Source organism: Clostridium sp. (assembly GCF_022482905.1).
Classification (GTDB): domain Bacteria; phylum Bacillota; class Clostridia; order Clostridiales; family Clostridiaceae; genus Clostridium_B.
On sequence record NZ_JAKVOI010000001.1, the window covers coordinates 2,422,202 to 2,883,574 of the forward strand.

At 35.4% G+C, this 461,373-nt stretch carries 435 protein-coding genes, 8 tRNA genes, 6 rRNA genes, 1 other RNA gene, 7 pseudogenes, 7 riboswitches and 3 other annotated features (2 of these 467 only partly in view); of the genes and pseudogenes, 103 read left to right on the forward strand and 354 right to left on the reverse strand.

All coding sequences use genetic code 11. The features are described 5' to 3' along the window. From LKE46_RS11870 to LKE46_RS11925, 12 genes are all read right to left on the reverse strand, one after another. Positions 1-1,249, reverse strand: partial view of a class II D-tagatose-bisphosphate aldolase non-catalytic subunit gene (locus tag LKE46_RS11870; RefSeq protein WP_291722465.1) — the 5' portion only. It extends 14 nt beyond the left edge of the window; only the first 1,249 of its 1,263 coding nucleotides appear in the window; the start codon lies at positions 1,247-1,249; its stop codon lies off the left edge, out of view. A gap of 90 nt (positions 1,250-1,339) precedes the next feature. After that, positions 1,340-1,660 (reverse strand): PTS fructose-like transporter subunit IIB, encoded by a 321-nt coding sequence (locus LKE46_RS11875; RefSeq protein WP_291722468.1) that lies wholly within the window; start codon positions 1,658-1,660, stop codon positions 1,340-1,342. A 29-nt stretch (positions 1,661-1,689) separates the two neighbouring features. After that, positions 1,690-2,748 carry a PTS fructose transporter subunit EIIC gene (locus tag LKE46_RS11880; RefSeq protein ID WP_291722470.1) on the reverse strand — a complete coding sequence of 353 codons (1,059 nt, stop codon included), beginning with the start codon at positions 2,746-2,748 and terminating at the stop codon, positions 1,690-1,692. 62 nt (positions 2,749-2,810) lie between these two features. After that, positions 2,811-3,266, reverse strand: coding sequence for a PTS sugar transporter subunit IIA (locus LKE46_RS11885; RefSeq protein WP_291722473.1), 456 nt, complete (start codon positions 3,264-3,266; stop codon positions 2,811-2,813). Between the two features lie 273 nt (positions 3,267-3,539). After that, a complete protein-coding gene (locus tag LKE46_RS11890; protein ID WP_291722476.1) occupies positions 3,540-4,466 on the reverse strand; it encodes a 1-phosphofructokinase in 927 nt (308 codons plus the stop codon). After that, positions 4,463-5,317 (reverse strand): tagatose-bisphosphate aldolase subunit GatY, encoded by an 855-nt coding sequence (locus LKE46_RS11895; RefSeq protein WP_291722479.1) that lies wholly within the window; start codon positions 5,315-5,317, stop codon positions 4,463-4,465. The genes LKE46_RS11890 and LKE46_RS11895 overlap by 4 nt, the downstream gene beginning before the upstream one ends. Before the next feature lie 42 nt (positions 5,318-5,359). Next, positions 5,360-5,881 carry a galactose-6-phosphate isomerase subunit LacB gene (gene lacB, locus LKE46_RS11900; RefSeq protein ID WP_291722482.1) on the reverse strand — a complete coding sequence of 174 codons (522 nt, stop codon included), beginning with the start codon at positions 5,879-5,881 and terminating at the stop codon, positions 5,360-5,362. A 23-nt stretch (positions 5,882-5,904) separates the two neighbouring features. Continuing rightward, positions 5,905-6,333 (reverse strand): galactose-6-phosphate isomerase subunit LacA, encoded by a 429-nt coding sequence (gene lacA, locus LKE46_RS11905; RefSeq protein ID WP_291722485.1) that lies wholly within the window; start codon positions 6,331-6,333, stop codon positions 5,905-5,907. Between the two features lie 155 nt (positions 6,334-6,488). Continuing rightward, a complete protein-coding gene (locus LKE46_RS11910; protein ID WP_291722488.1) occupies positions 6,489-7,253 on the reverse strand; it encodes a DeoR/GlpR family DNA-binding transcription regulator in 765 nt (254 codons plus the stop codon). Positions 7,254-7,423: 170 nt separating this feature from the next. Further along, complete coding sequence (locus LKE46_RS11915; RefSeq protein WP_291722491.1) at positions 7,424-8,830, reverse strand: PTS galactitol transporter subunit IIC; 1,407 nt, start codon at positions 8,828-8,830, stop codon at positions 7,424-7,426. Between the two features lie 31 nt (positions 8,831-8,861). Beyond that, positions 8,862-9,167 (reverse strand): PTS sugar transporter subunit IIB, encoded by a 306-nt coding sequence (locus tag LKE46_RS11920; RefSeq protein WP_291722494.1) that lies wholly within the window; start codon positions 9,165-9,167, stop codon positions 8,862-8,864. Between the two features lie 46 nt (positions 9,168-9,213). After that, positions 9,214-9,702, reverse strand: a complete 489-nt coding sequence (locus LKE46_RS11925) for a PTS sugar transporter subunit IIA (protein WP_291722497.1) — start codon at positions 9,700-9,702, stop codon at positions 9,214-9,216. Between the two features lie 346 nt (positions 9,703-10,048). Here LKE46_RS11925 and LKE46_RS11930 point away from each other — a divergent pair, with 346 nt between their 5' ends. Next, complete coding sequence (locus LKE46_RS11930) at positions 10,049-13,066, forward strand: vitamin B12-dependent ribonucleotide reductase (protein WP_291722500.1); 3,018 nt, start codon at positions 10,049-10,051, stop codon at positions 13,064-13,066. A gap of 224 nt (positions 13,067-13,290) precedes the next feature. On the opposite strand, the gene LKE46_RS11935 is transcribed toward LKE46_RS11930, so the two are convergent. The 7 genes and pseudogenes from LKE46_RS11935 to LKE46_RS11965 form a co-directional block, all read right to left on the reverse strand. Next, positions 13,291-13,644: a hypothetical protein gene (locus tag LKE46_RS11935; RefSeq protein ID WP_291722503.1), complete on the reverse strand. Its 354-nt coding sequence runs from the start codon at positions 13,642-13,644 to the stop codon at positions 13,291-13,293. A 151-nt stretch (positions 13,645-13,795) separates the two neighbouring features. Next, positions 13,796-14,617: an SDR family oxidoreductase gene (locus tag LKE46_RS11940; RefSeq protein ID WP_291722506.1), complete on the reverse strand. Its 822-nt coding sequence runs from the start codon at positions 14,615-14,617 to the stop codon at positions 13,796-13,798. A gap of 74 nt (positions 14,618-14,691) precedes the next feature. Continuing rightward, positions 14,692-15,057 (reverse strand): PTS glucitol/sorbitol transporter subunit IIA, encoded by a 366-nt coding sequence (locus LKE46_RS11945; RefSeq protein WP_291722509.1) that lies wholly within the window; start codon positions 15,055-15,057, stop codon positions 14,692-14,694. A gap of 41 nt (positions 15,058-15,098) precedes the next feature. Next, positions 15,099-16,050: pseudogene (gene srlE / locus LKE46_RS11950) on the reverse strand (PTS glucitol/sorbitol transporter subunit IIB). A gap of 33 nt (positions 16,051-16,083) precedes the next feature. Then, positions 16,084-16,656 (reverse strand): PTS glucitol/sorbitol transporter subunit IIC, encoded by a 573-nt coding sequence (gene srlA / locus LKE46_RS11955; protein WP_291722512.1) that lies wholly within the window; start codon positions 16,654-16,656, stop codon positions 16,084-16,086. A gap of 66 nt (positions 16,657-16,722) precedes the next feature. After that, complete coding sequence (locus LKE46_RS11960) at positions 16,723-17,109, reverse strand: transcriptional regulator GutM (RefSeq protein WP_291722515.1); 387 nt, start codon at positions 17,107-17,109, stop codon at positions 16,723-16,725. Continuing rightward, entirely contained in the window at positions 17,106-19,055 is a 1,950-nt protein-coding gene (locus LKE46_RS11965; protein WP_291722518.1) for a BglG family transcription antiterminator, read from the reverse strand. The genes LKE46_RS11960 and LKE46_RS11965 overlap by 4 nt, the downstream gene beginning before the upstream one ends. Positions 19,056-19,283: 228 nt before the next feature. On the opposite strand from LKE46_RS11965, the gene LKE46_RS11970 reads away from it, so the two are divergent. Further along, positions 19,284-21,032, forward strand: a complete 1,749-nt coding sequence (locus tag LKE46_RS11970; protein ID WP_291722521.1) for a methyl-accepting chemotaxis protein — start codon at positions 19,284-19,286, stop codon at positions 21,030-21,032. Between the two features lie 56 nt (positions 21,033-21,088). Here LKE46_RS11970 and LKE46_RS11975 read toward each other — a convergent pair whose 3' ends face one another. Both LKE46_RS11975 and LKE46_RS11980 read right to left on the reverse strand, forming a co-directional pair. Continuing rightward, a complete protein-coding gene (locus LKE46_RS11975; RefSeq protein ID WP_291722524.1) occupies positions 21,089-21,985 on the reverse strand; it encodes a DMT family transporter in 897 nt (298 codons plus the stop codon). Between the two features lie 57 nt (positions 21,986-22,042). Continuing rightward, positions 22,043-23,014 carry an asparagine synthetase A gene (locus LKE46_RS11980; protein WP_291722527.1) on the reverse strand — a complete coding sequence of 324 codons (972 nt, stop codon included), beginning with the start codon at positions 23,012-23,014 and terminating at the stop codon, positions 22,043-22,045. Positions 23,015-23,397: 383 nt separating this feature from the next. On the opposite strand from LKE46_RS11980, the gene LKE46_RS11985 reads away from it, so the two are divergent. Both LKE46_RS11985 and LKE46_RS11990 read left to right on the forward strand, forming a co-directional pair. Then, positions 23,398-23,910: an Lrp/AsnC ligand binding domain-containing protein gene (locus LKE46_RS11985; RefSeq protein ID WP_291722530.1), complete on the forward strand. Its 513-nt coding sequence runs from the start codon at positions 23,398-23,400 to the stop codon at positions 23,908-23,910. 68 nt (positions 23,911-23,978) lie between these two features. Next, complete coding sequence (locus LKE46_RS11990; protein ID WP_291722533.1) at positions 23,979-24,194, forward strand: DUF378 domain-containing protein; 216 nt, start codon at positions 23,979-23,981, stop codon at positions 24,192-24,194. 63 nt (positions 24,195-24,257) lie between these two features. Here LKE46_RS11990 and argH read toward each other — a convergent pair whose 3' ends face one another. From argH to metF, 5 genes are all read right to left on the reverse strand, one after another. Further along, positions 24,258-25,574 carry an argininosuccinate lyase gene (gene argH / locus LKE46_RS11995; protein WP_291722536.1) on the reverse strand — a complete coding sequence of 439 codons (1,317 nt, stop codon included), beginning with the start codon at positions 25,572-25,574 and terminating at the stop codon, positions 24,258-24,260. 14 nt (positions 25,575-25,588) lie between these two features. Beyond that, positions 25,589-26,794, reverse strand: coding sequence for an argininosuccinate synthase (locus LKE46_RS12000; RefSeq protein WP_291722538.1), 1,206 nt, complete (start codon positions 26,792-26,794; stop codon positions 25,589-25,591). A 160-nt stretch (positions 26,795-26,954) separates the two neighbouring features. Further along, on the reverse strand, positions 26,955-27,638 hold the full coding sequence (locus LKE46_RS12005; protein WP_291722540.1) for a hydrolase: 684 nt from the start codon (positions 27,636-27,638) through the stop codon (positions 26,955-26,957). A gap of 80 nt (positions 27,639-27,718) precedes the next feature. Then, a complete protein-coding gene (locus LKE46_RS12010) occupies positions 27,719-30,175 on the reverse strand; it encodes a homocysteine S-methyltransferase family protein (RefSeq protein WP_291722542.1) in 2,457 nt (818 codons plus the stop codon). Between the two features lie 17 nt (positions 30,176-30,192). Continuing rightward, positions 30,193-31,050, reverse strand: a complete 858-nt coding sequence (gene metF / locus LKE46_RS12015) for a methylenetetrahydrofolate reductase [NAD(P)H] (protein WP_291722544.1) — start codon at positions 31,048-31,050, stop codon at positions 30,193-30,195. 92 nt (positions 31,051-31,142) lie between these two features. Next, positions 31,143-31,252: riboswitch (SAM riboswitch) on the reverse strand. 139 nt (positions 31,253-31,391) lie between these two features. Next, positions 31,392-31,499, forward strand: a riboswitch (SAM riboswitch). Positions 31,500-31,584: 85 nt separating this feature from the next. Here metF and metA point away from each other — a divergent pair. Then, positions 31,585-32,499 (forward strand): homoserine O-acetyltransferase MetA, encoded by a 915-nt coding sequence (gene metA, locus LKE46_RS12020; RefSeq protein WP_291722547.1) that lies wholly within the window; start codon positions 31,585-31,587, stop codon positions 32,497-32,499. 62 nt (positions 32,500-32,561) lie between these two features. Here metA and LKE46_RS12025 read toward each other — a convergent pair whose 3' ends face one another. Together LKE46_RS12025 and LKE46_RS12030 are read right to left on the reverse strand one after the other, a co-directional pair. Further along, positions 32,562-33,569, reverse strand: coding sequence for an isocitrate dehydrogenase (NAD(+)) (locus tag LKE46_RS12025; protein WP_291722550.1), 1,008 nt, complete (start codon positions 33,567-33,569; stop codon positions 32,562-32,564). A gap of 28 nt (positions 33,570-33,597) precedes the next feature. Beyond that, positions 33,598-34,947 (reverse strand): 2-isopropylmalate synthase, encoded by a 1,350-nt coding sequence (locus LKE46_RS12030; protein ID WP_291722553.1) that lies wholly within the window; start codon positions 34,945-34,947, stop codon positions 33,598-33,600. Between the two features lie 387 nt (positions 34,948-35,334). On the opposite strand from LKE46_RS12030, the gene LKE46_RS12035 reads away from it, so the two are divergent. After that, on the forward strand, positions 35,335-36,054 hold the full coding sequence (locus tag LKE46_RS12035) for a lysophospholipid acyltransferase family protein (RefSeq protein WP_291722556.1): 720 nt from the start codon (positions 35,335-35,337) through the stop codon (positions 36,052-36,054). A 28-nt stretch (positions 36,055-36,082) separates the two neighbouring features. After that, on the forward strand, positions 36,083-36,934 hold the full coding sequence (locus LKE46_RS12040) for a ComEC/Rec2 family competence protein (protein WP_291722559.1): 852 nt from the start codon (positions 36,083-36,085) through the stop codon (positions 36,932-36,934). Positions 36,935-36,984: 50 nt separating this feature from the next. On the opposite strand, the gene LKE46_RS12045 is transcribed toward LKE46_RS12040, so the two are convergent. The 8 genes from LKE46_RS12045 to LKE46_RS12080 form a co-directional block, all read right to left on the reverse strand. Next, positions 36,985-37,284 carry an AtuA-related protein gene (locus LKE46_RS12045; protein ID WP_291722562.1) on the reverse strand — a complete coding sequence of 100 codons (300 nt, stop codon included), beginning with the start codon at positions 37,282-37,284 and terminating at the stop codon, positions 36,985-36,987. Positions 37,285-37,286: 2 nt separating this feature from the next. Next, positions 37,287-38,639, reverse strand: a complete 1,353-nt coding sequence (locus LKE46_RS12050; protein WP_291722565.1) for an acyclic terpene utilization AtuA family protein — start codon at positions 38,637-38,639, stop codon at positions 37,287-37,289. 30 nt (positions 38,640-38,669) lie between these two features. Further along, positions 38,670-40,037 carry a tripartite tricarboxylate transporter permease gene (locus LKE46_RS12055; protein WP_291722568.1) on the reverse strand — a complete coding sequence of 456 codons (1,368 nt, stop codon included), beginning with the start codon at positions 40,035-40,037 and terminating at the stop codon, positions 38,670-38,672. A gap of 20 nt (positions 40,038-40,057) precedes the next feature. Then, positions 40,058-40,471 (reverse strand): hypothetical protein, encoded by a 414-nt coding sequence (locus tag LKE46_RS12060; RefSeq protein ID WP_291722571.1) that lies wholly within the window; start codon positions 40,469-40,471, stop codon positions 40,058-40,060. Positions 40,472-40,562: 91 nt separating this feature from the next. Then, complete coding sequence (locus LKE46_RS12065; protein ID WP_291722573.1) at positions 40,563-41,831, reverse strand: hydroxymethylglutaryl-CoA reductase, degradative; 1,269 nt, start codon at positions 41,829-41,831, stop codon at positions 40,563-40,565. 26 nt (positions 41,832-41,857) lie between these two features. After that, positions 41,858-42,175: an AtuA-related protein gene (locus LKE46_RS12070; RefSeq protein ID WP_291722577.1), complete on the reverse strand. Its 318-nt coding sequence runs from the start codon at positions 42,173-42,175 to the stop codon at positions 41,858-41,860. 1 nt (position 42,176) lies between these two features. Beyond that, on the reverse strand, positions 42,177-43,535 hold the full coding sequence (locus LKE46_RS12075) for an acyclic terpene utilization AtuA family protein (protein WP_291722579.1): 1,359 nt from the start codon (positions 43,533-43,535) through the stop codon (positions 42,177-42,179). A gap of 169 nt (positions 43,536-43,704) precedes the next feature. Then, positions 43,705-45,435 (reverse strand): sigma 54-interacting transcriptional regulator, encoded by a 1,731-nt coding sequence (locus tag LKE46_RS12080; RefSeq protein ID WP_291722581.1) that lies wholly within the window; start codon positions 45,433-45,435, stop codon positions 43,705-43,707. A gap of 209 nt (positions 45,436-45,644) precedes the next feature. On the opposite strand from LKE46_RS12080, the gene LKE46_RS12085 reads away from it, so the two are divergent. Further along, positions 45,645-46,556 carry a DMT family transporter gene (locus LKE46_RS12085; RefSeq protein ID WP_291722583.1) on the forward strand — a complete coding sequence of 304 codons (912 nt, stop codon included), beginning with the start codon at positions 45,645-45,647 and terminating at the stop codon, positions 46,554-46,556. Positions 46,557-46,618: 62 nt separating this feature from the next. Here the strand turns inward: LKE46_RS12085 and LKE46_RS12090 are convergent. From LKE46_RS12090 to LKE46_RS12120, 7 genes are all read right to left on the reverse strand, one after another. Beyond that, positions 46,619-46,693, reverse strand: a tRNA-Asn gene (locus tag LKE46_RS12090). A gap of 13 nt (positions 46,694-46,706) precedes the next feature. Continuing rightward, a 5S ribosomal RNA gene (gene rrf / locus LKE46_RS12095) occupies positions 46,707-46,823 on the reverse strand. A 63-nt stretch (positions 46,824-46,886) separates the two neighbouring features. Continuing rightward, complete coding sequence (locus LKE46_RS12100) at positions 46,887-47,051, reverse strand: hypothetical protein (RefSeq protein ID WP_291722585.1); 165 nt, start codon at positions 47,049-47,051, stop codon at positions 46,887-46,889. Continuing rightward, positions 47,044-49,930 (reverse strand): 23S ribosomal RNA (locus tag LKE46_RS12105). Before LKE46_RS12105 ends, LKE46_RS12100 begins: the two co-directional genes overlap by 8 nt. A 370-nt stretch (positions 49,931-50,300) precedes the next feature. Next, positions 50,301-51,810, reverse strand: a 16S ribosomal RNA gene (locus LKE46_RS12110). Together the 16S, 23S and 5S rRNA genes with 1 tRNA gene alongside form the textbook arrangement of a ribosomal RNA operon. 279 nt (positions 51,811-52,089) lie before the next feature. Next, a complete protein-coding gene (locus LKE46_RS12115; protein ID WP_291725679.1) occupies positions 52,090-52,917 on the reverse strand; it encodes an undecaprenyl-diphosphate phosphatase in 828 nt (275 codons plus the stop codon). A gap of 136 nt (positions 52,918-53,053) precedes the next feature. Further along, positions 53,054-53,917: a DMT family transporter gene (locus LKE46_RS12120; RefSeq protein ID WP_291725680.1), complete on the reverse strand. Its 864-nt coding sequence runs from the start codon at positions 53,915-53,917 to the stop codon at positions 53,054-53,056. Positions 53,918-54,066: 149 nt separating this feature from the next. Here LKE46_RS12120 and LKE46_RS12125 point away from each other — a divergent pair, with 149 nt between their 5' ends. After that, positions 54,067-55,416, forward strand: a complete 1,350-nt coding sequence (locus LKE46_RS12125; protein WP_291725682.1) for a Mur ligase family protein — start codon at positions 54,067-54,069, stop codon at positions 55,414-55,416. A 19-nt stretch (positions 55,417-55,435) separates the two neighbouring features. Then, positions 55,436-56,167: a type 1 glutamine amidotransferase gene (locus tag LKE46_RS12130; protein ID WP_291722587.1), complete on the forward strand. Its 732-nt coding sequence runs from the start codon at positions 55,436-55,438 to the stop codon at positions 56,165-56,167. 61 nt (positions 56,168-56,228) lie between these two features. On the opposite strand, the gene LKE46_RS12135 is transcribed toward LKE46_RS12130, so the two are convergent. The 6 genes from LKE46_RS12135 to LKE46_RS12160 all read right to left on the reverse strand — a co-directional run bounded on the left by LKE46_RS12135 (position 56,229) and on the right by LKE46_RS12160 (position 64,282). After that, positions 56,229-57,530 carry an acetyl-CoA hydrolase/transferase family protein gene (locus LKE46_RS12135; RefSeq protein WP_291722590.1) on the reverse strand — a complete coding sequence of 434 codons (1,302 nt, stop codon included), beginning with the start codon at positions 57,528-57,530 and terminating at the stop codon, positions 56,229-56,231. 150 nt (positions 57,531-57,680) lie between these two features. Then, a complete protein-coding gene (gene clpB, locus LKE46_RS12140) occupies positions 57,681-60,278 on the reverse strand; it encodes an ATP-dependent chaperone ClpB (protein ID WP_291722593.1) in 2,598 nt (865 codons plus the stop codon). A gap of 143 nt (positions 60,279-60,421) precedes the next feature. Beyond that, positions 60,422-61,690: a helix-turn-helix domain-containing protein gene (locus tag LKE46_RS12145; protein ID WP_291722596.1), complete on the reverse strand. Its 1,269-nt coding sequence runs from the start codon at positions 61,688-61,690 to the stop codon at positions 60,422-60,424. 30 nt (positions 61,691-61,720) lie between these two features. Continuing rightward, positions 61,721-63,016 carry a helix-turn-helix domain-containing protein gene (locus tag LKE46_RS12150; RefSeq protein ID WP_291722599.1) on the reverse strand — a complete coding sequence of 432 codons (1,296 nt, stop codon included), beginning with the start codon at positions 63,014-63,016 and terminating at the stop codon, positions 61,721-61,723. 125 nt (positions 63,017-63,141) lie between these two features. Next, positions 63,142-63,291, reverse strand: coding sequence for a YtxH domain-containing protein (locus tag LKE46_RS12155; protein ID WP_291722602.1), 150 nt, complete (start codon positions 63,289-63,291; stop codon positions 63,142-63,144). Positions 63,292-63,337: 46 nt separating this feature from the next. Beyond that, positions 63,338-64,282, reverse strand: a complete 945-nt coding sequence (locus tag LKE46_RS12160) for a YkvA family protein (RefSeq protein WP_291722606.1) — start codon at positions 64,280-64,282, stop codon at positions 63,338-63,340. Between the two features lie 167 nt (positions 64,283-64,449). Between LKE46_RS12160 and LKE46_RS12165 the strand changes: the two genes are divergently transcribed. Then, positions 64,450-66,180, forward strand: a complete 1,731-nt coding sequence (locus tag LKE46_RS12165; RefSeq protein ID WP_291722608.1) for an ATP-dependent metallopeptidase FtsH/Yme1/Tma family protein — start codon at positions 64,450-64,452, stop codon at positions 66,178-66,180. Between the two features lie 34 nt (positions 66,181-66,214). On the opposite strand, the gene LKE46_RS12170 is transcribed toward LKE46_RS12165, so the two are convergent. Further along, complete coding sequence (locus LKE46_RS12170) at positions 66,215-67,240, reverse strand: rhomboid family intramembrane serine protease (protein ID WP_291722611.1); 1,026 nt, start codon at positions 67,238-67,240, stop codon at positions 66,215-66,217. 11 nt (positions 67,241-67,251) lie between these two features. Continuing rightward, a complete protein-coding gene (locus tag LKE46_RS12175) occupies positions 67,252-68,298 on the reverse strand; it encodes an HD-GYP domain-containing protein (RefSeq protein ID WP_291722614.1) in 1,047 nt (348 codons plus the stop codon). A 127-nt stretch (positions 68,299-68,425) separates the two neighbouring features. Here LKE46_RS12175 and LKE46_RS12180 point away from each other — a divergent pair, with 127 nt between their 5' ends. After that, entirely contained in the window at positions 68,426-68,752 is a 327-nt protein-coding gene (locus LKE46_RS12180) for a hypothetical protein (RefSeq protein ID WP_291722617.1), read from the forward strand. Positions 68,753-68,759: 7 nt separating this feature from the next. Here the strand turns inward: LKE46_RS12180 and LKE46_RS12185 are convergent, their stop codons facing one another. After that, complete coding sequence (locus tag LKE46_RS12185; RefSeq protein ID WP_291722620.1) at positions 68,760-69,194, reverse strand: Fur family transcriptional regulator; 435 nt, start codon at positions 69,192-69,194, stop codon at positions 68,760-68,762. A gap of 46 nt (positions 69,195-69,240) precedes the next feature. Further along, positions 69,241-69,975, reverse strand: coding sequence for a M48 family metallopeptidase (locus tag LKE46_RS12190; protein ID WP_291722624.1), 735 nt, complete (start codon positions 69,973-69,975; stop codon positions 69,241-69,243). 107 nt (positions 69,976-70,082) lie between these two features. Between LKE46_RS12190 and LKE46_RS12195 the strand changes: the two genes are divergently transcribed. Continuing rightward, the gene (locus LKE46_RS12195) at positions 70,083-71,018 is read left to right on the forward strand and encodes a 3-hydroxyacyl-CoA dehydrogenase family protein (RefSeq protein ID WP_291722627.1); all 936 of its coding nucleotides are present in this window, start codon (positions 70,083-70,085) and stop codon (positions 71,016-71,018) included. 49 nt (positions 71,019-71,067) lie between these two features. Here LKE46_RS12195 and LKE46_RS12200 read toward each other — a convergent pair whose 3' ends face one another. The 3 genes from LKE46_RS12200 to LKE46_RS12210 are packed head-to-tail and all read right to left on the reverse strand — an operon-like array spanning position 71,068 to position 74,635. Beyond that, complete coding sequence (locus LKE46_RS12200; RefSeq protein ID WP_291722630.1) at positions 71,068-72,957, reverse strand: PTS fructose transporter subunit IIABC; 1,890 nt, start codon at positions 72,955-72,957, stop codon at positions 71,068-71,070. A gap of 23 nt (positions 72,958-72,980) precedes the next feature. After that, positions 72,981-73,886 (reverse strand): 1-phosphofructokinase, encoded by a 906-nt coding sequence (gene pfkB / locus LKE46_RS12205; protein WP_291722632.1) that lies wholly within the window; start codon positions 73,884-73,886, stop codon positions 72,981-72,983. Next, positions 73,883-74,635 carry a DeoR/GlpR family DNA-binding transcription regulator gene (locus tag LKE46_RS12210; protein WP_291722635.1) on the reverse strand — a complete coding sequence of 251 codons (753 nt, stop codon included), beginning with the start codon at positions 74,633-74,635 and terminating at the stop codon, positions 73,883-73,885. The genes pfkB and LKE46_RS12210 overlap by 4 nt, the downstream gene beginning before the upstream one ends. A 148-nt stretch (positions 74,636-74,783) precedes the next feature. Here LKE46_RS12210 and LKE46_RS12215 point away from each other — a divergent pair, with 148 nt between their 5' ends. After that, a complete protein-coding gene (locus LKE46_RS12215) occupies positions 74,784-75,164 on the forward strand; it encodes a carbonic anhydrase (protein WP_291722638.1) in 381 nt (126 codons plus the stop codon). A gap of 48 nt (positions 75,165-75,212) precedes the next feature. On the opposite strand, the gene LKE46_RS12220 is transcribed toward LKE46_RS12215, so the two are convergent. The 6 genes from LKE46_RS12220 to LKE46_RS12245 form a co-directional block, all read right to left on the reverse strand. After that, positions 75,213-75,776, reverse strand: coding sequence for a hypothetical protein (locus tag LKE46_RS12220; RefSeq protein WP_291722642.1), 564 nt, complete (start codon positions 75,774-75,776; stop codon positions 75,213-75,215). Positions 75,777-75,920: 144 nt separating this feature from the next. Continuing rightward, complete coding sequence (locus tag LKE46_RS12225) at positions 75,921-76,835, reverse strand: branched-chain amino acid transaminase (protein WP_291722644.1); 915 nt, start codon at positions 76,833-76,835, stop codon at positions 75,921-75,923. Positions 76,836-76,899: 64 nt separating this feature from the next. Further along, positions 76,900-77,490 carry a VanZ family protein gene (locus LKE46_RS12230; RefSeq protein ID WP_363316022.1) on the reverse strand — a complete coding sequence of 197 codons (591 nt, stop codon included), beginning with the start codon at positions 77,488-77,490 and terminating at the stop codon, positions 76,900-76,902. After that, the gene (locus LKE46_RS12235; protein ID WP_291722647.1) at positions 77,478-79,175 is read right to left on the reverse strand and encodes an ATP-binding protein; all 1,698 of its coding nucleotides are present in this window, start codon (positions 79,173-79,175) and stop codon (positions 77,478-77,480) included. The genes LKE46_RS12230 and LKE46_RS12235 overlap by 13 nt, the downstream gene beginning before the upstream one ends. Positions 79,176-79,208: 33 nt before the next feature. Then, positions 79,209-79,511 (reverse strand): DUF2442 domain-containing protein, encoded by a 303-nt coding sequence (locus tag LKE46_RS12240; protein WP_291722650.1) that lies wholly within the window; start codon positions 79,509-79,511, stop codon positions 79,209-79,211. A 195-nt stretch (positions 79,512-79,706) separates the two neighbouring features. Further along, entirely contained in the window at positions 79,707-81,404 is a 1,698-nt protein-coding gene (locus tag LKE46_RS12245) for an ATP-binding protein (protein WP_291722652.1), read from the reverse strand. Between the two features lie 141 nt (positions 81,405-81,545). Between LKE46_RS12245 and LKE46_RS12250 the strand changes: the two genes are divergently transcribed. After that, complete coding sequence (locus LKE46_RS12250; protein ID WP_291722655.1) at positions 81,546-82,145, forward strand: hypothetical protein; 600 nt, start codon at positions 81,546-81,548, stop codon at positions 82,143-82,145. A gap of 61 nt (positions 82,146-82,206) precedes the next feature. Here the strand turns inward: LKE46_RS12250 and LKE46_RS12255 are convergent, their stop codons facing one another. Beyond that, positions 82,207-83,058: an SLAP domain-containing protein gene (locus LKE46_RS12255; protein ID WP_291722658.1), complete on the reverse strand. Its 852-nt coding sequence runs from the start codon at positions 83,056-83,058 to the stop codon at positions 82,207-82,209. Positions 83,059-83,217: 159 nt separating this feature from the next. Here LKE46_RS12255 and LKE46_RS12260 point away from each other — a divergent pair, with 159 nt between their 5' ends. Further along, positions 83,218-84,966, forward strand: a complete 1,749-nt coding sequence (locus LKE46_RS12260; protein WP_291722661.1) for a WG repeat-containing protein — start codon at positions 83,218-83,220, stop codon at positions 84,964-84,966. Between the two features lie 55 nt (positions 84,967-85,021). Here the strand turns inward: LKE46_RS12260 and LKE46_RS12265 are convergent, their stop codons facing one another. The 31 genes and pseudogenes from LKE46_RS12265 to LKE46_RS12415 form a co-directional block, all read right to left on the reverse strand. Further along, positions 85,022-85,420: a hypothetical protein gene (locus tag LKE46_RS12265; RefSeq protein WP_291722664.1), complete on the reverse strand. Its 399-nt coding sequence runs from the start codon at positions 85,418-85,420 to the stop codon at positions 85,022-85,024. A 110-nt stretch (positions 85,421-85,530) separates the two neighbouring features. Then, positions 85,531-86,727, reverse strand: coding sequence for a TolC family protein (locus LKE46_RS12270; RefSeq protein ID WP_291722667.1), 1,197 nt, complete (start codon positions 86,725-86,727; stop codon positions 85,531-85,533). 17 nt (positions 86,728-86,744) lie between these two features. Beyond that, positions 86,745-87,878 carry a TolC family protein gene (locus tag LKE46_RS12275; RefSeq protein WP_291722670.1) on the reverse strand — a complete coding sequence of 378 codons (1,134 nt, stop codon included), beginning with the start codon at positions 87,876-87,878 and terminating at the stop codon, positions 86,745-86,747. 129 nt (positions 87,879-88,007) lie between these two features. Next, a complete protein-coding gene (locus LKE46_RS12280; protein WP_291722673.1) occupies positions 88,008-91,319 on the reverse strand; it encodes a cell wall-binding repeat-containing protein in 3,312 nt (1,103 codons plus the stop codon). 53 nt (positions 91,320-91,372) lie between these two features. Continuing rightward, positions 91,373-91,945 carry a sigma-70 family RNA polymerase sigma factor gene (locus tag LKE46_RS12285; RefSeq protein WP_291722676.1) on the reverse strand — a complete coding sequence of 191 codons (573 nt, stop codon included), beginning with the start codon at positions 91,943-91,945 and terminating at the stop codon, positions 91,373-91,375. Positions 91,946-91,963: 18 nt separating this feature from the next. Continuing rightward, on the reverse strand, positions 91,964-92,569 hold the full coding sequence (locus LKE46_RS12290) for a sigma-70 family RNA polymerase sigma factor (RefSeq protein ID WP_291722679.1): 606 nt from the start codon (positions 92,567-92,569) through the stop codon (positions 91,964-91,966). A 275-nt stretch (positions 92,570-92,844) separates the two neighbouring features. Next, entirely contained in the window at positions 92,845-93,402 is a 558-nt protein-coding gene (gene rfbC, locus LKE46_RS12295) for a dTDP-4-dehydrorhamnose 3,5-epimerase (RefSeq protein WP_291722682.1), read from the reverse strand. A gap of 19 nt (positions 93,403-93,421) precedes the next feature. After that, positions 93,422-94,297 (reverse strand): dTDP-4-dehydrorhamnose reductase, encoded by an 876-nt coding sequence (gene rfbD, locus LKE46_RS12300; protein ID WP_291722684.1) that lies wholly within the window; start codon positions 94,295-94,297, stop codon positions 93,422-93,424. Positions 94,298-94,390: 93 nt separating this feature from the next. Then, positions 94,391-94,945 (reverse strand): sugar O-acetyltransferase, encoded by a 555-nt coding sequence (locus tag LKE46_RS12305; RefSeq protein WP_291722687.1) that lies wholly within the window; start codon positions 94,943-94,945, stop codon positions 94,391-94,393. Between the two features lie 29 nt (positions 94,946-94,974). Continuing rightward, positions 94,975-95,853 carry a glucose-1-phosphate thymidylyltransferase RfbA gene (rfbA, locus tag LKE46_RS12310; protein WP_291722690.1) on the reverse strand — a complete coding sequence of 293 codons (879 nt, stop codon included), beginning with the start codon at positions 95,851-95,853 and terminating at the stop codon, positions 94,975-94,977. A 25-nt stretch (positions 95,854-95,878) separates the two neighbouring features. Continuing rightward, positions 95,879-96,928 carry a dTDP-glucose 4,6-dehydratase gene (rfbB, locus tag LKE46_RS12315; RefSeq protein WP_291722693.1) on the reverse strand — a complete coding sequence of 350 codons (1,050 nt, stop codon included), beginning with the start codon at positions 96,926-96,928 and terminating at the stop codon, positions 95,879-95,881. Between the two features lie 134 nt (positions 96,929-97,062). After that, positions 97,063-98,466 (reverse strand): lipopolysaccharide biosynthesis protein, encoded by a 1,404-nt coding sequence (locus LKE46_RS12320; RefSeq protein WP_291722696.1) that lies wholly within the window; start codon positions 98,464-98,466, stop codon positions 97,063-97,065. Between the two features lie 81 nt (positions 98,467-98,547). Beyond that, positions 98,548-99,705, reverse strand: coding sequence for a Coenzyme F420 hydrogenase/dehydrogenase, beta subunit C-terminal domain (locus tag LKE46_RS12325; protein ID WP_291725686.1), 1,158 nt, complete (start codon positions 99,703-99,705; stop codon positions 98,548-98,550). 23 nt (positions 99,706-99,728) lie between these two features. Next, positions 99,729-100,856: a polysaccharide pyruvyl transferase family protein gene (locus LKE46_RS12330; RefSeq protein WP_291722699.1), complete on the reverse strand. Its 1,128-nt coding sequence runs from the start codon at positions 100,854-100,856 to the stop codon at positions 99,729-99,731. A 32-nt stretch (positions 100,857-100,888) separates the two neighbouring features. Further along, positions 100,889-101,941, reverse strand: coding sequence for a glycosyltransferase family 4 protein (locus LKE46_RS12335; RefSeq protein ID WP_291722701.1), 1,053 nt, complete (start codon positions 101,939-101,941; stop codon positions 100,889-100,891). Positions 101,942-101,974: 33 nt separating this feature from the next. Next, positions 101,975-102,871, reverse strand: a complete 897-nt coding sequence (locus LKE46_RS12340) for a glycosyltransferase family 2 protein (RefSeq protein ID WP_291722704.1) — start codon at positions 102,869-102,871, stop codon at positions 101,975-101,977. 222 nt (positions 102,872-103,093) lie between these two features. Then, a pseudogene (locus tag LKE46_RS12345) lies at positions 103,094-104,248 on the reverse strand (IS3 family transposase). A gap of 266 nt (positions 104,249-104,514) precedes the next feature. After that, entirely contained in the window at positions 104,515-105,876 is a 1,362-nt protein-coding gene (locus tag LKE46_RS12350; RefSeq protein WP_291722706.1) for an O-antigen ligase family protein, read from the reverse strand. After that, positions 105,876-107,006 carry a glycosyltransferase family 4 protein gene (locus LKE46_RS12355; protein WP_291722709.1) on the reverse strand — a complete coding sequence of 377 codons (1,131 nt, stop codon included), beginning with the start codon at positions 107,004-107,006 and terminating at the stop codon, positions 105,876-105,878. The genes LKE46_RS12350 and LKE46_RS12355 overlap by 1 nt, the downstream gene beginning before the upstream one ends. Before the next feature lie 17 nt (positions 107,007-107,023). Then, positions 107,024-108,277: a glycosyltransferase gene (locus tag LKE46_RS12360; protein WP_291722711.1), complete on the reverse strand. Its 1,254-nt coding sequence runs from the start codon at positions 108,275-108,277 to the stop codon at positions 107,024-107,026. 54 nt (positions 108,278-108,331) lie between these two features. Then, entirely contained in the window at positions 108,332-109,414 is a 1,083-nt protein-coding gene (locus tag LKE46_RS12365) for a mannose-1-phosphate guanylyltransferase (RefSeq protein WP_291722714.1), read from the reverse strand. Positions 109,415-109,428: 14 nt separating this feature from the next. Next, positions 109,429-110,079, reverse strand: coding sequence for a sugar transferase (locus LKE46_RS12370; protein ID WP_434735218.1), 651 nt, complete (start codon positions 110,077-110,079; stop codon positions 109,429-109,431). A gap of 184 nt (positions 110,080-110,263) precedes the next feature. Then, positions 110,264-110,977, reverse strand: coding sequence for a CpsD/CapB family tyrosine-protein kinase (locus tag LKE46_RS12375; protein ID WP_291722718.1), 714 nt, complete (start codon positions 110,975-110,977; stop codon positions 110,264-110,266). A 28-nt stretch (positions 110,978-111,005) separates the two neighbouring features. After that, entirely contained in the window at positions 111,006-111,773 is a 768-nt protein-coding gene (locus tag LKE46_RS12380; protein WP_291722721.1) for a tyrosine-protein phosphatase, read from the reverse strand. Positions 111,774-111,798: 25 nt separating this feature from the next. Then, positions 111,799-112,482, reverse strand: coding sequence for a YveK family protein (locus LKE46_RS12385; RefSeq protein ID WP_291722724.1), 684 nt, complete (start codon positions 112,480-112,482; stop codon positions 111,799-111,801). A 21-nt stretch (positions 112,483-112,503) separates the two neighbouring features. Next, positions 112,504-113,448 carry a hypothetical protein gene (locus tag LKE46_RS12390; protein WP_291722727.1) on the reverse strand — a complete coding sequence of 315 codons (945 nt, stop codon included), beginning with the start codon at positions 113,446-113,448 and terminating at the stop codon, positions 112,504-112,506. A 155-nt stretch (positions 113,449-113,603) separates the two neighbouring features. Continuing rightward, a complete protein-coding gene (locus LKE46_RS12395) occupies positions 113,604-114,947 on the reverse strand; it encodes a cell wall-binding repeat-containing protein (RefSeq protein WP_291722730.1) in 1,344 nt (447 codons plus the stop codon). A gap of 60 nt (positions 114,948-115,007) precedes the next feature. After that, complete coding sequence (locus LKE46_RS12400) at positions 115,008-116,828, reverse strand: cell wall-binding repeat-containing protein (RefSeq protein WP_291722732.1); 1,821 nt, start codon at positions 116,826-116,828, stop codon at positions 115,008-115,010. A gap of 675 nt (positions 116,829-117,503) precedes the next feature. Next, positions 117,504-118,187 (reverse strand): hypothetical protein, encoded by a 684-nt coding sequence (locus tag LKE46_RS12405; protein ID WP_291722735.1) that lies wholly within the window; start codon positions 118,185-118,187, stop codon positions 117,504-117,506. 63 nt (positions 118,188-118,250) lie between these two features. Continuing rightward, positions 118,251-121,886 (reverse strand): cell wall-binding repeat-containing protein, encoded by a 3,636-nt coding sequence (locus LKE46_RS12410; RefSeq protein WP_291722738.1) that lies wholly within the window; start codon positions 121,884-121,886, stop codon positions 118,251-118,253. A gap of 468 nt (positions 121,887-122,354) precedes the next feature. After that, the gene (locus tag LKE46_RS12415) at positions 122,355-123,395 is read right to left on the reverse strand and encodes a cell wall-binding repeat-containing protein (protein WP_291722742.1); all 1,041 of its coding nucleotides are present in this window, start codon (positions 123,393-123,395) and stop codon (positions 122,355-122,357) included. A 205-nt stretch (positions 123,396-123,600) separates the two neighbouring features. On the opposite strand from LKE46_RS12415, the gene LKE46_RS12420 reads away from it, so the two are divergent. Both LKE46_RS12420 and LKE46_RS12425 read left to right on the forward strand, forming a co-directional pair. Continuing rightward, complete coding sequence (locus LKE46_RS12420) at positions 123,601-124,041, forward strand: cell wall hydrolase (RefSeq protein ID WP_291722744.1); 441 nt, start codon at positions 123,601-123,603, stop codon at positions 124,039-124,041. 40 nt (positions 124,042-124,081) lie between these two features. After that, positions 124,082-124,669 (forward strand): hypothetical protein, encoded by a 588-nt coding sequence (locus LKE46_RS12425; protein ID WP_291722746.1) that lies wholly within the window; start codon positions 124,082-124,084, stop codon positions 124,667-124,669. A gap of 74 nt (positions 124,670-124,743) precedes the next feature. Here the strand turns inward: LKE46_RS12425 and LKE46_RS12430 are convergent, their stop codons facing one another. The 5 genes from LKE46_RS12430 to LKE46_RS12450 all read right to left on the reverse strand — a co-directional run bounded on the left by LKE46_RS12430 (position 124,744) and on the right by LKE46_RS12450 (position 129,536). Beyond that, positions 124,744-125,397: an RloB domain-containing protein gene (locus tag LKE46_RS12430; RefSeq protein WP_291722749.1), complete on the reverse strand. Its 654-nt coding sequence runs from the start codon at positions 125,395-125,397 to the stop codon at positions 124,744-124,746. Between the two features lie 4 nt (positions 125,398-125,401). Further along, a complete protein-coding gene (locus LKE46_RS12435) occupies positions 125,402-126,724 on the reverse strand; it encodes an AAA family ATPase (RefSeq protein WP_291722752.1) in 1,323 nt (440 codons plus the stop codon). A 158-nt stretch (positions 126,725-126,882) separates the two neighbouring features. Next, positions 126,883-127,149 (reverse strand): hypothetical protein, encoded by a 267-nt coding sequence (locus LKE46_RS12440; protein WP_291722755.1) that lies wholly within the window; start codon positions 127,147-127,149, stop codon positions 126,883-126,885. 12 nt (positions 127,150-127,161) lie between these two features. Continuing rightward, positions 127,162-128,019, reverse strand: a complete 858-nt coding sequence (locus LKE46_RS12445) for an ATP-binding protein (protein WP_291722758.1) — start codon at positions 128,017-128,019, stop codon at positions 127,162-127,164. Positions 128,020-128,063: 44 nt separating this feature from the next. Continuing rightward, a complete protein-coding gene (locus LKE46_RS12450) occupies positions 128,064-129,536 on the reverse strand; it encodes a sensor histidine kinase (protein WP_291722761.1) in 1,473 nt (490 codons plus the stop codon). Between the two features lie 168 nt (positions 129,537-129,704). Between LKE46_RS12450 and LKE46_RS12455 the strand changes: the two genes are divergently transcribed. Together LKE46_RS12455 and LKE46_RS12460 are read left to right on the forward strand one after the other, a co-directional pair. Continuing rightward, positions 129,705-131,336, forward strand: a complete 1,632-nt coding sequence (locus tag LKE46_RS12455) for a GxGYxYP domain-containing protein (RefSeq protein ID WP_434735195.1) — start codon at positions 129,705-129,707, stop codon at positions 131,334-131,336. Positions 131,337-131,368: 32 nt separating this feature from the next. Further along, positions 131,369-132,739, forward strand: coding sequence for an N-acyl-D-amino-acid deacylase family protein (locus LKE46_RS12460; protein ID WP_291722764.1), 1,371 nt, complete (start codon positions 131,369-131,371; stop codon positions 132,737-132,739). 19 nt (positions 132,740-132,758) lie between these two features. On the opposite strand, the gene LKE46_RS12465 is transcribed toward LKE46_RS12460, so the two are convergent. Both LKE46_RS12465 and LKE46_RS12470 read right to left on the reverse strand, forming a co-directional pair. Further along, positions 132,759-133,616 carry a phosphatase domain-containing putative toxin gene (locus LKE46_RS12465; RefSeq protein ID WP_291722767.1) on the reverse strand — a complete coding sequence of 286 codons (858 nt, stop codon included), beginning with the start codon at positions 133,614-133,616 and terminating at the stop codon, positions 132,759-132,761. A gap of 75 nt (positions 133,617-133,691) precedes the next feature. Next, entirely contained in the window at positions 133,692-135,026 is a 1,335-nt protein-coding gene (locus LKE46_RS12470; RefSeq protein ID WP_291725689.1) for an MATE family efflux transporter, read from the reverse strand. Positions 135,027-135,247: 221 nt separating this feature from the next. Here LKE46_RS12470 and LKE46_RS12475 point away from each other — a divergent pair, with 221 nt between their 5' ends. After that, positions 135,248-135,754: a hypothetical protein gene (locus LKE46_RS12475; RefSeq protein WP_291722770.1), complete on the forward strand. Its 507-nt coding sequence runs from the start codon at positions 135,248-135,250 to the stop codon at positions 135,752-135,754. Between the two features lie 75 nt (positions 135,755-135,829). On the opposite strand, the gene LKE46_RS12480 is transcribed toward LKE46_RS12475, so the two are convergent. The 3 genes from LKE46_RS12480 to LKE46_RS12490 all read right to left on the reverse strand — a co-directional run bounded on the left by LKE46_RS12480 (position 135,830) and on the right by LKE46_RS12490 (position 137,966). Further along, positions 135,830-136,723 carry a DUF4351 domain-containing protein gene (locus LKE46_RS12480; RefSeq protein ID WP_291722773.1) on the reverse strand — a complete coding sequence of 298 codons (894 nt, stop codon included), beginning with the start codon at positions 136,721-136,723 and terminating at the stop codon, positions 135,830-135,832. Between the two features lie 738 nt (positions 136,724-137,461). After that, the gene (locus LKE46_RS12485; RefSeq protein WP_291722776.1) at positions 137,462-137,719 is read right to left on the reverse strand and encodes a Txe/YoeB family addiction module toxin; all 258 of its coding nucleotides are present in this window, start codon (positions 137,717-137,719) and stop codon (positions 137,462-137,464) included. Further along, entirely contained in the window at positions 137,712-137,966 is a 255-nt protein-coding gene (locus tag LKE46_RS12490; RefSeq protein WP_291722778.1) for a type II toxin-antitoxin system Phd/YefM family antitoxin, read from the reverse strand. Before LKE46_RS12490 ends, LKE46_RS12485 begins: the two co-directional genes overlap by 8 nt. A gap of 182 nt (positions 137,967-138,148) precedes the next feature. Between LKE46_RS12490 and asnB the strand changes: the two genes are divergently transcribed. Beyond that, complete coding sequence (gene asnB, locus LKE46_RS12495; RefSeq protein ID WP_291722781.1) at positions 138,149-139,990, forward strand: asparagine synthase (glutamine-hydrolyzing); 1,842 nt, start codon at positions 138,149-138,151, stop codon at positions 139,988-139,990. Positions 139,991-140,043: 53 nt separating this feature from the next. Here the strand turns inward: asnB and LKE46_RS12500 are convergent, their stop codons facing one another. The 4 genes from LKE46_RS12500 to LKE46_RS12515 form a co-directional block, all read right to left on the reverse strand. Further along, on the reverse strand, positions 140,044-140,982 hold the full coding sequence (locus LKE46_RS12500; protein WP_291722784.1) for a carbohydrate-binding protein: 939 nt from the start codon (positions 140,980-140,982) through the stop codon (positions 140,044-140,046). A 79-nt stretch (positions 140,983-141,061) separates the two neighbouring features. Then, the gene (locus LKE46_RS12505; RefSeq protein WP_291722787.1) at positions 141,062-141,802 is read right to left on the reverse strand and encodes a class B sortase; all 741 of its coding nucleotides are present in this window, start codon (positions 141,800-141,802) and stop codon (positions 141,062-141,064) included. A 9-nt stretch (positions 141,803-141,811) separates the two neighbouring features. Further along, entirely contained in the window at positions 141,812-142,963 is a 1,152-nt protein-coding gene (locus LKE46_RS12510; RefSeq protein WP_291722790.1) for a YibE/F family protein, read from the reverse strand. A gap of 62 nt (positions 142,964-143,025) precedes the next feature. Continuing rightward, the gene (locus tag LKE46_RS12515; protein WP_291722792.1) at positions 143,026-145,401 is read right to left on the reverse strand and encodes a metallophosphoesterase; all 2,376 of its coding nucleotides are present in this window, start codon (positions 145,399-145,401) and stop codon (positions 143,026-143,028) included. Between the two features lie 258 nt (positions 145,402-145,659). Here LKE46_RS12515 and LKE46_RS12520 point away from each other — a divergent pair, with 258 nt between their 5' ends. Together LKE46_RS12520 and LKE46_RS12525 are read left to right on the forward strand one after the other, a co-directional pair. Beyond that, a complete protein-coding gene (locus tag LKE46_RS12520; RefSeq protein ID WP_291722795.1) occupies positions 145,660-146,649 on the forward strand; it encodes a hypothetical protein in 990 nt (329 codons plus the stop codon). After that, entirely contained in the window at positions 146,646-147,263 is a 618-nt protein-coding gene (locus tag LKE46_RS12525) for a protein-glutamine gamma-glutamyltransferase (RefSeq protein WP_291722798.1), read from the forward strand. Before LKE46_RS12520 ends, LKE46_RS12525 begins: the two co-directional genes overlap by 4 nt. Positions 147,264-147,269: 6 nt before the next feature. Here LKE46_RS12525 and malQ read toward each other — a convergent pair whose 3' ends face one another. Further along, positions 147,270-148,730, reverse strand: a complete 1,461-nt coding sequence (malQ, locus tag LKE46_RS12530) for a 4-alpha-glucanotransferase (RefSeq protein WP_291722801.1) — start codon at positions 148,728-148,730, stop codon at positions 147,270-147,272. A gap of 28 nt (positions 148,731-148,758) precedes the next feature. After that, on the reverse strand, positions 148,759-149,934 hold the full coding sequence (locus tag LKE46_RS12535) for a pyridoxal phosphate-dependent aminotransferase (RefSeq protein WP_291725691.1): 1,176 nt from the start codon (positions 149,932-149,934) through the stop codon (positions 148,759-148,761). Between the two features lie 145 nt (positions 149,935-150,079). Here LKE46_RS12535 and LKE46_RS12540 point away from each other — a divergent pair, with 145 nt between their 5' ends. Beyond that, positions 150,080-150,238, forward strand: a complete 159-nt coding sequence (locus LKE46_RS12540) for a hypothetical protein (protein WP_291722804.1) — start codon at positions 150,080-150,082, stop codon at positions 150,236-150,238. A 6-nt stretch (positions 150,239-150,244) separates the two neighbouring features. Continuing rightward, positions 150,245-150,379 carry a hypothetical protein gene (locus LKE46_RS12545; protein ID WP_291722806.1) on the forward strand — a complete coding sequence of 45 codons (135 nt, stop codon included), beginning with the start codon at positions 150,245-150,247 and terminating at the stop codon, positions 150,377-150,379. A 42-nt stretch (positions 150,380-150,421) separates the two neighbouring features. On the opposite strand, the gene LKE46_RS12550 is transcribed toward LKE46_RS12545, so the two are convergent. From LKE46_RS12550 to LKE46_RS12620, 15 genes and pseudogenes are all read right to left on the reverse strand, one after another. Further along, a complete protein-coding gene (locus tag LKE46_RS12550; RefSeq protein WP_291722809.1) occupies positions 150,422-151,375 on the reverse strand; it encodes a D-2-hydroxyacid dehydrogenase in 954 nt (317 codons plus the stop codon). 79 nt (positions 151,376-151,454) lie between these two features. Then, a pseudogene (gene garR / locus LKE46_RS12555) lies at positions 151,455-152,348 on the reverse strand (2-hydroxy-3-oxopropionate reductase); the annotation flags it as partial. A gap of 126 nt (positions 152,349-152,474) precedes the next feature. Beyond that, entirely contained in the window at positions 152,475-153,998 is a 1,524-nt protein-coding gene (gene garD, locus LKE46_RS12560) for a galactarate dehydratase (RefSeq protein ID WP_291722812.1), read from the reverse strand. A 3-nt stretch (positions 153,999-154,001) separates the two neighbouring features. After that, positions 154,002-155,348 (reverse strand): enolase C-terminal domain-like protein, encoded by a 1,347-nt coding sequence (locus LKE46_RS12565; RefSeq protein WP_363316023.1) that lies wholly within the window; start codon positions 155,346-155,348, stop codon positions 154,002-154,004. A 17-nt stretch (positions 155,349-155,365) separates the two neighbouring features. Then, the gene (locus LKE46_RS12570) at positions 155,366-156,805 is read right to left on the reverse strand and encodes a DASS family sodium-coupled anion symporter (RefSeq protein WP_291722819.1); all 1,440 of its coding nucleotides are present in this window, start codon (positions 156,803-156,805) and stop codon (positions 155,366-155,368) included. A 63-nt stretch (positions 156,806-156,868) separates the two neighbouring features. After that, entirely contained in the window at positions 156,869-158,218 is a 1,350-nt protein-coding gene (locus tag LKE46_RS12575; protein WP_291722822.1) for an enolase C-terminal domain-like protein, read from the reverse strand. A gap of 146 nt (positions 158,219-158,364) precedes the next feature. Continuing rightward, positions 158,365-159,654, reverse strand: a complete 1,290-nt coding sequence (locus LKE46_RS12580; protein WP_291722825.1) for a DUF362 domain-containing protein — start codon at positions 159,652-159,654, stop codon at positions 158,365-158,367. A gap of 1 nt (position 159,655) precedes the next feature. Continuing rightward, the gene (locus tag LKE46_RS12585) at positions 159,656-160,021 is read right to left on the reverse strand and encodes a DUF1667 domain-containing protein (RefSeq protein ID WP_291722828.1); all 366 of its coding nucleotides are present in this window, start codon (positions 160,019-160,021) and stop codon (positions 159,656-159,658) included. Next, positions 160,018-161,256, reverse strand: a complete 1,239-nt coding sequence (locus LKE46_RS12590) for an NAD(P)/FAD-dependent oxidoreductase (RefSeq protein WP_363316024.1) — start codon at positions 161,254-161,256, stop codon at positions 160,018-160,020. The genes LKE46_RS12585 and LKE46_RS12590 overlap by 4 nt, the downstream gene beginning before the upstream one ends. Beyond that, entirely contained in the window at positions 161,256-162,710 is a 1,455-nt protein-coding gene (locus tag LKE46_RS12595) for an NAD(P)/FAD-dependent oxidoreductase (RefSeq protein ID WP_291722831.1), read from the reverse strand. The genes LKE46_RS12590 and LKE46_RS12595 overlap by 1 nt, the downstream gene beginning before the upstream one ends. 23 nt (positions 162,711-162,733) lie before the next feature. After that, positions 162,734-163,888 (reverse strand): glycerate kinase family protein, encoded by a 1,155-nt coding sequence (locus LKE46_RS12600; protein ID WP_291722834.1) that lies wholly within the window; start codon positions 163,886-163,888, stop codon positions 162,734-162,736. A 198-nt stretch (positions 163,889-164,086) separates the two neighbouring features. After that, the gene (locus LKE46_RS12605; protein ID WP_291722837.1) at positions 164,087-165,412 is read right to left on the reverse strand and encodes a gluconate:H+ symporter; all 1,326 of its coding nucleotides are present in this window, start codon (positions 165,410-165,412) and stop codon (positions 164,087-164,089) included. A 327-nt stretch (positions 165,413-165,739) separates the two neighbouring features. After that, the gene (locus LKE46_RS12610) at positions 165,740-166,639 is read right to left on the reverse strand and encodes an aldo/keto reductase (protein WP_291722839.1); all 900 of its coding nucleotides are present in this window, start codon (positions 166,637-166,639) and stop codon (positions 165,740-165,742) included. A 21-nt stretch (positions 166,640-166,660) separates the two neighbouring features. Continuing rightward, the gene (locus LKE46_RS12615) at positions 166,661-167,083 is read right to left on the reverse strand and encodes a PPC domain-containing DNA-binding protein (protein WP_291722842.1); all 423 of its coding nucleotides are present in this window, start codon (positions 167,081-167,083) and stop codon (positions 166,661-166,663) included. A 139-nt stretch (positions 167,084-167,222) separates the two neighbouring features. Beyond that, positions 167,223-168,377, reverse strand: coding sequence for a sugar diacid recognition domain-containing protein (locus LKE46_RS12620; protein ID WP_291722845.1), 1,155 nt, complete (start codon positions 168,375-168,377; stop codon positions 167,223-167,225). Positions 168,378-168,589: 212 nt separating this feature from the next. Here LKE46_RS12620 and LKE46_RS12625 point away from each other — a divergent pair, with 212 nt between their 5' ends. Then, positions 168,590-169,486 carry a dihydrodipicolinate synthase family protein gene (locus LKE46_RS12625; protein ID WP_291722848.1) on the forward strand — a complete coding sequence of 299 codons (897 nt, stop codon included), beginning with the start codon at positions 168,590-168,592 and terminating at the stop codon, positions 169,484-169,486. Positions 169,487-169,608: 122 nt separating this feature from the next. Here the strand turns inward: LKE46_RS12625 and LKE46_RS12630 are convergent, their stop codons facing one another. From LKE46_RS12630 to LKE46_RS12720, 19 genes and pseudogenes are all read right to left on the reverse strand, one after another. After that, positions 169,609-172,404: a sigma 54-interacting transcriptional regulator gene (locus LKE46_RS12630; RefSeq protein WP_291722851.1), complete on the reverse strand. Its 2,796-nt coding sequence runs from the start codon at positions 172,402-172,404 to the stop codon at positions 169,609-169,611. Between the two features lie 105 nt (positions 172,405-172,509). Next, positions 172,510-173,841 (reverse strand): PTS galactitol transporter subunit IIC, encoded by a 1,332-nt coding sequence (locus LKE46_RS12635; RefSeq protein ID WP_291722855.1) that lies wholly within the window; start codon positions 173,839-173,841, stop codon positions 172,510-172,512. A gap of 21 nt (positions 173,842-173,862) precedes the next feature. After that, positions 173,863-174,150 (reverse strand): PTS sugar transporter subunit IIB, encoded by a 288-nt coding sequence (locus LKE46_RS12640; protein ID WP_291722856.1) that lies wholly within the window; start codon positions 174,148-174,150, stop codon positions 173,863-173,865. A gap of 22 nt (positions 174,151-174,172) precedes the next feature. Next, positions 174,173-175,225 carry an alcohol dehydrogenase catalytic domain-containing protein gene (locus tag LKE46_RS12645; RefSeq protein WP_291722860.1) on the reverse strand — a complete coding sequence of 351 codons (1,053 nt, stop codon included), beginning with the start codon at positions 175,223-175,225 and terminating at the stop codon, positions 174,173-174,175. Positions 175,226-175,241: 16 nt separating this feature from the next. Next, the gene (locus LKE46_RS12650; RefSeq protein ID WP_291722863.1) at positions 175,242-175,886 is read right to left on the reverse strand and encodes a bifunctional 4-hydroxy-2-oxoglutarate aldolase/2-dehydro-3-deoxy-phosphogluconate aldolase; all 645 of its coding nucleotides are present in this window, start codon (positions 175,884-175,886) and stop codon (positions 175,242-175,244) included. A 14-nt stretch (positions 175,887-175,900) separates the two neighbouring features. Next, the gene (gene dgoD, locus LKE46_RS12655; protein WP_291722866.1) at positions 175,901-177,046 is read right to left on the reverse strand and encodes a galactonate dehydratase; all 1,146 of its coding nucleotides are present in this window, start codon (positions 177,044-177,046) and stop codon (positions 175,901-175,903) included. A gap of 1 nt (position 177,047) precedes the next feature. Then, the gene (locus tag LKE46_RS12660; RefSeq protein ID WP_291722869.1) at positions 177,048-178,016 is read right to left on the reverse strand and encodes a phosphoglycerate dehydrogenase; all 969 of its coding nucleotides are present in this window, start codon (positions 178,014-178,016) and stop codon (positions 177,048-177,050) included. A gap of 54 nt (positions 178,017-178,070) precedes the next feature. Then, on the reverse strand, positions 178,071-178,538 hold the full coding sequence (locus LKE46_RS12665) for a PTS sugar transporter subunit IIA (protein ID WP_291722872.1): 468 nt from the start codon (positions 178,536-178,538) through the stop codon (positions 178,071-178,073). Positions 178,539-178,922: 384 nt separating this feature from the next. After that, positions 178,923-179,117, reverse strand: a pseudogene (gene hepT / locus LKE46_RS12670) (type VII toxin-antitoxin system HepT family RNase toxin); the annotation flags it as partial. Positions 179,118-179,146: 29 nt separating this feature from the next. Next, positions 179,147-179,554 (reverse strand): type VII toxin-antitoxin system MntA family adenylyltransferase antitoxin, encoded by a 408-nt coding sequence (gene mntA / locus LKE46_RS12675; protein ID WP_291722875.1) that lies wholly within the window; start codon positions 179,552-179,554, stop codon positions 179,147-179,149. Positions 179,555-179,623: 69 nt separating this feature from the next. After that, positions 179,624-180,484 (reverse strand): DUF4351 domain-containing protein, encoded by an 861-nt coding sequence (locus LKE46_RS12680; protein ID WP_291722878.1) that lies wholly within the window; start codon positions 180,482-180,484, stop codon positions 179,624-179,626. A 200-nt stretch (positions 180,485-180,684) separates the two neighbouring features. Beyond that, positions 180,685-181,722, reverse strand: a complete 1,038-nt coding sequence (locus LKE46_RS12685; RefSeq protein ID WP_291722882.1) for a zinc-dependent alcohol dehydrogenase — start codon at positions 181,720-181,722, stop codon at positions 180,685-180,687. A gap of 14 nt (positions 181,723-181,736) precedes the next feature. Next, entirely contained in the window at positions 181,737-182,531 is a 795-nt protein-coding gene (locus LKE46_RS12690; RefSeq protein WP_291722885.1) for a class I fructose-bisphosphate aldolase, read from the reverse strand. Positions 182,532-182,563: 32 nt separating this feature from the next. Next, positions 182,564-183,397 carry a PTS system mannose/fructose/sorbose family transporter subunit IID gene (locus LKE46_RS12695; protein ID WP_291722887.1) on the reverse strand — a complete coding sequence of 278 codons (834 nt, stop codon included), beginning with the start codon at positions 183,395-183,397 and terminating at the stop codon, positions 182,564-182,566. Then, positions 183,394-184,167 (reverse strand): PTS mannose/fructose/sorbose/N-acetylgalactosamine transporter subunit IIC, encoded by a 774-nt coding sequence (locus LKE46_RS12700; protein WP_363316026.1) that lies wholly within the window; start codon positions 184,165-184,167, stop codon positions 183,394-183,396. Before LKE46_RS12700 ends, LKE46_RS12695 begins: the two co-directional genes overlap by 4 nt. Before the next feature lie 10 nt (positions 184,168-184,177). Next, entirely contained in the window at positions 184,178-184,651 is a 474-nt protein-coding gene (locus LKE46_RS12705) for a PTS system mannose/fructose/N-acetylgalactosamine-transporter subunit IIB (protein ID WP_291722892.1), read from the reverse strand. Between the two features lie 4 nt (positions 184,652-184,655). After that, positions 184,656-185,087, reverse strand: coding sequence for a PTS sugar transporter subunit IIA (locus tag LKE46_RS12710; protein ID WP_291722896.1), 432 nt, complete (start codon positions 185,085-185,087; stop codon positions 184,656-184,658). Positions 185,088-185,292: 205 nt separating this feature from the next. Next, complete coding sequence (locus tag LKE46_RS12715; protein WP_291722899.1) at positions 185,293-187,914, reverse strand: sigma-54-dependent transcriptional regulator; 2,622 nt, start codon at positions 187,912-187,914, stop codon at positions 185,293-185,295. A 70-nt stretch (positions 187,915-187,984) separates the two neighbouring features. After that, positions 187,985-188,401 carry a putative ABC transporter permease gene (locus LKE46_RS12720; RefSeq protein WP_291722902.1) on the reverse strand — a complete coding sequence of 139 codons (417 nt, stop codon included), beginning with the start codon at positions 188,399-188,401 and terminating at the stop codon, positions 187,985-187,987. 137 nt (positions 188,402-188,538) lie between these two features. Here LKE46_RS12720 and LKE46_RS12725 point away from each other — a divergent pair, with 137 nt between their 5' ends. The 5 genes from LKE46_RS12725 to LKE46_RS12745 all read left to right on the forward strand — a co-directional run bounded on the left by LKE46_RS12725 (position 188,539) and on the right by LKE46_RS12745 (position 192,077). Continuing rightward, positions 188,539-188,772: a hypothetical protein gene (locus LKE46_RS12725; protein ID WP_291722905.1), complete on the forward strand. Its 234-nt coding sequence runs from the start codon at positions 188,539-188,541 to the stop codon at positions 188,770-188,772. Between the two features lie 30 nt (positions 188,773-188,802). Then, a complete protein-coding gene (locus LKE46_RS12730; RefSeq protein WP_291722908.1) occupies positions 188,803-189,057 on the forward strand; it encodes a spore coat protein in 255 nt (84 codons plus the stop codon). 145 nt (positions 189,058-189,202) lie between these two features. Then, the gene (locus LKE46_RS12735; protein WP_291722912.1) at positions 189,203-190,111 is read left to right on the forward strand and encodes an AEC family transporter; all 909 of its coding nucleotides are present in this window, start codon (positions 189,203-189,205) and stop codon (positions 190,109-190,111) included. A gap of 160 nt (positions 190,112-190,271) precedes the next feature. Next, positions 190,272-191,303: an ABC transporter substrate-binding protein gene (locus LKE46_RS12740; RefSeq protein ID WP_291722915.1), complete on the forward strand. Its 1,032-nt coding sequence runs from the start codon at positions 190,272-190,274 to the stop codon at positions 191,301-191,303. A 69-nt stretch (positions 191,304-191,372) separates the two neighbouring features. Then, complete coding sequence (locus LKE46_RS12745; RefSeq protein ID WP_291722918.1) at positions 191,373-192,077, forward strand: HAD family hydrolase; 705 nt, start codon at positions 191,373-191,375, stop codon at positions 192,075-192,077. A gap of 36 nt (positions 192,078-192,113) precedes the next feature. Here the strand turns inward: LKE46_RS12745 and LKE46_RS12750 are convergent, their stop codons facing one another. Beyond that, on the reverse strand, positions 192,114-193,538 hold the full coding sequence (locus tag LKE46_RS12750) for an MFS transporter (protein WP_291722921.1): 1,425 nt from the start codon (positions 193,536-193,538) through the stop codon (positions 192,114-192,116). Between the two features lie 82 nt (positions 193,539-193,620). Beyond that, positions 193,621-195,009: a hypothetical protein gene (locus LKE46_RS12755; protein ID WP_291722923.1), complete on the reverse strand. Its 1,389-nt coding sequence runs from the start codon at positions 195,007-195,009 to the stop codon at positions 193,621-193,623. Positions 195,010-195,164: 155 nt separating this feature from the next. Here LKE46_RS12755 and ssrA point away from each other — a divergent pair. The 4 genes from ssrA (at position 195,165) to LKE46_RS12775 (ending at position 197,311) form a co-directional block, all read left to right on the forward strand. After that, positions 195,165-195,525: a transfer-messenger RNA gene (ssrA, locus tag LKE46_RS12760) on the forward strand. A 217-nt stretch (positions 195,526-195,742) separates the two neighbouring features. Then, the gene (locus LKE46_RS12765; protein ID WP_291722925.1) at positions 195,743-195,907 is read left to right on the forward strand and encodes a hypothetical protein; all 165 of its coding nucleotides are present in this window, start codon (positions 195,743-195,745) and stop codon (positions 195,905-195,907) included. Positions 195,908-196,276: 369 nt separating this feature from the next. After that, the gene (locus tag LKE46_RS12770; protein ID WP_291722928.1) at positions 196,277-196,951 is read left to right on the forward strand and encodes a hypothetical protein; all 675 of its coding nucleotides are present in this window, start codon (positions 196,277-196,279) and stop codon (positions 196,949-196,951) included. Positions 196,952-197,062: 111 nt separating this feature from the next. Next, positions 197,063-197,311 (forward strand): hypothetical protein, encoded by a 249-nt coding sequence (locus tag LKE46_RS12775; RefSeq protein ID WP_291722931.1) that lies wholly within the window; start codon positions 197,063-197,065, stop codon positions 197,309-197,311. Between the two features lie 278 nt (positions 197,312-197,589). Here the strand turns inward: LKE46_RS12775 and LKE46_RS12780 are convergent, their stop codons facing one another. The 3 genes and pseudogenes from LKE46_RS12780 to LKE46_RS12790 all read right to left on the reverse strand — a co-directional run bounded on the left by LKE46_RS12780 (position 197,590) and on the right by LKE46_RS12790 (position 200,535). Then, on the reverse strand, positions 197,590-198,615 hold the full coding sequence (locus LKE46_RS12780) for an Rpn family recombination-promoting nuclease/putative transposase (protein ID WP_291722934.1): 1,026 nt from the start codon (positions 198,613-198,615) through the stop codon (positions 197,590-197,592). A 246-nt stretch (positions 198,616-198,861) separates the two neighbouring features. Then, positions 198,862-200,056, reverse strand: a pseudogene (locus tag LKE46_RS12785) (MFS transporter). Positions 200,057-200,133: 77 nt separating this feature from the next. Continuing rightward, a complete protein-coding gene (locus LKE46_RS12790) occupies positions 200,134-200,535 on the reverse strand; it encodes a MerR family transcriptional regulator (RefSeq protein ID WP_291722937.1) in 402 nt (133 codons plus the stop codon). A 211-nt stretch (positions 200,536-200,746) separates the two neighbouring features. On the opposite strand from LKE46_RS12790, the gene LKE46_RS12795 reads away from it, so the two are divergent. Together LKE46_RS12795 and LKE46_RS12800 are read left to right on the forward strand one after the other, a co-directional pair. Next, entirely contained in the window at positions 200,747-201,226 is a 480-nt protein-coding gene (locus LKE46_RS12795) for a MarR family transcriptional regulator (RefSeq protein ID WP_291722939.1), read from the forward strand. A 59-nt stretch (positions 201,227-201,285) separates the two neighbouring features. Beyond that, complete coding sequence (locus LKE46_RS12800) at positions 201,286-201,864, forward strand: flavodoxin family protein (RefSeq protein ID WP_291722944.1); 579 nt, start codon at positions 201,286-201,288, stop codon at positions 201,862-201,864. Between the two features lie 177 nt (positions 201,865-202,041). On the opposite strand, the gene LKE46_RS12805 is transcribed toward LKE46_RS12800, so the two are convergent. From LKE46_RS12805 to LKE46_RS12825, 5 genes are all read right to left on the reverse strand, one after another. Then, a complete protein-coding gene (locus LKE46_RS12805; RefSeq protein ID WP_291725695.1) occupies positions 202,042-202,785 on the reverse strand; it encodes an undecaprenyl-diphosphate phosphatase in 744 nt (247 codons plus the stop codon). Between the two features lie 4 nt (positions 202,786-202,789). Further along, on the reverse strand, positions 202,790-203,428 hold the full coding sequence (locus LKE46_RS12810) for a DedA family protein (protein ID WP_291722947.1): 639 nt from the start codon (positions 203,426-203,428) through the stop codon (positions 202,790-202,792). Positions 203,429-203,584: 156 nt separating this feature from the next. Next, on the reverse strand, positions 203,585-204,982 hold the full coding sequence (locus LKE46_RS12815) for a sensor histidine kinase (protein WP_291722949.1): 1,398 nt from the start codon (positions 204,980-204,982) through the stop codon (positions 203,585-203,587). 3 nt (positions 204,983-204,985) lie between these two features. Then, the gene (locus LKE46_RS12820) at positions 204,986-205,666 is read right to left on the reverse strand and encodes a response regulator transcription factor (protein WP_291722954.1); all 681 of its coding nucleotides are present in this window, start codon (positions 205,664-205,666) and stop codon (positions 204,986-204,988) included. 169 nt (positions 205,667-205,835) lie between these two features. Further along, positions 205,836-206,336, reverse strand: coding sequence for a hypothetical protein (locus LKE46_RS12825; RefSeq protein ID WP_291722957.1), 501 nt, complete (start codon positions 206,334-206,336; stop codon positions 205,836-205,838). Positions 206,337-206,507: 171 nt separating this feature from the next. On the opposite strand from LKE46_RS12825, the gene LKE46_RS12830 reads away from it, so the two are divergent. Beyond that, positions 206,508-206,804 carry a FlxA-like family protein gene (locus tag LKE46_RS12830; protein WP_291722960.1) on the forward strand — a complete coding sequence of 99 codons (297 nt, stop codon included), beginning with the start codon at positions 206,508-206,510 and terminating at the stop codon, positions 206,802-206,804. A gap of 67 nt (positions 206,805-206,871) precedes the next feature. Then, positions 206,872-207,405: a hypothetical protein gene (locus tag LKE46_RS12835; protein WP_291722963.1), complete on the forward strand. Its 534-nt coding sequence runs from the start codon at positions 206,872-206,874 to the stop codon at positions 207,403-207,405. 76 nt (positions 207,406-207,481) lie between these two features. Here LKE46_RS12835 and LKE46_RS12840 read toward each other — a convergent pair whose 3' ends face one another. The 8 genes from LKE46_RS12840 to LKE46_RS12875 form a co-directional block, all read right to left on the reverse strand. Next, complete coding sequence (locus LKE46_RS12840; protein WP_291722966.1) at positions 207,482-208,615, reverse strand: DUF362 domain-containing protein; 1,134 nt, start codon at positions 208,613-208,615, stop codon at positions 207,482-207,484. 118 nt (positions 208,616-208,733) lie between these two features. Beyond that, on the reverse strand, positions 208,734-208,868 hold the full coding sequence (locus LKE46_RS12845) for a hypothetical protein (RefSeq protein ID WP_291722968.1): 135 nt from the start codon (positions 208,866-208,868) through the stop codon (positions 208,734-208,736). 91 nt (positions 208,869-208,959) lie between these two features. Continuing rightward, positions 208,960-209,400 (reverse strand): hypothetical protein, encoded by a 441-nt coding sequence (locus tag LKE46_RS12850; protein ID WP_291722972.1) that lies wholly within the window; start codon positions 209,398-209,400, stop codon positions 208,960-208,962. Positions 209,401-209,466: 66 nt separating this feature from the next. Next, on the reverse strand, positions 209,467-210,465 hold the full coding sequence (locus tag LKE46_RS12855) for an ABC transporter substrate-binding protein (RefSeq protein WP_291722975.1): 999 nt from the start codon (positions 210,463-210,465) through the stop codon (positions 209,467-209,469). A gap of 31 nt (positions 210,466-210,496) precedes the next feature. Then, positions 210,497-211,696, reverse strand: a complete 1,200-nt coding sequence (locus LKE46_RS12860) for a threonine synthase (RefSeq protein ID WP_291722978.1) — start codon at positions 211,694-211,696, stop codon at positions 210,497-210,499. Between the two features lie 28 nt (positions 211,697-211,724). Then, positions 211,725-212,915, reverse strand: coding sequence for a threonine synthase (locus LKE46_RS12865; RefSeq protein ID WP_291722981.1), 1,191 nt, complete (start codon positions 212,913-212,915; stop codon positions 211,725-211,727). A gap of 31 nt (positions 212,916-212,946) precedes the next feature. Beyond that, positions 212,947-213,738, reverse strand: coding sequence for an ABC transporter ATP-binding protein (locus tag LKE46_RS12870; protein WP_291722984.1), 792 nt, complete (start codon positions 213,736-213,738; stop codon positions 212,947-212,949). 28 nt (positions 213,739-213,766) lie between these two features. Further along, positions 213,767-214,555: an ABC transporter permease gene (locus LKE46_RS12875; RefSeq protein ID WP_291722987.1), complete on the reverse strand. Its 789-nt coding sequence runs from the start codon at positions 214,553-214,555 to the stop codon at positions 213,767-213,769. Positions 214,556-214,653: 98 nt separating this feature from the next. Then, positions 214,654-214,768: riboswitch (SAM riboswitch) on the reverse strand. Between the two features lie 401 nt (positions 214,769-215,169). Between LKE46_RS12875 and LKE46_RS12880 the strand changes: the two genes are divergently transcribed. Further along, positions 215,170-216,030 (forward strand): LysR family transcriptional regulator, encoded by an 861-nt coding sequence (locus LKE46_RS12880; RefSeq protein WP_291722990.1) that lies wholly within the window; start codon positions 215,170-215,172, stop codon positions 216,028-216,030. Positions 216,031-216,126: 96 nt separating this feature from the next. On the opposite strand, the gene LKE46_RS12885 is transcribed toward LKE46_RS12880, so the two are convergent. Further along, complete coding sequence (locus LKE46_RS12885; protein WP_291722993.1) at positions 216,127-216,300, reverse strand: aspartyl-phosphate phosphatase Spo0E family protein; 174 nt, start codon at positions 216,298-216,300, stop codon at positions 216,127-216,129. Positions 216,301-216,507: 207 nt separating this feature from the next. On the opposite strand from LKE46_RS12885, the gene LKE46_RS12890 reads away from it, so the two are divergent. Next, positions 216,508-216,996, forward strand: a complete 489-nt coding sequence (locus LKE46_RS12890; RefSeq protein ID WP_291722996.1) for a MarR family winged helix-turn-helix transcriptional regulator — start codon at positions 216,508-216,510, stop codon at positions 216,994-216,996. A gap of 45 nt (positions 216,997-217,041) precedes the next feature. Here LKE46_RS12890 and smpB read toward each other — a convergent pair whose 3' ends face one another. From smpB to LKE46_RS12960, 14 genes are all read right to left on the reverse strand, one after another. After that, positions 217,042-217,512, reverse strand: coding sequence for an SsrA-binding protein SmpB (gene smpB / locus LKE46_RS12895; RefSeq protein WP_291723001.1), 471 nt, complete (start codon positions 217,510-217,512; stop codon positions 217,042-217,044). A 14-nt stretch (positions 217,513-217,526) separates the two neighbouring features. Beyond that, positions 217,527-219,683, reverse strand: coding sequence for a ribonuclease R (gene rnr, locus LKE46_RS12900; RefSeq protein ID WP_291723004.1), 2,157 nt, complete (start codon positions 219,681-219,683; stop codon positions 217,527-217,529). 115 nt (positions 219,684-219,798) lie between these two features. Continuing rightward, a complete protein-coding gene (gene secG / locus LKE46_RS12905; RefSeq protein ID WP_291723006.1) occupies positions 219,799-220,032 on the reverse strand; it encodes a preprotein translocase subunit SecG in 234 nt (77 codons plus the stop codon). 124 nt (positions 220,033-220,156) lie between these two features. Beyond that, on the reverse strand, positions 220,157-221,455 hold the full coding sequence (gene eno / locus LKE46_RS12910; protein WP_291723009.1) for a phosphopyruvate hydratase: 1,299 nt from the start codon (positions 221,453-221,455) through the stop codon (positions 220,157-220,159). A gap of 66 nt (positions 221,456-221,521) precedes the next feature. Further along, positions 221,522-223,051, reverse strand: a complete 1,530-nt coding sequence (gene gpmI / locus LKE46_RS12915; RefSeq protein ID WP_291723013.1) for a 2,3-bisphosphoglycerate-independent phosphoglycerate mutase — start codon at positions 223,049-223,051, stop codon at positions 221,522-221,524. Between the two features lie 24 nt (positions 223,052-223,075). Continuing rightward, positions 223,076-223,822 (reverse strand): triose-phosphate isomerase, encoded by a 747-nt coding sequence (tpiA, locus tag LKE46_RS12920; protein WP_291723016.1) that lies wholly within the window; start codon positions 223,820-223,822, stop codon positions 223,076-223,078. A 32-nt stretch (positions 223,823-223,854) separates the two neighbouring features. Beyond that, positions 223,855-225,051: a phosphoglycerate kinase gene (locus LKE46_RS12925; protein ID WP_291723019.1), complete on the reverse strand. Its 1,197-nt coding sequence runs from the start codon at positions 225,049-225,051 to the stop codon at positions 223,855-223,857. A 107-nt stretch (positions 225,052-225,158) separates the two neighbouring features. Continuing rightward, the gene (gap, locus tag LKE46_RS12930; RefSeq protein WP_291723022.1) at positions 225,159-226,163 is read right to left on the reverse strand and encodes a type I glyceraldehyde-3-phosphate dehydrogenase; all 1,005 of its coding nucleotides are present in this window, start codon (positions 226,161-226,163) and stop codon (positions 225,159-225,161) included. A 45-nt stretch (positions 226,164-226,208) separates the two neighbouring features. Continuing rightward, positions 226,209-227,240 (reverse strand): sugar-binding transcriptional regulator, encoded by a 1,032-nt coding sequence (locus LKE46_RS12935; RefSeq protein WP_291723025.1) that lies wholly within the window; start codon positions 227,238-227,240, stop codon positions 226,209-226,211. Positions 227,241-227,370: 130 nt separating this feature from the next. Then, complete coding sequence (gene rpoN / locus LKE46_RS12940) at positions 227,371-228,735, reverse strand: RNA polymerase factor sigma-54 (RefSeq protein ID WP_291725697.1); 1,365 nt, start codon at positions 228,733-228,735, stop codon at positions 227,371-227,373. 108 nt (positions 228,736-228,843) lie between these two features. Then, a complete protein-coding gene (locus tag LKE46_RS12945) occupies positions 228,844-229,683 on the reverse strand; it encodes a DegV family protein (RefSeq protein WP_291723028.1) in 840 nt (279 codons plus the stop codon). Positions 229,684-229,699: 16 nt separating this feature from the next. Further along, positions 229,700-230,167, reverse strand: a complete 468-nt coding sequence (gene trmL, locus LKE46_RS12950; protein WP_291723031.1) for a tRNA (uridine(34)/cytosine(34)/5-carboxymethylaminomethyluridine(34)-2'-O)-methyltransferase TrmL — start codon at positions 230,165-230,167, stop codon at positions 229,700-229,702. A gap of 106 nt (positions 230,168-230,273) precedes the next feature. Further along, positions 230,274-230,852: a 5' nucleotidase, NT5C type gene (locus LKE46_RS12955; RefSeq protein ID WP_291723034.1), complete on the reverse strand. Its 579-nt coding sequence runs from the start codon at positions 230,850-230,852 to the stop codon at positions 230,274-230,276. Positions 230,853-231,380: 528 nt separating this feature from the next. Next, the gene (locus LKE46_RS12960) at positions 231,381-231,962 is read right to left on the reverse strand and encodes a TOBE domain-containing protein (RefSeq protein ID WP_291723037.1); all 582 of its coding nucleotides are present in this window, start codon (positions 231,960-231,962) and stop codon (positions 231,381-231,383) included. Positions 231,963-232,142: 180 nt separating this feature from the next. Here LKE46_RS12960 and LKE46_RS12965 point away from each other — a divergent pair, with 180 nt between their 5' ends. Continuing rightward, positions 232,143-233,249, forward strand: a complete 1,107-nt coding sequence (locus LKE46_RS12965; protein ID WP_291723040.1) for a leucine-rich repeat domain-containing protein — start codon at positions 232,143-232,145, stop codon at positions 233,247-233,249. A gap of 60 nt (positions 233,250-233,309) precedes the next feature. Here LKE46_RS12965 and LKE46_RS12970 read toward each other — a convergent pair whose 3' ends face one another. After that, entirely contained in the window at positions 233,310-234,146 is an 837-nt protein-coding gene (locus tag LKE46_RS12970) for a L,D-transpeptidase family protein (protein ID WP_291723043.1), read from the reverse strand. Between the two features lie 175 nt (positions 234,147-234,321). Between LKE46_RS12970 and LKE46_RS12975 the strand changes: the two genes are divergently transcribed. Continuing rightward, positions 234,322-234,597, forward strand: coding sequence for a metal-sensing transcriptional repressor (locus LKE46_RS12975; protein ID WP_291723046.1), 276 nt, complete (start codon positions 234,322-234,324; stop codon positions 234,595-234,597). A gap of 113 nt (positions 234,598-234,710) precedes the next feature. Then, entirely contained in the window at positions 234,711-236,576 is a 1,866-nt protein-coding gene (locus LKE46_RS12980; RefSeq protein WP_291723048.1) for a heavy metal translocating P-type ATPase, read from the forward strand. Positions 236,577-236,645: 69 nt separating this feature from the next. Here LKE46_RS12980 and LKE46_RS12985 read toward each other — a convergent pair whose 3' ends face one another. The 5 genes from LKE46_RS12985 to LKE46_RS13005 form a co-directional block, all read right to left on the reverse strand. Beyond that, the gene (locus LKE46_RS12985) at positions 236,646-237,776 is read right to left on the reverse strand and encodes a LolA family protein (protein ID WP_291723051.1); all 1,131 of its coding nucleotides are present in this window, start codon (positions 237,774-237,776) and stop codon (positions 236,646-236,648) included. A 1-nt stretch (position 237,777) separates the two neighbouring features. Continuing rightward, positions 237,778-239,238: a sensor histidine kinase gene (locus LKE46_RS12990; protein ID WP_291723053.1), complete on the reverse strand. Its 1,461-nt coding sequence runs from the start codon at positions 239,236-239,238 to the stop codon at positions 237,778-237,780. Then, the gene (locus tag LKE46_RS12995; RefSeq protein ID WP_291723056.1) at positions 239,235-239,936 is read right to left on the reverse strand and encodes a response regulator transcription factor; all 702 of its coding nucleotides are present in this window, start codon (positions 239,934-239,936) and stop codon (positions 239,235-239,237) included. Before LKE46_RS12995 ends, LKE46_RS12990 begins: the two co-directional genes overlap by 4 nt. Before the next feature lie 256 nt (positions 239,937-240,192). After that, complete coding sequence (locus tag LKE46_RS13000) at positions 240,193-240,654, reverse strand: MarR family winged helix-turn-helix transcriptional regulator (protein ID WP_291723059.1); 462 nt, start codon at positions 240,652-240,654, stop codon at positions 240,193-240,195. 20 nt (positions 240,655-240,674) lie between these two features. Beyond that, positions 240,675-241,295, reverse strand: coding sequence for a class I SAM-dependent methyltransferase (locus LKE46_RS13005; RefSeq protein ID WP_291723061.1), 621 nt, complete (start codon positions 241,293-241,295; stop codon positions 240,675-240,677). A 249-nt stretch (positions 241,296-241,544) separates the two neighbouring features. Between LKE46_RS13005 and LKE46_RS13010 the strand changes: the two genes are divergently transcribed. The 4 genes from LKE46_RS13010 to LKE46_RS13025 all read left to right on the forward strand — a co-directional run bounded on the left by LKE46_RS13010 (position 241,545) and on the right by LKE46_RS13025 (position 245,292). Then, complete coding sequence (locus tag LKE46_RS13010) at positions 241,545-242,471, forward strand: ABC transporter ATP-binding protein (protein ID WP_291723064.1); 927 nt, start codon at positions 241,545-241,547, stop codon at positions 242,469-242,471. Next, a complete protein-coding gene (locus tag LKE46_RS13015; protein ID WP_291723068.1) occupies positions 242,468-243,421 on the forward strand; it encodes an ABC transporter permease subunit in 954 nt (317 codons plus the stop codon). Before LKE46_RS13010 ends, LKE46_RS13015 begins: the two co-directional genes overlap by 4 nt. A 75-nt stretch (positions 243,422-243,496) precedes the next feature. Beyond that, positions 243,497-244,204 (forward strand): response regulator transcription factor, encoded by a 708-nt coding sequence (locus LKE46_RS13020; protein WP_291723071.1) that lies wholly within the window; start codon positions 243,497-243,499, stop codon positions 244,202-244,204. Between the two features lie 104 nt (positions 244,205-244,308). Then, positions 244,309-245,292, forward strand: a complete 984-nt coding sequence (locus LKE46_RS13025; protein ID WP_291723074.1) for a sensor histidine kinase — start codon at positions 244,309-244,311, stop codon at positions 245,290-245,292. Between the two features lie 11 nt (positions 245,293-245,303). Here the strand turns inward: LKE46_RS13025 and LKE46_RS13030 are convergent, their stop codons facing one another. From LKE46_RS13030 to LKE46_RS13070, 9 genes are all read right to left on the reverse strand, one after another. Then, positions 245,304-245,807 (reverse strand): FtsX-like permease family protein, encoded by a 504-nt coding sequence (locus LKE46_RS13030; protein WP_291723076.1) that lies wholly within the window; start codon positions 245,805-245,807, stop codon positions 245,304-245,306. Beyond that, positions 245,764-246,783 (reverse strand): FtsX-like permease family protein, encoded by a 1,020-nt coding sequence (locus tag LKE46_RS13035; RefSeq protein WP_291723078.1) that lies wholly within the window; start codon positions 246,781-246,783, stop codon positions 245,764-245,766. The genes LKE46_RS13030 and LKE46_RS13035 overlap by 44 nt, the downstream gene beginning before the upstream one ends. After that, the gene (locus tag LKE46_RS13040) at positions 246,749-247,441 is read right to left on the reverse strand and encodes an ABC transporter ATP-binding protein (RefSeq protein ID WP_291723080.1); all 693 of its coding nucleotides are present in this window, start codon (positions 247,439-247,441) and stop codon (positions 246,749-246,751) included. Before LKE46_RS13040 ends, LKE46_RS13035 begins: the two co-directional genes overlap by 35 nt. Positions 247,442-247,554: 113 nt before the next feature. Beyond that, positions 247,555-247,851, reverse strand: coding sequence for a GHKL domain-containing protein (locus LKE46_RS13045; RefSeq protein WP_291723083.1), 297 nt, complete (start codon positions 247,849-247,851; stop codon positions 247,555-247,557). Further along, a complete protein-coding gene (locus LKE46_RS13050; RefSeq protein ID WP_291723086.1) occupies positions 247,737-248,852 on the reverse strand; it encodes a hypothetical protein in 1,116 nt (371 codons plus the stop codon). Before LKE46_RS13050 ends, LKE46_RS13045 begins: the two co-directional genes overlap by 115 nt. Position 248,853: 1 nt before the next feature. Beyond that, positions 248,854-249,561 carry a LytR/AlgR family response regulator transcription factor gene (locus LKE46_RS13055; RefSeq protein WP_291723088.1) on the reverse strand — a complete coding sequence of 236 codons (708 nt, stop codon included), beginning with the start codon at positions 249,559-249,561 and terminating at the stop codon, positions 248,854-248,856. A 188-nt stretch (positions 249,562-249,749) separates the two neighbouring features. Next, on the reverse strand, positions 249,750-250,118 hold the full coding sequence (locus LKE46_RS13060) for a hypothetical protein (protein ID WP_291723091.1): 369 nt from the start codon (positions 250,116-250,118) through the stop codon (positions 249,750-249,752). Continuing rightward, positions 250,115-250,750: a TetR/AcrR family transcriptional regulator gene (locus LKE46_RS13065; protein ID WP_291723094.1), complete on the reverse strand. Its 636-nt coding sequence runs from the start codon at positions 250,748-250,750 to the stop codon at positions 250,115-250,117. Before LKE46_RS13065 ends, LKE46_RS13060 begins: the two co-directional genes overlap by 4 nt. 105 nt (positions 250,751-250,855) lie before the next feature. Next, complete coding sequence (locus tag LKE46_RS13070; RefSeq protein ID WP_291723096.1) at positions 250,856-251,374, reverse strand: cysteine hydrolase family protein; 519 nt, start codon at positions 251,372-251,374, stop codon at positions 250,856-250,858. Positions 251,375-251,494: 120 nt separating this feature from the next. Here LKE46_RS13070 and LKE46_RS13075 point away from each other — a divergent pair, with 120 nt between their 5' ends. Next, positions 251,495-252,427: a helix-turn-helix transcriptional regulator gene (locus LKE46_RS13075; protein ID WP_291723100.1), complete on the forward strand. Its 933-nt coding sequence runs from the start codon at positions 251,495-251,497 to the stop codon at positions 252,425-252,427. Between the two features lie 213 nt (positions 252,428-252,640). Here LKE46_RS13075 and LKE46_RS13080 read toward each other — a convergent pair whose 3' ends face one another. The 11 genes and pseudogenes from LKE46_RS13080 to LKE46_RS13125 form a co-directional block, all read right to left on the reverse strand. Continuing rightward, the gene (locus LKE46_RS13080; RefSeq protein WP_291723103.1) at positions 252,641-253,642 is read right to left on the reverse strand and encodes a hypothetical protein; all 1,002 of its coding nucleotides are present in this window, start codon (positions 253,640-253,642) and stop codon (positions 252,641-252,643) included. A gap of 168 nt (positions 253,643-253,810) precedes the next feature. Beyond that, entirely contained in the window at positions 253,811-254,671 is an 861-nt protein-coding gene (gene ablB / locus LKE46_RS13085; protein ID WP_291723106.1) for a putative beta-lysine N-acetyltransferase, read from the reverse strand. Beyond that, positions 254,643-255,929, reverse strand: coding sequence for a lysine 2,3-aminomutase (gene ablA, locus LKE46_RS13090; protein WP_291723110.1), 1,287 nt, complete (start codon positions 255,927-255,929; stop codon positions 254,643-254,645). Before ablA ends, ablB begins: the two co-directional genes overlap by 29 nt. A 162-nt stretch (positions 255,930-256,091) precedes the next feature. Then, positions 256,092-256,220, reverse strand: a riboswitch (cyclic di-AMP (ydaO/yuaA leader). Between the two features lie 332 nt (positions 256,221-256,552). After that, positions 256,553-256,876 (reverse strand): annotated as a pseudogene (locus LKE46_RS17755) (ISAs1 family transposase); the annotation flags it as partial. 121 nt (positions 256,877-256,997) lie between these two features. Continuing rightward, positions 256,998-257,297: an ISAs1 family transposase gene (locus LKE46_RS13095; RefSeq protein ID WP_291723112.1), complete on the reverse strand. Its 300-nt coding sequence runs from the start codon at positions 257,295-257,297 to the stop codon at positions 256,998-257,000. Further along, on the reverse strand, positions 257,284-257,703 hold the full coding sequence (locus LKE46_RS13100; protein ID WP_291723116.1) for an ISAs1 family transposase: 420 nt from the start codon (positions 257,701-257,703) through the stop codon (positions 257,284-257,286). Before LKE46_RS13100 ends, LKE46_RS13095 begins: the two co-directional genes overlap by 14 nt. A gap of 289 nt (positions 257,704-257,992) precedes the next feature. After that, entirely contained in the window at positions 257,993-258,601 is a 609-nt protein-coding gene (locus tag LKE46_RS13105; RefSeq protein WP_291723119.1) for a lysozyme inhibitor LprI family protein, read from the reverse strand. Positions 258,602-258,722: 121 nt separating this feature from the next. After that, positions 258,723-259,328, reverse strand: coding sequence for a hypothetical protein (locus LKE46_RS13110; protein ID WP_291723123.1), 606 nt, complete (start codon positions 259,326-259,328; stop codon positions 258,723-258,725). A 152-nt stretch (positions 259,329-259,480) separates the two neighbouring features. Beyond that, a complete protein-coding gene (locus LKE46_RS13115; RefSeq protein ID WP_291723127.1) occupies positions 259,481-259,726 on the reverse strand; it encodes a helix-turn-helix domain-containing protein in 246 nt (81 codons plus the stop codon). Between the two features lie 62 nt (positions 259,727-259,788). Beyond that, positions 259,789-260,997 carry a M56 family metallopeptidase gene (locus tag LKE46_RS13120; protein WP_291723131.1) on the reverse strand — a complete coding sequence of 403 codons (1,209 nt, stop codon included), beginning with the start codon at positions 260,995-260,997 and terminating at the stop codon, positions 259,789-259,791. A 5-nt stretch (positions 260,998-261,002) separates the two neighbouring features. Beyond that, positions 261,003-261,365 (reverse strand): BlaI/MecI/CopY family transcriptional regulator, encoded by a 363-nt coding sequence (locus LKE46_RS13125; RefSeq protein WP_291723135.1) that lies wholly within the window; start codon positions 261,363-261,365, stop codon positions 261,003-261,005. Between the two features lie 252 nt (positions 261,366-261,617). Between LKE46_RS13125 and LKE46_RS13130 the strand changes: the two genes are divergently transcribed. The 3 genes from LKE46_RS13130 to LKE46_RS13140 are packed head-to-tail and all read left to right on the forward strand — an operon-like array spanning position 261,618 to position 264,654. Next, positions 261,618-263,606 (forward strand): DUF1430 domain-containing protein, encoded by a 1,989-nt coding sequence (locus LKE46_RS13130; protein ID WP_291723138.1) that lies wholly within the window; start codon positions 261,618-261,620, stop codon positions 263,604-263,606. Beyond that, the gene (locus LKE46_RS13135; RefSeq protein WP_291723141.1) at positions 263,603-264,211 is read left to right on the forward strand and encodes an ATP-binding cassette domain-containing protein; all 609 of its coding nucleotides are present in this window, start codon (positions 263,603-263,605) and stop codon (positions 264,209-264,211) included. Before LKE46_RS13130 ends, LKE46_RS13135 begins: the two co-directional genes overlap by 4 nt. Next, a complete protein-coding gene (locus LKE46_RS13140) occupies positions 264,208-264,654 on the forward strand; it encodes a hypothetical protein (RefSeq protein ID WP_291723144.1) in 447 nt (148 codons plus the stop codon). The genes LKE46_RS13135 and LKE46_RS13140 overlap by 4 nt, the downstream gene beginning before the upstream one ends. 263 nt (positions 264,655-264,917) lie before the next feature. Here LKE46_RS13140 and LKE46_RS13145 read toward each other — a convergent pair. Beyond that, a pseudogene (locus LKE46_RS13145) lies at positions 264,918-265,252 on the reverse strand (transposase); the annotation flags it as partial. A 69-nt stretch (positions 265,253-265,321) separates the two neighbouring features. Here LKE46_RS13145 and LKE46_RS13150 point away from each other — a divergent pair. Then, positions 265,322-266,176 carry a CPBP family intramembrane glutamic endopeptidase gene (locus tag LKE46_RS13150; RefSeq protein ID WP_291723147.1) on the forward strand — a complete coding sequence of 285 codons (855 nt, stop codon included), beginning with the start codon at positions 265,322-265,324 and terminating at the stop codon, positions 266,174-266,176. A 6-nt stretch (positions 266,177-266,182) separates the two neighbouring features. On the opposite strand, the gene LKE46_RS13155 is transcribed toward LKE46_RS13150, so the two are convergent. Both LKE46_RS13155 and LKE46_RS17760 read right to left on the reverse strand, forming a co-directional pair. Further along, positions 266,183-266,956, reverse strand: a complete 774-nt coding sequence (locus LKE46_RS13155; RefSeq protein ID WP_291723150.1) for a CPBP family glutamic-type intramembrane protease — start codon at positions 266,954-266,956, stop codon at positions 266,183-266,185. An 8-nt stretch (positions 266,957-266,964) separates the two neighbouring features. Next, positions 266,965-267,225 carry a CPBP family glutamic-type intramembrane protease gene (locus LKE46_RS17760; protein ID WP_366842971.1) on the reverse strand — a complete coding sequence of 87 codons (261 nt, stop codon included), beginning with the start codon at positions 267,223-267,225 and terminating at the stop codon, positions 266,965-266,967. A 280-nt stretch (positions 267,226-267,505) separates the two neighbouring features. Here LKE46_RS17760 and LKE46_RS13165 point away from each other — a divergent pair, with 280 nt between their 5' ends. The 4 genes from LKE46_RS13165 (at position 267,506) to LKE46_RS13180 (ending at position 271,194) form a co-directional block, all read left to right on the forward strand. After that, entirely contained in the window at positions 267,506-268,159 is a 654-nt protein-coding gene (locus tag LKE46_RS13165) for a TetR/AcrR family transcriptional regulator (RefSeq protein WP_291723156.1), read from the forward strand. Then, complete coding sequence (locus tag LKE46_RS13170; RefSeq protein WP_291723159.1) at positions 268,149-269,378, forward strand: alpha/beta hydrolase family protein; 1,230 nt, start codon at positions 268,149-268,151, stop codon at positions 269,376-269,378. The genes LKE46_RS13165 and LKE46_RS13170 overlap by 11 nt, the downstream gene beginning before the upstream one ends. A gap of 288 nt (positions 269,379-269,666) precedes the next feature. After that, complete coding sequence (locus LKE46_RS13175) at positions 269,667-270,161, forward strand: EamA family transporter (RefSeq protein WP_291723162.1); 495 nt, start codon at positions 269,667-269,669, stop codon at positions 270,159-270,161. 151 nt (positions 270,162-270,312) lie between these two features. Then, entirely contained in the window at positions 270,313-271,194 is an 882-nt protein-coding gene (locus LKE46_RS13180) for an acyl-CoA thioesterase/BAAT N-terminal domain-containing protein (protein WP_291723165.1), read from the forward strand. Between the two features lie 191 nt (positions 271,195-271,385). Here LKE46_RS13180 and LKE46_RS13185 read toward each other — a convergent pair whose 3' ends face one another. The 8 genes from LKE46_RS13185 to LKE46_RS13220 form a co-directional block, all read right to left on the reverse strand. Continuing rightward, the gene (locus tag LKE46_RS13185; RefSeq protein ID WP_291723168.1) at positions 271,386-271,817 is read right to left on the reverse strand and encodes a hypothetical protein; all 432 of its coding nucleotides are present in this window, start codon (positions 271,815-271,817) and stop codon (positions 271,386-271,388) included. Further along, positions 271,804-272,034 carry a helix-turn-helix transcriptional regulator gene (locus tag LKE46_RS13190; protein WP_291723171.1) on the reverse strand — a complete coding sequence of 77 codons (231 nt, stop codon included), beginning with the start codon at positions 272,032-272,034 and terminating at the stop codon, positions 271,804-271,806. Before LKE46_RS13190 ends, LKE46_RS13185 begins: the two co-directional genes overlap by 14 nt. A 508-nt stretch (positions 272,035-272,542) precedes the next feature. Then, entirely contained in the window at positions 272,543-272,824 is a 282-nt protein-coding gene (locus LKE46_RS13195) for a GyrI-like domain-containing protein (RefSeq protein WP_291723174.1), read from the reverse strand. Further along, a complete protein-coding gene (locus LKE46_RS13200) occupies positions 272,821-273,081 on the reverse strand; it encodes a zinc ribbon domain-containing protein (protein WP_291723176.1) in 261 nt (86 codons plus the stop codon). Before LKE46_RS13200 ends, LKE46_RS13195 begins: the two co-directional genes overlap by 4 nt. A gap of 74 nt (positions 273,082-273,155) precedes the next feature. Continuing rightward, a complete protein-coding gene (locus LKE46_RS13205) occupies positions 273,156-274,091 on the reverse strand; it encodes a helix-turn-helix transcriptional regulator (protein WP_291723179.1) in 936 nt (311 codons plus the stop codon). A 34-nt stretch (positions 274,092-274,125) separates the two neighbouring features. After that, entirely contained in the window at positions 274,126-274,845 is a 720-nt protein-coding gene (locus LKE46_RS13210) for a DUF2812 domain-containing protein (RefSeq protein WP_291723182.1), read from the reverse strand. Between the two features lie 3 nt (positions 274,846-274,848). After that, on the reverse strand, positions 274,849-275,178 hold the full coding sequence (locus tag LKE46_RS13215; RefSeq protein WP_291723185.1) for a PadR family transcriptional regulator: 330 nt from the start codon (positions 275,176-275,178) through the stop codon (positions 274,849-274,851). A gap of 131 nt (positions 275,179-275,309) precedes the next feature. Next, positions 275,310-275,675 (reverse strand): VOC family protein, encoded by a 366-nt coding sequence (locus tag LKE46_RS13220; RefSeq protein ID WP_291723188.1) that lies wholly within the window; start codon positions 275,673-275,675, stop codon positions 275,310-275,312. A gap of 126 nt (positions 275,676-275,801) precedes the next feature. Between LKE46_RS13220 and LKE46_RS13225 the strand changes: the two genes are divergently transcribed. Together LKE46_RS13225 and LKE46_RS13230 are read left to right on the forward strand one after the other, a co-directional pair. Further along, positions 275,802-276,575, forward strand: a complete 774-nt coding sequence (locus tag LKE46_RS13225; protein WP_291723191.1) for an SDR family NAD(P)-dependent oxidoreductase — start codon at positions 275,802-275,804, stop codon at positions 276,573-276,575. A gap of 125 nt (positions 276,576-276,700) precedes the next feature. Continuing rightward, on the forward strand, positions 276,701-277,546 hold the full coding sequence (locus LKE46_RS13230; protein ID WP_291723194.1) for a pirin family protein: 846 nt from the start codon (positions 276,701-276,703) through the stop codon (positions 277,544-277,546). 56 nt (positions 277,547-277,602) lie between these two features. Here the strand turns inward: LKE46_RS13230 and LKE46_RS13235 are convergent, their stop codons facing one another. Next, complete coding sequence (locus LKE46_RS13235; RefSeq protein ID WP_291723198.1) at positions 277,603-278,487, reverse strand: MerR family transcriptional regulator; 885 nt, start codon at positions 278,485-278,487, stop codon at positions 277,603-277,605. 291 nt (positions 278,488-278,778) lie between these two features. Next, positions 278,779-278,865, reverse strand: a tRNA-Leu gene (locus tag LKE46_RS13240). A 286-nt stretch (positions 278,866-279,151) separates the two neighbouring features. On the opposite strand from LKE46_RS13240, the gene LKE46_RS13245 reads away from it, so the two are divergent. Beyond that, entirely contained in the window at positions 279,152-279,841 is a 690-nt protein-coding gene (locus LKE46_RS13245) for a TMEM165/GDT1 family protein (protein ID WP_291723201.1), read from the forward strand. Between the two features lie 69 nt (positions 279,842-279,910). Here LKE46_RS13245 and LKE46_RS13250 read toward each other — a convergent pair whose 3' ends face one another. Next, positions 279,911-281,080, reverse strand: a complete 1,170-nt coding sequence (locus LKE46_RS13250; RefSeq protein ID WP_291723204.1) for a VanW family protein — start codon at positions 281,078-281,080, stop codon at positions 279,911-279,913. Between the two features lie 133 nt (positions 281,081-281,213). On the opposite strand from LKE46_RS13250, the gene LKE46_RS13255 reads away from it, so the two are divergent. Then, positions 281,214-282,464 (forward strand): competence/damage-inducible protein A, encoded by a 1,251-nt coding sequence (locus LKE46_RS13255; RefSeq protein WP_291723206.1) that lies wholly within the window; start codon positions 281,214-281,216, stop codon positions 282,462-282,464. Position 282,465: 1 nt separating this feature from the next. Here the strand turns inward: LKE46_RS13255 and nth are convergent, their stop codons facing one another. The 9 genes from nth to LKE46_RS13300 form a co-directional block, all read right to left on the reverse strand. After that, entirely contained in the window at positions 282,466-283,107 is a 642-nt protein-coding gene (gene nth / locus LKE46_RS13260) for an endonuclease III (RefSeq protein ID WP_291723209.1), read from the reverse strand. Next, positions 283,097-283,822 carry a lysophospholipid acyltransferase family protein gene (locus tag LKE46_RS13265; RefSeq protein ID WP_291723212.1) on the reverse strand — a complete coding sequence of 242 codons (726 nt, stop codon included), beginning with the start codon at positions 283,820-283,822 and terminating at the stop codon, positions 283,097-283,099. Before LKE46_RS13265 ends, nth begins: the two co-directional genes overlap by 11 nt. A 54-nt stretch (positions 283,823-283,876) precedes the next feature. After that, positions 283,877-284,851 (reverse strand): tRNA epoxyqueuosine(34) reductase QueG, encoded by a 975-nt coding sequence (gene queG / locus LKE46_RS13270; RefSeq protein WP_291723215.1) that lies wholly within the window; start codon positions 284,849-284,851, stop codon positions 283,877-283,879. A gap of 24 nt (positions 284,852-284,875) precedes the next feature. After that, positions 284,876-285,469 carry a serine O-acetyltransferase EpsC gene (epsC, locus tag LKE46_RS13275; protein WP_291725699.1) on the reverse strand — a complete coding sequence of 198 codons (594 nt, stop codon included), beginning with the start codon at positions 285,467-285,469 and terminating at the stop codon, positions 284,876-284,878. 134 nt (positions 285,470-285,603) lie between these two features. Then, positions 285,604-286,515, reverse strand: a complete 912-nt coding sequence (gene cysK, locus LKE46_RS13280) for a cysteine synthase A (RefSeq protein ID WP_291723218.1) — start codon at positions 286,513-286,515, stop codon at positions 285,604-285,606. An 80-nt stretch (positions 286,516-286,595) separates the two neighbouring features. Then, positions 286,596-286,834, reverse strand: a binding site (T-box leader). A 72-nt stretch (positions 286,835-286,906) separates the two neighbouring features. Beyond that, positions 286,907-287,605, reverse strand: coding sequence for a spore cortex-lytic enzyme (sleB, locus tag LKE46_RS13285; RefSeq protein WP_291723221.1), 699 nt, complete (start codon positions 287,603-287,605; stop codon positions 286,907-286,909). A 91-nt stretch (positions 287,606-287,696) separates the two neighbouring features. Beyond that, positions 287,697-288,917: an Nramp family divalent metal transporter gene (locus tag LKE46_RS13290; protein WP_291723224.1), complete on the reverse strand. Its 1,221-nt coding sequence runs from the start codon at positions 288,915-288,917 to the stop codon at positions 287,697-287,699. Positions 288,918-288,933: 16 nt separating this feature from the next. Continuing rightward, entirely contained in the window at positions 288,934-290,196 is a 1,263-nt protein-coding gene (locus LKE46_RS13295; RefSeq protein WP_291723226.1) for a magnesium transporter, read from the reverse strand. Between the two features lie 269 nt (positions 290,197-290,465). Continuing rightward, complete coding sequence (locus LKE46_RS13300) at positions 290,466-292,244, reverse strand: ASKHA domain-containing protein (RefSeq protein WP_291723229.1); 1,779 nt, start codon at positions 292,242-292,244, stop codon at positions 290,466-290,468. A 97-nt stretch (positions 292,245-292,341) separates the two neighbouring features. Between LKE46_RS13300 and LKE46_RS13305 the strand changes: the two genes are divergently transcribed. Next, positions 292,342-294,162: a YgiQ family radical SAM protein gene (locus LKE46_RS13305; RefSeq protein ID WP_291723231.1), complete on the forward strand. Its 1,821-nt coding sequence runs from the start codon at positions 292,342-292,344 to the stop codon at positions 294,160-294,162. Between the two features lie 4 nt (positions 294,163-294,166). On the opposite strand, the gene LKE46_RS13310 is transcribed toward LKE46_RS13305, so the two are convergent. The 4 genes from LKE46_RS13310 to LKE46_RS13325 all read right to left on the reverse strand — a co-directional run bounded on the left by LKE46_RS13310 (position 294,167) and on the right by LKE46_RS13325 (position 297,087). Continuing rightward, complete coding sequence (locus tag LKE46_RS13310) at positions 294,167-294,808, reverse strand: hypothetical protein (protein WP_291723234.1); 642 nt, start codon at positions 294,806-294,808, stop codon at positions 294,167-294,169. Positions 294,809-294,879: 71 nt separating this feature from the next. Continuing rightward, positions 294,880-295,773: a YegS/Rv2252/BmrU family lipid kinase gene (locus LKE46_RS13315; protein ID WP_291723237.1), complete on the reverse strand. Its 894-nt coding sequence runs from the start codon at positions 295,771-295,773 to the stop codon at positions 294,880-294,882. A 144-nt stretch (positions 295,774-295,917) separates the two neighbouring features. Next, complete coding sequence (locus LKE46_RS13320; RefSeq protein ID WP_291723241.1) at positions 295,918-296,346, reverse strand: CBS domain-containing protein; 429 nt, start codon at positions 296,344-296,346, stop codon at positions 295,918-295,920. 69 nt (positions 296,347-296,415) lie between these two features. Next, positions 296,416-297,087, reverse strand: a complete 672-nt coding sequence (locus LKE46_RS13325; protein ID WP_291723244.1) for a TVP38/TMEM64 family protein — start codon at positions 297,085-297,087, stop codon at positions 296,416-296,418. Positions 297,088-297,318: 231 nt separating this feature from the next. Between LKE46_RS13325 and pssA the strand changes: the two genes are divergently transcribed. Further along, entirely contained in the window at positions 297,319-297,840 is a 522-nt protein-coding gene (gene pssA, locus LKE46_RS13330) for a CDP-diacylglycerol--serine O-phosphatidyltransferase (RefSeq protein WP_291723247.1), read from the forward strand. Between the two features lie 23 nt (positions 297,841-297,863). Here pssA and LKE46_RS13335 read toward each other — a convergent pair whose 3' ends face one another. From LKE46_RS13335 to LKE46_RS13345, 3 genes are all read right to left on the reverse strand, one after another. Further along, positions 297,864-298,226, reverse strand: a complete 363-nt coding sequence (locus LKE46_RS13335) for a hypothetical protein (protein WP_291723251.1) — start codon at positions 298,224-298,226, stop codon at positions 297,864-297,866. Positions 298,227-298,231: 5 nt separating this feature from the next. Further along, positions 298,232-298,825 carry an HD domain-containing protein gene (locus tag LKE46_RS13340; RefSeq protein WP_291723254.1) on the reverse strand — a complete coding sequence of 198 codons (594 nt, stop codon included), beginning with the start codon at positions 298,823-298,825 and terminating at the stop codon, positions 298,232-298,234. A gap of 63 nt (positions 298,826-298,888) precedes the next feature. Continuing rightward, positions 298,889-300,391 (reverse strand): Ppx/GppA phosphatase family protein, encoded by a 1,503-nt coding sequence (locus LKE46_RS13345; protein ID WP_291723256.1) that lies wholly within the window; start codon positions 300,389-300,391, stop codon positions 298,889-298,891. Positions 300,392-300,538: 147 nt separating this feature from the next. On the opposite strand from LKE46_RS13345, the gene LKE46_RS13350 reads away from it, so the two are divergent. Beyond that, positions 300,539-302,080, forward strand: a complete 1,542-nt coding sequence (locus LKE46_RS13350) for a Ppx/GppA phosphatase family protein (RefSeq protein ID WP_291723259.1) — start codon at positions 300,539-300,541, stop codon at positions 302,078-302,080. A 31-nt stretch (positions 302,081-302,111) separates the two neighbouring features. Continuing rightward, complete coding sequence (locus LKE46_RS13355; RefSeq protein ID WP_291723261.1) at positions 302,112-304,235, forward strand: RNA degradosome polyphosphate kinase; 2,124 nt, start codon at positions 302,112-302,114, stop codon at positions 304,233-304,235. Positions 304,236-304,238: 3 nt separating this feature from the next. Here LKE46_RS13355 and sdaAA read toward each other — a convergent pair whose 3' ends face one another. Genes sdaAA through LKE46_RS13370 form a run of 3 tightly spaced genes read right to left on the reverse strand, consistent with a single transcriptional unit; the run spans position 304,239 to position 307,514 of the window. Next, complete coding sequence (gene sdaAA, locus LKE46_RS13360) at positions 304,239-305,114, reverse strand: L-serine ammonia-lyase, iron-sulfur-dependent, subunit alpha (RefSeq protein WP_291723263.1); 876 nt, start codon at positions 305,112-305,114, stop codon at positions 304,239-304,241. A gap of 1 nt (position 305,115) precedes the next feature. Next, on the reverse strand, positions 305,116-305,799 hold the full coding sequence (gene sdaAB / locus LKE46_RS13365) for an L-serine ammonia-lyase, iron-sulfur-dependent subunit beta (protein WP_291723266.1): 684 nt from the start codon (positions 305,797-305,799) through the stop codon (positions 305,116-305,118). Positions 305,800-305,819: 20 nt separating this feature from the next. Next, a complete protein-coding gene (locus LKE46_RS13370; RefSeq protein WP_291723268.1) occupies positions 305,820-307,514 on the reverse strand; it encodes a nucleoside kinase in 1,695 nt (564 codons plus the stop codon). A gap of 118 nt (positions 307,515-307,632) precedes the next feature. Between LKE46_RS13370 and LKE46_RS13375 the strand changes: the two genes are divergently transcribed. From LKE46_RS13375 to leuS, 9 genes are all read left to right on the forward strand, one after another. Beyond that, the gene (locus LKE46_RS13375) at positions 307,633-308,301 is read left to right on the forward strand and encodes a DUF421 domain-containing protein (RefSeq protein ID WP_291723271.1); all 669 of its coding nucleotides are present in this window, start codon (positions 307,633-307,635) and stop codon (positions 308,299-308,301) included. Positions 308,302-308,337: 36 nt separating this feature from the next. Next, the gene (locus LKE46_RS13380) at positions 308,338-308,718 is read left to right on the forward strand and encodes a DUF4363 family protein (RefSeq protein ID WP_291723274.1); all 381 of its coding nucleotides are present in this window, start codon (positions 308,338-308,340) and stop codon (positions 308,716-308,718) included. A 205-nt stretch (positions 308,719-308,923) separates the two neighbouring features. Then, positions 308,924-309,856: a class II fructose-1,6-bisphosphate aldolase gene (gene fba, locus LKE46_RS13385; RefSeq protein WP_291723277.1), complete on the forward strand. Its 933-nt coding sequence runs from the start codon at positions 308,924-308,926 to the stop codon at positions 309,854-309,856. Positions 309,857-310,004: 148 nt separating this feature from the next. Continuing rightward, the gene (locus LKE46_RS13390) at positions 310,005-310,538 is read left to right on the forward strand and encodes a class IV adenylate cyclase (protein ID WP_291725701.1); all 534 of its coding nucleotides are present in this window, start codon (positions 310,005-310,007) and stop codon (positions 310,536-310,538) included. A 4-nt stretch (positions 310,539-310,542) separates the two neighbouring features. Further along, a complete protein-coding gene (locus LKE46_RS13395; RefSeq protein ID WP_291723279.1) occupies positions 310,543-311,418 on the forward strand; it encodes a DUF5685 family protein in 876 nt (291 codons plus the stop codon). Further along, a complete protein-coding gene (locus LKE46_RS13400) occupies positions 311,402-311,998 on the forward strand; it encodes a J domain-containing protein (protein ID WP_291723282.1) in 597 nt (198 codons plus the stop codon). Before LKE46_RS13395 ends, LKE46_RS13400 begins: the two co-directional genes overlap by 17 nt. Positions 311,999-312,026: 28 nt before the next feature. After that, positions 312,027-312,542, forward strand: coding sequence for a hypothetical protein (locus LKE46_RS13405; protein WP_291723285.1), 516 nt, complete (start codon positions 312,027-312,029; stop codon positions 312,540-312,542). 63 nt (positions 312,543-312,605) lie between these two features. Next, positions 312,606-312,680 (forward strand) — tRNA-Gln (locus tag LKE46_RS13410). A 79-nt stretch (positions 312,681-312,759) separates the two neighbouring features. Then, positions 312,760-312,966: a binding site (T-box leader), on the forward strand. Between the two features lie 84 nt (positions 312,967-313,050). Beyond that, the gene (gene leuS / locus LKE46_RS13415; RefSeq protein WP_291723288.1) at positions 313,051-315,483 is read left to right on the forward strand and encodes a leucine--tRNA ligase; all 2,433 of its coding nucleotides are present in this window, start codon (positions 313,051-313,053) and stop codon (positions 315,481-315,483) included. A 41-nt stretch (positions 315,484-315,524) separates the two neighbouring features. Here the strand turns inward: leuS and LKE46_RS13420 are convergent, their stop codons facing one another. Further along, complete coding sequence (locus tag LKE46_RS13420; RefSeq protein ID WP_291723291.1) at positions 315,525-316,313, reverse strand: GTP pyrophosphokinase; 789 nt, start codon at positions 316,311-316,313, stop codon at positions 315,525-315,527. Between the two features lie 125 nt (positions 316,314-316,438). Between LKE46_RS13420 and LKE46_RS13425 the strand changes: the two genes are divergently transcribed. Beyond that, the gene (locus LKE46_RS13425) at positions 316,439-317,218 is read left to right on the forward strand and encodes a DUF2225 domain-containing protein (RefSeq protein ID WP_291723294.1); all 780 of its coding nucleotides are present in this window, start codon (positions 316,439-316,441) and stop codon (positions 317,216-317,218) included. Between the two features lie 10 nt (positions 317,219-317,228). Here the strand turns inward: LKE46_RS13425 and LKE46_RS13430 are convergent, their stop codons facing one another. The 4 genes from LKE46_RS13430 to LKE46_RS13445 all read right to left on the reverse strand — a co-directional run bounded on the left by LKE46_RS13430 (position 317,229) and on the right by LKE46_RS13445 (position 320,712). Continuing rightward, positions 317,229-317,915, reverse strand: coding sequence for a metallophosphoesterase (locus LKE46_RS13430; RefSeq protein WP_291723296.1), 687 nt, complete (start codon positions 317,913-317,915; stop codon positions 317,229-317,231). Positions 317,916-317,939: 24 nt separating this feature from the next. Further along, positions 317,940-318,206, reverse strand: a complete 267-nt coding sequence (locus tag LKE46_RS13435; RefSeq protein WP_291723300.1) for an EscU/YscU/HrcU family type III secretion system export apparatus switch protein — start codon at positions 318,204-318,206, stop codon at positions 317,940-317,942. 15 nt (positions 318,207-318,221) lie between these two features. Next, a complete protein-coding gene (locus LKE46_RS13440) occupies positions 318,222-319,982 on the reverse strand; it encodes a hypothetical protein (protein WP_291723303.1) in 1,761 nt (586 codons plus the stop codon). 115 nt (positions 319,983-320,097) lie between these two features. After that, positions 320,098-320,712 carry an ECF transporter S component gene (locus LKE46_RS13445; RefSeq protein WP_291723306.1) on the reverse strand — a complete coding sequence of 205 codons (615 nt, stop codon included), beginning with the start codon at positions 320,710-320,712 and terminating at the stop codon, positions 320,098-320,100. A 109-nt stretch (positions 320,713-320,821) separates the two neighbouring features. Further along, positions 320,822-320,937: riboswitch (FMN riboswitch) on the reverse strand. A gap of 733 nt (positions 320,938-321,670) precedes the next feature. On the opposite strand from LKE46_RS13445, the gene LKE46_RS13450 reads away from it, so the two are divergent. The 3 genes from LKE46_RS13450 to LKE46_RS13460 all read left to right on the forward strand — a co-directional run bounded on the left by LKE46_RS13450 (position 321,671) and on the right by LKE46_RS13460 (position 323,620). Continuing rightward, positions 321,671-322,999 (forward strand): helix-turn-helix domain-containing protein, encoded by a 1,329-nt coding sequence (locus tag LKE46_RS13450; RefSeq protein ID WP_291723309.1) that lies wholly within the window; start codon positions 321,671-321,673, stop codon positions 322,997-322,999. Positions 323,000-323,016: 17 nt separating this feature from the next. Then, positions 323,017-323,172, forward strand: a complete 156-nt coding sequence (locus LKE46_RS13455) for a hypothetical protein (protein WP_291723311.1) — start codon at positions 323,017-323,019, stop codon at positions 323,170-323,172. A gap of 166 nt (positions 323,173-323,338) precedes the next feature. Beyond that, positions 323,339-323,620, forward strand: a complete 282-nt coding sequence (locus LKE46_RS13460) for a glutaredoxin family protein (protein WP_291723313.1) — start codon at positions 323,339-323,341, stop codon at positions 323,618-323,620. A 57-nt stretch (positions 323,621-323,677) separates the two neighbouring features. Here LKE46_RS13460 and LKE46_RS13465 read toward each other — a convergent pair whose 3' ends face one another. Continuing rightward, positions 323,678-325,831, reverse strand: a complete 2,154-nt coding sequence (locus LKE46_RS13465) for a Tex family protein (protein WP_291723315.1) — start codon at positions 325,829-325,831, stop codon at positions 323,678-323,680. 138 nt (positions 325,832-325,969) lie between these two features. Here LKE46_RS13465 and LKE46_RS13470 point away from each other — a divergent pair, with 138 nt between their 5' ends. Beyond that, complete coding sequence (locus tag LKE46_RS13470; RefSeq protein ID WP_291723317.1) at positions 325,970-327,310, forward strand: M28 family metallopeptidase; 1,341 nt, start codon at positions 325,970-325,972, stop codon at positions 327,308-327,310. Here the strand turns inward: LKE46_RS13470 and LKE46_RS13475 are convergent. The 4 genes from LKE46_RS13475 to hpf form a co-directional block, all read right to left on the reverse strand. After that, the gene (locus LKE46_RS13475) at positions 327,291-328,523 is read right to left on the reverse strand and encodes an MFS transporter (RefSeq protein WP_291723320.1); all 1,233 of its coding nucleotides are present in this window, start codon (positions 328,521-328,523) and stop codon (positions 327,291-327,293) included. The genes LKE46_RS13470 and LKE46_RS13475 overlap by 20 nt on opposite strands. Before the next feature lie 37 nt (positions 328,524-328,560). Next, positions 328,561-329,668, reverse strand: a protein-coding gene (gene prfB / locus LKE46_RS13480) for a peptide chain release factor 2 (protein WP_291723323.1) whose coding sequence is annotated in 2 segments (ribosomal slippage) — positions 328,561-329,589 and positions 329,591-329,668 — 1,107 coding nt in all. Because the reading frame shifts where the segments join, the coding sequence is not laid out codon by codon here. 22 nt (positions 329,669-329,690) lie between these two features. Beyond that, positions 329,691-332,255 (reverse strand): preprotein translocase subunit SecA, encoded by a 2,565-nt coding sequence (gene secA, locus LKE46_RS13485; RefSeq protein ID WP_291723326.1) that lies wholly within the window; start codon positions 332,253-332,255, stop codon positions 329,691-329,693. A 157-nt stretch (positions 332,256-332,412) separates the two neighbouring features. Beyond that, positions 332,413-332,943, reverse strand: a complete 531-nt coding sequence (gene hpf / locus LKE46_RS13490) for a ribosome hibernation-promoting factor, HPF/YfiA family (RefSeq protein ID WP_291723330.1) — start codon at positions 332,941-332,943, stop codon at positions 332,413-332,415. A 344-nt stretch (positions 332,944-333,287) separates the two neighbouring features. Further along, a riboswitch (SAM riboswitch) is annotated at positions 333,288-333,390 on the forward strand. A gap of 74 nt (positions 333,391-333,464) precedes the next feature. Here hpf and LKE46_RS13495 point away from each other — a divergent pair. Together LKE46_RS13495 and LKE46_RS13500 are read left to right on the forward strand one after the other, a co-directional pair. Further along, entirely contained in the window at positions 333,465-335,090 is a 1,626-nt protein-coding gene (locus tag LKE46_RS13495; RefSeq protein ID WP_291723333.1) for a methyl-accepting chemotaxis protein, read from the forward strand. Between the two features lie 98 nt (positions 335,091-335,188). After that, on the forward strand, positions 335,189-335,662 hold the full coding sequence (locus tag LKE46_RS13500) for a putative ABC transporter permease (RefSeq protein ID WP_291723336.1): 474 nt from the start codon (positions 335,189-335,191) through the stop codon (positions 335,660-335,662). Positions 335,663-335,871: 209 nt separating this feature from the next. Here the strand turns inward: LKE46_RS13500 and LKE46_RS13505 are convergent, their stop codons facing one another. After that, the gene (locus tag LKE46_RS13505) at positions 335,872-336,474 is read right to left on the reverse strand and encodes a cupin domain-containing protein (protein WP_291723339.1); all 603 of its coding nucleotides are present in this window, start codon (positions 336,472-336,474) and stop codon (positions 335,872-335,874) included. A 288-nt stretch (positions 336,475-336,762) separates the two neighbouring features. Here LKE46_RS13505 and LKE46_RS13510 point away from each other — a divergent pair, with 288 nt between their 5' ends. Continuing rightward, a complete protein-coding gene (locus tag LKE46_RS13510) occupies positions 336,763-337,491 on the forward strand; it encodes a hypothetical protein (RefSeq protein WP_291723341.1) in 729 nt (242 codons plus the stop codon). Positions 337,492-337,922: 431 nt separating this feature from the next. Here LKE46_RS13510 and LKE46_RS13515 read toward each other — a convergent pair whose 3' ends face one another. The 15 genes from LKE46_RS13515 to LKE46_RS13585 all read right to left on the reverse strand — a co-directional run bounded on the left by LKE46_RS13515 (position 337,923) and on the right by LKE46_RS13585 (position 348,336). Beyond that, a complete protein-coding gene (locus LKE46_RS13515; protein ID WP_291723344.1) occupies positions 337,923-338,246 on the reverse strand; it encodes a translation initiation factor IF-3 C-terminal domain-containing protein in 324 nt (107 codons plus the stop codon). Between the two features lie 264 nt (positions 338,247-338,510). Then, positions 338,511-339,446, reverse strand: coding sequence for an IS3 family transposase (locus LKE46_RS13520; protein ID WP_291723347.1), 936 nt, complete (start codon positions 339,444-339,446; stop codon positions 338,511-338,513). Continuing rightward, entirely contained in the window at positions 339,443-339,859 is a 417-nt protein-coding gene (locus LKE46_RS13525) for an HTH domain-containing protein (RefSeq protein WP_291723350.1), read from the reverse strand. The genes LKE46_RS13520 and LKE46_RS13525 overlap by 4 nt, the downstream gene beginning before the upstream one ends. Before the next feature lie 346 nt (positions 339,860-340,205). Continuing rightward, positions 340,206-340,340 carry a hypothetical protein gene (locus LKE46_RS13530; protein ID WP_291723353.1) on the reverse strand — a complete coding sequence of 45 codons (135 nt, stop codon included), beginning with the start codon at positions 340,338-340,340 and terminating at the stop codon, positions 340,206-340,208. A gap of 696 nt (positions 340,341-341,036) precedes the next feature. Continuing rightward, positions 341,037-341,444, reverse strand: a complete 408-nt coding sequence (locus LKE46_RS13535) for a type II toxin-antitoxin system HicB family antitoxin (RefSeq protein WP_291723355.1) — start codon at positions 341,442-341,444, stop codon at positions 341,037-341,039. A gap of 60 nt (positions 341,445-341,504) precedes the next feature. Next, a complete protein-coding gene (locus tag LKE46_RS13540) occupies positions 341,505-341,690 on the reverse strand; it encodes a type II toxin-antitoxin system HicA family toxin (protein WP_291723358.1) in 186 nt (61 codons plus the stop codon). A gap of 839 nt (positions 341,691-342,529) precedes the next feature. Further along, entirely contained in the window at positions 342,530-343,162 is a 633-nt protein-coding gene (locus LKE46_RS13545; RefSeq protein ID WP_291723361.1) for a ComF family protein, read from the reverse strand. A gap of 20 nt (positions 343,163-343,182) precedes the next feature. Then, the gene (locus tag LKE46_RS13550) at positions 343,183-344,208 is read right to left on the reverse strand and encodes a hypothetical protein (RefSeq protein ID WP_291723364.1); all 1,026 of its coding nucleotides are present in this window, start codon (positions 344,206-344,208) and stop codon (positions 343,183-343,185) included. Then, positions 344,165-346,426, reverse strand: a complete 2,262-nt coding sequence (recD2, locus tag LKE46_RS13555; protein WP_291723367.1) for an SF1B family DNA helicase RecD2 — start codon at positions 346,424-346,426, stop codon at positions 344,165-344,167. Before recD2 ends, LKE46_RS13550 begins: the two co-directional genes overlap by 44 nt. Before the next feature lie 83 nt (positions 346,427-346,509). After that, complete coding sequence (gene metK / locus LKE46_RS13560; protein ID WP_291723370.1) at positions 346,510-347,685, reverse strand: methionine adenosyltransferase; 1,176 nt, start codon at positions 347,683-347,685, stop codon at positions 346,510-346,512. A gap of 72 nt (positions 347,686-347,757) precedes the next feature. Beyond that, positions 347,758-347,857, reverse strand: a riboswitch (SAM riboswitch). Positions 347,858-347,901: 44 nt separating this feature from the next. Then, positions 347,902-347,986, reverse strand: a tRNA-Tyr gene (locus tag LKE46_RS13565). A gap of 7 nt (positions 347,987-347,993) precedes the next feature. Continuing rightward, a tRNA-Thr gene (locus LKE46_RS13570) sits at positions 347,994-348,069 on the reverse strand. A gap of 18 nt (positions 348,070-348,087) precedes the next feature. Further along, a tRNA-Val gene (locus tag LKE46_RS13575) sits at positions 348,088-348,163 on the reverse strand. A 5-nt stretch (positions 348,164-348,168) separates the two neighbouring features. Continuing rightward, positions 348,169-348,253 (reverse strand) — tRNA-Tyr (locus tag LKE46_RS13580). Positions 348,254-348,260: 7 nt separating this feature from the next. Beyond that, positions 348,261-348,336, reverse strand: a tRNA-Thr gene (locus LKE46_RS13585). 282 nt (positions 348,337-348,618) lie between these two features. Between LKE46_RS13585 and yyaC the strand changes: the two genes are divergently transcribed. Next, positions 348,619-349,164 carry a spore protease YyaC gene (yyaC, locus tag LKE46_RS13590; RefSeq protein WP_291723373.1) on the forward strand — a complete coding sequence of 182 codons (546 nt, stop codon included), beginning with the start codon at positions 348,619-348,621 and terminating at the stop codon, positions 349,162-349,164. 1 nt (position 349,165) lies between these two features. Here the strand turns inward: yyaC and LKE46_RS13595 are convergent, their stop codons facing one another. The 29 genes from LKE46_RS13595 to LKE46_RS13735 form a co-directional block, all read right to left on the reverse strand. Next, the gene (locus tag LKE46_RS13595) at positions 349,166-350,194 is read right to left on the reverse strand and encodes a rod shape-determining protein (RefSeq protein WP_291723376.1); all 1,029 of its coding nucleotides are present in this window, start codon (positions 350,192-350,194) and stop codon (positions 349,166-349,168) included. A gap of 99 nt (positions 350,195-350,293) precedes the next feature. Continuing rightward, positions 350,294-350,548, reverse strand: coding sequence for a sporulation transcriptional regulator SpoIIID (gene spoIIID, locus LKE46_RS13600; RefSeq protein ID WP_291723380.1), 255 nt, complete (start codon positions 350,546-350,548; stop codon positions 350,294-350,296). Positions 350,549-350,651: 103 nt separating this feature from the next. Further along, positions 350,652-351,365 carry a M23 family metallopeptidase gene (locus LKE46_RS13605; RefSeq protein WP_291723383.1) on the reverse strand — a complete coding sequence of 238 codons (714 nt, stop codon included), beginning with the start codon at positions 351,363-351,365 and terminating at the stop codon, positions 350,652-350,654. Between the two features lie 86 nt (positions 351,366-351,451). Next, positions 351,452-352,471 carry a stage II sporulation protein D gene (spoIID, locus tag LKE46_RS13610; protein ID WP_291723387.1) on the reverse strand — a complete coding sequence of 340 codons (1,020 nt, stop codon included), beginning with the start codon at positions 352,469-352,471 and terminating at the stop codon, positions 351,452-351,454. Between the two features lie 109 nt (positions 352,472-352,580). Continuing rightward, positions 352,581-353,840 (reverse strand): UDP-N-acetylglucosamine 1-carboxyvinyltransferase, encoded by a 1,260-nt coding sequence (gene murA / locus LKE46_RS13615; protein WP_291723390.1) that lies wholly within the window; start codon positions 353,838-353,840, stop codon positions 352,581-352,583. A 57-nt stretch (positions 353,841-353,897) separates the two neighbouring features. Next, positions 353,898-354,656: a hypothetical protein gene (locus LKE46_RS13620; protein ID WP_291723393.1), complete on the reverse strand. Its 759-nt coding sequence runs from the start codon at positions 354,654-354,656 to the stop codon at positions 353,898-353,900. Between the two features lie 170 nt (positions 354,657-354,826). After that, on the reverse strand, positions 354,827-355,225 hold the full coding sequence (locus LKE46_RS13625) for a F0F1 ATP synthase subunit epsilon (RefSeq protein WP_291723396.1): 399 nt from the start codon (positions 355,223-355,225) through the stop codon (positions 354,827-354,829). Between the two features lie 34 nt (positions 355,226-355,259). Beyond that, the gene (gene atpD / locus LKE46_RS13630; RefSeq protein WP_291723399.1) at positions 355,260-356,654 is read right to left on the reverse strand and encodes a F0F1 ATP synthase subunit beta; all 1,395 of its coding nucleotides are present in this window, start codon (positions 356,652-356,654) and stop codon (positions 355,260-355,262) included. A gap of 12 nt (positions 356,655-356,666) precedes the next feature. Beyond that, positions 356,667-357,512, reverse strand: coding sequence for an ATP synthase F1 subunit gamma (atpG, locus tag LKE46_RS13635; protein WP_291723403.1), 846 nt, complete (start codon positions 357,510-357,512; stop codon positions 356,667-356,669). Between the two features lie 24 nt (positions 357,513-357,536). Then, on the reverse strand, positions 357,537-359,051 hold the full coding sequence (atpA, locus tag LKE46_RS13640) for a F0F1 ATP synthase subunit alpha (RefSeq protein WP_291723405.1): 1,515 nt from the start codon (positions 359,049-359,051) through the stop codon (positions 357,537-357,539). A gap of 10 nt (positions 359,052-359,061) precedes the next feature. Further along, a complete protein-coding gene (locus tag LKE46_RS13645) occupies positions 359,062-359,601 on the reverse strand; it encodes a F0F1 ATP synthase subunit delta (RefSeq protein ID WP_291723408.1) in 540 nt (179 codons plus the stop codon). A gap of 2 nt (positions 359,602-359,603) precedes the next feature. Continuing rightward, on the reverse strand, positions 359,604-360,083 hold the full coding sequence (locus LKE46_RS13650) for a F0F1 ATP synthase subunit B (protein ID WP_291723411.1): 480 nt from the start codon (positions 360,081-360,083) through the stop codon (positions 359,604-359,606). A 56-nt stretch (positions 360,084-360,139) separates the two neighbouring features. Further along, the gene (gene atpE, locus LKE46_RS13655) at positions 360,140-360,385 is read right to left on the reverse strand and encodes an ATP synthase F0 subunit C (RefSeq protein WP_291723414.1); all 246 of its coding nucleotides are present in this window, start codon (positions 360,383-360,385) and stop codon (positions 360,140-360,142) included. 39 nt (positions 360,386-360,424) lie between these two features. Next, on the reverse strand, positions 360,425-361,108 hold the full coding sequence (locus LKE46_RS13660; protein ID WP_291723417.1) for a F0F1 ATP synthase subunit A: 684 nt from the start codon (positions 361,106-361,108) through the stop codon (positions 360,425-360,427). A 17-nt stretch (positions 361,109-361,125) separates the two neighbouring features. Next, the gene (locus LKE46_RS13665; RefSeq protein WP_291723421.1) at positions 361,126-361,488 is read right to left on the reverse strand and encodes an ATP synthase subunit I; all 363 of its coding nucleotides are present in this window, start codon (positions 361,486-361,488) and stop codon (positions 361,126-361,128) included. 194 nt (positions 361,489-361,682) lie between these two features. Further along, positions 361,683-362,870, reverse strand: a complete 1,188-nt coding sequence (locus LKE46_RS13670; protein ID WP_291723424.1) for an acetyl-CoA C-acetyltransferase — start codon at positions 362,868-362,870, stop codon at positions 361,683-361,685. Positions 362,871-363,089: 219 nt separating this feature from the next. After that, positions 363,090-364,250 (reverse strand): non-hydrolyzing UDP-N-acetylglucosamine 2-epimerase, encoded by a 1,161-nt coding sequence (gene wecB / locus LKE46_RS13675; protein ID WP_291723426.1) that lies wholly within the window; start codon positions 364,248-364,250, stop codon positions 363,090-363,092. A gap of 45 nt (positions 364,251-364,295) precedes the next feature. After that, the gene (locus LKE46_RS13680; protein WP_291723430.1) at positions 364,296-365,324 is read right to left on the reverse strand and encodes a glycosyltransferase family 4 protein; all 1,029 of its coding nucleotides are present in this window, start codon (positions 365,322-365,324) and stop codon (positions 364,296-364,298) included. A 28-nt stretch (positions 365,325-365,352) separates the two neighbouring features. Further along, on the reverse strand, positions 365,353-365,766 hold the full coding sequence (locus LKE46_RS13685) for a deoxycytidylate deaminase (RefSeq protein ID WP_291723433.1): 414 nt from the start codon (positions 365,764-365,766) through the stop codon (positions 365,353-365,355). Between the two features lie 121 nt (positions 365,767-365,887). After that, a complete protein-coding gene (upp, locus tag LKE46_RS13690; protein WP_291723436.1) occupies positions 365,888-366,517 on the reverse strand; it encodes a uracil phosphoribosyltransferase in 630 nt (209 codons plus the stop codon). Positions 366,518-366,544: 27 nt separating this feature from the next. Further along, a complete protein-coding gene (rpiB, locus tag LKE46_RS13695) occupies positions 366,545-366,994 on the reverse strand; it encodes a ribose 5-phosphate isomerase B (protein WP_291723440.1) in 450 nt (149 codons plus the stop codon). 94 nt (positions 366,995-367,088) lie between these two features. Continuing rightward, positions 367,089-367,547, reverse strand: coding sequence for a low molecular weight protein arginine phosphatase (locus LKE46_RS13700; RefSeq protein WP_291723443.1), 459 nt, complete (start codon positions 367,545-367,547; stop codon positions 367,089-367,091). A 35-nt stretch (positions 367,548-367,582) separates the two neighbouring features. Continuing rightward, positions 367,583-368,635: an L-threonylcarbamoyladenylate synthase gene (locus LKE46_RS13705; RefSeq protein ID WP_291723446.1), complete on the reverse strand. Its 1,053-nt coding sequence runs from the start codon at positions 368,633-368,635 to the stop codon at positions 367,583-367,585. Positions 368,636-368,674: 39 nt separating this feature from the next. Beyond that, complete coding sequence (locus tag LKE46_RS13710; protein WP_434735196.1) at positions 368,675-369,409, reverse strand: ZIP family metal transporter; 735 nt, start codon at positions 369,407-369,409, stop codon at positions 368,675-368,677. A 46-nt stretch (positions 369,410-369,455) separates the two neighbouring features. Further along, positions 369,456-370,082 carry a hypothetical protein gene (locus LKE46_RS13715; protein ID WP_291723448.1) on the reverse strand — a complete coding sequence of 209 codons (627 nt, stop codon included), beginning with the start codon at positions 370,080-370,082 and terminating at the stop codon, positions 369,456-369,458. A 39-nt stretch (positions 370,083-370,121) separates the two neighbouring features. After that, positions 370,122-371,192, reverse strand: coding sequence for a peptide chain release factor 1 (gene prfA / locus LKE46_RS13720; RefSeq protein ID WP_291723449.1), 1,071 nt, complete (start codon positions 371,190-371,192; stop codon positions 370,122-370,124). A gap of 87 nt (positions 371,193-371,279) precedes the next feature. Beyond that, positions 371,280-372,143: a peptide chain release factor N(5)-glutamine methyltransferase gene (gene prmC / locus LKE46_RS13725; protein WP_291723450.1), complete on the reverse strand. Its 864-nt coding sequence runs from the start codon at positions 372,141-372,143 to the stop codon at positions 371,280-371,282. Positions 372,144-372,173: 30 nt separating this feature from the next. After that, entirely contained in the window at positions 372,174-373,097 is a 924-nt protein-coding gene (locus LKE46_RS13730) for a DUF1385 domain-containing protein (RefSeq protein ID WP_291723451.1), read from the reverse strand. Continuing rightward, a complete protein-coding gene (locus LKE46_RS13735; RefSeq protein WP_291723452.1) occupies positions 373,097-373,693 on the reverse strand; it encodes a thymidine kinase in 597 nt (198 codons plus the stop codon). The genes LKE46_RS13730 and LKE46_RS13735 overlap by 1 nt, the downstream gene beginning before the upstream one ends. Before the next feature lie 183 nt (positions 373,694-373,876). Here LKE46_RS13735 and rpmE point away from each other — a divergent pair, with 183 nt between their 5' ends. Continuing rightward, entirely contained in the window at positions 373,877-374,089 is a 213-nt protein-coding gene (rpmE, locus tag LKE46_RS13740) for a 50S ribosomal protein L31 (RefSeq protein WP_291723453.1), read from the forward strand. Positions 374,090-374,165: 76 nt separating this feature from the next. On the opposite strand, the gene rho is transcribed toward rpmE, so the two are convergent. The 5 genes from rho to ypeB form a co-directional block, all read right to left on the reverse strand. After that, complete coding sequence (rho, locus tag LKE46_RS13745) at positions 374,166-375,614, reverse strand: transcription termination factor Rho (protein ID WP_434735219.1); 1,449 nt, start codon at positions 375,612-375,614, stop codon at positions 374,166-374,168. A 354-nt stretch (positions 375,615-375,968) separates the two neighbouring features. Next, entirely contained in the window at positions 375,969-377,576 is a 1,608-nt protein-coding gene (locus LKE46_RS13750) for a CTP synthase (protein WP_291723455.1), read from the reverse strand. Positions 377,577-377,771: 195 nt separating this feature from the next. Then, on the reverse strand, positions 377,772-378,080 hold the full coding sequence (locus LKE46_RS13755; RefSeq protein WP_291723456.1) for a ribose-5-phosphate isomerase: 309 nt from the start codon (positions 378,078-378,080) through the stop codon (positions 377,772-377,774). A 123-nt stretch (positions 378,081-378,203) separates the two neighbouring features. Next, a complete protein-coding gene (locus tag LKE46_RS13760; RefSeq protein ID WP_291723457.1) occupies positions 378,204-378,620 on the reverse strand; it encodes a DUF1934 domain-containing protein in 417 nt (138 codons plus the stop codon). 73 nt (positions 378,621-378,693) lie between these two features. Further along, positions 378,694-380,064, reverse strand: a complete 1,371-nt coding sequence (gene ypeB, locus LKE46_RS13765) for a germination protein YpeB (protein ID WP_291723458.1) — start codon at positions 380,062-380,064, stop codon at positions 378,694-378,696. Positions 380,065-380,351: 287 nt separating this feature from the next. Here ypeB and LKE46_RS13770 point away from each other — a divergent pair, with 287 nt between their 5' ends. After that, complete coding sequence (locus tag LKE46_RS13770) at positions 380,352-381,605, forward strand: MGDG synthase family glycosyltransferase (protein ID WP_291723460.1); 1,254 nt, start codon at positions 380,352-380,354, stop codon at positions 381,603-381,605. Positions 381,606-381,638: 33 nt separating this feature from the next. Here LKE46_RS13770 and spoIIR read toward each other — a convergent pair whose 3' ends face one another. From spoIIR to LKE46_RS13820, 10 genes are all read right to left on the reverse strand, one after another. Then, a complete protein-coding gene (gene spoIIR, locus LKE46_RS13775) occupies positions 381,639-382,319 on the reverse strand; it encodes a stage II sporulation protein R (RefSeq protein WP_291723462.1) in 681 nt (226 codons plus the stop codon). 94 nt (positions 382,320-382,413) lie between these two features. After that, positions 382,414-384,666: a Ger(x)C family spore germination protein gene (locus tag LKE46_RS13780; RefSeq protein ID WP_291723464.1), complete on the reverse strand. Its 2,253-nt coding sequence runs from the start codon at positions 384,664-384,666 to the stop codon at positions 382,414-382,416. 21 nt (positions 384,667-384,687) lie between these two features. Further along, positions 384,688-386,145: a spore germination protein gene (locus LKE46_RS13785; RefSeq protein WP_291723466.1), complete on the reverse strand. Its 1,458-nt coding sequence runs from the start codon at positions 386,143-386,145 to the stop codon at positions 384,688-384,690. A gap of 159 nt (positions 386,146-386,304) precedes the next feature. Next, complete coding sequence (ispE, locus tag LKE46_RS13790; RefSeq protein ID WP_291723468.1) at positions 386,305-387,147, reverse strand: 4-(cytidine 5'-diphospho)-2-C-methyl-D-erythritol kinase; 843 nt, start codon at positions 387,145-387,147, stop codon at positions 386,305-386,307. Positions 387,148-387,273: 126 nt separating this feature from the next. Then, positions 387,274-389,904: a cyanophycin synthetase gene (gene cphA / locus LKE46_RS13795; RefSeq protein ID WP_291723470.1), complete on the reverse strand. Its 2,631-nt coding sequence runs from the start codon at positions 389,902-389,904 to the stop codon at positions 387,274-387,276. Positions 389,905-389,919: 15 nt separating this feature from the next. Continuing rightward, positions 389,920-390,768 (reverse strand): cyanophycinase, encoded by an 849-nt coding sequence (locus LKE46_RS13800; RefSeq protein WP_434735197.1) that lies wholly within the window; start codon positions 390,766-390,768, stop codon positions 389,920-389,922. 64 nt (positions 390,769-390,832) lie between these two features. Then, positions 390,833-392,386, reverse strand: a complete 1,554-nt coding sequence (locus LKE46_RS13805) for a DUF3794 and LysM peptidoglycan-binding domain-containing protein (RefSeq protein WP_291723474.1) — start codon at positions 392,384-392,386, stop codon at positions 390,833-390,835. Between the two features lie 253 nt (positions 392,387-392,639). Beyond that, complete coding sequence (locus tag LKE46_RS13810) at positions 392,640-392,876, reverse strand: Veg family protein (protein ID WP_291723475.1); 237 nt, start codon at positions 392,874-392,876, stop codon at positions 392,640-392,642. Positions 392,877-393,078: 202 nt separating this feature from the next. Beyond that, positions 393,079-393,978, reverse strand: coding sequence for a sporulation peptidase YabG (gene yabG / locus LKE46_RS13815; RefSeq protein ID WP_291723476.1), 900 nt, complete (start codon positions 393,976-393,978; stop codon positions 393,079-393,081). Between the two features lie 127 nt (positions 393,979-394,105). Further along, the gene (locus LKE46_RS13820; protein WP_291723478.1) at positions 394,106-395,113 is read right to left on the reverse strand and encodes a CotS family spore coat protein; all 1,008 of its coding nucleotides are present in this window, start codon (positions 395,111-395,113) and stop codon (positions 394,106-394,108) included. A gap of 114 nt (positions 395,114-395,227) precedes the next feature. Between LKE46_RS13820 and LKE46_RS13825 the strand changes: the two genes are divergently transcribed. Continuing rightward, positions 395,228-396,355: a glycosyltransferase family 4 protein gene (locus LKE46_RS13825; protein ID WP_291723482.1), complete on the forward strand. Its 1,128-nt coding sequence runs from the start codon at positions 395,228-395,230 to the stop codon at positions 396,353-396,355. Between the two features lie 62 nt (positions 396,356-396,417). On the opposite strand, the gene LKE46_RS13830 is transcribed toward LKE46_RS13825, so the two are convergent. The 4 genes from LKE46_RS13830 to LKE46_RS13845 are packed head-to-tail and all read right to left on the reverse strand — an operon-like array spanning position 396,418 to position 399,494. Then, positions 396,418-397,443 carry a CotS family spore coat protein gene (locus LKE46_RS13830; protein WP_291723485.1) on the reverse strand — a complete coding sequence of 342 codons (1,026 nt, stop codon included), beginning with the start codon at positions 397,441-397,443 and terminating at the stop codon, positions 396,418-396,420. 39 nt (positions 397,444-397,482) lie between these two features. Then, a complete protein-coding gene (locus LKE46_RS13835; RefSeq protein ID WP_291723489.1) occupies positions 397,483-398,229 on the reverse strand; it encodes a spore coat protein in 747 nt (248 codons plus the stop codon). Between the two features lie 42 nt (positions 398,230-398,271). Next, positions 398,272-398,463 (reverse strand): hypothetical protein, encoded by a 192-nt coding sequence (locus LKE46_RS13840; protein ID WP_291723492.1) that lies wholly within the window; start codon positions 398,461-398,463, stop codon positions 398,272-398,274. Positions 398,464-398,486: 23 nt separating this feature from the next. Next, positions 398,487-399,494, reverse strand: coding sequence for a CotS family spore coat protein (locus tag LKE46_RS13845; protein ID WP_291723494.1), 1,008 nt, complete (start codon positions 399,492-399,494; stop codon positions 398,487-398,489). A gap of 166 nt (positions 399,495-399,660) precedes the next feature. Here LKE46_RS13845 and LKE46_RS13850 point away from each other — a divergent pair, with 166 nt between their 5' ends. Beyond that, the gene (locus LKE46_RS13850) at positions 399,661-400,779 is read left to right on the forward strand and encodes a glycosyltransferase family 4 protein (RefSeq protein ID WP_291723497.1); all 1,119 of its coding nucleotides are present in this window, start codon (positions 399,661-399,663) and stop codon (positions 400,777-400,779) included. Between the two features lie 123 nt (positions 400,780-400,902). Here the strand turns inward: LKE46_RS13850 and LKE46_RS13855 are convergent, their stop codons facing one another. From LKE46_RS13855 to larC, 4 genes are all read right to left on the reverse strand, one after another. After that, positions 400,903-402,144 carry an ABC transporter substrate-binding protein gene (locus tag LKE46_RS13855; protein ID WP_291723500.1) on the reverse strand — a complete coding sequence of 414 codons (1,242 nt, stop codon included), beginning with the start codon at positions 402,142-402,144 and terminating at the stop codon, positions 400,903-400,905. 61 nt (positions 402,145-402,205) lie between these two features. Beyond that, positions 402,206-403,594: a radical SAM protein gene (locus tag LKE46_RS13860; protein WP_291723503.1), complete on the reverse strand. Its 1,389-nt coding sequence runs from the start codon at positions 403,592-403,594 to the stop codon at positions 402,206-402,208. Between the two features lie 349 nt (positions 403,595-403,943). Continuing rightward, positions 403,944-404,693 carry a nickel pincer cofactor biosynthesis protein LarB gene (gene larB / locus LKE46_RS13865; RefSeq protein ID WP_291723506.1) on the reverse strand — a complete coding sequence of 250 codons (750 nt, stop codon included), beginning with the start codon at positions 404,691-404,693 and terminating at the stop codon, positions 403,944-403,946. Positions 404,694-404,706: 13 nt separating this feature from the next. Next, positions 404,707-405,918, reverse strand: coding sequence for a nickel pincer cofactor biosynthesis protein LarC (larC, locus tag LKE46_RS13870; protein WP_291725706.1), 1,212 nt, complete (start codon positions 405,916-405,918; stop codon positions 404,707-404,709). Between the two features lie 120 nt (positions 405,919-406,038). Here larC and LKE46_RS13875 point away from each other — a divergent pair, with 120 nt between their 5' ends. Then, a complete protein-coding gene (locus LKE46_RS13875; protein ID WP_291723510.1) occupies positions 406,039-406,650 on the forward strand; it encodes a DNA-3-methyladenine glycosylase in 612 nt (203 codons plus the stop codon). Positions 406,651-406,674: 24 nt separating this feature from the next. Next, positions 406,675-406,917 (forward strand): GIY-YIG nuclease family protein, encoded by a 243-nt coding sequence (locus LKE46_RS13880; protein WP_291723513.1) that lies wholly within the window; start codon positions 406,675-406,677, stop codon positions 406,915-406,917. Positions 406,918-406,962: 45 nt separating this feature from the next. Here the strand turns inward: LKE46_RS13880 and LKE46_RS13885 are convergent, their stop codons facing one another. The 6 genes from LKE46_RS13885 to LKE46_RS13910 form a co-directional block, all read right to left on the reverse strand. Beyond that, entirely contained in the window at positions 406,963-408,030 is a 1,068-nt protein-coding gene (locus LKE46_RS13885; protein WP_291723516.1) for a mannose-1-phosphate guanylyltransferase, read from the reverse strand. Positions 408,031-408,143: 113 nt separating this feature from the next. After that, complete coding sequence (locus LKE46_RS13890; protein WP_291723519.1) at positions 408,144-412,235, reverse strand: AAA domain-containing protein; 4,092 nt, start codon at positions 412,233-412,235, stop codon at positions 408,144-408,146. A 206-nt stretch (positions 412,236-412,441) separates the two neighbouring features. Beyond that, entirely contained in the window at positions 412,442-413,047 is a 606-nt protein-coding gene (locus LKE46_RS13895) for a DedA family protein (RefSeq protein ID WP_291723522.1), read from the reverse strand. 63 nt (positions 413,048-413,110) lie between these two features. Next, positions 413,111-414,109 (reverse strand): LacI family DNA-binding transcriptional regulator, encoded by a 999-nt coding sequence (locus LKE46_RS13900; protein WP_291723524.1) that lies wholly within the window; start codon positions 414,107-414,109, stop codon positions 413,111-413,113. A gap of 190 nt (positions 414,110-414,299) precedes the next feature. Further along, positions 414,300-417,407 (reverse strand): isoleucine--tRNA ligase, encoded by a 3,108-nt coding sequence (gene ileS, locus LKE46_RS13905; RefSeq protein WP_291723527.1) that lies wholly within the window; start codon positions 417,405-417,407, stop codon positions 414,300-414,302. Between the two features lie 56 nt (positions 417,408-417,463). Continuing rightward, positions 417,464-417,695: a binding site (T-box leader), on the reverse strand. Positions 417,696-417,771: 76 nt separating this feature from the next. Continuing rightward, a complete protein-coding gene (locus LKE46_RS13910) occupies positions 417,772-419,373 on the reverse strand; it encodes an N-acetylmuramoyl-L-alanine amidase (protein WP_291723530.1) in 1,602 nt (533 codons plus the stop codon). Positions 419,374-419,523: 150 nt separating this feature from the next. Between LKE46_RS13910 and LKE46_RS13915 the strand changes: the two genes are divergently transcribed. Beyond that, entirely contained in the window at positions 419,524-420,159 is a 636-nt protein-coding gene (locus LKE46_RS13915; protein ID WP_291723533.1) for an MBL fold metallo-hydrolase, read from the forward strand. Between the two features lie 30 nt (positions 420,160-420,189). Here LKE46_RS13915 and LKE46_RS13920 read toward each other — a convergent pair whose 3' ends face one another. The 3 genes from LKE46_RS13920 to LKE46_RS13930 are packed head-to-tail and all read right to left on the reverse strand — an operon-like array spanning position 420,190 to position 423,213. Beyond that, a complete protein-coding gene (locus LKE46_RS13920; protein WP_291723536.1) occupies positions 420,190-420,555 on the reverse strand; it encodes an ArsR/SmtB family transcription factor in 366 nt (121 codons plus the stop codon). 24 nt (positions 420,556-420,579) lie between these two features. Then, the gene (nrdG, locus tag LKE46_RS13925) at positions 420,580-421,092 is read right to left on the reverse strand and encodes an anaerobic ribonucleoside-triphosphate reductase activating protein (protein WP_291723540.1); all 513 of its coding nucleotides are present in this window, start codon (positions 421,090-421,092) and stop codon (positions 420,580-420,582) included. A gap of 15 nt (positions 421,093-421,107) precedes the next feature. Beyond that, entirely contained in the window at positions 421,108-423,213 is a 2,106-nt protein-coding gene (locus tag LKE46_RS13930) for an anaerobic ribonucleoside triphosphate reductase (protein WP_291723543.1), read from the reverse strand. A 149-nt stretch (positions 423,214-423,362) separates the two neighbouring features. Between LKE46_RS13930 and LKE46_RS13935 the strand changes: the two genes are divergently transcribed. Both LKE46_RS13935 and thiT read left to right on the forward strand, forming a co-directional pair. Next, entirely contained in the window at positions 423,363-423,554 is a 192-nt protein-coding gene (locus tag LKE46_RS13935; protein ID WP_291723546.1) for a hypothetical protein, read from the forward strand. Positions 423,555-423,608: 54 nt separating this feature from the next. Beyond that, positions 423,609-424,250 (forward strand): energy-coupled thiamine transporter ThiT, encoded by a 642-nt coding sequence (gene thiT / locus LKE46_RS13940; protein ID WP_291723548.1) that lies wholly within the window; start codon positions 423,609-423,611, stop codon positions 424,248-424,250. 67 nt (positions 424,251-424,317) lie between these two features. Here thiT and LKE46_RS13945 read toward each other — a convergent pair whose 3' ends face one another. The 8 genes from LKE46_RS13945 to LKE46_RS13980 all read right to left on the reverse strand — a co-directional run bounded on the left by LKE46_RS13945 (position 424,318) and on the right by LKE46_RS13980 (position 431,083). Further along, on the reverse strand, positions 424,318-424,509 hold the full coding sequence (locus LKE46_RS13945) for a ferredoxin (protein ID WP_291723551.1): 192 nt from the start codon (positions 424,507-424,509) through the stop codon (positions 424,318-424,320). Positions 424,510-424,594: 85 nt separating this feature from the next. Further along, the gene (locus LKE46_RS13950) at positions 424,595-425,446 is read right to left on the reverse strand and encodes an Mrp/NBP35 family ATP-binding protein (protein ID WP_291723554.1); all 852 of its coding nucleotides are present in this window, start codon (positions 425,444-425,446) and stop codon (positions 424,595-424,597) included. Positions 425,447-425,560: 114 nt separating this feature from the next. Then, entirely contained in the window at positions 425,561-426,139 is a 579-nt protein-coding gene (locus LKE46_RS13955) for a PsbP-related protein (protein WP_291723557.1), read from the reverse strand. After that, the gene (locus LKE46_RS13960; RefSeq protein ID WP_291723560.1) at positions 426,130-427,455 is read right to left on the reverse strand and encodes a hypothetical protein; all 1,326 of its coding nucleotides are present in this window, start codon (positions 427,453-427,455) and stop codon (positions 426,130-426,132) included. Before LKE46_RS13960 ends, LKE46_RS13955 begins: the two co-directional genes overlap by 10 nt. A 90-nt stretch (positions 427,456-427,545) precedes the next feature. Next, positions 427,546-428,382, reverse strand: a complete 837-nt coding sequence (gene rsmA, locus LKE46_RS13965; protein ID WP_291723563.1) for a 16S rRNA (adenine(1518)-N(6)/adenine(1519)-N(6))-dimethyltransferase RsmA — start codon at positions 428,380-428,382, stop codon at positions 427,546-427,548. Position 428,383: 1 nt separating this feature from the next. Beyond that, positions 428,384-428,932: a ribonuclease M5 gene (gene rnmV, locus LKE46_RS13970; RefSeq protein WP_291723566.1), complete on the reverse strand. Its 549-nt coding sequence runs from the start codon at positions 428,930-428,932 to the stop codon at positions 428,384-428,386. Between the two features lie 61 nt (positions 428,933-428,993). After that, on the reverse strand, positions 428,994-430,034 hold the full coding sequence (locus LKE46_RS13975; protein ID WP_291723569.1) for a 3D domain-containing protein: 1,041 nt from the start codon (positions 430,032-430,034) through the stop codon (positions 428,994-428,996). Positions 430,035-430,306: 272 nt separating this feature from the next. Beyond that, positions 430,307-431,083, reverse strand: coding sequence for a TatD family hydrolase (locus tag LKE46_RS13980; protein WP_291723572.1), 777 nt, complete (start codon positions 431,081-431,083; stop codon positions 430,307-430,309). Positions 431,084-431,270: 187 nt separating this feature from the next. Between LKE46_RS13980 and LKE46_RS13985 the strand changes: the two genes are divergently transcribed. Continuing rightward, entirely contained in the window at positions 431,271-432,902 is a 1,632-nt protein-coding gene (locus tag LKE46_RS13985; protein WP_291723575.1) for an NAD-dependent malic enzyme, read from the forward strand. 48 nt (positions 432,903-432,950) lie between these two features. Here the strand turns inward: LKE46_RS13985 and metG are convergent, their stop codons facing one another. The 4 genes from metG to LKE46_RS14005 all read right to left on the reverse strand — a co-directional run bounded on the left by metG (position 432,951) and on the right by LKE46_RS14005 (position 438,336). Next, a complete protein-coding gene (gene metG / locus LKE46_RS13990; RefSeq protein WP_434735198.1) occupies positions 432,951-434,885 on the reverse strand; it encodes a methionine--tRNA ligase in 1,935 nt (644 codons plus the stop codon). Between the two features lie 343 nt (positions 434,886-435,228). Next, positions 435,229-435,789, reverse strand: a complete 561-nt coding sequence (locus tag LKE46_RS13995) for a uracil-DNA glycosylase (RefSeq protein WP_291723581.1) — start codon at positions 435,787-435,789, stop codon at positions 435,229-435,231. Between the two features lie 98 nt (positions 435,790-435,887). Beyond that, a complete protein-coding gene (locus LKE46_RS14000; protein WP_291723585.1) occupies positions 435,888-437,387 on the reverse strand; it encodes a glucosaminidase domain-containing protein in 1,500 nt (499 codons plus the stop codon). Between the two features lie 52 nt (positions 437,388-437,439). Next, complete coding sequence (locus tag LKE46_RS14005) at positions 437,440-438,336, reverse strand: polysaccharide deacetylase family protein (RefSeq protein ID WP_291723588.1); 897 nt, start codon at positions 438,334-438,336, stop codon at positions 437,440-437,442. A 534-nt stretch (positions 438,337-438,870) separates the two neighbouring features. On the opposite strand from LKE46_RS14005, the gene LKE46_RS14010 reads away from it, so the two are divergent. Together LKE46_RS14010 and ispF are read left to right on the forward strand one after the other, a co-directional pair. Further along, positions 438,871-439,053: a hypothetical protein gene (locus tag LKE46_RS14010; protein ID WP_291723591.1), complete on the forward strand. Its 183-nt coding sequence runs from the start codon at positions 438,871-438,873 to the stop codon at positions 439,051-439,053. A 51-nt stretch (positions 439,054-439,104) separates the two neighbouring features. Beyond that, positions 439,105-439,584: a 2-C-methyl-D-erythritol 2,4-cyclodiphosphate synthase gene (gene ispF / locus LKE46_RS14015; protein WP_291723594.1), complete on the forward strand. Its 480-nt coding sequence runs from the start codon at positions 439,105-439,107 to the stop codon at positions 439,582-439,584. 7 nt (positions 439,585-439,591) lie between these two features. Here ispF and LKE46_RS14020 read toward each other — a convergent pair whose 3' ends face one another. Then, on the reverse strand, positions 439,592-440,191 hold the full coding sequence (locus LKE46_RS14020) for a DUF1836 domain-containing protein (RefSeq protein ID WP_291723597.1): 600 nt from the start codon (positions 440,189-440,191) through the stop codon (positions 439,592-439,594). 418 nt (positions 440,192-440,609) lie between these two features. Here LKE46_RS14020 and LKE46_RS14025 point away from each other — a divergent pair, with 418 nt between their 5' ends. The 3 genes from LKE46_RS14025 (at position 440,610) to LKE46_RS14035 (ending at position 442,321) form a co-directional block, all read left to right on the forward strand. Then, positions 440,610-440,933, forward strand: a complete 324-nt coding sequence (locus tag LKE46_RS14025) for a hypothetical protein (protein WP_291723599.1) — start codon at positions 440,610-440,612, stop codon at positions 440,931-440,933. 75 nt (positions 440,934-441,008) lie between these two features. After that, positions 441,009-441,653, forward strand: coding sequence for a PspA/IM30 family protein (locus tag LKE46_RS14030; protein WP_291723602.1), 645 nt, complete (start codon positions 441,009-441,011; stop codon positions 441,651-441,653). A gap of 14 nt (positions 441,654-441,667) precedes the next feature. Continuing rightward, positions 441,668-442,321 carry a DUF1292 domain-containing protein gene (locus LKE46_RS14035; RefSeq protein WP_291723605.1) on the forward strand — a complete coding sequence of 218 codons (654 nt, stop codon included), beginning with the start codon at positions 441,668-441,670 and terminating at the stop codon, positions 442,319-442,321. A 134-nt stretch (positions 442,322-442,455) separates the two neighbouring features. Here LKE46_RS14035 and LKE46_RS14040 read toward each other — a convergent pair whose 3' ends face one another. Then, on the reverse strand, positions 442,456-443,865 hold the full coding sequence (locus LKE46_RS14040) for an HDIG domain-containing metalloprotein (RefSeq protein ID WP_291738325.1): 1,410 nt from the start codon (positions 443,863-443,865) through the stop codon (positions 442,456-442,458). Between the two features lie 203 nt (positions 443,866-444,068). Between LKE46_RS14040 and LKE46_RS14045 the strand changes: the two genes are divergently transcribed. Next, on the forward strand, positions 444,069-444,314 hold the full coding sequence (locus LKE46_RS14045; protein WP_291723611.1) for an AbrB/MazE/SpoVT family DNA-binding domain-containing protein: 246 nt from the start codon (positions 444,069-444,071) through the stop codon (positions 444,312-444,314). A 125-nt stretch (positions 444,315-444,439) separates the two neighbouring features. Here LKE46_RS14045 and LKE46_RS14050 read toward each other — a convergent pair whose 3' ends face one another. The 13 genes from LKE46_RS14050 to LKE46_RS14110 all read right to left on the reverse strand — a co-directional run bounded on the left by LKE46_RS14050 (position 444,440) and on the right by LKE46_RS14110 (position 454,480). Next, the gene (locus LKE46_RS14050) at positions 444,440-445,504 is read right to left on the reverse strand and encodes an NlpC/P60 family protein (protein WP_291723614.1); all 1,065 of its coding nucleotides are present in this window, start codon (positions 445,502-445,504) and stop codon (positions 444,440-444,442) included. 441 nt (positions 445,505-445,945) lie between these two features. Beyond that, on the reverse strand, positions 445,946-446,791 hold the full coding sequence (gene rsmI / locus LKE46_RS14055) for a 16S rRNA (cytidine(1402)-2'-O)-methyltransferase (protein ID WP_291725708.1): 846 nt from the start codon (positions 446,789-446,791) through the stop codon (positions 445,946-445,948). Continuing rightward, positions 446,778-447,545, reverse strand: coding sequence for a tRNA1(Val) (adenine(37)-N6)-methyltransferase (locus LKE46_RS14060; protein WP_291723617.1), 768 nt, complete (start codon positions 447,543-447,545; stop codon positions 446,778-446,780). The genes rsmI and LKE46_RS14060 overlap by 14 nt, the downstream gene beginning before the upstream one ends. A 133-nt stretch (positions 447,546-447,678) precedes the next feature. Continuing rightward, positions 447,679-448,467 (reverse strand): OmpA/MotB family protein, encoded by a 789-nt coding sequence (locus LKE46_RS14065; protein WP_291723619.1) that lies wholly within the window; start codon positions 448,465-448,467, stop codon positions 447,679-447,681. After that, on the reverse strand, positions 448,464-449,258 hold the full coding sequence (locus LKE46_RS14070) for a flagellar motor protein (RefSeq protein WP_291723622.1): 795 nt from the start codon (positions 449,256-449,258) through the stop codon (positions 448,464-448,466). Before LKE46_RS14070 ends, LKE46_RS14065 begins: the two co-directional genes overlap by 4 nt. 177 nt (positions 449,259-449,435) lie before the next feature. After that, complete coding sequence (locus LKE46_RS14075; protein WP_291723625.1) at positions 449,436-449,609, reverse strand: DUF362 domain-containing protein; 174 nt, start codon at positions 449,607-449,609, stop codon at positions 449,436-449,438. 86 nt (positions 449,610-449,695) lie between these two features. After that, positions 449,696-449,899, reverse strand: a complete 204-nt coding sequence (locus tag LKE46_RS14080; RefSeq protein ID WP_291723629.1) for a heavy-metal-associated domain-containing protein — start codon at positions 449,897-449,899, stop codon at positions 449,696-449,698. 13 nt (positions 449,900-449,912) lie between these two features. Next, positions 449,913-450,827: a PSP1 domain-containing protein gene (locus LKE46_RS14085; protein ID WP_291723632.1), complete on the reverse strand. Its 915-nt coding sequence runs from the start codon at positions 450,825-450,827 to the stop codon at positions 449,913-449,915. A gap of 6 nt (positions 450,828-450,833) precedes the next feature. Beyond that, positions 450,834-451,778: a DNA polymerase III subunit delta' gene (locus tag LKE46_RS14090; protein ID WP_291723636.1), complete on the reverse strand. Its 945-nt coding sequence runs from the start codon at positions 451,776-451,778 to the stop codon at positions 450,834-450,836. Positions 451,779-451,793: 15 nt separating this feature from the next. After that, positions 451,794-452,123 carry a cyclic-di-AMP receptor gene (locus LKE46_RS14095; protein WP_291723640.1) on the reverse strand — a complete coding sequence of 110 codons (330 nt, stop codon included), beginning with the start codon at positions 452,121-452,123 and terminating at the stop codon, positions 451,794-451,796. 32 nt (positions 452,124-452,155) lie between these two features. Beyond that, the gene (locus LKE46_RS14100) at positions 452,156-452,845 is read right to left on the reverse strand and encodes a dTMP kinase (protein ID WP_291723643.1); all 690 of its coding nucleotides are present in this window, start codon (positions 452,843-452,845) and stop codon (positions 452,156-452,158) included. A 16-nt stretch (positions 452,846-452,861) separates the two neighbouring features. After that, positions 452,862-454,289, reverse strand: a complete 1,428-nt coding sequence (locus LKE46_RS14105; RefSeq protein ID WP_291723645.1) for an aminotransferase class I/II-fold pyridoxal phosphate-dependent enzyme — start codon at positions 454,287-454,289, stop codon at positions 452,862-452,864. Further along, positions 454,268-454,480: a sigma factor G inhibitor Gin gene (locus LKE46_RS14110; RefSeq protein WP_291723647.1), complete on the reverse strand. Its 213-nt coding sequence runs from the start codon at positions 454,478-454,480 to the stop codon at positions 454,268-454,270. The genes LKE46_RS14105 and LKE46_RS14110 overlap by 22 nt, the downstream gene beginning before the upstream one ends. A gap of 318 nt (positions 454,481-454,798) precedes the next feature. Here LKE46_RS14110 and LKE46_RS14115 point away from each other — a divergent pair, with 318 nt between their 5' ends. Genes LKE46_RS14115 through LKE46_RS14125 form a run of 3 tightly spaced genes read left to right on the forward strand, consistent with a single transcriptional unit; the run spans position 454,799 to position 457,472 of the window. Then, a complete protein-coding gene (locus LKE46_RS14115) occupies positions 454,799-455,740 on the forward strand; it encodes a magnesium transporter CorA family protein (protein ID WP_291723651.1) in 942 nt (313 codons plus the stop codon). A gap of 14 nt (positions 455,741-455,754) precedes the next feature. Further along, complete coding sequence (locus tag LKE46_RS14120; protein WP_291723654.1) at positions 455,755-456,690, forward strand: S66 peptidase family protein; 936 nt, start codon at positions 455,755-455,757, stop codon at positions 456,688-456,690. 59 nt (positions 456,691-456,749) lie between these two features. After that, positions 456,750-457,472: an NAD-dependent protein deacylase gene (locus LKE46_RS14125; RefSeq protein ID WP_291723657.1), complete on the forward strand. Its 723-nt coding sequence runs from the start codon at positions 456,750-456,752 to the stop codon at positions 457,470-457,472. Positions 457,473-457,530: 58 nt separating this feature from the next. Here LKE46_RS14125 and rrf (LKE46_RS14130) read toward each other — a convergent pair. The 4 genes from rrf (LKE46_RS14130) to LKE46_RS14145 form a co-directional block, all read right to left on the reverse strand. Continuing rightward, a 5S ribosomal RNA gene (rrf, locus tag LKE46_RS14130) occupies positions 457,531-457,647 on the reverse strand. Positions 457,648-457,710: 63 nt separating this feature from the next. Beyond that, on the reverse strand, positions 457,711-457,875 hold the full coding sequence (locus tag LKE46_RS14135; RefSeq protein WP_291722585.1) for a hypothetical protein: 165 nt from the start codon (positions 457,873-457,875) through the stop codon (positions 457,711-457,713). Then, positions 457,868-460,754 (reverse strand): 23S ribosomal RNA (locus tag LKE46_RS14140). The genes LKE46_RS14135 and LKE46_RS14140 overlap by 8 nt, the downstream gene beginning before the upstream one ends. A gap of 460 nt (positions 460,755-461,214) precedes the next feature. After that, positions 461,215-461,373 (reverse strand): 16S ribosomal RNA (locus tag LKE46_RS14145); it runs 1,351 nt beyond the window's last position.

Genomic DNA, 461,373 nt, shown 5'->3' on the forward strand with positions numbered 1-461,373 from the left:
TTCTTGAAGTAAATCCTTCCATATTGAAGCATTGTACATACCTGTCTATGGACTCCTGTATTTTATATACAACATATTTCTCGCCGTCAATTCCAACCTGAGCCAGACTGCTGAACAAATTTTCAATTTCAGCCTTAACTACATCGTTATTAAAAGTATAATGTCCGCTTATCTGCGTTATTTGTTTTGTGAGCTCCCTGTCTTTCAATATTTCTTCTGTAGGTTTACTTGCAGTGTCATCAACCACCCATTTTTCCCATTTTCTGCACTTTACAGCTTCCTCTTCTATTACATTCTTAAGGTTGGATTTTTTGTTGATTAGTCCCTGACTATAAAGTCCATCTTCAACCTCTATCAACTTCAAATAGGCCTCCGTTTCAACAGTACCAAATTCAGGTGCAACATTCATGGCTGTAATTCCAAGAGACGGATGTTGAAGCAGCAGTGCTTCATCCAGATAATCCCCATTATGTTCCTTTAATCCTACGCTGTACTTTTTAGCGGTATCGGAAAGCTGTTTTGAAGTTTTAGCATCAAAATGTCCTACATTTTCGGTTAATCTTGTAAGAGTACCAGTTTGGCCAACTATAAAACATGGATGCGGCAGATTTCTGCTATCCAGTTCTTCTGTCAATTTTTTAATAAATATATCATAAGACTCTGTAGAGGTCAACCCTCCATTGGTTTCTTCAGTTCCAACCTCATAACTTATAGCCGGCAGTCCCCTTTTATTTCTCTCATCTTCTACATATTGTATAAGTTCTACAGTTCTTCTCAAAACTACATCCATATCTATTACTTTTCCAACAACATATGGATCCTTTGTGGGGTCTATATGCAAAAGGTCAAAACCATTTATCAAATCTTCAAGATATGATTGTTTACCTAATTTCATTGCTTCCTCTTCAGGCAAATGTGCATTTCTCTCATTGTCCCTCTGCCAAGGACCGCCATGATCACGGCACAGGAAGTACAATCCATCAAATCCAACTTCTTCAGCGACACCTTTAATTGCATCGGAAAATCCTTTCTGGTCCCAATTGCAAACGTATCCTCCTCCCAGTTCCTTCGCATCCACCTGATTTCTGCTTGCTATGAACATAACCGGGAAATCCTTCTTTTTTGCCAAAAGCATGGTTGCCTTTATAAGCAGCTTCGACATAGGTCCTATACCAAGTAATGTACCCTTCTCTTTCCCTTCAAAACTCAGCGACTTTTTGACTAGATCTGTTAAACTTATTTTACTCATACCAAGACCTCCTGTAATATTTTGTAAATTATTATAGCTTAAATATAGTAAATAGTTATAATATTTCAACTATTTACTATATTTTGTTAATTACTTTTTACTATTGACCAGATGCTCTTCCAGCTTTTTCACCATGGCATCCGATTTTTTGATAGCATTTCCAGCTGTGACTCTTACAATTGACTTGCCTTTAAATCTACCTTCGTCTTTTATTGCAACATCCTTGGTCAATATTACATAATCGGCATTCTTTATCTCATCTTCAGTGAGTTTATTCTCCACACCTATTGAACCCTGAGTTTCAACCCTGACATTGTGTCCTGCTGCTTTAAAAGCTTTCTCTATTGCCTCTGCCGCCATGTAGGTATGGGCAACTCCTGAAGGACATGATGTAACTGCAACTACATTCATTCAAATCACCTCTCCAAAATCATTTATATTTATTCAAAATCCAAATCTATATCGTCCGAGTCGTCATCATTATCGGAAGATTCAACGACTTGGTCTGCAGGCTTTTTCAATATGCTTACCATAAGTGCTGTAACTATTACTCCTACTACAACTGCAATAAAGTATCCAATTCTATTTCCCACTATAGGAAGTACTATCAGGCCTCCCCAAGGTGCGTGGTTTGTAGCTCCGAAAAACAGTGATATTACTGAAGAAACTGCTCCTCCAACCATTATTGAAGGTATTACTCTTATTGGGTCTGCTGCGGCAAAAGGAATTGCTCCTTCTGATATACCTATACAGCCCATTATAAGCGCCGCTTTTCCGGCTTCTCTTTCTTCGGTGCTGAATTTCTTTTTGAACAGCAATGATGCCAATCCAAGTCCAAGTGGTGGTGTACAAACTGGTACTGCCACTGCTGCCATCAATTCAGGATGTGTCTGTATAAGTGCAACTGCAAAGAAAAATGCTGTTTTATTCAGAGGTCCGCCCATATCGAAGGTTATCATTGCACCAAGTATGATACCGAGAATTACCTTTGAACTTCCCTGCATACCTTTAAGCCATATGTTCAATGCAGCCATCAGATCTGCTATAGGCTGGCCTAAAAACAATACTATTATGCTTCCTGCTATAAAAGTTCCTACAAGTGGAATTATAAATATGGGCATTACAGAACGCATTACATCAGGTACCTTTATTTTCTTCAAATAATAAACAATTATACCTGCCAGCAGTCCGGCTATCATACCTCCGAGAAATCCACCACCTTTGGCATTTGCAAGATATGCCGCAATCATTCCGGGTCCGATTCCAGGTTTGTCAACCATTGAATATGCAATAAATCCACCCAATACCGGAACAAACAATGTCAATCCCGCTATCCCTATATCGGAAAGTGATTTCAAAAATCCTGTTTTAGGAACAGCTGCCTGGCCGGAAAGCATTACCGATACTGCAAGTAAAACTCCTCCTGCAACAACAAAGGGTATCATGTATGAAACACCAGTCAGCAAGTGTTTTTTAGTATCTTTCAATAGTTCTAACATTTTCTCTACCTCCATGATCAAAATTTGTATTAAAATATGAAAAATTTATAATTATGTCCTGGTTAAATTTTATCAAAAACGTCCGAGAACAGCTTCAAAAGTCCCTGTTTGCTATTTATTTTAAGCAAATTTTCTCTAAAAGATTCATCAAGTAGTTTCCTTGACAATGCAGCCAGTATTTTCAAATGTTCATTTGAAGCGGCTTCTTCAGGAACTGCCAGTAAAAATACCGCCTGAACAGGTTTGTCGTCCAGAGATTCCCATTCGACTTCTCCAGTCAATCTTCCAAAAGCAATAGTTGGTATTTTAACTGCACTGCATTTTCCATGAGGTATGGCTATTCCAAACCCAATTCCCGTAGAAGTCATATTCTCCCTGTCCAAAACCTGGGAAACATACTTTTCATAATCGTTCAATCTATTCTCCTTGTCTATTAGACCTGCCAGCTCTCTTATTATTTCTTCCTTTTTATTTTTCTCAATATCAAGTTTTATCAGCTTCTCATTTATAAGATCCATTTTATAATTCCCCTTTCCGCATATACTGACATTTTCTTTCTTTTCTGCCTTAACTCTTACTGTAATTAAATATTATCATGTAATCGTTTTTCAGTATATACATCAATATATCAAAAGCTTTACACATTATTGTGGAAGTTCCAGATAATCAGACAATATCAGGCACATATAGTTTTTATATTCACCATTTCTTAAAATTTTTTTGAAATAAAAATGTACCTAAACTCGATTTACACAAGTTTAGGCACATTTTTTACTTAAATCACACCCATGTTAAATTCTACTAATCTTAACCTTTTTCATCATTTCTTTGACCTCTTTAACTTCTATCCATCCTGTTTTTTTAGTCATTGCATTAACTGTTCCACATGCGGTGCCAAGTGCTATTGTATCTTCAATGGAATAATTTCTTTCTATTCCAACTGCAAATCCTCCTACCAACGAATCACCTGAGCCCACAGGATTTACCGCCTCTACATCTGGAACGGTTACTCTGAACAAATTATTATCAAAACATACAAATGAACCATCTGCACCTAAAGACACAACAATACATTTTATTCCACTTTTATTCAAAGTTTTCATATGTTTTATAATGTCCTTATGATTCACTATTGGTTTTCCCAGTAACATTTCCAGTTCTTCTATATTAGGTTTTATCAAATATGGCTTTGCTTTTATTCCTTCTTCTAATAATTTCCCATTTGTATCCAATAAAAACTTCTTATTATTTTTGTTTGCCTTCTCTATAAGCTCTTCATATATATTTTTAGAAATATTTTTTGGAACACTTCCTGATGCCACTATAATTCTTGAATCAGCAAGCAATCTTTCATAGAGTTTCATGAAGCTTTCCTGTTCTTCTTGCGTAACAATTGGTCCCGGCTCCAAAATTTCAGTTTGTACTAAATCATCTGTTATAAAGGCCAGACATTCTCTTGTTGAATCCTTAATTTTTACAAAGCAATTTTTTATCCCAATTTTTTGAAGTTCGGCCTCTATAAACTCACCTGTCTTTCCTCCGGAATATCCAGTTACTATACTATCCTGGCCTAATATATGTGCTATATTTGCGACATGAATACCTTTCCCACCTGCTGTATTTTCTACAGATCTCGCCCTCATTACCTTCCCTTTTACTATATCTTTTATTTCATATCTTTTATCTACAGATGCATTTAAATTTACAATTGTAATCAAGCTTTTCCATTGCTCCCACACATCATAATTTTATTGATGACAATTTGCTTCATTGCTTTCTTTCCCGGAGTCATGTAATTTCTAGGGTCATTTGCATCTGGATTATTTTTGAAATACTCTTTAACTGCATTTGAAAAAGGTATTTTTAAATCTGTTGCTATATTTACTTTACATATACCCAGTTCAATTGCCTTCTTTACTAAATTCTCGGGAACATCGGAAGCTCCATGAAGTACTAGAGGTACGGATACTTTCTCTTTTATTTTTTTAAGTCTTTCAAAATCGAGTTTTGGTTCCGCTTTATACAGTCCATGTGCCGTTCCAATAGCAACTGCCAAAGAATCAATACCTGTCTTTTCAACAAATTCCCGAGCTGCATCCGGGTCTGTATAAGCTATGTCTTCATCTCTAACTGCAATATTTTCTTCTCTGCCGCCAAGCATGCCAAGTTCCGCTTCTACAACAGTCCCACTCAAATGGGCATATTCCACAACTTCTCTTGTAATTTCTATGTTTTCCTCAAATTGTAATTTTGACGCATCTATCATAGCTGAGGTAAATCCGACATCTATGCAGTGCTTGATCTTGTCTACATTTTCAAAATGATCCAGATGCATAGCAAATGGAATATTTCTATATTTTAATGCAGCACATTTGGCAATTGACATCAAGTAATCTTCTCCACTATAATCTATAGTTCCAGGTGTTCCTGCAATTATTACAGGTGAATTCAACTCTGAAGCGGTTTCTATTACAACTCTAAAAGTTTCAAGGTTGTGTATATTGAATGCAGGAACTGCATATTTCTCTTTCTCAGCTTTTATCAGCAATCCTTTTGTTGTAATTAACATAATTTAATTACCTTCCCTTCACCATTTATCCGCATTAAAATACTACTCTTTTGGATAACCTCCATTATTCCATTTATCAATGAATTCATCAAAGAAATGTTCATTACCAAATTGTCCACTATCATCACTTATCAAACCATCTATCTCTTTTATTATTTCAATATTTTCTTTGGTAGGCTTGTACTCTGATTCAAGAAAAACATCTATAATATTTTCAATAATCCCTATTCCTGTTATTCTGCCTCCAAACGCTATAACATTGGCATTTAGGTATTCTTTTGCATATCTTGCTGTAGTGACATCTCTTACTAATGCTGCTCTTACTCCCTTTACTTTATTAACCGAGTTTGATATTCCCACCCCTGTTCCACACAAAACTATTCCTAAATCAGCCTCTTTTGAAATAACTTTTTCAGCCGTCTTTTTACCGAATATAGGGTAATGGGTTCTTACAAAATCATAAGTACCATTATCAATAACCTCATGGCCTTTTGACTTTAAATATTGTGAAATCTTCATTTTAATATCTGGAACTATATGATCACTGCCAAGCGAAATTATCATTGTTAATACCTCCTAAGTTTTATTTATAACATTTTATTCAACATATCAATTCTTATTTGGTGTCTTCCACCTGCATATTTTTCATTCAAATATGCATCCAAAATTGCTTCAGCAATCTTTTTGCCCACAATTCCAGCTCCAATTGTAATCATATTTGCAGAGTTGTGCTGACTTGTCATTTTTGCTGAGTGTTCATCTGATACTTCTGCACAAATTATCCCCTTGTGTTTACAGCCAACCATAAATGAACCAGCTCCATATTGGTCAATTGCTATTCCCCTCTCAACATCTTTGTTTAAAATCGATTTTGCAACAAATTTTGATGACTGGACAAAATTAAGCCCTCTCTCAGGTGTCTTATCAATTACCTCATAACCTTTGCCCTTTAAATAATTTTTTAAATATTCTTTTAATTCAAAGCCATCTGTATCTGATCCAATTGCTACTTTCATAAAATTTCTCCTTCCCAATCAATTTTTATTAATTGTTTTATTTTTACTGTGTAATACAAATGTGATATAATGAAAATGGTTATTTTTCTACAAAAGATTAAAATAATCATTTTTCATATCATTACATGCCAGTGTAATGATATGATATTTTTGATTCAAGAATTTATGATTGTTGTATGCCTTTCATATTTATCCTTAAGATTTTTATCTATATACTTGTCGGTTATTACCGCTGTTACATCTTTCAAACTATAAAAACTAAAAAAGTCTTCTTTTCCCATTTTGGTGCTGTCACATAATATATATTTTTTTATTGCATTGTCCAATATTATTTTTTGACATAATCCTTCTTCTTCATTGGAAGTCGTTATATTGTCATTCAAAATCCCATTAGTACCAACAAAAGCTATCTTTACTCTAATACTTTTTAAAATTTCATTGGTAAAATTGCCTACAAAAACATCTGTACGAAGCCGATATCTTCCACCTACCAATATAATTTCATATCGTTTATCCTCTCTAAATTTTAAAAATACCGGCATTGAATTAGTTATTACTTTAACATATGAAACATTTAAATAATCGTATATCAATTCATTAGTAGTTCCTGGGCCTATATAAATAATATCATTCTCTTGAACCATTTTGCCTGCAAGTTGAGCAATATATCTTTTTTGTTCTATATTTATTTTTCTTTTTTCATTGTTTGAAAGTTCCTTAAATCCAACTTCATTTGATTTTTCAATCTTTTTTGCTCCACCATAAATCCTTTTGAGAAGCCCTCTTTCTTCAAGCGTTTTTAAATCTCTTCTCACGGTTATTTTAGTAACATCCAGTTTGTCATTTATATCAGATATCTTTATTATCTTATTTTCGTCAAGCATATCCAATATTTTTTGGAACCTTTCTTCCTTCAACATGTTGTATAATCCTCCACAAGTAGATTGATAAGAAAGCTTTTTCTAATGTATTATTTTATAATCTACGATTATATAGTATCATTCTTTTATATTAAATTCAATACCATTTATGATTTATTATACTGTTTTGTTGAATTATTTTGTTCCACTTTTTTAACTTGTTTGTTCAATTACATTTTTGCCTTTTCATACTCCATATTACGCTTTTTCATCTGTTTTGCATACCATATGAACAGCAGTAAATATACTGCAAGACCAAATACGGCATACAACCCAAAAGTAATATCCCCCGTTCCAAAAAATTTACCAATAAGTATCGATAGAAACTTTTCTACAGGTCCCTCACATGTTGAATGTGATATCAAGGTTGATGCTGCCAGTCCATGCGGAAAGGCTCCAACCTGTTTTGCCAAATCCGTAACACAAGGCGCCATGACTGTACCTGCCCATAAAAATATTGGTATTTCCAGTATGCCTATTATTATCATTCTTATCATTTTGCCGCGGGTAACTATTAAAAGTGCCGGTGTTATCCCCATTGCTATAATACCACCGAGAGGTAAAATTTTATTTCCAGGTAAAAACAGTGAAACCACTAGAAGTATAGGTGCCAATATATTTGCTACCGCCCATATTTCAGCTCTACCAGCTACAAACGGCCAGTCAATACCTATATTAAATTTTCTTCCTGATAATCTTTTACTTAGAAAATTAGTTATACCTTGCGACAATGGCTCAACTGCTGCTATAAACCAGGAACCTATTATGGAAAAAAGTTCCAGACACGAAGCACCTATAAATGCCAGTGTAAATATCTTTATCATGCTTTGATGCCCCAGTACACCTACGAATATACCAAGGTAGGCTCCTATTGCAAATTTACTTCCCCAAAATCCTATTTTGTTATTTAATTGCGCTGCGTCAAAATCATATTTATCAAGAAAAGGTAAAAACTTATCTATCAACTTATCAAAAACCATAATTATAGGGTTCATCATATAATTTAAATGAGTAGTGGTTGTAGGGTTACTATCCGGCATGTTTAAAAGGTCATTGAATGTCGGTTTCATCAGATCCGAGTTTATTATCTTCAAGATTCCGAGAAACACAACAAATACCGTTGCGATAAAAAGATTTTTTGAATAGAACATTAGAAGTATTCCGCAAAATGCTGGATGCCATATATCAAATATATCAACATCTAATGTATTTGTTTTATTTAGCACAAGCATTACAGCATTGACAATTACAAGTACAAACAAGAAAAACAACGTATACATTGAACCCCATGTTATGGTAGCTACCGGTGCCCATCCCAAATCAGTTATTGATAGATTTATACCCGTAGATTCAACAAAAGCTTTCAATGCTTCAGAAAAATTTGTTGTCAGCAAAGAAATTATTTGTCCTATTGCTGTCAGTGCAATTGCAAGTTTAAGTCCACCCTCAATTGCCTTGCTAACTTTTACACGCATTAAAATTGCCAGTATCGAAAGAACTATGAACATCATCGGTGCTGCCCCTAGACTTATCAAGGGCTTAAAAATAGTGTTGGCAAATTGAATAACAGTTCCCATATTTCCTCATCCCCTTTATATTTTATTTTGTTCATTTCTTCCCTGTTTTTTTTATTACATTTTCCAGTTCATCGAACACCGGCTGAGCCATAGCAGGTATACGATACAATATAGGTCCTGCCTCAACAACTGGTATTTTAATTTCAAATCCCACATCAACTTTCGTTATGGGTGTAAATATATCATACCTTGAAATCAATTCTTCAGTTATGTCCTTTACCATAACTGCATCAGCACAAACTTGATATCCCCTGCTTTTCATCTCCTGTTCTATTGCATCTTTAATTTGATGACTAGAATTTACCCCTGCACCACAAGCTGCTAAAATTTTTATCATTTAAATTACCTCCATTTTATTTTTTATATTAAAGACAACAAATTAATTATTTATTGTCTTTTTTACCAGCAATAAATTGATATATTTCTCCTTCATCATCAATTTCATCCAGTTTATCCATATTACATTTTTGAGTTATAAAGTCCATGATACTTGCTAATATATTTGTTTGAGCATCGTTTTCATCATTTATAATAATAAACAAGTACCTTACCTTTAATTTCTCATCTGGAGAAATCATATTTTTAAAAGTTATATCATGTTTAGCCTTTACAAAAACAATACATTTGCTCCTGCAATATTCCCTCTCAGTATGTGGTATTGCAACATTATATTTTTGTCCTTCTATCATACTTAGATCTATTCCGGTGGGATAGTTTTTTTCTCTTTCTATAATTCCATCTACAAAATTATCTTTTACAAGTTCTTTTTTTATCAGTTCTTGTCCAATTTTTTTCAAAATTTGGTCACTACTTTTAGCTTCCTCTATGAAAATCAAATCTTCTTTGAACAAATGAGCTATGTTATTAATCATAAAATTTTACTCCTTTCCACGCATGCTATTTAGAAACCTTTCATTGTGTAATATTTATGCTTTATTTTGTTCTATATTGTTTTATTTACAACTATATATTATACCATTATTATACACTTGTCAATATTAATTATGTAGTATTTGTGTTCTATTTATGTTCTATTATAGTAAATTAACTACAATTACCTTTATATAAATACTGAATTTCACCCTCATTTATATAAACTATATATTGAATATTATCAGACTATAATTTATAATTAAGAAGTCCTACATGTAGTATTTTTTTTTAATTTATATACTATATATAGTTAAATGTAATCTTAAAAAATGAGGAGGGGAAATATTGGACTCTATAAATGATATATTTAAAAGATACTATACAAATATACTTGAAAAAGACAAATCAAAAACCGTATATGATTTATTTAAGTGGAAAAAAGTAGACGTATTTTTAAAAGACCACAAGACAAACAGGGTTCTTGTGGACATGAAGGATCTTGAATTTCCGGAGCATTACTCCCAAAACGCCTGTGACATAATAGCTTCGAAATACTTCAGGAAAGCTGGAATTCCCGGGAAATTAGGATATGAAAACAGCATGAGGACAGTTGCAAACAGACTTGTAAATTTCTGGTGCCAGGCTCTAAAAGATGAAAATCTTATAACTACGGAAAATGAGGCCCAAATATTTTATGATGAATGTGTGTATGCCCTCTTAAACCAAATGTATGCTCCAAATTCCCCCCAGTGGTTCAATACGGGACTTAAATTATCCTACGGAATAGGAGGGGCAAAACAGGGAAATTACTATTTTGATGAAGGAAAAAACGAAATAGTGGAATGCTGCGATAATTACACAAGAACCCAGGCCTCGGCCTGCTTTATACTTTCCATAGAGGATAAGCTTCTGGGACCTCATTCCATATCGGATCAGTTCATTACGGAAACAAAACTTTTCAAGGGCGGCTCCGGAACCGGAAGCAATTTTTCAAATATAAGGGCAAAGGGCGAAAAACTCTCTGGAGGCGGTGCATCTTCGGGTCTCATGAGCTTTTTAAAGGCACTCGACAGAAATGCAGGTGCCATCAAATCCGGCGGCACTACAAGGAGAGCAGCCAAGATGGTATGTCTTGATGTCGATCATCCTGAAATCATGGACTTCATAACCTGGAAATCAAAAGAGGAAGACAAAGTCAGGGCCCTCGGTAAAATGGGCTATGATATGGATATTGACGGAGAAGCCTATGAAACAGTTTCAGGACAAAACAGCAACAATTCCGTTAGATTTTCAAATGATTTCATGCATAAAGTCGAGAATCTGGAGAAAAATCCCGAAGAGACCATAGAATTGGCAGGCAGGATTGATTCAAAACTATCCAGAAGAGAAAAAGTAAAGAACATATGGGAAGCTTTCAACAGATCAGCATGGAAATGTGCAGATCCCTCCCCTCAGTTCAGTGATACTTTCAATGCATGGCATACCTGCCCTGCTGGAGAAGATGGAAATCTCAATGCCAAATACAACAGGATCAATTCAACAAACCCATGCGGCGAGTATGCTTTTCTGGATAACACTTCCTGCAATCTTGCATCTATAAATATATATAAATTCTATGATGTAGGTACAGGTCACTTTGATATTGAAGGCTATCTTCATATAATACATCTTGTACAGTTAATTTTGGAAGCATCCATACACTGGGGACAATTTCCTACAGAAGATATAGCAAGAAAAACCTATCTTTTCAGGACAACAGGACTCGGAGTATCAAATATGGCATCACTTCTCATGGTTATGGGCTATCCCTATGACTCTGACGAAGCAAGAGCTCTTGCCTCATCTCTCATAGGTATACTGACAGGTGAATCCTACTATACATCCGCACTTATGGCAAAGGCTATAGGATCTTTCAAAAAATTTGATGTAAACAAATCTTATATGATGAGAGTTATCAGAAATCACTGCAGAGCAGCTGGCGTAGATTTGGAAGAACTCACTGAAAATGACGAGATCAGATATAAAAATGAATTTGAAAACCTCGATTACACACCCTTAAAAGTAGATCACAAGCTGCTGGGAAAAGAAGACATGTACTATATAGGCAGACAGCTCAAGGAAAGTTTTACAAACGCATTTCAATGTGGTCAGATTTCAGGTTTCAGAAATGCACAGGTTTCAGTTCTAGCCCCAACTGGTACAATATCCTTTGCAATGGACTGCGGGGCAACCTCCATTGAGCCCTTTTTCAGCCATATAGTATATAAGAAACTATCCGGCGGAGGTTTTATGACAATAATAAATCCTGTAATAACTGAAGCTTTAAAAAAGCTTGGCTACAACAGGGAAGAAATAGAAGATATAATGGATTACGTACTCGAGAAGGAAAATGTAACAAAGAATGGATTCACCTACGAAAAGATACTTGATGGCAAAATAGAGGGTGCTCCCCACCTAAAGGATGAACATACAGCAATATTCGATACCTCAAACAAGTGTGGAAGTGGAGAGAGATACATATCCCCAATGGGACATGTCAAAATGGTGGCAGCTATAACCCCTCTCATTTCCGGGGCCATATCAAAGACAGTCAACCTGCCGAAGGACGCTTCAGTGGAGGATTTCAAGAACGTTGTATTATCTTCATGGAAACTGGGTGTAAAAGGGATAACACTGTACAGGGATTCTTCAAAGGCAGCCCAGCCTCTCAATACAGCTCTTTCCGACACTGATGACATAAGACTGGAAGATCTTACTTACAATCAGCTTTTGAATAAAGTAAGAAAGCTGCAAAAGGGTGTAAAATACTCAAAGCGTGAAAAACCTGTAGGTATAAGGAGAGGTACTACCCACCCTGCACAAATAGATGATGTCAAAATATATACTACAGTAAACAGACGCTCAAATGGTGAAATATCCGAAATATATATAACCACCGACAGGGAGGGTACTATAATAACCGGGCTTTTGAATTCCCTTTCAAAATCTATTTCAGTAATGCTCCAGTATCATGTACCGCCCCAGGATATTTCAAGAATGCTGAGAGGTCAAAAATATGAACCCTATGGATTTGTTCAAAAACACCCATATATAAAATATGTATCCTCAATTTCAGACCTTATAAGCAAAGTGATAGATATAGAACTCGGTGATTTTTCAAGATGTCAGGTCAAGCCTGAAAATTATGACGAAAAAAATGGTCCGGATGATTCAAACATGAATTGTTCAAGTATCAAGATAAATAAGGTACAGGGTGAAAGGGTATATGGCTCTATCTGTCCCAATTGTTCAAGCACAAGAATGATCAGAAACGGCACCTGTATGGTTTGTCTGGACTGCGGCTCCACAACAGGCTGCAGCTGATAATAGACTTGAATATTAAGAGCTGTTTTCCATAAAAGGAAATCAGCTCTTCTTGCACTAAAAAGTGTAAAAAAAAGCCTACATGGGGGAGCATGCGGCTAAATAGGGGATATTATTTAATGAAACTCTGTTTCATTACTCAAATATCATAACATCAATTCTCCTATATGTCAATATATTTTCTCAAAAATATTATTTTTCGACAAATAAGTATAAAGAATATATTACTTAAAGTTCTTATTTGCTCTGTTTGGTTTAGCTTTAGGTTTTATTTTTATGTCATTTGCCTTATTCTTTCCTCTTCCATACATCACTCCATTATGTAGATCTAAAAACCAAAGAAAAAATATTACAAAAAGTCCACTGGATACATACTGCAATATTGAATTGCTGCCCATATTCTTTTTAAGAACTATACCCACTCCACCAGGAAGTAAAAAAGAAATTATGGCTAACGAAAGAATAACTATTTTATTAGGGTGAATCTTTACAAGTACATACTTTTTAAGTAGGCGGTACCCTACCATAAATACTACTGCTATAAATATTATTTGGAATATCAATGTTTTCCATGACATGTATTTCACTCCTCTATAACTATTAGATATATTATCTATATAATAACATAATATTATATACTTGTTTTAAAAATGTCATCAATTTTCCTTACATAAAAATGTGTTGAAGTGAAATTTTATCTACTTCAACACATTTACTTATATAAAGATCTTATCCCCTCGTTTTTCCACCAGCTATATTATAGGTAACTCCATGTATATAACTTGCCCTATCAGAAGCCAGGTAGCAGACTAAATCTGCAACCTCTGTAAGTTTACCGGACCTTCCAAGTGGTATTGTGGAAGTTTTGACATATCCTGCTCTTAAATCATCCACTGTAATTCCACGTGTATAGGACAGTGCTGTTTCATATTCCACAGTTCTAAGCCCCGTCGCTTCCAGAATACCAGGTGCAACCCCTACAATTCTCACCCCATTTTTACCAAGTTCTTTCGCCCAGGATCTTGTAAATGAATTCACCGCATTTTTGGTCGCTGCATAAATACTCTGTCCCTCTGAACCCTCAAGTCCACTTTCAGATGACATATTTATTATTACCCCTGAACCCTCTCTTACCATTTCTCTCGCAGCCGCCTGTGCGCATAAAAATACCCCCTTTTCATTTACATTTACTACTTTTTCAAAAATATCCTCATTCAGTTCATACTTACCCTTTGAATCTTCTGGATCAACCAGAAGTCTTGGAATATTTATTCCTGCATTATTGACCAGAACATCTATTTTTCCAAAGGTATCTACCGTTTTTGAGATCATTTCCTTAACGCTCTTTGAACTCGTTACATCTGTCTTTACATATAATACTTTTCCCGAATTATCATTTGAGTTGAATTCAGGCTCCCTCGAACTCATATCTCCCACAACTACATTGCTCCCGTTATTTAAAAATTCCTGAACTACAGCTTTTCCTATCCCGGATGCCCCTCCTGTAACAATTACCGTCTTTCCCTCCAATTTCAACCATGAATCCGCCATATTTCTACCTCCAATAATATAATAATTCATATTTGACCAATACATTACTTGCAGTTATAATTAAATGTAGATATTTAATTTCTAATTATTTTTATTACAGTGCCTTCTCGCAGAGGCACTATTTTTTTTCTCTCAAGAAATAAAGTCCCGGGAATAGCTGCTTCTTTATCACCAGTAAATTTAAATGTTATATGTCCAAGCTGTTTCAAATTCTGATTTACCAGATCTCCAATCGAAGTTATTTTATATTCAACATCATCTATATATAATATGTCTCCAGGATTTATGTCTTCTACCAGATTATTTTCATTATGAATATAACAGTAGTCAGCCAACTCCCTTGGTACATTCTCTTTAAAGATTATAAACATATAACTTTGTAAAAAATCGCCTGCTTTATTTCCTATAGTGGTTATCTTTGTATTATATATTATTTTCATAGTTAAAAAATCCCTCTCTATATTTAAGCTATAAATGTCGATTATTTACTATATAGTCCAAAGCTTGCAAGCCATGCAACAATAACAGTTGGTGCACCAGTGAGAAATCTTGAATAAAGTACGGATGGAACTCCTACCTGAACCGTTTCAGGTTCTGCTTCAGCCAATCCAAGTCCTACAGGTATAAAGTCGCAGGCAGCCTGTGAATTTATGGCGAAAAGCGCCGGAAGTGCCAGAGCTGGAGCTATATTCCCTTTCCCTATTTCTACTCCTATCAATACACCTACTATCTGTGCTATTACCGCACCAGGTCCTAAAAATGGTGAAAGAAGTGGAAAAGAACATATAAGTGACAAAACTATCAATCCAAAGATATTGCCTGCAAGCGGCGATAGAAGATGTGCAAACCAATTGCCTATCCCGGAAGCATTTATTATTCCTATCAATGCTGCAACGAATGCCATAAATGGTAAAATTGTATGAATAACAGTATCTATGGTATCTCTGCCGGCCTGAAACATCATGGAAACTATTTTTCCTATAGCTATTCCCATCCTGGCTAAAAAGCTACCGCTCTGCTGACTAATCTTTTTATCAGTATCATAATCCATTTAATCTTACCTCCTATATTTTTTCAATATTCCTGGACTTGACTCCAGATACGTAGATATCCTCTTTCATAAACATTGCAAGAGGTCCGCTTTTACCCGTAGGCATTATATTAACTGTAGGTATCTTCTTCTGAGGATAAATGCCACATCTCAAAGTTCCTCCACAATTTATAACTGCACATGCAATTTCACTGTCTTTTACACCGTGGGTGAACCCGTCTACCAGCTCACATCCTGTCAAATTTGCTATGGTCTCAGCTACTTCAGGTTTTGCACCACCTGTAATATATACCACTTTGTTCTTGGTTCCGGTAGGTGCAACTGTTATAGGGCCTCCCCATCCACCTGAACCCCTGGTTATTCTTACTTTACTGTAACCCATATATTTTCTCCTCCTTAATTATTAAATTCATTTTTATGCTTCTGCAATATGCTCTATATCAAGTTCTGTTTTAAGCTTGATGCCCTGTTGTCTTTCAACTATTGACGTTGTAAAGTCAGTAATCCATCCTCTGAAAAAGTTGGTAATCAAACCTACTAAAAAATATCTTACTGCAAGATCTCCTGTGGACAACCCCAATTTTGTAATTCCATTTGCGATTCCTAAAAATACAAAGAGTTCTGACGGATCAACATGGGGAAACAATCCATTCATCGTATGACATGAAAAACTTGATGCTGCATAATAACTTGGTTTGTACTTTTCCGGTAAAAATTTCCCTAATGAAAGCGTCATTGGATTTGTAAAAACAAAAGTACCTATAAATGGCAGTACAAGATATCTTAAAAATATATTGGAGGAAGATTTTCTTGCGAACCTTTCCACCCTCTCAGTTCCAATAAGATTTATAATACTGTTCATAACTACAAGAAGAGCTACAAGCAGCGGTACTATACCCATTACGAAACTTACAAATTGATCCCCTCCTGCTCTAAACAGAGCCATGAATCTGTCTGCAAAATTTGAAATAACATTTAAAACACCCAATTGCAATACCTCCTAAATTTATAATTTTTTATTGAAATTTGAATATTCAATCATTTTATATTCTGGCTAATTTGTCTCACCTCCTTTAAAAGTATTATAATTTTTTACGGCATCCAAAATCGCCATTCTCATATACTTATTGTACTTGACCAAATTATCCTTATGAATATCTCCTAAACTTATACCTTCAAGTCCCATTAATTTTCTAAACCTGGCAAATACCGATACACCCTGCATTTTTCTGGAATCAATTATTCTGCCTTCATCATCAATCAAAAACATGACAACAGTTCCAGCCTGCATATAACCTCTTTTTCTTCCTATTGCAACTTTTCCACGCCTTCTCAGTTCCACATAGTTTTTATTGAAATCCTTAATCTGCAGCATACCGAATGCAAAATTCAAAATCCATACTGTAATACCTAAAATAATAAATAATATTATTGAATTCATAAATTTACCTCCTCCAATAAAATATTTTTAAATCCTTCGTAGTCTCTTATTTGGGACATTTTTTGAACAATCTCCTTATTTTGTCCTATTTTCAGCAGTTCTTCATATGCCTTTATTAAAATCTCTGAATCTATTTTATCCTCCGGTGGTATAATCAAAAGTATTATTATATTTATTTCAAATCCATCTGAAACAATAGGTTTGTCCAAAATACCGATTGCTATAGACAGCCTACTCCCTTTCCCATTAACAGCATGTGGCATAGCAATATAATTTCCTAAAAAGGTAGGTGATTCAATTTCCCTTTTAATGACATTTTTATTAAAATCCTCATCAATATCGGGATTTGTTGATATCTTAACAAGCATATCATTTAGATTTTCAAAATAATCATTTCTATACAGCACAAAGAAGAACTGCGGCTGTATTATTATACTTAGTATGGAAAGATTGTACTCTACATATTTGATATTGTATTTTTTAAGGCTTATTGTTTTATCAAGTTCTTTTCTCAAATCATCTTCATTAAAAAGTGCATTTACTTTAACTACGGGAGTAATTGTGTTTAAATTTAAATCGACTGTAGTAAAAACTATATCATAATCATCCAATATATTTCTGGTAATATTTGCATCTGAAAATGTCTTTATGACAATGTCCTTGTTGGACAACATTTTGTTCAATTTTATTTTCAGCAGTTGTACCGTACCAAGTCCGGTTCCGCATATTAGAGCTACCTTCTTGATATTGTCGGAATTGCTGCTGTTTTGTTCTATATAGCTTTGAAAATATAGTGCTATATATCCAATTTCGTCTTCTCCTGTATCAAGATTGTAGTTTTGCTTTATTATTCTTGCACCCAGCTTTGCCATTTCATAAGGTAATGGATAATTTTTTTTTATATCATCTAAAAGGGCATTTTCAATTCCGATGTTGAATATGAGCCTGTTCAACATGAAATTCAAATGATATTCCAGATTTTTAACTATTTCATTTTCCGGTTTCATAGCCAGCCCGAAATTATCGTTTACTTCATTTATAATCTGCTCTACTAATTGCTTTACATTCTTTCTGACTGTAATATTTTCTAAATTTATAGGTGCCTCCCTCCCTAGAAGAGGAAGTGTCAGGAAAATGATTTCATATTTATTTAATTTGCAATTAAAAACCTTTTCTAAAGTGGCAGCAATTTGCCTTGCTATAAAATATTCATGAGTTCTTTCTGCATCATAATATTTTCTGTCAATATTTTTTATTAATCTATGATTTTTCAATCTATAAAGCATTATAAAAATATAATCCATAGTCTGTTTTACTGTCCTATCGGTTATATGCAATTTATTCTCACTAAAAATACGCATAATTTTAGCCTTTATATTTTTATATAAATTAATGTCCTTATAATTGAAATTGCCACCTTGTCCCTTATAAAAATGATCCAGGATAAGAAATCTTATATCCATTTCACTGCCTGAAATTTTTATACCCGAATTCTGCTTTCCAGACAATTTTATATTATAGATTTTTAAAATTGTTCTAACCTTTTTAAGATCATTTACAAGAGTAGTCCTTCCAACATTCATCTTATATGCAAGTTCATCTATAGTTATAAATCCATTGAAATTTACAAGAAATTCAATAATATAAGCTATACGATTTTCAGCAGTATCAAGCTTTGCAGATTTATTGCTATCGTTTTCATAGTCTTCAATCAATTTTATGAATTTTTTCTTGTCCTCAACTACTAACTTATATCCCACCTTCTTTACATTTACAATTTTAGCATCATGTGACTTCATAATCTGATTAAGTTTTTTGATGTAATTTTGTATAGTTCTTGTGCTTACTCCCATAAATTCAGCAAGTTCTTCAAGTTTACTGAACTGTTTGGAATTAATCTTTGACACAAGCTTGAATAATCGACTATCAATAGGTGTTAATGACATTTAAATATCAACTCACTTATCCTTCGTTGTTTTTATTATATTATATAATGAATACATATTTAATGCATATTTTTTCATCCGCATAGTGAAAAAGCATGCATTAATTTGGATAAATGTATTTCTGATTTTTTTCAAGACATGCTATGCTATTTTCCTCAAGTTGTTATATAATTAACTACATAGCAACAATCAGCAATTTATTATATATGGGGAAGGGGCATCCTTATCATGAAAAACATGTTTAGACTTGACTCTGTAAAGAAGAAAATGATACTTGGCTTTTTATCTGTAATTTTTATAAACCTAGTCATATTTTTGACACTTGAGATATCAAATACTTATGGCAAACTACAAGAATCAGCACTTGACAAAAGTTCTGCCTATGCCGAGCATATAGAAAAGATCATATCCCCCATCGGTATAGAAAATAGTAAAAAAATTCAACAGGAGATTTCATCCTTATTAAAAAAGCAGTACAACTCCGTGGAATACATTGGTGTACTTGATGATAATCTAAAATACGTATCAAACACGGACAAGGGGAAAATAGGTACATATTTTAAAAACAGCAATGTGGACACCCTGATAGAAAAAAATAGGTCAAACAGCTTTGTATTGAAAACAAATGGTAAAAACGGATATTTTTCTGTAGTACCGCTTTACAGTACAAGTTCCGGCACTTCTACAGATGCCGTAAGCTCGGCCACTGAAAAAGACAGCAGCAGCGAGAAAGTTGACAATGTGTCTTCTGCCAGCACAAAAGTAACTGTTCCGGGATTGATTGTTGTAAAAATGGACAACGATGTGCTGCTTCGGGACTTCAGAAAACAGATTATAAAATTAATCCTTATATCCTCTATAATTCTTATACTATCTATAATTATTGCATTTTTTATATCCTTGAGTATAACAAAACCTTTAAAACAAATACAGTTTCACTTAAAACTTATGTCAAAAGGTGATCTTACAAACAAGGTGAAAATAAATTCAAAAGATGAAATGCTTGATCTGGCGGAAAACATAAATACTACAAACTCAACTTTGAAAAACATCATATCCAAAATTAGATCCTCGGCAAAAGATGTAGATGATTACTCCAATAAATTAAATATTTCAATCAGGGAGGTAAATCTCGTCAGTGATGAAATTACAAACTCCCTGCAGGATGTAAATGAAACCAGTATAGTACAGAATAATAATTTAAGCCAGGCATACGAGAAATTGAATAACTTCTCAGAAGATCTGGATACAATAGGAGATAAAATATTATCTATAGAAAAAAATACAGTTGAAATAAAGGGAAATATCGATACGGGCAAAGAAGCAGTAAACGGAGTTAGCACTTCCTTGAATGAAGTGAGTGATTCCTTTAAAGATTTAGAAGATACCATAAAAGCCCTGTCGGATAAAGTCACAAACATACATTCTATAAGTAATACCATATCAGAAGTGGCAAAGCAGATCAACCTTCTATCATTAAATGCTTCAATTGAAGCTTCAAGGGCAAATGAGTCCGGAGGCGGTTTCAAAGTCGTGGCATCGGAAGTTAAAAAGCTTTCCATTGAAACAATAGAATCCTCAGGTATAATAAATAATTTGATCCAGGATATCTACAGTAATACAAAACTTGTTACAAGCACTACTCTGACCTCTATAGACAAATTCAATCAACAGAATAAATCAATTTCCAATACACTTGCAATGTTTGAAAGGATAGTTGACCAGATAAATTCAATAGTACCACAAATTAAGGAAATTTCGCAGATAACAAAAAGCTTTGTTTCAATGAAAGACGGCATAATTGAAAACGTCAAATATACAACATTTGCCCAAAATGAATTGTCATCTGCCATTGAAGATGTTTCAAAATCCATGGAAGAACAGTCTGCAACAATATCTGATCTGTCGGATTTATCCCAAAATCTTCATAAAGTTTCCAATGACGTGACTGCCCTTATAAAGATTTTCAAAATATAGTATTATTTATTAAGACAGGCTGCAGTAACTGTGCCTGTCTTATTTTTTCAATTGCATCATGAATTTAAAGCTATATTTTTATTTTTAAAAATTTTTCTCTGGGACAGAACCACTCCTGCAAACATTAGAGAGCATCCAATCAACTGCCGTACTCCCATATACTCTCCCAATATCAAAAAACCTCCCAAGGCTGCAAATACTGTTTCCATGCTCATTATAATAGATGCATAAGCTGGATCTGCATTCTTCTGTCCAAGTATCTGGAAGGTATATGCCACTCCTACAGACATTATTCCACCATATAGTATTGGAACGGAACACTGAATTATACTACGAAGTTCTATACTTTCCATAAATATTGCTACTATAAAACTTAAAACAGTACATGTCAAAAATTGATAGAAGGCCAGCTTTATAGAATCAACTTTATCTGCAAAATAATCTATGAGCAGTATTTGAACTGCAAACAGAACTGCTGAAACCAGTTCTAAAAAATCACTGTAGGAAATACTCATTCCGGACTTGACACAGAGAAGATACAGACCGCCAACCGCCAGAAGTGCACCAATCCATGAATTTATGTCAATACTTTTTCTCAGAAATATACTTAGTATAGGAACAATTACTATATACAACCCGGTTATAAAAGCCGCCTTCCCGGCCGTAGTACCCTGAAGACCTACCTGTTGAAAAGAAGATGCCAGAAACAAAAAAACCCCTGATATTATGCCTGCCAGGGCAACCTTCAATTCACTGCCAGCCGTATTATTATTTTTGATTTTGAAGAATATTATAATTGGAATTAGCGATATACTTCCGAGTGCAAATCTGATTCCATTAAAAGTAAATGGTTCCACATATTCCATACCTACCCGCTGGGCCACAAATGCAAATCCCCATATAATTGCGGTAACAAAAAGAAAAATATTTGATTTAGTTATCTCTGACTTCAATCATCTTCCCCCTCAATAAACAACAGGCTGAAAATTAAAATCAGCCTGTTTCGGTTTCTAAAATAGATAACGCTCTCCCGGTTTCCTTGTAAATACTGTGACATCATCAATTGCTTTCCTCTGACATACGAACCTTGTCATTCTCTCCACTCCGAAACCAGCTCCTGCAGACTTTGGGAGTTTTCCCTGTTTTGCAAGTTCAATATAGTTTCTAAAGACATTTTCATCTATTTTCAATTCCCGCATTCTCTCAAGAATTCTGTCATATTTGTATTCCCTTTCTCCGCCGCTCAAGCCTTCTATATAGCCCATAGGCCATATCAAATCATAGTTTCTGTATGTTCCTCTATGCTCCAGATCTTCTGCATCATAAAACTCCCTTTTGTGGTTTATAAGCCAGAAAGGCTGGTCAGCCTTCTCTGAAGCCTTGAGTTCAAAATCATCACCATATTTTTCTTCAAGTTCCTGTGTAGTATATCTATTGAACGGAGCGCTTATATCCAGATGTGAAGTTCCTATTCCCAGAGCCTTGAATTCATCTGCACAGTCCTTCTTTATAAAATCAAATACATATTTGATCAGTCCCTCTTCAAACTCGAATATAGTATCCATAGTGGCATTTTTAAACTCAAGATCAATCTGCGTGAATTCAAACAAATGCCTTGTATCTCCACTTTCCTCCTTTTCAAGCCTTACGTTGGGTGATACTATATATATCCTGTCAAGATGTGGACTTGACAACATTATCTGCTTGTGAAATATCATGGATTTTGTCAGATCAAACTTCTGACCTTCATATATCAATTCGTTTTCTTCTACATCGTGATTCAATGTATCTGTAATAGGTGCTATCATAATCGGCATTACTCTAGTTACACCTTTTTCATACATATAATCATCTACCGCTTTTAATATTGCCTGTTGGACACGAAGTATGTGAGGCAGTTCCTTCCTTGAAATTTTCTCAACTACCCTGTCCAGAGTCTTCAATTCTTCTTCCCTTTTCTTATCCTTCAGTATAGTATCCATAAAACATTCCCCCTCATATCAAATACAAAGCATGCATAAGATTTCTAGATTTATAATTCATCAACAATACAATAATAATACTTTTTACAGTATTATTGCAACATTAATAATTCGTATTTAATACATTTATACCTTTATCAAATTTTTCAGTGCTAATTTGTTGATCTTCAAAATATTATCCTGAAATAACGTTTTCTAATATCAATTTGATAAAACTTTCTGTTATAATGGTTATAGTACTTTATGTATATTAAAAAATAAGTTAAAATATAAGTAACTTTACTGTAACTAAATGAATTTTATTTTACTCCTTTCCTGAGGAAATTATTATTAAAATTAGCACAAACAGTAATCGTATATTACGTATAAGGAGTGTTTAGATTATGAGTACAAATTTTAAAATCAAAGGACTTGATGATCTTGATATTCAGATTCTGGATATAATGATCAAGGATTCAAGAACCCCTTTTCTTGAAATAGCAAGACAATGCCATGTAAGCGGAGGAACTATACATGTCAGAATGAAAAAAATGGAAGACATGGATATAATAAAAGGTACGAAGCTTATAATAGACAATTCAAAAATAGGATATGACGTATGCTGCTTTATAGGAATTTACCTTGACAGGGCAAGAAATTTCAATGAGGTTCTCGATGAACTGAACGCTATAAATGAAATTGTTGAACTTCACTATACCACAGGAGAATATTCCATATTTGTAAAGGTAATATGCAGAAATATAGCTGATCTTCAGAACCTTCTTATGAATAAAATACAGGTTATAGATGGAATACAGCGGACAAATACATTTATATCACTTTACCAGCCAATAGACAGAAACATCCAGATAAGCCTGCAAAACAGCAGTAAACAAAATTCAAAAACCAAGTCATGATTTTGCTTATATTTTATGCCCCATTTGCACATAATACTTATGATAAATTTAAAAGGAGATGTGTTTTTATGAAGACACTTGATACAATAGCTCTCGTGTTAGTTGTCATAGGTGCTGTAAATTGGGGGTTGCTTGGATTTTTTCAGTATGATCTCATAGCTTCATGGTTTGGAACAATGTCTGCCCTTACAAGAACCATATACGCAATTGTAGGCATATGTGGTCTGTATTCCATATCCTTCTTCGGAAGAGACAGGACCGGCATAACCAATAGAGCCGAATAGTTACATATCCATAATTCATAGTATACTAAAATAGAGAAGGTTCCATCTGAACCTTCTCTATTTTTATCTAAGATTTTTCTTTATACCTCTTGTAATTGAATTCTCATAATCTATAAAATCATATACGTCATCTTTGAACAATGTGCTGAACCCTGCAAGTTCCTCCAGGGAAAGTTCCTCTATGGGTTTATTATTCTGCTCGCAGTAAAGGACTATTTCACCTATTACCTTGTGTGCATCCCTGAAAGCCATGCCTTTGTTTACAAGATAATCTGCGGCCTCGGTTGCATTTAAAAATCCAGTCTTTACTGCATTGAACATCTTATCACTATTTACTTTAAGAGTAGACAGCATCCCGTCCATTACCTTTGCACAGCTCAATACGGTTTTCACAGCATCAAAAAACTGCTCCTTGTCTTCCTGCATATCTTTGTTGTAGGCAAGCGGAATCCCTTTCATAACCGTCAGGAGGGACATGAGATCTCCATATACCCTTCCAGTCTTGCCCCTTATAAGTTCCGCTGCATCAGGATTCTTTTTCTGGGGCATTATACTGCTTCCCGTGGAAAACTCGTCATCTATGGTTACAAATCCAAATTCCCTGCTGCTCCACAATATAAGTTCTTCACTCAACCTGCTCAGGTGCATCATCATGATTGAAAAACATGAAAGGAGCTCCAGAGCGTAATCCCTGTCACTAACTCCGTCAAGGAAATTGCTTACAGGTTTCTTGAAACCGAGTTCTCCTGCAGTAAACTTCCTGTCTATATCATATGTAGTACCGGCCAGTGCGCAGCATCCAAGAGGGCTTTCATCCAGTAGGTCCACAGCATTTTCCACTCTCTTCCTATCTCTTCCAAGCATACTGTAATAAGCCATTATATGATGCTTGAAGGTAACTACCTGTGCCCTTTGAAGATGAGTATATCCTGGCATTATGAAATTATTTTTTTCCCCAAGTTCCTTCATGGTTTTCTGAAGGTTCACAATTGCATCAATGACTTCTCCAGCCTTGTTTTTTGCATATAACCTGAAGTCCAGAGCTACCTGATCATTTCTGCTTCTTGCAGTATGGAGCTTCTTGCCTACCTGCCCTACTCTGTCTATAAGATTGCTTTCCACAAAACTATGAATATCCTCATAGTCACCCTCTATTTTAAGTTTATCATCTTCAATATCTGAAAGTATGGATTTTAATCCCTTCAATATCAGGTCCCTGTCCTCTTCAGACAATATACCGCATCTGGCAAGCATCTTTACATGGGCCATGCTTCCGGTTATATCCTCTTTATAGAGTGTCCTGTCAAAACTTAGAGAACTATTGAAATCCTCCATGAGCTTGCTTTCAGATTTTTTGAATCTTCCTCCCCATAACTTCATAAAAATTTCCTTTCCTATTTCTGATTATTCTGATCCGATATGGCCTTTATCTTGCTTGGAAGGCTGAATATCTTGATGAATCCTTCTGCATCCTTGTGACTGTACAGCTCACTTGCACCAAATGAGGATATGTCTTCATCATAGAGTGCATTTTCAGCATCTATTCCGGCATTTATTATATTGCCCTTGTATATCCTGAGCTTAACCGTACCTGTAACATTTTTCTGGGTAACTTCCACAAAAGCATCAAGTGCTTCCCTGAGCGGTGTAAACCAGAGTCCGTCATATACCAGTTCGCCATATTTCTGTGATACAAGCTGTTTGTAATGATAGGTACTCTTGTCTACTGTAAGTCTTTCAAGGCATCTATGTGCTGCATAAAGTACAGTCCCACCAGGAGTTTCATAGACTCCCCTTGACTTCATCCCAACCAGTCTGTTTTCAACTATATCAATTACTCCTACTCCATTTCTGCCGCCTATTTTATTCAATTCGGTCAGAAGTTCCACAGGTGAGAGTTCCTTGCCATTTACTTTTTTAGGCACACCCTGCTGAAAATATATTTCTACATATTCAGGATTGTCCTCTGCCTGTTCCACAGGAGTCGTCATGGAATACATATCCCTTTTGTGTTCATTTATCGGATTTTCAAGATCTCCGCCTTCATGGCTTATATGCCATAGGTTTTTATCCTCCGAATATATTTTTTTCTTGGTTGCAGCAACTTCCACACCTTTTGAATGGGCATAATCTATGGCATCCTCCCTTGATTTTATATTCCAGATTCTCCATGGTGCAATTATCTTTATGGAAGGATCAAAAGAAGCTATTCCAACTTCAAAGCGCACCTGGTCATTTCCTTTTCCCGTACATCCATGTGCTATATACTTTGCTCCTTCCTTATGGGCAATCTCCACCAATTTTTTGGACATCAGCGGTCTTGCAAGAGAAGTTCCAAGCATATACTCATCTTCATACAGCAAATGTGCCTTAACAGCCTTGAAAAGATAGTCTTGTACAAACTCCTCTGTAAGATTTTCCACATATATCTTTGAAGCTCCAGTTTTCAACGCTTTTTTCTTTACTTTGTCGTAGTCATCTCCCTGACCTACATCTATGCAAACTGCTATTACATCCAGATCATAATTCTCCTTGAGCCATGGAATTATAATCGAGGTATCCAATCCGCCCGAATATGCTAATACTACTTTGTCTTTCATAAAATGACCCCCATCACATTTAAGTATTATCTTAATATTATATTATAATTATACATATAATATTATAAATATGCAACATTTTTATTTTATTCAACTATATATTCACTCATTTTTATGCATAATTATAAACCGATGGATAATTTACCCACCGATTTATAATCTACATTTTTCTATATCTTTCCATGCTCTCCTTAAACAGTTCAGATGTGGACGGCGGAGTATAGACAATAGCATTTGCACCCGCCATTATAGTTTTCTCTATTGATTTTTCATCCTTGCCGCCTGTAGCCATTATAGGGAACTCAGGAAATTGTCTCCTTATACTCCCAACAAGTTCAGGTGTACTGCTACCTGCAGATACATTTAAAATTGAAACACCCGCATCTATTCTCTTCTGTATGTCGTCCCTTTCGGAAACTACTGTTACAACAATTGGTATATCAATGGAATCGCTCATGGCTTTTATTATTTCATCTGACGTAGGACTATTTACAACAACTCCCATTGCTCCCGTGAATTCTGCATTCAATGCCAGATTTATAACTCTTTTCCCCGTAGTAAGTCCGCCTCCTACGCCGCAAAAAACAGGTACATCTGAAGCTGCTACAAGGGCTTCAGATATGACGGACTGAGGCGTGAATGGATATACAGCGAAAACTGCATCTGCATTTATATTTTTTATAACTGCCACATCTGTCGTAAAGGCAAAAGATTTCAATCTCTTGCCAAATACCTTTATTCCTGATGTCTGCCTTATTACATCAGGTAGATTTATCATATGACCTCTGAGTGTCCCATTTATATGTGGAACATATTTGCCTGTTTTCTTATTAATTTTTTCCATGATATTTTCTCCTAAAATGAATTAGAGTATTTATAAACATATTTTATATCATTTTTCTCAGATATTCCATATAAATTTTTTTATTTAACAAATTCCAGTTCATTTTGTGAAAAGATCTTTTCAGCTATTTTAACCGTGTCTCTGGCGTCCCGCGCATAAAAGTCAGCTCCTATCATATCTGCATATTCCTGATTCAATACTGCTCCACCAACTATGACCTTGCAGCACAGATTACTTTTTCTAAGAGCTTCTATCGTCTTTTTCATGTTTATAACCGTGGTAGTCATAAGTGCACTCAATCCAACAACCCTTATATTGTTTTGCTTTACACAATCAACTACTCTCTCAATGTCCACATCTTTCCCAAGATCTATTACGTTGAACCCATAGTTCTCCAGAAGCACCTTCACTATGTTTTTACCTATGTCGTGTATATCTCCCTTGACTGTTGCCAGGACTATTCTCCCCTTATCCACATTGCTCTGTCCGCTTTCAACCATACTCTTCTTTATGACTTCGAAAGACTTCTTTACAGTCTCTGCAGACTGCATGAGCTGCGGCAGAAAAATTTCCTTTGCTTCATACTTTGCCCCCACTTCATCCAGTGCCGGAATAACATATAAGTTTACTATATCCAGAGGCTTTTTCAACTTTAAAAGCTGACTTGTAGCCAGAATCGCTTCGTCCTCCATGCCGTCTATAATTATCTGCTTTAGAGTCTTTTTGTCTATTTTATCTTTCTGGTGTTTTCCATCCTTGCTTTTATCTACAACGTTGTTTTTTTTATTTTGATTTGACTCCTTCGGCATATCCTTGTACTTTTCTATAAAATTCTTACTGTCCACATCCCTGTATGAAAGTACTTCAAATGCAGCTATAGTATCCTTCATTCCTTCATCTCCGGGATTCATTATCGGCAGATCCAAACCGGCTTCCAGTGCCATAAGCAAAAATGTCCTGTTTAAAAGTTTTCTATTTGGAAGTCCATAAGATACATTGCTTACCCCGAGTGTTGTCTTTACACCAAGTTTTTCCTTCACCATTCTTATCGCCCTTACCGTCTCCATGACTTCCTTCTGCTGGGCAGAGGCAGTAAGGGAGAGGCAGTCAACTATTATATCCTTACGTGAAATTCCAAACTCTTCAGCTCTCTTTACTATCTTTTCCGCAATTGCAAACCTTTCTTCCGCCGTATTTGCTATTCCTGCCTCGTCGATAGTGAGAGCTATAATACAGCCTCCATATTTTTTTACTATGGGGAAAACCTCTTCCATGGTTTTTTCCTTGCCATTTACAGAATTTATGAGAGGTTTGCCCCTGTATAATCTCACTCCGGCCTCAAGGGCGTCGGGATTTGGACTGTCTATGCTTACCGGGAGGTATGAAACCTGCTGTATTGCCTTTACAGCCTTTTTCATCATTTCAACTTCATCTATTTCAGGAAGTCCTACATTCAGTTCAAGTATGTCTGCGCCTTCTTCTTTCTGATACAGGGCCTCTCTCTGGATATATCCTATCTTCTTCTCCCTAAGTTCCTGTTTATATGCGGCTTTTCCAGTAGGATTTATTCTTTCACCTATTATTCTTGTTCTACCACCTATTATTACAGTTTGATTGCCTGAAGTCACTGCAGTAAATTCTTTTTTCTCCGGACATAAAGGCTTGAGTCCGCTTACCAGTTCTATAGTGGCCTTGATGAATTCAGGGTCCGTGCCGCAGCATCCTCCTAGTATTCTTACTCCTTTTTCTGCCATGATCTTCATTTGTTCTGAAAACTCAGCTGCTTTTACATCATAATAGGTTTCTTTCCCATCATATTTTGGCAGACCGGCATTTGGCTGAACCATGACAGGAGTAGACGAGTACCTTAAAATTTCATCCACTATGGGCTGAAGATCCTTTGGTCCAAGCGAACAATTGACTCCAAGTGCATCAACCCCAAGACCTTCCAGAACAAAAACCATGGTTCTGGGATCTGTCCCCATCAGAGTTCTGGCGTTTTCCTGAAAAGTCATAGTGCAAAAAACCGGAAGGGAACTGTTTTCCTTTGCTGCAAGTATGGCAGCCTTGGTCTCATATATATCCATCATTGTCTCAATCAGTATTATATCGGCTCCTTCCCTTTCACCTATGACTACCTGTTTTTTAAAAAGTTTATAGGCAGTTTCAAAAGTGAGGTTCCCAGTAGGCTCCATGACCTGGCCTATAGGGCCCATGTCAAGTGCCACGAATTTATCCTTTCTTCCCCTGACAGCAGCTTTTGCAACTCTAACCCCGGCCTCTATCACTTCATCTGAAGAATATTCAGAATCACTGTATTTCAATTCATTTGCCCCAAAAGTATTTGTTATTATAATATCTGCACCAGAATCAAGGTAGACTTCATGTATTTTCTTGATTGTATTTCCATTTGTTATGTTCAATATTTCAGGAAGATCGCCGGCTTTAAGTCCACTTTTCTGAAGCATTGTCCCCATAGCACCGTCAAAAAATATAAATTTATCCTCGAATCTTTTAAACAAATCGTTAAAATCCATATAGCCACCCCTTTTTATCAATTATACAAATTATCTACTATGTAGTTCACAGCAGTCAAGTCATTCATGGTATACAAGTGAATACCCTTTATTCCATTTTTCACCAAATCGCGTGTTTGATTCAAGCTGTATTCTACTCCCGCTTTAAAGAAGTCTTCTTCATTTTCCCCATATTTATCTATTATGGCCAAAAGTTCTTTAGGCAAACTTGCGCCGCCAAGCAGACTCATGCTCTTAACCTGTCTTGCCTTAACAACCGGCATTATACCTGCCAGCAGAGGTATATCCAGCCCAATCTTGCCCAGTTTTTCCCTGAACGTGTAGAAATAGTCATTGCTGAAGAAAAACTGGGTGATAAGAAAATCCGCCCCGCAGTCCACCTTCTCCTTCAGATGAAAAATATCTTCATCCAGATTACTTGATTCCGCATGTCCTTCGGGATATGCTGCAACTGCAATACACATATCTCTCTTTCTTGAAATATATTTTACAAGTTCCTTTGCATATCTGTATTTATTATTTATTTGTGAATTGGAATTCCTGACAATATCTCCTCTGAGTGCAAGTATATTATTTATTCCGCCATCAGCAAGCTCCGATATGTATTTCTCTATTTCTTCCTCTGTAGAATTTATGCAGGTGAGATGTGACAGCACCTCTATATTGTATTTGTTCTTTATATAAAGTGCAGTCTCCATGGATCCATTTTTACTTCTTCCTGCAGCTCCATAAGTTACACTTATAAAATCCGGATTCATTTTGCTCAAATTATTGATCCTGTTTTCAAAGCTCGGGAAATTACTTTTATTCTTAAATGGTATAACTTCAAAGGAAAGTATAAATTCCTTGTCATTGAATATATCTATTATGCTCATAAATTCTCTCCTCATAAAAATTTAGTTCAAAAAAGGCCGCTTTTTATTAAGAAAAGCAGCCTAAGTTTGTATCGATACATTACAGCATTCTTTTCTTATCTTCCAGAATTTTCATGATTCTGTAGGAATTAACACCTTGCATGACGCACATGCTGGTTGTCGGGTTTCTCAGGGCCAGTCCCTCCACCACTCTTGATAAGAACCTCAGTATATTATTGTTAAAGTACATTTTATTTAATGCTAATACTTTTCAGCATGCTTGTCAATACAAAAATTCTAATTTTTGATCTTCTTGACAGAATTAAGTTTTTAGTATATCATATTCATTAAACCAATTAAAAATCTTATCGAGAGTGGCTAAGGGATAGGCCCAATGATGCCCGACAACCAGCATTTTTCATTTGAATGCATGGTGTTAATTCCTACAGATTTTTTCTGAAAGATAAGAAAAATAGTTCGATATTACAGGCCATTTTTCTTAGTAGAAAAATGGCCTTTTTAGTCCATAATCAATATTTGTAAAGGATGAGTTCTATGCCAATAAATATACCTAATGGTCTTCCAGCTTGCAAGATATTGAAAGCTGAAAATATATTTGTAATGAACGAAAAACGTGCAGTCAAGCAGGATATACGTCCTCTCAATATAGTAATATTGAATCTGATGCCCGTCAAGACTGTCACTGAAACACAACTGCTCAGACTTCTTGGCAATTCCCCGCTTCAAGTGGACATAACCCTTGTATACCCAAAATCCCATAAGTCAAAAAATACTTCCGAAGAATATCTTTTCAAGTATTACGAGACATTTGACGAAATACGTCACAGAAAATTTGACGGGATGATAATAACGGGAGCACCTGTAGAAAAGTTGGAATTTGAAGATGTAGATTACTGGGATGAACTCACTGAAATAATGGACTGGTCCCTGAAAAACGTCTATTCAACCTTCCACATATGCTGGGGGGCTCAGGCCGGTCTTTACTATCATTTTGGTATTCCAAAATATCCATTGGACAAAAAGTTGTTTGGAGTGTTTCCACATACCATCACCAGGAAGAATGTAAAACTATTAAGGGGTTTTGATGATCTGTTTTATGCCCCTCATTCGAGGCATACAACTATAAAAAGAGAGGATATTCAAAGTGTTCCTGAACTTGAAATACTCTCAGAATCAGAAGAAGCAGGAATCTATATAGCAGCTACAAAGGGCGGCCGCGATATCTTTGTCATGGGACATTCCGAATATGATACCCTGACATTGAAGCAGGAATATGAAAGGGACAAGGCAAGCAACCTTCCTATAGAAATTCCAAAAAATTATTTTCCTGATGATGATACAAAAAAAGCTCCACTGTCCATGTGGAAAGGACATGCCAATTTACTATTTTTAAATTGGCTCAACTATTACGTATATCAGGAAACACCATATGACTTGAACAAGCTCTAATTCTGGTGTAAAAAACTGCAGAACTACCTGCTGTATGGTAGTTCTGCATTCGTCACCTTTATTTAATTGAAATCCAATTTTGAAATTATTGCATCTGTAAATTCATCGGTAGTAGAATTTCCGCCAAGATCACAGGTCAGGTACTTTCCATCTTTAAGCACGGCCTCAACTGCATTCTCTATCCTATCCGCCGGGATGTTTTCTCCAAGATATCTAAGCATCATGATTGATGAAAGTATTATAGCCGTAGGATTGGCTTTATTTTTACCTGCAATATCAGGTGCAGATCCATGTGCAGCTTCAAATACTGCTGTATCCTCACCTACATTTGCTCCAGGAACCAGTCCTAGTCCGCCTATGAGTCCCGATGCCATATCGGATAAGATATCACCATATAAATTCGGCATTACAAGAACATCATAATTTTCAGGATTAAGTACAAGTTTCATGCTCATTGCATCTACTATCACACTTTCAAATTCAATGCCTTCATACTCTTTGGCCACTTCCTGTGCAGTTTTAAGAAACAGGCCATCCGAAAGTTTCATTATATTTGCCTTATGAACAGCAGTAACCTTTTTCCTTCCATTTTTAACTGCATAATCAAATGCGGCTTTTACTATCTTTCTACTTGCATTTTTTGATATTATCTTTATACTCTCGGCTATCTCATCACTTACCATATGCTCGATGCCGGCATATAAATCCTCTGTATTCTCTCTAAAAATAACAAGATCTACATTTTCATATCTGGATTTTACACCAGCATAGGTTTTTATAGGTCTTATATTTGCATACAGGTTTAACTGCTTCCTGAGGGTTACATTTACACTTCTGAAGCCTTTCCCAACAGGTGTGGTAACCGGCCCCTTAAGGGCTACTCCGTTTTTTCTTATGCTATTTATTATATGATCCGGTATTGGCGTACCGTACTTTTCAATTACGGCAGCTCCAGCTTCAAAGATCTCCCAGTCAATATCAGCTCCGCTCTTATCTATGACCCTTTTGGCTGCCATACAAACTTCAGGCCCTATTCCATCCCCCTTAATAAGGGTAACTTTTTGTCTCATTCCAATGCCTCCAAACAATTCATTTTAGTCAACATGCTCTCTCTTCCCTTTTTTCAAGTACCTCAGGCATCAACTTTTTCACAAGAAGCTCCATTTCACTGTTTCTTATTATATTGGTTCTTCCCATTTTATACTGATCATCTACCCACCTCTTTATTTCTACAACTCTAGGGTCTTTTTTTTCTACCTTGTCTTCATCCTTCAATTTATAGTAGGTATTAATCCATGCTGCTATACCGGCAAGTCCTGAATACTGATTTATTTCAATTACAACCGGCCTTGCGAGTATCTTGTCTGTGTCAAATGCATTGTAAATCTCCTTGTCCTTGAGCATCCCGTCTGCATGTATACCGGCTTTTGTAACATTGAACTGGCTTCCTACAAAAGGTGTCTTTGGTGGAATATCATATCCAAGTTGATTTTTAAAATAATTTGCTATTTCCGTTATAACTTCAAGCTTCATGCTCCTTGTATTCCCTTTGATTTGCGCATATTGGAATATCATGGCTTCGAGAGGACAGTTTCCAGTTCTTTCACCAATTCCAAACAGAGTGCTGTTTATGGATGCCACTCCATAAAGCCATGCAGTAGTTGAATTGTCTACAGCCGCATAAAAGTCATTGTGCCCGTGCCATTCCATGCACTCCTCCGGAATACCACATATTGTCCTAAGTCCATGCACAAGTCCCTGTACGCTTCTAGGAACTTCTGTTTGTCCATATGAAACTCCAACTCCAAGGGTATCACATAATCTTATTTTTATGGGGATACCAGATTCATGCGACATATCCATTAATTTATTTACAAGCGGAACTACAAATCCATAAAAATCCGCCCTTGTTATATCCTCCAGGTGGCACCTTGGCCTGATTCCATTGTTCAACGCTTCTTCCACAACAGAAAGATACATATCTACAGTTTCTTCCCTTGTCTTTCTCAATTTTTTAAATATATGATAATCAGAGCATGACATAAGCATTCCTGTTTCTTTTATACCCATATCCCTTACAAGCTTGAAATCTTCCTTGTTGGCTCTTATCCATGAAGTTATTTCAGGAAACTCATATCCTCTTTCCATACAGACTTCCGCAGCTTTCCTGTCCTTTTCACTGTACAGAAAAAACTCACTCTGCCTTATTATTCCTGAATTATTGTCCAATTCATGGAGATAATCGTATATATTGACTATTTCCTCCAAAGTAAATGGCTCCATGGATTGCTGCCCATCTCTGAAAGTCGTATCTGTAATCCAGATGTTCTCAGGTATATTCATAGGAAGCTGTATACCATTGAAAACTATCTTAGGAATTTCATCATATGGAAATATATCTTTATATAAATTAGGTTCTTTTATATTTTCCAACTTATAATCATACATTAAAAACCATCTCCCTTTCATATTGGCCCTATAGAAAATAAGCTAATTCTGAATTAAATTGCAATAGATATTTCAATTTATAAATCTCATGCTTTTTTTCAGCTATGTACAAATATATTGCGTCCACTCCAGTTAACCCTTGTAAAATTCAGCATATACAAGGGTCACTTGTGAGAATTAATGATTATATTGTATCATTTTTAATAGTTATAAGCAAATAAAATTTTCTTATTTATGATTTTTTCTTATTTAAACTTTCATTTAGTTTATTTAAAGGATTACATCAGGAGATATTGGACTTTTCCATACAATTATTTTATAGCATTGACATTCATATATGATATAATGGGATAGTCGATAAAAATGATTACAGGAGGCATCATTATCATGTTAAGAAGCATTTTACTTTATTTTCTTCTTGTATTGTATATGCTATATTCCCTATTCAAAAAAATGAAACTGGAAAGACTTAAAAAAACTGGGAGAGAGGAAGAAATTCAATTATATATATATAAATGTGTAAAAGACTGGGCTGACTTTATTATAAAAGCCATGGGCATAAAAGTTAATATAAATGGAATTGAAAAAATTCCCGGTCAGTCCTGTCTATTTGTGTCGAATCATCAGGGATTCCTTGATATTCCAATAATAATTGCATCTGTAAACAGGTCAGTTGGGTTTATTGCAAAAAAAGAAATAAAAAAGGTTGGAATAATAAGTTACTGGATGGAACAAATCAAATGCGTATTTATGGATAGAAACAATATACGGGAATCAATAAAATCCATAAATGAAGGCATCAATATTTTAAAAAACGGCCACAGTATGATCATATTTCCAGAAGGCACAAGAAGCCGTGGTTCAAAGATGGGAGAATTCAAGAAAGGCAGCTTTAAACTTGCATTGAAATCAATGGTTCCAATTGTCCCAATAGCCATAAACGGCAGTTATAAATTAAGAGAAGGCAATCCACATGAAAATTTAAGACCGGGAACTGTAGACTTTACTATATGTGATCCAATTTATACAGAAAACTTGTCAAAAGAACAGAGGGATAATCTTGCTGGAACCATAAAAGAAAAAATATCAGAGGCCCTGAACAATTAACAAATATATACAGGTGGTGATATATCAGTTGAAACATATGAAAAAATATTATATCTTATTCTCGTTTATATTGACATTCTTACTATGTTTGTCAGGATGTACGATTACAGATTCTGAAAACACATCCTATAACGGACTTAGAGTAAGCTACATAGATGTAGGTCAGGGCGACAGTGAACTGATACAGGTAAACGGTAAAAATCTTCTGATAGATGCAGGCCCAAACAGCAGCAGAAGTAAATTCATGTCATATTTGGACAGACAGGATATAAAAAAGCTTGACTATGTAATAGCAACCCATCCTGATGAAGACCATATAGGAGGGATGAGTGATGTAATAAAAAAATATGACGTTGATACATTTATAGCACCTAAAAAAATCTCAAACACAAAGACATTTGAAAATATGGTACAGGCATTGAGAAACAAGGACATTAAAATAACTTTGCCAAAACCCGGTTCAAAATTGGAAATGGGGGATAATGTTTCAGCCGAAATAATGGCCCCAAACAGCAGCAGTTATCCCGATACCAACAACTATTCAGTAGTGTTGAAAATAACCTATGGAAATACAAAATTTCTCTTTACAGGAGATGCTGAGAAAGAAAGCGAACAGGAAATGCTGGATAGAAACTATGATATTTCAGCTGACGTATTGAAGGTAGGACATCACGGCAGTTCAAGCTCTACTTCACAGGAATTTCTCAACAGGGTAAATCCAACAATAGCAATAATAAGCTGCGGTAAAAACAACAAATACGGCCACCCTACAAAGAAAATAGTAAACAGACTCAAGAAAAAAAACATACAAATATATAGGACAGATGTTGATGGAAATATCATTCTTAAAAGTGATGGCCATAAGATAGTGAAAGAATAAAAGAATAATTGAAGATGAGTATAGATTGGTTTTCTATACTCATCTTTTATTTATATATTCATATCCAGCAAAACCGAACTCAAGCTTTTCCCATGCTTATCCAATGACAGGGATCTTGTGACTCCTCCGCCCAATGCATCATACATTACAAAATTCAAAGCACCTATTTTAGGAAGTTCATATCTTTTTATTTCCCCATTTACTATATCCCTAAACCACTCCTTGACTTTTTCCGCAGTTACCTTCTCTTCAATTAGCTTATAGTTCTCATTTTTATACACTATAAGTGATATATTTGATATATTCCCTTTGTCTCCCGTTCTTGAGTGTGCAATATCCCTCAATTTCATTTCTACACCTTCTCATAAATAACATTTATTTTTATATCTTTACGTGGTACAAGTATTGATGCAATTGATATTATCTCATCAGCATATTTTCTCACTCCTCCCCCTCCTGACGGACCATTGGTATAGAGTGCTTCAACTTCATTTCCTATTGTTTTTGCATTCTCTTTTTTTAAAGTCCTTGCAGCAACTCTAAGTCTTACCTCTTTAAAGTCACATCTGGCATTTATTTTTCGGCTTAAGTAATTTCCATAAAGAGAATCAACCCCTATAATATCCACCTTCAATTCATCTATGGGCAAATTTATATATTCCAATCTTTTTCTAATTATTTTTCCTGCCAAATCTGCCCTTTCATATGCACCTGAACCTCCATAACTTATTTCTCCTTCACCTACATAACAATCTTTATAACCTATACTTACCTTAAACAAACCATTTTTTTCTTTTCCTGAAGCTCCTTTTATCAGTACTCTGTTTACTCCAGTTTCTTCAATGGTTATTTTTGAAAAATCGGCTGTAACATCAGGTGTAAAATAATTTGCCGGATCATGGATTTCATATATTGCCTGCTCTTTACAAGTATGCTGGTTAACTATTCCTCCCGTATCTTCAAGCTTTGTTACAGTTATATCTCCATTTTCAGTTATCTCTGCTATTGGGAATCCTAAATTCCACAGATCGGGTACCTCCTTATATCCTGGATCTGCAAAATATCCTCCTGTCACCTGACCTGCACATTCCAATAGATGTCCGGCTAAAGTACCTTTCCCTAACAATTCATAATCATTTTCATCCCATCCAAATTCAAACATCAAGGGTGCCAAAGTCAAAGATGGATCTGCTACTCTTCCAGTTACTACAATATCAGCTCCATTTTCCAGAGCTTCTATTATACCTTGTACACCTATATATGCATTTGCCGAGATTATATTTGACCTTATGGAATTCAGCTTTTTACCAGTTTCAAGTATTCTACAGCTCATATATTCATCTATATGTTCTAAAATATCGTCTCCCAATACTGACGCTATTTTCAAACCTTTTATTCCTATCTCCAATGCAGTTTTTTTCACTATCTTGACTGCAGATACAGGATTTGCAGCACCCATATTGGTTATTACTTTTACTTTCTTTTCATAACATAGTGGCAGTATTTTTCTCATACGATACTCAAGAAATTCATTGTAACCTTTATCCTTATCAATTAATTTCTGCTGCTGGTCAATTGCTATTGTCCTTTCCGCCAGGCATTCGAATATGATATAATCTAAATTTCCCTTTTCCATAATTTCTACGGCAGGTTCTATTCTATCCCCTGCAAAACCTGCACCTGAGCCTATCCTCACCTTTTTCATATTTAATAGCCTCCATCAACTCAACTAAAATTAAATTCCAAAGAGTTTAAGTACTATCCAGCTGGATGCATAGAAAGTCATATACTGTACTCCAGTATGCACGCCAAAAAATCTATTTAATATGCCACCAAAGATACCAATTGTCAATGAAATTCCAATTCCAACAAAACCAGCTTCATAGAAAGATAAAACCGTTATCAATCCAACGAACATACAAATTATAGCTTCCTGGCTGACATATTTCAAAACCCATACACTGGCTTTTCTGGCATAATTCATAGATAGCGGATAGGCTATGATGTAAGCTACTATAATTCCCATTAGTCCATAAAGTGCGAATTCCCCTGATGTCATCATATTGTGCAGATTGTGAACAGGCTGGCTGGAAAATACAGGCGGTGCATTGAACAAAGGCCCTGCCGGTCCAAGTCCTACAGGACTAAGTGGTATTCCAAAGGCTACCAAGGGTATTAACGTCTCAGCTATATAAGTTGCTTCAGTTACTGCATTCATCACACTCAGACAAGTTGTAAGTCGTTGATATAAACTTTTAACTTTGGATGCCACTATTTCTCCAATCATTACTGTCATACCTACAGGACTGAATGTAAAAGTAAGTGCAGATATGCCAGCACCTATCAGAGTATACTTAGTTTGTCCACGTGTAAGCATTTTTAGTGGATTGGGAAAATAACCTTTCCATGTTTTTAATTCTGGAGCCAGCCAAAATTCTTTTGGTGAACTTTTAAGAATAGAACCATGAGTCACTGGAGATAAAAGAGTAATTATGTCTGCAAACATCGGCCCAATAGCAATACCAAGAAATATTCCTATGGAGATGCTTTGATGTCCAGCACTGGCCAATTTGATTACGCCTTGAAGAAACACGGCAAATGGTATCAACACAAATACGCTGGCCCACTTGCCTTTAGATGTATAAGCAATTATAATTGCTGCAACTGTAAAAATAATAGGCGCCCATACTTCCACTATATGTGAAAATGGAGCAAGCAGTGTTGCAAATCCAATTGAAATAGGCAGGGCAATAATTGCTCCAAGAATTGCTCCAGAGATCATTTTTCGCAGGGCAATATGGGGAACACCCAACCGTCTTAGAACATTTGCATATTCCAAAAGTGGAACAGCCATGGTATCTCCCGGAACACCCATTAGAGCTGTCGGAATTGCATGCGTCATATGTTTGGAAACAGCTCCCCCAATAAAAAATGAGAATATGGCTACAGGTGGAAACCCAAGTAAAATAATCAACAAAGTTAACGGCGCTACTGTAGCAGTTTCATCAGTTCCAGATATAAGCCCTATAAATGAAAAAATAACACTGCCGAGAATAGCACTCCCAACACCCCATAATATATTATGCAAAAGTAATACATCCATAATTTACCATCTCCCCTCTGTTATTTATCATCGTTTTCTCCAGCAAAGAGTTCATACAATTTAAGATTTTTCATCTCTTCTACAATTTCTTTTTCTACTGTCTTTAATTCTTCTCTTTCTTTATCCAAATCTACGTCAATCTCTTTCAACACCAGATTTCTGTCTTCTTCTGAAAAATTTTTTTCCTGTAGAATACGTTTTGGTTTAAATAATCTAGCCGATATAAATGCACTTAATAGAGAAGCGAGCATACCGATCAACAGGGCATAGGCTTTACACAGCTTCAACGCTATATCTGGAAAATTCAATTGAATAAGCTTCAAGCTAAAAATAAAAGATGGCAGACTAATGGCTATTCCAATAACAATTGCAAATAAGAGATGCCTAACATTTACTGTATCTCCCCATATATCTGCATAGATTTTCTTTTCCATAATTAAATCAACCTCCATATCAATTTAATAATGTTATCTTGTATAAGTAAAATACTTCACTTATACAAGACATTTGATATACAATACTATGTTACTTTGAGCCGGAATATTTTTTTACCAGTTCCTGAGCATACTCCAATCTTACCTTTTTCTCCTCTACCATCTTTTTTACGATCTTTTCTAGTAATTCACCTTTTGCACCTGCAACAGAAGCAATATTTCTCGCGTGAAGTGACATGTGTCCTCTCTGAATACCCTCTGTAGCTAGTGCCTTGATTGCTGCAAGATTTTGTGCCAATCCTACAGAAGCAATAATTTCTCCAAGTTCCACGGCACTTTTAACTCCAAGCATCTTTACTGCCACCTGTGCTGCTGGATGAATTTTCGTAGCCCCTCCTACAAGACCAACCGCCATAGGAATCTCAATTGTACCTGACAGATCGCCATCTTCATTCTTTTCCCATGTCGTTAATGATCTATATTGTCCTGAACGGGAAGCATAGGCATGAGCTCCGGATTCTATAGCTCTCGTATCATTTCCTGTAGCCATAACTACTGCACTTATTCCATTCATAATTCCTTTATTGTGAGTTGCCGCCCTGTATGGATCGGCATCAGCAAAAGCATATGCTGTAACTATTTTATCAACAACTTCCTCTCCTCCCAACGTCGCCTTGTCAATAGTTACTCTTGAACGTGCAAGTCTGTGTATTGCTAAATTGGATAAAATCCTTAAATATATTTTTCCTCCTGTAACTTTCTCAATAAAAGGAGCCACAGCCTCAGCCATGGTATTGACAGCATTGGCACCCATTGCATCCAACGTATTAACCTCAAGATGAACTACAACCATTTCTCCCTCACTGGATTCAATTACCCTCACTTCAATATCCTGAACGCCACCACCAAATTTAACTAGAACTGGATCTTTGTCATTGCAGATTTTAATAATTTCATCTTTGTTTTCGTAGATCTTAATTTTCGCATAATTAGGGTCTTTAACATCAATAATCTGAATTTGTGCAATCATGATGGAGCCTGTATTGCTTGCAAAAAATCCTCCTGTTTCTCTTGCCATTTTAGCTGCATTACTTGCGGCAGCAACTACAGACGGCTCTTCAGTTACCATGGGTATAATATAATCTTTGCCATTTACAATAAAATTGAGAGCAACTCCCATTGGAAGTTGAAAAGTACCTACTACATTTTCAATCATGTGATCTGACTTGTCTATATCAAGAGCACCCGGTTCTTTTATTACTTTTTGCTCCTCCTCTGACAAACCTGTAAGTTCACCAACCTCCTTCAACCTGTTTTCCGGTGAAAGCTTGTAGAACCCTGAATAACTACTTGTTTTCATATTTTCCATCTCCTTTAATATTAATCTTATTTATCCAAATCAATTTCAAATCTCAAAAGTGCCGCTTCCATGCACTTTCCAAGTGTATCCAATCTAAGTGAACGCGTTGCCCCTCCATCCAGTGCATGATGGAGTACAAAATTAAACCCATAAAGCTGCGGAATATCGTATCTTATTACATCGCCTTTTACAATACCCTTGTAGTGCTCTTTTACAGCTTCAGGTGTAAGCTGCCTTTTCATGGCATCATAGTATTTCGGATCTCTCGCAAATATACACACATTTTCCGTATCACTTTTATCTCCTGATCTTCCGTGGGCTATATCCTTCAATTTAACTATCATACTATTTTACCTCCTCTACATATGCTTCAAGCTTAACTGCATCCCTGGGAATAAGAGTAGGCCACAATGCGAACACTTCTGCAGCCCTGGTTCTACCTCCAAAGAAACAGGATGCCGGCGGTCCATTTAGAATAAACGGAGCAATTTCAGGAGTCAATTTATCAGCTTCTTCTTTTGCCTTTGTTTTTATGGCTATTCTAAGTACAACTTCATTGAGTTCCTGCTTTATTTCTTCTGCAAGTGGTCCATGAAGGGAATTAAGTCCAACAAACTCAATTCTCTTTTCTATGGCATCAAGTCCTTTGTTTGTAAGCCTGTCGTCAAGTATCTGTGCAGCCCTCTTTGCCTTGTCAAGTGCATCAGGCCAGCTGAAAGGCAGATAAGCTACATTTCTGTATCCTTCAGTATATCCAACGCAAAGTTTCAATGTATCAGGTCTTTTATGACCTTTAACACCTTCAACTAAAACCCTGTCCTTTCCTATCTGTTTTAAATTTATTCCGCTAAAATCTGCAACAACATCCGGTGTCAAATATTTTTTTGGATCATGTATCTCATAGAATAACTGTTCTTCTATGGATTCGACAGTTACAAGTCCTCCTGTATCCTTTGTCTTGGTCATTACTATCCTTCCAGGCTCACTTATCTCGGCTATAGGGTATCCCAGATCCTCCGGATGGGGAACATTTCTCCAGTCATAGTCATAATTTCCTCCAGTTGCCTGAGCTCCACACTCCGAAAGATGACCCGTCAAAATACCAGTAGCAAGAGAATCCCAATCTCCATCTTTCCAACCAAGCTCATATTCAAGCGGTGCCAGAAATAGAGCCGTATCTGTAGAACGCCCCACGATTATTATATCTGCTCCACCTTCCAGGCACTCCACTATTGGTTCCGAACCATAGTATACGTTTGCATTTACCATATGAGGCAGAATTGTATCTATGGATTCTCCCGTATCCATATTGTTCATTGATATGCCCTGTTTCCTCAGATCGGGTATTATATCCATAACATCATCACCAAGTACATGTCCTATTTTTAAATTATGGCCCGATTCCTTGACTGCCTGTTTTGCTGCCTCAACTGCAGATTTTACATTCATTCCGCCTGCATTTGTCAAAACCTTTATTCCCTTTTCTTTAACCATTGGAAGCATTTTTTTTAGTGCCTTTATAAAATCTCTGGCATATCCTGCTTCAGGATGACGTTCCTTCTGTCTCTGCATTATAGATAAGGTAAGCTCCGCCAAATAATCACAGGATATATAATCCACATTATCTTTCTGAGCCATTTCAATAGGAGCATCATTCAAATCCCCCCAGAATCCCTGGGCTCCTCCAATTCTTATTGTCTTCATAAATCCACCTTCTTCATAAAATATGTTATTTATCCAGCAATTATATAAACAGCATATTCCATGCCAAAAAATAGTGCCTTCTTCAAGGCACTATAAAATCAGTATTTTAGATTTTCCTGTTCCACATCCGATGTATACTTTGTATACGATTATATACAAAGTATACAAATCATCTAGTATACACATTGGGATCAATGCCATATATCTTCAACTTACGATAAAAGGTTCTCCTGCACATTCCAAGCTTTTTCATGGCATATGTCCTATTTCCATTTGATCTCCTCAATTCATTTATTATTTCCTCCTTTTCAATGCCTGATATAATGTGTTTCAAATTGTCATTTTTATATGCAGCACTGTTTTTACTTGGGGAGGAGCTTTTTATTTCATCCGGTAGATTCCCAACTTCTATAGTATTTCCCTGGCAAATTATAACCGAATATTCAATACAACTTTGAAGTTGTCTGACATTTCCATACCACTTGTTATTTAATAAAATTTTTATAACGTCTTTTGACAATGTCAATCTTTTATTGTACTTATTACAATATAGCTTAAGGAAATGATTTGCGAGAATAATTATATCCTTTCCCCTTTCTCTAAGAGGAGGTATTTTTATCTTAAATGTATTCAATCTAAAATAAAGATCCTCCCTGAATTTTTCCTCTTCAACCATTAATTTTAAATCTCTGTTTGTAGCGGCTATAATTCTTACATCAACTCTGTTGACATTATTGGAACCAATTTTTTGAATTTCACCTGATTGCAGCACCCTAAGAAGCTTTGCCTGCATAAAAAGAGGCATTTCTCCTATTTCGTCCAAAAATATAGTTCCCTTGTCAGCCATTTCAAACTTGCCCTCCTTGCCACCTTTTTGTGCACCAGTAAACGATCCCTGCGAGTATCCAAACAATTCACTTTCAAACAGGCTCTCTGGAATAGCAGAACAATTTATGTTTATAAAAGGGGTCTTCCTCTGCTTATTGGCATTCACTATGGCATTTACCACCACCTCTTTCCCAACTCCGCTTTCGCCCTCAATCAATACAGTGGCGTCTGTAGGCGCCACTATGGAGGCCAGTTTCAAACATTTCACAAATTTCCTGTCACTTCCTATTACATTGGAGAAACTCTCCGGAAAACTATTGTGGGCTTTGATACTATCATTATAGATAATTCCTGTTAACTTCCTTACATTTTTCAATTCCCTGTTCAATATGGATACCTCTGTAATATCTTTAAAAACAGATATTGCACCAAAAAGCTTTCCATCCATAAATATGGGATTTATATTAACTATGATTTCTTTACCTATACTTTTAACTTTAACCAAAGTGTTTATTTTAGGTTTTCCTTCCTCAAGGCTTTTCAGAATAACAGCCCCGGGCTCTATTTCCTTCACAAATTTATTCAGCACTCTATATTTACATACCTTCAAAATTCTTGAATAAGCTTCATTAACATATATTATCTTGGAATTTTTATCAACTATTACAATCCCGTCATGAATCTGGTCTATAGCTGCCAGAAACATATATAATGCATTTTCATTTTTTACAAGTCTTACAAGTTCACAGGAAATAAATCCTACAAGCTTTCCAACCGCATCTACAACATAAATAAAACGATATTTGTTTAGATAATCATCGGCAATAGAAATTTTATATTTAAATAAAGTATCTTTATAATTTAACACATCCACCTTTGCAGCACTAAAATTTTTATCTTCCTTTAAAACGTTGTTTAAATTGTATATATCAGTAATTCCAAGAAATTTGCCCTTACCATCAATCACGGGAAAATATCTATCATGCTTGCTTGACAAGAAATTTCCAATATCATGGATTAAAGTATTTCTATTATAAACAAAGGGTTTCAAAATACTCACTTTTCTATTCATAATATCCTTTACCTTCAAAGAATCACCCCGATAATCAGTAATTAAAAATTAAAATATAATTATTCTAACTACATAATAACATCTTTACAGCAGTTTTTTAAGCAAATACTTTTTTACGTGTAAAAATTATGATTGATTAAGTGCTATTAACTGGTATAATATTATCTGTTTATAAAATTAATAAGACAACAGAATTGCGAGGATAAAAAATGAACAGTGAACTTGTATTAAAATCTAATTCCAGATCAAAAGGAATATATCTTGCAGTAATCTCTTCAATGTTGTGGGGTATATCCGGCCCGACAGCCCAATTCCTCTTCAGCTATAAGGGAATAAGCCCCGAGTGGCTGTCAGAAACAAGGCTTCTGTCAGCCAGTATAATATTGCTGATATTTCTGTATATTAAGAAAGGTAAAAAGATATTTGATATATGGAAATCAAAATACGGGCGTAGAAATCTCATTTTATTTGGTCTATTTGGAATGATAGGTACACAATATGGATATTTTGCAACTATTAAATACTGTAATGCGGCTACAGCAACCATACTTCAATACTTAAATCCAGTAATAATCGTCCTTTATCTGGTAATATCCACTAAAAAACCTCCAAGTTCACGGGAATGTGCATCAATTGTACTTGCACTATTAGGCACATTCCTAATAGTAACCAAGGGCAATATCCACGCCCTCTCCATTTCAAACCTGGCATTATTCTGGGGAATACTGTCAGCTTTTGCCGCTGCATTTTATGTATTGCAGCCTCATTACATTATAAGCAAATGGGGCTGTGATATAGTACTCGGATGGGGAATGTTCATAGGTGGACTGATTTTTTCCTTTATACATCCAATCTGGAAAATTCAGGGCAGTTATACTTTCAGTACAATACTCGGAATCGGCTTTATAATTATATTCGCAACGTTGATTGCATTTTATTGGTTTCTGGCAAGTACAAACTATATAAGCCCGTCAGAAACAAGTTTATTGTCCTGCATCGAACCTCTGTCCTCAACAATTGTTTCCATAGCATGGCTCAACATACCATTTGGAGTATTTGATATCATAGGCGGTATATGTATAATAAGTACTGTATTGATCTTATCTTCAAGAAAAAAATAAAAAGTCAGCTCCAATCAAGGTCTGACTTTTATTTCGCATATTTATCTGGCAAAAAATAAAAATGGCTCCGTGGAGAGGGCTCGAACCTCCAACCCTTCGGTTAACAGCCGAATGCTCAACCATTGAGCTACCACGGAACAATTTATTTAAACCCGGCAGCAACCTACCCTGCCACAGGGCTTCCCCTGCAGTACTCTCGGCACAATGAAGCTTAACCATCCTGTTCAGAATGGGAAGGGGTGTTACCTTCACGTCATAACCACCAGATATTTGACATAAATCATTATCAGCTTCATATCTCTGCGTCAAAGTTCTCACTGCGGTGCTCATTTACGTAAGTAAATTCCGCTCCTCCTTCAAGCTTTTCCTTGATCTATTCGCTGCTAATAATTTATTTACTGTAAACTCTACAGCAAATATTGAAAACATGTGTATTCCATATGGAATACTGCTCTGTTCCCTGAAAATTGCACAGTAAGATGAATGTTTGGTCAAGCCCTCGACCTATTAGTATCAGTCAGCTGAACATGTTGCCATGCTTACACCCCTGACCTATCAACCTCGTGTTCTCCGAGGGGTCTTACCAGCTTACGCTGTGGGAAATCTAATCTTGAGGTGGGCTTCACGCTTAGATGCTTTCAGCGTTTATCCCTTCCCGACATAGCTACCCAGCCATGCTCCTGGCGGAACAACTGGTACACCAGAGGTCAGTCCATCCCGGTCCTCTCGTACTAAGGACAGCTCCTCTCAAATTTCCTACGCCCGCGACGGATAGGGACCGAACTGTCTCACGACGTTCTGAACCCAGCTCGCGTGCCGCTTTAATGGGCGAACAGCCCAACCCTTGGGACCTACTTCAGCCCCAGGATGCGACGAGCCGACATCGAGGTGCCAAACCTCCCCGTCGATGTGAACTCTTGGGGGAGATCAGCCTGTTATCCCCGAGGTAGCTTTTATCCGTTGAGCGATGGCCCTCCCACGAGGTACCACCGGATCACTAAGCCCGACTTTCGTCCCTGCTCCACCTGTATGTGTCGCAGTCAGGCTCCCTTCTGCCTTTGCACTCTTCGAAGGATTTCCGACCCTTCTGAGGGAACCTTTGGGCGCCTCCGTTACTTTTTAGGAGGCGACCGCCCCAGTCAAACTGCCTGCCTAACAATGTCCCGTGACCAGTTTCATGGCCGCCGGTTAGAATTCCAGTACTGTCAGGGTGGTATCCCAACGTTGGCTCCGCCAGGGCTGGCGCCCCGGTTTCCATGCCTCCCACCTATCCTGTACAGACAATACCGAAACTCAATGCTAAACTGCAGTAAAGCTCTACGGGGTCTTTCCGTCCAATCGCGGGTAGCAAGCATCTTCACTTGCACTACAATTTCGCCGGATTTGTTGTCGAGACAGTGCTCAAATCATTACGCCATTCGTGCGGGTCGGAACTTACCCGACAAGGAATTTCGCTACCTTAGGACCGTTATAGTTACGGCCGCCGTTTACTGGGGCTTAAGTTCATACCTTCGCTTGCGCTTAGTATTCCCCTTAACCTTCCAGCACCGGGCAGGCGTCAGCCCCTATACTTCAGCTTTCGCTTTAGCAGAGACCTGTGTTTTTGATAAACAGTTGCTTGAGCCTATTCTCTGCGGCCCCTTTCGGGGCACTCCTTATCCCTAAGTTACGGAGTTAATTTGCCTAGTTCCTTAACAACAATTCTTCCGATGGTCTTAGGATTCTCTCCTCACCTACCTGTGTCGGTTTGCGGTACGGGCACAAACTTGCTCCATAGAGACTTTTCTTGGCAGTGTGAAATCGGATACTTCTCCTTAATTGGATCCCTGTAACACCTCAGCATTGACCGGATGGGTTTTCCTCCCCGGCCTGCCTCAGTGCTTAGACACACATCCAGTAGTGTGCACATCCTATCCTTCTGCGTCATCCCTTCTGTCAAACGCCAGTTTGCGGTATCGGAATATCAACCGATTGTCCATCGCCTACGCCTTTCGGCCTCGGCTTAGGTCCCGACTAACCCTGGGCGGACGAACCTTTCCCAGGAAACCTTAGGTCTTCGACCAATAAGATTCTCACTTATTTCTCGCTACTTATGCCAGCATACTCTCTCCTGTACAGTCCACAGCTCCTTACGGTACTGCTTCTATCCGTACAGGATGCTCCTCTACCACCCTTTCGGGTCCATAGCTTCGGTGGTAAGTTTTAGCCCCGGACATCTTCGGCGCAGGATCTCTCGACTAGTGAGCTGTTACGCACTCTTTGAATGTGTGGCTGCTTCTGAGCCAACATCCTAGTTGTCTTCGAAATCCCACATCCTTTTCCACTTAACTTACACTTTGGGACCTTAGCTGATGATCTGGGCTCTTTCCCTTTTGACCGAGGATCTTATCATTCCCGGTCTGACTGCCGTGATTCAAGTATATGGCATTCGGAGTTTGATAGGGTTCAGTAACTGTTGTCAGCCCCTAGCCCATTCAGTGCTCTACCTCCACTACTCATTCACGACGCTAGCCCTAAAGCTATTTCGAGGAGAACCAGCTATCTCCGAGTTCGATTGGAATTTCTCCGCTATCCACAGCTCATCCCATGGTTTTTCAACACCAACGTGGTTCGGTCCTCCACGGAATTTTACTTCCGCTTCAACCTGGCCATGGATAGGTCACCCGGTTTCGGGTCTACTGCATGCAACTAGACGCCCTTTTAAGACTCGGTTTCCCTTCGGCTCCGCACCTTAAGTGCTTAACCTTGCTGCATACCGTAACTCGCTGGCTCGTTCTACAAAAAGCACATCGTCGCACGTTAAAGTGCTTCGATCGGTTGTGGACACACGGTTTCAGGTTCTCTTTCACTCCCCTTCCGGGGTTCTTTTCACCTTTCCCTCACGGTACTTCTTCTCTATCGGTCACCAGGTAGTATTTAGCCTTAGGAGGTGGTCCTCCCTCTTTCCCACAAGGTTTCTCGTGTCTCGTGGTACTCTGGTACAGACTGGAACTTTTTCAGCTTTCACCTACAGGGCTTTTACCTTCTATGGCGGAGCCTTCCAGCTCTCTTCACTTAACCTATTGTTCTCTCTGTCTGCCCGAACCCCAGAAACAAGTTCCTGGTTTAGGCTCTTTCCCTTTCGCTCGCCGCTACTTGGAAAATCGATTTTTCTTTCTCTTCCTCCGGGTACTTAGATGTTTCAGTTCCCCGGGTTTACCTCTATAAACCTATGAATTCAGTTTACAGTTCAGTGCTTCCACTGTGGGTTTCCCCATTCGGAAATCTTCGGTTCTCAGACTATTTGCGTCTACCCGAAGCTTATCGTAGCTTATCACGTCCTTCGTCGGCTCCTGGTGCCAAGGCATTCACCATGCGCCCTTTGTAGCTTGACCTAAAGAAAATCCATATTAGCTTCGCATTTCATCGTCAAGTCTTTCGCTGTGGTGCTCACTTACACAAGTAAGCTCCGCTCCTCGCTCAAGCCTTTCCTCGAACTGCTTGCTACTATTAATTTTCCACATATATCTACAAAGGTTATTTCATTAACCTCAGCTTTACTTTACTTTCATGAAGTCTTTCGACTTCTCTTTTTTCTTACTGTGCAATTTTCAAGGAACAATTTTGAAGAATATTGAATAACCTGATCCTTCAAAATTAAACAGAATAAAAATTGCTACTAACTCTTGAACATTGAACAAACCATCAATAATCCATGAAAATTCATGAATTTATGGAACAGTGTCCTGTTCCTTTTCTCCTTAGAAAGGAGGTGATCCAGCCGCAGGTTCTCCTACGGCTACCTTGTTACGACTTCACCCCAATCACTAACCCCACCTTCGGCCGCGTCCTCCTAAGTTAGACTACGGACTTCGGGTGTTGCCAGCTCTCATGGTGTGACGGGCGGTGTGTACAAGGCCCGGGAACGTATTCACCGCGACATGCTGATTCGCGATTACTAGCAACTCCAGCTTCATGCAGGCGGGTTTCAGCCTGCAATCCGAACTGAGAGCAGTTTTTGAGTTTGGCTCCTCCTCACGGTCTTGCTTCTCTCTGTTCTGCCCATTGTAGCACGTGTGTCGCCCTGGACATAAGGGGCATGATGATTTGACGTCATCCCCACCTTCCTCCGCGTTAACCGCGGCAGTCTCGTTAGAGTGCTCATCTTTCATGTTAGCAACTAACAACAAGGGTTGCGCTCGTTGCAGGACTTAACCTAACATCTCACGACACGAGCTGACGACAACCATGCACCACCTGTCTCCCTGCCCCGAAAGGCTTCGCCTGTCTCCAGGCTATTCAGGGGATGTCAAGTCCAGGTAAGGTTCTTCGCGTTGCTTCGAATTAAACCACATGCTCCGCTGCTTGTGCGGGCCCCCGTCAATTCCTTTGAGTTTTAATCTTGCGATCGTACTTCCCAGGCGGAGTACTTATTGTGTTTACTGCGGCACAGAAGGGGTCGATACCTCCTACACCTAGTACTCATCGTTTACGGCGTGGACTACCAGGGTATCTAATCCTGTTTGCTACCCACGCTTTCGTGCCTCAGCGTCAGTTACAGTCCAGAGAACCGCCTTCGCCACTGGTGTTCTTCCTAATCTCTACGCATTTCACCGCTACACTAGGAATTCCGTTCTCCTCTCCTGCACTCCAGATATCCAGTTTGAAATGCAGCTCCCAGGTTAAGCCCGGGTATTTCACATCTCACTTAAACATCCGCCTACGCACCCTTTACGCCCAGTAATTCCGGACAACGCTCGCCACCTACGTATTACCGCGGCTGCTGGCACGTAGTTAGCCGTGGCTTCCTCTTCTGGTACCGTCATTATCGTCCCAGAAGACAGAGCTTTACAATCCGAAGACCTTCATCACTCACGCGGCGTTGCTGCATCAGGCTTTCGCCCATTGTGCAATATTCCCCACTGCTGCCTCCCGTAGGAGTCTGGACCGTATCTCAGTTCCAATGTGGCCGATCACCCTCTCAGGTCGGCTACGCATCGTTGCCTTGGTAGGCTTCTACCCCACCAACTAGCTAATGCGCCGCGGGTCCATCTCAAAGCGGATTTCTCCTTTTATCCTGAATTCATGCGAATTCAGGTCTTATGCGGTATTAATCTCCCTTTCGGGAGGCTATCCCCCTCTTTGAGGCAGGTTACCCACGTGTTACTCACCCGTCCGCCGCTAAGTCTCCCCCGAAGGGGTTCCTTCGCTCGACTTGCATGTGTTAGGCACGCCGCCAGCGTTCGTCCTGAGCCAGGATCAAACTCTCAATTTAAAAGTTTGTCTCTACTCATTACTGTTTTACTTTACTGCATCTCTGCAGCTCAAAAAATTGCTGGTTTATTTCTTCAAGTTTTCACTTGTTTCTATTCTGTTTAATTTTCAAGGATCATGTCTCTTCTTTCGCCGCCTCTTTGGACAGCTTTTATAGTATATCACGTTATTTTGACTCTGTCAATACTTTTTTAAGTAGACAAGCTATTTTCTAACACGACAACGTTATTTATACTAGCAGATTATTGTCCATATGTCAATAAGAAATTTTAAAAAATATTCAATAAGTCACTATTACATGACTGAAAGCCAGGACAAGTACTACTATGCCAATAAATATTCTATATATGGCGAAAACTCTCATGGGCTTTCTTTTCAAAAAGCCTATAAACTTGTCAACAACTATCAATGCAACTATGAATGAAACTACAAAACCTATTACTAGGGCTATTATTTCAGGGGCGGTCATGGTTATCTTGACTTTCAAAAGCGAATATCCCGTAGCAGCTATCATTGTAGGTATTGCAAGGATAAAAGAAAATTCAGCTGCAGCTACATTTGTAAGTCCGCTTACCCATGCACCCATTATTGTAGATGCAGACCTAGACATTCCCGGCCAGAGCGATATACACTGAAAACACCCTATTTTAAAGGCCTGTTTTACATTTACATTTTCAATCTGGTTTGTCTTGTTGCCCCTCCTGTACTTGTTTTCCATGAATATCATGAGAAATCCACCGAATACAAGTGCAAAGGCAACGGTTATGGGATTGAACAGTTTTTTCTGTATCATGTCATTGAACAGAACTCCGATTACAGCTGCAGGTACAAAGGCCACAAATATATTGAACCAGAGCTTGAATCCCCATTTGCCTGGTGCAAGATTCTTAAGAGATCCCGATATCTTGTTCCAGTAAAGTACAAGTATTGCAAGTATTGCTCCAAGCTGGATTACAATCTCAAACATGTCCACATAAGCTTTTCTATAAAGTGGATATTGAAAATCAATCAGATTACCTACTATTATCATATGTCCTGTAGAAGATATTGGCAAAAATTCAGTGATTCCTTCCACAATCCCGATTATGACTGCCTTTACCATAAGCATTAACTCTACTACACTCACTTGTTTCAACTCTCTCTCTATAATTTTTTTAATTATAACTTTTAACAACAATTTTTATTATACTATCATAGGTGCATATTACACAATAAACATATTATTAATAAACTGTTATATAATTCTATTTTCTCTGGGTAATAATATAAACTGAACATAAAATCATCAACGCCCCTATAATTTGAGCCATATATACTCTTTCCTTCAGAACAATACTTGATATGATAATGGAGGCCGGTATTTCCAGATTTCCTATTATTGAGGTCTTGACCGCCCCTATGTATTTTATCGAGGCATACAGAAGAGTCAGCGGTATTACATCAGTTACAACTGCAAGCAGAATTATATAAAGTATACCCTTCATGTTAATTTTATCTTCCAGCAAAAAATAAGGCGGTCTGTATATAACCAGAGTTATCAAAGAAAATAATGTTGAATAAGCATTTATAGTCATGGAATAAATGTTCTGAAGATTTTTTTCACTGTACAAATTCATAAAGGCATAGAATACGGCGCTCAAAAGTCCGAATATTATTCCCTTGAATGTATAATCCACACTTCCATTGAATACATTCAACCCAAGAACACATCCTGCAAAGGACAAAATTACAGCCATCATCTTTTGAAATGTAATTTTCTGGTTTCTAAAAATAATGGAATATATTAAAATCATTATTGGGTATGTAAACAGGAGTATGGTTACCATGGCAACACTTAAGTATTTGAAGGCCTCATAATAAAACAGTGTCATAAGTGTAGTGCCGAATATGCCAAGAACAGCCAGATGAAATACCTGCGTCCTTTTTATATACAGTGCCTCTCTGTTTCTTGCAAATATCAATGCAAACATTAGAATGACAGCCGCAATATATTGGACTATCAATATATCAATGGAATCAAGTCCTACCTTGTATGCAAGCTTTACAAATATTCCGGCCGATCCGAACATGATTGCGGCCACTATAGAATAAATATATCCCCGTTTCAGTTAAATCACATCCTTATCCTGACTAATTGTACCATATATTTTTTATTGTTTACAAACCAACTTTTTGATGTAAAATTTGTCATATTGTATTATAATATTTAAGAGTTAAAAATAGAAGCTTCTGTTTTTAAATAAAGGTGGTGTGAAAAATTAACATAAAATCTTTTTTCAGTATTATAGTTTCAAAGTTAATAATAAAACTGTCAAAATCCCTGTTCAAGGGCGGAAGTAATTTCCCCGGCAGAATTGCATTGAAACTAGATGGAAATATTTTGAAAACCCTCTGTAAAAACTACGATGTCATAGTCGTCACAGGTACAAATGGTAAAACCACCACTACAAGCATGATATACAATATGTTAAAAGACAGTGGAAAACATGTAATAACAAATAACACCGGTGCAAATATGCTTCCGGGTATAGTTTCCTGTTTTGTAGAAAATTTTTCTTTTCAAAAATGCAGCAAAACAAATTATGCAGTCATAGAATGTGATGAAGCCAATCTCACCCTTCTGACTGACTATGTAACACCCGAAGTAATTGCAATCACGAATCTATTCAGAGATCAGTTGGACAGGTATGGGGAAGTGTATACCACCCTGAATAAAATTTTGGACGGCATAAAGAAAGTACCTATTTCAAATTTGGTATTAAATGGGGATGAACCCCTTCTGGGCGATATGAATGTTCAAAACAGGACAGTATACTATGGCTTCAAATGCAGTTTGAATAAAAGCAAAAAAGTTGATATAAATGCAGACTCAAAATTCTGTAAAAAATGCAAACATCCATATAAATACAATTTCATAACCTACAGTCATCTGGGGGATTTCTACTGTGACAACTGCGGTTATAAAAGGCCGGATCTTGACTATGCACTTGAAGAAATCAAAAGCAAAACTCAGGATGGTTCCCTTGTATCAATAGACGGCAAGGAATACTATATAAATCAGCCCGGAGCATACAACATGTATAACGCACTGTGTGCCTACGCAGTTGCAAGAGTATGCAGCATACCTACCTCTTCAATTCACGTTTCACTGGAAAACCAGAAAAGCAGTTTCGGAAGACAGGAAATTATAGAAGTGGAACAGAAAGAAGTGAAAATAATACTTGTAAAAAACCCTGCAGGCTACAATGAGGCTATAAACAGCATTGCACTGGACAGAAGGCCCTTCAATCTCGGCGTACTTTTAAACGACAACTATGCAGATGGAAGGGACGTATCATGGATATGGGATGTAAATTTTGAAAATCTGTCATCTCTCAATATAAACAACATATTTATTTCAGGTATACGGCTTTATGATATGGCAATACGGCTTAAGGTTGCCGGACTTGATGAAAAAAAATTCATACTGTGCATGGACTTCAGAAAACTCACCGAAGAAATAAAAAACTGCAGGGAAAACAGAATATACGTGCTTGCAACCTATACTTCAATGATCGGCTTCAGGAAATATCTCAACTCAAAGGGATACATAAAAAAGTTATGGTAAATTAAAGAGGTGTTTTATTATGGAACTTAACATATGTCATCTATATCCGGATCTATTAAACGTATATGGTGATCTTGGCAATATAAGAATATTGAAATACAGGGCCGAAAAGAGAGGCATAAAAGTAAATATCAAAAATATATCGCTTGGAGACCCTTTTGAGTGGGAAGACTATGATATAGTCTTCTTTGGCGGGGGACAGGATTATGAACAATCCATAGTATCCGAAGATCTTATAAAAAACAAAAAAACAGGAATAGAGAAATATATCGAAACAGGCAGGGTATTCCTATCAATATGCGGCGGCTATCAGCTTCTTGGAAAATATTACACTACTCCCGACGGCAAAAAACTGTCCGGTCTGGGTGTAATAGATATATACACAGAAGGCGGCAAAAAGAGATTCATAGGAAATACTGTGATACACAATGATCAGTTCAATGAAACCTATGTTGGTTTTGAAAATCATTCCGGCAGAACCTATATAGGAAATCTGAAACCCCTTGGAAGGGTAATCAAAGGGTACGGCAACAACGGAGAAGACGGATATGAGGGCTGTGTATACAAGAACTGCTTCGGTACGTATTTTCACGGTTCACTGCTGTCCAAAAATCCTGAGCTGTCAGACAGATTCATAAAATTGGCCCTGTTCAGAAAATATAATAAACAGATAGATCTGGAACCTCTGGATGACAGCCTCGAGATAAATGCAAAAAAGTTCATAGTACGTAGAGAAACCAGTTCAAAATAAAAAGAGCTGTTCCCAAACTTGTTTTGGGGCAGTTCTTTTTGTAGAAGCATTTCACTTGATTTTAAAATTTATGCTTGAATCTGTTTTCAAATTCAGCTATCAAACCATCTCTGAAATCAGGATGTGCAATTTTTATAAGTTCTCTTGCCCTCTGTTCCAGTGTTTTGCCTCTGAGCTGGGCTATACCATATTCTGTTATTACGTAATGTACGTCATTTCTTGAAGTAGTTACAGCTGCTCCTTTGTTCAGGAACGGAACTATTCTTGAAACTTTTCCATGTGCTGCAGTAGATGGTATTGCAATAATTGATATTCCACCTTCAGCCATGCTTGCACCTCTTGTGAAGTCAATCTGTCCGCCTACTCCGCTTATCTGCCTCAAACCTATGCTCTCGGAGCATATCTGACCCATAAGATCTATTTCCACACAGGAATTTATACATACCATCTTGTAATTTTTCTTTATAACTTCAGGATTGTTTACATAATCAACAGGCCAGGATTCCACCATAGGATTGTTGTCTACAAAATCATACAGCCTCTTTGTTCCCATAAGGAATGTTACAACTATCTTTCCTGGATGAAGTGTCTTTTTCTTGTTTGTAATTACTCCTGCCTCGACCAGCTCCACAACACCGTCGGATATCATCTCGGAATGTATTCCCAGGTCCTTTTTATCCTTTAAAAACAAAAGTACCGCATCAGGTATTGCACCAATTCCAAGCTGGAGGGTAGCCCCATCTTCTATAAGCGATGCACAGTAACTTCCTATTTTCTTCTCCACTTCCCCTATTTTAGAGGGCTGGAGTTCAGCTACAGGCCGCGAACTCTCAACTATGTAGTCAATGTCAGAAATGTGTATGAAGTTGTTTCCAAGAACTCTAGGCATATTTTCATTCACTTCTGCAATTACAAGCTTTGCACATTCTGCTCCTGCATGTATGTAATCGTTGGATACTCCATAGCTGCAGAAACCATGTTCATCAGGTTTGCTGACTTCAATAAGTGCAACATCTGCAGGAATATAACCTTCTTTGAACAATCTTGGTATTTCACTGAAAAAAACCGGAATAAATCCGCTTCTTCCTTCGGCAATTGCCTCACTTGTACCCTTTCCAGTAAAAAATGCATTGTCATGGATGTACTTCTCCACTCCTCTGTCATCATACCTTGTTTCGCCTTTAGTTATCATATGATATAACTCCACATTTTTGTACTTTTCTTTATTATCAACTAAAGCATTGAGAAGCACCTGTGGTTCAGCACATGCGTGTCCAAATACAACTCTGTCTCCAGATTTTATATGTGATACTGCCTCATCTGCACTGACAACCTTACTCTTATACAGCTCATCATAACTCATAAAAATCATCCTTTCAAAAGTTAAGTTTGTTAAAAAAACTACAATTATAGGCAAATATACCTTTTAATATTTAATATTATAGCAGTGAACGTATTCAAAATCAATAGGTATTTTCCTCACAAAAGATAATAAGCCGCATACTGCGGCCTATTACATTACTGTTATTTTAAACTCTCCATCCTCAAAATCCACCTTTACACCGGAGCCTTCCTGAATATCTCCATTTATTATTTTCTTGGCGATATTTGTTTCAAGAGTATTCTCTATATACCTTTTAAGCGGTCTTGCACCATACACCGGGTCATATCCTTCTCTTGCCATGGTTTCCTTTGCAGCATCACTTATATCGATTGATATATTCTTGTCCCCGAGTCTGTTTTTTATATCTTCAAGGAATATGTCAATTATTGATTTTATTTCCTCTGTATCAAGAGGTTTAAACATTATTATATCATCAAGCCTGTTTAAAAATTCCGGTTTGAACCTGGATTTCATCTCATTCATGACTTTTTGCCTTACATCACTGTCTATACTGTGACTTCCGCTGTTTTCAAGAAGATAGCTACTTCCTATATTGGATGTCATGATTATAATACAATTCTTGAAATCCACAACCTTTCCCTGATTGTCGGTGAGCCTTCCATCATCAAGTATCTGGAGAAAAATATTGAATACATCATCGTGTGCCTTTTCAATTTCATCAAACAATATTACACTGTACGGCTTTCTCCTGACGGCTTCAGTGAGCTGCCCTCCTTCCTCATATCCAACATATCCGGGAGGAGCTCCTATGAGCCTTGATACTGAATATTTCTCCATATATTCAGACATGTCTATTCTTATTATATTCTCTTCACTGTCGAACAACGTTCTTGCAAGAGTTTTGGCTAGTTCGGTCTTTCCTACACCTGTAGGCCCCAGAAATATGAATGACCCTATAGGTCTCTTTGGGTCTTTCATGCCCGCTCTTGCCCTTATTACAGCATTTGAAACTGCAGTTACCGCATCCTTTTGTCCTATTACCCTCTTTGAAAGCTCATCTTCCAGTTTAACAAGCTTCTGTCTTTCGCCTTCCACAAGTTTGGAAACAGGTATTCCGGTCCATTTTGAAATTATCTCTGATATTTCCTGTTCCGTTACTTCCTCTTTCAGCATGGAACTGCCATTGTCCTTCTTTATGAGCTTTTCCTTTTCCTCTATCTTTTTCTGAAGATCCGGAATAACTCCATATTTCAACTCTGCAACCTTGTTCAGGTCATATTCCCTCTCAGCCTTTTCAATCTGGCCCTTTGCCTCATCAAGCTTCTCCTTCAGATCTCTGACTCCGGTTATTGCACTCTTTTCCTTCTCATATTTTGCAGTAAGCTGCTTATCCTTGTCCTGCAGATTGCTCAATTCATTTTCAAGGTATTTGAGTCTGTCCTGTGAGGATTTGTCATGCTCCTTTGAAAGTGCCTCCTTCTCAATTTTAAGCTGGAATATCTTTCTCTTTATAGTGTCCATCTCAGTAGGCATGCTGTCAATTTCAGTCCTTATCATGGCACAGGCCTCATCGATGAGATCTATAGCCTTATCCGGAAGATATCTGTCCGTTATATATCTGTCTGAAAGCCTGGCAGCTGCAACTATGGCAGAATCATGTATCCTTATTCCATGATATATCTCGAATTTTTCCTTCAATCCCCTGAGGATTGAAATTGAATCCTCCACGGAAGGTTCATCTATAATTACAGGCTGGAATCTTCTCTCAAGCGCCTTATCCTTTTCTATATACTTTCTGTATTCATCAAAAGTGGTGGCACCTATGCAGTGAAGTTCTCCTCTCGCAAGCATTGGCTTTATGAGGTTTCCTGCATCCATGGAACCTTCTGTCTTGCCTGCTCCCACTATATTGTGTATTTCATCTATGAAGAGCACAATTCTGCCCTGGCTTTTTTCCACTTCCTTGAGTACAGCCTTGAGTCTCTCTTCAAATTCACCCCTGAACTTGGCACCTGCAATAAGTGCACCAAGGTCGAGTGAAAATATTATTTTGTCCTTTAATCCCTCAGGTACATCTCCCCTGACTATTCTCTCCGCCAATCCTTCGATTATAGCTGTTTTCCCCACACCTGGATCACCTATGAGAACAGGGTTGTTTTTTGTTCTCCTTGAAAGTATCCTGACTACCCTTCTGATTTCTTCGTCTCTTCCTATTACAGGGTCCAATTTATGCTTCTTGGCTTCCTCAACTAAATTTCTGCCGTACTTTACAAGTGCTTCATAAGTACCTTCCGGGTCCTGTGTATCCACTGTCTGATTTCCCCTTACCTTGTACAGCACCTCCAGAAAGCTGTTTTTATTTACATTGAATTTTCTCAACATACCATCTACATCGCTTGAGTGTACTTCCATAATCCCAAGCATGACATGTTCTACACTTATATAGGAATCCTTGAACTTCCTGGCTGTTTTCTCAGCCTCAACAAGCACCTGTTCAAATCTTCTAGTAACATAAACAGAAGATTTCTGTGCCGCCTCTCCCATTACTTTCGGCATCTTGTTCAAAATGGACTCCGTCTCTCTTCTCATTGATTCAATATTTACTCCCATTTTTTGAAATATATTGGGAATTAATCCGTCTTCCTCGGAAATTACTGCAGAAAACAGATGTATGGTGTCAACCTGCTGGTGATTATGTCTCACAGCTGTAAGCTGTGCTTCATTCAAGCACTGCTGAACTTTTACAGTAAGTTTATCTATATTCATCTTCACGGCCTCCTTTTTGACCTTCTTTGACCTTAACTAGATAATATTATTATATTTCCATTTATTCAACCTTTGTATCTGGCTGAATTTTTCAATTCAAGTCGCAAATTCGGTATTACAGGGATATATATCAGCATATCCTGCTATTTCATGTAAATTCTCAAAGATCTATCCTTCAAGTATATGGCATAATTGAAACATTTGATTGACTCGGAAAGCTTTCCATTCCTGTAGTACATACTCCCCATTTCAATATGTCTCTTACATATGCTGCCTGTGTCGGAAAATTTCAGTAAAAGTCCCAGGGAAATATCCATGTAAATTTCAGCATCTTTAGTATTTCCCTGCTTTTCAAGTATAACGGCCTTGTAATAATAGCATCTCTCCATCAGCTCGGCATCATTCAAAATTATTGATTTATCCAGCGCAATATTACATATACTCAGAGATCGACCCATAAAATTGTTTTCAATTAATTTATTTATTATGTCCAGTATTATGTAAACCTTTTCCCGGTCAATATGATTTTGAAGTGAATTTACGTCTAAAACCTTGTCCACATACTCCAGCGCGCTGTTTTTCATATTAACTGTAAACATCGTGGAAGCATACCCCAGCATTAACATTGATATATACTCCAGGTTCTGTCCTAAAAGCCCGTATGCCTTTTCTTCATACTTTAAAAAATCTTCTTTCCTATATATCAGGCACAACACTGACTTCATACCATATACTACCGCTTTTTTGACAGAATCGGTCAAATAATTTATATGTATCATTATATGATTCATAAATATGCAGGCTTCAGAGTATTTTTTCATTTTAATCAGACAGTATTCTTTATAGTACATTGCATCAATATTTACATTGTCAATTTTCCTGGAAATGCTTATCGCATTATCGTAATAACTCACCGCCTGTATGTACTCTTTGCTTCTAAGCAGAAGCAATCCTATGTCCATATAGTAAAGTACAATATTTTCCAGAGAACAGCTCTTTTCAAGGTACTTATAGTATTCAGGAATATTACTTCTTGCCATACTCAGCTGACTCTTGTCTATATAATAGCCAAACTGCAGATGCATTATCTCAAAGCATAGATCATAATATCGATAATTTTCTGCAAATTCAAGATTGTATTCCACTTTCTGTACAAAATCAGGAATGCCACCTTTACTTAGTATTCCTATATTATCCGCTATCTGATTTCTTATATTTTGTTTCAAATAGTCAATATCCACATCCAGCTTATCTGATAAATATTCCAGAATCCAGTATTCCGGTTTTATTTTGTTATTCTCAATACAGCTCATCTTGGAGACAGATATCTTGTTGCCGCATACATCTTTTAAAGTCATTCTCTTATGTATCCGTGCCCTTTTGATCTTATCTCCAACGGAAAGTATCTCCATAAGTACACCCCTAGTTCATTCCGAATGTTTCTAAATTATATTCAGTTCTTTAAAATTATCTACTCCCTGGCTCAGATATCTGGCAGCTTCTGCATCGTTGCCCATATCCATGTAAAACTTTCCCAGTAAAATTGATATCTTCCCTGCCTCTTCTGAAAGTCCTAAATTTTTAACAAAATTAAGTGCCATTATAAGTGTATTTTCAGCTTCTTTTTTATTTTTTTCAAGCATTCCCACTCTGTATTTGAGTATATAGTATTCTATCAGTGCATTATTGTTTCCATCTTCAACATGAGAGAGAATTTCTTCAAGTACATTTCTTGCACTTTTTACGTCCTTCAATTTTATATAATTTATACAAATATTTTTAAGAGTTTCCACTATATTCGGATCCTTTATTTTAAGCCTTAATTCTCTTGATTTATTCAAATGGACAAATGACTCTTCTATATTGTCAAATTCACAGAACAATTTTCCCAGATTATTTTCAATCCTGGCAATATTCTCAACATCTTTTATCTCACTGTATATTTCAAGTGCTTTTCTCGAATATTTTATAGAATTGTCCAGATCGTTCTTTTTATTATATTCGTCTGCAATAAGAAGTATGGTATTGGCATATTCACTGCTGTTCTCCATTTTCCCGAATTTTTCTTTGGCAAGATATGAATAATTTATTGCCTTTTCTATATTATCCAATTTGAAATATACACAGGCCGTGTAATAATAAATCTTTCCAAGCAGATACTCATCGCAGAAATTATTATCATTATATATTTTTTCAGCATGTCCAAAATAATTTAAGGAAGAATGATAGGAATTGAGTTTCATAGTTGTTTTCCCAAGATATACAAAAGTCTTTATTATCTCTTCATAATTGTTGTTTTTTATAAAAATAACATTTGCAGACAGGAAAAATTGTTGTGCATTATCATATTCATGTTTCATTAAAAAAATTTTACCTTTCAAATGCATGCTTCTTGCAATCTTATATTCCAGATTATACTTTTGGGCATAATAAAGTGCATTTTCAATATATTTTTCGCCCCGAATCATATCGTTGTTTATTATACAGGACTCAGCTACATTTTCAAAATATGTACAGTTCTTTTCCGCCTGAATCTCTTCCGATTCCATAAGATATTCAATAGAAGTGTTAAGTTCCTTTGCCAGATACTCCAGAAGATCCATACTTGGCTTTGATTTTCCGGATTCAACAAGACTTATCTGACCTGGCGTTATTCTGTCACCTGCAAGGTTTTTCAATGTCATATTCAGTTCTTTTCTTCTTCTCCTGATCTTTTCTCCAAGAGAAAGTATCTCCATGGATTTCCACCCTTCCTCCAATATGGATTATTTACGATATTATATCATAAATTTACCACTATATAAATGTATCTGACAGACATTCCCGTATATAAGCGCGGAAAATCTGCCAGATCCAGCTGCACTTATCTAATCCATCCCATAAAATCACCTGCAGCATTTTTAATGCGTCTGGAAGTTTTTTTCATCTTTCTTTTGGCTGATCTATCGACTTCCATCATCATTCCAACTGCAGCACCAATCAAAATGCCTGTTACAAATTTACTGTGCATCATAATAAATCACCTCTACATTATAATGTGCAGATTTGTATTTTTTTATTTATTGCTGTAAGTCAATTCTTTTCTTAATAAATTTTTTTAAAGCTTCCGATATATCCGTAAAATTTTTTACTCCGACTATGTTGGACATATACTTTATGGCTTCACGTGCAATCAACACTACATTATCTTTCCCCCGCCAATTTTCAAGCAGTATATTTTCAGGTACTTCGTCAATTATCATGTTAAGTGCAAAAAATGCCACGGCAACATCATCCATCTGTCCCAGAACAGGTATGAAGCCAGGTATCAGATCCACAGGACTTATTATGTATATCAGTGCATTTGCCAGTATGATTTTGACCTTTGCCTTTACTCTCCTGTCTTTAAAAAGTCCCCAGAACAAAAGTATAACATCCGGCATCATAAGAATATAATCTGACACTTTAGAATATTTGTCAGGTATTTTGTCAATAATTTTTTTTCTTAAATTATCATATTTCCTATACAGAGAGTCCGAATATTTATAATCGTTTTTCCCTATATATGGAAATTTTTTGTCTTTTTCATACACTATATTTTCTACACATACTTCCATTACCCCGGGTGAAACCGTTATTCCCTTCAAATCCAGATTGAAACGCGGTATAAGCTTTCTTGCAGTATCCAGATCTATGATTACAGTATCCCTGTCTATCTTTATACCATAATTCAGAAAATTTCCAAGCAGTTTTTTTGCAAGCTTATCCTTCACTGCACCCGGAACTCCCATTTTACATATCTTCAATTTGTATATTTTAAGGTTTAAATTATTGTCTCTGACATTCCCTATTCCAATTTTAAGTTTAAAGGGTACCGTAAATTTCTTCCCGTATTGTCCACTGATAGTTATTATATCATCTATTGATATTTCCCCTATATGCAGCCCCTCTATGTGAACATAATCTTCTATCAGCTCCAGTATATCCCCCTCTGTCAATTTAATATCAGCAGCAGACACTTTCATTTTATATTCTCCTCCCATCAATAATAAATAAAGTATACAATAAATTTTCGGGCCTGTGAATTGTATCCTCAATTGCTATCAATTACATTAGCAAATTTTATGATTTTGATTAGACTAATAGTAATCAATATTATATTATAATTGCATGGAAAGGGGTAGGTGATTTAATGAAGAAAATCAAGAATAAAATGTTGATACTGCCGATTTTGATAATTCTCATATCACTATCAGTGTTGATTCTTTCAAAATATATCGGTGATCCCATTACGTCAAAACCATATAGTTCCTTCAAAAACAATCTCGAAAAGGGCAATATACGCAAGGTTTACATCATAAATTCACAGCAGATAAAATTTGTATTAAAAGACGGAAATGTATATGAAACCGACAACCCTGAAAACACAAACTTCAAAGAGGAACTCCTGAGCAAAAATATAGCCGTATTCAAAAGTTATCCGTTGAACAACCTGCAGAGATACTCATCCATGACTCTGGTTCTATCCGTAATATGGCTCATTGCAGTGGGTATGAAGTCATCCAGGATAAAGGCAAGGGGTTCCCTGTCCGTTGATTCTCTGGATGCAGCTGCTGTGGAAAATCCGGATTTTACCTTTAAAAACATGGCTGGAAATGAAGAAGCCAAAGAAAGTGTCCAGGATGTAGTTGATTTTTTGATCGACCCTGAAAAATACAGATCATACGGCGCCCGTATTCCAAAGGGAATAATACTCTACGGTGAACCTGGAACTGGAAAAACTCTTCTCGCCAAGGCAACGGCGGGTGAAGCCGGAGTACCCTTCTATGCAGTATCAGGCTCTGATTTTGTGCAGATATACGTAGGGGTAGGTGCCAGCCGTATAAGACAGCTTTTCAAAAAGGCAAGGAACAACAAAACCGGTAAATCAATCATATTCATAGATGAAATAGATGCCATAGGTAAAAGGAGGGACGGCTCTGCAGCTTCAGGATCAGATGAAAGAGATCAGACTTTAAATGCACTGCTCACGGAGATGTCAGGTTTCAATGAAAATTCCGGAATTGTTGTCATGGCTGCCACAAACAGGCTTGATACACTGGACCCGGCACTTCTGAGACCCGGAAGATTCGACAGGCATATTGAAGTAACACTTCCAGACATATCTGCAAGGGAAAAAATAATCAGGCTTCATCTTGAAAACAAACCTGCAGGAAATATAGATATAAAAGAATGGTCCCAAAAAACAGCCTATTTTTCAGGCGCAAAAATAGAGAACCTCATAAACGAAGCTGCAATTATTGCCTGCAAAGAAAACAGTCCCACTATTCAAGACAAACATGTTGACAGGGCATTTTCCATAGTCCTGGCCGGATATGAGAAGAAAAACAGGGATTATATAAAAGACATTGACAGGAAAATTACTTCCTATCATGAAATTGGACACGCTCTTGTATCCTCAAAGGTACTTCCCAATGAAAAAGTATCAAAAATTACAATAATACCAAGTACAAAAGGTGCGGGAGGATATACGCTGAGTATCCCCGAGGACAGACTATATCAGAATAAAGCATATCTCACAAACAAGATGATGGTGTTATTGGGCGGACGTGCAGCCGAGGACATTGTATTCGGCTCCGACTACATTACTACCGGGGCACACAATGATCTTCAGAGGTGTACAAACATAGCCTATAGTATGATAACAAAATATGGAATGGGGCAGGCTCTCGGACTTTTAAACATGGAGCAGCTGTCAGACCTTAATATAAACCAGGACAGCATAATTTTGGAATGCAGGAATCTGGTCGACAGCATCTATAATAAAACCAAAAAACTCCTGAATGAAAACAGAGACTTTCTTGAAGAAAAATCAAAATTACTCCTTGAAAAAGAAACTCTTTTTGAAAAAGACCTGCTATAACCTGAATATAAATAGAAAGCATCCGGTTGATCTGTTAAAAGCCGTCACCGGATGCTTTTCCAATTAAAATTCCGGAAGATATTACACCACCCAGCAGTCCTCCCACATGCCCGAAATTATCTATATTGGAGGAAGAAAATCCAAATATGAGGTTGACTGTTATTACCGACAATATACTGTATATATATTCTTTATTTATTCTTCCCTTCATTTTCAGTGCAAAAATCAATGTAGCTCCAAGCAGTCCGAATATTGCACCAGATGCACCTATGGAGATATTCGGTGAAAAAAAATAACTTAGAAGGGATGAAGCTATTCCCGAAAAAAAGTATATAAATGTATACCTCAGTTTCCCGTATACCTTCTCCACCAGTGGTCCAACAACCAGAAGCGCATACATGTTGAATGCAAGATGTACAATTCCTGCATGTAAAAACATACAGGACAGCAATCTATAATATTGTCCTGATGAAATAAGGGAATTGACCTTTGCTCCAAGGAGCACAAGAACATTTGTATTGCTTGTAAAAAAATCTCCGGACAACACAGCTGTCACAATATAAAAAATCACATTCATGGCTGCAAGCAGATATGTTATTCCAGCACCTCCAATATTAATTGTCCTGTCTTTATTTTTCAATCCGGTAATTCTATCCATGCAGCTGCCTATCTTATATAAAATGTCCCGAGGCACCCCATTTGAGTATAAAATTTTATTGAAACTGCCGTTTATCAGAATTAATCCACATTGTGGATAACTTTCCCCTTCATGGATATACTTTTTCTGGATATCAACGGATTCATCCAGCAATATTACTATGATCCTTATTTTTTCATATCCATAGATGCCGTTCAGTTTTAAGCGCATTCCCACTATATCTATTTTATAATAGGAATTCAAGTCTGAAAAAACCATTACATCCAGACTTCCTGTATTTCTGTTCTCATAGTATGCCCCCCATTTGCCTGTAATTCCGGGGGCATCTTTAATCTCCATAATATTGAACCCATACCTTCTGTATAGTTCATTTAGAAGCTGTCTTATATATTTAATCATCATATTCTCCCAAATCACGCTACTCCTAAAATAATAGTACTCGTATCACTGAGCAGATCTGTTTCATGGTAACTCATGCTCTTTCCTTTAAAAATCCTGACTACAGGTCTGTCCGGGAATCCCCTGTTCTGCTTTACAATGTACCCGTCCTCGCCATTTGACAACCTTACATGGCACCCAAGGGGATATATTGCAAAAGTATTTTTGAAATTCAGAACCATATTCCTGTCAAAAATACTGCCGCTTCCGGAGAGTATCAGTTCGTATGCATCATTTGGACTGAACTTCTTCCTGTAGCACCTGTCATTGCTTATTGCATCATATACATCACATATACATACAAGCTTTGCAAATCTGCTTATCTGGTTTCCCGTCAGCTTATTGGGATAGCCCCTGCCGTCAACCCTCTCATGATGCTGCCCGACTACTTTTATAACTGAATCCGGAATTGAATAAACTTTTTCAAGCAGATTTACTCCATAAATTGGATGTTTTTTTATTTCTGAAAATTCTTCCTCTGTAAGCCTTCCTGTTTTGTTGAGTATCTTGATGGGGACTTTGATCTTTCCAATATCATGAAGTATACCCCCTATCCCCAGTTCCTTCAAATGGTTTCTGTCAAATTTCTCGGTTATTCCCAGAAATGATGACATAATACAAGTATCAAGGGAATGTATAAACGTATAATTGTCATAGGTTTGTATATCATAAAGGCTCTTGTTCACATCTCCCAGATCCACTATATAGTCTATCATGTTTTCAACTGTTTTTATGGAATCCTTGAATACCTTTCTTTCGCCGTTGTACAACTTGGTGAATACATTTGCCATACTCTTCATGGAGGCCTGCTTGAGCCGTGTGAGTTTTTCATCTTCTATTTCAATGTCGCTGAGCCGCTCATCCTCTACATATATATAAAATACTCCAAGCTCCTTCAGCTTTTTTACGTAAACATCGGTCAACGTCACCCCTGCCCTGAGCAGTATCTGTCCATCCGGTGTAAAGATACTCTTCCCGAGTACTTCATTTTCTGTAACCATATCTATAAATTCCAGTCTCATCACTTCACCTCGACAAGTTTCATTGTATATTAATTCAATATAAAAATGCTTTTATATATTTACTTAAGATGAATTTAAAGTTATCATATATATTAGAATTATATTTGGAAATATATGGGGGATAAACATGAAAAAATTTATATGTATTCTAACAGCAGTTTTACTAACTCTTGCCATTATATGGTATGGATATAATTTAAACAAATGCAGAGATTTCAATTATGCAGTTGACAGATATTTTACTTCAGGCATACTCAATAAATACAAGCTATACAATATTGACAAAAAACAAATTTATTTTTCCAATGGAAATGTATCATTTTTAAAGGTTGACGGAATTTCAGCAAGATCTCCTCATGAAAAAATAAATTATACAGTATTCATAAAAAGAAACAGCAGCGGTATATGGAAAATAGAAAAAGTTTATCCTGATGACACAGGTGGAAACCAGTAAATTTTTTCTATTTATTTTTTAAAAGTTTGCTTCTGCACTGCCTGCATATTCCATACAGTTTGAAATCCAGGCTTTCATCCGTAAGTAAAAATCCGGTTTTGTTTTTTACCATGTCCTCTATCTGCTGCATCGGGCAGTCTATTTCTATCTCCCTGTGGCACAGCTTGCACTGGAGTACATGTTTGTGGTTTCTCTTTATAATGGCATAACCAGACTTATTTTTGTCCAGATCAAATCTCTTTATTATATTCTTATCATAAAATAATTCCAGCGTCCTGTATATAGTTGACATGTTAATATTTAGATTTTCCAGCCTGCACCGGGTGAGTACATCCTCTGCACTCATAACACCGTCACTTCTGAGAAATATTTTCAAAATACATGTTCTGGGTTTTGTAACCTTTATATCCCGTTCCCTCAAATAGCCTTCAATATTATCCACAAAATCACCCCAAGTTCAATTAAAAGCATATTATATACATTATACCTCATAAAAATACATCATAGAAATAAAAATTGAGCATATAACCATTATCATCAAGCCACTTTTGAGCATCCCTGTAATCCGGAATGACCGACTCAACCAGGTTCCAGTATGTCCTGGAATGGTTCATGTATACCATGTGGCAGAGCTCATGAACTACTACATAATCTATTGCTTTAAGCGGTGCCATCATAAGCCTGCAATTGAAACTTAAATTTCCACCTGAAGAACAGCTTCCCCATATTGTCTTCTGGGATCTGACGGATATTTTCAACGGTCTTACACCCAGTATCTCCCTGTAAATATCAATTCTCTCCATGAGTACTGCATACAAATTCTTCTTATAGGCTTTATATACCTCACATCTCATGGACTCCCTGTCAGAGAAGAGTTTTTCATTTCCGCAGATAATAACCCTGTCATCCGCAAATTTTACAGATAATTTATCTGTATTTATTTCATATTTTTCTACGGGAAGTACCTTTCCAAGAAACGGGAGACCGGTCATACCACCTATACCCAGCTTCTTCAATTTATCCTTCCTCTCTTTTACAGTATTCAGCCTTTGAAGTATCCACTCATTCTTGTCCCGTACAATACTTTCAACAACTTTCATGTCAGTATGAACCGGACAACTCACAATTATTTCGCCACTGTTTTCAACTCTTATATTTATATTTTTTATGTTTTTTCTAACTATTCTGCAGTCTATAAACATATTACCACATTTTATTCTCATTTTACATGTTCTCCCTGATAAACTACACTTCTCTTTATATTTTGCAATTTCACCATTGAATTGTCAATTCGAAATGATAAACTTAAAATGTAAAGGAGGGATCATGGATGAATATCAAAAAAGCAGCAGTACTGGGAACCGGTACAATGGGACATGGGATTTCCCAGATTTGTGCAATGGCAGGACTGCACGTAAACATGTATGGAAGGTCCGATGCCAGTCTTGAAAGAGGTTTTACAAAAATAGAAAACAGCCTGAAGGATCTGATGGAGGAGGGAAAACTGACAGACTGCAAGGTCAGGAAAATCCTCTCCAGAATAAATGGTGTAAAATCCATTGAAGCTGCCTCAAGCGGTGCTGAAATCATAATAGAGTGCCTGGCGGAAGATCTGCAGCTCAAGCAGAAAATATTCAATAAACTGGATAGTATCTGCAGCAGAGAAGTAATACTGGCTACAAACACCTCCGGGCTGAGTCCCACTAAAATATCAGAAGCTGTGAATTATCCGGAAAGAGTTGTGGTTGCCCACTTCTGGAATCCACCCCAGTTCATTCCCCTGGTAGAGGTAGTTCCGGGGAAGCATACATCCGGAGAAATCATGGACAGAACCATGGAATTTATAGACTTTATAGGTAAAAAAGGTGTACGCCTCGAAAAGGAATGTCCCGGTTTCATAGGGAACAGGCTTCAGCTTGCCCTTTTGAGAGAAGCACTCTATATAGTCGAACAGGGCTTTGCAAAACCTGAAGAAGTAGACAAAGCAGTAGAATACAGCTTCGGCAGAAGGCTCCCTGCAACAGGACCTCTCTGCAGTGCCGATATGGGAGGTCTTGACATATTCTACAATATATCATCATATCTGTTCAGGGAGCTGTGCAGTTCAAAGGATGCCTCGGAGATGCTGAAGCAGCTTGTGGACGCAGGAAAGCTCGGTCTTAAAGCAGGGAATGGATTTTACAACTGGACAGATGATTTTTCAGATAAGAAGCAGGAAGAACGAACAAGGGTACTGAAGTATTTTCTCCAGCAGGACAATAAATAAAAGGAAGCCGGCACAATAAAATTCAGTGCCGGCTTAGTAAAATATTTATCTATTCATTTTGAGCAATAGGTTTTTTCACAATTCCAAGAAGTGCCGCTGTTATAAATGCACCCAACAATATGGCAAATATATAGGAAAATGCATTTCCGTATACAATAGGTATTACAAATATTCCACCATGAGGTGCCGGAAGTCCTATATTGAACAACATTGAAAGTGCTCCCGCAACTGCCGCTCCTGCTACGGAGGCTGGAATAACCCTTGCAGGATCGGATGCTGCAAATGGTATGGCCCCTTCTGTTATAAAGGTTACACCCATTATATAGCATGTCTTCCCTGCATCTCTCTCATCCCTTGTAAATCTATTCTTGAACAAGGTAGTTGCTATTGCAATTCCAAGGGGAGGCACCATTCCACCAGCCATTATTGCTGCATGTGGTGTAAATTTTCCCGCAGTTATCATTGCTATTCCAAAAGCATAGGCTGCTTTGTTTACAGGGCCGCCCATATCCACAGCCATCATTCCTCCAAGTATGAGTCCCAGTATTATCTTGTTGGCGGTTCCCATGGAGCCAAGCCACTGTATAAGGAAATTGTTTATGTCCTTTACAGGATTTACAATAAATACGAGCATTATTATTCCCGTTATGAATATGCCGAGAAGCGGGTACAGAAGCACCGGTTTTATTCCCTCAAGTGACTGTGGAAGCTTTGAGAATACTTTCTTCAGAAGAACAACTACATATCCTCCCAGAAACCCTGCAACAAGTCCTCCCAGAAATCCCGCACCATTATTTGCCGCTATGAGTCCGCCTACCATTGCAGGTGCAAATCCAGGTCTGTCTGCTATACTCATTCCTATAAATCCTGCAAGCACGGGTACCATAAGGGAAAAGGCATAAGTACCTCCTACATCATGTATGAGCTGTGCTATTACGTTAAAAGAAGGGTCCTTTGGATCGTAGCTTTTGATACCGAACATGAAGGAAATGGCTATAAGTATACCACCGCCTACTACGAAAGGAAGCATGTTGGAAACTCCACTCATGAGGTGCTTGTAGAATCCAACCTTGCTGCCACCGCCTGCCGCAGCACTTTTCCCCTTATTATCTGCATGATATACAGGGGCTTCTCCTCCTGCCGCCTTGTTTATAAGTCCTTCCGGGTTCTTGATTGCCTCGGATACAGATACCTGTACAAGTTTCTTTCCATCGAATCTATCCATCTCAACCTGCTTGTCAGCAGCTACAATTACTCCATCTGCCTTTTCTATATCCTCATCCGTAAGTCTGTTTTTTACACCTGTGGACCCGTTTGTCTCAACCTTTATGTCTATTCCCATATCAGCTGCCTTGTTGTTGAGTGCATCTGCAGCCATATAGGTGTGTGCTATACCTGTAGGGCATGCTGTAACTGCAAGTACGAATTTGTTGGAGCCATGATCTACGATTTCATCTTTCTTTTCACCCTGGGACTTTATATACTGTTTTTCCTGTTCATCTATCATTCCAAGAACTTCATATTCAGACGAAGCATTCAAGAGCCTGTTTTTGAAATCTTTGTCCATAAGCATACTTGACAGCCTTGCAAGTGTATCCAGATGCTCATTGTCCGCTCCTGCACTTGCTGCTATCATGAAGAACAGTTGTGCATCGGTCCCATCCAGTGAATCATAATCCAGTCCTTCTTTTTTTATTCCAAATGCCAGTGCAGGAGTCTTCACAGCTTCCGTCTTTGCATGGGGTATTGCTATGCCCTCCCCTATTCCAGTTGAAAATTCAGACTCTCTTTTTAATATGGTATTTTTGTATTCTTCCTTGTCATTCAACTTTCCTGCAGAATCCAGTATATTTACCAGTTCATCTATTACGCCGGCTTTATTTTCTGCATCAAGCCTTATTTTTATGGTATCTTTCTCCAAAAGTTCGGTAATCTTCATAACAAATCCTCCTTTTTTATAAACTAAAGCCTTTTTATCTCCACTTCAGGAAGCAGTCTCTCTATATCTTCCTTCCTGCACAGATCCATGGAAAAGGCTGTAGCACTTCCAGCTGCCGCACCGTATTTGAAAGCATCAACTATACTTGAACCTTTTGTATACCGGGACAGAAATCCTGCAACAAGTGAATCGCCGGACCCCACGGAATTCTTCACTTCCCCCTCTGGTGCAGATGCACTGTAGACACCTTCGCTGCATATAAGAAGGGCTCCTTCTTTTCCCATCGATACTATGACATTCTGTGCTCCCGTGCCACGCAGCTTCTGGGCATAGTAAATCACCTTTTCGGTTTCCTTGATTTCTACATCAAACAACTCCCCAAGTTCATGTATATTGGGTTTTATCAACAGCGGACTATATTGAAGCGTATCGGCAAGTGCCTCTCCCGTAGTATCCACAACTACTTTTCCCTTTCCGCACTTTGTCTGGATTGTGGAATATATATTCCTGGGTACGGATTTCTGCACATTTCCTGCAAGTACTATAAAGTCATCTTCCTTCAAATCCTTCACTTTTTCAAACAGCTTGTTCAAGTCATCTCTGCTTATATCCGGTCCTGATCCATTTATCTCGGTTTCTTCAACTGATTTCAGCTTTACATTTATCCTCGTATCCTGCTGAACCTGTATGAAGTCAGTTGAAATTCCAGCATCCCTGAGAGAGTCCTCTATAAACTTTCCGGTAAATCCTCCAATAAATCCAAGTGCCCTGCTCTCAACGCCGATATTCTTCAAAACCCTGGATACATTTATTCCCTTGCCGCCTGCATATTTTTCATCATTTTTCACCCTGTTGATGGTTCCCACCGTGAAATCATCCACCTGTATTACATAATCTATTGAGGGATTGAAAGTTACTGTATATATCATTTATCCATCACAACCTTTACTCTGGTTTTTTCTGCATACTCTTTATAATTTTCCACCCTGCAGTCGGTAATTATGTCAGCTTCTTTAAGATCTGCCACCTTTACAAAACTAACTTCACCGAACTTGCTTTCATCTGCAAGAACATAACTCTGTCTTGAATGTTTTATGACACATGTCTTGAGTGCGGCTTCTTCTGAATCAGGAGTTGTGAATCCATATTCAAGATGTATTCCATTCATGCCCATAAAACACTTGTCAAACCTGAACTTTTGAAGGTTGCCCAGTGCATCGGCACCTATAACCGCTCCTGTTCTATTTTTTATGCTGCCTCCAAGTATATATCCATTTATATTGTTCTCTGTAACGGCATTTATATGCTTCAGTCCATTTGTAACTATTACTATTTCCCTGCCCTTCAGATATCGAATCATCTCAAAAGTGGAAGTACCGGCATCAATATATATGCAGTCACCGTCATCCACACAGGAAGCGGCAAATTCTGCTATTTTTCTCTTCTGCACAACATTCTGTACCTCCTTTTCACCATAGCTCTGCTCTATAAGTCTTCCTCTTGGTACTGCCGCCCCTCCCCGTATTCTCCTGACTGCATTCATCTTTTCCAGACAGGTGAGATCCCGCCTTATAGTGGATTCTGAAGTATTCAGAATGTCAACCAGGTCATTAACCTTTACAATTCCGTTCTTTTCCAGTTCATTCAATATTATTTTATGACGCTGTTCCGTCAGCAAGACATTCACCTTCTCTACAACTTATTGATAGTCTATTAACATTATAATATACATTTCAATCAAAATCAATCATAATCATTCAAAATCAGTCATAAAAATATGGTATAATCTCAAATATAAAAATATTATCGACAAAGGAAGTATGAATATGGATGGAAATTTTGCTACATTGCTGAACTGTATGGATGGGAGAACCCAGCTCCCTGCAATAAACTGGATAAGAGAGAATTTTGATGTGGACTACGTGGATATAATATCGGAACCCGGCATAGACAGAGTTATTGCCGTAAAAGACAGGACATTCATGAATTCACTTGACAAAAAGATGGACATATCCTTGAATTCCCATGGATCAAACATTATATTCGTGGCAGGTCACCATGACTGTGCAGGAAATGATACTGACAGGGCTGGACATATAAGACACATTAAAGCTTCAGTAGAAATACTTGAAAATTTATACAAAGGTGTCCCTGTAATAGGCCTGTGGATAAACGAGATTTTCGAAGTGGAAAGAATCCCTGGCTGATTTAGAGGAATTAGAACCCGTCCTGTTTTTAAACGGATTCTAATTCCTCTAATAGAACACTATGGTCACACTGCCGTCTGACAGTTCAAGTTCCCTCATCTTCAACGAAAACAGACTTGTATCTATGATTATTTTATTATCCTTTAAGGACACTCTCTTTATATCATACTTTTTTACAATATTGACGACAATACTCTTTGGCAGGCTCAACTTTCCGGCCTTGAAATCATTTATCTCATATACTATTCTGCCATTTTCAAGATAGGGTTTTCCCGAAATGGAAAGAAGGACATCTATTCCCCTGTAATTTGACGGCAGATATATTGTAAATTTGTCTTTAAGTATTCCGGTATATATTGCTTTTACCTTCAAATCGCCAAACTTATTCTCTCCTATGGGATACAGACCTATGAGTTCATTTAATTCCTCGCTGCTTAACGTTATGGAGCCATTGTTTGCCGGCATATTGATTATTTTTGATGCAAGCTGTTCTGAAGGCTGTGGGAAATCCGGTATGTTTGAAGAATTCCAGGTAATCATACCTATAAGTACTGATAAAACAATTATCAGAGGCAGGATAACAAACAAGAGTATTTTTAATTTTTTCGTCATAAATTCATCTCCCGGAATCAAGTTACAATTTTATTATACTTATTTATAATATGCATCTTTTATAAAAACTTTCCCATTAATTTTTCAGACAAAAAAGTAGAGCCATAGACAAACCTGCCCGGCCCTACATAAATATCACAGTTTTTAATAAACAGGAGTACAGTACTCTGCATATTTAGGATTCTTGCCTACAGTCAGTGTGAAGAAGAGTTCTTTCAGCTTCCTGCAGATTTCTCCTTCTTTTCCGTCCCCAACAATTCTGTGGTCAACTTCAACTATTGGAGTAACCTCCATGGCAGTTCCACTGAAGAATATTTCATCTGATGCATAAAGCTCTGTTCTTGTAACACTTCTTTCAACAACTTCAAGTCCAAGATCTTCCTTTGCCAGCCTTATGACAAGATCTCTCGTTATTCCCTCAAGTATATTGTCGGAAGCTGAAGGAGTTATGAGTTTTCCCTTCTTGTATATGAACAGGTTCTCTCCCGGTCCTTCGCAAACATGTCCCGATCTTGTAAGGAATATTGCCTCGTCAAACCCTGCCCTGTGTGCCTCAAGAGATGCAAGGGCTGAATTCAAATAAGACGCTGTGGCCTTTACTCTTGGCGGTATCATGTTATCTTCAATTCTTCCCCATGATGTTATTCCAACACTCAATTCAGATTTTCCAGCATATTTGTCCAGAGGCTGACAGTATATAACAACTTTTACATCTGGATCTGTAAGACTTGGTCCTATATCATGTGCATCGTTATAAATTATAGGTCTTATGTATGTAGTGCGCTTGAATTCATTTTTCTTTAAAAGTTCTACAGTGAATTTTACAAGATCATCTACGGTGTACGGAATGTTGAGATTAAGTGTCTTGGCAGACTGGAGCATCCTTGTATAGTGATCCTTCAACCTGAACCCAAAAAGCTGCTTCTGGTCTTCATCCCAGTAAGCCCTTATTCCTTCAAAACAACCAAGTCCATAGTTGAAAGCCTTGCTTCTTATACCAACCGTTACTTCACTTTCATCTACAATTTCTCCCTGGTAAAATACGTACGATTTCGACATCAAAAAGCCCCCTCAATAATATTATCACGTTTATAAATAAATATACAGCTACAGAAAAATTAAGTCAATAATTTTTAAGATCTTTCAATTTATAGTATATAACATAAAAGACAAGTATTCCAATCAAACTTCCCGCGAAGTCTATCACCACATCACTTACAAGTGATGTTCTTCCAGGTACAAGCTGTTGGTGAAACTCATCTGTAACAGCATATAAAAGGCATATGAACATTATATATACTATAGCTTGTTTACCTCTTAATTTAAATACATGAAGCACTCCTGAAACTATAATGGCAAGCACAAGATACTCAAAAGCATGGGCATTTTTTCTCAAAATGAGATTCAATCTTTCCTGCCTGTTTTGAGGAATTCTGAATGCCTCTTTTATTCTGGCCTTGATTGAAACCTTCTCCTTTACATTTTGTGATTGCTGCTCTGAAGATTTCCCTGTTTCCCCTGGCAATATGCTTTTCCCCTCCTTTATACGTTTCAGATCATCCAGTATATTATAGCTTCTCTTATTGGACACATTCCCATTATTAGAGGAATTATAGAATATAAAACCCATCCATGTAATACACAGTACAATCAAAACAATCTTTTTAATAACATCACCTTCTTCAAGCCACTGCCTGAATTCTATTCCGGGCACACATAATAAATATCCTTTTTCCCTACCACAACAATCAATACTTTCTTCAATCTTTCTTTCCCCAGTCCTTCCTGAACCATTTTACTTTCTCCATACAATTGAAGCTGTTTCAATCCCTGCTCCTTTACTTTCTCCAAAGTGTTCCTATCACTTTCTTTTATATATTTCAATTCTATAATCCACTGAAATTTAGTTATATCTTCAAGCTGAATTTTTCTTTTAAGCATCAAATCCACATAGCCTTTGTTGTTCTCATCTTCACTTTTTATGAAATAGGTACCATCCACTCCTAAAAGAGTTAGAAATATCATTTTTACATTTTTTTCATCCATCTGTATGAGATCCCTGTTGGAAAAACTCTCCAGTATGTCTTTTAAAAGCTCTACCATGGATTCTATACTGCCGTGCATTCGCATTTCATTTACTGCAATTCTAACCTTTTGAATTTCAATATTGTACTTTCCCCTTATATTCTGAAATTGCTGTTCCCAATAAATTGTCTTTATAACATAATTGGGTATCCTCAGTACAGTACCAAGGGGACCTGCCTCTTTTATAGTAAGCATCCCCAGATAAAACAGCAGGGACTTGAAGTTTTCCTTTTCACTGTACATAGTATTGATGTTAAACCTGTCTACAAGAATTGTTGATGTTTCACCATCAGACATTATTTCCTTTAAAGCTTCCATGTCATTGAAATTATATGCAAGCTGGTTGACCTTCCCGTAATCTGTCTTTACATTATTATCTATCATTTCTTTAGGATAACGGTCATATGCCAGATAGCCATCGAGAAAATACATGGCCATATCTGGATTGAAAACAGGCCTGCAATTTTCATTGAATTTATATCCGTCATAATAGGTTATCATATCAGTACAGATTTTTTTTCTAAGTTCCACATCATCTATATTGACTTCATCCATAATCCATGAAAGTTCCTGCCGTGTAAATCCAAGCATTGCATTGAGCTTTTCATCCAGAGTATAGTTCCTCGTTATGTTAAAGCCGCTGGTCAGGTCATCCAGCATTATAGGACTCACCCCAGTCATGAATATTCTTGCAAAGTTATCCATAGTTGCATCTTTTACTGCCTTGTAAAATACTTTGACAAAGCCCTCTCCGTGAAGGATACTGTTATAGGTATTCTGTTTACCTCCTGTTATCAGTTCGTTGGCAAAGTTGTCATATTCATCTATCAGAAGGAATACCTGCTGATTGCTTATTTTGCTGATCATGTTCAGATGAGATATCACCATTTCGGCACTCATATCATCAGAAGGCAATCTGCTTTCTTCCAATAAATCATGATATTTATATAAAAATTCTCTTGCAGATGACATAACTTTAAAATTAAAGCTTTCTCTAAGTTTTTCTTCACCATACCCTGCGTCCACTCCTGCAAAACTTATTCTCAAGATTAAAAAACTGTTTCTGTACTCGGTAGGATTCTTGCCTATATAAAGATCGCCAAACAACTTTTCAAACTTATCCTTTTTATTTATATCATAATAATTGTCCAGCATCGATATAAACAGACTCTTCCCAAATCTTCGGGGCCTTATAAAAAATTGATATGGTGCATATTGTTCCAGTACATCTATATAAGAGGTTTTATCTACATAAAGGTAGTTCTTCTCCCTCAAAACTTCAAAGTTGGAAATTCCATAAGGTATCCTCTTCATATCATCAGCTCCCTCTGTATCCTTATCTAAATTTTACTTCTTATAGGAATTAAACATTTCAGAAGGCTCTTCAACTTCAGGACATTTATATAATTCAAAAGGATCTATATCAAGACATTCGCCTGGATCATAAGTTCCTTGAATGTCCCATGCCAAAGTTCCGTTCAGTACAGTACATCTATCTATAAAAATATTTTTATCTTTTATCTGTCTAAAAATCCCTTTATTTATTACACTGGAGGCATCAAACAGTTTTATTGATCCATCATCAAAGTAAACATATACTTTATAATCTTCAGTAGGTATCACCTGTACAACTTCTGGAAAATACTCCATAGAAAATCCCTCCTTATGATAATGGTGATATTTTATTAAGTCTTTCATGTAATCTTGACAATTCCCAATTCTGCATTAATTCATTATAATTTATAGTTATCCTTATACCAAAAAACAAACTTATTTCGGGCAAAGTAAGCACTCCCTTTCAGTGATAACTCTTTTGTTATTATTTTTATTATACCCCATAATTCCCTATTCCGGGCACACATAACAAATATCCTTTTTCCCTACCACAACAATCAATACTTTCTTCAATCTTTCTTTCCCCAGTCCTTCCTGAACCATTTTACTTTCTCCATACAATTGAAGCTGTTTCAATCCCTGCTCCTTTACTTTCTCCAAAGTGTTCCTATCACTTTCTTTTATATATTTCAATTCTATAATCCACTGAAATTTAGTTATATCTTCAAGCTGAATTTTTCTTTTAAGCATCAAATCCACATAGCCTTTGTTGTTCTCATCTTCACTTTTTATGAAATAGGTACCATCCACTCCTAAAAGAGTTAGAAATATCATTTTTACATTTTTTTCATCCATCTGTATGAGATCCCTGTTGGAAAAACTCTCCAGTATGTCTTTTAAAAGCTCTACCATGGATTCTATACTGCCGTGCATTCGCATTTCATTTACTGCAATTCTAACCTTTTGAATTTCAATATTGTACTTTCCCCTTATATTCTGAAATTGCTGTTCCCAATAAATTGTCTTTATAACATAATTGGGTATCCTCAGTACAGTACCAAGGGGACCTGCCTCTTTTATAGTAAGCATCCCCAGATAAAACAGCAGGGACTTGAAGTTTTCCTTTTCACTGTACATAGTATTGATGTTAAACCTGTCTACAAGAATTGTTGATGTTTCACCATCAGACATTATTTCCTTTAAAGCTTCCATGTCATTGAAATTATATGCAAGCTGGTTGACCTTCCCGTAATCTGTCTTTACATTATTGTCTATCATTTCTTTAGGATAACGGTCATATGCCAGATAGCCATCGAGAAAATACATGGCCATATCTGGATTGAAAACAGGCCTGCAATTTTCATTGAATTTATATCCGTCATAATAGGTTATCATATCAGTACAGATTTTTTTTCTAAGTTCCACATCATCTATATTGACTTCATCCATAATCCATGAAAGTTCCTGCCGTGTAAATCCAAGCATTGCATTGAGCTTTTCATCCAGAGTATAGTTCCTCGTTATGTTAAAGCCGCTGGTCAGGTCATCCAGCATTATAGGACTCACCCCAGTCATGAATATTCTTGCAAAGTTATCCATAGTTGCATCTTTTACTGCCTTGTAAAATACTTTGACAAAGCCCTCTCCGTGAAGGATACTGTTATAGGTATTCTGTTTACCTCCTGTTATCAGTTCGTTGGCAAAGTTGTCATATTCATCTATCAGAAGGAATACAGGCATTTCTACTTTTCCAGCAAGATGTGATATATACTCGACAGCTGCTTCTGCTTTCATGGAATATCCTTCTATTTCCTCACCAGTAAAAAAATTCGAGTACTTAACAATAAAGTTCTTCACAGAAAAAGTTACTTTTGTATTAAAGCTTTCTCTAAGTTCTTCTTCACCATGCCCTGCATCCACTCCTGCAAAACTTATTCTCCATACCAAAAAACTGTTTCTGTCCTCAGTAGGATTCTTGCCTATATAAAGATCGCCAAACAACTTTTCAAACTTATCCTTTTTATTTATATCATAATAATTGTCCAGCATCGATATAAACAGACTCTTCCCAAATCTTCGGGGCCTTATAAAAAATTGATATGGTGCATATTGTTCCAGTACATCTATATAAGAGGTCTTATCTACATAAAGGTAGTTCTTCTCCCTCAAAACTTCAAAGTTGGAAATTCCATAAGGTATCCTCTTCATATCATCAGCTCCCTCTGTATCCTTTATATTATTTTACCATTTTGCAGCAGAATAATATACCTGGATACTGAATGTTTACTATAAATAATTATCTTCCAAATTGGAAAACTATAAATAAATTAATTTTAGGAGGACGATAATATGCTGAAAAAAAGTATCAAAATATTATACACCCTGACCATTCTGATTTCACTGAACATCACTACTGCTCAGGTCCACGCCGTATCCTGCAAAAACCTGTCATCAATCAACCAGACTTCACCGGGAAGACACCGAAAATCCCACTGGAAGCTCAGCCTCGACAAGCTTGTTGAAAATGGTACTATAAACGTGAAACAAAAAGATGCCGTACTGGAATTGATGAGATCGGACAAATTCCGCAGTTCGTCAAAAAAGAAACATGGATGCTTCAAAGATAAATTGAATACACTGGTTCAGAATAAAACTATAACTGAAAAGCAGAAATCCGCTGTAGATCAACTGCTAGATGCTTCAAAGAATCAGGGTAAAAATTTCATGAACTCCTTCAGCGATGGTCTGGATGAGCTCGCAGACAAAAAAGTCATAACCCAAGCACAGAGATCTGCCATCAAGGATTTGTTTGTCTCCTGTAGAAAAGAGCATAGAAAACAATTTGCCGAATCTTTAAACAATGGACTGGAGACCCTTGTAAAAAACAACACAATAACTCAGAATCAGAAAAAAGCCATAATAAAAGAACTTACCAGCTTCAAGCACTGACAGCATGTACAGTAAAACACACACCAAAAGCAAAAGCCGGGAAAACTCTCCCCGGCTTATATTACTTTTCCTTTTTATACAATTTATAGGCTATGGACCAGCCCTTCAGTTCCTGTGGTTTTTCAGGTTTTATGTTCGTCTGAAATGAAAAATTGCAGAGCCTTGCCCTGTAGGGACTGACTTCAAAGTTGTCCAGTTCAAACTGATTTGAATAAACTACAACATTATCCTCATTCAACAAGGTTACAGGGATTTTACTCAGAGAAATAGGCTTGAGGGATGCATTTCTCATGACACAGGTGGCAAGTATGCTCCCATCCGTGTTTATCCCGATACTGAAGGTGGATATGCTGAATTCGCCCTCCTCCAGTTCCGGCAGTCCTTCAAGAAACTGCTCAAGGACCTGCCTGTCCTTGTCCTCTATGTCTTCAGGAAGTCCTTCATATCTCGTACGTACCTTCCTGCTTATTTTAAATGTTCCACTTAAAGCCAGTTCCCAGTTTTCCGGTATTATGTCGAATTTTACATTTTTCTTGTCAAAGTAAACCTTTATAGGTCTTACAGAATGAGGTGGAAGCTGTCCTAACTTTCTGAGATCAAATATCTGATCTGCAATGATATTTCCCTCTGAATCCTTGATTACAAAAGGTATATCCTCCAGATTGAGATTCTCGGAAAGACCGTTCCTTACATATACCTTCATCTCATATTTATCTTCATATTCATATAAGTATACACCGGAAACATTCAGTTCCCCTTCTTTTATGGGAGGCAGTTCTTTTACCTCATCTTCCATAATTTCCTTCTGGACATCCGATACTACAACACTATCCTTTTCAAGAAGAGACAGTTTTGTGGATACGTAATCCTCTCTATCATTATCCTGCAGCTTATTATCTGTTTTTTTAACCATATATCGTTGTTCCTCCATTTGTGTTTTCATGTAAATACAATAATTATATTATACTATAATAAAAAGCTTTATTCTATACAGTATGACAAATTACCACAATGATGCCGTATAGTAATTTTATATCCCGGATGGTATAATAAGCTAAAGGGGGTATGACAAATGAAGCATCCTTCAAAATATTATTTAATGCTGATTCTATGCCTGTCGGCGGCACTTATCCTTTCTACACTGCCTCAATCATCGAAGGTCATGGCGGACAGCGGTAAAACTTATTCCATAATCCCTATAGATTCTTCCTCCGACAGTACAGTCATATATACATTCCAGGGCAGTACAGCAAAGATAAAAAGCGGCAATCTGTACGGTCTTGTGTCTTCTGAAGGTAAAATACTTGCAGAACCGCAGTTCACTTCCATATCAAGCTTTCAAGGCGGCTATGCAAAGATCCAGAAGGGAACAAAATACGGAATTATTTCCCGGGAGGGCAGGATAATAATAGCTCCTGAATTCGACGATATTTCATACTTTTACAGCGAGGGAATCGCAGAGGTGTGCATGAATTCAAAATGGGGACTTGTAGACAGATCCGGGAAAAAGCTGACGGAACCTGAATTCGACTATATATATGAACCTGAAGACGGCTTTATCAGGGTGAGGGAAAACAACAAATACGGTTTTCTGGATATAAAGGGAAATGTACTCTGGAACTGCAATCTTGATGATGCCTCGGACTTCAATGAAGGTTATGCAGCTGTAAAATCAGGTTCTTCCTGGGGCTTATTGGACAAGTCAGGCAATTTCACAAGCCTCGGCTTTGATGCTTTAAAAGCACCGCGGAACAGCATGCTCCCCGTGAAGAAAGACGGAAGCTGGGGAATTGCAGATATGAAAGGCAATCTGATTATACCTGAAAAATACAAGGACATATCCTTTTTAAACGACAATCTCATCAAGATAAATACCGGAAGCAAATACGGACTGATAGACAAAAATGGAAGTACTATACTTGATGATGACTATGATGGAATAAACTATGTCAACAACGGCATGTATTCCATAAAACGTGCAGACAAGACAGGACTGATGGATTCCAGCGGCAGGATAGTTCTTCAGCCGCAGTTCGACTGGATGGACAATTTCAGCGAGGGCAAGGCCATAGTGAGCATAAACGGCAGGTACGGTTTCATAAATAAGGATCTGACGGATATGAAATACAAATATAATCTCTATGACGCTGACAAAATATATGCCTTCAGCGAAGGCCTTGCAAGAATTGAGAAGAACGGAAAATACGGCTTCATGGACAGCAATGGGAATATTGTCATAGAGGCTAAATTTACAAGCGCCCGTGACTTCAGTGAAGGCTATGCCGCCGTGGCAGTTGAGAAAGTCACGAAAGGAGACTCGTCTTCCAGGCTTTCTACAAAGTGGGCATATATAGACAGGCTTGGTTCCACTTTTACAGGATATGACTTTGACAGTGCCTCGTCCTTCAGCAGTGGTTCAGCGGCAGTACTCCAGGGCAGTTCCTGCAGCATTATAAAAAACAGCGATATCAAATTTCTCGGAAATAAAACCGAATCGGACAGCCATAAAATCTGGCAGATAAATTTCAACAGGCCGCTGGACGACAAAACCGTGAAAAATAGTTCGGATGACAGCATCATAACAAGCAGCATGGAAATGACCATGGCAAACAACGTAAAAGTTACGGACAGCACCGGAAAGGTCATTGACATATCCATGGAATTCAGGAGTCCCTCGTCAATAATCATAAATCCACCGCCTGAGGGCTACACCAGGGGAGAACAGTATACAATAACAATACTGGACAATATAAAAGACAAATCAGGAGTTAAAATAACACCTTCAATAACAAAGATTGACTTTTCAATAGCCGGGAACTGACAAATCAGGAACGATCCCCAACGGGACCGTTCCTGATTTCACCATTTCAAGCTCTTTATTTTATATTTATTTTCGCAACATTCTTATTGTTTTTCACCGCTATTACACTTACAGGCATATCCTTGTGCTCTTTTTTCAGTTCATCGGCATATTTCTGTGCAAGGGCCTTTGCATCGGAATCTTTCGTTCCATCCTTCACTACCATGGTGGCTATGACCTTTTTGCTCTGGACATATACTTTGCCATTCAATATTATATTCTCGCCCTTCAGCTTTTTGGTTTTATTCTCGTCTACAGCTATCTTCGCTCCTCTTGTACTCCCCTGATTTTGTGAAGCCTTTTTAGAGGTATCCACTCCCTGGGATGATTTATTCCCGAAGGAACAAGCTGTAAGAGACACAACCAATAGTATAAGCACAGCCAAAATGCCAAGTTTTCTTGATCTGGTTTTCACTATTATCACTCTCCATGTATTAACTCCGGGATTTTGCCCCGCTAGAGTTTATTGTAACACATTTTGAAGATTTTAATAGAGCTTTTCACAGTGTTAATAGATTTTTAAAATCAATTCTCCAGATTGTACTGGAACTGCTGCACTGCCTCCATATAGTCATTCTGTGCATTTTTCAGGTTTACGAGTTCACTGTCCAGTGCCAGCTTGGCCGAATCTGCCTGAAGCTGTACTTCTGTTCCAAGTTTTACCTTGGACAATATAGTATCGTAATTAGCCTGTGCACTGGCTACCTTTGCGTTTTCAACAGCTACATTGTCTTCAAGATTTTTAAGGTTGTAATAATCGTTCCACAGTCCCAGCTTGAGATTCAATTCAGTATCTGCAAGGGAATTCTGCAGATCCTGTATGCTGAGCCCCGTACTCACCTCGCCTGTGGCATCATTATAGGAATATTGCTTGTATATATCCTCTTTTATATTGAGTATTGCAAGATTGTTGTTTATCTTGCCTATGTCATAGTCATTTTTGACTGCACTTTCAATCCTGTTTGCAATATTGCCGTCGTCAAACTTTTTGTACTCCTTCTGTGCAGGGGTAAGGGTCAGTTCACTGTCGAGATCCATATTTATGGCCTGCTTTATACTCAGAAGGTTCTGCTGGAGCTGTGACTCGGGTGTATTCAGTGATGCCTGAAACTGGCTCTTCTGAACATTCAGGGATTCAAGAGCATCGGAAGTTAGAACACCCTGCTCTATTTTCTCTTTGGTCTGTTCAATCTGCTGGTCCACATTTTCTATCTGTGCATCTATAGTATTTATCTGATCCTGGCAGGTAAGTGCAGACATATACTGCTTTTCAACAGTAAACTTCATATTCTGAAGTGAATCCTCCCTGTCATGCTTTGCATCTTTTATATTCTGATCGTCAACTTTAGGTATGACATCGGTCTGAAGTTTTATATTTACGTACTGTCCTCTAGGGTAGTTCACTTCACTTGTGTCACTATCTTTTATAAGTGTGGCATTCATGCTGTCCCTGTCATACTGCCTCTGATAGAGCAATATCTTCTGGTCCTTGGACTTGATCTGTATGTTGTTTTTTTCTATATACCCGAGCACCTGGTCAAGGTTCAACGTCTGATCTCCTATTATTGAATATTGGGAAGTGACAGAACCTGTACCTTCAGCTGCTGCGGAAATGGAAGCAGTTGAACCTGCAGCACCTGCTGTTGGAGCCGCCGCAAGACATACTGTACCTGTACTGAGTGTAACTGTCAGTGCAGTGAATATAATGAGTTTGTTTCTCATATTTGCCATCCTCCTTTTTAATTGATTTTCGATGTATCATTTCCTATATCGCAGGCCTGACCCAGCTTGAACTGTGCCATCCATATATCTCTCTGTGCAGCTTTCACTGTATTCTGGGCACTTTTCAAATCCAGCGCTGCAGTATCAAAATCTATTTTGCTGATAACCCCTACATCATATTTTACGCGCTGGGTATCATAACGGGTCTTGGAAAGGGCAAGTGCATCCTTTTTGGACTTAAGCATCCTGTTTTTAACCTGGAGGTCATTGTAAAGGCTGTTTATCTCCGGGATTATGTTCAACTTCTGAATCTCAAGGCTGTCGGAAGCATTGTCCACATTTGCCTGTGCCAGTCTGTTCGGTACGGACTGCGTATTGGGGAATACACCGCTTACCACTTTATATTCAAACTTCTGCAGATTTATATTTTCCTGGGCTACAAGTATCTCCGCCCTCTTTTCAAGTGCACCGTTCAAATATTCATCGTAGCTTCTTATATAAGGTGTTTCAGTGAACTTGTCTCTCAGTAAAGTATCATATTTTGTGTAAAGATCGGCACCCAGAATCTTGTTCATATTCATAACATCCAGGTCATACTTTCTCTGTGCTCCATCCAGTTTGGCCTTTTGCGTATTGTAATCCGCCTCCGCCTTTTTCTCATCTGAAGGAGATATCAAACCAAGGCTCAGTTTTGACTTTGCACTGCTATACTTTTCCTCTTCATTGGCCATTTTCTGATTTTCAAAATCAAGCTCATCCCTGTCATTCATGAGGGCAGTATACTGGGTATAGGCAGACAGCTTTATTTCATTTTCAGCCACGGATTTCATCTGTGTGTACTTGTACTCGGAAAACTTGTCCTCTCTGCGTGGATTGGATATTCCCTGCATAAGGGAAAGTCTTGTATATGCATCCATGTCCGGGCCACCCTGATCCAGCTGGTCAGCGTAGCTGCTAGCATTCTTTACATCCGCATCATATGAATTCTGTGCCTGTTTTATGGAAATGTCCATGCTCTTGACCTTGTAGGAACTTGATATGGCAGCATCTATGGATGCATCTATATCCAGGGTATTTCCGGCTGCAAAAGCCGGAGTACCCGAAAATACAATAGCCAGTATGCACAACACTGCTGTTTTTAACTTGTTCATATTTACCTCCCTTCCTGTTCATCAAAATGTTTTTATACTAACAATTACAAAATAATTTTACCATAAATATAAAAATATTGCCATATATTCAATAGAGGATTGTCATTTTTCATGACAATCCTCTTCTGTTTATTTTGCAGTTACAGTATATCCGCTCAAGTCATCACCTGAAGGTGAGTAAATGGTATATGCAGCATCTTCATGTTTTTCACTTCTTATGCTGATACCGGCACCACTGCTGTTTGCAGCTATCTTGATAACATCCCCCTTGTCGAAGGAAGCTGCGTTGAATCTGTAGATTACAGTCTTTCCGTCAACACTTATGGCATTTGGAGTGACTGTCCTACCTGTACTTACATCTGTAAATATGAAATCATCTGAATACTGACTTTGTATGGCAGTATCTATATCCTGATTGAATACCACTTTTACAGTATCCGCATTTGAGGCATTTGTGGCAGTAAATTGATTTGATCTTGTTATAGGAGGTATATAAACCTTTGTGGAACCTGTCCTTATATTTCTCCCTGCAGAATCCATGGAATTATTATTGACTACACTTAAGGTTGTACTTTCACCACAGTCCTTTATGCCTTCTACCTTTTCGCCATCCTTAACCCCCGACTTGTATATTAATATGACATCATTTCCAGTGCTGTACGCATTGTCCGGCTTGTATCCATCCACCTTGAAATCATTCAAGTCAAGTGAATCAAGTGCTCCGGAAAGAGAAACCTTGACGCTTATATCATCACCGCTGAATGTCATCTCGGCCGTACCCGATATAATTTTAGGCCCATTGCTGCTGGTTGTACTTATATCCCCTATATATGACCCGAGATCAATAGGTGTCCCGTCCTGATCCACCACATTTTCAACCCCGACCTGGATTACATTTCTGGCTGTGGTTCCTTCTCCGATGGTATAATTTGAAGGGAATTCAACAGTTACACTTTTATCATCATAGGAAGGTGTTACAATTGCCCCCCCAGGCAAATTCTTGACCTCTCCTGTTCCGTCCCTGAACACATAATTTGATTTGTCGGATATGGAAGCATCGTCCATGGTATGATTGAAAAATATAGCAACAGCCTGATCATTGTCAAATCTTTTGACTATTTCAGTAACGCTTACACCTTTGCTGTCCATACCCGATAGAGTGGCAGTATAGGTAGTCATGACATTCGGTTTTGCCTCGGTGTCTATGATATTTTTCACCGTCAACGTATATTTAGATCCGTTCAACGTACCATCGTCAAATTTGAGATCAAAAGTTCTGTTGTTGTTTCCATCCACGGTTATGGTATTGACATTGTTCAACTTGTAGCTTATGTCATTTCCATCAGAATCCATGAGTTTGTAGTTGCCTGTATTTGTGGCATAACTTCTTACAACATCCTTGTTGAATTTGACCCTTATTGTCTCTTCATCCAGAATATTTGAAGAGGCAACTTCGGGCTTTTCGCTGCTGCTTCCATAATAGAGGGTGGTACTTGTCTGATTGATGGTATTATAGAAGGTATCCTGCACATCATCCTTGACCAGAACCGTATTTGTCCCCTGCTCCAGCATGTCCCCGACGTTCTTTATCCTAACGGTGCTGTCCCCCGAACCGGGTTCGAAGGTTACATAGGACTCATCAACATCCACATCGTCACCGTTTATCTCATAGTTGTCCGGGTCAAGTGCTGTTTCCTGGTCCATTGCCCTGTTGTACTTTATATATATTGTACCTGCATTGTCACTCGTAACACTTTCTACCTTTGGTGCTCCATATACAGATTCAACTGTGAAATTCTTTGATTGGCTCTGAATTGGAATATTGGCCGCATTGTCAAATTTACTCCCCGATGTGCCATCAGGAATGGTAAAGGTATTGCTGCCTACAGGAAGTGTGGAATTAAAATAGAGGTCAACCCCATCCGACCAGTCACCGGATTTATCCTTGAACTCCGTATCGGAAGTATCCAGGCCGTAGTTCCTAACGCTTCTATTATTTATTTTCATGGAAGCCAGATCGTCTTCATCCATTCTTACAGCTTCTGAAAATTTAACCCTCAATTTGTTGCCCCCCACAGGAGTGACGGATTCAATTGACGGAGATCCTGTTTCCTGAAATGTAACTTCCTTTTCATATTCTGTGATACTGGAAGACAGTTCATCGGAAAGCACATTATTCTTTACGGTAAAATTGACCTTCTTCCCCTGTTTGAAGGGATTCTTGAAGGTAATTACGACCGTCCTGCCGTCATCCTGCAGATATGCGGAGGACTGGGTCTGTGCCTCCGAGCCAAGAGAACTCCCATCTATTTCATAATTTGCAATTCTCTCTGCAGAGCTTTCATCCACTGCAGTATTGAATACAACCTTTATCTGATTCAGCCCAACCGCTGCTACAGAATTTACAGTGCTGCTGTCATTTGCAATTCCTGCTGCCGCATTCTTTATATCCGAGACTGTGGCATCTGAAATCACACCCTTTTCCGAAATTATATTTACCTCCGTTGAGCCGGATGCCTTTGACCTTATGTAGTCAAGTGCATTACCCGTCTGTGCGTCACCCTCTCCATTTACAATAACAAGGGGTGAAGAGTTTATTCCTGCAAGAGATGCAGCTATAAGTGAATCGGCATATCTGGCTCCCGAAGCATTGGCCACATATATTTTGTCGGATTTCAAGCTGCCGTCAAAGGCCTTCAATACATTTAGATTTGTTGCAAACCTGTCGGCACCGCCGTTTATTCTTGCAACAGCACCAAGTGACTTGTAGGTATCGTCACTTATGGTATTGCTCGTACCAACTACGGTAACAGCCGAATTATGACGGTCGACGAAATCCGCCACAGAAGACATGCTTGTCCTGTCATTTCCCCCGAGAAGAAGTATCTGGCCTTTTGCTGCAGCAACCGGAGCTGCGGAAAGGGTGTCCGAGAAATTGCCTCCACCTGCCATAAGGACATTTGAAGGGTCAACGCCAAGTTTTACGAGCTGTTCTGCAACAGATGCATTGGTGTCATATCTGTTCCCGCCGTAGAGTTCAATCAGATTGTAGTTCTCATCTCTGAGCTGATTTCTTATTGCCTGGGATATTACTCCCGTTCCTCCTATGATGTATATATTCTTCGGTTTCAATTTGTCCAGTGCAGCTTTTGCACTGCTGTTCAAATATGTACCCCCCGTGAGGAGTATCGGTGCATCAAGCTGTTTTGAAAGTGCAACGGAACTAAGTGCATCTGCATAACCTTCGCCTGAAACAAGCAGTACGTTTTCACTATCCGTCCAGTTGGAAGTTGCCGCAAGAGCTGCCGTTTCATAGCTGTCCGCACCTTCAACACTTGTAACACTTCCTGCGGCTTCTGCAGATACAGCCGGAACTGCCGCAGAGAGAACAAGTGAAAGAATCGTGGTACTTCCTATGGTTTTAATTGCCCTTTTATTCATAAAATCCCTACCTCCAGTGTTTTTTGGAATATATGAATATTGTACCATAGATACTAATTTTTTAGGAAAATCTTTTTCAATTTGTCCAGTGCAATTTTCTTCCTGTATACGGCAGTTCTATAGCTTACATTCCTTGACTCCGCATATTCTCCCAGGGACTTCTCCTCAAGATAATACCAGAAAATAATATCCTTTTCATCCCGGGACAGCTTGTCCATGCTACTTGCAAGTTCAGATTCATTTTCTCTGGTCACAAAATCCTCCTCGATATTCTCACCGGAAACCAGGGTATCCATGAGTTCACAGCCCCCGTCATTCACACTGTTCAGGCTGCAGCTGAAGGGCTTTCCAAGATTCTTCCTCATTAGACTGTAAAAATTTTTTACTATAGAGTTTGTAACATAGGCGGTAAACGAATTTTTCCCCACATCATACCTGTTCACGGCTGTGATAACAGACCTGTAGCCCTCCTGGATGAGATCCTCCATTTCATAACCCCTTATATATATTGTTCTCGCCTTTTTCACTATAAATCCCTCAAAGCTCCTGCAAATTTCCTCCAGCGCCCGTCTGTCACCATTTTTTGCACTTTCAACAAGTTTTTCAAGCTTGATTCTATCCTTCATGACAAGCCACCCCCAAATTTATCTCAGAAATTCCAGGTCGAATTCCAGCAGCTTTTTCTTCAGCTTGTTTCGCAACCTGTAGCCCGTCTGATTAAGTGCATTTGCATTTCCCTCATTTTCCCTGAGATACTCTTCGACACTGCCGTAGTGCTGGATTATGCTGTTGTATTCCATCTCACCTCTGGACAAACCAGTCTTTTCAATAAGGTAGTCGTACATCATGCTGTTTACCACTCTGTCCTCAAGGGATTCGGATCTATTGTACTGATGGTAGAAAGCACCTGCTTCCATTTCACTGTCGGAGGGCAGAGCACCAAGCTTCCCCTTTCTCCTCCTCAGATACCTGCTGTAATTCAATACCGTGTTCTTCACAACCCTGTAACCGTAGCTTCTGAACTGTTTCCAGCTGTTCCCCCTGAAGGCGGTCATGGAACTTACAAGATTCTTCAGTGAAATACTCATGATATCATCCTCGTCCGAATTGCCGAACTCAACTCCAATATAGTCATTGTACATTCTTCTCATGGCACCTGTAAAACAGAGCTGAAGCCTTGATATACATGCGTCCTCCCCCCTTAAAATCCCCTCTACAAATTCTCTTAAATCGGTGTCAACGTTTTCCATTAAAATTCTCCCTTCATAGTTAATAATTTAAAGTTATTAAGTCTAAAGTTCGAGCCATATCAATGTTTAAACTGTATCTATATTATAAGACACCAACTTTTTCAAGAAAATAACGGATTTTTTGTAATTTTTTTCATAAAGTTGAAAAACTGCATAAAAAACAGCCCTAAAGACTGTTTCAGATTGTACATGTTTTCACAATACTACTTACAATAATTTTCTTTAAAAATAAGAAAAGTATCCGGGTTTGCAAAATCAAGCCCGGATACTTTTTATCATAATTGCAGTTCCTTCAATCTCGGCCACAACTTGTCTTTATCGGAAAAGATGATATTTTCAATTCCTATCCCATCAAGAGGCCATTTTATTCCTACATCGGGATCATTCCAGATAAGTCCGCCCTCGTCTTCCGGATGATAGAAATCCGTACATTTGTAGCAAAATTCCGCCTCATCTGAAAGTACAAGAAATCCATGTGCAAAGCCCTGTGGAATATAGAACTGTTTTCTGTTCTCTTCTGACAGAATAACTCCAATCCATTTTCCATAAGTCGAGGAACCTCTTCTCAAATCCACTGCCACATCAAACACTTCACCCTTGACAACTCTAACAAGCTTTCCCTGAGAATGTTTTTTCTGAAAATGCAGTCCTCTTAAAACGCCCTTTCTGGACTTAGACTGGTTATCCTGTACAAATTTCATGTCAAGTCCAGCTTCCCTGAATTCATTGTAATTATATGTCTCCATGAAATATCCCCTGTTGTCCCCGAAGATACCCGTTTCTATTATGTATACTCCATCTATATCCGTACATTTAAATTCAAACTTCCCCATCTCGATCATTTCCCTTTCTTCATATTTTTTCTATAAAGGACTTCAATGCATCCTTCCATGGTCTCATGTCATCGCCTATTGTACACCTTAGCATCATATTGTCGAGAGATGAATACTCCGGCCTCTTTGCAGCTCTCTCAAGCTTGTCTGAGGTAATTGGAGATACACTGCAGTCTATACCTGCATAATCCACAATTTTACCCGCAAAATCATACCAGCTGCATTCCCCTTTCCCCGTACAGTGATATATTCCATACTCATTTGTAAGAGCAATTTTCAGAATATGATAAGCTAGATCCTCCGCATTTGTCGGATTTCCCCTCTGGTCATCAACTACATCAAGGTGTCCTTTTTCCCTTGCCGCCTTGAGTATGGTATAGACAAAATTTTTCCCGTACACGCCATAGAGCCAGGAAGTCCTCACTATAAAATACTTTCTGCAATTTTCCCTTATGTACTGTTCTCCAAGCAGCTTTGTCCTTCCGTACACGCTCATCGGCTTAGGCACATCATACTCCCTGAAAGGCACACTTCCCTTTCCATCGAAGACGTAATCCGTAGAAACATGTATCAATCTTGCCCCTGTAATTGAAGCTGAACGGGCCAGATTTCTCGGTCCTATGGAATTTACCTTAAAAGCACTGTCAAAGTTCTCTTCACATCCATCAACATTCGTGTATGCCGCACAATTTATGATGACATCGGGTCTGAAATCCTCCACACAGTTAAGTACATCACTAAACCTTGCTATGTCAAGTTCATTCCTTCCCAAGTACTTAACTTCTGCATTTGAATACAACTTATCGATGTAACCTATATCAGTTTTACCCTTTTTCAGAACTGAAGAAATCTCCGAGGCAAGCTGTCCCTTTGCCCCTGTAACAAGAATTTTCATTTGTATCGCCCCCAATATTTTAAATCAATAGGTTCTGCCCCTACCTTATCCTTAAATATATTATAACCATTTTCAGCGGAAACTTCAGTCTTATTACAGGTGTCGAATAACCTGTGCCGGATTACCTGCAATCAACACATTGTCGGGAAAGGATTTTGTCACCACGGAGCCTGCACCTACCACTACATTATTGCCAAGGGTAACTCCAGGTACCAGAATCGATCCGCCGCCTATCCAGGCATTATCACCGACGGTAACCGGCCTGCCAAGTCCTATCATTGCCGTACGCCTTTCAACGTCCAGAGGATGTTCAGCTGCATATATCTGGACATGAGGTGCAAACAGACAATTATCACCAATGGTAATGGGTGCTACATCAAGCATTGCACAATCATAATTGCAAAGAAAATTATCTCCGATGGAAATATTATAGCCGAAATCACAGTGGAAAAAAGGCTGAATATCCATATTCTTTCCAACCCGCTTAAAAAGCTGGCGAAGAATAGCCTGTTTTTCTTTCTGCTGTTCGTCCGTCAGATTATTCAGCTTTCGAACAAGTCCTCTTGCCCGGAATATATCGGCCATCAATTCCGGATCACGTATTTGGTAAGGCTCTCCGGCCAAAAATTTGCTTTTTTCAGAATCCATTTTATCTATTCTCCTCTCATAAATCCCGATCAGGATCTGACTCTGTCCATGAGACTCAAGATATATTTTCCGTAGTCCACCTTCTTCAGGGGTTCTGCCAGCTTTACAAGCTGGTTGTCATCTATGTATCCTTTTCTATATGCAATCTCCTCGATGCAGGCAACATACAGTCCCTGTCTCGTCTGAACCGCCTCAACAAAATTTGCAGCATTCAACAACCCACGGGGTGTTCCCGTATCGAGCCAGGCCATTCCCCTTCCGAACAGCTCCACTTTAAGCCTTCCCTGTCTCAGGTATTCGTTGTTCACATCCGTAATTTCAAGTTCGCCTCTCCCTGAAGGCTTTATGTTCTTTGCGATGTCAACAACGTCATTGTCATAAAAGTACAGTCCGGGAACTGCATAGTTCGATTTAGGACTGGATGGCTTCTCCTCTATGGATACAACATTGAATTCACTGTCGAATTCAACTACCCCGAAATCTTTCGGATTGCTTACATGATACCCAAAAATAGTGGAACAGTCCTTTCTGCCTGAAGCCACTTCAAGCCTCTGAGTAAAACCATAGCCGTAAAATACATTATCCCCAAGAACAAGGGCTGCATCATCATTTCCGATAAATTTTTCACCTACTATAAAGGCCTCTGCAAGTCCGCCGGGTTTATATTGAATTTCATATGTAAAATCAAGGCCGAGCTGGCTGCCGTCTCCGAAAAGCTCCTTGAAGGTATCTATGTCCCTGGGAGTTGATATTATAAGTATCTCCCTTATTCCTGCAAGCATGAGTACGGACAGGGGATAGTAGATCATAGGCTTGTCATATACAGGTACTATCTGCTTTGATATGACCTTTGTCATAGGGTAGAGTCTTGTCCCTGAACCGCCTGCAAGTATAATTCCCTTTCTCATTTGTCACGCACATCCTTTCTGCAATTTACAAGTACATTTTTTTGTAATAGTTCTGGTACTGGCCGGAGGTGACATTTTCCATCCAATCCCTGTTCTTCAGATACCATTTTATTGTCTTTACTATTCCAGTTTCAAATACGGTCTCGGGATACCAGCCAAGTTCATTTTTTATTTTTTTGGGGTCTATTCCATATCTCCTGTCATGCCCTTTCCTGTCCTCCACATATTTTACAAGGTCTTCACCTACTGCTGAATCCACATTGTCATGTATATATGAAATTATAGTCTTCACTATATGTACATTCGTCCTCTCGTTGTGTCCGCCGATATTATACACCTGACCTGTCCTGCCACTGTCCACAACCATATCTATTGCCCTGCAGTGATCTTCAACATAAAGCCAGTCCCTTATGTTCATTCCATCACCGTATACCGGAATATCCCTTTTATCGAGGCAGTTGTTTATAACGAGAGGTATCAATTTCTCGGGGAATTGATAAGGCCCGTAGTTGTTGGAACACCTAGTGATATTCACAGGCATCCTGTAGGTATCGTAATAAGCTTTTACCATAAGATCCGCAGATGCCTTGCTTGAAGAGTATGGACTGTGGGAATCGAGAGGAGTTGTCTCTGTAAAATATCCCTCACTTTCAAGTGATCCATAAACTTCATCCGTAGAAACCTGAAGGTACCTTTTACCTTTCTTGAAACCTTCTCCTTCAGCCCAAAAATGCTTTGCCGTATTCAGAAGAGTTACAGTCCCAAGCACATTAGTTGTTACAAATATTTCAGGATTTTTTATGCTCCTGTCCACATGAGATTCCGCTGCAAAGTTCACCACATAGTCTATGTCATATTTTTCAAACACAGCATTCAATTTATCCCTGTCACATATATCACCTTGGACAAACGTATAATTTGGATTGTCAGCTACAGATTCAAGATTTTCCAGATTTCCAGCATAGGTAAGCTTGTCATAGTTTATTATCTTTATGTCTCTATACTTTTTTAATATATAATGAATGAAGTTGGAACCTATAAATCCTGCTCCTCCTGTTACTAAATAGGTTTTCATTTATATCCCCTTTCAATAAAGTGTATTTATTTATAATAATTTACAATATATTTATATTATATACTGGTTATATAATGATTAAAAGTACTTTCAGAATAGTGCTATTATTAAAAAATAGAGTGAATCTCTTCGCTCTATTTTCTAATCTTATTCTTAGCAAATTCAAATGCTTTACTAATTAAACTTTTATTGAACACAACAAATATTATTACAGATAAAATCATAATTACTATCTCTACAATTTTATTATTACTATAATATGTAAAAATAAATAAAACAGAAATTATAGATAAAATTATCAATCTCTTTAAATCAATATCTATCCTAAAGTATTTTCTAGTTTGCCACAACCTAGTAAGCCACATTACTAGGAACGCGATCATTGTAGAAAACGATGCACCTTGTATTCCAATAACAGGTATTAAAGCTATATTAATTATTACATTTATAACTCCTCCAATTACAGAAGTATAAAATGCTCCTATGGTATCCTTTGAACTTAGATAACCTGTCCCATAAAATAAAGAAAATGAATTGAATATTGTACCTATATATAAAAATGGTACAAACATCCATGCGGACTCAAATTTAACATTAACCATAAGATGCATAATGAATTTTGTAAAAGCTAACAATCCAATTACTGCTGTAAATTGAAAAGTCATTAATACATTAAACATCCTTGTATAAAATACATTTCTATCTTTGGAACCATATTCTGTTATAGCACTTTCCTGCCAAGCCAAATTAAATATAGTATTTAACATAATTAATATAGATGGAAATTTATTTGAAATAGCATAAATTCCATTAGCTTCCACTCCCTTATAAAAAGTTAAAAAATATCTATCAGATACATTCATTAGCCACCAGCTAATTACATTTGGTATTAATGGTATAGAAAAAACAATTAACTTCCTTTTTATTATATTATTATTTAATTTAAGTTTTATATAATTATGAATTTTTAATTTTCCATCCAAGTAAATTATTATAATTATAGAAGATAAAATATTTGATACTATAAGCGAACCTACTTTCATATGCATTATAGTAATAAATAATATATTAGATACTAATATAACAACAGTAGATATTATTCCAGATACAGAATAATCTACATTTTTTCGAAATCCTCTTGCAATCTGTGACCATAATACAGATAGTATACTAAAATCAATTTGTAATAAAATTAGATATTCATATTTAAAACTTTTAAATTGAATAAATATAATGTATATTATGCTAAATACCATCAGATTTCTTGTTATCATAAAAAATGAATTCGAGATAACATGGGCAGATTCAGCATCATCTTTGGATTCTAGTAAATATCTATATAATCCATCATAGATTTGAAATGTTACAATTGGAGTCAATAATGCAACTGTAGTAGTTATTAGGTCAAAATATCCATAGTCATTAGTGGATAAATAATATGTATAGAATGGTAGTAATATAAAGGATAAAACTTTTGATCCAAAATTACCTATTGCATATATAATTGTATTCTTAACTAAAGTTCCTTCTTTACTCATAAAAGACCTCTTAATCTTTGAATATATTTTCCATATTATATCTAATATTAAATTATTTACTTTATTTAATATTATTAATTTCTATTTATTTTTATTGCTTGAATTTATTACCCGAACAATCTTTCTTTTTACCCTACTGGCAAAATTTACCTTAGTATATTTTATTATCGCTTTCTCTACATCCATATTGTGAATAACTTTAAAATATTTCTTTCTATTTTTATTATAATTTACTGATTTAATTATAGATTGATTATATTTAGTTGCATAATCTAAATTGCTTCTTGTTACTTCCATATCGGATAAAATTTCACTAAAAATTTGTAAACTTTTTTCATTATTTAAAATTACTAAAGAAACCCCTTTGTCATCATCAAAATCAGGGCATATTTTTTCAATTCCCCAATAGTCAGCTAAAGAAAACTCACTATTACTCTTATAATTTTTGGCTTTGCACTCATAACAAGACGGTCTTAAATATAGATCTTTTAAAAACCCCTGCATAAAGATATCTTTATCTACAGTTCTAGAATAAATTTTACCATTTTTAAATTCAGTTACATGGCTATATTTATGCCATCCATATTTTTTATCTCTAAATTTTACTAACTTGACTTTTGAATTGTTAACTCGTGCCAAATAATCTATATACTTCTTAAATACAAGTGGACTAGGTACTCCATGACATACTACATCAACTGTTATTAAGTTTAAATATTTTTTTTGTAAAAACGTATTTAATCCTTTTATCTGACATTGAGTTCCACTAAAAAGCACTACTCTATTATTATCCAAAAATTCTTTTGCTTGTTTATAGCTATCCATTATACTACTCTGAACGTATTTAGAGCCATAAAATTTGTTACAATCCTCTAAAGTTTCTGTATAAGTATGTATTACCTTAAAATCTTCATTAAAAGCTGCTCCAAATACAACACCTTTATTTAAAACAGCATATTTACACAGTACACTAAATATTCCTCCAGAAGAACTTTCCAATCGTATATTTTCATTTATATTCTTACAAGCATATGCAATACTTGAAAATTGTTTTTTTGGTAAATCATTATTAAAAGGACATACTTTCTCACATAATCTACAATTAATACACTTGTCCATATCTACATTAGGATAATAAAAACCTTCATCATCTTCAATCATTGATATACAACTCTTAGGACATATATTATTACAAGCATAACATCCACAACAATCTTTTTTATTAATTATGTTTATCATTATATATTTTCCTTCTTTCAATTCTACATTATAGCATCTTTTAAATATTGTATTGACTTTAATTTTTCTATTTTTAATATAGAATCAACATTTTCATAATTAACATTAAATATTTGTTTATCGGAAGTTACATTTTTATCCAATCTGGAATTTAAATTAAATAATGAAAGTAATGTTTCTATCCTAGAATTCATAGAAACTTCTTTGCTTTTTCTCTCAAAAACTATGAAAGGTACTTTCATTATTATAGAAAAAACAGTACCATGAAATGAATCAGTACATACCAACGAAGCATCCTTGATTAAATCAATAAATTCACTTGGATCAATTGAATACTTCTCAACATCATTAATATCAAGCAAATTAAAAATTCCCATATTATTTTTTTGGGCAATATTTTTTATTCTATTAATATAATTTTTTTCTTTATTACCTAAAAAATATACTAGGATATATTTATTTTTTGGCTTACATAATGCCTTACGTGAAATTTCCAACCATTCATTTTTATCCAATAGTAATGTTGGATCAACTAATACTTCTACATTTCTTCCCGTTAATTGGTTTATAATATCAGCTCCAGCCTTTTCTCTAACTGATAAATATTTAATTTGACTAAGCCATTTAATATATGATTGTTTCATTTTATTTGGAAAATCATTAACTCCTAAACTTGGAGAAAATGCAATACTCTTTCCATAATCAGTAAATGTCAAAAAATATAGATTAGCTGATTGTGAATGATATGGATTCCATATTTGATCACTTCCACATACAAAATAATCATAATTAGAATTTAATTCTAACGGTATTTTAGTACCTGATGTTTGAAATTTACTAAATTTAATGTATTTAGAATTAAATTTAGTAAATGTTTGATTTCTCTTTAACTTTGCATATAATTTATACCACTTTTTATTTTTTATACTAATAAATTTATTAATTAAATTAAGATAACTTAAAAATATATATTTTATTACTTTCTTAAATTTTCTATAAATTAATTCTTTATTTGATAAGTTTCCATAAAAATTATATATAGTTTCCGCATTAAATCCTAAATCTTCCATAACCTTCTGAGTTGCAAAATTTTGCAGACGATTCCCATAATTAGTTCCATGTGTTATAGTAATAATACCAACTTTTTTCATATAACTCACCTTTTTCTGAAATATTAAACTATCTATCTTCTTAATATTTTTTCAAAATTTTCAACACTTTTATTCCAGTCAAATTTAAGAACACTTTTATACCCTGCTTCAGATATATTTCTTAAAAGTTGTTTATCATCCAATAATTGTTGAATATTATATTCCATAGTATCTGTATCATTAGGTTCCGAAAGCATAACATTTTGACTATGTATGCCTATTTCATCAAAACATCCTACCCTTGTTCCTACTACAGCACATTTACATGCCATAGCTTCTAGGGGAGTTAATCCCCACCCCTCAAATTTACTAGGGAATATAAAAATATCAGAGGCACTATATATTTGTCTTAATTCTTCTTTTGAAGGATTTAAATAAAAATCAGCATAATCAGGAATATCATCACCTTTTTCCATACCAAATAATATTAATTTTAAATTAGGATATCTATCTCTAATCCCTTCAAAAGCCTTTAATCCTTCTTTATATCCTTTCCAATCTTGTCTACTATACATCATAGATATAATATTATTATTAAAATTCTTTCTATTGTTATAAAATTCATTAAAATCTATACCATTATAAGCTATATCAACATTACTTTTTTTGAATTTGTTTTTCATTAAATCTTTTAACCATTGTGCTATAACAATCTGTTTAAGTGGCAATTTATATGTATTATCAACTTCTTCTTTTTTTCCACTCCATATTTCATAATGTTGTATGAAATAATATTTTTTACCTTTCATATCATCTAAATTATATATATCATAAGCTGTTGGCCATGCAGTGGCAATTACAACATCAGCATCTCTTATATATTTATTATTTATTTTAGGAACAAGTTTTACAGGTACATTTAATCTGAACCAATCCACCTTGGTGCCCCTTTTGAAAGTATTTCCAATACTTGATTTTATAGTTTTAAGTTTGCCTATAATGCCCTTATTATTAAACCTATAAGCTCTCATGGGAACATAAATAACAATATCATGTCCACATTCACTTAATCTGTTGGCATATTCAAATATTATTTTTATTCCTCCTGTTTTACCTGTAAAAGGAATTATAAAATTTATTTTCAATTTCATCACCACTTTTTAACTAAAATATTTATCTTAATACCTAATATATTTTTTATAACTTTTAATACCATCCATAATAGCTTTGGATTGGTCTTTTTTATTTTTAAAAATATATTGAAGGCATCTAATAAATCTAGTTGTATAAAAAAATTTTTTTGACAGCATAAACATGAAACCAGAAATATTCTCCTTATATTTATTCATAAACAGAAGTCTATTTCTAGTACACCATTTAATAGAAAATGGTGACTCTTCACCACCTGAAGATAATCCAACCTTATGATAAATTATAGCTTTTGGATTATACCATATCTTATATCCACCATTTCTAACTTTTACACAAAAATCTACATCCTCAAAATACATAAAATAATCTTCTGATAAAAGCCCTACTTTTTCAAAAACTTCTCTTTTAATAAGCATACAACATCCAGTCATAAAATCTATTTCCTTTTCATCATCACACTGTCCATTATCAATTTGTCTCATTCCATAGTGAGCTCCAATAAATTTAAACCAATCAATATATCCTCCACCATACCAGATTATACTCTTCTTGGGATGATACATTATTTTACATCCAACTAATCCTACTTTATTATTCTTATTAAATGAATTAATCATATTATCTAAAAAATCAATTTTTACTAATGTATCATTATTTAAAAGCATTATATAATCGGCATCATGATTCAATGCATATTTAATGCCTAAATTATTTCCTCCTGCAAATCCTAAATTTTTCTTTGATTCTATGATTATAGAATTATTCGTTTTTTGTCTCAATATATTCAATGAATCATCAGAAGAAGCATTATCGACTATTATTATTTTATAATTTTTATAATTTATTTTCTTTAAGCTATTTACACATTCTATTGTATCTTTATATCCATTATAATTTACTAAAATTATGTATACTAACATCATTAAAACCAATCCTTTTTTATATTAAAATATAATATATTTATACACTAAATGGATATCACTTAAATATGCCAAAATTAAAAACATAATCAATACTATAAACTAATCTTGTATATTAAAATATGAGCTTTTCTCGAAAAAGTGGACACCACAGAGTTAGAAATTCTCTCAATATCGCATAATTACTATTGTTATTATTGACTATATTATTTTTCATAAAATCAATTATGATGCCATTAAAATATTAAGTCCTTTTCTGAACTGAGATGGTATCTTATAGCCAATTGCCTGATTCCTCCTCTGGTTATTGTAGTATATTTCAATATACCAGAATATATCACGGCCTTGCCTCTTCCCGTATTTTGTATTCTTTCTGATAGAGCAATTCACACTTTATGGTGCTGAAGAATGTTTCAGCACATGCATTATCATAACAGTTACCTTTACGGCTCATACTGCATATTATTTTATTTGTTTTTAAGAATTCCTGATATTTCTGTTGCAGTATTGTATCCCCCTGTCTGAGTGATGTATCAATCCTGGTGCAGGTCTGTACCTTTTTACAGCATTTTTAAGTGCATTTACACACAGTGATGTCTTCATATTATCTGCTGTTGACCATCCTACTATTCCTTTGTACATATATCTTTTACAGTTGCAAGGTATAACCACCCTTCGTGTGTACCAATATAACTAATGTCAGTTACCCATACGGAATTTGGATTTTCAACTTTAAAATTTTGATTTAACAGATTTTCAGCTACTGGCAGTTTATGATCTGAGTATGTAGTTGCCTTGAATTTTCTTTTCCTTATGGAATAAAGTTTATTTTCTTTTTGAATCCTGTAAAGTCTCTGTCTGCTGCAATGTGGAAATTTCTCTCTTACGTCACAGAGAAGCTTGTCAAGTCCACAAATTCCACGGTTCTTAAAATAACTGTTTCTTGCTATTTTCAGTATCTGCTTATTTTTAGCTTTTATCTTACTCTTTAAAGGACTGTTCCATAAGTAATATCCACTGCGTGACACATTAAATAATTTGCACATCTTTGTAACCGAATGTATGCCGCGCTGACTTTTTATAAATTTATAGATTACCTTCGGTTGTCCTGGACAAAGATGGCGGCAGATTTTTTAATATATCAACTGACTCCTCAAGCTCATTGATTTTTTTCTGTTTTTCTCTAAGTTTATGTTTAAGTTCATCTATCTTGGATTTTGCAGGATCTTCTTTCTTCTTTTTTCTATTTAACCAATTTCTCAAGGTTTTCTCATTTATACCTAAATCATTTGCCACACTGTTTACAGATCTACCTTCTTCTACAAGCCTTATAGCATCTGCTCTGAATTCTGTATTATAACTCTTACCATTACCTGACATTTCTTATCTCCTCCATATGATTATTATAGCTAACTCATATGTGTTCATCAATTCGAGTACAGGTCAGATTCACAATATTTTTTTAAAAGCTACCTTATTTAATATAAAAATCAAAGTAGTTATAAAATAATTTAACTTCTAAGAAAGGCTGGATCTTATTTATTCTTTAATTACAATAAACATATTGGATCAATTCTTATAACTAAAGTAAAACAGCTTACTGTATTAGTTTCAAATATTATTAAAATCATAATGTTATACAATGCTCAAATAGAATTATATTTTATTTTTAAACTATCTATAAAAGCTAATCCTATCCAAAAATTCAAATACGCCATAGTATCAAACTGTAACATTATTGATAATAAACTACAAGTAAAAAATAAAATTATATTTTTATTAAATAATTTAAATTTAGCTTTTAATACTTTTCTTAATATATTAAATATAAAAATAGAAAATATGATAAAACCAATAATACCACATTCACATAATATTTTTATATATAAAGACTTAGGAGTAGTAAATCCTGCATTAATATAACTTAAAACTTCACTAAAATTAGTTGCCTCTGGAAATTTTGATAAAATAATATTAGTAAATTCAAACCTATAATTCCCCAACCCTATACCAACTAATGGATTTTTCACAAAAATTAGCAGTCCAATAATAGGAAATATTATTCTAACATATAGTGAACCATCACTTAATAAATAACTATAAAAATTATTTCTAATTAGTGATATATTCTCTATTCTTTGCATAAAATAATATCCTGTACCGAATATACTTTTAGCTACAAAAAATATTATTTCAAATAAGAATACAAACATTATAGTATATAATACTATCTTAAGAATAAGCTTTATACAATTTTTTTTATATTTAATTATAAAATACAACATAAAAGAAAAAAACAAAGAAATAATTGATTGTAAGGAAAAACAAAATATAAACAAAACTAACCCTATATAAAACCACTTTTTATATTTACTGTCTACTTTTTTCATATAATAAAAAATAGGTATAGAAAACAAAAGCTGTAAACCAGCCCAAGATGGTTCTGCACTTGCTAATGATATTCTATCAGTTCTCCCAATACCCCCAAAAAAAGAATTCATATTAGCCAATACATCAATAGGTAACACATGCAATATAGATAATATTTGAATTAAGCCTATTATATAAATTAATATATATCCTCTACAAAATATACTAAAAAATTTTTTAACATATTCATCATTATTCTTACACTTTATAGACTCTTGATTAAAATAAAATTTAAAACAAATAAAAATAAGTGTTCCTAAAATTAGTGGTGGAAATGATTGCTTCACACCACTAAAATCATTATATTTGAAATTAGAAATTATTATCGACATAATAAAAGCATACATGTCAAAAATAAGTAACCATAAAGTATTTTTATATAATCTAAAATTAATCAGAGATATCGTTAAAGGAATTATTAAAAATATAACACTAATAGGTCTATACATTCTCGACTGCATAATAGGTAATGAATCAAATCCTATTAATAAAATAGATATATCAATTAATAATTTGTCAATAGTAAAATGTGACTTTATCATATTTTTTTCTTTTGTTGATACCGACAATAATGACATTAAATTTGTTTCCTCCAAATAAATGATTTAAATTTATCACTTAAATATTCTAGCTCATATTTTTTTTCTAATTTTATTACACCTTTATATTCTAAATTAAAAAAGTCTTTCATTTTAAGCTCTAAGTTTTTATATGTATCAATCAAATCATTATTTAAACTAAAATAATTATTATTTAAACCGCAAATTTCCTTAAATACATCCAAATTACTCAATATTACTGGTTTTCCTATAATCAATGCCTCAACTGGCGGTATGCCAAATCCTTCAGCATAAGACGGAAAAATAAAAGCTGAACATTTATATAAAAGTTTCCACTTAATTTCATCATTTATATATCCTAAATACTCTATTTTATTAGGATATTTTTCTATTAAATCATTCATTCTATTTTCAATTTTCTTATCTCGTATACTCCCTGCAATTTTTAATAGTTTATCTCCACCATCATCTATATATTTTTTATAGGACTCAAGTAAAACATGAACTCCTTTTCTCTTTTCTATATTTCCAATATATAAAAAATAATTACCATCATCAAATCTAAACCTATATTTAGGCTTATCTACTATATTATAAGAAACAAAATCCTTTTTATTCAATGATTCTTTAAAGTATTGGTTAGTTTGATTTTTAGTAAAGTTTGATACATATATTATATAATCACAATTATTTATACTCTTTTTTAAAAAATACTTAAAATAAAGTCTATATTTCAAACTATAATATTCAGGTGTTGTTATAGGAAATATATCATGTATAGTTATCATAACTTTTATTTTTGGATTATTTTTTTTCAGATTTTTAGATACTATTTGATTAGGCTCCCAGAAAATTTCGGGATTTTCTCTTTTTATAACATTATCTATAAAATCAAAATATTTAAATACTTCTATATTTTTATCAACTTTCCTATTATAAGATATAATTTTAAGTCCCTTGTTATTAAGTTCAATAATTTCATCACTCAACAAAACATCCGTGACTCCAAATATATCCAATTCTTTATATTTCATCAGTCCTTTAACAAAATTATAAATATAGATACCTATTCCACTAGGATTTTGTGATAATTTTCTCAAGTCAACTAATATTTTCATATTACTCATCACTTTCAAACTAATTTTCATACTATCATCAGAAACAATTAAAATATTTTCTTAAAATTATTTAAAGTATTTTCCCATATATAATTTTCTAATATGTTTCTTTTACTATTTAAAATAACATATTGCTTAAATTCTTCATCTTTTAATAATTTGACTATAGCATCCGAAAAATCATCTATATTATTTTTAATTAAGATATCTATATTATTTTTAGCCTTTATACCTTCCGCACCAATATTATTTGTAACTACCGGCACACCCATAGCCATACTCTCTAGAACCTTAGTTTTAATACCAGAACCATAAAGCAACGGTGCTACTATAACTTCACATTCTTGAACATATTTTCTTATATCATCTACTTCTCCTGTAACTTCAATATCTTTTATATCTTTGAATTTAAATTTGTATTCTTCATTGCATTTTCCTATAATTCTAAACCTAGAATCTGGGATTTCATTCTTTACTAATGGAAAAATATCTTTCAAAAAATAATCTACTGCATCTCTATTATGAGGTACATACATATTTCCTAAAAATCCTATTAAATTTTTATTCTTATTATTAGAAACATTCTTGGAATAATAATCATAATCCACACCAATAGTTACATCAAAGGCCTTATTAATTTTTATCTTTTCATTTAATTCAGCTGCCTCTATAGGTGAAACAAATATTATATTATCAAACTCTCCACAAACCTGCATTTCATATTTTTGCAATAATTTTGCTTCTGTCTCCAAAAGTTTCTTGCCAATAAATTTCCCATCAAAGACTTTTCTTAAAAATGCAGGTATTTTTTTTTCGTATTGCCCCAAAATATTGCCAGAATTATTCAAACTTTTTGCTTGTCTATAATATCTCTTTGACAATAAATCATCCATATCTAATATTTTTTTCCCCTTAAAATTATTTATATTTTTTACATACTCAGCAGTTCTAGCCATGTCACATATTAAAATGTCTGGATTAATTTTACTTATAATATTAGAAATATGTTTTTGTGTACTTTTTGAATAATATATTGAAACCTGCAATGGCCACACTTTTGAAAACATACTTTTCATTATAATATTACTCACTTTTTCTAATTTACCTGGCTGTTGTACTATATATTGTTTATTAATAAACTTCGGCGTTAGATCATAATTTTTATCATCAATAAAACTAATCAGGTTAACTTCACAACCAAATATTTCTTTTAAACCCTTACAATAATTATAAAGAACAACTTCTCTACCGCCTGTCATTGGATATATAGCCCTAGTCGTTATAAATACTACCTTTTTCATAATATATACCACTCTCTAAGATAAATTATTAAGACATTTGTACAAATCTAATTTTTAATTTACAACATTCCTCTTTATCTCTTTAATCCTGTCAATATCCTTTTTCTTTCCTACAAAAATTATATCATCACTTTCTACGACAAATACATCGTCAAGTCCTACAACTACAATTGGTTTGTCCTTGGAATATACAATATTGTTGCTGCTTCCAAAGCTCTTTATATTGCCTATGCACACATTATCATTGCAGTCCTTTTCCCTGTATCTCTCCACTGCATACCATGTTCCTATGTCATCCCATCCAAAATCCGATGGGATCACATATATATTCTCCGCCTTTTCCATTATGCCGTAGTCTACAGAAATATTATCAACCTGTGGATACTTTTCTTCCAGTGCACTGTCAAAATTTTCGCTGTCTGTCTCAAATATATCCTTCAAAATTCTGTATGTATTATGAAGATACATCTTTGTAAGCTTTATTATTGTACTGCATTTCCAGATGAACATACCGCCGTTCCAGAGAAAATTTCCCTCTTTAACATATTTCCTTGCCGTATCTTCATCAGGCTTTTCCACAAATCTCTGAACTCTGAAAACACTGAAGTGTTCCTTGGTAACTGCAGCCTCATCATCAATTATGCATTGCCCATTATTAAATGCAAATTGGATATACCCATATCCTGTTTCGGGTCTGTCAGGTTTCATTCCCAGTGTGACTATTCCATCTTCCTTTGATTTTATAAATTCATATCCGTAATTTATTGTATCCCTGAATTCATACGGATCAACTACCAGATGGTCAGATGGGAGTACCACAATTGATGCATTACTGTACCTTTTTTGTATATAAAAAGCTGAAAGTGCTATACATGGTGCTGTATTTCTTCCAACGGGCTCGACTATTATATTGTCCTCCGGCAAATCCGGAAGCTGTTTTTTCACAAGATCCACATATCTTCTCGCAGTCACCACGAATATTCTATCTACTGGTATAAGCGAAAGAAGTCTTTCCACTGTCATCTGTATCATTGTCTTTTCACCAAGCAGTTTCAAAAACTGCTTTGGCTTCTCGTCAGTTGAAAGCGGCCAGAACCTTTCACCTTTCCCACCTGCCATTATAAGCGCACACAGCATAAAAACACTCCATTCTATCTTGCCCCGTCATCTCCAAGAAACACCGAAAAAGTTTTGAACACTAGTTTCAAATCCAGAAATGTACTTCTCTCTTCTATGTACCTGATATCAAGCTTCATCCACTCATCAAAGTCTATATTGCTTCTCCCCATAACCTGCCAATAACATGTCAGTCCAGGTTTCACAATAAGTTTCATTTTCTGGTAACCGGTAAATTTTACAACCTCCCTTGGAAGATTGGGTCTCGGTCCCACAAGGGACATTTCTCCCCTGATCACATTGAACAGCTGTGGAAGTTCGTCAAGACTTGTTTTTCTTATAAACTTTCCGACTTTTGTAACCCTAGGATCTTCTTTCATTTTGAACGTGGGACCTGTCATCTCATTTTTATCCTTAAGCTTGTCCAGTAATTCTTCAGCTCCAGAAACCATGGATCTGAACTTGTACATTTTAAACAGTTTCCCATTTTTCCCAACTCTCTCCTGTGAAAATATTGCCGGCCCTTTCGAATCCAGTTTTATTGCTGCAGCAATACCAATCATAATCGGAGAAAAAATAATTATTCCCATAAGAGAACATATAATATCCATCATTCTTTTGATAAAATAGTAAGCCCTGCTTTTTCTGTACTTGTCTACATCATATTCATATTCACCCACATGCAAAGGTGTTTCCTGCAGTTCAGTCAAAATAATCTCCCCCCTATTTCAACATCTTTGTTTTCCATTATAATACCAATTACTTTATTTTACAATGTCAAAACCGCATATTCTAACAAAATAGCCGATAAAATAAAGGAAAATTACATATTTTAGAGTTTATTATGTTCTCACTAAGCATATCTTCGAACTATTTTCTTTTTTTCCTCTTTTTATGCTTGTTGCCATCTTCATCATAATATGAGTAATAGTAACCATAGTATCCCTTTTCCCTGACCTCAAGCTTGTTCAAAACCGTACCCAGTATGTTTGCATTCACCTTCTCAAGAAGCTGCTTGGCCTTTACTGCCGCATCCCTCTCTGCCTGTGATGAAGCTACTACAAGCAGGCACCCATCTGCATATCTGGACAGCAGCTGTGCATCAGTTACTGCAATTATAGGCGGAGTGTCTATTATTATGTATTCATATCTGTTTTTCAAATCTTCTATGAATTTTCCCATCTTCTTCGACCCAAGAAGTTCTGCCGGGTTCGGTGGTTTCGTACCTGATGTGAGAAGTGAAAGATTTTCTATTCCCACATCCTTAACCACATCTTCAAAGCCAATCTTGTCCGCAAGGACATCTGAAAGCCCTGCCTGATTGGATGTAAAAAATATCTTGTGAAGTTTTGGTTTCCTCTGATCACAATCTATGAGTATCGTGCTTGATCCGCTTTCAGCCATTACAACTGCAAGATTCGAAGCCGTAGTTGATTTCCCCTCTCCTGGTCCCGAACTCGTAAGCATTATTGTCTGTATTTTCTTGTCAAAAGATGAAAATTGTATGTTCGTTCTCAATGTCCTGTAAGCTTCTGAAATAGGAGCTCTTGGATTTTTTATAGTAACAAGATCTGGTTTCTGCATCGTATTCACTCCATTTGCATTTTCGCTTTTATTTTCTGAAAAAGCTGAAGAATCCTTTTTTGATTTTTACTCTCCCCGAACACAGATCTATATGTTCATTTGCAAGAAGTTTTAAGGCATTGTCTCCAGCTGTTTTCGCAATTTTACTATCAATTGCCCCTGCAATTTCCATGGCCTCACTGAGACCCGGTCTTCTACTGGAACTTGAATGGGCATCGGAACCTATGAAGCTGCATATTCCATTTTTCACAAGAATATCTGCAGTCTTTTTCACCCTGCTTCCGAATTTTCCGCATATGCTTCCTGCATTTATCTGTATAAGGCATCCTTCATCTATGAATTCATTTATATTCTCCGGATTTTCAATTATGTACCTGTATCTCTCGGGATGTGCCATTATCGGCCTTATCCCCCTTATTTTGAGCTCGTATATTATGTCAAATCCACCATGGGGCATTTTTTCCATGGAAAATTCCACAAGCATGTAGTCCGTACCTGCAAGAGCGGCTATATGCCCCTTTTCGTACTCCTCAATGCTATGACTGTCGAGGAATACTTCCTGACCTGGATATAGCTTTACACCAATCCCTCTGTTCACAGACAACCGATTTACCTCTTCAGTCAATTTCACCACATCTTCATGGTTGTTTTCATAGTATCCCCTGTAAAAGTGAGGGGTCACTATCACTTCTGCAATTCCGTCATCCCTGATTATTTCAAGCATCTTCTCCGTCTCTTCCATGGACTTAGAACCGTCGTCTATTCCAGGAAGCAGATGAATGTGCATGTCAATCATTTATTATTGCCTCCTTTGCACGGGATCAATTGTCCTGCATCTTTGGTATTATGCCGATAACAGGAAGATCAAGATACCTCTCCACATCCTCCTCCGTCTTTATGGTACTGTCGGAGTACTCAAGAAGAAAGGCCAGCCCTACGGATACCAGAAGACCCAGGAAAAATGCAATTGCAATGTTGAGTGCCTTTTTAGGCTTCACAGGCTTGTTCGGAAACTGGGGCATATCCATGATCTGTATGTCGCCGCCTGTAGGATATACCCTCTTGCTCTCATCCACAAATGAATTGGACATTGCATTTACTATGTTCACCGCCTGCTGAGGGTCCCTGCTTTCAGCCCTTATTGTAAGTATCTGCGTACCCTGTTCCGGAGTTACAGTGACCATCTTCTGAAGCTGTTCAACCGTCAGATTGTCATTCAATCTGTTTAGGGTTTCCTTTGCAACAGAATTTGACTGTGCAATCTGTGCATAGGTCTTTACAAGATTCTGGTACATCATTACATCACTATTATCTGTTCTTATATCACTGCTTTTCGGTTTTCCAACAATTATAGTCGAACCTGCTTCATAGGTCGGTTTTATTACAAAAAAGCTTGCCAGTCCGGCTGCTATTGCGCACCCTATTGTTATGCACAATATAAGCTTGAATCTCTTTTCCAATATATGAAAAAAGTCCTTCAGATTAAGAGTTATTTCTTCGTCCATAATTTTCCCCCTTTAAATTTTTCAATTGAGTTTTTCCTGAATTTTTTTCAGGGTATCTTCGTCAAGGTTTGACGTTACAGCAGCTTTCACACGTTTTTTGCCTTCAGGGGAAAGCTTTTCGTAGTCGGCCTGTGCAGAAACAAGCGCAGCTTCATCCCTGCTGTTTATAGCAGATAATATCTCCGATATAACTGCCTGTTCATTGTCCGATGCCGTTTCTCCTGAATTTTGATTCTTTTCCCCTGAAGATGCTGTCTTTCCAGGTTGAGAAGTACCATTTCCACTGGAATTTTGCACACTATTTTTCCCGACAGAACCATTCTGATCCTGCCCCGTATTTTCCGAAGAATCTATCGTGTCTTTAAACCATTTCAACTTCTGTTCAATGCTCATGCCGCCCCTGGCTGCATCCATGAGAAGCATTTTATTCTGGACACCAATGCTTTCCACCTTTATTGGAACCACACTGGAGGGCATACTTATGACTCCTCCTTCGGCTTTCAATTTACTATTCAGCTTTCCTGAAAGTTTGCCAAGCACATAATTCTCAGGTATGTTTATCTTTCCAAGCTTGGAATATGAAGGATCATATATTATCCTGTCATTTTTCAAATACGCTCTGCCTTCAGAGGTCAGGAGAAAATTGAGTTTCCTGTAGGTCACAGGTATGTAGAATTTCAGAGTATTATTCGTAATGTCTGCATTTACTCCCTTGACTGTGATATCTCCTGAAGTTCTGCTTTTCCCGAAAAGTGGAGATATAAGTTCATTCACTTCTTCTGAATCAAGCTTTATGATACCGCCGTCTTTTTGAGCTCCCATTATTTTATCGACTACTTCCGGCGAAAATTTATACTCCTTGACACTATATGAAGAATTCCAGAATACAAGTGAAAAAAATACTACAGCCGCCGCTATAATGATAACAATCAGTGCCGCTACTATTTTTGATTTGGCTTTTTTCATATTCAGCTCCTAATTACAATATTTTATTTTATTATAACATTTTTGATATTATTATTAAATTTAAAATTAAACAGGTCACAAAAAGTTCATACTAAAATATATGTATTATAAATGCCCATCTGCAAAAAGGCAAATGGGCATTCTTATGGTCATTCTTACAATAGGCCAAATTCACTTGCAAGTGCAATCTGATCTAAAAGACTTACAGTAGATTGTATAGCTTCTTTCAATGCATTTTTATCATTTTCTGAAAGTGCTTCATATTCACTTTTTACTTCTGCAGCTTCAGCATCATTTTGATAGTCATAATCCGCATCTGAAGAATGTTTGTCCACGACACTTACAATTCCGTCAACTACGGACTGCTGTGCACTATTTAGTCCTTTTATGGTCTTAATTGAATTTACGGCCGAAATCAGGTGCGAATTACTGTCGGAAGATGATCCTCCCCCGCCACCGCCACCTGTAGATGGATTCTCTTCATCCTCATCCTCTGCTTCATCCACAACCTTCTGGAGGCTGGATATGAGTGAATCAGGAACTGAAGCACTTCCACCGACAGGTACTATACTTGCAGTACTACCCACATTTGACTTTATGAAATCTTCAACTGTTTTGCTCAGCGTATTGTAGGTGAGTATGACAGGCGAAGAAGTCTTTGCCGCCAGTGAAGAAGCTGAAAGGGCATCTGCAAATTCATTTCCTTTGGGGCCTGCACCTCTAACTACATATAGCTTGTCAAATTTTATACTGGACTTGAAATAGGTCATCACATTTACATTGGTTGCATATCTGTCGCTTCCCCCTATTCTGACAGGCGCAGGAAGGGATGAAATTGAGCTGTCTGTTATAACACCATTTCCTCCCACTATGTAGGATTTTGTTATGGAAGCTTTTTTTGAAGTTATGTACTCGCTGACAGCCTTTGGAACTGCATTTCTGGAAGTCAGCAATATCGGATATCCCTGACTTGCAGCTACAGGCGCTATGGACAGTGCATCTGCATAACCCTGCCCGAAGGCAAGAACCACCTTGTCAAAGCTTCCAAGTTCTTTTGCGACGGCAGCCGAGGTTTCATACCTGTCGGCTCCTCCGATTCTGGTTACATTCAAAGACATTGATGATTTCAGCTCATTTTCTATGGAATCCGAAATTGCTCCCTTTCCCCCTATTTCTATTACGTGGGTTGCCTTGAGTCTATTTATCTCCGTCTTTACAGTGCTGTTCAAGGTTTTGCTTCCCGTAAGAAGTATCGGTGCATCATGCTTCTTTGCAAGAGGTGCGGCACAGAGGGCATCTGCATAGTTCTCACCGCTTGCAAGTATTACATAGTCGGAAGTTGTCCATCCGCTTTTTGATACTGCAGCCGAGGTTTCGTATCTGTCTTTCCCTCCAAGCCTTGAAGCTGCTGCAGAGGATGTCTGTGGAAGTGCAATTGCCGAAGAAAGTGCAACTACAAAACTCAATATTATATTTGAAACAATCTTTTTTCTGTTCATCTTTTCCTCCTTCAATTTAATAGAACCCAGGTGGCTTACCTGAGTTCTGTTTGATGTTTTTTAGTTTTCTGCTGTTGATGGGTTAACTTTTATATCTATATAGTCTGAGCCACTCAGATATAATTTATATGTTCCAGTAAAATAGCTTCTATCACTATTATAAGCTGGCAACACAAAATTGTTTTCTAATTGTTTAACTGCATCTTCAGTATTCTTGCTTGCATTAAAGATTACGGTATCTCCTTTAACAACCCTTGTTACATCTATACTCTCATAACTAATCTTAGGAGTCTGTGATGCCAACTTTATTCCTTCAGGATTTTGTGTAAAATACTTATCTATCTGTGTATCTATATCATTTTTAAAGTCGTTATAAGCTCCTTCTGCATCATCTGCATGTGATTCAATTACAGCTTTAATTTTATCAGGTTCAAGTTTTCCATCTTCGTCAAAGTATTGAGAGCCCAATCCTGACAAGAATTGCAATATTGTTTTGTCATTATTTATTTTAATATTGCCAAAGTGAGTACTCAATTTATCATTTACCTTTTCTATATCCTGATTAAACTTAGCAACATCTGTTATAACACCGTCTTCAATACCATATCTTGTCTGTGCTTTTGCAAATACGTCCTGTAAGTCATTTATTCCTTCTGTAGTATCTTTCAGATTTACATTTACATATTCATCATCACTTTGTCCAGGCAAGTCATCTATGGTAAAATATCTATTTCTCAAGGTAGTATTATTTACCTTATTTTTATATTCTGTATATTTACTACTAAGAATTCCTGTTCCACTCTTTAAATCATCAGTGATATTACTATAATTATCACCACCACTTGATGAGCCACCACCACCACCGCCTGTGCTTGGTGATTTGGTTATAGCATCTTTAAGCTGTGATATGACTGAATCAGGCAGTACAGCTGATCCTCCAAGTGCTATAATTTTTGTATTCTTGTTAAGAAGATCTTTAAACAGGTCTTTAGTATAAGAACTTACAGACTGTGCTGTTATTACAACTGCACTCTTCTTTTTTGCGGCAAGCGCCGAACCTGTAAGTGAATCAGGGAATTTACTATCACTGGCAACAAATATATTACTGAAATCAAGTTCATCTGCAAATTCTCTTATTACCTTGGAGTTTGTCTCATATCTGTCAGTTCCACCGAGTCTTTCCCCTCCGGGAAGACTGTTCAAAATGGAATCACTTACTACTCCATCTCCACCTGCTACATAAGACTTTGTTATACCTGATTCAGATTTTATGTAATCAGACACTGAATCCGGGAGTTCATTATCTTGTGTAAGAACTATAGGCGCACCTTCGATAGCTGCTATAGGTGCTACTGAAAGTGCATCAGGAAATTTCAAACCATTTGCAACAAATATGCTGTCTGAAGCTCCAATTGCCTCTGCCACTTTTACTGAAGTTTCAAATCTGTCTGCTCCTCCATACCTTTTAACGTCTGAAGATGCAATTTCTGATTTTATCTTGTTTTCAACACCTTGTGAAACTACACCGTCTCCACCTACAATTATAAAATGCTTGGCTCCAAGTTTCTTTATCTCCTCAAGAACAGTTGAATCCAAATTATTCGACTGAGTCAGAAGTATAGGTGCATCCTTAGCTTTTGCAAGCGGTGCGGCAGTCAGGCTGTCCGCATAATTTTGTCCATTTGCAATTACAACATAATCGGAACCGTCCTTCCATCCCTCCTGTGATATCAGGGAAGCTGTTTCATACCTGTCAGCTCCTCCTATTCTCTGTGTAGTATTGTCTGCAGCTTTTACTCCCGTAGTTGAAACTACTGAGCTTGAAATGACCAGAGTTGCAAGACTGCAAAACGACACAAGTTTTCTGTTCCTTTTCTGCATAATAACCCCTCCATTTTCTATGAATTTTACATAAATGCGCTATTAATAGTTTTAAATATTATCGTAAAGTGATTTAATATCTTTACACATTTACACAATATACTTATTATTATACAGTGTACTTGTATTAATTTCTACAAAAGTTTTAAATATCCTTCCTTATTTATAGAATTTTATAGAATTTTTTGAACAAATCTTCCAATTTCTAAATTGCCTCTTTCTTTATGAACACTGCATTTCTGCAGCTAATAATGCAGCAAGAAAAGCTCTATCCATATATCATCCTTGGATAGGACAGTAAATCTCGTACCCCTGTTTAATCAATAATAGCATTATCAAACAATACTATTATTAATTATCTTCTATAAAATAAAAATTACTATAGAAACATAATCCTATAGCAATTTTCAAATAAATATTAGCTCAGCTGTTCTATTTTATACAAATCTGTGGACATCCTCATTTAATTCAGTAAATATCTATTAAATCAAAATCATTTTCATCTACAGGAATCTCACTAATAGTACCATCTGGATTCTCTACTTGATTATATATCACAGAAAGCATTTCTGTTGTTTTCAGTGTCTCTGTAGCAATCTGTGCATTAAAGTTCTGCTGTGTCTATACCATTCATAGCATAGGATGGTTTTAATGACATAATCATATTTATTTAAATTAGTAAATAGCTTCAAGATCAAAGTCTTCCGAATCATCGGTAGTCGTTGACTTAAAGGTTAGTTTAGCATCAGCTTCAACTGCAGTTAAATCTTCAGCTATGTCTATTGAATAAACTCCTGTATCGAGTTTGGTAAGTTTCTGATCACCATAATAGATATCATACTTTCCATAATCGGAAGTATTGGTTAAAGTAACAACTATCATTATTTTCTTTCCCACTTCTATTGATGGTTTTACAGCTGTTGTATGTACAACTGATACTCCATCATTTGCATCTGTAACAACTACATTTCCTGATGAATCTGTGGATACCTGTTTTATCTGATCAACTATATTTGCATTTTTAGCTTTACTACTGCTTACATAATCATCCATGGAAAATTCGCCTGGTTGTGTTACATAAGCTAATTTTACGTCCTTTGCAAGAACATAAAAGTTGTTTACATCATCATAGTAAGCAAGAGGACCATTTGATGTAAGCCTAGAAGTATAATCAGTATATAACGGTTTATCCATAGCATATGCAGTCTTAAGGGCAACATAATCATATCTATATAAAATACCACTAGAATCCTTTATTAAAGTGTATTTAACTTTTGCCTGTACCTGTGATACAATAGCCACGGTTATTGCAAATGCACACGATAATATAACAGATACGCTTACTAATTTTTTATTCACAATAATTCTCCTCTTTATTAATCTAAATAGGGCTTGAAGCCCTATTTAGATTGATAAAATTTCCTAACTTAGAGATTTAAATGTTATGTTAGTATCAGCTTCATCTTTAGTTACATCTTCAGCTATATCTATTGAGTAAACTCCTGTATCAAGTTTGGTAAGTTTCTGATCACCATAATAGATATCATACTTTCCATCATCAGAAGTATTTGTTAAAGTAACAATTATCATTGTTTTCTTTCCAACATCAAGTGATGGTTTTACTGCTGTAGTATGTGCAACTCCAGTATCTCCTCCGCCATCTTGAAGTGTCAAAGTAACATAATTTGTCTCTGTATCATCCGATGTAGGTACATAGTATGCATAATCTCCAGAAAGATCTTTCTTTGTAGATATCTTTGTAGAAGTAACTGGCTTAACTGCAATTTTCACCTTATTATCTGTTGCTTCTGCTTTAAGATCATTGAAGTCACTGCCTGTAAATTTAAATGTTACTGTATTGCCATCTGCTGATGCGGAAGAAGCATCCACAGTTGTTCCGCCTACATTGAATGTAAAGTCTGAAGGTTTAACACTGCTTATTTCAATTGGAGTATCAAACTCAACCTTTATGTCTGCTTCGTTGGAAGTAGAAGTTGCTGTCCAGTTCTGAACATCATTGCCGTCTTTGTTTATAATCAGCTTAGGTGCTGCATCATAGCTATATACCTGAACATCAGAAGCTGTTACTGGTTTGCCAAGTATATCATTTACTTCTCCTACAATGTTAAGTTTTGCTTCAATACCACCAGCTTTTACCTTGTTTATCAAAGTATCAGTGCGGCTGTCGTCATCATCATCACTGTCGAAAGTAAGAGTTACTTTGCTTCCATCTACACCGATGGTACTTGGAGTCTGTCCATTTAATGTAAAATCAGTCTTGTCTGCAGTGTCTTCATCGATTGGCTGAGTAAAGCTTACATCTGCCTTAAGATCATCACCATCATATTTAACACTTAATGAAGTTGGTTTAACAGTAGTACCACCATCATATGCTACAAGAGTTCCACCATTGTTTCCAGTGCTCAGGGAATTCCCGTCCTCATCCTTGATACCAGTTGCATATATTGATTTTATAGTATTTTCATCTGATTTATCACCATCATCAGTAGCAAGTGACGTATCACTCAAATCAATTGTTACACTCTTGTTGTCATCATTTACTGTAACGTCCGCACTGCTTGGAAGTGTCTTTGTATCTCCCTTTTCATTTACATATTCATAGCTGTCTGTATCATCCAGTGTGCTTGAATCCATTGCCTTGTTGAATACAATGACAATTGTGTCGGCATCAACTTTATATGCATCTGCCTTTGCCTTTACATCCTCTGCGCCATCAAATGTATCAGTATAATCATCCATTACATTTGGAGTCTTAGCTGTATCCTGAATATTCTTTACTGTCAACGTGTATTGTGAATCTGTGAGATCTTCACCTACATTTATATCAACTATATCTGTAGTATCTCCATCTTCAATTTTGTCATCACCAGGAACTGTAATATTATCTATCTCACCTGTTATATCAGTACCGTCATTGTCCTTCAATTTATAATTTGATTTATTTGTAGCATAAAGTGCATCTACATCCTTGCTGAATTTAACTCTTATAGTATCATCATCAAGAGCATAAATTGAAGTTACTGTAGGTTTTGTAGTATCTTCCTCCAATGTAAATGATTCATTGGTATCATCCTCTACATGATTTCCATAAGCATCTTTTACGTCATCACTGATGGATATTGTATTTGAATTTTTATTCAACAGGCCGCTTACCTTGGTTATTTTAACCTGGGTATCATCCTCTTTGAGTGCTACAGCATCAGATGGAATAGTTTTACCATTTATTTTATAATAACCACTCTTTACAGCTGTCTTGGCATCCATTGGTCTGTCAAAGTTAACCTTAACCGTGCCATCGTCTTTAGCTTCTATACTCTTGATTTCCGGTGCACTGCTGAGATCATCAACTGAAAAATCTTCGGTAGTTTCTTCAACCGGGAATCCTGCTGCATCTTCAAGAGCATTGTCATCTCCGTCTGAAACCTTTAATGTATTGTCTCCTGTTGGAAGCTTTGAATCAAAATACAGTTCTACTTCATCTGTATAATAATAATCTTCCCCAGTAGCCTTTATTCCATCATCCAATTCTGAATAATCATAATTTATTCCAAAGGAAGACAAATTCTTTCCATTTATCTTAAGCTTGGATACTACTGATTTGAGTGCTGCTTCTTCATCTGATCCATCTGCCTTTACGGCTTCGGAGAATACAATATCAAGTTTGTTGTTTCCTCTTACACTGACTGAATCAACTGTAGGAGCTGTAGTGTCAGAGAATGTTACAGTCTGTGTGAATTCAGGAACTGTCTCTGACTTGTCGGAAGTAAGTATTGCCTTCTTTACTGTTACATCCACATCATCATTCTGCTTCTGTGCATCGGCAAGAGTGATCAAAACAGTCTTATCGTCATCCTGAAGAGTTGCAACGGCATCGCCATCAGTAAGTGCATCTCCGTCAACCTTGTAATTTGCTACTTCTTTAGCCGTATCTTCATCAACTTCCTGATTGAATACAATCTTAATCTGGTTCAAGCCTACTGTATCGATTGATGAAACTTCCGCATCTCCACCATTGTTATTACTTGGATTTACTGCATTGTTGATTGCACTAACTGTAGAATCCGTAACAACTCCAGTTCCTCCAACTACCTGAAGGTCAGTTGTCTTTGTAGCCTTTGTTCCTATATATTTTACTGCATTGCTTGTAGCTGCTGCATCTTCTGTATCAAGAAGTACAAGTGGTGCTGAATATTTTCCGGCTACTGCTGAAGCAACCAGAGCATCTGCATAACCCTGTCCTGAAGCGTTTGCTGCATAAAGCTTGTCAGTCTTCAGGTCGCTGTCGAATTTATTCAATACGTTGAGGTTTGTCTCAAATCTGTCTGTTCCGCCGTCTACCCTGCTGTCAGCCTTCAATGCATCATATACTGCATCGCTTACTACATTTGTAGTTCCAACTACGGTAACATTTGCATCCTTTGCAAAATCAGTTGTTGCACTCAAGGAAGCAACATTGTTGTTTGTAAGAAGCAGTATTTCATCTTTAGCTGCTGCAACCGGTGCTACGGAAAGTGCATCCGAGAAACCAGTTCCTGCTACTGCTATTATATTGTCCTTGCTTACTCCAAGGTCAACCAGCTTCTGAGCTACTGCAAGGTTTGTATCATATCTGTCTTTTCCGCCAAGTCTTTCAACATTGCTGTATGTTCCCTTGAGTCCGCTCTCAATTGCATCTGATATTGAAGCTGTTCCTCCAACAATATATACATTCTTTGGACTCAATTTTGTCAATGCGGAACTTGCATCGGCACTAAGCTCATCTGGAGTTGTAAGTAAAATTGGAGCGTTCAATTTCTTTGCCAGTACGGATGCACTTACTGAATCTGCATAACCCTGTCCTGAAACCAGTACGACATTTTCACTGCCTTCTGCCCAGTTTTCTGTAGCAACCTGTGCTGCGGTTGCATATCTGTCTGCTCCACCTGCTCTTGTTACGGAACCAGCTGCTGCTTTTGCAGGTCCAGTTGTAAGAGCTGTAGTCAAAACCAATGACATAAGTGTAGCACTTGCAAGCACTTTTGTAGATTTCTTACTCATAATTGTAATACCCTCCTCAAATTTTAAGTGAATCTTAATTAAAATTCTTTTTTATTATATATATATATATTTTAAATATATACTTATTGAATTTTGAATACATGTCCAATAATAAGACACCATTCCTAAAACAGACATTATTATACCATAGATATATCACAGATTCTACTAATTCAGTACAATATTAAATGATATTGATAAAAATCTATTAGTTGTATAATTAATGCAATTCTAATGTTTATTATAGCATAGTTGAATTTCAAATTCTACAGGCTATATATACCAACACCTGCATTTATTTCATTGATATACTATTCTACACAAGTTGAAAAAATCCTTCTTTTTCTGCAAAATTATACACTAATAAAAAATTTCTTATAATAATACTATTTTTTTGTTTACATCTATTAGACGTGCCATCTTTAGCAGATGTTCCAAAAATTTTAAATTTTTTTTCATATTTTTTTGTTATTCTATACCAATAACCCCGAATGGATCATCATTCTTGAAATAGCTCTCAACCTGGGAGTTTATTACCCCGGTTCCCCCTACCATTATTATTTTAGGACTCTCCTTCTTTGAAAGAATGTAATTTCTTGCCTTTATAGTCGGGTCATTTACTGCAGAACCGGAAAGTACAAGTGGTGAACCATCCTTTGCCGCTGCCGCCGATGCCGAAAGCGCATCTGCAAACTGAAGCTGGGTACTTCCGCCGAAAGCCACATAGATCGTGTCGAAGTCAATTCCCCCATTGTTGTCGAAATAATCAAGCACTGCAAGGTTTGTCTCATAACGGTCCTTTGTGTTTCCCGTTATCTTTGTGCCCTTTACGGAATTTACAACAGAAGCCGGCAGAACTCCATCGCCGCCTACAGCCTTTATCGTAAGCCCGCTGGCCACTTCTTTTATTACAGGGCTGACATCCGTGTCTCCTGAAAACAGTACTGGATACCCCTTCTGTGCGGCAATTGCCGCCACGGACAGGGCATCAGGGTAGTTGTATCCATACACGAGCATTCCTGTCTTCTGATTGCTCATGGACAGAACCTTTTTTGCCACTGCCGCATTTGTACCCATTCGTGTAGTGTCGCCCGTACCCTCAATACGCTCTACTTTATACTGAGTCTTGAGGCTTATCTCAATGGAAACTGAAACTACACCAGTACCCCCTATTATGTAGATATTTTTTGCACCAAGATCTTTTATGGTGTCAGCCACTTCACTTTCAAGCTCATCGCTCCCGGCTGTCAGTAGTATGGGCGCCTCGAGCTGTTTTGCAAGCGGCGTTGCACTTACGGCATCTGCATAGTTGTAGCCATTTACAAGTATTACATTACTGGCAGATGAAAACTGCTGTTTTGCAAGTTCATCCGCCGTGCCTATTCTTCCCCCTGCACCTCCGTCTATTCTCGTGACACTGGGTGCTGCATATGCCCCTGTACTTCCAAAGCCAAAAGCAAGTACAAGGGAGATTGCCGCAGACATTGCAATTTTCCTCATTTTAACCATAAACTGCGTACCCCTTCCTTAATTTTTATGTTCATGTAGTTTAAAGGCAAATTTTCATAATTATCTACCAAAGTCAATAACATTATATAACATTAATTTGCATTTTTGAACATTAAAATAAAAAGAATATATAAAATTTAATTGTAACTTTTTGGTGCTGTTCAAATAAACTGATAATGTAGTAATATTCACGAGGTGAAAACAGATGGCTTTTTCGGATAGAGAGCTGCTTGCCAGAATCATAAAATGCGAGGCCGGCGGTGAGGGTGACAATGGAATGAGGGCTGTCGCCACTGTTGTCATGAACAGGGTGAGGGTACCTTATGGAGAATACCAGAGAATCGGCCAGGGCGATATACGGAAGGTACTCTATCAAGAAGGCCAGTTCGACTGCATGCGCTCCCTCATACGCGGTGTATCCAATCCACAGACCATATGGTCGAACCCACCTGACCAGATACACTACGACATAGCAGACTGGGCGCTTGCCGGAAACAGATTGTTCAATATTGGTTATTCCCTGTGGTACTTCAACCCATATGCACCCTGCCCCTATACTTTCCCCTACAATGGAACGGGCAGTTTTCAGGTTCAGGTGAACAATCACTGTTTCTACAATCCTACAGAACTATATGCGAGCACTTAAATACGATTTCCATGATTAATTCAACGGAGGTAATTGTTTTATGATATCAAGCTATCCAGATTATTTTGCTGCAATTCCAATGATGCCGAGAGGCATTCCCGTAATTCCGGGATATCCTTCCATGGGTGAAATTTCATCCCCCATAACAGATACTTATGACCCTGAAGGAGATGTTCCTGAAGAAGATGATTCTGAATTTGAAGATGATGAAAATGAGGAGCAGACTTCAGGGGAATATGAAAATGAAGATGAAGACGAGGGAAAAGAGGATGCAGACAATATAGATATAGATCCTGACTGGCTCAGGCAGGTTCAACCCGGAACTACAGGCACTGCCGGCACCACAGGTACCACAGGCCCCACCGGTGCAACCGGAGGCTGCGGCTTTGAAATGGCTCCTGGTTCTCCTGTAATTCAGGATACCGATTATATCCAGGGATACTTAAGGACACAGATAGGCAAGCGAGTCAGAGTAACCTTCCTTCTCGGTACCGGGACGATGCAGGATCGTACGGGAATACTTGAAACTGTGGGTATAAGCTATATAATACTCAGGGACGAGGGTTCAAATGCAAGGGAAATGGCAGATCTGTATTCAATAAAATTCGTAACTATATTTGACAGCTAGAAACAGGCGTGTATAAAAAAGGGAGTGCCGCACTAAAAAATTAGTGCGGCAGTTTTTCGCATAAAAAATAACTGTTATAGTAATTCACATTTCCATAAAATCTTTTCTATAGACTCCCAAATAGAAAGTGACGGATTTTCCTTGTAATAGTTATATCTTTTGTACGCTTGCAAAATATAACCAGCTTCTTGGTTTCTCTTTATAATAGCTTTTGAGCGCCGGATTGCTTCACGAACGTGCTCCAAGGTCAACTGTCCGAGTATGCGTTTAAAGTTATCTTCGTGTTTGTATTGATCTAAATTCTCAAAGTGCTCATCGTACGCTCGATTGAGTGGCGCAAGATATTGACGGCGATGGGTCAGGATACCATTACAATCAGCTTTATGAAGAATGATCCAGAGCTCAAATGTAAAATTGCTATATCCCAACTGGTACTTAATGTTTTTTCCTGAATTCTGTGCTTCTTTCATTCGATCCAAAACAGTTTTGAATTGCTGAACATGTACCGGTTCTTCACTTTCATAATCACAGATATGAGTAATTTCAGTCTTACCAATGATGGTCATCTGTTTCGCACGAACAACAGGATCTTTTTGAATTTTGCTATCTAATTTGACGGTATATACTGTCGCAGGATCAGCATTGACCATACCCTGAAACCATTCTAAATACCATTGCTCGGTTTCACCCTCAACTGAAAAATAGTAGGTTCTATTCTCTTTACGCATATGATCACACCTCTTCTTCATGGGACATCAGTTTTTCAAAGATAGGTGTGAAATCAACATCTTTAATGGCACCATACCGATCCACGAAATAATTCTTCATGTAATCCTCATTTTTACGAACACCAGATTTTCCTGTGGTTCCAAAGTCTGAGAGAGAATAGTGGCTGCTGTAATGAGTTTTTTCATCACGCTCCACAAATTTAATTTCATCTCTCCGATAAAGATTTGCATTTAAGAAAATAGGGTTATGTGTGTTGAAAATAAGCTGCGCATGGTGAATATTGATTTCATCATTATGAAAAATGTTGATAATATTCATTAATGCCATCGGATGGATGGAAGCATCGAATTCATCTACAACCAAAGTACCACCATTCAAAAGAGCATTAACTACTAAAGGGAACATATTTACAAAACGAATAGTCCCATAGGATTCAAACAGTTCCGCTGGAATCGCAGTACCTCTTTTAGTTTCACTAAAAATGGAACAGAGTTTTGCTTCATTATTGTCACCGTCTACTACATATCCAATGGCATTTGAATTAATTCCGAAATAGGTGGCAGCCTCATTTATAGTCTTTTCAATGTACACGGACTTTTTCTTTGGATCACTGAATTTTCGAATAAGATTCATAGAATCCGCACGGTAAATAATCATAAATTTGTTGTCTAGCCAACTGCTGATCAATGCAACCAATTTGGAACTAAACATTGTTTTGAAACCATTCATTAAAAAAAGTTCTTCATCATTTAGATTACTTTTGGCCAGAGCAATTGCACCTTCTGAATTCTGCTCAAAAGCATTTACGAGAAGCTCCTGAATGGCATCCAAAGAGTCAAACTTCAAGCCTTCATTTCGTGAAAAAATCAAGGAATTGTTGATCTTTAGAGTTTCGGATAATATCCTGCGCTGATAATCAGTCTCTAAAAATTTACCAAAGTCAGCTGAAAAAGAATATTCCACCAGCATTCCGTTCGAGATAAACTTAATTGAAAAATATACTGGAGCGACGTTTTTATGGGAATTATTTGGAATCAGTTCTAAAGCCGTGGCTGCAGCGTTAGGATCGCTTTTATCCTCATCATTACGAATATTTCCACGTAATACAATTGATTTAAAGGTGTCCATAGCACCAATAATATTGGTTTTTCCAGAGGCATTGGGTCCATAAATAACGGCTGAGCATAAACCTTTGTAGATTTTCTTTCCAATAGCTTCTTCCAGCAAACTATAATCGAGTCCTTTTTGTTTGGGCGCTGGTACAAGAGAAAATGTGAGTTCATCTTCAAATGATTTGTAGTTCTTGGTTCTAAACTCTAAAAGCATACTATTCCCTCCATTCTGCAAATTATATGCAAAATCATATTTATATTATATGTTATATGCTGCCCATATGTCAATTTTCCATTCTTATTTTGCTAAAATTTTGCAGAATTATTTATGGCCATTTGATTGTTTGAACCGAATGGCAGAACATAGCCTCTTTAGTTTTTTATGTCGATTTCTTCTATGACGAACTTGTCAAAGTCCACGGTGTCCATGAAATTGTCCTGTGTAAAGGACGTCTTTCTCCTTCTATTGTATTCATCCACATTATATGGAAGCCAGTAGGGCCTTTCCAGGTCAAACTCCCTGCATATGTCCAGTATGCATTTTTTGAGATCCTCCTGGTAGCTCTCACCGTCCTCTACCGCGGCAACCATGTCTTTTACTATTTTGTTTTTCTTTAAAAGCTTTCCCCATATCTTCAATTTTTTATCTCCTCAATATTCCTCAAGAAATGAATGTTTTTCACCGTCTTTTGTCCAGCCGGGTATGGAATCCATGTTCACATTGCAGGCGGCGTGAAAAATTGATTTGTCAACGCCCTTGAAGGACTTCTTCATGTTCTCTATGAGTTCCTTTATCTCATATCTCTTGCCGCCTGTCTTCTTTGCAGCCACCATACAGGCGCAGTTGAGGGGCCATATTCCGCTGCTTTGTATAAAATTTCTTATATGGGCTTCCTCTATGAAATAGAGCGGCCTTATGAGTTCCATGTTCTCAAAGTTCGTGGATCTGAGTTTCGGAAGCATTGTCTTGAAATTTCCGGAATACAGCAAATTCAAAAGGGTGGTTTCTATTACATCGTTGAAATGATGCCCCAGTGCAAGCTTGTTGCAGCCAAGCTCCTGCGCCCTTGTATAGAGAAATCCCCTTCTCATCTTTGCACACATGTAACATGGATAATCCTTTGCTATTTTATTTACAACGTCAAAAATATCGGATTCATATATATGTACAGGTATGTCAAGGTACCTGCAGTTGTCTTCCAGGAGCTTTCTTATGCTCTCATGGTAGCCCGGGTCCATTGCTATGAACTCCAGCCCAAATTTCAGCTTCCAGTGTTTTTTCAACTCCTGAAACAGCTTTGCCATGAGCATGCTGTCCTTTCCCCCGGATACTGCAACGGCTATCCTGTCCCCTTCCTCTATCATCTCAAAATCCCTTACAGCTTTTACAAATTTCGACCATATATTTTTCTTGTAGGTCTTTGTAATGCTGTGCTCTATATCCGGAAGCGGTTTCCTCTCACTGAAGGGCACAAGTATGTCGCAGCCTTTCCCCGCAATATCGTCCATATAATCACCTCGTTCTGTAATATTAATATTATATCACAATATATTCACAATGTTATATCGGAAAGTTCCACATTGAGCCTGTCCCTGTCCACTTCGTGATCCTGTACAACATCCTCCATATGATTTTTCCCTGCAGTCCTCGCAGGCAGTTTTACAGTGAACTTGCTTCCCGAACCATATTTACTTTCAACATATATCTCCCCTCCGTGCATCTCTACAAAGGATTTCACAAGATACAGACCTATTCCGCTTCCTTCCGAGTTTCCCCTGTAGATACTCTCCACCTGAGAAAACCTTTTAAATATAACTTCAAGTTTGTCTTCCGGTATTCCTATTCCATTGTCCTCTACAGAAATGAGTACATGGTCATCCATGTTTTTGAAATTTACGGCTATTTTCCCATTGCATTTTGTAAATTTCATTGAATTCGACAGGAGATTCAATATTATTCTCTCCATTTTGTCGATATCCACTCCCATGATTTTTTCTTCCACATCCGTGTCAAATACTATGTCTATATTCCTTTCCTCGGCATAGGGAACTACGGAATCAACTATGTTTTCAATTGTGCTTACCATATTTGTATTGCGGATATCAAGCTTCAGTCTTCCTGAATTGATTCTCGTAACATCAAGCAGCGCATTTATCATCTTCATGAGCCTGTAACAGTTCTGTTTCATCACATCCACATACTTTATGTGCTTGTTTATAACTTTTTTCTTTCCACAGTCCTTGCATGGATATAAGAGCTGAAGTGCTGCAAATATTACATTAAGAGGCGTTTTTAAATCATGTGATATATTGGAGAGCAGTTCAATATTCTTTTTCATATCTACTTCAAGCTGTTTTGTTTCCAGTTTGTACTTCAACAGTGCATCATCCATTTCCCTTCTCTTCTGTTTCCCCAGGTCAAGCAGCCTGTACAGCGATTCCAGCTGCATATTCTTTGTTTCCATATTCTTTTGCATTGTCTTTACGTAATATCCTATAATCCAGGCAACAGCAACATATACGGCAGACGTGACAATATCATTTGCAAAATTCACCGACAGATTGTATTTCAACATATAAACATAATCTGTCAGGACAAGTCCAGAAGCTGCTGACAGAGACAGAAGAATACCGAGTTTCATTCCCGATTGAAGTGTGGAAATTACAATAATAAAGAGTAATAAAAATTTATATTCATTGAAATCCAGGTTGGAAATCCATATCATTATCGTTAAAAATCCTACAAAAATAAAGCTGTCCGCAGCCTTGATCATCTCTTCATGCTTAAATACAAAACCCGATTTTTTGTTTTTCACCAAAAAAACGACCCATATTGAATAGCAAAGCAGAGAAAGGCATACCAGAATTGTGAATATTTTACCAGCATACTCCGAAGCACCGAGCAAATTCTTCAAACTATACCTCATGAAATATTGAAGCAGCGAAACACTCAAAAGCACCAATTTGACAACAGACAGAAAATCATGCATACTTTCTCCCCCGTATAGAGTTCTGGCATTGTTCATAATATTATCCTCCCCAAAAATCCGTTAGTGAAGTTTATAATCAGAATTATATAATCTATTAAATGAATTTTATTGGATCTTTTAGTATATTATAACATCTACGTATTTAAATATAAACATATTTGACAATAAAATTCAGCATAAATTTCCATTTATTATGCATAATAGATGCTGGAGGTGATTTTATTGTTTTTAAAACATCCGGTTAAGAAAATTTTTGCATTGTTTATTTGTGCAGTATTATGCATATCCCCTATCATGCCGGTCAGTGCAGCCGGCATTGGAAGCCGTCCCTACGTGAAAAATACCACAGCACCGGATCATCTCTATGTAATAGAACAGAACAAGCTCACAGATGCCCAAAATACGATGGTGGCAACGCTTCAGGGAATATGTTCAAAATCCAGTTCCCAGATATATACCCTGAACAGCAATCAGCCTTCCTATAAAATATGGCTGGAGGATCTTAAAAACAACTACGGGGTAAAGTATGAAATTGTAAATGATCCCTGGTGTCTACTTGACAGGTTCGGATATCTCGTGGACGGATACGTTCTCTATGACAGCACAGTTCCCGGTGATCCTTCAATAAACAACGCCTGTTCCCTGGCCTCCCTGAAAAACTCCATAGCAGTGGACATATCCATTGAACCGGCGGTGAGATCCCACGGAATTACAAAACTTGCAGGAGACTGCAGAAATACTGACAAATACTGGGGTTATAGAAAGCTGTGGAATTCGGGTCTGAACCACTCCACGGTAATCCAGCTCAATCCAAAGAGAGCTTCCGCCCTAAGAGACTATGCCATAATGACAAAATCCCTCATATTCTATGAAGATGACAAGGATGCCGAAGAACTGAGGGACACAATATTCGGATCAATGCCCCAAAACTCCATCTGTCTCGGGTGGGGGCCCGATGAATTCAAAAATATAGCCCTGGCATCAAAATACGGCATTGTTACAATACCTGCAGACTGGTCCTATAATCTCACCGTACTGAGTGCATTTCCGTCCTGCCCGCTGAAACAGAAGTCCTCAAAGGCTGCCAGAGCTACTTCAGAAAAAAATATGCACTATGTCACCTTCATAATGTCCGACGGCGACAACCAGCAGTGGAATCTCGGGAGCTGCTTCTCCTCCCCGAAATGGTACGGCTCAAGGTACAGAGGCAGCTTCAACATGGGATGGACGGTAAGCCCTTCACTCTACTATCTGGCACCAACCGTGCTCGACATGTACTACAAGTATGCCTCTGCAGAAAATTTCCGTGACGATTTTCTTGTATCTCCCTCGGGAATGGGATATATATACCCTTCCAGATTTGACAGAAAAAGTCTTGACTCCTATGTGAGGGAACTTGGCTCCTATATGAAAAGTACAGACCAGAAATACGTGTGCATACTTGATGACAGGGCATTCTACAGAAAAGATCTGTGGGATATTTATACAGGTGAACCGGTCATAAAGGGGCTTTTCTACCTTGACTACAAAAGGCAGGACAGCTACCACGGAAGGATAATCTGGAGCAGGGGAAAACCTGTGGTATCCTGCAGAAATCTGCTGTGGTCGGGTATTGAGAATGAAAGCGGGCTTGTGAAAAACATAGATGACTATGTTAAAAAGGGATATACGGACACCAGAAGGGAAACGGCCTACACAGTCGTATACATACATGCCTGGAGCAAGACTCTGGAGGATGTGTACAATGTTGTTCTAAAGCTTGAACAAAATCCCAAAATAAAAGTTGTGGCACCTGACACCTTCATGGAAATCATACAAAAGAATGTGGTATATTAGTAATAACATATTATATTATAGGGGGAGTCAAAATGAATATCTATGATGTAACGATAAAAAACGGCTATATTGCAGATCCTGAAAGAATGACCGTGGAAAAGGGAAACATAGGCATAAACAGCGGCAGAATATGCACTGTCACAGACACTCCAATATCAGGCAGGATTACAATTGATGCATCCGGCAGGATAGTAAGCCCCGGATTTATAGATATTCATGCCCACATAAACGGAGATGCAGTATGCGGAAAGCTGTCCCTGGCACAGGGTATAACTACCACCATAGGAGGAAACTGCGGCGGGGGAATACTGGATGTCGAAAACTTCTTCTCGCGGCAGGACAGCGGCGGCTTTCCCATAAACCAGGCACAGTTTGTGGGCCACTCCTTCCTCCTGAGAAACGAGGCGGGTGCATGTGATCCATATGTTCCGGCCACAAAGCGCCAGATTAAAACCATGAAAAAGCTTCTCAGGCAGTCCTTCCGTGAAGGCGCCATAGGAGTATCCTTCGGGCTGGAATACGCTCCCGGCTCCTCCTTCGAGGAGGTAATCGAGCTGAGCAGAATAGCTGCTGAATACGGGAGACTCGTTTCAATACATACGAGGCTTTCAGGTCCGGGCGAGCTGGAATCCCTGAAGGAGGCCATAGACATTTCGGAAATAACGGGAGCACGGGTTCAGATATCACACCTTGTCTATCAATATGGTACGGGCATAATGGCACCAGCCCTGGAGATGATTGAAAGTGCACGGAAAAGTGGATTTGACGTATGGGCGGACAGCGGAATGTATACCAACTTTGCCACGGGAATGAACACCAGCGTCTATGATCCGGATCACATAAAAAAATTCGGGTGGAAATACGGCAGCATGCTGGTAGCCTCCGGAAAGTACAAGGGACAGTATCTCACCGAATCCCTCTACCACGAGCTGAGAAAAAGCCTGGAGGATATAATTGTGATATGCTTCACCGGAGTTGAAGAGGAAATATACGATGCCCTGAATGCGGATTTTGTAGTTCCCTCTTCTGACGCAGGGCCAAGCCCTTCCGGAAACATAAAAGAAGGTCATCCACAGAATTCAGGCACCTTCCCGAGATTTTTCAGGGAAATGGTGCACAATAAAAACCGTCTTTCAATTATAGATGCGGTGAGAAAGTCATCTCTGCTTCCTGCAGAAATACTCGGCTTTGAAAACAAGGGGAGGATAAGGGAAGGCGCAGATGCCGATCTCGTAGTATTCAATCCCGATACAATATGTGACAATTCGGACTTTGAAATTCCGGACAGGCAGCCTTCAGGAATTGACTATGTGATTGTAAACGGGAAAATCTCCGTAAAAAATGGTCATGTGCTGGACAATGCACTTTCCGGCAGAAGCATAAAATACCCCGGTGCCATATAAGCCCGGAGTATTTTTTTAATCAGCTGTTCTCCCTGAGCCACTGTGTCCAGGAGGTTTCATAATTGTCATTGTTGGATTTTGCATATTTATAAAAATTTCTTATGAGATCCGATCTCCTATGTGACTCACTTTCCTTGCCATCTTCGGGTTTAAGAAGATTCTTGCCGCCCAGGAGAACCTGCCTTTCCATTATATCTTCAAGGCTGTCCTTTTTTGCATTCTTCATTATGTCATACATTGTCATAAAGGTTGTTGTCCTTCCTATTCCAGCCTTGCAGTGAAAATGGAGCCAGGTGTCTTCCGGCAGCTTCCTCACTGTATCCACAAAATAATCCACCATTTCATCCTCAGGTCTTTCCGTATCTGTAACAGGTATTCTTATATAGTCCATTCCGTGTTCTTCTACGAGCTCCTTTTCACTCTGAACTTTTTCAGGTATTATTTTCTTGTCCTCTACCATGATTGGTTTTCCAGGTTCTACTGATTTGAGCTTTTTCTTCTCGTCCTTTATTACCTGTTTCTTTGTAAGTCCCTTGTTGGCCTTGTTGCTGCCTTTAGGTTTCCAGCTCACCGCCATGTCGTTTATGAATCCGTGTGATTCCTGCCTGAGATCCACAACTGTTATGTTACTACTGCCTATTGCCTTCTTCATAAGGTCGATATTTCCGCCTGTAAACTGTGCACTTCCGGAGGCCTTAAGTTCCGTATCCTTCCTGAATCTCTTGGGCATTTCTCCGTTTTTGCTGGAATCTATGGATATATTTACAGAATCGCTTCCATTACTTGGTTTGTACAATTCTTTTGAATAGACATCTGAAATTCCTATGAGAGACATGAAAAATAGGATAAATGCCAGTATTCTCAGTCTTTTCTTCATATAATAAATCACCTCGCAAAATTTTTGTATCCATTATATTTTGTTTAGTAATTTACTAATTATACGTTTAAAATTTCATTGTCTTTTTATCAATACAATATTCTTCCATTTTCCTTTTTTAAATCTTGCATAATATAGAATTCCCCGCACCAGCCAGTCCATGTACATGCCTGTCCATATTCCTAAAAGCCCCAGTCCCAGACTTATGCCAAGTATATATCCAGTTACTATTCTGAAGACCCACATTCCTATAATTGTCGTCACCATCGTATACCTTGCATCTCCTGCACCCTTGAGCCCTGCAGGAAGTACAAACGCAATAGACCAGAGGGGTATGCAGAGTGCATTTGTCCTGATAAGCAGTGCTGTAAGATTTATGGTTTCCACATTTGCCGTATACAGCGATGCCCACAAACCTGCTGCTGGAAAAGAAACAAGGCAGAGAAATATCAAAAGCACCGTAGACATCTTATACAGGTAGGAAAGACATCTCTCTGCCTCATTACTGTCTCCTTTTCCCATGTACTGCCCTATCAGTGCCGTTGCCACAATTCCAAGGGAAGTTCCGGGTATATTGAGCATGGTAGCTATGGAATTCCCTATTGTATTTGCAGCTATTGATATTGTACCCATTCCCACGACAAATACCTGTGTAATAAGTTTCCCGCCGGTAAATATCAATGATTCCACACTGGCAGGTATACCCACAAGAAATATTGGTTTTATGATATCCATGTCAAACCTGAAGCTAAAAATACCAGTCAGCCTGAGCACTCGCGTACCTCTCAGAAGTACAAAAAGTGCAGCAATTCCGCCTACCGTTCTGGCTATTGCAATTCCAAGTGCAGCACCTTTTACACCCATGCTTGCAAGATTGATATTGAAGCCCAGAAAGCTGAAATTGAGGCCGTATATAAAAATATATCCGAGTATTACATTGAGTACATTCATGAACATGGTTATCTTCATGGGAGTTTTTGAATCGCCGCTTCCCCTCATGACTCCATTTGCTATGAGATCCAGTGCTATCATTGGATATGTAACCAGAGTTATTCTAAAATATACTCTGGCATAATCTATGACAATCCTGTCCGCCGCACCGTAGAGAACAACTATGAGCTGCTTTTCAAACAGAAAAATCAGAAGAGTTATGACAAGGGATATAAGTACTCCTGAATAGAGAGACTGCTTCATGGCCACATTTGCCATATTCCTGTTCTTCTGTCCTATATACTGTGCCACCACTACAGTCCCGCCTACTGCAAGTGCCGAGAAAAAGGCAATGAGTATGTAATTGAAGGAATCTATCATTCCTATTGCAGATACGGCCTCCTTGCTTATATGGCCTGCCATCATGGTATTCACCATGCCAAGGGTTGCCACGAAAAGCTGTTCAGCAAAAATTGGCATGGCCAATTTATATACATCCTGTCTTATAACAATTCTCTTTTTTAATGTCAATTTGCCAGTCCATCCTTTCAGACAATCTATTTGCCGTATAAATATAGTATAAATAAACAGTTGAACAAGTCAATATTTTTAATCTAAAGGGATTAAATTAAGACTTAATTTTTTATTCACTAAATCAAATAATACCATAAACGAAGATATAGAATAAGGGGTGATTATGTATGAGTGATATTTACATAAATAGTTATAACAATCAATCGAACTTAGATATTAATAATTTATCTATAAGCAAAATTACTGACGAAAATCAATCTAATAATAGTTCTAAAGAATTAATGAATGATGATACTAAAGATAAGGTAGAAATAAGTGTAAAAAATGATATTTTGATTAATACTAAAAAAGCATATGATGCATTTAAAGAAACTAATAAAGAGTACGGCATTGTATCTGCTGATGGATACTACCAAGATATGAGTGTAATTTTGGGGCATATAGAAGTGGCTATGAAAATTATGGGGTTGCCTACAGCAACTTTTGATTTTAATGGGTTAACTGATGAAAATAAAGAGAATGGAGATTTTTTAGGGTTTATTGATAAAATTAAAAATTTTGCACATGAACTAAATAAAAAAAATGAAGGTACTGATCTTATGACTGTACCTGACTCTTTCTTTGATTTTTGTGATTCTTTCAAATCCAAATTGAAACAATATGGTTGTAAATAAGTATAAATAAAAGCACTTTTAGCCAAAGTACTTTTATTTTTCCCATAGTAATCTCCAAATAAATTTTATCCTGTCCTATTTTAAATATTTATAAGTATCTTCCAGCTTTTTAAAGTCAAGTATTTCGTCAACTATTATTTCAAGTACGGTAGTGTCAGAATTTTCTATCTTTGCTTTTATATTATCAGGTAAAATACCAAACTTTTTAGTCAGCAGCCTAGTAGATGTTCTTACAAGTTCCTGTCTTCTTCCTTCTTTTCTTCCTTCTTCCTTACCTTCTTTTTTACCTTCTTCTCTCAATAGTCTTCCAAGTTCAGTCATTCCAAACACCTCCTTGATTCTATCCATATTACTGCCGTCTACGAATTTTTCAGCAAAAGCATACAAAAGAGCTAGTGAATTCATCTGGTTTTTGTCGTCTTTTATTTGCCTGGCTAGTTTTATAGATTCCAATATTCTATCATTCCTATCTTTAGTACTGTTCATTATAGGTAAAAATACGAGAGATAATAAATCATTACTGTTTAAAGTATCATTAGATTTTATTTTATGCTCCAGGTATTTGTATTTTACATCACCATCCAGGTTACTCATATAGAAGGCATTAACTGAATATTTAATAGATCCTATATTTATATTTGTTTCGGCTTTTTTAATATTTGAAGAATAAACTACAATTGTATTTACGGCTCTATTTTCTTTATAATATAAAACTGCATCATAGGCAAGAAATCTTGAAAGGTCACTTTTCCTATTTGTAGTCTGAAACTCAAGGTGCAAATAGGAGTTGTCGTCTAATAAAAATGTATAATCCATAAAGGAAGTATCTATTTGAAGATTTTTTAGTTCAGTTCTCGCAGCAGTAATTATTTTTGATTTTATGCCAAAGAATTGAAGTGCATCTTCTTTGAAAACATCCAGTATACTTTTCATTATGGCATCTTCAATATTTTTGATTTTTTCCGGCATAGGGGCTAAACTCCTTTGCAATTTAATAACTGTATCTATAATATATATTATCATATTTTGTTATTCTGGAAACCTATTTTGATATGAAATTCCATACTTGCTTATAATTTATACTTTATTAAACACAAGTGTAAGACTATATCCCCAAAATAATGATTGTAATATTACAGTATATATATTATTGTATTTTAAAAGTAGTTGATTTGGAATCAAACTTAAGTATGTTAAAATATAACTTGTTATTAAAATAAATAAAATAGATGATACTAATAATTTAAAAATATTAAATCTTAAACTACCACTTTTTTTAAATAATTCTTTAATAGAATTTTCTAGTCCTAATAAAAATCCAAATATGGCAAAAAATATAATAAGATTTATGGTAAATAATCCTATATTAAATGTAATTTGTAAATTTTTATATATATTATTCAAATAAATGCTCCCTAATAGTGTATATATAATTAAAACTAATATGTATACATTAGCACCTTTAATTTTCAACATTACCACATCCCTAACAATTAATTGTAGTGATCAGTTATTTTAAAATGATTTGCTATTATCCAGAAAATACTTTATACATATTTACTATATCATATATTTTTTATATAAATTGTCGAATTTAGTAAATAATTTTTACAGTTTACCTCCTGAAGAAAGTGTTAAATGATACAGAATAAACAAAAACACCCTTAACAGGGTGTAAAAATATCAGTAATATTTAATTTAAGTTTACTACTTATAATGTTCTTTACAACTTGCAATATAAATATTTCCATCATCAATACCATAAATAAGCCTATGAACGTCCGTTATCCTTCTGCTCCAATATCCTGACAATTCATGCTTCAATGCTTCAGGTTTTCCAATCCCTTCATTTCCATTTCTCTCTATATCCTTTATTAGTTCATTAATTTTCCTCAAAATTTTTTTATCCTCTGACTGCCAGTATACATAGTGATTCCATGCAATATCTGAAAAAATCTTATTCATCTAGCAACTCCATTTTCTTTCCTTTTCCCATTTTAAGCTGATTAATAGAGTTCAATAATTCATTATAGTATTCAGGATTACTTCTTACATATAGATTCTCCAATAAGTTATTATATTCTGATTCTGACATCATAACTACATTTTCACCACGTTTACGAGTGATAATAATTGTTTCAAAGTCACTTGTTGCTTTATCACAGAAATCTTTAAAATTCTGTCTTACAGCTGAATAACTTGTAGCTATCATAGCATCACCTCCACGTTTATATTGTACAATAGATTGTACAATTATGCAAGCAAAATAATGGCCATGTATCCAATCTTAAATTTATCAAATTCATAATAATATTCCTCTTTTATGCACATATATAATTTATAGTCATAAATTATAATTAACGTGGATAATAATATTTTCGGAGGTAACTTTGTATGTGTGGAATTGCTGGATGGATTGATCTTAAAGAAAACATCTCAAGAAACAGGGATGTAATCATAAACATGACAAATACATTGAAAGAAAGGGGACCAGATGACGAAGGGTACTATCTTTCTGAAAATGCCCTTCTCGGCCATAGAAGACTTGTAGTTGTAGACCCTTCCGGAGGTGCCCAGCCAATGTCAAAAAGTGCTGTCGGGAGGAAATTCATAATTGTATACAACGGAGAACTCTACAACACGGAGGATCTGAGAAAGGTACTCAGGGACGAGGGATACGAATTCGACTCCTATTCTGATACCGAGGTACTCCTGACAAGTTACATTCACTGGGGACCCGAGTGCCTTCACCATATAAACGGCATATATGCCTTTGCCATATGGGATGAAGACAAAAAAAGCCTTTTCATGGCACGGGATCCTCTCGGTGTAAAACCCCTTTTCTATACTATAAAGAATAATTCCCTCATATTCGGCTCGGAGATCAAGACAATTCTTGCCCATCCTCTTGTAGAGCCCATAGTAGACAGACAGGGACTTACAGAGATATTCGCACTTGGCCCCGCAAGAGCCCTCGGGAGCGGCGTGTTCAAGAATATACGCGAAGTTCCTCCTGCCAACTATCTTCTGTATACACCAGATGGTGTAAAGCTCAGTGAATACTGGAAACCGCAGTGCAGGCTTCATACAGAAGACGTGGAAACCACTGCAGAGCATGTAAGGACTCTTCTCCTGGATGCCATAAAAAGACAGCTTGTGGCAGATGTTCCCGTGTGCTGTCTGCTTTCAGGAGGACTTGATTCAAGCACAATATCTGCAGTTGCAGCTTCGGAGTTTAAAAAACAGGGAAGAACTCTGGATACCTACTCCATCGACTACAAGGACAACGACAAGTACTTTGAGGCAAATTCCTTCGAGCCCACTCCGGACAGGGTATGGGCACTGAAGATGTCAAAATATATAAACAGCAGACATCATGGAATTGTAAATGACAACAAGGCTCTTGCGGATGCACTATACGATGCGGTAATAGCCGGAGATCTCCCTGCAATGGCGGACATAGATTCCTCCTTCTACCTTTTCTTCAAGGAAATAAGAAAGAAGAATACCGTAGTACTCTCAGGTGAATGTGCCGATGAAATTTTCGGGGGATATCCCTGGTACAGGAGACCCGAAGATATAAACGCCCACACTTTTCCATGGTCAAAATCCATAAATTCACGAAAGGAAATACTGTCGGGTGAATTGAAGAAACTTGACCTTGAAGGATATCTGAATGAACAGTATGAAGGTACTTTGAAACAGGTTCCCCACCTTGACGGAGAATCAAGGTCCGAAGCACGGATGAGGGAACTGTTCTATCTCAATATAAAATGGTTCATGATAACACTTCTTACAAGGAAGGACCGCATGAGCATGGCAAACAGCCTTGAGGCAAGAGTTCCCTTTGCAGACTACAGACTTGTAGAATATGCCTTCAACATACCTTCAGAGATGAAATTCTACAAGGGGCGTGAGAAAGGGCTTCTCAGAAAAGCATTAAAGGGTATTCTTCCGGAGGAAATCATTGAACGTAAAAAGAGCCCTTATCCAAAAACCCACAACCCCGAGTACACAAAACATGTTCAAAAGTGGATGAGACGCATAATGGCAGACAAAAGCTCGCCCATACTGAATCTTATAGACAAAAAGGCCGTGAAGGAACTCATAGATACAGGAGGTTCCTCCTTCAAAGCTCCCTGGTTCGGACAGCTCATGCGTGGTCCACAGCTCCTTGCCTATTTGATCGAGATAAATATATGGCTCAAGGAGTACAAGGTAAAAATAGAATTTTAGAATAATAAAAAACAGCAGTATCCGCTGCAAAATGGATACTGCTGTTTTTATTTTTATCTTCTATAGGTGTGCCACAGTGAATTCCCGCTTCCCCTTGCAAATACATCCGTCCTGTTGGGGCCCCAGGATACTGCTGCAGGTGCCGAGTTTATGTTTCCTCCTATACTCCACCAGTTGCTCCATCTGTTTCCATCCCAGGACATTGTAATAAGCTGATTGTTGAAACCTCTTGCAAATACTTCAAGCCTGTTTGCCCTTCTTGAAGAAACCGCAGGTCCCGAAGTCAGCAGTCCACCGAGATTCTGCCAGCTGCTCCACCTTGTCCCGTTCCACCATATATGCTGCAGACGATTGCCCTGTCCTCTTGCAAATACGTCAATTCTGTTTGGTCCCCAGGATACTGCTGCAGGTGATGAGGTAAGATTTCCGCCGAGGCTCTCCCAGTCACTCCATCTGCTTCCATTCCACCATATATGCCATAGTGCATTGTCGGTACCCCGTGCAAACACGTCAAGCCTGTTCGCACCCCAGGAAGATACTGCAGGTCCTGAAGTAATAATGCCGCCAAGGCTTTCCCAGTCACTCCATCTGCTTCCATTCCACCATATGTGCCATAGTGCATTGTCGGTACCCCGTGCAAACACGTCAATTCTGTTCGCACCCCAGGATACTGCTGCAGGTGCCGAAGTAATAGTTCCACCGAGACTTTCCCAGCTGCTCCATCTTGTTCCATTCCACCATATGTGCCACAGTGCGTTGTCAGTACCCCGTGCAAACACGTCAAGCCTGTTCGGTGCCCAGGAAGATACTGAAGGTGCCGAAGTCAAATTTCCTCCGAGATTTTCCCATCTGCTCCATCTTCCCGCCGGAACCGGAAGTACTATAACATTTCTTGGTACAAATCCGGCATAGCTTCTCATCTGCCCGTTTGGAAAAGGATAAAACGGCTGATTCATAGAATAGAAATTGTTTGAAAATGTATTATTGTTCATTAGGAACCTCCTTATTTTTTGTTCCTGTTTAAATACTGCCAATTACATTCTATGAATAGAGTTGAAAAAATGTTACTTTCTATTTAAGCACTGCACATACAATCGTTCTGGCCCCATCAAATTCATAACTGCAGGTATACAGGGTCAATATCCTTTTAAAATCGTTATTTTTAATGTTTTTATGATAAATGGATCTCTGCTTTAAAAAGTCTATATATTTCATATATTCTTCATCTGAAGCAAAATTAGTTCTGAGTTCATTCTTCTTTTCATCCACTACAAATACAGAAAAGACTTCATATGTATATTCCTTGTTGTCTTTTATGATTTTTACAATTCCCTTTTTAAAATTTTCTTCTTCTTTGAAATTATTTATTTTATTAAACATGGTGGAGCTTTTCATATTATGCCCGTAAATGATCATATCTCTGCCTGCATCATGTTCATCATTATTTTCTACGAATATGCTCCCCGATGCACTTTTTTGCCTGTAAAAATTATTGCTTAGATAAAATTCATTGTCCTTTCTCTGGACAACAGGATAACTTATATCCGTATTGGGAATATTCATACCAAAATATCCTATATCAGTGTCTGGAATACTTATCCAGAATTTATAATCCGGATTGATTTTTCTCAATTTTTCTTCTGCCGCATTTATTTTGGCGTTATGTTCAATTTTGGGCTTCAACGCCTGAATTTCAAAGTAGCTTTTAATATTCCTATAGTAGCCTATGCACCTGTAGCCTATTTTAACTACACAAAATACAATTACTACAGCTAAAATTACATTCGCCAAAATTTTTACATTCTTTTTCATAGTTCACCCTTATATAAATTTTTTTGCACACCTGCCGGTAAGCAGTCTGCAGGTTATAAAGGATACTATAGGTACCGTCAAAATAACTCCGATACTTCCCGATACCCCCTGCATAATCTCTATTCCAACAGAATACATATTGATAATCTGGTTGTATTTCATATTGTAGGCATATATCAAAAGCAGAGTATTTATGGAACCACCTGTAAATGCAAGTATAAGTGTATTCGACATGGTCCCCATCATATCCTTCCCGACATTTATTCCAGAGACAAACAACTCCTTGAAGTCAAGTTCGGGATTTTTTTCATGTATTTCATTTATCGTAGATGCTACAGACATGCTGACATCTATTACTGCACCAAGAGATGCTATAAGTATTCCTGCAAATAAAATTCCACCTATATTCAGATGTGTCTTGCTGGATATGACCACCAGATCCTCTATCTCCGACACATTATATCCGGATATTTTCGCAAAATATCCAAACGCCGAAGCGGCTCCACCTGCAATAACAACTCCTGCAATAGTCCCCAATACTGCTGCTACTGATTTTACAGTCAAACCATCTATCAAATACATGGTAACTATCGTGACCAGTATTCCTATAACAACTGCAGATAAAAATGGAGAATATCCCCTATAGATCATTGGTATAAATAAAAATACAATGCAGATGAATGTAAATGCAAGCCCCACAACAGACTTGAAACCTTTTTTACCTCCAATTGCCCATAGTATCAAAACAAAAATTCCTACAAAGGCATATACAATCGGTCCCCTGTTGTAGCTGTATACAGTAGCCACATAGTTGTCCCCAGATACGCTAAGCGAAACAACAACCTTCATTCCCTTTTCACAATCGGCACCGTAAAGATATCCTGAAGTACTGGTGGCATTTAGCACTCTTCCCTTATAACTTCCGCTCAGCATTTTTATTTTTACTGTCTGCCTTCCTACACGTGAACCATCTTCCTGTATGTTGTCCTTTATGATATCCTCAACTACAGCCTTGTCAAAGGACACACCTTCCTTGTTGGAAAACTGTACTTTGTCTATCTGATTAAAGGAATACAAAAATGCAAAAAAGCCCAATGCCAGTACTGCTATAACTGCTCTCCTGATATTGGCGGTTCTGTCACCAAATAGTCTTGAAATCATAGTCTGTTCCTCCAGTTCATATTAAAATTACAGGAGCACCTACATGCTCCTGTAATCCTACTTTATTTTTCAAATAATTTTCTCTTCCTGTTTATGAAAAGCAGTGCTGCTGCGGAAAGTCCTGCAAGAGCAGCAAGAGGATAGAATTTAAAATCATCTCCTGCCTTGAAGTTTTCTACTGCCTTGTCTAGTTCTTCACGTGCATTTTTAACATCATCCGGCGAACTGTCCTCTGAGCCAAGAACAGCTTTTGCCTTTGCAACTGCAGCTTTAAGTGCATCTGCTTTTTCCTGCTTATACTGTTTATCTCCAGTTCCTATCTTGTCCTTGGTATCTTCCAATAATGCATCTGCATCATTTGTTGCAGATTGGAGTCCTTCTTCATCAGAACTATCGCCGGAACCACCTTTTACGACACTGTTTTTGAAGTTTTCTACTGAAGTATTCAAAGCTTCAGTAGCTTTGTCCAGCGCTGTCTGTGAATCGTCATCCAAGTCAAGAGCAGTCCTGGCTGTTTCAATTGCAGCATTAAGCTTGTCCTTTGCTTCCTGAGGATACTGTCCTTCTTTTGTACCTACAGCTGCTTTATCATATTCATCCTGTGCAGTATCTATTGCAGTTTGAAGTTCTGTCTTGTCGCCCTTAGTCTGAATACCATCAATGGCACCTTTCAAATCTGCATATGCCTTGGCAATTGCTTCTTCACTGGCTTCCTCAGAAACAGCTTTTGCAGCCTCAAGTGCAGTATTCAATTTTTCAAGGCTTGCCTTTGTATAGTTGTCACCATCAGCAACTTTTTTCTCTCCTTCTGAAATCAAATCTTTCAACTCATCAAAAGTTGCTTTACTGTCCTCCGATTTTACAATAGTAAAGGAGTTGTCAATTTTTGCTCCAGTATCTGTCCTGAAAGTATTTATAGTAAAACTTGTATCATCAACAGACACAGTGGAGTAAGTCGGGATATCCTCCTGCCATCTTGCAGCTACATAGGCCTGCTGATTTTTTACCAGGTCATAATATTTACTTCCTGATGCAGAATCTGCAGTCATATACAGTATACCGGTTGGATTTACAACTGTCTTTGAATCATCCAAGCTATTTGCATCTTCCAATGTACTCTGATCCACACCTGTTTCACCATCTTTTATGTCAACCTTCTGCACTGCTTTTGGATCTTCAATACTCTTTAGGTAATCCTTGTATTCCTGACTTGTTTCCTTTCCTTCCAGGTCATTATCTTCAAACTGAGTTTCGAATGTATCATCATCAATCATCTTGGATTCATCCTTAACTCCACCCTTTAACATGTATGATCTTGAATAAGTATGGTCATGTCCTGTGAGTACAATATCAATCTTATTGTCTTCAAAAATAGGAGCCAGGTTATATCTCTTGTTTACTATTTCAGGTTCGTTGGAATGTTCACCAGGTCCATATATGTCATGGTGGAGTGTTACCACACGCCATTTTACATCTGGATTTTTAGAAATGGCTTCTTTGATGATATCCTCATGTTCTGCATAATTTTCACTGTTGGTGTTCAGGTCAATGAACAGCGTATTGCCGTATGAATAGTAATAATCTCCACCAGCTGTCGTCGTTCCCTTATCTGATGCATTAGGGTTGTTAAAGTGATATGTGTAATTTACATTTTTTGAATCGTGGTTACCTATAGTAGTGGCAACTGGCAGTGATTTCAGTGCCTCCGGGCTCAGATATCCTGCATATTCAATATTCTGTGACTGCTCATCCTCTTCTTCCTTTGTAGTCTGAATCTGATCTCCTGCCGAAATCATGAAGCTTACATCTGGATTTTGTGCCAATGCGGTATTTATGGTATTGTTCCAGTTGAAGCTGTCATTTCTTACAGCCGCATCCTGCCCCTGTGATCCACTTTCACCTGTTGCAGTATTGCCGCTTGAAGAACCTATCTGCGGATCTCCCACAAGCAGGAAAGAAAAGCTTTCTGTATCCTTAGTCCTATATATAGTTGGAGCTGTCCATTCACCATTTACTGTATAACTATAATAATATGTTGTATTTTCTTCCAGTCCTGTTGCTGTAGCATGATTATAATTATAACCTTTTGTATAAGTATTCTCCGGAACATCTCCCTTAGTTACATCAATTTCTTTTGCATCGCTTAAATCCTGTTTTGTGCCAATTTTCAGCTGTGGATCAGCTTCACCATCTTTTGAATACCAGCCGAAGTTCAACTCAGTTGCATTTCTTCCCGGTGTCAGTGACATCTGCGTAGGATCCTTCTTTACTGTCTCCCATTTTTGTACCCAGACATCCCAGACACCATTTTTTGCTGCTTCTGTTTGACTTGCCTCAGTCCATCCATCGTTGCTTGCTGCAATTGCGGTAATTCCTGTTGATGTAAGCATAGTAGCCGTCAACAGCAGTACCATCATCTTCTTGTTTCTCTTCAACATGTTTGTATTCCCCCGTATTATTATAATTTACTGTGTGTATTATAGCATGGTTTTTAAGTGCGCTTGTTTTTGATTATATATTACAATTGAATAATTATGAATAATTGTTAAGCCATATTTACATTAGAATACATACTTTTTACATTGTTTAAGCTGTAAAACGTTTAATATGAGAATATTTTCTAATGAGAGGAATAAAAAAAACCTATAGAAATAAATATATATGGATAGATCTATTAAAGGAGATATTAGATATCCATGTACAATTCAGATCCCGACAGTTTAAATTTTTTAGACGGTGTGAGAAACAGCAAGGGTCCGGATGACCTGAAGGATTTTTTCAACCAGCTCTCCAGACAGAATCCGGATAAGGCAGATATTTTTATCAATGACAAAAAGCTGCAGTTTCCAACATTGTTTATTCTCAAAGATGAAATCAGAAGGACTGATTTATTCAGAAACCTGAATCAAAGAAACAAGATAGCCCTGCTGATTATAAAAAAGATACTTTCAGACAAAAAACAGAACACCCCTCAGGAAAATCTCTCCTTCAGACATATACACCTCATTCATTCAGTTTTAAGGTGGATATTGTCATCCGGAGCTTCCAGCGACGGCATAAGTGATGAATATGCCCGGGTACTGGATATCACTTCCGCAATCTTGACACAAATATACAGGGACAGTACACTGCTTCCCATTATGGCGGACATAATTTTTGAAAGACATAAAAAGGGCCTTTTGATTCACGATCTCATCTGGGCATTTTTCCAGTCTGCAAATCCCGAAAGTCTTATGATCATAGGTCAAAAATTACTTTCTGACCACAAAAAAGACGTTGAGCTGGCCTCAAAGCTGCTGAATTTTATACCTGAACTGGAGGAAAGTACAGGCAGAGCAAAAAAATACACCATCTTTTCAAACTGGATGAAGGAAAACAGTGCATTCTTGAAATATACGGGCGAAAGCTTTCATCAGACCTTCAAGCCGAGGCCCTACAGGGTAGTTCTAGAAGGGAAATATCTATGCAGGAACATATGCTGCGATACAGGAAAAGCCGTTTGCTGTCCCACTCCCGAGGAATACAGCCTTCTTGATGAATTCAAAAAGCTTGATGAAAATGTGAAGGTGCTTCTCTCGAATTTTTCCTTGAAAATACACAGCAGGAATATATATCTATGGGGTCTGTGGATACGCTCCCCTCTGGAGGATCAGATAAAAATAGCCAGAATAGGAGGAGTACAATGAGTTTTGAATCGAATTTGAGAAATAACATTGTAAATGCAGCCATAGCACTTGATAAAAGCAATTTGTCCTTCAGCACCTTCCGTAAATCCTACTGCAACGGGAACTACTGGGAGAGGACGCGGCAGGGGGGCTTTCTGCTGAAAGAAGGAGCAAGTCCCTCAGCTGCAATCAACGATATTTACAGAAACGGCAGTAAATACGGTACTGAATGTGCAACGGCAATAGTCATAGTATTTTACAAGGCCTGCCTTGACTCTTTTGGAAACAGGCTGTTTGATGCCGTATTACCCGATATATATTTAATGAACTGGCAAAATGTAGACAGGAATCTGGGACTTGCCACAATGGACATAGAAAATCCCCTGCCCGGAGACTGCCTGTACTTTAAAAATCCGCAGGTAAGTCCCCTAACTCCCGAATGGCAGGGGGAAAATGTAATTGACCTTGGGGAAGGGATGTACTACGGTCATGGTGTAGGAATAAGGACAGGCAATGAAATAGTTGACGCACTGAATTCAAACAGGGTAATGGGGGCAACTCAGTCCGCCTATCTTCTTGACTCCGCTACAAGACCGGATTTTGAACGCCTTGCCCATATAAAAGAGAGCAGCTAAAATATATTATCTTCCATAAATCTCTGTAATATTTTTGATTTTATGTGCCAGCTTTTCTGTAAGCCGTCCTCTTTTTATCCTCCACTTCCAGTTTTCCCCCATGGTTGACGGAGTGTTCATTCTGGCCCCATCTCCAAGTCCGAGATAATCCTGGAGCGGTATAACTGCAAGCTCTGCCACAGAGCTTAGGGCGCCTCTTATAAAACCCCAGTTGTATCCCTCTTCTTTACTCAATCCCAAATATCTTTTTGCAAAGTCGAAGTTCTCTTTTCCGGTATTTTGAATCCACCCCATGACAGGTTCATTGTCATGGGTTCCTGTATAGACAACACAGTTTCTTTCATGGTTGTGGGGCAGATAGATACTGTCTTTTGCTGAATCAAAGGCAAATTCCAGAACCTTCATTCCAGGATAACCCGACTCCTCACGTAATTTTATTACATCATCCGTAAGATATCCAAGATCCTCTGCTATTATATCCATATTCTTTATATCTTCTTTAATCTTCCTGAAAAATTCTATTCCAGGGCCTTTAACCCACTTTCCATTTGCAGCAGATTTCTCTCCGCGGGGTATCTGCCAGAAGGATTCAAAACCCTTGAAATGATCTATCCTAACCACGTCATACATATCCGAATTCTTTTTAAGTCTTTCCAGCCACCACCTATATCCGCTGCTTTTCAAATAATCCCACCTGTATACGGGATTCCCCCACAGCTGTCCCTTGTCCGAAAATTCATCCGGCGGACATCCCGATACTGCATCTGCTGAAAATACCTTCCTGTGTGACCAGGTATCTGCACTATCCTCCGCAGCGTAAATGGGAATATCCCCTATTATCTTTATGCCATTTTCATGTGCATAACTTTTAAGCTTATTCCACTGTTTGAAAAACATGTACTGCAAAAAAATCCAGAACTTCACATCCTGATCCAATTCTATTTTGCAGTGCTGAATTTCAGAGGGTTCTCCGGACCTTATGCCTTCACTCCAATACTGCCAGGGCTTTGAATCAAATTTCGTCTTGAGTGCCATATAGAGTGCATAGTCTTGAAGCCAGTAGCTGTTGTCCGCCCTGAATTTTTCAATATCTTTTTCATACTTTCCCCTGCTGTTTTCGTATGCAGCTTTCAGGACTTTCATCTTGTGCTCAAATATTTTCCCATAGTCGACTTTTTCAGGATCATTTCCAAAGTCAATGTTTTCGTATGCCGATTTGTCAAGGATGCCCTCTTCATTCAAGGTGTCAAGATCTATGAAATATGGATTTCCTGCAAAGGCCGAAAAAGTCTGGTACGGAGAATCTCCCATACCCGTAGGTCCAAAAGGAAGCACCTGCCAGTATTTTTGACCCGCTTCAGCAAGGAAATCCACAAATTCACAGGCACTTTTCCCAAAGGTTCCTATTCCATATGACCCTGGCAGAGATGTAATATGCATCAATATACCACTGCTTCTTCCATCCATTTTAAAGCCCCCTTGCAAATAATAAATTTTAAATATGCTGCAGGGCTTTTCCCATGCGTTCCAGAGCCATTTCTATTTTATCTACGGAATTGGCATAAGACAATCTCAGATATCCTTCTCCACAGCTTCCAAAACTTGCACCTGAAAGAGTCGCCACCCCTGCTTCATTCAGCAGATAATCTGCAAGCTGCCTGCTTTTCATGCCAGTATCTTTTATATTCGGGAATACATAGAAGGCTCCTTCTGGTTTCCTGCAGCTGATACCCTTTATGCTGTTCAGTCCGTCTACAATAACCTGTCTTCTTTTCTTGAATTCCTCAACCATCCTGTCAACCTGATCCTGCGGTCCTATAAGTGCCTCTATACCCGCAATCTGAGTAAATCCAGCAACGCAGGAATTGGAGTTTATCATGAGGTCCGTAACTTTTTGGGCAAGTTCCCTGTTCATTATTCCATAGCCGATTCTCCATCCTGTCATTGCATAGGTCTTTGAAAAACCGTCCAGGATAATTGTCCAGTCCTTCATGTAAGGAATGGATGCTATTGATTTTATTTGAATGTTGCCATAGTTTATTCTCGTATATATTTCATCTGACAGTATATATATATTCCTGCCTTTCACGGTTTGTGCAATGGAATTTATATCCTCCTCCGTAAGTACTCCTCCCGTCGGATTGGCAGGTGAATTTACAATTATAAGCTTTGTTCTGGACGTTATTTTGGATTTCAGCTCGTCTACATCCAGCCTGAAATTGTTATTTTCCCTGATATTCAATGACACAGGTGTACCTCCTGAAAATTCAATCATGGATTTATATATCGGGAATCCCGGGTCGGGATATATTACCTCATCACCGGAATTTACAAGTGACAATATGGTATAGAAAATAATAGGCTTGCCACCGGGCACAACTACAACTTCCTCCGGACTTGTTTTCACGTGCTTGTGTTTTTCTGTATAATCCGCTATCGCCTCTCTTAGTGGAAGATATCCCTGGGCTGCCGAGTAGTGTGTATATCCGCTGTCCAGAGCTTTCTTACCAGCTTCTATTATATTTTTCGGTGTATCAAAATCCGGCTCACCTATTTCGAAGTGTACTACATCAATACCCTGTCTCTCAAGCTGTTTTGCTCTCGAAAGCACTTCAAAGGCAGATTCTGTCCCTAGTCTTTCCATCCTATCTGCAAATTTATTTATAAACATCTTTTTCACATCCTCCCCCCAATTTCTAATGAAAACATTTTACTTTCTTGGAAGTATTATATCACAATATATATGTTTTCAAGTATAAATATACATTAAGTTGAACAATATAATAGTAAAAATAAAATAGGAGGGAAATTTACTTATGGCCAAAGCAGGTATGAGAAGACCGGATCCAAGTGATCCTCACGGTACTGAAAGCAATAAAAAAATGAAATTTCCAAAAAACAATGGCTCTCCTGTTGGAGAAATTCAGGGGAAGGCCAAGACCGGCAACAAAAAAGCCGATCCAATAGAGGAGTGATTCATAATGGCTAAAGACAGTCAGATAGACAAAAAGGAAGTAAGAGAGAGAAAATGCAGCGGACAGACACCTTTAACACGTGAGGCCCAAAATGGCAACCGGAATGCAAAGAAACATTCTATAAAAAGCAATCACAGTTAGAAAAACAATGCAGCTTTTAGAGCTGCATTATCTGTTTACTATTTAATATCCCGCCGATCGGTTTACAATATTCACAACATCTTTTCCACCGACAAAGGCCTCAAGATTACTTATAGCCAATCTTACAATTCTCTTATAAGTTTCATGAAGGCTGTACCCACCGGAAACATGCGGTGTAATGACAGCATTCTTCATCCTCCAGAGTCTGTGTCCTTCCGGAAGAGGTTCAGGATCTGTAACATCCAATGCGGCCCCTAGAAGATGTCCATTTTCAAGGGCATCACAGAGTGCATCAGTATCAATAGCATTTCCACGCCCGACATTAATAAGCACGGCATCTTTTTTCATCAGCTTCAGTGTCCTCTCATTTATAATCTTGTTTGTAAGCTTTGTAGCCGGCAGACTCAAAGTCACGATATCTGCCCGAGGCAGTAAAGTTTCAAGATCGTCCATGAAATGAAGCTCATCCAGATAATCCGGTTTGCTTGGATTTTTACGCCTAACTCCTATAGTATAGGCTCCAAGTGCCTTAACTCTTTTGGCAAATTCGCCTCCTATATCACCAAGCCCGATAATCAAAGCCGTAGATCTGTAAATTGATTTTACCTCTCCCTCATATTTCCATATATGTTTTGCCTGATCATCCCTGTACAAATGGAGCTTTTTATAAAGCTCGAATAAAACAGCAAGCATGTACTCGGATATTGCCAGGCCGTATGACCCGGATGCATTTGTAAGCACAGCATCCTCCGGAAGTACATCTTTATCTGTATATTTTCCTACTCCGGCACTTTCAAGCTGAAGCCATTCAAGATTTTCAGATCCCTTTACCATATCTACAGGTGGATTTCCAATAATAATATTGGCAGCCTGTACCTGTTCTCTTTCAACTGTTTTAGGTGTTTCATACACATAATCAGCAGATATATCTTTTTGCTCCAAAAGTTTTTTATTTTTTTCCTCAAGCGGAATCAGTACAAGAATATTTCGCTTCATAACTATTCACCTCTTGTTATCAAAATAATAAAGGCAGGCTCACTCAATACAAGCCTACCTCTATTTTAAACATATTCAATTATTTAGCAACTTCAACATTTGCCAATTTCTCGTAGAACTTTACAATAGCCGAGTGATCACTCTGTCCCTCACCGTCCAGGTGAAGATTTCTGAGTATCTCAAGCACCTGACTTGTAAGGAACAGCGGAGCACCCACTCCTGCTCCAGTTTCGACTGCATTGGTCAGATCCTTTATGTGAAGATCAATTTTGAATCCAGGTTTGAAATTTCTGTCAAGAACCATCGGTGCTTTTGCATCAAGTACAGTACTTCCTGCAAGTCCTCCACGGATGGCATTATAAATAAGCTCCGGAGATACACCAGCTTTTGTACCAAGTACAAATGCTTCGGACATGGCTGCTATATTAAGTGCAACTATAACCTGATTTGCAAGCTTTGTTACATTTCCAGCTCCAATATCGCCGCATAATACTACACTCGTACCCATTTTCAAAAGCAGATCCTTGAATTTATTGAAAGTTTCTTCTTTTCCCCCTACCATTATGGATAAAGTTCCATCAATAGCTTTTGGTTCTCCACCACTTACCGGGGCATCCAGCATATCTACTCCCTGTTTTTCCAGTTTTTCAGCCACTTCTCTCGAAACGAGAGGTGCTATGGAACTCATGTCAATAAGTACAGAACCCTTTTTTATTCCTTCCGCAACACCGTTTTCTCCAAAAACAACCTGTTTAACCTGTGGAGAATTAGGAAGCATTGTTATCACAACATCACTTTTCGATGCAACATCCTTTGCTGAAGTGCCAGCTTCGGCTCCAGTTTTTACGACTTCATCAACTGATGCTTTGTTAATATCGAACACTACAAGGTCATAGCCTGCCTTGACTAAATTCTTCGACATTGGTTTTCCCATAATTCCAAGTCCTATAAATCCTATTTTCATATGTTGATCCTCCTGTACTTTAAATTTATACTAACATTATCTTACTTTTGTATATACCAATCAATATTCATTTGCACAAATATCAACAGCCATCACCAATGTGTTTTATATATATGCATAAATAAAATTCAAAGATCATGTAATTGGAGCAGGATTGAATATTCCAAGAGCATTGTAAAGTCCATGAATATCTGCATAGGTTTTCTTTGTTCCACTGGCAACCCCCAGAATCAAATTAAATAATTCCCACCCTACTTCTTCGATGCTCTTTTCCCCGCTTGCTATTCTTCCTGCATCAAGATCTATCAAGTCATTCCATTTTTCCTTGAGAGTTGTATTGCTTGAGACCTTTATAACAGGTGCCACTCTTAAATTGTAGGTTGTACCTCTTCCTGTAGTAAATACTTGTAATGTCATGCCGGAAGAAAGCTGCATAGTACCACATACGAAATCACTGGCAGGCGTTGCAGCATAGGTCATACCTTTCTTTTTGATTCTCTCTCCAGGAGAAAGTACGTCAACTATGCTGGTACTTCCCGATTTGGCTACAGACCCCAAAGCTTTATCAACCACATTTGAAAGTCCTCCCTTTTTATTGCCTGGTGAGGGATTTGCATCTCTATCCACATGGGATTCGTCGAGATATCTATCATACCATTTCATTTCTCTTACAAGTTTTGCAAGGACTTCATCATTGGCTGTTCTCGGTGCCAGAAGATGAACCGCATCTCTAATTTCAGTTACTTCTGAAAACATTGCCTTCGCACCAGCCCTTACAAGTAAATCTGCTGCAAATCCAACAGCAGGATTTGCAGTGATCCCGGAAAATGCATCACTTCCACCACATTGAAGTCCAACTACCAAATCGGATACAGGACATTGAACACGCGTTCTGGAATTCAATTTTTCAAGTTTCCTGTCCGCCTTTCTCATTATTTCGTTAATCATCTCCTCAAATCCATGACATTCCTGTAAAATTACAAGATCATCATTTTCTATTCTGGGGAAAAGTATCGTCGGTACCAATTTTTCACACCCAAGGCATACTGTCAGCAGCTGACCTCCAAAATTTGGATTCCTCGATAAATTTCTTATGGTCCTTATGGGAATTTCTGCATTATCCCCATGTATGGCAACTCCACATCCATAAAGATGATTAAGTGCAACAACATCATCTACATTCCCGTATTTTGGAAGCAGCTCCCTCCTTATCTTGTCTATGGCAACATTGACTACACCTTCCGAACATTGAACAGTAGTTGTAATACCCAGTATATTTTTAGTTCCGACGCTTCCGTCTTCATTTCTATATCCCATGAAGGTATAACCTTCAAGTGGCTCGTAGTCATCAATCATATGTCCACTTTTCAGCTCATCAAGGGAATGCGCTTTTGGAAGCCGCACTTTATCTTCACGAAGCCAGCTGCCTTTTTCCAGATCACATTCTGCATATCCAATTATCTCGCCATATCTTATGATAGGCTCATCCTTTGATATATCCTTCAATACTACCTTGTTTGCCTGTGGTACATCAGAAAGAAGTTTAAGTCCATCATCAAATACAACTCCTTTTTTCAATCCATTCTTATTAGCTATTATAGCTACATTATCACTGGGATTGACTTTGATGTACAAAGGAAATATCTGTTCATCTTTCATTATCTATTCACTCCTTACCATGCACGGTTTTTTACTATCAAACTTCCATCCAGGGATCAAATACTGCATGGCCAGTGCATCATTACGATCTCCTGAATCCAGCCTTTCATAGAGTTTGTTTGCCTCTGATACTTTATCCATATCTATATCTATTCCCAATCCTGGCCTCTTTGGAACTTCTATATATCCGTTTTTAATACTCAGCGGATTTTTTACAATATGCTGGCCATCCTGCCAAATCCAATGTGTGTCCATTGCTGTAATATGTCCGGGTGCTGCTGCCGCAACATGTATATACATGGCAAGAGAAATATCAAAATGGTTGTTTGAATGTGAGCCCCAAGTCATCCCCCAGTCATTACACAATTGAGCAACACGTACTGAACCATTCATGGTCCAGAAATGGGGATCAGCAAGAGGTATATCTACAGCTCCCAGAATAATTGAATGATAATATTGAGGCCAATTTGTTGCAATCATGTTTGTAGCAACCTTGAAGCCTGTTGCCTTTTTAAATTCATTTATTATCTCTCTTCCTGAATATCCTCTCTCTGCTCCACATGGATCTTCAACATAAGATAATGTATTTCTCATATCTTTGCATAATTTTATCGCCTGATTCAGCGACCATGCACCATTGGGATCTATATTGAATACACATTCCGGAAAGGATTTCTTCAAAGCCATCATGGTTTCCATTTCTGCTTCACCTTTAAAAACTCCGCCTTTAAGCTTGAAATTCCCAAAGCCATATTTCTCCTTAAGTACCTGAGCTTCTTCTACAACAGCCTCCGTTGTCAAGGCAGATCTTCGCCTTGTTCTAAACCATATATCATTATTGTCAGATTCATCTATATATGGCAGATCCGTTTTATCCTTATCACCAATATAAAACAAATACCCTAATACAAGTACTTTATCTCTCTGAATTCCATCGCCAAGAAGTGAAGCCACCGGCAAATTCATATATTTCCCCAATAGATCCAAAAGTGCCGATTCTACAGCCGTTTCCGCTTTTACAACAAATTTCATATTCTTTAAATTTAATCCCTGAAGTCCCCTTCCATCATTTCCGGCAGCCTGATACCCTCCATTACGTATCAGATTTAATATATTTCTATAATCGCCTATCTGTCTGCCTATCACAAGTGGTATATAACTTTCCAATGTTTTCGTAATATCATTACCGCCATGTACCTCACCCAGTCCTATATTCCCGGAGTTATCTTTGAGTATTACTATATTACGTGTAAAAATCGGACCATGGGCTCCACTCAATGTCAAAAGCATACTGTCATACCCAGCTACAGGAATGACTTTCATATCTACTATTTCAGGTGTACCTCTCATCAACATACAACCTCCTTTTAATACATTCCTATCAATTTCCACCACGCCATTCCAAAAACAAGAAGAATTACGAGATGTACTATTGACACAATAAAACCAACAAACCACCAGGTTCTCTGTTCAACATATCCTTCAGAAAAATATACACCTCCCTGTGCTATCCCATAATGGGTCAGTCCTGAACTTAAAGCTGATATATCCACCAGTAAAAATACAGATAATACCGGAGGTGCACCAATACTCAGCAATATTGTTAGAAATGCTGTAAATAATGCTGTAAAATGCACCATATTACTTGCAAACAAATAGTGCAGATAATACATTGAAATACAAATTATGACTAATGCAGAAAGCCATGATATACCCTGTATATAATTAGTAACTATACTGCTTATCCACTTAATTATTCCCAGCTTGTTGAGCTGTCCAGCCATCATCATAAAAGCACCAAGCCATATAACAAGATTCCAGATCCCTCTTTTCCCGGTAAATTCTTCCCAGGATACAATTCCCGATGCTATTAATATTATCAGTCCCAAAACACTTACTGTTGTTGCGTCAATATTTAATTTAGATCCAAATATCCATAGGGCCACTACAATAATAAATACACCTACCACAAATTTTTCGGATTTTTTCATGGAGCCCAGCTGCCTTAAATTGTCGCTCATCAATTTTTCGACATTGTCCAGCTTTTTTATTTCAGGCGGGCATATAAAATAAATAATTACTGGTACAACTATAAAATTTATCAATACCGGTACTATGCCCACTAAAAGCCACAAACCAAAAGTTATATCTGTTTTCACTCCCAAGTCCCTGGCCATGGCAATAGCTAATAAATTTACTGCAGAAGATGTAACAAACAATGATGATGAAATAAGATTGCTGTGTATGGCTGTGAGCATTAAAAAAGTGCCTGCCTTCTTTTCCGTGCCATCCCCAGCTCTTGAGCCATAAGCTTCTGAAAGTGCCTTCGCAATTGGCAGTATTATTCCTGTAGATCTTGAAGTCGCACTTGGAATCAACATGCTAAGTATCCCTTCACATAGTACCAATGAATATCCGACGCCTATTGTCCTCCTTCCTATCTTCCTAATTATATTGTAAGCCAGACGCTTTCCAAGTCCTGTCTTTGTTATACCTATGGAAAGACAGTCCGCACAGACTATCAGCCAGATGAGTCCTTCACTATATGAAGAAAAAGCTTCTTTAGTTGTTATAATATGTGTACAGGTTAATATGAATATTCCAATAAAAGAAGCCAAGCCCAATGACACTGCTCCAAGAGCACATGCTACTATAATAGAAACAAATATCGCCAGGAGATACCAACCATTTATGGGCACTGAATCCGGTCTTGGCACAAGACAAATCAATATCCCAACCAGAATTGAAACCATCAGGGGCTTAAACCTGATATTGGGCTTGAATGATGATTCTACTATATTCGGCATGATAATTCTCTCCTTATAACAATTTAGCTAACACAACATGTGCTAGCTAATTAGAATTACATTTTATCTTACTAAGCATGGTTTTTTGTTGTTGAATTTCCAGCCTGGAATTAAATACTGCATTGCAACAGAATCATCACGGGCACCTAATGACATTTTATTATACAAGTTATTTGCTTTCTCAACCTGTTCCATATCTATCTCCACTCCAAGACCTGGTTTATCGGGAATATCTATCATGCCTCCAATAATTTTGAAAGGATTTTGGGTCAGATATTGACCATCCTGCCATATCCAATGGGTATCTATAGCAGTAACTTTTCCCGGAGCTGCAGCTGCTGTCTGTGCATACATTGCAAGTGAAATATCAAAGTGATTGTTCGAATGTGAACCCCAGGTAAGCCCCCAGTCCCTGCATGTCTGTGCCACTCTTACCGATCCTTCCATAGTCCAGAAATGAGGATCAGCAAGAGGTATATCTACAGAATGCATTTGCAGAGAATGTACCATTTGGCGCCAGTCAGTCGCTATCATATTTGTGGCTGTAGGAAGTCCAACTTCATTCCTGAATTCAGACATTACTTCACGCCCTGAAAATCCTTCTTCAGCACCACAGGGATCTTCTGCATACGCAAGAACTCCATTTAAATTTTTACACAAGTCTATGGCTTCACATAATGACCACGCTCCATTAGGATCAAGTGTAATACGTGCATCAGGAAATTTTTTATGAAGTGCAGTAACAGCCTCTATTTCCTTCTCTCCTTCAAGAACTCCGCCCTTAAGTTTGAAATCTTTAAACCCATATCTCTGTTCTGCTGCTTCTGCAAGCCTTACAACCGCTTCGGGAGTCATTGCTTCTTCTATACGTAAACGTGACCAGTCATCATTTGAGTCAGGTTCATTTACATAAGGTAGGCTTGTCTTTTTACGATCACCTACAAAGAAAAGATATCCTAAAACCTTTACTGATTTCCTCTGCTGTCCTTCACCAAGCAATTCACATACAGGCACCCCCAAAAATTTTCCCACGAGATCAAGAAGTGCAGCTTCTATTGCCGTCATCGCATGAATTGCAATTCTCATATCAAAAGTCTGAACTCCTCTTCCAAGGCAGTCCCTGCATGCAAAGGTATCTTTGATTTTATTAACTATTGATTTATATTTTCCAATACTTTGTCCAACAACTAATGGCGTTGAATCCTGTATTGTTTCACGTATTTTTTCACCGCCGGGCACCTCCCCAATTCCCACATTTCCAGAACTGTCTTTCAAAATTAAAATATTACGTGTAAAAAAAGGGCCGTGTGCTCCGCTGAGATTAAGCAGCATGCTGTCGTGACCCGCTACAGGAATAACTTTCAAGTCAGTAACAACCGGTGTATTTTTTATTGAATTTTGTTCATTTCCCATATCCTATCCCTCCAAAAATAATAACTGTAACAACGTTTGTTTGTAATTTAATTATCATACTTTTGATTATCTCAATCAATATTCAATTGCACAAACATTAATCCTTTACATCAATTCATTTTTATATATATGCCTAAAGATTATTTTTAAAGCAGATTCCCATCTTCATCAAATTTCACATACTCCGGTTCACTTTCTATTTCAATATCAGTATATTTTTTTATTTCGTCATAATAGGCCTCTGAAAGCATTATATGCTCAATATGCAAACTGTTTGGTATCCTGACTATTCTTGCATTTTTTTTATCAATATTTACACATGTTTTTATACAAAGCTGTATGGCCTCCCTGTCATCTGCCACTACGCAGGGTATTCTTGCCGATTCAAGTACAGTGCTTGTAATGCAATTTGGATATATTTTTTCAAAGTCAAGTTTATCAAACAATTTTTTCGTTATAACACTCGAAAGTCCAATTCCAAGCCCATTTCCATGAGATTTTTCGCTCAGGTCAAGCATGGCGGTCCTCTGTACCTTCACCCCACCAGATGCATATTTCGTGGAGAATGTACCTGTAATATTAGGATCCACACCTGTACCACTATAATTCTTGCCTATTTCATCGACAATAAGAACATCACATTCCCCGACTATTATTTTAGGCATGTTGGAAAATGCTTCCTTAAGCAGTTCCGGTTCTTTATCTGCAATTTCATCTGAGTCAATCCCCACTATTTTACACGTTTCATCAAAGGCGTTTTCTATACACGGTACTGCAAAAAGAATAGGTGCATTTTGAATTATAACTTTTCCAATTTGCTCTATATTTTTTCCTATATTCTGCATCCCCTGTGAATGTACCCGTTCTGCTCCCACCTGTTTTCCAAGCCCTACCGCCATCATCTTCATGATACCACTTTCATATTTTCCCCTGAATGCATTATGAGGCTTAATACGACAGGAAACTATGATACCGTCAGACTCAGCCGCATTTTTGTCTATAACTACTTCCCTTCCACCTTCCATAGTTCCAGCTGTTATGACTTCCATGGATGATTTAATAGGACATCCCAAAAACTCCTCCGTAATTCCATAACTTTCAAGCAGTTCCACCTGCCCCTCAGCAGTCGCCCCCCCGTGACTTCCCATTGCAGGTACTACAAATGGCTTAGCTCCCTTAGACGAAACAAAATCAGCTATAGCTTTGGTTATTATTGCAACATTTGCAACACCCCTGCTTCCAGCTGTAATGGCAATATTCATCCCTGGCTTGATCTTCCGTGAAAATTTCTCTCTGGAAAGTTCTTTTTCTACTACATAGGGTATATCTTCAGGTTTAATTAAAGGCCGCGGGAAAATCTGCCTAACTTTGAACATTCTCGGGATATAAACTCCATCCAGTAATTTGGACACTGCTCCTCCCTTTTTTATTTCCATATCAGTTCTCCCTTTCTACATTTTTTGTTGCAATTACATCACTGCCAAGATCAAGTACATTTTTTATAATTACCCGGTTCATTTTAACCGGTGCTTTTATTGTGACTTTTTTTATTTCATCCATTACCTTGAATATATCATTTTTTGGCACTGGATTTGTAAGTCTGACACTTACAAGAGGTAGAACTCCATTTTCAACAAGAACAGATGAAGCAATATTTCTACGAGGATCCAGAATCTCCTGATGCACATATTCTTCTCCTCTTTTGCAGGATGCTCCTTCTATTGAAACCAGTTCTTTTCCTTCTACATCAGCTTCTATCTCACATCCATTTGGACATATTATACACGTATATTCCCTGATCATTTTGCCGCCACCTCTATATTATCCATAGATTTTATATCTTCCCTGTTTATTTTAAACTGGATCATTTTTGCCGGTACTGCTTTTTTCAATTTGACTGTTTTTATAACATTTCCTGACTGAGCAACCTCAATTCTGCAGTTCTTTATAGGCTTTCTTACTCTCATGGAAAGCTGAAAATCCTTCTTTCCGCTTATTTTCTGCGGTACTGTATGTCCTATATTGTCACCTGCCACAATATCTATATTAGATCTGTCAAATCCTCCTGTATTTATATATTCTTCCACTGAATCTGCAAGCCCCTCTGCTTCAAGAGACACAAAGTCAACCAGATCATGGACATGAAGCACATTTCCTGCAGCAAATATCCCTTCAACACTTGTCTGATAGTTTTCATCTACAATGGCTCCCTTTGTCCTATTATCAAGAACAACATCTGCAGCAAGCGAAAGTTCATTCTCAGGTATCAATCCAACCGAAAGAATCAGTGTATCACAGGTATAATCCTTTTCAGTTCCTGGTATTGGTTTCATCTTTTCATCAACCTTGCATACTGTAATACCTTCAAGCTTCGAATTCCCTTTAATTGCAGTAATTGTATGACTCAAATAAAGCGGAATATCATAGTCATTAAGACATTGTTCAATATTTCTTGGAAGTCCGCTGGGGTACGGTTGTATTTCAAAGACTGCCTTTACTTTTGCACCTTCAAGCGTCATCCTTCTGGCCATTATCATCCCTATGTCACCTGAGCCAAGTATTATAATTTCCCTGCCTATCATCTTGTTGTACAAATTTACATAGGCCTGTGCAACACCTGCATTATATACTCCCGAGGGTCTTGTCCCAGGAATACCAATTGCCCCTCTTGTTCTCTCCCTGCATCCCATTGCAAGTACAACTGCTCTTGCTTCATATTTCAACAATCCATTTCTGGATACAGCTGTAACAATCCTCTTGGAGGTAATATCTATAACCGTAGTGTTTGTAATATACTCAATTCCAAGTTCATCAACCTTGTCTATGAATTTCTGGGAATATTCAGGACCTGACAAAGTTCTTTTGAATCTTGTAAGTCCAAATCCATCATGAATACACTGCCTTAGAACACCACCAAGTTGTTTTTCCCTTTCAAGTATTATAATATCCGAAATACCTTTAGTTTTAAGTTCTACCGCAGCCGCAAGTCCTGCAGGTCCTCCCCCTATAATTACAACATCCTTTTTTATAACAGCCATTAATATCTCACCTTCCCAACAAACATATAAGACCCGCATCGTGAATAAACTAATTCTTTTTCCTGTTTGTGCTTTTCCTTTTCAATTATCTCCGTTATTCTTGTCTCACAGTAACCTCCCTGACATCTTCCCATCATTGCCCGTGTTCTGTTTTTGATACCAGTCAAGGAATCAACTCCAAGACAATTGTGAACAGCCTCTACTATTTCAGCCTTTGTAATATTCTCACACCTACAGACGACTTCCCCATAATCAGGATTTTTCTCTATAAGTTTTTCCTTTATATCATCACTTTGATCAGAGAATTTGACAATTCCCTTTCTCCTCGGGTTGAAATTTTCATCTTGAACAAGTTTTTCCTTCTCGCCAAATAGAGCTACCGTCCTTCTCGCAAGGGGAAGTGCACTTGTAAGTCCTGGTGATTCTATTCCCACCAGATTGATAACATTTGGCACTTCATCCCTCATTTCAAGTACAAAATCCTGCACTTCGCCTGTCTCCTTGTCTACAAGTTTAGGTCTTATACCTGAAAAATTTCTAATGAAATGTTCCTTGTTTAAATTTTTGAACATCTTTTTCCCTTCGACAATCAACTTGTTCATCACTGCAGGAGTTACTCCATAATTCTCAAAGTCTTCAACGATTTCAGAACTCGGTCCTACCAATATATTGCCGTCTACAGTTGGTGTCGCATGTGTTCCAAATCCACCTCTTTCATTGGGAGCAGGATATACCGGCATATTCATATATTTTCCTGCCTTCTTGTCAAGTACAAAATATTCACCCTTGAATCCTCTTATTGTATAACCCGGTATTCCAAGCATAGTCGATACAACTGCCGAATTCAATCCGGCCGAGTTTACGATCCATCTTGCATGATACAATCCTCTGACTGTCTTTACTTCAAATATATCGTTTTTACGATTGATGCCCAGTACCTCGTTGTTAAAATAATATTCAACTCCATTCTGCTGGGCATTTTCTGCAAGTGCTATGGTATATTCAAAAGGATTTAAAATTCCACTTGCAGGAGAATACATTGCAAATTCCCCTCCTGCACTGGGATCAAGTTCTTCTATGCTCTTTCTGTTTATTATTTTGAGTCCTTTGACTCCATTCAACTCCCCGAGTTTCTTGTACTTCAACAGACTTTTCATGTCATCTTCAGTGAAACCTATAACAAGCTTACCCGTTCTTTTAAATGGAACATCAAGTTCTTCCGCCACTCTATCAAATTCCATATTTCCCTCTACTGCACATTGCGCCTTCAAAGAACCATGCTTGTAGGTAAACCCGGCATGAAGCATGCCTGTATTTCTACCGCTTGTTTCACAGCATACATCAGGTTCTTTTTCAAGAACAGCTATATCGAGCTTGTATCTCGAAAATTCCCTGGCGATGGCATTCCCTACTACACCTCCACCTATGATTAAAATATCATATATTTTATCCAATTTATAAACACCTCCGCAGTTCTTCACATTTTACAATTATTTAGCTTTATGAGTCTGATAATATTTTCCATAGTTTTTTCTACATTTTTACTTCCATTTTCAAGGGCATTATCTAAATTTGTAACACCTTGAACAATACTGAAGATTGAATCTATACCTTTTTCATAGAGTGCTTCTATATCTTTCCCTATACTTCCCGCCAGTACTATCACAGGTTTGTCATACTTCTTGGCCATCATGGCCACACCCATTGGGGTTTTCCCATATTGTGTCTGAAAATCAATACTTCCTTCCCCTGTGAAAACCAAATCCGCAGTCTTTATATTCTCCTCAAGGTTGGAATATTTTATTACTATGTCAATACCAGCTTCAAGTTTTCCATTCAAAAATACCATGAGTCCGGCTCCAAGCCCTCCTGCTGCACCGGCACCAGGTATGTTCAATACATCCATGCCAAGTTGATTTTTGATTATAGAAGCATAATGTCTCAAATTATCATCCAGTATTTTTATCATTTCACTATCTGCACCTTTTTGCGGACCGAATACATTCGATGCCCCATTATCCCCACAAAGAGGATTGGTAACATCACAAGCCACTTCTACTTCTACCTCTTTAATGCGTTCATCAAATTCAGACAGATCTATGGAAGACAGTTTTCTCAATTCCCCTCCTCCAAATCCAATCTCTTTTCCAAATTTATCTTTCAATTTTCCACCTAATGCTTGAACAACTCCCGCACCTCCATCATTGGTTGCACTTCCACCAATTCCTATAAGCAGCTTTTTAATCCCGCGATCCAGGCATGCCTTTATGAGCTGTCCTGTCCCATAAGTTGTTGTTACGAGCGGATTCCTGTCTTCCTGATGAATTAGAGCAATTCCACTTGCGCTGGCCATTTCTATAATTCCTGTTTTACCATCTCCAAGTATTCCGTATTCAGCTTCCACTTCATTTCCAAGCGGGCCCATTACTTTTAATTTATATACACTGCCACCTGTAGCATCAACCAGAGACTGCATTGTACCTTCTCCTCCATCTGCCATAGGTATCTTTATGCAATTAATGTCCTCATCTACCCTTCTAATTCCCTTTTCCATGGCATCACATACTTCTTTTGCCGTCATACTTTCTTTAAATGAATCAGGTGCCAACAGAATATTGGACTCTTTTTTCATGTTTAATCCCTCCAAAGTTCAATCCATTGTATATTTCCCATGTTCTACATTTTGTTAGTTCTAAGATAATACTTTTTAATGAATGAAACAATATTCAGTTGCACAAACATATATCCCACCTTTAATTTGTTTTTCATTTATTTGCATAACTAACTGCTATAAAAACATCTGTTGAAACAGATGTTTTTACAATTAAAATCAGTGAACAAATATATTTAAAATAAGGACGCCGACCAGTCCGATTACAGAAAGTAAACATGTATAGCTTGTCCTTGTCTTAATTGCATCAGCTACCGACAGCCCAAAGTATTCTTTATACATCCAGAATCCCGGATCATTTACATGAGATGCAAATATACTTCCTGTAGTGGTGGCAAGTACCATCAAGCTTGGATTAACTCCCGATACAGTTACCAAAGGCACTATCAGCCCCGCTGCCGCAGTTACCGCTACAGTAGCTGAACCAAGGGCAGTTCTCAAAACGGCTGCAATAAACCATGCCAATATAATTGGTGAAAGGTTCAATCCCTTTGTCATGGAAACTATTGTATCTCCTACCCCCGATGAAACTAATACCTGCTTGAACGCACCACCTGCACCAATTATGAGAATAATCATGGCAATAGCTTTTACTGACTCACTCATGCTCTTTGCTATTTCATCCAATTTCCTGTTACATCCAAATCCGAAAGTAAATATGGCAATAATTGCCGTAATCATCAGAGCTATAGGTGCATCTCCAAAGAATTTGATATATTTTAATATTGAAGCATCCTTTGGAAACAGCAGTCCGCTGAATTCTGCAATAGCTATTAGAACTACCGGTACAAGCGCTGTAAATACACTTTTACCAAAGCTTGGCATTTCCTCATCGGTAAACAATTTGCTTGTGGTCAATCCTTCCGGTATGTTTGTTTTTGCATCCCTTATGAATTTTGTTTTTGAAAACAAAATTCCTACAATAATAGCTCCTGGAATAGCAATAATGAGTCCCAGAAGTAGCGTTCTTCCTACACTGGTTCCATAAGCCGAAGTTACAAGTGTTGGGCCAGGATGAGGCGGCAGAAAACTGTGAGTTACAGAGAGCGCTACAACTGCCGGATAACCAATATAAATCAAAGGCAGCTTTGTTTCCTTGACTACACTATAGATAATTGGTATCAATAAAATAAATGCTGCTTCAAAGAACATTGTTATTCCAACAATAAGTGAAGTTACAAGCATAGCCCATTGAACTTTCTTCATCCCAAACTTTTTAATCAAAGTAGTTGCTATACGCTGTCCTGCTCCACAATCAGACATCAACTTTCCAAGCATTGCCCCGAATGCAAGTATGAGTATCAAGCTGTTCAGCTGACTTCCGATACCCTTATACATCGCCTCGGTAACCTTTTCCAACGGCATACCTTCAAGAACACCAACAACCAGGGAAACTAATATCAATGAAATAAATCCATTAAGTTTACAAGGTATCATGAGTATTAAAAGCAATATTACTCCAATACCAACTATAACAAGCGACATGTTAAATTCCTCCCTTAAATATACTATTTATCAAAGTATTCAAAATATTAATTATTTAATAAATATTATGACATAACTTTGTAGAGATTAAGAACGTTTACTGAACATTCATTGATACCTACAAACTATGTAGAAACTCCAGTATTTAGTTTTGAATACTTTATGATTTTATTATCATGTTTTTTGACAACCGTTACAATATTCAGGTGCACAAATTTTAATCGTTATCATGAGCTTTTTTCATCTATATGCATAAATATTTTTTATAAAAAAAGAATCCAGTATAGCGGATAAACCCGCTTAAATACTGAACTCTTTTATCCTAACCTATAAAATATCAAGAGGCATCTTTCTATCAGGTTTGGGAAACAAACTTTCAAGTTTATCAAGATCATCTTTTGAAAATTGAATAGCCGCAGCCTTTGCATTCTCTATCACATGCTCTTCACGAGATGCTTTTGGAATAGCAATCACATTATCCGTCCTTATCGTCCAGGCCAGAATTATCTGAAGAGGCTTTGCATTGTATTTTGCTGCCAGTTCATTTACTGTCCTGTCTTTCATCAACTGTCTTTTCAACCTTCCTCCCTTGGCTATCGGACAATATGCCATAATGGGCATGTTATTTTTCCTATGCCAGGGCAGCAAATCAAATTCGATTCCACGTGATCCAAGATGATATAATACCTGATTGACCATACAATTGGAACCATTCCTGCAATTTACAATCTGCTCCATATCCGAAGTATCCATATTCGATACTCCCCATCTTAAAATCCTGCCCTGCTTTTTCAGTTTCTCCATACCATCTACAGTTTCCTGAAAAGGTACGTTTCCTCTCCAGTGCAAAAGATACAAGTCCAGATAATCCGTGTTCAGTCTCTTGAGACTGTTCTCACAGGCAGCAACTATACTTCCAAAACCGGCATTATGCGGGTACACCTTGGATACCAGAAATACTTTATCTCTGATTCCCCGTATTGCCTTTCCGACAAGAATTTCAGATCCGCCATCTCCATACATCTCGGCAGTATCAATGAGTGTCATTCCGAGTTCTACACCAAGTCTCAGAGCTTTTATCTCCCTATCTTCACTTGACGGATTTTCTCCCATATACCAGGTTCCCTGTCCTAATGCATGGACATAAGTTCCATCAGGCAGTCTTACCAATCTTCCTTCATTTGCACTTCTTGTCGATTCAATCTCAACTTCACTTATTGAACCCATAATTATCAATCCCTTTCCAACCTATAAATCCATAAAATTCAATCCAAATTCCCTATCAGGCGATTTTTTTATCTTCTCTCCAAGATCCGTAATAAATATTTCACAAACCAGGGATATTCTGCACTTGAATAGATGGCCTCCTATCAACCCATAATTTTTATTGCTTAAATTTATATGTGAATGAATTACAACATCATCATTTTCCAATCTTCCTATATTCCCTACAAGGCTGGTTATTTCAAGATTTTCCACAATATCCCTGCTGTCATACACTTTTTTTACCGGATCAAAATATCCCAGCTTGACTTCACCCGCAGCACCAATTGCCGTAAAGTATCCTGCTTTTATATTCTGTTCCCTGCACAATTCTGACAGTTCCTCTATTACCTCCTCTCCTTTGTTCAATTTTACAATATAAGTAGAACCAGATTTTCTGAATTTCATACTATCAGCTCCTGTAAATTTTTATTATATAACAAAATTTATATAATAATTATTCTTCTTTTTTGAAGAGGAAACAATATTAAATTAAACAAATATTAAATAATAATAGTACTTTATTTTGTCTAATTGCATAGTGAAATTAGCTTTCATTTGTTTTAAAATTAATAATAGAGCAATAAAGCCAGAATAAATCAATATATTTCTTTGGATTCATATTCGTAAGCTTGTATATTTTATTAAGACGGTAGTTTAGAGTATTTCTGTGTATAAACAATCTCCCGGATACCTTGTTCAGCTCACCATTTTCCTCTATAAATACTTTAAGCGTTTCTCTCAATTCACCATTCCTATCGTTTACAGCAAGCATATTATAGGACTCTCTCAATTCATTAACCTTCCATTTGGCATTATCCTGCGAAAACAGCATCTCATATTTTAGAAAATCAAAAACATATACATTGTCGTCGGGGTGGTTTTTTTGTCCGAACATGAGCGTTTGATTTGCTATTTGATAGGATTTATGTATGTCAGATAACTTATTGTATATTTTTCCCACCGATATTTTGACGTTGTTGTCAGTTTGTGCTTGTATTTTTTCATAAATTGTTTTTATTCTGTCTATGCAGTTTATTGTCTTGTAATGAGCATTCGGACATTTGTATATGAGAACAATAGTCTTTGAATCGATAACCGCCACAAGTGAATTCTTAAGTGTTCCCTCGAGAATTTTTACTATATTGGTCAGTAAATCCAGATCCTTCCTCTCGGAAATTTTTTTAAAATTCACTTTTACAATAAAAATTGTCATGGGATAATTATAATCCAATTTGAATTTTTTCGTATATTTTTCAAGCAGGCGAAATGATCCCTGATCATTGTTTATAAGAGATACTATCATATCCTCTTTAATTCTGTTGCTCCATTCAAGTTCCCTCATGACATATGCCTGTTCTATCATCATCTCTGCAGTCATTTTGATCAATTTGCCATAACCTATGACTTCATCTCTTTTACCTGTAATACCGATTACTCCTACGACATTATCCTGAAACTCAATAACTACATTAGTTCCCTGCTGCACTCCATTCAACTCTCTGCACTGCTTTTCATCAATACTGAATTCAGATTTTCTTTCAAGTGCAAGTACCGCACCCTCATGAACATTACCTACTCTGTTTTTATCACCGGACGCTATAATTATTCCCTTATCATTCATAATATTCACATTTTTATTGACGGCTTTCATAGTCCTCCCCACTATTCTTTCAGCAAGTTCTCTACTTAGAACCTCCATCCAACGTTCCTCCTTAAACATATATAGATAATACACCTGCAATTTATTTTATCCACAGTGTGCATATATATAAAAACATATTATTGATAACGATTAATGTTTGTGCAATTGAACATTGATATATATTTACATAAATACAATAATAAAATTGTTGGATCATTTATTTTAATACTATCATATCACAAATCATTTTAATTTTTAGGAGGAATAATATGTTAAAAGGAGTTTTTACACCAATAATAACTATCTTTGATAAAGATGGAAAATTTGACAAAGAATCAAACAGGACAATAATTGAAAAATTAATCTCAGATGGAATTTACGGTATATGCATACTTGGAACAACAGGAGAATTTTTCAACATGACCTTTGACGAGAAGAAAGAATATATAAAATTTGCATCGGAAGTCATAAATGGAAGAGTGAAGTTAATAGTTGGGACAGGCAGTACAAATTTAAAAGAAGTTATATCGCTTGGCAAATATGCAGAGGAAAATAATGCAGATGCCATATTGGTACTCCCTCCATTCTATTTTAAACTGGATGAAGAGCATATTTTTGAGTATTTTTCAATTATAGCTGAAAATACAAACCTTCCCATGATATTATACAATATACCCCAGAATACAAAAGTGGAACTATCTGCTGACCTGGTATTGAAATTAGCTGACAAGTATGAGAACATAGCCAATGGAGGTGTTAAAGATACCACACCTGCATTAGCCAATGTAAGAAGATTTGTAGAAAAAGTCAAAAGTGTTCATCCAAATTTTGCTGTTTTATCTGGGATTGACGAATATTTGATACCCAATCTCCTGATAGGAGGAAATGGTATCGTTGGCACACAGACCAACACACAGGCAAAATTACTTGTTGAAGCATACAGGACATTTCTGGATAAAAATTTTGATAAGTTACTAGAACTGCAAAAACAGATAAATCATATAATGATTGTACGCGAAATGCCACACAGCAACAATATATTGTCGACAAAAACTGCAGCAAGCATTGCTCTAGGTTTAAATTTTAATACATCTATAAGATACTACGATATAAAGGTACCTGAGGAAATTAAAGAAAAAATCCACAAAGTAGTCAAGCCTCAATAAATATAATGAAATTCAATTGGAAATTACTATAGGATAAGTTTCTATAGTAATTTTTACTTTATTCAGAACAGCATCATTTTAGTAGCATGTTTTGCCTGCTCACTGCTTCTCCAGTTTCATAACTATTCATCCCGTGTTTTATCCTTACTCAAAATAGTTAGAATATAACATACTTCATCATCATTAATACTAATCTCAAATTCATTTTCAAGTATCTCTGTAGCCTTCCTCACCTTCTTAAATAGTTTTGAGTTATTTTTTTTGAACACTTCAATATTTGTAAACTTTACTTTATCTCCATGAACACATCTATTCAGCATACAGCCTAAATGAACAATTAAATCTATCAAATCCTCTTTATGATTATTAGCAAATTTCAAATTTATCTTTTCAATAAATTCTTTTATAATTGGTATGGCAATTTCAGGATTTATATATTTCAAATATTTATTTAATAGGTCTCTTGATATTGAATAAGCATCTTCTTCATGTTCATTAATTTCTTTATTATATACATTCATATCTATAAAATTAAGAAATTCGCTTTTAAAATCATGATCCAGTAATTTATTTATAGGAAAATATGGAGCAGATATATCTAGATCCAGTGTACCGAAATATGCCAATATATCATATTCCTCTTTTATTCTATCTACATCTTTCTCCAGATCCATATAGCTTAATGTAATTACTTCTATCTGATCTCTATAACTTTTATCAAGTATTCGTGAAATCATCTCCTTGATCATCATACTGGTACCTTCGCCTGTTGCACAAACAGTCAAAATAGCCTTTTTCTTCAAACTATTATCATTAACTGGAACATTATTACTTAAGTTTACTATAGACTGATAAATTTCTTCAATACTATCCCCTTTATATAATACATTACGTGTTGCCTCTAAAATATGCAATGTGGAAACATTGGGGAATGTTTCTATCTTTACTCCTGTTTCATCCATCAACTTTTTGCCTAGATTTATCAGTGAACCCATATCTACAAAAAGTAAAATACCCTTTTCTTTGTTCATGGACAGTACCTCAGTTTTTATCTTATTATACGTATCAGGTATGGGACTTTCAAGTGGCATGTTTACTGCTCTTACAATATTCGTATTAAATAATGTATTAGAAACTTCAGCTATACTTGTAGCAGTACTTTGACCATGGCATACAATCAATATCCCCACTTTATCGATATCAACCGTGCTATTTTTATTATTTGCAAGTAAAATGGTTATAAATATTCTTTCGTTTTTGGGAACTATAACCTTAAATCTATCTTCAATTACTAAGATCAGTTTATCTGATGTTTTGTACTCATCAGGATATTTTGTTTTTATCTCAAGTTTGTTAATAAATGTATTACTTTTTAACTGGTTGTATTTGATACGTTTCAGCAGAGCATCTATATGAAAAGCGAATCCTAAAATAAGCCTGGAATTGAATTTTGTTTTGAGTTCCATTTCTGCTATGTCAATTAATTCAGACGAAACATTCACAATGGTTTCAGGTATAATTTTATAGAGTTTTCTTAAATCTGCTATATTAATTACATTATTAAAATAATGTTCTATTTCTTTGTTTATATATATATCTATATGCTTTTCATCCATACCCTCTGCCTTTAAATCGTTGATTTTCCTATCTATAAATTCATATATGTCCTTGCTGGAATTATTCAGAAGGTATGGATTGCAGGATTCTGGAGATATCGTTACATCACTTGAAAGTACATCCACATAAGCCTTATCAAATGTGCTCCCATTTTTCAAGAAATATTGTCTTATTTCTGAGTCCAACATATTAAAATCGACTTTTAATTCACCGTCATTTTTCAAGAATTCCAAGTAGGCTTTTGCACATAGAAGTTTTATTACAGAATGGACTTGTCCTATATTTCCAACTCTGAATTCAAATGAGACAAGTGCCTTCATTACCTTTGAAGCTATTTTAATGGGCTTGTTTATATTTGCCGATTCTGAACAAAAAAGCCTTTCAATAATTTCAATTTTTTCTCCGGTGTCCTTTTCCCTGTATTTTGGAAGAGTTATTACTACAGGAAATCTCCTTAAAAATGTAGAAAGAAGTATTTCATCGGGATTTTCAGTTGTAGCCGCTATTATAAGCACACTGCTTTTTCTCTTTTTTCCTGTTTCACCTAATCTATGATATTCACCCCTGTCCATGAGATAGAATAACATCTCCTGTCCATCTGAAGGAAGTCTGTGAACCTCATCAAGAAAGAGTATGCCTCCATCAGCTTTTTCTACTAGACCTATTTTATCTGCATCGGCCCCTGTAAATGCCCCTTTTATATGCCCAAAAAGTTGGGACAACAATAACTGGGGATTATTAAAATAATCAGCACAATTAAATGATATAAAAGGGAATTCTTCTTCACTCAATTCTTTTGATTTTTTAGCATACTTGTACATGGTAATGGCAAATGTAGTTTTACCAACCCCACTTTCTCCAAGTATTAAAGTGTTGAGTCCGTTTGACGGATACATTATCGCCGCTTTTGCCTGACCTATCTGAACTGCCAGGCTGTTATCCTTTCCAATTAATGAATCAAATGGATCCAGTTGTATATCTCTATTCACATTTGTTGATATAATATTCCTTATTTCATCTATGCTATATGTATCCTTTATAGCTCTTTCTTCAATAAATTGCAGAATTGTATCTCTTAATATATAGGTAACAGGTCTACTGTTTATCTTTACAAGTTTCTTTTGTTTAAAAAGACTATTTAGCAAAACGCTTCCATTATTTCTTACTATACCAAGATTATTTTGTATATCAGCCGCATCAATACCAGGCGGTTTGTTATCTTTAATATTGTTGACTAAGTTATTAAATGTAACTTTTTCTTTTATAAACCTTAAAACTAAATCAATATTCTTAATATTCAACACCCCCCTTGTACAATGTAGTTATAACATTCAATAGAATAAAGAGCTATTGCATACTTCATTTTGCAACAGCCCATAAATAATATAATGGATAGTTAGTAATTATTATGCTTTTTTAACATAGTATTTTTTTATGATTATAAAGCTGAGTATAAATAATAATATTAAACTTATAGCAGTAATTAGGTTTCGCTGAACTAAATCAAATAAGCTCCAGACAACTGGGCCTGCTTTCATATAGGTAATCGAAGTTGCTCCTTTTGGAAATGAGAATCCAACACTTTGAGCCAATGATGTAAACGTACTTGAAATAGCTGTTGAAGAATATAATGTAACAATTAAAATTGGTATACCAGCAATACATGTTTTAAGGATGTCAGCATTAAATAAAATGGCCGGTCCAATCATTAAACAAGCAAAATTTGCGACATCACCAAATGGAAACGTTGTATTTCCAGGAAGTATAACAGCCAATAAAATTAAAATAGGAATTAATAATACTGAAGATGTAACAACTGCAGGATTTGCTGTTAGAATTGGCCAATCCAAACCTATATAACATTTTCTCCCAGGAAATCTCTTTTTCATAAATTCAGTCGCTGCTTCAGAAATAGGCAACAAAGCCTCAGAAAATAATGATGCTAATCTAGGTAAAATAATCATAATTGTTGATACCTTAATTGATAATATCAGCGTTTTCTGAATATTATAACCTGCAAGCAAGCCAATGGCAATACCCATGATCAAGCCTAATATTGATGGTTCACCTAAAAATCCTATTTTTTTCTTTAAAGATTCTGCATCAAATTTAGTATCTTTCAACCCTGGGATACGATCTATCAACCAAATTATAGGCATAACAGGTAACAACGCCATCATGCCTGAATGCGTACATGTTACATCAGGTATGCCTGTTGTTTCCTGAATTCTTACAGCCATATAATCTCCAAGCTTTAATTCAATAACTACAATTACACTTGCTATAAAATATGCCAACAACAAATTTTTAGTAAATATATACGTAACCGCAGCAACAAAAATTTTAGTCCACACATTCCACAAATCTACATTCAAGGTATTTGTCCACTTTCTCCATAGCATTATAAAATTTATAATAATCTGTAGTGGAAAAATTGTTGCAGCATAGGGCCATGCCCAACTTATCATGGAAGCTGCTGTCCATCCAACATCAATTGATGATAAGTTAGAGCCTGTAGACGTAATCATTGTTTTAGCAGCCGGAGCTATTTCTCCAACCAGCAATGCTGAAATAAATGTACTAATTGCAGTAAAAGCAATTCCCAACATCAAACCTGACCTGAAAGCTTTACCAGGTTTTAATCCAAAAATCAACCCAATAATAAACATGATAAAGGGTAAAAACACTGCAGCCCCAAGATTTACAATATAATTTACCACATCGAGTAAAATATGCACAAGTTAGCCCTCCTTTATAACTTAATGATTTTTTAAAACATCTACAATTTGTTCTAGAGTTGATTTCTGTCCTATTCCAGTTAATAATGAAATCCCACTAATAATCGGAATATTATTATTTAATTTCAATCTCGAATTTACTGATACAATTAAATCTGCTTCAATATTATTGCCGGATAATTGTCCAAATGATATTGGAGATACATCCACATCTATACCTTGTTCATCACAATAATCCTTAATTTTTTTTGCACATACAACTGAGGTCGCAACTCCTGAGCCACATACCGTAAAAACCTTTTTTTTCATATTTCTACCTCTTTCCCTTATTTTATTTGTCAAAAGTAATAATAACTTTTAGTGCTTCTCCATTTTGCATAAGCTTAAATCCTTCATTAATCTTTTCAAGTGGTAGTCTATGTGTAATCAGTGCATTTCCATCAATTTTTTTATCAAAAAGCAATTGCTCGGCTAAATGAAATTGTCTAGGCGTGGATCCATAAGATGCAGTGACAGTTAATTGATTATAATGTATGAGATTACCATCAATACCTAACTCCGGGCTATCCTTTGGAAAACCTGCAAATAATAGAACTGTTCCTCCTTTTGCAACTACCTCAACTGCTTGTCTTGCTGAAGCTGTCGAAGTATTAGCAACTACTACCTTATTAGGGCCTCTATGATTTATAGTAACATCCCTTACAAATGACTTTAAGTCACCATCAGTTTTTAAATTAAAATAATAATCCGCCACGTTTTTTTCTCTTGCCATCTTCAATCGCCCTTCAGAAGGATTTGCAATAATAGTTTTAGAAACGCCTCTTACTTTAGCAATCATTGAATGCAAGATTCCAATCGGTCCACATCCTAAAATAAGAATTTCATCACCTAGGTGTGAATCAATAACTTCTTCGCCATTCATTGCTGAAACTGTTGGATCCCCTAATGCCGCAATTTCATAAGAAACTCCATCAGGAATTTTTACGCAAGTACCGACTTCCAACGTTTTTCCTGGTATTTTAATATATTCTGCAAAAGCTCCCTGGTAATGTATACCTAGGTTTTTCCGGTTTTCACAAAGATTTTGTAAGCCTCTATCACAGTAATAACAATGACCACATGGTATTCCTGGATGTATACTTACTCTGTCACCAATTGAAACTTTACTGATATTTTCTCCAACTTCTACAACCTCTCCAGCAAATTCGTGTCCTAAAACTACCGGAGGTATAATTTTTGCATGGCCATGTAAATAAGTACGTAAATCTGATCCACATATTGCTGCTGCCTTTATTTTTACTAAATAATCATCTGAACCAATCACTGGTTTCTCATAATCCTCAATTGTTATGTTTTTCACACCATTAAATACAGCTACTTTCACGTTTATCTCCCCTTTTCTATTTTTTTATATTATTAAATATGTCTGTAAAATTCTTAGCCCTTCTATATATCTCATCATAATTTTCTGCATCAGCCAATTTTTTATCAACTAAGTCACTTCCTATACCTGCCCCTATAGCACCTGATTGTATGAAGGAAGTAAAATTCTCTTCACTTATTCCACCAACTGCCATTATTTTCAGCTGCTTAAGAGGTCCCAATAGCTGCTTAATATAATTTGATCCAATTGTTGCTGCTGGAAAAATTTTAACTATTTCGGCTCCCAACCTCCATGCGGTAATTGCTTCAGTCGGAGTAAAAACCCCTGGAACTGCTAAAATATCATACTTATTGCACATTTGTATAACATCAGAATGTAGAGAAGGCGATAAAATAAATTGTGCTCCAGAAAGTATTGCAATTCTTGCAGTCTCCCCATCAATAACAGTACCTGCTCCAATAATCATTTTATCAGAATAACTTTGAGTTAAACTTTCAATCATTTTTGATGCGCCTGGAGTATTAAATGTAACCTCAATCAATCTAACCCCTCCACGATATAGAGCATCAGCTATTTTATTAATTTGTTCAAATGTAGTTCCCCTCACTATTGATATAACCCCATTTTTTTTTATTTGTTGTAATATTTTATATTTATCCATATTAATCTATCTCCTCACCACTCAGATAATGTTCCATCATAATTACGCCACCTCGGATTGGTCCAATTTAGTCCTTCCAAGCTTACCTTTTCTACCATTTCCTCATCAATTTCTATTCCAAGACCAGCACCAGATGGTACATCTACAAAGCCTTTTTTATATTGAAATATTTCCTTGTTTTTTACAAAATCGAGCAGATCAAAGCCCTGATTATAATGAATACCTAAGCTTTGTTCCTGAATAAATACATTTTGTGTACATGAGTCAACCTGCAATGTCGCTGCCAAGGCAATTGGACCATAAGGTGCATGAGGTGCTACTGCAATATCATAGGCTTCCGCCATAGCTGCAATTTTCCTTACTTCAAATATGCCGCCAGTCAGTGAAATATCTGGCTGGATAATGTCTACTACGCCTTGTTGCATAATATGCTTATATGACCAACGAGTACATAATCTTTCCCCTGTTGCTATAGGAATTGAGGTATGACTTGCTATTTCCTTAAGTGTGTCATCATTTTCAGGCAAAACTGGCTCTTCAATAAACATAGGATGATATATTTCCAACTCATGGGCCAATACTTTTGCCATTGCCTTATGTACACGCCCATGAAAATCGATTGCAATTTCAACATCATTACCTACTGATTTACGAATAGAATCAACCCGTTCTAAAACTGCTTCTATCTTCTTGTAGGTATCAATATAATGCATTTCATCACAAGCATTCATTTTTACAGCTGTAAAGCCCAAATTTTTGCGTTCTAAAGCAGCTTTTCCAACATCACTAGGGCGATCGCCTCCTATCCAAGAATATACTTTAATATTTCTTCTTGCTTTACCTCCTAAAAATTCATAAACAGGCATATTATAATACTTTCCCTTAATATCCCATAATGCCATTTCAATTCCTGATACTGCAGTCATATGAACCGGACCACCTCTAAAAAAATATCTGTATAAGCACTGCCAAATGTCTTCGATTTCTAGAGGATTTCTACCAATAATCAAGTTACTTGTTTCGTAAATACAGTTAACAACTGTTTCTGTTCTAGTACCAGAAATACACTCTCCCCAACCTGAAATTCCACTGTCAGTTATAATTTTAACGAAAATCCATCGAGGTTTTAATTTGTAGACCTTTATATCAGTAATCTTCATTCTAATTTTCCTCCCAAGCAATTAGATTTGGTGGAACTTTACCACTCTTAACAGATAAAACATTATCAACTGCTGTAGAACCCATTCTTCGATTTGAATCATACGTTGTTCCTGCTTCATGTGGTGTCATCAATACATTAGGAAAATCAAAATACGGCTGCCATTCTGGTGGCTCAGAATCATATACGTCTGTTGCATAACCAAGCAGTTTTCCATCTTTTAAGGCATTCATTAATGCATTAGAATCAATACATTTACTTCGTGCTGTATTCACTAAGATAGCTCCTTTCTTCATCATATCGAATTGATTTTTGCTTAAAATCTTGTAAGTTCCCTCATTTAAAGGAACATGTAAACTGATAAAATCTGATTGTGATAAAAGCTCTGGTAAATCAACATACTCAACACCTAGCGTTTTTGCAGCATCACGCTCTACAATATCATAGCCTAAAATTCTCATTGAAAATCCTGTAGCACGTTTAACTGTTGCCAATCCTATATTACCAATTCCGATAATCCCAATAGTTTTTTTATAAAGACTAATACCAGGGCGTTTAATCCATTCTTTATTTTTTGTTTCTCTTATTGCCCTGTAATAATCTCTTGCAATCATCAATATAAATCCCATTGCACAATCTGCTACTTCTTCTTTGTTCGTACCAGGTGCATTTGTTACAATAATCCCCATATCATGTGCCTTTTCTTTATCAATTGCATCTACTCCTACACCATGCTTTGCAATAACTTTCATTTTAGTAAAATGATCTATAACATCACCTGGAACTTTATCATTTCCAACAATCAATGCATCTGCATCAGATGCATATTCTATCATTTCAGCTTTTGTAAAAGGTCTTCCAAAAGGATTTAGGATAACTTTACATCCCGCTTTTTCTAATCGTTCTACCGGTTGTTTATAAAATTTCCCAAATGATACAGCAGTTGCTACAACCTTCCATTCATTTTTCATTCATACTCATTCCCTTTCTAAAATAATTCTAAAGAATATTAATAGTTATGGAATTCAATCCATAATAAATTTTAATTTTTCTATTACTTCCAAAGGTGATTCTGATGCATAGATATCTTTTAAAATACTTTGTTTAGAGAATATATTCATGAGATTACTTAATGTCTTTACCTGTTGTTCTGGGTTCTTAATTGCCATCATAAAAATTAGTGATGCTTCTACTCTACCTGTGTCGCTGCCCATTTCTCTAAATACAATTGGATTTTTAAGTTTGGCTATCAATATGCCAGGGACATTGACGTGTTTTGCATCCGTATGTGGTATGGCAACCTTAATACCATCGGTATTCAATCCAGTTGGAAATGTATTTTCTCTTTCCAATATACCTTTTACATAAGAATTTTTAACATATCCTTTTTGCCTCAATATTTCTGATAAATTAATTAAAAGTTGTTCTTGATTTTCTGCTTCATAATCTATAAGAACTAAATCTTCATGTAATAGTACACTTTCTTCCTGCATAACAACGTTCCTCCAAATCTTTATTAATTATTCACATAACAATAGAGCAAAATACATGCCAAGTCAGTGCATAGCTTCAGACTCATTGTGTTTGCTAAGTTTGGCTCATATAATATGCTCATATATATAACAAAACTGCTAGTGCATAATTTATATATTGTTACTGCGTAAATGTTTTCATCTTTATCTCTAAATAAAAAAAGGGCCGGTTATCCGTTGAGATACTCGACCATTTCTATATTATATTTAAAGTATTTCAAGAGTCGGTTACAATGGGTATCCCTTGGACACCAGAAATACTTTACCTCCAATTATGGATATTTCATTCCTTATTAATTCAATTTCAAATTCAAATTCACTTATTTTATGATAGCTCCATCCATATCATATTTTAAGTATCAAATTAGAAAATTTTTTTAAATCATCCATATGATTCTCAATTATAGCCCGTACTATTTCTAGATTCACTGTTTGATAATCATGCACAGCTATATTTCTAAATCCAACCATAGATTTCAACTCTTTCATAAGCTTTTTATCTATTATTTTATTGTTAAACAATACTTCAAATGCATCTTTCAATAACAGATACTTTATTCAGAACAACATCATTCATATATTTGTCCCCTTTTTTTTATATCATTTAATATTATTTCCCTTTCTTCATTTAAAGTAGGATAATCCTTAAATGCATACATTTCAAAGTACGCTCTTCTAATATCATTACTACAATATACACAATTTCCATTAGCTATTATTTGAACTTTGAATACAGTAGATGCTTTATTTAAATCAACTAAATCCACATCCCTCTTCAATATATCTGCAAGTTTTTGAGCCAATATAAAGACTTCATAAGATGTAAATTTATTATCACTGCCAAAAGCTATATCTATATCACTGTCTTCTCTATAAATTCCATTCACACTGGATCCAAAAATGTAAATTAAATACGGCTTAACTTCATAACTTAAAAATTTCACTATTTTATCTACATTTTCCTGACTTATATTCAACGAATTCACATCTCCTTCAATTTTCTCCTGTAAGATATTCTATATATTATGTTGAATTTTTCCCTTGAATCAAAAATACCTCTCCAGTTCTTCCACCTTCTCCATATTGAATATATCTGTAGCTATAACATCCAAAGTTTCATCTGACAAGCTATTTATTTTGTCGGTATAACCAACAGGCAGCTTCTTGAATTTCTTTATCAATTGTTTGATAATAAGCTCTGATTTGCCTTCTTTTCTGCCTTCTTTTCTGCCCTCATCTCTTATCATTTTTCCAATTTCAGTCATATTTATCATCTCCTTCAATTTTCTTCTGCTTATTTCATCTCCAAATTTATCTAGCAGTGCATATAGCATGCTGGTACATTCCAGCTTTGTTCCGTTATCCTCTATACTCTGTGCCAATTCTATACTTTTAACTGCCCTTTCACTCCTGCTTTCGCTGCCGCTCATAAGTGGCAGAAATGTTATGCATAATATATCATTATAGGTAAGTTTCTCTCCATTATGTATCTTATTTTTAAGATATTCTATTCTTTCATCACCATCTATATTCTTCATATAAAAAGGTTCTATCCTATACTTTATGGTTCCTGCATCTATATATTCATCTACATCTTCTATATCCGAAGAATAAACTACAATAGTTCTGACTTTTCTTTTTTCCCTATAAAAAAGAGAAGCATCATAGTAAAGAAATCTTTTGATATCATCTTTTTTGTCAGTGGTCTGGAATTCAAAATGTAGGTACGATCCGTCTTCCGTATAGAATAGATAATCCGTATATCCTGTCTTTATCTCTATGTTTTTTATCTCTGTCTCAGCCGGTGCTATTATTCTGGTGCCTATATTGAAAAAACTTACGGCACTCTGCCTGAATATATCCATGGCCTTTTTCAGCACTGCGTCTTCTACTTTATTATAATCCATATCATTCATCCCTTTCCACAATAAATTTTATATTTTTATTATGGTCATAAATGGTTGGACCCATTCAAACATTTGTTCCTTTTAAAGTGATGACTTATTTAAGTTTACACTAACTTTATAAATATAAAAAACAAGTATATGTACCTGTGTATAAGGACTTATACTTGTTTAACTAATTTTATTCAATATTATTATGTGATTTAAAATTTTACAACAATTCTATAAGAGGAAGGTTTAATGGCTTCTTTCATAGCTTTTTCAATATCTTTAAATTCCAATATTTCACTGATTACCGGAGATGGATCAATAATTCCATCTCCCAGCAATTTTACAGCTTTGGCAAAGTCAGAGGAATTTGAGTTGGCAGACCCGGAGATGCTTATAAGCTTTTTATGCAACATATTTGGACTTACAGCAATTGGATTATCCGGATGATATGAACTGTATAATATTATCTTCCCATAGAGAGCTATCATGTCAAGGCACTGCTGTGCTATGGCAGATATTGCCGTGGTATTGAATATTATATCTGCTCCCCTTCCTTCCGTCAGCTCTTTTATTTTATCTACCGGACTTTCATCAATAGGGTTGAATGTTTCGTGGATACCAAGCCTGTTTAGTAATTTTCTTCTATTCTCATCAGGTTCACTGACTATTACCCTGGCACCTTTTTTCCAAGCTAAAAGTGAATGAAATACCCCCATTATACCTGCACCAATCACCAAAACATTTTGTCCCAATTTAATATCAGCTGTTTCTATACTGTGAATAACACATGACAGCGGTTCAGTTAGAGCTGCTGCTTCAAAACTGAGTTTATCAGGAATTTTAAAAACATTTCTGGTCTTGACTGCCAGATACTGTGCAAATCCTCCTATTCCAGGTACAGAAAGTCCTCCCACCAATTTTTCAGAAGCAAAGTTTTCACAGCTTCCTTCCTCACCTTTTCTACAGTAATAACATTCACCGCATGATGTCAGCAGTCCAACAACCACCCTGTCCCCTATATGCCATACAGAACTGTCCACTTCTGAACCGATATTCACAATTATACCTGATTGTTCATGACCACCTATAAATGGAAATTTGACTTTGTTAATTCCTTGATATACTCTTTGTTCCCATGTACAAATGGCACTTGCCTTCAACTCAACAAGCAATTCATCAAGTTTAGGTTCCGGTGTTTTTATATCCTGTATCTCTATTTCCCCAACATTTGTGAATACTGCTGCTTTCATTAATATCATCCCCTCTATAATTCCTTCAAAGCTTGTTCTACGTCTGCATTTTCATGTATAATCATTGAAATCGCTCTGCAATATTTATCAATATTTTTGTTGTTCCATATATTTCGTCCCATTACTACTCCTCTTGCACCTGATTTCATAGCATTTTTTATCATAGTAAATAGATCCCTTGCATTTTTTGATTTTCCCCCTCCTAAAATTAGAACTGGTCTATAACAATTTTCTACTACCGTTCTGTATTCCTCTGAGTTACTTTCCTCTGAATAGCAGGTCTTTACAAAATCCGCTCCATATTCGGCACCCAATCTTGCTGAAAATGCAATATTTTCAAGTGTTCTTTTCGATTCTTCCTTAAATCCGCCAGGAATCATTTCTGCTCCAAACACGAGACCCCACTTATCAGCTTCCGAAGCATTTTTTGAGAGCATTTGAATCATTTTATCCTCATCTTCAAGCCCCACAAAACCCATGCTCATAATTCCATCTGCTCCTATCTTTACAGCATCTTCTACTGAAAAAGTTGACGTTACATTGTTCATTACCTGTCTATCTGGATGAATAGACGTAATCCCTCCATCTATTCTAAGTATCAACCCCATGCTTCCTATTTCATTACTGTACTTTTTTGCAACTCCATAGGTAGTAAGTATAGCATCTACTCCTCCACTTTTGGCTTTTTTAATTATTTCGCCGGGATCTGTCAATATACCAGTAACATCCATCGAAGAAGCATGATCCATAGCTAAAACAAATGCCTTATTATCCTTTTCTTTAAAAATGTTATACCATCTTTTTTTCATTTCAACGTCTCCTTTTTAATAATTTTGATAATTTACCATATTCCCAAAATTCCTCCTACTGCTCCTATTGCTATAAGAATAGCCAATACTGTTGTAGCCTTGAATTTTTTATTTAGCAGTTTTAACGATAATAATGTTATTATCAAAGGCAGTAGATTCAGCAAAAGTTTATCAAGTACATCTTTTTGTATACTTAAACCACTTGCACCCATCTTCAAATTGACATATGTTGTAAGCTGTACAAAATTTGCCGATAATGCACCCAGAACTATTGCTCCCATTGTCGTAGCCATCGTCATAACCTTCTTGAGTAAATTACCTGCCAATATTTTTTGAATTCCTTCCCGTCCAAGTTTATATCCCTGCATCCACATATAATATGCTAGAGAAATCGTGATACCCATTATTAATACTGAATACGATATAGGTCCCAATAAATTTCCCTCTGAACCTAAACTTATCCCGAATGAAAGCAATATAGGTACAAGAGTTCCCTGCACTAGAGTATCTCCAATTCCCGCAAATGGTCCCATCAATCCAGTTTTAAGTCCATTTATCATCTCATCACTTATAGCCTCTCCATTGGCTCTTTGTTCTTCCATAGCTATTACCATTCCATGTATTACTCCACCAAAATTGGGCTCAGTGTTGAAAAATTCCATATGTCTTTTTATTGCTGCTTTAAACTCTGACTCATCATCTCTATACAACTTCTTAATTATCGGAGCGAGACAGTGAACCATTGCTGTAGATTGCAATCTTTCATAATTGTAATTTGAATGTGAAAAGAATGTCCATCTCCAAAAAGCTTTAATTACATCTTTTTTACTGAGTTTTTTAGTTTTCTTATCAACCTCCTGCATCATGCATTCCCCCCTTCTCGCAACATCAAAAGCTGAGTATAAATGTAGGCCACTATAAATGCAAATACCGAAATTACAAGTACTGTCAATTTAAAATAGCTTAATGAAAGAAATCCTAACATAAAAAATAATATTGTTTCTTTTCTCCCTATTGCCTTTAAATTCATTGCAATACCTAATGCAGGTAATATTCCTCCTATAACCGTCAATATATGAAGTGGCGTTCCTCCTAAAGTATCAATAGCTCCCTTAACTGCACCCGAGCCAAAATATGAAGCAAGAGTAACTGGAATTACACAAAGTAAAAATATACAAATTTGAGGAAGAATTATGTGGTAGAGATAAATTATCTTTTTAAGCTCTCCTTTTTCTGCTGCGACGTCGGCCATATGAACAAATGCTATATCAATAGTCATATGAGTTACCCAAACTATAGTTCCCAACAATCCTAGCGGTATAGCAAGAGTAATCGCAACATTTGGAGAAACATTCGCAGCTATTCCAAGTGCAGTTCCAAGTATGCCTGCCAATCCTGGATCTACTGGTGATGTACCTCCTGCAGTTATAAAGGCTAAATATGGAAGGTTTATTGCTGCTCCAATTATACATCCTTGCACCGGATCCCCAAGAACAATCCCTACTAGTGTACCTCCAACAAGCGGTCTCATAACAGTCGTGCCTCCCATAAGAGTCAACCAAGGTGTTCCAATATAACCCAAATAATAAATAATCCCTATCAATACTGCTTGCCAAAGATGAATCTGCATTGACATCCTCTCCTTTTTACAAAAACTTTTCTACTTTTACCGCATTGTCTTCAGGAATAATCTGTATTCTTACATCAACTCCCTTCTGGATTACTTGCTTCAATATGTCTTTTTCTTCATCAGATGCGGATATATTCTTATATAATTTCTTTCTCTTTACATTCGCTCCCATCCCTCCTATAATCAGCTCTTTAAGGTGCACTCCATTTTGGATAAGCCTATATACTGTATCTGGTGTTTTAACAAGCAGTATTATTCTGTCTCCATTGTCTTCACCCATTAGAAATTTTGCACCAGACTCTATGTCGAAGACATCCAACTTTACTCCGGGCGGTACTGCTACCTGTAAAATAGATTTTAAGAACGTATCTCCAGCAACCCCGTCATCAACAATGACAATTTTATTACCCTGTGTATAATGCAGCCAGGCTGTCATAACCTGTCCATGTATCAACCTGTCATCTATTCTTGTCAGCACTATATTTACCATATAATCATCTCCTATAATTTTTTATATTGGCTTTTTTCATTTCATCGAAAAATTCTTTTATACCATCCTTTCCACATTTCATCACATATTCCGCTAATTCGTCCAACTTCATGGAATTTCTCATATTTAACGCCTCCAATATCATTGGCAAATTTATCCCACAAATAGATCTATATTTATGGTGAATTAGATATTTGCTGTTTACCGCAGTAGTATTATATGGGCTGGCACAGTATAAATCAGAGAATACCAAAACTCCTTCTCCTTCATCCAATTCAATTATACTGTCAAGTACTTTTTTACCGAATAGCTCTATACTGTCACCATGATATAGTCCAAAACACTTGCATTTTTTTTGTTTTCCCATAATAAGCTCCACACTGTTCAACAATCCCTTTGCAAAATCACCATGTGTTACAACCAATACTCCTATCATTATTTTTCTATCCTCCTTTCAATAGCTTACCTACTTTAACAGCAAAAATGGTGCCAATAAATATACTGACAACTGTGTAAAAAGCTTACGATACATTGATTTAAACACATTTGCGCAAATAAAAAACGGTCTTTTCTAAAACCGTTTTCACAATATATATCTTTTAATATGTGTGTAACAATATTTTTACAATCTGTGTATAATGTTACTTGTATATATTTAACATTTCTACTATATATGCAAATTCTGAATCAGGTATCATAATGCCAAAAGCATTCTCTACGATCTGGAAACTCGATTTTAATATCAAAAAGGTATGCTGTCCATTTTCTTTCAAGCTAGATAATTTTCTATATTGCAGCGGTTCACCTTTAATTACCCTTTCAAGCATACTTATACAATGAAATATAAATTTGATCTTCAAACCTTTGTCGTCCTGTATATTTAGCTTCTTTAAAATTTCAGCGTACACCTGACTTAACAGTATATATGCTTTTCTTGGGTTTAAAAAAGTAAGTACTTCTTCCAATAGGTTCATCATTCTATCTTCATCAAAGCTAAAATAATCAGCTTCCATTTTCAAATCATTATTCTGTTCTGATTTGGATTCCCTCTCTATTTCAATTCCCTGACCTATAAAAGTACTTGCACTATTAACTTCTTCAACCAGCAAATCAAGTTTCATGTTAGGCATCATGGATTTCCTTGCTGCTTCTATAACCATAGGTGTACTTACCATTTTAACTGTTCTTGTAGGTATTCCGGTCTTTTCAGTAATTATTTCTGAAAATGTCGTAAGAGATCCCATATCTACTAAAAGCAATACTCCCTTTTTATTGTCAATTCGCTCAACCATATTCTCTGCCTTGCTTAAAATATCATTGACATTGGCCTTCAATGGCATATCTATAGCTCTGACATGGTTTATCTCAAGAAGCTCATTTGCAACTTTTGCCATGCTGCTTGCAGTGGAATCCCCATGTGCCAGTACCAATACACCTATGTAATTCTGACCATTACTTGTCTTTAAAGCATATAAAAACATAGACATAAAAGCAGCTTCTTCTTCTGGTATTTTTATATCCAAACCTTTCTCCAACCTATTTTTAATTTTTTCTGCAATTTTATACTCATCAATCAGTTTAGCAGAATCCATTGACGAAGGAGCTGCCCTTACATATTGTCCTCCCGATTTAATTCTTTCTATCAAAGTTTCTATATGAAGAGCAAGACTATACACAACCTTTTGATCAATGGATATTTCAAGATCTTTCGATACATCTCTCAATATTTCACTTACTATATTTACTATTTTTTTTGGTACGATTTTAAATAAAATCGATTCCTGTTGTTTACCAGTAAGCTCATTTTTACTTTGATAATGCTCATTAAAATATTTCCTGACCTGACTATTGATAGTTTTCTTTATCTGCTGAATTGACTTCCCCTGTTCAAAATATTCCCTGGAATTGTTCAATATACTTTCATAAAAATCCTCTTCGGTTCTGTAATCATCATGTATCAATATTTTTTCAAGATTACTGTCTATTTGAGAATTTACCCCATCAAAAGTTAAATCACCAAAAGCATCAATATCAAAGTTCTTTATTATTTCCTCCCTTTTTCCATTCAATGTAAAAATACCTTCCTTGAATCTATCTGTCATCTGTGACAGCTTAACATATATCTTGTTTTTGTTTTCTGTTATATACTCTACAAATGCGTTGGCACAGGCCAATTGTATATCATTTCTAAGTTGACCAATATTACCTGTACAATTATATAGTAAAAATAACTTTAATACTTCTGTTGTTACAGTCACAGGTAGTTTTATCTTTTTCGACTCTTCTTTAAAAAAGCTGCATATGAGTTCCATTCTCTCCTTAATAGGTTTCTCCGATAATCCCGGAAGTTTTATTACACAAGGTATTCTCCGCAAAAAAGTTTTCAAGATTGTCTTGTCTGGATCTTCAGTTGTAGCTGCTATAATCAATACTCTGGCTTTATGTATGCTATTCGATTCTCCGAGTCTTCTAAATTTGCCTCTGTCAATTAGCGAAAAAAGCATTTCCTGTCCTTCAGGCGGAAGCCTGTGAACTTCATCAAGAAACAGTATCCCTCCATCTGCAGAGTCAATTAATCCTTTTTTATCTCTATCGGCCCCTGTGAAGGCACCTTTAACATGTCCAAAAAGATAGGATAGAAGCAATTGGGAATTCCCTGCATAATCAGCACAATTAAAAACTATATATGGAGAATCCGATTTCAATCTTCCTATTTCTATAGCATATCTGTACATTATTTCTGCAAAAGTTGTCTTTCCTACACCAGTCGGCCCGATTAAAAGTGTATGAAGCCCCTGGGGTGGATATACTATAGCTGCAATTGCCTGTTTTACCGGATTTTTAAGGCTGTACTTGGCTCCAATTATACTGTCGAATATATTATTAGGAGAACCCTTATTTACATCTTTGATCCTCTTATCTTCAGGATAAGTATGCAAGCAGTTTCTCAAATGTTTTTTTAATTCCTCTTTGTCCACAAATACGACCTTATCTATCCTCTTATGTAACATCTGCTCCAATGCATCTTTTTGTACGTACAATACAGGTTTCCCTAAAATTTTGATTATCCTGTCCTCTTTTACCAGAATATTCAACTCCCTACTCGTATTACTCCTGTCCATATTCAAGTTCCGTGCTATTTCCGTTGCGTCAAAACCCACTTTGCCTTTTTCAAAGAAATCATCATATGAAAGATTCCCTGTAAGTTTTCCTATAAAATCATAAATACTTTTTCTTCTCGTAACCCTCAATTTCTTATGCACAATTTTAAAACACCTCCCCTCCATAAATCATAACTCTAGCCCTCCTATTTTTCCAGATCCAAACTATAAATCAGGAACCCCTCTTTACAACAGTAAATTCCATAAGCATATCATGCACCTTTTCAAACAAAAGTCCTGCTACAAACCATACCGGTATAAAATCAAGCCTTATAATGCCTCCTATGGAATAAGGACAGCTTCCGTAATTCCATGGACAAGCTCCTATCAATAATTTTATCAGATGGCCAGTACTATATTCCATAAAAAAAATAACCAGTGTATAAACACCTCCCCGCAAGACAACCGGCCAATGCCTGATTCTATCATGTATGGGTTCAAGCAGAATCGCCATTCCGTATATGGGGAACATCCATATATATGTAAAAGCAGTCAACTTCAAATTTCCCTGAAGCAGCGATCCAAAACCAGTCCAAACTATTTCCGTACACCATCCAAGCAATCCATAAATTATAAATCTCCTTTTCATAAACATATGTTTTACATTATATCAATTTATATACAAGTAAATTTTTTCATATTTATACGAATATTACCTAAAACATGATATCATATTTATTTATATTCGGGTAACAATAAAATTGTACAAATAAGGAGGCGATATTTATGACACAACAGACAATTACTCCACGTGAATCAATGGAGCTTCATGAAATACTTTCTTCCAAAAGTCTTTGTCTTACAAAGGCAACTAGTGCGATTTCACAGGTTACTGATCCCCAGTTGAAACAGATTTTACAGGATGACATAACCAAAACAAGAACTCAAATTACGGAATTGAAAACATTGATGCAGAAATCCGATCTGGCAAAAAAGGCTCTGGCAGGAAACCCTGTATAACATCAGAGCAATAAGAAAAGGGGTGTAAAAATGAATGATCAAATGATAGCTGCTGATTTACTGGCATTCACAAAGGCAAGTATGAAAAATTACGCTTCTGCCATTTCAGAAACAGCTTCACAGGAAGTTAGAAATGTTTTGAAAAAACAATTGGATGATGCCATATGCATGCATGAGAAAATTACAGAATATATGGTAAGCAAAGGCTTCTATAATGCCCATGATCCAGAACGACAGTTCCAAATGGATATGCAGGCGGCAGATACTGCTTTGAATCTCAAATAGTCACATTCAAAAATACATTGGTGATTTTAATTTCACCAATGTATTTTTTATTAATGCTGATTTCCATATTGATATATAGTATTCGCAGAATTATAATAATATACAAATTGCCAAAATAATTTACATAGATAGGATGTGCTTCAAGATGGAAAACGTAAATAATCAATTCATATTATTTTTATTGATCATAGGACTTGGCTATATATTCAAAAGATTAAATATAATCAAGGAATCAGATGGAGATGGGGTATCTAGAATCATATTCAATATTACTCTTCCCGCTTTGATAATAAGTACATTCAATACTATGAAACTGGATATCTCTCTCATTTTTTTGGCTGTAATAAGTTTATTGTTCGGGATACTGATGTGTATAATAGCAATTCCAGTTTTCAAAAATGAAGGTAAAAAATCAAGGGGGGCCTTTTCAATGATGCTTCCCGGTTTTAATGTAGGACTGTTTGCATATCCAGTAGTGGAAGCCCTATGGGGATACAGCGGTCTAAAATATTTTGGAATGTTTGACATGGGTAATTCAATAACCATGTTTGTAACATGCTACATCATAGCAAATTGTTTTTCCGCAAATGACAAACCTGTAAATATTAGAATTACAGCAAGAAAACTATTAACTTCAATTCCACTTATGTGTTATGCAATTACACTGATTATAAATATATGCGGTCTGCACTACCCTGAACCGGTAGTAAATATCTGTAAAATATTAGAGAAAGGCAACATGCCACTGTCCCTGCTTCTTCTTGGTATATGTCTCAACTTCAATATAGATAAAACCTACAGGAAAAATATACTGAAAGTATTATCTATAAGGTACATATGTGGACTAGCTATTGGAATACTATTTTTCACAATTCTGCCTTTTGACAAACTATTCAAGTATACCGTACTCATAGGCCTTACTCTTCCCGTAGGCATGGCAGTTATACCATATGCTGTTGAATTCAATTATGACAAAAGGCTTGTAGGAACAGTTTGCAATATAAGTTTAATACTTAGCTTCATACTTATATGGGTCATAGTCAATGTTTTATAGCAGTTTATGAATGCTATTTTATTAATATATACCTCTTTATTGTGATATAATAATAATTAATTTAAGCAAAAAGTATTGAACTGCATATAAATAATTTTTATAATATAAGTATCAATCCATATATGAAAATTCAGAATTATTTTTAAGGGAGGCAAATTTTATGAGTAAAACTCTGGAAAGTACATTTATCACAGAAGATAACAATCTTAAAAGTCTTAACTTCATAGGCCTGACCAGCTGCCCAATGAAACAAATTTTTAGAGAAAATTTGGAAAGCACTCTTAATGAATACAAGAATTCAACAGGGAAAAAATTAAAATGTTATATACCAACAGGATGCCACAGCAAAGAGCAGATAGAAAAAATACTGAAAACACCAAACTTTGATGAATTTCCTGATATGTTCACATGCCTGGGTTTCAAGAATATGTTCAGGAGCAATATACTGGACAATTTTGCAGCCAAGGGACTTTTCAAATCAACTCAGATCAGCAATATAAACAATTCTCTTGAGGGACTTGGGTTAATCGATCCTGAAGGTGTATTCTCCATGTACTCCATATCTACAGAGGTAATGCTTGTTGATAAAAACAAACTTGGTGATCTTCCAGTACCAAGAACGTGGGGAGATCTTCTAAACCCTATATATAAAGGTAAACTGATAATAGGAGGATGTGACGGGGATATTCATGAAGATCAGCTTCTATATTACTATAAAGAATTCGGACTTGACGGCATAAATGCACTTGCAGAAAACTCCAAAAATACCTGGCATCCAGCTGAAATGGCCAAATCTGCAGCCATGTCAAGCAGCAGTGGTGCGGCAATTTATATAATCCCATGGTTTTTTGCAAATGCCTGCCCGAGCAAGCCTAATTTACAGATCATATGTCCGGAGGATGGCGCGATGATAGGTCCATCATGTATTGTAGCAAAGAAATCAAAACTTGAGGAGCTAAGTGTATTGTCGGACTCCCTGCTGGGTTCTGAATTTGGAACAAAGTGTGCAGATAATATGTATCCTTCCCTGAATCCTTATGTTGACAACAACGTACCCGACGGTTTCAAATTCAAGTGGCTTGGCTGGGACTTTATAAGATCCATAAATATGGAAGATACTATAGAAAAATTAACGGATGAGTTCATAAAAACCTTTAACAAAACAGGCGGTGACGTTTTAATTGAAAGATAATCAATAAAATCATACTTGCACCATTCATTAAAGTTAATATATACTAATATGTAATTAAATCTGAACTGAATGAAAGGAATAACTACAATTATGACAAATCTACAATTGGTGATATTCGATATGGATGGAGTAATGTTCGATACAGAAAGACTTTTCAAGTCAGCTTACAGAAAATTCGGGAAGATAAACGGTTACGAGTTTTCAGATGAAATATTTGAAAAAATAACAGGAGCAAGCAGCAAGGCTGCCCGCAGAACTTTTTTTAATGCCTTCGGAAAGGATTTCCCCTATGAAGAAGCGGTTGCATATAGAGAGAAAAGTGCCCACGATATCATTGAAAATCGGGGAATTCCCATAAAGTATGGTTTGATGAATATAATTGCATTTCTTAAAAAGAACAATATAAAAATAGCAGTTGCTTCTTCAAGTAAAATGATCAATATAAAATACAATCTGCAAAAGGCAGCTGTTAGAAATATAAACTTCATAATAAGCGGGGAAGATATCAAAGAGAGCAAACCAAATCCTGAAATATTTTTAAAGTGCTGCGAAAAATTCAATATATCTCCCAATAATACCATAGTACTGGAAGATTCCCTAAATGGTATAAAAGCTGCATTAAGCGCCAAAATAAAGCCCATATGGATTCCGGATCTGATCAACATACCAGATGAATTCATGTCCAAAATATTTGCAAAAGCGGATAATCTAATACAAGTTATTGATATTATACAGGAGAACTTTAATACAAAAAAATTACGCCGTGTAGGTTAAAATAAGAAAGGTATCTCTAAAATGGGTCAGCTTCCATCAAGAGATACCTTTTTTCTTTTCACTTTGAATTCTAACAACAGTCAGAATCATCCCCAGTATGCATATGAAGGCTGCGGACAAATACACTACCTTCATACCATACAGAAAAGCGTCCGGCCTCCCCTGTATGAACCCTGTAACTTTATAGCCCATTTTACTGCTCATTCTGTTATAGAGAAGAGCGACAGAAAAAGTTATACCAGATACCATGCCTATATTTCTCACAAGTGCATTTATACTTCCCACTATACCCAGTTTATTCCTTGGTGCCAGGGACATAATGATAGTATTATTCGGAGACTGGAACATTCCATTTCCTACTCCAATGGCGGCAACTCCAAGGGCCATGCTCAAATAGCTTGATTCCAAATTCAGAAAAGCCATTTCACACAGACCCGCAGACATAATCAAGAGTCCAAATACCGTAAGCATCTTCGGTCCTATCTTATCAGCCGCATAACCGCTTATAGGTGCAAATATTGCCATGCTTATTGGAAGCGCCAGCATGATTATCCCGGACACAGCCGGTGATATTTTCATGGCACTTTGAAGATAAAAAGGCTGAATTATATTTACACAGAACATGCACAAAAAAGAGATAAATGCGCAAAGTATACTTATATCAAAAAGTCTGTCATGGAACATTGACAAATCCACCATTGGATCTTTTACACGTTTTTCCGTAAAATAGAAACCTGCACCACAAATTATTCCTATAATAAAACCTAAAATTATTTTTCCGTTGTTCCATCCCAGTTCTTCTCCACTCAAAAATGCCCAGAAAACAAAAACTATGAAAATTACAAACAGAAGCGCACCTCTCGAATCGAAATTCAGAGCTTTTTCTTCTATTTTCTCCTTATGGAGTACAAATTTTCCGGCAACAAATGCAAAAATAGCTATTGGAATATTTATCAAAAATATGGACTGCCAGTTGAATACCTGTACCATAATTCCCCCGACCGGCGGGCCTATCATACTTCCAATAGCCACAGTACTTCCCATAATGCCAAGTGCCCTTCCTCTTTCTCCCTTTGGAAAAGTTGCAGCTATTATAGCCTGGTTTACGGACATGAACATCGCAGCCCCCAAAGCCTGAACTATTCGTGAAAAGACTAGAAAACTTATATTTTGTGAAATTACGCACAAAAATGAACCAAGCCCGAATATAAGAAAACCATAGTCGAAAATAATCACCTTTCCAAACCTGTCAGAGAGCTTTCCAAATATGAGTATAAAAGCTGATATTACTATGAGATAACTTGTGACCACCCATTGTATGCTGTTTATTCCTACTCCCAGATGTTTTGCCATAACCGGAAGTGCTATATTTACAATACTGCCGTCTATGGTACCCATAAAAGGTGACATCAAAACTACAGCAAGTATTTTCCATCTGTTTCTATAAATATTATCATCCATAGTATATTCTCCTGTCAACAATACGTTATATTTAGAAATATACAAATATAAGCTCGATTTGTCAACTACATTTTATAAGTTGTCATATGAGAAATACCGCAAATATACTTGTCACAACAAGTCCCAGTATTACAGGTTTTAAATTTCTCTTTGTAAGTTCGAACACATCCACCTTGCATATGGCCGCAACAGGTATTACAGCCCATGGAATTATAGTTCCCCCTCCCACATATATGGCAGCTATCTGACCCATGGCAGTCAGTACAGCTGTTCCACCGCCAAGGGGAATGGAAAACATATGAGCTACGGAACCTACCAGTGATATACCTGAAAATCCCGAACCATCAAGTCCTGTTATAGCCCCTACCAAAGTGAGGGTTCCAGATGCCATAAGTGAATTCAAAGGTACTGTATTTGAAAGTGCAACTCCAAGATCGTTTACTATACCGCTGGAGTTTTGCGGCAGTACCTTCCCGAACATTTCATTAAATGCCGAATCACCCAGATAGAAAAATGCTGCTATTGGAATAACCACTCCGAATATTTTAAAGCCGAACTGCAGACCTTCCACAATATCTCCAGTAATCATTTCAAGACATTTTCCCCTATATGCAATTGCTGAGACAAGACTCAGAATAAATACTGCAGTTCCTCCTATGAGAGCCGTAGCATCACCGCCCTGAAACTTGTAGATATACATGATAACTATATCCAAAATAAAAGTTCCAATTACCGTAACTGCCAGTATCTTGCTCAATTTTTCCGATATCGGCAGGCCGGACTCATCATCTGCTTCATCCTCTATTTCAAATTTCATATCCACTTTCCCATTTTTCATATCATTCTTAAGCATGTAAAAAGCACTTACCGTAGTAACAACTCCCATTACAATTGTCAGTGGAACACTTGCCCATATTACTTTTGATACCGGTATCCCTGCAGCATCAGCCGTAAGCTTCGGAGCCGCCTGTATTATAAAATCACTGGATAGTGCTATACCATGTCCGAACAGGTTCATTGCAACTGCTGCACCTATAGCCGGCAGTCCCACTTTTTTTGCTATTGGAAGAAACAACGCTCCTATAAGCGCTACTGCAGGTGATGGCCAGAACAGCCAGGAGAGCACCATCATAATCAATCCTATAACCCAATACGCCGCCGAAGATGACTTTATAACTTTTTCAAAAGGCTTTACCAGTTGTCTGTTTATACCTGCTGTCATAAGCACTTTGCTCATTGCTGTTATTATGGATATAATAAATATGGTGGGCATGAGTTCTTTGGTAGCATAAACAAGGCTATTGAATATTGCCATTACGGATTTGGATACAGAGGCTGTTGCAAATATTCCAAGAATAAAGATACCAGCTATGCATATTAAAGATATATCTCTTTTCATCACCATTGCTGCAATTATTATAATTATGAAAACAAGATATATAAAATGCAGATTTGTAAGTATAACACTCATATACTTTCCCCCGGATTAATCGATATATTAATAAAATATGCATGTAAGATTCCGCGGTGATATAAAAATCTCAAATATTTTTTGACATATTGCTGATTAGATGTTATAATTAAAAACTGCACTGGATATTCAATCGGTGCAACACCTTTTTACATGGGGGCGTATTTGGCTTCGACGGGGGCAAGTTGGGTCTGAGAAGCGAGTCGAGGGAACCTGTGGACCCGCGTTAAAAAACTATGGGATTAAATATAAACGCAAACAATAACGAAGAATTAGCTTTAGCAGCATAGTCTGCTAACCGTCAGTCCAGATTTCCCGCGATCTGGAACCTGGCGCCGACAGCGGGGTACCGAGTCCGGGAAAGCTTTGACCCGGAAACGGAATTTATGAAGCTACTGAATTCAGAAGCCTGTCCTTAGGCGTCTGAAAGAGGGAATTTTAAATTAAGGACTGCACTCGGAGATGCTCAGGCGTTTCTGCTTTCGGACAGGGGTTCGACTCCCCTCGCCTCCACCATTGAAACCCACGATACATAATGACCGTATTGGAGAAATCCAGTACGGTTTTTTGCTTAGAGCCGTATAAATTGAAGAACTGAAGTTGCATATAAGGGGCAGCTAAAGACTAACCTAATAATTAGTAGAAAAAATAAATACATACATAGAGGAACAATATAAAAGGTTATCGTTTATAAAGACCGCGTTGAAGTAATATTCAACGTGGCTTTTAACTTTTGCAGGAAAAAGAGGTTGATAGTTATATTGATAGAATAATTATGTTTATGGAAATGTGTGAAGATATTCAAGAGTTTAAAAGTAAATTTCCAAAAGTATTTAAAGACAGGTTAGACATAGTAGAAAAGATGCGTCATGACTTTAAAGAAGAATTACAGTTGTAAATGATTATTATAGATTTAAAGATAGTTATATAAAACAGATAATATTTGATTTAATAAGTTACTTATGATAATATTAAAGGATTTTAATCAATATTTATTTGGGTATGAAGGAGATACCTCAAGTTTAAGGGGGATATTAATGAATATAGAGTTTTTAAAAGTATTATAATATGGAGATGGGTAAGTACCATCAATATTTTGAAGAATTTATAACATTAATTCAAGATTTAAACACATTAGAAGTAGTATCATATTTCTCATTTCAAAGGGCAATATGATGATGGTAAATACTTTTTCCCAATAACAGAAGCGTTTCTTGGAAGAATTAAAGAAATTTTAGAATATTTAATAGAAGATAAACAATCCTTAATGGAAAAGTATAACAAATATAAGGGCGCTTTTTTGGAGGATGAGATATTAAAACTTTTTAAATCAAAGTTTACTAGTTGTGAGATATTTTCCAATAGCTATTGGAAAAGTAGTGAGGGTGATATAAATAATGCTAAAAAAAATATGGCAAAGCTTATTTTAAAATCAGCTAAGCAGGCAAATGGATTCAAAAAATTTCTAATGGAGAATAAAGGCAAACAAATATCGCTAAAAAAGAAGCATGGTGCAAATAACGATATATCTTTATTAAATATAAACCAATATGTATGCTTAAGTGTTTCTATTAATGGAATGGAGAGTCTAGGAAATTCGCAATTACAATGGTTTCAAGAATTAAATGGAGACAAAAAAGATATAATTATTCCACATATACAATTATGTCATTTAGCGGTAATATTTGATATTTTAGATATGGAGGCTGAAGTTATACATTACTTAAGGCAGAGAACAATAATTGATAGAAATCTTAAATATACGGCGGATGAATTAGACTTGCTAGGAATGTACTTAAAATCGGGTTTAAATTTAAATTTTGATAATAAAGAGCATGTGGCTCCTTTTATGGGAATTTCTAAGGAAATTGATGAATACTATTTTAATAAATTAATAAAACCAAAATGTAATAGAACTAAGTTATTTATGGATGGAATTTAGAAATTCAGGAAAATTTCTCCTAATTCTATTGATGAGGAGATTTCATTACTAGATATATCATATAAAGGGCAGCAGGGGATAGAAAAACAAATTAAACATTTTAAAGATAAAATGTTTAATGAAAAAGCAACTAATCCAATTACTATAGAAATAATTGGAGATGATTGCAGATGCATAGTTGGAGTTTTATACTGGTATTATTATAGTGCTGAACAAGTTAAAGACGCAGTAAGAAAAAATAAATTTTATGATATTCTCAAGGGGCAGAGAGATGAGATTTATATACTAGGAATAGAAATAGATTCGCATAACAATTATTCATGTGGATTTATTGATAAAATTAGTTTGAAAAATCTATAAAGTAAATCTGAAAAATGTAGTGAATTTCAAAGGTAACGCTTCGCCTCACCAAATTTACCACTTTCCACAAATTGTTTTTTGAAAATACCAAAAAAGACAGTACTACAACAAACAGTACCGCCTGCAGTTAAAATCTTATATATTTCATTTAACTAATTACCATTAATATTCAGACAAAATGACTGAAATACTTATTGCCATGCATGTTCTTGTATTTGAATACATAAAAATAACCGTACCTTGATTCGATTCATACAAATCCAGATACATCCCAATTTCTAAAAATATTTCTCAAGTTGTTCCATCTTATCAATATCAAATATATCTGTAGCTATAACATCCAAAGTTTCATCCGGCAAATTGCTTATTTTATCAGCATACCCATCAGGAAGATTTTTGAACTTCTTTATAAGTATTTTAATAATCAGTTCTGATTTACCCTCTTTTCTGCCCTCTTTTCTTCCTTGCTTTCTACCTTCCTCAAGTCCTGTCTTTTTACCTTCCCTTATAATATTATCTATAGTTTTTCCCAGATTAGATACCATGGAATCCACCTCCTCCTGGCCTGATTTTTCTAATATTTCCTCTATTTTTATTTTAGATTCACTGTCTAATCTTGGCCTCATTATGCCTTTTAACCATGTCTTTAATATATCAAATTGCTCAGGAGTTATCTTCTTCAACACATATGCAGTCAGCCTGAGTCTCCTGATAAGATCCTCCCTGCTTATTTCCTTGTCAAGCAAAAATACTGTAGAGACCATATTTGCCATATTTTCAAGATACCTTTCATCATATCTATAAATATCAAACAGCATATACCTGAAATCTACTACATTTTCTTCAAAAAGTTTGCTGCCGCTCAATACATCTTTAAAATTTCTATAAGCAGTCCATGTGTTCTTTCCGTTATAAAGCACCATTGGAATAATTGAAGGGAGCTTGAAGTCTTTTTTTCTTCTGTCATTTCTGGGAGTATTTTTCAATATCTCCCTCCATATCTCCACTATATAAAACAGCAGTCTCATTGGCATTCTATAATCTACACTTGACTGAAACTCAAGCAGTATATAAAATATTACATCCTGACCCTGTACATTTACCCTATACACTATATCTGATTCCTCTTCGCTGAAATCTTCAAGTATATACGACTTGTCAATTAACATCAAATCTTCACTTTTTATTAAATTAACCCAGTCCTTTTTGACAAAACCATGCAGCAGTTCCAGAAATGTTTCCTTGTGAGAAAATATATACTTGTAGCCTACGTCATGTTCATGATGGACTCTATCTTCCGGCATATCATCTTCCTCCTAATAACATCTTACTTTATTATTAGTATTTACCAGAACATAGGTTCTTATTCATTAAAAACATGTTTATTATATACATTTTATCAAAATATTTTGTGTTGGTCTATTCATTCTTCATAAATGAGATGCATAAATTGTTTTTGACACAGTTTTTAAGAAATAGTATAATCATTTCATTTAGTTGTTTTATTAATTGTAACTAAAATATAAATTCAGTTAATAACTTACATTTTTTTATCCATGTTTTATACCTAATATATGAATTATCACTGCAATTATTTGAAAGATTATTCCAATAGAACATACTCCAGTCCATCCCCAAAATCCCCAAAAGAACGTCCCTAAAAATGAACCCAAAGCACCACCACAAAAGTAAAAAGTCATGTATACGGCATTATTACGATTACGAGCTGTGGCATCTAAATCATTAATACGAGCTTGATTGGAAACTTGACCAGATTGAATACCTAAATCAAGTAATACTACTCCAATAATCAGTCCCCACATTTGGTATCCAAAAAATAAAAAACAAATATATGATAAAGCAGAGATTGAAATAGCTATAGATAAGGTGAAACGAGGATTTCTTTTATCAGCAATTCTTCCTACTACAGAAGCAGCTAAAGCTCCTATAATTCCTACTAATCCAAATATTCCTGCAGTTTGAGCACCTAAATTGTATACAGGTGATTTAAGGAAAAAAGAAAGTGTAGTCCAAAAAGCACTAAAAGTAGCAAACATCATTGCACCAATTAGTGATGTTTCCTGTAAAGTTGGCTGAGTTCGTAATAGGACAAAAAGAGATTTAAGTAATTTTCTATAACTCATTACTGTATTAGGGACAGATTTTGGAAAACATAAATTGAATATAAGGATCAGTAATATCATCATTGCAGCAGCTATTCTGTAAACATCTTGCCATCCTAAAATGGATCCTATGATTCCGCTAAACATACGAGATAATAAAATACCGATTAATAGCCCACTCATGGACATTCCCAATTACTTGACCCCTTTTTACTGGTTTTGCTAAATGAGCTGCCAGCGCAACAATTAACATCGGAGTAATAGAAGTTATTCCAACGAGTAAAGAACTAACTGACAACCACCATACATTTGTAGAAAATGAGAGACTGAATAGTGCTGTTGCCGAACAAAATAGCATAATCATTATTAAGCTACGGCGTTCTTTAATGTCTCCTAATGGAACTAGAAAAACTAATCCCAACGCATAACCAATTTGAATCATCATAGCTGTAATTCCGATCGTTGCCGACGGTACATTAAAGAATCTAGAAAGTTCTTCTAATAAAGGCTGAGAATAATACAAGTTAGCCACAGTAACTCCACTGGCTATTGACATTAGTACAATTAAAAAACGGCTAATCTCAAGTTCTTTAGATATAGTCATATTTGTATTCTGATTCATAAAGATCAATCCTCCAATTATATAATATACATTTTACGTAAACGTAAGGTTTTAATTAAAAAATACTTTCAAATTTTCTACTTTTTATTTTTATTTTCTATTTTAGAATTCTTAATAATTGATTCTATCCTGAAAATACTTGCTTGGCTTTCTGTTTTAAACATATTTAATTCTTCTATTTTTTCTTCTGCTGCTGCAATATGATTTCTTAAAATTTCAACTACCTGACGTTTACCTTCTAGAAGTTGAGCATCAGTAAAATACAATTCAATGACTTTACCTATTTCTTCTAAAGTAAGTCCTAGATCTTTCAACATCTGTATTTTCTTTAAGCGTTTAATATCATCATTATCAAACAATCGAGATTGTCCGCGAGATCTATTCTTTCTAGTTCCTAATAAGCCAAGTCCTTCATAATATCGAATTGTTCGAGTCGTTAAATTGGTAAGTTTAGCGATTTCACCAATTTTATAGCTCATATATTTCGCCCCTTTATTTAACGTTAACGTTAAAATTATAATATCATATACTCTTTAGTTAGTCAACTTCTTATTTGTCATATTAAGCTCGTAATATAGGCAGTCATAAGAATTTCGACACATTTGCACATCCAATCGTCATACTATTGTTGACTAGGAAACTAAATAGTTATATAATACGATTAAGCGCCAACAGATTGGAGGAAAAGCAATGAGCAAGGAAGAACAGGCAATGAGAGGATTATGGGACATATTTAAAAAGAGAATATGGCTTGATAGCCTTAAGATGAAAGACAGGCTTAAGGGTTATAATCCGTCTGAAATACATTGTATAGCTTATATCGGAGAAGATGAAGCCTCCAACGTAACAAAGCTTGCGGAATCCTTTGGGATGACCAGAGGTGCCATAAGCAAACTAACTAAGAAGCTTATAAAGAAGGGGCTTATAGAAAGCTATCAGAAGCCCAATAACAATAAAGAAGTCTATTTTAAGCTCACCGAGCAAGGAAAAGTAATTTATGACGTCCATGAGGAAATACACAGAGAGTTTACTGATAGAGATCAACCCTTTTTCGAGCAGGTAACCGAAGAACAGCTTGATGTTATACTTGACTTCGCGGAGAAATATAATGTTCATTTGAACGCGGAAATAAATAAATTGGGTGTAGATATGAAATCTGACAACCTATAGAATGCTAAACCGGCTATGTTGACAAGGAAACAAACCCAATATATAAAGGAGGAAAAATCATGAATATCATCGGAATTATCGCAAGTCAGCGTAAAGAAGGCAATACTACCTTTATCGTAAACAAAATACTCGAAGGTGCGAAGAAACAGGGTGCCAAAACAAACACCTTCAGTTTCAGCAATCTTGATATCAAACCGTGCCAGGGTTGTTGGGCCTGTCACAAGGGCGATCAGGGCTGTGTTGTCAAAGACGACATGCAGAAAATTTATAATGCGCTTGTGCATGCAGATGCCATTGTTTTAGGTTTACCGATTTATATGGGTCAGATGAGTGCCCAGGGGAAGATATTCACCGATAGGCTTTTTGCACGGTTTTCCCCGCGATTCTCTCCATTTTTCAAGGAAAATGCCGTGAAACAAAAGCTGATCCTTTCATTTAATCAGGGTAATCCGGATGCTGGCCTGTTCAAATCGTATATTGATTATACGAAACACATATTCGAAGTGCTGGAATTTGATGTTAAAGAAGTACCTGTCGTTACCGGTTTGCGAAATGGACCAGCGCATGAAAGAGATGATCTGCGCACGAGCTTGATGGATTTTGGTTCAGCGTTGGTTTTGGAAGAATACCAAAAATAGTTTGGTATCTATTGTCTATGAGAGGCACCGTATAAAACTGAATGGATCTCCTTTAATCCACACTGAACCTTTATTCTCGGTATAATTTCCCCAATTTTATCGGTAGTTCATTTGGAATCAGCAGATTCAATAAAATTCAGAAATTTTTCATACTTATGTATACAGATCCTTATATATTTATTTCGCAACATATATGATATTCAAATACGATAATATCAACACTAATATTCCTACAAATATCCTATATACTGCAAAAACTTTCATAGGCTTTTTCTTCAAAAATCCTATGAACTTATCCACAACCACCAGTGCCACTAAAAATGAAATTATAAATCCTATAGCAAGTCCAATTATCTGAATGGAGTTCATGGATATTTGAACTTTTATGAGAGACCAGCCGGACGCAGCTATCATAGTAGGTATTGCCAGGAAAAACGAAAATTCCGCTGCCGCTACATTGGTAAGCCCGCTTACCCAGCCTCCGATTATGGTAGAAGCCGATCTGGACATTCCCGGCCATAGTGACAGACACTGGAAACACCCAATTTTAAATGCCTGTACAATATTTACATCTTCAATTTTTACGGTACTGTTCCCTTTTCTATATTTATTCTCCATGTATATCATGAGTACACCTCCGAATACAAGAGCACAGGAAACAGTAATGGGATTGAACAATTTTTCCTGAACAATATCATTAAGAAGAACTCCAATAACTGCCGAAGGTATAAAAGCAATTAAAATGCTTGTCCAAAGCTTGAAACCCCACTTTCCGGGCATAAGATTTTTAAGAGAATTAAATATCTTTTCCCGGTAAAGGACCACTATAGCTAATATTGCTCCAAGCTGAATCACGACTTCAAGCATGTCTATGTAAGCATTGTTATAGACATGTACATTTTCTAGCCACTCCTTTTCAATTAATTCATACCATGCTTTTTTCCCTGACAAATGTAATAACAGCAGGAATAAGCGAAATTATTATAATGCATATTACAACATAAGAAAAATTCTGCTTTACAATAGGTAAACTCCCAAAAAAATATCCTCCACATAAAAATAAAAACACCCATAAAAATCCACCTATCATATTATAAGTTATAAACTTTGTGTAACTCATTTCTCCAATTCCAGCTATAAATGGTATGAAGGTCCTTATTATTGGAATAAACCTTCCCATCACTATCGCCATAGAGCCATGTTTTTCATAAAACTTATGTGCCTTGTGGATATAATCCTTATTTACCCATTTAACATTCTTCTTGCTTAAAATATCATTTCCTACTTTTTTGCCTGCACAATAATTAACTGTATCACCTATTACAGCTGCCAAAAAAAATATAATAAATAATGTAAAGATCTCCATTATTCCTTCTGAAGCAATAGCCCCAGCTGCAAAAATAATAGAGTCACCAGGTAAAAATGGTGTAACCACCAGACCTGTTTCACAAAATACAATGAAAAATACTATAATATATGACAGAGCCCCGTAATTTTGTACTATACCATTTAAGTATTTATCAATATGAAGTACAATGTTGATTAAATTTGCAATATTATTCATAGCTGGTCTCCTTTTCGTCCAAAATCTAAATACTTTCATAATAACACCACATATGTTATACGTTCAAAATTAGAAATGGATTAAAAAAAGATTAAAATTGAAAAAAATCTTACCTTCTCAATCTTAATCTTTTCACATACATTACACGTATTCAGTTTATTTTTCATTTTTTATAACATCGTCTGGCATACATACAATATCCAGAATCACAATTATTTTGGTACCTTTTCCCTCTTCACTTTCAATGTCAATTTTTCCATTATACATATACACAATTTGTTTGGCAATAGATAATCCCAGTCCACTTCCACCAGTGTCTCTAGATCTGGATTTATCTACACAATAAAATCTATCGAATATTTTATGAATTTCATTTTTCGGAATTCCTATGCCGGTATCGCTTACCGATATGCTAACGCATTTCCCTAATTTAACGAAACTTATATCTATTTTCCCGTTCTCTGGAGTAAATTTTACACTATTATCTACAATTATTCTAACCAGCTGCTTTATAAGCTTATAATCTGCAATAACCTGCACATTTTCATTATGAGTGTTTGACACTGTATGTTTTTTATCTATCATTCTAGTCTCATCAATAATTTCATCCATTAATCCATTGAGATAGAAAATATTTTTCTCCATTTTGGGGGAATTATTGTCACTGCGAGCCAAAAAAAGTAATTTTTCTACTAATTCTCCCATATTATGTGATTCGGATTTAATGGCTTCAATAGATTTATCAAGAGCTTCTCTGTCATTTTTCCCCCATCTATCCAGAAGATTGGCATATCCCTGAATTATAGCTATTGGTGTTCTGAGTTCATGGGATGCATCTGAAACAAATTGTACCTGCCTGTTAAAAGATGTCTGAAGCCTGTCAATCATATTATTCAACGTGTTTGCCAGTCTTTTAAGTTCATCGTTAGGTCCTTTTATACTTATTCTTTCTTTTAAATTGTTTATGCTTATTTCATCTGCAGTTTTTGTAATATTGTCAATTGGATTAAGCATTTTTTTACTTATAATATACCCCAACAAGATAGATAAGGCTATTCCAAATAGATCCGCTGCAGCCATGAAAAAAAATAATATCTTCAAAAAATCATATTCATTATCCATGTCTTTAATTATCTGTATATATAGAGTCCCATAGGTATTATCCAATATTTTAGTATTTAAATAAGCAAAATGCTTTTCCTGCTTTTCTATATGTTTTACTTTACCATAGGGTTCAGAAATTTTCAGATCATAGTTAAATTTATCTGATATATTTATTGTTCTCCCATTTTTATCTATTATTTTTATATATATATTTTCATTTGGCATTATATCAGAAAACAGTTTATTACTTGAGAGCTGTTTCAATTTCAATCTGTCGAATATTATTTGATTCACATCCTCCAAACGCTTATCTGCCTGATTATACATGTAGCGCCTTACTCCATGCAATACATAAGCATTGGATACTGCAAGCATTATGGAAAGCATAAAAGCAAATATTCCAGTTAATTTGATAGATATCTTTGCATTTCTTATAATACTTAAGTTCATAGCCTAGTCTCCTTTTATTGTATATCCAACTCCCCTTATAGTTATGATTAACTTATTTTCAAATCCATCATCGATTTTACTTCTAAGATACCTTATAAAAACACTGACCACATTGGTGTCATTAAAATAATCATATCCCCAGACTTTATCCATCAACTGATCTCTTGTCATAACTACATTTTTATTGACTAAAAGGGTCTCCAAAAGATCATATTCCTTTTTAGTAAGTTCAATGTACCTTCCATTTCTTGTTACTTCATGGGTTCTAGTATTCATTACGAGATCATCTACTTCATATTTATGGTTCTCTGAGTTTTCATCATTATTTCTTCTTATGACACGTATCCTGGCTAAAAGCTCTTCTATGGCAAATGGTTTTGTAATATAATCGTTAGCTCCTGTATCAAGCCCCATTACCTTATCTATTACATCATCTTTGGCAGTTATCATTATGATTGGTACTTTCGAAAACTGCCTTACTCTCCTGCAAAGCTCCATTCCATTTAATCCAGGGAGCATTATATCCAAAAGTATCAGATTATAGCTTTCATTTTGTATTTTTCTAAGTCCATCTTTTCCATTATATTCAGCATCAGTATCATATCCTTCATGATTGAGTTCCATTTGAAGAAACATTGACATTTTTTTTTCATCCTCAATTACAAGTATTCTATAGTTTTTCAAAAAATCACCTCAACTCAAGTATAAGTTATTAATAGCACTTTTATTAAAAAATACGTCATCAAGATTAAAATCAGATTAAAACAATACCAATTTTTTTAAAAAGACAATCCTTACTTTTTTGCACAAAAAATAAAGCCCCTTTTTGGGGGCAATAATGACTCTTTCTCTCTCACGCTATAGATTTAACTTGATAATATGCCAACTTATGTGTAATTACTTTATCACTTATCTTATCGCCATTAAATTGCACAATATCCACTCTGTGCTTACCAGCTTTAAGATTATTATCTTTCAAATTAATAGTTGCACTGTTATCTGAAAGCTGTTCTTTTGTATTTAGAACTCCATCTACGAATATATAACTCAGATGTTTCCCATCGAAATTCCTGGTATTTACACTGGCTTGCAAAAGCTTGGTATCTTTTTTAGCATATATTGTAGGGACTTCTTCTTTCTCAGATGTTCCAGATGAGGTTGTTATATAAAAAGTACCTGTTCCCATATCTGCTTCTTTAATGTCTTCTGGAATTTTAGTTAAATCATTCTTAACCTGCTTAGGAGCATTTTCCGCCTTATTTTTTATCTCATTTGCCTGCTTTTGACTTCCACATGCACCCAGACCCAATGTCATAAGAAGGGTCAATATAACTACTGAAATCCTCTTTATCATAATATGCATCTCCTTAAAATAAATTTAAATACATTGTTATTTTTCACATTTTCAAAAATAATATTAATTTTAGGGAAAATTAAATTTGTTAAGCCAAGTACATACTTTAAGAAAATATTAAGGAAACGGATTTAGAATTATAGTAAAAATACTGAAAGGAGGTTCTTTACAATGAGTATTTCTGCAATTTCATCTTCAACAGCTATTGGAATATCATCGAACAATAATTCAACTAACATTCAAAAAGAAATAGAAAATATCCAAGAACAGATAAAGCAAGAAGAAGCAAGTAAAGATAATGATGAAACAAAGAAAAACAGAATTCAACAATTAGAGAACAGACTGCAACAGCTTCAGTCGCAGCTTAATCAAAACCAAAAAGGACAGACACAAGAAAAAGAAGACACAAAGATTATTGATGATAATAATACTGCTAATTCCAATAATATAATCAATTCATATGCATAAACTCAATAGCCATGGCAGGGGGCTCACAATACCTTGTAAACTGTATATATAAAAAGGAAGTGTAATTATGTCCAATGATATTAGTTCATTAATTCCATATCTCTACAGCATAAACTCAAATAATCAAGTTTCCCAAAACCCGCTTTTGATTTCAGATGATGATTCAGATACAGATGATTCAATTTCAAATTTAGGGCTTGATTCAATCCAACTCAGCCCCGAAGCATTGAGCACCTTAAATTCACTGCAGGCTTCCAATAACAATAATATATTCAATTCCACTCTAGATAGTTTAGTAGAAAACAATACTATTACTCAAGATCAGGAAGCTGCTATTAAAAATACTCTTTACTCATTGAATACTGTTTCTTCAACTTCTTCAACATATTCAAATACCATCTCACAATCACCATTGGATAAACTGGTATCAAGTAATATTATTACTCAAGATCAGGAAGATTCCATTAAAAACGCCTTATTATCTTCCCGTAATGAGGAAATACAAAAACAAGCCAAATTAATATCCGAAAATCCTATATTATCAAATAATCCTGAGTTATATTTAAATTCAAGTTTATATCAGCAGAACAATAATTTATAGGAATGATAAAATCATTGGAGTGTTGTAAAACCATCTTAAGGTAGTTTTACAACACTCCTTTTTTCATACACTTAGTTCATTTGATTACGATCATCTCATAGTCTCGAGTACCTAAACCGATTTTCTCTGCATGATCCAAGCAGCTGCGCCATTCGGATTCAGGTGTAGAATTGATGAAGTGATCATGATTATCAACAAAATCCGGCTTTGACATATTGTCAGACAATTGGCTTCCAGGAAGCGGTGCAGCTTTCAAACAGGCATCTGCACAGGCTTGATCCAGTGCCAACGGGTCAAAAGACGCAAACATGCCCAGATTAGGGAGGATAGGTGTGTCGTTTTCTCCGTGACAGTCACAATTTGGTGATACATCCACCACCAGGGAAATATGAAAACTAGGGCGACCATCTACTACCGCTTTAGTATACTCCGCCATACGACAGTTCAACAGCTCATTGGCAGCATCATTGTCAAATACAATAGCATCGAAATTACACGCACCCAGGCATCGACCACAGCCAACACAATTCTCGTGATTGACTATCATCTTTTTGCTGGCATCATCAAACTCCAGACCGCCATTGGCACATTCCTGCTGACATCTGCGGCATCCCCTGCACAGTGCCTTATCGATATGTGGCTTGCCACTGCTGTGCTGGTCTGTTTTCCCGGCACGAGAACCGCAGCCCATACCGATATTTTTGATGGCACCTCCAAAGCCGGTCATTTCGTGTCCCTTGAAATGTGTCAAACTAATGAACACATCCGCATCCATAATGACACGTCCGATTCTGGCTTCTTTTACATATTCACCTCCTGCTACAGGTACTGCAATATCGTCGGTACCCTTCAGTCCGTCCCCAATCAGAACAGGACATCCTACAGTCAGTGGTGTAAAACCATTCTCCCATGCACATTCTAAATGTTCCAGAGCATTTTTTCGGCTGCCTGGATACATGGTGTTACAATCAGTTAAAAAAGGCTTGCCGCCTAATTCCTTCACCACATCAGTCACGGCCCTGGCATAATTTGGACGCAGATAGCTGATGTTCCCCAATTCACCAAAATGCATCTTGATAGCAACGAACTTTCCATCCATGTCGATCTGCCCAATACCCGCCTTTTTAATTAATTTTTTAAGCTTGGTAGGCAGTCCGTCTCCGAAGGCCACCGTGCGGAAATCCGTAAAATAAACTTTTGCTTTTTCCATTTTTCATTCACTCCCGCTTTCAAATCATCGTATACATTAAAAGGAGCGCTGTGATTCATCGTTCCTTGAATAATATTATACTCTCTAGAGTTAACTATAGGTCAATAGTTTGATGAATTTAATTTTTATGTGCAAACTTGGGCTCTCCATTGACAAACTCAATATTTTCAGGGGGAGTCAGGACTTCCAGATTTGGATTTTCAACAGCGTCCTGCAAGAGAGGTTCACTTATAATAATTTTTTCCAGCTCCATTGTATTTTTAATCCATATAATTCACTGTTCTGATTCTCCACACCAATGCAGGTCTTAACCGCTATTTTTATTGCATCTTCTGAATTCGACGCTACCATGGGTATTTTATTTTACACGGCTCACTGTAATTGCTTGTAAAACAGTTTGTATACATAGCCTTAAAATCTATACTGTCAAATAATTTTCTTGTAATAACATCTGATACGCCTATTCCATTGGCATTTCCATTCTCCGTAGCTCCTCCATGGCTTCCCATGGCAGGTACTATAAAGGGCTTCGCCCCTATCTCTTTCAGACAGTCTATGACAGTCTTTGCTATTATATTTATATTGCAGATGCCACGACTTCCTATTCCAAGCGCAATCCTTTTGTTTTTTAAATTGTTTATATATGGTTTAATACCCTGTCTTATTTCAACATCAACATTCTCAATGCATTCATTTTTAAATTTCTGCCTGACTTTAAAAAATCTCGGCAGCTGTATATCTGGAAATTTATCTAAATCAATGGATTCCACATCATACACCTCCATAAATCCAAACTCATTAAAAATATCAACTCATCCACAATTATAGGATGAGTTGATACTTTTGATATATTAATTTATTCCGGCATCTTTCAAGTAAGTCTTGTCTATGAGATCATCCACTTTTACATCTTTCCTGATCGTATTATTCTGTCTCAGAGTTTTAATTGTTGAGGAAAGTGATTTTGTAACCTCGTCAGTCAATCTTATATTGAAATCTTCTTTTGCAAGACCTTTTTGCACAATATTCTTCTTCAATTTGAGTTCCTTGGATATAATATCTGCAGCCTGATCAGGATTCGACTTAGCCCATTTTTCAGTTTTTTCATAGACCTTTAGAACCCTTTTAACAATATCAGAATTCTTTTTGGCAAATTCATTATCGGCTATGATGAAATTTACATCATATTTCAGGTTAGTTCCATCTCCTATCTGATAAGCTGTCTTCTCATCTTCTATTGAAGATGCATATGGCTCCCAAACAAGCCCGGCATCAATATTTTTAGATGAAAATGACGTTTTTATATCAGGTGGTTGTAAATTAACAAGCTGTATATCACTCTGCTTCAATCCCGCTGATTCCAGGTATCTTGCAAGAAGCATATGGGCAGATGAACCAACTGTAACTGCAACTTTCTTGCCTTTCAAATCCTTGGCTGACTTTATATTAGAACCAGTTGCTGCAAGTATGGAGTTCAATTTATACCCTGCTGCATAGACTCCAATAGCCTTTATATCTATGCTATTTGCTCTTGCCTGTATGGCCGGCTGATCTCCAACTTCTCCTATATCAAGCTTCCCACCTGCAAATGCTTCGATCATAGGAGGCCCTGAAACAAAACTTTGAAAATTAATTTTTATATTGTCTTTCTTGAATTCCTGAGTAAACCATCCTTTATTCTTTGCAATAATTAAGAGTGAATGATTTATTCCCGGTTGATAACCTATATTTATTTCTTTTGGTTTCGATGAATCCTCTTTACTGCCTCCTGAACCAGTTGTTTGCCCGCATCCTGAAAGAGCAAACAAACTTATTAAAAATATTGAAATTACAGGAAATATCTTTTTCATATTAAACATCCTCTTAAACATCCTCCTCTTTTTAAATATCTGTATCAATCTCAATTACTGGAAGTTCCTCTTTAACCAAATTAGGGTATTTCAATCCACTACCAGTATTTAAAATTACAACTTTTTCATCCGACTTCAAGAAACCGGTTCCATACAACTTTTCTACTGCAGCAATTAATGACGCTCCTTCAGGACATATGAACAGTCCTTCAGTCTTTGCAAGCAAATTAAGCGAATCAAGAATTTCCGAATCTTTTACTTCAACTGCAGTACCACCACTTTTTCTAATCGCATCAAGCACTATAAAATCTCCCAGAGCTTTTGGAACTCGTATTCCTCCCGCTATGGTATTTGCCGTTTTACAAAACTCCGAATCCTTCCTTCCTTCATTAAATGCCTTTACAATAGGATTGCAGCCTTCTGCCTGAACTGAAATAAGCTTTGGAACCTTGCCCTTTATCCATCCAAGCTCTTTAAGCTCCTGAAAGGCCTTCCATATTCCAATTATTCCTACGCCTCCCCCGGTAGGATAGAGTATGGCATCCGGGAATTCCCAGCCGAAGTACTCGGCGATCTCAAGTCCCATGGTCTTTTTACCTTCTATTCTGTAAGGTTCTTTCAAAGTAGCCGCATCAAACCAGCCATATTTTTTTACTCCCTTGGCTATTATTTTTCCTGCATCAGATATAAGACCCTTTACAAGATAAGTTTTTGAACCGTATATATAAGCTTCTTTCTTGGCAAGATCCGGTGCATCATAAGGCATGGCAACTACAAGTTCTATTCCAGCCTTTGCTGAATATGCCGACCAGGCACCTCCTGCATTTCCAGCTGTTGGCATAGCTATAGTTTTTATTCCAAGTTCTTTTGCCTTTGAAACACCTACAGCAGCTCCCCTTGCCTTAAAAGTACCCGTAGGATTCAATCCTTCATCTTTTATATAGAGATTTTCAATGCCTATTTTCCTCCCTAGTTTTCCAGCCTTAATTACAGGTGTATCACCTTCACCCAGTGTAACTATATTTTCCTCGTTCTTTACAGGCAATAGTTCCTTGAATCTAAACAGTCCCCTTCTTCTGGATTTGAATACATTCCTATCTATATTTTCCTTTATTTTGGAAAGATCATATCTTACAAGTAACGGACCACCGCAGTGACATAAATTATGCGGCTCATCTGTTGAATACCTTTCACCGCATTTTGAACACTCAAGATAACTAACATAACTCATAAATCATTTCTCCTTTATTTGAATATTTTTAAATAGTTTCAATCAACGGAAGCTTCTCATCAATCAAATCAGGATATTTTAAACCACTTCCGGTATTCAAAAGTACAATTTTCCATTCGGGTTTTAAAAATCCGTCTTCAAACAATTTTTTTACTGCTGCAACTAATGCACCTCCTTCAGGGCATACAAGCAGTCCCTCGGTCTTTGCAAGCAAATCAAGTGAATCAAGAATTTCTGAGTCTTTTACTTCAACTGCAGTACCACCGCTTTTTCTGATTGCATCTAAAACCATAAAATCTCCCAGAGCTTTTGGAACTCGTATTCCTCTCGCTATAGTATTTTGATTTTTGCATAATTCTGAAATTTCTTTATTCTCTTTAAATGCTTTTACAATGGGAGCACACCCTTCTGCCTGAACGGCAATAATTTTTGGAACTTTGCCATTTATCCATCCAAGTTCCCTGAGCTCCTGAAAAGCCTTCCATATTCCAATTATTCCTACACCTCCTCCCGTTGGATAGAGTATGGCATCCGGAAATTCCCAGTCGAAGTACTCGGCAATTTCCAGTCCCATAGTCTTTTTTCCCTCTATTCTATAGGGTTCCTTTAGAGTGACCGCCTCAAACCATCCATATTTTTTTATAGCTTTATTTATTATCTTATCTGCATCAGATATAAGACCTTTTACAAGATAAGTTTTTGACCCATATACAAAAGCCTGCTTCTTAGCCAGAACTGCAGCATCATCAGACATGACAACCACGAGTTTGATTCCTGCTCTGGCCGAATACGCTGACCAAGCACTTCCTGCGTTTCCAGAAGTGGACATGGCTATGGTTTTTATTCCAAGTTCTTTTGCTTTTGAAACACCTACAGCAGCACCTCTTGCCTTAAAAGTGCCCGTAGGATTCAATCCTTCATCTTTTATATAGAGATTTTCAGCACCAATTTTTTTTCCCAGCTTTTTAATCTTGATTACAGGTGTATCGCCTTCACCCATTGTAACCATATTTTTTCCCTCTTTTATGGGTAGAAGTTCTCTAAATCTAAAAATACCTTTTCTTCTTGTTTTAAAAACATCTTTATTTATATTTTTCCTTATTTTATCAAGATCATATTGTGCAAGCAGCGGCCCATTGCACCGACATAAGTTCTGCGGTTGATCAGCCGAATATATCTTCCCGCATTTTGAACATTCCAGATACTTTAAATAAGTCATGGGAACAATCTCCTCCATCCAAAATCTTATATTATATGTTATATGAAAATGGATTTTCCACTTTTGTAAAGAACTCATCATATATTTGACTTTTAATACGTGTAAAATCATAGCTGCTTCTGTCTCTGGGCCTAGGTAAACCAACAGGTATAATCTTCTTGACTCTGCCGGGTCTACTGGACAATACAACCACCCTGTCTCCAAGATAAACTGCTTCATCTATATCATGGGTTACAAGTATCATGGTAGTATTTTCCTTCTTCCATATTTTAAGAATTTCCTGCTGCATATTAATGCGTGTCATAGCATCCAGTGCACCAAAAGGCTCATCCAGCAGCAACAGTTTTGGTTTGTTTATAAGTGACCTGGCAATACTTATTCTCTGTTTCATCCCTCCTGATAGCTGGGAAGGATAGGACTTCGCAAAATTAGTTAATTCAACCAGGTCCAACTGTTCATAAACCAGCTTTCTCTTTTCTTCTTTGGACATCTTCTTGCTTATTCCGAATTCTATATTTTTTTCTACTGTAAGCCATGGGAAAAGTCTGGATTCCTGAAACACCATTCCTCTGTCTATTCCAGGACCATCGACAGCCTTACCATAGGAAAGTATATTACCTACATAATCTCTATCCAGACCGACTATTATTCTAAGCAGAGTACTTTTCCCGCATCCACTTGATCCAACAATACTTAAAAACTCTCCCTGTTTAACTGATAAATTTATATTGTTTAAAACATTGAGATCACCACCTTCTTTTTTAAAAGTTTTATTCAAATTTTCTATTTCAATAGCACCTGGTTTCTCCTGTACCACGGACATGATTTCTCAACTCCCTAATTAATCAATCTTAGCTACCTGAATCCCATCTTACAACTAAAATTTGCAGCTTCTTTATTATATAATCTATCAAGAATCCAATTACACCTATTGAAGCAACCCCTACCAGCATTATATCCGGTTGTGATAATTCTCTTGCATAGGATATTGAATATCCTATACCTGAAGTTGCTGCAATTATCTCTGCTGTAATTACACTCATCCATGCACTTCCAATTCCAATGCGCAGGCCTGTAAAAATAGATGGCAGTGCTGATGGAAAAACTATTTTTTCAAGTGTCTCAAGCTTACTTTTTTCTAATATTTCAGAAACTTCCAAATACTTTTTGTCTGCTCCCTTTATTCCATAAATAGTATTTATAAGTATCGGCCAAAAACTTCCGATTACTATTACCGTTATTTTAGAAGCTTCACCTATTCCCATCCATAGTATAAGAACGGGAACCCATGCCACAATAGGAATTGGTCTTAAAAACCCTATAAGCAGGTCAACAGCATTTTCTGCTATTCTGAACAATCCAATGAATATACCACATATTATTCCTAAAGATGCACCTATACAATAGCCTTTTATAACTCTCAGTATACTTATAGACAAATTTCTCGCCAGATCTCCACTTTTAACCATATCTATAAATGCCAGAAATATGGTATGAGGAGACGGTAGTACGGACTGTTTAATAAGTCCTCTATCACTTAAAATTTGCCACAGTATAATAAGTATTATCGGAACTATAAGTGCAATACCTATTCTACCAATAAATTTAATTTTTTTACTAAAGCCGGACTTTACGTTCATCTTTACACACCTCATATTTTGACTTAATTAAGAAAGCTGTTTTTCAAATAAGAAAAACAGCTTGAATTCAATCTAAAACATTTCAAAATCAACTATTTTTCTTATCTCTCAGAATAGTAAATACTCTGCAGGAATTAACACCATTGCATTCTAATGAAAAATGCTGGTTGTCGGGCTTCATAGGGCCAGTCCCTCTGCCTCTCGTGATAAGAGAATATACAGTTTTCAACATATAATTATATATTCCACTTTGTCAATAATCCACTATTAAATTTTCTATAAATTATGCAAATACAAAAAATCCTGTTCTCTTAATGCAGAGGCAGAATTTATCCGCGGTCCCACTCTGTTTACTGTAAATAGATTCTCATACAGCAACTCTATAATTAATGCTCAAGAATGCACTTCAGTTAATTCCGTTCAGGACTTCTCACAGCTTACAAAAATCCCTCTCTTCGAACTTTTCTCAACCTACTCTTCTCCATCATTGCAAATATTTCTTTTATATTTCTTCAACTTTGTGTATTATTATATCAAAGAAAATAATATATTACAAATACCAAAAACATATCTAATTTATAGCTATAAGATATAAATTATGAAGGGTGATTATCATGGATATAAGACAACTCAAGTACTTTCTTACAATAGTAGAAAAGGGAAGTATAACTAAAGCTGCACGACAACTTCACATAGCACAGCCTCCATTAAGTCAGCAGCTCAAACTGCTGGAAAAAGAGCTTGGAATTAAATTGATAGAAAGAAATACAAGAAAGCTGCAAATAACTGATGCGGGAAGGATACTTCAATACCGTTCCAAACAAATTCTTGAACTGACTAAAAATACAAAAAAAGAACTTGAAAATTTAAAGGACGGATTTAAGGGTATACTATCTATAGGTACAGTAGCATCTTCCGGTACTACAATACTGCTGAAAAAATTAAATGATTTTCATGAAAAGTATCCCCACATAAACTTTACTATAAGAGAAAGCAGCACCTCTGAAATTCTCAAACTCCTCAATACAGGAATTATAGAAGTTGGTATAGTATTTACTCCTTTTAATTCTGAAAAGTTTGAATCATTGCTGCTTCCAAGTGAATCAATGGTTGCAGTTGTAAAACAGGGTTCCTATTTTGACAGTCTCAAAAATAAAATCAGTTTAGACGGTTTAATAAACAAGCCGTTGATAGTAGACCACAAATTTAAAGATATGCTAATTTCATCCTGTCATCAAATTGGTTTCGAACCTAGAATACTATGTGAAAATGAAGATGCAAGGTCGGTTTTACTATGGGCTGCTACTGGTATTGGTATAGGTGTGGTTCCAAAATCTGCTTCAGAGCTGATTCCCCGACTAAGTTTAAAATATATTGAAATAAACGAATTATCCCTCAAAACTCGTCCTGCAGTAGTATGGGTTAGAAATAGGTATTTATCCGATATAGCCAAAGACTTTATAAATACATTTTGAATATCTTTAAATATGCTATATTCACAAGTTATCAACATATTATCAACATATATTGTGGATAAGTTTATAAAGAGGAGGTACCTACCTCCCCTTTTTCTACTTGTCTACTTTGTTTTTGATTATCCTGCTATATTCATTTAGCAATGAATCCAACATCTTACTTGCTGCAATTACTTCCGGATTTAATAAATTGTTTTTCTGTTTGACTAAATCATTCAGATGTTTTCTCAATTCCTGCATTTCCAACAGAATATCTTTTATATTAGACATGTTTCTTCCCTCCTTCCCTAATAATTACTATAAAGGAAGAAACATTCTAAAAAATATTAATTTTGTATAAAACAAGATATCTGGGATTCAATAAAATGGACAATTCCAAAAAAGTTTAATTATTTTACTGATAATTTTTCAATTTGTATTGTAATTTTAACGGTAATTGTAGTAGCATTATTATAATAACATTTTTACTATAGGAAGGTGAGTACAATATCACTAATAGAAAATCAGCCTCCATGCCCAGATGATAAACTGTTTTCAATACAGGCGGACAAAATAATAAATATATTCAAAAACATACAGCGATCTTTAACTACAAAGTTCAAAAAAAGTGCAAATAAATATGGCTTTACAGTGCCGCAGCTTTCGGTTATATTTCATTTGTACAAAATGCCTTATGTAACCTTGAATGAATTAAGCGAATGCATGATGCTTACTAAAAGTACTGTTTCAGGCATAATAGACAGGCTTGAAAAGCAGGGCATAGTAATCAGGGAAATCCCTGAAGACAATCGCAGAATTGTCAGGCTTTCTCTTTCCAACGATTTCAAAGAAAAACATGATATTTCCTCTATGAAAAAGGAATTCATTTCCGATTGTATTCTTGACATTATAAAAGATATGGGACCCGTGGAAACAGACAATTTCATTTCTTCATTGGAACACTTTAATTCACTTATAAAAAAATAGCAGCAGTGAACCAGAATTTAAAACTGGTTCACTACTGCTTGTATTTCATCTGTATCTTTCTTTAAGCTGCCTGTCTATATCTCTCTTAGCAGCTTTTTCCATAAGCACATTTCTCTTGTCATAGTCTTTTTTACCCTTTCCAACTGCCAGGTTTACCTTTACCATTCCATGTTTAAGGTACAGTGCAAGCGGCACTAAAGTATATCCTCTCTGTGCCGTATATCCCAGTAATTTACTTATCTCGGATTTATGCAGAAGCAGTTTTCTTGTTCTGAGCGGATCTTTATTATATATATTCCCCTTTTCATAAGGACTTATATGCATGTTTCTGACAAAGATTTCACCGTTTATTATATCCGCATAACTATCCTTTAAATTGGCTTTGCCTTCTCGTATGGATTTTACCTCTGTCCCTACAAGTTCTATACCGGCTTCCATTGATTCTTCTATGAAGTAGTCATGTCTTGCCTTCCTATTTTCAGCAAGAGTTTTGCTTCCAGTTTTGTTTTTTGCCATAAATCTCACCCCTTTTAAGCTTCAAAATCCAGAGTTTCCACATCTGCTATCTGTTCCTCCTGCTGTTTTACCAGTTCAAAATAAATTTCATGAGCGGCTAAATCCACCTTCAATACCTGTATCCTTACCTCGTCACCCAATTTGTAGATTTTCCTGGACTTTTCTCCCATAAGTGAAAGATGCCTGTCATCATATATATAATAATCATCCGTCATAGTGCTCAAGTGCACCAGGCCTTCTATTGTATTTTCAAGTTCCACGAACATCCCGAAGTTGGTTACAGATGATACTATTCCATTATACTCTTCACCTATTCTCTTGCTCATATACTCCGCCTTTTTCAGATCATCCACTTCTCTTTCGGCATCCTGGGCGATTCTTTCCATTTCAGAAGACTGCCTTGCTGCATAATCCACTTTTACATCAAGACTTTTTATCTCTTTTTCATCCAGTTTTCCATTTATAAATTCTTTGATTATCCTGTGGATAATGAGATCAGGATATCTTCTTATAGGTGAAGTAAAATGACAGTAGTACTTTGCGGCCAGGCCAAAGTGCCCGGTACATTTTGGAGAATATCTGGCCTGCTTCATGGATCTCAAAAGCAGCGTACTGACTACAGTTTCTTCCTTTTGGCCCTTTACTTTTTCTAAAATTCCCTGAAGCACTTTTGGATTTACTTCCTGTCCCCATTTTATAGTATACCCCAGGTTGTGAACAAATTCATTGAAATGCATGAGCTTTTCCTCGTCGGGATCTTCATGTATCCTGTATACAAAAGGCATATTTGTCCAGAACATATGCTCCGCTATAGTTTCATTGCATACAAGCATGAATTCCTCTATTATGTGGTTTGAAATTCCTCTTTCAGCAGGTTTTATTTCTACAGGTCTTCCCAGTTCATCAAGTTTTATACTGCATTCCGTGAAGTCAAAATCCACAGCACCCCTGAGCATTCTCTTCTTGTAGAGTATCTTGGCAAGTTCCTCCATAAGCTTAAAGGTGGATACAAGATAACCGTATCTTCCCATTACCCTTTCATCTTCACCTTCCAGTATTTTGGTCACATCCGTATATGTCATTCTTTCACTCGTTCTTATTATACTCTCTACAATCTTATGATCTATAACCTTGCCTGTATCGTTTATTTCCATGAGGCAGCTGAGAGTAAGTCTGTCAATCTTGGGATTCAAGCTGCATATTCCATTGGACAACTTTTTAGGCAGCATAGGTATGACCCTGTCAATCAGATACACAGATGTACCCCTTCTCAGTGCTTCCCTGTCAAGGGGACTTTTATCCTTCACGTAATTGGATACATCCGCTATATGAACACCCAAATAAAAATTTCCATTGGGGAGTCTTTCAAGAGATACTGCATCGTCCAGATCCTTTGCATCTTCACCATCTATCGTAACTATGGTAAGATCCCTCAGATCCTCCCTCCTCTCGTATTCTTCCTCCGGAATTTTATCCGGTATGGATTCAGCATAACTTTCAACCTTTGCCGGAAATTCTTCCGGAAGATCATTCTTTTTGATTATAGTCAGAATGTCTATTCCCTTTTCACTTTTCTTTCCAAGTACATTTATTATCTTGCCCTCCGGATTTCTTCTTCCGTCAGGCCATTCAGTTATCTCTACAATCACTACATCTCCTGTAGATGCAGTTTTTTTACAATTTTTAGGGATGAATATATCCTGGTATATCCTCTTTTCCTCCGGTACTACAAAGCCAAAATTTCTGCTGTCCTCAAAAGTACCTACAACTGTTTTATTGGCCCGTTCAATTATCCTTATTATTTCTCCTTCACACTTTTTGCCGTTGTTTTCCTTTTTCAAAATCCTGACTATGACTTTATCACCGTTCATAGCCCCGTTCAGGCCAGAAATGGGAATAAATACATCCACTCCATCCTCGGGTATGACAAAGCCAAAACCCTTCTGGTGGCCCTGAAATTTTCCTATTACAAGTCCCATCCTTTCAGGTACTCCATATCTGCTTGTTCTGGTCTTTACTATATAACCTTCTTTTTCCATATTCCTGAGTATTTTCTTGAATTCCTTCTTCTCATCCTTTCTTATTGCAAAAACTTTTTCAAGTTCTTTTATATCCATAGGCTTATATGCCTTTTCTTTCATAAAATTTAAAATTGTTTCCGTTATATTCATATATTTCACCACCTTTTAATATATTGATGTAAATTACACAAAAATATTCAATAATTTCTCAATTGCATAAAAATAAATACAGCAGGAACACTCATCTACTGTATTTTAAAAGCAACTATTTTATCAAATTTTGAACTACACATAATACAGCAAATATTATGGCTAGAAAAACAGTTAACCTGGATAACATTGCTTCAGAAGTTCTGGATTTATTTCTGGAATAAAAGCTCTCAGTTGTCCCGCCAGATATAAATCCACTCAATCCATTTGTCTTTCCTGGTTGAACAAGTACAACCGCTATCAACAGTATGGATACTATAATCTGCAATATTAAAAGAAAATTATGCACTAAAATGACCTCCTAATGTTCAACATGGAATATATTTTATCATATATGCGCTTTAATTTCAATTTCCGTGAATTTTCAAATTTCAACAATAGAGCAGGTATAGCACCTGCTCTATTTGTAAATTCTATTTAATCTTCAAATTATAGAATGCATCAATTCCCCTGAATTCTGCTGCGTCTCCAAGTTCTTCCTCTATCCTCAGGAGCTGATTGTATTTTGCAACTCTCTCTGTCCTTGCAGGTGCACCTGTTTTTATCTGTCCTGCATTGACTCCTACAACAAGATCTGCTATGGTAGTATCTTCAGTTTCTCCCGATCTGTGGGAAACCACTGCAGTATACCCCGCCCTTTCTGCCATTTCAATTGCATTCAAGGTTTCCGTAAGAGTACCTATCTGATTCAATTTTATAAGTATGGAATTTGCTACTCCAAGACCAATTCCCTTTTTGAGCCTTGAGGTATTTGTGACAAACAGATCATCTCCTACAAGCTGAATCTTGTTTCCCAGCTTTTCGGTGAGAATTTTCCATCCTTCCCAATCTTCCTCTGCCATTCCATCTTCAAGGGATATTATAGGATACTTGTTTGCAAGGTCCACATAAAAATCCACCATTTGTTCAGGAGTCAGAACTTTTCCTTCACCCTTCAAATTGTATTTTCCATCCTCAAAGAATTCAGAGGAAGCAGGATCAAGTGCTATATATATGTCTTTCCCCGGTTTATATCCGGCTTTTTCTATTGCCTCCACTATTACCTGTATTGCCTCTTCATTGGATTTTAGATTAGGTGCAAATCCACCCTCATCTCCAACACCTGTATCATAGCCTTTTGACTTTAAAATTGACTTCAATGTATGGTAAACTTCTGTACTCATCCTTATTGCTTCACTAAAATCAGGAGCTCCAGCCGGCATTATCATAAATTCCTGCAAATCTACATTGTTATCAGCATGTTTCCCTCCATTTAATATGTTCATCATGGGAACTGGAAGAACTTTACCATTGACCCCGCCTATGTATTGATACAGGCTGAGTCCAAGATATTCCGCTGCTGCCCTTGCACATGCAAGTGATACTCCGAGAGTTGCATTGGCACCCAATTTTGCCTTGTTTTCAGTGCCATCCAGCTCTATCATGGTCTTGTCGATTAGAATCTGATCAAATATATTCATCCCTATCAGTTCTTCTGCTATAATGTTGTTTACATTGTCAACGGCTTTGGTGACACCTTTTCCCTGATACCTGTCCTTATCACCGTCTCTAAGCTCTACAGCCTCAAAAGCGCCTGTAGATGCACCTGATGGTACACCTGCTCTTCCTACAGTTCCATCTTCCAGTACTACTTCCACCTCTACTGTAGGATTTGCCCTTGAATCAAGTATCTGTCTTGCACTTACATCCACAATTTCCACATAATTTTTCATAAATACCACCGCTAAATAAATAACGGTTACTTCAACTCCTTTCTAATACAGAATTTTAATACATATCTATTTAATAAGGCTCTTACCAGTCATCTCCTGCGGCTTTGCAAGCTTCATTGCATGAAGAATGGTAGGCGCTATGTCTGCAAGTACACCGCCATCTCTCAGCTTAGAGGCATTTTTTGAAACATATACAAATGGCACTGGATTCGTAGTATGAGCCGTCATAGGCTTCTTAGTAACATAGTCTATTTCCTCTTCTGAATTTCCGTGGTCCGCAGTTATGAACAATGTTCCATTTTTCTCTAATATCTTGCCCGCAATTTTGCCAAGGCATACATCTACAGCTTCAATTGCCTTTTTTGCAGCCTCAAATATTCCAGTATGTCCAACCATATCAGGATTTGCAAAATTCAATATAATCATGTCATATTTATCTTCATCAAGCTTTTTCAGAAGTTGATCTGTAACCTCATAGACACTCATTTCAGGCTGCAGATCATAGGTTGCAACCTTTGGAGACGGTATGAGAACTCTGTCCTCGTTCTTGTTGGGTTCTTCCACCCCACCATTGAAAAAGAAAGTTACATGTGCATATTTTTCAGTTTCAGCTATTCTGAGCTGATTTTTTCCCAGACTGCTTACATATTCGCCCAGGGTGTTTTTATAGTGTTCATTTTTAAAGGCCACATCCACATTTTTGATTTCAGAGTCATACTCGGTCATGGTTACAAATTCCAGATCTAGATTCTCTCTCCTGAATCCGTCAAATTCCCTGTCTACCATAGCTCTTGTAAGCTGTCTTGCCCTATCCGGCCTGAAATTGAAGAATATGACTGAATCTTCATTTTTTATAGTAGCTACGGGTTTCCCATGTTTTTTTATTACTGCAGGAACTATAAATTCATCAGTTTTCCCATTTTTATATGAATTATCTATTGCCTCACAAGCACTGTCAGCTTCAGCACCTTTTCCAAGGACAAGTGCATTATATGCGAGTTCAACTCTCTCCCATCTCCTGTCTCTGTCCATTGCATAGTATCTTCCTGAAACTGAAGCTATCTCACCTATTCCTGTTTGCTTCATATAGTTCTCAATTTCTTTTATATACTCTTTTGCAGAAGACGGCGGAACATCTCTCCCATCGGTAAAAGCATGAACATATACCTTTTTAAGTCCCCTCTGTTTTGCAAACTTCAAAAGTCCCTTTAAATGTTCCGAATGTGAATGAACCCCTCCAGGTGATACGAGTCCCATGAGATGAAAATCCGAATTGTTTTCAAGTGCCTGGTCTGCAGCTTTATTCAAAGCCCAGTTGTGGAAAAAATCTCCGTCTTCTATTGACTTGGTTATCTTGGTAAGGGCCTGGTATATTATTCTTCCCGCACCTATATTCAAATGACCGACTTCAGAATTGCCCATCTGTCCATCCGGCAATCCCACACTTAGTCCGCTTGCTCCAAGCTGGGTATGAGGATAGTTGTTGTAGTATTTGTCAAAATTTGGTTTGTTCGCTGCTTTAACTGCATTTCCCTCTGTTTTGTCAGAAATACCAAAACCATCAAGTATCATAAGCATTACTGGTGTTTTTTTCATATTTACCTCCAAATTGTATTGCGATTAATAATTGACTATTTTCGAGAAGTCCTGTGCTTTTAGACTTGCTCCTCCAATCAATCCTCCGTCTATGTCGGGCTGTGCCATCTGAGCCTTTATTGTAGCAGGTTTAACGGAACCGCCATATTGAATTCTGGTTTTATCTGCAGTATCTTTTCCATAGAGTTTTGCAATTACACTTCTTATGTAGGCTATAGTAGTATTGGCCTGCTCATCCGTAGCTGTCTTTCCCGTACCTATAGCCCATATCGGTTCGTAAGCCACAACCAATTTCTCAACCTGTGATTTTTCAAGCCCTGCGAGGTCAAGTTTGATCTGCTTCCCGAGAACCTCTGCAGTTACATCTGCTTCTCTCTCCTCCAGAGTTTCACCGCAGCAGACTATTGGAATCAAATTGTGTTCAAAGGCTTTCTTTACCTTTTTGTTTATGGCTTCATCTGTTTCATTGAAATACTGTCTTCTCTCACTGTGTCCAAGTATTACATATTCCACACCCATTGTATCCAGCATGGCAGGTGAAACTTCTCCTGTATACGCACCGCTCTCCTCAAAGTGCATATTCTGGGCACCGACCTTTATGTTGGTACCCTCTGCAGCTTTAATAACTGCATCAAGACACACATAGGGTGGACACACAACTACATCTGCTTTAGCATCCTTTACAAGCGGTTTTAGTTCCTCTATTAATTTTGCTGCTTCATCAACAGTTTTGTTCATCTTCCAGTTTCCTGCAATTATTGCCTTTCTCATTTACACCGATCCCCTTTTATTTTAAATTTTGATTACCTGTCATTAAGTGCTGCTATTCCCGGAAGTTCCTTTCCCTCAAGGAATTCAAGTGAAGCTCCGCCACCAGTTGATATATGCGTCATCTTGTCTCCATATCCAAGCTGATTGACTGCAGCCGCACTGTCTCCTCCGCCTATTATTGTAGTAGCACCTGATTCTGCCATGGCCTTTGCAACATCATTTGTTCCTTTTGCAAATTTAGGGAATTCAAATACTCCCATAGGACCATTCCATACAACAGTCTTTGCATTTTTTATTTCATCTGTAAACAGTTCAACAGTTTTAGGTCCTATATCCAATCCCATATATCCATCCTTTATATTAGGATCTTCCGTTGTAACAGCTTCTGCATCTGCATCAAACTTATCTGCCGTTACAGTATCCAACGGAAGAAGCATTTTTACATTTTTTTCTTTTGCCTTGTTGATCATTTCCTTTGCATAATCGATTTTATCTGCTTCAAGCAGAGAATTTCCTATGCTGTATCCAAGCGCCTTTTCAAAAGTATAGGCCATTCCACCTCCAATTATAAGGGTATCTACTTTTTCAAGCAAATTATTTATAACATTTATCTTGTCTGAAACTTTTGCACCTCCAAGTATTGCAACAAAAGGTCTTACTGGATTTTCAACTGCATTTCCGAGAAATTTAAGTTCTTTCTGAATCAAGTACCCGCATACAGCTGTATCCAGGAATTTTGTAACACCGACAGTGGAACAGTGTGCCCTGTGAGCTGTTCCAAAGGCATCATTTACAAACACATCTGCAAGTGATGCAAGTTCTTCCGAAAAATTGTCCTTGTTTTTGGTCTCCTCAATTCTATATCTTGTATTCTGGAGCAGTATTACATCTCCATCCTTCATTTTTGCAGCTGCAGCCTTTGCGTTCTCTCCTACTACATTATCATCTGCAGCAAATACCACTTCTTTTCCAAGCATTTCAGAGAGTCTTTTAGCAACAGGCGCAAGTGAAAGTTCATGCTTTGGCTCTCCCTTTGGCTTTCCAAGATGTGAGCACAATATAACCTTAGCACCCTTCTCCACAAGATATTTTATTGTAGGAAGTGCTCCTACCAATCTGTTTTCATCAGTTATCTTTCCATCCTGAAGCGGTACATTGAAATCACACCTGACGAGCAATTTTTTCCCTTTTACATCTATATCCTCAATTGTCTTCTTGTTAAAAGCCATAATTACACCTCTTTAAAATTTTTTATTTATTTTTGATTTTAACATTAAAGGCCCGGCATCATAGCCTCAACTACAAAACCAGACCTTTCACTATGTTATGCGTTTAACTATTTAGCAATTTTTGCAAAATAAGCTAAAGTTCTAACTAATTGTGATGTATATGACATTTCATTATCATACCATGCAGCAGTCTTAACCAACTGTGATCCATTGACATCAACAATTTTTGTTAAAGTTGCATCAAATAACGAGCCATAATTGATTCCCACAACATCTGCAGAAACTATTGGATCTTCAGTGTATCCAAATGACTCATTAGCTGCTTCCTTCATAGCTGCGTTGACTTCTTCAACTGTAACATTTTTCTTAAGAACTGAAACCAGTTCAGTTATTGATCCAGTTGGGACTGGAACTCTCTGTGCATTTCCATCCAATTTCCCTGTTAAATCCGGAATAACCTGACTTATAGCTTTAGCAGCACCAGTTGAGTTTGGTATTATACTTACAGCAGCAGCTCTGGCTCTTCTCAAATCACCTTTTCTGTGTGGTCCATCCAATGTATTCTGGTCATTGGTATATGCATGGATTGTAGTCATAAATCCTTTTTCTATTCCGAACTTGTCATTTAGTACTTTAGCCATTGGAGCCAGACAGTTGGTTGTACATGATGCACCTGATATAACTGTTTCAGTTCCATCCAAAGAATCATTGTTTACGTTGAAAACTATTGTCTTCAAGTCATTTCCAGCAGGAGCTGATATAACAACTTTTCTGGCACCGGCTCTTATATGAGCTTCAGCTTTTTCCTTCTTGGTAAAGAAACCTGTGCATTCAAGAACAACATCTATTCCAAGTTTTCCCCATGGCAATTTTTCAGGATCTGCTTCAGCAAAGACTTTGACCTCTTTTCCGTTAACTACAAAAGCTCCTTCTTTAACTTCAATTTCACCATTGAATCTTCCCTGCGATGAATCATATTTAAATAAATGAGCTAACATTTTTGCATCAGTTAAGTCGTTGATTGCAACTACCTCTAAATCCGGTACCTCAAGAATTCTTCTTAATGCCAGTCTCCCTATTCTTCCAAAACCATTAATAGCTACCTTTGTCATTTAAACTCCTCCTAAATAATTAAATATTTATAATAAATAAAAAATTTATTGACTGTTTATAAACTCTAAAAGTCTCTTTGCAGCACCCTCATCCGTAATAAGCACACTGTTATGATTATTTATTTCAGTAGAGAGTATTGCCTCTGCCTTGCCTGATCCCCCTGCAACAGCTATCAGAGTATTTATCTCGTTTATTCTGCTGTTCTTTATTCCTATACTTGGAGTTGTATATACTATGTTTCCATTTTTGTTGAAGTAGTATCCGAAGGCTTCACCGACTCCGCCCTTGTCTTCTATCTCCTTTATCCTGGCATCGCTCAGTCCTCTTCTTCTCGCCATCTTATTGGCTCTTCCCACACCATGTATCAGTATATCTGCGTTATAAATACACTCCAATACATCCCTTATTGATTTCTCTTTTATCATGGTGCTTATTGCCGATTCACTCAAGTTGTCAGGTACATGAAGCAATTTATATTTTCCATATATTTTTGTAGCCAGCCTGGCTGCAAGGGTATTTGCCTGAGTTTCAACATTTGCTCCCATGCCGCCCCTTGCCGGCACTACAAGGATATCTTTTACGGAGTTGGTTACAGGCATGTTGTCCACTACCTGTTTCATAGTAGAACCCCCTGTAATTGCAATTATATTTCCTTTTTGAAGTATACTTTTCAAATACTTTGCAGCTGCTCTTCCAATCTCATTCATTATAGTCCTGTCTTCATCACAGTCTCCGGGAACAATTATAACTTTCTTCAACTGAAAGTTTGTCTTTATAGCATCTTCAACTTCTGAAAGGCCCCTCAATTCATGTATGGATTCTTTAAGTTTCCCTATGATTTCCTCTCCATCCCTCGTTATGGTCATTCCAGAAGTATTTATTTCGATAAATCCCTGGGTTTTCAAAAAATTAATTTCTGTTCTTACTATCCTTTCACCAATACCCAGATCATTGGCAAGTGTTCTCCTACCAACAGGCTGATTATAGTAGATAGTTCTTAAAATATTATATCTCTTTTCCAATAATTCAACTAATTCTGGCACTATTCTCTTCTGTAATTTAAGTACTTCTTCCACAACATCACCTCCTGGCACGTTATCGTCCCAGCGATATACACATTGTCCCACTACTATTATAAAACATATACATTTTTTTTTAAATAGTATTTTGAAAAAATATCAAAAAATATGCTGACTTGAGGAATCTTTAGAATCTTTTCCTGCCTTTTGATGATTTTATCCCAAGTTCTTCCCTGTATTTTGCCACAGTTCTTCTTGAAATATTCATATTCTTTTTATTAATTAGGTTGCATATTGCCTGGTCGGACAGAGGCTTGCTTTTATCTTCACTGTCTATTATTCCTTTAATACTCTTCTTGATGATATATGCAGAAACATTTTCTTCCCTTGAAGATGTGGAAATACCTGTCGTAAACAAATCCTTTATTTTAACTGTTCCCCTGCTTGTATATATATATTTGTCCCTTATGGCCCTGCTTATAGTTGACTCATGCATACCAAGACTGTCGGATATGCCTTTTAAAGTCATAGGTTTCAGGTAGTCATCTCCATAATCAAAATAATCCCTCTGAAGTTGAATTATTCTTTCAAGCACCCTGTATATAGTACTTTTTCTGTGCTGTATGCTTTTCAATAAAAATACCGCACTGTTCAGTTTATCCTTTACATAATCCACCGCACTTTTATCTTCACTTTTTATTATATTCCTATAGGTAGGATTTATGGTAAGCTTCGGTAATAAATCGTCATTCATAATTATATAGTATTCGTCATCAATTTTTTTTATATAAGCATCTGGCATTATATATTTTACTTCCTCGCCAGTATAAAACCCCCTGGATGGTTTGGGGTCCAGCTTTTTTATTATATCCCCGCATTCCTGGGCCGTCTTTACATCTATATTCAATTTTTTCGCTATTATATTGTACTTGTTCTCGGCAAGCAGTTCCAAATAATTATCTATAATCGCAATTACACTTTCATTGTCTATATTCCTTTTTACCAGCTGAATTTTAAGACATTCTTTTAGATCTCTTGCTGCTATACCATCAGGTTCGAGAGATTGTACCAATTTTATGCAATAATCGGCAAGTTTATCCGAAATATTAAGTTCATTTTGAATCTCACCTTCCGATATAACCAGGTATCCCCTTCCGTCCACATTTTCTATAATATACATGCATATTGCCTTTACGTAATCCTTTTCATCCAAATCTCTTATCTGTTCAATCAAATATTCCTTCAACGATTCTTTTTTTGAAATAAAATTAAAGGGTGAAACTTCCTCAGTGTTACTTTTTTCATAGCTATGATGGCTGTAATTATCAAATTCAAGATTTTTTATAATTTCTTTATAATCAAGTCTGGTTTTTTCTCTATCATCATTTTTAAATTCAGCTTCTTTAAAATCAAGAATTGGATTTTCCTGTACTTCTTTTTCAATGTATTCTTGAAGCTCAAAACTTGACATCTGGAGAAGCCTTACTGAGAGCTGCATCTGTTGTGTCATTACCAATTTCTGTTCCTGAGTTAAATTAAGTCCAAAATTCAGTCCCATAACTCGCACCTCCAACCAACTATTTTAATTATATTATATCATGAAGCTGCAAAAAAATTTGCACCATGTAAAAAATCAAAGTGCAAATTACAATTGAGCATCTCAATAATCCTCCACAAAAAACAGTCCGCAGGCGTCTGCCCCGGAGTGTACTCCAACTACACATCCAACTTCACTTTCTATGAAATTGACATTTCGTCTTATCAGCTCATTCCTAAGAGGATCAAGTATTTCAGTTTTACCCACATGCAGCAATATGGAAACCTCACCTTCTTTTATTCCTTTTCTGTCTATATAGTCCAGCATTGCTTTGAGAACTTTTTTACTTCCTCTTACCTTATCGGCTACGGCCATCTCTCCATTTTTAGCCTCTATTATTATTTTTATTCCCAGTATATTTCCTATAATGCCTGCTGTCTTTGACAACCGCCCGCCTTTTACCAGATTATCGAGACTGTTGAATTCAAGAGTGCTTTTGACATGGGGTGAAATTTCCAGAACTTTTTTCTCTATCTGTTCTATCGTATAGCCGTCCCTTATAAGTTTGGCCGCCTTGATAACCTGAATTCCAAGTCCGGAAGTTACATTAAAGCTGTCTATAACAACTATATCCTTCATTTCCAGAGCATCTCTGGCAATACAGGCAGACTGATATGTACCACTCATCCTGGAAGACAAGTGAATGGATATTATCTTGCAACCTTCATCAAGATATTTTTTATAGCATTTAATGAATATTTGCGGATTTACCTGGGCCGTTGCAGGAAATTCATCACTATTTTTCATTTTTTCAAGAAGCACCGGAAGCTTTATGTCAATTCCATCCCTATAGGTTGTTTTATCAATAATTACAAATAGGGGAAGCACCTCTATATCATATTTCTCTATTATAAAATCCGGCAGATCAGCTGTACTATCAGTAATTAATTTTATTTTGTCCATAAAATTAACACCTCCTTTATTTCATTACAGGAAACTTCATCTGTCTCAATGCCTCATAGGCAACTATTGCAACAGTATTTGACAAATTCAAAGAACGGGTGGAAGTATTTATCATGGGAACTCTTATACAATTCTCGCTATTTTCTTCCCTGATGTAGTCAGGAAGGCCACAGGTTTCTCTACCAAATACTATGAAATCTCCATCTTTATATTCAACATCATGATAATAATTTTTACCATGAGTAGTAGAAAAATAGAATCTACCGTTTTTATAATTTTCCCTCAATTCCTCATAGGAATCATACAATGTCAAATCCAAATAAGGCCAGTAATCAAGACCTGCCCTCCTCAAATGTTTTTCATCCAGACTGAATCCAAGTGGTTTTATTAAATGAAGCCTGGAACCTGTAAGGACACAGGTCCTGGCTATATTCCCAGTATTTTGAGGTATTTCCGGCTGAAACAGTACTATATTTAGGCTCAAAATTTTTCCTCCTTTAAAAGTGCAAAACTTGTACCGGACAGTATAAAGTCCTATTAAATATATTACTATATTACAATTATTCAGTCAAAAAATAAAAAAGATGCTGCTATACAGCCTTGCTCTGCAGCAACATCTCTTCTACCATTTCACGTATCTCATTCCAGCTGAAAACTCTTGTTATATTTTCATTCAATGGCTTTCTATTATAATTTGTATCAATCAAAAGAACCTTGAAACCGTATTTTGAAAGCTGGACTGCGTTTTCATAACTATCTTCTATAAAAATATCACTTTTAAGTTCCCTCGCCTTGTCAACCTTGTACGGAGTTCCTAAAACAAATACATCATCATAGGGTATTCCATATCTATACAGATAATGATAAGTCAGAATTTCCAAATCCTTATCTCTTGCAGTAACAAAATATATATTGTTCTTATTGAACAATTCTTTTATGATACCTACAGCTTCCTCTCTTATAGGTTCGGCATCATGAATTTCAAACTTGTTTGTCTCGTAAAATTCAAGATATTCATCTCTTGATACTCCCATAATTCTATCTACATTGTATATTGTAACTTCTTCAGGTTTTACATTTTTATTAAAATACCTATTTGCACTATCGAGCCAGTAATACGGGTCTGTAATTGTTCCATCAATATCTATACATAAATTAAGACTCTTCAATTTATACATCCACTCCTTAAAATCAATTTTAACATATTTTTCGTGCAATAGTACATAATAGTCTACCTGTATAGTAAATGTTACTTACATAGTATATATTATAATAAAAGTATTAAAGGAATATTAAACTGAGGTTAGGTTTTTGATAACAATAATTCGGGCAAGAAAAAAGACACGTGGCGGTGTCTTTTTTCCCCTCTAAGCTTTTAAACTTAGGACGCATTTTTTTCATTAAGGGATTGGTTTTTTAATAAATATCTAATATATTTTATATATTACTACTAATATTATAAAAAATCAATACTTTTTTTGATAAATTAATAAGAAAACTATAAAAAAAATAAGCACTAACAATTGTAGCCAATAATTGTTAGTGCTTATTTCGGGAAAATGAAACAAATAAATCATCAATGTTAATGGTATTGATAAATCAATAACGTTATATTAATTTTAATACTGTTTTGTTGATAAATCAAGTAGTTTTTTAATGTTTTATTACGTCATGTCATGTATCTATTAAATTTGGTATTAGTTTCGACTCATTATCATAACTTCCGTTGCCTTTATATCTGTACTTACCTTCGAACCAGCCTTGATGCAAAGATTGTCTATTGATGTGGTGGGAATTATCGCCGAAACAATGTGTCCACATCCAATATCTACAACTACTTTGCCAAGTATATCACCCTTTTTTATCTGAGTAACCGTTCCACTAAACCTATTTCTTGCGCTAAAGCCACTGTCAGCCCCCTGCTTTCTTATCATTACAGCAGTTGCTATAAAGACAACATCAACTCTTGAACCCGGCCTGAGATTAAGATTCCTTATTGATGCGGCTGTAATTATGGCAGATGCCAGATGATTACAGCCCAGATCAACCTGAACTTCCCCAACAACACCAGTCACATTCACTGATGTAATCACTCCCGAAAACTGATTCAATGCACTCAATGTCATATCTGAATTATTGCATTTATCAGACTCAGACATAACCTTACTATCATTATCAGGAGAATATTCATATCTATATGGATAATATCCTCCATATGCTCCCGGATAATAATAGTCTGCAGGTGTATTATAGTACTGCTCTCCGTAGTTTATATACATTGTTTAATCCTCCAATAATATTGTACACACAATTATCTTATATATATTCAAAGAATTTTGTTACTAAAATTATTTAATCTTATTTTTATTGAGAAAATACTAATAAATTATCGTATTATATAGATTTACAGATATAAATATAATATAATTAACAATAATAAAGGAAAAAGGGGGAAATAAATGAAAAATAGGATCTTAACAGCAATTTTTTTCAGTGCCTTTTTATTGATTGCATCCAATAATACTGTACAAGCAGCAAGTTTCAAGGATAATCAAATGGTACCTGCTGACAAGACCTGGACCATTGTATTCAACAGCGATGTAGGACTTGACAACGGACAAATACAGGGTCTGAGTGTAACAGACAGTAAGAGCAATACCATAACAGTAGATGTCAAACTAGGTAACAATAATAAAACAGTTATAGTAACTCCTCCGGCAAGTGGCTATAAACCGGGAGAAAGCTATACATTAAATTTGGGAAATAAGCTTCATTCTATAAAAGGCAAACCATTAAAAAAAGAATACAAATTACATTTTAATATTCAAAATGACTATACAGTAACTTTCAAAGACAGTAACTTGGAAAAAGCAGTAAGAGATGCAATAAACAAGCCAACTGGAGATATCTACAAAAGTGATGTTGAAAAAATCACAGAGCTTAACGCTGAATGGATGGGAATACAGGATCTTAGTGGAATTGAGAACTTAACCAGCCTGCGATCACTCCATCTATATAATTCAAACCTCAATGACATTAGTCCATTGAAAAATTTAACTAATTTACAGGACCTGGACTTATGTTATACGGGAATCAGTGACATTACTCAATTAAAAAACCTGACTAATTTGGAAAAACTTAATTTAGGTGTAAACCAAATTAGTGATATAAGCGCACTAAAAGAATTAAAGAATTTAAAAACCCTTGATTTAGGTGAAAATGAAATCAATGATATAAGCCCATTGGAAGGACTGACCAATTTAAAAAACCTCGATTTGAACTATAATCAAATCCAAGATATTACTCCATTAAAGAACTTAACCAATTTAACATTACTTATTCTATATGAGAATCAAATCAGTGATATTACTCCACTAAAAAAATTAACTAAGCTGTACTTCCTCGATGTAACAGATAATCAAATCAGTAATATCAATACACTGAAAGGATTGACCAATTTAAAAACTCTTTATCTGGATAATAAACAGATTAGTGCTGATGATTTGCAGGCATTAGAAAGCTCACTGCCAAATTGTAATATCAAATATGAAAGAGACTATAAATAAGAAAATTAAAAAAGAACACGGCAGTCCTTTTGTACAGAAGGATTGCCGATTTTATTTGAATCATCGTATTAAAATACCTGAACCTATAGGCACATTATCATAAATATATTTTGCATTTTCAAGAGCCAGTCTTATACAGCCATGGGAAGCGGATCTCCCGAGAGTACCGTCTATCAAATTCCCATTTTCGTCAAATAAAACACTGTGAAATAAATAATTCCCTTTAAACTGTGTAAAGTACTTAAGTATGGCTCCACTTTCCGATTTAAACTGAGCCCCTTTTATTCCTACAAAGAACTGACCCTTGACTGTGGGTGTACCTCCCGTTCCCGACGCACACTGAAATAAATTTATCAATTTCCATTCATGTGGTCGTCCATTAAAGATATACACCATCTGCTCTGATGTACTGACCATAATATAGTAATCAGTATAACTCTGGGTATCCAGTTTGTTTATTATACCTTCAGGATAAGCTGAATTAAAATTAGAAACTACCTCAGCCGTAGGCTTGTACATCATATCTTCTGTAGGTTTCTTTTTTAAATCTGCCAATGTAGCATCTTTTACTATTCCATCTGTTGTAAGACCATGTTTATGCTGAAAATCCATCACGGCATAAACTGTTTGTTCCCCAAAGTCTCCATCTTCATCTACAGTATAACCAAATTTTTTGAGTTTCTTCTGAATATCTTTTACATCATTTCCCTTGTCTCCCGCCTTAAGAATATTTCTAGGTGGTATCTGTTTTTTTTCTTTTGGATGTGAAGTTATATTACCTACAACATTCACCTTTTGAGTATTTTTCTTATTATCTGTACTAAATAAACTACTGCATGCAGAAAAACTAAAGATTATTATCACAACTATAATTTCAGTCAATAAAACTCGTTTCATATGATTCTACCATCCCTCTTACTGCTTAAATATTACTCCATATAGATATTATTATAGCATGGAATAACATTATTTCTCATAGTTTTGAAAAGAATAATAAATTTAGTCCTCATATATTTTTTATCTATTATAATATATAATAAGATTAAAATACATATTAGAAAAGGTGAAAGTTATGAAACAATGTATGGATTCTGACAATTTGCACAGACGTATAAAAAAAATAATAGGTCAAATTAAGGCCATAGATAAAATGATTGATGAAGATATTCCATGTGAAGATGTTCTAATACAGATCAATGCAGTTAAAAGTGCTGTTCATAAGGTTGGACAAATAGTTTTGGAAGGTCATTTAAATCATTGTGTCAGAGATGGAATTCAACATGGAGATGCAGAAAAAACAATAGCACAATTCGCAAAAGCACTGGAGCATTTTTCACGGATGTCTTGAATATCTCAAACTGTTTATATAAAAATAAACAGTTTTTTTATTTGACAAAAAAATAATCAGGCTATATTATACATATAGGGGTATATGTATAATATAAAAATAAAGGAGTGCTTATGGAAAAAGTAAAAAATTTTTTTAAGGATGAAGAAAAACGTGTTATTCTGTTTATGCTTTTGTCGGGTATATCGCTTGTTGTCAGTTTCTTTGATATCGGCAAATTACCTCTGGATGCCGCATGGCTTTCAATTATTCTATGTGGAGTACCAATTGTAAAAGAAGCTATTATCGGGCTTGTCACAAGTTTTGATATCAAAGCTGATTTATTGGTCTCCATAGCATTGATTGCCTCTATTATAATCAATCAAATATTTGCTGCCGGAGAAGTTGCTTTTATCATGACTATAGGTGCATTCCTTGAGGAAAGAACCGTCAATAAAGCTCGTGCTGGTATTGAAAAGCTTGTACATCTTACTCCTCAAGTTGCAAGAGTTATAAGAAATGGCATAGAGCAGATGATTCCTGCAGATAAAATCCAGATAGGAGACATTATAAAAGTTCTGGCAGGAGAAATCGTAGCTGTGGACGGAACAATCATAAGTGGTAAAACTTCTATTGATCAGTCAGTAATGACAGGCGAATCACTCCCCGTTGATAAAGAAACCGGAGACCAAGTATTCAGTGGAACCTTGAACCAATTTGGAACTTTTAACATGAAAGCTACAAAACTCGGTGAGGACAGCTCTCTGCAGAGAATGATAAAACTTGTAAAGTCAGCTGATGCAAGTAAAGCAAAGATCGTCGGAATTGCAGACAGATGGGCAACCTGGATTGTTGCCGGTGCCTTGAGCACGGCAATTCTTACCTGGTTTGCTACAGGTGAAATAATACGTTCTGTAACAATATTGGTTGTATTTTGTCCATGTGCATTAGTCCTTGCAACTCCTACAGCCATAATGGCAGGCATAGGCAATGCAACAAAATACGGTATCCTGATACGTGAGGGAGATGCCCTTGAAAGGTTGGCAAATGTACGAAGAATATCTTTTGATAAAACAGGTACACTTACATATGGACAACTGTCCGTTACAGCAGTCGAAAATTTTAATACAAGCATATCCAAGGAAACACTATTACAATTGACGGCATCAGCAGAAATTCGCTCAGAGCATCCTCTCGGCAAGGCAATAATTAAATATATAAAGAATATTCCTAATATTTCAATTAATGAACCTGATGAATTCAAGGTAATTGCCGGAAGAGGTGTACAAGCTAAAATAAACAATTATTCAATTCTTGCTGGGAATATTGAAATGATGGCAGACAATAATATTTCAATACCAGAACGAATGGATAAAAAGGCCTCTAGATATAAAGGTGCCGGATGTACAATTATGTATATATCAATTAATGGTAATGCATCAGGATTTATAGCACTTTCTGATACTCTCAGGGAAGATGCCATTGACATGATTAAAGCTATTGAAAGAACTAAAGTAAAAAGCATTTTACTTACAGGAGACAACCGCCAGGCAGCATGTCATATCGCAAAACTCGTCGGAATAGATGACATATGTTCTAATTGCCTGCCGGAAGATAAAATATCTGCAATAGAAAAATATCAAAGCAAAAATGAACCGGTATGTATGGTTGGTGACGGTGTCAATGATGCTCTGGCACTAAAAAAAGCCTATGTAGGAATAGCCATGGGTGGAATTGGCAGTGACATTGCAATTGATGCAGCTGATATTGCACTTATTAGAGATGATATAAAATGCATACCCCACTTGTTAAGCCTGGCCAAAAAAGTAACAAAAACCATCAAGTTAAATTTAACATTCTCCATGGCATTAAATTTTATAGCTGTTGTTCTGGCTATATTAGGAATATTGGGTCCAGTAGTAGGTGCACTTGTACATAATGCTGGATCGGTATTGGTTATTCTAAATTCATCATTATTATTAAATTGGAAGGGGAGATAAACTTTATGAAATCAAAAGGAGTTATCTTTTTCAGAGCTTGATTTGCCATCTAAGATAACTCCTTATATATTATTTTTTCAGCAGAAGACTGTCAGCTATTTTAATGGCGTCATCCAAAGACATCTTTGGATCTTGAAGTAAAATATTGTAGTTGAGCCCATCTTCACTCCAGCTTACAGTTTTTATAGTATCATCCATTACACTTCCCTTTTTACCACGTACCTGCATTTCCTTTTCACCAGGTAGTTTTGCATCATCTGATTTTTCTCCGGTATCCTTTGGATTTACTGCAGTGAGCACAAATGCTACGGCACCATCTTTTTCATAGCTCTGATTTATTTCATTTACTCCTTTTGATTCATCATAATGCAGGGATTTAACATCTTTAAGTTTATATGCTCCTCCTTCCGGAAGATAAAGTATGGGTTTCCCAACAAGCTTTACTGCCTCGTTGAGGGTTATAACATTTTCTGAATTTTTGATTTGATTATCCATATCTTCAACTTTTATATTATCAGGAAGCTTCTGGGAGAACAAACTGCTGTCCAGCTTAGGTGAAAAATCAAGCTTTGAATACTGTATCTCTGTTTTACTATTTTTTGAAGTAATTACAGCCTTTGAAACAATCCAGCTCTCTTCATCCACCCAGTAGTCCAAAGTGCCTAGAATAGTATCCTTTTGTTTTGGCTCCGCCTTGATATGATAGGTTTTCCTATCTAACACATTCTCTTCGCCCTGAAAAGTAATATTGTGGGTTTTACTCATGCTTGCCAGTTGTTTCAACAATTGATTTTTGTAGTTTCCTCCCAGTACATCATCTGCACCGTTTGCCGTGGAGCTTTCAAGATTCATAGTCATAGCCTGCTTTTGTTCTTTCATATATACTATAATATTTTTACCATCATTTGTTGATATGGTCGTTCCAGATGAATTGTCCTTTAATTCTACACGCCTTTTCACCACATCATTGGAATTATCAATCCATTCTCTGGCAGATACAGTCTCTTTTATTTTATTGTTTTCATAAATCTTCATTTTATATTCACCATAATAGGACTTGGGTTTTTCACTGGCACTGACAGCCTTTTTTATCACATCCTCCGGAATAATGGTTTTCTTATCCAGACTGCATCCTCCAAATAAGCCAGTTATAGACAATATTCCCACAACAGGTATTATAAATATTTTTTTAATTGACATTTCAATCCTCTCCTTTACTATATATAGGAAACCAGCATACAAATGCCGTGCTATTTTCATCTGAAAATAGCTTTATTTCACCACAATGCTTTTTTATAACCAACTTTACAATACTCAGCCCCAAACCGACTTCATTCTGTGAAGTTTTATTTCTTGCCTTGTCCACTTGATAGAAAGGCATAAATATTTTTTTTCGTTCATTTTCTGGAATTCCATTTCCGTCATTTTTGACAACTACAATGCATCCTTTTTCTCTCCAGCTTATAATATCCTTTTGAAAATCTTTTTTTATCCAGGGAGGAAGTCCTTTTTCCAATGAAAATGCACCAAGCCATATGCGGCCATTTTGGGGAGTATATTTCAATGCATTTGCCATCAGATTATCAATTACCCTGGTCATCTGTTTTACATCCACCTTTATGGTGTAGTCGGCATCTGTATCTACTTCAAGTTTTATACTGCGCTTTTCACAATTTTGCTCATAACCTGAAAATAACATTTCAAAAAACTCATTTCCCCATACTTCCACAAAATTCACTTTATAATCGGATGTAAGTACAGTATACAGCATGAGATCGTCTATCATCTTTTTCATGTAATCACTTTTATTCAATATAATTGAAGACCTGCTCTTTATTTTTGGCATATCGAGATCTCTTTCATTGTAAATTGACTCGGCATATGCTCTTATTGATGTAAGGGGGGTCTTTAGATCATGCGAAACTGCCGATATCATATACTGTTTTGTTTTACGCTGGAAATCTATTACTTCCTGTTTTCTCTCTATATCTTTTTTCATGCCGTTGAAATTTCTTATAAGTTCTCCTATTTCATCCTTGCTCTTATATTTCACCGATTTTTTACCGCCTTCAGCAAAATCGTTCATACCCTCTATCAACAACTTTATGGGCCTGTTAAACTTTCTATTTAAAAGAATTATAACTGTCAAAAAAACCAGAAGGATTATGGCTGCAAACATTCCCGCAATAATAATAGTTCTTATATTTATCTGTTTTATGAAATCTCCACGATATATTATTATCTCGTAAAATCCAACCAATTCACCTCTATAAAATACAGGTTTTTTCAAGCTGTACAAATTATATTTTGTAACTATTTCGTAGAGATGTGAATAGATTTCCTCCCTGCTCTTTGTATAGTCTGAATTCTCATCGGGAGCATGAATCTCCTGTCCACTTCCATTGTATAAATTGATTTTAACGTCGTCTTTATCCTGATAATCCACAGCAGTATCCTTGTTTTCCATATCGGCCTCAGTATAGATTTTATAATTGCCCAGTTTTTCTTCATAATATTTGAATTTGGCCACTGCATTCATATATTCTGTAAACTGAACCTTTTTATTGTAGGTTAAAATCAACATATACAGCAAAAGCGATGAAACTATAGGAGTAATGACTACAGCCAGGTGGGATAATATAAGCCATTTTTTGAGTCTCATTTCTTTTCACCCAGGAACTTGTACCCTATTCCCCACACCGTTTGAATAAACACAGGATTTTTCACACCGTCGTGAAGCTTTTCCCTCAATGCCTTCACGTGCACAGTAACCGTGTTATTTCCATCAATATCCACATTGTTCCACACATTTTCATAAATTTCCTTCTTTGAAAACACCTTATTGGGATTTTGAGCCATCAAAAGAAGAAGCTGAAATTCTTTAACGGTAAGCTGAATTTCATTACTGCCACGGACAACCTTCTTCTCATTTAAAAATATATTTAGATCTGGTTTAACGGAGATTATATCGTCATTTTGTTTCAAATTCTCATCTCTCATATATCTTCTCAGATGTGCCTCAACCCGTGCAGATATCTCCACAAGACTGAAAGGTTTAGTTATATAATCATCAGCTCCCAGTTTAAGTCCCTTCACCTTATCCAGATCTGCCTGTTTTGCACTTATTATTACAATGGGTACATTGCTTATCCATCTTATATTTCTGCATAGAGAAAATCCATCCATTTCAGGCAGCATGAGATCCAGCATAACCAGATCAAATTTCTGTTTTTTAAAATCTTCCAGGCCTTCCAAGCCTGTAGATGACCAGAATACTTCATAACCTTCCATCTCAAGATGTTCCTTTACTATAGCTGCAATAGATTCTTCATCTTCAACTATTAGAAGCTTTCCCCTCATTCTTTTCCTCCTTACAATTTACATTATAAATTCCTGTAATAAAATTTTATCATAGTTAATACTTTCTTTATAAATTAATGTCATGTACCAAGATACAAGATACCGAAGAGAAAACTACCACTATCCGCATGATTACGGGATTAATAAAAACAACTGACTTAGAAACAAAAGAAAAGTACTAAAAAAGCCCTCTAGAAATGGAGTTCATTCTTAGAGAAGCTCTTAAAAATGCAAATTTAACTATAATTGTTTGATTTTATTCAGATATTCCCTTTCTTCTAAGGTTATACGCTATTTTTTTCATAAGTTTCAACAGTTCTTCCCTCTCCTCACTGGTATCCAGACATTCCATTACTCTGGCATAAAAATTTTTTTCAAATTCAACATGTTCCTTCTGTGCCTGTATTCCCTCTTCAGTAAGCACCAATCTATAAGAACGCCTATCCCTGCTGCTTATGGTCCTTTCAATAAACCTTCGTTTTTCCAATCTGTTTATTACGCTTGTGAGGGTACTTTTAGGTATTTTTAAAATATCAACTATATCCTTTATAATGACATCCTCTTTTTCGGAGATAATTCTCAGAACTCCTATTTCAGCAGTGCTCAATCCATGTATTCTTGAAAATTGAGATTCTACACTTTTATAACCAGGCTCCATTATCATGGAATGCCATATTCTGCTGAGTTCTTCAACCTGCCCCTTATATTTTTTATCCAAACAATCACCCCACAATTATTTCAAGCAGATGCACTTATGACAAAACTTTTATAATTTATCTTTCTAAATTTAAAAGGTTTAAACCCGCATGTCTCCAAAAGTTTTTTCATCTCTTTTGGAGAATATATTCTATAGTCTCCATTATTGCATATATGCAACATAAAATTCAATACCTGCCTTATTAAAGGTGGAGCAGTGGGATCCCCTATGATCAATTTCCCTGATGGCTTCAGCACTCTCTTCATTTCCAGAAGAACTTTTTCAGGATTGGGATAATGATGAAATGAAGCATTACACAGTACTATATCAAAATAATTCTCCGGCCAGGGTATAAATTCCGCATCTCCCACTTTCAATAAAATATCCTCGGGGAGATTTCTTCTGGCCAACTTAATCATCTTATGTGAAATATCAAGTCCGCATAGCTTGAATTTCTTATCTTTATACAGTCGTGACAATATATTTCCTGTTCCACAGCCTGCCTCCAGCAAAATTCCACCTTCAAACCCATTTAAACTTTCAATAACTTTATCATACATTTTGCTTACAAACCTTCCATCTGAACTCCGGTCATAGCTTTCCGCATGTTTATCAAAATTCTTCCTGGAATTTTCTTTAAAAACATCTTTATTGTCCGGCATATAAATTCCTCCTATACTAGTACCATATTAATAAAATACGTTATACGTACTTTATTAATATGGTACTATTCTTTGAATCAGCTGTCAAATTCTCATAAAACATGTTATCAGATAAAAAATAATGAACCAACCTTTTAATTTAACTTACATTTACTGTCCGTTTACCGTCCATTTACTTTCGCTTTTTATAATCTTATTAAAATACAGATAAGGTATTTTGAATTTGGCACAGAAAGGACAGTTATATATATGAATGAAAAACCAGTTGTGGAATTAAAACACGTATCAAAAAAAATCGGCAAAAAGGAAATTATTCATGACCTGTCGTTTACAATTCCAGCCGGAGAAATATTCGGATTTCTAGGGCCCAATGGAGCAGGCAAAACTACCACTATCCGTATGATTACGGGACTGATAAAAATAACCGAAGGAGATATTTTTATTAAAGGACACAGCATTACAACCGACTTTAAAAAAGCAATTCAGAATGTTGGCGGTATTGTTGAAAATCCAGATTTATATAGATATCTTACGGGTTATCAAAATTTGAAGCACTATGCCAGAATGTCACCCGGCATCAGCAAAAAACGTATTTATGAAATGGCTGAAATTGTCGGACTCAAAGACAAAATGCAGGACAAAGTACGAACTTATTCACTTGGTATGCGTCAGAGGCTTGGGCTTGCACAGGCACTATTACACCGTCCATCTCTCGTGATACTGGATGAACCAACAAACGGACTTGATCCGGAGGGAATCCACGAGCTGCGTAACTATCTAAAGAAAATAGCTCATGAGGAAGGTGCTGCAGTTCTGGTATCAAGCCATTTGCTCTCAGAAATGCAGTTGATGTGTGACAGAGTGGGTGTTTTGCAGCACGGAAAGTTAGTAACTATTCAGCGTATAGATGATTTTGTCAAATCCGGCGGTTCAATGCAGGTGGAGCTTATTGTAAGCCCCTCACAAATTGCACAGACAAAAAATTTACTTCACACCATGCGGAAAAATGTACTTTCTTCCAGTCCAGCCGGGCATATTATAATTCAGATGACAAAAGAGGAAATTCCGTCACTGAACAAACATTTAATGAAATGCGGAATTGAAATTTATAGTATTCAGATGAAAGAAGAAACTCTGGAAGACAAATTTTTGGAAATTACGGAGGAACAGAAATGATCAATTTAGTGAAAAATGAGTTAATGAAAATATTCAGCGGCCGATTGACAAAAATCCTTTTCCTTTTACTGATTATTGTCGCCGTTAGTTTTTCAGTCTTTGCAAAAATCGCAATAAATAAGGAAACTGCAGGGAATTGGAGAACGGGACAGGAGCAAATTATAGAAAAAAATAATGGACGTTTACAGGCTGCAGATCTATCACCACAGTTGCAGGCAGAGGCGAAAAATAAAGTGGCAATTGCCGAGTACCGTTTGAAGAACAATATAGCTCCACAAGAAAATAACCTCTGGTATACGTTACTGCACTCATCGGGATTGTTTGAATGGGTTGTCATTTTTACAATTATTATTGCTGCCAACATTGTTGCAAGAGAATATACGGATGGAACAATGAAGCTGTTATTGATTCGCCCACACAGCCGGGGTGCAATTCTATTTTCAAAATACACAGCAGTTGTCATATATGCTGTATTTTCACTGATACTCACCATAGGGGCAGCATATATAACCATTGATGTCTTATATGGCTTTGGAAGCGGAATACGCACTTTGGGAGCGGCAGAGCTTTTTATCAATTCACAAGGACAGATAGAATCATTAAATATTTTCAGGCAGTGTGTAAAAATGTATTGTCTGGATATTTTCCCAATTATGAGCTATGTGACCATTTCCTTTGCTGTCTCAACCATTTTGAAAAGCAGTGCAGTAGCGGTGGTCAGCTCTCTTCTGCTTATGATTTTAGGAAATTCAATGATTGAAGCCACATCAAAGCTGACATGGCTGAAATTTCTTCCCTTTGCAAATAGCGACATGAGTTTGTATATCTTTCATTTACAGCCCCGGGAAGAAATGACAATAGGCTTTTCGGTATCTGTATTGCTGATATATATAATTGTTTTATTTGGTGCCAGCTTTGCAATATTTAAAAAACGGGATGTATCTATCTAATGACTGCTTTTTCAATCTGTTATATAATGAAAATTAAAGTGCAGGAAATGCAGAAAGGGGATATAACAGGTGACTATGCAGAGAATATTACTTGTTGATGATGAACTTGGAATCATAAAAATGCTGAAAACCATCTTACACAAAGAAGGTTACACAAACATCGACAGTGCTTCAACAGGGAAAGAAACTATGACAAAAATCATGAAAAATACCTATGATTTAATTGTACTGGATGTTATGCTGCCGGATATTGATGGCTTCAAGCTGTGTCAGAAAATCCGCCAGCATACATTTATGCCAATTCTTTTCCTCACTGCCCGAACCGGTGATTTAGACAAATTAACAGGCCTCGGTATAGGCGGAGATGATTATATTACTAAGCCTTTTAATCCTCTAGAAGTTGCTGCAAGAATCAACGTACAGTTCAGGAGGATGAAACAGTACCGGCAAAATTCAATGAAGCAGGAGATCTATCATTTCGGCACTGTCACTGTAAATAAGAAAGAAGCAAAACTTCTTGTGGATAACAGGGAAATAAGCTGTCCGGCGAAAGAATTTGAATTGCTGCTGTTTTTAGTGGAACACCCAAATCAGGTGTTTACCGCAGGACAGTTATATGAAAATGTATGGGGGTATGAAAGTATGGGAGATGAACAAACTGTAAAAGTGCATATTAACCGATTACGTAAAAAAGTGGAACCAGACTTGAAGAACCCCTCTTACATTATAAATATCCGTGGAATTGGATATAAATTCTCATTTTCGGAGGGTGGGCAAATATGAAAGTAGATCTTACCAATGGACGTTTGACAGTCCGTTTTACCATCAATTTCATAGTACATCAGATTTTACTCTGGTTATTAATGGGAATCCCGGGGATTTACTGGATGCTGGTACTACAACACCAGTCACAAAACGAGACAGAAATTGCAATTCTTGCCTGGGTGACAATTTTTATCGGATTGTCTTACTGTCTGTTTTATGGTTATTACGTTGCACGCCCTCTAGTGGATATTTTGATGAATATACAAAAATTGTCAAGAGGTGAATATCTGGACTTACCCGGAAAGAGAATACGTTTGAGTTTTTTCTCAAAAAGACTTTACAGAGAAGTGTATGATAATCTGAAAACATTGTCTGATATTTTACAGCATAACGAAAAAAAGCGAAAAGAATTTGACGAAATGCGCCGAACCTGGGCGGCTGGAATTACACATGATTTAAAAACACCGCTATCCTATATTTCAGGGTATGCGGATATGCTTTTATCCGATAAACACAAATGGAGTCTGGAAGAAAAGAAAGAGTTTCTACAGATTATCAGCGATAAATCTGCTCATATAGAGGAACTTATCAACGATCTGGGTACGGCGTTCCGTATGGATGAATTTACAGGTCTAAAGATGAATCTCCAAAAGATAGAATTATCGGAATTAGTTCGCAGAGTGACGGCAGAAACAGCGAATATGCCCATTGCAAAGAAAAATCATTTTGAGATGACAGGGGAAGAAAAAGAGTTATTCGTTTCGGGTGATGCTGAATTACTGAAACGGGCATTTTCAAATCTGTTAGTAAATGCAGTAGTACACAACCCGGAAGATACATCAGTCACTGTGAAATTAAGCCGTGAATCTTATGTTGAAGTAGAAATCTGTGATAATGGCAGCGGAATGAATGAATACGATATAAATCACATGTTTGACCGCTACTACAGAGGTACTTCTACAGATTCTCCAACAGGAAGTACAGGACTCGGCATGACCATTGTAAAACAGATTATTACTGCCCACCATGGAACTATCAGTGTAAAAAGCAAGATAAACTGCGGCACAAAAATAACTGTTAAACTTCCTCCTTATTCAGATATTTAACTTGTGGGTTATCATTCGCTGCTGTACCGGGCGATATAAGCTGCCGGAGATTCTTGAAGTGAGCGGCGCACAGTCAGCCAAGAAATGCCTGTTGAAACCGGCAAAAGCACAATCAATATGAACAGCCATTGTTTCCACGGCACTGCGAAACCAACCAGTCCAAGTGCTTTATACATACCAACCGCAAATATGGAAGTCACCAACATACTTGCTATAAAAGCAAGCACCGCTGCTGTTACGGCTGTTATCAGTCCGTCAAAGGCAGCAATCATAGAAAGCTGCCGCGGTTCCGCGCCGGCCACGGACAGCAATGCCAGATCCAGTCCCCGCCCGTAAGTTGATATGAGATACCCTGCCAATACACCTGTTAATACCAGCAATAACGCCGGTCCAAGCAATGCAAGAATTCTAACGAATCCGGGTACTTCCCACTCGGCGGCAAGATTTCTCGGCATCATCACAAGTGTTGCTCTAAAAATCTGTGTCAGTCCTGTATATGACATCACTAAAATCATTCCGGCAACCAGCGGAATAACAGTAGACGTCGACCTGCGGGCACGAGACACTGCCTGCCCACACGCGATACGCCATGACGGCAAATGAAACGGAAGGACTGCTGTCCATGTACGGGACAGTCCCTGCCAGGACAGCAGGGCCAGCAAAACAGATAGCTGCAACAAACAGGACAGCAGCCAACACGCAGCAATAAAACAGCGGAGATAATGTGGAAAAGGATAATTGTTGTATCTGTTCAATATTCACATGTTTTGTAATAAACATGCTGCAGGTAACGACAGCAATGCTCCCTGCCAATGCAGCTAATGCCAATACACGTTTTGGAAGGCTTACTGTTTTGGGAGTGCTGGCTGCTTGGCGTAATGCCTCAACCGGAGAAATACGGGAAACTGTACGAATTGTTAAAAATGCTCCTACCACTGCGACAACAAATCCGATACCTATACCATAACTCCAGGACAGTAACATACGAGAGATTCCAACAGCCGCATACGGAAGTCCGGGAGCTTCAAGTTGTACCGCAAAGAAAGAGAACAGTAAACGAGCCAGCTGCGGCGAAAAAAAAAGAGAACCCACGCTTGCTGACACATCCAGCAGCAATACCTGCGCACATGTCCGCAAAGTCAACTGCATTGGTGTGGCCCCCTGCAGGGAAAACAGTGCCAAATCACTTCGACGTTGTTGAATGGAAGCTGATACCACCATCATGATAACCAGTACACCAGCAAACAATGTTACGGGATAGGTCAATCCGCTCATCGAGCCCACAAACCATCCAGCTTTTTCGCCCCAAACTATATTCCCCCGTGAAGCTGCAGCATTTGACATCATAATCCGCATGGTAGGAATCAAAATCTGTACCACAGCCAGCAGTAAAAACACTCCGCCCCATACCACAGGAGCATCTTTGAAATCTTTTATTAAGCCGCGCATCAGATCCTCACCTGCCCTTCGTTGACAGATATAATTTCCCATCACGCATTTGAATTACCCCATCGCATTGAGCTGCAACCTCAGGACTGTGTGTAACCATTACAACTGCATGATCAGATTGCGCCGCAATTTTCTTTAGTTCACTTACGACACGGGAAACTGATTCTGTGTCCAGTGCGCCAGTTGGCTCATCTGCAAAAATAACTTGCAGATTTGCAATCAAAACTCGTGCCAGTGCGACGCGCTGCTGTTCGCCGCCGGACAATAATGTCACATTCTTCTTCAGCAATTTAGAAATATTCAGCCTCTGCAATGTCTGCGAAGCGGCAGCACGAGGATATTTCCTGCCGCGTAATGTAAACGGCAGTTTAAGATTATCTTCTACTGTTATTGATGGCACCAAATTATAGGACTGAAACACAAATCCTAAATGGCTTCTACGAAACTTTGCTGATTGAGCGCGGCTCATCTTCGCAACATTTTCTTCCAACACTTGCACTGTGCCGGAGGATACCGGCTCCAAACCTGCCAGACAATACAGCAAGGTTGATTTACCTGAGCCGGACGGGCCAACGATACCCGTCATTTTGCCTGATGCAATAGAAAGATTAATATTACGAAGTATGGGAACTGTTTCGTCCTGCCTGACGTTAAAATCTTTACACAGATTTTCAGCTATAATTATTTTATCAGATAACATTTCTGTGTTACCTCCTTTTTTATTCTTTACTCCTGTAACTGTGAAAATAATAGCATAAAAAAGGAGGCACATTTAAAATGTGTCGCCAGATGTATCTACAGGAGAGCCAAATGTTAAATTGGAAGCATAATTTCCAAACGAAACAGCCCGGTTTCTGTTGTAATGGTCATGATGCCCCCGTTCTGTTCCACGTTATCCCGGATGCTTCGCAGGCCAAATCCATGATTCAACCGGTCTTGTTTTGTTGTCTGTCCGGTATAGGGAAGATCAGCCATCATCGGATTTTCCATGGAGATCATGTAGTAGAAATCGCTTCTGCTGATGGAAAGCGAAATAAACCGATGTTTTTCACCGGAAACTTTTTGATTGGCCTCAATGGCATTATCCAACGCATTTGCAAAATCGTACATATATCGAAAGTGGAAATTGATAAGGCTCTGCCAAACGCCCCAGACAATTTAAATTTAATTTGTGCCCTTTGCATTGGAGGAACTTTTGCGTTCAAAATTGCATCCACATTATCATCACCTGTATAGAAAAGAGCTTTCGTCATGTTTTCCCAACTCCCCTGTACATGGCCCAGATATTCTTGAACCTTCAAAAGATTCCCTGTTTCGCAGAGCTGCTCAATCCGGGTAATATGGTGCTTTATATCGTGCCGGAATTTTCGGATGTCCTCCTGGTTTTTCTTGTACATCTCAAAATACTGCAATTCCTGTTCAATATACTGCTGATTACGCTGTTCCAACTGTTTAAAATAATCTGTCGTTTTACTTTTCCAAAGTGAAATAAAATAAAGGACATCTGCAATAACAACTACCGCGGAAAAACAGGCCGAGATATAAAGCTGGATTCCGGTATTTTCAATCCTGTAATTTACCCACATAAACGGGTTCAAAAACATGGCTATCGTCCACAAGAGAAACGCAGGCAGAATTTCTATATAGCTAAAGAGTATTCTATGAGCATATTTGCGGTACTTATAGGCTGCTGCAATAATTACGCAATCCATTACAAGATTGCCGATTATCAAAGCGTAAAATGTAATTTCTCCACTTGAAATGATAGATTGTTTTATATCCATTGTTCCCGCAAGGAGTGCTGCACTGCTGGCGGGGAGACTTCTCAGCACCCATAGAAACGCGGCAATAACTATACTGTTTAATCGACGATCCGGTTCATTTACACCCGCAAGAATTACTATAAAAGCAAAGCAACTTATACCATATGCGATGATAGCTTCATTTACCAGACACACGCATTCCAGTGTGATAAAAAATGCTGCCATTGCAATGTTCTTTTTGTCCGGTGGAATTTTGGGGCTGACGAAAAGAAATACAAGTGCACCTGCCGATAACGTGTCAAATACGGCAGCTAATATTTCCAATACCACTAATGCAACTACCATCATATTACCTCGCTGTTCGTTTCATATAGGTATGAAACGCTTCGTCAAATTGCTTTTTTCTCAGTCTGCTAATGGGAATGGAATCTCCGTTTACCATAAGGACGTCGAGACTGTCAATAAATTTGATATATCGCAGATTGATTAAATAGCTGCGGTGTACCCTGTAAAAATCATTTGAACCTAAAAGATGTGTATAGAAATCAATTCTATTGCGGTCATAATAAGACTGTTTCTGCTGAACAATTTTTACGTTCTTGTCCTGTGCCTCAATATACAAAATATCCTTAACTTTTAAGACAGCCTCTTTGTCCTTGCTCTCCACATGAATTGTTTTTTGGTTCAGCAATTCCTTTTTTACCGCTGTGATCGCTTCAATCAACTTCTGGGGTTGAATCGGCTTGGTCAGAAAACGAAATGCCGATACTTCATAGCCAGTCATGGCAAATTCGTCATGGGAAGTGATGAACACAATATACATATCCGCTAAAAGTGCATGAACCTTTTTTGCAACTTGAATTCCATCAATGTCATCCATTTCTATGTCAAGAAAAAGCAGATCATAAGACATCCCCTGTTTTTCTATGGCCCTTATGAGCGTTTCCCCCGATGAATATTGTTCTGTGAGCAAATTAATATCGCGGTACGTCTTATTTATAAAATCAGACAATGATGACAATACAGCAACCTCATCATCACAAATCGCAATCCGCATAATTTGCACCGCCTTTTCATTTTCTATATCTTTTATATTATTATATACGGTTAACCGAATAGTATCAATAAATTATTACAGCGGATACCCCTGCTTGTTTAGCAATAGCATTTGCAATTCTCTTTGTATTACCTGATTTTGAATAATAACGCGCTTCAATATTCATAAATCGCCCTATTTTCAGCTATTTATTTAACTATCAATAGTGCAAACCTACCAATAATCGACTTTATGACAATGCAGCCAGCAACTACAAAAAGCGCAATTTTGGGATCATAAAGTATGGGGATTTTCCATTTGAATATTTGTGTTGCTGTTGTAAGTAATGCGGTTGTCCCAAAGATGTATCCCATGATGGTGAGCGGGTGAGCCGGTGCATTGCTGATAAATTTGCCGATTGTTGGCATAATCATGCACATTGCAAATCCAATTGCGCCCAAAGTAATAACAGCCGCTCTCGGCCCATTAATGAATAATATTTGTTTGCCAGATAGTCCTGCATAAACAATCAGGCTGGTTATAAACCACTCTGCCAGCAATATTCCAATTCCTTTCATTGTTTATCGCCCCTTAAATAGATTTTATTGAACATCGTAATATGTTTTTCTAAAAAAGATAAAGCTTCTTCATATTTTTCGGGCTGATTGTCATATTTTGATAACAGCAAATACAAAGGTGAATAAAACTGCAAGGCCATTACCATTGGGTCAGCATCAACATAAACTCCATCATTTATTAAATTAGTGAACACGCCTGATATATAATCTAAGCCCTTGTCTATTATCAATTCCCTGAAAAACTTGCCTGCCTCCGAAGTTCTATACTGTTCCATTGTCAACATTCTACGCAGTTGCGAACCATACTCTGTTTTAAGATAGAACTGAAACATTGTAACACTAATACGGAATAGTTCCTCCCTTACATCACTTTCTCCTGAGAGAATATTGGCCATGCTTTCAGGGGGAATAAAAGTAGAAACTTCCTCTTGATAACGACGCTCAATGTCTTTGAGAATTGAGTTGAAAATGTCTTGTTTTCCGCTATAATGCTTGTAAAGAGCGCTCTCCCGTATTCCGATTTCTTTTGATATGTCACGGATACCAACCCCATCATAACCTCTTTCAGAAAACAATTTTAGTGCAACTGTCAAAATAACTTCCTTTGTATCCCGTGTTTTGTTTTTTGGCATAATAACCTCCATCAATAAATATTGTGAGCAGTCGTTCACCATTATTATAGTGAACAGCTGCTCACTTGTCAAGAAAGGCTAGTCGGCCTTCTTCATTGACTGAGTTCAGTAATGTTTCTGTGCTTCAAAGATGTGATTAGGTAACAAGTCATTTAAACTAATGATTTTACTGCCTTTACTTTCATAATAGCGCAGCATTTCGTCAATTTTCCTTTTATCATAACTTGTAATGCAATCTGATAATACATTAACGCTATAATTTGCTTTGCGTAAATTATAACAGGTTGATTTAACACAAGCAACAGCATCTGCTCCTGTTATGTAGAAATCACATATTTCATTTTTACTAATAAAGTCTGTAAATTCTTCACTACTTAATGCGTTTCCTTTGTATTTTGTAAAAACATTTTTTGATACTATTTTCAAGTCTGAAGCTAATTCAGATCCATATGTATTGGGTTTAAAAGTCCTCGTGCCGGCTGATAAATTTTCATGCCTTATATAAATAACATGAATATTATTATTGACAATATCAATAGCTTTATTGATATTGTCAATAATACCCTTGTAATTCTTTGTTATGTCATTTTGAATATCAATTATTACTAAGGCTTTTTTCTGCATAGTGTCTCCTCCTGATAGGTAGATTGATTTGTTTACTTTTTTATTGTAACATGTAATTGTTGACAACATTATGGCAACAATCTATAATGATAAAAATAAATTTTGAAAGGCGGCTATCAGATGAAAGTTGACAGGCTTGTTAGCATTATTATGATACTCCTTGATAAAGAGCGTATAGGCGCACAGGAGTTAGCAGATATGTTCGAAGTTTCACCCCGCACAATCTACCGCGACATAGACACTATAAACATGGCGGGTATTCCTGTTCGCGGGGCACCGGGAGTGGGCGGCGGCTTTGAAATCATGCAGAAATACAAGATTGATAGAAAGGTTTTTTCGACTGCCGACCTTTCCGCTATCTTGATGGGGCTTTCCAGTCTTTCTAACATGATACGAGGTGATGAACTGGTAAACGCCCTTGCGAAAGTCAAAAGTTTTATCCCCGCCGATAGAGCGAAAGACATTGAATTAAAAGCAAATCAAATATATATAGATTTAAGTCCGTGGATGGGCAACAGGAACATACAACCATATTTAGGAATTATCAAAACAGCTTTACAGGAAAGTAAGCTACTGACCTTTGAATATACAGACCGCTACGGAAATAAAACCGCACGAACAGCCGAGCCGTATCAGCTTGTATTGAAAAGTAGTCATTGGTATTGGCAAGGGTATTGCCATAAAAGAAATGATTTTCGCTTATTCAAACTATCCCGCACATCAAACCTACAAATACAAGAGGAATTTTTTACGCCACGAGATTATCAAAAACCGCAGTTAGATTTTACTGATATTTTGACAACTATGCAAATAAAAATCAAAATTCGTATTCATAAATCTGTCATGGACAGGGTACTTGATTATTGCACTTATGAACACTTTTTGCCAGACGGTGATGAGCATTACATTGTTAGTTTTCCTTTCATAGAGAACGAATACTACTACAATATTCTTTTCAGTTTTGGGGATAAATGCGAGTGTTTAGAGCCGTTACATATCCGCACAGAAATGAAGCGTAGAATACATGATATAGCTACCTTATACGAAAACTAGAACTTTGTTTTGCTATCAAGAATGCTTGAAAAAGCAGATATTGATAAGCCTTTAACCATTCATCAACTTAGATTAGACATACTTTTGCCAGCAGAGCATTGATAGTCTTCACCTTTCATATTTATTCTTTGAACTTTGATATTTTGTATTAGTCGAATACCTTATCGTACTGGGAATCAAAATTAACAGGGGCATTTGTCTCCAGATAAAAGTTCACATTTGCATAATTTGGATTAAATAAAAATGGCCTTTTGCAGTTTCCTTTGGATCCCCGGTTGCAGTAATAGTTGCGTCGAAATTACCACCGCCGTTTTGTTTGTCAAAATTACCACTGAAATTCAGTTTCTTATTTCCGTCTTCATAGCCGCTTATATATTTTGTTTCGTAAATTCCGCTTATGGTACTGTTATCTATTTTTTCAATAGTCACCGTGGCCTCACCTATTTTTATAAACTTTCCATCTTTTTCAATTGTTATATTCTGGACGTATTTTCCAAGGTATTTTTCAGGGTTGGACAATTTGTCCGGGTTCGAGGAGTTGGCGGTCTGCACTATTGTTTTTTTACCTGAAAGATCAGGTTTTTTAACTGCAGTTGAGTTAATGTCATCTATTTTCAGCAGCAGTTCAAAGGTCAAATTGTGATTTTGATTGTTTTTATCGGTACCTGAAAGAACTCCTGATCCAAGTACGGTTTTGATCAACCCGTTCTTGTCTGTGGTGACAGTTCCCTTGATATTTTTTACAAATATATTGTCCGCGAGTCTGGGAACATTGAATCTGCCATCAGTTTTTTCTTCTCCGGAGGAACTGACAGCAGCATTTCCTCCAAATAAATTTTTGAATTGAAAGGATACCAGTGCATTTATAAGTGATGGTACCTGGGTGTTGTTCAAGGATCCCGAAAGCTCCCTGGATCCATCCTGCTTTACATTGACTGCAACGGAATCTTTTAGATTTCCCACAATGGCATCTGCTATCTTTTCAAAATCGGAAGCCCTGTCTTCATCAAAAGGATTTGCCATATTCCAGTTTGTGCCGTTTGTAAAATTAGTTACGGAATAAGAGGAAGATTTTTGGGGCTTATTTATTATGGTATTTTTGTCTATATAGTAATAGCTTTCAGCTTTCTTTGAGCCGTTGTAAATTGTATTTGTATCCTCCTTTGACTTATTCGATATATCGTATTTGGACAGATCACTGCTGGAATACACCACATTGGTGCCGTCCTTTATGACAAAGGATGTGTCTACGGTATAGTTTGAAAGTTCACCGGTGCAGGCTCTTATCAGTGATATTTTGTATTGTAAAAAATAAGCAGAGAAAATTTTTGGCTTTTCTCTGCTTATTGAACAGTTAAGTATCTACACATTGTCCTGTAAATTTCAGATATTATTGATGTTTTTTACCCAAATATTCATGTTCTCGAAACCACCGCATATATTGCAATTATTTATAAGTTTTCCTCTGAATGTATAGCCTTGCTTGCTGAGTACAAGATTAATACTAGGATGGATTGCTCTGGACAGACTATATAGGGTTATAAATCCCATTTTCTTAAGCTCCAATTCCAGGGAATAGATTATATTAGACAGTATGCCTTTATTCCTATAATGTGGATGAGTGACACAGTCGGTTATTTCTGCATTCAAATTTTCTCTATCCAGATCTGCTGAAGCTATGCCGATTATTCTGCTGTCATTGTCCACAGCTACCTTATATAGGACTTTTTTATTCAAAGTGTTTCTCAGATAATCTTCATTGAAAATTTCAGAGGGATAAGTGGAAAATATCTGGGAAAATAATTTTATCATATTCTTTATATCACTTTCCGCTGCATTTCTTATGTGGTAGTTGAAATTGCTGCTTTTATAGATAAAAGTGTCCTTCTTATTCAAGCTCTGTCTTAAAATCAGGTCCTCTTTAGAATGTTCACTATAGAGTCTTCTGTTTTTGTTGATGAAATAGGACATACAAAATGCATCCTTACCTTTAAAATAGCCATCTATTTTACCTTCCAATTCAAAACCTGCCTTAGTAAAATTATCCAGATATTCAATATCACAGTTGCATATGATTTTTCCAAGACGCTGTCTTGAAACAAAATGAATAAGTCTTTTTATATTTTGAACTGACATAGTGTAAAATTTGATTATTTTTACACGACTGTTGGTGTAGTCCACACATATTTTATCCTTATCTATTTTGATATAATAATTATTTAGCTGACAACTGCTTGCACTCATTATATTGTCTTCTCCTTTCCATTCTTGCATTATTGCTGGGAGTCAAACATACTCTCTCATTTCTAAACAATTTTTCCAGGCCTTCACGTTTAGTCTTCTTAAATTTTTGACATAGTCCACAATGTTTGCAGTGGTGGCTTTTATCGGATGGCTCAGTATAAGTACACAATACACCCTCATAGTTTCTGAGTATTAATTTTTCAGGTGTCTGTGAGATCAAATACTGGGGACCTACAGGTATTTTTCCACCGCCGCCTGGAGCGTCAATCACAAAAGTGGGTACTGCAAATCCAGAGGTATGACCGCGTAAAAGCTCCATGATTTCTATGCCGGTTGAAACTGATGTTCTAAAATGTTCAATACCCTGGGATAGATCACATTGATATATATAATAAGGTCTTATTCTGTTTTTTACTAATTTCTGTACAAGATTTCTCATAATATAAGGACAGTCATTGATATTTTTTAAAAGTACTGATTGATTTCCAAGGGGAATTCCTGAATCAACAAGCATCTTGCAGGCCAGCATTGATTCTTCGGTTACCTCGTTTGGATGGTTAAAATGTGTGTTAATCCAAACCGGATGATATTTTTTTATCATTCTGCACAAACTGCTGGTTATTCTCTGAGGCATGACAACTGGTACTCTGGTTCCAATTCTTATGACTTCAACGTGATCTATCTTTTTTATCTCCTTTAATATAAATTCAAGCTTCTCATCTGAAATACACAGTGCATCACCGCCGGATATCAATACATCTCTAACTTCGCTGTGAGCTTTTACATATTCTATAGCTCTTAATATATCATTGTTTGATAGAGAATTATCATCGTGCCCTGCAAACCGCCTTCTTGTGCAGTGTCTGCAGTACATAGAACATTTTTCAGTAACAAGGATGAGTACTCTGTCAGGATATCTGTGGGTTAATCCGGGAACGGGAGAATCGAGAGTTTCATGCAGTGGGTCATTTATATCACATTCTGATATTTTGGTCTCTTCTATGGTGGGAATCGCTTGTCTTCTAATAGGACAATTATAGTCATCCGGATCAATCAATGTTGCATAATAAGGTGTTATTGCCATCCTTAGCTTTTTAAGACTAGCTTTTACTCCATTTCTTTCGTCTTCAGTAAGATTTACTACCTGTTCCAGTTCCTCCAATGTGGTAAGTCTGTTAGAAATCTGCCATTTCCAACTGTTCCATTCATCTTTTGTGACGTCTTTCCATAGTGGTATATTCCAGTATTTTCTTCTCAAACCAAACACTCCTTTTAAAAGTTAACAATATAATATAAAGAATTATTTGTGCTACATGGAAGCTGCTGGATAATCAAAAAACAATAAGCTGCAGAGAAGTCTCCGCAGCTTATAAAGCCATAATTCAAAGGTATATCAAAAAATACAAATTCGTGTATACCAAAAACTTCCCTTCAACGCTTACGAGATTAGCTGACGGATTCGGATCGAAGAAATTAACCCTACCTGCCTACAGCAGGATTCACCCCAAAATTGGTTTTCCCGTTCAAATTGATTAAGCGCTAGTAACATTGTAACATTTTTCACATTTATTGTTATACACATAATCATAACACTTTAACATATACATGTCAAATGCACAAATATCCAAACACACGGCAAAAGCATGAACCCATCTCCTTCCAAAATTCTCTTACAAGAATTTTTTAAAAAATACCTTTGCAGTATTTATATATGAGATATGCCATATTTCCCCTGAAATATACTCTGGTATTACTGTGAGCTGGTGTAAGAAGCGGGCCAGAGCTTAGACCTTTACTCATTTAAAAGAAAACCTCATTCGAAACCGGATAGTCCTTGATGGATATATCCAGTCTATAAATTTGTACTCTTTTTAAATTTTCTTACATATGTCTAAAATTTATGAATAATATATATTCAAGATATTCCAGACTAAGCAATGCCTGAAACCTTCTGGATTTCAAGCTTTTCTTAGGATATCTTTCTTCATCTTTTTTTACTAAGTTAAGAGCAATTCTTTTTAGTAGTCCAATGTTTTGCGGTTTGTTTCCTGTTCTGTTCCTATTTTCATCTTCTCTAAAAGTTACATCCAGGTTCCAATGGGTGCTCTCAATTCCCCAATGTTTTCTTGCTGCTTGTGAGAAATCTTTTACATCCTTGATACTTCCCAGATAGTATCTACACTCCTCTGTCTTTCTGCCATTTTCTTCACACTTTCTAAATAACCATACCTATGCCATTTAATTTTCTCCACTCATTTTTAGCTTCCATCCATGATATATCAGTAGAATAGTAAAAGATTCTTTCTTCAATTCTGCCATGGGATTTTTACATAGTGCGGCAGCACTCAATTTTTTCATCCTTTACCTTCTCTCGTTTCACATCTTTGAAATATTCTTCTACCTCATTGTATAAAACCTTGTGGTTTTCTTTAAGTGCCAGGACATAGTCTGCTTTATTGTTTCTTACAATCTTTTCTGCAATATCTTTCTGGCATCCCATTGCATCAATTGTAACAATACTGCCCTTTATTAACAGCATATCAAGTAATTCAGGTATTGCAGTAATTTCATTGCTTTTTTCATCTGTCTTTACCTGCCCTATAATAAGTTTGTTACTGCTGCCCATGCACTTTTACTATATGAACTGCCTTTTTATTATTCCTTTTGTTTTCTGTTCCCCGCATTGTTTTTCCGTCGATTGCTATTATCGTGTTATTCTCAATCTCTGTTACTTCTCTCATCCAGAGCACAAAACATCTTTCAAACTGTTTGGGATCTATTAAATTTAATACTCTTTCAATTGTATGATGTGTTGGTATGCCGTTTGGCAGTTCAAGGTACTTCCTTAGCCAATCCTCTCTTTTAATTGCCCAGGCTTCAATGTCCTCCCAATCATTGCAGCTGCATATTGTCGCTGCAACTGCAATAAAAATGATATCTATAAGCTTATGCCTAACTTTACCTTCCTGTCTTATATCATAGATTACACTAAAATGCTCAAAAAAGCTTCCCTTATATTTTTTTACTACCATATTCAATAACCTTCATAACAGGACTTTAATTTTTAGTGGTAATTTATTCATTGGACAATCATTCCTTCATGCTTTTGCCGTGGGCAAAATTGCTGGGAACAAGCAGGCAGAACTATGAATGTGTATAAATACATATTCATAGTTATTTTCCAAAAAATAGAAATTACTACAGGAGCATAATCCTATACAATTTTCAAACAAATTCTGTCTCATCTATTATATTTTACACAAATCTATGAACGCTCTCTTTTTGTGTGCTTGCTAAAATATATCAAATAATAAATATATTTTAATTTGTCATATATTTATTAACTAATTCATAACATCTTTTCTTTGTTGAATTATATAAAGACATATAATATGCAACATTTTCAAAAGTTCCTCCATTATATTTTAACCCTTCTTTATTTGCCATATCTTCTTTCCATTCTATCCATTTAATTTGTTCATTTTTTAAATTCTTCATTATTTCTGGAGATAACTCTTTTTTTAGTAAGGCATAAATCTCATTTAATGCTTTATCATACATATCATAAGATTTTCCGTAATAACTCTTCATAGCATTTGTTATCCCAGAATCTGAATCCTTCTTTTCCGGTAAATCATCAAGTTCTTTTTGAATATTATCTAATTTTCCTAAAAATTCTTTTCTTCTTTCCTCTACTTTTGTTATTGTATTATCCTTCTGAATATTATCATTTTGTTTTATTCCATTTGTTAAATCTGACAAGCCTTTCTTATTTGAATTATCAACTTTGTCCAGACTATTTTCTGCTCGCTGATTTTGTTTTGGCTCACTTACGTAATTTTGATTTTCTTTACTGCCTTTTGTACATGCTACTAATGCAAGTATTAATAATGCCATGATAATAAAAAGTACAATTTTTTTATTTTTCATTAGTATTCCCCTTTTGATTTTATTTATAATTACATTGGGATATGTTTAAAATAGCGTTAATACAAGTATACAAAATTTTTAGGGAAGCCATTCTGACTTCCCTAATGTACCTTTAAGGCATTTAGAATTTTTTAGAAAGATAATACGTTACAGTTTTTATATCATTATTGTTTCCAGACTCATTCATCTCTTGAGATAGTTTCGTATTACAAGTAAACTTTTTATCATCATTTTGTAACCAAACAGCGGATATTGGTTTCCCAAAGTTGGCGTTATCAATAACAATGATGATTATATCTTTTAATCCATCTTTATTTACATCTTGAAATGAAACTGCTTTAACATCTACATTATATGGGAAAGGTGTATCTTCAAAACTATAAAGAATATCTCCATTTTCACTGGTTAGATAAAACACTACCGGTATGTGGTTGCCGCCTGTAATTTTCCCCGATACAAATTTTACATTACCCCATGAATTTAAATCAACCATAAAAGACTGATTTTCAATAGTAGTAAAACCTTTTATATTTTTTATATTATTGGTGCCAGGATCTGACTTTGAACTTGTTGCATTTGTGCTATTTTGAGTATAAGTTTTTGGTGTAGATGACACTGAAGATGATTGATTATTTTGTTGCGGAGGATTAGTAGTTAAATTGGTTCTTCCACAAGCCGTCATAAGCAAAGATGCTATAATAATTGTTGAAAATATTTTTTTATTCATATTTTCCCTCCTATGACTATTCTTTATCTATTCTATATATAATATTTAAATTTGCTATAGTAATGTCCTTTTTTCATTAAACATAACATAATTATATCAAATTTCAACATTAAATTAAAACACAGGCTGATTATTAAATAGAAAAAACATTCTCATTCCTTACCAAGAAGCCATAATATACTTACACCTAAAGCATCACCTATGGCAACAAGTTCCTTGTCTGTAACTGGCCTTGTTTTGGATTCAATTTTGGATATTGCTGTTTTTTCAAGGGTTATACCTCTTACTGCAAGTCTGGCAAGTAAATCGTTTTGAGTTATTTTATGCTTGCTTTTAAGCCTTGCATATTTGACCTTGTCACCAATTAAATTTTTATTCCTATTTTTAGTATATGCCATCAAGCTAATCCTCCACAATAATCCTTTGTCTATATTGATTATATGTGAGAAATAATATTGTATTATTTATTCCAAACTGCTGAAACAAATTTTCCAATTATATCTGAATCTTTGACCTCTATATTAACCGCTTTGCAGTTTTCAGCATGTTCTTCTCTCAATTCTTTCGGGGCATCTTTATAGGTATATGTTTCTAACGTTACTGTTGCGCTTCTATTTACTACTGATTTTTTCTCTGTATAATCACTATTGCTTTGATTTAATCTTTTTTCAGCTACAATATTAGTATTATTTTGTAGAGATGTTGCTGATACCTTATTGATATTTAATGCAAACAGTGAGCTCCCTACAATAGCTAGTGATATGGCTATAACTGCCATTCCCTTTTTTCTTGGCTTCAAACTTAACATATTTTCTATCCTCCTTTTCGTTATATTTACTTTTTTATCAGTTAACTGTGATGATATTGTAGAAAGTTTAAGGTTATTTCTATACCTAACAGATTTTACTAAAAGCAATGCGTATTCTTTGATATCTTCTGTTTTAGCTCCAATAACAACTGCTTCATCACAGGATAACTCACATTGTTCATTAAAAAATTTTCTAAATATATACATTAACGGATTAAACCAATGTAATGACATTGATAATATCATAAGAAGCTTTATGATATTATCTTTCCTTTTAAAGTGGAATAATTCATGCCTGAATATCCATTTTAATTCATTGTTTGAAAATTTTTGAGCTGGTAGAATTATTGTAGAATTTAATATTCCTATTATAGCTGGTGAAGAAATTCCTTTTACTATTTTAACTTTTATGTTCTTACTTATATTCAAATTTATTTTTTCATTATCCAAAATTTTTGCTATTCTTGTATCTTTTACAAAAGTCATATTATTTCTAACTTTTAAATAAAATTCACCCTGAAAATAAATATAGTATAGTAAAATGCCTATTGCTCCGATAATCCAGATCAGCATTGTGATATAAGTGTAATCGATTATATCAATATTGCTTAGATGAGGTTGGGTTAGGTTATATAGAACTCTATGATAAGCAGTATAATTTTCATTTGCGAAACTATTTATATTTATATCAAGTTTAATATTAACTACTAAAACCATTCTTATAATGACCATAACAGCTAAAAAGTAATTAAATTTATGGCTATATTTATCTAAAAACTTATCTTTCATAATAATTATTCCCAATATTAATATTCCTGTAAGCAAACTTGTTCTTAATACTTCTACAAAAATATCTTTCATTTCAATTACCTACTCTTTATCCACTTTTCAAGTTCATCTAAATCTTTATCAGTGATTTCATCACTTTCCTCAAGTGTAGATATTATACTTTTTAATGATTTTCCATGAAGATAATTAAAGAAATCTCTAGTTTCAAATTTTAAGTAATCATTTTCTTCTACTATTGGGATAAAATAAGATTGCTTGCCTATTCGTTCTGTAGCAAGAAAATCTTTTTTTACAAGTCTTGATAAAGTTTTGGATGTAGTACTGAGTTTCCACTCCAGAATATCTTCCATATGTTTGGCTACATCCTTTGTAGATACTTTATCTTTTCTACTCCAGATAAATTTCATTATTTCAAGTTCTGTTCTGGGAAGTTTTTTCATTTTACAATCAACCTTTCTTTTATTATTTCTTAAACAAAGTGTATACGACAATTGTCGTAATGTCAATATTTTTATTAAATATTTTCAAATAAGGTCTTTACTTTTACAGTTGTAAAAGTTATAATTTAGTTAACAAGTACTTGTTAACTAAATTAACCTGTTGTGCTAGTTAAATTAGGAATAATAAAGTAGTGAAATATTATAAACATTGGCTGCTCTTATATCGAAAATAAATAGCATGGAGGAGTTTTTTTGAAAAAAATCAAGTATATCATTAGTTTTTGTATTGTGTTTATAGGACTTTTAATTATCGGGGAAAGTCATATTTTCTATTTGGATAATTTTTATACTAAATATGCCAATACTACATTGTATCTGCAAAATGATACGACAAGTGATGAAATGATTGGTGATATTATTGATTCAGCAGCTGATAATAGAGTTGAAGTATTTACTTTTATACGATCTCAGCCAAATAGTTCCCTTACTGAATACGATATTTACGGGACACCGGGAGTTGAAAAAAGTATAAATCAGAATTCAAATATACTTAAAGGAAAGTATACAAGCCTTTTCCTAGGGAATATCAACTTTAAATTCAAAGATATTGGTAGTATACCTGATATCAAAAATCAAAATGAATATTACATTATCGGAAGCAGGGAAAAAGCCAATCAATTTAAAATGGGCTTAATTGACAAGTATGCAGGCAATCATCCCAAACAAGGCTATCCTGACAGGGAGTCAGAAAAGAATACAATTGCCATATGGATACTTGTCATTAGTATTATATTGTTATTTTCCTTTTATGATGTTGTTTCACAAAAAAAAGAAGCTGTTGTTAGAATGACTATGGGAGAAAAAATAAGTACTATTATCTGGCAGAATATTCTTTTGGATTCTCTTGCATTTACAGCATCTTTTATCTTCATATTGTCTGTTTTGTCTAAATATACTTACGTATTCTTCAATTTAAAAATCTCAATTATACTGTTTGTTGTATTATTATGTATCAATGGATTGTTGTATGTAAATTTATATTTTTATAATATAAAAGAAGTTTTCTCCAATGGCAGAAGTTCTAAGAAATTATTGACACTTAATTATGGATTGAAATCAGCGACAACCATTATCACCATTTTTATAATATCCAGCAATATTGCTTTCATTTTTCAATCCTATACTTTTTACAGACAAAAAACTTTTTTTCAGGACCATTCGGATTATCACTATATTAAGTTCATGTATAAGTCAATTAGGAATACTGACGGTTCTATCAATGATGTATTTGATAAATCCATAGCCGTACGGGAAACATTTTATAGAGAATTTTTCAGAGAATTTAATGCAATTGCCTTGAAAGATATCTCCCAGGTTGTAAGTGTAAAAACTATTTCTGCAAATAGAAATGCCTTTGATTATTTATCCAGTAAAATAAAAGAATTTAATCATTTAAATTCAGGTAAAGATTTCTATTTCATATTACCTGATAGAATGAAGGGCAATTCTAAAATTATCGAGGAACTAAAAAAAAGTATACCATACAATGATACTATTAATTTTGTTCGAGATTATAATGTGATTTATTATCACGATAACATTGATATTGTGGGAATAGACGAGGATTACATATATGGAAGTGATTTAATTAGAAATCCTGTTATTGTTTATAATAACATGTCAGCGGATCAAGTTGAAAATCAGAGCGTTTTGAAATCCATAGGATCAGTAGATGAAATATACGATGTCATGTACAGGATATCTTCGGAGGAGCAACGTGATAAATTCAATAAATTTATAGTTAAACATAATTTACAAGATCAAATTGTACAGAAGATAAATGTGTTGGAAAAATATCAAAAAATGTGGATTATATCTAAAAGAATTTTATATATTAATCTAGTATTCAGTATTTTAATTCTACTTTTAGAAATTATCATCATCAACTCAATTATCACATTGGAGTATAAAGTAAATGCTGTGGAGCTTTCCATCAAGAAAATTCTTGGATATAGTATTTTGCAGAAAAATAGAAAAATTATCATGATGACAGTTATAACTACAGCAGCAAGCATATTAACAGCTTTTGTCATCAATATGATAATGAAAACCGAGAAAGGCTATTATCTGGCCTTTGGAGGAATAAGCATCCTGATATTGGAGCTGGTCATTATCACATTTTATATATATAAAATTGAAAATTCTCAGGTTCAGAAAATCTTAAAGGGTGGGAGTCTATGATTGAAATAAAAAAAGTAACTAAAAAATTTGATGAAAAGGTAGTATTCCAGGATTTAAGTTTAACAATAGAAGATGGGGATTTTATTATATTTTCAGGGCCAAGCGGCTGTGGTAAAACTACTTTATTGAATATGATTGGTGCGATTGAAAAAATTGACAGCGGACAAATAATTGCTGATGATATTGACATTAAAAATAAAAAAAATCATCTGAACTATTTTAGGACAAAAGTGGGCTTTTTATTTCAGAACTTTGCATTAATTGATAATAAGACTGTTAAAGAAAATTTGAAGCTTGTTAGAAATAATTGCAAGACAAATTTATCAATAGAAGAGGCCTTGAGGACTGTAGGGTTGGAAGAGAAGTTAAATAAAAAGGTATACACATTATCGGGCGGAGAACAGCAAAGAGTGGCATTGGCCAGATTAATGCTGAAAAAATGTGATATTATACTGGCCGATGAGCCTACAGGTTCTCTTGATAAAAAGAATGCAGAATCCGTACTTGATATTTTAAAACAATTAAATAAACAGGGTAAAACAATTATACTGGTTACCCATGACGAGAATATAAAAAAGCAGGGAAACAGGGTGGTGAATTTATGAATAAAATTAATGGAAAAAGAATTATAATATTTATAATATCAGCATTTGCAATTATGAATATTAGCTGGTTTTTAATAACAACAGTCAAATACGATAAATTTATAAAAGATCTACCTAAAGTTGAAGGCAGTTCCTATGGCATGAAAAAAGAAGATGGGTATAACTATAGTGTAAAGAAACCGGGTTATTTGCATTATACAGGGAATCTGGCAGTTTCCAACAGTAAAAAAGGTGAACTTTTGATTATATGGCCATTGATATCCGGTGGATATGAGTATGGTGTAAGAATAGAAGAAGATGGAGAAGCATATGAAATATATGTTGATGGAAATATGAAACCAATAGATAAAAATGACACATATGCTGTTCAAAATATTGAGCAACATAGAGCCGGTGTAGAAAAGTTGTTTTCCAAAGCCAATAAAATGTGGCAGTTAAAATAGCAATCCTATTTATCTTTGGTAATATACATTAGAAAATATAACTCAGTATAAGATTTTATATAAAAAGTGAAAGAAAACATCAGGTAACTGTATTAACTGATATGCTCTCCTTGTGCTAGATAGTAAAACTGTTTACTTGAGAATATAGATAGATTTGTGTAAAATATATTAGATTTAGTTTTATATAACTGGAAATTTTGATTTTCAGTTATATTTTTTTATATTTAGCTAATACTAATACTGGTTTAGTATTATATTTTTATATCTTTTAGATTATTCAGACTATTAAGTGCATCTTCTTCATTAGATGCTTTATATACACATCTTAAGTCTCTCATAAATTTTTTTTATCTTTGGATACTATATATTTAATCGGATTCCTTATTTGATGTATAATACAATTTTGAATACTAACGTCAGGAAACACTGACTTTATTGCATCTGAAAGACCTTTAAGTCCATCCATGCAGGCAATTAATATTTCTTTTACACCTCTGTTTTTTAAATCATTGCAGACTGACAGCCAGAATTTAGCACCTTCGGCTTCACCAATCCATATTCCCAAAATATCTTTATAGCCTTTCATATCAAGCGTCATAATACCCTGTGCTTTCTTTTATGTTAAAATAGAGTCTAGATAATGAAATAAATTAAAAGGAGCATCAATATGGGAAAAAATAGATTGTATCATCTGTGGAAGTCCATACTGGTTATTTATCTGATATGTTTTGTATTGAGAGTATTTGAATACATGTTTATCCGCACTGATCAGAGTATTTTCGGTGAAGCATTCATACACAAACTGGCTGGTATCCTTGTGCTGGCATTTTCAATACGATATTTTTCATTCAGCTGGTCTCAAGTTGGTTTCACTGGAAGATCAGCAGTCAGAAATGCACTATATGGCTTCCTGCTTGGAGCAGCCGTATTTACAATTGCCTATGGTATTGAATTTTTTATGCAATTGTCAGGAGGTAACACCCCTTCACTGCAGATCTATGTAACCAGCTATGCCATTGATGGAAATCAAGGCAGACAAACCTGTTTGTTGTTTTTCACTTTTTGCATTATCGGGAATATTATAAATGTGGCCATGGAAGAAGGTATCTTCCGGGGTTTGTTCATCAAACTCTTCGAAATAAAATACTCCTTTGTCAAAGCTGCTGTTTTATCCTCTCTCCTATTTGGCATCTGGCATATAGCAGCTCCTGTGCGCAATCTACTGGACGGGAAAACCAGCATGAGCGGAACTGTCATGATTTCCCTTATACTTATTTTAACAACAGGAATTACAGGAATAAAATTCTGTCTGCTTACTAAAATTACAGGTTCACTCTGGATGTCTATGGCTGATCACTTCACAAATAATATAATCATCAATATTTTACATATAGCAACGGCCTCCGGCACAGATGAATTGCAAATGCTCCGCATTGCCATTGCCCAAACCGTATCCTTCCTTATTGTACTTTTCATCTACCGGAAAAGCAGAGCACACTATAAACAGACATTTCGTGCATAAAGAACATCAGCATTCATAAGCTTTATTTTTTCTTTTTACAAACCATATAACCAACAACAGTGCAACAGCCATCCATGCACTAAAAAGCCATGTGTTTACATGTGAGCCATAGTTGGGGAAAATACCTGTTGTCACATTTATCATGGTATGAAAAGCCAGACCTGTGAACAAACTTTTGCCACCATACATATAGGCATAGATCATTGCAGTTCTCATAAGAACATTTAAAATGCACATTCCAATAATCCACCCTGCGGGATGTGCCCAGCTCCAGGGAATGATATGCCAGACGGCCCACACTCCCCCGATAATTATACCTGCTTTAATTGGCCCATATTCTTTGGTCAGTGGTTCAGTCAGGATAGCTGTCCATCCAAATTCTTCAGGTATTGCTCCCAGAAAATAAAGAACTATCATCAGCGGAATCTCTCTATAGGGAAACACTATTTCTGCCGGCAGTGGAAAAGGAAACACCCGCATTGTAAAATATGTTAACACCGTAACTAAAGGCATACATGCCAGGCAAAAAATTATCCACCATCTGCTGGCCCTGTTTATATCGAAAATACTTTTAAACAAAAATGTAATTCTTTCTATTCCATTTTCTTTCCATGCATATATCAATGACAAGAAGAAAGGTACCATAATCATTAAAAAGCTGATTGGCAGGCCAAAAGGCAGCCCTTTAACGGGAAAGAATGCACCCCAGATATAAAACGGTACTGATAATATTAAAGTTGTCATCAAAAACATAAAATATTTTACATTTGATTTTATCATATATTACCTCACGCTTTATTTTTTCCATGTAGGAATTTTGAAAGATATATCGCATAAAATAAGGAAATAATCAAAATTACTATCAGCAAAGAGGATTGTGCACTGACTGATGCATTTGTAATAGTTCCGCCAATATTAAATACAATATGAAAAAGAATACCCGGCAGGATATTTTTTGTGACAGCCACAAGCAGTGCAAGAACAATGCCTATTACTATTGCAACACCAATCTGTGCTGCCAGCTCTACAGCAGCATATCCTCTAAACAAATTGACAACATGCCCTATACCAAATGTTATTCCGGAAATAAAAATCCCCTGAACAGCACCTCTTCTACAAAACCCGTCCCTATCATTAAAAAGCAGGAAAGAACAATCATGGTAATTGAAAACGCAGGATTCAATCCTGCAAAAAAGATGTAATAATCATATCATCTCTTATAGGATTAAGCAATAATAAACCATGGTATAAAAAGATAGTTGACAGCAATAGCAGATTATGCTATATTAATGACTGATGTCAGTCATTAATCATTTGGAGGTGTTACTAATGGCAAGACAATCAAGCATCAAAAAAGAAGACCTGCTTTCCACCGCATTAGCTTTATTTCGTAAAAATGGTGTAGATCACACCAGCGTGAGCGATATCGTCAAAGAACTGCATATTGCACAAGGATCGTTTTACAACTATTTCCGATCAAAGGATGATATTTTTGCAGCAGTGTTAGAACTGGTCACGGAAAATACTATAAAGGAGATGCAGAAAACACTGAATCGGACCGATATCAACCCGGTCCAGAAACTTAATCTGCTTACCATACAGGACTTTTGCATGAACCGACATAACGATAGCCTTTTTGATGTTTTATACGAAAGCCGCTATACATCTGCCCATCTGCAGTATATCGTCAGCCGCATCAACAAGCTCAAGCCCATTTATGCAGAACTGATTCGACAAGGCGTAAAAGAAGGATGCTTCACCACCCCTTATCCGGAAGAAGCAGCACAGTTTCTACTTACAGCCACCAAGTTTGTTTTCGACCCTGCGTTCTTTACTTACAATCGGGAAGAAATGCTTCGCATGGCAAGGGCTGTTGGTGACTTTTATGAACGGGTACTGGGGTCAGCACATAACATGCAGATGCAGAACGAGATGGAACAAAATATTGCCGCATATTGGGAGAGTGAATATCATGAAAATTAATATTGAAGACGAACAGATTTCTTTTCAAGTACTACGTATGCTCAGTGAAGTATCTTCAGAGCAAGCTGATGTCAATGAGGTCCTCAATACAGTCCGGACCATCCGGGAGGGTGATTACAACAGTTGGTATGGGGAATGGGCCAGTACGGCAGACCGGGTGTGTCATATTGCCGAAGAATTCCTTGCTGGCCATCATCTCACGAGTGCTGCCGAAACATTTCTGCGAGCGTCCAACTATTATCGGGCCGCAGCTTTCTACCGCGGCGTTTTGATGACGGAAAACTGCAGTGCAGAAACAAGTGACAAACTGGAGCAGATGGATGCACTTGCTCTGGACTGCTTTCAAAAAGTCATCCAATATGGAACAACCGTTATCCTACCTATGGAAATTCCTTATGAAAAGACAACTCTTCCGGCACTTTTTTACCCTGTTTCCAAAGAAGAAGACACAAAGACCGCACCCACATTGATCCTTCTCAACGGATATGACGGCACAAAAGAAGAAATGCACGGCATCGCACTGAAGGCCCTAAAACGTGGGATGAATTGCCTATCGTTTGAAGGCCCAGGTCAGGGTGAGATGATCCGCAGAAGAGAAATCCCGTTCCGTCCGGATTGGGAAAATGTATTGTCACCCGTGGTGGATTTTCTAATTGAGAAGCTAGGCGTCAATTCCCAAAAAATCATTCTGTGGGGGCAAAGCATGGGAGGATATCTGGCACCTCGAGCAGCCGCATTTGAACATAGATTGGCAGCTTGTGTCGCCAACAGCGGAGTTTATGATTTTATGGGTGAGCGCCGGCCTGAGGGTATGGAACGAGAAGAGTTTTTTCAAAACATCGCTACTACGCCAGAGACAAAAGTGGACACCATTATGAAAAAGCAGATGGCTCAAAGCACTCAAGTCAATTGGGCACTTAGGCATGGAATGTATGTCTTTGGGGTCAAAAATCTCAAAGAATTCATGCTCAAGGCAAAATACTATTATCTAGGTGATGTGGTGCAACAAATCAAATGCCCCACACTAATTGTAGACAGTGAAAATGAAACCAACTTTCCAGGTCAGGCAAAGCGGCTCTATGATCAGCTCCGCTGCCCCAAGAAGTATCTGCTGTTTACTCGAGAGCAGGACGCAGCCGAACACTGTGAGGTAGGTGCCAAACTTTTTGCGAACAGCAGCACCTTCAACTGGATCGAAGAGACCCTCCAAAGCATATAAAAGCGATAAAGGCAGGTTTACATATGAATCTTACGGACAAAAATAAAGGCTTTATTTGCAGTGCATCGGCATCTGCTCTCTGGGGAATTCTGCCACTGTTCTGGAATCTCCTCAAGCAGGTACCTTCGGATCAAATACTAGCGCACAGAATTGTATGGGCACTTGCATTCATGGTGATTTATATCTCCTCAATTGGGAAAAAAGGCCAACTGCTCCGTAGTTTTTTACATCCAAAAAATATTGGCTTAGTTTTTCTGGCGACTCTTTTTAACTGCGGCAACTGGTATCTTGATTCTGGTTGCTGCTTACGGAAAATTTCCGTGGATCTCCCTAATCTTAGCCGTCAGCTTCGCTCTCTACGGACTCATCAAGAAAATAGTTCCGCTGAACGCATCTGTGGGGCTAACGATGGAAATGATGCTGACCTCACCCTTTGCCATCGGTTATATCCTTTGGATACAATATGTTGGCGCAGGTGCCATCGGTAAAATTGACCTTTTGACGACGGCGTTATTGCTTAGTTCGGGAATTGTCACAGCTGTGCCGCTTTTACTGTTTGCCGAAGGAGCAAAGCGAACCCGTCTCTCCATAGTAGGTTTTTTACAGTACATTTCCCCTACAATTAGTTTCCTGCTAGGAATTTTCGTTTTTCATGAAAAACTGTCATCCATCGATTGGATCAGCTACAGTTGCATCTGGACAGCCGTTCTTATGTTTGCCTTAGCAGGTATTTTACAACCTAAGTTCGCCCCACCAGCCTATAAACTAGGCTGCAAAAAGTAAAAAAGAAACAAATTACTTTTTGCAGGAATAGTAGTAATCTGCTTACTCATTTCAAAACCTCCTTAACGCAAAAATACAGCATCCACTTGGACACTGTAAACTTAAAATAATATTTTAGAGAAGAGGACTGACCTATGAAATTAAGCAGGAATTGAAAAACTATTACTGTATTAATGTGCCAACGAACTTAGGTACAAATAATATTTGGGAATCGAAAATCTCAGTACAGGCCGACGAGTCTGGAAGAATTTCTCTAAAAGATAGCTGCGCAATTGATGGATCTTACAAAGGAATAGCTCAAATGGGCTTATTTTACAATAGCCAGCCCAAAAATACAAAAAAGATCAAATTGCCTCAAAATCTGAAAAGTATTGCAAAAAACGATAAATTTCAAATTGTAATTTCAATCGTCGAACATGGAAAAGTGATTGCAGCAAACTCATTTCTCAGGTATTACCAATTGCCGACAATTGCATCAAAAGATATCGACTTAGGTGAAGCCTGTGGAAGAGTTTTCTTCGAGAAAAGACAATCACAGAAGCCGGCGATTATCGTTGTCAGTGGTAGCGACGGGCGTATAGAGAAAGCTCAAAATATCGCACAGCTGTTTGCAAGTCATGGTTTTGTGGCCTTAGCGGTGGGTTACTTTGGGTTAGCAGGTTTGTCTAGGAATTTAGAGAAAATTCCGATTGAAATCATTGAACGAAGTGCTTCATATTTAGCATTACTACCGCAAGTTGACGAAAAAAGGATAGGTTTGTACGGGCGCTCAAAAGGGGCTGAACTGGCTTTGACTGCCGCAACATACTTTCAAAACATTAAGTGCGTAGTTGCAAATTCACCTTCGAATATTGTTTTAGAAGGCATGTGTGGGTGGAGACCTTCGCATTCGTCTTCATGGACATACCAAGGTAAAGAACTTCCTTTTAAGAAATTCCACATTGTACAATATTTGCTCACTAAAATTGCTAAGCTGTCTCCGTCAAACAATCCCCAAAATGCTGAAATAAGGAAGTTTACAAGATTCAATTGATTCTTGGGAGCAAACAATCAACTTTTTTCAGCAGGATCTGTAAAAAACAAGCTCATTACACAGCATTGAAACAGAAAAAACATAAGGAAAAGCACAGGGGACGATAGTATTGATGTCAATCCTTCCACTACAGACTACACATAACAAGTACATCAATACCATAATCGTGAGATAAGCTGAACTTCAATTCTCTACATATGTCTTTCATAATGGATTTCAACAACTATCTCAACTATCAGTAAAAAGCCCAGCAATCCACCAGTAACTGTAACAGTAGGAATCCACACTAAATTTGAAGTTAGTCCATACGCCACCAGACCTCCTGCAGTAATAAGAATCAGACAGCCATAAAGAACCTTTAATGTCAGTGACTTGGTTTTCAATTGTAAAAGACTGTTTCTTTCATCCTGTTTTTCAACAATATCTTCTCTTGTAGCTTGTTTGGAAAAAGCACGGGTGAAACCGTTAATACCCATTATGATAAGCACTATAGCAATGACAACACCTTTGATTCGTTGTGGCAAAGAGCTATCCTGCGATAAAATATTAATGATCGCACTAAAGGCACCCAATGCTGTCCATATAACTGCAAAAAACAATCCCCTTTTATTATAAATTTTCATATTGTTGATCCTCCAACTCTTTATTTTCTTTGAGGCAGCATAAATCCTCCACCGTTGTTCCGAATACCTCTGCCATTCGATATGCCAGCATAAGAGAAGGCCTATACTGTTCTTTCTCGATAGAAATGATAGTTCTTGAAGAAACATAAACTAAGTCAGCTAATTGTTGTTGTGTCAAATTAGCTTTTTTCCGTAATTCTCTCACTCTTGTTCTCATGATTTTCTTCCCTTCCTAATATGAAGTTAGCTTCACGGGAAGCTAACTTCATATTACTATAAAACTTCAGGTACTGTCAAGATTGAATATATCTTTTTTATCTCTCCATCTTTTTCCTACATCCGGCGAAGTTTTCATTAATGGAAATTCCGTTTCAAGTGAATACCACAGGGCATTGGGACAGAAAAAACATAGGGAAAAACACAGAGGACGATAGCACTCTGTGCTTTCTTTTATGTTAAAATGAATCTTAGATAATGAAATAAACTAAAACTGATCAAAGTATTTTCGGTGAAGCATTCATACACAAACTGGCCGGTATTCTCGTGCTGGCATTTTCAGTACGATATTTTTGATTCAGCTGGTCTCAAGTGGGTTTCACTGGCAGATCAACTGTCAGGAGGTAAAGCAGAGCACATCATAAACAGACATTTCGTACATAAAATAATAAGGCAATCCTTCTACACGACAGGACTACCTTATTATTCACAATCTACATCAGAACATGCTACTTAACGGCTACATATATATCTACTTCAGAATTTTCACTGCCATCATATCTCTTGTCATAGAATTCAAAATCCCCTGTATAAGTCCTTTCTATATCACCTTTCCATACATATTCCCAAACCTTACGTATACTGTCAGGCATCTTTCCTCTAGCAGTTATCACACAATATTTTGAGGATGGTATTACTTTTGATACCATACTCTTAGGTATTGTAGCCAAATCTGAAACTTCACATCCAACTATTATAGCCTCATCTTTTTCAACTATTTTAAAATTCATAAACGCTTTTTCCACCTTTTAAGATTGGGAAGACAGTTTTTCATGAGTGCTCTTGCCTCATTTTCATCCATACCCTTTTCCTTCATAAAAGGCACACAAGTTTCAATCATCTCTTCCATGGTTAAATCCGGCTGCTTGAAGGCCCCTTTTTCGTAACAATATATGCAGTATTCATGATTTTTACTATCATTTGAGTTAGTTCCATAAAATTCCTCACTTAAAGGCATCCCGCAGCTTTGGCAATATTCCCGTTCCATAATATATTCTCCTTTCATATGTTGATACAACCATTATACAGGAAAGCTTTGACAGCATTATGTCATGTTCGAATTCATTTATACGATTCTATTATCTTTCTGCACTTTTCTTTTATAATTTCCTGTATATGCCGTGGTTTCAGAACCTCTACATATTCACCATAGCTCAATATCATTGAATAAACCCAGCTGTCTTCAATAACTTCAGTATTCACTATGACACTTCCATCTTCAAGAAATTTAACTTCGTCTTCATTAAAATAGTCCTGTATTCTATACCTTACCTTTCCTGAAAATTTAAGAGAGATTTTTATAGGGGGCTTTTGAGGAGATTCAGTCTTTACATACTCCCCATAGGAAATTCTGGACTTGCAAATTTCTTCATCCATAATCTCCAATCCATCTATTCTGGTCAATTTAAACATCCTATAGTCTTTCCTAAATGTGCAAAATGAAAAAACATACCAGGAGAATCCTTTAAACACAAGGGTAACAGGTTCCACCTTTCTGAATATATATTCTCCTCTTGCGTTCCTGTAGTTAAAACTTATACATTTATTATCCTTTAGTGCTCTATATACCGTTTTATATTTAATATTTTCCTTTTCAGACTTTTTAAAGCCCCAGGGCAGTGTATCTATAAATACCTGTTTAAAGTGCAAATCAACTGCACTCCTTTTGTTGGAGGGTATGATACTCTTGACTTTTTCCATGGCTATCTCCACATTTCTGTCACTCAGAACTCCGTTTATATTTTTCAAAGCTTCCACTATGGATATCATATCCTCCAATGTGAGAAACTGATGATTTATCTTGTAGTTGTCCAGAATATAAAAGCCTCCATTGTTGCCCTGACTTGAAGCTATTGGAATTCCTGACATATTGATCGCTTCGATATCCCTGTAAATAGTTCTTACGGAAACTTCAAATTTTTCAGCCAATGCCATTGCAGGTATTTTCTCCCTGTTTAAAAGCATTATCACAATTGCCAGTAATCTGTTTATTTTCATTAATTACAAACCCCATTTCCGACAACTAAAGTCTCTATTTTATAAAACAAACTAATGCCCAGGATAAAATTAACATAAAACAAAGAATATAGTATATACTGTTGGATACATTCAGAATATTAAATATATTTAAAGCTACTGAAATTACAGACAATAAAAGCATAATCATAACTAAAGCAGCTATAATTTTATAATTTTTGCTGGAAACCTTGTTTCTATTTTTGTTGACTTTATTTATTCTAAAATAAAAGGACATACATGGAAGCCCTGAAAAAACAGCAACTATAACTGCAGGTATTAAAAGGCTTCCAAAAATTTTTCTACATATATCGGGTATATAGCCATATTTGGAAAGCAATGTTAAAATAAAAAGTAAAATAGTACATAGAGACGCTGGTATTGCCGTTTTTTGGGTCATATTATATTGACATATATATTTTTCCAATTCAGTATCATTGTCAGTATATATAGAGTTTGTTTCTTGAGGTGCACTAAATATGTGAATTGTATTTCCTAAAGAACATACATGAGACCACCCGGCTTCTTTAAAGTACAAAAAATATTCTTTATCTGGATTTATTCTATAATCAAGTGAATATTGCAGCCGCTGTGGCTCGGCCTTTTTTAGCTTATATCCAAAAATCCAAAATTTATACAGAATCCAGCCTTTCCCCGCATAGGATGATAGCATTTCCATTTCTTGCTTTTCTGCAAAAGCTAAACCCATACTCATAACATACTTTGTGTTAAACATATTTTATAACATCTCCTTGTTAAATATCTTTTCAGCAATTTCAACCATTTGACGTTTTTTTTCAACTTCATTTTTCAAAAACCTAATACCTTTATCTGTAATAATATAAATTTTCCTTTGTTGTAATTCCCCATTAAGCTTTATCAGACCACCATCAAGAAGTTTTTTTATACTTGTATATAATGATGCAGGTCCTATTGAAAATTTACCTTGAGACAACTCTTCAATTGATTTCATAATCAGATATCCGTGTTTAGGCTTTATTAAAGAAAGTAAAATATAATAATAGGCATCCGTAAGTTCACCCATCTTTAAAGAATTACTTCTAGGCATGTTTACCTCCTATACTATATCATTTAATGATATATATTTTATTAAATTATATCATTAAATGATATATGCGTCAATAGATGTGAAATTGTTCGATGTTACTATATGTTTAAGGTAACTGCAAACTATAGGTTTTATCTGCTTTCAACTATCTGAATCTCCACTCCATCTGGATCTTCTATAAAAAAGAATCTGACTCCCGCTGAAGGTGAGATAGGTCCTCTTTTAATTGAAATACCTTTCTCTTTCATATATTCAATAATTTCATCCAGTGAGTTTACTTGAAATCCAATGGAAATTCCCCTGGTCTGAATCCGTGAATTATTATCTCCACTGCATATCAGTTCAACTTTAGGCCCATCTTTTTTCCCAATCATTGCAATATCAATTCCTGGATTTGGACTAAACCTTTTAAAAATTTCAATTCCCAGAAGTTCGTTATAGAATTTCAAAGATTCCCGCATGTTTTTTACACTTAATGTTATCCAGCATAAATTCACATTATCTCCTCCTTTTGATGAGTAATTCAAATATATTACACCCATATTATAGCATATAAGAAAATCTCTATGGAAAACACAGATATGCAATTTTTTGTGATATACTATCATGGAGGTGGTAATAAAATGGGAATAGCCATAGTAACTGGTGCTTCAAGTGGATTGGGCAAAGAATTCGTCTATCAGATTGCCTCTAAAGAAAAGAATATTAATGAGATCTGGGTTATTGCCAGGCGGGAGGAACGTCTAAAAGAACTGGCTGACAAGGTTGACATTCCGATTCGGATTCTGCCGCTTGACCTTGCCAAAAGGGAAAATATCGATTATTTTATAGAATATCTGGAAACACGGAAACCTCAAATCGACATGCTGGTAAATGCTGCAGGATTCGGGAAAATCGGCAGTTACAGTGACATAAGCCGTCTGGACAATGACAATATGATAGGTTTGAATTGTCGCGCTGCCGTGGATATGACTACAGCAGTATTACCATATATGAAAAGAAAAAGCCGCATTCTTGAGATCTGCTCAACATCGGCCTTTCAGCCCTTTCAGTATCTGAATGTATATGCAGCTACCAAAGCATTTCTTTACAGGTACAGCAGAGCTCTTAGAATAGAGCTGCTGCCGAGAGGTATACATGTAACCGCAGTATGTCCCTACTGGATCAGGGATACTGAATTTATCCCCAGGGCAAGACACAACGGAAATGAGAAAAGAATTAAAAATTTCATATTTGCAGGCAAAGCAAGAAATGTGGTGATCATGGCACTTAATGACAGCAAAATAGGTTTTCCTGTATCTACTCCGGGGCCAGTATGTTTTATTCACAGGATAGCGGCCAAATTCATTCCCCATGAAATCATGATGTGGGTATGGGAATTGATAAGGAGACTATAATCCCATCTACTACCCTTTTATTATTGTGTTTATTGCACAAAATGATGTAATATATATTATAATACTGGAGTTATATACCTACAAGACAGTATACAAACTATAATAAGTCGGAGGGGGAATACCATATGTCAATTAGAACTGTAAAAAAAATAGTAAAGGGAACTATTCAGCAGGATGGTGCAGGAGTAAAACTTTTACGTGTACTTGCCCTTGATACAGTCAAGGAATTTGATCCTTTTCTAATGCTGGATGTTTTTGATTCAGAAAATCCTTCAGATTATATTAAAGGATTTCCATGGCATCCTCATAGAGGCATTGAAACTGTAACATATCTTATTAGCGGGAAAATTGAACATAGTGATAATCTTCACAACAAAGGTATTATTGAGGATGGCTGCTGTCAGTGGATGACTGCCGGAAGTGGAATAATCCACCAGGAGATGCCTCAGCCTTCAAAAAGAATGCTGGGATTTCAACTCTGGATAAATATTCCCGGGAAAGACAAGATGTGTATTCCCAGATACCACGATATAAATGAAAACAGTGTGCCCAAAATAGAGGGAGAAGGCCTTACTGCAAAAATAATATCAGGACATTGTGGAAATACTCCTGGAGCTTTTAACGGAGAATACGTAAAAGCTGACATTTGGGATATTAATATGGAGACACAAGCTGAATGGTCTATTGAAACAGATATACAGTCTACTGTATTCATATATATTTTTAATGGATACGGATATTCCGGCAAAGATGAGAAAGATTGCATTAAAGAAAAAACTGCAGTTTTGTTCAATAGTGGAGAAGAAATTAGAATTTGCTCCGGTAAAGATGGAATGCGTTTTATAATATTTATGGGTAAGCCCCTTAAAGAACCTGTAGCCTGGGGAGGTCCTATTGTTATGAACACAAATGAGGAACTTGAAAGGGCCTTTAAAGAAATTGACAATGGAACTTTTATAAAGAATCACTGATTCCCATAAGAACAGCAGGTGATTTATAAATTACCTGCTGCAATTTCATTTTTTGACTATATATTTTTTACTCCGGGATATTTCTTGAGCATTATTTCATTTGCAGCCTCCAGGTTCTGAAGATATTCACAATATGATTTACTAAGTATTTTCATATTGCATACAAGAATTTCCCTATAACCACTTTTTTGTTGAAATGTCCTCATAGCTTGTTGAATTTTAGCAGCTGTTGAATTTTTATATTCATCCGAATTTTTATATTCAATATACTGTTCTATCTCCTCATGATGACGTTCCAGATAACCCCCGGTATCACTTATAACTTCAATAATATTATTATTCATTTCAGTTTCCAGTTCTGCAATGTCTATTTTACCGTTTACGCTTAAAAATGCTTCTAAAAATTTAGAGAGTTCCTCAGATAAATACAAATCTACATTATCAAGATAGTTGACAATTGCCTCATAAGCCTTCTGTTTTTCACAGGAATCAACAGATTCATTTAGAAATCTCCCGAAATGGAGAGTCAGAAATAAACCGTAGTCTCCGGGAAATGCAAATATAAGCTTTTCTTTTATTGTATATAAATTTTTATCATGAACCTGCATATAATCGAATTCCCGATTTATATCATAGTCTTCGATCAAGTTTGTCATAAATTTTTTTATGGCATCAAGGTGCTGTATTCTCAGTTCTGTAACATATCTGAATTTTGCCAGCTCTGACGGCTTATTTGAACTTGCCAATATTTTTTTAATACCTGCGGTGCTTATTCCACATCTTCTAAGAACCGATATTTCCTTAAGTGTAGATATATCATGGTCACTGTAATCCCTATAACCATTTTCAAGAATATGTGGGTTAATCAAACCTTTAGCCTCATAATATTTTATCGCCTTTTTTGTGAGTCTGCATTTCTCACATACTTCTTTTATCAGCATAGTTTTCCTCCCAATACTGTTTCTATTGCTTTTAAAACTATCTTAATCCAAATCCCAGGGGAACAGTCAAATCTTTATCTCATCAGCAACAAGCCCAAAATGATATTGGCGTTATTAAATTGTTTACCGGACTGATTCCAGCCTAAAAAAGAGAAACACTCTGCTTTCTTCTAAAAAAGCAAAGTGTTTCTGTGAAAAACGAAGGTTCTAAATTTTTCATTTAAAACCCTCGTCAAGCCACATAAGCGTTGGTTTTTAAGCCTTGCGTCTATTTTGGCATAATCCTTGATTTGGTGCGGATAACAGGAATTGAACCTGCATGAAGTTGCCTTCACTAGAACCTGAATCTAGCGCGTCTGCCAGTTCCGCCATATCCGCATGATTATAAACTCACATGACACGAGGTATATTATAACACAAACAAGTCAAGAAAACAATATATAAATTGCACTGATTTCTATTGTCTATAAATATGATTTATGATATCATAAGTACTATAAATTTTAAAAGGGAGTAACTGCCTGTATTGGTGATAAAGTCAACATACTGACCTTTGGGTCTGGCTTTATCGTGGCTGCTTTCAGTCAAAGTGAGACTTTTAATACAATGTTTTTGTTGTATTTTAAAGTCTTTTTTTATTGTTTTAAAAGGAGGTATTATTAAAATGACAGTAATTATCAAGGCACTGCTGCTCGTAGTTGCAGCTGAAATGGGTGACAAGACCCAGTTGCTTGCTATGGCAATGGCAAGCAAGTATAGGATAAAGCAGGTATTAACAGGGGTATTTGTTGCCACAATCCTCAATCATGCCCTTGCAGTAGCTGTTGGAAATTATTTAAGCTACATGATACCAATGGATACAGTAAAAATTGCTGCCGGTGCAGCATTTCTTGGATTTGGTTTCTGGACCCTGCGTGGAGATAAAATTGACGAGGATGGCAAAAAAAAGAGCAAATTCGGACCTGTTATTACAGTAGCAACAGCTTTTTTCCTGGCAGAAATGGGTGATAAAACTCAGCTCATGACAATAACCATATCTGCACAAAGCAGCCAGCCGCTACTTGTACTTATGGGATCTACAATAGGAATGTTAATTGCAGATGGAATAGGAATACTTGGAGGTGCATGGATGTGCAGACACATTCCCGAAATGTACATAAAATGGGCGGCAGGAATAATATTTATATTCTTCGGAACAATTACCATCTACAACGCCGTCCCTCTCTGGATGATTAATACTTTTTATATAACCATCTACATTATATCAGTAGCTGTATTGGCATATTTATTCGGAATTAAATTTTCAAATCTTGGCCAGGCCTGTACTATGCCCCGAAAAAACAACACAAGATAGTTAATACCTTGTTATGGCAAGGAGCTGCCCAAAAATCAATTTTGGGACAGCTCCTAAAAATTTTGGCAATTACCTTGAAGCAGCTGAATTGGAGTATAGATTAAATACAACATTCCCTCCGGAAGTATAGCCCTGTATATAAAGAGGATATTTGAAATCATTCCTGAATTTATAGTCTATATTTCCATAATCCACAGTTGCATCCATTCCCTCCTCAACATAGTGTACCGGAAGTGTGTGATGCACCCTTTCAGTGGATGTAAGCTTGGCCGCATTTACTGCATTATAGAGCGTTGTAGATACCTGACATATACCTCCTCCCAAGCCATCCTCCAGCTTATCGCCAATTATCACCGGAGCGGCTTTATAACCTTTAGCTGCAGTTCTTTCACCTACCACTCCATTAAAGCTGAACTCATCACCCGGCATGATCACTGTTCCATTTATACTTTTGGTGGCAAGGACTATATTATTTGCCCTCTGTGAGGATGATACTGAGCCATAGTTTGTACTAAAACTTGAAACAAGCGTATCCACTTTTTTCAAGTCACTGCTTTTTATCTGTGCAGAGGTAATTTTTAACCTGGCCTTTATATCAAGATTACCGGATACATCTCCATCTATTTTTGACAATAACTGCTTTTCAAGTTCTTCCTGGTCCAGTTTAATTCCATTTTGCTCAGGTGTTACATTAAATCCGATTCCACCCATACTTATAGTTGAATTTATAGGATCTCTATCTACTTCAGACGCAATTTTCTTGATTAATTCCTTAACTGGAGCTTTATTATAAAAAAATTTCAAGTTATAGTTTACCATATCAGGATATTTGATCAATTTATACTTCTTAAATATGTTGGCATCTTTTCCATAAGAATATGCTAAATTCACAGTATCATCCACATTAAACCTGGCATTAATGCGTGAATAACTTAAATTATAATTCATGTCTCCTGCCGATATATTTATTTTCTTGTTCTGTATTTTCTGAACAAAAGCTTTATTTAAAATGTCCCTGGCTTCTTGTTTTGTCCTTCCGGATAAGTCCAAATTTTGAATAGTTACACCCGGATAAATTAAATTGTCCCATTTTTTTATATCCTTATAGTTATATAATAAAATTCCTGTAATGACACTAAAAAAAATAACCAAACAAGAAATGATTATTACTGCCAATTTCTTTTTTCTTGAGTTTTTTCCATGTCGTTTAGATCTCCTTGAGTTATTTGTCTCTCCCATGTCCAATCACCTCTTTCCACAATTCACACATAATATTATACTATAGAGTTATAAACTTTTATATACCATACAGTAAAGTATATGTATTTTATGATATTATAAGTCTATAAATTATTTTATGGAGGCAGTATTTATGAAAGCAGAAATTTTATGTGTTGGAACAGAACTCCTGCTGGGAGATATAGTAAATACCAATGCCCAGTTTATTTCAAAAGAGCTGGCAAATCTAGGCATAAACGTATATCATCAATCCGTAGTAGGCGATAACCCTGAAAGACTTTTAGAAGAACTCCACAATTCCTTTAAAAGGGTCGACCTTGTTGTAACTTCAGGAGGCCTCGGTCCAACTCCAGATGACCTCACAAAGGAAATTGGGGCCAAGTATTTCAATAAAAAGATGATTCTTGACGATTACACTGTTGATAAGTTGAAAAACTATTTTGAGGCAATGGGAAGATCCTATCTCAAAGGAAACAATCTAAAACAGGCATACTTCCCGGAGGACTGCATCATACTTAAAAATGATCACGGAACCGCGCCTGGATGCATTATAAATGAAAAAGGGAAAATACTTATAGTTTTACCCGGACCTCCAAGAGAAATACATCCAATGTTTCTAAATTATGTACTCCCTTTTCTGAAGAACTATCAGGATGGAATTATCAAATCGGAAGTTTTAAGGATATATGGAATTGGTGAAGGTGAGATGGCCGAAAGAATAAGAAATCTAATAGACAATAGTAAAAACCCTACAATAGCCCCTTATGCCAAGGACAATGATGTAACGCTTAGAATAACGGCCAGGGCAGATACAGAAACTGATGCATTAAATCTTATAAAACCTCTCAGAGAAAAAGTAGAAAGAGCTTTTGGTGAAAATATATATGGATATGGAGAAACTTCAATGGAGGAGGTAGTATCACATCTTTTGATTGAGAATAATCTTACCATATCCACGGCAGAATCCTGTACAGGCGGGCTTGTGGCTGCAAAGCTGATAAATTGTACCGGTATATCTTCAGTATTTTTAGACGGAGCCATAACCTACAGCAACAGAGCAAAAATGTACAGATTACATGTAAAAAAGGAAACACTTGATAATTTTGGAGCTGTAAGCGAACAGACAGCAAAACAAATGGCCGAGGGCATAGCCAGGACTTCAAATACCGACATAGGATTATCTACGACGGGAATAGCAGGACCGGACGGAGGAACTTCTGAAAAACCAGTTGGCCTCGTATATGTAGGTCTTTATATAAAAGGGAAATTATTTGTAAAAGAACTTCATATTTCAGGAGAAAGAAACAGGGTAAGGAACAGGGCAGCTGTATCTGCTCTTGACTTTTTAAGAAGAACACTTGCAGGGAAAAGGGATAAGGACTAAATCAGTCCTTATCCCTTTCTCCATTAAAGTATTCGCAATAAGGTGCCACCGGACAGTGATCACAATCCGGTTTCCTCGATTTGCATATACGTCTTCCATGCCATATAAGATAATGATGGGAAATACTCCATTTGTCCCTGGGTATATTTTTCATGAGTTCCTCTTCAACTTTAAGCGGTGTCTTCCCCCTGCCAATGCCAAGTCTGTTTGATACCCTGAACACATGGGTATCTACTGCAATGGCTGGAACCCCAAAGGCGTTGGACAGAACCACATCCGCAGTCTTCCTTCCGACTCCAGGGAGTTTTATAAGTTCATCCATAGTATCCGGTACTTTCCCGCCATAATCTTCTATAATTGCCCTGCTGGCCGCAAGTATATTTTTACTTTTGTTTCTATAGAATCCACAGCTTCTGATTTTCTCCGCAAGTTCCGATTCCGTAAGTGTAATCATTTTCTCCGGAGTATTGAATTCCTTGTATAACTCATCTGTAACCTTGTTCACCCTGACATCGGTGCACTGGGCGGACAATATGGTTGAAACCAGCAATTCGTAAGGTGAATTGAACTCAAGTGCACATTTTGCCTCGGGATAGGTTTCCCCCAGTATTTCAAGTATTTTTTCTACATTTTTACTTATCATTTTTGCCACCTTCATTAAAGCTATATATGCCTCTATATTTCTCTGGTAGAAGTTTTGCTATCTCATACATCAAGAAATCAGTTGCCCTCTCTTCATATGCATGTTTTCCTTCATTTTTGTTTCTTTCCGGTATTTCAGTATACCTTCCTATATTGACTGTAATTTTAGCAGGGTGAAACTTCTCAAGCGCCATATCCTTGTCACTTATAGGCAAAAACTTTTCTGTGCCGTATATTCCTACGGGAACTACTGATGCACCGGTCAATTTCTGTATTAACACCAATCCCCTCTTTCCCTTGTTCAAAGACGCTGTTCTACTCCTGGTTCCCTCTGGAAATATAAGCACATTTTCACCACTTTTCAGGGCTTCCACCGTACTTGATATTGCCTTTTTATCAGCTGAATTTGGTTTTATAACTATAGTCCGTGCCATACTCATTCCCAATTTGGTTAAAGAATTATTGTTCAATTTCATACCTGCAACAAAGATCGGATTCTCATGTTTGAGCACTTCTCCAAGCACCAGCGCATCTGAATTACTAAGATGGTTGCATAGGAACAATATAGGCCTTTTTACATCATTCAAATTTTCTATACCTATTGTAGTTATATCAGCATATTTTTTTAAATATCCATTGAGTATTTTTTTCGATGCAAATCCCAGAAATCTTTGTGGAAGACATCCTATTAATTTTACCATAAATGGAGAAATCATAATGAAGCCACCTTTCCTCAATAAACCCTTATAAAATTCAACACCTATATTAAATTATAAGTTGAAAAGCTGTAAAAGTCTATCGTAATAATATTTTACATAAGGCGACCTCATATTTTTAATTTCTATCTCTTTACTCAGAGTAAACGCATTTATCAATCCATTTCTAATAATAATATTCTTCCCTCTCCAGCCGCAGGATGTCCTTCCATATTTCTGTCTGAATATTTTATTGTCCATATTTATAATTTCATTTAAATTTATGTGTTCCATAAAATCAAAGGGCTTAAATTCAGGTATATGTGAAAAATGCATATTTTTGTTATATGGACATACATTCTGACATACATCACATCCAAATAATCTTCCCTGAAATTTAAAAAACCATTCATCATCAATACTTTTTTTCTGAGTTATATACGACATACATATATTATAATTGTTTCTGCTTATAGCTTTAGTAGGACAAGCCTTCAAACACAAATCACAGCTCCCACATCCACAATTTAAAATATTATCAACATCAGCATCAATATCAATATCAGTTATTACTTCACCAAGAAACACATAAGAACCATACTTTGGAGTAATAAGTGTATTATTTTTTCCTATAAATCCGATACCGGCCAGTTTAGCTATGTACCTTTCAGGAAGAGCATTGCTGTCTACAAGAGCCACTGCTCTTCCGCCGATACTTTCTATAAAAGAACATATCATGTTCAAATATTTAAGTACAACGCCATGATAGTCCTCCCCCATGGTATAGAATGAAAAGCCTATATCACTTTTATATATTTTCGGAAATAAATAGGGAAAGGCAACAGATATTATTGTCTTTCCCCCTTTCATATATATACAAGGATCAATCCTCTTTTTTTCATCTTTTTCTTCAAATTCATTACTTATCAACTTTAAATTTCTATAATGAAAATAATCATACAGTTCATAGAATATTCTGCATTCAATAAATCCAACTGTATCCAGTCCTATACTATTACAATAGTCAACGATGGAATCCCTTACGGTCATATATTCACCTACTTTAAAGAAAAACTATATCATCATCTCATTATATATCTTTTTTCTCTTTCCTGCATAGTCATTTATCTCTATAACTTCGCATCTTTTTCTATATATTATTCTCACAGGTACACCAACTGCCGTACAATCCGATGGAATATCTTCAAGTACAACTGCATTGGCACCTATTTTGACTCTGTCACCCACAACTATTGGTCCCAGTAATTTTGCGCCACTTCCAATAAAGACATTGTTTCCAACAGTAGGATGCCTTTTACCAGTTTCCTTGCCTGTTCCACCAAGAGTTACTCCATGATATAAGGTAACATTATCTCCGACCTCAGCCGTCTCTCCTATTACAACACCCATGCCATGATCTATAAAAAGTCCCTTTCCTATTTTTGCTCCAGGATGTATTTCTATTCCGGTAAAGAACCTTGAAAGCTGAGATATTGCCCTTGCAATAAAAAACATTTTTTTATTGTAGAAAAAATGAGCTATTCTATAATGTATTAATGCATGGATACATGGATACAATAAAAATACTTCAAGTGAGTTTCTAGCTGCAGGATCATTTTTCATAGCATTTTTTATGTCATATTTCAAAATTTTAAAAAAATTCATAATCAAATCTTCCCTTCATTCAATCTTAAAATTCAAATGATTGATTAATACTATCCGGGCTTTAAGCCGCTCATAATTAACCCGAGTCCCGGATAGATATTAAAATCTAGCTTTACAACTCACACTAGGTTAAAGCTTTAACTATATAATCCCATTGATAGATATTTTTCTCCTCCATCAGGTGCTACTGTAACTACAGCTTTTCCACTTCCAAGTTCCTTGGCTACCTGCAGTGCAGCATATACATTGGCTCCGGAAGATATTCCTACCAGAATTCCTTCTTCTTTTGCCACAATTCTTGCATACTTGAAGGCATCTTCATCGGTTACAGTTATTATTTTATCAATTAATTCAGGCTTATATATATCAGGTACAAAACCTGCTCCGATTCCCTGTATTTTATGCGGTCCTGTCTGCCCTCCGGAAAGCACTGGCGAATTTGCCGGTTCAACTGATATTACTTCTATATTTTTGTCATGTTTTTTTAAATTCTCTCCTACTCCTATAACTGTACCACCAGTTCCAACACCTGCAACAAATGCATCCACCTTATCAAGATCCTTAAGTATTTCTTCTGCAGTTGTTTCATAATGTTTCTGTGGATTGGCAATATTTACAAATTGCTGTGGTATATAGAATCCTGGCTTATCCTTTGCTATCTCATAAGCTTTCTCTATGGCACCTTTCATTCCCTTTGTTCCATCAGTGAGAACCAACTCTGCGCCATAGGCCTTTATGGTATTTCTTCTTTCAATACTCATGGTCTCAGGCATTACTATTATAACTTTATATCCCTTCAATTTTCCTATCATGGCAAGAGCTATACCGGTATTCCCGCTTGTAGGCTCAACTATGGTATCACCTTTTTTCAACAAGTTTTCCCTTTCAGCTCTTTCAATCATTCCAAGTGCGGCTCTGTCCTTTATGCTTCCACCGGGATTGAACTTCTCAAGCTTTAGATACACATCTGCTGCCCCTTCTATTTTGAGATTATTTAATTTCAATAATGGCGTACTTCCAATCAAGTCTATAGCATTTTCAAATATCATTTATAGTCCTCCTAATATAAAAATTAATATTTTAAAATAGATTTTCAGCATATCAAAAAGCTTCATCTCTATGACATTCATATAGAGACGAAGCTCAAACTCCGCGGTTCCACTCTCATTGGACAAATAGTCCCAACTTAATCAAGCACCTTGTTAATGCTCAATCACTATAACGGGTGAACCCGATGCAGCCTACTGTTATTTCAGTACACGACTCAAAAGGGCACTTCATTTAAAGTAAATTTAGAAATCTCCCAGCATAAAATTTCCTCTCTTAAAAATTTGCCTTCAAATTACTTTCCTTTTTCAATGTCTTTTCAGTTTCATAGTATTTTATATTTACACTATATATTATACATCTAACTGCATTTTTGTCAATAAATTTTTAAATTTATCTGCAGAATCTATGCTTGCCGATAACCTTTATAAGTGGTCTTGACCATATCCATGAACTGGTTGCTGTTGCAGGGTTAAAGTAATAGATGGCCCCTCCGGACGGATCCCAGCCATTCAATGCATCCCTTGCAGCATTTATGGAGCTCTGCTCCAGATTTGCATGTATCTGGCCGTCAACTATGGCTGTAAAAGCTCCTGGCTGGTATATTACCCCTGCCACCGTAGATGGGAATTTGGAATCCCTTGTTCTATTGAGTACGACTGAACCAACTGCAACTTGACCCTCATAAGGTTCTCCTCTTGCTTCCCCATTTATGAGCCTTGCAAGAAGCAGTTCGTCCTGACTATTTGTGGATGCGTTTTGAGAGGATGATCCTGTATTTATACCGAGAGCCTTCAAAGTAGCATCTCCTGCTACCCCATCAGCTTTAAGCCCATTTTTGGATTGAAAATACTTCACTGCAGTAAAAGTCTGATATCCATATACACTGTCTATACTTCCATTATAATATCCCCAGTTCTTCAGTTTTGTCTGTATCCTGGCCACGGCACTGCCCTTTGATCCATAGTAATATGCTATTGCTTTTACTGCATTATTGTAGGGTGCTATGAACATAGAACTTCCCATATATGTGACAATAATTGCGAGAGCAAGTATCACTTCCCTTTTGAATCTCAGTATTTTTTTTGCCATACAAATATGCACCTCACATTCAATATAAATAAAACTGACTTCACATGTAATATACTTATATGGTGTGCATATGGCATAAAAAAATACATAATCAAGTAAACAATTTTAAAAGGACAATTAAAAAAACACCCTGCGAAAATAAAATGAAAACATACAGTACAAAATTCTGAAAACCGCGATTCACCCTGTCCTCCATTATTTCTGGGTCATTTGCAATTTTAATTATAAAAACAAGTATAGCAGAAGATAGAACTCCGACTACGGCCTGGGTGACTACTATGGTATCAAAAAAATTACAGCGGGACACAACGGCAACAAGTGAACCCAATATTATAACGAATAAAAAAATACCAGAAAATACAGGTACATCTTTTATTTTGTTGTCTTCTCCGCTTTCAAATCCAAAAGACTGGCATATTGAAAATGCCGTACATGAAGGTATTATAAAACAGGCTAAAACAGACACTGAAAACATTATTGCCGTATATATAATATATGGTCTATTTGAAAGAGGTATAAAAATTGCGGACATATTAATTACACTGTCTGCAGCGATACCACTCTTTCCAAGTACTTCGAAAGCTCCTGCAATTATGAAAAAATCTATAATTACAACAGCCATACTTTCTATACATATGGCTATTTTTTGATATCCATATTTTTTTACAGGTATTGATTTTTCCACTATTGAAGACTGTATGTAAAATTGGATGTAGGGAGCAGTTAACACCCCTACAACAGCCAGAAGCAAAATAAAATACGTGGTTTGGAATTTAATTCCAGGATTCAATGCCCTAAAAGCTATATAACTCATATCCGGCTTTACTACAAGTACCAGTGCTATATAAAAAAGGAGAACTATTTGCAGCACAATAAACACTTTTCTTGTCAATTTACAATTATTCCTGGCAAATACAAGCCCTATTACAATTGCAGCACAGGGAATTGATATGTATCTGCTTATGTTAAATACAACTAAAGCCAGGGCAATACCTGAAAAATTCGCGGCAGCCGAACAAATATTTGCCGCCAGGAATATAATCATAGCAATAAAAGTCCATTTGACTCCAAACTTTTCCCTTATAAGATCAGATAATCCTTTTCCTGTAACTACAGCTATTCTGGATATCATTTCCTGGATAAGTACAAAAAATATTCCTGTAACAGCCAGTTCCCACACTATGGAATATCCATATCTCGACCCCAAAATAGAAAAAACAGTTATGGCACCTGCATCATTCAACACTGCAGCTGCCATAATACCTGATAAAATTATAGTACATACAAGGAGCAGTCCTCCTCTATTTTTCATTATTGCATTAACTCCTTTATACCACCTTTTTTAGTTTTTTTCTCCAGCTTGGTACAAGTATTTCTGTCACTATATCGTTCATTATAACTATACCGCATAATCTGTCATTATCATCTACTACAGGAAGCGACAGCAGATTATACTTTGTACAAATTTCTATGGCTTCATCTATATTATCCTTATGTCTGACTTTCTCTACCTTTGATTCCATTATATCTTTTAACTTGCTTTCTGAGTCCGACAATAACAATTCCTTCAATGATACAACTCCCTGAATCTTGTTCTCAAAATCAGTTACATAGATATAATTGGAAACTTCATCATCAGGATTCATTTTTCTTAAAATATCTATAGTTTCATCAACTCTTATATTTATGTTGAAGGATATAAAATCCGTATTCATGATGCTTCCTACAGTTTCTTCCTTATAGTTCATAAGCGACTTAACCTCATCCGCATCCTCTTTTTTCATATTGAGAAGTATTTTATCTGCCGTTTCCTCATCAACCTCATAAAGCATATCGGCAATTTCATCATTCGGCATATTCTGTAAAACTTCACTTTTTTTCATCTGACTCAGATTTTGAAAAATATCCACCTGCATATCCGGTTCTATTTCCTCCAGTGTATCTGCGGCAAGATCCTTGTCAAGACTCTCGAAAACCTTCTTTCTGTAATTCACATCCATGTCTTCAACTATATCTGCCAGATCTGCAGGGTGAAGTTTGGACAGTTTCTTATATGGAACAGAAAGTTTTAGATTCTTGCTTACCATCTCAAGTGACTCCACATTATCCCATACTATAAGACTGTCTTCTATTCTCTTATTGAATTTTTCACATAATCTCTTTATAAATTTCTCCACTCCCAGTCTTCTGCCAAGTGCAAGCACTCCCGTATCTACGGCTACAACCCTATATTCTCCCGCCATTTCCGTAATTCTAAGATCATTTACCCTTACAAGTTCTTTACCGTTTATATCCACTATCTGTTTGTCAAGAAGATGCTTTGAAAGAAGATATGAATACTTTTGAAGCATGATATCCCTTATACCTTCACATTTGATTACTATCCTGTCTTCATTTTCATAAAAATTTATATGCTTGAATTCACAATTAGATATTTCCGAGCCGTTTTTTATCTGATATGCTATAGCTCTTGGCATTCCGAGGTCTGTGGATACATAGATATCCCATAGTCTGCCTACAAACTCATTCAGCTCATTGTAGACTTTTTTATGAAGAATTTTGCTTAGAAAAAAGCTGGATAATCTTTTCATAAATATTCCTCCTTTAGATATACAGAGAAATATTATGAGATCGAAATTTATAGGATTGGTATTAAAATGCAGCTGCCAAATAATATTTTTCCGTATATCAAATATTCTATTTTTTGTTTAAGACCGCACCGGCCTCCATAAGGGCCAATATCCATTTAATATACACCACCTAAAAATATATTTGGTACAAATCCAAGTTTCCTATAATAATTATATTACATATGCGTTAAAATACAACCCTAAAAATATAATTTTCCCCTGCATCATATTTAAAAAAACATATTATTCATAAATTGGGTGTTAAATTCATCATCCATAGATATATCAATGCTTTCTATGGTATTCATTATATGCTCCATTTCACTTTTAGTGTTTTTATTTATCAGATATTCCACCGTTCCTGAAAGAGAACTATTTCCCACAAGTTCAATTTTATCCTCCAGTCTTTCCGGAATGAGTCCAATAATAACGGCATTTTTTAAATTGATTTTGCTTCCAAAGCCTCCCGCTATATAAACTTTATCTATTTCATCATAACTGCATCCGAATTTTTTTATGAGAATTTCCATACCTGACCTTATGGCAGATTTGGCCGTTTGAATTTCTCTTATATCCTTCTGTGTAAAGTTTATGTCGGATGCTATGGTGATAAAATTAATTTTGCAATTATCTCCGTAAAATTTTCCCGTAATATCTATTATCCCATTTTTCACAAGTTCCGCTGTTATGTCTATAATTCCAGAACCGCATATTCCAACAGGTGTATCATTGCCTATAGTTTCATAATCTATTTCATATTTATTTTCTCCTTCTTTTGAACTTTTATTTATTTTCACTGATGAAATAGCTCCATTCACGCTCCCAACCCCACATTCTATACTTGCACCTTCAAAAGCAGGCCCGGCAGCAGTAGAAATGCAGAGCCCTCTATCCTTGTTTCCAAGCACCATTTCACCATTTGTACCTATATCTACAAGCATTGAAATGTTATCCGAATCGCAGCAATTACAGGCTATCATTCCAGCAAGTATGTCTGCCCCTACATAGCTTGATATGGATGGCAGAATACTGACCCTGCAGTTCAGCAGTCTTTTTTTGAACAGCTCGTTGAAACTCACTTCCACAATATCATTTGTGATGCTTTTAAACGGATAAAGTGACATGCAATCGCAAAAAAGACCCATAAGCAGATGCTGCATTATATTATTTCCTGAAATGGCAACTTCATATACATTCGTGCTGTTTACTCCAGATGATGTCAGTAATTTTTCAATACCTTCCGTTATATCATCTTTTACTGCCATACTTATAATATCCATGCTTTTTTCCATACTGTACTGAATTCTTGACAGTACATCTGCTCCAAATTGTCTCTGGGAATTCGTCATGGATACAGAACCCAATATTCTTCCTGAAAGTATATCAACCATACTCATTGCTATAGTTGTAGTACCTACATCTACAGCAATTCCAAACACATCTGCTTCAGGCTCTGTTTTAAATACATCCACAACCTTATTTCCAAAACAGAGAATATAAATCTCTTTGACTCCATAAAGACAGTATTTATTTTGCTTGATTGAACTCTCATTTATGACAGTAGACAACTTTCTAAGAGCTTTTAAAGTAAATTTGAATTCTGAACCAAGCATTGAGCTTATATGTTCCGCCAGACTTCTTTCAGTAAAACCATCTGTCTCCACGTTTACTTTTACTTTTCTGAACTCTGAATTGACCTCGACTTCATTTGATATAAAATCCTTCAGTATTGAAAAGTCTCTGTCTTCAACCCTAGACAGTTCTATTGTACAGTCACTTTGACAGCAGGTCTGGCATGCCAGATATTCATTATTGCCAACATATGCACAATCGCTTTTCTGACTGACATTTCCTTCTACAAGTTTGACTCTGCATTTCCCGCATGTTCCACGTCCGCCGCAGGGTGCCGAAACTTTCATACCACCGTCTATCAAATTCTCCATTATGGTTTTTTGAGGGCTGCATCTTATACTATAGACATTTTTCCCCTGTATTATATTTAAATTCATATACATCTCTCCCAAATCATAATATTTAAAAACATCAATCAAATATGCTATACTATGATATATTATAGTTTCTATTTTATTAAAAAGGGAGATCCAGATGAAATTAAACAATAAATTTTTACCTATAAGTAGAAAAGACATGGAATCAGACAATATAGATCAGCTTGATTTTATACTTATAACGGGTGATGCCTATGTGGACCATCCTTCTTTTGGCAGTGCAATAATATCCAGGGTACTTGAAAGAGAAGGCTTCAGGATAGGCATAATACCACAGCCCAACTGGCGAAATACAAGCGATTTCAGAAAACTCGGGAAACCTAAACTTGGCTTTTTGATAAACTCCGGCAACATTGATTCCATGGTAAATCACTACACCGCCGCCAAGAAGAAAAGGCACAATGATCTGTATTCTCCCGGGGGAAAATCAGGCTTCAGACCGGACAGGGCTGTAATAGTATATTCCAATCGTGCCAGGGAAGCATATAAGGATGTTCCCATAATAATAGGCGGAATAGAAGCAAGTCTGAGAAGATTCGCACATTATGACTACTGGAGCGACAAAATAAGGAGGAGCATACTTCTTGATGCTAAAGCCGATCTTCTGATATACGGCATGGGTGAAAAAGCAATAATTCAGATTGCAAATTTACTAAAATACGGAATGGATATACACCATATGACGGATGTGAGGGGTACGGTTTACTGTTCCAGCAACAGACCGGAGCCAGGTAATCTGGTGGAAGTACCTTCTTTCGAAAAGGCCTGTGAAAGCAAGACAGCCTATGGGGAAAGTTACCGGCTGGAATATCTTGAACAGGATGCTATAAGCGGAAAGCCTGTGATTCAGAAACATGGTGATAGATATATAGTTCAAAATCCTCCTCAATTTCCACTCACCCAGGACGAAATGGATATAGTATACAACCTGCCCTATACAAGAACCTATCATCCTATATACAAAGACATGGGTGGAATTCCGGCCATAAAAGAAGTACAATTTTCCATAACAAGTCACCGCGGGTGCTACGGCGGCTGTTCATTTTGCGCCCTTACTTTCCATCAGGGAAGAATAATACAGAATAGAAGCCAGAAATCCATACTGGAGGAAGCGGAACTTTTAACCACACTGAAAGATTTCAAAGGATATATTCATGACGTGGGAGGTCCCACGGCAAACTTCAGACACAAGGCATGCAGAATACAGGAAGTTAAAGGAGCCTGCAGAAACAGGCAGTGCCTTTTCCCGACTCCCTGTAAAAATCTGATAATAGATCACAGCGAATATGTTAATCTGCTTAAAAAGATAAGGAAAATTCCAAATGTTAAAAAGGTATTCATACGTTCCGGAATAAGATATGACTACTTGATGTATGACAAGAACAACAATGAGTTCTTTGAAGAACTGTGCAAATATCATGTAAGCGGACAGCTTAAAGTTGCACCTGAGCATATAAGCAACAGGGTGCTACAGCAAATGGGAAAACCTGATATGGAGGTATACGAAAAGTTTGTAAAAAAATATAATTCTCTAAACAGAAAACTTGGTAAAAAACAATATCTCGTTCCATATCTCATGTCCAGCCATCCTGGAAGTGATTTGAATGCAGCAATAGAACTAGCTCAGTACATAAAACATATGGGCTATACTCCGGAGCAGGTACAGGACTTTTACCCTACACCGGGAAGTCTGTCTACAACAATGTACTATACAGGCATAAATCCTATCACAGGTGAAAAAGTCTACGTTCCCGTAAAACAGGGTGAAAAAAATATGCAGAGAGCTCTTCTGCAATTTTCAATTCCTAGAAATTATAAATTGGTAAGAAAGGCCTTAATTGATGCCGGTAGAAAAGATTTAATAGGCAAAGGACACGACTGCCTTGTACCGGAAGCACCTTCAAAAGGGAAACTCTGAAATATTACTTCCTCAATTTTGAAAGTGCATATATAAATGTGATTATAAACAACAGATCTCCAAATATATTTGCAGGGAAAAATCCTTTATCAATCACAAGGCCTATATTTTCAACTATGGTTACAGCCGCTGAAAACACAAGCATATAAAGTCCCTTGCTATTTACATTTGGCTTCCTTGAAAATATAATAGACAAAAATAACATGACTGTAATAAAAATTATGTATATCCAATATGTCGGCATACTTCCCTTTAAAAGCATGGTATATCCGAAATTATCCATTCCCCGGACAACTACATCAGATTTATACATTTGAATTATATAAATTACTGCTGCAATAATAGAAAACAAAAATACATAATTGAAATTTATATAGTTTCTTCGTATAAATACATAAAATAAAATAAATATGAGTATTGAGATTCCAAGGAAATCAACAAAATACGGTATTTTCAGGGCATATAAGTATACCATGCTGTGCGTTAAAAGCATTACAAGGGCACATATATATCTAATCAATAAGATGGCAACAGCCACAGTCCCTATTATTTTAATCTTGTTGGGAGAAAATCTTATAAAATAAACTGAATAAAGTAAAACCAAAATAATAAAAAACAAACCAAAAATATAAATATCGTACAACATAACCAAACCTCATCCTGTATTGCTATATTTATATTTACTATTTGAGGTCAATTTATATTACTATTTTTTAGCTAATCCGAAGATAATTTTACTCCAAGAACTTGAAGGCCACCCTTGATACACTCTATAACAAGCGGAAAATCAGGCCCTCTTTCTCCATCTATATCAGTTACTATATCTTCATTACATTCTATTTCTATTCTATTCGCCTTGAAATATATAAGTCCTGCAGTATTTTCCAGGTGATCCCCTCTTAGCATCTTTATAAAGAGGGTTATGATATCCTTTATCATGGATGCCTTTACTATAATGACATCAAGTAGTCCATCGTCTACTTCTGCCTTATAGGCAAGATTAAGATTTCCTGCAGTCTTGCCGTTGAATACAAGTATCAAATACATGTTTCCGTCAAATACAGCATTTTCAGACTTAACCTTTACTTTCAGCTTTCTCAAATTTGCAAGCTGTTCCATTCCCTTGACATAATAGGCAAGCTTTCCCATCGTGTTTTTCAAATTTATATCAGTCTTTTGTGAAACATCTGTAAAAAGACCTGTACTGGCAACATTTATAAAATACTTGTCGTTTACTTTTCCTATATCTACACTTACAGGTTTACTTTCCAGTATCTGCTTACAAGCAAGACTTATTTTTTGAGGCATACCTATAAACTTTGCAAAATCGTTGGCAGTTCCAACAGGCAGAATTCCTATGGGAATATCAATGTCCTGCTTTTTTAAACAATTTACCGCATTGTCTACCGTACCATCCCCACCTGCTACAAGCACATATTTATAATTCTCATCCATATCCGAAAAAGCTTTCTCAAGTTCACAGTTGTCCCCTATTCTGAAAGGTACTATCTGACAGTTGTACTGTTGATGAATCCTGATTACCTCATCCAAATGGGAAATTATAGTATTTTCACCTGCATACGGATTATAAATAAATCTTACTTTATTCATAGTAAATTCCCTACTTCCAAATAAACTTCATACCTAAAGTCAACTATTATATTATATCACCACATACAACAAATCCACAAGATCAGTAAAAATATCTTGTGGATTTATTTTCCTGTCAGATTAATTTATTTTAATTCAAGTGAATTAAAATGCAGATCCGGAAGTTTCTGAAATACTAGAAAGTGCTCCTTCCGCTTCGTGTTCTAATTTAGGATCTACGGCCAGATCTCCCAAAGCCACTATTCCTACCAGATTGTCATTTTCAACAATAGGAATTCTTCTTATCTGTCTTTCACTCATTATTCTTGATACTTCACACACATCCATATCCGGTGATGCAGTTACAGGATTGGAGGACATCACATCTCTTACAACTTTTGTTTTTGAATTCTGCCCCTGTGAGGAAGATCTGATGGCAATATCCCTATCAGTTATCATTCCAACTACCTTGTTTCCTTCACATACAGGTACCGACCCTATATTGTATTGTTCCATAAGTTCGGCAGCTCTTTCTATAGTATCGTTGACATTCAGACTAACTACAGATTGCGTCATTATATCCCTTATCTTCATTACAAATCACCTCGTGAATTTTATTTTCACGTATATTATGTGCTGTATCAGGATTTTCTTACATATAAATTACTGGATATTTTTTGTCCTTTTTTTTAGAGTTATTGTAATAATCACCACAGCTGCCAAAAATAATATGGGAATAAAAAATTTTACCGAAAATGGCTTTATTATGTTTGTACCCATAAATGAATATGTAATCATTTCAGGCAGTATTCCAACAAGAGTTCCAAAAATAAAGTCTTTATATTTCATTTTGCTAAGTCCTGCAGCATAACTCAATCCGTCAAAAGGGAAAACGAATGACAATCTCATTACCGTCATTATCCTAAAGCCATATTTTTCTATGTTCTTATCCAAATCCATTGCTTTCCCCCTGAGTATTTTGTCTACAAATGATCTTCCAAAGAACTTTGCCAGAGAAAATGCTACAGTAGCAGATCCAAAACACCCTATCATGCTTAGAATTGTAGCTATGTAAGGCCCATATATACTTCCTGCTATGATTGACATTACAGAGGATGGAACTATAAAGAGAACCGGCTTGAACACATATATAATTATGAATATAAGTGCAGAAAGACTTCCATAACTTTTTATATAGCGTATAAAGCTGTGAATTCTTATATGCCTTAAATATTTTCCATACTTTACTATTACGAACGCCAATGCTATTACAAATATTCCAAATAATACATAATTTATAATACTTTTTATTTTGTCATTCATATTGTTTCTCATAAACAACAACTACTTTCCATAACAAATTTAATATATCTTATATTTATTATAAGGTATTTCTAATTAAATAATACTAATTTATATGAAAATAAAATTATCCCTGCAGCCTTAATTTAACAGAAAGTTTATATTACTAAGTTTACTCTTGTCACGGAAATAGAGTATAATAGATAAAAGATATGTTTTTATATTTTTTTATTTTCAGAATTTTGTTTATAGGGAGTGATAATAATGGCTAAAATGGCTAGGAGCACTGTACCTAATGCTTTTACTCTTGCAAATCTTGGCTGTGGTATAATGTCTCTGATGATGTCTTTTCAAGAAGACTACAAATTAGCCGGACTTTTTATTTTATTTGCTTGTGTTGCAGATAGATACGATGGAAGAGTAGCTAGATATTTAAACGCCTCCAGTGAATTGGGGAAAGAATTGGATTCTCTTGCAGATTTGGTATCCTTCGGAGTTGCACCTTCAGTTTTAATATTTAATGTTTATAATTTTTCTATTTTAGGAATACTTGGTTACATCATGGTTCTTTTGTTTCCTCTATGTGGAGCATATAGACTGGCAAGATACAACATAACTGAATTTGATGGTAAATATTTCGGTATACCAATAACTCTCTCAGGTATGTTTGTAGCTTTATTTTGTTTGATTACAATCAGGAATCCAGTCCACATCAATTTTGCAGTATTGTTAGTAATAGTTCTTTCCTATCTAATGATATGTACCCATAGATTTAAAAAACTTTAATAGGTGTGGATAATATCTCCCACCTATTCTTTATCATCATTCTCATCTATTTCATCCAAATTGTCAATAAACAACTCTTCATCTATTTCATTTTCAATATACTCCATTTTCACCTTGCCCTGTATGAGTTCTGAACGAAGTTCACAATAATTCATATAGCAACCTGTAGATTTGTCAAGAACCTTTATTATATCATCAATAGTATTTCCAATCTTATTCACCCTGTCTATAGCAGATTTTACATCCTTCTTATGAGCTAGTGCTATTGTATTCAACTCACTAGCCCCGCCAATAAGTAATCTATAGGAATTAGTCAATTTGGACAAAAGATCTGCCAAATTGTTTATATCACAGTAATAATCTTGTATTATCTTTCTATGGGACACTCAAATCACCTTGTTTCCATTTCCAATCTCGGCCTTACCTTGAAAATATCATTGAACAGCTGACTTTTTATGTCAAATTTTACAAGAGTTTTTTGAAAATCATCACTATTTATATGCAACGTAAGATATTTGTCCCCAAGAGTAATATTTTCAAGAGTATTTCCCAACTTATGAGTATGATCAAGTGAATCTGAAATTCGAAGTATGGATATTAAAACTTTTAATTTATATTGCATGCTTTCACTATAAAAATTTATACTTTTGTCTATTTTTTTTCTATGGCTTGATGCAACTATTGCCAGATATTTTCTCAAGCAATCAGGAATGTTGTCCAATATTGACTCCGATAAAATTATATATCTTGTATGCTTATGGTGTTTTGACTTATTTAAAAAGTAACCCGAATCATGAATAAGCGAACTGCAGTACAAAAGATTCCTGTAGGTATCAGTAAGCCTATGCAATTCTCTTGTTTCGTCAAATATGGCTGCTGCAAAAGAAGCAACCTTAATCTCATGATTTATCAATTTACCTACGTTGTATTTTTCTGCAATACAAGCCACAGACTGAAGGCTTAAATAATTACATATATCAAGCATGAAAAATCTCCCATTACATAATTTATATATTATATGACAGAAGATTTCCATTTATTATAATATCTATTTTATAACCAACTTTTTCCCGAATATATTTTCAAAATCATATTTACAGTTAGAAGCCGTGCTTATTTCAAGTGATGGTTCTTTTTTTGATATAAGCTCAATGAGCACACTGTCCTTGCCGATGTCAGTTTTTATATCCATAATGTTCCCATCCATAGCCCTGTCAAGCCCTTTTGCTATATGTAAAATTACAGACATCTGATTTACAAGCACTATATCCTCCTCCTTGATTATACTGTTAAAGTATTGGGAATCTTTTATCTTATATTCTTCAAGGTGAGAGACTACAAAAGCTGCCATGATCTGCTCCCTATGGGTAATTCCATATATCTTCAGATCTTTTATAATGGAAAATGAATATTTCTCGTGACTGTCGAACCCTATTGATATTCCACAATCATGCAGATATGCCGCTGTTTTAAGTATTTTATAATCTTGAACGGATAGGGAAACCATATCTGAAATATCTTGGCTCAATTTCTTGCACAGCCTCCAAACTTGTCTTACATGTCCTTTATTGAGATCAAAATTGTTTACTATGTTGTTAAGTGAAAAATCCAATATATTCTGAATCACAGGTGGATAATCCTCCAAAAGCACTCTATAGACAATTCCCTGGCGAAGCCCATTTCCACTTATAGCTACATCCCTCAATTTACAATATTTGATTACGGATACAATAGATACAAGTGCTCCATAAAATATATCCGCCCTGTCCTTGGAAATACCTTTGATTTTTTTATATTGAGATATGTCCACATATTTGAGACAGTCGTATAACTCAAAAACAGATTTTGAACTAATACAGTAATTATGGTTGTTATTTAAAGGGTATGAATATTTATTTCTGTGAATCTTGCCTAAAGTCCTGAAGCTTCCTCCAATTCCTATCAGCGGTATGCCTCTGACATCCTTCAGCCATCCAATGGAATCAAACATATCATTCAAATATCTGACCAGTTCCTTTAACTTCTTCTGCTTGTTTCCATTTAAAGATAAAAACTTGTCTGTAAGGCTTATGGCCCCAACAGGTATGCTTATACTTTTCTGTATACTTCTGTCCTTAACAAACACAAATTCCGTGCTGCTTCCACCTATATCCATAAGGAGAGCTGAATTTACATCTATACTGTTTATGACACCTAAATAATCATGATATGCTTCCTCTTCTCCCGTAAGAACTCTTATATCAATTCCCACCCTGTCCTTTGCCATATTCAAAAACTCAGTTTGATTTTTAGCTTTTCTAACGGCTTCCGTTGCCACCGCAACAATTTCATCAACTTCATTGGCATCACAGAGACGCTTGAAATATGACAACACCTTCAATGCAGCTTCCATTCTATCCGAATTGAGATTTCCCTCTTCCGTCATATCCTTGCCCAAACGTACAGTACCTTTCAGTTCATCCATAATTTCATAAGATCTGTTTTTTAAAATTTTTACAATTATTACTCTCATGGAGTTTGACCCGATATCTATTACAGCTAGTCTGCTCATATATTCACTCCTAACATCAGCTTTTATACAAATTCTACCCATATATTAAAAAAAAATCAACGTTAAAATATTGTTAACTTAATAATATTAATGTAGAATTAGGATATAATTATATATATTACTAAAAAATATATAAGGTGATATAGGATGAAAAATATTAAACCAACCCAGACTGTTGCAGTAATAGATGTAGGTTCCAATTATTTGAGGATGGCAACAGCAGATATAGACAACGCCGGTAATATAAAAATACTGGAAGATGTAATCAAGCCTACAAACATAGGAAAAGATACCTTTTCAAATGGGAGAATATCCGTAGAGACCATTCACAAGACGTGTGATGACATAAAAGGGTTTTCTCAAATAATGAGAGATTATAAAATAAAACATTACAAAGCTGTTTCCACAAGCGGAATCAGGGAGGCTTCAAACAGACAATACATATTACAGCAGATAAGACTTAGAACTGGAATTCAAGTAGAAATCATAAATACTTCACAAGAACGATTTTATATTATGAAGGCTCTTCGATATGAAACCTCAAATACCGATGCACTTGCTGCCAAAACAACTCTGGTAGTAAATATATCTACAGGCTCTGTAGAGGCATCTATATTCAATGATGGAAATCTGAAATTCACAGAACATGTAAAAATAGGTTCACTTAGAGTAAAAGAAGCTCTGGATGAACTTGAATATTCCGCCCCGGATTTTACCAAATTAACGGAACAATATATTGAAAGTAAACTATATTGGGCCAAGTCAAATATAGGAGAATTTAAAATCAAAAATTTCATAGCTCTCGGCGGAGAATTGTCCACTATAATAAAACTCATTAAAAAAGCAGGCAAAACATCAGTTTCAACAAACTTTATATCCAAGGACGATTTCGATAGACTATACAAGAAAATCAAAACAATGAGCAATGATCAAATTGTATTTGAATATGGTTTAAGCAAACAGAAAATAGATCTCTTGATACCAACCATATTGATATTTAATAACTTTTTGAAAATGACAGAATCTCCTAAAATTTATACACCTGATATAACCTTGAGATTGGGTGTATTATATGATCTATCAGATGAGATATTTAAATTTCCAAGAAAAATTTCTTCTACAAATGATATTTTAAGTTCCATATTTTATATTTGTGATAAATACAGAATAAACAAGACCCATGCAACTTATGTGGAGAAAATCTCTTTATCCATATTCGACCAGACACTGAAAATTCATAAATTGGGTGAAAGAGAACGTCTGTATCTGCAAATATCCAGCAGACTCCATGATGTAGGTGGATTTATAGATATAGCAAATCATGAGAACCAATCCTACAATATAATAATCTGTCAGGATATAATGGGATTTTCATACAGGGAACTCTCAATAATTGCAAATATAACCAAGTATCATTCTTCCATGGTACCGGATGAAGATGACTACAATTATTTCATATTGAATGACAAAGACAAGATGATTGTTTCCATTCTATCGGCCATAATAAAAATGGCAGAAGCTCTGGATACTTCACATCTTCAGAAAATAGAAGAATTGAAGCTCTCTAAAAGTAACAATACGTTGTACTTCAACGTTGCTTCCAATGATGACTTATCCCTGGAAGAGTGGAATTTCAACAAGAGAGCCAACTTCTTTGAAGAAGTTCTCGGAGTGAAACCAATTATCTAAAATTCAATATACTGACAGGAGGTATACAAAATTGAATAACTTCAATGATCCAAAAAATTTTATAAATAGAGAATTGAGCTGGCTTGAATTCAATAAAAGAGTTTTGGAAGAATGCAGGAATACAAAACATCCTCTCTTTGAAAGACTGAGATTTGTTTCAATCACGAGTTCAAATTTAGATGAATTTTTCATGGTAAGGGTAGGCTCACTTATAGACCAGATAAAGGCAGGTTTTACAAAACCTGATCCATCAGGACTGACTCCAAAGCAGCAATTAAAGGAAATTTGCAAAAGCACAGCCAAATTGGTCAATAAACAATGCAGCTATTACAATCGGTCTTTAAAGATAGCCCTTGGCAAGGAGAATATAAATTTTCTGACTATAAATGATTTAAATAAAAAACAACTTGATTATGTTCAGGATTATTATCATAAAAATGTATTTCCTGTAATTACTCCTATTTTAATTGACCAAAGTACTTCATTTCCTTTAATTTTAAATAAAAGTTTAAATATAGGATTGATTATAGAAGAAAACAAGGAAAAAGTTTTTGCTACAGTTGAAGTACCTTCCGTATTGAAAAGGATAATAGAAATACCTTCTGAAACAGGACTTAATGTAATAATGATAGAGGACTTAATCAAAAAAAATCTTTCTTCGCTGTTCGGTACTTCCAAAATATTGGCCTCGGGGTGTTACAGAGTTACAAGAAATGCAGATTTGACTCTTGATGAAGAAGGAGCTGAAGATCTGCTTGAAGCTATAGAGGAATCAATAAAGCAGCGTAAATGGGGAGCTGCCGTGCGCCTTGAAATAGAGCATGGAATAGACAAAGATATAGTTGATATTTTAGAGAGAGAACTTGAAATATCAAAAATTCAAGAATATGAGATAAATACTCCTCTTGATATGACTTTTTTAAAAGAATTGATAGGTATGAAAGACTACAAATACTTATGCTATGAATCTATAAAGCCTTATAATCCTCTAAAAAACATGGACAATAATGATATATTCCAAATTATTTCAGACAGGGATATACTGCTTCACCATCCTTATGAATCTTTCGATCCCATAGTAAATCTTGTAAGGCAGGCTGCACTTGATCCTTCAGTTCTGGCTATAAAGCAGACTCTCTACAGGGTAAGCGGGGACTCTCCCATTATAAAAGCCTTGATTTCAGCGGCTGAAAACAAAAAGCAGGTAACTGTTCTTGTAGAATTGAAGGCCAGATTTGATGAAGAAAGCAATATAAATTGGGCAAAACAGCTTGAAGAATCTGGATGTCATGTCATATATGGACTTGTAGGGCTTAAAACCCACTGCAAATTACTTCTCATAGTCAGGAGAGAAAAAAATGGAATAAAGAGATATGTACATATGGGAACCGGAAACTATAATGACGTGACGGCAAAATTGTATACGGACATAGGGCTTTTATCTTCAAATCCCTATTATGGTGAAGATGCTTCTACAATATTCAACATGTTGAGCGGTCATTCCATTCCGAAGGATTTGAAGAAATTGTGCATTGCTCCACTGAATTTAAGAGAACGATTTTTATATCTCATAGATCAGGAAATCCAAAATGCCAAAAGTGGAAAGCCAGCAAAAATAATTGCCAAAATGAATTCACTGGTAGACAAGAATATAATTCAAAACCTGTATAAGGCATCTTCTGCCGGGGTAAAAATTCATCTTGTTGTACGTGGAATTTGCTGTCTTCGTCCCAATGTTCCCAACGTAAGTGAGAATATAACCGTAATAAGTATAGTTGGGAGATTTCTTGAACACAGCAGAATATTCTATTTTTACAATAATGGCGAGGAACTCATATATTTGTCCAGTGCGGATTGGATGACAAGGAATCTTGACAGAAGAGTTGAACTTCTATTTCCAATTGAAAATATGGAGATAAAGGAAAACATCAAAAAAATTCTGAGTATATATCTGAAAGACACTATACAGAGTAAAAAATTAAATACGGACGGTACATACTCAAATATAGATAAGCGCGGGAAACAATTACTGGACAGCCAAAACACCTTTTATCAATATTCTCTGATAAGGAACAATGAAAACTCTAAAAAAACAGAGCTTTCAAAATCAAAATGGAGAGAAGAAGGTTTTGAGGTAAAGCAGGCAGATAGCTGAGTTTTATTTCTTCTCAGCTATTCTTTTTTTCAATTCCAATCCTGTTTTGGTAACTGCAAGACCACCAAGTGCCGTTTCCCTTAGTTCACAGGGCATGGATTTTCCGACCTCATACATAGCAGACACTACATCATCAAAAGGTATACGGCTGTGTACGCCTGCCATTACCATATCTGCCGCAGTAACTGCATTCACTGCCCCGGATACATTCCTCTTTGCACAAGGTATCTCCACAAGACCTGCTACAGGATCACACACGAGTCCCATTATATTTTTTATAACTATGGCCGCCGCACTAAGGCACATTTCCGGTGTCCCTCCCATCATTTCCACAACTGCCCCGGCTGCCATTGCAGCTGCCGATCCGCACTCTGCCTGACATCCTCCTTCCGCCCCTGCCAGAGTGGCATTTTTAGCTATTATGACACCTATACAACTTGCAGTAAACAGCGCCCTTACCAGCTCATCTTCATTCTTTTCCAGTTTTTCACCGGCAGTTATTATTACCGCCGGCAGAATCCCACAGGACCCTGCTGTTGGCGCAGCCACTATTTTACCCATGGAAGCATTCACTTCCGAACATGACAATGCCCTGGACATGACTTTTATCATAAAATTCCCGGTTAGAGAACTTGAATTCTGCAAATATGTATTTAGCCTGCAGGCATCTCCACCTATAAGACCGCTTACTGACTTTATGCTGTGAGTGAGCGCATATTCAGAAGATTGTTTCATTACATCCAGATTCCTCTTCATCTTCCGTATTATTTCCTGTTCAGAGATACCTGTTGAATTCACTTCATCTTCAATAGCATATTCCCATATTTTAATATTTCTCCTTCTACACAGTTCTATAAGTTCCTTTCCGCAATCAACCATATCACGATTCCCCCTGTACAGGATTTATAGCTACAGCTTCCCTTATTCTGGAAATGCCTCTTATTTCGTCTATAAGTTCTGTTTGTATTATATTATCAAGCTCAAGAACCATAAAAGCTGTGGAGCCTTTCCCCCTGGTTCTGTAAACCCTCATAAATGCTATATTTATATCATACTTATACAGCACTTCACACACATTCTTAATCATTCCCGGAATATCATAATGACTTATTATAAGCGTGGGATAATTCCCGGTGAACTCCACCTTGGTCCCATTTATTTCACTTACCAATATGTTTCCGCCGCCTATGGAGGATCCTACCATTTCAGTTTTGCTGCCATTTGTACTGCTGATTATGAACTTCACAGTATTGGGATGGACATCTCCCAGATCAGTCTCTAGAAACTCAATTTTAATATTCTGTTTTCTTGCAATCTCCATGGAATTTCTCAAGTTGTCATCCCATGGATTCATTCCAATCAGGCCTGCAGTCAATGCCTTGTCAGTACCATGTCCCCTATAGGTCCTGGCAAAAGATCCGTGAAGATAGCATTTTACACTTGATATATCTCCAGCTGCTACAATTCTTGCAATTTTACCCAATCTTGCGGCTCCTGCCGTATGGGAACTTGAAGGTCCTATCATGATCGGGCCCAAAATATCAAAGACTCCATATTGTCTCATATAAAGCTTCCTCCTAATCCTTAGTATTTATAAAAACAACTTCCGCCTATAAATTCTCTCAATATTGAATTATCAGGCACGAGATCCTCATCCACACTTTTGAAAAAGCTCAGGAAGCTTCTCAATCTAAGTGCTTCACAATATACCGGGCTGCTTTTTCTGATCTTTCTAAGTTCCTGCAGTGCATACTTCTTGAGCACACATAATTCGTATACCAGCGTAGAATTAAACATTACATCCGCATTTTCCTGAAATACGAATATATTTTTTTCCTCGCCTCTTTTTATTGACGGCCGCATCTTAAGTGTATCCTCTCCTTTATACCCTCTTGATATATAGTCTCTCACTATTCTTCTTATTATTCTTACATCCGTAGTTGCTATTCTATTATGGTTATCAAGATTTAACTGGGTAAGAGCACTTATATATATTTTGAATTTGTTTTCTGCAGGTATTGAGGATGTAAGAATTTCATTCAATCCATGAATTCCTTCTATGAGTATTATGCCATTTTGAGGCAGCTTAACTTTCTGTCCCGACCATTCCCTATGTCCACTTTTAAAATTAAATTCCGGGAGTTGTACTTCTCTTCCATCCATCAGCATTTGAAGATTTTTATTGAACAAATCTAAATCCAAGGCATATATGGATTCAAAATCATAATTGCCATTTTCATCTAAAGGAGTATATTTTCTTTCCACAAAATAATTATCAAGAGAAATCGGCAGTGGTTTATATCCATTGACTCCCATCTGTATTGCAAGCCTTCTTGAAAATGTGGTTTTCCCCGAAGAACTTGGACCGGCAATCAATACTGCCTTGACAGATTTCCTTTCACTTATCATATCTGCAATATATGCAATTTTTTTCTCATGGAGTGCTTCTGCAACTCTTATCATATATGATATATCATTATTTCTAACCTTGTCATTTAAAGAAGCCACATCGGATACTTCCAATATATTGTGCCATTTCTTGGTTTCAATAAATATCCTGTTTAACTTTCTGTATTCTACAAATTCAGGCAGAACTTCAGGATTATCCTTATCCGGGTATATCAATATAAAACCGGAATCATAGTATATCAAATCAAACAGTTTCAAAACTCCTGTTGAATATGCCATGCTGCTGTAAAAATAATCATATATTCCATCCATCTCATACAAATCCACGTAATCTGTATTTATATGTTCAAGTAGTTTTACCTTGTCTGCCATATTGTATTTTCTAAAAATACAAAGTGCCCTTTTTTTTGGAACCCTTACTTTATTTATAGGCATATCCCTGTCTATTATTTCCTGCATTCTATTTTTTATTTTTATTATGTCCTTTTCATTTAGAGGACTTGTTTTATTTATCTCGCCATATATTCCTTTTCCGAGAGAATGTTCTATAATAATCTCACAATCCTCGAATACATCATATACAGCTTTTATAAGTACAAATTGAAGGGTTCTCTCATAGGTCCTGTTTCCAATAATATCTGATAAATAAACAGGTTCAAAAACTCCACCTTCATTCAATGAATCTGTAAACTCGAAATATTTGCCATTTATCTTTGCAAGTAATGCAGGTTTATTATCATCATAATTTCCCCTGAATATTTTATACAAATTTGTACCCTTTTTCAAATTCAGTATCCTATCTTTTATTTTTACTTTTACATATAAATCATTGCAGATTGTATTATGCTCCCGATATTCCAGTTCACTCATCGTCTCATCTCCTTGGATTTATACTACTTCTATATTATACTTCATATTAATCTACAAATGTTCTTGTTTTGCTTATATTTTTACTATTAATGCAAAATATAAGCATGAGGTGATTTTTGTGTTTATTGTACTTTTTAGAACAATTATACTCTATATAGTAGTAGTAATTTCAATGAGACTTATGGGGAAAAAACAGATAGGTGAAATGGAACCTTTTGAACTCGTAATAGCCATAATGATATCCGAACTTGCATCTCTTCCAATGCAGGATACCAGAATATCAATATTAAGAGGTATAATACCTATAATTACTCTTTTATTTCTTCAAACCTGTTTTGCACTCATACAGCTTAAGAGTGAGAAAATGAGACTTATTCTAAGCGGCAAACCGAGCATACTTATAAGCAACGGCAAATTAGACTTTAAAGAACTGAAAAAGGAGAAATTCAATTTAAATGATCTTCTGGAGGAATTAAGGCTTCAAGGTTATTACAATGTATCCGATGTGGAATATGCTATTCTTGAGACAAGTGGAAAAATCTCTGTAATACCAAAAACAAATCTTTCACCCACAACCAAGGAAGACATGAAAATTCCATCTACACAGGATACACTTCCTCTAACTTTGATATTGGACGGAAAGATAAATTTGAAAAATTTGAACACGCTGAATAAAAACAGAAGCTGGCTAAAAAACATGCTAAAGAAGAACAACGTACATTCTATAGAGGAAGTACTGATAGCCATGGTAGATTCAAAAGGGAAATTTTTTTATCAGTGTAAATAATTCAATAAAACAATCTAGTGAAATGGATGTGATAAAATGAGGAGTTCCATAGCTTCCATAATTATGTTTGTAGTTATGGTAATATGTATAACATTTTCTATAAATTATCTAAAAAACAAAACACATATGCTGGAGTACTCGAATAATAAAATTGAAACAGCTATAAAATCCAATTCCTTTGAAAATGCTTCAAGATCCTTGAATGAATTTAAAACAATCTGGGATAATTACTCGCGAAACATATCAATATTTACAAATCACAATGAATTGGATGATATAGATGAACAAATTGAAAAACTAACCCAGTATATAAAATATGAAAATAAAGAAGAGTCTTTAATATCTACAAATATAATAAGAAGTATATTAAACCGCATACCTGAAATGGAAAAAGTGGATGTACAAAATTTGTTTTAGTTTATCTGAAACTCAGGTTCACAAAGTTTACAAAATAATTTATAATTAAGTTATGGAAAATATCATACTTATAGACTATAATAGATTATAGGAATTAACATCAAAGTCCCAGCGGGACTTGTACAGTCCCTTTCTGTGACTTATATACAGTTTAATTGATAAAATCAATTCACAAGTCAAATAAATTTTGAAAGGTGGAATAGAAATGGCGTTAGTTACTACAAAGGAGATGTTCAAGAAAGCATATGCTGGGAAATACTCAATAGGTGCTTTCAATATCAACAATCTCGAAATACTTCAAGGGGTTGTTAGAGGAGCAAAGGCCAGAAACTCTGCTGTTATTATTCAGTGTTCATCAGGAGCAATAAAATATGCTGGTTCAACATATATAGAGGCAATGGTCAGGGCTGCTATAGATGAAACCGGTATTGATGCAGCTCTTCATCTGGATCATGGTCCTGATCTGGAAACCGTAAAATTATGCGTAAAAAGTGGATTTACATCTGTTATGTTTGATGGTTCCCATTTTGACTATGATGAAAACGTAAAAAAGACAAAAGAGGTAGTTGAATATGCTCATGCCAATGGAGTAGTAGTTGAAGCAGAACTTGGAGTTTTGGCCGGAGTAGAAGACGATGTATCTGCAGACAAGCATATATATACTGATCCTGATCAAGCTGTAGATTTTGTAGACAGGACCGGCATTGATTCTCTGGCAATAGCTATAGGAACATCTCATGGAGCATTTAAATTCCCGCCGAACTTTAAACCAGCTTTAAGATTTGATATACTGGAACAGGTACAGGAAAAATTGCCTGGTTTTCCTATAGTACTTCACGGTGCCTCGGCTGTAGACCCGGAAGCAGTCAACACCTGTAATAAATACGGTGGAAACATAGCCAATGCAAAGGGAATACCTGTAGATATGCTTAGAAAGGCTTCCTCCATGGCTGTATGTAAAATAAACATGGATACCGATCTTAGATTGGCTATGACTGCTGCAGTAAGGAAAACATTCGCAGAACATCCGGAAGTATTCGATCCGAGAAAATATCTGGGGGCAGGAAGAGACTATATACAAAAAGTTGTAGAAGGAAAAATAGACAACGTATTAGGTTCTGCCAACTCATTAAATTAGCTATTTAGTTAAACCCCATTTAACTAAAATTAATAAAAACTTATATTTTATAAAATTGGTTCCTATACAAGTTATGGGAACTAATTTTATATTGTGTACATTTATGATATAATTCAAAATAATGATGGTTTTAGAAGTAGGTGATATTATTCAGGAATTAGAAACAAGAATAGTAAAAATAGATGTTGGTGCCGTAAAAAGCAAGTTAAAATACATAAATGCTCCCAGAGTAAAAATGGAAAATCAAATAAACAGTATTTATGATTATGAGGATAGGCGTTTAATAAATAACAGAGGTTATGCTAGAATAAGAGTAGTGGAAAATCTTCTTGACAATTCAGTTGATTATTATATGACTACGAAAAAACTGATAAGTCAGGGAACATACAAGATAATGGATGAAAATGAAATTAAAATATCCGATGCAGAAACGGGCAAAAAAATTTTTGAGTCTCTTGGTCTAAAACTGCAGCAGAACATAAAAAAATACAGAGAAAGCTATAAATATAAAAATAGTCTCATAGAAATAGATATAAATGATAGATCTTTTTGTCCCTTTCCCTATTTGGAAATAGAAACTCAAAATAATGATGAACTCCATGAAATAGTGGAACTTCTGGGTTACACTATAGAAGATACAACTTCGGAAACAATATATGAAATACTAAATAGAGAAAGGTAAGATTATGTTTGGTTATGTTACCCCCTGTATCTCGGAACTTAAAGTAAAAGACTATGAAAAATTCAAAGCATATTATTGCGGACTATGCAGATCTATAAAACATAATATTGGGAATATACCAAGAATAGCTTTGAACTATGATATGACATTCCTGGCCATACTGCTTGATAGCTTATCCGATAAAAAACTTGGATATGAAATAAAAAAATGTCTGGTTCATCCTATAAAGAAAAAAGTTATATTGAAGGATACTCCTGCATTAGAATATGCCTCCTTTTATAATATTACATTAAGTTGCTATAAATTTCTGGATGACATTAATGATGATCATTCAATAAAGAATAGGTTTTTATACGGTGCTTTTAAAATATATCTAAATAAATTGCCTGAAACATTCAATTCCAGTGTGAACTATATAAAAAACAGCTTATATAATTTATCCAGGATTGAAAATAATAATGAATGTAGCTCCTTTGACAGTATATGCCACCCATTTTCCGATCTCACCGCTTTCGTACTGTCAAATTATACATCTGAAAACAGGGAAAACTTATACTGGCTGGGATACAATTTGGGAAAGTGGATTTATATAATAGATGCTGTAGACGATCTGGAAAGGGATATGAAAAACAATAAATTCAATCCTCTAAACACTTGCTTCAACAGTAAGAATCTGGATTATGATCAGTTTTATCCCGAAATAAAGGACAGGGTTGATTTTATTTTGGGAACTTGTGCTTCACAGTGCATGAACTTTTTTAACAAACTTCCCATAGCAAAAAATGAAGATTTACTATATAACATATTGCAATATGGACTTTTAGAAAAAATGGATAAAGTATTTGAGAGAGGTGTCTACAAAAATGAAAAATCCCTATGAGGTACTTGGAATAAAAGAAAATGCTTCAAAAGAAGAAATCAAGAAGGCATACAGAAACCTGGCAAAAAAATATCATCCGGATCAATATGGAAACAATCCGTTAAAAGACCTGGCAGAAGATAAAATGCGGGACATAAACGCAGCTTATGATTATCTGATGAAAAATTCATCTGGTTCAGGAAATGGAAATACTTCCTACAGCAGCGGGAATACTTACTCAGGAGAAAACTCCGATTTGTATCAATCCATTGAGGTTGATATAAACAACGGCAACATACGGGATGCTGAAGAAAAGCTCTCAAGATGTACTACACAGGATGCTGAATGGAATTATCTTATGGGAATACTTAATTTGAGAAAGGGATGGTACAACGAGGCCTTTTCCAACCTGAGCACCGCATGCAGCATGGATCCCGATAATTTTAAATACAGATCTGCATTAAACAGGATGCAGAGCATGAATAATACTTACAGACAGCCCTATTACAATACGAGAAGGGGTGATTCCGACATCTGTAATATCTGTGCTACATTATACTGTCTGGACTGCCTTTGTGATGGAGGCGGCGCAGGCTGCTAATTTTACTATGATTTAAGGAGGAATGAAAATGTCCGGTAATTCAGCGAAATCCCTTTACATGGCTAAGGGAGGTCTTTTAACTGCCATTGGTGTGATTCTAATCTACGTGAGTGGAATAATACCAGTAAATAAAGCTTATTTATTGGCAATAGCATCTTTCATCATACCTCTTTCCATATTGATCACGGATATAAAAAATACATTTGTAGTTTATATTTGCACCTCCATATTGTCTATTCTTTTATGTGGAGTTAAATTTACTGTAATTACATATATACTTTTTTTCGGTCTATATGGTTTTGCAAAATTCTATATAGAGAAAATCAACAAAATAGTTTTGGAAATCATTCTCAAACTGCTATTTTCAAATGCCTGTGCAGCCATTTTATTCTTGATTTACAAGCTATTTTTCCCTGGACTGTTCAATCTTAGATTTTCATTGTACTTGATTATCATAGGACTCCAGATAGCTTTTATCTTATATGACTACGTTTTAACTTTGATTATAAATTTCATGGACAAAAGACTTTCTAAAAAAGTTTAAAATTTCCTTGACATTTAATTTTAAAATGGTATAATATTTAATGTCGATTGATTTTCAGGATAATGCCCATTCGCCAAATGGTAAGGCACCTGTCTCTGGAACAGGCATCTGTTGGTTCGAATCCAGCATGGGCAGCCAAAGAACTCATTTTGAGTTCTTTTTTTAAATTATTCTTGACAAAGTATTATTACATATTATAAAATTTGATAAAAGTAAATAATTAGCTTTGAATAAGGAATAGTAATATTTACATCACTAAAGAGAGCTGTTGTCAGGTGAAAAACGGCATGAATTCAAAATATGAACTCGCCTTAAGAGCTTGTCTGAATAAATCAGATACGGAAAAATCCGTTATATTTTAAGTGAAATCATTTGTTGATTTAATTAGAGTGGTACCGCGGGAATTGAACTTTTCGTCTCTTTTTGGGAGATGAGAAGTTTTTTATATTATCAGTATAAACAGTATTAGATGAACCTATATAGCTATTATGAACAAAGGAGAGATTTTATGTACAGCACTAAAATTGATGAAAAATGGCAAGAAAAATGGGAAAAAACACATATTTATAAATTTGATGAAGATAACCTGGCTAATAAATTATATGTACTGGAGATGTTTTCCTATCCATCAGGGAGTAGACTTCATGCCGGGCATTGGTTCAACTATGCTCCCGTGGACTCCTGGGCAAGATTAAAGAGAATGCAGGGTTATAATGTATTCCAGCCTATGGGTTTTGATTCATTCGGACTTCCTGCAGAAAACTATGCCATCAAAACTGGAATTCATCCAAGTGATTCCACTGAAAAAAACATCGCCACAATGGAAAAACAGCTTCGATCCATGGGTGCCATGTTCAACTGGGAAAATGAAGTAATAACCTGCCATCCTGATTATTACAAGTGGAACCAGTGGCTATTTCTTCAACTATATAAACACGGTCTGGCTTTCAGGAAAAATGCTCCCGTAAACTGGTGCCCCAGCTGCAAGACAGTTCTTGCAAATGAACAGGTTCAGGAAGGCCACTGTGAAAGATGCGGAACCGAAGTCACTAAAAAGGATCTGACTCAGTGGTTCTTCAAAATAACGGATTATGCAGAAGAACTTCTTCAATACCTTGACAAACTTGATTGGCCTGAAACAACAAAAGCAATGCAGCGACACTGGATAGGAAAATCCACAGGTACAAATGTAACTTTCAAGGTAAGCGATTCTGATCTTGAGTTCAGTGTTTTCACTACAAGGGTTGACACTTTATTTGGTGTTACTTATGTAGTACTGTCACCTGAAAACACCCTGGTGGATAAACTGACAAAGGAAAAATACAGAAAACAGGTTGAAGAGTACAAAGAACAGGCCAAAAAACAGAGTGAGATTGAAAGGCAGTCAATCACAAGAGAAAAAACCGGTGTATTTTCCGGGTCATATGCCATAAACCCTATAAATGGAAGGAAAGTTCCAATATGGATTGGTGACTATGTACTCAATACTTATGGTACTGGAGCCGTAATGGCAGTTCCTGCCCACGATGAAAGGGACTTTGAATTTGCCACCAAATACAAGCTTCCTATAGAGAGGGTTATAGAAGGCGGAGACAGTCTCCCTTATGTAGAATATGGGAAAATGATAAACAGCCGCGAATTCAACGGTCTGACAACAAAAGAAGGCAAGAAAGCTGTTACCAAAAAACTTGAAAACATGGGACTTGGTTCTGGAAAAGTAAACTACAGATTAAGAGACTGGCTTGTATCCAGGCAGAGATATTGGGGAACCCCTATTCCAGTAGTCTATTGTGAAAAATGCGGTATAGTTCCCGTTCCTGAAGATCAACTTCCAGTTAAACTTCCATATGATGTTGAATTCTCACCAGATGGTAAATCTCCCCTGTTGAAATCGGAAGAATTCATGAATACTACATGTCCCCACTGCGGAGGTCCCGCAAAAAGAGAGGCGGATACTCTTGATACCTTTGTATGCTCTTCCTGGTACTATTTAAGATATGCAGACAATAAGAACAGCAGTGAAGCCTTCAACAAGGACAAAATAGAAAGAATGCTCCCTGTAGACATGTATGTAGGAGGTCATGAGCATGCATGCATGCATCTTCTATATGCAAGATTTATAACCAAGGCCCTCAGGGATATGGGATTTTTGAATTTCGATGAACCGTTCTTGTCTCTGAGACATCAGGGCATAATACTGGGACCCGACGGACAGAAGATGAGCAAATCCAAGGGTAATACCATATCACCAGACGATTGCATAAAAGAATACGGTGCGGATGTATTCAGGCTGTATCTTATGTTTGGATTTGACTACTCAGAAGGCGGTGCCTGGAGTGATGACGGAATTAAGTCCATGAGTAAATTTGTAGACAGAGTTGAGCGAATTATATCTGAGGCAAAGCAGGAAATAAATACTGCCAAAAACAGTAAAACCTCAATGGATGATGCTGAAAAAGAACTCAACTATGTCAGAAACTTTACTATAAAATCAGTTTCAGAGGATACAAATAAATTTCAATTCAATACATCAATAGCAAGGATCATGGAGTTCACAAATGCTCTATCCAAATACTTGAAAACTAAAAATAAAAATACGAAATTTTTACAGGAAACAATAGTAGATTTTGTGAAAATATTAGCTCCTTTTGCACCTCATTTTTCGGAAGAACAATGGGAATTCCTCGATAAAAAATATTCCATATTCAATGAAAAATGGCCTGAATTTGATCCAAATGCCCTAATAAAGGACAATATTGAAATCGCCATTCAGGTAAATGGAAAAATAAAATCCAAAATAAATATTGCAACCGATCTTTCAGAGGATGAAGTAAAACAAATAGCCCTGACACAGGAAAATGTCAAGTCAGCCATTGAAGGCAGGAATATTAAAAAAATTATACTTGTAAAAGGCAGACTCGTAAATATAGTTGCAAAATAAATTAAAAAGGCAGGTTTTTTACCTGTCTTTTATATAATCCTTTAATTATATATTTGAATCATCTTCTCTGTAGATTTCAACAGATTTACAAGTTCAAAAACTTCACCTTCATCAATAAGTTTGTTCAATTCCTTCTGATATCTTGTGGCATCCGATAACTTTCCCATTGATGAAATCGTGATTATATTGTTCATTATATCAGATACAAGGCTGGACTTGACCTCAAATAATTTCTGTGCATCCTTGATTTCGTCTTTAATGTCAAGCATCTGCTGGTCAAGATTAAATGCAAGATCCGCCGCACTTTTAAGCTTTTCCTTGATGTAATCCGGTATCTCATGTTTATATTTATAATTAAGGGAGTGCTCTATGGTGGCCCAAAAATTCATGGCCAGTGTCCTTATTTGAAATTCTGCAATTATATCCTGCTGACCTTCCGCCATATTTACAGGATATTTAATTATAACATGATAACTTCTGTACCCACTCTTCTTGACATTTGTTACATAATCTTTTTCATACAATATGCTCATATCTTTTCTGCTTCGAATTATATCAACTACCTTTTGAACATCATCTACAAACTGGCACATAATTCTTATACCAGCTATGTCTTCCATTTCATACCTTATTCTGTGAAATGGTATGTCAAACTTATTGGCTTTTTCAAGTATGCTGGATATCTCCTTTACCCTTCCAGTAACAAATTCTATAGGTGAATACTCATTTTTCTTTCTATACTCGAGTCTTATGCTTTTAACTTTAACCTTTAACTCCTCGACAGCTTGTTCATAGGGTATTAAAAATGTTTTCCACTCTCCTATTGCCATATTGATCCTCTCCTATATGGATATATGCTAAAATTATTTTATAACAAAATTTAACTAAAATCAAAAATATATTTAAATCTTTGATATAATAGAATTACAACTATTAAATAAGGGTGGAATTTTAAATGTCCAAGGAAACAGATAACTCAATATTATATGATCCACAAGAACAAATATTCATGTTATACGATAAAAAAGTAAGCTGTCCTGTGTGTGGAACCAGCTTTAAGGCAAGATCCATTAAAAAAGGCTCCTACAGAATATTAAAAAAGGATTCGGATTTTTTTATACGATATTCGAGAATAAACCCCTATTTTTATGATGTCTGGGTATGTGACGAATGTGGCTATGCCGCTATAAAAAACGATTTCGAAAAATTAAGCGATTATGATGCGCAAATGATAAAGGGAAAAATTTCGCCAAAATGGAAGCATAAGAATTATCCTGAAGTATATGACATAAATCTGGCAATTCAACGATATAAATTATCATTGCTGAATTACTACACAATAAACTCCAAGGCAAGTAAAAAGGCAATTAACTGTCTAAAGCTGGCATGGATGTACAGGCTTAAAGATGACCATGGAAGCGAGCTGCAGTTTTTAAAGCAGGCCCTCAATAACTTTTCTACTGCATATTACAATGAACCATCCCCAATATGCGGCATGGACAAGTATACTACAATGTATCTCATAGGCGAATTGAAAAGACGTCTTGGAGATGGCGAGGAATCCCTCATATGGTTCAGCCAGGTAATGACATCCCCTACATCGTCCCAGAAAATCAAGGATTTAGCCAGGGAGCAAAGGGACCTCATAAAATCCAATACTGAAAATACTATAGAGCAGGAACAGACAACAGATAATAAGCAAAGCCATAAATTCTTTCATAAATTCCGTAAATAAAGAACCTGGATTAAATTATTTTGACCGGATTAAAGTTTATATAGTCTGCTGAGGTCAATATATATTCTGTGCCATCAATTTCCCCTGAAACAGCCCTCAAAAGGGCTTCTCCATGGAGATGCCCATATATAACTTTTTCAATGTCGTATTCTTTAAACATGTTTGTAAATTCCGAATCCATGAATTTTTCACCTATTGGCGGATAATGCATCATTACAATAAATTTTTCATATTTGTTTTTTGATGCTGATTCCAGAGAATTCTTCAATCTCAATACTTCCCTGTTATATATTTTCTGATCATGGGGTGTAAAATTTTCACTCCCGGGGCAGTTCCACCCTCTGGTGCCGCAAATTGCATAATCATAATAACTAAAAAAATTATTTTGAATAAACTTCATATCCTCATATAGATTGTTTAATTTATTTATACTGGTCCACCAATAGTCATGATTTCCCTTGACAAATATTTTTCTTCCAGGCAATTCGTGAATCCATTCAAGATCCAAAATTGCACTTTCCATATCCATGGCCCATGATATGTCACCGGAAATTAAAACTGTATCATCATCAGATATTTTATCCATCCAATTTTCATGTATCCTGACATCATGTTCATACCAGTTATCACCAAAGACATCCATAGGTTTATTGCCACTTTTGTCAAGGTGTAGATCGGATATTGCAAATAAAGCCACTAGATCACCCTCTAACTATTAAGCCTATTTTGGATTTATACTGTTATCTATATCCACCACATATGCTATTACTTTTGCAACAGCATCATACAGTTCAAATGGGATATTATCTCCGATATTTATGTTAACAAGAAGATTTGCAAGTTCCTTGTCATATACTATGGGCACATTTGACTCTTCAGCCTTTTTTAAAATATTGTCGGCTATCTGTCCTATGCCTGCAGCACTGACTATAGGTGATTCATAATCAACATCATATTTTAAAGCTGCTACCTTTTTTCTTCCATCCATAATATTTACCTCTCATTATGCCCTTGTATTTATTATTCCAATCTCATTATCCTGAAAGAACTCTCTGCAGGTTGATATATTCATTTCCTCATGTTTCTCATTGAAATCAATATCTATATTATAACCTAAGTTGGATAGGCTCTCCAATATTTTTTCACTGTGATTTTCCAGAAGCTTTATAAATGATTTCTGACTCTTTACATCTATATGCATATTTTTGTTTTTTACAGCCAGATACGCGTCCACTACACCCATATTTTCAGTATTTATAGCTGTGGCAATTTTAACATTTGAACTATCAATCTTTTTTCCCCTTTTCCTGTCATCCCTTATTATCAATTTACATTCATAGTTGCTGTTCTGAAACTTCAATGGCATGTCCATATAATAGTATGAATTTGACACAGTATTGAATATTTTAAAGTCATTAATATTATTATTTAACAAATTCATTATATTCACAGGCTTGTCAGGACTTTTGTCCTGTATTTGGTTGATCACCTGCTCTATTATATCAGACATTTCCCGTGTTTTAAAATTCAGCTGATCCTTTATCTGATTTGAAATAGTTTCTATTATATCTTTGGATATCAAGTTGGATTTATCTTTTAAAAAATACTCGTTGAAAATATTTTTGACTTCACTTTTTATATTGTTTTTTGTATTTTCTGCCCCAGTTTTATTATTACCATTCTGTATATTTTCATATTGGTTTGTGTTATCCTGTTTTATATTTTCATGCTTTTCAATCATCTCACCCTTTGGAGCTGCTGTATTTTCTGGAATTTCACCGGATATATTCCCGTCTATTTTTTGATTGACACCTGCAGGCTGATTTTTTAAATTATTTTCCCTATTCTCTGCCGCATTATTCTTTACAACATTATTCTCTGCAGTATTATTCTCTACAACATTATTTACATTTTCTTTCACTGCGGCTATTTCCGAACTATCTACATTTTTATATGCTTTTTCAATATTTTTCTGCAGTGCATCCATATAATCACTTGTAGTTGATTTTACATTTTCAGGACTTTGTTTAAATTCAGGCTGCACGCTCACTCCTAATTTCTGTCCGAGATTTTCAATTTCCCTGTATATAACAGCCGGCTTTTTAAATACATCATTAAAACTTTTTATGTTCTCATTGTTTATATCTATATTATTTTCAATAAATGTAAATACATCGCCATCAGAAAGTTTTGCAATATCGGTAAACAAACTTTTTAATATACTGCTTGCCCTTTTCCCTTCACTGCTGTTGGCATCTATATTTCTGCTTAAAAGATATTTCTGTATAAAATTATCCACTTCTCCTCCGCCGTTCTGCGTTTTGTTCATAAATTCCAGGAGTGATTTCATATTTGAAACATTGCTTTTAGTAAGTGGAATTTCATGTTTTATCATACCTTTAATAAGATCATAGTCCTGCATACTTAAGTTCATGGAATTTTCCTTTATAAAAAGTTTTACAGCATCATTTCCTCCGTCCTTGACCCCTTCATCTGTTCTGCCAACAATCTTTAACTCGAGTTTCCCATCCTGAAATCCATCAACTTGAAACCTTAATAATTGATTTTTAGATACCTGATCCATATTTTCTATATCTGCAGAAAACTGCCATCCATCCAAAAGCCTTAATAATATGCTCTTAGAGACTTTATCAAGATCTACTATTCTAGCTATGAATTTTTGTCCTATCTCAAAGGAAAGTTTTGTTGATACTTTCTTATTGTTTACATTATAGGTACTATTTACATTCCATATTCCCGCCAATTTAATCACCCTTCAAATAAATATACAGTATATTTATTTATCGTACACAAGTCCAATTTCATGAATAAAAAAATCTGGCACCACTAATTTACAGGTGTCAGATTTTTTATTTTTACTAGGCAGCTTGCCTTCCTTCTCTATGCTCTTTTTTCAATATTGGCGACACACTTTTGTAAACCACCAATGTAAGTACAGTCAATGCCAGCCCCTTAAAAAGGTTAAATGGTATGATGGACCAAAGTATCAAAGTACCAACGCTATCTACATTCCCATTTATTTTTGATGCAATTGCAACTATCTGGCTTATAGGAAAATTAAATGCCTTTTCATAGAGCGGCAGAAGTACAAAATAATTCAGAATCGCTGCTGCAATCGACATTGTTACCGTACCTGCTATAAGACTCATTACAGCTGTTGCCCTTGATTTTTTAAACTTGTATATTATTCCTGCCGTACCTACAAGAACAGCTCCTATGGCAAAATTCGCCAGTTCTCCTACAAAAGCTGTCTGGCTTGCAAATATTCCATGAAGTACATTTTTTAAAAATTCTATTATGATTCCAGCCTCAGGTCCCAGTGCAAAAGTTCCTATCAAAGCTGGCAAATCACTAATATCGATTTTCATGAATGATGGGAATATCGGCAGTGCGAACTCTAAAAACATAAGTAAAAATGCAATAACGCCCAACAAAGATATCTTCACAAGTCTGTTCAATTTCCTGTTCTTCATAATACACCCTCCTAATTCATAAGTATAATCTCCTACTCCTACCATATTAAGAGGCGATAAAGTATAATAAAAAAGCTCCAACAAAAGTCAGGGCCAATAAATGGTATACTTTACACTTCTTCCATCCAGACTATACTGTCGGCTTCGGAGTTTCACCGAATCATGCCATTATGGCTCGCGGGCTTTACCGCCGGTGGGGAATTACACCCCGCCCTGAAGATTATATTCAATTTAATTACATCTTTATTATATAACCTTTTTTATTAAAAAGCAACTTTATGTACCTTCATGACTATAAAGTTCATATGCCATTTGAATGCGGAAACTACAAATACTTTTATCATTTAAAAGTACTTGTGAAATCTGATTATACATTTCTTCTATTCTATCGATTATCCTTTATCTTATTTATTACAGGTGCATAAATTTAACTTTTTTCTTTTTTAAAAAAATACCGTCAAAAAAGTTTACACCTATTCAAACGCCTACCGCAACGGAAATACTTCTTAGCAAATCCATATTTGATGGTCTAAAAAAATAATCAAACATAATATTTAGATAGGACAGTTTTATATATATTCTCAAAAAATTTGGAATACTGGTGGCTTTAGATTAAAATTCTATTTTCACTATAAAAAGGTAGGCTTTAATACTATGAATAATTTTTATGATGATATTAACTATAGACGGGTATTCTTATCACAAATAGCTGCGGCATGCTCCCCTAAAATTCAAATTTACTGCGCTGCTATATATTTCCATATAAAAATATATTTCTATTTTTAGAATAATACAATTTCCCGTCTATGCTTATATATTACTATATAAAAAATTTCTTTGCAACTTTTTTTCAAATTTTTGTTGCAATTTTTATACTATAAGTATAAAATGTAAATTAATGAGAATAAACTATTTTAAAATTACATTCAATCATTTATACTTTATTTTGGGTGATTAGATGAAATTCCTGACTAGCAGTGAAAAAATAAAAAAATTAAGAAAAGACTTGAATATGAAACAACAGGATCTTCAGGATAAAAATATAACCAGAGGCCTCATAAGCATGATTGAAATAGGGCGGAGAACTCTCAAACATGACACGGCTGTAACACTTGCCCGGAGATTCAATGCCAGAGCTGAACAATTAGGTCATAAATTGGTTGTTGATGCAGATTATCTTTTAAGATCCCCTGAAGATGACGCAGAATTATATTGCCTTGAAAAACTCAACTCAAAAGATATTGTTATTGACGATATAAAATATGTACTATCCATAGCAGATGAATACAACTTAACATCAGTAAGAGCTGAAGCCCATTGTAAACTTGGGGATATAAATTATGATAAAAAGAATTATAAAAATTCTTTTATAAATTACAATCAGTCCCTTGATATTTTTAAAAATGTCAAGCAGCACGAAAAGATATCCTACATATACTGGAGGCTTGGCTTATGTAAGATGAATCTTCTTCAATACACAGACTGTGTTACATACTTGAATTTTTCCATACATTATTCTCTTGCACATGATGATCCAAGAATTTACGAGCTTGCTTTATATGATATAGCTCTTGCGTATAGGAAATTAAACAAAATAGACCTGTGCCTTGAAAACATAGACAAATACTTATCTACACACAACAGGCAAGATAATTTTACCTTTTACATATATGCAAATATTTTAAAGGCCGACTGTTTTGAAGCCAAAAACGATTTCCAGTCAGCTATAGACATATATAATTCTTTAGAAACCAGAATTACAGATTTAGAAAGCCCTTTGTTGGGATATATATACAACAATCTAGGTCTTGTATACTGTCATATGAATGATTTTGAAAACAGCATAAAATACTTCAACATGGCTGAACTTTTTAAGTATAAATTTGATAGACCAACTTTGTCCCATACACACATAGAAAAATCTCATGTATTTATAAAGCAAAGACTTTATAATAAAGCAATTGAATCAATAAAAGAAGGTCTCAATAATGCAGTTAATTACGATGATATGGAATATCTTATAAAAGGCAACTTCATGCTCTCAAGGATATATGAAATACTGGATGATTATGACAGACTTGAAAAAGTATATCTTGAATTAGTCAGGATATTAAAAAAGGCTTGTGAAATTCACAACACTTCGGACCTTTCACTTGTCTACAATAAACTGTCATTGATATATCTCTCAAAAGGGAATACAGCCAATACCAAAAAGTATTTGTTGCTATCCCAGGATACTATAAGAAGCTACAATGATTCAACATATTATAGCATAAACATTTTTTAATAGGGGGAAAATTTAAAATGAAAAAGAAACTTATCAAGACTATCATTACTGCTGTATGCTTTTTGACACTTGCACTAGGCGCCGTTACCACCATTCAGGTTGAAGCCAAATCCATTTCTGTTAAAAATCCTGTAATTACCGTTCAGCCGATGGAATTGCCTCCATCTCATTAAATAATTAGCATTACTAAAAAACAGGCGTTTCACATTTGTCAATCATATGTGAAATGTCTGTTTTTATATTAAAATTAAATATATAGAAAAATACAGTATTTTGGTATATAATAATGTAATATCAAATAAAAAAAGTCAGGTGATTATAGTATGAAACCAATTACATATGTTTGTAACAAGCTGGTGTCCCTACTGTAAACAGGCACTTAACTGGATGAAGGAAATTCAAAATGAAAATCCTGAATATAAGAATATTGATGTAGAAATAATCGATGAAGAGCGCAGTCCCGAAATAGCAAAAAAATATGACTACTACTACGTACCCACATACTTTGTAGGAGAAAACAAGATACACGAAGGAGTTCCATCAAAAGAAATTATACGTCAGGTATTTGAGAAATCCCTTGAATCGTCATCTGATTCTCAAAAAGTAAAAATTTCCGAATAGAAACTTCTGTATAAATAACTGTCCGCATCTAATATATAATTGGATGCGGACTTGTTTTTATTTCATACTCAGTGAAATCCTCTTCCTCTTTTCATCTACTTCAAGTATGGTTACCTGTACGATATCGCCGACTTTCACTACATCCAGAGGATGTTTGACAAATTTGTTTGAAAGCTGACTTATATGTACCAGTCCATCCTGATGAACTCCTATATCTACAAAAGCCCCGAAATCGGCCACGTTTCTGACTGTACCCGTAAGAACCATGCCCGGCTTGAGCTGGTTCATATCAACTATACCAGTCTTGAGTACCGGCTTTGGAAGTTCCTCCCTCGGATCTCTGCCCGGCTTTTTTATCTCTTTTATTATATCTCTAAGTGTAGGTACTCCTGTACCCAGTGTGCTGGAAAGTTTCTCAAGATCTATTTTCCCGACTCTGCTATCCATATCCTGAAATCCTCCGGTTTTCAAACTCTGCTCTTCATATCCAAGACTGTTCAGAAGTCCTCTTGCCGCATCATAGGATTCTGGATGCACCGCAGTATTGTCAAGAGGTTCACTGCTTTCCATAACTCTCAGAAAACCTGCGCATTGCTCAAAAGCTTTTGCTCCCAATCTCTTGACTTTAAGCAATTCTTTTCGATTCTTGAATTTTCCATTTTCTTCTCTATAGGCTACAATATTCCCGGCTATCGTAGAATTTATTCCTGAAATATAAGAAAGCAGTGAAGGTGTGGCTATATTGAGGTCAACTCCAACACTATTTACACAGTCTTCTACAATTCCTTTCAGGGATTCATCCAATTTTTTCGGAGCAACATCATGCTGATATTGTCCAACCCCTATTGCCTTCGGATCTATCTTTACCAGTTCTGCAAGCGGGTCCTGGAGCCTTCTTCCTATTGATATAGCCCCTCTAAGTGATACATTTACATCAGGATAGTCTTTTGCAGCAAGCTCTGATGCCGAGTATACTGAAGCTCCAGCCTCTGATACTATAACGTAGTACAGCTCCTTCCCTTTTTCCTCTTTTACTTCCTTTATGAGCCTTCCGATTACTTCTTCCGATTCCCTGCTTGCAGTTCCGTTGCCAAGGGATATTACATTCACATCATGTTTATATACAAGATGTTTCAAGGTTTTTATTGAACCTTCCACATCATTCTGAGGTGCAGTAGCATATACTATGGCCGTATCCAGCAGTTTTCCCGTATCATCCAGCACTGCTATTTTGCATCCATTTCTGAAGCCGGGATCATATCCCAGCACATTCTTGCCTTTTATCGGCGGCTGCATAAGAAGAGCTTTCAAGTTTGCCTTGAATATTTTTATAGCCCCTTCCTCGCCCTTGTCTGTAAGTTCGGATCTTAGCTCCCTCTCAATAGAGGGATATATCAATCTTTTTAGAGAATCTTCAATGCTCTTTTCTATGTAAATATCTGTGGTATTATTGCCTTTAAGATATTCTCTCTTCAAGTAGTCCAATATTCTATCCATGTCGCAATTTATCTTAACAGATAAAATTTTTTCTTTTTCACCTCTATTTATGGCAAGTATCCTATGGGGTGGAATAGATTTTACTGCTTCACTATATTCATAGTACATCTCATATGGGGTAGGCTCCTCGCTCTTACCCTTTGTTTCAATAACTCCAGTATCATGTACGAACTTTCTTATCCATTTTCTATATTTTGCTTCATCGGATATAACTTCACTTATTATATCCATGGCACCTGACAAAACATCTTCTATAGATTCCACTCCTTTTTCTTTATCTAAAAATTTTTCCACATAGGAATTTATATCACCATTGAACTTTCCGCTTATTATAACATCAGAAATAGGCTTTAATCCCTTCTCCTGTGCAACAGTAGCCCTGGTTCTCTTTTTAGGCTTATATGGTCTATATATATCTTCAATTTCAGTTAAAGTGCTACAGACTTCTATGGATTTCTTCAGCTCTTCCGTAAGCTTGCCCTGTTCCTCTATTATTCTTATTACATCTTCTTTTCTTGTATTTAAATTTCTAAGATATATGAGCCGCTCTGCAAGTTTTCTCAAAGTCACGTCACTCATACTTCCTGTGAGTTCCTTCCTGTACCTCGCTATAAAAGGTACCGTATTACCTGAATCTATCAATTCAACTACATTACTGACATACTTTTTATTAACACCTAATTCCAAAGATAAAGTATCTATTATACTGCTCATTTTTACCTCCTGCTCTGATTTTACAAATCTACTATATAAATAATCAACTAAAAATATATTACAACAGTTATATGAACTATGGCAAATTAATATATATATATCTATGGATACAATAAATAATTTTGGGAGTTATAGTATATGAAAAAATTTATATTATCTTTATTTATAATCATATTTTGTTTAATTTGCTCCACAAGCTTTGAAATCTATTGTTCTACAGAACCTTTAAACCCCAAGGATGTTAAAAACACTATAAATTACCTATCTTCTGATGACTTCAATGGCCGGCTCTCAGGAACTATAGAAAATTACGAAGCAGCTCGTTTTATAATGGAATACTTCAAAAGAGAAAATTTAAAACCTTACAGTAACAACTATCTTGAAAAATTCAATGTCATATACCCCAAAAGAGTAGACGGGGTACCAAACCTTGTGGTAAGAGATAAAAATGGTTTTATAATAAAACAATACAAATATGGAACAGACTACAAGGAAGACATGCTGAATTTTAGAAATAACAATGTATCTTTTAGCAGAGAAGACCCCATTGCGTGGAGGGGAGGCAGTTTTCAGGTCCAAAAGGGGAATACATATTTTTTATTCTATACTCCACAAAATGACAATCTAGATTTCAGGAGTTCCTTTATTGCAAACTCTCCTCATTCAATGTATGTAATGATAAAAAAACGTACTTCAGAAGAGATAAAAAATTACCTGAATTCTGGTTTTCAGGTAGACTGCTTTATACCATTTGAGAACAGAATAACGTCCATATATAATGTAGTAGGCTATATAGAAGGTAAAAACAAATCTCTTCCTCCAATTATACTTTCTGCTCACTTTGACCACGTCGGAAGTGATCTGTCCGGGAAAATATATAACGGTGCTTTGGACAATGCCTCGGGAACTTCCTTTTTACTTGGTCTTGTAAAATATGTAAACTCTTTAGGCAAACCCGACAGAACTATAATATTTTCAGCCTTCAATGCAGAAGAGTTTGGATGCCTTGGTTCAAAGGATTTTGCAAAAAAGTATAAACAGAACTTAAAGGGAAGTAAAGTTATAAATTTTGACATGATAGGAAGCAACAAAAATGTTCCTATATCCATAATGGCTGGAAAATGGGACAGCAAAAACTCCAGCTTTGTAAAAGAGATAGCCTCCCTCTGCACCAAAACCGATGAGAACTTCAAATACCTATTCGAAAATGCAAGTGACCATGAATATTTCAGAGCTTATGGAATAGATGCCATAACCCTTTCTGATGCCGATACATCAAGGATACACACTCCAACGGACAAGTTATCCTATATTGGTACTAAATCTATCGAAAGATGTTTCAATATTGTCTCAAGGGAAATAGACAAGTATGCTTTTGACAACAACCCATATTTTTTATACTATAAATCATTTCTTGTTCTGTCATTTATTGGAATTGTGACAACAAGTATACTATACGTCAAACATGATTCCCTTTAGACTTAATATAATACAATACAATACTTGTAAGGGAAAGTATAATTAGTCCACAACTGAAAAAGCCAAATTTTCCTCCGAAATTTTCCATTATAATTCCTGCAAAGGCATTGCCAATGGGAGTACTTCCCATATTCAAGAGTGAATATATACTCATAACCCTGCCTCTATATCCATCTTCAGTGTTAAACTGCAAAACTGCATTTGCTCTATTGAGAAAAGTAAGACTAAAAAAGCCTATAGCTATAAAGAGACAGGCTACTGCTATATAGTTGAATGTGAATACGGTTGTTATGTGTAGAACTCCAAGAATAAATGAATTTACAATCAGATAATGATGGACTTTCAGCCTTCTGCCTTTATTTGCCATAAACATAGCACCTAAAAGAGACCCTATTCCTATAAGGCTCAATAGAAAGCTGTATTCACTGACGCCTCCACTCATAACCTGCTCTGCAAATACAGGTATAATCACATTGCTGTTAAATGCAAAGGTACACACTATTGCCATCATGAACATTGTAGACATCAATATTTTCCTGTTTATTGTATATATTATTCCATTTTTCAGTTCCCTGAAAACCCCTGAGTTTTTATCAATGAATTCAGTTGGATTACCTTCAGCCTTTATTTTAAATACACCATATATAATTGGTATAAAACTTATTGCATTCAACAGGAAACACTGAAATACACCCAATGTATTCATTATTATTCCTGCAAATGCCGGACCGACTATGCGGGATATATTAAAGACAGTGGAGTTCAATGATATGGCATTTGGCAAATCCTTCTTTCCTACAAGTTCTATAAAAAACGATTGTCTTGTAGGCATATCCAGGCTGGTTATGGTACCATTTACTGCAGCAAGTGCTGCAAATATCCAGTACTTATCTGAACCTATGTATACAGTAAGACTCAATATAAATGCCTGAACCATATACGAAAATTGAGTCGCCATCAAAATCTTTTTCTTTGAATGTCTCTCTGCTATGACCCCTCCTATAAGCGTTATCAAAAGTACTGGTGCATACTGGAATACTCCTATAAGTCCCAGGAGAAAAGGCGAATTGGTCATCTTGTATATATACCAGCTCAAAGCAGTATTTTGAATCATTGTTCCCATTAGGGACAGTAGCTGCCCCGATAAAAAATACCTAAAATCTCTGTGTTTGAGGGATACAAATGTATCTCCCAATTTACTTTTAAGTCTCATATTAAAATCCTTTTCAATTATTACTTCATATAGATATCTATTTTGCCTGCTGTTTCAAGTATGCAACTATAAAATTATCTATATTTCCGTCCATCACCGATGTTACATTTCCGTTTTCCTCTCCGGTTCTATGATCTTTGACCATGGTATAAGGTTGAAATACATAAGATCTTATCTGACTCCCCCAGCCCATGTCTTTCAACTCTCCCGTCAAATCCTCTATCTTCTCTTTGTGTGCTCTTTCCTTTAGTTCCACAAGTTTGGATTTCAACATTGCCATTGCTGTTTCCCTGTTATAGTGCTGACTTCTTTCATTCTGGCACTGTACTACTATTCCAGTAGGTATATGCGTTATTCTTACAGCAGATTCAGTTTTATTTACATGCTGGCCTCCAGCTCCACTGGATCTGTAAGTATCCACTTTCAGATCTTCCGGTCTTATATCTATATCCTGATCCTTTGTAAGTTCAGGAAGTACCTCCACTGAAGCAAATGATGTCTGTCTTTTTCCATTTGCATTGAAAGGTGATATTCTTACCAGTCTGTGTATTCCTCTCTCTGTTTTTAGATACCCATAGGCAAATTCACCTATTATCTTCAAAGATACACTTTTTATACCCGCATCCTCTGCCGGAAGCATATCAAGTATTTCAACCCTGTATCCTGATTTTTCAGACCATCTTGTATACATTCTAAGCAGCATTTGAGTCCAGTCCTGGGCATCCGTTCCGCCTACACCTACATGTAAATTCAATATTGCATTATTTTTATCATAAGCTCCAGACAGAAGTAATTTTATTTTAAGCTTCTCCAATGTATCTTCAATATCTTCCACTTCATCTATTATATCCCTTGATGCATTTGAATCCTCTTCTTCTATAGCCATATCCGTAAGAAGCTCTATATCCTCAATTCGCCCTTTCAGCTTGTTGTACACATCCAGTTTTTCATTCAAAAACCTTTCCTCAGATGATATTTTCTGTGCCATCTGAGGGTTATCCCAAAAACCTTTTTCCTGCATTTTCATCTGGAGTTCCTGTATTCTATTTTTACAGTTATCTAGGTCAAAGAGACCCCCTTATCTCATCCAATGATTTTTTAAGAAGATTTATTCTGGAATTTACATTCTCCAACTCAACTATCATGTAATCACCTCGTATATTTAAATTAGTTATTGATATTAACTACCTTCCCGCAACAATTTTTGTATTTTTTACCACTTCCGCATGGACAAGGATCATTTCTGCCAACCGTCTTCTGTTTCTTTATTGGCTGCCTCTTCACAGGTTCGCCTTCACTCTGGTTAGTACTTAAATTTTTTGCAACTCTCTCTCTTTCAGGAGCCCTCTCAATTTTTACATGGAACAGATATTTTATAGTATCCAATTTGATGTTATAGATCATTTCATTGAACATCTCACTGCCCTCGAATTGATATGCCTGGGCAGGTTCCTGCTGTCTGTACGCCCTTAGGCCTATAGCCCTCTTCAGGTGTTCCATATCATCTATATGGTCCATCCATTTAGTATCAACAACTTTAAGAAGTATTACCCTCTCTATCTCCCTCATCTGCTCCGGCGTAAACTCTTTCTCTTTTTCGGCGTAAATTGTTTCTCCCAATTCTATATATTTATCTATTATATCTTCATTAGAAAGATTTGCTATATCATCAAACTTGATTGCACCTTCAGGGACATAAACTTCTTCCATATAATTTATTAAATTTGTGATCTCCTCGTCAAACTCGTCCTCATCACCAGATATGTGTGATTCTACAATTTCAGAAACAAGGCTGTGCAGCATGTTTTTAACCTGATCTTTGAGATCTGTTCCTTCCAGCACTTCGGATCTTTGTTTGTAAATTATCTCCCTTTGCTTGTTTATTACATCATCATACTGCAGCAGAGTTTTTCTTATGTCAAAATTGTTGCCTTCCACCTTTTTCTGCGCATTCTCTATTGCATTTGTAACCATTTTGCTCTCTATTGCTTCATCTTCACCAAGTCCCAGCTTTTCAACCATTCCCTGGAGTCTATCCGATCCAAATATTCTCATCAAATCATCTTCAAGTGAAACATAGAATCTGGATTCTCCAGGATCTCCCTGACGTCCTGAACGTCCTCTGAGCTGATTGTCAATTCTCCTGGATTCATGCCTTTCCGTACCTATTATCTTAAGTCCGCCTAATTTTACAACACCCTTGCCAAGTTTTATATCGGTACCACGCCCTGCCATGTTGGTAGCAATGGTTACAGTTCCTTCTTCACCGGCATAGGAAATTATCTCAGCTTCCTTTTCATGAAATTTTGCATTCAATACCTGATGAGGTACTCCTCTCTTTTTAAGCATATCTGAAAGGAGTTCAGATTTCTCTATACTTACCGTACCAACAAGTACAGGCTGACCCTTTTTATATGTTTCATAAATATCATCTGCTATAGCCTTAAATTTACCTTTTGCAGTTTTATAAACCAGATCAGGAAGATCCTTTCTTATAACAGGCTCGTGAGTAGGAATGACTATTACATCCAAGCCATATATTTCCCTGAACTCATTTTCTTCTGTCTGGGCCGTACCTGTCATACCCGAAAGTTTGCTGAATATTCTAAAATAGTTCTGGTAGGTTATAGTTGCAAGAGTTTTTGACTCCCTTTCAACCTTAACCCCTTCCTTCGCTTCTATAGCCTGATGAAGTCCATCACTATATCTTCTTCCTTCCATCATTCTTCCTGTAAATTCATCTACTATCAGTACTTCTCCGTTTCTTACCATATAGTCCTTATCACGTTTCATAATGTAATTTGCCTTCAGCGCCTGAACTACATGATGCTGAAGCTCCATGTTTTCTGGATCCGCATAGTTCTCGAGGTTGAAAAATTTTTCGGCTTTTTCTATACCGCGGGATGTAAGAATTACTGCATTGGCTTTTTCATCTACTGTAAAATCGCCCTTATCTTTTTCTTCAATTTCCTTGTCATCCTCAGACACATTCTGCTTTTTCAAAGTCTTTGCAAAATGATCTGCCACCTTGTAAAACTCAGTTGATTTCTCACCTTCACCGGAAATTATGAGAGGTGTTCTAGCCTCATCAATCAAAATTGAATCCACCTCATCAACTATGGCAAAATTCAATTTTCTTTGAACTCTCTCCTCCTTGTATACAACCATATTGTCTCTAAGGTAGTCGAATCCAAATTCACTGTTGGTCCCATAAGTTATATCACAATTGTAGGCTTCCTGTCTCTGAGCCTGATCCATATCATGAAGTATGACTCCAACCTTAAGTCCAAGAAATTCATATATAGGAGCCATCGAATCCCTATCTCTTTTTGCCAGATAATCATTTACTGTGACTATATGGACTCCCAAACCTGTAAGGGCATTCAAATAAGCTGGTGCGGTGGCAACCAATGTCTTACCTTCACCAGTTTTCATTTCGGCTATTCTACCTTGATGGAGCACAACTCCACCTATTAACTGTTCCCTGTAATGCTTCAATTCTACAGTCCTGGATGCAGTTTCCCTGACTACTGCAAAAGCTTCAGGCAGCAGCGAATCCAAAGTTTCTCCATTTTTAAGCCTTTCTTTAAATTCGTCGGTTTTAGCCCTCAACTGGTCATCTCCCAGTTTCTGCATGTCATTATCCAATTTATCTATATTATCTACTATTGGAATAATTCTTTTTACTTCCTTCTCACTATATGAGCCAAATATTTTTTGAAAAAGTTTCATTATTTTCATCCTCACATCAAATTTTATATAAAGATATATACTTTATAAATTATATCATCTAATTATATGGCATTCAACTAATAAAAAAATAGTTTACTTTAGTTTAATATATAAAAACAAGAGAGGAAGTTTTTAAACTTCCTCTAATAAATATCTTTTAAAATTCAGGCTCAATAAGCCCATAGTCTCCATCTTTCCTTTTATAAACTACATTTACTTCTCCACTTTCAGCAGCCTGATACACAAAGAAATTGTGACCTAGAAGCTCCATTTGAAGAACTGCTTCCTCCGCAGACATTGGTTTTACTGCAAACCTTTTAGTTTTAACTATCTTATTGTCTTCTTTTTCATCTTCACGCTGGTCTGGTATGAACTGGAACCTTAATGACTCTGAAGAACGTTGCCTTTTTAGTAACTTAGTTTTCTGTTTCCTTATCTGTCCTTCTAATTTATCCACAACTAAGTCAATTGAAGCATACATGTCATTATTTCTTTCTTCACCCCTGAGTATAACTCCCTCAAATGGTATAATAACTTCAACAATCTGGGAATTCTTCTGCACACTTAATGTAACATGTGCCTCTACATTAGGGTTGAAATACTTGTCAAGTCTTGAAAGCTTTTTGTCCACTGTATTCTTCAATGCATCAGTCACTGAAATATTTTTTCCCTTTACCGTTATTTTCATATTTCCAGCCCCTCTCTTATCAACATATGCCTGTGATAAAATCATCATAAACATACGTTTACTTTATGATGGTTTTAAAAGATATACATTTATATGATTATGTAATCTTCTATAATTATATTTTAATACTCTTTATAATAAAATACAATAGTACAAATTTATTCTTAAATTTATGTACTCAAAGCTAGAAAACATCTGAAATTATTCAGCAGATGACACCTCTGCATGTTTTTTGTAAAATAGTTTCCCAAAACAGCTAAAATGCTTGACAAATAAGAAGATAGGATATATTATGTAACTCATATAAATATTAGTATAATTTTATTAAAATTTAAATATGTAAATTCTTATCAAGAGTGACTAAGGGACTGGCCCTATGATGTCCGGCAACCTGAACATTTATGTTCAACGGTGCTAATTCCAGAAGGTAAAACCTGAAGATGAGAAACACTAAGACATATGAACTTCTTACAGTGTTCTCTGTAGGAAGTTTTTATTTTGTAAAAGGGGGAGATTCTATTATGAAAAAATATAAATTACTAATACCACTAATTTATATAATTATTGCATTAATACTCTTTTTTATATTCAAAAATATTTTGTCCAGAAATATTTTATTACTCAACAACATCATACTTATACTAATAAGCCTGATACTCTACAGTATACTGATAGATAAAACATCTAAATTTTTAGACGAAATTAACAATTCTTCCTATAAGATTGCGGAAGGAAACCTAACTGAAAAATTAAATGTTGATAATAAAGGTGTATTTAAAAAATTATGTTCCAATTTAAATAGTATCGTTTTTAATACAAGAAAATTTATAAACGAAACTACTATAATGACGGATAAATTGATAAATTATTGTCACAACTTGAATGACAATGGGAACAAAATAAAATCATCTACAACTGAAACTTGTGCGGCTATAAGCAAGATTTCTTCAGATATGACAGAACAGACCAACTATATACTTGAAACTAAAAAACTTTTTGATGACATCGGAAAAGATTACTCAGATATGGTGTCAAATGGGGAATCGATCCACGGCATAGCATCTTCCATGATATCTTCTATAGAGGATAATAATAAAATTTATAATGAACTTGTAGAAAAAATGAATGAATCAGCATCTTTTAACAATAAATTGGCATCTAAAATAAATACTTTATATGAAAGGGCTTTTAAAATTCAAACTATAGCGGATACAGTAAATCAAATAAGCAAAAGCACTAATCTACTTTCATTAAATGCATCTGTAGAGGCTGCAAGGGCCAAAGAATCCGGATCTGGCTTTGCCGTAGTAGCAAATGAAATAAGAAAGCTTGCCAAAAGTTCATCTGAACAAGCCAGTGAAATTCAAAGCATAGTAGATAATATAAAAGATGAAATTTCAAGTATATCAGTTGACATGAACAAGGAAGTTAAAAGTATAAATGAGAATATCCAGTTTTCAAAAACAATTAAAGATAATTTAAAAAATACTCAATCGGAAAGCTATAATACTCTTAAATCTATAAAGAACATAACTAATGACATAAATGTTCAAAATAAAAATATAATTGATATACAAAATATAATTAAAAAAATATCTTTTATATCTGAAAGCACTACTTCCTCCACCCAAGAAGTTGCATCTGCATCCGATGAACAATCTTCAGCTATAAAAAATATATTCAATTCAATTTCAAATTTGGAAGATATGAACAAGAAAGTAAAAAACAAAATAGATTCTTTTGCTAAAGACTACAAACTTACAGAGGAAACAAAAAAACACATACAAAAGGGATTTAAAATTTTGCAAGATGTAGCAAAATGCAATGGACTTTCTACAATGGATTATAAAGTCTGCACCAAAATACTAAAAGAAAATATAGTCAAATATCCACATTTTCAACTTTTTGGATTAGTGCAGAAGGATGGATTAAGAAAGGCTATTTCTTTGGATTATGACGAGAAAGAAGTATACGAGAACTTCTCCCACAGGCCATATTTCCAGGCAGCCGTAAAGGGAGAAAATTATGCCTCCAAACCTTATGTATCCGTAGATACCAATGACTATATTATAACAATAGCAGTTCCCGTCAGAAATACTACATCTCAAATTACAGGTGTACTGGTAGCAGATTTGATGCTTGAATAGCAGTCCACTACTAAACCAAAAGAATATTAACAGACAAAATTGAATAATATAAAAAGTGAACCAGGTCAATCCTATCTAATGGAGGTAGAAAAGGTACTATGGAATACAGCAGTTCCAACAAATTAAAAAATAGGATATATAAAGATTTGCTTTTAATATTTATAATGGGTGCTTTGTATATGGTCCTTGAAGGTTTATGGCGTGGCTGGACACATATAAGTATGTTGGTAGTAGGTGGAACAAGTGCTTTCTTAATAGGGAAATTAAATGAACACCCAAAATTCTACGACAGAGAAATGTGGCAGGAGTGTGTGCTTGGAACCTTTATAGTTCTTGCATTGGAATTTATTTCGGGAATTGTATTGAACATATGGTTAAGACTTGATATATGGGATTATAGTAACGTACCTTTTAATTTATATGGTCAGATATGTTTACCATATGCATTACTTTGGTTTATGTTAATGCCGCTTTGCATATATACGGATGATTATTTGAGGTATAAGATTTTTGGAGAGAAAAGACCTGCAGGGATATTGAAAAATTACAGGGATTTACTTACAGGTAAATGAAAAAAATTAGTGCGACAGTTTTTTGTGTAAAAAAATAAATCTCCCATTCGAAAGAGTGGAGGAGATGAATTTAACATATTTGTATTCGACTTACTCACGTATAAGGGAGAAGAAGTACTTAATTTTAAAATCTTAAAAAGTCTTTAAATTATCATGACCACTCGTAAAACGAGTGGTTTGCTCTAGCCCTATAAATATGCTTTTTTTAATCATTTCTGACTCTTTTCAGCAGCTTCTGCATCTGCTTTAGTTACATGAACTGTATTCCGTGGATGTTGAGGTGGTGCATAAATAGAGTATACTTTAAGTGGTTTATTACCTGTATTAATGACATCATGCCATGTACCAGCAGGTATCATTATTGCAAAGTCATCTTCAACTCTCTTCTGAAAATATAAATTATTGCTGCTATTTCCCATTCTAACAAGTCCCTGACCTTCTTCAACACGTATAAATTGATCTACATTTGGATGTACCTCCAATCCAATATCATCACCAACATTGATACTCATTAATGTAACTTGCAGGTGATTTCCAGTCCATAACGCAGTACGAAAAGTATTATTTTGCTTAGTAGCTTTATTAATATCAACTACAAAAGGTTGTGGACCGTAATCTCTTAATTGAATTTGGTCATTATTATTGGACGATTGTGAAGAACTAAATCCTGAATTATAATCAACTTCATCATTAGAAGATCTGTATTGATTATTGACCCATTTTAAATAATTTGGATCATATATTGGGCCGTTAGATACACAGGGATATGGATAAACATTATAGTAATAATAACATGGATATTTTCTATACATATTGTTCCTTTCCTCTTATATTCTTACAAAATCATAATATGTTTTAGAATTTTAAATGTGATTATACCCATAATATATAGAGCCATATACCTAATTACTTCATCACTTCTGTTAAGTTCATCACCAATATAATCCGTGTCCTCTATAATGGACCCAAGAATTCAGACAAAAAAATGCTTGCTTTTTAGTTAGGTTCTCCATAATATTTTTATTAAGGTAGGATTAGACATTTTATTTAATAATAGTATGATATCATGTTATTATTAAATAAAAAAGGAGATGTAATAAATGAATTTTTTTTCAAAAAAAATTGTAGCTTTAAGTATAGGTGCAACATTAGTAAGTTCTACACCTGTTTTTGCTAGCACATTAACAGAAAAGCAAACAAGTGGACAAGTAGGTACAGGTATATATTTAACTACCAACCCAGGAATACAGACTTTACAAGTAAAAGGAATAAAGTCATTAGCAACTAAAATAAGCAATAGCCTTACGATTACAGATTCTCAAGTTATTTTCGATGAAATCAAAGCAGCAGATGAAGGGCTTTCGAGTGAACAAATTCAAAAATTAAAAGATGTTTATTCAAAAATGAACCAAATGGTGAAAGATAAGACCTTATCTATTAAAAAAAATAATGCTGGTGTTTATGATATAAGTGTTAATGAAAAGACAAAAGAGTTAGCAAAAAATGAGTTAACCGGAAGTGTTTATAAATCATCTGATACATTTACCCCTAATGCAGTTGTTACTAAAAGATATTATGGATATGATTTCTATTTTAGTCCTGCTGAATGTAGTGATGCAGGAGCTTATTTAGCAGGTGGAGGAGCTGCAGCAGGTACTTTAGCAGGAATATTAGGCGTAACAGGTGCAGGGATTCCACTTACTGTTGTTTCTATAATTGCCGCTGGAGCTTTAGGACTAGGTTCTGCATATTTTTGGTACTGTTCAAATCATGGAGGCCTTGATGCATCAATTGTATATGGGGTTCCCGCATTTCATGCACATAATTAATAAACCTAATACAGAAGGAGCAAAATATGAAGAATAAAAAAATATTTCTTTTTGATATTTTAATTCTTATTGTAATATGTTTTATATTGCTTACTGCTTCATTTAAAAATAAATTATCTAGTCAAATGTTTGATAACTTGATGATTTTATATGGAACTATAATATTTATAGTAATTGTTTTACTTATAATTACAGTCATTAAATTAAAAAAATAAATGAGCTTATTCAATACCAGGAATGTGAAGTAATTGCAGTTAGAAATAAGAATAGGGAAAATAACCAGAATGATATAAGATATTCTGTGGTTATTTTCCCTATTTTAAATTCTAGCTTATTAAAAATCCTTCATTTCTTACAGCAGCCTCCACGAAATATATCGGAGCCTGAAAATATCAGACCCCGATTACAATTTCCAATCTATTTAAAAAGCACTACTTTTTAGGAGCCAAAATCATAAACATATTGTTGCCCTCCAATCTAGGTGCCCTTTCCACTGATGCACTTTCCTCCAATTTGCCCAAAAATATATCCATCACTTTTCTGCCTAAATTGGTATAATTGTTTTGTCTTCCCCTGAATCTTATAGAAACCTTTGTCATGGGGTCAGTCCCCATAGCAGAAATTGGAAATGAAATGGACAATTTCTGCTTGCTATTAAATATGCTGCAGCAAACTTTTAAATTGCTTAAAAATGTTCTGTATGGCATTGTATAACTTTTTTTAAGCATCTCTATCAAGTCTTTATCGGACAACACCTTTATAGTCTCTTTTTATATTAACAAGTTTAGCAATTTTTTTGATTCTTCTGGCCATGCAACTTCGTTTCGTATATGAGCATGAATATAATAAGAGCCTTCCAATGTAAAGAATTTTTCCAGTAAAGATTCTCCTTCTAAAGTTATAGAAGATTTTATTATAGAGTCTGTGTCCAAAACGATTGTACCAAGTAAACTGTACCCTTTGTCAAGGACATTTTTAAATTCAAACAATAGGGAACTCACGTTCGCCATATATTTCTTTTAGTTCTTTATGATATTTCTTAAAGGATATATTCCAGTAATTATATACTGGTAATATTCGTTAGGAGAAAGTTTTGCCAACTGCCATTGATATCTCTCGTTATTATAATAATCTATCCAGTCATCAATAATAGCCTTAACTTCTCTGTACTTCTTGCACTGACTAATGTCTATCTCATCTTTCATATGTCCAAAAAAACTTTCCTGCGGAGCATTATCCCAACAATTTGCTTTTCTTGACATTGATTGTCTTAAATTACAATCTCTAACCAATTGTATAAAACTTGTACTTGTGTAATGGCATCCCTGATCACTATGTATTAAAGTCTCTGTACTAATTTCTATTCCGTAGTTCTTTACAAGTTTATTCACAGTCTCTAATACAAAGTCAACTTCTAGTGAATCACTCAATGCATATGATAGAATCTGCTTTGTATATGCATCTAAAATAGTTGAAAGATAACAAAAAGTGCCATTATACGGTATGTATGTTATGTCTGTCAATAATACTTTCCTGGGTTCATGCTCCATAAATTCTCTATTTAATAGATTTTTTGCAACATTATTTGTTTTTAATGCCTTCGCCATTCTCCTGTATGGATTTGCCTTGCGTATTGGGCATACGAGACCATATTTATTCATTAATCGGCGAATCTTTTTTAGATTCATTACTACCGGATCTCTCCAATGTATCATACACATATATATGCCTCTAGCACCTTTACTGTAACCACGCTTATTATACGCCTTTAGTATTAATTCAAAGCTTTCCCTGTCCTTATTTTCTTTTTCCAAACGAACATCTTCTGCTTTTATCCATCGATAATATCCTGATCTTGAAACGCCTGCAATATCGCAAAGCATACTTACATTTAGAAGATTATTTTCTTCTCTTAAAGTTTCTTGTATTACTTGAAACTTCCACCCCGAACTCATGAAAGCTTCCTCTTTGCTATATTTTCTGTCTTTACAATTTTTTTTAGAAATTCTACTTCCTGACGCAAATATTTCACTTCATTCCATATGCGTTCTAACGTTTCTTGAGTATCATCTGAGATATTACCTAACTTTTCTATTTTGTCACTTTTTCGTCTTGTACGGTTTTCACCCTGTTTAAAGCCATATCCACTTTGTGCCTGCCCTTTGATTCTCTGCACCATGCTGTCTATTTGTTTCTGACCAAACATTTCTAAATCGTATCCAAAATCTTCAAGTATTTCCCTTGGAGCATTTCCGGCCTGATAAGCAGTCCAAAAAGTTTCTTTAAACTCTATCGTAAAATAAAGCTTATTTTTTGTAACCTTAAAAGTATAAGGATTTGCTTTCAGCAGCTTCATTTCTTTTGCCATATATTCTTTCACTTTATCATCTCCGATCTATTTTATTTATACCGGATGAATCCCTTCTATTTTTATCTAATTGTGTCCATTCTATCAGAACATATCCCTTTATTGTGTGTCCACTTTATCAAAAATCATACATTTTTCTTTTGTCTATCTTTTAGGTATCTTACCTTCTTTTATGTGTCTACAACAATAGTATTAAACCATTATTTCATGAATAGAATGCTTTCTCCATACTGCTTTTGTAACCCCTTTTTAATTCTAATTTTTTGTTTGTCAAAAATTATTTTACCGTCAATATTTAGATCATTCTCGTCACATGCATCAACCAATCTAAAGCCTCATCTCACTACTAATCCAATATCAATCGCATATTTACAAATATTATTCCTGCACCTGCAGGAACATACCCTTCTCTCTTTCCTGTTAGGACACTTCCTGCAATATTCTTCAAAATTGTTGTAATACAACTTAGTATAATATTCATCATCACGTTTCAAGCCTATCACTCCCGACTTTTCTCCACGCAAAATAAGCACCCAAAATAACTGATGCTTATTTAAAGGAAATCTATTAAAACATAACCCCGTGGCGGTTGCACTTAAGTTTATCGTGCCCTGCAACCACAGACACTTTCTTATGCAATAATAGGGGGACTATTATTTTTAAATTTTTCTAAGGATATCTCCTTAGTATATTTATTATTCTATAAGTTATTTGTTACAGCTTAATGCCATATTGATTAATTGTTTGTAACAAAATATATTATTTTATGAACAACAAAATAAGCACCTGAGGGGCTGGCTCAAAGTGCTTATTTGTGTATAGGGAACTATTGTGTTAAACTTATCTGAATTACACTTCGATTATTATTTTATCTTTGTGCTGTTAAGAACATATTAACCACAGGTTAAATAGAAGGCACCCAACATTACGTCAGGTGCCAATACACAATATATAGGAATTTATTTTATTTACGGTTTCCCGTATTGGCAGCCCCATTTAACCCTGAAGCCACAGGTATACTAAAATTATATCAAATCAAGAGGGAATTTTCATTTTAGCCACGATCTACTTATATAGTATATACTACTTTTACGTGGATTTTGTGCCAAATCTGTCTCATTTTTGTCTCACGATTTTTTTATTTATTTTATATAAAGTCAAAAACTAAAGTTTAGATCTATTCACTAATATTCAATTGTCTTTTTAATCCTTCTTGAAGAACATGAGAAAAATTCAAATGAGCTTCTTCAGCTTCTGTATTAAGCCATGCTGGCACTGTCAAAGTTTTTTTTACAGCCTTATTGTCATATTCTCTTATAACTTTTTTAAATTCAACTTTAACCAATATAGCTACTTGATTTTTCTTTAATTCTATTTTATTAATTTTAGTTGCCTCAGGTATAATAACTTTATCCTGGTATAAATCAAATAAACATAGTTTCAATGCATCCTCTGCCATTATATATGCTTCCTCTAACGTTTCTCCACAGGTTATTATTTCTTCAAAGTCAGGAAAACTCACATTATAATCATTTTCTGCCATAGTAGTTACTACTGCTGGAAAAACATATATATCCTTATACATACTTCATATCATCCTTTCAATTTATTTTATTAATTTTATATGTGAACTTAACTGCTAGGGCTATTTAAGCCCCAACCGTCTAAGTATTGAATTCAATGTTCCTCGTGGTATCTCTTTTGTACCATGATAAGGTATAATTACTGGTTTAGGGAAATTCTTATGTACTAATTTAATATGAGAACCACGTTGAGTTTTTACTTCCCATCCTTTACTCTGTGCGATTTCAACTATTTCTTTGCTATTCATTATCTCCCCCTCCTGACAATTATATTATATCATACGTATAATACGTGTTAAAGTGCTTTTTATAATAAAAAAATGATAGCTTTCTATTTACAGCTATCACCATACATTTTATCCCATTTCACAATATCCTCCAATATCTTCTCACGCCGCCTATACGCAGTGCTCCTAACGCCACCATACATCTCACTTACTGAATAACATTGTGCCAAGAACTTCACCCCTTGGCCCTTTTCTTTTGTAGAATATAAAAACACCATAGAATTCAATTTTCAAAGAACAATTTATCTAGTTATTTATATTTCAATTTCTTTCTCATTCCAGGAATTTGGCCCCCGATTTTTTCTTTCAATTAAGTGTACCTACACTCAAATACTTTAATATACTAATCTTGAGGTGAACTACATTGTCAACTTTCGGCTCAATAACGCCTGAAGAATTATCTCTCTTAGCAAATTTGGTCGCATTCGAACTTACGAAAGGCAAATCAGCTAACGACAATAACGTATTGGGTAATTTTCTAACTGCCGTTGCAGCTGATATCCTTGTTATATTCATTTAACACTTTCATCAGAAAAATATAGCAGCCTATAAAAGGCTGCCAATCCGCACCGTCGGTGCATTGTCAAGCTAGCTGACCTGGTTTTTGACCCCACACCCGCCTGCTGGAGATTTTGCTACCCGGAATTAACCTCTCACTAATAACTCTCTCGTACTCTTCATACGGCAGGACTTACTTCTAAACCGCACCATGCTCATCAAATATTTTATTTAATTTACGTGGATCGCTTTGCCTGCGACTGGCATCGACTTTCAACCACAGACCTAACTTAACACAATAATTATACTCTACTTCTAGCTCCAGTCAATATTATAATTTTGCCTGCACCACTATTTTTTAATTCAAGAGCGGAATAAAAGGCTGTGGCACCAGTTGTTACAACATCATCAACAAGTAAAATATTTTTATTTTTCACTATATTTTTATCTATGATTTTAAAGCTGCCCTCTATATTATTCCATCTGTCCCTTTTATCTAAACCTATTTGGTCCTTGGTACTTTTAACTTTAGAAAGACAGGATTTAACAGGCCTATCCACATAATTTTTCAAAGTTCTTGCCAGGTACTCGCTCTGATTATATCCTCTTTTTTTCAAATCTTTTTTTATCATCGGAACATAGGTTATTATATCAAACTCCAGTTTGTTGGCTTCTATAGTTCTATACATATATTCAGCCATAACATCTCCCGACCTAAAAGAATTCTTATACTTTAATTTAATTATAAGCTCAACTACCGCCCCTGAATAATAAGCAGCACTATAACAGTCAAATCCCATATCATTTAAGGCAATATTCATCTTGTCCCTGCAGATCATTATTTTATTTGCACAACATTCACATATAAATTTGTCAGAGTAAAGTTCATGTCCACAAATAACACAAGTTTCATCATCACAATATATTACCGACAATATACAATCTCTGATATTTTTCAGACTCTTAATAATCCCATGTTCCATGCTTCCTTATTAAAATTCCTCGTTATATATTTAGCCTTCTCCATATTCGTGGTCTCACAGTTAGCTAAAAATATAACCTCCCCTTTCAGATCTTTTTTATTCCTTACTACACTTCCACACAAATATATAAAGTCTTTATAAGTAAAATTTGAATTATCCGCAAAATAAACCATTATATCAAAGTTTTTTATATATGGAGCAACTTCCTTGAGACAGTTTGTAACAAGTACTGCATCTTCTATATTTATAAATTTCAATATAAGTTTTTTGCTAAATCTGTTTCCAGAAAGACATATTGTATTTTTCAAGAAATTGCTGCAATATTGTTTTATATAATGAGATACCTTTTTAACCTTGTCTTCATCCGGAACAAATATTACAACCTTTCTTCCTGTATTTATAGACCATTTTAAATAATCATAGACAACAAATGGTATATCTTTATTTATATCAATCCTCGTAAGTATCGTCCTTGGTTCAATCATGGGAACTCTGCTGTTCTTTACAGGGAATAATATGCTTTCGGAATTTTTGAATACTTCCTCTATGGAATAAGCAATGACTTTATTGTTGTCATTTGAAAATTTGCTCAAGACATCCAGTATTTCACGTTTATCATGATGTGAAAAACTGCTTACGTCATCATATATTATAAGATCCAAATTTTCATTAAGACCTGCAGCCGTAGTAAAATCGCAAATTTTTAAATTTGAACTGCCATACTCTTCAGTATCTTTTATATAACTATAATTTTTTAAATCCGTATGCTTTTTTATACTTTCTATTATGCTTATTGGGGGACGGTACTCATCCGTTATATATAGTACCTTCTTGTTTTCACAAATGTACTTTTCAATAATTTCAACAAATATTTCTGTAGAATTATATGGGATTGAGATAATATTCAAAAATCTCTTATTTCCTTTAGCCCATTTCATTATCATTTCAATTATTTTATTTTTCTCTTCCTGGAAACTCATCTTTTCCCAAAGTAACATCTTCTTCACTCTCCATTATATCCATTATTCTATTTTTTAATAACGAATATCTTTCAAAACTTCTATTATTATCTATCATAAATTTAAGTGCCTTCAAATCACCTACAAGAACAACCATCTGCTTTGCTCTTGTTATAGCTGTATACAATAAATTTCTATTCATAAAAAAATTTGATCCCATAAATACCGGCATTATAATTACTGGAAATTCACTTCCCTGACTTTTATGTATAGTTATTGCATATGCCAGCTCAATTTCATCTAAATATATATTATCATATATGACTCTCTTGTCATCATCAAATATTACAGTTATATTATTATTTTCATTATCTATATCTTCTATATATCCCACATCTCCATTGAATATGCCAAGTCCCTTCTCCTCTTTATCCGAAAGCAGTGTCCAATTCAGGGAATAGTCATTTTTTGTCTGCATGACTTTATCACCTACTCTAAAAATTGTATCTCTGAATTCCCTTTGTTTCCTATCAGAACTTTCAGGATTCAGGATATTTTGCAATTTTTTATTGAGATTTGACACTCCCAGAAGACCTTTTCTCATAGGAGAAACCACCTGGATATGATTCAATTTATTCCATGATTTATTGAATCTAGGCAGCCTGGTATTTACCAATTCAATTAAAGTATCCAATATCTTATTTGGATCCGTGCATTCTATAAAATAGAAATCCCTATCTTTCTTGTTTATAAACGGCATTTCACCAGAATTTATTCTATGTGCATTTACTATTATCATGCTCTCTTTTGACTGCCTGAATATTTCCTTTAATCTTATTACTTTAATACATTTACTGTCTATGAAATCCCTAAGTACATTACCCGGTCCCACCGAAGGAAGTTGATCTGAATCTCCTACTATTATAATTCGCGTTCCAATGGATATTGCCTTCAGCAGGTTATTCATAAGCATTATATCTATCATGGAAGCTTCATCTATTATAACTACATCACATTCCAAGGGCGTTTCTTCACTTTTTGAAAAGAACAATGCCTCTTCATCACGAGGTACCCCCATTTCAAGAAGTCTATGTATGGTTTTTGATTCTCTTCCTGTAGATTCAGACATTCTCTTTGCAGCCCTTCCTGTAGGTGCTGCCATAAGGACTTTCATATTTAATTTTTCAAATATATCAGCTATACAATTTATTATCGTAGTTTTTCCTGTACCAGGACCTCCCGTTATTATCTCTACTCCATTTTGAAATGCGCCCCTTATTGCATCTTTTTGGGATTCGGCAAATTGTATATTATTCAAGGCTTCAAAATTTGTAATCTCTTTTTCTATATCTATATTTATTTCATCATACTTATTGAATTGAAGATACAAAATTTTTTTTGTTACACTAAGTTCACAGTAATAGTAGGTAGGTAAAAATACACAGATTTCATCTTTTGATTTTTCCAGCTTAAGTTTTCCTTTAAGCGAACTATCATATATATTCTCCTCTATTTCCTCCCTTGTTACATTAAGTACACCCTCCGATTCCTCTACAAGCTTTTTAAGCGGCATATATGTATTCCCAAAATTACAGAACCTGCTTACTATATATTTTATTCCACTTTGTATCCTGAAAGGCGAATTAGCTTCTATTCCGAGACTTCTTGCTATCCTGTCTGCAATTTTAAATCCTATTCCAGATATCTCATCTGTAAGAACATATGGATTTTCTTTTACCGTCTTTATGGAGTCCGCACCAAATCTTTTATGTATTTTCACACACTGATTCGCACTTATTCCATAGGTCTGCAAGAATATCATTATATTCCTGACCTCACTTTGTTTTGAATAGGATTCACATATAAGATTTATTTTTTTTTCTCCTATTCCTTCTATTTCTCTCAATCTTTCAATATGATTATCCATTATATCCAGAGTCTTATCTCCAAATTTATCGACTATCTTTTTTGCAGTAACAGGTCCTATACCAGATATAGCTCCAGATGACAGATATCTTTCAATACCAACTTTAGTATCTGGTATTATTTCTTCGGAATATTTGATTTTAAACTGCTGTCCAAAATGCGGATGGGTTACCCATTCTCCCATAAATTTCAAATTCTGTCCTTCCATAATAAAAGGTACATTCCCGACTATAGTCACAACACCGCTTTTGTTTTTTAATTTGGCAACCACATATCCATTATCTTCATTCTGGAATACTATATCATCTATAATACCTTGTATTTCCTGCATAAAATCTCCCTACTTTTAAAAATTATATCAATAAGTCAATTATAACACATTAGGCACGCATCATTTTAGATGCGTGCCCACTGTTATAAATATTTTTTTATTTCATCCACCTTATTCAACTTTTCCCACGGCACATCTATATCTGTCCTTCCAAAATGCCCATATGCCGCTACTTGTCTATATATAGGTCTTCTCAAATTCAAATTTCTTATTATTGCTCCTGGTCTTAGATCAAATACTTTATTTACTATATCAACTATGTCGTCTTCTGAAATCTTTCCGGTACCAAAGGTATCTACTTCTATGGATACCGGTTTAGCAACACCTATAGCATAGGCCAGCTGTATTTCCAGTTTGTCGGCCAGCCCTGATGCTACAAGGTTTTTTGCAACCCACCTTGCTGCATAAGCAGCTGATCTGTCAACCTTGGTTGGATCTTTTCCGGAAAATGCACCTCCGCCGTGTCTTCCATAACCACCATAAGTATCAACTATTATTTTTCTTCCTGTAAGTCCTGAATCACCCTGTGGACCCCCGACTACAAATCTACCTGTAGGATTTATAAAATACCTTGTATTATCATCTAAAAATTTGGATGGTATTGTTGGTTTTATAACATTTTCTATTATATCCCTGCTTATCTGTTCCTGACTTACATGTGGATCATGCTGTGATGATACAACTACAGTATCTATCCTTACCGGTTTGTCATTTTCATATTCCACCGTAACTTGTGTTTTTCCATCCGGTCTTAAATAAGAAAGGGTCCCATCTTTTCTAACGGCTGTCAGCCTTTTTGCAAGTTTGTGTGCCATACTTATTGGAAGCGGCATATATTCCGGAGTTTCATTTGTAGCAAAGCCAAACATCATTCCTTGATCTCCCGCACCTATAGCATCTTCCTTGTCCATTGTACCGGATTTAGCTTCAAAAGCCTCATTTACTCCCATAGCTATATCTGATGACTGCTCATCTATTGAGGATATTACTGAACAAGTATCGCAGTCAAAGCCGTACTTTGCCCTTGTATAGCCTATTTCCTTCACAGTTTTTCTAACTATTTTAGGAATGTCTACATAACATTTAGTTGATATTTCACCCATAACTAAAACCATTCCTGTTGTAGTTATAGTTTCACAAGCTACCCTTCCTTCAGGATCCTGTGCCATTATTGCATCAAGTATAGCATCTGAAATTTGATCACACATTTTATCTGGATGCCCTTCTGTAACCGACTCAGAAGTAAACAACTTTTTCATCTTTTTCCCCTCCATCTACATAAAAATAAAAAACCTCTTTTATAAAAAAGAGGTTAATAAGCATTATCAACTCTCTTATCTCGCAGGAATAACTGCAGGAATTGGCACCTTAGCATATTTACTGGTTGCCGGGTTTCACAGGGCCCTTTCCCTCCACCTCTCTTGATAAGAGTTTTAAATTATAAAATAAAAAACACTTTCTATAGTGTTTTTTTATGGTGGAGGAAGATGGATTCGAACCATCGAAGTCAATGACAACAGATTTACAGTCTGCCCCCTTTAGCCACTCGGGAATTCCTCCATTTTTATGGTGCTGGCAGTAGGCATCGAACCCACGACCTACTGATTACAAGTCAGTTGCTCTACCATCTGAGCTATGCCAGCCTATTCAATATTTTAATATGGTGGGCACAACAGGGCTCGAACCTGTGACCCTCTGCTTGTAAGGCAGATGCTCTCCCAGCTGAGCTATGCGCCCTAAATTGGTGGAGGAAGATGGATTCGAACCATCGAAGTCAATGACAACAGATTTACAGTCTGCCCCCTTTAGCCACTCGGGAATTCCTCCATTTTTATGGTGCTGGCAATAGGCATCGAACCCACGACCTACTGATTACAAGTCAGTTGCTCTACCATCTGAGCTATGCCAGCTTACTATGTAACTTGTCATCAGTTAACACACGCATTGACCTATGTTAGTATATCGTTTAGGCACTCCTTTTTCAAATTTCATTTTTGGTGTATTCCCGCATTTAAATTGATTTAACTCAACATTCCTTTATGTTTCTCAATAAATCACATTTTCACAATTTATATTTGCCACATTGTCTATTCTAATTTTTTATGCTGCCTCATATAAATTATATATGATGTTTTAAACGGCTACATATTCACATTTTATGCAACAAAACACAATTTGAAGAGGTGAAAATTTTGAATAAAGTAAAGGTTAACTATAAAACTCCTATGGCATATTATAAATTAGCAAGTTCTCTACGAAATTATATTGATAGAAACACAATCATAGTTTGTATTGGTACTGACAGATATATAGGTGACTGCCTCGGACCTCTGGTAGGCACATTGCTCAAATATAAACATTTCCCTCTTCCTGTATATGGTACAATACAGGAACCAATACATGCCCTAAATATTGACATGAAACTAAAGCATATTACATCTCAACATAAGGAATGCAACATAATAGGCATAGACGCTTGCCTCGGAGATATCAATAATATAGGCGAAATACAAGTAAGAGATTTTCCAATTCATCCAGGAAAAGGAGTAGGAAAATCCCTGCCAAATGTAGGAGAAACTTCAGTAATTGGCATAGTGGATTCAAATACAGGTAAAAATATCTTCAGCAGTTCAAATAATATAAGATTAAATTTAATTCTCTCTATGTCAGAAGTGATACTTAACTCCCTAATTCATGCATATTATCTGTATCTCAATGACAATATTGAAAATATATAACTTAATCAACCAGAGTTATATCATCTCCGCTAAAAGTAAGCTCCATCTTATCCAGATATGTGAGAACCTTGCCAGTTCCAAGAGCTACACAGGATACTGCATCATCTGCTACATACACGGGTACACTCGTAACCTGCTGTATTAAACTATTTAATCCATGTAAAAGTGATCCTCCTCCGGTCATGATGATTCCCTTATCTGCAATATCAGCAGCTAACTCCGGAGGGGTTTTTTCAAGCACTGCATGGGTTGTATCAGCTATGGCATTTATCGTATCTTTCAGTGCTTCTCTCATTTCATCAGATGAAACCGATATATTTTTAGGGAGACCCGTAATTAAATCTCGTCCTCTTATATCCATCCCCATATCATCATCTGATTTAAATGCCGAGCCTATATTTATCTTCAGCTCTTCTGCCGTTCTCTCACCTATCATTAACTTGTGCTGTTTTCTTATATATTTAATTATTGCCTCATCAAATTTATCTCCTGCTACCTTAATAGAGGATCTCACCACAATTCCTCCCAGAGAAATAACGGCTATATCCGTAGTTCCACCGCCTATATCAATTACCATATTTCCCTCAGGTTTTGTTATATCAATACCAGCACCTATTGCTGCCGCCAAAGGTTCTTCAATTAAAAATACCTTTTTTGCACCTGCATTCTGTGCCGCATCAATTACAGCTCTTTTTTCAACTTCCGTAGCTTCACAGGGCACGCAAATTACAACCCTTGGTGTAGTCCTTCTACGTCCACAAGCTTTTCCTATAAAATATTTCAACATTTTTTCCGTTACATCATAGTCAGAAATAACACCATCTTTCATAGGACGTATGGCAACAATATTACCTGGAGTTCTTCCAATCATCTGCCATGCTTCTTTACCTACAGCAAGTACCCTATTTTGATTCTTATCTATTGCTACTACTGATGGTTCCTTTAATACTACACCTTTTCCCTTGATATAAACAAGTACTGTAGCTGTACCTAAATCAATTCCCATATCCGTTCCTATACTAAAAAACATTCCTTTTTCACTCCTACTCTCCCTTGTCTTTAATTAGTATCTAAAATTATCATTCTCATTAAGTTTATCATATTATATATAATTATAATAGGAATGTTTTTAACCTTCAATAGCTTTATATTTCATTTTAGTTGCATTACCTCCCCTTATGTGTCTTTCAGCTTTATTATAATCTAATATCATTTTAGCCTGCCTGGCAATTTGAGGATTTATTTTGGGCAGTCTTTCCGTCATGTCTTTATGTATGGTACTTTTACTGACCCCAAAAACCTTTGCTGTCTTCCTTATCGTAGCCTTAGATCCTATTATATATTTAGCTACTTCCAATACCCTTTCTTCTATATAATCCTTCAACTGTTATCAACTCCTTTACCCAGTTAGCAGCTAACATTCATGTATTGTTATTCTTTCGTTTTCAGCCATTTCTACATTCCAAATATGAAGAAATGGCTGAATTTTAATATTTTATATATTTTCCCGGATCAACAAATTCATTTCCCTTCAGGACGGCAAAATGAAGGTGATCACCATATTTCTCATAAGCAGATCTAAGGGTAGTATTTCCTATAACACCTATTACTGCACCCTTTGATACATTTTGACCTTTAGAAACCTTTATATTCGCATTTAAATTTGAATAAACAGTCTTTAATCCATTATGATGGTTTATAACAACTTCAACTCCATCCTGAGTACTGCTGCTTATTTCCTCAACTGTTCCATCCATGGCAGCAAAAACCGGTTTCCCAATGGGAGCCTGTATATCATAACCCAAGTTAGGTCTATAAGTTCCAGTAGAATCCCAATATACAGGGTTTTCTGAAAATCCTCTTGCTATATTTCCTTCTACAGGCTTCTGGAAAGATGTACTAACCGAGTTTGATACTCCCTTTGAAACTGTTTCTTCCTTGGCAGTATTATCTGCCTTGTTTTCTGCACTGTTGTTCTTTTTAACTTGAAGAGCATTATCATGTTTATTCTCTGTTTTAGCAGTTTCCTTCATTTTGGCCTGTTGTGATACAGCCGGCTTATTTTCCTGCGTACTTTCTTTGCTGTTTTTAACTGTCAGAATTGCTGCAGTGGCCGCAATACATAAACAGATGAATAAAATTATATAAAAGCCCTCCTTCTTTATAAAATTAAATGGTTTTTTAATAAAATTTTTGTCCATATCAACACCTCCTTCTTGTAGTTTGTCCAGACAATAACAAAAAATACATATTTTATTAATTTTTATAAAAAAAATTGGCAGTTTATTCAACTGCCAATTTTATCAATCTTACCTATTTTAACTCCACTATAATAGTGATATAATATTTTCTCATAATTCTTCCCTGCCTTGGCCATAGCATCTGCACCCCACTGGCTCATTCCAACGTCATGACCATATCCAAGGCATTTAATACTAACCATGTTCCCATTGAAACTTATATCGAAATTAGCGGAATTAAGTCCCATAAGAGATCTGAATTTTATTCCCGATACCGTAATCCCTCCAAGTTTAATTTCCTTTACAGTTCCCCCATCATTTCTGCTTTTTATATTTACTGCGGTTTCCAGATTTAAAAACGAAAGCTTAGCAGTCTTATAATTTGAATTGATACTGTTTATAAAATCCTTTTTAGATATGTTTTTATAGGTCTCATATTTTTTCGCCCTCTCTTCGCCAGGGCTTTCCACACTTCTCAAATAGCCTATATCACTGTTAAACACTGCAAGGGCACTTTCCGTTTTTCCACCACTTATAGCAAAATAATAAGGTTCCTTGACTAACTCGCCCCTATAAGTCAGAACCTCTCCCTTCGTGGAATTTACCGCATCATTTATTTTATTCCAGTATAGGTCTCTACTTTTAGATGGCCATTTACTCATTCTCTCCTGCTTGGGCATAAAAACCTGGCATTGCGCTGTATCACATACATCCGCCCCTGTACTGCTATTATATTTTTTACCGCCATATTGTTCCATATGTGCGACTGCAAAAGTTCTGGCTGCAACAGCCTGTGCCTTGAGAGCCTCTGTAGAAAATTCTGCAGGCATCTCACCGGATACTACTCCCACAACATAATCCTCTATAGGCATTTCTTCTATCTTTTTTTCTTTAGTCATATATACTCTTATTTTTTCTTCCTGTTTGTTTCTAAAGATTATTTCTTCCGGATTTATCAGATTTCCTTTAGAACCGCCTATAATCAAAGAAAGTGCAACTATAAAAATTGTACACATAAACATTAATATAAATATGTTCTTTAATACAAAAAAAATGTTTTTTCTCATTAGACTCCCCTCATAATTATACCTGCAGCTTACACTGCAGGTTTTCTTCTTAATTTTATATACATTATAATTATGAAAATACTAATGATAATATTCCTGAATAAAGCATCTAGTCTTCTATTCTTTGAATATCTGCACCAAGTGTTTTAAGCTTGTTCTCGATATTCACATATCCCCTATCCACATGATATATATCTGATACTTCTGTCTCACCTTCTGCAGAAAGCCCGCAAAGTATCAATGCAGCTCCTGCCCTTAGATCTGTAGCTTTCACTTCTGCCCCGGTGAGCCTTGTAACACCTTCGACAACAGCACTTCTTCCGTCTATTTTTATATTGGCTCCCATTCTCTTCATCTCGACAGCATGCATGAATCTATTCTCAAAGATAGTTTCTGTTATAATACTCGTTCCCTGTATAGTGCACAAGAGCCCTGTTATCTGGGACTGCATATCTGTAGGGAATCCCGGATAGGGCATGGTCTTTACATCTATAGGTCTCAACTCCCTGTTTCCATCCACAATTATGCTGTTTCCCTCAGGCTTAATATATATTCCTGCTTCAGTCAATTTAGCAATTATAGGTTTTATATATTCCAGATTAACTCTGTTTATTTTAATTTTACTTCTGGTTATCGCAGCAGCAATCATAAATGTACCACATTCTATTCTGTCACTTATGGGCTTATGAGTGGTCCCCTTCAGACTCTTTACCCCTATTATGCGAATCGTATCAGTACCGGCACCTATTATATTGGCTCCCATGTTATTCAAAAATTTACCAAGATCACCTATTTCAGGTTCTTCTGCAGCATTTTCTATTACAGTTTCTCCCTCAGCCATTACAGCTGCCATCATTATATTTTCAGTTGCACCGACAGATGGAAAATCCAGATATATGTTGTTTCCCATAAGTTTATCAGTTCTTGCCTCCACATATCCATGTCCTACACTCACTTCAGCACCAAGTGCACTGAGTCCTTTAAGATGTAGGTCTATAGGTCTTGTTCCAATATTACATCCACCTGGAAGTGATAATTTAAAGTATCCAAATCTGGACAGCATGGGACCCATTATTAAAAATGAGGCACGCATCTTTTTTACCAGATTGCTCACAGGCATTAAATCACTGATATTTGAGGTGTCTATTATTATCTTGTTCAAGTTTTTATCTATATTTATTTCTGCTCCAATACTTACCAATATATCACTTATTACAAATACATCCTCAAGCATAGGTACATCATCTATTATACATTTATCACCACTTAGTATACAGGCTGCTATTATGGGCAATACAGAATTTTTAGCTGAACTAATGTTTACTTCTCCATGAAGCTTATTTCCTCCCCTAACTACTATTTTACTCATTAATTGTCCTCCATTCTATAATTTCTGTATGTTTTTTATGTGCTTACCAAATACATATCAGTATGTTTCCATGATTTCCGGTGTTCCCATTATTATATAGCTACCTGTAGTGTAGCCGACAATGGCAAAATTGAAATCAACAGGCTTACCATTGGTGTAAATGCTGTCATACTGACCTGTATACGTAGTAGCGGTATACCCATTTTCTAAAACTCCAGTTTTTATATCATTGTCTCCAATATTTTTCAAAGTCTCTACTGTTTCCCTGTAACAGCTGTTTATATTATTATTTTCTAATTTTGCCTTTATATACTCAAAATACCTGATTTTTTCAGATGAATTTTCCAATATGGAACTTATATCATTTTTTAATTCATCAAGTCTGTATTCCTTGTCCCTTTTTATTATGTCCATCTTTATAATGTTGTGGTCATCATATGGAGTACTCTCTATATATCCATTTATGGAATTCCCATAAAACTCTATAAGATAATTTTCCCCATTACGAGAATAAGTTTTATTTAATCTGGCAATTTTATTGAGTTTATAAAATAACTCGTTTACAGCTTTTTCTCCTGGCTCAAGGCTATCAAATTGAGCCATAATACCGTACTCCACCGTCCTACCATGAACGGCTGTGAGTATTTCGCGGAAAACATCCGATTTATTATTTAAAAATTTCTCACCGTTTTTGAAAAAGATTTTCCTGGAGACGCCTTTTTCTTGAGTATCTACTTTATAAGCTAAAGATCTGAATGACAAAGATAGTATACATATTATGCATAAGACAATTGAAAAGATATTTTTTCTGCTCATAATTTTCCCCCCCTAATCTGTTTAAAATTATGGACAGATATATATATAATATTCATTTTAAAAATATTTTTATCATAAAATATAATATACTCACTATCAATATATAATTAACACAAGTAAATTGTGAGTTTTTTTGAAGCAAAAAAATAAGCATGGAGTATACTCCATGCTTATTTTAAATTAATCCTGGCCAGAGCCCTGGCCAACGCCATTTCGGCTCTCTTCACATCTGTCCCATCTCTCTGACTTTGCAGTCTTTCCTCCGCTCTCTCCTTTGCCTTTCTGGCTCTTTCTATATCCACTTCCTCAGGCCATTCACAGTCATCACAGAGAATCTTTAATTCATTGTCTCTTACTTCCAATATGCCTGTAGAAGTAAATGCCTTTAATTTTTTTCCATCTTTTTGAGTAATTTCAGTATCAGCCGGCCGGAGAGTAGTTATCAACGGTATATGATCGGCAAGGATTGAAATTCTGCCTTCCACGCTGTCCGTTATTACCTCTACTACTTCTCCACTGTAAAAGTCCCTTTCAGGAGTAAGAATGGTCAATTTTAAGGTTTTTGACATATTAATCTCCTTTTTTACGAATTGATTTAGCCTATCAGTTTTTGTTCATACTTTTAGCAGCCTCAATTACTTCATCTATGCTTCCTTTGAACAAAAATGCCGTTTCCGGCAAATCATCATATTTGCCTTCCATGATTTCCTTGAATCCTCTTATAGTTTCCTTTATAGGAACATATTTACCTTTATATCCCGTAAACTGTTCTGCAACTGAAAATGGCTGTGATAAAAATCTTTGGATTCTTCTAGCTCTCACAACAACCAGTCTATCTTCTTCCGAAAGCTCATCTACACCAAGTATTGCTATAATATCCTGAAGTTCACTATATCTTTCAAGTACATGTTTAACATTTGACGCAACTTCATAGTGTTCCTTGCCTACAACTCTTGGATCAAGTATCCTGGAAGTAGAACCAAGCGGGTCAACTGCAGGATAAATACCAATTTCCGATATAGCCCTTGAAAGAACTGTCGTTGCATCAAGATGTGTAAATGTTGTTGCCGGTGCAGGGTCAGTCAAATCATCTGCAGGAACATATACTGCCTGAACAGACGTAATAGACCCTTGTTTTGTGGATGTTATTCTTTCCTGAAGAGCTCCCATCTCAGTAGCAAGTGTAGGCTGATAACCAACAGCACTAGGTATTCTTCCAAGAAGTGCCGAAACTTCAGAGCCGGCCTGTGTAAATCTGAATATATTATCTATAAACAAAAGCACATCCTGACCTTGATCCCTGAAATATTCCGACATGGTAAGTCCTGTAAGTGCAACTCTCATCCTTGCTCCCGGTGGTTCATTCATCTGTCCAAACACAAGTGCAGTTTTATTTATAACTCCAGATTCCTGCATTTCATAATAGAGGTCATTACCTTCCCTTGTTCTCTCTCCAACACCTGTAAATACAGATAATCCACCATGCTGCTTTGCAATATTGTTTATAAGTTCCTGTATAAGTACTGTCTTGCCGACACCCGCTCCACCAAATAAACCTATCTTTCCACCTTTTTGATATGGTGCAAGAAGATCTATGACCTTAATACCAGTCTCAAACATTTCCGGTTTTACCGATTGGTCTTCAAAACTTGGGGCCGCTCTATGAATAGGATATTTTTTATCTGCATTTACGTCTCCTTTTTGATCAATTGGCTGTCCCAGCATGTTAAAAAGCCTTCCCAAAACGACTTCCCCTACAGGTACAGATATAGGTGAACCAGTATCAACAGCATCCATATTTCTCATCAAGCCATCTGTACTTTGCATCGATATAGTTCTTACTATGTCATCTCCCAAATGCTGGGCTACTTCTGTAACAACCATTCTATCTTTGCACTGTATATTTATAGCATTGTATATATTAGGAAGGTTTTCCGGTTTGAATTTTATATCAACAACAGGTCCTATAACCTGAACAACTTTGCCTATGTTAGGCATTAATATCCCTCCTTACTTGAGTGCTTCTGCTCCTCCAACTATCTCAGTTATTTCCTGAGTTATAGCAGTTTGCCTCTCTCTATTATATTTAAGATTTAAACTTTCCAACAAGTCATTGGCATTTTTAGTTGAACCATCCATTGCAGTCATTCTGGAAGCCTGTTCACTTGCCTTTGAATTCATCATACAATTAAGAACCTTTTGTTTTAAATGCAGAAATACTGTGTCTTCGATTATCTCTGCCACACCAGGTTCAACTTTTACAAAATTCTGGTTTTCTCTATCAGCTTTTATAGGAAGCAGCTTTTCAACAATTACCTCCTGCTTAATTGTTGAAATAAACTTGGTGTATGCTATATTTATCTCACCAACCTTACCACTTTTATAGAGATCAAACACTTTATATACTATGGTACTTGCCTCTCTCACAGTAGGAACATCAGAAATATCCACATATTCTGCTTCGGTAACATAGTGAAGCTTTTTAAAATACATTCTTCCCTTCTGTCCTACTGCTATTAAAACACAATTTTCCCTGTCTTTCGAAATTTCAGCATCAAGCCCACTCACAACATTGTTATTAAATCCTCCACAAAGCCCTGTGTCTGAATTCAGACATATATAAAGCTTCTTATTGCTTTTATTGCCATTGGTATAAATACTTCCATCCCAATCTTCCGAAGCAATTTTCTGCACAATATCACTGAACAGTTTAGAATAAGTATTGTTGATTTCAAGCTTTTTTCTAACCTTTCTAAGATTAGCAGTAGCAATAAGTGACATGGCATTTGTTATTTTTTGCGTACTAGTTATGGATTTAATCCTTCTTTTTATTGCAACAAGTCCTGCTCCTGCCATATTTCACCTCCCGCAAAGGAAACTCTATACCTCTGCTAAAAATATTTTTTTGAATTCCTCTATAGCACTTCCCAGCTTATCACTCAACTCATCAGATATGACTTTTTTATCTGATATTTCCTGTCCTATCTCCTTATGATGAGTATCCATGTATTCAAGAAATTCATTCTCAAACTGAACAATTTTATCTACCGGGATATCCATAAGGTAGTTTCTACCAGCTGCAAATAATATTATTATCTGATTTTCTACAGGCATTGGTTTATATTGAGGCTGTTTTAATATTTCCGTCAATCTTTTTCCTTTTTCAAGTCTCCTCATTGACTCTTTATCAAGATCAGAACCAAATTGTGCAAATGACGCAAGTTCTCTGTATTGTGCAAGATCAAGTCTAAGTGTACCTGCTACCTGTTTCATTGCCTTGATTTGTGCATTACCACCAACTCGGGATACCGATATTCCTGCATTTATAGCCGGCCTTTGTCCTGCATAAAAAAGTTCCGTTTCAAGAAATATCTGTCCATCTGTAATAGAGATAACATTTGTTGGTATGTATGCAGTAACATCCCCTGCCATAGTCTCTATTATAGGAAGTGCCGTAAGAGATCCTCCTCCTAGTTTATCAGAAAGTTTTGCAGCTCTTTCAAGCAGTCTTGAATGCAGGTAAAATACATCACCTGGATACGCTTCTCTTCCTGGTGGTCTACGAAGCAATAATGACATTTCTCTGTATGCAACGGCATGTTTTGACAGGTCATCATAAACTATAAGTACATCTTTTCCTTTGTTCATAAAGTACTCGCCTATAGTACATCCGGCATAAGGCGCAATATATTGAAGCGGTGCCGAATCCGATGCCGTAGCTGATACTATTATAGTGTAATCCATGGCACCCATTTCTGTCAGGTCATTTACTATATGGGCTACAGTTGACTGTTTCTGTCCTATAGCTACATATATACATATTACATCTTTTCCTTTTTGATTGATTATAGTATCTATTGCAATTGCCGTTTTACCTGTCTGTCTGTCTCCTATAATCAATTCCCTTTGGCCTTTTCCAATTGGTATCATTGAATCTATAGCCTTGAGTCCGGTCTGGAGAGGCTCCTTGACAGACTGCCTTGTTATAACTCCCGGAGCTACAACATCCACCGGCCTGGTTTGTGAAGTTACGACAGGGCCCTTGCCATCAATGGGCTGCCCAAGTGAATTTATTACTCTTCCAATAATATTCTCCCCTACTGGAACTTCTACAACCTTACCCGTGCTTTTGACTATATCTCCCTCTTTTATTCCATTCTCGGAACCTAAAAGGACACAACCTACATTATCCTGTTCAAGGTTCAGAGACATACCATAAACACCATTTGGAAACTCTAGAAGTTCATTGGCCATACATTTGTTAAGGCCATAAACCCTGGCAATACCATCACCGATTTGAATTATTGTACCTGAATCAACTGTTTCTATTTTCTTTTCATATTTCTGTATTTCATTTTTTATAATTGAAGTTATTTCTTCAGGCTTTATGTTCATAGGCTCACCTCTAATCTTTCCTAAGCATTATTTTCTTCATTTCAGAAAGTTTTGATTTTATAGTTCCATCCATAACCTGATTGTCTATATTGATATACACGCCACCTATTATAGATGGATCCAATTCTGATTTTATTAAAACCTTTTTGTTGAATTTTTTTTCCAACTTGTCTTTAAGTGTCTTTCTTTCATCATCTGTTAGAGGAATGACTGTTTTTACTTTCGCAACAACGGTATCGTGCTTTTCAAGATATATGTTTTCCATCTCTCTAAGCTTTCCCCCAATGTCATTGATTCTTCCTTTTTCTATAAGAATCAACAAGAATGAAAATACATCATCATCGATCTTATCTTTAAATACATCGGTAAACATATTTTTCTTTTCCAGTGTACTTATTTCAGGATCCTTAATGATCTCCACAAATGCAGAATTTGCTTCTATTATTGATACAACTTGTTTTAACTGTTCAAGATATTCTTCCACCTTGCCTTTTTCTTCTCCTATTTTGTAAAGTGCAAGAGCATATCTCCTATTTAAATATTCATACATAGTCAGATACCTACCTTAGCTATAAAATCTTCGATAAGTTTTCTATGCTGCTTTTCATCGATAGATCCTTCCAAAGCCTTTGATGATACAATAAGAGCCAGATCTACAACCTGATTTTTTATTTCATCCTGTGCTTTTTCTTTTTCCCTATCGGCTTCAGTCTTTGCTCTGGTTATTATTATTGAGGCTTCCTTCTGTGCATCTTTTATTATGTCCTCAGAAACTCTATCAGCCTTATTTTTATAGTCTTCTACAATGGACTTGCCTTCCTGCTTCGAATTACTCAAAAGTTTCTGGTGTTCAGCCAGAAGTTTCTGAGACTTTTTTTCATTTTCATCGGCATTTCTAATTTGAGAAGCAATCCCTTCTGTCCTGTTCGTAATACTGTTGTCAATTGGCCTGAAAAAGAAGTGTCTCAAAATAAAATACAGTACAATAAAATTTATTATTGTTATAATAATCCTACTTAAATTAACTTCCATATTGAAACTGATTCCTCCCCTCTAAAATATCAACATAAGTTGGTGAGGTATATTGATCAGACTTTGAATACCAAAATGAGAGCTATCAACAGAGCATAAATAGCAGTTACTTCTGATAAAGCCGCACTTACAAAGAAAGTGCTTAATATTTTACCGCTTGCCTCAGGCTGTCTTGATACTCCCTCAACTGCTTTTCCTGCAGCATTACCAACTCCGATACCTCCTCCAAGGCATCCTATAGCGGCTAAACCTGCTCCAATAGCTGCCATACCTGATATAAATGACTGTGCATCCAAATTCATAATAAAAATCCTCCTTAAAATATAATAAATAGCTCATTGCTACTCTTCAGCTATAACCTTTATGTTCATCATCGTAAGCATAACAAATACTATCATTTGAATCGATCCATCAAATAAATCAAAGAAAGCATGGAAAGGTATGGGCACTAAGAACTGTGCAAACCACCCTATATGGCTTAATCCACCATATACCATCCCCACAATTACAGCACCTGCAGTTAAATTCCCAAATAGTCGCAAACTCAATGAAACTGGAAGAACCACCCTTTCTATAATGTTAAGGGGCAATAAGGGTACTACAGGCTTAGAATAGGCAACAAAATATCCCTTCAATCCAATTTTCTTGATAGCATTGAATTGAACCAATACAAAAGTTATAAGTGCCAGTCCAACTGCAACGCTTAAATCTTCGCTTGGAGATCTTACCCCGACAATCAATGGAAGAATGTTAATTGCTATTATATATATAGCCAGCGTCCCTATGTAGGGTATATAAGGCCTATATTCCTTCCCCATATTATCTTCAACAAGATTTTTTATTGATTCAAATATGATTTCAACAACACTCTGTTTTTTGTCGGGTATTTTCTTCATGTTTGCTGTAAAAACTTTTGCAAGAATCGCTAAGATCAAAATAATAATCCATTGTACAATAATACTAGATGTTATCCCAACATTGAAAGAACCAATATGTATTACAAACAATGGTGAAAAGCTTTCCATTTCATCACATCCCTTCTTTAATTATTTTTAATGACTGAGTATACATATATTCCCATTAAATGAGAAGTATATCCAAATAAATACGCAACTGCATCATATTTATTGTACATAAAAACAGCATATCCTATCCCTGCAGCAATTCCAATTCTTATAAAAAAACTTATTATGTACAGAGATACCGACGAATTTCTAAATCTTTTAAATATCAGTTCTCCTGCCTGACTATTAATAAAAAAATTAAATACAGCCGTAATCATCCCTATCATCACAAATAACCCAAAATTCTTGAATAATATCTGTATGATAAAAGCTGCAACTATACCAATCATCAAATTAATTATGGATACTTTTTTTACCATGTTCAAAATATCTTTATTCATCAGGCTCCTCCGCTTAGATGTAATGGTGTAATTAATAAAATTATATACCTTTAAGATACAATTTAAAAGCTTTATTTCAAACTTGTTCATATTTTGTTTAATAAATTAATTTTATCAGAAATAAATAGAAAAGCAAACCAATTGTTGCTCGGTTTGCTTTTTCCATTTGGAATATTATATGTTATTTCTTTATACTACTTGTAATTTTCTACTATTATGGCTGTTCCCATTCCTCCACCTATGCACAGTGTAGCCAGTCCATATTTTGAATCTCTTTTCTTCATTTCATAAAGAAGAGTAGTAAGTATTCTTGCACCAGAAGCTCCAATTGGATGTCCAAGAGCAACTGCACCACCATTTACATTTACCTTGCTCATATCAAATTTCAGATCCTTGGCAACTGCCAAACTCTGTGCTGCAAAAGCTTCATTCGCTTCGATCAGATCCAAGTCTTCTACAGTTAAGTTAGCTTTTTCTAGTGCCAGTTTTGTAGCATAGAACGGTCCATATCCCATTATTTGAGGATCAAGTCCCTTTGAACCATAAGAAACTATTTTTGCAAGAGGTTTTATTCCTAGTTCTTTTGCTTTTTCTGCACTCATAACAACTAGAGCTGCTGCAGCATCATTTATACCTGAAGCATTACCTGCAGTAACAGTCCCACCGTCTTTCTTGAATGCTGGTTTCAATTTTGCCAGTGATTCTGCAGTTGTTCCAAATCTAGGGAATTCATCAGTGTCAAATACTATTTCTCCCTTTTTTCTATCCTTAATAACTACTGGAACTATTTCATCCTTGAATTTTCCAGCTTTTATTGCTGCTTCTGCCTTCTGCTGTGATGATGCTGAAAATTCGTCCTGCTGTTCTCTTGTTATTCCCCATTTTTCTGCTACATTTTCAGCTGTCATACCCATGTGGTAATTATAGAAAGCATCCCACAGACCATCTTTTACCATTTCATCTATTATTTTACCATCAAACATTCTTTGTCCCCATCTTGTAGTTGGAAGCACATAAGGAGCTGCAGACATATTTTCCATTCCACCAGCTACAACGATATCATCATCACCGGCCTTTATTAACTGTGCTGCCAAGCTTACTGATCTAAGACCTGAACCACAAACCTTGTTTATTGTAAAAGCTGGAACCGTGTTTGGAATATCTGCTTTTATCAATGCTTGTCTTGCTGGATTTTGTCCAAGTCCTGCCTGTAATACATTTCCCAATACAACTTCATCTACATCTTCTGGTTTTATGTTGGCTCTTTTTATTGCTTCTTTTATAACTAGGGCACCTAAATCTGGAGCTGAAACACCTTTCAAGCTTCCTCCAAATTTACCAATAGCTGTTCTAGCTGCACTTGCAATAACTACTTCACTCATGACTAATCCTCCTATTTATTTTAAAATTTTAATAAATTACAAACTTGTCTGTTAACAATTTCATTATACTCGATAATTAAAAATTTATCAATATTTTTGTTAAAAAAAACACAAAGTTTTTTAGTACCCCATTTGAGGAAATTGGATTTTGTCAAATATGTTATATAAATCTATTTACATGTTACACTATTTAAAAAGCATTTGCAATAATTAATTCAATTATTTGTTTAAATAATTGAACTCATTGTATTTTCCCTTCTCAATACCAAAATAGTCCAATATTGCATCGACGATTCTTATTGAGGCCTTTCCATCACCATATGGATTTATTGCTCTGCTCATTCTTTCATATTCATCTGGATTTCTTATAAGTTCGTTGGCACTTTTAACTATCATCTCCTCTGAAGTCCCCACAAGTTTTACCGTACCAGCTTCTACTGCCTCAGGTCTTTCTGTAACATTTCTTAAAACAAGTACAGGTTTCCCTAAGTGTGGTGCTTCTTCTTGAAGCCCGCCGGAATCAGTCATAACCATATAGCACTTGTTCATTAAATTATGAGTCTCATCTGTATCAAGCGGTGGAAATAGATATACCCTGCCCTGATCCCCTAATATCTTGTATACTACATCCTTTACCACTGGATTCAAGTGTACCAGATATACTAGTTCTACATCCTTGTTCTGCTGTACTACAGTTTTTAGAGCCCTGCAGATATTTTCTATTCCAGCTCCCCAGTTCTCTCTTCTATGTGCTGTTACCATTATAACTTTATTATTTTTATAATCTATTTGATTCAATCTATTATTGTTAAATTCATAACTGGGATTTATTGTAACATTCATAGCATCTATAACTGTATTTCCAGTTACAAATATTTGACTTTCACAAATTCCTTCCCGCAAAAGATTATATTTGGATTTTGGAGTAGGGGCAAAGTGAAGATCTGCTATGGCACCTGTAAGTTTTCTATTCATCTCCTCCGGAAATGGGAAATATTTGTTATAGGTTCTAAGCCCGGCTTCAACATGGCCCACCTTGATTTTTTTGTAAAATGCAGCCAAGGCCCCTGCAAAGGTTGTAGTGGTATCTCCATGTACCAGAACAAGATCTGGTTTTTCTTCTATAAATATTTCTTCAAGTCCTTCAAGTACCTTCGTTGTTATTCCTGTCAATGTCTGCTTGTTTTTCATTATGTTCAGGTCAAAATCCGGGTTTATGCCAAATAAATTCAATACTTGATCCAGCATCTGCCTGTGCTGTGCCGTAACACATACTTTATTGGTTATGTACTCTCTTTTTTCAAGTTCCCTTACAAGTGGGGCCATCTTTATTGCTTCGGGTCTTGTACCAAATATGGTTATAGTTTTCAACATTCTCATATATATACCTCCATTTTCTACAGGTCCACATTTTATATTGAAATGTCAATCTTTATGTTTAAAAAATCCAACCTTCCAGGCAATTACAACAAGTACTACCATAACTCCTGCCAGAACAAAGTAAGACCTCTGTGGATTAATTTGCATGGCGATTATGGAAAAACTCCCTAAAATAATACTTATTATATACATTATCATGACTGACTGTCTCTGAGTTAATCCCATATCAAGCAATCTGTGATGCAGATGTCCTCTATCAGCCTGCATAATGGGTCTGCCATTTATCTTCCTTCTTATCATGGCAAACAATGTATCATAGATGGGTATACCCAATGCAAGTATTGGAACTGCAATGGAAAATGCCGCCGCTGACTTTATTGCTCCTTCTATTGATATGGATGCCAGCATGAATCCCAGAAGTTGTGCTCCTGTGTCACCCATAAATATTACAGCAGGATTAAAATTGTATGGCAGGAAACCTATTATTGAGCCTGAAAGTATGATTGTCAGCATAGCAGCCTCATTTCTGCCATTTAAAATTGATATGATAAAAAGTGTAACAGCCGATATAAATGACACTCCTGCTGCCAATCCATCAAGCCCATCAATGAGATTCATGGCATTTGTTATTCCCACTACCCATATTATAGTAAGAGGAATATACATATATCCTACATTTATAAACTGATAAACGTTACTTACAGGATTTGTCACAATGGTTATTCTTATTCCAAAAAATATTAAAACAAGAGCAGATGATATCTGAAACAGAAGTTTACACCAGGGTTTTATATTATATTTGTCATCCAGTACTCCACCTATTACTATTATGGTTGCACCCAATATCAAACCAATTTCAGAATTGGTCAGATCTCCCCTATTGAATATAAGTGTTATTATAAAGGAAAAATATATAGCCAGTCCGCCCAAAAGCGGCATCGGCTTATTATGTACTCGTCTATTGTCCTTGGGTATGTCAATAACGTTAAGTTTCAGCGCAATTTTTCTTACAATCGGTGTAAGCACACATGAAATTACTGCTGAAATTATCGCCAATATGTATATGTTATCCATTAGTTAACCTTCCTCATCATATCTCATGTTATTCTTTTGCTACCTTTTTCAGTTTTATATGCGGTGCGTATTTGAACCAGTTGATTTCAGGGGAATAGTCCTCGCAAAATACAACCCTGCTCACTCCACAGGTTATTATAAGTTTTTGACATTCCGGACAAGGCATGTGCGTAACATAGATGGTAGAATTTTCCCTATCATCGGGACATACTTCCAAAAGGCAGTTAACTTCTGCATGAATAGTTCTTATACAATGATTGTCTTTCATGAGACATCCAACAGCATCACAATGATCCAATCCTCTGGGACTGCCATTATAACCAGTCCCTTTAATTCTTTTATTTTTAACAAGGACGGCTCCTACATGTAATCTTGGACACGTACTTCTTTCAGCAACTTTAAATGCAATATCCATAAAATAATTATCCCAATCTTTTCTCATAAAATTTCTCCTCAGTTTAAAAACTATATTAATTATAAACTATAAAGCCATTTTTTTAAAGGAATCCTGAAATCTTTAAAATTTAAGACCCTCGAATCCATCAAGAGTCTTAAAAATCCAATCACTTGGTACCGTAGAGTCTGTCGCCTGCATCTCCAAGTCCAGGTATTATATACCCATTTTCATTTAATTTTTCATCCAGGGCACCTATATATACATCTACATCAGGGTGAGTTTCTGTAACTTTTTTTATTCCTTCTGGAGCAGCAATCAGGCACATAAGCCTTATATTTTTTGCTCCCTTTTTCTTCAGAAGAGATATTGCATCGCTGGATGAGCCTCCTGTAGCAAGCATTGGATCTGTTACAATTACTTCTCTTTCTCCAATATCCTGAGGCAATTTGCAGAAATATTCTACTGGTTGTAACGTCTTCTCATCTCTATAAAGCCCTATATGTCCAACCTTTGCAGCAGGAATAAGCTTTAACATTCCTCCAACCATTCCAAGTCCCGCCCTGAGTATCGGTACTATTGCAACTTTCTTCCCTGACAGCATCTTGCATGTAGTTTTGCATATAGGTGTTTCTATTTCAACATCTTCTGTCTGGAAATCCCTTGTTACTTCATATGCCATAAGCATAGCTACTTCCTCTACAAGTTCCCTGAAGTCTTTCGAGCCTGTATTTTTATCTCTTATAAAAGCTAATTTATGTAATATAAGCGGATGTGTTATCTGTGTTACTTTACTCATTTACAATTACTCTCCTTATTGTATTTCTTATTTAATGTACTTATTTTCAATCGCAGTGATTTTATTAACTCGTCTTTCGTGTCTTCCTCCCTGAAATTTTGCATTCAAGAACGTATCTACTATGTCCAAAGCAAGTCCAACACCTACAATTCTCTCTCCAAGTGCCAATATATTTGCATTATTATGTTCACGACATGCATGTGCACTAAATGTATCTCCACAAAGTGCCGCTCTTACTCCCGGGATTTTATTTGCCGCTATACTTATTCCTATACCTGTTCCACACACCAATATTCCAAATTCATAGTTTTTAGATGCAACTTCTTCTCCAACCTTCTGTCCATAATCCGGATAATCACAGGAATCCTCTGAAAAAGTTCCAAAGTCCTTAAATTCTATATTTCTAGCTTCCAGATGTTTCATTATTTCCTTTTTTAGAGGAAATCCAGCATGATCACTTCCTATTGCAATTTTCATAAAAGCACCTCCCAAATTTATTGAATTACAACAAAATACATTTAAAAAATAAAAATCTTTCTGACAAATCCCGCAAAAAAAGAAGATAAAAACATTAAGCAATGCCTGTATCTTCTTTTAATTTTTTCAGTAATACCAAAATACACTCCTCAAGATCTCTATACGCAGCTTCATACTCCATTATATCGCCACCAAAAGGGTCTACTATATCACCTTTCTGCATAACAGCCTCTTTTAATGTAAATATCTTATAATCAAAGTCAGGAAACTTTTTAACAAGTACATCCTTTATATACCCGGTCATCGTAAAAATGAGGCTTGAACTTTCCAACATATATTCAGTAAGCTGAACTGCCTTTCTATTAATTATGTCTTCATTTATATATCTTTTAACAATATATGCTGCATTATAAGAAGCTTCACTTTCTGGTACTACAGATACACCGGCTGAATACGCTGTCATACCATCCATATCACAGAACTTATTGAATATTGCTTCAGCCATACAGCTTCTACAAGTGTTGCCTGTACATACAAATAGAATTTTTTTCAACGCAATCATCACCACTTTCAAATTGAATATAACACTTAAACTTCCGTAATATCAAACCCGGCAGATTTCTGAAGTCTGTTCATTACAGCAACACCCATGCCCTTTTCATAGAATGCCTCTGAAATTATAATATCTACATTGCTGTCATCAAAACGTCTTAGAGTTTCAAATAAATTTTTGGACACCTCTATCATGTTCTTCCTGCTTCCAAGGGATATTACAAGTGCATCTTTGTAGTAAAGTTTAGTTTCATCGGTAGCAATTATGCCTACCTCTTTATTTTCATCTATATAATTCTGCACCATTTCATTAATTTTTGCAATAGTTTTTTTCAAATCTCCCCTAACTATTTTCACCTTGGCTTTGGGTGCATAATGTCTGTATTTCATACCAGGTGCCTTTGGTTTTATTTTTCCATCAGGCTTTTTCATAATGGCAGGATCAATATATGCATCTTCTTCAATCTTTTTCAGCATTTCAAGAGTTATCCTGCCAGGCCTCAATATACAGCTGGGACTTACAGTACAGTCAATGACCGTAGACTCCACTCCAAATTCGCACATATCTCCACCTAAAATATAATCCACCTTTCCTTCAAGGTCCTCAATACATCTTTCTACATCCGTAGGACTTGGCCTTCCTGATATATTGGCAGATGGTGCTGCAATCGGTACATTTGCTGCCTTTATCAATACACGTGCTATTTTATTGGATGGCATCCTTATACCTATACTTGAAAGTCCGGCACTTGTAACATCTGGAATCAACTCAGTTTTTGGAAGTATCAAAGTCATGGGACCCGGCCAGAATGCATCCATAAATTTTCTAGCTGCCGGTGATATGTATCTTACCAAAGGTTCTATTTCTTCCATATCTGATATATGTACTATAAGAGGATTATCCTGCGGCCTTCCCTTGGCTTGAAATATTTTCCTTACAGCACTGGCATCAAGTGCATTGGCTCCCAATCCATATACAGTTTCTGTAGGAAATACTACAAGACCGCCTTCCTTTATAACGCTTCCTGCTTCTTCTATAATATCAGCATCGATATTTTCTTCATCCAATAATTTAACTTTTGTATCCATAAATCATTACCATCCTTTTATTTTAAAGAAATTATACAATTACAATACATGTACAATTATGAGTCCAAGAATTATTCCGATCAGTACCCCAAAGGTACTTGCCACCCCTTCCCACAATTTCGAAGATTCAGGTATCATCTCTCCACATACTACATACAGCATTATGCCAGCTGCAGACGAAAGACAAATACCCAGTACATTATTGGATATTCCGGCAATAAATGCCCCGAAAAACGTTCCTACAGCGGTAGGGAATGCCGTAATAAAAGCATATAAAAGTATCTTTGCTTTTTTTATTCTGGATGACATGAGGGGTGCCGAAACAGCAAGTCCCTCCGGTATATCGTGGATTGCAATTATAAGGCACATCTTTATTCCAAGGCTTCCTCCAGCTCTAAATCCACAGCCCATTATTATACCTTCCGGAAAATTATGAATCATAAGTCCTACGGCCGCCATAAATGCTACTTTTATATGTTTATTAATATGATCTATTTTTATCCTGCTGTCAATTGCCGCCATAATACATGCACCTAGGACGGCACATATTATAGTATTAAAAAAATCCCATGTCATAATCGCTTCCGGTATTAAATCAAATACAACTATAGAAAGCATCAATCCTGCTGCAAAGCCGACTATTGTACCTATAAACCTGTTGGAGGGCTTTTTCACTATTACGCCTAGAGATGCTCCAATCATCGTACCTATAAGCGATACGGCGCTTCCAACAATTACAATATTTGCAATACTGATATTCAAAAAACCACCCATATATTATTGATTATATTCTATATGTATGCTGCTTCATGTTTATTTATCATTCCCTATAGGTAAAATTATACTTTTCAGAATTCTCTCTATAATATTTTATTTCATCTATAGTTTCTTCTGTAAAATGTGCATGTACACAATTTCTATATATAACATCCAATAATGGATATTTCTTTATACCTGCCCTCTTAATTATCGTATAATAAAATTTTTGTTCCGGATATATTATCTTTATCCTGTTATAGTTAAAAGCCGTACATGGATGCCTTTTTAAAAATTCCAGATTTACAGGAATCATTCTGCTGCTTCTGAATTGCGAAGTTGCCAGGACAATAATTTTAAAGTCGCCTGATTCTCTATTGTTATATGGATATTTCTCTACATGAACCAAAATAACCTTATTACATATTACGTTTATTTTATGCCTACTTATACCTATAATTATTTTTAATTTGTATCCATCAGATTCAAACTTTAAAGACTCATTATTTATCTTTATTATAACAGCTAAAAATATAAGAACTTCTATAATCATAAGATAAATCATGTAAAACAGATTAAACTTTCCAGACATCGCGAAAACAGCTGGTAACATAAAAAAAATAAAGCTCATAAAAAGCATAAATATCTTATAAGATCTTTTTTGCTTATTTATGGCTCTATCTATATTCATAATTACCCGTTAGTTTGAATAACGGTTTTCAACTCCTCTCTATTTTCCTATAGATTCCATCTTCTTTGCCTGATCTGCAGTTATAAGTGCATCAATAACTTCGTCAATGTCTCCATCCAAAAATGAGTCCAATTTGTATAAGGTTAAGCTTATCCTGTGATCTGTAATTCTACCTTGAGGGAAATTATAAGTTCTTATTCTCTCACTTCTGTCACCTGTCCCTACCTGATTTCTCCTGTCTTCTGCTATGCTTGCATTTCTTTCATTCTCTGCCATTTCATAAAGCCTAGATTTTAAAACCTTCATGGCTTTTTCCTTGTTTTTGAGCTGGGATTTTTCATCCTGGCAGGAAACTACAATGCCTGTAGGTATATGCGTAATTCTTACTGCGGAATCCGTAGTATTTACACACTGTCCTCCATGTCCAGATGCTCTAAATACATCTATTCTTATATCATTTGAATTTACTACTATATCTACATCATCAACTTCCGGAAGTACTGCTACAGTTGCCGTTGAAGTATGAATCCTGCCACTTGATTCAGTATCCGGTACTCTCTGAACTCTGTGCGTTCCGCTCTCATATTTTAACCTGCTGTAAGCACCTTTCCCTTTTACCATGAATACTATTTCCTTGAAACCGCCGATATCCGTAGCATTCAGACTTATTGTCTCTACGTTCCAGCCCTTTCTTTCAGCATACCTGGTATACATTCTTGTAAGATTGGCTGCAAATAGGGCCGCTTCTTCTCCTCCTGCGCCACCTCTTATTTCCACAAATACATTTTTGTCATCATTGGGATCTTTAGGGAGAAGCAGTATTCTCAATTCATCTTCACTTTTCTCTATTTTTTCTGTAAGTGATTTTATCTCTTCCTGCTCCATATCCCTCATCTCTCTGTCCGTTTCCTCTTTGAGCATTTCCTTATTGTCGGCCAGATCCTGTTTTGCCTTCTTGTATTCTCTATATTTGGAAACTATTATTTCCATATCTGCATGTTCTTTGCATAACTTCTGCCATTCTTTTTGATCCTTCATAACAGCAGGATCACTTATTTTTATAGACAGTTCTTCATATTTGTTCTCTATAAAATCAAGTCTTTCCAACATATTTTTATCACTCCGTATAAATATTTTCACAATTTATTATTATATCATACTATTCTTATATGCACCAACATTTATACTATATTTTTTCTATAATTTTCCAAGTACTACTCTGTCCCTTCCTGCCAGATCCTTCTTACTCTGGATATCTGAAAATCCATTATTTTTGAGTATTTCTTCTACCTCCTGTCTTTCATCATATCCTATCTCAAACATGATCATTCCATTTGTATCAAGTAGTTCCAAACTTTGTGACACTATCTTTCTGTAAAATTTAAGGCCATCTTTTCCTCCGCATAGAGCTTCATAAGGCTCATAATCTCTTACATCACTCATAAGTGTGGATATGACATCTTCCTTGATATAAGGTGGATTACATACTATAATATCAAATTTTTCATTCTCCAATATGAAGCTCTGCAATAAATCACTTCTCACAATTTGGACTCTATTTTCAAGAGAAAATTTTCTTATATTTTCTTTTGTAACTTCACAGGCCTCTGGAAATTTATCACAGCAGATTACACGAACATCCTCAATCAATTTGGCAATTGATATACCAATTGCCCCACTCCCGCAGCACGCATCACATATTTTGATAAATCCATTATATTTTATTTTCTCAATTGCCTCTTCAACAAGTGTTTCTGTATCCGGTCTTGGAATTAAGACTCCCTGTTTTACGTAAAAATTCAATCCCATAAATTCACATTCACCTAATATATACTTTACAGGCATCCTTTTTTCTCTCAAATTCAAAAGTTCGTAATACTCTTTTATATCCTCGTCTTCCACTTCATAATCTCTATTTATCAATAAAAAAAGCTTATCCTTTCCCAGAACTTTTCCAAGCAATAATTCTGCATCCAATCTATAGCTATCTATGTTCTTCCTTTTTAAGCTTTCATACCCGTAAGTCAAAAGTTCCCCTACCTTATTTCTTAACTTCTCCATTTTACTTCTCCATTTCAGATAAAATTAGTTTTATATATCTTCTTCGTCACTTTTCATTCCTTCAGCACATTTCAATGCCGCTATAGCCACTTCCAATTGTTTGTAATCCGGTTCTCTCGTAGTTAATTTCTGAAGCATGAGCCCTGGGTAGGCAAGGAATCTTGATAACATGCTATGGCTTCTGCCCATCCATTTTATCAATTCGTAGGTTATTCCGGAAACTATCGGCAATAAAATTATTCTATACAATATCCTTTCCCATATATTGCTCCACCCTGTCAATGAAAACAATATTATACTTACTATCATAACCAAAAATAAAAAATTAGTACCACATCTCGGATGAAGTCTTTCAAATTTCTTTGCATTTTTAGGTGTAAGGTCAGCTTCATTTTCATAGCAAAATATAGTCTTATGCTCTGCACCGTGATACTGAAATAATCTATTTATATCCGGTATTTTCCCAATAAGATAAATATACAGCAAAAATATGGCTACTCTTATTATACCTTCTATTATATTCAATCCAATACTGCTCTCCACATTAAATCTTTTAAATATATTTGCAAGAAAAGTTGGAAATATAAAAAAAAGTATAACAGCTATAGCAAGAGATATACAAACAGTAATTCCAAGAAGTACATCATCACTTTTATCTTTAAATACACTTTCAAACCAGTTATCAAATTTACCTGGCTGCTCTTCTTCTTCAAAAAATGAAGCTGAATAATTAAGAGTTGTTATTCCTATTACAAGTGACTCTATCAATCCCACAAATCCCCTTATAATAGGAAGTGCCAGAAACCTATTTCTCTTATTATAAGGTACACTGTCTTTTCTATCAACCACAATTTCACCATCGGGTTTTCTAACTGCAGTAGCAACTCCATTAAGTCCTCTCATCATAACTCCTTCTATAACTGCTTGACCACCAACTGATGTTGTTCTTGACATTATATCACCCCATTTTGAGATTTATACTTAAAATAACATTTTCCGCACAGAGACTCATATTCAATATTATCTTTTTTGTCTATAGCTATCTGCCTTCCTTCAAATACAAATTTTCCATTTACTTTTCTGCCATTAAATATAGCCTTTCTGCCGCATTTGCATATGGTTTTCAACTCTTCCAGGCTGTGAGCCAGAAGTAATAGCCTTTCACTTCCTTCAAATCCATTCATCTGGAAGTCAGTTCTAATTCCATAACATATCACGGGAATATCATCCAATACCGCTATTTTAAACAATTGGTCTATATGTTCTTTTTTTAAAAACTGTACTTCATCTACAAGTATACAGTCTATATTTCCTCTTTTATTATTCCGCTTTTTTATAATATACCTAATATCATCACTTTTATCAACTAATATGTCAACCTTTCTTGAGAATCCAAGTCTTGATACAATTTTATCCTCGCCTTTTGTATCTGTATGCGCCTTTATTAGAACAACCTTCATTCCGCGCTCCTCATAATTGTATGCTACCTGTAATAAATTTGTAGATTTTCCGCAATTCATAGCTCCATACCTAAAATACAACTTGCTCATAAAATTACCTCTTTTTTAATTCTATAATATTAAACAAATATTATTTTAACAAACCAGATTGATTTATTAAAGTATTTATTTTATAAAAAATGTCTGAAAATGTTTATTGACTTGATATAAAAGGCATGCTATAATTTAGAGGTTAATGTGATAATTGCGTTTGATTTGAAAGAGGTGAAAAACATGAAAAAAGGCATACATCCAGAATACTACCATGATGCTGTAGTTAAGTGTGCATGTGGAAACACTTTCACAACCGGCTCAACTAAAAAGGAGTTGAAAGTGGAAATATGCTCTAAGTGCCATCCATTCTTCACTGGTAAGCAGAAATTAGTTGATGCAGGCGGAAGAGTTGATAAGTTCTTAAAGAAATTCAATTTAAAAAATGAACAGTAATTTGTTGCTTAGGCTTTTTAAAACCTGACCTTATCTAAAAATTAAGGTCAGGTTTTATTATTATATTCCACGCTGTTTATTTTTTTGCTAATTTTTTATTCATATCTATTTTGCTGGCAAATTGTATAAATTCTCTATTGTCTTTAGTTTTAGTCAAAAGATTTATAAGCTGTTCTGTGATATTCTGAGTATTATTTTCATCATATAAAATCTTTCTTATATTGAAAGCACAATCTTTTTCTTCCTGGGTTTTAAACAAGAGATCTTCTCGTCTCGTTCCTGACTTGTATATATCAATAGCAGGAAATATTCTTCTTTCCTGAAGTTTTCTGTCGAGATGGACTTCCATATTACCTGTACCTTTAAACTCTTCAAATATCATATCGTCCATTCTGCTTCCAGTCTCAATCAAAGCTGTGGCAAGAATTGTAAGGCTTCCACCTTCTTCTATATTTCTCGCTGCACCGAAGAATTTTTTAGGCATTATAAGCGCCCCCGGATCCAGTCCTCCTGAAAGGGTTCTCCCTGTTGGGGTTATAGTTAAATTATATGCTCTTGAAAGTCTTGTTATGCTGTCCAAAAGTATTACAACATCCTGTCCCTGCTCCACCATTCTTTTTGCCCTTTCAAGTACCATATAGGCTACCTTCGTGTGATGTTCAGGTTCTTCGTCAAATGTGGAATATATTACTTCTCCACGGATTGATCTCTGCATGTCTGTAACTTCTTCCGGCCTTTCGTCTATAAGCACCACTATCAATTTTATTTTTGGATTATTTATAGATATGCTCTGTGCTATCTTTTTTAGAAGGGTAGTTTTCCCCGCTTTAGGGGGTGCTACTATAATTCCCCTCTGTCCTTTCCCGAGCGGTGACATTATATCCATAAGTCTCGTAGACAATTCAGAACTTCCTGTTTCCAATTTTATTCTTTCATTTGGATATATAGGAGTAAGGGTTTCAAATGGTTTTCTTCCGACTGCCCTCTCTGGATTTTCTCCATTTACCCTTTCAACATACAAAAGCGCTTTGAACTTCTCTCCTTCTTTTGGAGTTCTAACTTTTCCTATAACTTCATCACCTGTTCTTAAATTAAACCTCCTTATCTGGGATGGAGAAACATATATATCATTCGGTCCTGTTAAATAATTTTTCCCTCTCAAGAATCCATAATTGTTGTTCTCAATAATTTCAAGTACTCCCTTTGCACTATCCGATTCATTTATCATTTCCTTTAGCTTTTCTTTTTTATGCTCGCCATTTTCCTTCAAATCTTCTTTCTTTTCTTCCTTTTCCTGCTTTATTTCCGGATATTTTCCTTCATCCGATTCTACTTTCTCTGCTTTTTCATCTTGATGTATAGCTTCGCTTTTTGGACTTATTTTTTCTCTAAGTATAACCCCATCCCTTTCTATAGAAACTGGAGATAATCTTTTTATCTCTTCAATCAATTCTGCTTTTTTATATTTATAAGCATCTTTCATTCCCAGTTCTCTTGCAATCTTTTTAAGTTCTACCAATTTCATACTGTCCAACTCTCTATCTTTATTAATCAAAAAGTAACACCTCTCATTATTAACCTTATATAATCTCCGGGAAAATTCCGATAGAAATTAAAACATTTCTAGAATTCTATATTTTAGATTTAAGAAAATTTTATATTGAAGTGGAAATATAATAAAATAAACCTTTTACAAAGTTTCACAATTAATATGCTGTAAGAACAAATCAACATCATAAAAGATAAGTACTGTACTTACTTTCTATGATATTATTATCATATACAATAATCAATAGTATTAATTAAATTTAGTAAAAATAATCAACAAGCTGGGATAACTTAACTTAGATATCCCAACTTTTAATTATTCAGGAAAGAATTACTTAGACATGTTATATAGAGCTGCTGCAATAAAATCCCTAAACAATGGATGTGGTCTATTGGGTCTTGATTTTAATTCAGGATGAAATTGTACAGCTACAAACCATGGATGATTTCTGATTTCAACAATCTCAACCAATCTTAAATCAGGACTTATTCCTGAAATCACAAGTCCTGCCTTAGAAAGTGCTTCTTTGTATTCATTATTAAACTCATATCTATGTCTGTGCCTTTCATGTATTATTTCTTCATTATAAGCTTTAAATGAATTACTTTCTTTCAACAGTTTACATGGATAAGCTCCCAGACGCATAGTACCGCCTTTTTGATCCATATTTTTCTGATCTGGCATTAAGTCTATTACGGGATATTTTGTATCCGGGTCTATTTCTGAGCTGTGTGCTCCTTCATAACCAATTACATTCCTTGAAAACTCAATTACTGCACACTGCATTCCAAGGCATATTCCCAAAAATGGGACTTTGTTTTCTCTAGCCCACCTTACGGATTCTATTTTACCTTCTATTCCTCTATCACCAAATCCTCCAGGGACTAAGACTCCATCTACATCTTTTAAATATTCACCTGCATTGTCCCTTGTAACATCCTCTGAGTTTATCCATTTAACATTTATATGTGCATTATTGGCATATCCTCCATGATTCAATGCCTCAACTACAGATATGTATGCATCATGGAGTTCTACATATTTTCCTACAAGTCCTATGGTCACACTTTTCGATAAATTCTTTATCCTATCTACCATATCAATCCATTCAGTATTGTCTATATCACTGCACTTCAAACCTAGTTTTTTACATACCAGGCTGTCCAAACCTTCCTTATGAAGCATAAGCGGGACTTCATATAAATTCTGGGCATCTAGATTCTGTATAACAGAATCTCTATCTACATCACAAAACAAGGCTATTTTTTCTTTTAAATCAGAGGAAAGCTCTTTTTCAGACCTGCACACTATTATATCAGGTTGAATTCCTATACTTCTAAGTTCTTTTACAGAATGCTGCGTCGGCTTCGTTTTTAATTCTCCCGACTTTTTCAAATATGGAACCAGCGTAACATGAATAAAGCATACATTTTCTATACCCACATCATATTTTATCTGTCTTATAGCCTCCAGAAATGGAAGGGATTCTATATCTCCTATAGTTCCTCCTATTTCAGTTATTACAACATCTTCATGTTTTTCTTCGGCTACTTTGTATACCCTTGATTTTATTTCATTTGTTATATGAGGTATTACCTGGACTGTACTTCCAAGATACTCCCCTTTTCTCTCCTTTGATATTACAGACCAGTATATCTTGCCTGTTGTTACATTATTATTTTTGCCCAAACTCTCATCTATAAATCTTTCATAGTGTCCCAGATCCAGATCTGTCTCCGCACCATCATCTGTTACAAAAACTTCTCCATGCTGATATGGGCTCATAGTTCCAGGATCTACATTTATGTATGGGTCAAATTTTTGAATTGAAACTTTAAGTCCTCTATTTTTTAAAAGTCTTCCCAGAGAAGCTGCAGTTATTCCCTTTCCAAGTGAAGATACTACTCCTCCAGTTACAAATATATATTTTGTGCTCATAAAATTCCTGCTTTATGCAGTATTCACCCCCTGTTTTGTATTGTTAGGTCTTAACATTCTTAGAAGTTACTATTGACAAAATATTTTGCTGGTGCTATAATGAAAGTCACCCAAATAATATAATGTTAATGTACTATCCTTTTTAACATACCTAATATAATAGCATATTATATTAGTATATGCTAGGGGTTTTTGTTATTTAATTTTATCTATCAATTCTTCAGCTTCAAAATACATATTTCTTATCTTTTTATTAAACAGTAATTTTTCTTCTGCTCTTTTTATATTATTGTTTAACTTGTTTTTACTTATAGATGGCAAATCTTTTTTCAACAGTTCCAGATCAAAGCATCCGTATTTTTTAATCAAAAGGAAAAAAAGATGTCTGCAATCATTATCTTTTAATATCTGAAATAATTCATTTTTAGTTAAACCTTTGTATTCACGCAATATATCAATTATAGCATAGTAAGCCTTTTCTTTATTATTAAAGTACTTATTCATAGTTAATCTTCCCCTATAATTAATTAATATTATTCTCTCTATTTTTATTAATATCCAACTATATATAATTCTAAACACATATAGAGAAAGATTAGCAATATATTTAGATATGTAGCGAAATACTCAGATTTCAGTTTTTATATTGATTTTTAATCTTGTATTCTGATATTTTTGACCGGATATACTTAAATTATAATCTATAAATATATCTCCACCATCTTCATCCAGATTTACTTCAAGCTTATTGGTCTTTATTCTAAGCTCAATAGTTCCATAAGGTGTGTCATAAATAGATAAACTATCCCTTTTTCTACTGAAATCCATATTTGCATTGGTGCTGCCTATCCTTATAAGTGAAAAATTATCATTGTTCATCTTAAATGTAGTATCTGTTCCTTCCATACCTGATACTTCCGTCTCTTTATATTGTGCATAATAAAAAGAATCCTTCTTGTAAAAATCGCCCGGTGTTACCACTTCTATTTTATCATCATCATTTTCCCTGCTGCTGGATACAGATATAACGGCTTTCTTTTTCATGAATAATCCTCCTGAAATACTGCAATTATTATAATTACAAATTCATTATATCAGAACAGGTGAATTATGCAAACTACATTGTGAGCTGGCCGTTCGGCGTATCTATTATTTGAATTATTCTCTCCTCATATCCAGTATTTGCATTTACATAGATTTTAAAATCATCCTCTTTGTAATTTCCTGAAAATTCATAACACAATACTTCTTTATTATTTTCTGTGGGGATTACAGCCAGCTTTTCCCCTCTTACATTTAATTTCTTTCCAACCTTCGTTTTAGCAAAGGCCAATGCTATTTTGGGATTTCCCATATTTCTCTTATCTTCATGTGCTACTAAATACTTTTCAGATTCAACTCCTACAACTTCTCCATTATCCAATGCAACTTTCAATTTTATCTGATCCGGATATACAATTACATCGTCCTGTTTATATACATAACTTATTACGGCTTCATTTCCATATCTCAAAGTATATGTAGGAACCATATTTTTATATCCTAAACTTTTCAAATATTTTTCGCCTATATTTACTGCTTTCTTCACATCCATAGTAGAATTATTTATAACTCTATCATTTATAAGATACAATATTTTTCCGCCATTTTTACTTATTTCACAAGTTAGACTTTCATCCCTGTTATTGTCAGATTTCAAAGATGCCACAAATCTATATACCTTTATATTCCCTTTCTCGGTCACACTTTGAGTTTTTATATCTTTAATTTTATTATTTTTCATTATCTTTTTTGCGATAGACTCAGCTTGTTTTTGAGAAACTTCTTTTTGAGAATTTATCTTTGGAGTTATAGAAAGAGTATTGTCCGAAAAAGGTCCATCATAGATTAATGCCGGATATTGTACTATCTGTTTTTGTATATTTTCAAATTGATTTAATGCATCATCAGAATTATTTCTGGCAAATACTCCTGTAATTTTTTTTCTTATTTCTCCCCACTTAATCTGACCTTCATTTATATCATTGGATACATTATTCAACTGATTCTCCAAATCTGATGATTCTTTCTTCAACCTCTCAATAGTTGAATAATCATTATCTGTAAGATCTCCTCCTCTGCTGGAGGTTTTTGCAAGACTATAGCAGAAATCGCCGACTTGATTCAGGAACTTGCTTGTATCAGCTATTGCCGGCTGGGAAATCGGGAGGGAATTAAGCTTATCATTAGCCGTAGCAGAATGTCTGAATATTTCCTCGAATACAGTTATCCCCTGTTCTCGAGAACCGATTACTTCGGCTTTTGCCAGATTTACCCTTATATTCTGGACAGCATCTATCAGTTCAAACATATTTTTTCCATATTCACCTTGTAGATAGTTCCTGTAATCATTTCTTTCCAATGTCATAAGAATAGCAAAAGTACTTGAAAATACAATAATTAAAGTTACTATAGCTGTATATATAATTCTCTTTCTAGATGTTTTCATAAACAAATACGCTTTCCAATTGTAAAACCGGTCAGCTCTTCCCTCCTTAGTGTTAAATAATTATAATAAATATATTATCTGTACTATCGTAAATATTATTCATCTATGCTTGTCAAACATGAAATTATGTGCATAAACAATTTATCTGGTATAATATTAATATTAATTTTTTCTTAAATGTTCACAAATCAGTTTATTATTATAGATATATTCTATATAATGTTAAGTGTATAATAATAAATACTTTGTTTATAACATTCACACATGATTACTCAGAAGGTGATTAAATGAAAGTACTGATTTTCTCAGTTTCTGCCGGCGGAGGTCATGTTCAGGCAGCAGAGGCTATAAAAGATTATATTAAGCTTGAAGCCTTGGATTCAGAAGTACGTATAATAGACACTTTGAAATATATAAATCCAATAATAGACAAGGTTGTAATAGGGAGTTACTTAAAGGCCCTAAAAGTTACACCTTCTCTGTATAGGAAATTATATTCTTATTCTGAAGGTACTGATCCAATTGCAGTTACTTTAGCTTCAAAATTAATAGAAATACTGACCTACAAACTGATTCCGTTAATAGATGACTTTAATGCAGATATATTAATATCTACCCATCCATTTACTACGGAAATGCTGTCAGTATTAAAATTCAAATACAATCTCAATACACCCTGTATGTCCATCATAACAGATTTCTATTCACATAGTACATGGCTGCATCCTTACATAAACGCTTATGTAGTATCAAATGAAGATATGATTGATAAAATGGTTTCAGAAGGTATAAAAAAAGAAAGCATATATGATTTTGGAATACCTGTGAAACCCTATTTTGTTAAAAAATATGATAGGGATGCTACTCTACAGGATTTGAATTTATCAACTTCCAAGTTTACTGTACTCATTATGGGTGGAAGTTTGGGAATGGGCAAAATTAAAGATATATATGAACAACTAAATGAGATGGATGAGGATATTCAAATCATTATAATAACTGGTAAAAATAAAAAATTATACTCGAATCTTTTGAAGCTTAAAGATTTTTCTCTAAAACAGACCTGTATTGTTGGATTTACAGAAGAGGTAAATAAATATATGCAGTGCAGTAACCTGCTGTTGACCAAACCCGGTGGGCTTACAATTACAGAGGCTTTAATATGCAATCTTCCTATTGGAATTTTTTCTCCAATACCAGGACAGGAAGAGAAAAATGCACAGTTTCTTTTCAAACATGAATTGGCTGTTAACTTAACTGATACTTCAAAATGCGGTGAAAATATTGATATACTTTTAAAAGCTCCAGATAAATTAAAAGCCATGGCTGAAAACTGCAGCAAATTTTCCAAGCCAAACTCTGGTTACAATATTATGAAATTAATTCATTATCTTATAGGAACAGGCAATACGGGCTCCAACGCAAATCACAGTACCATAAAAAACAGCAGGCACTATGAAAAAGAGGCTATAAAGGTTTTAATTAAATCAGTAGGTGAACACTTTTTAAAGACTGCCAACAAAATATTTGAAGGGAATTAATTTTAATTTAGCTTGGGAGTTCCCCGAGTTATATTAAAATCCTATTTTCTTCATAAAATCTACTATTTTAAACCTTACTTCTATTTTCTTTGGCGATTTACGTTTATCTGGGTGCTCAATTCCATTATCCACAGAATCATATTCCTTTTGATTCAAGACACTTTTCATTTTTTCTTCCGTACTCTTATAAGAAATCTGCCCTTTTGAAATATCAACAAAGCACAAGGGCGGAAACATAACACACCACCAGTTCTGTCCTTTACCTTCCCCAATTATTATTCTATAAGCTTCATATCTACCCTGCGGCAATGTAATATTCCCATATGTCTTTATAGGGAAACCAGCCTGTCCAAGTGTACTTCTCACTTTATAGGTATATCCCTGTTCCTGTATAACCTTCCTTGCTACAGCCAAAATATTCTTATCATTTTCTTTAAGAATCTTTCTCGATTCATTTATATTCGATGAATTCTTCAGCTTTGGTGAAATATATTCTAGAACTGCATCTCTCACCTTCAGTTTCAGGGCTTGGTCACTTTTTAAATCACTATTAGCTATGACATGAAATCTTATTATCTTTGATGCTATACTCTTCTGTATATCCTCTCCTTCTCCATTTAAAGCCATGAAATTATAATTCCTGGAACTTACAGTAAAATTAAAAGTATATATAACTAAAATACCCAATACACACATAAAAAGAAATTTTTTCATATTATCTACTCCCCTTCTAAAATCAAGATGCTATTTTTATCCTAATAATGAGTATTGACAGATATCCTAGTTATATTCAATTTTACAAAATATATTATTGAACAACTCCAATTCTTCTTATCTGGGTATCAACATTTACATTTAGGGATGAATTTTTATATTCTTCATCCCATTTGTCCTTCACTTTGTTCCATATATTGGGATAAAATTTTTCCAGATGCTCTCCAAATCCTACAGGATCTATCTGAAGATCATTTTGAGTTATTTTCAAAGCATATTCACATTCTCTTTTTATAGATTTATTGAAATTTTCCTGAATATAATTTAATTTGTCAACTGAAAACACTTTTTTATCTAGCGAATAGTTTTTTATTTGCGCTTCTATTTTTAAATCCACACTAAAATTCAATCTGCCATCAACTTGACTTACATTTATTTTTCTCGCAGTATTTGTTATATCAATATCTATAGGATGTTTATCTACATATATCATTTTTTTACTTCCTTTTAACTTGCCCCTAAGCAATTCTATATTGGCTGTTTCTACTGGATTCAGATCCCCTTTAACCATGAAGTTTTTTATGGCTGTAGACCCTTCTATTTTTATATCCTTATTATCTTCATCAATATTAACTACTGGAAGGAGACTATTTCCGTTTTCATTTATCTGTACTAAAAAGTCATTCAACGTCACCGGAATTATCTCACTATTGTTATAATCATTTTCTATTAATCCGAGAATATATGTTTCCATGTTCTTTTCCATATTGGTTTGTAGTTTCACATATTGCTGGGCATTTCCCTTTGCTACAACTATATACATATTCCTATTCAAGGAAGGCTCCCTTTGAAGATAATCCAGAATTTCCTTAAGTACAGTTGGATTTTTCATAATACCTTCACTAAAAACAAGCAAATTGGTATGGCTGAATCTTATGGATCTACTGCTTTTGAGTCTGGCTTTGCTGACAGCATCCTGAAAAGAATATCCATCCGCATCTATATATTTGTCCTGTGCCTGGGCTCCTTTATCAGGGCCGAGCTGACTCAAATCAGGGACTCCAAATGTAACATGAATTTTCTTCAAATCAATGGATGTCAGTGGATCATAAGGCTTTATATCTTTTAAATATTTTTCCTTATTTATATCTTCACCTGGATCTATTGCAATTATAGAAACCAGCTGTTTACTTTCTATTTCAGTTTTGTCCCAGCACCCTGTAAGCAAGAAACATATCAAAAATAGCGGCAGTATTCTTTTTAAAGAAGTTTTTTTGAATCTGGCAAATAGAAATATAATTATTGGAAGTATAATTACATTGAATACAAAAAATGGTATTATAATCTTATTGCCAAGATTATAGAGAACTGCTATGTTCTTAGGATAAATAGCTATCATATATATCACAATTCCCAAAATTACAGCTGTAATATTTACACTTTTCAACTTAAACATGTCTTTTAATATATCTGATGAAAAATAATATATATTTGAAAAGGTAGTAAAATAGAACATGACCCACATGGCCATGACTGCACCTTCCCACCTCTCTATAAACAGACCGTTTACATTTATGGATTTCATCATGGTTATAGTTGGCCAGAGTAATATACCTGTCTGGTTTTTTGAGAAAATTGCCAGTGATAAAATCACTACAGTTACATAGAACAGCGTTATAAACAATATGCTTTTTCCTGCTGTTTTAATTAGAGAAAATTTACTTTTTAAAAAGGGGGCTATTATATATATTATTTCTATGCCCGAAAAGCTGTATATTGTACTTTTGAGTGCCTCCATATATTTATAGGGACTATTATTAAGTACAGGCAATATATTGCTGAATTCAGCTTTATTTAATGCAAACATAAATATTATTATTATTGGTACAAACATTATCCAAAAAGATATTTCATTAAATTTTATCAGGCTTTCAAGTCCACCTCTCACAAGATAAATTGATGTCAGTATTGTAACGACAAATATAAATTCCGTAGGTGTTTTTTCCAACAAATACATCTTTATGACTTCTGTAAATATTCTCATTCCAAATGATATGGCAAAAATATTATATGCAATAAAAACCAATGCAAAGATATTTCCAAACAATCTTCCAAAATTGTTTTTTAATATGATGTATAGTTTATTATAATCATTTAATTTTATAGCCGAGTATGCAACATACAGTAAAAGATATATTAAAATCCCTGCAATAATAGTTACAATCCAGCTGTCAGTACCTATAATATCTACAACTTCTCGTGGATAAGAAAATATACCTACTCCGATGACAGTTACAACAATAGTACTGAATAATCCAAAACTCGTAATAAAATTTTTATGCTGCATGTTTAAACATCACCTCCAGCTTCATTTCTGCCTTACCTTATCCCCGGTATTCATATATTCAGGTCTCCTTCTTAAAAACTTAATTGGGAATCTCAAATACATGTCTTTAAAATCATTTAAATTTTCATTTACCATAGGTGCCAAATATGAAACTCCAAAACTTTTCAACCTTACAAGGTGTATCAATGTCAATATAAGTCCTATCATTATTCCATAAAATCCAGCTATGGCAGATGCAATTATAAGTAAAAACCTTATTAATCTGAATGCAGAGGTAATTTCATAATTTGGTGTAGTAAAACTCGTTATTGCTGTAACAGCTACTATAATTATCATAATTGGACTTACAATTCCAGCCTGAACTGCAGCCTGACCTATAATAAGTCCACCAACTATACCTGTAGTTGCACCTATGGCCTTTGGCAGCCTTTCAGTAGACTCGAGTAAAAGTAAAAAGCTGAATTCCATTATCATAGCTTCCACAAATGCCGGAAAAGGTACTCCTTCTCTTGATGCTGCAATAAAATATGCCAGTTTAGTTGGTATTATTCCTGTGTGAAAAGATGTCACAGCCACATATAAAGCTGGCATTACAAGAGATATGAGTATAGACAAAAATCTTATGATTCTTATAGCAGAGCTGTATATCCATCTTTGATAATAATCATCCGGCGACTGAAATAAATTTGGCAATGTCGTTGGAACTATAATAGCTGATGGAGAATTATCAACAAGTATTGCAATTCTTCCTTCGTATACGGCAGATGCTACTACATCCGGCCTTTCCGTACTCTGTATCTGTGGAAATAAGGACCACTTGTTGTCCTCTATAAGCTGTTCTACATATCCACTATCCAAAATAGCATCAATTTTTATATCATCGAGCCTTTTTTTCAATTCCTCCAATGCTGTCTTATTTACTATATCCTCTATATAGATAATAGCCATGTCAGTTTTTGATCTGACTCCTATGGGATTTGAAACTATTTTCAGCCTGCTGTCTCTTATTCTTCTTCTCACAAGTGCCGTATTGAATCTGATCGTTTCCGTGAATCCATCTCTTGACCCTCTTATAACAGTTTCAGACGAAGGCTCTGATACCCCCCTTGCAGGCCAGAATCTGGTAGCTATTACATAAAGACTTCTCTGTCCGTCTACAAACATTATCATATCTCCGGAAAGCATGAGATTTATGCCCTTTTCCATATCATCCAGCTCTTTTATATCTGATACGGACATGATCCTGTCTTTTATCTCATTCTCGGATTTTACATAATGAGTTCTCGTCATTATCCCCCTCATAAGATCATTAATAAGCATTTTGTCTACCATTCCATCTATATAAACTATTGCCGCTTTTGTATTACTTATATAAAACTTCCTAAAAACCATATCAGAATTATTTTCAAACAGGTTTTGAACATATATCATATTTTCATCAACTTGAGGAGATATATAACTTTCTATTACTTCCTTCATAACTGCCACTTCCTTTAAAATCAAGCTTATATATTCTTTTCCAGAGTATTTTTTACTTTTGTCGGCTTAATTATTCATCATAATTGTTGGACAAAATAAAAAATACACTATAAATTACTTTAACTAAAAAATAATTTATAGTGTATTCGCAATCCTGCATTAAATTGTTCTCGTAATAAAAACCTCTTTGTATTTGGCTTTCATCTTGTCATAACACAACTGAGCCTTCTGAATATCGTCAAAGACAGCAAATATGGTCGGTCCGCTTCCGCTCATCAATGCTCCCAACGCTCCAGCCGCCATTGCTTCCCTCTTTATCCGTTTTAGTATATGATGCTTTTTCAATACAACATTTTCCAAAACATTTTTCATATTTTTACTTAATCTTACTGCATCATTTTCTTCCAGAGCTTTTAACAACAGCTTAGTATCAGGATGCTTGTTTACTTTATTCAAGTCCAAGATACTGTATACTTCTTTTGAAGATACTCCAAATGGAGGTTTTATAAGTACTATAATCTGATTTCTGAATGGGGTAACTCTAGTTACCTTCTCTCCTATTCCCTCACAAAGAGCTGTTCCACCTGAAATACAATACACTACATCGGTACCTATCTTTAGAGCCAATCTTTCTAATTCTCTATTGCTCAGATTTGGTTTATAAATATTTCTCATAGTTCTAAGTACTGCCGCCGCATCTGTACTGCCACCTGCAAGCCCGGCTGAAACCGGGATATGCTTTTCTATATTTATTTTAATACCATCTTTTATATTGCAGGTATTCATAAACAATTCAGCGGCTTTATAGGCTAAATTTCTGTTATCCAGTGGTATATAGCTTTTATTACAATATATACATATTCCCCTGTCTATCCTGTTTATTGTTAAAATATCATACAAATCTATAGTTTGCATTATCATTTTTAGAAAATGGTACCCATCTTTCCTTTTACCAATCACATCAAGTGATAAATTTATTTTGGCATAAGCTTTGGCTAACATATTATCCTCCAAATTACAATTTCTATAACATTTTTCTACTGCATCTGTTTATTCTACTACAAATTCACTTAAAACTCTATATTCACCTTTGTAATTCTGTAATTTGTACATAATATGTAGTTTTCATTATACCATGGCTTTTGAGGTTTCAACCTTTTTTACGTTTTGCTCGGCAATTTTTTTATCAATCACTTTTTGAAGAGGTTTTAGATTTTCAAAAAATATTATCATGACATCATTGCTCTTCAAACTGTCCAATGCTTCCTCAAATGCCATCTTTTCATCTAGTACAGTCCTCACTTTTTTTACATTAAACCCCGTTTTAAGTACACCTCTTTTTAAAATTGCAGCTACATCACCGAGTTTTCTTCCCCTTCTATCCTTATCTTCCTTAATGTATATATAATCAAAATTTTCTCCTGCTATCCTTCCTATTTCTTCAATACTTTTATCCGTCCTGTCTCCAGGAACTCCTATTATTCCAACAAGCCTTTCATGAGTTATATTTTTAATTCCCTTAATTACTGATTTATAGCCCTCTATATTGTGCCCATAATCCAAAATTACTTTTGCATTATTTAATTCATATATATTAAATCTTCCAGGATTTGAAATGGCATCACCATAAAAGGTTTTGAGTCCACTGCCTATATCTGCATAACTTATATTTAGTGCCAGAGCTGCTGCACATGATGCCATGGCATTCTCCACATTATACATAAGCTTTCCACCAATGGATATCTTTATATCAGAAACTTTTACTATTGGCACAACAGTATCTTCTCTTTCAAAGTACATAACTCCATCATATATATATATTCCAGGGGCACCTTTATTTATATTGTTTCTAAGCATAGTATTATATTTATCTCTTGAAAACATTATTATCCTTGCTTTAATTCTATTCAATATGCTCATACTCACAAGATCATCTGCATTCAATACTACATATCCGTCATCCTTTACGGCTTCTCCCACAAGAGATTTGACAAAAGCTAAGTCCTCCATTGTCTCTATTCCATCTATGCCAAGATGATCCTCTGTTATATTTGTTATAACTCCAACATCAGCTTTATCATAGGCAAGACCTTTCTTTATTATTCCACCCCTTGCAGTTTCCAGTACGGCTGCTTCAACTTCATGATTATTCAACACAGCCTTTGCACTATAATATCCGGTAGTATCTCCAGTATATATACATTTACCACCTATATAAATTCCTCCCGTGGTAGTCATACCTACTCTATATCCTGCTACACCCAATATATGAGATAGAAGTCTAGTAGTTGTGGTCTTTCCGTTAGTACCTGTAATGGACACAATAGGTATTGTAATCGGAGAATTTTTAAACAATTCATCTACTATGGCTTTAGAAACATTTCTAGCTTTCCCTTTACTTGGATACTGATGCATTCTTATACCTGGTGCAGCATTTATTTCCAGTATTGCGCCATCCTTCAATGCAGATTTTCCTATATCCTTGCAGCACAAATCTATCCCACAGATATCCAGACCTATTGCTTGGGCTGCCCTTTCACAGATATCTATGTTTTCACTGCATATCATATCCGTGCAGTCAGAAGCCTTGCCTCCCGTGGATAAGTTGGAATTTTCTCTTAAAATTAGTTTTTCACCTTTTTTTAGAATACTGTTTAAATCATAGTTCTTTTTACCTATATATGTTTTCAGTTCCTCATCAATTTTTATCTTCGTAAGCGGCTTTTCATGACCATAACCTCTCATGACATCCATATTTACATTTTCTATAAGTTTTCTTATACTGCTTGCTCCATCGCCAATAACGTATGGAGCTATCCTCTTGGAAACAGCGACAACCTTGCCATTTACAATGCAGATTCTATAATCTTTTCCCGATATATTCTTTTCTATAATTATGTCGCTGAAGTTATCACATAATAATTTATATGCTTCCATAGCTTCTTCTTTATTTTTCAAATTTGGAAACACACCCCTGCCCTGATTTCCTCTTCTAGGTTTCAACACCACCGGATACCCTATTTGTTCTGCCTTTTCAATAAGATCATCCATGTTTTTTACTGAATCCCCATCAGCTACAGGTAGGCATTGATTCCTCAATATTTCTTTTGTCAGAAGTTTGTCACAAGCTATATCAACGGCTACAGCCTTTGTATTAGAAGATATGGTAGCCTCTATAATTTTGCTGTATTTCCCGTAGCCCAATTGAAATACACTGTTGTCGCCTATTCGGGTTACAGGTATTTTCCTTCTCTTAGCTTCCTGAATTATAGAAGCTGTACTCGGACCTATCTCCTCTTCCCTCAATATATCCTTTAATGCACTGATTGACTTCTCAAAATCATATTCTGTATGATTTATGAAGGAATTTATAATGTCCACTGCTGTTCGGGCAGATTGAACTCCAGTATTTTTGTAAATATACTGGAATACTATATAGTATTTGTCTCCTTGTGTTTCTCTTGATTTGCCGTAACACACATCAATTCCTAACATGTTCTGAATTGCGATTATGATATGCTCACATACATGGGCAAGATATGTACCTTCATGTAGTCTTTTCACAAATCCATGTTCTTTATCTATGCCGCATCTATGTTCATTCAATTCCGGTATTGTTTTAAGCAGATTATCATTAAAGTTTTTTATATCCTTTGTAGGAACTTCACTGTACCCTTCCAGATCCACACACATCTTAATGCATTTTTTATGGGAGTATATATTTCTTCCTTCAAAAACTTTAATATCATCTATTTTCATATTGGTTAAATCCTCCTAATCACTGTATGGCAATTTACTTATTATATTAAACTTGTTCCCATTTTTAAGGACATGTAATTTTACATCAAAAATTGACAGTACTTCTTCAGGATACTGCTCCGACACATTGGTGCAGCTTATATTTGATCCATCAATTATATATACTGCTCCAGACCCTATAACTTTAAATTCGCCATTATCCTTAACAACAATAGCAGTATCTTCATCTATTCCTATTCCAAGGCTTTCCGGGTTTTCAGCAATTCCGACAAGCAGTCTTCCTATTCTTCCCCTTTGTGCAAAGTGCTGATCTATTATAACTCCTTTTATAAATCCAAGGCCCGGTGCCATTTTCAGCGTACATTTTTTAGGTGCCTCATCATCGGGCCCCGTAACTATCATTGTATCACTCATAACAGAAGCGCCTGCAGACGTACCCACAAATATACATCCATTCTTGTACAGATCCTTTATCTTTGAATATAATGGTGTTCCTCCTATAAGACTTGTTATTCTCAGTTGATCTCCTCCTGTAAAAAATATGAGTGCGGCATTTTCAATTTTATCTATATTTTCTTTGTAATAAGCACTTGTTCTCTTTTCTATATTTAATATTCTTATATTTTTTATTCCAAGTTCCTTGAATACGGTATTATATTCGCTTCCAAGTTCTTCAGGTATTTCAGAAGCTATAGTTGCAACAACCAATATATCTTCTTCCTTATCCAGCTTGCTGCATACTTCCTTCAATATATGTTTGTCACCCCGCTTGTCTTCCGCTCCTCCTATTATTATTAAATTTCCCTCTAGTCTTTCTTCCAAAATGACGCATCCTTTCCTATAGATATCTAGTATTTTTACCATTTTTTTAATAATTATTCGTATAAAAAAACTTCAGTATTATAATTACTGAAGTTTAAGCGAATACTTAAATTATAGCCCTGCCCGGTATAAGAAGTTTATCTCCTATTTTTATATTGTCAGGATCTTCTATCTCATTTAATTTGACCAGATCCTCTATAGTACTGGAATACCTTTTGGATATCTTCCAGAGAGTATCACCGTTTTGAACAACATATATGGTAAGACTTGCCTTCTTTTCTGGTATTTCTTCTTCAAGATTGTCTGCATCTACAAGGAACTCCTTATGTGTAATATAGTTAACTCTTGCATAAACTTCTATTATAGCCTTGATGGCTATGGTATTTACCTCTATACCGGCATCCATGCTTTCAACTGAAGCCTTTGCTATACACTGCATGTCAATTTTGCTCCCAGGTATGTCTACGGAACAAGTAAAGGGTATTTCTTCATCTGCCTTGCTTATCGAGCCACCTGAAACTCCATAGAGGACCTTTACATTCAGCACACCTTCTACAACCACCTTGTCTTCAACTATTTTTTTATCTGTAATACATACATCTCCATGACACATAAATATATTCTGGAGTTTTTCATCATCCTTCAATTCTATATTGGACTTGACCATATTCTGGATTGTATTCTGACCATGAATAACATTCAGTTCGTAATCCTCTTTGTCTATTTTCATAAGCGAACGAGGTGAATAGACATCCTCTATTATATCCATGTCCTCCTTATACATAACTTTTGTATTTGATTTGGCAAGTACTTCTATTTGAACTATCCTATCTTCTCCAAGATCATCCTCTCTTACAGTATACTCCATACCATCCAGCGTAAAATCAGTGAAACTGTCCATGGACGGCGACGCACCCTTCAATTCTACTTCCTTGTTTACGAGCACATCATCCTCCACAATTACTATATCTTTGGTATCCTTGCCTCTATAGAGTACTTTGATTAATATATATGCTTCTATTTGAACCTTGTCTTCAAGTACATTTATATCTTTTTTATGAATTACTGCGTCAACCTTTAATATATTCCCTATCTGAGGTTTGTCAGAGGCTATCTGAAGTTCCGTTTTAGCTATCAGGTTACTTGAAACCGTACCTACTATCTTGTCTAAAGTAGTTGGATTCTTCAACATCTGTATGTCATCCTGACCACCTATATCTTTTACAACCTCAAAATCATAATTTTTATATACCTCGCCCTTTAGTTTTATAATTCCTTCTATTTGAATTTTTCTTTCATTAGCTATCATACAATTCATATGTTCAATATAGCACTCCGAATCGCAGCTCATTGTATGTTGAACTCCGGGAATTTCTACATAATTTGAAAAATCTCCTGTATAATTTACGCTGTATATTCCTTTTCCATCATCCTCTTGTGCCAGATACAATATATTATAATCAATTTTCCCTTCCAGAAATATTTTATCCTGCATTACCTCTTCATTTGTTATAACAGGTTTTGCATCCAATATTAAAATATCTGAAACATCTGGATGGGTATCGGGTATTACATATTCCGCTTTTATTATGGTATCACAGAAATTTTCAGCAAGAAGTTGTTCACATTCTATATTTTCTTTAATTAAATCCATACTCATGTCATTACCCCCCTCATAAAATCTACTTATTTAATTTATATAATAAAAAAATCACTAATATGCATAAAAAATAATTTGTTTAGGTAGAATTTATTTATAAATTGAGATATAATTGAAATAGACAATTTATTATAATATAAATTACCCCATCCAAAAGGACGGGGGGTAAGTTTAGATAAATCTATAATATCCTGATTGTGTATTAACTGTTGTGTAGATATGAATGTTGGGATAGATTGACAAAATTTATTCTCTATGCCGAAAATACCAGTTGAACTGTCTTTGTTAAAACATCTGAATAGCTGTACGTCACTTTTCTTTGAGTCTCATTTTCCAATCTAATTACAAAAATGCTAGGATAAGCTTTTTCTATTATACCTTCATTCACAAAGATCTTTCTTCTGCCACCGTTTGCTTTCAATGTAACTTTATCGCCTACGTGGTCTTCAATATTCTTTCTTATCGAAACCAAAACATTTGGTTTTGCCATATTAAACACCTTCTCTCCACGTTTATATTATATACCCAGACGGGTATATTGTCAAGTAAACTTTATATTTTACAGTTAAAAAATTATTTTGTCAATATTAATTTTTTGTTAACACGAGCAAAGTAACACGATTAAAGTAATTTTTTATAAAAATTTCTTGTAATCACTCATATATACAATATTATTTACAATCCCAATAATTTTATACATAAGGTGATTTAGGAAACCCTTCTCTATATTTCCCTCTCGTTTGAAGTCCTCCTATTCCATTTGTCCTGGTTATTGTATTTTCTAGGGCTTCCTGTATAGAAACAACTCTTTCTATATTTGTATAGGCTATTTTCTCACATAAAAATACAGGATCAAGGCAATGAATCAAAACTCTACTCGGAGAACTTGCAAAGTTCGCACCTGAATCCAGAATCTTCTCATAACATGACTGGCACGCTCCGGCAAATATAACAAGATCATCATAGTTGGGTTCATAATTTCTAAGTTCCCGAACTGCTTCCACAAAATACCTTGAATTTTTGTAATTGCTTATATCAGTGTAGTCAGTACAATCTTTGACAATAGAGTCATGACCCGTTATAACCACTATATCAGGTTTTATATTCCTTACAAGTTCCACAACCTTCCCCGGCTGTTCTTTTTCAGATATATTCCTGCCAACAACATCAAGCATAAGCTGTTTATACACTTTAAGACATACATCCAGATATTCTACATCCCCATCTATGTGAAGTATTCTGCCAGGCCTTCCAAAAGCGAGTTCATTCTTCGAACCACCCTCTGAAAATTTTCTGCATTTGTATTCCTGTATTGGCCCTCCCCTGAATCCTCCTCCTCTAAATCCCTCCCCCCTGTTTATTAAAATATTTCTAATGGAATCATTTATCTTCTTTGTAAATACCTTTTCTGTATCAGTCAGTGAATTTTCTGAAACCACTTCAAGATCATCTTCTCCAGCATCAGCTATTATTCTTAAATTCATCCCTTTTAACGTATAAATATTCCCTTCTTTTGCTTCTTCAACTCCTATTATTCTAAAAGTTATATCTTTCCCATAAGACTTTCTTACAACCATATCTCCTATTTTCATGCTTTCATCTCCGCACAAATAGTCATAATATATATACTATGAAATTAATCTATTTAAGTGAATAAATTAAGAGTTCTATTTTGGCTGCGAACCGCAATGGAACTCTTTTATATTCAAGCTGTTATTTTCATATCTCTTTTAAATTGTATAATTTCTTAAATTCATCAATAAATTCAACATATTTGTCCTTTTCAGAAATCAGCTGTTCTAGTTTGTTACTGAACGTATTTACCGGCCAGTTAACTTCATTATAATAATATCTGTTGGCAAGTCTCCATACTCTCTGAGGAAACAATAAAAATGCAAATAGTACTGTATATTCTTCTTCTTTAAGTTCACTGACTTCATTGTAAGAATCTATTATAAGTTTTGCATAATCAATATTCCAGTTAACTCTCTTTAAAACTTTAATCATAAAAGTTGAAATATCATATACTCTTATTTCCCGCTTGCAATAATCGAAATCTATTACATTTACATTGTCATTATCATCAATTATGATATTGTGGTATGTGAAATCGTGATGACAGAAACTCATCTCCTGTTCAGTTAATTCACATAATTCATTATACTTCGAGTCTTTAAGTACTTTTATGGCCCGTTTTCCAAAATCTTTATAGAATTCCACCTCCTTTATATAATTCATATCAAACTTGCCCTTATTATTTTTCTTCCTGCTCATATCACGCATTTTATCAAGGGACCTAACTCTCTTCTCCATAAGATGATGCCATCTTCCCAGATCGGTTTTAAGTTTGCTATTTTCAGGAGGCTGATATCCTTTAGAAGATTCATGCAAATTTGCAAGACATTTCGATGCATTTTTAATATCAATGTCATCTTTAAAGTCGCATTCCCTTCCAGGAATCCATTCCGACAAGGTATATATATCCTCATTGACAAGTGCATATGGATTACCATTTATATTAACGGAATACTTATCCACTCTCGGAAATCCATTTTTAATAAGATGCTCCTTAGCACCATAAACAAACAAAAGTTTTTGAGTACCGTAATTTATCTTTTTTAAACACTTCAAACCCTTATTGGTTTTTAAAAAATATACACCTCTATTAGGCTTTATAGATTCAATCTTAACATCAAATTGCCTCTCTATTTCAAATTCTCGCATCATGTTTAATCACCTCTATATATTTATATGAATACATGTATTTATTTAGAAGAACATTAACATTTTTACCTGTATTCTAATATAATAAAATATACTAAGTTTATGGGGAATTTTATCATGAGAATAGGAATTGATGGACGTGCTGCTAAATGGTATAGAGGTACAGGTATAGGTACTTATACTTATCAGCTAATAAATTGTCTCAATAAAATAGACAGAATAAACAACTATACTCTTTTTATGCCACAAGATTGCAAATTTGAAATGACTTTAAGAAGAAATTTTCAACTTAATGATACTAAAGATAATAGAAAAGATAATTTCTGGGATGATATAAATACCCCAAATATTCTAGAAGATGAAAAAATTCAACTTTATCATATTCCCCAAAATGGAATCGGGCTTCCATCTAAAAAAAACTGCAAGTTTATTATAACTCTTCATGATGTTATTCCATATCGCATGCCGGAAACCGTAAGCGACAGGTATTTAAAATTATTTTCAGAATATATTCCTAAAATAATACCGAAATGCGATGGAATAATTACTGTATCAAACTTTTCAAAGTCGGATATAATAAAAGCATTTGATTTTCCAGAAGATAAAATATATGTAACTCCCCTTGCCAGCGAGGATATATACAGGCCTCTTGACAAGCGCATAAGCAGATATATAGCCAAAAAATATTATTCTATAGAGGGTGACTTCATACTTTATGTGGGCGGATTCAGTCCGCGAAAAAATATAATAGGTACTATAAAAAGCTTCAAAAGATTTATTTCTTTATATAAAAAGCCCATAAATCTTGTTATTGTGGGAAACAAGGGTAAATCATACGCACTATATAAAAAGTGTACTGAAAAGTTGAATATACAGGATAGAGTCATGTTCCCGGGTTTTATATCTATAAATCATCTTCCTTATATATATAATGCATCAAAATTATTCTTATATCCTTCCTTTTATGAAGGTTTTGGCCTGCCTACTATAGAAGCTATGGCCTGCGGCACTCCAGTAATAACTTCCAACAGAACATCTATGCCAGAGGTAGTCGGAAAAGGTGCCCTATTAATAGATCCTGAAAATGATGTTGATTTATGCAACGCAATGTTAAACGTATTATCTGATAAAAAACTTTATGAAAATTTATCAAGATCCGGATTGTATAGGTCTTCCCAATTTAGCTGGAAAAAAACAGCAGAACGTACTTTAAATATTTATGATAAAATAATAAATGAAAGATAACTTGAATATAAAAAAGTTTGTGCTGATTAAAAATACACAAACTTTTTATATTAAGTAGATCATTAAATGCTACACATTTCCTTTTGAAAATCTTTTAAAAATTCCTGTCTATCTTTTTTATAGGATGCTTTTTTCCTCATCCTATCAAGAAATACACTTTCATCCCATTCTTTGCGTCTTGCATAATAATCCCTTGAAATAGTATAAAAATCATATGGAAAAGTTAGCATAGCACCTAAAACTTTAATTTCTCTACTACTCAAACTGTTGGTTTTGCAATAATTTTTAACTATCAATTTGGCCTTGTCTATATCAAAGGCAAAATTTTTGATTACCTTATTTATAAAGTTACACAAATCATGTACCTTGATATCAATCATGGCATAGTCAAAATCTATAAAATAGGCTTCGCCGCTGTTTATCAATATATTGTGATATGCCAAATCATTGTGGCATACAGCTATCTTATCGTCTTCGCTGCATAATTTATAATAGCCTGCACCCTCCAGCATGTCTATGCTCTTTTTTATTTCATCTATATAATAATCAGCATCTTTTATGAATATCTCATCGAATGTATTTTTATTTTCATGGATATTCACTATATTTTTGAAAAACTCCATTTCTTCAATTCTTCTTTTAAATGTATCGATAGTCTTTCCCGTATTATATTTACTTCGCAAATCAGTCTTGAATCCCTCGGAAGCTCTATGAAGTTCCCCAAGTGACTTTGATGCAGCAGTCAAATCTATAGGATTATTAAAGTTACATTCGATACCGTCTACCACATCCATTATACAATACATATCTCCATTCCATATAGTATAAATGTCTCCCTGCCTGTTTTTTACAAAGTTTACAATTCTATTGAATTTGATTCTTATATAATTTAAAACATCATATATAAAATCTAATTCCTCTAAAGTATATTCAATCTTCTTTAAAATCTTTTCACCTTTATCCGTAGATATCATATAAACATTCCTAACCGGAACCACGTCATATACTTTCAAGTCAAATCTTTTAAAGAGTTCCACACATAAGTCATAATCCGTAAGACACTTTTTATCAGAATATCTATCTGCCAACAATAAATACCTCCCTTAATATTAATAGAAACTAAAAATCTACTTAGATATAATCTTTTTTAGTTCATCAATATACACTTTTTCAGGTAAAGAGTTTATTCTGTATCTGTATTTATTACAGCATTTCATAAATTCATATGGATAATTAAGTATAGATAACATAAATTCTAGACTGTCCTTGTCCAAATGTGATATATTGCAATAGTTTGATATAACATCATAAGTATCAATATCTACCGATTTTCGTCTCAGCCTTTTCAACAGACCTACTGCATCCATTTCAACCATATTGTAACAGCATCCATCCAAATTAATTACTTCTATAGTATCCTGTACCATTCTTAAATTATTGAAAGATATATTTTTAAGACAAACTTCATTTCTGCTCATGCTTCTCTTTAAAAGACACAAATAATTATTTTCGTATATATTCTCTATACATTTTTTAGCTTTCTCCAGATAACCTTTACCAACTTCACCAACTATCCTTTTAAACTCACTTTTATCATATGAAATTTTTATTTCCTCCAGATCTCTTTTAAGCCATTTTATATACATTTTATATTGTTCTATAGTCCTGCCAAGATTGTTATTTAACCTTTTATTCATGTAACCTGTATAACCTAAAGTTCTATTGTGAAATTCATTTATTACTTTCAACTGATTGTATATTCTAACAGCATCTATATCCTTGGTTCTAATTTGATAGCTGAAGCTACTAATTTTGATTATCCTTTTGGCTTCCAGATATTTATAAAAGCATGAATCAAGATCAAAATAATACACTTATAAATCACCTCATTCTATAACCATAAATACATCAATATTTTAATGATGTTTTTTTATCTTTCTTAATATCTTCCTTCTTTTTCTCTCAAGTTCTGCCTCCTGCTTTTTTCTCCTTTTTATTTTTTCCAGCTGCTTTACAGTTTTCTTTAAACTGGTAACTCTATTTTCATAATATCCTAAATCTTTGTTTTCTATTTGATCTCTATCTTCAGATTTTCTTTTATGTGACATATGATATCTCTCCTTTCACCACTTTAATTGTATTTTTGTATTCTAAATTTTTCTATAAACTCCTGTCTTTCTCCCTCATCTTCAAATATTTTTTTCAATTTTTTGATAAATGTCTCTTCATCCCATCTCTGTTTCTCCCAGTAATACTGTATGCCAATCTGCCAGTATTCCTGGGGAAATTCCATAAGTGCCGCCATAATGGGAATATCATCCTGAGTTATCCTATTTACCGAATTATAAGAATCCAATATAAGCAGTGCATTATTCATTTTCCATTTTCCATGCTTCATTTTTCTTATTAATAAACTTGCCAGATCATGAAGATGAGTATCCAGTATGCAATAATCAAAATCTATAATATTCATATTGCCATCAGGACTTATAAGTACATTATGATTCGCATAGTCATGATGGCAGAAACCATTCTTTCTAACTTCAGCCTTCATCTTTTCCATGTAGTTGCTTTTTAGTAAATTATCTATGGAATATCTGCACTTTTCAATTTGTTCAGGTACTTTACTGAAATAAAGCTTGTCAAATTCTGATTTGTTATCCTTATTTAAAATTCTTTTTTTGAAATCCATTATTTCATTTTCTCTTGTATTGAATGTCTCTATCCACTTGAACCAGTAAACTCTCGGGTTCATTTTTCTTGTAAGTTTGAATCCAAAACTCTTTTTATGAAGTTCTGCAAGCTTGAGAGCCGCCATAGATACATCCTCATCATTATCATAATCTGCCTTTCTAGAGTTAATCCATGGTGTCAAATAGGCAAAGCTGTTTTCAACTTTTATATAACTCTTTTTAAATTTTGTATGAATTATTTTAGGTATATTTTTAAATCCACTTTTCTGCAGATGTTTTATGGCTAAAATAATGAACAGGAAATGCCCAAAATCATAATTTATTACCTTCAGGCAAAAACATCTTGAACCATTATCAATCTTATAGACATTTTTTATTTTTTCAATATATTCAACATGGATATCATAATTATCTTCAACACATTCGCGTACAGCAAAAATATCCACTTTTTTTCCTCCAGAATCACTATATTTGTAGTATATGAATGAGTATTTGTGTATGTGATAAATCTTAAAATTCACCTTTTTATGTACATAGCAATAATATATACTATAATGCTTTTATATAGGATTTAATTATTGTTTAGTTTGCTTTATTATGGAGGTAGAATTAATGAAAATTGCCATTGATGCAAGGGGAATTAATTGGTATAAAGGCACTGGCATAGGTACCTATACAGACAGAATACTAGCTTACATGATAAAAAAGCATCCCGAGAATTTCTATTATATATATTGGTCTGGAAACAAATATACTAATTTTAATAGAGAAAATACTAAAATAATAATGGCATCTAAAAGACAGCATAGATTTTTTGAACAATACTATTTTCCCAGTAATCTAAAAAAAGAAAATATTGACATATATCATATACCTCAAAATGGTATAGGTATTTCAGAAAATATAGATTGTAAAAAAGTTATAACTGTTCACGATTTGATACCATATATATTGCCCGAAACCGTAGGAAAAGGTTATCTTTCCAAGTTTTTAAAAGAGATGCCCAAGATTATAAATATAGCCGATGCAATTATAACTGTATCGGAATGTTCGAAAAGAGATATATTAAAATTCTTTCCAATAGATAAAAATAAGATATTTGTAACTCCTCTGGCTGCAGATAAAAAATACAGACCAATGGACAAGGAACTCTGCAGGGATAAAATAAAATCAGAATATAATATAGATAAACCCTTCATTCTATACGTAGGCGGTTTCAGTTCCAGAAAAAATGTTTCTTCTTTAATAGAAGCTTTTTGCAGAGTTTATAAAAATTTAGACAGTGACCATGATTTAGTTATTGTCGGATCAAATAAGGATGAGTTGGAAAACTTAAAATCGCTTTGTTCCAATTTAAGTGTATCCAAAAATATAAAATTTACGGGTTTTGTAAGAGAATCCATGATGCCAATATTTTATAATGCTTCAGATCTATTCGTATATCCATCTCTGTATGAAGGTTTTGGACTTCCACCCCTTGAAGCCATGAGCTGTGGAACCCCTGTAATTACTTCAGATATATCTTCTATACCTGAAGTAACCGGAGATAGCGCTATATTAATTGATCCAAATGATATAGAGAGTTTGATGTATTCAATTGAGGCAATTTTAAATGAGGCGTCCATACAAAACGAATTGAGTCTAAAAGGTTTGAAACGTTCAAAATCATACTCGTGGGAAAAAACTTCTGAAGAAACTTTAAAAATATATAATAAAATATTAAATTCATAAAAATAAAATCTTCTAACTAGCTTTCCGCTCCTAGTTAAAAGATTTTATCCTTTTATTTTAAAATTCCCTATGATTAATTCCCTTGAAAATATTATACAATATATCCGTGCTTTTGTAAACGTTTTATGGGGATTTTTCTAAAATTTTTCCTATATAGGAAACTATAGTCTTTGTATCTTTATTTTTTATATTATTCGAATTCAAAATGCTTCCTAATTTGTCTTTTACTTCTGGAAAATATTTAGTATATTCTATATTTGAAGCCCTCTGCTGAGAATTTATGAAATGTGTCCATATTTTGTCATCAAAATATTCAACAGATTTATTTACATCTTTAAAATAATATGACTCTCTATACACAGGTATCCTTCCATATTTATCAAGCAGCTCTAACTGAAGTTTATCATCCATCAATATAAATTTTATAAATGCACTTGCCAACCTGGCATTTTTAGAATTTTTATTTACAATAAAATTCATGCCACCTAATGATACACTTGTATTTCCTCCAGGCTCAAATGCCGGAAGATCCATAACTCCCCACATATTTTTACTTTCCGGCATTGCATTCATCAAGTCTCTTACAGAATATGGGCTTGCAATAAAAGCTAAAATATTTCCACCTACAGCAGCATCTATAACTTCTTTTTCAGACCCAAAATTTATAATTGTATTTTGGGAATATATCTGTTTTTGAATTCCAAGTATTCTAGACCACCTTTCAGATTCAAAATCCAGCTTTCCGCTATCATTAAAATAACTGGTTCCAAGCTGGTTTGCCAACATCAAATTTAAATCATTGGTGCTTAAGTCATTTCCGGTAAAATATTTTCCAGTTTCCTTGCTTAACTTTTTACCTATATTTATATAATCCTGCCACGTTTTGATATCCATGGCATTTATTCCTCTACTTTTAAATATATCCTTTCTATATACTATAAGTCTTGGAATTGATTCCCATGGAACAGCATAGACCTTTCCCTTATAAATGCCATTATAAAGTTTGTTTGATATTATATTATTTCTATAGTCGGATAGTGAACTTGTCAAATCCAGTATGTTCCCCTTATATTTATCTATAATATATTTCACATTCTCATCACTAACACTTATAATATCATAGTTGTTCATAGTACTTTCAAAATTATTATCAGTTCTTATATTTAAGTCAGCATATTTGTGACTCTTCTTAAATTCATCTGCTGCCAATTTAATCTGACTCTCATGAAATCCATCTGTTACAATGGTTATATTCCCTCTATAAAATTCTGTTTTATTATAGGAGTCCTTTTTCTGGCAGGAGGTTATCATGCTTAAACTTAAAATAAGCATAAAAATCAGGCTCATTTTTATATACTTCTTCATAAATATTCTCCTATGTACATTTTAATAAAAAAGTGCTGAAGAAATTATCCTTCAGCACTTTTTAACCTTTCGCCATTTTATAATTTCCCTCTGAATTAAATTCTTCTTTCCATGCTTTCTCTGCATAAGGCTTAAAATCACCTGACAATTTATCAAGCTCTGCCCGAAATTTAGGATCTTCAAGCATCATTCTAGCACCTTCATCCGTAGGTTTTGCCCCGGTCTTTTTGGCAATATCCCTGATCTGCTGCGTATTATCTATCATCATGCATGGTAAAAGTAAATTATGATTATATGGCTGTCTATTTCTCAACTCCTTAAAGAAATCAGATTTAAAAGCATCAACAAGTTTTTTACCACCTTTTAAACTATCTACAGCAAAATGTGCAAATATACATGGTTCCACCTGTTCTTCTGAATTTATATGGCAATAGAACTTTCCAGCTATACAACCTCCTACATAAGGAGCATCATTGAAAAAATCTATAGTAAAATATGGTTTTTCAGTTCTTATCTTTCTTGCTCTCTCACCAAGCTTCAATCTTTGTTCAGGAGTCAACATCAGACTTGTATCCGGTTCTTTTCCAACAGGCATAAATAGAAAATACCAACTCATCTTGGAACCTTTTTCTATCAACATATCTATAAATTCATCAGAAGTTACCGTATCTATATTATGCCTTCCTGTTGCAGATGATACACCGAACAGAACACCCCTCTCCTTCAAAAGATCCATCGCATGCATGACTTTTTTAAATATTCCCTTGCCTCTTCTGGCATCTGTCTCTTCTTCAAATCCCTCAAGAGAAAACATTGGAATTACATTGCCAAGTTTCTGAATTCTATCGGCTACCTCTTCAGTAAATAAAGTTCCGTTGGAGAAAGGAGTAAACATACAGTCATTATATTTTTCATACAAATCAAGCATATATTCATTTATAAAAGGTTCTCCTCCAAGAATTATAAAATAGTAAATTCCGAGATCTCTTGCTTCTCCAACAATTCTATCCAATTCTTCAAAAGGTATGTCATCTTTTTTACTATAACTTGAAGCATAGCATCCAGTGCAGCGTAAATTGCATCTCATGGATGGACTTATAAGTATTGTAAAAGGTGTTTTTATTCCTGTCTGCTTTAAAAATTTTTCTCTCTTTGGTACTCCGTACCACGCTGCATTTGCAAAGAAATTTCTAAAGAACTTATCCATGCAGTTTCTATCAGTATCCCTTACTATACCAGTAACAAGTTCATGAATTGCCGGATTTGTATTATATAATTCCTCTACTCTTAAAACTTTTGCCAGGCTTTCTTCATTTTTGCCTACAGTTTTCTTAACTAGTGCGAATAGTTTACCAAGACTTTTTTCCGGATTTTTACTGTTCAGCAGCTGTATTCCCGCCTTTACAAGTGTATCCTTAGCTGTCTTTTCTAGTACTCCTGTTAACTTCATTTGCCATTCCCTCCCGATAAATATTAATTCATAAGAATAATTCCTACACATTACAAAAATAATTCTGATAATTACAATTTCAATAGCTACCATTTCATTATAACTTTCAAATTTTTAATGTTCAATCAATTGGTATTATAGATATTAGTTGATATTCATAGTCATTTAAAGAGCTGAAGAGTGCTTCTTTAAATTCTAGTACAAACCCTCCAAAATGGGTATATTTAAAATATTTTGCAATTAATGAATATTTCATCATAACATGTGGAAAATGATAACGATATATTTTCTATATCATTATACAGATTATTTAACCTGGTTGGGAAGCTCGTTAAGTTTCAGTAAACTTTTAATGAATCCTATTTATCATGCTTGCCAAATATCCTGCACCAAACCCATTATCTATATTCACTACACTCACTCCACTTGCACAGCTATTAAGCATAGCCAGAAGAGCTGAAAGTCCACCAAAATTAGCACCATAACCCACACTGGTTGGAACAGCAATAATCGGTTTGTCAACCAATCCTCCAATAACACTTGCCAGGGCTCCTTCCATACCTGCTGCAACAATTATTACTTTTGCCCCTCGTATTAAATCCAGCTTATTAAATAATCTATGTATACCGGCAACTCCAACATCATATATTCTTTCAACTTTCTCTCCAAACATTTCTGCAGTTAATGCAGCCTCTTCTGAAACTGGAATATCAGACGTACCTGCAGTTACAACAGCTATATAAGTTTCTGATGGCTCAACATACTTGTTTTTAATGGTAATAATTCTTGATTCCTTATTATATTCTGCTCTGGGACATATTTCCTTTACCGCCTTATACTGTTCTTCACTGGCTCTCGTTCCAAGTATATTATCACCTTTTGTCAACATGAATTGAACTATCCCCTTTACCTGGGAAACAGTTTTACCTGCACAATAAATTACTTCTGGATATCCGACCCTCAGTTCCCTGTTATTGTCAATTTTGGCATAGCCAAGATCTTTAAACGACAGATCCTTGAATTGCTCGGCAGCAGTATCTATATCCAAAGAACCGTCTTTTACATTTGTCAATAAATCTTTTATATATTTTAAGTCCAATTTATCACCCTATTTATCCTATTTTAATTGCTTCAATTTGTATTTCAGATATACTAACATTATTTTCAATTGCAAGTTTTCTACAATCATCATATTCAGGCTTAGATCGTACTTTTCTGCCTTTGTAATAAGAATTTTTCACTGTAACCTCTCCATACTTTGTGATTACCTTCTGTGTTCCCCTTCTGAGCATATCCCTTTCAACCCTGTATTTTCTAACTCCTAAAGTTGTAGTATTCAAAAACACAATGTCCATTATATCCTCTTCACACTGCTCTCTATATAAAACAGTCAACTTTTCTGCCGGCCTCTGTTTTTTCATTATTACCGGTGTCAAATATACATCAAGTGCACCTTTTTCTAACAGCCTATACATTACATATTCATAATTTTCCGGATTCATATCATCTATATTGCACTCCATAACTTTTATATGATCCTTTATGAACTCTGGATTACTGCTGCCGTCAGAAAAATCATTCTCGTTATTTTCTCCTATAAAAACTCTGACCACATTTGGTATGGAATCATTATCCTTTGTGCCTATGCCATATCCTATTTTGTCTATTTTAAAATCCTTAGAGTCTGTAAATTCAGATGCAAAATAGGTTAAAATTGCAGCCCCGGTAGGCGTTGCAGCTTCAAAGGGTACCTGAGCTTTTATTGGTACGCCCTTCAATATTTCAGCAGTAGCAGGTGCCGGTACTGGAAGTGTACCATGTGCACATTTTACAAAACCATATCCAACCTCTAATTGTGAAGACACAACTTTATCTATGTTCAAGTAATCAAAACATATAGCCGCCCCTACAATATCAACAATGGAATCAACTGCTCCGACTTCATGAAAATGGACTTCATTTACAGGTTTATTATGAACTTTTGCTTCTGCTTCAGCTACTTTCTTAAAAATTTCAAGGCTTATTTTTTTTACTTTAGAATTCAATTCACTTGAGTTTATAATATTTTCAATATCTCGCAAATTTCTATGATGGGAATGGTGTTCACCATGAGGATGGGTGTCATGTACTAAAATAACATTCACTTTTGTTCCTGAAATACCATTTTTAGTATCTTTTTTTATATCTATATTATATTCATTAATATTCAATTTTGCAAGTTCTGATACAAAATAATTTCTGTCCACCCCAATATCAATCATAGCACCTAAATTCATATCTCCACTTATTCCTGAAAAACAATCATAATAAAGTATTTTCATAATATTACCCCTTTTCCGGTTGTAAACCTTTAATAAAATATTTATTATTAACTATTTTAACATAAATATTTGACACTATCTAATAGTTTTATATAATTAATTATTATAAAGGATGTGAATATCATGAGAAAACTTGAAAGGTCCTTTTATAGCAGGGACACTATAGATGTCGCAAAAGACCTTCTTGGAAACATATTAGTCCATAATATAGACGGTAACCTGATTTCCGGAAAAATAGTTGAAGTTGAGGCCTATAAAGGTATTAAAGACAAGGCTGCCCATTCCTATGGAGGCAGACGTACAAAAAGAACGGAAGTAATGTATGGAATGCCCGGAACTTGCTATATATTCATGATATATGGAATGTACAACTGCTTCAATATCGTAACTGAAAAGGAAGAAATACCGACTGCAGTTCTTGTAAGAGCGCTGGAACCTTTAAGCAGCCTAGACGTTATTTCTCACAACCGATTTAAAAAAAACTACAATCAGCTTTCAAAATACGAAATAAGAAATTTGACAAATGGCCCTGGAAAACTCTGCAGTGCTCTTTCTATAGATAGGAGTCAAAATAAAGAGGACCTGTGTAAAAACAACCTTTATATACTGGACAGCGGTGAAAAAAAATTTGAAATACAGGTCTCCAAAAGAATAGGGGTAGACTACGCAGAAGAAGCTGCTGACTATCCATGGAGATTTTATATAAAGAACAATATGTATGTGTCAAAAAAATAATTCTTAAAGAAAGTAGCTGGATTAATGAATTATATTTATATATTAAAGTGTTCCGATGGAACACTTTATACTGGATATACCAACAATATAAAAAGAAGAATAGAAGCTCACAACAGTGGGAAGGGGGCAAAATACACACGTGGAAGGCGTCCTGTAAAACTTGTTTACTTCGAGCAGTATACTACAAAACAAGATGCCTTGAGACGCGAGTATGAAATAAAGCATCTTTCCAGAACTGAAAAAATAAGATTGCTTCAATCACAATAGACCATATAGGTTATTATTAACTACATGGTCTAATTCTTCACTGTTTTATAAATATTTTTTTAAATTTGTTTCATTTTTTAAAATATCCACCAGATACTTGACTTCTTGATCCTTGCTTTTATCCATAACCAGCAGTACATCACCAGAATCTATAATTATAAGATCCTTGACTCCAAAAGCTATTATAAACCTTCCATCTCCAAAAATAGTACAGTTTTCACTGGCTTCCAAAAATGTATCGCCCTTTATTCTATTACCCTTATAGTTATTCAAAAACCTTGCTATAGCAGTAAATGTACCCATATCGTCCCATAGAAACTCGCACTTGATTACATAAGCTTTTCTAGTCTTCTGCATTATACCAAAATCTACAGAAATACCATCAATTATATCATATTGTTTTTTTATAACTTTCTCTTCTTCTTTTGTATCCAGTTTTTCATAAATGGCAATCATACTCTTATACATTTTAGGAAGATATTTTTGCATTTCCCGCAAGAATACATCTGCCCTCCATACAAACATTCCACTGTTCCAAAGGTAGCTGCCTTTCATTATAAGATCTTTTGCAACCTCCAGATTTGGTTTTTCCAAAAACCGCTCCACCTTAAAGCTGGTTATGGTAGCATTTATTCTCTGTCCCATTTCTATATAACCATAGCCTGTCTCAGGTCTGGTAGGTTTAACTCCTATAGTTACAAGTCCTCTCTTTTTTTCTGCAATTTCTATCGCCTGGTTAATAGTTTCCAAAAATAATTTCTGATCTCCTATATAATGATCAGAAGGAAGAATTATCATAGACGCACTTGCATCTTTCTTCAGAAGTTTTACTGCTGAAAATCCAATACATGTAGCTGTCTCCTTGTTTTTAGGTTCTGCAAATATGTTGTCCCTACTTATATCAGGCAGTTCTTCTTGTACTTTAGCTATATATTCTTCATTTGTAATAATATATATATTCTTCTTGTTAACCAAAGGAATAATTCTATCTACAGTACTCCTCAAAAAACTTTTATTATTTACGACTCTTAAAAACTGTTTTGGATTTTTAGCTCGTGACAGAGGATAGAGCCTGGTACCCTTTCCCCCTGCCAGAATTAATGCATATAACAAGTAATTTCCTCCTAATTATTGATGACATATCTTTCTACGAATAGTCCTTATACCCATTATAGTATATGTTTGTCCACGGATAATTGTCAACCTATTAGGGAAATTTAAACTAATCATACAACTTTAAGATTATTCAATTCGTTATCCTCATTGTTTTCATTTTCAATGGCATTTGCTTTTATGCCAAGATTTTTCAACTTGTTAAATAGCCTATTCATTACGAACTCCGGGTGTAGATAAAATTCACTGCCTCTTATTTTCAAAAAAGTCCACCCGACCCTTTCAAGATCCAGCTGCCTTTCAACATTTTCCTTGAAACTGTACTTTTCTTTTAAATCATCCCCTTCGCATATAATAGCAATTTTACTTCTTTCACTCTCTATCATGAAATCTATATTGTATCTTCCAATTTTTACTTGTGGGATTATCTTATATCCTCTATCTTTGATGAGATTATATACATCTTGTTGAAAGTTGGACTGAAATACCTGTCCAATGTCTTTTTTACCTATGCTCAATTTGCTATAGTTCATACTATAATTTAGTAAAGAGTATCTCACACACTCTTTGCTCAAATCCTCCAAATCTACAGAGTGGAAAAGCCACATTTGATTTCTTGCCCTGCTGGATGCTACATTGAATCTTCTTATATCTGCATCTCTAGAAAGGGGAGCAAATTTTACATCCTTTGAAATTACCATTGATAAGAACATTATATCTCTTTCATCTCCCTGAAATGAATAGGCATCTCCACATACAATTCTTCTCTTTATCATCTCCTCGACTCCTAATTTTTTTCTGAGAATATTTTCTATTAAAGTCCCCTGTGCTTCTCCTAAAAGCGATATTACACCCATGCTCATTCCTTCATATTTTTTATCCCTGCAGCAATCTACAACTTTATTTGCCACCGCCTCCGCTTCTATATTATTTATGGGTTTCGATACATCTCTTCTGCCATTTACCTTAACAGCTTTTACAGGTGGATAAAACGTCTCTTTCAATGTAGGATATCTAAGAGGTTTTATATCTCCTGAATATACCAGATCATTACTGAATCCTATTATTTCAGGTACACACCTGAAATGTTCCCTAAGCATCAATCTATTTGGAAATATTCTAAGTGCAGTATCATACAAGCTTGTTTGAAGATCAAACCACTGGCTGTCAGGTATATCCTTTAGATACTTATTTATTAACTTTGAAACAATATTTTGATCCACTCCTATTATTTCTGGACTTATTTGTTTATCATCACCAACTATGACAGCTCTCTTTGCCCTCATAAGAGCACACAGTGAAAATATGTCACTCTGACTGCTTTCATCAAATATAATAACGTCAAACAGATTTTCAGATAACTTTATGTTTTCAACGACTCTATTTAAAGGCATAATCCACACCGGAATAGCTTCTTTGCACTTTTCCATTTCATTTTGTGCAATTTTCCTGTACCTGGCAACCATCTTCCCCCTTCCCTTGCCAATTCTCTTTATGGCCTGCATCCATGAAAACAGGCTTCTTTTCTGCAGATCCGTTGTATGAAGTATCTGATTATACCATGTACTTTTAGCCACCAGATCTTTTATTATAAGCTTTTCTTTTATTTTTTCCCGTTCCAGATCTTCTTCAATTTTTTCAGGATTCAATCTATTGAGTTTTTGCAGCAGACTGTTCCATTGAGACCATCTCCACGCTCTACTGAAATCAGGATACATATATTTTGATTTATCCCAGTTTTCTAATATATTTTTTGCTGTATTAGGGCACACCCTTTCCAGCTTATCCAGTACGTGGTTTATTTTTAATATTTTATTTTGAATTGTCTTTATATTTTTCAATTCGTTTATAATGTCATTCACACTTTCTACGGATATGTTTTCCAATTCATATTGTCTTCCTACATCCCCCTTTACAACTGTCATAAATTTTCTTAGATTATTCAAATATGCTTTTACCTTATTATATTCATTTATATTCTTTAAGCTTTCAACACAATCAGTTAAGCAGCAATAGGTTTCTATATTGTACCAGTCTATAGGTTTTGGAAGTGCTATTTTGCCTAGCTTATCCAAAATATTTGACTTATAGTCTGATTCCCAGTTTACAATGAGTTTCAACTTTTTTAAGTTCTCCTCTATTTCAAATATATTAATTCCACCAGTATCAGTATCTTTCGTTCTATAGTCTTCAATCGTATTATTCCACATGGTTATTAATTCTCTCAAAATAGATTTTTTCTGAAGAAACAGCTTTACAACAATAGCTTGATCCATATTAGAGATTGGTCTTCCATCTACACTGCATTTAAGAATTATATAATTGCATTCAGAATGCATTATTCTAAATAACCTTCCTATCTTTTTCTTGTCTTCTAAAGCTTTGTATATTATATTAAAATGCTGCGCAAACTTGTCCATATTTCCTTCTGGCAGTCGGATTTCATGACTTCTAAGTTCATTGGATATTTTTGAAATCATCATCATGGAATTATAGGATTTATAATACAAATCCTTAAATGTCTGCTTTATGACTTCATTCTTATTATAATTTTTGAATATATTTTCCCACATTGTTCCCTTAAGCTGAATTATATTGTCTCTGCAATCTGCAATGGACTTTAAAAGTTCTTCATAATTACATCTGTCATTGTTAGGTATATGCCAGTTCTTTATGTTCTTCATATCCTTCTCGTAACGTGATTTTAATTTTCTATATTTTTCTATACTAGAATGGATTTCCTGTTCCCCTGGCAATTTTTCTATTATACTTTTTATACTGTCAAATTTATGTTTTTCTTCCTTACTAACTTCATCCAACAGATCTTTTAACGTATCAAACTCTTCAATCGAAATCGGCATATCATTTTTTATATTTATCGTATCCTGTATCCATGAATATTTATCTGAATTCTTCTTTACCCATTTTGCCATATCCAGCAAACTATATTTTTGTCCTGAATAATTTATTGTTTGACCTTCTATGTCCTGAACCTGTTTTAACTTCATATAAAGTGATTTTTGATTATCTGCACAAGAATTTAATTGATGGTTCAGTATCTCTATATCCTTGTACACATTCTTAGGATCTAAAGACAAATTGTTTGTTATTTTTCGCACGGTTTCATTTAATTCCTTAAAAGATTCGGAATCATTCCCAAGCAGGCTTATGCAAAGAGGTTTTATCTCCGGTGGCATCTTCTGGGTGAGTACCCTCAATGCCCTGTCGGTCTGGCTTGTAACCAGTATCCTTTTACCATATGCAAGCAAATGACATATTAAATTAACTATAGTGTGGCTCTTTCCCGTTCCTGGAGGCCCCTGCATTACTACTCCATAATTCTGAGATATTCTCTTTATTATCTCTTTTTGTTCCGAATTTGCCGGTAATGGAAATAACACCTTTTTAGATATTTTTTCCCAGTCGTCTATATCCTCAACTTTATTTTTTTCATCTGCAACATTTTCTCCAACCAGGGCCTTGACCGTCTCAGGTATGAAGCATCCATTTCTTACCTTTTTAAGTATATCATTAATCTCCGACTGCCATAATTTCATATTGTTTGTTCGTACAAATACAACAAAAGTATTATATAATACGGGGAATTCACAGAATTTAATTTTATCTTTGGAAAAATACCCATCTTGAATTTTGCCCGCATTGCCAACTCCAGAAATTATATCGGAAAAGGCTTCATTTATTTCCTCTTTGATTCTAGGATCTACATTCATATTATTGATCTTATCTTCCAACTTGAATATATTTTCCAAATCGGTCTGATCCAAATCCTCAAATATAGTTGACTGAAATTTGGTCTTGCCTGAAGGGACCAAACTAAAGGCTCTTTTCAAGGCATTAAATTCTATTTTCATTCTTGTTTCAAGTACTGGATGAATAATTTTCCCGCTATTTAATCCCCATGACAGAAGGCCATGTCCACATATTATTTCAAAATCTTCTCCACGTTTTTCATTTTGCTGATATAGTTTGAAAAAATCATCATATAATTTACCACAATTTTTATTTACTTCTATCCATAAATCATTAGTGGGATTTTTATTTATAATACATCCTTGTAAATTCAAGAATTCCTCTTCCCAATATAATTTATCATAATCATACACACTCTTTATAGTTTTTTCATTTATATTTTTCAAGCTTAATAAATACAAAAAAATTTTTTCTATCTTCTCTCTATAATCCATATTTTCCTCCTATTCATAAAGTGAATTTGTTCAATCTAATTAATATACTCCCTTTTATGTTAAATTATACCATTAATATGTGAATCGTACAAAAAAATCGTTATACAAATTTCAGACTAAATTTACAAGAAACATTAAAAAAGATGATCCTACTACAAAATAAATTTTGCAATACAATCATCTTTTATTTAATCTCATATATGTGTTTATGTTCTTTTTATCCCAAACTTCATAAGCAGCTTATACCCTACCAGCAAAATTATTATAATAATCAATGCTATATCTGCAATATGAAACCATTCACGTATCAGCGACCAATTTTCACCCATTTTATATCCTGCAAATGCCAGAATAATACTCCATATAGTCGACCCCATAAGTGTATATAGTGTAAATTTTTTAAAGTTCATTTTGCTAATTCCTGCCGGAAGCGAAATAAAAGTTCTTACTATAGGCAATAATCTTGAAAAAAATACTATACTATCTCCATATTTATTAAAATAATGATCACTCTTTTTTATATGTGCTTTAGAAAGTCTGAGTTTATCGGCATACTTTTCCACCAGAGGTCTTCCTCCAGCTTTACCTATATAATAGGCTATACACGATCCAAAGGTTCCCCCCAATGTCCCGAATACTATAACTGCAGGCAAACTCAGACGTTCAGAAAAACTCAGATATCCTCCAAAAGGTAATATAGCTTCACTAGGTATAGGTATACATGCACTTTCCAATGCCATGGCAATAAAAATTCCTATGTATCCTGTTTTATCCAATGCAATAACAACCAAATCTATCAATGTTTCTACCATAAATCTTTCCTTCCCAATAGTTCCCCTTTTTATTACATTTGGCAAATAAATATTATAACAAACTTATTTCTTACAGGAATCCCTTTCTATTATAGAATATCCTAATACATATTTTCTGACGCTGACATCTTTCTTATTTATTATCTTTATAAGCATTCTCATACCTACCGATCCCATATCATACATAGGTTGTGCTACCGTAGTTATCTTGGGATAGAATATTTCGGAAGAATATATATTTCCAAATCCCATTACGTCTACATCATCTGGAACCTTTATATTTCTATCCCTAAGTGCATTTATGGCTCCCATGGCAACCTCATCGCTGCAGCAGAAAACAGAATCTATACTTTCATTGTCCAATATCTTATTTATACCGTCATATCCATCCTTGGCTTTTAATGAACCAAAGCAGGTAATATTATCATTGACTTCTAGATTGTTGTCTTCAAGCGCCTGCTTATATCCAACATATCTTATAGCATTTGCATTTGCTTCATCCTTATGGGCACCTATATATGCCACCTTTTTGTTTCCTTTTTTGATCAAATAACTCACTCCATCATAAGCTGCCTTCTGATTGTCAATAGTAACACTTGGTATATCCTCTTCATCATTTGCAGTTTCTATCAATACCATTGGAAGCTGGAGCTGCTTTATAAGTTCCAAAATAGCCGGTTCCAAAGAAGCACTCATATATAAAATACCATCTACCATCTTTTCTTTCATGACTCTCAAGTATTCTATTTCCTTTTCAAAGTCAAGATCGGTATTACACAGCATTATGTTATAATCATATATATTAGCTACATCTTCTGCTCCTCTTACAATTTCAGGATAGAACTGGTTTGATATGTCTGGTATTATAATACCTATTGTCTTCGTCCTCTGAGTTTTCAAACTTCTTGCTATTATATTAGGTCTATATCCCAATTTAGCTATAGCTTCGAGTACCTTTTTTTTAGTATCTTCATTTACAACGTCTACATCATTTAACACTCTGGAAACTGTAGCTATAGAAACCCCTGCTTCTCTAGCTACATCTTTAATTGATGCTGCCATTTTCCTCACCTACCGATTCGATTTCTTTTTATAATTATACTTATAAAAGCAAACTATTACAAGTTAGTTTGTACTTTTATTAACTTAATAATAACCTTTATAACAGAAATATATACCCATATATGAAACAAATTACAACTATAATAAATTATATCATAATTGTAATTTGCTTTAACCATGAATATAAAATCTAATTATGAACTACTTCCACTGCAATTTTAAAGTCTTCTCCATTTATTTTATAATTATTGTATTCTCTCTCTTCATCATATACCACTTTCAAAGACAATGTTTCTTTCTTTATCTGATCCTCAAACTTTCTAACTATATCCTCAAGATAGTTGTTCCCGGAAACATACAATTTTATATTGTCGGCTACTTCAAAACCACTTTCCTTTCTCAGATTCTGAATTTTGCTCAACATCTCCCTTAGATTTCCTTCCTCTTTAAGTTCTTCTGTTATTGTAGTTTCAAGAACTATTCCTACCGTGCCTTCTCCTGCAAATGCAAAGCCTTCCAGTCCCTGCATTGTGACAAGTACATTTTCGGAATTCAAGTTTATTTTTTGTCCCTGAATCTCAATATCAACCGAATTTCCACTCTTTATGTTTTGGGCAAGTTCCATCTGATCCATAGAAGATATTCTTTTTCTTATACCGGGAATAAGTTTGCCGTACTTTTTCCCAAACACAGGCAGATTTGGCTTAATGTCAAAATTAACATACTTGGATAGATCTGCACCAAATCTTATATTTTTGATATTGAGTTCTTCCTTAATTATATTTCCATAGTATTCCGGAAGTGTTTCCAAACTTACCAGCATTTCTAAAAGCGGCTGTCTGTTCTTTATATTTGCAGTATTTCTAGCACTTCTTCCAAGCTTAACTATATTATAAGCTTCTGCCATATCTTTTTCCAGTTTATGATCTATTATGTTCTCATCATACTGAGGCCATTTGCATAAATGCACACTCTCAGCAGAATTCTTATCCAAACTTGCTGATAAATTTTGATAAATTTCTTCTGCTACAAATGGAACAAATGGCGCTATAATTTTGGTAATCACAGTGAGCACATTATACAAAGTAACATATGCTCCTATTTTATCCTCTGTCAGTTCAGAGCTCCAGAATCTGGATCTATTTATTCTCACATACCAGTTTGAAAGACTGTCTACGAATTCTCCTATATTTACTGCTGCCTGGGTAACTTCATAATGGTCCAAATGATGCTCTGTCTGCTTTATGAGAGAGTTCAGCCTTGATATTATCCATTTATCCATTATATTTTCAGATACAAAACCCTTGTAGTCAAGCGGATTAAATTCATCCAGTTCAGCATACAGTACATAAAATGAATACACATTCCAAAGTGTCCCTAGAAATTTTCTCTGACTGTCCTGTACTGCTTCTTCATAAAATCTCGAAGGAAGCCATGGAGCACTGGAAGTATAAAAATACCATCTTGTGGCATCCGCACCCTCATTATTCAGAACTACAGTTGGGCTTAATACATTGCCTTTGTGTTTTGACATTTTAAGTCCATGCTTATCAAGCACATGACCTAATACCATACAATTCTGGAATGGACTCCTGTCAAACAGAACTGTAGATATTGCCATAAGAGTATAGAACCATCCTCTTGTCTGATCTACCGCCTCAGTTATATACTGTGCCGGGAAATTCTTCTCAAATAGTTCCTTGTTTTCAAAAGGATAGTGATGTTGTGCAAAGGGCATGGAACCGGAATCAAACCAACAATCTATAACTTCACTTACTCTTTTCATCTCTTTGCCGCAGTGAGGACATTTCAATTTCACCTCATCTATATATGGTTTGTGCAGTTCTATATTTTCTGGAACATTAATCCCTTTTTCCTTGAGTTCTTCTATACTTCCAATACATTCTTTGTGTCCACATTCACATTCCCATATTGGAAGTGGTGTTCCCCAATATCTCTCCCTGCTCAAGTTCCAATCTATAACACCTTCAACAAACTTACCGAATCTTCCAGTTCTTATATTGTCTGGATACCAATTGGTGTTGTTTGTATTTTTCACTAGTTCATCCCGCATGGAAGACATCTTTATAAACCAGGTCCTTCTTGGATAATATAAAAGCGGAGTATCACATCTCCAGCAAAACGGATATGAATGAGTAAATTTTTCAGATTTATAAAGAATGTTATTTTCTTTTAGATATTCTATTATTTTAGGGTCTGCATCTTTGACAAATAAGCCCTTCCATGGAGTAACTTCATCCTTGTACTTTCCCTGTGTATCTACAGAGTTCACAACAGGTATATTATATTTTTTACATACATTGCTGTCGTCTTCACCAAAGGCTGGAGCTGTATGCACTATACCTGTTCCATCTGTAAGTGTTACATAATCTCCGTGTACTACATAATGAGCTTTGCCCTCAAATTTGGCGAATCTGAACATAGGTTCATACTCCAGGTCCAAAAGTTCTTCACCCTTGAATTTTTTTACTATTTCATACTCATCCTCGAGTTTGCCAAGAAGAGCTTCTGCAAGTATCAGGTGTTCACCTTTGTTTACCACTTCTGCATAATCATAGCTCTTGTTTACTGCAAGGGCCATATTGTTAGGAAGTGTCCATGGTGTAGTAGTCCATGCAAGCATATATTTATCAAAATTTTTGAGTTTAAATTTAACATATACCGATGTTTCCTTTACATCCTTATAACCCTGAGAAACCTCGTGGGATGAAAGCGCCGTTCCACATCTGGGACAGTATGGAACTACCTTATATCCTTTATACAATAAACCTTTATCCCAAATTTTTTTTAATGCCCACCACTCTGATTCTATATAATCATTATGGTAAGTTACGTAAGGATTATCCATGTCTACCCAAAAACCTATTCTGTCAGACATTTCCTTCCATTCACTTATATAAGTAAATACACTGTCCTTGCATTTTTTTATGAATTTTTCAACACCATACTCTTCAATTTGGGGTTTCCCGGATATGCCGAGTTTCTTTTCCACTTCAAGTTCAACCGGGAGTCCATGAGTATCCCATCCGGCCTTTCTCAGCACATTGTAGCCCTTCATAATCTTGTATCTTATTATAAAGTCCTTCATGACTCTTGTTAAAACGTGTCCTATATGTGGATCACCATTTGCAGTCGGGGGACCATCATAAAAAGTAAAATACTCTCCGTCCCTGTTCAGTTCAAAGTTCTTTTCAACAATTTTATTTTTTTTCCAAAAATCCACAACGTCTTTTTCCCTGTCAATAAAATTCTTGGAATTATCAATCTTTTTATACATAGTTTAGCTCCTCTCTACATATATAACTACTATCAAAATAAAAAACTTCATCCCCAAAATAGGACGAAGTTGAATCCGCTGTACCACCTATGACTTAAATCTCTAAAACATAAATACAATAAGTTTCCTTAACGCGGAAATACGAAAAAACTTATTAAGCTCAGTACCAGCCGTTCAGATTTTTAACTCCCAGGTGATATTCCCCAAGTTTTCCTGCAAATTTACACCATTACATTTGCTCTCTTTTAGTGATAAAACTAAAGTACTCCTCCTGGTCAAAGTCTTTAACATACTATGAAATGTGTATAATTCTTTACTATTATATTATACACTTTTTTTATTGTCAAATTTTTTAGCAAAATTTTTACAACATCCCCAATGCTTTTAGTATACCATTGGCTAAGCCCTGTGCTGCCTTCTGTCTTCCTGCATCAGTTCCAAGAATCGATGCGTCCTTGGAATTTGTCAAAAATCCCAGCTCTGTAAGTACAGTAGTCATAGTTGTATTTTTTGTTACATACAACCAGCTGCCATCCTTTAATCCCCTATTGTAAGTCCCAAGCGCACTTACAAGGCTGCTCTGAATAAGTGATGCCAATCTCTGTCCTTCGCTGTTTCCTGTATAATAGAGAGTTTCAGTACCTTCTGCAGCATTGCTGCTAAAAGCATTTGTATGAATGGATACCATATATTTAGCTCCTGAATTATTGGCAGTATCACACCTTCTCTGAAGACTTTGAGTAACAGTAAGTGAGCTTGTTTTTCTTTCATCCTTTGTTCTCGTATAAATTACATTCACTCCGTTTTTCTCTAATATTTCACCGGTTTTCAATGCTACACTCAATGTAACGTCATCCTCCTGGTATCCATTTCCACTGGAGCCTACATCATCACCTATTCCATGACCTGGATCCAGCACTATTACCGGCCTATTTGAGTCTGAAGGTTTATTTGGTGCCTGCGGTTTGTCTTGATTATCAGCAGGATTTTGACCTATCATATTTAAAGATTGTAATATACCATTTGCAATAGCCGCAGCACTCTTGTCCTGAAAATCAGAAGCAGCCATCAAATCGCTTTCCGATTGATTTGTTATAAAGCCCAAATATACCATAACCGACGGTATTTTCGACTTGTTCAACAATTCTTGACTTGCCTGACCTTCTTTTATGCCTCTATCTGCAGATCCTGTAGAATCTACAAGTTGTTTCTGAATACTTTGAGCTATATCTTTAGATTGAGAAACAGATGTTGAGTAATACGTTTCTATTCCCTTTACATCCTTATTGCCTGAATATGCATTTGTATGTATACTTATAAGCTCATTGGAATCGGCCTTATTTGCAATATCTACACGGGATTGTACATCCTTTTGCTCATCACCAGTTCGTGTATAAACTACATTCACTCCATTTTTTTTAAGTATCTCTCCTGTTTTTAGAGCAACTGACAGGTTTATGTCCTTTTCCTTTACTCCTGAATCAGATATTCCCCCACTGTCATCTCCTCCATGGGATGCATCAATTGTAACAGTATATTTACCATTTGAATTATTTCCATTGGATGAATCCTGTTTTTTTGTATAGAATTTTACATTAACATCTTTCTTAAGTACATCTCCAGCCATAGTTTTGATACCACTTTTAATAGTTACATCGTATGCTTGTCCATATTGATAATTTCCAACTGGTACAATATCTACAATACATCCATTATCTTCAACAGTCAGATTAGTTTGAACAACATTACCACTTGAATCTTTAACCACTATGGTTGAACTATCTACACTGCTTTCATCCAATTCCTTATTAAAGGTTATCTTCCATACTTTACTAATTTCTACATTGTTTCCTATAGTTGCTCCATCAAAATTACCTGCAGCATACACACCGGATTTAAAAGATATAAGGAAAAGAAATATGAATGTCAAAATTACAAAAATATTATAGAAATTACTTTTTTTCAAATAATCACCTCTTTTACACCAGAATTATTTTATACAACTTTATTATAGTATAAAATCTGCTAAAATTACACTACAACCCATCATTTTTCCTAACTGTAGATTAAAAAATATGTTATAATACTTGTAAAATTATAGTAGGAGGTAGTCTCTATGAAAATAACATATCTTGCCCATTCCAGCTTTATACTTGAAAATTCAAATGGTAAAAAAGTATTGACAGATCCTTATGATAATACCGTAGGCTATAAAGTATTTAAAGGAAATGTTGATATTGTAACAATAAGCCATCATCATTTTGATCATGACTATGTTGAAAATTTAAATTGTGAAAATATTATAGATAAAACAGGTCATTTCAATTTTGAAGAAATTTCCATAACAGGTATACCATCTTATCATGATAAAGTAAAAGGTGCTAAAAGAGGTAAAAATATAATTTTCATAATAGAGATGGATAATTATAGACTCTGCCATCTTGGCGACCTGGGATACATACTGTCAGAAGATGAAATTTCAGCACTTGGAAATATAGATGTGCTCTTTGTTCCTGTAGGTGGCAATTTTACTATAGACGGTAAAGAAGCTGCAAAAGTGTCCTCTCTAATAAACCCGCATATAGTAATACCTATGCATTATAAAACACCTCTCTTGTCTTTTGAACTGGACGGACTTGAAACCTTTTTGAAATATGCCAAAAATATTGAAAATATAGGATGTAATTTTTTAGATTTGAATGAAAAACCAACCTGTTCAAATAAGGTTCAGATATTAGAGTACACAAAATGAAACTATCTGTGTAAATTTACACAGATAGTTTCAGCTATGCTCTACATGTTCCAGTCCTGCATTGAACAATTGATTTATATGTTGATCGTCCAAAGAGTAATACACAAGTTTCCCTTCTTTTCTAAACTTTACAAGATGTGCTGACTTTAATATACTTAGTTGGTGTGATATAGCAGATTGACTCATATTAAGTACAGCTACAATATCACACACACATAATTCCTTTTTAAACAAAGCATATATTATCTTTATCCTAGTATTATCTCCTAAAACTTTAAATAGAGAAGATAACTTTAAAAAAATCTCTTCGGGAAGCATACTATTCTTAACAACATCTATGCATTCCTCATGAATTTCATTACAAGAACAGACTTCTATTTCTGAATTACTTTCCATAATATCACTTCCTCACATGAAGTATTAAAATTCCATTAATATTATGTTTTTTGATTTGAAACTTGCTTGCACGTCTATAATTCTCTGATTACTGGAACCTCTAAACCTAAGTGAGGTATCCATTTTATCCTTCTCAAACTTTCCATCTACAAGTACATCTATATTTTTAAGAAGATTTATACTACCGGATTCTCTCTTCATATTATCTAGTATATACTCAAATTTATATCCTGTATAGCACCATATGTTCAATTTAAGTTTTTTAATTTTCTCCGCCATGTATCCAAAAGCCTCTGCCTGATAAAATGGATCCCCTCCTGAAAAGGTAACCCCTTTTATCAAAGGATTCTCAGAAACATCATGAACTAAATCATCTATATTTTTTAATTGACCACTTTTAAAATCATGCGTGGATGGATTAAAACAGCCTTTACAGTTATGGGCACATCCCTGAGCAAAAAATACTCTTCTAAGTCCGGGCCCGTTTGCCAGACTCTCATAGGCAATTCCTGCCAATCTCACAAATTTATCTTTCATAATATTTCTCCCATATTAAAAATAAACTCTTTTTCCTGTAGCCTGTGATATCCTGTCTTTTCTCTCAGCCACTTTTCCTTCTCCAAATCTCTCATCCAGAGAAAGATATCCTGTAACTCTGGATATGCCTTGAATATTAGTGCTCCCACATTTAGGACAGATACTTTCATCATGCATATAGGTTCCACAGTCCCTGCAGTATCTTATGTGAAAATTTATACCTATATAGCTTATGTTGGTTTTAGTATAAGCATAATTTATTATATCATAAACTACATCTTCCGACGGATAGTCATCAATTTCTATATAACTTATATGTCCTCCATTACATAATTTATGATATGGAGCTTCAATATCAATTTTGTCCTTTATTGATATAGGAAAGTTTACAGGTATATGATAGGAATTAGTATAATAGTCTTTATCTGTAACCCCTTTAATCTCACCAAATATCTTTTTATCTTTGACTATGAATTTGCCGCTCAATCCTTCTGCCGGAGTAGCATAACAGCTCCAATTGAGATGAGTTTCATCTGTAAGTTTGTCCGTATAATTCCTGATATAATTTACAATTTTCAGCCCGAGTTTTCTTGCTTCTTCACTTTCTCCATGATGTTTCCCCGTAAGTGCTGTAAGAGCTTCCGCAAGCCCGATAAATCCTATTGCCCATGTTCCCTGCTTTAATATAGGTTCTATTGAATCCTCCTCTTTTAGATTCTCAGCACCTTTCATAAGTTTCTGTCCTGCAACGAAAGGAAGATCTTTTACCCTCAATTTCTTCAGGGTACCGTACCTGTGCATCAATGATTCTCTAGATAAATTCAGTCTATCATCTAAAAGCTTGAAGAATTTATCCAAATTTCCCTTGGATATGATAGCTATTCTTGGAAGATTAATTGTTGTTGGAGCTATATTTCCTCTTCCCTTGGGACCCGGCTCACCATTTACATTGGAACATACATAGGTTCTGCATCCCATAGTCGATGGAATTACACCCTTATCATAATAAAATTTATTGAAATCAGCATCCATATTCATAAAAGTAGGATTCATTCTTTTTGCTGCCACTCTGCAGGCAATTCTGAATAAATAATAATAAGGATCTCCTTCTTTTTTGTTCACGCCATCTTTCACTCTAAATATTATATTGGGAAATATAGGCTGCTCACCTTGTCCAAGTCCCTTTTCATATTCGGTGAGAAATACCTCACATATAAGTGCTGAATCCTTGGTTCTAGGTACGCCTAAATTAATGGAACTAAATGGTACCTGGGAACCCGCCCTGGAGTGCATGGTATTTAAATTGTAAATTATTCCCTGCATAGCCTGTTCTATACTTCTTCTAAGCTTTTTCTCTGATATTTCAGTTATCCTGCTTTCTTTTATGCCAAGTTCTCTTAAATCTTTTACTATTTCCTGCCTGGTAGGTTCTATAAAAATAGACATATCATTGTCAAAATCAGGATGAGATTGTCCTCCAAACATGTCATTTTGCGATGATTGAAGCAATATGCATGAGAGTTCAGCTGCTGATTCTATTCTCTTTGGATGTCTAATATATCCATATCCGGTATTAAAGCCATTTAAAAGCACTTCTCTTGTAGGTATATGCAGGCAATTGACACTTAAATTATAAGAATCAAGATCATGATAATATACATCTCCGTTTTCATGGGCTTTTGCCAGATATTTGGGCATCTTAGCCAGATTATGCCACTTGTTTGATTCACTTGCTATTCTTAGAAGTTTGGAACTATAATTATTTCCCACATTTGCATTATCTCTATCCGTCTCTATTCCTATTTTATCAATAGCCTTCATAAGATCTGACTTTATTTCCCTTATATTGTTTCTGTCTCTTCTATAATTGGAATAAGCAAATCCTATTTCAGTATATTTCCGTTTCATAAGAACTTCTTCAACTATATTCTGTATATCTTCAACATTTATTTCCTCCAAATTCAAATTTTCTATATATTTTATAACCTCCTGAGTCAGATCTATAAATTCACTCTCTTTTAAATCATAACCTATCTCGTCAGAAGCTCCCTTTATTGCGTTAGTTATTTTAATAGAATTAAACTCTACTTTTCTTCCATCTCTTTTTACAACATGTAGCATATACAATTCCTCCTAAGCACTATATATTGTGTAACAATGTAATTATACTACTTTATATAGAATAATTAAATATATATTTGACAGAATAATATTATACTACACTATTTGATCAATTAAAAATCATATCTTACTTAGGGAGGATGAAAACAATGAAGGGACAGATAATAGATACAACTTCTACAGAAGCTGTGATAGCTCTTGCAGATGGAACAATATTAAACATTGCAATGTCACAATTGCCCTATAATTCCAGGACAGGTGATAAAATAAATATAGAACCATTTCAAACTAAGATGACAGGAAAAAGTTTTATAAATGTATCAACACCTCCTATTTGTTGATGTACCTACATTTATGTATTATAATTATAACGATGCAAGGAGGTATTTTTTATTATGTCATTACTAAAAAATCTTACAGAGATAAGTTCTCATCCAAGTTCCATATTTGCACTTATAGCTTTAATCGCATTTATTTTATTTATTGCCAGAATTAAAAAAATACATTTTACAACCCAGCTCATAACTCAAATAGGTATTGCCTTAGCTCTAGCTACTATACTTAAGGTATTTAGAATATACCATTTTCCCCAGGGAGGAAGTATAACTCTCGGAAGTATGGTTCCAATACTGCTCATGGCATTTTTATATGGACCTGAAGTAGGTTTCCTAACTGGATTTTTATATGGAATCATAACCTTGATTCTGGATCCATACATACTTCAACCTGTACAAGTTCTATTTGATTATCCACTCCCTTTCATGGCACTTGGCATCACCGGTTATTTCAGAAGTCATAAACTACTTGGTACGGCTTCCGCCATATTTATGAGGTTTATATGTCATTTTATATCTGGGATTTTATTTTTCGGGAGCTTTGCCCCAAAGGGGATGTCCCCTGTAATCTATTCACTATCGTTAAATGGAAGCTTTATGCTTATAGAAGGAATCATATGCATAGTTATAATGGCTGCTCTTCCTCTCCAGCATCTTGAATCCATTTTAAAGAAAGATACTCTCAACAATTCTATTAAATAGTAAATTTAAAAGGGACTGCTGCATAATTTCGATTGCAGTATATCCCTTTTAAATTTACTCTATAAAATTACTCTTCTATGGATATGGCATTCACAGGGCAACCATCTCTTGCATCTTCAGCTGAGTCCTCTGAAGTATCTGGTACTTCACTTACCAAAGTACCGGCCTTCCCGTCATCCTCCATTGTAAATACTTCCGGACACTCACTTGGACACATGCCGCAACCTATACAGGTATCCTTATCTACTATTGCTATCATGAATATTCACCACTTTCCTAATAAAATTAACAATATAATTATTTGTCAATCTTATCAGGAATATACATATATTCACAAAGTAATTCTATAGCTTTAATCTTGACATGAAATTATCAACTAACGTATTATAATCTGGAGATTTGGATATGTACTCCTCAACTTTTCCATCCTCCATTTTATCTACAAGTTCCAAATCCATTGGTATTTCATCAAGAAGTGGCAGTCCGAGATATGCTGCTTGCTCATCTGCAGACTTTTTACTAAATAGTCTTATCTTTTCATTGCAATTTTTACATTTTACATAAGACATATTTTCTACTGCCCCAATTATATTTATATTCATCTTTTCCGCCATTATAACAACCTTCTTGACTATCATTGACACCATGTCCTGCGGAGTTGATACAATTACAATCCCTTCTAAAGGTATATCCTGCATTATAGTAAGTGCCACATCTCCTGTTCCCGGCGGCATATCTATCAAAAGATAATCCAGGTCACCCCATTCAGTATCGGAATACATCTGTGTTAGTACCCCTGTAATTACAGGACCTCTCCATATAACCGGCTGTTCTTCTTTTTCTGTTAAGAGATTCAGCGACATAACTTCAATTCCCAAAGGTGTATTTACAGTAGAAAACTTTACATCCTGACTGTTATTTATGGCAGTTATCTTTGCTCTATCTTTATTTATTCCAAAAAATCTCGGCATGGACGGTCCTGTTATATCTCCATCCAGAACACCTACCTTATATCCTTTATATGTCAGCTTTATTGCAAGTGATCCTGTAATAGTTGACTTGCCAACTCCACCTTTTCCACTCATTATTCCTATTATATGTTTGATATGTCCAAATTTGGTGACTAGCTTGGAACATTTATTTTTATTATCTACATTGCAATTTGAATTACCTGGACAATCACTGCAGTTACTCATTTTCTACTACTTCCTTTCATGAATATTATAATCTCAAAATCCTAATCAACATTATAACACATTACTTAATAAAAAAAATTCCCTTTCAATAATAAACTTGAAAGGAAGCGAGTATCAATTGTACTTTAAAGTTTCCACTATAGTTTTAAATATGTTTGACATATTTTCTTTAAAATCATTCTCTTTTACAAAGAAAGAAAATCTGCAAAATTCATTGCCATTTTCTATAAAGTATTCTTCACCTATATAACTGTCACCAACCGGTTTTGTAATGTTATATTTAAGTAAATACCCTCTTTTCCCATCTAAATCTATGTCCTTTAGGGAATAGTACTTATATAAATTCTGCTTGTCAGATATAATCTTGCTATTTTTTAAAAATGTCTTTAAATCTCCTTTAAATGTCCATACCTGAAAAAATCCACTTATCTTGCCATCATTACTTCTGAAATCACTATGACATAATATTTCATTCCCTGATATATCCTGCTTTTTAACCTGCCACTTGGATGGGAACTTATATTTTATCCTGCCATTCAACTCCGTATACTCCGATAAAGAATTTGTATCGTTTTTAATTAAAGATGTAAACTTGCCACTAAAGCTCTTTGTAAATCCTAGAACCAAAACCACAATTCCCATTAAGATTATTGCAGTGCCTAATTTTTTCCTACTTATTGTTATTATCTGCATATGCTGTTGTCTTTTACAGGAATATCAACAGTTCCTGTTCTAAAATCATAAAACATAAGCCAGTATCCTAACTTACTTTTATTTTTCTGCGGAATCCATGTTACAAAGCCAGATCTACCTCCATAAGGCTGTTCTTCTTTATCTTTTGTACCTGGTATTCCGTAAACTATATATTTTACATTGCCATTTTTATCATATTTATATCCAAGCAGGAAATGGCAGTAATTTTCTATATAATTATAATAGGAGGTCATAGGATAATATACAAATGTGTATTTATTATAATTGGTCATATCACGCATATTCTCTATAGAAGCAGCAGGAATCCTATACCATCTACATCTTTTTAATTCCCTGCTTATATTGGAAGTTTCTTTAAATCCCTCTACCAGAGATTCAAAGAAATCATCTTTAGATTCATTTTTATATTTCCTATAATCTTTCTGAAATTCTGCAGATGAATTATCTATATATATTTCCTGATCTTCTTCTCTATCGTTATCATCTATCTCCTCATCTTCTATGTTTTCATCAATGTGTAAATTTTTAATTCTTTTCAATTTTTCCTTATCTTCATTTTCTACAAAATCAGATATTTTATTTGTAAGCTGCTCAGACTTTTGTTTTTGATTATCATTATTATCTTCTTTTTTAACTTTCTGGTTCTCCTTCTGTTTAACTGGTTTGCTTTTCTTTTCCGCATCCTTTGTATTATCCGATTGAGATTTACTTTTATCCTCTTTATCCTTGTTCTTTTTTGCTTCTATATTTTCTTCATATTTATCAAATATACTTTTATTCTCAGGATTCTTGCCCTTTTTATTGTCATTTTTGTCCTTATTGGATTGATCTGAATCAGATTTTGACTTGCTCTTAGCTTCAGCATTATTTTTTATAATAGCAAATGATTTCCATTCAGGGACTTCCATGCTTGCAAAACCACTCATTACAGATATTACATTATTGTCCAAAATTCTTACAACTGCCGCCCCAGATACTCTATCTATAGCTATACCACTATTGGATATATTACTTATAGGATATTCATAACTTATATCTGCTCTCCCATAATCATCTATGTTCATTTCACCGATATTGATTATTTTTTTCGTATCTTTTTTATTGCATATAAGTATCATGTAGTACGGGGTTTTATCTTTTTTTAAATTCTGTACATAATAGGATATTTTACATTTATCACTTTTGGTCTCCAATTTGGCATATCCCGAGGCTATTTTATCAGAAGCTAAAGAGTATCCCTTTTCGTCTTCCTGCAATATTATAAAGTATCTACTATAACTCTTTTTTTGTGCCAATTTTTCCATACCTCCATATATTTTATTCATTATAATATATGAGGCAATCTTCAAAAAGTGAACAATTACTTTTTATTTATATAAATTTAATTATAATAACTCGTATATACAATCAGATAATTTCCCGAATTCTTCGAGAGAAAGTGTTTCACCTCTACGCCTTTGATCAATACCTGAAATTTTAAACACGGATTCCATATCCATTTTGGGAATTTTTATCGGCTTCAAGGCATTCCATAAGGTTTTCCGCCTCATATTAAAAGACAGCCTTACTACTTTAAAAAATAACTCCCTATCCCTTACTTTTATCCTTGGCTCATGGAGTTTTTTTAATTTTATTACAATAGAATCAACCTTTGGAACTGGAATAAAAGAATGTGGGCTTACCTTTCTAATAATATGTACATCACAGTAATACTGTACCAAAACAGATATTGCTCCATATTGCTTACAATTTGGTTCTGCCGCTATCCTCTCTCCAACTTCTTTTTGAATCATCACTATCATGGAATCAAATTCAATATTATCATTTAAAATTCTTGATATAATAGGTGTAGTAATATAATATGGGAGATTTGCTACAAATTTTACACTGTCATAACCCTTTGTCAATTGTGAAAAATCTACTTTTAAAGCATCTCCATGTATCAATTCAAGATTTGAAAAATCCTTTAGTTCTTCTTCCAGAATGGGAATCAAATTTGAATCCAACTCTATTGCACATACTCTATTTGCCATTTTTAACAGCCTATTTGTAAGTGTACCAACTCCCGGTCCTATTTCTACAACCAGATCTTTATCGGATACTTCTGAATTGGCCAGTATATCATCCAGCACTGAATTATCCACCAAAAAATTTTGACCCAAACTCTTTGAGAATCTAAACCCATGCTTACTTACAATATCTTTCGCAGAAAATTCCTTCATATCATATCTCCCCACATTTGTTTATCTTGTTTATAGCTCTTCTAAATTCATCCTTTGTGATTCCATAATTATTCAATCTCTTTAAAAATTGAGAAGTATTAGCATATCCTATACCAAGTTCCTTGCCCAGTGCATCTCTCTTTTCCTTTGATTTTTTATTCCCCGTAAGTCCGAAAAAAATCATATCATCCATGTTAAATTCATTTCTCTTCTCTTTTTCTTCACATCTGGCATTTTTAAGTGCCGTTCTTATAATCTCAGGCGAGGCATTTTCAACACCTATATCCCCATTTTTTGTACCATCTTTTTGTGATATGTATGCGTGTTTTATATTTTTTACTCTCTTTGAAATAATTCTTCTGATTTTTTCACCTGCAAAATCAGGGTCTGTAAACACTATTACTCCCTGTCTCTTCTGCGCCTCTCTTATCTTATCAATCACCCGGCTGTTTATCCCAAAACCGCCTACTGCTATCAATTCAGCATCCACCGCTCTCTTTACAGCAATTACATCATCCCTGCCCTCAACTACTATGACTTCCTTAATCATATAAAATCAACCCTCCACAAATCCTTAAAATTAAAATGAAAAAAATAGGAGCAAAAAGCTCCTACTCGGCGACATATACATTGACCCACTTTACTCCCCAGTTAGTTGCCTCACAACTGGAATTAAAGAACAAGTCTATCCTATTCCCCTTGATTGCACCACCTGTATCCTCCGCTATGGCATATCCATATCCATCTACATAGAGTTTTGTACCAAGTGGTATCACTCTAGGATCAACCGCCACCGAACTACTATAATCACTTCTTCTTGCCAGAGTACCTGTAGCCGTTATGCCAAATCCTGAATCTCCAGGTCTTTTGCCTGTACTGGCATAATCTGCAGTATATGCAGTAGCCCTCATTTTCAATAATCTGACATTGGAAAAATTCCCGCCCCTCGAAAGACTATGATTTGGTATCGCTCCTATAGCAACAACCTTTTGCACCGGCTGCCTTTTAACTATCTGCCTTATTATCCTTCTTGAGGTCTCCTTTCCATTTTCATATATAACTCTAGTTACAGTCTCTTTTTCACCATTTTGTCCTTTTTGCAGAACTTTCTTACTTCCATTCTGCATACTTTCATCATTTTTAAAAATTGTATCATATTTTATAGGTCCAGTTTCTTTTATGTCCTTACATTCCACCCTAGTCACAACTACATTCAGCCCATTTTTCAACTTAGCATCCCCACCTGGGGAAATTCTATCAAGATTATTTAATTTGATTTTCTCTGACTTCAACATATCAAATACATTATCTTCAGCAGAATTCACTGTAAGTTCCTTTCCATCAACATGAATGCCTATTTTGACAGCCCTCTTAATGGATAACTTTCCATTATCATAGATTCTACTATTCAGACTGGGTGTTACCTTGTCCTTGGGTCCTACTTTAATTTTATTATCATCCAATACTTTGGAATAAGTATTACTAAATGTAGTTATCTTTCTATTACTACCGTCTATTGAAATTACTACTGTTTTTCTCATATTAAAAACCACTGCAATCAAGATTACTACCAATACAATTATAACAACTGATGCTGTTCTAGGACCATTGGAAAAATATTTGTCTAAGTATGGCTTCAACTTTTTCACCATAAAAAATACCTCCTCTGGGTAGAGCGATGCACAAAATTATAAACTTAAAGTTTATTTGTGTCAAATGATCACTCAATTTTAACTGCTAAAATGCATACTATGCATAAAATAATAAGATAATTATTTATGAGTCCAAGATTATTTATCACATAGCAGACAACCCATGGATATTCAACAGGTGAAAACTAGCATAGCCTATAAAATCATTCTATTATAAAACTATGCTTAAAGTTAATATTTAATTACTAAAACAAATTTCTTATCATTTTACACTATTTTCTTAGATTAAGCAAGTTTTTGATATTTGAAATAGTTATATCGCTTAATTTTCTACTGTCCACATTCTTTATATACCCTATTCTTTTTATAATAAACTCTATATACTCAGATCTATTTCTTTTTCCTCTAAATGGAACAGGCGCCATATATGGGCAGTCCGTTTCTACAAGTATTCTATCCAGCGGAACTTCTCTTGCCACTTCCACTATCTTTTTTGCATTTTTGAAGGTGACAACACCTGTAAATCCTATGTAATATCCGAGTTTAAGACATTCTCTGGCAAATTCAACACTCCCGGAAAAGCAGTGTATCTCCCCTCTTACGTCCTTGAAACTTTTTATTATTTCCAAAGTATCTCCATGAGCTTCCCTGTCATGTATAATTACAGGAAGCTTCAATTCTCTTGCAATTTCCATCTGCCTTATAAAAGCTTTCTTCTGTGCATCTGCAGGAGGATTCTCTTTATAGTAATAATCAAGTCCGATTTCTCCAATTGCTCTAACCCTGGGATTTTTAGCCAGGCTTACAACTTCCTTAGAAACATCCTCTGAAAATTTATCTGAAAATTCAGGATGTATTCCAACTGCAGCATAAAAAATATCATACTTGTCGGCAAGTTCTACTGAATGTCTTGCTCCCTCTATGGATGAGCCGCAATTTAATACCCCTATAACTCCATTTTGTGAAAGTTCTTTTATAAGCTTTTCCCTGTCCATGTCAAATTGCTCATCATCATAATGCGCATGGGCGTCAAATACATTAAACTCCATGTTAAGTTTCTCCTTTTCACAACAATTATTCAATAATATAAGTACCATTATAACTTAATATGGTTTGAATTTCATTGATAAAATAGTATACTTGTTTATATACTTTAAGCAGGTTTCTTGAATTTAATAAAAAATTATTATATGCAGTATCAATTTAAAATATAAAATAAAGGAGTGTTTTTTACAAATGACCAGTCTAGAAGGCCAGGCACTATTGAGAAATCCATTTTTAAACAAGGGAACTGCCTTTACAAAGGAAGAAAGAATTAAATATGAACTTACAGGACTTATACCAAATACGTTCAGAACAATAGATGAGCAGGAAAAAGCGGCCTATGAGAGATCCAAGAATTTCGATGATAATCTCGAAAAACATATTTATCTGATGAACATATATGATACAAACAGAACATTGTTCTACTACCTAGTTGGAAAGCACATCACTGAATTTCTGCCAATAATCTATACTCCCACTATAGGTGATGCAGTGATAAGTTATTCCAGAAATTACAGTACCCCCAAGGATGCAGTATTTCTCTCCGCAGATCATCCTGAAGATATAAAAAAATCTATTTCAGCATCACTAAAAGATCTGGATGAAATAAAATTGATTGTGGTAACAGATGGCGAAGGGGTTCTTGGAATAGGTGACTGGGGCATACAAGGTGTAGACATATCAGTTGGAAAGCTTGCAGTTTATACTGTTGCTGCAGGTATCAATCCTCGAAATGTCCTTCCTGTAGTGATAGATGCAGGAACCAACAACGAAAAACTTTTGAATGATCCAATGTATGTTGGAACACGCCATAAAAGAATTACGGGAGAAAAATATTATAACTTTATAGATGAATTCGTAAAGGCATGTACCGAACTTTTCCCTGAGGTTCTCATACACTGGGAAGATTTTGGCCGTAGAAATGCCAGAAAAATACTTGAAAAATACAGATCAAGGATATGTACCTTCAATGACGATATTCAAGGTACCGGGGTAATGATGGTGTCAGCTATGAATGCAATAGCTAAAGTTACCAACATACCCGTGAAGGACCATAAAATATTGGTATTTGGGGGCGGTACGGCTGGTGTAGGCGTATCCGATCAGATATTTATCGAGAAAGTCCGGGTCGGCTTGTCAGAAGAAGAAGCCAAAAAGCATTTTTACCTTGTAGATCGTCAGGGATTGCTGACTGAAGATATGGATGACCTTACAGAAGGACAGAAAAAATATGCAAGGGCAAAGGGTGAATTCAAAGATGCATTGACTGATCTGGCTGAAATAATTAAAGCAGTCAAACCTACTGTACTTATCGGAACTTCGGGAGTACATGGAGCATTTACAGAACAGGTCGTAAAAGCTATGGCCGAAATAAATGAAAGGCCTGCCATTATGCCTATTTCAAATCCTACAAAACTCTGTGAAGCAACTGCCGAGGATATGATAAAATGGAGTAATGGCAGGGCATTGGTAGTTACAGGCAGTCCATCCGATCCTGTAAAATTTAATGGAGTTACTTATACAATAGGTCAGGCCAACAATGCACTACTTTATCCAGGACTTGGTCTTGGAATAATAGTTGCAAAATCAAAGGTAGTCACAGATGGTATGCTGTCTGCTGCCGCACATGGCATAGCTTCTCTTCAGGACCTTTCCAAACCGGGTTCGCCTATTCTGCCTCCTGTAGAGAAACTCAGGGAAGCTTCCAAGCTTGTTGCAATTGCTGTTGTAGAGGAAGCCGTTAAACAAGGTATAAATTGCAATCCTATAACTGATGCCAGGGAAGCTGTAGAAAAAGAAATCTGGGAAGCTGTGTACAGATAGAATTAATTTTAATACATATAAAAAAGGATTCATCGCTGAATCCTTTTTTTATCTTACAACACTTCCCGTATTCAGTTCTCCCGATATAGTAGCAGTAAACAATTTGCTCTCATCATCAGATGCAGCTGAAAGTATCATTCCCTGTGAAATCTCACCTTTCAGCTTGATAGGTTTCAAATTTGCAACCACTATTACAAATTTGCCTACAAGATCCTGCGGCTTATAATATTTTGCAATTCCAGACACTATCTGCCTTTCTTCACCACCCAAATCAACCTTGAATTTAAGGAGTTTGTTTGAACCCTTTATCGAATCACATTTGATGACTTTGGCTACTCTTAAATCCAACTTGTCAAAATCATCTATACTTATTTCATCTTTTATGGGAGTTATATTGACATTCCTGGATGTTTTTTGCTGTTCCTTCAATCTGTTTAGTTCTTCTATCTTTTCATCTACATCTATCCTAGGAAACAGCGGATTCCCTCTATTTATCCTGTTTCCGGATTTTGTTCCTCCAAAATGGCCTATGCTATCCCACGATACAGCTTCTATATTCAGTTGTTTATTTATCTTTTTACTCGTATCCGGCAGGAATGAAGAAATACAGACAGAAATTATTCTTATGCTTTCTACTAGATTATAGAGCACTGTTCCAAGTCTTTTTTTCTTGCTCTCATCTCTTGCCAGTATCCACGGCATAGTTTCATCAATATATTTATTTGATCGCCCTATAAGTTCCCATATACTGTCCAGGGCTTCTGGTATCCTAAGTAAATTCATGCTGTTTTCCACTCTCTTCGGAACTTTTATTGCCAGATCCTTGAGTTTCTTATCTACAGGATCTTCTTCAAAAGCTTCCGGTATTACACCCTGAAAATACTTATCTATCATGGCACATGTCCTGGAAAGCAGATTTCCAAGATCATTGGCAAGATCAGAATTTATTTTGTTTATGAATATTTCATTGTTGAATAATCCATCGGCTCCAAATGGTATTTCCCTGAGAAGGTAATATCGTACGGGATCAGTTCCAAAATTATTTACCAGAATTACAGGATCTACTACATTTCCTTTGGATTTTGACATTTTACCGCCATCTACCAAAAGCCAGCCATGCCCGAATACCTGTTTTGGAATTGGCAATTCAAGTGCCATAAGCATTATAGGCCAGTATATAGTATGAAATCTAAGTATATCTTTTCCAACCAGATGTAAATCTGCCGGCCAGTATTTTTTAAATTTTTCCGTATTACTGCTTCCATATCCAAGTGCAGTTATATAGTTTGCAAGTGCATCTATCCATACATATACAACATGCTTATCATCAAAAGTTACTGGAATCCCCCAATCAAATGAAGTTCTTGATACGCACAGGTCCTGAAGTCCCGGCTTTAAAAAATTATTTATCATTTCATTCTTTCTTGATTCAGGCTGTATAAATTCAGGATGTTCTTCAATATATTTTATAAGTTTTGGTGCATATTTTGACATCTTAAAAAAATACGCTTCCTCCTTTGCCTTTTCCACAGGTCTCCCGCAGTCCGGACAATTTCCATCAATCAGCTGAGTCTCGGTCCAGAAAGACTCACAGGGAGTACAATACCAGCCTTCATACTCACTTTTATATATATCCCCCTGATCATATAATTTTTTGAATATTTTTTGAACTGCTTCAACATGATAATCATCAGTAGTCCTTATAAACTTATCATAACTTATATTCATCATTTTCCAGAGTTCTTTTATTCCATCTACTATTTCATCTACATATTCTTTTGGAGTGACACCTTTAGCTTCTGCCAGTCTCTGAATTTTCTGTCCATGCTCATCAGTTCCGGTTAAGAGCATAACATCATATCCTGTCAGCCTCTTGAATCTTGCAAGCGCGTCTGCTGCTACTGTTGTATAGGTGTTCCCTATATGAAGCTTTGCTGATGGATAGTAAATTGGTGTTGTAATATAATAAGTTTTTTTCTTCATTTTATTCTTCCTTTCCATTGAATACTGTTAAAATTAAAAAATGCCTCTATATAAAATTTAATTTTATATAGAGGCATATAAACACTTTACCACTCTATTTCATCTTTACCTCACGGTAAAAACCTCACCAAGTAACTAACATTACCTTACAGTATAACGTCTGTAATACCGAACTGCCTTAACAAATTTTCGGGCAATCTGTTCTGGAGCCATGTTCATAAAACAAATCAGCCGCCAGCTTTCACCTGTATGCTAACTCTCTTTTGACCTTTTGCTTTACTACTCTTTCCTTCATAACATTTAATAATATAATAAATTATATATTTTTTCTTGTCAACATAATCTATGCAGAAATTTCCCTGTATTTTTTATCTATATTCTTTAAGTCTTCCAAGAACAAATCATTTTTATTCGCATCCCTCAATATAGCTGAAGGATGAAAGGTAGCCGTCATATAAAATCCTTTTTTTTCAACCCATTTGCCCCTGTCTCTTGTAATTCTCCAATCCGCACCAAGTACATACCTCATGGCAGTAGCACCCAGGCACACTATAATTTTCGGTTTTACAAGTGCCACTTGATTCCTCACATAAGGAAGACACATCTTTGCCTCATCCTCATATGGTGTCCTATTTTTCTCAGGTCTGCACTTGCATACATTACATATATAGTAATCCTTCTTTCTATAGAGATTGAGTTCTTCAAGATATTTTGTCAAAAGCTGACCTGCCCTTCCTATAAATGGCACTCCAGTCCTATCCTCGTCTGCACCGGGTGCTTCACCTATAAATATGATATCTGCCCTTGGGTTGCCATCTCCAAAAACCATATTTGTCCTGTTGTTACCTAATATGCATTTATGACAGCCTGCACATTCTTCATAAAGCTCTTTCCATTTAAGCAATTTTATTCACTCCATCAAATATAATATATGAATTTATATATATTATACATCCATGTATTAAAATATACAATTTATGCTGAAATTGCATAAAATTTTTACTATTTGTATTTAGGTATTTCAAAATCCAGAACTTCATTGGAAGAAGACATCATTTCCACTCCATTCATTATATTGCTGATTTGCTTATAAGCCCATGCAATATCAGTTGCATACTGATGACTTGGATTTTCAACATTCCACCTCATCTTATAGACGGTATTCTGCTTATATTGCGGATTATTTATATATCCTTGAGCTATCCATTTGGCACCACCCTTTATGCCATCCTCAACAGTGAACCATTTTTCATCATATGCCTTTTTAGTACCATTGCCAATTGGATCATTATCTGTTGCACCAATTCCAAAAAAATTATACACAGGAGTTCCATATATGTAATTTCCTTTATCATCCTTTTTCCCACCATTTGCGAGGACAGATGAGCCATTTCCTGTCTCAAGCATGGCATGTGATACAAGATAGCTTACACTTATATCATTTTCCCTGGCTGCATCTATAAAAGCCTGTCCATATCCCTTGAAAACATTTTTGTCTTCGAGAAACTTGTTTAAATCACTGGCCGTTATGCCTTCCGAATAACTCAATTTCAAAAATTGGTATTTACCATATTCATCTATAAAATTGTCTGGATTCATATAGTATTTTATCTGATTAAAAGATGCTGTATTAGTAAAAATATTGGTTTCAACAAAGACAGGGGCTGATTTGGACTCCATATTTACGGCATCAATCAATGAAATATCATAGTTTTTATAATACCCGCTGTTCTGAAGCTGAGAATCTTTGGCATCTACACATCTAAAATAGTCTACTATATAATTATCATAATCAGTGTTCAAATCCACATGTGCACCTGAAGCCACTCCTGCCCTTCTGACATAGATGATAGCCTTGTATTTCTGTCCATTTGTTCCTGAACTTAATTTTTTAACTGCAGTTATTTTTCCATCTACAGGAGCTGTATAACCATTTGTTATTTCCTCAAATGGTCCTTGATTATAAACATTATCTTCAGCCACAAATATTCTATACTGAACATTTTGTCCACTGCTGGAATTTAGAATAAACACTTGATTTTGTGATGAAAGAAGCGGTGAATATTGAAAAACATTTGAAATAATGCCAGGCAGTCCCGAATAGCCTGTACCATCTGAATACGATTTTGCTATTTCAAACTTCATTGTAACTGAATCGGCCATTGGTATCTGTGATGATGACTTTATATCTTTACCTACAACAAGTTTATATTCTTCTCCAGGATCATATCCTGAAGTTTTAGGACTTACAAGTACCGTTTGTTTATCCTGTCCTAAAGTTACACTTACAGGTATTTTATTGTCATGTGAATCAAAAACAGTAATACTGCTGTCATTTACTGTTTCAGGATCCAGGGTTCTATTGAATTTAACTTTCCATTCCTTGTTGGAGTCTATATTCACCCTTGAAGTATCCAATGAATCCGCTGCGCTGGCCTTACATTGAATAAGAGTAAAACAAAATACCGACATCAAAATTAATGCTTTCATTCTTTTATTCAAGATATTTCCCCCCATAATATAAAATTAAATATTTTAAAAATATGTCTACTAACTAATTAGACGCATCATAGTCAGGATTAGTTAATCTTCTCTGAAATTCATTCATGTCATGATTATTACTCATATAAACTCTATGTAATTCATATATGCCTTGATTTCTATTTGCCCATCCACCTTCAGTGGTAAATGCCATTTTATATCCTGCTGTCTCTGCGGCCTTTACAGTACTGCCATTGCACCGCCCAAAAGGATATGCCACATAATTTACTTCCTTATTTAAGATGTCCTCCAAAAAACTCTTTGAGTCCTTCAATGTCTTAAGCTGGGCGTTGTAGTCCAATTTGCTCAAATCATCATGATTAACAGTATGCCCCTCAATATCTATACCATTTTTGCTCATTTCCTTCAACTGTGAGGAGTTTAAATAGCTGCCGTCATTATCCACAGTTGATGTAATAACAAATATAGTAGCCTTAAATCCGAATTTTTTTAATATGGGATATGCATTTTTATAATTGTCCTCATATCCGTCATCAAAGGTTATAAGAACAGACTTCCTTGGAACTGGCTTATTTTTAATCATAAAATCATAGAATTCATCCATTGTAAGAGTTGTATATCCATTATCTTTTAGGTATTTCATATGATTCTGAAATTTATCTGCAGGTATTCTTAACTCGTTATTTTCCTCATAATCTATAGAGTGGTACATAAGAACAGGTACAAAATTGTCATTATATATAACATCACCGTCAAACTCCCTGGTTTTAACAACTTCATCAATATCCCGCTGAGTATCTTTTATTGAAATTTTATTATCTTTTTTTACTTCAGAACTTACTTCGTCATTATTGCCTATATTTTTAAAAAGGTTGTATTTAATAAGATTATATGCACCAAATAATCCTACAAATATTACAACAGATACAATCAGTATTCTTTTATTCATGACTCCACCCTTTTCATATAAAGCTAAGTATTATTATAATATATATTAACCTGTAATAACAGCTATATTTTAACTATTCAACGGAGTACTGTTGAAATGTTATTCACATTATCCACAAATACCTTGTTGATAACTTGTGAAATACAGTAAAATTAATATACATATTATCAACAGTTATGTGTATAACTTGTGGATAATATAAATTAATCGTAACAAATTTAATTAATCCTTCATAAACTATTATTACCTTAATGTAATGCAGAGTCTACTTAATACAACTATCATTTTTTTATATTCTTATACAGAATATACCTTTTTTATCCTTACAGCACAATATTTAAAAATTAAATTTTGTGCTGTTATACCATTTAACTTACTACCTTAAACTTCCGGTGTGTTTTTATCAGACAAAACCATATTAATTTATAACATTAACATATTTTCATCCTAATATTTCATACTATTTTGTTAACAATTAAGCTCAAATATGGTATCATTTAATTAGATAATATTTTATGAAAGGTGGGGCTAACTATGAAAGATAACGTTATCAAGGTTAATTTTGTAAAATACAAAAATAGACGAGTAAAAAAATTTAATATTTTTACTTTAATAAAAGATTTATTTGCCGGTGGATTTAGCTCTACAAATAAAAATGTATCAACTAAGATTGATAATGACAAAAAAATAATACATTATTCAGAATATATTTCTTAAGGTGCTTGAAAAATGCACCTTTTTATTATATAAAATAACTGGAGGATAAAAATGCGTATAGGAATAGGTTATGATGTACATAGATTAATTGAAAACAGAGATCTCATAATAGGTGGTATAAAAATACCTCATGAAAAAGGACTTTTGGGTCATTCTGATGCAGATGTACTTGTTCATGCGATAATGGACAGTATGCTTGGTGCTCTGGCATTAGGCGATATAGGAAAATTTTTTCCTGATAATGATTTAAAATATAAAAATATATCAAGTCTAAAATTATTATCCTATGTAAATGATCTGATATTGGAAAATGGATACATTATAGGAAATATAGATTCCATAATAATTGCCGAAAATCCTAAACTTTCTCCATATATAAAGCAGATGAGAAAAATCATATCTAAAACATTGAAGGTCAATATGAACTTAATAGGAATCAAGGCAACTACTGAAGAAGGCCTTGGATTTACAGGTAAAAAAGAAGGCATAGCAGCTCAAAGCATATGCCTGTTGAATAAAGTATCAAATTAAACTACTTTTACATGTCTCTATTATAATTATTGACTATGCTCTGAACCAATTTTTTAACACAGCTAGCTTGACATATCAGAGATATTACTACAAGGAATACCATTATTCTTTCTTCTTCCTGGCTGGATTTTAGCTTCATGTCTTTAATTGTATCCTTTAACTTCTTTTCGTCAAAAAGGTTCTGTGCCATCAAATTCTGGAAACTATTTTCCTGTATATCTGAAAATAGTTTATAAGTTTTCTCCCAGGATATTATATCATCTTTATCGTCATTTATCTCATTAAAAGCTAATCTGAATACCTTCTTTATTTCCTCTGTAGACAATATTGGTCTCATGTAACTCAACAGTACCAACTGGGCCAGATGAACTTTTGTATATCCTCTCTTCCTGCTATGTTCAGGTTTGGATATAACCTCATTTTTGACATAATTCTGAACTATATTATTTGTATATTTTTCTTCCGAGAACTTATCATTTAAATAATCTATTACCTGAGATAAAAACAAATCATATCTTGGCAGATCTTCATAAGGTACAATTGTGTTTTTCGATATTTCTTGGGCTGTCTTTTTTACATATTCTATACCAAATTTATTTTCCTTCAAGATTATTTCCTCCAAAATAAAATTATTTATTTTACTTTTCCTTATAATATTATAAGTTACTTATAACTACTTTACAAGGTATAAAAGTATAAAAACCATATCTTAAATTTTGTACAAAAATAAGTAAAACATGTATCCTTAACGACCTAAACAAAGTTCTTTATCTAAATTAGTGTTAAACAGTTCATATTATTCTAAAATAAGATAATATAATACTTGTAATATAGTATATTTTACTGTATAATGTTGCTATAAATTAATTGAGTTCTCACGGGGGTGACTAGAATAAATAGAAAATATAGCTCTTTAATTTTATTTTTCATTTTTATTTTTTTATCATTGAATATTCCTGCAGTAAATTTATCAGGCAATAATATTGTATATGCTAGAACTTCAGTAGTTGTCAGTCATTCCCTTATTGCAAAGTCCGAAGGAGGCAGTTTTAAATCCGGGAATTTTTCAACTCCAAAGTCTAACTATAAAAGCAATTATAATAGAACTAACAAAAGTTCTGGAGGAGACTTTAAATCCGGAAGTTTTTCAAATTCACCGAAATCCAGTTCAAGCTCTTCTCAAAAACAAAGTTATGATAATAGGAACTACGACAATGGTAATAGCAAGCGTTCATTTTTCCCGATACCTATTCCAATCCCCTGGGGACAAGGATATGGGTTTGGCTATAATAATTATGGACAAGGTAGTCTTCTATCAAGATTTTTCTGGGGATTTGTTAAATTTGTAATTATTGTGTTACTAATAATATTTATTATCAATAAAATAAATAAATTTAGAAAAAGATATTAAAGGAGGCCCTAAAATGGGAGTAATAAAACGAATATCCAACATTTTCAGAGCAAAAGTCAACAACAGTTTGGATGAAATTGAAAATCCAATAGAACTCTTGGATCAGAAACTAAGAGATATGGAAACCAGTTTAAATAAGGCTAAACTATCATCTGCACAAATACTAGGTAATGTACATGAAATTGATAAAAAGATGGAAACTGCAAAGAGGACTTCTTCTGAATTCGACAGCAAGGTAAAATTAGCCTTAAGTAAGAATAATGAAGAACTAGCAAAAAAAGCACTCGAAAGAAAATTGGAAGCAGACAAAACCTATGCCAATTTGGAAACAAGTTATAAAGACGCGTGTACTAAGGCTGAAACCATAAAGAAAAAACTTAAGGAATTAGAAAGTCAAATTGAAAAAACTAGAACTTATAGAGACGAAGCTGCTGCAAGATACAATAATGCAGAAGCAAGTAAAAAGGTAAATGAAATACTTGCAAACATAGATTCAAGAAACAACGCTATAAATTTAGATGACATTGAGAGAAAGATACAGAAAAAAGAATCTATCTCCCAAGGACTTGAGGATTTAAAGGAATCCGATTCACTGGATAAGGAATTTGAAAAATTAAGTGAAATTGACTTAGATGAAGAATTAAAAAAATATAAATAAAATATGGTGTTGTCATGAGTAGAGTTAATGAATTTATAAACAGTGAAAAAGATCATTACGGGAAAATATTTGTAGACATAAATTATGCTATAGATAACGTTTCGCCATTTTTAGATAAAGAAATACTCAACAGGCGAAAATATTCAACAAAAATTACCATTCTAAAAAAATATATAGAATTAATTGAGTCCACCGAATCTGAAATCAGCCATGGAAGCTTTTTCAATAAATTCAGAGGTGATAAGTATATATCCTTATTAGAAAGTTATAAACATGCTAATTTAGAATTTCTAAATCAGCTGGAAAAGTGCAGCAAATGTCAATGCCTGAATTGCACAGCTTCTTGTAAATTTGACAGCTGTCTTGCATGTAAAGAAGGCTCTAATATTGTTTCTTGTGACAGAGAAAAAATCAATATTACAGTACATGATAATTTTACTCTGGATCTTATCAATAATAAAACTGGTAGAAATGACAAATATAAAGCAATTGCAGTTCTCCAGGATATAAAGCTGGATAAAAAATATATAATAATACAAAATATTTTAACAAAAGAAAAGTTTATATTATATTATTATCCTGGAATTTCAGAAGATACTTACGGAGAAATAACAGATGCTGATGAATTTGATTTCATAGTATCTACCTTTCAAAGTGTGGATAACTAGATATCTGTTCACACTTATACACAAAACGCACTAAGTTATCAACAATTTCTGTGTATAACTTAGTGCGTTGATACTATCGGCATTACATTGATAACACCTATACTTATACACAATGTGTATAAGTATAGGTGTTATCAATTTTTATTGTGTATTCTAAAATATTTTATTTTTCCAATATAGCTGATAACTTCCTCCCTGGTATTAATCCTTTTTAAGTATCTAAGTCTATCTATATCATTAATTATACTACCTACTGCTGGACCTTTTATACCTAAGACATTTTTAATATAATTACCATCTATAAATCTTTCTCTTTTTATATTTGAATAGACTGTATACTCATAAAACATATTTTCTATAAAAATCTTATAGGATTCTTTCTCATTTTCTCTGTCCAAAAGTATTCTCGTAGCATAATTGTCACAGAAAGATACTATAAGTATATACTGTGACAACTTGCCGTATTTATTGAAAAATTTATAAAGTTCTTCCCTATTGCTGCCAAATTTATTTTTAAAAAGTACAAGCGGCTGCATATGCTCCTTTACAACAACTTCTATAAATTCTGATGCCTTCTTGGAAAACCTAAGATCAATACATAGCTTTCTACATATATCAGCTCCTCTTTCCTCGTGCCCTATAAAGCTTATTCTATTGTCCTGTTTTTTATAAGCTTCGTATTTACCTATATCATGCAGGAAACAGGAAAGTGCCGTATATTCTTTCAAACTAAAGTCACCGATTTTGTTATTAAATATATCGAAATTTAAACTTCTTAATTTTATTCTATTATTTATAATATCCTTGAAGATTCTATAAGTTAAATTTATATGGGTAAATACATCTTCTACATGATATTTGCATTTCCCTATAGTTTTCAGTTCCTCTACATATGGCACCAGAAACTTCAATATGGAAAATGCATCTAATATTTCAAAGGCGACCCCTTCCTTATCCCTTTCTATTATAGACATGAGCTCGGAAGACACTCTTTCTCCCGGTGAATCTTTCAACTTATATGAATATCTTCTAATAATATCCTCTGTATTCACATTAAAATGCATACCGAAATTTATATACAGTCTTATACCTCTCAAAATTCTAACAGGATCATTTTTAATGCTGTCCTCATTTACAGCTCTTATTATTCTATTTTGCAGTGCCTTTCTACCTTTAAACGGGTCTATTATCTTATTTTCCCCCAGTTTAATGCATATGGTATTCACAGTAAAATCCCTCATATTTAGATCTTCAATTATATTTTCTCCTTTCATTTTCGAAATGTCTATAATAGCATCTCCAAATATACATCTATATGTATACATTTTCTTTTTTACCTGAAAAAATTTATATCCTGATTCACTCAACCTTTTTAAAAGATTGCTGATATTTCCATCATATATAAAATCCACATCTCTAGGTTCAATTTTAGAATTCATCAATTTATCTCTTACATACCCGCCAACCAGATATATATTTTCTTTTTCTCCATTTGCCTCTACGCTCAGATACTTAATAAACTGCTTTGCACAATTCAAATTCATCACCTACTTTATATCATTTTACCATAACATAGCGATATTTTAAATTATCTAAAATCCATATCCACGACATTCTTTTAACACTATATGTCATTTAATATTAAATATGTAACTTATTTTTCAGAACTTGTATTGACTTTTAATGTAATTTTTGCTATTATTTAATTGTGGTTATGTCGAATTATGGAATTAAGGGAGGAAAACAAATGAAATCAACAGGTGTTGTAAGAAGAGTGGACGAGCTAGGAAGGATTGTAATTCCTATAGAATTGAGAAGAACTTTGGACATCGCTGAAAAAGATGCTCTGGAAATATACGTAGATGGTGAACAAATCATATTGAAAAAATATGAACCTGCTTGTATTTTCTGTGGTGATGCAAGAGATGTAGTAAATTACAAAGGCAAGAATATCTGTAAAAAGTGTTTAAACGAGTTAAAAGAAGGAAAATAAGAGTAAAAAATGAACTCAATTATTTATATTGAGTTCATTTTTTATTTGTAATAATTTAACTTCAACCTACATAATATGTAATATACATAAATTTATATCAATCATCCATATTACTAAATTTTATATCAGTTGAGGATTCTTCTTCCACCGCTAAAATCAGATCTGCTTATTGAAGCTATTTTAACTACATCACCTGTCTTAGGTGCATTAATATATGATCCGTTCCCCACATATATCCCTACATGATATGCAGGTGAACCAAAGAACACGAGATCACCAGGCTGAAGATTATCTCTGGATACAGGTGTTCCTACTCCCTGCTGAGTCTGTGAGGTTCTTGGAAGAGAAATTCCGAAATGGGCATAAACATACTGAACCAGTCCTGAACAGTCAAAACCTGACGGAGATGTTCCACCCCAGACATAAGGAACTCCTAGAAAATTAGATGCATATGCTACTATTGCATTGGAAGATGCTGATGCTGCTGATCCACCTCTGGATATTCTCGGAGCTGATTCTCTTACCTTCTGAACATTATTTGCTGCCAAAGCCACCATGGTATTACTCTCGGAATTTACAGAAGCCGCTTCAAGAGCTTGTTCTTTTTTATCTAGATCTGCTATTAATTTACTTTGAGTTGATTTGTCACTATTGAGCTTGTCCAATTTACTTTCGTTATCAGATTTAAGAGCGAGAAGGTTACTATTTTCATTATTTAATTTTTCCTTTTCTGCAGCCAATTGTTCCTTTTTCTCATTTAAATCATTTATAATTTTTTTATCTGAAGTCATCACTCTTTTAACTGTATCTATTCTGGATACAAAATCGTTTAAACTTGTGGAATTCAATATTACACCCAAGTAACTATCCACTCCGTTTATGTACATTGCCCTTGCCCTTTGATTAAATAACTGCTGCTGAGTACCTATATTTTCTTGTGCTTTTTCTAAATTTTGTTTGTTTTTTTCTATACTACTACTTATTTTTTGAATGTCTTTTTTATTAGTTTTAATTTGGTCCATCACTTGAGATATTTGATTGTCCAATTTTTCAACCTTAATTTGTAATTCCTGCTTCTGTTGTTTCACTCCGTCCAAAGAGGTCGTACTGCTTGGTGAAGCTAAAACACTTCCACAAGTAGACAGCGCCAATGTCAAAGCAATTATAACAGACACGGTTTTTCTGTTCAATATTTCCATACCTCCCTTTTGTTTACATAAGATAATTTGTCATTGCAAAATAAAATAATTATTAGCCTCAAGTTATATGAACACGAATACCTGTATTTTTCTCCTATTTTCTATAGAGCTTATCCTTATTCGTGACATCATATACAAACCTTGAAATTATAATCATTATTTTACAATTATCTAATAAAATATAAAGTCATATTAGACCTACATTCATAAATTATGAATGTACAGCTATATGTATAAATCATATTTAACATATTTTTAGCTCTGCTTTTTCTATTATAACATTAAAATTGATAATTCAACAACTTTTATGGCATATTTTTTTCAAAATATTATAATTTCTAATTATATATATGTTTTTATTAATAGATTTTAATTTTTATTATGTCTATTTTTTTAATAAGTTAATTTATAACAATTATTACTAAATAACAGCTACAAGTTTATAGAGCATTTGTACACTTCTGATTTGGACAAATTCCTGTCTCTGGAAACTTTTTTAATTGATTCTTTTTTGCTAAAGCCTTCTTTTATATACATTTTTATATGCTCTTGAATAGTCACATTTTTCCATCTTTGTTCATTATCACTTAAAATTTCTTCTTCAGACTTGCCACTTACAACAAGTACAAATTCCCCTTTTGGATTCTTTGTATTATAATAATTTATAGCTTCGTCCACAGTAAATCTCAATATTTCCTCATGAATTTTTGTAAGTTCCCTGCATATTGCTATCTCTCTGTTCCCTAATGTTTTTTTTAAGAACAAAAGAGTGTTTTGGAGTCTGTGTGGGGCTTCATAGAATATCAATGTATCTTTTCTGTCTTTTAGAGTCTCAATAATGTTATTTTTACTTTTATTATCTCGAGGTAAAAAACCTACAAATGTAAACATATTTGTACTAAATCCAGAATAAACAAGTGCTGTAGTCACAGCAGTAGATCCCGTAAGCACTTCAAAATTTATTTCTTCCTGTATACACATTCCAACCATGACACTACCTGGGTCTGAAATTCCAGGAGTTCCTGCATCACTAACAATTGCTATATTCTTACCCTCTTTAAGTTTTTCTGTTAATTCCTTGCTTTTATTTTTTTCATTGAATTTATGATAGCTTACGAGGGTTTTCTTTATATCAAAATGATTTAGGAGTTTTAAAGTTTGCCTAGTATCTTCTGCTGCTATTAAATCAACATTTTTCAGTACTTCAAGCGCCCTTATAGTTATATCCTTTAAATTTCCTATTGGTGTTGGCACAAGAAAAAGTTTACCTGCTTTCATACACAGTCCCTCTATCTCTTCCATATATTTTATTTATCTCTTCCGTATATCCTCCATCCTCAGTATGAATATACAATGGTTTATCCCACTTAAGGAACCTTCCTCCATTGTTTCTCCCTTCTACAAGGACCATATTTGGGGCCTTTCCAGTACATGGATGAATCATCCTCATTAGCTTTGGCTCAATCTCATACTTTCTCATACAGCACATTATATCAACAAGTCTATCCGGTCTGTGAATCATATAAAACCTGCCATTATCCTTCAATAAAATTTTGGATGCCCTTACAACATCCTCAAGTGTACAAAATATTTCATGTCGTGCTATTGCATTTTTATCATTTTTATTTATAATACCTGAATTTTTTAATTTATAAGGCGGATTTACCGTTATAACATCAACCTTTGACATAACCTTTAAAAATCCAACATCTGTTATATCCTTGTCTACAAAACTAATTCTATCCTCCATTTTATTGAAAGCTATCGAGCGCTTTGCCATATCTACCATGTCTCTTTGTATTTCTATTCCAGTTATATGCTCGGCAGATGTTTTCCCTGCTATTATGAAAGGAATTATTCCTGTACCACTGCATAAATCAATCACCTTTATTTTGGGCCTTATCCTCGCAAAATTTGCAAGCAGAACTGAATCCACTCCAAACCTGAATGCATTTTTTTTTTGTATAATATGTATCCCTTTAATTTGAAGGTCATCTAATGTCTCATCTTCCTTCAAAAAGCCTAATTCCATTTGAATATCCTCTTTTCAACTATATAAATCAATACAAATATAATTTTAAGTTAAGTACTAAAAGTTGTCAAATAAATAAAGACCCCTTATTGATCAGAGATCTTTCAAATATATTTGACTCAAAACACATACTTTAATTGGATTTCTGGGTATCGGGTACCTTTGATTTTTGTACAGAACTATTGTCCGAGTCATGTTCAATTTCATCAAATTTGCTATTTACTATTATTATATCAACTCTTCTATTTTTTGCCCTACCCACCTCTGTAGAATTATCAATTACCGGCTTGTATTCTCCATATCCAACAGCAGAGAGTTTTGACGGACTAATTCCAACCTTCGACTGAAGGAACTGTGTAACATTTGCAGCCCTTATACATGACAATTGCCAATTTGAAGAGTACTGACTATTACTAATAGGTACATTATCAGTGTGGCCTTCTATTCTTATTGAATTTCCAAGTTTGTTTACTATCTTGCCTATACCTACCAGTTTAGTTTGAATTTGTGGTTTTATTTCAGCTTTTCCCGTGTCGAAAAACAAAGTATCATTTATGCTTACTACGAGTCCGCGCTCATCTACCTGCGTACTCACACTATTGCTCAAGCCGTTTTGTTTTAAGTATTTATCCACTTCTTTTTTCAGTTGTTCTAATTTTTTTTGTTCAGACACACTCGTATCCGCAGTGTCTATCTGTTTTACAGTATCTTTAACACTTGCTGTATTCTCTGAACCTACTATAGTTTTTCCTCCACCCATAGCTATACTAAGAGATTCTGTAATTTGCTTGTACTTATTTTGATCTACTTGACTCATGGAATACATGACAATAAAAAATATCATAAGCAAAGTTATTAAATCAGAATATGTGAGCATCCACCTTAAACCATCTGCTTTCTTCTCAGGTTTTTTTCTCTTCATAGTTCAGCCTTCCCATCCATTTGTTCAAATTTGGATAATTCTTCCTTGTTCAAGAAGCTTTTTAGCTTCTCTGCTATAGTATTCGGGTTTATACCTTCCTGAATATAAAGTATTGCCTCAACAATAAGTGTCTTTTCCTTTACCTCTTTTTCATCAGCCTGTCTCAATCTGTTGGCTATTGGAAGCCATAAAAGATTGGCTGATGCTATGCCATATAGTGTTGCCAGAAATGCAGTCGCTATTTTGGGTCCCAGTGTCGATGTATCTTCAAGATTTCCCAGAACATGTACCAATCCCATAACTGTACCGACTATACCCATGGTAGGTGCATATCCACCTGCATTTTCAAATACAGCTGAGCCTTCCAGATGTCTTTCAGATGTAGATTCAAGTTCCAATTCCAATATACTTCTTACAGCTTGAGGATCAACTCCGTCTACTACAAGCTGAAGACCCTTTTTTATAAATGGATCCAAATTGGGGTCACTGGATATCTCTCCTTCCAAACTCAGCAATCCATTTTTTCTGGTTTTATAGGATACATCTTTAAAATACGAAATTAAAGCTGGTAAATCCGCTTTCCTAGGACTAAAAAGTACTTTAAACATTTTGGGAAGTCTTTTTAGTACATCCATAGGAAATGAAAGCCCTGTAGCACCAATTGTCCCTCCAAAAACTATTATAGCCGCAGTAGCTCCCAAAAGTGCACCTGCAGATCCACCTTCCAAAACATAACCAAATACTACAGATAAGATTCCAAAAACCATAAATATAACAACAGATATATCCATTTTTCTCCTCCATCTAGTTAATTTAATTCCCGATTTTAGTCTAATCCACCATCTCTATATAATAAATATTCGTATAAAGTCTAATACTCTTTAACATAATATCTAATTCTTGCTAACAATCATTAATTTTTTGCAATTAAAAAGACTACCTTCTGGCAGTCTTTTCAATTCGATCAATTAGTCTTCCTGAACTGGTGCACCTACAGGACAGACATTAGCACAGTTCCCACAATCAATGCAAGTATTTTCATCTATTACGAACTGAGTATCCCCCTGGCTTATTGCCTCAACTGGACACTCCGAAGCACAGGCTCCACAACTTACACATGCATCATTAATTTTATATGCCATATCGAAAACCCCTCCTTGAAAATTATAATCATAAAATATCTTTCGCTGATATTTTATCATACTTATACAATTTTTAAAAGCTAATTTTAAAATACAGCATATCCTAAATCTTCAATAGATTGAATAAGTTGACTATCACTTACAAAATAATCATCATATACTATACTGACTTCACCTTTTTCAACATTTATTTTGCATGCTACAACTCCTTGATTATTTGCTACAGCACTTCTTATATTATTTATATCATCAGCAGTTCGCATATTTGGAATCTTAAATATTGATTTCATGTGAGATTACCCCCTACTCTTCTTTAAATAATTGTTTTATTATCTCCGAATCTTTTATGTCATCACCTTCTATATCAACTTTAATCTCATCTTCATTTATACTTCCCTCATAATTTCCTGAAACCAATTCTATGTCATTTATGGAAACTTGCTTTATCACATCTTCTTCATTATGGTTTTTTATCTTTACCTTAACGCTTTCTCCAATTACAGAATTACTTATTACCTCACCATTTCCATAAGGGGTGCTTACAATGGATCTCACTTTAGGCATCCTCTTTCTTATATCTTCATATATACTCTGTTCATAATTCAAACAGCACATTAGCCTCCCACATATTCCTGAAATTTTCGTAGGATTTAGAGATAAATTTTGTTCCTTTGCCATTTTTATAGAAACCGGTACAAAATCACCTAAAAATGTAGAACAACACATAGCTCTGCCGCATGGCCCCAGTCCTCCTACCATTTTAGCTTCATCTCTAACACCTATCTGTCTGAGTTCTATTCTCGTTCTAAATATAGATGCCAGATCTTTTACAAGTTCCCTAAAATCTATTCTTCCATCCGCCGTAAAATAAAAAATTACTTTGTTATTATCAAAAGTATACTCTACATCTATAAGCTTCATTTTCAAATTATGCTGTTTTATTTTATCCACACATATTGAAAAGGCTTCTTCTTCTTTTTTCTTGTTTTCATCGTGTCTTTTTATATCATCTTCTGTAGCAATTCTAAGTACATTTTTCAGCGGAGATACAATATCATCTTCTGCTATCTGCTTTGGTTGCACAACACATTGTCCAAACTCTATTCCTCTAGCTGTTTCTACTATGACATTATTATATTTTTTTACATCCAGATTCCCTGGTGAAAAGTAATATATTTTCCCGGCCTTTTTGAAACGTACTCCTATAACAGTTACCATATTTATCTATACCTCCTGCATCTTCAGCAACATAGAATCAAAAACTAAATTTGAGTTTACATTACCGGAAAGCATTTTCCTTGCATTTTTTATAACGTCTATAATACCATTTAATTTATTAAATGAGAACATCTCTCCTATAAATTTTATATCCTCAAATTTGTCATTATTTATAAGCATTTTTCTATCTCCTGTCTCTTTATAAATAAAAACATCCCTTATATAGGACAATATGCAGGTAAATATTTCTTCATAATCTTCCCTGTATTTGAATAGAAAAGAAGCATCCTTATGCATGATTTCTATTTTATCTTTGGATAATTCCTTTAACAGCTCCAGTGTATCATTTCTTATTTGATGGAAATTTTTATCTTCTAGAAATTTTTCTGCTCTACCGGGTATGCCATCACTAAATGCTATAATGGACTTGTGTTCATCATATTGCAGATCCGGATAATTTCTATTTAAGAATTCAACCATCTCATCGTCTTTTAGCCTGTTCAGCTTATACACTTCGCATCTTGACCGTATCGTATCCAGAATATTATCAAGTTTCTCACACAATAAAATTATATATATACTGGAAGGTGGTTCTTCTATTGTCTTTAAAAAAGCATTTTGGGCTGCTTCTGTCATTAAATCTGCATTATATACTATAATTACTTTATTATTGCATTCATAAGGTCTCTTATTAGTTTCCCCTATTATATTTTTTACATCGTCTATACCTACAGATTTCTTATTGCTTTTAAGTTTATATTCTACAATATCAATATACTGACTTGCTTGCTTTGTACCCAATACTTTTTTTGCAGTTTCCCGGGCAATAATACTTTTTCCTATTCCGTCTTCACCCGCAATAATATGTGCATGAGAAAACCTATTTGATTCTACAGCCATATTTATCTGTGCTATTATTTTATCATGACCTATTATATCATCAAAATACAACAAAAATTCCTCCTGCTAGATTCTAATAAATTTATCCACATCCAGTACAAATATAGTTGCACCGCCTACTTCCACTTCCACCGGGTATGGCATATATACTCCGGTAGTTCCTGCAACGGTTGAAGGAGTTGTTATGATTTGATCTCTAGTCTTGCACACTTCCTCTATATTTCCTATCACTTTATCCAAGTCTTTTTCTTCCACACCTATCATCAAAGTAGTATTGCCGGCCTTTAGAAATCCTCCAGTAGTAGCCAATTTTGTAACTCTAAATTTATCTTCAGTTAATTTTTCTATCAAATCACCGGCATCATCGTCCTGAACGACAGCTATAATTAATTTCATAAAAATCTCCCTCCCTGCATCATATAATTATTTTATTGTACAAAATTCAATTTCTCTATAACTAAATTATATATATAACTATGTATTTTTTCTACACTTAAAATTTTATTGTCCTTTATACAATTTATTTTATTCCAATTGTATTTATCTGCCACATATAATGAATTATTATAACACTTTTTCATGTATTCATAATTACTTTCATGAATATCTTTCTTTTCACTTCCTGTAAATTTGTTCTGCCTGTCTTTTATAAGTTTATTGCTATACATCGGTGGCATATCTAAAAAAATCACACAATCAGGTTCTGGAAGACCATATAGTCCATATTCTAGATTCCATATCCAATCCAGAAATTTATCTCTCTCTTCATTATTATCTATTTTGGAAGCCTGATGTACCATATTTGAAGTAGTATACCTGTCTGCTATAACAATACCTCCACTTTTGTAAAATTGCTCCCATTCCATTTTATATGAAGCAAATCTATCTACTGCATAGAATGTAGATGCCGCATAGGCATTTACTTCCTCCGCATTGCTGCTAAAATCTCCATTTAAATACATTTTAACAAGAGCAGAGGAATCACTTTTATAATTGGGAAATTCTACTTTTTTAACCTTGTATCCTTCCCTGTCCAGACTGTCAAATAACATCTGAGACTGAGTGGCCTTACCGCTTCCATCAGATCCACTTTCTATTACAATTAACCTTCCCTTCATAAGGTTCCTCCTATATTCAGATTATAACTTCCATTTTACTTTCATGTAGTCCAATCAATTCTATATTATTGCATCTATAATAGTTTATGGTTTCTATAACTTCTGAATCTATAAGTTCTCCTGGACATATTATAGGTATACCGGGCGGATATGGTATTATACTCTTACCACAAATCCTGCCAGATGCTCTGTCTATATCTATAACTTCCCTTTTCTTTAAGATTGCCTCCCATGGTGTAAGCCTCATTTCAGGTATTTTATACTGCATAATAGTAAAATCTCTATTTGCCATTTGTTCCATGGGACAATTTTTTAATAATTCATACAAGCTTTCAAATTCACACTCATCGTTGAATGGTGACAAAATCAGCACAACATTGGAAGCATCACTCATCTCTGCCTGTATCTTGTTTTTTCTCAAATAGTATTCCAAATAATTTCCACTGTACACTTTATCTAAATTTATAACATATCTTGTCAAATCCATATTCCATACAGAATTGGACTCATTATTTATGTATTCTCTATCTATTATATTCATTCCATCTATATAATTTATTTTTTTTCTATATAAATTGGCCATAGAAAGAAGTCTTCTATAATCACTTTTACCATAAGTTTCAAGATAAAACCTTGCATAATCCATGGAGCACAGCGCCATATATGAGGGGCTTGTACTTATAAACATGTCAAAATAGAGATCTGCCCTAGGGATATCACTCTTCCTGTTTACATGCAAATATGCAGTCTGAGTAAAACTGGGAAGTGTCTTATGACAACTCATAACTACCATATCCGCTCCCAATTTTATTGCACTCTCCGGGAGATCACTGCAGACTCCAAAATGTGCACCATGGGCTGAATCCACAAGTACCTTCATGTTGTATTTCTTTGACATATCTATTATAAACTTTAAATTGCTGCACAAGCCATAATAATTTGGATATGTAACTATTACAGCTTTGGCATCCTTATTGCATATTACAGTTTGTAAAAAATGCTCCAGATTTATAACACCGGGAGCATTTAATCTATTGCTTACATTGTTTTTTACATATACAGGAACAAGCTTTCTCATGATTATTGCATTCAATATAGATCTATGACAGTTCCTTTCTACAATTACCTTATCGCCTTCATTCAGACTCGCAAATATCATTATCATATTGCCCGATGTACTTCCATTAACTAAAAAATAGGACTTCTGGGCTCTGTAAAAGTTTGAAAGACGTTTGCTTGCTTCTAGAATTATACCTTTTTGATTATGAAGATTGTCCACTCCGCCCACTTCTGTAATATCGCATTTCAATATATTTTTTAAAAATTCTCTTCCAATAGAAGTATTGCAAAATCCCTTTCCTTTTTTATGTCCGGGCATACAAAACGATATATTATTTTCTTTAATATATTTTAAAACTCCTTCTAAAAGTGGTAATTCTGACAATTCAATTCCTCTCCTCTTATGATTAAAGGTACTATTGATCTTTTTATACACCTTCTATAGTGACTATAAAAATCCGTATCAAATTTTAAATTCATAATTCTTTCTTCACAGCATTTGCATATCCCCTTGTTATATATTATTATACCATCATTTATAACTTTTCCACATATAATACAACGTATTTTATTCATAATATCCCCCCAATAATTGGTTTTAATATAAAACAACTTATCTTTATTGAGATTATTTCCACTAATTATAAATAATATTCAAGTTCACTATATTTTTTTAATTTAGTACAATAACATTTAATCTCTGGGGTGGTTTTCAATTTTCCATATATTTGTGTATATGATATTATATTCATCTTACAAAATTAGAACAAAACTTTTTTTAATTTAGTATATCATTTATTTATATTCACAAATATACTATATAAGTTATAATATAACTATAATTAACAATATCAATTGAATTATGGGTGAAATTAGTTACACAGGAGGAATTATATGATTTCAATTTATAAAACTATAGATGAATCAGGTACCCTTGTACCTTTAGATACAATAGAACACGGATGCTGGATAAATATCGTAGCCCCTTCTGATGAGGATTTGTTGTTGATATCCCAGAAATCAGGCGTATCTATAGAGTTTCTAAAAGCTGCACTGGATGAAGAGGAAACATCCCGTATAGATATGGAAGACAACAATTTATTGGTAATAGTAGATATCCCATTTACAGAAATGGAAGATAACTCTTTAACCTACGATTCTTATCCTTTGGCCATAATTCACACTGAATCCACTATAATAACTATATGCTTAAAAAATAGCAAAATATTAATAGATTTTATAGACAAAAAAATTAAATCCTTCTATACTTTCAAGCGTTCAAGATTCATTCTTCAAATATTATACAGAATATCTATTTATTATCTATTATATTTGAGACAGATAGATAAAAAGAGTGTTATGATAGAACAGAAGTTAAAAAAATCTATGAGAAACAACGAATTTATTCAACTCCTTTCGCTGGAAAAGTCTTTGGTTTACTTTTCTACTTCACTTAAGGCAAATGAAATAACTCTGGAAAAAATGTTAAAGCTTGAATTACTTAAAAAATACCCTGAGGATCAGGATATTCTGGAAGATGTAATAATTGAAAATAAACAGGCTATAGAAATGACCAACATATACAACAATATACTGACCGGAACTATGGATGCCTTTGGTTCCGTAATATCCAACAATTTGAATATTGTAATGAAGCTTCTGGCCTCAATAACAATTGTATTGTCAATACCAAATATCATATTTGGTTCATTTGGAATGAACCTTGCAGGCATTCCATTTAGTAAAAATCCAAATGGTTTCTGGCTTGTATATGGATTAACGACTACGATATGCATAATCTCAATAATTTTTCTCAAGAAAAAAAACTTATTTTAAGGATGGTGATATATTTGCTAGGTAAAAGGTTGGAAAAAGGTGATACCATAGGTCTTGTATCGCCTTCTGGTCCCATGGAAGCAAAGAGTATAAAGGAAAGTATAGAATTTTTAAAACAGCTTGGCTTTAATGTGAAAGAGGGGAAACACATATATGACAAATGGGGATATCTAGCTGGAAAAGACGAAGATAGGGCACATGATCTTCTCGATATGTTCTCTGACAACGATGTGGACATGATATTGTGTGTACGGGGCGGATATGGTGCAATGCGACTACTTCCCTTAATAGATTTTAATATAATAAAAAACAATCCAAAGATATTTGCCGGCTTCAGCGACATAACAGTATTAATCAATAATATATATTCTAAATGCAATATTACAACTTTTCATTCTCCCATGTGCAATTCCAACTTTAAAGACAAGATAACTTTAGAGAGCTTTTTAAATACACTGATTTGTGGATATAAGCCATTTAAAATACAAAATACCGAAGGCAGAAATGAAGAATATCTTAATTCCTCAACCCACTTTAATGGAAACTTTGCAAGTGGAGTACTTGTCGGCGGCAATTTATCTCTTATTGCCAGTACCATAGGTACTCCTTACGAGATAGACACTAAAGGCAAAATACTTTTCATTGAAGATGTAGGGGAACAGCCTTATCAAGTCGACAGAATGTTAACTCAGTTGATCTTAAGCGGTAAACTGCAGGAATGCAGTGGAATAATCCTTGGTCAATTTGAAAATTGTCAACTTACAGACTACAGGTCCAGCCTGACATTAGATGAGGTTTTTAGAGACAGGCTTATAAGCCTTGGAAAACCTATAATTGTCAATTTCCAATGTGGCCACTCCTATCCAAGATTGACTATACCAATTGGAGCCCGTGTAAAAATAAACTGCACAGGACAGACTATTGATGTATTGGAACCTGTTGTAAAATAATAAATTTATCTATTATAGTAACTTAGCTATGATATAATATCAACTAAAGAGGTGTTTTTATGGATTATGAAAATTTAAAATCAGCTATAAACTCCAGCAACAATATAGTGTTCTTCGGAGGTGCAGGAGTTTCTACAGAATCAAATATACCTGATTTCAGATCAGAGGCAGGGTTATATAAAACCAAGAACAACTTTTCCTATCGCCCTGAAGTTATGCTCAGTCATAGTTTCTTTATATCCCACACTGAAGACTTTTTTGACTTTTATAAAGCCAAAATGGTATACAAAGAAGCTAAACCCAATGATGCACATTATTCCCTTGCAGAACTTGAAAAGAAGGGAAAATTAAAGGCTGTTATAACTCAAAATATAGATGGTTTACATCAAATGGCCGGTTCAAAAAATGTATTGGAGCTTCATGGATCCATTCATAGAAATCATTGTACAAGATGCAGAAAGTCCTTTGATTTGGACTATGTACTAAACAGTTCTGATATTCCAAAATGTGACAGCTGTGGTGGTATTGTAAAACCAGATGTAGTTTTATATGAAGAAGGGTTGGATATGGAGGTTGTCAACAAATCCGTCCAGTATATTAAAAATGCAGATATTTTGATTGTAGGTGGTACATCACTTGTTGTATACCCCGCTGCCGGGCTAATTGACTATTTCAATGGGAATCACCTTGTACTCATAAATAAATCTTCAACTCAATATGATAACAGAGCCGATATTGTAATTCATGACAGCATTGGAAAGGTACTAAAATCTGTATTATAATTTTATTTAAAAAAGCAAACATGCATTTAAATGCATGTTTGCTTTTTCTCTATTTCTTACCCGGCAGCAACCTACCCTGCCACAGGGCTTCCCCTGCAGTACTCTCGGCACAATGAAGCTTAACCATCCTGTTCGGAATGGGAAGGGGTGTTACCTTCACGTCATAACCACCAGATATTTGACATAAATCATTATCAGCTTCATATCTCTGCGTCAAAGTTCTCACTGCGGTGCTCATTTACGTAAGTAAATTCCGCTCCTCCTTCAAGCTTTTCCTTGATCTATTCGCTGCTAATAATTTATTTACTGTAAACTCTACAGCAAATATTGAAAACATGTGTATTCCATATGGAATACTGCTCTGTTCCCTGAAAATTGCACAGTAAGATGAATGTTTGGTCAAGCCCTCGACCTATTAGTATCAGTCAGCTGAACATGTTGCCATGCTTACACCCCTGACCTATCAACCTCGTGTTCTCCGAGGGGTCTTACCAGCTTACGCTGTGGGAAATCTAATCTTGAGGTGGGCTTCACGCTTAGATGCTTTCAGCGTTTATCCCTTCCCGACATAGCTACCCAGCCATGCTCCTGGCGGAACAACTGGTACACCAGAGGTCAGTCCATCCCGGTCCTCTCGTACTAAGGACAGCTCCTCTCAAATTTCCTGCGCCCGCGACGGATAGGGACCGAACTGTCTCACGACGTTCTGAACCCAGCTCGCGTGCCGCTTTAATGGGCGAACAGCCCAACCCTTGGGACCTACTTCAGCCCCAGGATGCGACGAGCCGACATCGAGGTGCCAAACCTCCCCGTCGATGTGAACTCTTGGGGGAGATCAGCCTGTTATCCCCGAGGTAGCTTTTATCCGTTGAGCGATGGCCCTCCCACGAGGTACCACCGGATCACTAAGCCCGACTTTCGTCCCTGCTCCACCTGTATGTGTCGCAGTCAGGCTCCCTTCTGCCTTTGCACTCTTCGAAGGATTTCCGACCCTTCTGAGGGAACCTTTGGGCGCCTCCGTTACTTTTTAGGAGGCGACCGCCCCAGTCAAACTGCCTGCCTAACAATGTCCCGTGACCAGTTTCATGGCCGCCGGTTAGAATTCCAGTACTGTCAGGGTGGTATCCCAACGTTGGCTCCGCCAGGGCTGGCGCCCCGGTTTCCATGCCTCCCACCTATCCTGTACAGACAATACCGAAACTCAATGCTAAACTGCAGTAAAGCTCTACGGGGTCTTTCCGTCCAATCGCGGGTAGCAAGCATCTTCACTTGCACTACAATTTCGCCGGATTTGTTGTCGAGACAGTGCTCAAATCATTACGCCATTCGTGCGGGTCGGAACTTACCCGACAAGGAATTTCGCTACCTTAGGACCGTTATAGTTACGGCCGCCGTTTACTGGGGCTTAAGTTCATACCTTCGCTTGCGCTTAGTATTCCCCTTAACCTTCCAGCACCGGGCAGGCGTCAGCCCCTATACTTCAGCTTTCGCTTTAGCAGAGACCTGTGTTTTTGATAAACAGTTGCTTGAGCCTATTCTCTGCGGCCCCTTTCGGGGCACTCCTTATCCCTAAGTTACGGAGTTAATTTGCCTAGTTCCTTAACAACAATTCTTCCGATGGTCTTAGGATTCTCTCCTCACCTACCTGTGTCGGTTTGCGGTACGGGCACAAACTTGCTCCATAGAGACTTTTCTTGGCAGTGTGAAATCGGATACTTCTCCTTAATTGGATCCCTGTAACACCTCAGCATTAACCGGATGGGTTTTCCTCCCCGGCCTGCCTCAGTGCTTAGACACACATCCAGTAGTGTGCACATCCTATCCTTCTGCGTCATCCCTTCTGTCAAACGCCAGTTTGCGGTATCGGAATATCAACCGATTGTCCATCGCCTACGCCTTTCGGCCTCGGCTTAGGTCCCGACTAACCCTGGGCGGACGAACCTTCCCCAGGAAACCTTAGGTCTTCGACCAATAAGATTCTCACTTATTTCTCGCTACTTATGCCAGCATACTCTCTCCTGTACAGTCCACAGCTCCTTACGGTACTGCTTCTATCCGTACAGGATGCTCCTCTACCACCCTTTCGGGTCCATAGCTTCGGTGGTAAGTTTTAGCCCCGGACATCTTCGGCGCAGGATCTCTCGACTAGTGAGCTGTTACGCACTCTTTGAATGTGTGGCTGCTTCTGAGCCAACATCCTAGTTGTCTTCGAAATCCCACATCCTTTTCCACTTAACTTACACTTTGGGACCTTAGCTGATGATCTGGGCTCTTTCCCTTTTGACCGAGGATCTTATCATTCCCGGTCTGACTGCCGTGATTCAAGTATATGGCATTCGGAGTTTGATAGGGTTCAGTAACTGTTGTCAGCCCCTAGCCCATTCAGTGCTCTACCTCCACTACTCATTCACGACGCTAGCCCTAAAGCTATTTCGAGGAGAACCAGCTATCTCCGAGTTCGATTGGAATTTCTCCGCTATCCACAGCTCATCCCATGGTTTTTCAACACCAACGTGGTTCGGTCCTCCACGGAATTTTACTTCCGCTTCAACCTGGCCATGGATAGGTCACCCGGTTTCGGGTCTACTGCATGCAACTAGACGCCCTTTTAAGACTCGGTTTCCCTTCGGCTCCGCACCTTAAGTGCTTAACCTTGCTGCATACCGTAACTCGCTGGCTCGTTCTACAAAAAGCACATCGTCGCACGTTAAAGTGCTTCGATCGGTTGTGGACACACGGTTTCAGGTTCTCTTTCACTCCCCTTCCGGGGTTCTTTTCACCTTTCCCTCACGGTACTTCTTCTCTATCGGTCACCAGGTAGTATTTAGCCTTAGGAGGTGGTCCTCCCTCTTTCCCACAAGGTTTCTCGTGTCTCGTGGTACTCTGGTACAGACTGGAACTTTTTCAGCTTTCACCTACAGGGCTTTTACCTTCTATGGCGGAGCCTTCCAGCTCTCTTCACTTAACCTATTGTTCTCTCTGTCTGCCCGAACCCCAGAAACAAGTTCCTGGTTTGGGCTCTTTCCCTTTCGCTCGCCGCTACTTGGAAAATCGATTTTTCTTTCTCTTCCTCCGGGTACTTAGATGTTTCAGTTCCCCGGGTTTACCTCTATAAACCTATGAATTCAGTTTACAGTTCAGTGCTTCCACTGTGGGTTTCCCCATTCGGAAATCTTCGGTTCTCAGACTATTTGCGTCTACCCGAAGCTTATCGCAGCTTATCACGTCCTTCGTCGGCTCCTGGTGCCAAGGCATTCACCATGCGCCCTTTGTAGCTTGACCTAAAGAAAATCCATATTAGCTTCGCATTTCATCGTCAAGTCTTTCGCTGTGGTGCTCACTTACACAAGTAAGCTCCGCTCCTCGCTCAAGCCTTTCCTCGAACTGCTTGCTACTATTAATTTTCCACATATATCTACAAAGGTTATTTCATTAACCTCAGCTTTACTTTACTTTCATGAAGTCTTTCGACTTCTCTTTTTTCTTACTGTACAATTTTCAAGGAACAATTTTGAAGAATATTGAATAACCTGATCCTTCAAAATTAAACAGAATAAAAAATTGTTATTAACTTCGCATCTTTTCGTCAAAATCACTCACTCCGGTGCTCATTTACATAAGTAAACTCCACTCCTCGTTCGCGTTTTTCCTCAATCTGCTCGTTACTATCAATTTTTCAAGTTACTTGCTCAAACAAAATACCAACTTTTATGGAACAGTGTCCTGTTCCTTTTCTCCTTAGAAAGGAGGTGATCCAGCCGCAGGTTCTCCTACGGCTACCTTGTTACGACTTCACCCCAATCACTAACCCCACCTTCGGCCGCGTCCTCCTAAGTTAGACTACGGACTTCGGGTGTTGCCAGCTCTCATGGTGTGACGGGCGGTGTGTACAAGGCCCGGG

What these genes read in the sequence shown, in the direction of transcription:
- sleB (WP_291723221.1), bottom strand. Translation starts at nt 287,605, where the DNA reads ATGGCAAAAAAAATACTGAGATTCAAAAGGGAAGTGATACTTGCTCTC.
- LKE46_RS13605 (WP_291723383.1), bottom strand. Translation starts at nt 351,365, where the DNA reads ATGGACAAAAATTTTATTAAAAAACCATTTAATTTTATAAAGAAGGAG.
- garD (WP_291722812.1), bottom strand. Translation starts at nt 153,998, where the DNA reads ATGAAAGATGAACAGATATTTCCTTTGTACATCAAAGTCAATCCCAGT.
- LKE46_RS13370 (WP_291723268.1), bottom strand. Translation starts at nt 307,514, where the DNA reads ATGAGTGAACTGGAATATCGGGAGCATAATACAATCTGCAATGATTTA.
- LKE46_RS13405 (WP_291723285.1), top strand. Translation starts at nt 312,027, where the DNA reads ATGTCCGGTAATTCAGCGAAATCCCTTTACATGGCTAAGGGAGGTCTT.
- LKE46_RS12865 (WP_291722981.1), bottom strand. Translation starts at nt 212,915, where the DNA reads ATGACTTATTTAAAGTATCTGGAATGTTCAAAATGCGGGAAGATATAT.
- LKE46_RS12160 (WP_291722606.1), bottom strand. Translation starts at nt 64,282, where the DNA reads ATGAAAGTGTCTGCTGCTGATATTAAATTGACAGAGGGGGATATACTG.
- LKE46_RS13135 (WP_291723141.1), top strand. Translation starts at nt 263,603, where the DNA reads ATGATTGAAATAAAAAAAGTAACTAAAAAATTTGATGAAAAGGTAGTA.
- LKE46_RS12285 (WP_291722676.1), bottom strand. Translation starts at nt 91,945, where the DNA reads ATGAAGGATAGAATCAAGCTTGAAAAACTTGTTGAAAGTGCAAAAAAT.
- LKE46_RS13225 (WP_291723191.1), top strand. Translation starts at nt 275,802, where the DNA reads ATGGGAATAGCCATAGTAACTGGTGCTTCAAGTGGATTGGGCAAAGAA.
- LKE46_RS13100 (WP_291723116.1), bottom strand. Translation starts at nt 257,703, where the DNA reads ATGGTAGTAAAAAAATATAAGGGAAGCTTTTTTGAGCATTTTAGTGTA.
- LKE46_RS13520 (WP_291723347.1), bottom strand. Translation starts at nt 339,446, where the DNA reads ATGAGTTCGGGGTGGAAGTTTCAAGTAATACAAGAAACTTTAAGAGAA.
- LKE46_RS13420 (WP_291723291.1), bottom strand. Translation starts at nt 316,313, where the DNA reads ATGGCAATAGGAGAGTGGAAAACATTTTTAATACCCTATGAACAAGCT.
- rpiB (WP_291723440.1), bottom strand. Translation starts at nt 366,994, where the DNA reads ATGAAAATTGCAATAGGAAGTGATCATGCTGGATTTCCTCTAAAAAAG.
- LKE46_RS13235 (WP_291723198.1), bottom strand. Translation starts at nt 278,487, where the DNA reads ATGCTGATAAAAGAAGTATGTGAGAAATGCAGACTCACAAAAAAGGCG.
- LKE46_RS12385 (WP_291722724.1), bottom strand. Translation starts at nt 112,482, where the DNA reads ATGGACGAAGAAATAACTCTTAATCTGAAGGACTTTTTTCATATATTG.
- LKE46_RS13550 (WP_291723364.1), bottom strand. Translation starts at nt 344,208, where the DNA reads ATGTTACTTTGGGAAAAGATGAGTTTCCAGGAAGAGAAAAATAAAATA.
- rsmA (WP_291723563.1), bottom strand. Translation starts at nt 428,382, where the DNA reads ATGAAGGAATTTTCTGCGAAAGATATTGTAAGTAAGCATGGGTTTAGA.
- LKE46_RS12255 (WP_291722658.1), bottom strand. Translation starts at nt 83,058, where the DNA reads ATGGTTAAAAAAACAGATAATAAGCTGCAGGATAATGATAGAGAGGAT.
- LKE46_RS12260 (WP_291722661.1), top strand. Translation starts at nt 83,218, where the DNA reads ATGAAGCATCCTTCAAAATATTATTTAATGCTGATTCTATGCCTGTCG.
- LKE46_RS13395 (WP_291723279.1), top strand. Translation starts at nt 310,543, where the DNA reads ATGTTTGGTTATGTTACCCCCTGTATCTCGGAACTTAAAGTAAAAGAC.
- ablB (WP_291723106.1), bottom strand. Translation starts at nt 254,671, where the DNA reads ATGAGTGCAAGCAGTTGTCAGCTAAATAATTATTATATCAAAATAGAT.
- LKE46_RS12790 (WP_291722937.1), bottom strand. Translation starts at nt 200,535, where the DNA reads ATGAGCTATAAAATTGGTGAAATCGCTAAACTTACCAATTTAACGACT.
- asnB (WP_291722781.1), top strand. Translation starts at nt 138,149, where the DNA reads ATGTGTGGAATTGCTGGATGGATTGATCTTAAAGAAAACATCTCAAGA.
- LKE46_RS13820 (WP_291723478.1), bottom strand. Translation starts at nt 395,113, where the DNA reads ATGATGCGAGAATTTGAAATAGAGAGGCAATTTGATGTTAAGATTGAA.
- LKE46_RS12525 (WP_291722798.1), top strand. Translation starts at nt 146,646, where the DNA reads ATGAGTTTTGAATCGAATTTGAGAAATAACATTGTAAATGCAGCCATA.
- LKE46_RS12580 (WP_291722825.1), bottom strand. Translation starts at nt 159,654, where the DNA reads ATGGAAATAAAAAAGGGAGGAGCAGTGTCCAAATTACTGGATGGAGTT.
- secA (WP_291723326.1), bottom strand. Translation starts at nt 332,255, where the DNA reads ATGAAACTTTTTCAAAAAATATTTGGCTCATATAGTGAGAAGGAAGTA.
- rfbB (WP_291722693.1), bottom strand. Translation starts at nt 96,928, where the DNA reads ATGAAAACCTATTTAGTAACAGGAGGAGCAGGATTTATAGGTTCCAAC.
- queG (WP_291723215.1), bottom strand. Translation starts at nt 284,851, where the DNA reads ATGACCGTAAGGGATTCCATCGTTGACTATTGTAATAGTATAGGACTG.
- LKE46_RS12885 (WP_291722993.1), bottom strand. Translation starts at nt 216,300, where the DNA reads ATGTCTAATATAAAAGATATTCTGTTGGAAATGCAGGAATTGAGAAAA.
- LKE46_RS13095 (WP_291723112.1), bottom strand. Translation starts at nt 257,297, where the DNA reads ATGGGCAGCAGTAACAAACTTATTATAGGGCAGGTAAAGACAGATGAA.
- LKE46_RS12045 (WP_291722562.1), bottom strand. Translation starts at nt 37,284, where the DNA reads ATGAAATTGAGGGATATTGCACACTCAAGAACGGGAGACAAAGGGAAT.
- LKE46_RS13495 (WP_291723333.1), top strand. Translation starts at nt 333,465, where the DNA reads ATGAAAAAATATAAATTACTAATACCACTAATTTATATAATTATTGCA.
- LKE46_RS14030 (WP_291723602.1), top strand. Translation starts at nt 441,009, where the DNA reads ATGGGAGTAATAAAACGAATATCCAACATTTTCAGAGCAAAAGTCAAC.
- LKE46_RS12860 (WP_291722978.1), bottom strand. Translation starts at nt 211,696, where the DNA reads ATGAGTTATGTTAGTTATCTTGAGTGTTCAAAATGCGGTGAAAGGTAT.
- LKE46_RS12085 (WP_291722583.1), top strand. Translation starts at nt 45,645, where the DNA reads ATGAACAGTGAACTTGTATTAAAATCTAATTCCAGATCAAAAGGAATA.
- LKE46_RS12485 (WP_291722776.1), bottom strand. Translation starts at nt 137,719, where the DNA reads ATGAATAAGATTTTTTCAGATATTGCATGGAATCACTATGTATACTGG.
- LKE46_RS13425 (WP_291723294.1), top strand. Translation starts at nt 316,439, where the DNA reads ATGTCCAAGGAAACAGATAACTCAATATTATATGATCCACAAGAACAA.
- prmC (WP_291723450.1), bottom strand. Translation starts at nt 372,143, where the DNA reads ATGGAGAAGTTAAGAAATAAGGTAGGGGAACTTTTGACTTACGGGTAT.
- LKE46_RS12490 (WP_291722778.1), bottom strand. Translation starts at nt 137,966, where the DNA reads ATGATAGCTACAAGTTATTCAGCTGTAAGACAGAATTTTAAAGATTTC.
- LKE46_RS13785 (WP_291723466.1), bottom strand. Translation starts at nt 386,145, where the DNA reads ATGAAGGAAGTAATAGAAAGTTATATATCTCCTCAAGTTGATGAAAAT.
- wecB (WP_291723426.1), bottom strand. Translation starts at nt 364,250, where the DNA reads ATGAGAATGTTGAAAACTATAACCATATTTGGTACAAGACCCGAAGCA.
- metA (WP_291722547.1), top strand. Translation starts at nt 31,585, where the DNA reads ATGCCAATAAATATACCTAATGGTCTTCCAGCTTGCAAGATATTGAAA.
- LKE46_RS13035 (WP_291723078.1), bottom strand. Translation starts at nt 246,783, where the DNA reads ATGGGAAATTATATCTGTCAACGAAGGGCAGGTGAGGATCTGATGCGC.
- LKE46_RS14085 (WP_291723632.1), bottom strand. Translation starts at nt 450,827, where the DNA reads ATGGTAACTGTTATAGGAGTACGTTTCAAAAAGGCCGGGAAAATATAT.
- LKE46_RS14100 (WP_291723643.1), bottom strand. Translation starts at nt 452,845, where the DNA reads ATGAAGGGAAGGTTAATTGTAATAGAAAGTGGATCTGATGGAAGCGGT.
- LKE46_RS12875 (WP_291722987.1), bottom strand. Translation starts at nt 214,555, where the DNA reads ATGAACGTAAAGTCCGGCTTTAGTAAAAAAATTAAATTTATTGGTAGA.
- LKE46_RS12130 (WP_291722587.1), top strand. Translation starts at nt 55,436, where the DNA reads ATGGAACTTAACATATGTCATCTATATCCGGATCTATTAAACGTATAT.
- LKE46_RS12945 (WP_291723028.1), bottom strand. Translation starts at nt 229,683, where the DNA reads ATGGACAAAATAAAATTAATTACTGATAGTACAGCTGATCTGCCGGAT.
- LKE46_RS13930 (WP_291723543.1), bottom strand. Translation starts at nt 423,213, where the DNA reads ATGCTACATGTTGTAAAAAGAGATGGAAGAAAAGTAGAGTTTAATTCT.
- LKE46_RS14125 (WP_291723657.1), top strand. Translation starts at nt 456,750, where the DNA reads ATGGATTATGAAAATTTAAAATCAGCTATAAACTCCAGCAACAATATA.
- LKE46_RS13050 (WP_291723086.1), bottom strand. Translation starts at nt 248,852, where the DNA reads ATGATGGTAGTTGCATTAGTGGTATTGGAAATATTAGCTGCCGTATTT.
- murA (WP_291723390.1), bottom strand. Translation starts at nt 353,840, where the DNA reads ATGAGTAAAATAGTAGTTAGGGGAGGAAATAAGCTTCATGGAGAAGTA.
- LKE46_RS12855 (WP_291722975.1), bottom strand. Translation starts at nt 210,465, where the DNA reads ATGAAAAAGATATTTCCTGTAATTTCAATATTTTTAATAAGTTTGTTT.
- LKE46_RS12620 (WP_291722845.1), bottom strand. Translation starts at nt 168,377, where the DNA reads ATGGAGGTTCTAAGTAGAGAACTTGCTGAAAGAATAGTGGGGAGGACT.
- LKE46_RS13825 (WP_291723482.1), top strand. Translation starts at nt 395,228, where the DNA reads ATGAGAATAGGAATTGATGGACGTGCTGCTAAATGGTATAGAGGTACA.
- LKE46_RS12475 (WP_291722770.1), top strand. Translation starts at nt 135,248, where the DNA reads ATGAGTGATATTTACATAAATAGTTATAACAATCAATCGAACTTAGAT.
- LKE46_RS11895 (WP_291722479.1), bottom strand. Translation starts at nt 5,317, where the DNA reads ATGTTAATTACAACAAAAGGATTGCTGATAAAAGCTGAGAAAGAGAAA.
- LKE46_RS12455 (WP_434735195.1), top strand. Translation starts at nt 129,705, where the DNA reads ATGCTGGAGGTGATTTTATTGTTTTTAAAACATCCGGTTAAGAAAATT.
- LKE46_RS12565 (WP_363316023.1), bottom strand. Translation starts at nt 155,348, where the DNA reads ATGAGAGGTACACCTGAAATAGTAGATATGAAAGTCATTCCTGTAGCT.
- nth (WP_291723209.1), bottom strand. Translation starts at nt 283,107, where the DNA reads ATGATAAGTAAAAATGTAGAAAAAATACTTGAAATACTGGGGGAAACC.
- LKE46_RS12550 (WP_291722809.1), bottom strand. Translation starts at nt 151,375, where the DNA reads ATGAAGCGAAATATTCTTGTACTGATTCCGCTTGAGGAAAAAAATAAA.
- LKE46_RS11880 (WP_291722470.1), bottom strand. Translation starts at nt 2,748, where the DNA reads ATGTTAGAACTATTGAAAGATACTAAAAAACACTTGCTGACTGGTGTT.
- gap (WP_291723022.1), bottom strand. Translation starts at nt 226,163, where the DNA reads ATGACAAAGGTAGCTATTAATGGTTTTGGAAGAATAGGGAGACTGGCA.
- yabG (WP_291723476.1), bottom strand. Translation starts at nt 393,978, where the DNA reads ATGAAAATAGGAGATATGGTTGTAAGAAAGTCTTATGGGAAAGATATA.
- rfbC (WP_291722682.1), bottom strand. Translation starts at nt 93,402, where the DNA reads ATGGGGAAGTTTGAATTTAAATGTACGGATATAGATGGAGTATACATA.
- LKE46_RS12650 (WP_291722863.1), bottom strand. Translation starts at nt 175,886, where the DNA reads ATGGATAAATATAAAATATTACAACAAATAAAAAAAAATGGGGTTATA.
- LKE46_RS13955 (WP_291723557.1), bottom strand. Translation starts at nt 426,139, where the DNA reads ATGCAGATAATAACAATAAGTAGGAAAAAATTAGGCACTGCAATAATC.
- LKE46_RS13345 (WP_291723256.1), bottom strand. Translation starts at nt 300,391, where the DNA reads ATGAGCAGACTAGCTGTAATAGATATCGGGTCAAACTCCATGAGAGTA.
- LKE46_RS12970 (WP_291723043.1), bottom strand. Translation starts at nt 234,146, where the DNA reads ATGAAACGAGTTTTATTGACTGAAATTATAGTTGTGATAATAATCTTT.
- LKE46_RS12500 (WP_291722784.1), bottom strand. Translation starts at nt 140,982, where the DNA reads ATGAACAATAATACATTTTCAAACAATTTCTATTCTATGAATCAGCCG.
- LKE46_RS12975 (WP_291723046.1), top strand. Translation starts at nt 234,322, where the DNA reads ATGAAACAATGTATGGATTCTGACAATTTGCACAGACGTATAAAAAAA.
- LKE46_RS11970 (WP_291722521.1), top strand. Translation starts at nt 19,284, where the DNA reads ATGAAAAACATGTTTAGACTTGACTCTGTAAAGAAGAAAATGATACTT.
- LKE46_RS13245 (WP_291723201.1), top strand. Translation starts at nt 279,152, where the DNA reads ATGACAGTAATTATCAAGGCACTGCTGCTCGTAGTTGCAGCTGAAATG.
- LKE46_RS13125 (WP_291723135.1), bottom strand. Translation starts at nt 261,365, where the DNA reads ATGAAAAAACTTCCCAGAACAGAACTTGAAATAATGAAATTTATCTGG.
- LKE46_RS12770 (WP_291722928.1), top strand. Translation starts at nt 196,277, where the DNA reads ATGGAAAAGTATAACAAATATAAGGGCGCTTTTTTGGAGGATGAGATA.
- LKE46_RS12520 (WP_291722795.1), top strand. Translation starts at nt 145,660, where the DNA reads ATGTACAATTCAGATCCCGACAGTTTAAATTTTTTAGACGGTGTGAGA.
- LKE46_RS12750 (WP_291722921.1), bottom strand. Translation starts at nt 193,538, where the DNA reads ATGGATGATAATATTTATAGAAACAGATGGAAAATACTTGCTGTAGTT.
- LKE46_RS12070 (WP_291722577.1), bottom strand. Translation starts at nt 42,175, where the DNA reads ATGATAGTTAAATTGAAGGATATAGCCCACGGAAGATCAGGAGATAAA.
- LKE46_RS13265 (WP_291723212.1), bottom strand. Translation starts at nt 283,822, where the DNA reads ATGATTTCTCCATTTATGGTAAAATTAATAGGATGTCTTCCACAAAGA.
- LKE46_RS12330 (WP_291722699.1), bottom strand. Translation starts at nt 100,856, where the DNA reads ATGAAAAAAGTTGGTATTATTACTATAACACATGGAACTAATTATGGG.
- LKE46_RS12980 (WP_291723048.1), top strand. Translation starts at nt 234,711, where the DNA reads ATGGAAAAAGTAAAAAATTTTTTTAAGGATGAAGAAAAACGTGTTATT.
- LKE46_RS13250 (WP_291723204.1), bottom strand. Translation starts at nt 281,080, where the DNA reads ATGGGAGAGACAAATAACTCAAGGAGATCTAAACGACATGGAAAAAAC.
- LKE46_RS13900 (WP_291723524.1), bottom strand. Translation starts at nt 414,109, where the DNA reads ATGGCAGCATCAATTAAAGATGTAGCTAGAGAAGCAGGGGTTTCTATA.
- rho (WP_434735219.1), bottom strand. Translation starts at nt 375,614, where the DNA reads ATGAAATTGGTAGAACTTAAAAAGATTGCAAGAGAACTGGGAATGAAA.
- LKE46_RS13840 (WP_291723492.1), bottom strand. Translation starts at nt 398,463, where the DNA reads ATGTCACATAAAAGAAAATCTGAAGATAGAGATCAAATAGAAAACAAA.
- ispF (WP_291723594.1), top strand. Translation starts at nt 439,105, where the DNA reads ATGCGTATAGGAATAGGTTATGATGTACATAGATTAATTGAAAACAGA.
- rsmI (WP_291725708.1), bottom strand. Translation starts at nt 446,791, where the DNA reads ATGAAAGCAGGTAAACTTTTTCTTGTGCCAACACCAATAGGAAATTTA.
- metK (WP_291723370.1), bottom strand. Translation starts at nt 347,685, where the DNA reads ATGAAAAAGTTGTTTACTTCTGAGTCGGTTACAGAAGGGCATCCAGAT.
- LKE46_RS12960 (WP_291723037.1), bottom strand. Translation starts at nt 231,962, where the DNA reads ATGTATATAAACTACGGAGAGCAGTACTATAATACACCTGCAGACTAT.
- LKE46_RS13315 (WP_291723237.1), bottom strand. Translation starts at nt 295,773, where the DNA reads ATGAATAAAGTAAGATTTATTTATAATCCGTATGCAGGTGAAAATACT.
- LKE46_RS12215 (WP_291722638.1), top strand. Translation starts at nt 74,784, where the DNA reads ATGGATGGAAATTTTGCTACATTGCTGAACTGTATGGATGGGAGAACC.
- LKE46_RS13200 (WP_291723176.1), bottom strand. Translation starts at nt 273,081, where the DNA reads ATGGAACGGGAATATTGCCAAAGCTGCGGGATGCCTTTAAGTGAGGAA.
- LKE46_RS13185 (WP_291723168.1), bottom strand. Translation starts at nt 271,817, where the DNA reads ATGAAAATTTATAATAAAAGGGGATTGTTTTTTGCAGTTATATGGACA.
- LKE46_RS13465 (WP_291723315.1), bottom strand. Translation starts at nt 325,831, where the DNA reads ATGAGCAGTATAATAGATACTTTATCTTTGGAATTAGGTGTTAATAAA.
- LKE46_RS13750 (WP_291723455.1), bottom strand. Translation starts at nt 377,576, where the DNA reads ATGAGCACAAAATATATATTTGTAACTGGAGGAGTAGTATCTTCACTT.
- LKE46_RS12605 (WP_291722837.1), bottom strand. Translation starts at nt 165,412, where the DNA reads ATGTCGCTTGTTATAGTTGGTATTGGAGTAATATTGCTTTTAATACTC.
- LKE46_RS13770 (WP_291723460.1), top strand. Translation starts at nt 380,352, where the DNA reads ATGAAAGTACTGATTTTCTCAGTTTCTGCCGGCGGAGGTCATGTTCAG.
- LKE46_RS13890 (WP_291723519.1), bottom strand. Translation starts at nt 412,235, where the DNA reads ATGGATTATAGAGAGAAGATAGAAAAAATTTTTTTGTATTTATTAAGC.
- LKE46_RS12060 (WP_291722571.1), bottom strand. Translation starts at nt 40,471, where the DNA reads ATGGAAAAGAAAATCTATGCAGATATATGGGGAGATACAGTAAATGTT.
- LKE46_RS13850 (WP_291723497.1), top strand. Translation starts at nt 399,661, where the DNA reads ATGAAAATTGCCATTGATGCAAGGGGAATTAATTGGTATAAAGGCACT.
- LKE46_RS13445 (WP_291723306.1), bottom strand. Translation starts at nt 320,712, where the DNA reads ATGAAGAACAGGAAATTGAACAGACTTGTGAAGATATCTTTGTTGGGC.
- LKE46_RS12340 (WP_291722704.1), bottom strand. Translation starts at nt 102,871, where the DNA reads ATGATGTTAGTATACATAATTTTAGTAAATTATAATGGATATAAAGAT.
- LKE46_RS12735 (WP_291722912.1), top strand. Translation starts at nt 189,203, where the DNA reads ATGGAAAACGTAAATAATCAATTCATATTATTTTTATTGATCATAGGA.
- LKE46_RS11965 (WP_291722518.1), bottom strand. Translation starts at nt 19,055, where the DNA reads ATGTCATTAACACCTATTGATAGTCGATTATTCAAGCTTGTGTCAAAG.
- LKE46_RS12305 (WP_291722687.1), bottom strand. Translation starts at nt 94,945, where the DNA reads ATGGATTCTGAAAAAAGCAAATTTTTGGCCGGAGAGCCTTACCAAATA.
- LKE46_RS11980 (WP_291722527.1), bottom strand. Translation starts at nt 23,014, where the DNA reads ATGGATACTATACTGAAGGATAAGAAAAGGGAAGAAGAATTGAAGACT.
- LKE46_RS12010 (WP_291722542.1), bottom strand. Translation starts at nt 30,175, where the DNA reads ATGGATTTTAACGATTTGTTTAAAAGATTCGAGGATAAATTTATATTT.
- LKE46_RS13805 (WP_291723474.1), bottom strand. Translation starts at nt 392,386, where the DNA reads ATGAGTATGGATTTAATTAAAGAAAATATAGAATGTGAACAACTTCTT.
- prfA (WP_291723449.1), bottom strand. Translation starts at nt 371,192, where the DNA reads ATGTTGGAAAGACTTGATTTTATAGAGAACAAATATGAAGAACTGTCT.
- LKE46_RS12545 (WP_291722806.1), top strand. Translation starts at nt 150,245, where the DNA reads ATGGCTAAAGACAGTCAGATAGACAAAAAGGAAGTAAGAGAGAGAAAA.
- LKE46_RS12000 (WP_291722538.1), bottom strand. Translation starts at nt 26,794, where the DNA reads ATGAAAGACAAAGTAGTATTAGCATATTCGGGCGGATTGGATACCTCG.
- LKE46_RS12795 (WP_291722939.1), top strand. Translation starts at nt 200,747, where the DNA reads ATGAGCAAGGAAGAACAGGCAATGAGAGGATTATGGGACATATTTAAA.
- LKE46_RS13945 (WP_291723551.1), bottom strand. Translation starts at nt 424,509, where the DNA reads ATGATAGCAATAGTAGATAAGGATACCTGTATAGGTTGCGGCATGTGT.
- cphA (WP_291723470.1), bottom strand. Translation starts at nt 389,904, where the DNA reads ATGAAAATAGATGATATTAAAGTTTTTGAAGGAAGAAATATATACTCC.
- LKE46_RS12695 (WP_291722887.1), bottom strand. Translation starts at nt 183,397, where the DNA reads ATGATGCAGGAGGTTGATAAGAAAACTAAAAAACTCAGTAAAAAAGAT.
- LKE46_RS13715 (WP_291723448.1), bottom strand. Translation starts at nt 370,082, where the DNA reads ATGAATATAGATAGAGCCATAAATAAGCAAAAAAGATCTTATAAGATA.
- LKE46_RS13005 (WP_291723061.1), bottom strand. Translation starts at nt 241,295, where the DNA reads ATGCCGGACAATAAAGATGTTTTTAAAGAAAATTCCAGGAAGAATTTT.
- LKE46_RS12075 (WP_291722579.1), bottom strand. Translation starts at nt 43,535, where the DNA reads ATGAAGACAATAAGAATTGGAGGAGCCCAGGGATTCTGGGGGGATTTG.
- nrdG (WP_291723540.1), bottom strand. Translation starts at nt 421,092, where the DNA reads ATGAAAGATAAATTTGTGAGATTGGCAGGAATTGCCTATGAGAGTCTG.
- LKE46_RS13190 (WP_291723171.1), bottom strand. Translation starts at nt 272,034, where the DNA reads ATGAGAACAAGAGTGAGAGAATTACGGAAAAAAGCTAATTTGACACAA.
- LKE46_RS13985 (WP_291723575.1), top strand. Translation starts at nt 431,271, where the DNA reads ATGACCAGTCTAGAAGGCCAGGCACTATTGAGAAATCCATTTTTAAAC.
- sdaAA (WP_291723263.1), bottom strand. Translation starts at nt 305,114, where the DNA reads ATGGTTGATTGCGGAAAGGAACTTATAGAACTGTGTAGAAGGAGAAAT.
- LKE46_RS12570 (WP_291722819.1), bottom strand. Translation starts at nt 156,805, where the DNA reads ATGCCGAATATAGTAGAATCATCATTCAAGCCCAATATCAGGTTTAAG.
- LKE46_RS13950 (WP_291723554.1), bottom strand. Translation starts at nt 425,446, where the DNA reads ATGAGTAACTGCAGTGATTGTCCAGGTAATTCAAATTGCAATGTAGAT.
- LKE46_RS13060 (WP_291723091.1), bottom strand. Translation starts at nt 250,118, where the DNA reads ATGAAAGGAATTGGAATATTGCTGGCAGAGTGGTTTATAACCAGCCTG.
- LKE46_RS12245 (WP_291722652.1), bottom strand. Translation starts at nt 81,404, where the DNA reads ATGAAGAGGATACCTTATGGAATTTCCAACTTTGAAGTTTTGAGGGAG.
- LKE46_RS13105 (WP_291723119.1), bottom strand. Translation starts at nt 258,601, where the DNA reads ATGAAAAATAAAAAAATTGTACTTTTTATTATCATGGCATTATTAATA.
- LKE46_RS12780 (WP_291722934.1), bottom strand. Translation starts at nt 198,615, where the DNA reads ATGCCGGAAGATAGAGTCCATCATGAACATGACGTAGGCTACAAGTAT.
- LKE46_RS12365 (WP_291722714.1), bottom strand. Translation starts at nt 109,414, where the DNA reads ATGCTGTGTGCGCTTATAATGGCAGGTGGGAAAGGTGAAAGGTTCTGG.
- LKE46_RS11960 (WP_291722515.1), bottom strand. Translation starts at nt 17,109, where the DNA reads ATGAATTCAATAATATTATTTATTATTTTAGGTATTACAGTATGGATT.
- LKE46_RS12800 (WP_291722944.1), top strand. Translation starts at nt 201,286, where the DNA reads ATGAATATCATCGGAATTATCGCAAGTCAGCGTAAAGAAGGCAATACT.
- LKE46_RS13045 (WP_291723083.1), bottom strand. Translation starts at nt 247,851, where the DNA reads ATGTACGATTTTGCAAATGCGTTGGATAATGCCATTGAGGCCAATCAA.
- LKE46_RS13530 (WP_291723353.1), bottom strand. Translation starts at nt 340,340, where the DNA reads ATGAATATTATACTAAGTTGTATTACAACAATTTTGAAGAATATTGCA.
- LKE46_RS13065 (WP_291723094.1), bottom strand. Translation starts at nt 250,750, where the DNA reads ATGCCAAAAAACAAAACACGGGATACAAAGGAAGTTATTTTGACAGTT.
- LKE46_RS12465 (WP_291722767.1), bottom strand. Translation starts at nt 133,616, where the DNA reads ATGAAGAAAAGACTGAGAATACTGGCATTTATCCTATTTTTCATGTCT.
- LKE46_RS13195 (WP_291723174.1), bottom strand. Translation starts at nt 272,824, where the DNA reads ATGAATTTTAAAATAGTTGAAAAAGATGAGGCTATAATAGTTGGATGT.
- LKE46_RS12395 (WP_291722730.1), bottom strand. Translation starts at nt 114,947, where the DNA reads ATGAACAGAAAAAAGATTGTTTCAAATATAATATTGAGTTTTGTAGTT.
- LKE46_RS13400 (WP_291723282.1), top strand. Translation starts at nt 311,402, where the DNA reads ATGAAAAATCCCTATGAGGTACTTGGAATAAAAGAAAATGCTTCAAAA.
- LKE46_RS13975 (WP_291723569.1), bottom strand. Translation starts at nt 430,034, where the DNA reads ATGGTGAAAAAGTTGAAGCCATACTTAGACAAATATTTTTCCAATGGT.
- atpE (WP_291723414.1), bottom strand. Translation starts at nt 360,385, where the DNA reads ATGAATTTGGATGCACAGTCATTTATATCAGGTATGGCAGCTATTGGA.
- LKE46_RS12690 (WP_291722885.1), bottom strand. Translation starts at nt 182,531, where the DNA reads ATGAAAAAAAGATGGTATAACATTTTTAAAGAAAAGGATAATAAGGCA.
- LKE46_RS12165 (WP_291722608.1), top strand. Translation starts at nt 64,450, where the DNA reads ATGAAGAAAATCAAGAATAAAATGTTGATACTGCCGATTTTGATAATT.
- cysK (WP_291723218.1), bottom strand. Translation starts at nt 286,515, where the DNA reads ATGATATTTGAAAATGCTATAGACTTGATTGGAAGTACGCCATTATTG.
- LKE46_RS13380 (WP_291723274.1), top strand. Translation starts at nt 308,338, where the DNA reads ATGAGGAGTTCCATAGCTTCCATAATTATGTTTGTAGTTATGGTAATA.
- LKE46_RS13325 (WP_291723244.1), bottom strand. Translation starts at nt 297,087, where the DNA reads ATGAGAAACAATATGAATGACAAAATAAAAAGTATTATAAATTATGTA.
- LKE46_RS13755 (WP_291723456.1), bottom strand. Translation starts at nt 378,080, where the DNA reads ATGAATAAGTACTTTAATAATAAAGAAAAGGCTTACTATGCTATAATT.
- LKE46_RS13150 (WP_291723147.1), top strand. Translation starts at nt 265,322, where the DNA reads ATGGGAAAAAATAGATTGTATCATCTGTGGAAGTCCATACTGGTTATT.
- LKE46_RS12775 (WP_291722931.1), top strand. Translation starts at nt 197,063, where the DNA reads ATGTTTAATGAAAAAGCAACTAATCCAATTACTATAGAAATAATTGGA.
- LKE46_RS11990 (WP_291722533.1), top strand. Translation starts at nt 23,979, where the DNA reads ATGAAGACACTTGATACAATAGCTCTCGTGTTAGTTGTCATAGGTGCT.
- LKE46_RS11910 (WP_291722488.1), bottom strand. Translation starts at nt 7,253, where the DNA reads ATGTTGAAGGAAGAAAGGTTCCAAAAAATATTGGATATGCTTGACGAA.
- LKE46_RS13505 (WP_291723339.1), bottom strand. Translation starts at nt 336,474, where the DNA reads ATGTATAGAAAATATCCATGTTATTATTACTATAATGTTTATCCATAT.
- LKE46_RS13210 (WP_291723182.1), bottom strand. Translation starts at nt 274,845, where the DNA reads ATGTTTAACACAAAGTATGTTATGAGTATGGGTTTAGCTTTTGCAGAA.
- LKE46_RS12145 (WP_291722596.1), bottom strand. Translation starts at nt 61,690, where the DNA reads ATGGAGATACTTTCCGTTGGAGATAAGATCAAAAGGGCACGGATACAT.
- gpmI (WP_291723013.1), bottom strand. Translation starts at nt 223,051, where the DNA reads ATGAAAAAAACACCAGTAATGCTTATGATACTTGATGGTTTTGGTATT.
- LKE46_RS12150 (WP_291722599.1), bottom strand. Translation starts at nt 63,016, where the DNA reads ATGGAGATACTTTCTCTTGGAGAAAAGATCAGGAGAAGAAGAAAAGAA.
- LKE46_RS12430 (WP_291722749.1), bottom strand. Translation starts at nt 125,397, where the DNA reads ATGCGTAAAGAGAATAGAACCTACTATTTTTCAGTTGAGGGTGAAACC.
- LKE46_RS13450 (WP_291723309.1), top strand. Translation starts at nt 321,671, where the DNA reads ATGAAATTCCTGACTAGCAGTGAAAAAATAAAAAAATTAAGAAAAGAC.
- LKE46_RS14035 (WP_291723605.1), top strand. Translation starts at nt 441,668, where the DNA reads ATGAGTAGAGTTAATGAATTTATAAACAGTGAAAAAGATCATTACGGG.
- LKE46_RS14115 (WP_291723651.1), top strand. Translation starts at nt 454,799, where the DNA reads ATGATTTCAATTTATAAAACTATAGATGAATCAGGTACCCTTGTACCT.
- LKE46_RS14080 (WP_291723629.1), bottom strand. Translation starts at nt 449,899, where the DNA reads ATGAAATCAATATTTAAGATTCCAAATATGCGAACTGCTGATGATATA.
- pfkB (WP_291722632.1), bottom strand. Translation starts at nt 73,886, where the DNA reads ATGATATATACAGTAACTTTCAATCCCTCAATAGATTATGTAATACAG.
- LKE46_RS13055 (WP_291723088.1), bottom strand. Translation starts at nt 249,561, where the DNA reads ATGCGGATTGCGATTTGTGATGATGAGGTTGCTGTATTGTCATCATTG.
- LKE46_RS12420 (WP_291722744.1), top strand. Translation starts at nt 123,601, where the DNA reads ATGGCTTTTTCGGATAGAGAGCTGCTTGCCAGAATCATAAAATGCGAG.
- LKE46_RS12470 (WP_291725689.1), bottom strand. Translation starts at nt 135,026, where the DNA reads ATGCCAATTTTTGCTGAACAGCTTTTCGTGGCAACCCTTGGCATGGTG.
- LKE46_RS11985 (WP_291722530.1), top strand. Translation starts at nt 23,398, where the DNA reads ATGAGTACAAATTTTAAAATCAAAGGACTTGATGATCTTGATATTCAG.
- rpmE (WP_291723453.1), top strand. Translation starts at nt 373,877, where the DNA reads ATGAAAAAAGGCATACATCCAGAATACTACCATGATGCTGTAGTTAAG.
- LKE46_RS12745 (WP_291722918.1), top strand. Translation starts at nt 191,373, where the DNA reads ATGAAAGGAATAACTACAATTATGACAAATCTACAATTGGTGATATTC.
- LKE46_RS13660 (WP_291723417.1), bottom strand. Translation starts at nt 361,108, where the DNA reads ATGGAAAGCTTTTCACCATTGTTTGTAATACATATTGGTTCTTTCAAT.
- LKE46_RS13020 (WP_291723071.1), top strand. Translation starts at nt 243,497, where the DNA reads ATGCAGAGAATATTACTTGTTGATGATGAACTTGGAATCATAAAAATG.
- LKE46_RS13165 (WP_291723156.1), top strand. Translation starts at nt 267,506, where the DNA reads ATGGCAAGACAATCAAGCATCAAAAAAGAAGACCTGCTTTCCACCGCA.
- LKE46_RS12995 (WP_291723056.1), bottom strand. Translation starts at nt 239,936, where the DNA reads ATGAGGGGAAAGCTTCTAATAGTTGAAGATGAAGAATCTATTGCAGCT.
- LKE46_RS13650 (WP_291723411.1), bottom strand. Translation starts at nt 360,083, where the DNA reads ATGGAAGTTAATTTAAGTAGGATTATTATAACAATAATAAATTTTATT.
- LKE46_RS13525 (WP_291723350.1), bottom strand. Translation starts at nt 339,859, where the DNA reads ATGGCAAAAGAAATGAAGCTGCTGAAAGCAAATCCTTATACTTTTAAG.
- LKE46_RS14110 (WP_291723647.1), bottom strand. Translation starts at nt 454,480, where the DNA reads ATGAATAAAATACGTTGTATTATATGTGGAAAAGTTATAAATGATGGT.
- LKE46_RS14040 (WP_291738325.1), bottom strand. Translation starts at nt 443,865, where the DNA reads ATGAATTTGAATTGTGCAAAGCAGTTTATTAAGTATCTGAGCGTAGAG.
- LKE46_RS12435 (WP_291722752.1), bottom strand. Translation starts at nt 126,724, where the DNA reads ATGCTTTTAGAGTTTAGAACCAAGAACTACAAATCATTTGAAGATGAA.
- LKE46_RS12680 (WP_291722878.1), bottom strand. Translation starts at nt 180,484, where the DNA reads ATGGATTATAATAAAGTAGAAGACGCAGTGCTGAAAAAGGCCATGGAT.
- LKE46_RS12720 (WP_291722902.1), bottom strand. Translation starts at nt 188,401, where the DNA reads ATGAAAAGGAGATTTATAATTTATGGATTGCTTGGATGGTGTACGGAA.
- LKE46_RS13860 (WP_291723503.1), bottom strand. Translation starts at nt 403,594, where the DNA reads ATGAAGTTAACAGGAGTACTAGAAAAGACAGCTAAGGATACACTTGTA.
- pssA (WP_291723247.1), top strand. Translation starts at nt 297,319, where the DNA reads ATGGCTAAAATGGCTAGGAGCACTGTACCTAATGCTTTTACTCTTGCA.
- LKE46_RS13170 (WP_291723159.1), top strand. Translation starts at nt 268,149, where the DNA reads ATGAAAATTAATATTGAAGACGAACAGATTTCTTTTCAAGTACTACGT.
- LKE46_RS12235 (WP_291722647.1), bottom strand. Translation starts at nt 79,175, where the DNA reads ATGAAGAGGATACCTTATGGAATTTCCAACTTTGAAGTTTTGAGGGAG.
- LKE46_RS13120 (WP_291723131.1), bottom strand. Translation starts at nt 260,997, where the DNA reads ATGAAAGATATTTTTGTAGAAGTATTAAGAACAAGTTTGCTTACAGGA.
- LKE46_RS13070 (WP_291723096.1), bottom strand. Translation starts at nt 251,374, where the DNA reads ATGCAGAAAAAAGCCTTAGTAATAATTGATATTCAAAATGACATAACA.
- malQ (WP_291722801.1), bottom strand. Translation starts at nt 148,730, where the DNA reads ATGGATGGAAGAAGCAGTGGTATATTGATGCATATTACATCTCTGCCA.
- LKE46_RS13030 (WP_291723076.1), bottom strand. Translation starts at nt 245,807, where the DNA reads ATGATTTTAGTGATGTCATATACAGGACTGACACAGATTTTTAGAGCA.
- LKE46_RS12135 (WP_291722590.1), bottom strand. Translation starts at nt 57,530, where the DNA reads ATGAGTTATGATGAGCTGTATAAGAGTAAGGTTGTCAGTGCAGATGAG.
- hpf (WP_291723330.1), bottom strand. Translation starts at nt 332,943, where the DNA reads ATGAAAATAACGGTAAAGGGAAAAAATATTTCAGTGACTGATGCATTG.
- LKE46_RS11875 (WP_291722468.1), bottom strand. Translation starts at nt 1,660, where the DNA reads ATGAATGTAGTTGCAGTTACATCATGTCCTTCAGGAGTTGCCCATACC.
- LKE46_RS12180 (WP_291722617.1), top strand. Translation starts at nt 68,426, where the DNA reads ATGAAAAAATTTATATGTATTCTAACAGCAGTTTTACTAACTCTTGCC.
- LKE46_RS13500 (WP_291723336.1), top strand. Translation starts at nt 335,189, where the DNA reads ATGGAATACAGCAGTTCCAACAAATTAAAAAATAGGATATATAAAGAT.
- LKE46_RS12050 (WP_291722565.1), bottom strand. Translation starts at nt 38,639, where the DNA reads ATGAAAAAGGTGAGGATAGGCTCAGGTGCAGGTTTTGCAGGGGATAGA.
- LKE46_RS12575 (WP_291722822.1), bottom strand. Translation starts at nt 158,218, where the DNA reads ATGGGAAATGAACAAAATTCAATAAAAAATACACCGGTTGTTACTGAC.
- LKE46_RS12725 (WP_291722905.1), top strand. Translation starts at nt 188,539, where the DNA reads ATGACACAACAGACAATTACTCCACGTGAATCAATGGAGCTTCATGAA.
- LKE46_RS13300 (WP_291723229.1), bottom strand. Translation starts at nt 292,244, where the DNA reads ATGAATTTAAATATAATACAGGGGAAAAATGTCTATAGTATAAGATGC.
- ileS (WP_291723527.1), bottom strand. Translation starts at nt 417,407, where the DNA reads ATGTATAAAAAGATTGATAATTCCAAGAATTTTATTGACAGGGAAAAA.
- LKE46_RS13215 (WP_291723185.1), bottom strand. Translation starts at nt 275,178, where the DNA reads ATGCCTAGAAGTAATTCTTTAAAGATGGGTGAACTTACGGATGCCTAT.
- LKE46_RS12220 (WP_291722642.1), bottom strand. Translation starts at nt 75,776, where the DNA reads ATGACGAAAAAATTAAAAATACTCTTGTTTGTTATCCTGCCTCTGATA.
- LKE46_RS12225 (WP_291722644.1), bottom strand. Translation starts at nt 76,835, where the DNA reads ATGTCGAAATCGTACGTATTTTACCAGGGAGAAATTGTAGATGAAAGT.
- LKE46_RS14010 (WP_291723591.1), top strand. Translation starts at nt 438,871, where the DNA reads ATGAAAGATAACGTTATCAAGGTTAATTTTGTAAAATACAAAAATAGA.
- LKE46_RS13540 (WP_291723358.1), bottom strand. Translation starts at nt 341,690, where the DNA reads ATGAATAGCAAAGAAATAGTTGAAATCGCACAGAGTAAAGGATGGGAA.
- LKE46_RS13310 (WP_291723234.1), bottom strand. Translation starts at nt 294,808, where the DNA reads ATGTTGTACGATATTTATATTTTTGGTTTGTTTTTTATTATTTTGGTT.
- LKE46_RS12925 (WP_291723019.1), bottom strand. Translation starts at nt 225,051, where the DNA reads ATGGCTTTTAACAAGAAGACAATTGAGGATATAGATGTAAAAGGGAAA.
- LKE46_RS13915 (WP_291723533.1), top strand. Translation starts at nt 419,524, where the DNA reads ATGAAAATAACATATCTTGCCCATTCCAGCTTTATACTTGAAAATTCA.
- LKE46_RS12155 (WP_291722602.1), bottom strand. Translation starts at nt 63,291, where the DNA reads ATGATGCACAGTAAATTTGTAACAGGCATTTTGATTGGTGCTGCAGTT.
- LKE46_RS11920 (WP_291722494.1), bottom strand. Translation starts at nt 9,167, where the DNA reads ATGATAAAAATTTTAGCAGCTTGTGGTGCAGGGGTAAATTCTAGTCAT.
- LKE46_RS12685 (WP_291722882.1), bottom strand. Translation starts at nt 181,722, where the DNA reads ATGAAAGCAGCAGTATTCACAAATGTTGGGGAAATAGAGATACAGGAT.
- LKE46_RS12195 (WP_291722627.1), top strand. Translation starts at nt 70,083, where the DNA reads ATGAATATCAAAAAAGCAGCAGTACTGGGAACCGGTACAATGGGACAT.
- LKE46_RS12830 (WP_291722960.1), top strand. Translation starts at nt 206,508, where the DNA reads ATGAGTATTTCTGCAATTTCATCTTCAACAGCTATTGGAATATCATCG.
- LKE46_RS12710 (WP_291722896.1), bottom strand. Translation starts at nt 185,087, where the DNA reads ATGATAGGAGTATTGGTTGTAACACATGGTGATTTTGCAAAGGGATTG.
- LKE46_RS12400 (WP_291722732.1), bottom strand. Translation starts at nt 116,828, where the DNA reads ATGCAGAAAAGGAACAGAAAACTTGTGTCGTTTTGCAGTCTTGCAACT.
- LKE46_RS12200 (WP_291722630.1), bottom strand. Translation starts at nt 72,957, where the DNA reads ATGAAGATTACCGAACTTTTGGAGAAAGATACCATAAAAATAAGGCTT.
- LKE46_RS14075 (WP_291723625.1), bottom strand. Translation starts at nt 449,609, where the DNA reads ATGGCATATAAAATTAATGATGCATGTGTAAGTTGTGGAGCCTGTGCT.
- LKE46_RS13645 (WP_291723408.1), bottom strand. Translation starts at nt 359,601, where the DNA reads ATGTATGAATATTTAAATAGGAGATATGCTCTTGCACTTTACAAAATA.
- LKE46_RS11945 (WP_291722509.1), bottom strand. Translation starts at nt 15,057, where the DNA reads ATGAAAATAATATATAATACAAAGATAACCACTATAGGAAATAAAGCA.
- LKE46_RS12250 (WP_291722655.1), top strand. Translation starts at nt 81,546, where the DNA reads ATGCTGAAAAAAAGTATCAAAATATTATACACCCTGACCATTCTGATT.
- metG (WP_434735198.1), bottom strand. Translation starts at nt 434,885, where the DNA reads ATGAAGAAAAAAACTTATTATATTACAACACCAATTTACTATCCATCA.
- LKE46_RS12375 (WP_291722718.1), bottom strand. Translation starts at nt 110,977, where the DNA reads ATGCAGAAACCAGATCTTGTTACTATAAAAAATCCAAGAGCTCCTATT.
- LKE46_RS12415 (WP_291722742.1), bottom strand. Translation starts at nt 123,395, where the DNA reads ATGGTTAAAATGAGGAAAATTGCAATGTCTGCGGCAATCTCCCTTGTA.
- LKE46_RS12380 (WP_291722721.1), bottom strand. Translation starts at nt 111,773, where the DNA reads ATGATTGACATGCACATTCATCTGCTTCCTGGAATAGACGACGGTTCT.
- LKE46_RS13025 (WP_291723074.1), top strand. Translation starts at nt 244,309, where the DNA reads ATGCTGGTACTACAACACCAGTCACAAAACGAGACAGAAATTGCAATT.
- LKE46_RS13760 (WP_291723457.1), bottom strand. Translation starts at nt 378,620, where the DNA reads ATGAAAAAGAAAGCCGTTATATCTGTATCCAGCAGCAGGGAAAATGAT.
- LKE46_RS13810 (WP_291723475.1), bottom strand. Translation starts at nt 392,876, where the DNA reads ATGGCAAAACCAAATGTTTTGGTTTCGATAAGAAAGAATATTGAAGAC.
- LKE46_RS13510 (WP_291723341.1), top strand. Translation starts at nt 336,763, where the DNA reads ATGAATTTTTTTTCAAAAAAAATTGTAGCTTTAAGTATAGGTGCAACA.
- LKE46_RS12350 (WP_291722706.1), bottom strand. Translation starts at nt 105,876, where the DNA reads ATGTCATTATTGTCGGTATCAACAAAAGAAAAAAATATGATAAAGTCA.
- LKE46_RS13710 (WP_434735196.1), bottom strand. Translation starts at nt 369,409, where the DNA reads ATGGGTGGTTTTTTGAATATCAGTATTGCAAATATTGTAATTGTTGGA.
- LKE46_RS12850 (WP_291722972.1), bottom strand. Translation starts at nt 209,400, where the DNA reads ATGGAGGTGTATGATGTGGAATCCATTGATTTAGATAAATTTCCAGAT.
- LKE46_RS12965 (WP_291723040.1), top strand. Translation starts at nt 232,143, where the DNA reads ATGAAAAATAGGATCTTAACAGCAATTTTTTTCAGTGCCTTTTTATTG.
- LKE46_RS13880 (WP_291723513.1), top strand. Translation starts at nt 406,675, where the DNA reads ATGAATTATATTTATATATTAAAGTGTTCCGATGGAACACTTTATACT.
- LKE46_RS13075 (WP_291723100.1), top strand. Translation starts at nt 251,495, where the DNA reads ATGAAAGTTGACAGGCTTGTTAGCATTATTATGATACTCCTTGATAAA.
- clpB (WP_291722593.1), bottom strand. Translation starts at nt 60,278, where the DNA reads ATGAATATAGATAAACTTACTGTAAAAGTTCAGCAGTGCTTGAATGAA.
- LKE46_RS14065 (WP_291723619.1), bottom strand. Translation starts at nt 448,467, where the DNA reads ATGAAGAGAAAAAAACCTGAGAAGAAAGCAGATGGTTTAAGGTGGATG.
- LKE46_RS12065 (WP_291722573.1), bottom strand. Translation starts at nt 41,831, where the DNA reads ATGAAAACAAGTAGTTATTCAGGGTTCTACAAGCTTTCACCGGAAAAC.
- LKE46_RS12450 (WP_291722761.1), bottom strand. Translation starts at nt 129,536, where the DNA reads ATGAACAATGCCAGAACTCTATACGGGGGAGAAAGTATGCATGATTTT.
- LKE46_RS12985 (WP_291723051.1), bottom strand. Translation starts at nt 237,776, where the DNA reads ATGTCAATTAAAAAAATATTTATAATACCTGTTGTGGGAATATTGTCT.
- upp (WP_291723436.1), bottom strand. Translation starts at nt 366,517, where the DNA reads ATGAGTAAAGTAACACAGATAACACATCCGCTTATATTACATAAATTA.
- LKE46_RS12990 (WP_291723053.1), bottom strand. Translation starts at nt 239,238, where the DNA reads ATGAGACTCAAAAAATGGCTTATATTATCCCACCTGGCTGTAGTCATT.
- LKE46_RS12025 (WP_291722550.1), bottom strand. Translation starts at nt 33,569, where the DNA reads ATGAGACAAAAAGTTACCCTTATTAAGGGGGATGGAATAGGGCCTGAA.
- LKE46_RS12835 (WP_291722963.1), top strand. Translation starts at nt 206,872, where the DNA reads ATGTCCAATGATATTAGTTCATTAATTCCATATCTCTACAGCATAAAC.
- LKE46_RS13620 (WP_291723393.1), bottom strand. Translation starts at nt 354,656, where the DNA reads ATGAGCAGAAAAAATATCTTTTCAATTGTCTTATGCATAATATGTATA.
- fba (WP_291723277.1), top strand. Translation starts at nt 308,924, where the DNA reads ATGGCGTTAGTTACTACAAAGGAGATGTTCAAGAAAGCATATGCTGGG.
- LKE46_RS13665 (WP_291723421.1), bottom strand. Translation starts at nt 361,488, where the DNA reads ATGAATAAAGATATTTTGAACATGGTAAAAAAAGTATCCATAATTAAT.
- LKE46_RS12825 (WP_291722957.1), bottom strand. Translation starts at nt 206,336, where the DNA reads ATGATAAAGAGGATTTCAGTAGTTATATTGACCCTTCTTATGACATTG.
- LKE46_RS13110 (WP_291723123.1), bottom strand. Translation starts at nt 259,328, where the DNA reads ATGAATAAAAAAATATTTTCAACAATTATTATAGCATCTTTGCTTATG.
- LKE46_RS12410 (WP_291722738.1), bottom strand. Translation starts at nt 121,886, where the DNA reads ATGAGTAAGAAATCTACAAAAGTGCTTGCAAGTGCTACACTTATGTCA.
- LKE46_RS11915 (WP_291722491.1), bottom strand. Translation starts at nt 8,830, where the DNA reads ATGGGAACTGTTATTCAATTTGCCAACACTATTTTTAAGCCCTTGATA.
- LKE46_RS13780 (WP_291723464.1), bottom strand. Translation starts at nt 384,666, where the DNA reads ATGCAGCATAAAAATTTTATTACGAGTTTTGGATTATTCAGTACTATT.
- LKE46_RS12730 (WP_291722908.1), top strand. Translation starts at nt 188,803, where the DNA reads ATGAATGATCAAATGATAGCTGCTGATTTACTGGCATTCACAAAGGCA.
- LKE46_RS12515 (WP_291722792.1), bottom strand. Translation starts at nt 145,401, where the DNA reads ATGTTGAAGAGAAACAAGAAGATGATGGTACTGCTGTTGACGGCTACT.
- LKE46_RS14005 (WP_291723588.1), bottom strand. Translation starts at nt 438,336, where the DNA reads ATGAATAAAAGAATACTGATTGTATCTGTTGTAATATTTGTAGGATTA.
- LKE46_RS12700 (WP_363316026.1), bottom strand. Translation starts at nt 184,167, where the DNA reads ATGTCAATGCAGATTCATCTTTGGCAAGCAGTATTGATAGGGATTATT.
- LKE46_RS12055 (WP_291722568.1), bottom strand. Translation starts at nt 40,037, where the DNA reads ATGGATGTATTACTTTTGCATAATATATTATGGGGTGTTGGGAGTGCT.
- LKE46_RS12325 (WP_291725686.1), bottom strand. Translation starts at nt 99,705, where the DNA reads ATGATAAACATAATTAATAAAAAAGATTGTTGTGGATGTTATGCTTGT.
- LKE46_RS13205 (WP_291723179.1), bottom strand. Translation starts at nt 274,091, where the DNA reads ATGAAAATAAACAGATTACTGGCAATTGTGATAATGCTTTTAAACAGG.
- leuS (WP_291723288.1), top strand. Translation starts at nt 313,051, where the DNA reads ATGTACAGCACTAAAATTGATGAAAAATGGCAAGAAAAATGGGAAAAA.
- LKE46_RS12505 (WP_291722787.1), bottom strand. Translation starts at nt 141,802, where the DNA reads ATGAAAAAGAATGTAAAAATTTTGGCGAATGTAATTTTAGCTGTAGTA.
- LKE46_RS11940 (WP_291722506.1), bottom strand. Translation starts at nt 14,617, where the DNA reads ATGGCGGATTCATGGTTGAAATTGGAGGGAAAGACGGTAATTGTTACA.
- LKE46_RS12290 (WP_291722679.1), bottom strand. Translation starts at nt 92,569, where the DNA reads ATGGAAAACGTTGACACCGATTTAAGAGAATTTGTAGAGGGGATTTTA.
- LKE46_RS13705 (WP_291723446.1), bottom strand. Translation starts at nt 368,635, where the DNA reads ATGGATACAAAAGTTAAATTATTGGATGAAGAAAATATCGATGCTGAT.
- LKE46_RS12460 (WP_291722764.1), top strand. Translation starts at nt 131,369, where the DNA reads ATGAATATCTATGATGTAACGATAAAAAACGGCTATATTGCAGATCCT.
- LKE46_RS14095 (WP_291723640.1), bottom strand. Translation starts at nt 452,123, where the DNA reads ATGAAATTAATTATAGCTGTCGTTCAGGACGATGATGCCGGTGATTTG.
- LKE46_RS13685 (WP_291723433.1), bottom strand. Translation starts at nt 365,766, where the DNA reads ATGAGAAAAGATTGGGATAATTATTTTATGGATATTGCATTTAAAGTT.
- LKE46_RS13320 (WP_291723241.1), bottom strand. Translation starts at nt 296,346, where the DNA reads ATGAAGATAAGGGATATAATGACGCAATCTGTAGTTAGTCTGAATGTC.
- LKE46_RS13155 (WP_291723150.1), bottom strand. Translation starts at nt 266,956, where the DNA reads ATGATAAAATCAAATGTAAAATATTTTATGTTTTTGATGACAACTTTA.
- LKE46_RS14060 (WP_291723617.1), bottom strand. Translation starts at nt 447,545, where the DNA reads ATGGAATTAGGCTTTTTGAAGGAAGATGAGACATTAGATGACCTTCAA.
- LKE46_RS12870 (WP_291722984.1), bottom strand. Translation starts at nt 213,738, where the DNA reads ATGTCCGTGGTACAGGAGAAACCAGGTGCTATTGAAATAGAAAATTTG.
- LKE46_RS12610 (WP_291722839.1), bottom strand. Translation starts at nt 166,639, where the DNA reads ATGGGTTCAATAAGTGAAGTTGAGATTGAATCGACAAGAAGTGCAAAT.
- LKE46_RS12600 (WP_291722834.1), bottom strand. Translation starts at nt 163,888, where the DNA reads ATGAAAAAAGAGTCCAATATTCTGTTGGCACCTGATTCATTTAAAGAA.
- LKE46_RS12270 (WP_291722667.1), bottom strand. Translation starts at nt 86,727, where the DNA reads ATGAGAAACAAACTCATTATATTCACTGCACTGACAGTTACACTCAGT.
- ypeB (WP_291723458.1), bottom strand. Translation starts at nt 380,064, where the DNA reads ATGAAAACATCTAGAAAGAGAATTATATATACAGCTATAGTAACTTTA.
- LKE46_RS11925 (WP_291722497.1), bottom strand. Translation starts at nt 9,702, where the DNA reads ATGATTAATAACATAGCTCATTTGTTCAAAGAAGATTTGATTTTCATA.
- LKE46_RS13895 (WP_291723522.1), bottom strand. Translation starts at nt 413,047, where the DNA reads ATGGTAGAAACATTGATAGATTTGGTTGTTATTGCATTGGATAAAACA.
- LKE46_RS14070 (WP_291723622.1), bottom strand. Translation starts at nt 449,258, where the DNA reads ATGGATATATCTGTTGTTATATTTATGGTTTTTGGAATCTTATCTGTA.
- LKE46_RS12590 (WP_363316024.1), bottom strand. Translation starts at nt 161,256, where the DNA reads ATGGCTGTTATAAAAAAGGATGTTGTAATTATAGGGGGAGGACCTGCA.
- LKE46_RS13115 (WP_291723127.1), bottom strand. Translation starts at nt 259,726, where the DNA reads ATGGCATATACTAAAAATAGGAATAAAAATTTAATTGGTGACAAGGTC.
- LKE46_RS13980 (WP_291723572.1), bottom strand. Translation starts at nt 431,083, where the DNA reads ATGGAGTTTAATGTATTTGACGCCCATGCGCATTATGATGATGAGCAA.
- LKE46_RS12035 (WP_291722556.1), top strand. Translation starts at nt 35,335, where the DNA reads ATGTTAAGAAGCATTTTACTTTATTTTCTTCTTGTATTGTATATGCTA.
- LKE46_RS12445 (WP_291722758.1), bottom strand. Translation starts at nt 128,019, where the DNA reads ATGGACGATATTGCGGGGAAAGGCTGCGACATACTTGTGCCCTTCAGT.
- LKE46_RS13920 (WP_291723536.1), bottom strand. Translation starts at nt 420,555, where the DNA reads ATGGAAAGTAATTCAGAAATAGAAGTCTGTTCTTGTAATGAAATTCAT.
- tpiA (WP_291723016.1), bottom strand. Translation starts at nt 223,822, where the DNA reads ATGAGAAAGGCAATAATTGCAGGAAACTGGAAGATGAACAAAACTGTT.
- LKE46_RS13040 (WP_291723080.1), bottom strand. Translation starts at nt 247,441, where the DNA reads ATGTTATCTGATAAAATAATTATAGCTGAAAATCTGTGTAAAGATTTT.
- spoIIR (WP_291723462.1), bottom strand. Translation starts at nt 382,319, where the DNA reads ATGAAAAAATTTCTTTTTATGTGTGTATTGGGTATTTTAGTTATATAT.
- LKE46_RS13435 (WP_291723300.1), bottom strand. Translation starts at nt 318,206, where the DNA reads ATGGATGGAAGAAAAAAGGTAGCAGCTTTAAAATATGATGTTGATTAT.
- LKE46_RS12665 (WP_291722872.1), bottom strand. Translation starts at nt 178,538, where the DNA reads ATGCAGGAAGAAAGTGTACTATTACATGAAGATTTAGTTCTTATAGAT.
- LKE46_RS13855 (WP_291723500.1), bottom strand. Translation starts at nt 402,144, where the DNA reads ATGAAGAAGTATATAAAAATGAGCCTGATTTTTATGCTTATTTTAAGT.
- lacA (WP_291722485.1), bottom strand. Translation starts at nt 6,333, where the DNA reads ATGAAAGTAGCAATTGGATCAGATACAGATGGCTTTGAATTAAAAGAA.
- LKE46_RS12275 (WP_291722670.1), bottom strand. Translation starts at nt 87,878, where the DNA reads ATGAACAAGTTAAAAACAGCAGTGTTGTGCATACTGGCTATTGTATTT.
- LKE46_RS13015 (WP_291723068.1), top strand. Translation starts at nt 242,468, where the DNA reads ATGATCAATTTAGTGAAAAATGAGTTAATGAAAATATTCAGCGGCCGA.
- LKE46_RS12480 (WP_291722773.1), bottom strand. Translation starts at nt 136,723, where the DNA reads ATGCCGGAAAAAATCAAAAATATTGAAGATGCCATAATGAAAAGTATA.
- LKE46_RS12615 (WP_291722842.1), bottom strand. Translation starts at nt 167,083, where the DNA reads ATGAAATTCAGAAAATCTGGTTCTACTTATATTGTAAAATTGAACAAA.
- LKE46_RS13470 (WP_291723317.1), top strand. Translation starts at nt 325,970, where the DNA reads ATGAAAAAATTTATATTATCTTTATTTATAATCATATTTTGTTTAATT.
- LKE46_RS13305 (WP_291723231.1), top strand. Translation starts at nt 292,342, where the DNA reads ATGAAATTAAACAATAAATTTTTACCTATAAGTAGAAAAGACATGGAA.
- LKE46_RS12240 (WP_291722650.1), bottom strand. Translation starts at nt 79,511, where the DNA reads ATGGAGTATTTTCCAGAAGTTGTACAGGTGATACCTACTGAAGATTAT.
- LKE46_RS12740 (WP_291722915.1), top strand. Translation starts at nt 190,272, where the DNA reads ATGAGTAAAACTCTGGAAAGTACATTTATCACAGAAGATAACAATCTT.
- atpA (WP_291723405.1), bottom strand. Translation starts at nt 359,051, where the DNA reads ATGAACATAAAGCCTGAAGAAATAACTTCAATTATAAAAAATGAAATA.
- eno (WP_291723009.1), bottom strand. Translation starts at nt 221,455, where the DNA reads ATGAAAAATTATGTGGAAATTGTGGATGTAAGTGCAAGACAGATACTT.
- LKE46_RS12845 (WP_291722968.1), bottom strand. Translation starts at nt 208,868, where the DNA reads ATGGAGCTGGAAAAAATTATTATAAGTGAACCTCTCTTGCAGGACGCT.
- LKE46_RS13680 (WP_291723430.1), bottom strand. Translation starts at nt 365,324, where the DNA reads ATGGATAACATATACATATTGGCGATAATTTCAGCAGTAATTTCATGT.
- rfbA (WP_291722690.1), bottom strand. Translation starts at nt 95,853, where the DNA reads ATGAGAAAGGGAATTATACTTGCAGGCGGTTCAGGGACAAGACTCTAC.
- LKE46_RS12535 (WP_291725691.1), bottom strand. Translation starts at nt 149,934, where the DNA reads ATGTTTATAAATAAATTTGCAGATAGGATGGAAAGACTAGGGACAGAA.
- dgoD (WP_291722866.1), bottom strand. Translation starts at nt 177,046, where the DNA reads ATGAAGATTACTGATATAAAGGTCTACAAATTAAAACCTCGATGGATT.
- LKE46_RS12425 (WP_291722746.1), top strand. Translation starts at nt 124,082, where the DNA reads ATGATATCAAGCTATCCAGATTATTTTGCTGCAATTCCAATGATGCCG.
- thiT (WP_291723548.1), top strand. Translation starts at nt 423,609, where the DNA reads ATGTCATTACTAAAAAATCTTACAGAGATAAGTTCTCATCCAAGTTCC.
- LKE46_RS12510 (WP_291722790.1), bottom strand. Translation starts at nt 142,963, where the DNA reads ATGATTTCAAGACTATTTGGTGACAGAACCGCCAATATCAGGAGAGCA.
- LKE46_RS13295 (WP_291723226.1), bottom strand. Translation starts at nt 290,196, where the DNA reads ATGAAAAGATTATCCAGCTTTTTTCTAAGCAAAATTCTTCATAAAAAA.
- lacB (WP_291722482.1), bottom strand. Translation starts at nt 5,881, where the DNA reads ATGATAATTTCGCTTGGCAGTGATCATATAGTTCCAGATATTAAAATG.
- LKE46_RS13535 (WP_291723355.1), bottom strand. Translation starts at nt 341,444, where the DNA reads ATGTATAAGGATATATATGTTTTTCCAGCAGTAGTAACTACTATGGCA.
- LKE46_RS13255 (WP_291723206.1), top strand. Translation starts at nt 281,214, where the DNA reads ATGAAAGCAGAAATTTTATGTGTTGGAACAGAACTCCTGCTGGGAGAT.
- LKE46_RS13625 (WP_291723396.1), bottom strand. Translation starts at nt 355,225, where the DNA reads ATGTCAAAAACCTTAAAATTGACCATTCTTACTCCTGAAAGGGACTTT.
- spoIID (WP_291723387.1), bottom strand. Translation starts at nt 352,471, where the DNA reads ATGAGAAAAAACATTTTTTTTGTATTAAAGAACATATTTATATTAATG.
- LKE46_RS13230 (WP_291723194.1), top strand. Translation starts at nt 276,701, where the DNA reads ATGTCAATTAGAACTGTAAAAAAAATAGTAAAGGGAACTATTCAGCAG.
- LKE46_RS13935 (WP_291723546.1), top strand. Translation starts at nt 423,363, where the DNA reads ATGAAGGGACAGATAATAGATACAACTTCTACAGAAGCTGTGATAGCT.
- LKE46_RS13875 (WP_291723510.1), top strand. Translation starts at nt 406,039, where the DNA reads ATGAGAAAACTTGAAAGGTCCTTTTATAGCAGGGACACTATAGATGTC.
- LKE46_RS12115 (WP_291725679.1), bottom strand. Translation starts at nt 52,917, where the DNA reads ATGCTTATGGTAAAGGCAGTCATAATCGGGATTGTGGAAGGAATCACT.
- LKE46_RS12175 (WP_291722614.1), bottom strand. Translation starts at nt 68,298, where the DNA reads ATGAGACTGGAATTTATAGATATGGTTACAGAAAATGAAGTACTCGGG.
- LKE46_RS13475 (WP_291723320.1), bottom strand. Translation starts at nt 328,523, where the DNA reads ATGAGACTTAAAAGTAAATTGGGAGATACATTTGTATCCCTCAAACAC.
- LKE46_RS12355 (WP_291722709.1), bottom strand. Translation starts at nt 107,006, where the DNA reads ATGAAAATTAGTTTGAAAGTGATGAGTAATATGAAAATATTAGTTGAC.
- LKE46_RS12705 (WP_291722892.1), bottom strand. Translation starts at nt 184,651, where the DNA reads ATGGTAAATATAGTGCTGACAAGAATAGATGACAGGTTGATACATGGA.
- LKE46_RS12005 (WP_291722540.1), bottom strand. Translation starts at nt 27,638, where the DNA reads ATGGAAAAAATTAATAAGAAAACAGGCAAATATGTTCCACATATAAAT.
- LKE46_RS12190 (WP_291722624.1), bottom strand. Translation starts at nt 69,975, where the DNA reads ATGAGAATAAAATGTGGTAATATGTTTATAGACTGCAGAATAGTTAGA.
- argH (WP_291722536.1), bottom strand. Translation starts at nt 25,574, where the DNA reads ATGAAGTTATGGGGAGGAAGATTCAAAAAATCTGAAAGCAAGCTCATG.
- LKE46_RS12030 (WP_291722553.1), bottom strand. Translation starts at nt 34,947, where the DNA reads ATGTATGATTATAAGTTGGAAAATATAAAAGAACCTAATTTATATAAA.
- LKE46_RS12280 (WP_291722673.1), bottom strand. Translation starts at nt 91,319, where the DNA reads ATGAATAAAAGGGCAATTAAAACCATAGGAAGTACCACGATTCTTTCA.
- atpD (WP_291723399.1), bottom strand. Translation starts at nt 356,654, where the DNA reads ATGCCTAACATAGGCAAAGTTGTTCAGGTTATAGGACCTGTTGTTGAT.
- LKE46_RS13290 (WP_291723224.1), bottom strand. Translation starts at nt 288,917, where the DNA reads ATGAAAAATAGAGGAGGACTGCTCCTTGTATGTACTATAATTTTATCA.
- LKE46_RS13140 (WP_291723144.1), top strand. Translation starts at nt 264,208, where the DNA reads ATGAATAAAATTAATGGAAAAAGAATTATAATATTTATAATATCAGCA.
- sdaAB (WP_291723266.1), bottom strand. Translation starts at nt 305,799, where the DNA reads ATGAGACAATATGGAGTCTTTGATATTTTGGGCCCGATCATGATAGGA.
- LKE46_RS12810 (WP_291722947.1), bottom strand. Translation starts at nt 203,428, where the DNA reads ATGAATAATATTGCAAATTTAATCAACATTGTACTTCATATTGATAAA.
- rnr (WP_291723004.1), bottom strand. Translation starts at nt 219,683, where the DNA reads ATGAATATAACGGAAACAATTTTAAATTTTATGAAAGAAAAGGCATAT.
- LKE46_RS13800 (WP_434735197.1), bottom strand. Translation starts at nt 390,768, where the DNA reads ATGGTAAAAATACTAGATATCTATAGGAAAGGATGCGTCATTTTGGAA.
- rnmV (WP_291723566.1), bottom strand. Translation starts at nt 428,932, where the DNA reads ATGATTAAGGAAGTCATAGTAGTTGAGGGCAGGGATGATGTAATTGCT.
- LKE46_RS13010 (WP_291723064.1), top strand. Translation starts at nt 241,545, where the DNA reads ATGAATGAAAAACCAGTTGTGGAATTAAAACACGTATCAAAAAAAATC.
- LKE46_RS12540 (WP_291722804.1), top strand. Translation starts at nt 150,080, where the DNA reads ATGGCCAAAGCAGGTATGAGAAGACCGGATCCAAGTGATCCTCACGGT.
- ispE (WP_291723468.1), bottom strand. Translation starts at nt 387,147, where the DNA reads ATGTTAGCCAAAGCTTATGCCAAAATAAATTTATCACTTGATGTGATT.
- LKE46_RS12320 (WP_291722696.1), bottom strand. Translation starts at nt 98,466, where the DNA reads ATGAGTAAAGAAGGAACTTTAGTTAAGAATACAATTATATATGCAATA.
- LKE46_RS13730 (WP_291723451.1), bottom strand. Translation starts at nt 373,097, where the DNA reads ATGTCAAGAACAACATCAGTTGGTGGTCAAGCAGTTATAGAAGGAGTT.
- LKE46_RS12080 (WP_291722581.1), bottom strand. Translation starts at nt 45,435, where the DNA reads ATGAATAGAAAAGTGAGTATTTTGAAACCCTTTGTTTATAATAGAAAT.
- LKE46_RS13455 (WP_291723311.1), top strand. Translation starts at nt 323,017, where the DNA reads ATGAAAAAGAAACTTATCAAGACTATCATTACTGCTGTATGCTTTTTG.
- LKE46_RS13460 (WP_291723313.1), top strand. Translation starts at nt 323,339, where the DNA reads ATGTTTGTAACAAGCTGGTGTCCCTACTGTAAACAGGCACTTAACTGG.
- LKE46_RS13595 (WP_291723376.1), bottom strand. Translation starts at nt 350,194, where the DNA reads ATGTTTTTTAGTATAGGAACGGATATGGGAATTGATTTAGGTACAGCT.
- LKE46_RS12390 (WP_291722727.1), bottom strand. Translation starts at nt 113,448, where the DNA reads ATGAAAAAAGCCAAATCAAAAATAGTAGCGGCACTGATTGTTATCATT.
- atpG (WP_291723403.1), bottom strand. Translation starts at nt 357,512, where the DNA reads ATGGCAGGAGCAGGACTTGTTGCAATAAAAAGAAGGATTAAATCCATA.
- LKE46_RS12625 (WP_291722848.1), top strand. Translation starts at nt 168,590, where the DNA reads ATGTTAAAAGGAGTTTTTACACCAATAATAACTATCTTTGATAAAGAT.
- LKE46_RS12640 (WP_291722856.1), bottom strand. Translation starts at nt 174,150, where the DNA reads ATGAAAAAAAAGGTTTTTACGGTATGTGGCTCAGGAGTTGCGACCTCA.
- LKE46_RS12360 (WP_291722711.1), bottom strand. Translation starts at nt 108,277, where the DNA reads ATGAAAAAGGTAGTATTTATAACGACTAGGGCTATATATCCAATGACA.
- LKE46_RS13340 (WP_291723254.1), bottom strand. Translation starts at nt 298,825, where the DNA reads ATGCTTGATATATGTAATTATTTAAGCCTTCAGTCTGTGGCTTGTATT.
- LKE46_RS12585 (WP_291722828.1), bottom strand. Translation starts at nt 160,021, where the DNA reads ATGATCAGGGAATATACGTGTATAATATGTCCAAATGGATGTGAGATA.
- LKE46_RS12815 (WP_291722949.1), bottom strand. Translation starts at nt 204,982, where the DNA reads ATGAACTTAAGTATTATAAGAAATGCAAAGATATCTATCAAATTAACT.
- LKE46_RS11885 (WP_291722473.1), bottom strand. Translation starts at nt 3,266, where the DNA reads ATGGATCTTATAAATGAGAAGCTGATAAAACTTGATATTGAGAAAAAT.
- LKE46_RS13670 (WP_291723424.1), bottom strand. Translation starts at nt 362,870, where the DNA reads ATGAGTGAAGTAGTTATTGCAAGTGCAGCTAGAACAGCTATTGGTAAA.
- LKE46_RS12170 (WP_291722611.1), bottom strand. Translation starts at nt 67,240, where the DNA reads ATGATGATTAAATATATAAGACAGCTTCTAAATGAACTATACAGAAGG.
- LKE46_RS11935 (WP_291722503.1), bottom strand. Translation starts at nt 13,644, where the DNA reads ATGTCATGGAAAACATTGATATTCCAAATAATATTTATAGCAGTAGTA.
- LKE46_RS13735 (WP_291723452.1), bottom strand. Translation starts at nt 373,693, where the DNA reads ATGAGCAAGTTGTATTTTAGGTATGGAGCTATGAATTGCGGAAAATCT.
- recD2 (WP_291723367.1), bottom strand. Translation starts at nt 346,426, where the DNA reads ATGCAGGAAATACAAGGTATTATAGATGATATAGTATTCCAGAATGAA.
- LKE46_RS14045 (WP_291723611.1), top strand. Translation starts at nt 444,069, where the DNA reads ATGAAATCAACAGGTGTTGTAAGAAGAGTGGACGAGCTAGGAAGGATT.
- smpB (WP_291723001.1), bottom strand. Translation starts at nt 217,512, where the DNA reads ATGGCAAAAAACAAAACTGGAAGCAAAACTCTTGCTGAAAATAGGAAG.
- metF (WP_291722544.1), bottom strand. Translation starts at nt 31,050, where the DNA reads ATGAGCATAATAGATATATTCAATGACAAGGAATTTATACTTTCCTTT.
- LKE46_RS12840 (WP_291722966.1), bottom strand. Translation starts at nt 208,615, where the DNA reads ATGGAAAAAGCAAAAGTTTATTTTACGGATTTCCGCACGGTGGCCTTC.
- LKE46_RS12755 (WP_291722923.1), bottom strand. Translation starts at nt 195,009, where the DNA reads ATGAGTGTTATACTTACAAATCTGCATTTTATATATCTTGTTTTCATA.
- rfbD (WP_291722684.1), bottom strand. Translation starts at nt 94,297, where the DNA reads ATGAAAATTCTTGTTACAGGGGCAAAGGGACAGCTTGCCTCGGAGATT.
- LKE46_RS12880 (WP_291722990.1), top strand. Translation starts at nt 215,170, where the DNA reads ATGGATATAAGACAACTCAAGTACTTTCTTACAATAGTAGAAAAGGGA.
- LKE46_RS13350 (WP_291723259.1), top strand. Translation starts at nt 300,539, where the DNA reads ATGAAAAATATTAAACCAACCCAGACTGTTGCAGTAATAGATGTAGGT.
- LKE46_RS12660 (WP_291722869.1), bottom strand. Translation starts at nt 178,016, where the DNA reads ATGAAAAATGAATGGAAGGTTGTAGCAACTGCTGTATCATTTGGGAAA.